This window comes from Ochrobactrum sp. 19YEA23, assembly GCF_029909865.1.
Lineage (GTDB): Bacteria > Pseudomonadota > Alphaproteobacteria > Rhizobiales > Rhizobiaceae > Brucella > Brucella gambitense.
In genome coordinates this window covers 805,090-1,261,719 of sequence record NZ_JASAMQ010000001.1, presented here as the reverse complement: position 1 = coordinate 1,261,719, position 456,630 = coordinate 805,090, and the positions used below count along the sequence as shown (strand labels likewise).

Sequence of the window (456,630 nt, the reverse complement as noted above, 5' to 3'; positions counted from 1 at the left end):
GTTTCATTAGTAATGGGCACTACACGTTTTCTCAACAAAGTGGGCATTTGTATATTGGTCATATGGAGCACCCTCCATTCTTCTTCCTCCTTGAAGATGGAATGCTTAAGACAGGAAGCGCCGAACAAAATAGCCATAGTCATCAATTGTAGAATGTGACTAGGGTTGGAGAATTCCTTAAGCTCTCTCGTATTATCCGAAATATTAATTAGTATTTCCTCATATTTGTTCGCCAACTCATTTTTACCGCCGTAGTAAACTGGGCTGGCATAGGCGTTCAAAGCATTTGTTTCCAGTCGAAATGGTTCGACATTGAGGACAAGTGCCACTCCATCTGGCTTACCGTATTCACGCCACATTGAAAGTCGGCCCATTGGCGTTTCGTGTGGCCAGTGCTCGGAGAAACACGAAATAAAAACATCGCGCAATACGCGGTTTCTTAAATCGAACCAGCTTTTTTCCAATATCGCTGGTAGTCCTACGTAAAACCGACTTAGAGTTTCTTTCGTTAGATGCTTGTATTTGGTTAGTGCATAATCCACTGCCTCAATACCGTGTGTTATTTCACGAGTATCATTCATTTTATCGCTGCCACGCATCCAAACAGTTCGTCCGGATATTATCAACTTGGCATTTTCGAAGCGAGTATAGTGAGCAAGCTTCAAATTATTACTGTCCATGCGCTGCAAAGCTTCATGAAGCGTGGGTAAAAATATTTCGGTTATTTTCTGCCGATCCAATTGCCCCTCCATCATCATTTTCAAATTCGCTCATTTCAGAGCTTAACTTACGTATATCCGAATCTGTGTTTTGAATAATGTGACGGCTATTGATTGCATGCCATAGCTCTAACGCCATTGTTCACCGGAATAACATTCAGGTGCTTCGCCAGCGCCAAGCCAATCTCATTCATCGGATCGTAGCCAAGTCCAGCGCCACCATTGTAGGGCGCTAGAATAATTGCCCGTATTTCGTCCATAGCGGCTTGCCAGCGCGTTTCATCAATCAAAATGGGTGAAGGGACTTCGGAATGAGAAACGCTCTCGGTGACTCGCTGTGTGGATTCTGTAGGCTGTGCGACATTCTGCGTTTCGTTGGCTGCTTCTGTCAGGAAATTCGCCAGCCCTTCATTGTATCCGCATAGGTGCTGAATACACGCGTCAAGGACGGCGGTGCGTTGTGCATCTGCGAAGATCGCCTTGAACGTGTCCGGGTGTGCGCCGAGCGGGATAATGCTCGCAACTTTAATGATTGCCGAGGTAGCAGCCATCATCAGGCCGGTAATCTCGTTTGTTTGGTTCTGGTTAAGAAAAGGAACAACGGTCATAAGTTCTACTCCTAGTGTTGCATGGTGCGCGTCGGCGCTGTGTGCATATGGATAGGAATAGACTTCGGTATAATCAAGTGAAAAATGAGAAGCTAACGAAGAGATACTTTTTAATAACTAATTGAGTAGTTAGTATTGCTCTGATTGTCTAACTAGTTCGTGATATTTTACGGTGGTTCTCTTCATTTCATTGTTAGAGTATACCGGACTCGCGCTTTCCTTGTTTAGTTTCTTTTGTGTCCGGGATAGGTCTTTCAGGATATATGCGGCCAATCCAAGCGGCTCAAAGATAGGCTTCACGTTCGCAAGCGTCGGATAGAGTTCTTTTCGCTTGTAGGTACGTGACGCGGACAGCCGCAATGCTTGTGCGAGCTTCTCTTTAAAGCCGGGGTCTGGCTTCTCCATATCCGGGATGCATATGCCGTGAGTGTGAAGCTTGCCCTTGCTGTCAAACTCCAGAGCGAGGGCAATTGCCGGAACGTAGCCAAGACACGCCGCCAAGTGCTTGCGTAAGTGCCTGTCTGCGAAAAGCATAGCCGGGTTGGGTGACTTCATGAGTTCGGCGGCGCGATCCTCATGAAAGTCGAGACTAAAAAACCAGCCGTTTTGCTCGTGTGCCAGCATTGAGGAAAGCACGAATTTCCGCTTCCTGTCTGTCAGGCTTTTCCACCTGTGTTGAAACGGGTCTGTCAGGTTTTTGGCGTCAAGGAACTGTTGAAGGTCTTTCCGCTCTGGTTGCGATGATAAGGCATGGTCACGTGCGAGGGTGAATGGTGTTGGCTTGGCGCTATCAGCATTCGCCCGCTCTGGTTGCGGTGCATCGTAATCACCAAAAGCGCCGAAAAGGGTGCTGGATGATAGATCGGGCAATTGCGGGCGCTGCACGCCGTGCTGTTTTGAATTGAGAGAGTTTTGCAGGATGGTGAATTGTGTCGTGGCGAGTGTGATTTCTGATAGTGCTATTTTCTTTATTTCTTCTATCTCGTTGTGAGGTGTGGAATAGGTATTAAAATCTTGCACTGGTTGAAATACGTCGTCACCGGCGTAACTACAATGATTTTGTTCAATTATTTCTGATTTTTCAACATCGCGGTTGCGGAGTTTTGACGGGTAAAAGGTAGCCGTCAAAACTCCTTCAATCTCACCACGGCAAGGCGTCAAAACTCCTTCAATTGCAGGCGTCAAAACTCCTTCAATCTCTGGCCCCCGAACCAAAGCAAGCGGAACCGTGCATGGTGCTGGTTGCTCCATATCCAGAAGTGTAGAGGTGCCATCATCTAGAAGATCGTCCAGACCCTCTAAGGCTAAACGTTCACTATCACTCGCATAACCCCGATTTTCTTCTTGAAAATCAAAGTTAAAATCGCTATCATTACCGTTGAAATAGTTCGGCAACTGTTTCACTCCTTAAGCACAATCTTAAAACCGTGAAGGGCCTCAACCTTCGCGGTTTTTTGTTTCTATTCTCCTGTTGCTGTTGCTGCTGTTTTTATTAATCAGTTCTATCAAGTGCGCGGTCGATTTGGGCTGCTATGTCTTCCGCAAGATCGGCATTGTATTTTCGTGTCATACTGTTCGCCGGGATTGTCACACGAACGCCTTTGCTCTGCCGGGCAACGCGATAATAGGTATCCCCTTGAGTTTCACGGAAGCGCTCTTTCAAGTTCGCGGCCTGACGCAATGTGTCGGCAAGCCCCGCCGCGATCTCTCGCGGCATGAATGTTTTGGGTAAATCTGCAAAACCTATAACAAAGCCGCGAGCCTCACCGGGGATCTCAGGCCTAATGTGAAACTCTGGAACGTCCGGGCTAATCTGCGTGATAGCGACGGCGCTGCGGATAACTTCTGTAACGAAATCTGCGAACGTCTGGTTTCGCGCCTCAAGTACATCCCGAAATTGAATGGCCCGTTCATATGGTAGGCCAAACATTTGCTGTGGCTGCATTTTCAAAGCTCCTTTAAATATATAATTGTATACATATATATACGTAATGAATTTGTCAATGCGCTCAATGTGGGTGACTTGTTAGGTTGCCCGAACGTCGATAAGAATTATTCATCGATCAAACCAAATGGGGGCAAGTGGTATTGTGAGAGGTATTATTGCTGCGGCGTTGTCTATTGCCGCGTTGGTGCTGCCAAGTGTCAGTTGTGCCGGGGAGCTAGATTTCTATGAGCACAATGGGTCGGTAATTGCTTGGTTTGTCGCTCTTGGTGAAGTGAAAGCGACATACGAGACGCCACGCAGAGGATTGCAGGCTATGGGCGTCCAAGAGGGTAGCGTATTATTCACGGGCTATGAAGAATCTGACCGAATTACCGGAACCGCATACGCGTTTAAAAAGGGCTGCAAACCCGCACCATATAAGGTTGTAGGGCGAAATCTAGGTGACCAAATGGTGTTGCGTGGTCCCGCACCAGTAAGGGCAAAAGGAAAGTGCACCGTCGAGCGGTACACTTTAGATAGTCCGAATGCCGATCTGGTATTTAAGTTCTCAAGCAATCACCATTAGGACCGCCGCGACCGGTTATTAAGCTGGTTGCCCGGCCTCATCGATCTTCTAATCTCGTCGGACACAATGCCTCGCATGGTCTTTTCCATAGCCTTGGCAGTCTGTCCGGCAAGATCGGCGTTTTGCTCAGGTGTCCCGCCATTGGCGTTAACGGTCACTGGTGCCGAGATATTCACGGCTGGCGAATTGTTTGTCGTGCTGACCGTGTTCATATTCGCCGGACGTGCAAAGCTGGTGCGACCGACATAACCGCCGTCCGCATAGCCGCGCTTGGCGTTCTGGTGTAGCGCTTCGAGGTTCTTAACGCCGAGACGCTTCACGGCGGCGGCGCTCATGACATACTCGCCCTTATGAACAACGCCAGCCGGATCATATTTACCGCCTGCGCCAGTAAAACCACCATCTGCAAAACCGAAAATCGATCCTAACAGGCCGGAAGCTTGACCTTCGCCACCAAAACCAAACAGGGTTGCAAGCGGGCCTTTGCCGAGCAAAGTAGCCTGCAAAACCGCGTCCATAAGGTTGTTCGCGAGATTGCTAACCGCATCCGAAAGGCTGGTCGTGCCGGTGATCAGGCCGGACAGGGACGATGTGAAGCTCTCTGCAAAATATTGCTTCGCTTCCTGCGCGCCGTTGATAGCACGCTGCGCATTTTCCGTTTCTCGGTTCAAGCTCGCTGTCGCCGTGATCTGCTGGCGGATTTTGTTGATATCCTGATCGGACAGGCTCAAGCCTTGGCGCTTGGCGTCCTGAATACGGCGGAAAACTTCAAGCTCAATCTCGCGTTGCTGCGAGGACATACCAACTGTCTTGCGCTCAAGTTCGGCAAGGCTCTGGCTTTCGCGCAAGCTGTCATTAAGCTGTTTCCGGGCTTCTGTCGCTTTCTTTGCGTCGTCAATCGCCTTTTGCTGGCTTTCGGAAGGCTGCACCTTCACCGGCGATAGATCGGACTGATTATAGAGACTGCGAATTGTGTCAGGATCGACCTTCCGCAAGCCTTCCCACTCGTTCCGCAAACCTTCCACGTCATTGCCACGTGAACGCGCCAGATAGCGCGCTATGGCGTCCTGTGTGGTCTCGTCAAACATAGTATCGCCAGCAAGGCCGAGCGCTTTCATAGAACCTTTCAGGGTCCGGCGCGTGATCTGGTATGCGCCGAGCGCGGACGATCCGGCAGGGTTGCCGTTTTTGTCGCGATAAAGGTTTCGGTTCTCTGGCGTAAGCATCCGGCCTTGTAGCGCTATGATTTGATCAAGCGTCATGCCGGTGAGGTTCTGCGGGCCGTTCGTCCATCTGCCATGATCGAGCGTGGCATTATAGTTGCCGCCGCTTTCAACGCGCTTCACAAGGCTGAAAAAATCCTTCTGGTCGCCATAGCTGGCAACTGTCCGGGCGCGGGCTGCAATGCGGTTCGCCTCTTCGATATCTGCGGGTGTCTTGGCGTTCTTAACCGCCTGCTGAAAAGCTTTGTCGATCTGGTCAAGCTTCGCCAGTTCGTCCAGTTCGGCTTTTAGTTCTGGCACAAGGTTTTTCAGGTCGGTAAGAGCCTGCTTGAAATTGGCGGCGGAAGTTGCCGCATTATTCATATTGCCGGACACACCCAGGGTGATATTTGACATTTCCTTGAGCGCTGCCGCAAATTCCTTGCTGTGCGGGGTCAAGGCTGCAATCTGGTTATCAACGGCGGCAAGATCGGCCTCAAGCCGCTCCAGCGCAAGGCCATCATAATCCTTGTCAAAGTCCGGCTTGTTACGGAGATCGGCTATCCGTTTCAAAATGTCGGCGCGGCGTTCCAGATAGGTATTCAAACGGCCTTCATCGGACAGGGCGTAATTTCGGCTGGTCGCGATGATGTTATCGCCCTTCAACGCGCTAATAGCGCTTGCGATTTGTTTAATGTACGAAACCGACTCTAGCGCGGCCTGCTTCGCATAAACTTGCACGTTGCGCCAAACGGTTTCCCACTGCGCATCAAAGTCTTTTGCGGCCTTCAACTGATCATCGCTGAAAAGGGCGGCTTCACTGCGAAGCTTCCGAATCTGTTCAACGGATAGGCCGAGCATTTTTGAAAGCTCTTCCGCGCCTGTACCGCCAAACAACTCATCGATGTTGCGGGCCTGTGCGGCCTTATCCATCTTTTGCAGCTTGCCGATAATCTCATCAAGAAAAGCGGAAGGGTCTTTCAGGCGTTCGGCAACATCTGCGGCGGTCAGGCCGAGCCGTTCAAAGGCTTCCTGCGCCGAGCCTTTACCAGTTCGGGCAAACTCATCACCGCGGATGTTCAGCTCCTTGAGAGCGTCGGTTACGCCGTCAACGCTCGCGCCTGTCGCCTTGGCAACATAAGTCCATTGCTGCCATACCTTGGTCGAGACGCGGGCTTTGTCGGCTTCTCTATCTACTTCTGCAACCGTGCTGGCGATCTGCTTGAAAGCCGTCGCTGCGGCTGCAATCGCGCCACCGGCAAGCATGGGCTTGAACGCAAGCTGTAATTTCTCAGCAATCTTGCTGCCAGTGTCAGCATAAGATTTTTCCATGTTTTGGGCCGAGCGCTTGGCGGCGTCTTCCATACCCTTCATATTCTTCGAAGTCTTGGCGCGGGCGCGTTCAAGATCGCGCTCATATTTGTTCATTCGGGCTTCGAGGGTGACTAAAAGGCGTTGTTCATTATCCATTTAACTATTCCATAGCTTGTCAAAATCATCGATTGTATCAAGGAAGCTGCCGGACTGTTCGCCATTCACGGCACGGGAAACGGCAAGTGCCGACGCGATAGCACCGTCAATATGATTGCTGTGCCGAGTGCCCTTGTGCATAGTCACAAGCTCGCCTGCATTGGTGGCGCGTTTCACCACCACGCTTTCAAAATGCTTACGTAAAATAGGGTGCGCGCCGTGGCGGATTCGCTTGCCGTTCACGATGCGCTCAAGGTCGCAAATTGGGCCGTGCATATTCTTCGCAGTCTGTGGAAGCTGCAAAACGGTAATGCCAGCACTGGCGAGCTTCGACATGATCGGACCGGCTAGCGAAGGATCAAAAACAACTTCCTGCACATTGTAGGTGCCGCAAATGTTTATAATCTGGTCGGCTATCGCGTCCGGTTCGATGACAGGGCCGTCAATGACGTTCAACAATCCATCGTCACGCCAGCGCAAATATGGAACCTGTTCAAGCCGTGCTTTCTCGTCCAAACCTTCGGACGGCAGATAAAACCAAGGATGCACCGAAATGCGACCGTCATCATGGCGAAACGCGGCGGTAATGGCGGTCAGGTCGCCAGAACGGGATAAGTCAACGCCGAGATAGCAAGGAAGCGGTTCGAGGTCAGCGAGGTCAAATTGTGGATCATAACCGGCGTCATATACAGCCATGTCAAACAGCGGATCACGGCTAGCGGCCTGCCAGACGTTGAGATTGAATTGCTGAAACTGGTATCGAGCGGGTGGGCTATTTTCTGCGGTGCGTGCTGCTTTCCGCAAGCCGGCAATGTTAGGGAAGCCGAACGGCAGGCCGGGATTAGCTTTTAGCCATGTCTGTTCGTTTTGCCAGTCATCGCCGGGGTCGGCTTGAAACAAGATCGGCAGAAACGACGGGTCGTCAATCTCGCCGGTCGCGACCTTATAGGCGTAATCGTAAAGCTCAAAACCTACGTTATCTTGTCCACGGCCTGCCGTGGTACAAATGATCATGAGCGGGTCGTCGGCCTTCACCATACCGCTGTCGATAGCTTCCCAAAGGTCGCGGCCTTTCCAAGCGTGTATCTCGTCAACGAGCACAAAGGTCGGCGTGGTGCCGTGCTGTGCCTTGCCGTCGCTGGAAATGGCTTTCAGGGTCGCGCCATTCTGCAAATTAGTGATTTGCTTCGCAGAGTTATGAGCCTCATTGATCTTCGTCGCCGCGATCAAGCGCTTATCCATGCGGATAATGTTCGCGGCTTCACGGAAGCCAATACCGGCTTGCTCGCGATCACATGCGGCAAAAATCACCTGTCCGGCTGGAACGGCTTCCGGGCCGATAAGGTGCAAGTGCGACCACGCGGCGGCATGACTGGTTTTACGGTTTCCACGACCAAGCATGAGGAAAACCGTTTTTACGATCCTGCGCTTGTCCGAGTGGCGAGGACCGTAAATCCTGCGTGTAATCCGTTCGAAAGGGTCAAAAAGCTGAAATGCTTTTGGATGCTTGTTATCGTTTGCTGCTGTCGGCGTGTTGTTGTTCGCTGCCGGATGACGCAAACAACGAATGAATTTGACGGCGCGTTCGCCGTAGCCGAACGGGTCTTCGATAGGCGAGCCGTCATAAATCCATTCCGGAAATGCGCTGCCAGCCATTATCGCACTGCCAGCGGGTTATCGTCGTCGTCATCGTCCGACATATCGCCGCCGACGCGAGCGCGGCTAGTCGGTGTCAGGCCATATTCGGCGGCAAGCTGGCGCGCCGTCTGCATGAATCGGATTTGCAGGCCACCTAATTTCAGGTCAGGAACCGGCATAGCGTTCATCTGGTCGGCAATCTGGCGAACCGCGCCTATAGCGGCGCAATAGTTCTCAATCCCGGCGAGGTCGCCACGGGTGATGATGCGGCGCTGGATAAGTTGCGGCATGACACGACGCCATTCGGCTTTAGCCGCTGGCGTAAGGTGTGCCGGTGCTGGTGGGGCTTTCGTGAGGGCGTCAGCATCGGTTTTCAAGGCGGGCTTAATTCCACGTAGGTGCGTCATGATACGGTAACGCCTCGCAACTCAAGGCCGCGCCGCCTGCCGAGTTCCTTGATCTCTTTCAGGTTATAGGCAGTACCGTTGTAGCTAACACGGTCGGCGGTAGTGATCCCGCCGAGGTATCTGACACGAAACACAATCGTCCCGTTCTCTGCCTCGCCGTAGCCGGTCAGAAATTCCGTTGCCGATTGCTGCACAATTTCGGCGCGTATCGTCGCCATGGCCTGCCAGCTTTCAACTATGCCGCCGGTCGGGGTCTTGGTTTTCGTCTTGCGCTCAATGGTGATCTGGCGATCAAGTTTACCCGCTCTCATGTCTATTCTTTCCACATGACAACGGCATTGATCGACATAACGCCATGGCAAAGGGTGCGCTCCGGGTCAGGGTCACGCATCCACCGGATAAGCGGCTTTTCCCATTCGACAACGGTCAAGCCTTCGGCGCGTGGCGCATCATAAAGAGCGTTGCAAGCGGCAAAACCGATCTTCCAAGCCGTATCTATGCCGTCATCAACTGCCCAAACGTGCACGTCAATCAGGACGCGGGCGCACTTCTGGTTGCCAGATGCATAGCCGAGATTTTGGGTCATGGTCGGGCTTACAATGATGCATGGCAACTCATCCGGGCGAGTGCTGCCGCTGCGAATGTTCATCGGGTCAACCAGTTCGGCAACGTCTGCGGAATTGACTAGGGCGGCGTTAATGGCCGCTTGTAAGGCAAGTGAAGGCTCAATCATTTTCAATATCCGTTCCGGCCTGTGTGCCTTTCCACGCGTCTTTCAAAGCGGCGCGTCCTGCCCGATCAATGCGACCTTGCAGGCGCTTGCGGGTCAGGCGAAGGGCTGGCCAAAAGAAAGGTTGTGCTTCGGCGGATTTGGTGCCGTATTCGACAAGGTGCGCATAACGAACGTCCGAATTTCCGGCTGTGATAATCACCTCATTCTCGCCAGCCATGCGCGAACCGCCGGGTTGCGAATATGGCGGCGTCGTCTCGCCGGGAAGTGTCACGGTGATACTGTCGATCAGTGCGCCAGTGTCGCGGCTGGTCTCAGCGAACCGGCGCTGTGTCGCTGCCAGTTCGTTTGCGGATGTGATAAGCGCCTTCACTACCTTTGGCGGCACGTCTTTCTTGAGCCGGTCAATAGCGGCGTCGAAAGCTCGCATTCCGTTGTCTTGCTTGGCCATGGTCAAGAATCCTCTTGTCCAAGGCTGTAATCACGGTGATTTCGGAGAATGTTCATAACGCCGAGCGGCAGGGTCGCGGCGGCAATACCTACTGTCGTTGCCTCGCGGTTCTCGTACCAGTGGCCGGCAATCATGAGGATCGCTTGTTTAAGCGATGCCGGTGCAGGATCGGGAATAGGCTTGCCGGTGAAGTCGGTAATCCATTCTTCGGCGGCGTCGAGATATTGCGTGATCAATTCGTCATCGTCGTTACCGACAATGTTCATATGGGCTTTCGCCAATGTAAGCGGCACAACTGCCATTTTAAAAATTCCTTAAATTACCAATTGAAAAAGTTATTTTGGGTATCTCTTGTAAAGTGTTCCCCGCGCCGGTCCCTTCCAGACCATGAAAGATGAGAGGCCCCGCCCGGCCCAAGATCGGCGGCTCTTAATAATGATGTGGCTAAACACCGCTCCTCTTAAGTAAGTGTTTGACGTTTGTTATCGCTCTGTTGAAACTCAAATCGGTTTGGACTCTTTCGGGGGGCTGAGCCACTGTTTTCCATTGAAATGGGACAGTATCCGCCGGGCCGTCCGCATCGGAGGGCCTAATCCTTAACCCGCGCGAGGGGAAATGCATCGAAGTCATTTTATTATTAACGACGAACGCAAGCGACAATTTGGCTTGCAGAAAGGAAGCATGATGAAACTGAGCGCAAAGCAAGAGGTTCTGAATGCTTACCTTCAAGTACGAGAACCGCGCCAAAAAAACCAAATTGGAACTTACCATTAGTCTTGGTTTTGTAGCCGGTATCATCGCGCTAGTAGTAAAATACTGGCCCATGTAAAACTGATTGGGGCGCATCATGTGCCCCTTTCCTGCCGCTGCTTGTGACGGTCATGGCAAGGCTGGCAAAGCGGTTGCCAATTGCCACGCCACCAAAAGAGTTCTTTGTTTCCACGGTGCGGCTGTATGTGATCCACTACGGAAGCTGGCTTGCCGCACCCGGGCATGCCGCAATAAGGATGCATGGCGAGGTATTCAGCGCGGGCTTTACGCCACACATGATTATAGCCGCGCTGTGCTGCGGTGGGTCTGTTGCGGTCGTGCTTGGCTTTGCGTTCCTGCTGCTGCTTGCGCTGGCAGGCGCATAGCTCGCCATGAGGCACAACGTTATTGCAGGCGCATATGCGAGGAATGCCCGTCATATCGCTGCTCTCAGGCCATCGAGGGCGGCGCGATCTAACTTCGGATCGTGCTTGCCGCTGTTGATAAGAGTGTCGAGGGCTTCTTTTGTGACCGGGGTGAGGTTTTGCTTTTCGTCGGTCGTGCCGAATACGGATTTCAGAATGTCGGCAACAAATTCGGCCCTGCCACGATATGCCAGGGTGATTTCTGTCGGGGTGCTTTTCCATGTCTGCTTAGGGGTCCAGCCTAGGACGCCGGTTCCGATCTGGAATAGGCGAAGATAATAAGCTTCGGGCGTCTGTGCGGGCTGATCTGTGTCAGGCTGTGGCGTGTCCGGCGCGCCAGACAGGGCCGGAACGTCTGCAATCAGGCCATAAATGAAGGCAACGAAATAAGGCTGCAAAGCTGCAATGTGCTTTGCGCCATAAACTGCGATCCCGTGCAAGAATCTGGCGTGGTTTTTCCTGCCACTGGCGATCAGAACGATTTTCGCCAATGTGCCTACCTTGCCGATCTGGATATCGGAAAGGACGGCTGCTAGGTCGCCAAATTCCTGCACAAGATGCAAAGCGGCGCGCAAGGAAGGCTTGAGGGCCTTCACGCTGTTCAACGCATGGTTTTTTGCGCGCTGCTTGTTCATGGTTAGGCTGCTACCTTGAGCTTAAGGAAGCGGTCAGGGTTCGTAACGTCTGCGCCAACGCGCTTACGTGCCGTGAAACGAACCTGACCTTTAATGTCGAGCGTGTACGGGTTGCGCTGCATCGAGAAACCAACGCGGTCAACAATGCGATAGCCGGACAGGTCGCCAAACATGATCGGAATAGCGTTCGCTGCTACGTCCGGCATGTCTACGGCTTCCACGATAGGACGGCCAAGCAAGGTTGCCGGTGCGCCTTCCGTAATCGGATCAAGCATGATGAAACGGCCTGTGTCGTCCTTGAGGGTGCGCAACATGCCGAGCGTCTTGCGGTTCATCAACCAAACGCCGTTCTGTGCCACGATAGACGGGACCGAATGGAACATGCCGATAACTGTTGCGGCTGGATCGGTGCCGAGCGTGGCGGCGTTGCCGGTCTTCACTTCTGCAATGCCGGTTCCGGTTGCCAGAAGCCCCTTTGGCTTGCCGGTGCCGTCGCCAGATACAAAGGCCGTAGCTTCAACCTTGCCAAATGCTTCTGCGAGATCGGCAGCTAACTCGCCTTCCAGATTATAGGCGTTGTCTTCCAGAAGCTGGTTCGACACGTCAACGTAGGTCGCCAGTTCGTGAGGTGCCAACGTAACCTGTTCAAAGGTCATATCGGTCTGTTCGCGGTCTGCGATTTCCTCAACCCAAAATGCGCCGGTGCCGGTGACTTTGCGAGGAATCTTGATCTCAGAGGTCGAAATTGCCATCGTGCGCGCATACTGGCGAATAGGCGAGTATTCCGTGATCTTCGTCAGGATTTCGTTTGCGAAGGCTTCCGGTGCCAGATAACCCGCGCGGGAGTCCTGCGAAACGGTCAGGGCTGCGACAGCCTTCTGTTCCATGTGTTCGACGCCATAACGGGCGAAGTCTACGAACGCCTTGCGCTCAATGTCGCCATTATCGTTCGTGCCGCGAGGATGATTGTTATTCGAAGGCTGCGGGCGGTGCGCTTTGGCTTCGAGCCTGTCCAGACGCGCTTTCATGGCGTCAAAGGACTTCTGGTCGATAACCGGATCGGCCTTGGCTTCGGGCACGATTTCAATAGCTTCGTTTTCCATAGAGAAATTATCCTTTTGAGTATGGAATGCCGCTCCACCAACGGCGCTTTTAACTTCGATAATTCCCGCGTTCGGATGGATCGGACGGCGGCAAAGGCTGATTTCTGCGACGGTAATATCTGTCAGGACACGACCGCCTTCAGGTCGAGCCTTAAATCCGTTGTTCATGTAACCAATGGAAAGGCCGGACATGCTGCGGGCCTTTAAATGCTGGCGCGCTGCGCGGGCTGGCTCCGAGCCTTCGACAAATAAGCGGCCTTTCACTTCAAGCCCCTTGTCAGTGACAGCATAGGATTTCCAGACGCCGACAACTTGACCGCCATCATGTTCAACCAGCATCGGGATTTCTGGCGCGAATTTGAACGCGGTCGGCTCTATCAGGTCGCCAATGCTGTCAGGCTTGCCAAACGGCCATGCGATCCCGGTCACGGTTCCAGCGTCATCTATGGAAACATCGGCTTTGATCTCGATTTTTTCCATTACGCGGCCTCTTGCTGGTCATCATCGCCGGACACGGTTTCGCCGCTCCAAAGCAATTCCAAAATATCAAGCGCAATCGGCAGGGTCTGCATTACCGGACGTGTCTTGACGTAAGCGTCAACAAGATCGAACGCCTCGCGATCTGGGGTGCCGCCGCCGATCAAGCCGAGCCGGACAATCGTTAGAAGGTCTTTGAAGTGGAATTGAGCGCTCATGACGCGGCCATACAGAACGCCAATGGCCGAGCCGGTCAGCTTTTCCAGTTGTTCGATATGCTCTGGTACGATTTTCAGCGACCGCTCGCTATCGCCAATGAAAGCGGTAATCATCGGCGCAAACTCCGCTCAAGATTGGCATATGAAGTTGCAAACAGCTTGCGCTTTTCCTCGCGGTAGGCTTTCGCCTCGCTGCGATCCGCTTTGAGAATGGCGGCGGTCTGTGCCGCTTTAAGCGGGCTGGCCGTCTGTGTCTGATCGGTCATTCGGATCATCCTTGTTATTTTGGATGGTCTTCGGACCGGAAACGGAAGTGTAAGGGTTCGCCAGTTCATCGCCACCGGGAAGCGGCGGCATGTTCATGGCGGCTCTGGCTTCATTTGGCGTCATGATGCGCGATGCAACCAGCTTGCCGAAACTATCGGTACGGGTCGCGGTATCGGCGCGTTGAAGGTCATCAATGACAAATTCAAACGAATATTCGTCCTGTTCGTCTTCGGACAGTAGGACGGTCGCATAAGCATCCTGCCAGCGATCCAGCCAAGGCCGGAGACACAATTGCAGGAATGAGCGGGCCATTTCTTCGCTATTGCTCCAAGTGGCGCGGGATAGCTCAAACAGCATATGGGGCGGGACGCCGAAAATCCGGGCAATGTCCGCAATCTGGAATGTACGATTTTCAAGAAATTGCGCGTCTGTCGAGGTGAGCGCCATCTGGTTATAGTTCCAGCCGTCATCGAGAATGAGCGGAACCTTGAAACCGTCGCTCTGTGCGGCCTGAAAGCGGCTCTTGAGGGTTTTCAGGCTCTGCTCACCTACTGCGGGATCGGAGGGAATAGCCTTGTCGCGGGATAGAACGGCAGGCGGGCGGGCGCCGCCTTTAAAGAGATTAGCGCCGTGTTGTTCCAGAACAGCGGATAAGCCGATTGCTTCCTTGCCGAGCGAAACCGGCGATCTGCTACCAAAGGGCCGAATGTCCAGAATTTCGGTGTGTGGATAATCAACGGTGCCGCCTGCTTCCGATACGCGATAGATCGGCGGAAGGTCGGCGAGGCTATCCTCATGGATGGAAACGGTGCCGGGTTTCAGGCGGACAAGCTCAAGCGGCCTGCCATCGGATGCCCGTACAACTTTTGCAAAACCGCCACCATGAATCAATGCATCGCGTGTCAAGTCGGCGCGAAGCTGACCGGCGCTTGTCCAGCCATTGGCGCGGTTATGAACGATCCGGTGTGCTGTATGTTCTTTGGCCTGCGTCTTACCTTGCTCAAGGTCGTGATAGAGCTTGCAAGGTAGTGATGCAATGTTTTCTGCAATAAGACGAACCGCCTGTAAGACGGCAGGAACGCTAATGGCTTTTTCGCCACCAACGTTCATACCGCTTACAGTTGGAGTAATACCAAACAATGGATAGATATCTGGATTATTCAGCGTGTATGCTTTCTTTTCCAGTGAAAAACCTAGTGCCTTAAATACGCGGCTAACATTTGTACGCAACACAACTTTAAACCATGCCTTTGAACATGACTTATTCTCTCACACTTGAGATTCGTTGTGAATCCTAAATATCAATAACAGTGATTCATTTTGCCGATTACATCAATTCTTGTTATCTAAATCGATGGGCTGTATTTGATCCATCTGTGCGGCCAAGCCGGGGAGCATTACCTCGCTTCGCCCATAAGCTTCATGTGAGCCGCCGCTAGTTCTACCTACCATGTAAAATCTAGCCTCTTCCTGTACGCGGTCGCGCCTGCAAAAATCTTCAAACAGGTGTCGCCAGCCATGGTTAGGCATTAATTCGGGGTGAATGCTCATAGGGATTAATTTTCGTATCCACTCACTGACACGCGGCTGCGGGTCGATTATGTCCTTTGTCTTTCCACGGAATAAGCGGCCTTCCGGTGACGCTTCCATGAATTTGATAAATCCCTCATCAATAAGCGCCGTATGAACTGGAATGCGGCGTTCACTGCTACTATTCTTCAAAGATCGACCGCCTACCTTTGTGACCTTGTAAAACCATCGGTCGCCAGATTTAAAAAAATCCCCTTTTTCAAGCCGCCCAGCCTCACTGATACGCATACCGGAATAAGCGCAGAGCCAAGGTATCCAGCGGAACATAGGCAATTCTTCCTTACGCGCTGCTTTCAGGACAAGCTTTGCCTCATCAAGTGTGTAGGCGCTCAAATAGGATGGGTCCGCATCAAAATTCGGCTTTTGAACGGCTGATAGCGGATTGCTTAAAGGGAAGAAATTTTCAAGGTCGCGTTTACGTTCCCAATTCAGAACCGTAACAACATTCTGAAATTTCGCCTTCACGGTACGATTACCGTTTTCCCCTGCATCCTGCATAGATTCAATCCACCGTTTGCCTTCAATGGCGGTGACGGTCGCCGCATTGTCTGACTTGCGGTGCTTCGCAAACTCTTTGCAGTTGTCGCGGTATTTCTTCACGCTGCGCTCTGAAATTGGCTTGGCATCTTTACCACGTGACCGACGCTTCACTTCGTCGTCAATGATCTGGCTAAAGGTGCGGACCGCGATATCAGGCTGCTTTTCCTCCTCCGCTGCAATCGCCTTCACAAGCATCGGGTGCTCTGGTTCTCCGTTAAACACCCCTTCGTTGCGTTCTGCTGATCGTGACTCACCTTCATATTCCGCAATACAAATTGCCATTGCGAGCTTGCGCCACTCCTCCGAGCCTTTCTTCACGTCTGTGTTGCCGGACACGCGGTATCTCTCGATATGCCCGCCGATCAGCTTATCTAACTGATCATCGTTTAGGCGTCCGGCGATCCCGTCGCGTAGGTTCTCAATCCAAACGTCATCAAAACCTATCGACGCAAAGCGTGGATCGCTCATGCGCAACTGATCATCCAAGGTGAGCAATTTCTGATAATGCCGCTGCGCTATCCCTTCAATCGACATTGGATAGCGCATTGCGTTGAACGCTGTGGCGGTCGCCCTAGCGCGATTAGCTTCCGCTATTCCAATTCTAGCCTGAATGTCCGCGACAACGCCGGGGAGTAATTTAAGCGCTATGCGGCGATCTCCACCTAAAGGCTCTCGCAGTTCGCGCTTACCTTTATCGTCGCCTTGCAGATATTCGCGTAGGTCGGGCGGGACGGTGAGGCGCGCAAAGTAGCGTCCGTCTCTGTTCAATAAATACCGGATTTTTCCCGCCATGTTGAAAGTCCATTTTGTAACGTGTTTTGTAACGTCAAAATGGACAAAAAGGCCGGGAATGCAAGGTTTATAAATGATTTCAAAGGGAAAGAATGGTGGGCGATGAGAGACTCGAACTCCCGACATCTTCGGTGTAAACGAAGCGCTCTACCAACTGAGCTAATCGCCCGACTGATTTGTCAGTCGCGTGAGAGCCGTTTAGGCAATTCGCGCGCCAAGCGCAAGAGCAAATTTTGTCAATTCTCACAGTTTCGACCATTTTTCCAAAACGACCGGTTTTTACAGGTGATCAGTGCCCGCAGTTTAGCCAGCTGAATGAATATTACCCGTGCTTTCTATGAAAAAAGAGGTGGGCATCGCTGTATGCGTCATCGAAACATAGTGCATCTCGGCCTAAGCATAGCGGTGCCGCTAGCCTAAAGGGCAAGTATGACGCCGATTTAAAAATCGAAAGAAATTAATTCCTTTATATTACATTTCACTAATTAATCTTTCTTGAATTTTCCCAATTGGGAAAATCGCCTTATCTCGCCATGCATTTGAATCATGGAGAGGAATTATAATGCGTAATGTCATTCGCGTTTCTTTGACTGGCCTGTTTCTAGGGGCAAATCTCACGGCAGCCTTCGCGCAGGCCACACCCGAGCAGATGGAAATGGCTTACAGCGCTGCCCGTAATCAGCTTGGCGTGCTGACCTATTGCAAGGACAAGGGCTATACAGATGGTGCAGCCATTGAAATCCAGAACAAGCTGCTCGGAATGATCCCCCCTCCGGCCGACACCTCCAAGGCTGAAGCTGCGGAAGAAACTGGCAAACAGGGCAAGGTTTCTGTCATGGGTATGGAGCAGGATATTGCCACCAGCGCAAAGGCGCAGAATATTTCCGAAGAAAAGCTGTGCCAGACCATGGCTGATGCTGTGAAGCAGGCTGGCGCGCAGCTCCCCAAGTAAGCTCCGCCTCTGTCAAAAGCGAACCCCGCCCAGTGCGGGGTTTTTGTTTGCCTGAACGTTCGATCCTCATATGTTGCACCTATTCGGGCAGACGTTAGAAATTCGAGCTTCGTGAAATAGCTATCATTCTGCAATCTTTATTGATTTTGCCGCTTGAATCCCTTTCGGCATAATACCAAGTGAATAGAGTTCGCTGAAAAACGGTGCGCCAATGCACGCCGTTTTCGGCCTTTCAAGGAGCGACAGCCATGTCATTAAAATCACTTCTGATCGCCGTTGGCATTGGCATATCGGGACTAACGCTCACCGGGTGCGTGTCCGAAGGCTATTATGGCGGCGGCTATTACGACCCTTATTATGTACAGGGCAGCTATATCGGCACTGGTGTCGTTTATGACAGCGGCGGTTATTATCGCAATTATCCGCGCTATTATCGAGACTCGCGCTACCGCGATTACCGTTATCGTGATCGCGACCGTCGCCCGGACTATAACAGACCGGATCGTCCACGCCCGCCGCAGGGTGAACGGCCTCGTCCGCCACAAGCTGAACGCGCATCGCAACCGCGCCCGGAAGCAAGGCCCTCGGGAAACAACAGGCCCCGCGCCTATATCCGTCCGCGAGGCGATGAGCCGCGGTAAGACAAGAATCAAAAAGGCTGCGAGTTTCGCAGCCTTTTCTTTTGTCAGAGCTTGATCACATATTCCTTGCGGGTGGTTTCCAGCACATCCCAACTACCCCTGAAGCCCGGACGGATGACGAAACTGTCGTCGGCCTTGACTTCCCGGCTCGTTCCGCCCTCCTCGCTCACAATGGAGCGGCCAGACAGAATGTGACAGAACTCCCATTCGTCATATTCAATTCGCCATTTTCCGGGCGTGCTTTCCCATATGCCGGCAAAGAGCGTGCCCTCGGCATTTTCTTCCAAATTCCATGTCCGGAATTTGGGATCGCCGGAAAGAACGCGCTCCGGCAAGGGAGCGCCCTCCTCTGGTTTAATGCCCGTCAGGTCAAAGTCGAGAAACCGGCTCATCGGATCAGACCTTGGCCAGAGCCTGTTCGATATCGGCGATGATATCGTCGGCATCCTCGATGCCGATGGACAGACGCACGACATCCGGTCCAGCACCAGCCGCCACTTTCTGCTCGTCGCTTAGCTGGCGATGCGTGGTGGAAGCCGGATGGATAACCAGCGAGCGGGTATCGCCAATATTGGCCAGCAGCGAGAACAGGTCGAGGCTGTCTACGAATTTCACACCTGCGTCATAGCCGCCCTTGAGACCGAAGGTGAAAACCGAGCCCGCGCCCTTGGGCGAATATTTCTGCTGAAGCGCATGATATTTGTCTTGCGGCAGACCGGCATAGTTCACCCAGGACACCTTCTCATGGCCATGCAGCCAGGTCGCAACCTTCTGCGCATTATCGCAGTGACGTTGCATGCGGAGCGGCAGGGTTTCAACACCAGTCAGGATCTGGAACGCATTGAACGGAGAAATCGCCGGACCGAAGTCGCGAAGACCCAGCACACGGGCCGCAATGGCAAAAGAGATATTACCGAAGGTCTTGTGCAGTTCCAGACCGGCATAATCCGGGCGCGGTTCGGTCAGAAGCGGATAATTGCCCGACTTCGCCCAATCGAAGGTTCCGCCGTCAATGAGAATACCGCCCATGGAATTGCCGTGACCGCCGATAAACTTGGTCAGCGAATGCACGACAATATCTGCACCATGTTCAATCGGGCGCACGAGATAAGGCGAAGCCAGCGTGTTGTCGACGATCAGCGGCAGACCATGCTTATGGGCGATCTCGGCAATCGCTTCGATATCCACGACAATGCCGCCCGGATTGGCGAAGCTTTCAATGAAGATAGCGCGCGTCTTGCCGTCGATCTGCTTGGCAAAATCGGTTGGGTTGGAGGCATCGGCCCAGCGCACCTGCCAACCAAATGATTTGAACGACTGGCCGAACTGGTTGATCGAGCCGCCATAAAGCTGGCGTGCAGCGACGAAATTATCGCCGGGCTGCAACAGCGTGTGGAAAACGAGCAGCTGCGCGGCATGCCCCGATGCCGTTGCGACGGCGGCCGTGCCGCCTTCAAGTGCTGCGATGCGCTCTTCCAGCACTGCCGTCGTCGGATTGGTAATGCGCGTATAGATATTGCCGAACGCCTGAAGACCGAACAGGGCGGCGGCATGATCCGCATCTTCGAACACGAAAGATGTTGTCTGATAGATCGGCGTTGCACGTGCACCCGTCGTCGGATCCGGCTTTGCGCCTGCGTGAACGGCCAGTGTTTCTATGCCGGGTGAGCGTTTGGACATTTATTCCTCCTGATAACGAATGCCACTCTTTGAGAGCGGACGTTAGGCTTTGCCCAAAAGAAAGCAAAGGAGGAATTTTTCGACCCGTACCAAAACGCAGAAATTTATTTCGACTTCAAACGGTTATCCGATCAAACGCGGATATTCGATAGCCGGACAACGATCCATGACGACTTTCAGCCCGGCTTCTTCGGCACGTTTGCCCGCTTCCTCGTGAACAACGCCGAGCTGCGCCCATAAAACCGAAGGACGCTGTTTCATCGCAAGAATCTCATCGACAATGCCCGGCAGCGAAGAAGCTTCCCGAAACACGTCAACCATATCCACGGGCTCTTCAATATCGGCCAGACGGCCCACGACGCGCTGACCATGGATTTCCTTGCCGACCTGCCCCGGATTGACCGGAATAACATGATAGCCCTTGGCAAGCAGAAACTCCATCACGCCATTGCTCGGCCGTTCAGGCTTCGGCGAAGCGCCAAGAAGCGCAATTGTTTTGACCGATTGGAGAATATCGCGAATCTTGCTGTCTGCGATTTGAGATGTCATCGTCTATCCAATCAAAAATCAAATGTCTCTTTCAAAAGAATATATAGTTCTTTTGCGGCATCCTCATCCATTTGGATGGTCTGACTAACTTTACCCGGAATCTGCCTCGACGTTCGACCGAATGTTGATAACTGGAGCATTTTGCGTCCATCCAGTTCGTGCACATAATATTTTGCGTCGATAGGATCATGTAGCTGAAACCTATCCAAGTGACCGCGTTCGAAGTTAACTAGTCGTGCCATAATCCCTCCGCAAAAACACTTTGGCTTGCGTTCAACCTTTCCTATTCCTATTAAATTTCAAGCTCTAAGTTTCATATTCGTTTAGATAGCGATTAAGGCTCTCCAGCAATTGTCACACTCAAATCAACTTTCAATGAACATCGAGGACCTGCGCGCATTCATGAAGCGCGAATTTCCGCAGCTTGGTGACAGTTTCGAGATTGTTGCAATTGACGAAGGCTCCGCCACGATGCGCCTTCACGCTGACGAGCAACATCTGCGTCCCGGTGGCACGGTCTCCGGTCCTGCCCTTTTCGCGCTGGCCGATGTCGCAGCCTATACCGCTATTCTGGCGCATATCGGGCCTGTCGCGCTGGCGGTGACCACCAATCTCAACATCAATTTCCTGCGTAAGCCCTCGCCGGGCGCGGTGGAAGCGGTTGCGCGACTTTTGAAGCTTGGAAAACGTCTCGCCGTTCTCGATATCAGCCTGACCGATGGTGTGACCGATGAACTCGTGGCCCATGCGACAGCGACCTATTCGATCCCGCCGCGTTAAAAAACATAAGGTATTATAATACCAAATATATAAGCCATTGATTTTATTTATATTTTAAAATCATCACGCAAAGGCGGGGCTTGACGACGGGGCAGAGTTTGTGTATCGACCCGCCGGAAGCGCGCGAAACTTATCTTTTGCACGCCCGTTCGGGTTGGATAGCTCCAACACAAGCAACAAAAAAAGCCCTGATACAATGTCGGGGATTAGTCTAAGGAAGACTTCAATGGCAACTTTTTCTCAGAAGCCGGCTGAAGTGGTGAAGAAGTGGGTACTGATCGACGCCGAAGGTCTCGTCGTTGGTCGTCTCGCAACTATCGTCGCCAATCGCCTGCGTGGCAAGCACAAAGCAACCTTCACCCCGCATGTTGACGATGGCGACAATGTCATCATCATCAATGCCGACAAGGTTGTTCTGACCGGCAAGAAGTACACCGACAAGGTTTATTACTGGCACACCGGCCATCCGGGCGGCATCAAGGAGCGCACTGCTCGCCAGATTCTCGAAGGCCGTTTCCCGGAACGCGTTGTCGAGAAGGCTATTGAGCGTATGATCCCACGCGGTCCGCTCGGCCGTCGCCAGATGAAGAACCTGCGCGTTTATGCAGGTCCGAACCATCAGCATGAAGCTCAGCAGCCGGAAGTCCTCGACGTCGCAGCGCTGAACCGCAAGAACAAAGGGAATGCATAATCATGGCTGAGCAGCTCAACTCGCTCGAAGAACTCGGCACTGTTGCCAAGACCGAAGCTGCCGCTCCGGTTCACGTCCAGAAGCTGGACGCACAGGGCCGCGCTTATGCCACCGGCAAGCGTAAGGACGCCGTTGCACGCGTATGGGTCAAGCCGGGTTCCGGCAAGATCACCGTCAACGACAAGGAATTCGAAAAGTATTTCGCACGTCCGGTCCTGCAGATGATCCTTCAGCAGCCGATCATCGCTTCGAACCGCTCTGGCCAGTTCGACATCGTTGCTACCGTTGCTGGTGGCGGCCTGTCCGGTCAGGCTGGCGCCGTTCGTCACGGTATCTCGAAGGCCCTCACCTACTACGAACCGGGCCTGCGCACGGTTCTCAAGAAGGGTGGCTTCCTGACCCGCGATAGCCGCGTTGTTGAACGTAAGAAGTACGGTAAGGCCAAGGCTCGCCGTTCGTTCCAGTTCTCGAAGCGCTAATCCGCTTAGGGCCAGTTCTCGAAGAGCTGGCCCGTTTAAAAATTACCCAAGCGCTCCGGTGCTTGGGGTTACGTTTCCAGACGGTAATATTCCTGTCGTCTTGATATGCAAAAAAGCGAGCCGCAAGGCTCGCTTTTTTGGTTTCTGCGACCCTCCGATCCCTATTCACAGGAGGCTAATTTACAGTAAACTTATATATTTCCATATTTATCATTAGTATTTTTGTTTATTATTTTTTTGGATACATATTTTGACGTTCATTTCAAATAAGAGAGTCAATCTTTTATTGACCTCATTCGCTTTATCTCAACTCTTATTTTCGTCGGCAGCTTATTCCCAGAGCATAACCGATAATGACGAGAGAACCTATTTCAACAGAGCTATCATCTTCGGCGACAGCTTAAGCGATAACGGTACGTTTGATGATCATGTCATGGCACTCACCGGACACGTTACGACTGATGGACGATTCAGCAACGGTCGCGTCTGGAACGAATATCTCTTCCGAAACCAAAAGCGAGGCACCAAATTCGTAGCAGTTCGGATCCGTACCGACGATTTTGGTGACAACACCCCAAACCGCGACATCAACGTCAACTACGCCATCGGTGGAACGAAATATCAGAGTGCCGGCCGTCCGAAATCATGGATAATCCCCTCTATTGCGGACGAGGTGAATGAGTTCATTCACGGGAAGAATGCCATCTCCCCTCACAGCATCGTCTCCTTATGGGCAGGCGGCAATGACGCCATGGAGGCACTTGACGATGGCGATTCCACCCGAGAAAAGGCGGCGTATAGCGGCAATGAATTATCCAATGCGCTTGAACGCCTCTATCGGGCTGGCGCGCGGCAGTTTCTGGTACCTGACTTACCTGACTTTTCAAAAGTTCCGCGCTACGCAAACTCACCCGGCATCCCATCGAAAGCAGCAACAAACGATTTCAATCACGCCATTGCCGACAGTATCGCCGCGTTCAGGAGAAAACACCCGGATGCCGTGGTCTACGCTCCCCAGATAGGCAACGTGCTCGATATGGTTGTGAAACATCCCGACGTTTTCGGCTTCTCAAATGCGACCGGCGATTGTGTAAACACACCCTCATGCTTGAATCAGCCGCGAGGCTCGGCATTACAGAACGAATATGTCTTCTGGGATGATATTCATCCGACAACTCGCACACACAATTACATCGCCAACTATATGCGGGAATATTGGTCCAACCCGGATCTGGCGGGTTTCTACGTCCGGTCTCCCGATGGATTGTTCAAAACCGAGCGCAATTTTTTCTTCCCTACATCCGATAAAATCGTAGCGGGTTATCTGGATGGAAACAGATCGCTCTACAAAATGCAGTCTGGAAAACTGACGCTGACGGGAGAGAACAAATATACCGGCAACAGCTTCGTTCTCGAAGGCGGACTGGAGCTTGGCAATGGCGGTAAAACCGGCTCCATCATTGGCCATGTCGATTTGATGGAGAAGGATGCGTTTCTCTCCTTCAACCGCAGCAATCTGCTCAGTTTCGATGGCAAAATTACCGGCGATGGCCGTGTACAGCAGGTCGGACAAGGCACCACCGTCCTTAACGGCCAGAGCAGCTATAAAGGGGCGACGGACATCTACGCAGGCGAATTGATGGTCAACGGTTCGATTACCTCGCCGGTTCTGGTTCATTCCGGCGGCACGCTAAGCGGCACCGGCTTTACCGGAGATATAACAGCGGGAAATGGTGCTCATGTCGCGCCGGGCGATTTCCGCACATCCGGCACGAAGACATTGAAAGCCAATGGCGACATAGACCTGAAAGACGGCAGCACTCTCGATATCGGAGTGGGTACCGATGGCAGCACATCCCTGCTCTATGGCAGCAATCGAGCGCAGCTTGCGGGTGGTGTCGTGTTTGACGGCGACAAGAAGCGCGTACCGCTGACTGTTGACGAGATCATCGCAAGATTGGGCAAAAGCAGCGTCTTCCTGAAAGCAGACAATGGCATCACGGGGCGCTTCAACAAGGTTTCACCGACATATAATTTCATCGGTGAAGAGCTTGATTATAAACAGAATGAAGTTGGGGTCACCTTTGTAAAGCAAGAAAAAAGGTTCTCAGTATACGCGGCAGGCAATCAGCAACGAAATGTTGCCGACGCATTGCAGGCGCTCGGCCACGACAACAAGCTCTACAAGAACGTTTTGACGTCACGGGTGGAGGACAATTTGTCGGAAGCCTATACCGAGCTGTCCGGCGACATTTACGCATCCACGCTGACCTCGCTTCTTTATGACACTCAACTGCCTCGCGAAGCGGTGATGCAGCGTATGAATGGTCTGTCCGGCAGCCGTTTCACCCATTCGGCGAATGCGCTCGATGTGCCGCTCAAGAACGGTGTTTGGGGACAGGCCTATAATTCCACAGCGCATTTCCAAAGCGACGGCGAAGCGCAGGGCATGAGCCGTAGTGCTACCGGCTTCATAACCGGCATTGACGGCGAGGTGTCCGACAACTGGCAATTGGGGATGTTCGCTGGTTACATGCAATCCTCGCTCAATAGTGGCCTGTCGTCTGCGAAGATCGATAGCTTTCAGGTGGGTGCCTATGGCGGCTATGCATGGAAGAACTTCAATCTGACCTTCGGCGGCAATGCCAATCTGCATGACATTGATAGCCGCCGCACGATCCGCTTCAGCGAAATCGCTAATGATAATCGCGCGAGTTACAAGGCCAGCAGTTTCCAGGGCTTTGCCGAGCTGGGTTACAATATCGGCACCAGACTGGTGCTGCTGGAACCCTTCGCGGGGATTTCCTACGCTTATGCCAAAACGAATGGCTTCACTGAAAACGAGGCCGTGTCCGCCCTCTCCGGCTCTGGAGCAACCAGCAGCCTGTTGAGCAACTATCTCGGCATCCGTCTTTCGAACAATTATGCGATCTCCGAGAATACCAGCGTCAATGCGAGGCTCGCTCTCGGCTGGCAGCACAATAGCTATACGCAACCGGAGACAATGTTGAGCTTTGGAAATGAGTCTGGTTTTGTGGTTGCCGGATTGCCTCTCGACCGCAATCTGTTCTACGCGCAAGCCGGTCTTGATTTCAATCTGACGCACAACACGTCTCTCGGATTGCATTATCGGGGGCAATTCGCAAATAAAGCGCAGGACCACGCATTCAAAGTGAACCTTGCGGTTAACTTCTAACGCGCCAAGAACCCGCGTTCATCGCTTCTGACCTACGGAAAAGCGGGCTTTCGGGCCCGCTTTTTGTTATGGATTTCAGGAATCAGCCAGCAAGGAGCCAGCGCGATGTCATCCGACCGCTTTGCCATTACACCAGAGCCGCCTTATTACGTCGTGACCTTTGCCTCGCAGCGTACTGGTGACGACGCGAGCTACGGCGAGATGGCTGTGCGTATGGCCGAACTCGCCGCGCAACAACCCGGCTATCTGGGTGTGGAAAGCGCCCGTGATGCGGAAGGCTTTGGCATCACAAACTCGTTCTGGGCGGATGAAGACAGTATTCGGGCATGGGAGCGCGAAGTGGATCATCTCGTGGCGCAGAAGCTTGGTCGTCAGCAATGGTATGAAACCTATCGCGTCCGCATTGGTCGTATCGAACGCACCTACGGTTTCGACCGAGACTAAAACCTCTTCCCAACTTCTCAACTGTCCGGTTATAGAAGTCTGAGCTTCATCGGGAAACGGCCATGCCATCCAAGACCATTGATCACGCATTTACCGCGCGCAGCCTGACAAGCGCTGCGACCGACCCGACCCATGCTGGCGTGCTGTCTTTCATGCGGCGCGTCTACACCAAGTCGCTCAAGGGCGCGGAAGCGGTCGTTTGGGGCATTCCGTTCGACGCTGCGGTATCCAACCGACCCGGCGCACGTTTCGGTCCGCAGGCCATCCGGCGTGCATCGGCCATTTTCGACAACGACCCGCAATATCCGTTCCAGCGCGACCTGTTCGAGAATCTTGCGGTCATCGACTATGGCGACTGCCTGCTCGACTATGGCAATCATTACAAGACCCCTGCCACAATTGAGCGCGAAGCGGCGAAAATCCTCAAATCCGACGCGTTTTTGCTAACGCTTGGCGGCGATCATTTCGTGACATGGCCGCTTCTGAAAGCCCATGTCGCGAAATACGGCCCGCTGGCGCTGGTGCAGTTCGATGCGCATCAGGACACCTGGTTCGATGACGGCAAGCGGATCGACCATGGTTCCTTCGTTGCACGGGCCGTGCGTGACGGCATCATCGACCCGGACCACTCCATCCAGGTCGGCATTCGCACCCATGCGCCGGACGATTGCGGCATCAAGATCATTTACGGCCACGAAGTTGAAGATATGACGGCGGCAGAGATCGCCGATGCCATATTGAAACGCACTGCTGGCAAGAAGTCCTATCTGACCTTCGATATCGATTGTCTGGATCCGGCCTTTGCACCCGGCACGGGCACGCCGGTAGCAGGCGGCCCTTCGTCCGCTAAAATGCTGTCGATCCTGCGCAAGCTCACACCGCTTGACTTTGTCGGCGCAGATGTGGTCGAGGTTGCACCCGCCTATGATCATGCCGATATTACGGCTATCGCTGGAGCCACTATCGCAATGTATTATCTGGGTCTGCTGGCAGAGAAGAAAGAACGACGATGACGGTGCCGCTTCTGCGCGGTTGAGAAATTGATTCAAGCGGTTGAAAAACCGATTCCGGAATTTGTCGTAACTTTATGAAATCAAAAGGCAAAAGCATGAAACCGAAAATCTTCATCGATGGCGAACACGGCACCACCGGCCTGCAAATCCGCAGCCGTCTGGCCGAGCGCGACGATCTTGACGTGATTTCAATCCCGGAAGCCGAGCGGCGCAACAAGGATTTGCGCGCCGACTATCTGCGCTCTGCCGACATTGCCATTCTGTGCCTGCCTGATGATGCATCGAAGGAAGCCGTTTCCCTGCTTCGGGACCATAATTCGACCCGGATCATCGATACGTCGACCGCGTTCCGCGTGCATCCCGAATGGGCCTACGGCTTTGCCGAACTGGCCAACGGCCAGCGCGAGCGCATTGCCGAGGCCCGCCTTGTCGCCAATCCGGGCTGCTATCCGACCGGCGCGATTGCGCTCATTCGCCCGCTGCGTGACGCTGGCCTTTTGCCGTCTGACTATCCGATTAGCGTCAATGCCGTTTCCGGTTATACGGGCGGCGGCAAGCAGCTGATTGCCCAGATGGAAGACAAGAACAATCCTGACTATCTGGCCTCCAACAACTTCCTTTATGGTCTGCCGCTGCATCACAAGCACGTGCCGGAATTGCAGCTGCATGGACGCCTTGACCGTCGCCCGATCTTCAGCCCGAGCGTCGGACGTTTCCCACAAGGCATGATCGTGCAGGTTCCGCTGTTCCTGAACGAGCTTGAAGGCAAGCCGTCGCTGGCAAAGATACATGCTGCCTTGAACGAGCATTATGCCGGTCAGGACATTGTTGAAGTCGTGCCTCTGGAGGAAAGCGCCAAGCTCCCGCGCGTCGACGCGGAAGAACTTGCTGGCAAGGATGGTATGAAGCTCTTTGTCTTTGGCACCGAAGGCGACGATCAGGTCAATCTGGTCGCCCTGCTCGACAATCTCGGCAAGGGCGCTTCGGGTGCGGCAGTGCAGAACATGAACCTCATGCTCGGCAAAGCCTGATGACGATTGAACCGGTATTCCCTGACGAATGGAATATCGGTTCGTTCGAACCACTGGCGGATACGCATTCAAGCCTCGTCTGGAAGGTCGAACGCATCGATCACCCGGGCGAGGTTTTTGTTATCAAGCAGTTGAAGCCAGCCGGGCTGGAGGAAATGCGCGGCGCACATTATCTGCGCTGGCAGGATGGACACGGCGCGGCCCGTCTTTACGATCTGAAAGGCACGTCGATGCTGCTCGAATATGCGGGCAGCTATCATCTGGATCAACACCTCAAAGACGGACACGATGCGGATTGTCTGGTGATTTTCGGGCAGGTTCTGGCCGCGCTGCATACGCCCTCGCCCGAGCCTGTGCCGTCAGATCTGCAACCGCTCGACAAGCATTTCTCCGGCCTTTTCGCGGTCGCTGACCAAACGCCGCTTTATGCGGAGGCCACAACGCTTGCAAAGCAGCTCCTGGCGACACCGCACCAGCCCATTCCGCTGCACGGCGACATTCATCACGAAAACATCCTGCAAGGGCCACGCGGCTGGCTTGCCATCGATCCGCACGGACTGGTCGGTGATGCGGCTTTCGATGCCGCCAATATCTTTTACAATCCGCTGGATCGTGACGATCTCTGCCTCGACCTTGATCGTGCAAAGCGCATGGCCGAGCATTTCGCGCCGATCATCACTCGCGCGCCGTCCTATATTCTTGATTATGCCTTCGCCTATGGCTGTCTTTCAGCCGCGTGGCACCGCGAGGACGGCAATGATGCCGACGAAGCGCGGGAGCTGAAGATCGCCACCGCGCTGAGATATTTGCGCCAGACGGCCTATCCCGCGTAAGCGCCCTTGGTTGCGCGCCAATGCGCAACCGCGAAAGCCAGTACGATCAGTGCGACGAACTGATGCGTCAGGCCCATATGCAGCGGCACACTCATCAACAACGTTCCAATACCGATGACAGCCTGCACCAGCACGAGGCCGAGCAGCACAATCGTCCGCCGAGCATGGGTTGTACCCGGCGCATCTTTCCAGACCTGCACGGCGTGGAGAACGGTGAGAACCAGAACCGTATAGGCAAACATGCGGTGTACGAACTGCACGGTTTTCGGGTTTTCGAACAGATTACGCCACCATGGCGACTGGATGAACAGATCGGATGGAATGATGGCACCATCCATCAAAGGCCAGGTGTTGAAGGTCAGACCGGCATGCAGCCCGGCCACCAGACCGCCAAGATAGATCTGCACCAGAACGGCAAAGACGAGCCATCCGGCAAAGCGCTGCACCGACCGCTCGGCCGGGCGCTCCGTATAGGTCACAAGCCCTCTCGCGATGTAGAAGACGGCCGTAATGATCACGCAGGCCGTCGTGAGGTGGATTGCAAGCCGGTATTGGCTGACGCTGGTAAGCTCGCTGAGACCCGATGCGACCATCCACCAGCCAATCGCGCCCTGAAACCCGCCCAACGCCAGAAGACCCAGCATACGGTATTTCAGCCCGCCTTTCAGACGGCCTGTCGCCCAGAAGAAGATCAGCGGCACGGCCACGAGGAAACCGACGAAGCGGGCCAGCAGGCGATGCGCCCATTCCCACCAGAAAATATACTGGAACTCTTCAAGGGCCATGCCCTTGTTGATCTGCTGATATTGCGGGATCTGGCGGTATTTATCGAACTCTTCCACCCATTCCGCATGGTTGAGTGGAGGAATGACACCATGGATCGGCTTCCATTCGGTGATGGACAGGCCGGAGCCGGTCATGCGGGTGGCTCCGCCAACCATCACGATGGCGATCAGCACAACGAAAACCGCATAGAGCCAGTAACGCACAAGGCGACGGTCGCGTTCGTCCTTCGACGTTCTCGAACTCCGCTCTCCGCGCTGCGCCATCGATGCTGCCGTCATGCCATTCATCCTTCAAAACATCTGGAGGGATACATGCAGCATCGACCCGTGAGTTACAAGGCAAGCCCACGCGACATGCCGCCGCGTTTTTTACCCTTTCACAGACAAGGTCCAGCAGTTAGTGATGGTGCGGGGAAAAGGAGAGACGCAACCATGCCCGTAAGGCTGAAGAAACTGATCGGCACATTTCTGCTGGTAACGCTGGTCATCGTCTATGCGATTTTGGCCACGATCATCGCCGTCGCGCATCTCGGCAATTCTCCGGCATGGGTGCATCTCATCTATTTCATAGCGTCGGGCCTGCTCTGGGTTCTGCCTGCCATGGCTATCATCTGGTGGATGGCGCAACCGCCGCGTAAAAAGCAGCTCTGACATTATTCCGAGGGGCGCATTGCAGTATGACTGAGCGGGGCAAAATAGCGGGATCGGCCACGCTTACGGAACGCATCATCAGCGATTTTTCCGAAATCGAGCGTCTCTGGGCGACAGGGCCAGCCTTGCATTGCGCACCACAGTCCTTTGACTGGATCTATTGCTGGCACCGTTGCGTCAACAGCGACTGTTTCGTCGCCGGAATTTTCGATGCCGATCACCCCGTCTTTCTCCTGCCTCTGGAAGTTATCCGCCAGAATGGCATGAAAATCGCGCGCTATCCCGGCGGCAACCATGCCAATGGTAATTTCCCGTGGTTGAATCGAGCACAAGCATCCGCAATCAGCCGCAAGGCGCTGGAACGGCTTGTTGCCACCATTCGCAAGGAACGACCGGATATCGACGCGCTGTCACTGACGCGACAGCTTGAAGCCGTTGACGATATCGACAATCCGCTTTTTGCGCTGGGACAGAAGCGAAACCCCAATCCGGTGCTGATGGTCTCGCTCGATGGCGGTTTTGATGCAGTGCTGAATCGCACCAACCGTCGCCGGAGATTGAAAAAGCATCGTCAGCACGAACGCCGCTACGAAGAGGCAGGCGGCTGGCGCATTGAAAAGCCGCAGACAAGGGACGAATCCGACCGGATTCTCGATCTTTACTTTGCCATGAAAGCCGGACGTTTCCGGCAGATGGGCATAAGCGACCCGTTTGCCGACAAAGCCGTGCAGACATTTTTCAAAGCGCTTTATGGACAGGCTCTCGCGGCACCGGCGCCAATATGCGAACTGCGGTTTCTGGAAGTGGGCGGTATTATCCGCTCCATCGTCGGCAAGAACCTGACCGATAGCGGACCGACAGCCGAATTTGCCGCCATTGCCGATGATGATATGGCGCATGCCAGCCCCGGCGAGTTTCTCTTCTTCGAAGATATCAAGCGCTGTTGCGATGCCGGTTATGCGGCCTACAGCTTCGGCGTGGGCGATGAGCCCTACAAGCGCGACTGGTGCGATATAGAGCTTGAAATCTTCGACACTGTTCTGCCGCTGTCGGCAAAAGGCAGGCTCTTTGTGGCGCTGCAATCCACTCGCAGCGCTATTGCCAGCACAATCAAGCGCAATCCCCGACTCTGGCGGCTCGCCAAGCGTATACGGGCAAAGCTTGCCCGGAGATAAGTTGCGATTTTGATTCAGCTTGTCGGTTCAAGATGCTGTTTTTGAATCGAATTACGCACGGGACTGCTGGTTTTTATCGTCCATGAGAATAACGACATCCTCATAGCCGCCCTGATCGAGATCGAGTGCGGCAAGCGCTACATCATTGTTCTCCGGATCGACAATGCTCATCACGACCGTCGCGTCGTCTTCGGCCACGCGGCGAATCTGTGCGGCGGAAGACGGACCGCATTCCACAATCACGAAGTCATAAACAGTCTCAAGCGCATCAAGGATAAGCGGCAGGCGATCAACGGAGCGCATGGCTTCAACCGGGTCTGCCGCACCCAGCGGCACAACATGCGCCTGCGAGAAACGGTCGCTATGAATGACTTCATTGAAGCGCTTCTCACCGATCAGAAGTTCGGTAATGCCGGGCAGCTTGTGCCCATCCAGCATTGCACTGCCCACTGTACCTTGAGCGGTCATATCCACCAGAAGAGCGCGCTTGCCGCGGTCAGCGAGGTCGCGCAGCAGACGCACAGTCGTTGCTGATGCTTCATCACCTTCCGGTGAAACCACCACGATACGCTTGTCGCGACCGTCGAGCAGACGATTGGCAATGGCTTCCACGCCGTTCGGGTTCTTCGGTGCAGGCATGATCGTCTCCTTCGCCGATGGCGCAGGTGTCGTCCGTGCGTCAGAGCCAGACGATCGCGTTATAAAAGGCACGGTCCAGGAACGGCGTGGAGCAACTGTTCCTTCTCCCTGTTCGGATGCTGTCGGCGGAACTGCGGCGGCTTCCGCAGCAGCCGTAATCACCGGCATTTCAATTTCTTCGACAGCCTCGACGCGTCTGCCGTCAGCCGTGACGAATGCACGTCCGCTAAACAATTCACGCAGCAGCACGAAGATCGAGAGCAGCAGCAAGCCCGCCGCAAATGTTGCGGCAACCGTTGGCAGAACCATTGGGAAATAAGGAAGCGCTGGCGTATCGCCCGACAAAATGCGGGCATCGACAGGCACATAGTTGCGATCGATACGCGAAGCCGCTTCGCGATAGCGGGTCAGATAGGTTTCCAGAAGCTGGCGCTGTGCCGCCGCTTCGCGCTCAAGCGCACGCAGCTCAACTTCCTGATCGCCAGCCTGAGCGGCCTGCGACTGGACGCGATTGAGTTCGCGGGTCAGCTCATCTTCACGCAGCTTCGCCGTGGTGACATCGTTTTCAAGGCTGGCGAGAAGCTTGCGGCCTTCCGCCTTGGTCTGGCGGTCGAGATCAACGAGCTGCGAGCGCAGCGCCTTGATGCGCGGATGGCCATCGAGAAGAGTGGTCGACAGGTCGGCAATCTGTGCATTCAGCTCGATGCGACGCTCGGCCAGCCGCTGCATCATGCCGGAAGCCACCACCTCCGGCAGCGTATCGACCGGCGTACCAGCCGCCAGCGCCTTGCGAACACTTGCCGCCCTCGCCTCTGCCGTTGCGCGGTCGGTGCGAACGCGGGTCAGTTCCGTCGAAACTTCAGAAAGCTGCTGCGAGGCAATCGTATTGTTGGTCTGGCCGGTCAGCAGTCCCCGCGAGGCGCGGTAATCCGCGACTTTCTTTTCGGCATCGCGCACATGCTTGCGCAGGTCTTCGATTTCCGGCGCCAGCCAGTTGGTGGCATCGTCATTGGATTGCAGCTTCGCCGCGCTCTGCAATGCGATATATTCTTCAGCAATCGTATTGGCAATTTGTGCTGCCAACTGCGGATTGGCAGACGTGTACTGCACCGCGATAACGCGTGAGCCGGTGATATTGTACACTTGCAAGTGCTTGCGCAGCCGCAGCAGAACCCGCTCGTCCCGAGACAATTTCTCGGGATCGGCTATCATGCCGAGAAGAATAAGAACCCGGCTGTAAGGCCTTACTGCGATTGAGGTAAAAGCTTCATTGTTCGGCAGGTTCAGCTTGTCTGAAACCCGGCGCAGGAGATCGTTCGACGTCAGAATCTCGATCTGGCTCTTCACGCCTTCCGGGTCCAGCAACGGACGCTCGGCGGGATTATCACCATTGGGCCGTGTAAAGACAGACTCGCGGGTTTCGATAATGATGCGGGTTTCTGCGCGATAATCCGGCGTCAAAAGCAGACAAATGACCCATGCCAGCGCCGCCATCAACAGAGCGCCGCCAACAATCAAAAGCCAGTTACGACGCAAGCTTCCAAAAAGCGCGCCTATATCGATGTCTGCGTCTTTCAACGACGAATCGACTTCCGCCATTTCGTTACTCCGCAGGCGCCCGTCGATTACTGACAATCGTCATTCCCATCCAGGTCGCATACCCATTTTCGGGCCGAAAAGTAAACGCTTAAGGTAACTATAGGGTTAAGCGCTGAGATTTCAGCGATATTCAAGCATCCGCTAACACACACCTCCGCAAGGCCGTTTTCTATAGCTCCTACGACCTCCCAATACTTCTGCTGCTGCACCCTTCCCCCTCTTGCGGAAAGTTTTTTGACCATCTCGACGCATCTTTACCAGCCATTAACCCTAATCAATCGATAACGCAGTGACAGGAATTCATCTGGTCGTGCTTCGGTGTTGATCAGTTTCCATAAATGCGGGCGATGCTTTTCGGGGATACCGAGGCGAGACATGATGGCGAAGAAAATTCACAACAAGCGTACAGGCCGTGCTTTGCTCACGGCGCTCGGTCTTGCGGCGATCACTCTGTCGTCGGCCTGCACGAGCTACCGCCCTGCACCGCCAGCCTTTCACGAAGCGCTGAACCAGCCTTATATGCTGGATGCGGGTGACCGCGTGCGCATCACCGTTTTTGAACAGTCAAGTCTGACCAACACCTATAGTGTCGATCAGGCAGGCTATGTGGCTTTCCCGCTCGTCGGCAGCATTCCAGCGCGCGGCAAGACTGCAAAGCAGCTTGAAGGGCTGATCGCATCAAAATTGCGCGGCGGTTATTTGCGCGACCCGGATGTGAGCGTCGAGATCGACCGTTATCGTCCAATCTTCGTGATGGGCGAAGTGGGCGCAGCCGGGCAATATTCCTATGTGCCGGGCATGACCGTCCAGAAAGCGATTGCAGCTGCAGGCGGTTTCAGCCCGCGCGCCAATCAGGAAAATGCCGACATCACCCGCCAGTTTAACGGCAAGGTGCTGACGGGCCGGGTTCTGATCTCCGATCCGATCCTGCCTGGCGATACGATTTATGTCCGCGAACGTCTGTTCTGATGGCGATTGATGGCTGATGACGACACTGTTTCCCCTCTGCGTATCGTACACTGCTTTCGCGAGCCCGCTGGCGGATTGTTCCGCCATGTCCGCGATCTGGTCGCTGCACAGGCGGAAAAAGGTCACCTTGTCGGGCTCGTCTGCGATGCAACAACAGGCGGTCCAAGAGAGGATGCGCTTCTAGAAGAATTGCGGCCAAAGCTTGCGCTTGGCCTGAATAGAATTGCCATGCAGCGCCATATTGGTATCGGCGATGCAGCGGCGGCTCTTAAAGCATACCGCGTTGTCAAGAAATTGCGGCCGGACATTTTGCACGGGCATGGCGCCAAAGGCGGCGTCTATGCCCGGTTGTTCGGCTCTGTTCTACGGGTTTTTAAGTCTCGCGTAGCCCGTATCTATTCACCGCATGGCGGAAGCCTGCATTTTGACCGGAAGACGCGCCGCGGCGGCGCTGTCTTTCTGGTCGAGCGGCTTCTGGCACCCATGACCGATGCGGTGATGTTCGTTTCCAATTTTGAGAAACGAACCTATGAAGAAAAGGTCGGGAGGCCCCATGGCCTCCATGCGGTTGTCTATAACGGCCTTGCCGACGATGAATTCATCCCCGTAGCCGATGCGCCCGACGCCAGCGACCTTCTGTTCGTCGGCACGATGCGTGATCTGAAAGGCCCGGACATTCTGATCCGCGCCTTGGCGGAGCTTCGCGATCAGGATGGCCTGTCACTCAGCGCAACCATTGTCGGAGACGGTTCCGAAAAACCAGTCTTTATAGCGCTTGCAGCCGAACTTGGCCTCGGAGACCACGTCCATTTCCTGCCCGGCATGGCGGCGCGCGATGCATTTGCGCTTGGCCGCATGATGGTCATCCCTTCCCGTGCAGAGGCTTTCCCCTATATTGTATTGGAAGCACTTGCCGCCGGGAAAACCGTCATCGCCAGCCGCGTTGGTGGCATTCCCGAAATATTCGGCCCCGCGTCTCCGGCATTGTTTGAACCGGCAGTGGAAGCGCTTGTCGCTAAAATCCGGGAAACGAGGGGCGGAAAAGACAGTTTCAGCGCGCAAATGCCGGATAATTCGCGACTTCGTGAACGATTTGGAGTTCAGTCCATGGCGCATTCTATAGAATTGATTTACCGTGAAACGCATTCGTGAGTACTGAGCGGGTCCGATACCTGCGTACTCAGAGATTTCTTAGGAATCTGACGATACACATACTCCTGTAAACTGATAAGCGGGACATTATCGTGCGGGACAATGATGCTTTTTCTCCATTTGGACGCAAGGCCATCGAGGCCAGCGCCAAGCAGGATTCGAAGCCGCAAGAACCGGTGGAACTCAGCCCCCTGGCGCAGAGCATAGCTGCGCAATACAGGCGGGACACGTTTTCGCCGCTCATGCTGAGCGGCGTTGTGCGTCTGGTCGAGTTCGGCCTCATCTTCCTGATGGGCATATTGAGCCTCGGCTATTATGTCGGGCTTCAGAGCAATTATCTGCTTTACTATCCATTGATCATCATCGCTGGCGGCGTGCTCTATGTTGCTCTGATGGAAATCAATGACGGCTATCAGGTCAATATTCTCCGAAGCCCCACCCACCATCTGCGGCGGCTGATCATCAGCTGGGCGGCAACGCTTGGCACGCTTGCAGTGCTCGGTTTTCTTTTCAAGGTTTCTGCCCATTTCTCACGCGGTTGGTTCCTCATCTGGGCGGTCAGCGCGATTGCCGTCATCCTGATTTCCCGCCTGATCATTGCGTGGAAAATCCGCCGCTGGGCCCGCAATGGCACCATGGAACGCCGTGCAGTGATCGTCGGCGGCGGCCCCAATGCCGAAGCGCTGATCCGTTCACTCGAACAACAGCCGGACAACGATATCCGCATCTGCGGTATTTTCGACGACCGTGACGACAAGCGCTCGCCGCCAGTTGTTGCCGGCTATCCAAAGCTCGGCAACATCAACGAACTGATCGAGTTTGCGCGTATCGCGCATATCGACCTGCTGATCGTCTCGCTGCCGATCAGCGCCGAGGCGCGCGTTTTGGCACTCCTCAAGAAGCTCTGGGTGCTGCCCGTTGATATTCGCCTGTCGGCGCTCAACAACCACCTGCGCTTCCGTCCACGCTCCTATTCCTATGTCGGCTCGGTGCCGATGCTGGATATTTTCGACAAGCCGATCAACGACTGGGATTCCGTCGCCAAGCGCATTTTCGACATTGCCTTCAGTATTGTCGGGATCATTGTTCTGTCGCCGATCATGATTGGCACCGCCATCGCCATCAAGCTCGACAGCAAGGGGCCGGTTTTCTTCAAGCAGAAGCGCCATGGCTTCAACAATGAAGTCATCAATGTCTGGAAGTTCCGGTCGATGTACACCGAGCAGTGCGACCCGACGGCACGCAACGCAGTGACAAAGAACGATCCACGTGTCACCCGCGTCGGTCGCTTCATCCGCAAGACGTCTATCGACGAGTTGCCGCAGTTCTTCAACGTTATCGCCGGGTCGCTGTCGCTGGTTGGCCCACGCCCTCATGCGGTGGCGGCGCATTCCAACAATCTTCTCTATAACGAAGTTGTTGACGGCTATTTCGCACGCCATCGCGTCAAGCCGGGTGTGACCGGCTGGGCCCAGATCAATGGCTGGCGTGGCGAGATTGACAATGAAGAGAAGATCACGATGCGCACCGAATACGACCTCTATTACATCGAAAACTGGTCGCTCTGGTTCGATCTCAAGATCCTCTTCCTGACGCCCATCCGGCTTCTCAATACGGAAAATGCCTATTGAGCCAGGCAGCGCCCATAGCCGCGCCGATGCACAATCCAGCGTCCACCGTTGGCGTGACCGTGCATCAGCGCCGGGCGCTGAACCGCCTGATCGTCAATTTTGCGGTTGGGTTCGGGGTCTTTCTGCTGGGCTTTGTGCTCGGTGAGCCTGCGCCTTATGAAGTCTATATGGCCGGCTTGATTGCCGTTGCGCTGCTGTTCGGGCTTCGCTTGAGCCGAACCAACCTCGTTCTGCTCGCTATTCTCGCTGTGTTCAACTTTGGCGGCGTCATCTCGACCTTGCAGATGCCCGACCTGAAAAATGCGCCGCTCTATATCGCTGTTTCCCTGTTTCTCGCTTTCACCTCGGTGTTCTTCGCCGCAATGATCGAGATGGATTACCGGCGACTGCAAACAATCTTCAAAGCCTATCTTTTTGTCGGCCTGATAGCCGCGTTTCTCGGCATTGCAGGCTATCTCAACCTTTTTCCGGGTGCTGATCTCTTCACGCGCTACGGGCGCGCCAAGGGCGCGTTTCAGGACCCGAACGTTTTCGGTCCATTTCTCATTTTGCCGCTGAGCTGGACCGTTTATCGCATTCTCACCGGACGTGCACGCGACATGCTGGTCTATGTGCCCGCCGCTGCCATCCTGACACTCGGTGTACTGTTCTCTTTCTCGCGCGCAGCCTGGGCCATGGTGCCCCTCGCCTGTCTGGTCATCCTGCTCACGCTATTCCTGCAAACCAACAATAACCGCTTTCGCTTGCGCCTCATCCTGATTGCATTGCTTGCGGTTGCCGTTGTTGTGGTCGGGTTGCTGATCCTCATTGAAATCCCCGGCATCGGAGATTTCTTCCTGCAACGCGCGCAACTCGAACAGAGCTATGACGCCGACCGCATGGGACGTTTTGCCCGCCACTGGTATGGCATGGTGCTTTCCACGCAGCATCCGCTCGGTATCGGGCCGCTGGAATTCGGCCCCATGTTCGGCGAGGACACGCACAACAATTGGCTCAAAGCCGCGCTCGATTATGGCTGGATCGGCTTTACAGCTTTCGTCACGCTGACATTCATGACGCTTGGCATCGGTTTTCGCCTGCTGTTCCGTAACAGGCCGTGGCAGCCCTTTCTGCTCTGCGCCTATGCGACTTATCTGGGGCATGTGCTGATCGGCAATGTTATCGATACTGACCATTGGCGGCATTTCTATCTGCTGTTCGGGATCATCTGGGGTTGCGCCGGGCTTGAATATAAATATCGGCGTCAAACTGGCCTGCCCCGCGCTTCTGCGTCAATTGCCCGCCCACAGGCACGCGCATAGGAGCAACCTTGCAGTTCATCATCTACGCCGCCGCCGCAGTCTGCGAAATCGCCGGTTGCTTCGCCTTCTGGGCCTGGCTGAAGCTCGACAAATCACCGCTCTGGCTCATCCCCGGCATGGCTTCGCTGGCGCTCTTTGCCTATTTCCTGACGTTGATCGAGAGCGATACGGCGGGCCGCGCCTATGCGGCCTATGGCGGCATCTACATCGTCGCGTCCATTGTGTGGATATGGGTGGCTGAAGGCGCAAAGCCGGACCGCTGGGATATCACCGGCGCATGCGTGGCTCTGGCAGGCACCTGCATCATCCTGCTCGCACCACGGACCTAAGCAATACTGGTAGTTTTCCAGAGATCAATTGTGCGCATTTTGCCTTTTCGCCACTTTTAGGGCTTGCGGAAAATTCCTTTGCATTCTAAGGCTTTCCCCGGCTCGGAGCGTAGCGCAGCCCGGTAGCGCACTTGACTGGGGGTCAAGGGGTCGTGGGTTCGAATCCCGCCGCTCCGACCATTTTCCCTTCCCCTTATTGTTTTATCTTCACAATTTCCGCTTTGCGGAGAGCATCAAAACGTTTTAACTCCGCCATGAAAAATGCGGAGGAGTTCAAGCTTGAAAAACGTTCTGATTACCGGCGGCAGCCGTGGCATCGGCAAGGCAACCGCGTTGCGCTGTGCAGCAGACGGCTGGTCCATAGCTCTCAATTACGCTGGAAATGCCGCAGCCGCAGCAGAAACCACAGATAGCTTGAAACGTGCGGGCGTTGAGGCCATCGCGCTGCAAGGTGATATTTCGCGCGAAGAGGATGTGCTTTCCATCTATAATCGCGCAGAGCAGGCGTTCGGCGCACTGCAGGGCGTCGTGCTCAATGCAGGTATCGTCGCGCAGACCATGCCGCTTGCTGACATGAGTGCGGAACGCCTGCGCACCATGTTCGACGTGAATGTCTACGGCACCTATCTCTGCGCACGCGAAGCAGCACGTCGCCTTCAGCCGGGCGGTTCCATCGTCATTGTTTCCTCAATGGCAGCAAAGCTCGGTTCACCATTCGAATATGTCGATTACGCAGGTGCGAAGGGTGCGCTCGATACATTGACCATCGGTCTGTCGCGTGAGCTTGCGCCCAAGGGCATCCGCGTCAATGCGGTCCGCCCCGGACTGATCGAAACGGAAATCCACGCCAGCGGCGGCAATCCCGACCGTGCTGTACAGCTGGGTGCCGGAACCCCGATGGGACGAGCCGGAAAAGCCGAGGAAGTCGCGGAAGCCATCTATTGGCTGCTCAACGACGCCCCCGGCTACACGACCGGCTCGTTTATCGATGTCGCAGGCGGACGCTGATCGGGACTACTTGTCCTGCAACTGGTAAGTTTCCGGAACATAGCGGTAGCCCGCACCATGCTTCTCCAGATAGGCCACGGACGGGAACGGCATGTGATAGCCGATGAACGGCAGCCGTTCGGTCGCCAGCATGTCGAAGACGCGCTTGCGCGTCGTGACGGCAGTCTCCTTGTCCACATCGAAGGCCACATGCCATTCGGGCCGCTGTAAAGTGATGACAAAATGATTGGCGGTATCCGAGATCAGCATCAACTGTTTGCCGCCGGATTCGACGCGGAATATCAAATGGCCGGGTGTATGCCCGAACGCTGCCAGAGCATGAATGCCTGACACGACTTCGCTGTTGTCTTCCAGAAACGTCGTCTTCTCGACCAGTGGCTTCACATTCTTGCCGACAAGCTCGGCACCGCCCTTCATCGGGCTGTCCAGCCGTGCTGGGTCTGTCCAGAAATCGAACTCTTTCTGTCCAGCCGCATAACGCGCATTGGCGAAGGCAGGTTTTCCGTCATCCATCAAACCGCCAATGTGGTCGCCATGGAAATGGCTCAGCACCACGAGCGAAACATCCGAGGCCTTGTAACCCGAAGCCTCCAGTGCACTGATAAGTTTGCCCTGCCCGTTTGCGCGCGCCCCGGCACCCATGCCCGTATCGAAAAGGACAAGGTCCTTGCCAGTATTGATCAGCACAGGCGTAAAGCTGTTCACGAACCGGTCGGCTGGCAACATGTTCTCTTCAAGCAGTGCCGCGACTTCCTTCGGATCCTGATCGATCGCATAGGTTTTCTCGGGCGCTTCACCTGCCCGGCGTCCATCGGACAGCGTGGTGATTTCGAACTCGCCCAGTTGGAAGCGATGGAAACCCGGATTTTCAACTTGTGACGGCTTTTGCACGTTGGAACTGCCCGTGTCGGCTGCTGCTCTGGCGAGGTCCAGCGGCGAAAGCGCCATTCCCGCACCGGCAGCAGATGCTGCAACAATAAAATTACGTCTTGAGATGGTCATCGATCGATCTCCCGGCATAATTGTGAGTAAGAATGACAGGATAACCGAAAATAAACGCCAATCTACGACTGTGGCGATCAAGTTTATGTTGGCAGGATTATCTCGTATGCACCTTGCCACAAGACAACCAAGACCTTATCTAGATGGCGCGCGGGACGACCCGCGCCTGTGTTCGCATAGGGGACGGCCCCATAGGAGTATCCTATGTCACGGCCAATCGAACAATTCGCCATCCAGCATATCGTCAGGTCCAGACTTATTGGCGGCCACGCGGCCAGCCTTGGCGATTTCGTGCGATTCACGTTCTCGCAACAGGCAGCGCGAACCACATCTGACCTTTAGAAACTGATTCATCGAAACAGTCTAAGTCTCTGATTTTACCCATTTCCAAATATGGAGCATTCACAATGGCATGGGTCTATCTGGCTATCGCCGGCATCCTTGAAGTCGTCTGGGCATTCTTCATGAAAAAGTCGGAAGGCTTCTCCCTTCTGACGCCCAGCATCATCACACTGGTCACAATGATCGGCAGTTTTCTGCTGCTTTCAATCGCCATGCGCAGCCTGCCTCTTGGCACGGCCTATGCGATCTGGACCGGTATCGGCGCAGTCGGCGCTTTCGTCGTCGGCATCTTCATTCTTGGGGAAGCTGCAAGCTTCTTCCGCGTTGCGAGCGTCATGCTCATTCTCGCGGGCATCATCGGACTGAAACTCTCGTCCAGCTAACACCGTAAAAAGAAAGGGAGGCTCCAGCCTCCCTTTTCACTTTCTACTTGGCTCAGCGCACCTGATCCAGCAATCGCTTGCATTCCAGAAGATCGAAAAGCGCTTCCTGCAAAAGCGAGCGATTGTCCTTGGACGGGCGCTTGCCATCGGCGCCAATGGGGCCGTCATCCTCGCCCTTCAGCAAACCAAACAGCTTGCGCGAGGGCTGCGGGGCCTTGATGCCACTTGGAAGCGCCATTTCATTATCGGCAGCTTCTTCCGCAGCACGTTTGTCAGCCGCAGCCTGCTTCTGGCGCGAGATGACTTCAATGGCCTGCACATCGCCATTGCCGAGCGCAATGATGAACTGCGGATTGTTTTCGCGCAGCAGACGCTGCACGCCCTTGATCGTATAACCTTGATCGTAGAGCAGATGGCGAATGCCCTTGAGCAGCTCGACATCGATTGGACGATAATAGCGGCGGCCGCCGCCACGCTTCATCGGCTTGATCTGTGTAAAGCGCGTTTCCCAGAAACGCAGCACATGCTGGGGAAGATCGAGATCCTCCGCAACCTCACTGATCGTCCTGAATGCATCAGGGCTTTTATCCATCCACCTGCCCTTTCCAGCAGCAACGGCCCGCTCATCGAGCGATCCATATAGGCTTTGAAATTCCACTTGCGGTCCGCACGATACGCAGACAGTGACAATAAGGCGGAATGCCACCAGCTTTTCAAAAACCGTGGCCTACTTATACTGTCCGAACGCCGATTGAAACCCGATGGCGTTTCACGCTGAAACTCTTTCCGAAAAGCCTATGCGCTCTCGGATTCGAATATTAGCGAAATGATTCGTTCCACTATATCCATTATATAATATCAGAGCTTTATACGCATCCCTTCACATGGATGCGGCCCAACAACCGGTTTTTGGGAAGGACGCGGGCAATAGCGGGTTAGACCGCGACGCCTTCCGGCGAAGCAGACCACCTATCCGCTATAACAAGAAATAGACGGCAGCCTAAAAGCCATCACAGCCTATCATGCGCCAGAACGCGCAAGCCGCCGTATTTAACACCTGAGCTGAAAAACAAATGCCGCCCGGAGAATATGGGGCGGCATCGATCCGAATTATTTGCTCTTGGTTTCGCGCTTCTGATGTTCCTGCAGAATGCGCTGCTTGAGAACATTCGAAGCCTTGAAGGTCATCACGCGTCGCGGAAGAATTGGCACTTCTTCACCGGTCTTCGGATTGCGACCGATACGCTCGTTCTTGTCGCGGACCTGAAAAGTGGCAAATGACGACAGCTTCACTGTTTCGCCATTGACGATTGCGTCACAGACCTCGTCGAGAATCATCTCGACCAAAGCCGCCGACTCCGTTCTGGAAAGACCGACCTTACGGTAAACAGCCTCTGCCAGATCAGCCCGCGTGACCGTTTTACCTCCCATAACCGAACCCACCTGGTTAGCGTTTGAACAGATAATATCCTTACGTGACAGGACGTTACACAAATAAAAGCGGCTCGGTCAAGCCGCGAGTACCCTCGCGGCGGATCAATTTTATTGCTTTTCTTTTCCGATCCGATTCCGAACGTGACAGAGCGCCCCTGTTTTGGGGGATTTGGCTTACCAGCGCAGCAAAACCGCACCCCAGGTAAAACCGCCGCCCATGGCTTCAAGAAGCACGAGATCGCCCTTCTTGATCCGGCCGTCCGCAACGGCGGTCGCCAGCGCCAGCGGCACCGATGCAGCCGAGGTGTTGCCGTGCCGGTCGACAGTGATGACGACCTTGCTTTCGGCGATATTCAGCTTCTTGGCCGAAGCGTCGATGATGCGCTTGTTGGCCTGATGCGGCACAAACCAGTCGATATCGTCTGCCGTAAGGCCTGTTTCCGCGAAAGAAGCTTCAATAACGTCGGTGATCATACCCACAGCGTGTTTGAAGACTTCGCGGCCTTCCATGCGCAGGTGGCCGACGGTCTGCGTCGTCGAAGGACCACCATCCACATAGAGCTTTTCCTTGTGGCTGCCGTCCGAGCGCAGATTTGCAGCCAGAACACCACGGTCCGAAGTCAGACCCTTGCCTTCGGCAGCTTCCAGCACCACAGCGCCCGCACCATCACCGAACAGAACGCAGGTCGTGCGGTCGGTCCAGTCGAGAATACGCGAGAAGGTTTCCGCGCCGATGACCAGAACGCGCTCGGCCATGCCGCCGCGGATATAAAGATCGGCTGTCGTAATGGCATAGATGAAGCCGCTGCACACGGCCTGCATGTCAAAAGCGAAGCCCGAGGTGATGCCAAGCTCACGCTGGATTTCCACAGCGCTGGCCGGGAACGTGTTGTTCGGCGTGGAGGTGGCGACCAGAACGAGATCGATATCCGATGGCTGCAGGCCAGCATTTTCGATTGCGGCGCGCGCGGCGGCAGCACCCAGCGAAACCGTGGTTTCATCATCGCCTGCAATATGGCGTTCGCGAATGCCCGTGCGCTGCACGATCCATTCGTCCGAGGTCTCTATGACACCCTCAAAGTCGGTGTTTTTCATGACCCGCTTCGGCAATGCCGAACCGATACCCCGCACGACAGATCGTATCATTTTTTATTCCTGTCCTCATATACGAACGGAACGAGGCTGTTGCCCGCACCGTCGAAATCCGCGCCCACCAGAGGGGCAATAATTATTTGGCCGCTTCGCCGCCTTCACTGGACGAAACATGCGGGTGACTGTGGTGAAAATGCGCCAGATCGGCTTCAATCTTCTCCAGAAGACGATTGCGCACCATGTCGTAACCCACTTCAACCGCCGAGCAGAAACCTTCGGCACTCGCGCCGCCATGGCTCTTGATGACGATGCCGCTCAAGCCAAGGAACACACCGCCATTGACCTTGTTCGGGTCCATCTTTTCGCGCAGGCGATCAAAAGCGCCCTTGGCAAAAACATAGCCGATCTTGGCCAGCAAAGTGCGGGTCATGGCCTGACGGAGCAATGTCGCCATCTGACGCGCCGTGCCTTCGGCAGCCTTGAGCGCGATATTGCCGGTGAAGCCTTCGGTCACCACAACATCGACGCTACCTTTGCCAATGTCGTTGCCTTCCACGAAGCCGGAATATTCCAGACCGTCCAGCGGCGTATCGCGCAGGATCTGACCGGCTTCCTTGATCTCGTCGAGACCCTTGACCTCTTCCGTGCCGACATTCAGCAGGCCGACCGTCGGCTTGCGCACTTCAAACAGCGCCCGCGCCATGCCAGCGCCCATCACGGCGTAATCGACCAGCTGGCGTGCATCGGCACCGATGGTCGCGCCAACATCCAGTACAATGCTTTCACCGCGCAGCGTCGGCCAGATGCCCGCAAGCGCCGGACGTTCAACATCCGACATCATCCGCAGGCAGAATTTCGACATGGCCATGAGCGCGCCCGTATTGCCAGCAGACACGCAGGCATCGGCTTCGCCGGTTTTCACGGCCTCAATGGCCTTCCACATCGTGGACTTGCCGCGCCCGTTGCGCAGAGCCTGGCTGGGCTTGTCGTCCATACCAATGGCAACTTCACACGCACGAAACTCGGATGCGGACTGCAACTTCGGAAAGCGTGCCAGCACCGGCTCAACCTGTCCGGCCAAACCGAAAAAGATAAAACGCATGTCGGGATGGCGCTCAAGCGCCTTTGCCGCGCCGGGGACGACCACTTCAGGACCGAAATCACCGCCCATCGCGTCAATCGATATTTTTACCACTCTTGATTATTCCTGTTCGATCCCTGCTCCCGGGCCGCGCTCAAGACGCGGCAGGGTTTTTGGCGAAAATAGTGGTTTTACGTTGCCGTACAACAATATTCTGTCAAACCGGACGCAAATCACCATTGATCACGGCTTCTTGCGCCATTCCGACAGCTTTGCGAAGGGCGATTCAGGCTTGTCATCCTCATCATCCGCATCCCCAAAGGTCTTAGGTTCGGCATCGTCCGGCAGACCGGGCTTGCGCGGATAAGGATCGATTGCCAGTTCGAAGAACTCTTCGGCGACCGCGCCAACATCGATCCGGTCCCCGACAAAGGTTTCCGGACTATCGGCACCATCGGCATCCAGCAGCGTTTCACCACTTTCGTCGAGCTGAACCCGGGCCAGACGCGAATTTTCCGGCACGAAGATCGTATCGACTTCTTCCGCAATCACATTGGTTAGCGGTTCCAGCGTGGTGACGCAGGCCTGCACGATTTCGGCGTCGATGCGTCCGCGCACGCGAATGCCGTCCTTTTTCCACGGCGTCAGCAGAAATTCAGCCGAAAACGCGTTCACGGCTTCAAGCGCATGGCTCGCGGCAAGCGCGGCGCGCTCCTTCTCATCGGTGCCGATTGTTACTGTCACGCCCTTCTGGGCCAGATGCAGAACCGGAACGGGATAGCTCAGCGCCGGTTTGTCAGTCATTTTGTTTTGCCTCTTCGGTATTGTCATGCGTCAGCGCCAGATCGTCGGCATCCATAAAGGAAATCTCGCCAGCCACCAGTGTACTATCGTCGATTGCGCGCAACCGGTCGCGACAACGCAGAACATATTCGCCTAAATGGCGAGCTTGTGGCCAGAATTCCAGATCAGGCCGAATATTTCGCGTCAACGCGGCTGCAAGCGCCTCCGCATCGTCGGTATCGAGCGCCGCACCATAGGTCGCCACACGACCATAAAACATGCGGGCAAGTTTTTTCATGCGTTTTGGAACGCCCTGATCGCCGATTCCCAGTTCGCGCAGCGAGTGGTCGACATCCTTGAAAAACTCGTCGGCCACCTCCTGAGCGACTGCCATCAGTGCAGGATTATCGCCCCGCATACGATGCAGCGTCAGGAAGATATGCACCGACAACATCTCATACCGGCCAAGTGGCGTATCCGGCACATGAAATTGTGCATAAAACCGTTTTTGCCGCGCCGCTGCCACGATCGCCTCGTAAACGCGAAGCACGATAGCCTCATTGGCCTTCGATTTGCGGCGGAAAAGTTGGAGAATCATCCCTGTACGACCGTTCCAGTTGCATATAGAAGCAAGGTGGTTTACCGAAGTTCTCCCGACGGCGAAAGTGCCGCGCTGATAATAGAATTATGGAGAGGTCTTTGTTGCAGCGGATTTTCTCAACTGTGCGTTCCGGCGCATCATCAGGTGCACGCAAGCAGCGTGCTCTTCTGGCTGGTACGGCAATTCTGTTTTCGGCCGCACTGGTCGGATGCAACACCGCATCCACGCTTAACCCGTCCGAAACGCTGACCGAAGGCTATGTGCTCGATCAGCAGGCACTTGATTCGGTGCCGGTCGGCTCCAGCCGCGAGCAGGTTCTGCTTGCGCTCGGCACGCCATCGACCACCGCGACCTTCGACAATGAAGTGTTCTATTACATTTCGCAGAAGCGTCATCGTGCAGCCCAGTTCATGAAGCCGAAGCTGGTCGACCGCCAGATTCTTGCGATCTATTTCGACAAGGACGGCAAGGTTCAGAATATCGCGAATTACGGCATGAAGGACGGCAAACTGTTCGATTTCGTATCGCGTACCACGCCAACCGGCGGCAAGGATCAGACCTTCCTCGGTCAGGTTATCCAGGGCGTTTCCAAGGCCCCGACCTCCGTGCCGGGCGCCGGTGCAGGCGGTCCTGGCGGCAGCTAATCGCCGCAATATGTTACCCAAAAGAAAACCCGCCTCTCGGCGGGTTTTCTGTTTTCGGAATGTGAAACTAATCAAGCCATATGCGCCAGCACTGCAAGCAACAGAAGTGCGACGATATTGGTGATCTTGATCGCCGGGTTGACGGCAGGACCAGCGGTATCCTTATAGGGATCGCCAACCGTATCGCCCGTTACCGAAGCCTTGTGTGCCTCCGAACCCTTCAGGTGCTTCACACCATCGGCGTCGGTAAAGCCATCCTCGAAGCTCTTCTTGGCATTGTCCCATGCACCACCACCGGAGGTCATGGAAATGGCCACAAACAGCCCGTTGACGATAACGCCGAGTAGCGATGCGCCGAGCGCTGCAAAAGCCGCAGCCTTGGAGCCTGAAATCAGCAGCACGCCGAAATAGACCACAAGCGGCGCCAGCACCGGCAGAAGCGACGGGATGATCATCTCACGGATTGCCGCTTTGGTCAGAAGATCGACCGCGCGCGCATAGTCCGGGCGTTCCTTGCCGGTCATGATGCCCGGCTTTTCCTTGAACTGGCGACGAACTTCCTGCACCACCGCCCCGCCTGCGCGCCCCACAGCCGTCATGGCCATGCCGCCGAACAGGTACGGAATCAGACCGCCGAAGATCAGACCTGCCACCACATAGGGATTGGACAGATCGAACGACACCGGTCCCATATCCGCGAAATAGGGATAAGTCTGGCCGTTGGCCGCGAAGTAAGCAAGGTCGTTAGAATAGGCTGCGAACAGCACCAGAGCACCCAGACCCGCCGAACCGATGGCATAGCCCTTGGTCACAGCCTTGGTCGTATTGCCGACAGCATCCAGCGCATCGGTGGACTTGCGCACTTCCGGATCGAGACCGGCCATTTCCGCAATACCACCGGCATTGTCTGTCACCGGTCCAAAGGCATCGAGCGCCACGATCATACCGGCAATGCCCAGCATAGCCGTGACCGCAATGGCCGTACCGAAGAGGCCTGCCAGCTGGTAGGTGCTGATAATGCCGCCAACGATTACGATGGCGGGCAATGCGGTTGATTCCAGCGAAACGGCAAGGCCCTGAATGACATTCGTGCCATGCCCCGTCACGGAAGCCTGCGCGATGGAATTGACCGGGCGCTTGTTGGTGCCGGTATAATATTCGGTGATCACCACGATCAGGCCCGTCACAATGAGACCGATCAGACCGCAAATGAACAGATTGGTGCCGGTAATACTCTTTCCGGCCACGGTGCCGATTTCGCCCCAGCCAATTGTCAGCGTGTTGGCAACCCCAAGCCCGATTATGGACAAGAGACCCGTTACGATCAGGCCCTTATAGAGCGCGCCCATGATCGAGCCGTTGACGCCAAGCTTGACGAAGAACGTACCGGCAATCGACGTGATCACGCAGGCTCCGCAGATCAGCAGCGGATAGAGCATGACGCTTGGCAGCACGTCCGAACCGTTGAAGAAAATTGCACCCAGAACCATGGTCGCAACCACGGTAACGGCGTAAGTCTCGAACAGATCGGCCGCCATACCGGCGCAGTCGCCGACATTATCGCCCACATTGTCGGCTATGGTTGCCGGATTGCGCGGATCGTCCTCCGGAATACCCGCTTCAACCTTGCCAACCAGATCGCCGCCGACATCCGCACCCTTGGTGAAGATGCCGCCGCCGAGACGGGCAAAGATCGAAATCAGCGATGCGCCAAAGCCGAGCGCCACCAGTGCATCGATAACCGTGCGATCGGCGGGCGCATAGCCCAGCCAGACGGTGAGAATGAAATAGTAGACGGATACGCCCAGCAGCGCGAGACCGGCCACCAGAAGACCGGTAACGGCACCGGACTTGAAAGCCATTTCAAGCCCGCCTGCCAGACTCAAGGAAGCGGCCTGTGCTGTGCGCACATTGGCGCGCACCGAAACATGCATCCCGATAAAGCCTGTGACGCCGGACAGGATTGCGCCGATGAGAAAGCCGATGGCGGCGCTCAGCGACAGCAAATACCATGCGGCGAGGAACACGACGACACCGACAATCGCAATCGTGGAATATTGTCGTGTGAGATAGGCCGACGCACCCTCGCGGATGGCGCCAGCGATTTCCTGCATCCGCGGCGTTCCCTGATCGGCCGCCAGGATCGAACGGATCGACCAGAAGGCGAAAAGAACGGAAACCACGCCGCAGGCAATAACGAGAAGTAAAACTGCCACTCCCATTTGCATAAAGGCCAACTCCTATTGAGTTTGCGCCGGCTACCGTCAGATCGACCTCAGATAAACATCCGATACTGGGTAATTAACGGCAGGCATATGCGCATGAAGGCCCGAAAACCCCTCCCCGGGCCGATTAGAGCGGCATGGAAAGCGCCTGAAGCCACCACGTCTTACCGGGCTTCAACGGTATAGTTCATCAGGAACTTAACACCTTGAAATCAAATAATTAGAAAGTTCCCTTGCAGTCGGTCATTCTCAATGCCGCGTGACCAACATGCGAAACGGTTGAACAAACGTCAAGCCGTTCTTTGCCAGCATACAATGAAAGAAGGGCTGTGATTTCTCACAGCCCTTTCTATTCTTATTCTGATCTATAAGCCGGTATTAAAGCGCATCCCGAAAAGTGTGAAACGGTTTTCGGAAAAGATGCGCGTTATAATAAACAGTTTGAGCGCCGATCTGATCCAATCAGATCGAAACGCGCTCTAATGGCGCGGCTTGGCCCCACGGCTTTCGCCACGAATAACGAAGGCAAGGCGGTCCAGCACCGCGTTGACCAGCTTCGGCTCATCTTCTGTGTAGAACGCCTTGGCGATATCGACATATTCCGAAACGATCACGGCGGTCGGCACATCGTTGCGCGTCGTCAGTTCCCAAGCACCGGCACGTAGGATCGCGCGCAGCGTGGAATCAAGACGCGACAGCGGCCAGTCTTCGGTCAACGCCTGATGGATCATCGGATCGAGCTTGAGCTGGCTGTCGACAACACCGGCGACGATAGCGCGGAACCACTGCGGATCGGCATCGAGATATTGCGTGCCGTCCACTTCCTTGCCGAGGCGGAAGGCTTCGTATTCTGCGACCACTTCCATCACGCCCGTACCGGCAACGTCCATCTGGTAGAGGGCCTGCACGGCTGCAAGCCGGGCAACGCCACGCTTGTTCGCTGTACGCGGCAGGTTTGGTGTCGGGCGACCTTCTGCGGAAGAATTCATAATATTCAGGCTCCGAATTTCTTGCGCAGGTCAATCATGGTCAGTGCGGCGCGGGCAGCAAAACCGCCCTTGTCCTTGTCGGCACGGCGCGCGCGCACCCATGCCTGTTCGTCGTTTTCGACAGTCAGAATGCCGTTGCCGATGGCAAGGCTTTCTTCAACGGCGAGATCCGTCAGCGCACGGCAGGATTCATTTGCAACGATGTCGAAATGATAGGTTTCGCCGCGGATAACCGTGCCAAGAGCGACATAGCCGTCATAGTCGGTGCCGCCATTGTCTGCACCGTCGAGGGCAAACGAAATGGTTGCCGGAATTTCCAGCGCGCCCGGTACGGTCACGACGTCATAGGTCGCGCCCGCGTCGTCAAGGGCTGCCTTTGCGCCATCAAGAAGCGCATCGGCTAGATCGTCGTAGAAACGCGCTTCAACAATAAGCAAATGCGGCGCATGCGCCTCGTGATCGGACATGAGAAACTCCATGACAAATTTTGCGGACCGCAACACCTGCGGTCAACGCTCAAATCGGGATATGCTTTTACAGCCTGGAATTTTAGGCTGTAAGCCTATTTCCGATATTGCGCAAGCCTTGCCGCATAGCGTGCGAGCTGGTCGATCTCGATATTCACCTTGTCGCCCGCTTTTCGCTGTCCCCATGTGGTCACTTCCAGCGAATGACGGATGAGCAAAACGTCAAATTCATTGCCGTGCACACCGTTGACCGTCAGCGACGTGCCGTCCAGTGCGACCGAACCCTTCTGGGCGATGAATGGCGCCAGTTCTTCCGGCGCACGCAGGGTGAAGCGCACTGCATCGCCCTCGTCCTTGCGTTCAACGATTTCGGCCTGTCCATCGACATGGCCGGAAACGAGATGTCCGCCCATTTCGTCGCCAAGCTTCAGCGAGCGCTCCAGATTGATGTTTGTTCCATTTTCCCAGGTGGAAATGGTGGTGAGACGCAGAGCCTCTTCCCATGCCTCGACCTCAAACCAGCGGGCATTGGTGCCTTTTTCCGGCAGTGCAACAACAGTCAGGCAAACACCGGAACACGCAATCGAAGCGCCAAGTTCAATCGTTTCTGGGTCATAGACGGTTTCGATACGCAGCAATACGCCTTCATTCAGCGGCTTGATCCGGTCAACCTTGCCGATATCGGTAATAATGCCTGTGAACATCAAGTCTTCCTTACATATTCCGCAAAGGCATCGTCACCGTAACGCGCCTGCCTGAGAATTTTGAATTCTTCTGCGATATGGGTTTCAAGACCAGGCACGGCAACCCCATCGGCAGTACCAATTTCTATCGGTGAGCGAAACGTGATCAGGCGGTCAACCAGCTTTTCATCCAGAAAGCTCTTGGCGACGCCCGCGCCGCCTTCCACAAGAACAGAACCAATGCCCTGTGCGGCAAGATCGTCCATCAGCTCCGGCAAGGCGATCCGGCAGTCATCCGTCTCGGTTGCCAGAATACGGCACCCCGCCGCCTTCAGTTCATAGCGCCGCTCCGGCGATGCTTCTTCGCTGCAAGCGATCCAGAGCGGCTGTGAATCCGCCGACTGAACCAGCTTCGAGGACAAAGGCAACCGCAATCCGCCATCCAGCACGACGCGGATGGGCGAGCGTTGTTCCAGCCCCGGCAGGCGACAGTTCAAAACCGGATCATCAGCAAGCGCTGTTTCGATACCAATCAGGATAACATCGGTTTGCGACCGTAAGATGTGGGACTGTGCACGCGACGCCGGGCCGGTAATCGGCACCTGTCCTTCGCCCTTTTTGCCGATCATGCCATCGGCGGAAAGTGCAAGTTTCAGAATCACTTCCGGGCGTTTTCTGGAAGATCGATTCAAGTAGCCCGCGAGATCATTGGCGGCCTTTTCGGCAAGGACACCCGGCACCACCTCAATGCCCGCTTCGCGCAGGATGGCAAAACCCTTGCCGCTGACGCGATCATCCGGATCGGTGGCCGCAACGACAACGCGGGCCACACCGGCGCGCACCAGCGCCTCGGCGCAAGGCGGCGTGCGACCATGATGAGCGCAAGGCTCCAGCGTGACATAGGCCGTTGCGCCACGCGCCGCCTCGCCTGCATCGGCAAGCGCCTGCGGTTCGGCGTGCGGCCTGCCGCCAAGAGCAGTGACGCCGCGCCCGATAATGATGCCGTCCTTGACGATCAGCGTACCGACAGATGGATTTGTTCCCGTCAGTCCCTTGTGACGGCGGGCATAGCGGATTGTCGCTTCCATGAAGCGGATATCATCCGAGGTCACCTGCGAATGCGGTCGTTCGAGTGCAATCATGCCTATCTATCCAGATCGTCCTCGGAATCGGGGGCTGCCAGCTCATCGATCACGTTATGGAAATCGACGGCCTTGCTGAAATTGCGGTAGACCGATGCAAACCGGATATAGGCAATATCATCCACACCCTTGAGGGCATCCATTGCCAGACGGCCAATCTCGTCGGACGTCACCTCCGCCTCGCCCGAACTTTCGAGCTGGCGAACAATTCCGGAAATCGCACGTTCGACGCGCTCGCTGTCCACATCGCGCTTGCGCAGCGCCACTTCGATGGAGCGGGTCAGCTTGTCACGATCGAACGGCACGCGGCGTCCGCTTTTCTTCACGACCATCAGGTCGCGGAGCTGAACGCGTTCGAATGTCGTAAAGCGCCCGCCGCAGACCGAACAGACACGACGCCTGCGAATAACGGCACCGTCCTCGGCAGGACGGGAATCCTTCACTTGCGTATCTTCAGATTGGCAATAGGGACAACGCATAGAACTCTTTCACTTAACTCTTCGAAGACTGATTCCTATAGATCATATCTGATCTGCGCCAATCAACATACCGAATGCGACCCACCGGATATGAGAGGCAAAAAAGCCCCGCTCAACAGCGTTGAACGGGGCTTTCGATACTCTTCATTCAGGGACTGATTATCCCTGATAGCCATACATCGGGAAACGGTCGGTCAGAGCGACGACCTTTTCCTTCACGGCCTGCTCAACAGCGGCATTGCCTTCGTCGGAATTGGCGACCTTCAGACCGTCGAGGACTTCAGCGATCAGCGCACCGATTTCCTTAAATTCGGTTATGCCGAAGCCGCGCGTGGTGCCGGCTGGCGTGCCGAGGCGAACGCCGGAGGTGACGAACGGCTTTTCAGGGTCGAACGGAATGCCGTTCTTGTTGCAGGTGATGTTGGCGCGACCGAGAGCGGCTTCCGCACGCTTGCCCGTTGCGTTCTTCGGACGCAGATCGACCAGCATCAGATGGTTGTCGGTACCGCCGGAAACGATATCGAGGCCATGCGACTTCAATTCTTCCGAGAGTGCGCGCGCATTGTCGACGACGTTCTTGGCATAAAGCTTGAATTCAGGCTTCAACGCTTCACCGAAGGCAACGGCCTTGGCGGCGATGACGTGCATCAGCGGGCCGCCCTGAAGACCGGGGAACACAGCCGAATTGAACTTCTTCGCCAGATCGGCATCGTTGGTCAGGATCATGCCGCCGCGCGGGCCGCGCAGAGACTTGTGCGTCGTCGTGGTGCAGACATGGGCATGCGGGATTGGCGACGGATGCTGGCCACCGGCAACGAGACCAGCGATATGGGCCATATCGACCATGAGATAAGCGCCGACTTCATCGGCGATTTCACGGAAACGCTTCCAGTCCCAGACGCGCGAATAGGCAGTGCCGCCAGCGAGAATCAGCTTTGGCTTGTTTTCGCGGGCAAGGCGGGCCACTTCGTCCATATCCAGCAGATGGTCGTCCTGACGGACGCCATAAGACACGACATTGAACCACTTGCCAGACATGTTGACCGGCGAGCCGTGCGTCAGGTGACCACCCGAATTGAGGTCAAGGCCCATGAAGGTGTCGCCCGGCTGCAGCAGAGCCAGGAACACGGCCTGGTTCATCTGGCTACCGGAATTCGGCTGAACATTGGCGAATTCGCAACCGAAAAGTTTCTTCGCGCGTTCGATCGCCAGTTCTTCCACCACGTCCACATACTGGCAGCCGCCATAATAGCGCTTGCCCGGATAGCCTTCGGCATACTTATTCGTGAGGATGGAGCCCTGCGCTTCAAGAACAGCGCGCGAGACGATGTTTTCCGAAGCGATCAGCTCGATTTCATGGCGCTGACGACCGAGTTCGTTGCGAATTGCACCGAAAATTTCGGAATCGATGTCCTCGAGGCTTGCATTGAAAAAAGCGTCGGAAAACGCATTCTTGGCGGCGGCATTGGCTTGAGACATTTTCACACCCTCCGGGTCAGCCGGTAAAAGCTATTGGATGAGGCGCATTATCACACTTGAATGCCCTAGGCCAATGGCCGCAAAGCGAAAAGCATGTTCCAAAATGCGGCAAACCGATTTGATATTGGTTTAACAACTAAAAAAGCCGCCCCGAATACTCAGGACGGCTTTTGTTCAGCAAGAAATACCGAAAATCAGGTATCGGTGCCAAGGGCCAGCGATGCTGCGCCATCCATCTTGTAGATGTCGTCGCGGAACTGCACGACGCCGTCGCCCGTCGACCAGGCGGAGATATAGACAAAGTGCAACGGCACAGGGTCGGCAACCTGAATAGGCGTATTGTTGCCCGTACGGATCGTTTCTTCGATGTTCTGACGATCCCAGCCAGCCGTGTTCTTCAGCAGCCACACGTCCAGATCGCGAACATTCTGCACGCGCACGCAGCCCGACGAGTCGAAACGCATGAGCTTGTTGAAATAGCTCTTCTGCGGCGTATCGTGCATGTAGACGGCATATTGGTTGTGGAAGTTGATCTTCGTCGAGGACATGGCGTTGATCTTGCCCGGGTCCTGACGGAACATCAGCTTCACAGCGTCATCCGTGTTCCAGTCGATGGTTTCGGGTGCCACTTCCTGACCCGACTGATCGTAAAGCCGGATTTTGTTCTTGGCCAGATATTGCGGGTCCTTCCGCATCAACGGAATGATGTCCTTCTGGATGATCGACTTCGGCGCCGTCCAGTAAGGATTGAGAATGACTTCGTGGATCTTCGAATTAAGAAGCGGCGTCTGGCGGTCTATCTTGCCGACAACGGCGGTGTGACGCTGCATGACGCTGCCGTTCTCAACGGCTTCGATCCGTGCGGCAGGGATATTCACCATCACGAAGCGCTGTTCCTGCATACCGGCGCTGACCAGCGGCGACAGGCGCTGCAAATTGGTCTGGAGCTGGCCGAGACGCGTATTCGCGTCCACATTCATGGCTGCATAGGTGAACTGGCCCATGACGCCATCTGCAGGCAGACCGTGACGGGACTGGAAACGCTTCACTGCGGCATCGACATAGGTGTCGAACGCATTGGAAAGACCAGCGCCCTGCGGCAGATCGCCGGAAACCATCAGGCGCTTGCGCAGATACTGGACCGACTGGTCGTTCGCGCCGAGCTGAAGCTTTGCATTGCCCGGAACCGTTGGCCAGCCGCCGCGACCGGCAATATCGGTATATTGCGCAATAGCGCCCTGAATATTGCCGATGGTCTGCTGGCTCAGAACCGGTTGGTTGGTCGCAACCTTCTGGCCGCCTGTCGCGCGCGCATCGAACTGGTCATCCCAGTTACCGCGCCGCGGCGACGCGAGCACATCGTTAAATGCCTGTTGCGCAAAGGACGAGGTTGCAAAAGCCGAGGCTGCCACGGAAAGGCCAGCTGTTGCAGCACCGCGCAGGAAGCGACGGCGGTCTACATTGAAAGCTTCGGCATTCTTGTCAGTCTTGGTTGTTGGCTTGGTCATTTGCTTAGTCCCAAAAAGGCACGCCGCTCATAGCTCAATGTCGGCGGCAGTCGTCCGAGAATATCAGCAACAGAGTGTCAAGGCGATAGGCGACCCGCAAACATGCGCGCCAGCTTATATCTCCCGACCTGTTGGAAGATGGCACATTCTTGCCCGTGCAGTCTTGAGAACTGCTTATGTCGGTTTTTATGGCTTAATCATGTCGCGCGGCCCAGTTTGCAAGCCACGCGCATCAAGATCGAAGCATAATTGCCCATCCGCTTCAGCAAATGCAGGTCTGTTGTGTCCGTTCTGCAACAAACTTCCCGGAACACTGGTCAATTTATCAGAGACGATAAGCGATGCTGTCGTTCCAGAAGCGGTCGAGGCGCTGCAGAGACTTGTTCATCGCCATGAATTCTTCAACCTGAATTCCGCCGACCTGTTCGATGGACAGGACGTGACGTTCGTAAAGAGCGGCAACCTGATTGGCGATCTCATTGCCCTTGTCGGTCAGGCTGACACGCACCGAACGGCGATCAACACGCGAACGCTGGTGATGAATGAAGCCCATTTCGACAAGCTTCTTGAGGTTGTAGGAAACATTCGAGCCGAGATAGTAACCGCGCGAGCGCAGTTCACCGGCGGTGAGTTCCGAATTGCCAATGTTGAAAAGCAGCAGCGCCTGCGTTGCGTTGATGTCGAGCTGACCGTTGCGGTCGAACTCATCCTTCACAACATCGAGCAGGCGGCGATGCAGACGCTCCACCAGCTGAAGGGCTTCCAGATAAAGGCTGCGGAGTGCGGCTTCCGGAGCATAGAGCGGAGCGTCGATTTTGCGCTGAGCATTCATCATTGTCTTTGCCTCTCTGTCGGAGCCGCATTCGGGAAATCCTCGATGCAGCTCTCTTCCTGTTTTATGCAGCGATGTTTCTCGCTGTCTTGAGAGGACTTTAGGGGAGATGCATAAAATTCGACTTAAAAGTCAGACTTAACAGTAGCTTACCGAGAGGAATGCAAATTCAGGCTTAATGTTTACTTACTGGCACCCGCAATCAGGCGGAAATGCTGGCCTTTGCCTGCCGCCGCTTTTCCAAAACCAGCAGGACGCGGAACACGATATAAATGACGATGCACAGCGCATTGAACGTAACCGTCAACGGTCTGCTTTCAAAGTTCCGCTCGAAAACCGAATAGATGCTGATCTCGCCGACTGCGGCCACGAACCAGAGCACCGGCCCCCAGGTTGCCCGCATCCAGAGACCCGTTGCGGCAACCGGCATTAACACTGCCAGCGCGACAACAGCCGTCTGCCACATCCATGGCATCAGATCGAACCGCCAGAGCAATCCCGGATGAATACCGATGAGCCGCACCCAATAGAGAACGCCGCTTGCCAGCGCAGTCAGCGCCAGCAATCGAATGAACCAGGTAAATGTCCATTCAAGGCCGGTCGGTTGCGCGTGCTGGCGCAGCTCATCCATATGCATCAGCAATTCCTCATGAGAACGTCAGTTCCTTTTCGCCAAGATTTACGAAATAGGCGTTTACCTGTTCCGGTTTTACGTCCTCGACTGAAGCCGGCTGCCAGGATGGCGCGCCATCCTTGTCGATCAGCAGCGCCCGCACGCCTTCATAGAAGTCGTGGGCTTCAAGCATCCGGCTGGCAATGCGATATTCCATACGCATGCAATCATCGAGGTCGAGCGGGCGACCGTCGGCGATCTGCCGGAAGGTTACTGCCACGCTGGTTGGCGACCGCGTTGCGATGACGTTCAAGATGTCCGTCGCCGGTTTGCTGCCCGAAGCGGCGGCCTTGTCCAGTAAGTTCATGCAATCGGCAAGCGTCGCGCCGGAAAAGCACTCATTGATCACATGCCGCGTGTCGGCGGATGTTTCGAAATCCGGATATTGGCTGCGGGTCAGGGCCGCGTCGATATCAGCCGATGCGATGAGATCGTCGCGCAGGTCGTGCAGGTCGCTGGCCGCAACTGCGTGGGTGGCAATTCCACTCTGGAGACAATCGCCCCAGCGAATGCGGTTTCCCGTCAAGGCGAGATAATAACCAAAATTGTCGTGGAGATGCGGCAGGAACGCGCTTCCGCCGACATCGGGAAAGAAGCCGATTCCCGTTTCCGGCATGGCGAACATGGTGTTTTCGGTCACGATACGATGCGAACCGTGCACCGAAATGCCAGCGCCGCCACCCATAATGATCCCGTTGATCAGCGATATGTAGGGCTTGGGAAACCGACCGATGCGGGCATTGAGCCGATATTCGTCACGGAAGAACTCGTAAGCGGGCGTTCCCTCTCGGCCAGCCTTGTAAGCCGCGACGACATCGCCGCCAGCGCAGAACGCCCGGCCCTCACCTTCGAGAATCACGCAGGCGACTTCCGGATCGTCTTCCCAGGCCTGCAATGCGCGGTCGAGCGCCAGAATCATCTTGTGCGTCAGCGCGTTGAGCGCTGCGGTCCGCGTCAGCTTTACCAGACCGGCTTTTCCCTTGCGTTCGAAGCTGATTTCGCCGCCACCGCCAAAGTCAATCTGCATATCTTGTCTCCCGTTCCAACAAATGGGTAGAAAGTGAGACGCCCCGCGTCAATCCCACACAGGTGCGTACCGGCCAATCTTCTTGGTTTCACCACTTTTCCCGTGATAAACGGTGCGCATCCGAAGTCAGCCCTTTGATTGCATTTGCATCGCGGCTTCCATTCTCGGGAATAATTCAATGAGTGACCGTCAATCCAAATATCTCCCCCCTCATATCGGCAGACATGTCGATGACGTGACCGGCAGCTGCCGTTTGCGCCGTATGCGCAAGGCCGACTGGTCGCGCAGGCTGGTGCAGGAAACGCAACTGACGGTGGACGATCTGATCCTGCCATTCTTCCTCACCTACGGGGACGGGGTTTCCGAACCTGTGGAAGCCATGCCGCGTGTGGAGCGCTATTCGGTCGATATGGCGGTGCGCATGGCAGAGAAGGCCGCCAAGCTCGGCATTCCCGCCATTGCCCCCTTCCCGCGCGAAAAAGCGGAAGTGAAAACGGATGACGGCGCGTTTGTCGCCAGCCCCGACAATCTGATCAATCGTGCCGTGCGCGCGATCAAGAAAGAAGTGCCGGAGATCGGCATCATCACCGATGCTGCGCTCGATCCCTTCACCACGCATGGTCATGACGGCATTTTGCGCGATGGCGAAATCGTCAATGACGAATCCGTCGCCATGGTTGTTCGCGGTGCTCTTTCACAGGCCGAGGCCGGTGCCGATATCATCGCGCCATCCGACATGATGGATGGCCGTATCGGCGCAATCCGTCAGGCGCTGGACGAGCACGGCTATCATCACATTCCGATCATGTCCTATGCGACGAAATTCGCATCGGCGTTCTACGGCCCCTATCGCGAAGCCATTGGTACGCAGGGACTGCTGAAAGGCGACAAGAAGACCTATTATCTCGATCCGGCCAATCCGGAGGAAGCGGTGCGCGAAGCCGAGCAGGATATCGCCGAGGGCGCGGACATGCTGATGGTCAAGCCCGGCATGCCTTATCTCGACATCATCCACCGGCTGAAGAGCGAATTCCGCCTGCCCACCTATGCCTATCAGGTGTCGGGTGAATACGCGATGATCAAGGCCGCCGGTATCAATGGTTGGATCGACGAAGAAAAGGTGATGATGGAAAGCCTTCTGGCTTTCAAACGCGCCGGTTGCGACGGCATCCTCACCTATTTCGCAATTGAGGTCGCCGAAAAGCTGAAACAGCGAGGTTAATCTGAGGGTCAGAATAAAGAGCAACGGGCCCTTCGTAGCCCGGCATAGCGACTTTTATGTCAGACACCGACAGGTTGCCCGTGCTTTCTCTGGCAGCTTCCTTGAAACGGCCCACTTCATTTACCATGTTCGTAGCGTTCCGCCCGGAAGGCGGAGCGACGCCGGACGTTGTCTTGTCTCCGGTTGTCTTTTTAAACGACTGGAAGGAAAAATGTCCGACCATATCCTGCACGGCGAGATCATGGCTCCGCGTTACGACAGCCGAGCTTTCTTCGAGGGCGTGCGTACGCGCCGGATGATGGCTTTTCTCATCGATTATCTCATCGTCTTTCTGCTGTGTATCCCGGCTGCAATCATCATTGCACTGTTTGGCATACTCACGCTTGGCATCGGCTGGATGCTTTACGGCATCATGTTCCCGATCGTGGCGCTGATCTATGTGTCGCGCACCATGGGCGGCCCGCAGCAAGCCACAAAGGGCATGCAGATGATGAACCTCAAGCTCGTCCGGCTTGAAGGCGGCATGGTGGACCCGATGCTCGCCATCGTTCACTCGGTGCTGTTTTGGGGTCTCAACGTCGTGTTGACGCCGCTGATCCTGCTGGCAACGCTGGTTCTCGACCGCAAGCGCACGGTGCACGATCTTCTGCTTGGTACGGCGGTCATCCGCTCGGATCGTTAAGATCGCGCTGAAAGACAGTTTCCTGTTTCCCGACACCAACCGATGTGGAGGGAAACAGACATAGTTCAACTTAAGATCAAAAAAATTCAGAGCCGGCTGCGCAAAATGCCACTTGACGTTTTGCGCCGTCGGTTCGATCCTTGTCAGGTATCGTGATGGTTTCGGTATTACCATTTCGTGGATATTGAATGACCCATCAACCGCAACAGTCTCCGCAGTTCTTTTTGACGGCCCCATCGCCCTGTCCGTATCTCGATGGGCAGATGGAGCGCAAAGTTTTTACGCATCTCGTGGGCGATAAAGCCAACGAGATCAACGATCTCCTGACTCAAGGCGGTTTCCGTCGCTCCCAGAACATCGCCTATCGCCCGGCCTGCGAGCTTTGCCGCGCCTGCGTTTCCGTGCGCATTCTGGCGGGAGAGTTCGAGATGACGCGCAATATGCGCCGCGTCTGGAACCAGAATCGTGATCTGGTCGGTCGCGTGCACAAGGCGCAGCCCAGCACCGAACAATATGCGCTGTTTCGCGATTATCTCGATGCGCGCCACCGTTCAGGCGGCATGTCGGACATGACCGTGCTCGATTATGCGATGATGGTTGAAGATACCCACGTCAACACGCAGATCATCGAGTATCGCCGTCGCGGCCCCGACAGTTTTATCGATCCCAAGGGCGATGGTGAGTTGATCGCCGTGGCGCTAACCGATGTGATGGCCGACGGCCTGTCCATGGTCTATTCGTTCTTCTCGCCGCATATGCACGACCGTTCGCTCGGCACCTATATGATTCTTGATCATATCGAACGGGCGCGAGCGGCGGGCTTGCCGCATGTCTATCTCGGCTATTGGGTCGAGGGATCGCGCAAGATGCAGTACAAAATCCGCTTCACCCCGCAGGAACATCTCGGCCCCCGAGGCTGGCAGCGGTTTGAGGGATAGACATGAAAAAGGCGGCAGAAGCCGCCTTTTCATTATGAGCAGTGCGTGGTGTCTGAATCAAAAAGCGGCAGGCTGCGGCGAAAATGGTGATTTCGAGAACCGGAGCGCAGCGTACATTTGGGTACGTGAGCACCGGAAGCGCAGAAATCACCATTTGCAGACCGGCATGGCGACTTTTAGATCAGACACCTAGAACTTGCCCGAACGCGGAAACCCCTTCGGAACAACGCGCCCGGCTGAAGCACGAGCGCCAATCCACTCGGCAAGCTCTTCCTTGTTGCGCGTAAAGGTCCGTTCTGCCGAATCCTGCCAGGAGAGACCGTCGGCCATCGCAAATGTGCGAATGTCGGAAATGCCGCCATCCTTATACTTTTGCAGACGAACGCCCTTGCCGCGTGTCATTTCCGGGATTTCCGCAAGCGGGAAGACAACCATCTTGCGATTTTCGCCAACGACCGCGATGTGATCGCCGGAAACACGCGTGCAAATCTTCGCCTCGTCCGGCGCCTTTACATTCATCACCTGCTTGCCCTTGCGGGTGTTGGCAACGGCTTCGTTCTCCGGAACAATGAAACCATTGCCCTCATGCGAAACCAGCAGCAGCTTTGCCGATGGATCGTGAACGAAGGCCGTCAGAATGTCCTGATCGTTTTCCATATCGACCAGAATGCGGATCGGCTCGCCATGGCCGCGACCGCCCGGCAGGGTGTTCGCACCGATGGTGAAGAACTTGCCGCCGGTCGTGAAGAACAGGAGCTTGTCGGTCGTTTCCGCATGGAAAGCCAGCTTGAGCTTGTCGCCTTCCTTGAAGGAGAGCGTCGAGAAGTCGGCCATATGGCCCTTCATCGCACGCAGCCAGCCCTTTTCCGAAACAACAATCGTGACCGGCTCGCGCTCGATCATCGCATTGTGGATGTCTTCCAGATCGTGGGTCGGGGCTTCAGCGAAATTCGTGCGACGCTTGCCAAGCTTGGTTGCGGGACCGAACTTCTCACGCACCGCCTTGATCTCGGCGCTGATCTTCTTCCACTGGCGTGTGCCGGAAGCGAGCAGTCCTTCAATATCGGCCTTTTCCACCGTCAGGGCCTCAAATTCCTTGCGGATCTCGAATTCCTCGAGCTTGCGCAACGAACGCAGACGCATATTGAGGATCGACTCGGCCTGAACATCGGTCAGCTCGAATGTCCGCATTAATTCCTGTTTCGGCTCGTCTTCCTCGCGGATGATGCGGATGACTTCATCCAGATTGAGATAGGCAATCAGGAAGCCGCCGAGGATTTCCAGGCGCCGTTCAATCTCGGCCAGACGATATTGCGAGCGACGAACCAGAACTTCCTTGCGGTGTTCCAGCCATTCGCGCAGCACGCCGCCCAGCGAAAGAACATTCGGCACCTTGCCGTGCGACAGCACATTCATGTTGAGCGAAACGCGGCTTTCAAGCTCGGTGAGCTTGAACAGCGATTCCATCAGCAATTCCGGGTCAACGGTGCGGTTCTTCGGCTCCAGAACGATGCGGATATCTTCCGCAGATTCATCGCGAATATCGTCAAGCAGCGGCAGTTTCTTGGCCAGCAGCAATTCGGCGATCTTCTCGATCAGGCGCGACTTCTGCACCTGATACGGAATTTCGGTGACGACGATCACCCAGGTGCCGCGATTGCCCTCTTCCTTTTCCCAACGCGCGCGGACACGGAACGCGCCGCGACCGGTACGATAGGCTTCGACAATATTGCCGTGTTCTTCGACCAGAATGCCGCCCGTCGGGAAATCCGGGCCGCGCACCTTAGCTTTCAACAGTGCGGACGGATCAGTTTCCGCCTCACGCTTCAGCTCTTCCCATTGTTCCGGCGAGGTGATGAGTTCTTCCACGCCCGCATCGGGATGATTGATCAGATAAAGCGCCGAGGAACACAGCTCCGCCACGTTATGCGGCGGAATATTCGTCGCCATGCCAACCGCAATGCCCGCCGAGCCATTGGCCAGCAGGTTCGGGAATGCACCCGGCAGAACGATCGGCTCCTCGTCTTCCTCATTATAGGTCGGACGGAAATCGATGGCGTTTTCGGTGATGCCTTCAAGCAGCAGCGTCGCCACTTCGGTCATGCGGGCTTCGGTATAACGCATCGCTGCGGCGTTATCGCCGTCGATATTGCCGAAATTTCCCTGCCCGTCGACCAGCGGATAACGCACCGCGAAGTCCTGTGCCAGACGCACAAGCGCATCGTAGATCGACGCGTCGCCATGCGGGTGGAACTTACCCATCACGTCGCCGACGATACGCGCGCATTTCGCATAAGCCTGATCGGGATTGAGACGCAGCAGACGCATGGCGTGCATGATGCGCCGATGCACCGGCTTCAGACCGTCGCGCACGTCTGGCAGCGCACGATGCATGATCGTGGACAGCGCATAAGCGAGGTAACGTTCCTCGAGGGCCGACTTAAGATCGACCCGTTCGATGTGTTCTTCGCCGTCGCCCGGCGGAATCAGACTTTTTCCCATGCTTCCCAGTACCAAGTGCGCGAATCGTCAGCAAGCGTTCAGGAGAACTAAACCAGTACATTACAGTGCGCTGCGCCAAATATGGCACGCAAAGAGCGTGGCGGCGCTTGAAATCCACTGCATAGTTGCACAAATCAAAATTGGGGCGTGCAGGCAGGCCTCAGTCGCAAATCTGCCGCCATTTACGCACTATAGAGCAATTAGAAACAGGTTTTCCTATGTTGCAAGCACAGGTTAAGCAAATCGGGTTGTTAAATCAGAAGATTTAAGCCTATGAATGCCGCACTAAAATCAAGAGATTAGCCAGGAGCTTCGAATGCAGGTTTTCGTCAATATCAAGCCAGCGGCACGCATTTTTGCTGCGAGCACAGCGCTTTCGCTGATTTTCGGCAGCGTCGCCATGGCTGCGGATGCCAATGCCGTCGCCGAGCGCCTCAAGGCCCTTTATGCGAAACAGGGCGGCGAACTGAGCTTCGCCAATGTGAAGGCTGACGGTTCGAACATCGTGCTCGAAGGCACCAAGGTCAAGCTCGCCACGCTGTCTCCCAAAGACGTGGAAATCGGCGATGTAACGCTGGAAGACGTTCAGGACGCACCGGATGGCGGTTTCACCATCGGACAGGTTGCAGTTCCTGACCTCACGCTCGATAGCACCGACGGCAAGAACGACCAGGCCAGCATCAAGGGCATGTCGATGCTGAACCTGCATATTCCTTCGGAATCTGCCAAGGGTCCGCTCGACAGCATGATCCTCTACGACAAGATGAAGATCGATGAACTGGCTTTCGGCAAGCCGGGCACGGATGGCGCCACGGTAAAGGGCGTCGACGTCTCGCTCGACACGTCGAACAAGGCTGACAAGATCGGCTACACCGCCTCGGTTGCCAGCATTGATGCCACCTTCGGCAAGGAAGGCCAGAACCCGCTTGAGCCACTCGGCATGAAGAGCCTTCAGGCCGCTGTCAACATGAAGGGCCAGTGGTCGCCGAAGTCGGGCGATGCCACGCTCGACCAGATGGAAGTTGATGCGCAGGACCTCGGCAAGATCAACATCACCGGCAGCCTTGGCGGTTATGACCTGGCCTTCGTCGAAGCCGTGCAGAAGACGCAGGAAGCAATGACCAAGTCGGACGCCGACAAGGACGCCGCCGGTCTTGCCATTCTCGGCCTTGCAGAACAGCTGAACCTCAAGAACCTGACGATCCGCTTCGATGATGCATCGCTGACGGAAAAGCTGCTGACCTATTATGCCAAGCAGCAGGGTTCGGACGCCAAGGCGCTTGGCGAACAGCTGAAGATGATGGTGCCGCTGATGGCCACACAGCTGAAGAACCCGGATTTTGCACAGCAGCTGAAGGCGGCATCGGACAAGTATTTCACCGATCCGAAGTCTTTGACGCTCAGCGCCGCGCCTGACCAGCCGGTGACCTTCGCATCGATCGTTGCGACCGCATCGCTCGATCCGACGAAGATCATCCAGCTCCTGAAGGTTGGCGTCGACGCCAACAACTAAAATCGCAAAAAGCCCGGTGTCATCACCGGGCTTTCTTTTTGATACGCTCCAATAAAAAACCCGGCTCAAGGCCGGGTTTTTTGTCTTTCTGAGATATAGCTTAGCTCTTCTGAACCGGAGCCAAGCGGATATGCAGATCGCGCAGCTGTGCTGGCGACACGTCTGAAGGCGCGTTCATCAGAAGATCAAGCGCCTGCTGGTTCATCGGGAACAGCGAGATTTCACGCAGGTTCTTTGCACCGACCAGCAGCATGATGACGCGGTCGATACCGGCAGCCATGCCACCATGCGGAGGCGCGCCGTACTGGAACGCACGATAGAGACCGCCGAAACGCTCTTCCACATCCTGCTGGCTGAGGCCGACCTTTTCAAAGGCCTTGACCATGACATCCGGCAGCTGGTTACGGATCGAGCCCGAAGCGATTTCAAAGCCGTTGCAGACGAGATCGTACTGATAGGCCTTGATCGCGAGCGGATCCTGATTTTCCAGCGCATCCATACCGCCCTGCGGCATGGAGAACGGGTTGTGCGCGAAGTCGAGCTTCTTGTTGTCTTCGTCCCATTCGTAGAACGGGAAGTCGATGATCCAGGCCAGTTCGAAACGGTTGCGGTCCACGAGGTTCAGTTCTTCGCCTGCACGGGTGCGTGCATCGCCGGCAAACTTATAGAACTTCGACGGCTGACCAGCCACGAAGAAGCAGGCGTCGCCATCGTCGAGGCCCATCTGCACGCGAATTGCTTCGGTGCGTTCTTCGCCGATGTTCTTCGCAATCGGGCCTGCACCCTCAAGCTTGTCGCCTTCCTTGCGCCAGAAGATATAACCGAGACCCGGCTGGCCTTCGCTTTGCGCCCAGGAATTCATGCGGTCGCAGAATGCGCGGCTACCGCCGGTCTTGGCCGGAATGGCCCAGACTTCGACCTTGGGGTCGTTGGCGATCATGTTCGAGAAGACCTTGAAGCCCGAACCGGCGAAATGATCGGTCACAGCCTGCATTTCAATCGGGTTGCGCAGATCCGGCTTGTCCGAACCATAGGTGCGGATCGAATCGTCATAGGCGATACGGCGGAAGGTCTGCGTGACCGGCTTGCCTTCGGCAAACTCTTCAAAAATGCCGCGCATGACCGGTTCCATCGTTTCCCAGATTTCTTCCTGGGTCACGAAGCTCATTTCAAGGTCGAGCTGGTAGAATTCGCCCGGCAGGCGATCAGCGCGCGGGTCTTCATCGCGGAAGCAAGGCGCGATCTGGAAGTAACGGTCGAAACCGGCAACCATCAGAAGCTGCTTGTACTGCTGCGGCGCCTGCGGCAACGCATAGAACTTGCCTTCATGGATACGGCTCGGCACCAGGAAGTCGCGTGCGCCTTCCGGCGACGAGGCCGTCAGGATCGGCGTGGTAAACTCGTTGAAGCCGATTTCGGTCATGCGGCGACGCATCGCGGCAATGATCTTGGTGCGGCTCATGATGTTCTTGTGCAGCGTTTCGCGGCGCAGATCGAGGAAGCGATACTTCAGGCGAATATCTTCCGGATAATCCGGCTCGCCGAAGACAGGCAGCGGCAGTTCCTTGGCTGCGGCCAGAACTTCGATCTCGGTTGCGAAGATTTCGACTTCGCCGGTCGGCAGGTTCGCATTGACCGCATCACCTGCGCGGGCCTTCACTTCACCATCGACGCGGATAACCCACTCGCCGCGAACCGTTTCGGCAACCTTGAAAGCGGGCGAATCGGGATCGGCCACAATCTGGGTAATGCCGTAATGATCGCGAAGATCGATGAAGAGAATGCCGCCATGGTCACGGACGCGGTGAACCCAGCCGGACAGACGAACGTTCGAACCGACGTCCGTCTTGCGGAGGGCTGCGCAGGTATGGCTGCGGTAACGGTGCATGATTTCTGCCTTTTGGTAAGATAAGTCAGTGCAGGCAAAGCGCTGCAAATTCTGGCGGAAAAGCGCATTTTGACCGGGTTTTGTCAAGTCTGCACTCTCTACAAGTGTCGCGGTTCGGACCGCATGACGTAACGTATCGACAAAAAACACGATTTGCACTTGTTATGCCGCGGGTTTTGCGCATTCTTTCGGGACAACCAGCATCGCTTTGTCTGAATGCAGTTTCGCATTTCCAGACGCAAAACCGCTTCACACTTTTGCTGGAAATGCTCTAAAAGAAACCTATGCAACTCATCACGACCACAGAGGCCCTTGAAGAGGCCGTATCCGCCCTGTCCAAGTCAGATTTCGTCACTGTCGACACGGAGTTCATCCGTGAAACGACTTTCTGGCCTGAATTGTGCCTTATCCAGATGGCCTCGCCGGATCACACCGCACTGGTGGATGCTCTTGCGCCCGGTCTCGACCTTGCCCCTTTCTTCCGCCTGATGGCCAACGAGAAAATCGTCAAGGTTTTCCATGCCGCGCGGCAGGATATCGAAATCGTGTTCCATCTCGGCGACCTCATCCCCTCGCCGGTCTTCGACAGTCAGGTCGCTGCGATGGTCTGTGGCTTCGGCGATGCGATTTCCTACGACCAGCTCGTCCAGAAAGTCACCGGCAAGCATCTCGACAAGTCGTCCCGCTTTACCGACTGGCGCAGACGCCCGCTTTCAGACAAGCAGCTCGACTATGCGCTGGCCGACGTCACCTATCTGCGCGACATCTATCTCTACCTCAAGGAAGAGCTTGAGAAGGAAGGGCGCAGCGAGTGGGTGAATGAAGAAATGGCGGTGCTGACCGCCCGCGAAACCTATGATTTGCATCCGGACGATGCATGGCGGCGTGTGAAAGCCCGCGTGCGCAAGCCGATCGAGCTTGCCATCATGCAATCCGTTGCTGCATGGCGCGAACGGGAAGCGCGCGAACGCAATGTGCCGCGCGGCCGTATCATCAAGGACGACACGATTGCCGAGATCGCGCAGCAGCAGCCGCGCGATGCCGAGGCTCTCGGTCGTCTGCGCTCGATCCCCAAGGGTTGGGAGCGCTCGGCGCAGGCCGCCGGTCTGGTTGCCGCAATCCAGTCAGCGCTTGCTATTCCGAAGGAAGACCTGCCGAAGCTGCCCAAGCCGTCGCATTCGCCGGAAGGTAGCGCTGCCGCAGCCGATCTTCTGAAGGTTCTGCTCAAACTGGTGACCGAAGAGCATGGCGTTGCCGCCAAGATCGTCGCCAGCTCGGATGATATCGACAAGATTGCAGCCGAAGGCGATGAAGCGAAAGTGCAGGCCCTGCAGGGCTGGCGTCGCGAAGTGTTCGGTCAGAAGGCGCTGGACCTGATCGACGGCAAGATCGGCATCAAGTTCGAAAACCGTCGTATCCGGGCCGTGGAATTAGGGGAGTAAGGCAGTAGGGGAATAGGTGAAAAGGGCTGTATAAACATACTCCCCTATTCCCTTATTCCCCTACTCACCAAATGCCCTACTCTTTTTCGCCTATCGCGAAATAGAGGTTCTTTCCCGTCAATTTGGCCAGCTGCTGCAAGCGGCCTTCCGGGCGATCCGATACGAGATCGGCCAGATCGCTCGGTACGACCAGCGCGATACCGTTTTCTTCCTCACGCCAGTAGAGGCGCGGAATGACTCCCGGCATCGATGCCGACAGAAGATAGACAACGCGCAGCAGCGCGCCGAGCAGCTTCGCCCTTTCACGTAGACGCGGCGTGGCCAGCTGCACGATTTCCGGAGCGATCTCGTCTTCGATCAGTCCTTCATGGCGATAGTAATTGGCAAGCGCCATATAAGAACGGCCCGGATGATCGATGCCACCGAACGAGCCGTGCGCGATGATATTCAACGCCTGCGAACCGCGATAATCCGGATGTGCGCGCCAGCTGATATCCGCCACGAGACATGCGGCTTCGCGATAACGCCCTTCATCCTCAGTCTCATCATAACCGAGCAGCGGCAGAGAAAGCGTCGTCCAGACCGCCAGTTCGCGCGCATGACGCGGTGAGCGTGACCGCAGGATCGCCAGTTCTTCCGCAGAAGCCAGCAAAGGGTCGAGTTTCTGCTCGTTCTTCGGCAACAGCGAATAGAGATAACCTTCACGCACGCCCAATGCCGAGAAGACGATCTTCGAAGGCTTCATGCGGCGGATGGTTTCCAGCATCACGGTTGCGCCATAGGACAGAAGCTGGCGACGGTTCTTCGATACCGCCTCAATGCCGCGCATCGTGTCGATATTGCCCTTTGCGACGCGCTTGAGAAAGCTCTGCGCCTCGACCGGATCCATCTCATATCCATGCATGACGAGCAGCGGATAATGCTTGGCCGTCATATGCAGCTTGGCAAGGTTACGCCATGTACCGCCAACCGCGTAGAAGACCTGCCCCTGATGCATTTCAAGCAGCGAGGCCTTTGCAAGTTCACTGCGCGTGATCTTCGCAGCTTCGGTCAGCTTTTCGTCGGACATGTCCTGAAGACGCAAGCCGCCAAGCGGCAAGGTGATGCCCTCGCCGATATCGTGATCGTTGATCGCCACCAGTTCGAGACTGCCGCCGCCGAGATCGCCCGCAACGCCGCAAGGCTTGTGAAAGCCGGAAATGATACCAAGCGCCGAATAATAGGCTTCTTCCTTGCCGGACAGCACTTCAATGTGCCGCCCGAGAATCGCCTCGGCCTGCGCGATGAAATCAGGGCCGTTCTTCGCTTCGCGCGCAGCAGCAGTCGCCAGCGCATGAACCGACACCGCGCCTGCCTGTTCAGCCAGCGCACGAAAGCGCCGCAAGGCGCGCAAGGCGATATCGACAGACTTGTCGTTGAGCCGGCCAGTCTTGGCCAGTCCCTTGCCGAGACCGCAAAGGAGTTTTTCGTTGAACAGCACCGTCGGTGAACGGACGATACCTTCGTAAATGACGAGACGGATCGAATTCGAGCCGATGTCAATGACCCCGATGGGCTTGAGACCCTTCAGACGGCCTTGTGCTATAGCTGGACTCATGCAGTCGTTTTTCTTTCCGCCTGCGCACGCTTACGATGTGCGATAAGACGGGGGGCCGAAGACTTCAGCGACTTTCCGCGACCCGACAGGCTGGGATTGGTCATGAAATATTCCTGCGCGTTGAAAGCTTCCTCTCCTTCTTCTTTTTCTATCCGGCGAGAGGTGCCGTCCGCAAGTAGCTGATAGCTCTGTTGGTTATCAATTATGTTGGCAAACATGATTTGAGACAGGATTTGCTGGTGTACTGTGGCATTTGTGATGGGCACCAGCGTCTCCACGCGACGATCGAGATTGCGCGGCATCATGTCGGCAGAACCGATATAGACAATCGCCTTATCGGAAGGCAGATCATGCCCGTTACCAAAGCAGAAAATGCGGCTATGCTCAAGAAAACGCCCAACAATCGACTTGGCGCGAATATTGTCGGAGAGCCCCGGCACGCCCGGACGCAGGCAGCAAATGCCGCGTACAACCAGATCGATGTGAACGCCCGCCTGGCTTGCCTTATAGAGCGCGTCAATAATCTGTGGATCGACCAGCGAATTCATCTTCATCCAGATCGCCGCCGGTCGTCCGGCCTTGGCGTGGGTCACCTCGTTTTCGATGTGCTTGATGATGCGCGCCCGCAAGGTGAAGGGCGAAATGGCGATCTTCATTTCTTCGGCCGGTTGCGCATAGCCGGTGATGAAATTGAAGATATGCGCCACGTCGCGGGCGATATCCGTATCCGAGGTAAAGAAGGATAGATCTGTGTAAATACGCGCGGTGATCGGGTGATAATTGCCCGTACCCAGATGCACGTAGGAGCGTAGTTTCTGGTCTTCGCGCCGTACGACGAGCGACATTTTTGCGTGGGTTTTCAACTCGATAAAGCCGAAAACCACCTGCACGCCAGCGCGCTCGAGATCGCGTGCCCAGCGAATATTGGCTTCTTCGTCGAAACGCGCCTTCAGCTCGACCAGCGCGGTCACCGACTTGCCCGCTTCCGCCGCATCGACCAGCGCACGCACGATCGGGCTGTCATTCGAGGTGCGGTAGAGCGTCTGCTTGATGGCCAGCACATCCGGGTCCGCCGCCGCTTGACGCAGGAACTGCACCACAACATCGAACGATTCATAAGGGTGATGAACCACGATATCCTTTTCGCGAATCGCAGCGAAGCAATCGCCGCCATGTTCGCGGATACGCTCCGGGAAACGCGGATTGTAGGATACGAATTTCAGGTCATCGCGCGGGATCGAGACGATTTCCGAGATCATGTTGAGGGCCAGAAGCCCTTCATGCACGCTGACGCGATTCTCCGACACGCCAAGTTCGGTCGCCACGAAGACGCGCAAGGCTTCCGGCATTTCGCCATCAAATTCAATGCGGATAACCTGACCGCGGCGGCGGCGCTTCAGCGCCGTTTCGAAGAGACGCACGAGGTCTTCGGCTTCTTCTTCCACTTCAATATCGCTGTCGCGAATGATGCGGAACGTGCCAGCACCACGCACTTCATAGCCCGGGAACAGCCGCCCGATAAACAGGCTCACCGCATCTTCGATGGTGATGAAGCGATAGACATTCTGCTGATCCGTCGGCAGCTGGATGAACCGCTTCAGGGCCACCGGAATGCGCAACAGCGCAGTCATCGGGTGATTGTCCGCGCGGCGCGCCAGCTGCAAGGCAATCGAGAAGCCTAGATTCGGAATGAACGGAAACGGATGCGCCGGATCGATGGAAAGCGGCGTCAGAACCGGGAAGATCGTTTCGAGAAAATGACTTTCCAGCCATTCCTTCTCGGGTTCCGACAAACCCGATGGGCGAACGATTTCGATATTTTCCTGCACCAGCTCGTCACGCAAGATGCGGAAACGTCCCTGCTGCTCGGCCTGTAAGCGGCTCACTTCATCCAGAACGAAATCGAGCTGCTCCTGCGGCGTGCGACCGTCGGCACTGCGCAGCACCACACCGGCGCGAACCTGTGCGGCAAGCCCCGCAATGCGCACCATGAAAAATTCATCGAGATTGGTGGCCGAGATGGACAGGAAACGCAGACGCTCCAGCAAAGGCTGGCGCATATTTGCGGCCTCGTCCAGAACGCGGCGGTTGAACTGGAGCCAGGAAAACTCACGATTGACGAAGCGATCCGCGCTACTCATCAGCTCTGCGATCTTAGCTTCATTCAAAGCTTTGTGAGGATCAGGTGCGTTTTGCATCTCCGAACCGATTTCGGAGGGGCTGGTTGGTTCAGCTGTCATCTCATGGGCCCCGTTCTGGGTTTCGCTCGCCAACGCACTGTTTTCGTTCATTTTTCCTAATCCGGAATCTGCCGGTACAAACCGGCGCATCGTAAAGCCTATGGCTGTCGCATGACAGTTTGATAGCAAATCACTTAAATATCCCTAGAATTGATGAAAACGCTTCCGGAAACAAGAGTTTCGCGGTAAACGCAAGCAGAGTTTTGAGCGCGCTGGTCTGAAGCGTGCTATATACCGCGAACGACAGCCGGAGCGTATTATGTCCGATCACATCATTCCTCATTTCCAGAACGACGCCGGTCATAGTGCCATTGAAATCGGTGTGAAGGAATTCATGTGCGTCGGCGCAAACCCGCCTTTCGATCATCCGCATGTCTTCCTCGACATGGGCGACGAAAGCGAAGTGGTCTGCCCCTATTGCTCGACCCTTTATCGCTACAATGCCAAGCTGCATGCCGACGAAACTCTTCCGGCAGGCTGCACCTACGACGCTCCAGCCGATAAAGCGGCCTGATCAGCGACTATTTCAGCCCATCTCATCACAGCATTGGGCAAGAAGACCGATATGGGCAAAGGCCACATATTGATAGTAGGAGCCGGTGTCGCGGGATTGAGCGCGGCGCTGGAACTTGCAGCGCGGGGCTGGACCATCCAGCTTATCGAGAAAGCATCCGCTCTTTCTGAAGTCGGCGCGGGCCTGCAACTAGCCCCGAACGCAATGCGTCATCTTGAGCGCCTTGGCGTTGCCGACAGACTTGTTCCTCACACTGTAACGCCTGAAAAGCTCTACCTTATGGACGGTCGCAAGGCGCGTCCCCTGCTCGCGATGGAACTGGGCGACAAGGCTCGTCTCCGCTGGCACCAGTCCTATGTGGTTTGTCACCGCGCCGATCTGCAATCGGCGCTTTTGCAAGCCTGCGAGGAAAATCCAGCGATCCAGATCAACCTCGGCAGTGAAATCCTCGACCATACCGCCCGCGACCATGGCATTGTGGCGACCGTCAAAAGCGAAAGCGGGACGAACACCGTTGAGGCCGATTATCTGATCGCCTGTGACGGTGTGTGGTCAGCGCAGCGCGCCCTTGGCGGTTACGACAAGGCGCAATTCAGTGGTCATATTGCGTGGCGCGCCACATTGGCGACCGATGCCCTGCCCGCCTCGTTCCTGAGCGCTCTCCCCGAACGCAGGGCCGTATCCGCTTGGCTCGGCCCCGACATTCACTTCATCGCCTATCCGGTCAAAGCCGGAACATTCTTCAATTTCGTTGCCATCACAGCGGGCGAAAATCCCGGCGAAAGCTGGTCGAAAACCGGTGACCGCACAAAACTGCAAGCCGCCTATAGAAGCTGGGCCAAGCCGGTTCGTGATGTGTTGGCGACTGCCGAAGACTGGACCTATTGGCCGCTTTTCGAAATGGCGGAACCGCAGTTTCTGGGGCCGAACCGCACCATATTTCTGGGCGACGCATCCCATGCGGTCACGCCATTTGCTGCGCAGGGCGCTGCGATGGCGATTGAAGATACAGCCGCCCTTGCCGAAGCGCTTGATGCCGCCGATCAATCGACGGGATTGCGCCGCTTCGAAACCGTTCGCAAGGAAAGGCTCGCAGCGGTTGCCAAGCGCGGCCAGCTTAACCGCTTTGCCTATCACGCCACCGGACCGATGGCGTTTGGCCGCAACATGCTGTTCGCCCTGCGCCGCCCGGATACTTTCCTGAAGGATCTGGACTGGCTTTATGGCTATGATGCCGTTGCGGCCATACGCGGATAGTCGGTCAAAAGTTACACCGCGTCGCGCGCAGCTTCCAGTTTCGCAACATCGATTTTGACCATCGTCATCATGGCGTCCGCCACACGCTGGCGGACATCCGGCGCACCGTTTTCCAGAATATCGAGCAACATATCTGGCACGATCTGCCATGCGAAGCCATATTTGTCGGTCAACCAACTGCATTCCATCGGCGAGCCGCCTTCCAGAAGCTTTTCCCAGAAGGCATCCACTTCCGCCTGATCCTTGCAACGGACAATCAACGAAGCCGCCGGTGTAAACTTGAACGACGGACCACCGTTGAGGCCGCATATTTTCTGTCCATCAAGCGTAAAGTTCGCGGTGACCGCCTGTTCTTCGTTTTGCTGGTGGCCATGCTTGAAGCGAATGGAACCATCAATCGAAGCTGGTCGCCCACAGGCGCGAAAGATCGAGACGTAATGATTGGCGGCTTCTTCCGCCTGCCCGTCGAACCACAGGCAAATGGTGAGACCAGACATGGTCAATTCCTCCCTGTTCATCCAGTTTGTGGGCTCAGCCCATAACCTTGGCGGCTTCTTCCATATCCATCCACATCAGCTCCCAGATATGGCCGTCCAGATCTTCGAAGCTGCGCCCATACATGAAACCATAGTCCTGCTTGGCCGCAGGATCGGCACGACCGCCAGCTTTCGCAGCCTTTTCGACCGTGTCATCCACCTCGGCCTTGCTGTCGGCGGATAGGCAGATCAGCACTTCGCTCACCGCACCGGCATCGGCGATTTTCTTCGGCGTGAACTGGCTGAATTTGTCATGATCCAGGACCATCGCGTGGATCGTATCGGAAAAAACCATGCAGGATGCAGTTTCGTCCGAGAACATGGGATTCTTCTTCGCGCCAATGGCTTCATAGAAGCTTGTTGAGCGCGCGACGTCTTTTACGGGCAAGTTCACGAAAATCATTTTCGGCATGACATTTCCTCCATTGGCAGGGCGCGGCCCTGTATCCATTATGATTGTTTGTCGCCGCTGCGCCCCGCCGCAGCACCAGACATTTTCGCGTATTTTGGCGATGTCTGGATTAAGTTTGCTTGAACATAATGACAGATAAGTTATATTAGGCAACTATGAAGTTAGAAAAAATAACCAAAGACGATAAGCAGGCTGCGAAGCGCAGCTACGATGATGCATGTGCCGCCGCGCATGGCCTTGATTTGATTGGAGAACGCTGGGCGCTGCTCGTCATGCGAGAACTGCTGCTGGGACCCAAGCGCTTTAGTGATTTGCGTGCCGATCTGCCGGGCGTCAGCGCAAATGTGCTCACCCAAAGACTCGAGGGGCTGGAGCTGGCGGGCATTCTTCACAAGACCAAATTGCCGCCGCCCGCCTCGGTGCAGGTCTATGAACTCACCGAATGGGGCTATGAAAGCGAACCGATCCTGCAAGCACTCGGCCGTTGGGCTGCGCGTTCGCCCACGCATGATCCGAACCTGCCGATTTCAACGGTCTCCTTCCTTCTATCCCTGCGCACCATGCTTGATAGCGGACGCGCCCATGGGATGAATGCGGTCATTCACCTGCGACTGGATGGCGAAGATTTCACCGCCCGCCTGCATGATGAGGCGCTGGATATCGCTCGCGGCATGCCGAAACGATACGATCTTTCACTCCAGGGCGCACCGCGTATGCTCGCCGCAACCATCTATGGTGGACAGCCATTGTCAGCGCTTGAGGAGGCCAATTTGCTGACAGTCAAAGGAGATCGCGCTCTGGCGGAGAAGCTCCGCACGCTCTTCCCTTTACCCGACAAGGCACCTCTGCCGGAATAATATGCAACTTTTTGGTTGCGTATTTTGTCAACGCCTGTAAATTAGCAACCATTGAGTTGCCAATTACGGAGGAGTTAAACCATGACCGTTGCAAACAAGACAGATCGCATTGAGAAGACCGTCGACATTCGCGCAGGCATTGACCGCGTTTGGCGCGCCTTGACCGACCATGACGAGTTTGGAAGCTGGTTTCGTGTCAAGCTCGATGGACCGTTCATCGTCGGCGCAGCATCGACCGGTCACATCACCTATCCGGGTTTTGAGCATGTGCGCTGGGAATCCTTCGTCAAAGATATGAAAGCGCCGAACTATTTCGCCTTCACCTGGCATCCTTATGCCGTTGAACCCGGTGTCGATTATTCCAAGGAGCCGCCGACGCTGGTGGAATTCAAGCTTGAACCGATCGAAAGCGGCACGCGCCTGACAGTTGTCGAGAGCGGTTTCGACGCCCTGCCCGCCGAACGCCAGCCTTTGGCGTTGCGCATGAACGATGGCGGCTGGCAGGAGCAGGTCGGCAACATCAAGGCCCATGTCGAAAAATGAGCGCAAGTCCGGTCAGTCACGCCATGGAGATTTCCGCTATTTTTGGGGCGCTTGCCGACCCGACGAGACTGGCTCTCATCGAGACATTGAGCGACGGTGAAAGCCGCTCCATCGTGGTGCTGTCGCAAAACGGCAGCATCACCCGGCAGGCCGTAACCAAGCACCTGTCTGTTTTGGAACAGGTGGGGCTAGTGCATCGCGAAAAGATCGGGCGGGAAAGTCATTTCCGCCTGCATCCCGCTCCGCTTGTTGATGCCCGCGCCTATCTCGCCGCCGTTTCAACCCAGTGGGACGATGCCTTGCAGCGCCTGCGCCACTTCGTGGAAGATTGAACTATGGCTTCCGTCTATAATGCATAGGGAAACACATCACCGTCCACTCTCTCATCGGAGCGAGCTAGCTCAACATGACAATCCAGTTTGAACAAACCTGCCCCATCTTCCGGATTTTCGACATCGAAAAGGCCAAGGAATTCTATCTCGGCTTTCTTGGTTTCACTCTCGACTGGGAGCACCGGTTTGCCGAGGATATGCCGCTATACATGCAGGTATCGCGACAAGGCCTGATCCTGCATCTGAGCGAGCATCATGGAGATGGCAGCCCCGGTGCGAATGTGTTTGTGCGCATGCAAGGCATCGACGCCTTGCATAAGGAAATCACTTCGCGCGGCTATCGCTTCATGCGCCCCGGTATCGAGACGGAATCCTGGGGGCGCGTGATGGGCGTAATCGATCCTTTCGGCAACCGCATCCAGTTCTGCGAAGGACCGCACGCAGAGTAAGTGGCGGCTTGAGCGAAACACTCCACCAATAAAAACACCCGCCAGCGTGACTGGCGGGTGTTTTCAATTCAAGGCAGTCAATCGGATTAGTGCAGAATCTGGCTGAGGAACAGCTTGGTGCGTTCATGCTGCGGATTGTCGAAGAACTCGTTCGGCGAATTCTGTTCGACAATCTGGCCCTGATCCATGAAAATCACGCGATTGGCGACCTGACGGGCAAAGCCCATTTCGTGCGTCACGCAGATCATGGTCATGCCTTCGGCAGCGAGGCTCACCATCGTATCGAGCACTTCCTTGACCATTTCCGGATCGAGCGCCGAAGTCGGTTCATCGAACAGCATGACCTTTGGGTTCATGCACAGCGCACGGGCAATTGCCACACGCTGCTGCTGGCCGCCGGAAAGTTGGCCCGGATATTTATGGGCCTGTTCCGGGATTTTCACGCGCGCCAGATAATGCATGGCGATTTCTTCTGCCTGCTTCTTTGGCATCTTGCGCACCCAGATCGGGGCCAGCGTGCAGTTTTCCAGAATGGTCAGATGCGGGAAGAGATTGAAGTGCTGGAACACCATGCCGACTTCGCGGCGCACTTCATCGATCTTCTTCAAGTCGTTGGTCAGCTCGATACCGTCAACGACGATCTTGCCCTTCTGATGTTCCTCCAGACGGTTGATGCAGCGGATCATCGTCGATTTACCCGAGCCCGACGGACCGGCCACGACGATGCGCTCACCGCGCATCACCTTCAGATTGATGTCGCGCAGAACGTGAAACTCACCATACCACTTGTGCATGTTCGTGATTTCGATGGCGACATCGGTTTTGGATACCTGCATCTTCGAGCCGTCAACCTCAACACCGAGCTCTGATTGCGGGAGGGCGCTTTGTGCACTCATTCCATTATTCCCTTTTGTTCTTTTTATCGTTTGTGACCCGTGTCGAGCCGTCGTTCCATGAATATAGAGTATCGCGACATAGCGAAACAGAAAATCCAGAAAACGAAGCCCGCAAAGATGAGGCCCGTAGCAGGCGTCTGTGGAGAAGCCCAATTGGCATCGGAGAAACTCTGGCGCACGATACCTAGAAGATCAAACATGCCGATGATGTAGACAAGGCTCGTATCCTTGAAGAGCCCGATGAAGGTATTCACGATGCCCGGAATCACCAGTTTCAGCGCTTGGGGCAGGATGATGAGTCCCGTTTTCTGCCAATAGCTGAGACCGAGCGCATCCGCGCCTTCATATTGCCCGCGCGAGATTGCCTGCAATCCACCACGCACCACTTCCGCCATATAGGCCGAAGCGAACAGCGCCACGCCGATAAGGGCGCGCAACAATTTGTCGAAGGTTACGCCCGGCGGCAAGAACAGCGGCAGCATCACACTCGCCATGAACAGCACTGTCACCAGCGGGACGCCACGCACCATTTCGATGAAAATGATGCTGAACGTCTTGATCACGGGCAGATGCGAACGACGACCTAGCGCGAGCAGAATACCGAGCGGTAACGAGACCGCGATGCCCACGAAGGACAGCACCAGCGTCACCAGAAGACCGCCCCAGAGTGGTGTTTCCACGAATGACAGGCCAAACCAGCCGCCAACCAGCAGGAAGAATGCCACAAACGGGAAGACGAAGAAGAACAGAATGGCGTTCAGCGCCTTCTGCGGCACCTTCGGTATCATAAGTGGCACGAGAAGGATGACGAAGAGCAGAGCTGTAAGATTGACCCGCCAGCGCTGATCAATCGGATAGCGGCCATAGATGAACTGTTCATACTTGGCCTGAACGAACGCCCAGCAAGCGCCGGACCAGCCGTCAGGCTGCGCGCCACCCTGTGCGACGGTCAGACAGGCCGTGCGGTCGGTTCCGCTCCACACCGCATTGATGAACAGCCACTGAAGGGCCGAGGGCAGAAACCAGACCAGCACAAACAGGGCGAAAATCGTCAGCGCCGCATCGGTCGGAGAAGCGAAGAGATTGACGCGCAGCCAGTGCGAAAAGCCCTGCACCGAGCGCGGCGGCTTTTCACCGTCGACCATTTCCGTGCGAATATATTGGAGATTGGCGTTTTCCATGGTCATCTCTCCACCAGCGCCATTTTGGCATTGAACCAGTTCATGATGGCTGACGTAACCAGGCTGATGCCCAGATAGATCACCATCCAGATTGCCACGACTTCAACCGACTGGCCGGTCTGGTTGAGGATCGTACCGCCGACGGCGACGAGATCCGGATACCCGATGGCAATCGCCAGCGAGGAGTTCTTGATGAGGTTCAGATACTGGCTCGACAGAGGCGGAATGATAATGCGAAGCGCCTGCGGCACGATGATGAGGCGCATAGTCGGCCCGGGACGCATGCCCACCGCATAGGCCGCTTCGGTCTGTCCCTTGTTAACACCGAGAATGCCCGCCCGAACCGTTTCGGCAATAAATGAGGCCGTATAGAAGGACAGAGCCAGAAACAGAGCCAGGAATTCCGGCTTGACCTGGGCCCCGCCCGTCAGGTTGAAAGTGCCCAGTTTCGGAATGTCGAAAGAAACGGGAAAGCCGGTCACAACGAAGGCGAGCAGCGGCAGACCGACGATCAGTGCTATCGCAACGCGGATCGTATGGAAGGGCTGGCCGGTCGCCATCTGCCGGCGCTTCGCCCAGCGCGCCACCACGAAAGACGCGACAATACCCAGCACCAGCGCCACCGGAATGAGCCATGCCTTCTCACCCCAGACGGGTGCGGGCATGAAGAAACCGCGTGTATTGATATAGGTGTGCAACGGCCCGCTGATGCTTTCGCGCACATTCGGCAAGGTCGACAGAATGCCGAAATACCAGAAGAAAATCACCAGCAGCGGCGGGATGTTGCGAAACACCTCGACATAGACCGTGCAAAGCTTGCGGATCAGCCAGTTGCGTGACAGACGGCCGATGCCGACGAGGAAACCGATGATCGAGGCCGTGATAACGCCCAAGCCCGCCACATAAAGCGTGTTGACCAGACCGACCAGAATGGCCCGCCCGTAGGTCGAATCGCTGTTATACGAGATCAGCGCCTGACTGACGTCAAAACCCGCGCGACCGTTCAGAAAGCCGAAGCCGGAGGCGATATTTGCGCGCTGAAGATTGGCAATCGTGTTTCCGACGATCCAGTAGATCAAACCCACGACTGCGACGAAAACCACAATCTGATAGAAGATACCGCGAACCCGCGGATCGTACAGAAGTGAGGTTCCACTGCGATCATGGCGTTCGGTTGCAGAATAGGAAGCCATATGTTTCCTGTACCTTTGGTCAGACGCAAACTTTCGGAACGGAAGCGACGCCCCAAAACAGGAGCGTAATTCTCGAAACGACAATGCGGTCGAACCATTATTTTTTGCGACGGGCCGGTAAATATCTGGCCAGCGAAATGCTATGCGCTCTTGCGGGCAATCGCCCTGATTCAAATGCTTGTGCTGCAAAACAGATCCCGGTCCATGCGGGGGAGCCTGTTTTCAGCGAAATAAAGAGCTGCCAAATCCGACATGAGGCGGCGCCACTGCCCCACCTCATGTCAGACGCAAAAGCTGTCGCCTTTAACGAATCGGCATGCCGTATTGCAGGCCACCCTTCGACCACTGGGCGTTGAGGCCGCGTGCAATCTTGAGCGGGCTGCCCGCGCCGAGATTACGTTCGAACAATTCGCCGTAATTGCCGACACCCTTGATGATCTTGACGACCCAATCATTGTCGAGGCCGAGATCGTTACCGATCTTGGTATCGGCTTCCGTACCGAGCAAGCGCTTGATTTCCGGATTATCGGAATTCTTCATCTCGTCGACATTTGCCTTGGTGATCCCGAATTCCTCGGCATTCAACAGAGCATAATGGGTCCAGCGGATAACATCGGCCCATTTCGAATCGCCTTGACGAACAGCAGGACCCAGAGGCTCTTTGGAAATGATTTCCGGCAGAATGACGTGATCGTCCGGATTGGCGAGCGTCAGGCGAATAGCATAAAGGCCGGACTGGTCGGTGGTATAGGCGTCGCAACGACCGGAATCATAAGCCGCGTTGGCTTCGTCAACCTTTTCGAAGACGACCGGGTTGTATTCCATTTTGTTGGAACGGAAATAGTCGGCCATGTTCAGCTCGGTCGTCGTGCCGGCCTGAACGCAGATGGAAGCGCCCGAAAGCTGGAGCGCGGAATTGATGCCGGAAAGCTTCTTCGAATTGATCATGAAGCCCTGGCCGTCGAAATAATTCACGCCCGCGAAATCGAGGCCGAGCGAGGTATCGCGGCTGATGGTCCAGGTCGTGTTGCGGATCAGAACATCCACTTCACCGGACTGCAACGCCGTGAAGCGTTCCTTTGCATTGAGCGGCGTAAACTTCACCTTGGTCGGATCGCCAAAGATTGCCGACGCAACCGCGCGGCAATAATCGATGTCAAAACCGGACCATTCGCCCTTGTCATTCGTGGAAGCAAAACCGAGAAGACCGGTATTCACGCCACATTGCACAAAGCCCTTTGCCTTAACATCGGAAAGTGTGTCGGCGGATGCCCCTGAAGCTGCGCCCACCAGCGCTGCTGCACCCAGTAACCCCATTAGAATCGTATTTTTCATCTGGCCTGCAACCTTTTGTTCCCTGGAAACGCAGGGCGCAAACCGCCCGAACGCCTCTCTCGTTGTTTGTTGCATAGGTCTTTCCGGAAAAGCGGTGCGCTCCTCCCCAACCCATACGCATAGCAGACCGCCTCTCGCCCCCGACCGGTTATCCGGCCTTATGTTTATTTTCGAGCACAGCGGCGCCTGTCGCCTTCACCGCCTTATCGAAGGCGATAATTGGGCAATGGTCAAGTTAATAACGGCAGCAAAATCTGTGTTTCGTGGAAAAGCCCGAACGCGCGCCGAATTTTTTTACACAGTTTCCCAATTTCTGGGGAGCGCGGCCAACGAAGCTCAATAATTGACACCCGCTAGAATTCCTTCAAGGAAAACATAGCAATAACAAATGTTTAAATGAATTACATTTTGTCACTACGGCCTGAAGACCCGACAAAATGGGTCAGAATCACGCTCTCGGGAGGGTTCTTTTAGCGTCCAATGAAAAAATAATATTTCGCGTCGCCATGTAGCGCGCCACCCACCAGGTTGCGAGTAAGCCTATAGTACAACCTGCCACAATGTCGGTTGGGAAATGCGCCCCAGCAGCAAGTCTGCTGATGCAGAACAACAGGCCGACAACGATGATGGGAAAGCGCCAGCGCGGCAGGAAAATGCTCAGCGACATCATCATGATGCCAGCCATCATCGAATGACCGGATGGAAAGCTCTCATAGAGAAATTCGCCTTTGAACGGCGAGAAATAGGCAGCGCCATATTGATCAAGCAAAAATGGGCGTGCGCGACCGATAGCGAGCTTGCCGATTTCCGCCGGAATGCTGCCCACCACGATGGATGCCAGAACCAGTGTTGCCCAGCCGTGCCATTGCGTAAGCACATGACGCATGTGCCCGCGATAGGACGGAGACAGAATCAGAGCCGTCACCAGCCAGACCACAAGCGCAACCGCCAGCCAGACAATGGTGCGGATCGCATCGGTAACGGTTCGCAGGATTTCCATGATGATATTGGTGCTTCCAGCCGCCGACCGCACGATATCGGCGTCCCACAGGTGCAAGATGAGGATGATGAACGGCAAAAGCACCACGATTGCGGTCATCTGCATGGTCCAGGAGGACGGTGCGCCTTTATAGGCAGGTCGCAATAATGCGCGAACAAGTTCACTGGCCGCATATACCGGATTGAGGAGCGTATTTTTCAAATCCGGTGATGACATTCCATTATTCCCTTTTCGCATCGCGTCTTGCGCTTCCAGCACTGAACGCGGGGTTGCATCCAGTCCTGACGCGGCTTATCGAATGAACTTCTAAACATTCCGCAATCGACGGAATCGATGATCTTTCTGCCAACCGCATCTGGCCGCATCCGGGAGTCGGTACGACCATGCAGAGCTCTCTAAAAGAGAACCGGCGGAACGCATGCAACATGGTCTGGAGGCAATTTCGTGGCTAAGCAGCAAGATAAGACGGCGAAACTGGGGATAAACACACGACTGGCGCATGATGGCTATCAGCCACGCGACTATCACGGCTTCGTAAACCCGCCCGTCGTGCGCGCCTCGACTGTGCTTTTCCCGGATGCCCAGACCATGGCGACCGGCGACCAGAAATATACTTATGGCACGCGCGGGACGCCTACGAGCGATGCGCTTTGCGATGCAATCAACGCGCTCGAAGGCTCCGCCGGAACCATCTGCGTGCCGTCCGGCCTCGCAGCCGTTACCGTGCCGCTTCTGGCATTCCTGTCTCCCGGCGATCACGCATTGCTGGTTGATTCGATCTACAATCCGACCCGCCATTTTGCCGATACGATGCTGAAGCGCATGGGCGTGGACGTCGAATATTACGATCCGGAACTCGGAGCAGACATCGCAGCGCTGTTGCGGCCCAACACCAAGGTCGTCTTTACAGAATCCCCGGGCTCCAACACCTTCGAGATGCAGGATATCCCGGCCATCGTGGAAGTCGCCCACAAGGGCGGAGCCATCGTGATGATGGACAATACCTGGGCGACCGCGGTCTATTTCAAGGCGCTCGATTTCGGCGTGGACATCACCATTCACGCCTCCACCAAATATCCGTCGGGCCATTCCGACATTCTGTTCGGCACTGTTTCGGCCAATGAAAAGTGCTGGCCGCAGCTTCTTGAAACACACGGCACGCTTGGACTTTGCGCCAGCCCCGACGACACCTACCAGATCCTGCGCGGCATGCGCACGATGGGCGTCCGTCTGGAACATCACCGCAAGAGCGCTCTGGAGGTCGCCCACTGGCTGGAAAGCCATCCTGCGGTGGCGCAGGTTTTGCACCCTGCCCTCGAAAGCCATCCGGGCCATGAAATCTGGAAGCGCGACTTCACCGGCTCGTCCGGCATCTTTTCCTTTGTGTTGAAAGAAGGCGGACAGGCGGAAGCCCATGCTTTCCTCAACGCGCTGGAGATTTTCGGTCTCGGCTATTCATGGGGCGGTTACGAGAGCCTTGCGCTGCAAGTGCGTGTTGCCGATCGCCTGATTGCCAAGGGCAACTATTCGGGTCCGGTTATCCGTCTCCAGATCGGTCTGGAAGATGTAGCGGATATCATCGCCGATCTTGAAAAGGGCTTTGCAGCCATCTGACCAATCCTCAGCGCTTCTCACTTTGCTGAAAGCGCTGCGAGTGGCACACTATGCGCGGTGGCTTGATTAAGCACGCCACCGGCGCTGAAGGACAATATCATGATGAATGCGGTTTTCATTATTCAGGGTGTCATCGCCATCGGCCTGGCCGTTCTGGCGATTGCAGTCATTTTGCGTTATCGCCGTTAGTGACTGTTTTCTCTGCAAATTCTCCTTTAATTTCAAGCAACCGATTTCAATGCGAATCGTTCTTATTGCATTATCGGGTTCATGGAGGAGAGAGAAATGCGGAAAGTAGCACTTGGATTGGTGGCGCTGATGGCAATTTCGGGCTGCACCACCACTGAAAAAGATCTTTCTATAGGTACTGGCGCAGGCGCCATTATCGGCGGCATCGCCGGTGGCGGACGCGGCGCCCTGATCGGTGCGGGTGCTGGTGCCCTCGGCGGTCTGCTGGTGCGTGAGCTGCGCAATGGCAATTGCCAATATCGCAACAGTCGTGGCCAGATTTACGTTGCGCGTTGTAAACGCTAAGTCGAAACGAACAGAGAAACAGTCAAGCCAAAGCGCCGGATCGTCCGGCGCTTTTTTCATTTGCTTGCAAACTAATCCTCCGCTTGGTCTGCTGCATTTCAGCTATTTACCAAGATCAAAAGAGGAACTTTCATCCGTCACCTTCGTTTTATAAAAGATTATCGTCATTCATCGCGTTCACTCAGGGAGATGTTCGATGAAACTCGCTTTGAAAGCTGCTCTCGTCGTAGTGGGGGTCTTGTCGGCAGGCGCGGCGCAGGCCGCTAATGCAATCTCCACTGCCAATCTCAATATCCGTACCGGACCAAGTACCGGCTATCCTTCCATGGGCGCTATTCCGGGCGGCGCTCCTGTGACGGTGCATGGCTGCACCTCGGGGTATGGCTGGTGTCAGGTGAGCTATGGTGCGACCCACGGCTGGTCGTCGTCACGCTATATCGCATTTCAGGAAGGAACGGTTGGCAACGGCTATTCCAATGATTTCGGACGTAATGCAGCCCTCATCGGCATCCCGCTGATCGCCGGCGTGGCAATCGGCTCTGCGCTCAACGACCGCGATGATTACTATTATCGTCGCGGTCACTGGGGCGGACGCCCGGATTACCGTTATCGTAACCGCCACTGGGATCGTCCGGGCTGGCACGGTGGTCGCCCCGGCAATCATGGCCCGCGGGCCTATATCCGCCCGCGTGGCAACGAGCCGCGGTAAGATAAAGAAAATGGCGGGACAAAACCCCGCCATTTTAATTTATTCCGATACCGTCTGCGGATTAAGGTTCAACATCGGGATCGAGCTATTTGGCAACATGGTCGAAGGCAGCTGCCCGTTCCACCGTTCCGCCTGGGTCAACGATACCAGACCCGGATTGTCCCGCAGCGCATCGCCGCGTGCCTTGATCGCGGTTGCCTCTGCCTCGCCGCGCAGGCGGATGGCTTCCGAATCCGCTTCAGCCTGAAGACGCACCGCATCGGCTTGCGCCTCTGCTTCCGCACGGCGGGCATCGGCTTGTGCCTTGGCCTGCGTCACGGTGATTTCGGCCTGCACCTTTTCGCGCTCGGCGTTCTGGCGCAAGCGCTGTACTTCCACCTCCGCCAGCATGCGCTGCTCAATGGACTGCTCATAGGCATCCGAGAAATCGATATTCTCAATCTGGACGCTATCGACGACAACCGGCCCCCGCACGCTGTTCTGGATGGCTTCTGCAATCTCCTGATTGAGACGGCTACGCTCCTGAATGGCGGTCACGGCGTTGAATTTGCCAAACACCGTCTTGCTTTCCTCGAAAACGCGACGCTCCACCAGACGCGAGAGCAGACCGTCCTCGCCGCCATAATTGGCGTAGACTTCCTCGACGCGATCCGGCGGAATGCGATAGTTGACCGACAGATTCATCGTCGCCGGTTGCTGGTCGCGGCTATAGGCTTCCATCTGGTTATAGATCGCCGCTTTCGACTGCACCGAAACCCGCACAATCGTATCGATCATCGGAACCTTGAACCCCAGCCCCGGCTGCGCGACGCCAGCCACTGCGCCATAGCGCAGAATAACGCCGCGCTCACCTTCGTCGATCGTGTACCACGAACCCAGAATAATGCTGAGCACGACCAAACCCACAAACCCGGCCACCGCCGTTGGAATATAACGCATACCCTCTCCTCTTTCATTTATTTAAGCTTTGCTGAAATACGCGCAAAAGCTGCAAACAAGAAAGACAATCGGGCTATATCCACCGAATAGTGCGGAGTTTACTATCGCCGCAAGGATTTAGCTTGGCTTACGTTCTGCCCGTATATGGAAAACAAATAAGCGCATCAGGCTTTTCTGGATTGGGACAACATTTCTGCGGAGGAGCGATAATACACCCATCGGCTTGAACGTCCGTCGCCGCATAGGCAATCGGAGTGAGAAGAACAATAGCGAGCGATATAATTAGAAAAAGGAATCTCATAAAATCTTTCCCGTGAGAGTACCCGCGCCTTTAAGCGCGATTCCCACTTCGCGGTATTCCAAGTCCTGAGGACCACAAACCGACTCGCATGTCCGGGCACGCCAGAGAATGCGCGATCAGAACAAATGATGAAGAAAAGTTGGAACTCGAAAATTATCGAGTTGGAACTTTCGCAATTTGATGAAGCTAAGTTATTGAAAAAGTGGCGATCCCGGCAGGATTCGAACCTGCGACCTACGGCTTAGAAGGCCGGTGCTCTATCCAGCTGAGCTACGGGACCACGTCTTTTAAAAATCGGCGACATTTGCAGCGCTCCGGGTTTCGTGGAAACCCGGGCGTCGTATTCCGGCCTTAGCGCGAATTGCCAGGCCGGGGAAGCTGTCAATGCGTCCAGGGTATCGTGCGGTCGAAGCGGAAATTATCCGAATAGGACACTTTACGGCGCTTCGGCTCATTCGGCTCGGCAACGCGATAGGCAATGCCATAGCGCTTTGCATAAGCGATAGCGTCTTCCTGGCTATCGAATGCGAGGCGAATCTGGCTTCTCATGTCGCCTGACGACGTGTAGCCCATCAATGGCTCGACCTTGCGCGGGCTTTCCGGCTCGTATTCGAGGATCCATTGATCTGTCTTGGCCTGACCGGACTGCATGGCAGTCTTAGCTGGACGGAAAATGCGTGCAACCATTTGAAGAACCTTGGACTATGCTTCTTGCCGCCCCGTGGGAGGCTCTGAATTTCAACAAGGCAATAGTAGACCCACCAATCCATGTCAACGCGATAAAGACGCGCGGTTCAAGCCAAGCACAGGATAGCTCGGTTTTTTATATCAATCATGGTGGGGGAAAAATGGTCGGAGCGAGAGGATTCGAACCTCCGACCCCCTGATCCCAAATCATGGGTAAATATAATAATATCAATAGGTTACACGAGTACTCGCTACCAATGTCGCACAACAGCGCACGATACGCAACTTATCGTCGGTTGCGCCATATTTCGATAATTTCCCGCGCGGCTTTCGTCGGGTCGCCTGTGGCGCGAACGAAATAGGCCGCCCAATTTCTGCCGGTCATCGCCAAGACAGCAGACAATGCATCACTCCAACCAGCATCAAGGGAAAGCAATAACCTGACCGGCTCGGCGAACACGACAGCGGCCGCGATACCTATAGAAAAAGTAATCATTCTTCCCGTCCACGTCATATCACGTTGCATGATCGCACCCACTAGGCTGAACACCAGGATAATCGACCACTTGGCAATCGGCATTTTCGTCACCAGGTCGTGCAAATCGATCATTTCCCCCACCGTGCCTGAAAGAAGCTCTTTGCCGTGTTGCCGCCCATATGCAGGCCCATGTAAACCGTCGTGATCCAAGCAAGATCTGAGAGTGGCACGAGCTCGACATTTGCATTCAAAGCACCGTTCACCGTCGGCGCGAGCACAATGCGCCAAAACCAGGCGAACAAAAGAAACCACTGCCAAGCCGGCAACCATGCCCACGTCCAGGTCGGTTGCTTTGCTTCCAACGGCGCAAGCAGCAGGCGCGAGGTTTCGCGCTGGCTTTCCAGGTTGATGCGCAGAACGTCAGCATTATCGCGCTCGACCTCTTTGATCGCATTGCCGAGCTCGTCGGGATTCTGCATAGGGAGATCATCGACCTCGACGCCGAGCTTGCCGGCGATCATATCGATGACACTTCCCGCGACATCGCCAGCCGCGCCGCCAAGCTGGCGCTGCAGCACTTCTTTGACAAGCGGCGCTCCTACTTTGGCAGCAATACCGATCAGCATTCCCGTCAATGCGCTCACAGGGCTTGCGCCTCCCGCACGTAGGCATCAGCCCGATTCTTGTTGATAATTGCGCGGATCACCAGGTAAGCGAGCAGCGCAAAGCCAGCCACAACAACACCACCGAGGATCCAGTTTGCGATCTGGTCAGCCTGCTCTGGCGTCATTGCCGCGCCACTACCCGCAGCTGCGCCGCCGGTCGCGCCGCCCGCCTGCCGGTTAGATACTGCTTTTGCCTTGACGGCCTCATCCCTGAGAACTTCTTTGACGGGCGTTGACGTATAGGTTTTCGCAGCGAGCGCCCAAGCCACGCCTTTGGCTTCGATCGCAGCAATACGTCGCGTCCAGCCTTTGCCAAACTCTTTCCAGTGCTTGAAAAGCTGATAGCTCGACAACCGGCGCGCGCAGAGTTTTTTGACGGTTTCATGATCAGGACCGCCCAAAACCTTCTCCAACGCTTTCCACGCCGTTCCTGGGCCAGAATTGACGGAATAGTCAAAGGTTGCGAGATCTACGCCGGGAGCGAGCGTATCGCCCCTTACAGGGCTCCAATAATCAGCCCGATAGATCTTCTGCAGCATTTCGTCTGAAATGGCTCGAAGATCGGCTTTCGTCGCTTTGGGTTTCCAGCGCCGGAGCGTCGCCAGCGTGATACCCTTCATGGTCGCGCCGCCCGGATCCTTCGGATTGTCAGCCCAGCCACCTTCATGGGAAAGCGTCTCATTCAGACACGCGACGAAATTTTGCTTTGCCACAGCCGATCTCCAATCGGAAAAACCATGGCAAAGAGTAAGACGGTAACCGGCCCGTTAATTGGAAATTGCTATTCAGCTGGCAGTGGAACTTTGTCAGAATCCTTGAAAACTGGCGTAGACGGTCCCCGAGGCTTAAATCGCTTTGCGATTATCTTTCCGATTTTGATACCCGGCTTTTCAATGGCGAAGTGTATAACCCAAGCCGAGACTATTGCAGAGCCGGTAACGATAATGAGACATGCCCATGCCGGAACGTGCCAATCAAGCAAAATGCGAAGCATCACATAGCCAGCGATACCGTGGATTGCATAAAGCGGATAGCTAATACGGGCGAAAAAATCCCCGATTTTTGATGATCTGAAAAGGTTTGGAAAGCTCATCGCAAACGCAAAAATCAGTATCGCCAAGCCATAATTCGGAGATGAAATGAGGCGGCTACTGAACGGTCCTGACCACATAATCACAAGATGCAATACGAATAGAGAAGCTACCAAGAAAATTGAGCGTTCGGCATTGATGTAATTGTTATAGGCATAGTGGAACACTGAACCAATGAACATGAATACTAGATAGGGCGCTGAATCTATAAGGGCCATCATCAACCAATATGCCGAATAGTTTCCATTTTCATACACTTTCGAAACATTATGAATCAGAAGAAAAGATATTAACGCCACGGCAAAAGGGATAACAAAGAACGCCAACGACCGCCGCTGTAAAGCCGATACCCCAAGCAGACAAATGAAATAGAATTTCATTTCGGTTTCCAAGGTCCATACGATCCCATCAATATTAACGGAATTCAGGATATCTCGGATGCCGGGAATGTAATGAATGAAAACCTGCTTGGCGGTAAATGGCCATTGCGCATCAAAGTACTTAACCGATACAAAAATAGATATTATTGTAATACTGAAACCGGCAGCATAGACCGGCATAATTCGAAATATTCTGCCTATTATAAATTGAAGTCTCGATGATCTCTCCAATGAATAGGGTATCACGAAACCACTGACCAAGAAGAACAGCGCGACACCAAACGCTCCCCAATTGAACAAAGGATGAGGGTGAAGCCACATCAAATAAGAAGGCAACCAAAGCCCATCAACCGCCGGCGATCGGATAAGCTCAGAAACAGCGGCCTGATTCACCCAGAAGAGACCAAAATAGTGGGAAATAATCACGCAAAGAGCAGCAATGCCGCGAAGCGTCGTTGCAAATTCTGTATTTTTCAAATGCCCTCTCCGCCTCCAAAGTCGGTTGAACTATATTCACCAGCGAAGGAAAAATAAAGTTCGCATCACTTCTTTAAGCTATTGAAGCTGCTCCGACAGTTTGGGCGGTAAACGTTCCTGAATTTGGTGTCCAGCTGACAGTAGCAGACTGAGCTCCCACCTGCGTCAATGATGCAGTATTCGAAAGAACAGCCAAATTGGAATTGACGTTAAAATCAGAAGTTCCAGCTTCAAGAATACCGGTCCCAACGTTATCTCTTATTACGCCGCCGGAAGCTCGTATAAAGTGGCTGCTATTGAGCACATAACCGTGCCCTTTAACGTCCTTAATCATGAGATTGCTAATCGCACCATTCTCACAGGATGCAACACGCAAGCCTTGAACGCCAGACGGAGCACCAGCAATCGGTTTTGCTCCGTAAACTGTCACGTTGTCTAGGCTAATAAAGTCACAAGCCTGCAGAGTTATCGAGTTTCCATAACATAGGCCAGCTGAAACACATTGGCCTTGGACATTGAATATTCCATTTATGAGTAGGCCATTCGAATTCAGGCTATCCATCAACACTCTGTCGAGCCAAACGCTCGACCGCAATGTATTTCCGGTCACGACCAAGCCGTATGCTCCGCTTCGGAAAGTCGTATCATTGCCCAAACCAAGAACGTCAAAGCGTATCAGTTCCAGGCCTCCAATCTCTTCGAATCGAGCACCATCCCAGTTAATCGCGCCAGTGTTCGAGACGTAATCAATGCGGATATCTTCGAACTTCATGAAACCTTGCGAACGCCTGTTTCGGATCTGCATGTTCCGAGGGAAATAACAAGCGATACGAACTGCCGAGACCATCTGGCTCCAGTTAGTCGAATGCACTTCATCATGGATGGCGTTGTAACAGTTGTTAAAATCCAGATCCTCGAGATGTACTCCCATGATCGGCTGCAAGCTGGTCTTCAAAAGTACCGCAGATCCAGTCGACGAAGCAGTACCAACGAATTGAAATCCACGTAAAGTCGCGCGAGCGCCAAATGTCCAGGAACGAATGTTAATCGCTGATGCGCCTGAAAAACGCACAGTCACTTTCTCTTTGGCTGTAGCGTCAGAAACAGCGCCTTTATAGATTCCTTGCCCCCCTTCCAATATGAAGCCGGTTTTAAGGGTGAGCCCGTCAAGTATGATCCCCTCTGTGGTGAACGGAACTACAGCATGCCCGTGAAAGTCGAGAGCTGCCTGTACGTTTAAAGTGTCATCGAAACTTCCATCCAGACGAGCCCCAAACCAACGCACATCAACAGGACCATCAAATACCCGCCTCCAGTAGTAACCCGGTGTATTACTTTTAACTAATACACCTTCCATCGGATCGTCATCGGCGGCAATACCTGCCTTTAGAACGAACAGGCCCTCTCTTCCGGGCTCGAGCAAATTTATAGCGCCAAAGAAAACCGGCACATCTTTTAAAAGCAACCGACTTGCAACGCTTATTGGTGCGCGCCTGAACTCATATCCGGAACCATCATCCTTTACGGTTAGTATTTGGCCGGCATCGCCCGGGTCAATGGATGGTAAGTTGATCGTAGCTGCCGCATCTTCTGCACGTTGTGCGGCTTCTTCGGCGCGTTCTGCATTCTGCTCTGCCGCTGCAATATCCTCAGCATTCGGACCATTGGTAAGTCGCTCTGCATCAGCATCCCAAATTATCGCTCGGCCGGGACCGTAGCTCGGCAGCGTGCGCTCCCCCTGAAAATCCGGTGGAAATGTGATTGTGCGATTGGCGTCGCGGCGGAGCTCCTGCAGCACCACGCCCTGTTTCGAAATCTCCTTTTCCAGCTCATTGCTGATGATGGTGCCGCCGCGAAACAGATCCGTTGACCGCTTGTGAAGCCGGTCGCCCAGAACAACATATTCTGTCGTGGTGGCGAGCGGCGCAGGAAATGTGACCGTGAAAGTGGAGAACGCTGCAACAGGATCTGTTTTGATGACAACAACGTCGGTTGTCGCCCAATTGGACTGTCCCGCCGCCTTGGTTAGAACGGCCACATCCTCGATGTCAAAAATCTTCCAGGTAAACGGGCCGAAAGTGGTGCTGACACCGTCGCCAACAAGTACCTGAGTTTCGCGAGTTTCACGAGGAAGCGGATAAGGATTAGGCATGTCGGCAGACCCCACGTTGGTTTCTGCCGATTTTCACCGATTGGGAGCGACGTTAATTGCCGACAACCTGTCAGCGCAGGGCTTGATCTGGAATAAGGCGGCGTTGCCCGTAATCTTCCATCCGCCGCTTTGTCTGTCGCTTGAGGTAACCAGGCGACAGAGATTCTCTGATCGAATTGAGGAAAAGATAGTCCAGCGCCGGCCGAACATAGAAGAGGTTCGCCATTGGCGTATTATTCACCGCCTGGCTAAACATCTGCGCCCATGGTGCTTTCGCCTCATTTCCTGTCAGTTTTCCGGCAGCGGCATCGCGCAAACTCAACAGGTTCTCAGTCAGCTGCGCCGCCTCCCCGATCGTCGGGCCGGCAATCGATTCAAGCACGCCGCCGCCAAACCGGTTTTTCTGAGCGAAAAGGAAATCACCGTACAGGCCGGCCGCGCCGCCCTGCGCCAGCGCCGCAAGGATTGTCTTGTAATCGAAGGGATCTCGCGGTGGCCAATATCCTCGCGCTGCGTCCTTCATCGCAATGACCATATACCCCGCCATCGTCATGCCGGCGAGCAACGAACCTATATGAGCGCCCTTCTCAAGAAACGAGGCATCCTTGCGCTGCCCATAGAGCGCACGCCCTATAACGCGCTGCGTGAAGGAAACTGGGAAGCCCTTGAACTGGCCGATAAAACGCATTGCCTCGCCACCGAAGGTTCCCGGCCGATAGCCTTGTGTCATCGTGCGGCGAGTGCGGGGATCGACTTCGACGACACTGTAACTGGTCTCATCAGCGACAAAGCGCAGTACCGAAAGCTCGAGATCCCGGCGAGCATCTGAAATGATATCCGCGCGCCGCTCGTCGAACTCCGCCTGGCGCTTCTGCCTGGTCGAATCTGATTTGGCCTCATCAAGTTTCGTGGCAAGGCGCGCGGCCGCGATGCGATCAGCCGCGAGAGGCTCGATAGCAGCGTCATCAAGGAGACGAATACGATCAGGCGTCACATATACGCTACCGTTGCCTTCCCGGAAATTCGCCTGGCGAATGGCATCCCATTTCGCCTGGTCGATCCCGTGAAGACCTAGAACATGACGATATCGATCCGGAAGATCCGCGAAGGCGCTTTTCGCACGCATACCCATCTCGGCCGCGATGACACGCCCGGCAGTTGCGCGGTTCACATCGGTCCACCAGGACAAGCCGTTCCAACGGAAATATTTCTCCTGCAGCGCGGAAAGCTTGCCAACCGGACTATCATTTGCTGCGGCCGGCGAAACGATATGGCCGATCATGCCGTCGAATCCCTCGCCAAGCAGATAAGAGATCTCTGCCTGCTCGCCTTTCGGCCGACCTTTCAGGATACCGTCAACCTGCCGAAAGAGACCCTGCCAGAAACCGGAACCACGAAACATCGAAGAGACCGCTGAGACGGGCAGATCGGAAAGCGACGAGATCGTCGCGCCGCCAAGCTTTGCCATGGAAAGGCCGGCGCGAATATCTGCGCTGATTTTCGCGGCCGTCACATTGACCGGACGAGACGCAAGCCCGGTCGAGATCTCGATCGCCTGGCGAAGCGGCCCGGCTTCTGCATTCAGGCCGTTGATCTGTTTCACCTTGTCAGCATCAGATATTTTCGGATCGTCTTTAATTTTCCGCTTCATGCCGTCTGCAAGGCTCGCGAACATCACTTCGGGGTTCGGCCCCAACGCATCCATATTTGCCGCTGTACGGGCCGCGCTGCGCAAATGAGCGAACATTCCGGAGACAGTATTCCCCATGCCAAATTCGTCACGATATGCCAATGCAGCGTCTGCATCGCGGAAATGCAGCACACGCGACTTTCCGAGAGACTTGGCAAGGTTCGCTGGATTGACACGCTGTCCCTTCTCGGCTGCAGTTGTCTTGTTGGAAAATCCGGTGATGATCGTGTCGTAAATGTCGCCAAGCGCATCGATGACTTCGATCTCGCTGGCAGCATCCGGGAACGTGCGATCGAGATCTAGCTTGCCACGAACCGAAGAAACCCACGCATCCTTGCCGGCGGCAATCATCTTCACATCGTCATGCGTTTGAGCACCGGCCCAGCCTTCCAGTTTGCCGATCGACGCACCAAGCTTGTTCAGATCCGTACGAGCCATTTCGGCATAGGATGCAAAGACCTTTGCAGCATATTGCGCATCTTTATTGCCGGTTATGCCCGGCTTTCCATTTTGCTTGAGCTCAGACATTTCGCGCATGATGTCAGCGTCAAAGCGTGGATCTGACAACATGTGAATGAGCTCGGGTTTGTTCGCCTGCAGCTCGGCAAACATAGCGCCGAGATAACGGGCCTCATAAGCCTGATTGAGAGCGGCCACCGAAACGCGACCACCTTCGATGCCTGCCTGCGTTCCCTCGATGACAGAAAGAAGCGCCTGCCGAGGTGACAGCCCTTGCGCCATCAAACTGTCGATCGAATCTTCAAGCTTGTCGCGCACGATAATGTTCAGCGCTGTATGCCTACGCTGCATCGCCGCAGCCACCCTCGTGCGCTCGGCTTCGCGTTCGGCAAAGCTGCGAAGCTTGTCGGCCATGCCGTCGGTGTTGCCTTCCGTGCGAAGGCGGTCGCGATAATCTGCGATGCGCTGGAATGCATCATTGATCTCGTCTTTTGTCAGGCGCTCACCAGACGCCTTGTTGGCCGCATTGAAGCATCCAGCGTCCGGAGTGTATTTTTTTGCCATGGGAAAACCTCAGATCAAACAGGCAACGGCGGCCTTGAGCGCTTCGCCATAAGCGGCCCCGTCATCAAAGGTTGATTGTGCTGCAGCGATTGCGGCCTTGTCGGCCTCCGTCAAACGCCCTTCAAATTCAAGCTGGGCGATATCGGCTTCCTCGACGAATGAACCATTTGCTGGATCAACACGGTACTGCTCGGCAAGCGCACGATAATCGTCCGGTCGGCCGACAGAGTTTTCCGCCTGGGATCGCCCGTCGGGGATCGGTTCCGGGCGTGGGCGCGAAACATCAATGGCGCTGACTGCAGGACGAGTGATCCGGGTGCCAGGCGCAGCCAACTCAGTCACCGGCGTAGCAGACTGATTCACCGCAGGATCCACATCGTCGACAGGTGACGAAATCCGGTTGAAATTTTCCGTAGCATCGGCCCAATAGGCTTTTCGGGCATCAGCCTGCAGCTGCTCGACGCGCTGCTGCAGTTCCATTCGTTCCCGTGAAACCGGCTCATTCGCTGATCGACGCGCGCGCAGGCTTTCATCAATCGTTTCGATTTCTCGAACAACATTGTCGTCGATCAATGACAGTCGTTCGCGCAGATCCGTCCTGATAGCGTCGCGTCTCTGGACGGCGGCGGCACGCTCCTTGTCAGAGCCAGCCTTTGCAACATTGGCTTCCGCTTTTTCCAACCGTTCCGCGAGACGCTCAGCCTCGATCATGGCCGCGCGAGTTGGACCAAACCGCTCATTATCGATTGAAAGAGAGGTCAGACGCGCAATTTCAGCAGAATTGATTTCAAATGTCCGATCAAGAGCGTCTAGACGTTCGAAGGTCGCAGGCTCCAGATTACGCGCGATAGAATCTATCGCAACACGCGGCGCAACCTCATCCGTCACACGGGCAAGAGGCTCAATTGCGTTGGGAGATAGTTTTACCTCCCCTTCCGTCAGCAGGCCGTCAATGGCCTCATTGAGAGCAATGCGCGCTTCCTGCACATTGCGCAAAGTCGAAAGCTGCTCTTTCGTCGCGGCTTCCAACCTCGCATCTGCACGGCGACCGAGGACGCCACCGACGGCACCAAATGCACCCCCGATAAGAGCCGCCATTGCGATGTCAGTTGTCATCGCCTGCCATGAAACGTCATCACCCAGATCCGCGCGCGCGTCAGCCGTCGCCAGACCGAAAACCGCCGTGTTAGTCGCAGCATCAAGCGAACCAGCAAGTGCAGCGCCTCCAACGCGACCGAACTTTGCAGCTGCAGCGCCCTTCACCAAAGGGCCAGCAACGGGAATATAGTTGATAGGGTCGAGTGCTTGGCCTGCCAGATTGCCAAAGAAAGACGTAACCGGACGCTTTTCCGCATAAAATTGACGGACTTTCTTTGCGTCATCCCAGGCGGCAAGTGTCGCAGCACGATCGCGCGTCATGCCAGCATCGTAAGGAATGTTGTTACGATAGTAGGGCGAAGCGATATATTCGTCCTGCGTCATCGCCCCTGCCGCTTTGCGCCGGGCGGAAAATTCTTCATCGGTCTCAAATCGTTGTTCCTGCAACCCGCCAATTGTGCGACCGGTATAGACGGACTGCTTTTCGAGCGGAGCGGTCATTGGCAGCGAACTTCCCCGCAAGAATGTGCCGAGGCCGTAGCTTTCGAGCGCCCCTCCGCCGAGCTGATCCAGAAATGTGCTGCCAATGCCCATGGGCTGCGCATAAGCATCCTGGACCATCTGACCAGGAGAAAGTGTATTGAAGGACGGAGTTGCGCGAAATCCCATCATTGTCCGGCCCGCCATTCATTCAAATCACCGATCGGATCAGACGATTTACGGGCTTCAAGTGCCGCGCGTCCGGATGATGTGACGTCCTCGAGCGAAAACAGAAGTGGCTTGCCATCCTTTCCGGGAACAGCCAGGCCGCTATAACTATCGATGAAAACGAAACCATCGCCAGCGCTGCGGAAAACGCCCTCATCCAATATGCTGGCAATGTGATTTTTCGTAACTGCATCATGGATGGCACGGCCCCCGTCCGAAACCTTGACGCCTGCAGGTGTCGAGACGGCAGCTTCGAGGGCACTGCGCACACGCGATTTCATTTCATTGAGGCCAGCCATGACATCAGCCGGATCACGATCGCGGGGCAAAAGGATCTCGGCGTTGACAGATCCGTTGCGCTGGATCGGAACAACGTCGCCGTAAAGATCACGTGCGACACCGGCAACAGCGGCATTTACATCCTGACCGGCACGCAAACGCATCTGTACAGAGCGCTTCATCAGTTTTGCGTCACGCTCTGCAAGCAAATAATTCTGCGCCGTCCCGCCCGACAGGCCATAATAAATATCGCCGATCTTGCCATCGGCCATGATGTTGGCCTGAATTTCGTCGTCGATCTCAGATGGCTTGACGGAGAGTGTGCCAGGCTGTTTATCCGGATCGAGCATCGCAGCCTGGAAGAGCCGACGAGCGGCCTCCGGATCTCCGCGATCGAGCGCGTTGAAAGCACCTTCCGTAAAACCGTCCAGGCCGGCGCCGACCATCTGATCGAAAATTGCGCGACGCTGCGCGCGATCCTCAGTCGCAAACATCAGATTGGTAACGCCGGCGATCCGATCGTTGTCCTCGAGCTTTGCATTGTTGAACTGCGACACCGCCGCCTGTGCGACAGACTTTGGCAGTATTTTCGGCGAGACAACCCCAAGCCGTTCCTGCGCGGCGACGGTGGCAGAAACGGCCTTCTCAAAACTTGCCGGATTGTCTGCTGATACCTCGTTCCAAGCCGCGCGGACGGTAGGATCAGCATTCTGCACAAATGCGACGGGATCATCGGCCAGTAGCTTGGCCTTGGCTTCGACGAAATCACTCGCGTAACCATAAGTGCGCAGCTGGGCATCGGTTGGGTTCGAGCCCAGATCACGGCGCAATTGCATAACCTTCGCCTGGGCATCCTTGATCGGCAAGCCCCCGAGTTTGTGGGCAAGATCGATCTTCGCAACAGTCTCATCGACAATGGCCTGCCCGCCGGTAGCCGTAGAAGCATCAAGCTTGAATTTCGCAAAAGCCGCTTCGTCGACCTCAAACCCGGCCGCCAACCGTTCGACGAAATCGTTTCCCCGCTTGGTAAGTGCGGTTTTGGCCTGATTATCCTCAACACGCTTTGAACGCTCGAGAGCATCCAGTTTGGCATCGAGGATTTCCCAGCCGTCACCATCGAGGCCGTCAAGGCCACCGGCGGCGAAATCCGTCTGCATGGTTTTCCGGAGAGCGGCAACCTTGTCCGATGGAAGGTTTTCAGCCTGGCGCAAATAGAAGCCGACGGCCGTCGCGCGTCGGCTGGTAATTTTAGCCTTCGCTGCATCGTCGGCCGACATCACACCAAGCGTGACTGCCGCATCGAAATGGTCGTCGATCGCTGTCTGTGCCGATTGGACAGCATCGACCGCACCGGGATTATCTGCAGAGACAGATGCAATTCGGCGCTGCACATCGGTTTCGAGCTCTGAAGTCCGGGACAAGAACTCAGCCCGATTTTGCTGCTCCTTCCGCGTTTCCTTATCGCGGATCGCTTGCTCGATATAAGGTTGCGTCATTCGAGCGAACGCGTTTTCGTATTCCGGTCGGATTTCGTCGAATACATGATCCTCAAGCTGCAGCTTTTTAAGATCATTAAGTTTGCTTTGCAGCGCGACCGGATCATCCTTCGTGGCCATATAAACGTTGAAGATATCCGACCGCATGGTCGTATCGAGTTGCTGCAGATAGGTTTTCGTGCCGGCAGCATCATATGCCCGCCCATAGATCGAACTGCTGTTTGTCGGCTGAAAGCCGCCCCGCTTGCCTGGAGTAATGTTTACGTTGCCCTGCGGATTATAATACTGCCGTTCCTGGTCTCTATGCAGTGTTTCGGCATAGGCATCAGCCTCTTTAGCGTCTTTAAACTTTCCCAGATGTTTTCCGGTCTGATGATAGAGCTCGACAGCTTTCTCATCGGACAAAACCTTTCCGTCGGGCGAAACGGTCGGGATTAGGATTTCAGTTCCGTCCTCGTTGATCGAGATCGAGCGAACCGTACTTATTGAACCATCCTGATTTTTGACAACCGGTCGGTTCTGCAAATCTATATTGCCCTTTTCGACAAGCCCTTTCGGCTGCGGTATTGCAGGCACAACACCAGGCGCGGCGACAGAACGCGCAACAGCCGGCGAAACCCCCGTCGGCGGTGTGGCCCCGGTCTGGATCGGGTCAACACCGGCTTGCCTGCCTATGCCGTCCCAGTTTCCGATCCCGACCGCCTTTGCACCATACCACTGCCCCCAGCCTTTTTTGCTCGCCTCATCGAGGGCATAATCGATAGTCTTGAAAAGGTTTGCCGGATCGCTCGCTCTCAGGCCAGTTTCTGCCTCAAAACGATTTCCGAGCCCTTCCGGGAACCCTGTATTCCCACCTCCAACCAGGAGTTGGAACGGACCAAATGAAGGTTCACGACGACCATTTTTCGTCACACCGCTTTGAACAAAGCCGTTCAACCCACCTTCAGATTTTGCGACACGAACAGCATGATCCGGATTTATGCCGCGTTTCTGGGCTGCTGACCGAACGTAAGCCTCAATCTCTCCGGGTGCGGATTTGCTACCGGTGAAATTAGCTGAAAGTTCAAAGCTACCCCCGACGGGACCGCCCGCGCTTGCCGGATCGACTTGTCCGGACACAGTTGCCGCACCTGGACCACCTGCCAAAGCTGCAGCACGACCCGCACGTGCGCCGTCGACCTCAGCGTATTCATTGGCGATCTGGCCGGCGACACCAGCAAGACGGAAAAATCCCTCGGCGACTTTTCGCTCGAGATCTCCGCCCTCGCGCGCAACACCAAGAAGGCCATCCGATAGAATGGCCCGCCCGGTCAGTTTCTGATAGTTGACAACTTCGCGACGTTGGTTTGCCATCAGTACCGCCTTGCAATATCGGCAGCGCCACCAATGCCTGCCGTAAGACCCTGTACAATGCCAGCTCGACGAGCGCGCTTGGCTGCATTTCGATAGTTCGCCGCACGTTCCATGAGGCGCGCGCCGTTGCCGAGCTCAGTGCCGGTGTTCGTTGTCGTCATCATATCCGCCTCGCGATAGGCCTCTTGCTTGGCCTGGGCGGCGGTGCCGAACGACAGATCCAGACCGGACGAAGCATATGCGCTATCAATTGCGCCTTGCGCGTCTCGCATCGCCGCTTTGATTGACCCTCGCCGCTCGATCCCCTGCAGGTTCTGAACGGCCTGTTCGCGCTCGGCATCGATCGCCTGCGCCTTCAACGCATCCTCTTCTGCAGCGCCTGCAGAAAATGCAGATGCAACGCCAAGAACAGTTGCCGTTCCCTGCAGGATCGTGGAAATCAAACCGCCGGCGCTGATCCCCGCAGTTGCGCCCGCTGCCGCCCCTGCAGCGGCACCGGTACCGGCGGCAGCGCCGCCACCCAACAGAGAAGCCAGGCCCGTGAAGATCATTGCCATTACAGCTTTTCCCCCGTCGAGTAATCGCGCACCTGCAGGTATCCAGGCCGCACTTGCGTTATGACAAGAGTGGTATCGACCGCGTGGCCCTTTATTCCCGTAACTTTGACCTTCTTGGTCTTGCGGGGCAGCGGAGCGTCGGCAGGATCACTCGTTTCCAACCACTCTACGTCTTTGACCCGACGGTTATTTGCACCGACGGCCAAGGAGTTGGTGTCAATGACATTGATTTCAGCGGTATGGATGCGACCCGGCCGACGCAAAATGCGGTCATCGTCCAGCACGAGGACATGGGGCATTGATTCATAGATCGGCGCGATCCAGCGGCCGACGGTCACCTGAGAATAAGCCATGCCGAGATCGATCACCCCGGCCTGACAAACAAACGGGCCAAGTAGGAAGCCATCAGCTTCACACCATAATGTTGTGCCGTTCGGATATGGCAGGCCAGAAACACGGCCGGCAAGATCCGTGGTAGACTTGACCGCCTGCTGAAACAGCAAGTTTTCCTGCATATATTCGTGGCGCAGCTCGCCGCCGCGATCAGTGCAGATCCACGGATCGTTATAGCCGTCGATCGCGATCTCGCGGACTTTGCCGCTATCTGCGCACAACCATTCGCATAACCCAAGGATATCCTGATTGCGAATTACGTTCGCGGATAGCAATCGGCCGTCATCACGCAGCAACCACATGCGGTTTGTATCCGTCGCTGTGGACCCGACCTGTCGGGCGTTCCGCAAGATGCCCTTGATCAGATGCGAAGATAACAGCGTTTCCGGATTGGCGTTGAAGCTGGTGGAGACGTCGTCGTAAACGAGCGAAAGGATCATCTGCCCGTTGTTCGAAACGTAATACAGCAAGCCCTCGAGATCGATCGGATCCGTGTTCGGTCGAATGCCCACTTCGGAAGCCAGAACATAATTCAACGGCTCATTCCGGCTAATGGTGCGGTTTGTGGCGAAGTAAGCCCCCAGATCCGTGAAGGCGAGGAAGTATTTCGAATCTTTGATGCGCAGGAGCTGTTCGGTCGTTTGCGGTCGCAACCGATCAAGACGAGCGGCATTGTCTGCGGTTGCCTTGATATTCAGGTTGAAATATTCGCCCTGCTGACTGAGGATCTGCGCACTTGGCTGCCCCTCAAGGTTCGCATAACCCAATCGATCCTGCATCAGTGCGGCAGTTCCAGGCCAGCCGCGAGAAGTACTGATAATCGGCTCGCCGCCAGTCTTGCCGATTTGCGTATGTGATGGCAGCGCGGAAACTTCCGACGTATTGGCAACAAGCGCGCCGAGCTCATATTGCTCGCCCGATGAAGCCCCGCCAAAAGTGATTGTCAGCTTCCAGGACTTTCCGCCTGGCAGTTCATTGTTCTGGACGGTCACGCCGCCATCGATCGACGGCAGATCGTTCAGGGCAACAGCCAGCCTCGCGGCAAAGTCGTTCCAGTTAGCAACTGTGCTGTTGCCATTGATCGGCACAATGCTACCCGACGCCGAATTACGGAACGGCACTGATGCAGCATCTTCGCCATTAACCTTGAGGTTGAGATAGCAATAGGTCGCATCGCTATCCGACCATCGCATGAAGATTTCCCAGATATCGTCGGTTTTCGGGTAAGTCCCGCCATAATCGATTTCCGGAATGCCTTCATACGGCCAGAGATCGACCGTCCATTCATAGTCAGATCCTGCGCGTCGAATGCGAATAGTCTGCAGTTTCGGATGAAACACGCCGACCGTCGAAGCCTCGGCGTAAAAATCGATATCTGGCAGCATGACAGCCGTCAGCGCTGGCAGATATACACACGCGACCCAAGTCTTGTTTTTCCAGATGTCGCAAAACCCGGCACCAAATGCGAACTGATATCCGTTGTCCTTCGAAACATAAAGGCGGCGATAACGCGGATAAACCGATGGGCCGGTTTCTGAAAATGCGGTCACACTGCCAAGCGTGAACGTGCCGGTCCCGATCGGATAAACCACGATGCGCACCGCGATTGCGGTTTTTGCCAGACCGGGCGGGAAGGCAACAAAGCGGGAAACGGCCGACAATCCGCCTCCCATCAGCGGCGTTATCGCCTGCCAGACGCCACCAGTCGCAACCTCGACTGAGAAGTTGAACGAAATATTTGCGGCAAGTCCGGAGATATAGACGCCTGAAACTGATGTGGCGGCAAAGCCCTGCTCGTGAACCGTTGCCGTCGAGGAATGCGGGCCAAGGGAATTTCCGGAAGTCGCAGGCGTAATCGATACGAGCCCCTTACGAACCGGACCACCATCAAGTGAACCAGGCATCAGCCGGAAACCAGATTGAGGAACGGGCTCAATGCCCTTGAACCTCAGTCCCCCGGAGTAATACTGTTTGATGTCGGGACGACCTGCGATCAGCTTGTCGAGCTCACCGGAATTGCAGGAAGACTTTCGCGGTCCTGGACGTGAAACCATGCCGTCACTCCCAACGTGCAGAAGTCAGAGGATCAAATTCCCACGGTGAGCGAGGCATGGGAGCAGCAGCGCGATCCTGCGCGATGAGCCTGCCAAATGCGCCGCCGGTGCCCTCCTGGCTGGGCGTCCCGAAAGCTTTAACCCTCAGTTCCTCTGCGGTTTCCGTGTCCTCGTTGACTGCCTTTGCAAGCGCGGAACCAAGCGCTATCAAAAAGGCGACGCGCCAATCGACAGGCCAATATTCTGGATCAACCAGCACCTTGCATCGGCCCCACACGTGGGGTTCATTCGCATAGACGTTGCCCGCCTCGATGTCGTAATCTCGCAATGGCGTTTCTGGACGGATCGAGCGCAGAAGCTTTTGCGGCGGTCCTATTCGGTCACCGGGTAGCTCAAAGCCGTATTCCCAACCATTTTCAGGCGTGGCAGAAATCTTGACCAGCTTGGTGGTGCGGCGAGCAAACGACCAGTCATGCAGACCGAAACAGTGAGAAATCACCTCGTCCCAGGCAGCATCGCAGGATCCGCTAAGATCGTCTTCTGCATCGATGGAATAAATCGCAGATTCGCCAAGGTGCAGAACCAGGGCACGATTGATGAGGGTCGGTTTGTCAACGAGCTGGTTTTCCATGGTGCACCCGGCAAAAGAGAAACGCCGGCGACAGAGCCGCCGGCGTGTGGATTATGCGCCGGCCGTGTCTGCGACCGTGACGTTGCCGGATCCAGGAACCGCGGTAACAATCAGGCGGGCGTAAGCACCAGTGCCGTTGTGGACAGCGACAGCATCGATGATGTCGTTCACTTTCAATGTGCTGCGCGCATCATTGAAATAGCCGGCGGTCAACACCGTCGCCTTCGCATCGTCGGTTGCGTAGGAGTAGAAATTGCAATTGCGTCCGGTATCGACCGGGGCGGTGTTGTATCGCGCCAGAGCGCGGATCTTGAAAGCCATGACGAAACCTCATGTGTTTGAGAGAAGTCGCCGGGCGATACTCGCCCGACGCCGAAATGGCGGGTTAAGCCGCAACGGTCTTGATTGCCGGACGTTCTGGCGTGGTGATTTTCTTGAAGCGAAGGCGCTTCACACCCTTGCGCTGAATGCCGATTGCAGCGCCACCCATGCCGACCTTGCCGAGCAGAGGATCACCCTCGCGGTCATAGTGGACCGTAAAGCTGGGCTGTTCCTTGTTCCACGGCGTTTCCGCGCCCATCGCTGATTTCGCCCACATGAATGCGTCGAGCGAATTGCCGTCGGCTCCCTTGAAGTACTCGTCCGGCATGGTGAAGTAATGAACATCACGAACAGTTCGAGCCCTTTGGCGCATGACCTTGGAGAATGGTGCATTCTCTGGCCCGACATACGACGCCTTCGAGAACTCCTTGTACATAAGAAGCTGCGACATCCACATTTCGGGCAGCGGGCAGAAATATTCGTCCTCTTCGATTTCGCCTTGCGCAGCAATTTCAGAGCGGGCCTGCTCGAGATAGGTGATATCGATTACTTCCGCACCGGTTCCAATATCGGGAGTGCCAGGCGTGAAAACGTCGAGAGCTCCGAGCTTGATTTTGTCGGCCTGACGCTTAATTGCCATCGTCAATTGGCGGGCAACTGCATCCTGCTCACTCGGACCCATCTTGTATTTGTCTTTCGACAGAATCCAGGCAGACGCTTCGAAGTCTTTCATCGTGACTTGCACAGTTTTCAGATCGGCGTTCCCGCCTTCGACAAACTGTATCGATCCCGTGATTTCCTTTGCCTCAAGTCGCCCTGCAATAGGGAACTTGACGGTGTTTGCCTGCGTATCACCTGACATCATGGTACCGTCGAGATAACCGCCCTTTGCCTGGTACATGATGGTGATTTTATCTTTGATGACTTCTCGGAACCAATTTGGAGCCTGTTCCATGGGAAAACCTCATTAAAGTTGAAACTTTTGGGGTGCTCCGGTTCCGATAAAGCCAGCCGGCCAAGGGTCCGGTGATGGATAGCCTTGGCCGGTTCCGGGTCGTTCCCGTTGCATGCGCGTCGATTGTGCGCGAGCGCGGGAAGCGTTAAGTGCTAGTCACCATAGTGCTTTTGATATTCAGCCATGACTCGTGCGTGTTCGGCTGGGTTCCAATCTGCGGTTCCCTTCTTTGCTTCCAGCGCTTGGAGCTCGGCCCTTAGAGCATTTCCGCGATCTTCCCCGCGATTTCCGCCGCCCGTAGATGGTTGCGGTGAATCGCCCGTCGTTACTGACCGGAAATATTCAAGGAAGCGATTACCGGCCGCAGTATCCATCAACATTCCAAGAACATGATCGCCATCAGTCTGGGACATTTTTCCGTTCGTCACCTGCAGCTTGACGAAATCCTCGTTTGCCTGCAGGCGTGCATTGATGGCGCGATCCTGCTCTGCTTTCGGCGCAGATCCATAACCATCCGGCAAAAGCTGTTGCCGCTCGGCAGCAACATCGACAGGCGGCTCAAGCATGCCGCTCTCAGCTGCTGCGCTGTAAACGGCCGTGGTGATAGCCTGCATTGCCTGCCGGCCGACGCCGTGTTTGAGCGCTTCTTTGCCGGCCGCGTCGAATATGGGATCGTTCGAGAGACTATCGATATGCGGGCGCAGATTTTCCGGCAGTTCGACACCGGTAAAATCCCGATATCCTTCGAAGTTCTCAGGCACTTGTCGGGTGGCATCGCGATCGCGATAGCCTTTTACAGCCTGGTTAAGCTTATCGATCGTCTCACGATCATCCTTGCCGCGATAAATATCCGCTATCCCGTCAGGCCTATAGGGATCAGGCGTTGCCGGCGGCGGCGTCACGGGTTGACCAGGTGCGGCCGACGCACCCCCGGGATCCGCCGCCGGCGCTGGAGGTTCCCCCAAAGCGGCCGGAGATCCGCCTGCAGGTTCCCCACCACCTGGAGCGCCGCCATCCTCGGGCGCGCGCAATGGCATGAGATATCGATCGAGCAGTTTTCGCATAGTGGTCAACTCCTGTTTTGTGCTTGCTCTAGAAGACGTTTGCCCTGGGCGACCGCCTCAAGGATGACTTCGCCGACGCCGCACCGAGACTGATGCTTGGCGGCTGCGATCGCGGCTTGCTCGAAATTCGATCCATTGACGTGCGGATAGGGAGCGCGAACAGTCAGATCCATCAGCCATTCGAAGATCTGCTTTCCTTCGACTGTCCCGAAAAACAGATACATGATTTTCATCAAGTCGTCGGTCGGCCGGAAATTCTGCCCCGCTTGTGCCGGCGCAAGTTTCTCGATCATCTCATCGACATTGAGCATGTCATCCGTGCCAGCCAGCAATTGTTCGAGCGGCATAGCGGCCCGACGTGGCATCATGGGATCGCTCATGCCGCTTCACCTGTCAAAGACTGGACAATCTGGGGAGCCGCGCGCTCACCCATTGCAGCAATCGCAGTACCTATCTGCTCTTGATTGGCAGCTTCCTCTGCAGCCTGAATTTCAGCATCAGTCGGCAAAATGATCGGATCGACGATCAGGGCTTCACGTGTCTGCTCAAGATAACGATCAAGGTTGACAAACCTTCCGGCTTGCTGCGGACCTGCTACCGTGGAGACAATCTGGTAATACTGCGACGAGGCCATCATCTTGTCGGCTTTCATAGCCTGCGCCATTGGCGAAACCACGTTCAACGAATAGAGCAACGGATTGAGTGGAATCGGCATCTGGATCAGACCCCACTCGTTGAGGATTTCAATCGTGCGCGGCACAATGACCGGCATGATTTCCTCAATCAGACGGCCATAGGCTCCGATGTGAACACGGGCATTTTGCTGCAGCTTCGCCGCGACTTCGGTTGCAGATTCTGGCGTGCCAGCGGCGCTGCTGAGACGCGTATCGAGAAGCGCGTCGCGGATCTGATCTTGCCCGTTGCCGATAACCATGCGCGCAACATCAAGGCGACCGGTGGCGGGATCGATGCGCGAAACGTCGGGACCCAGAATGCCGCCTGTCGATTGCATCGGCCAGAATTCGCCAGGCGCAACGCGGACAGCGTCCGGATTGAACGTTCCGCCAGCACGATATCCCCAAATGCCAAGCATCTGGATAGCGGCGGATTTCAAGGCAAGCTCTTGAGCCTTATTGACGGTTTTGATCGTCGGAAGCGCCATCAGCAGCGGGCCACGACCATAAGGTTCATTCGGCGCACGATAGAATCGAGCGACGGCAATCGGCCGCGCTCGCGTAACATTCTCGACAATGAACATCGGATTGTTGTCGCAGTAGGCGACAAACCGCCAGCGACCGTCCGGAAGCCGCATAAAATCCTGATAAAGCTCGACGTCAGTGTAGGGCTTGTCTTTGGCAGCCTGTTTGAACTCTGGGCTGTAATTCCCCTTCGGCCACGTGCGAATGATCTCTTCTGCAGCAAAAGTCATCTTCCAGCTGATAAAATGCTGGCGACCGTGCATATCCGTCGCGGTGGCGATATTGTCGAAAGGTATGTTCACGAAGATAACGGGCTCTTCGATCGACGGCCCTTTCATCGGCATGATCGCGCCGGTACCGACGAATAGATCAATGGCCGTTTCATGAATGGCGGTATCGAAACCACCCGTCTGAAAAAACGGATAGACATTGCGCTGCATCATCGCAAATTCCCGCCGCAGCACCTTCAGCTGATTGGCAGGCAAGCGAGCCTCAAGAAGCGGGCCCGGTTCCATGATGAAAGGCGTTGACCCGAAAAGCTGGCGAACAAGCTGGCCGGCACCGTGCATGATCGACGTGGTAGCCGTCATGTCGTAGATTTTCATCGCCAGGCGCTTTGACTTGCCACGCCCGCCCGGTTTGCGCTGCGGGATCGCATAATCCCATGCCTCGCGGTAAATTTCGTCCCAGCCTGATCGCTCTGTCCAAACACGGTCAGCACGCGCCTTTTGGGACGAGACATCGTTTTGCACGTCACTCGCCATGCCGGTCCCCGATCAGGAAAGGTTGCTCTTGCCGCCGGTGTCGTCTGCGAACAGCTTGCGGCCACGCACGGCTTTACGCGTGGTTGTCGTGTCCTGTTCCTGCGCCTGCAGCGCTGCCAGCTGTCGATCGTTGGCGATCTGCTGTAACTGGCGGGATTTCTCCGCCTCTTTCTGCGCTGCGTTGTTCTTGCCGCCGAAAATCGCGCCCATGCTGGTCTCCATCGAAAATCCAGACTGATGTGTCTTTCAGCCTGGCAGGACGAAAACCAACCAGGCGCGCCATCCGCTGCCCGGCCTTGTTGAAAGGATTGATGCGGCAGAAGACGACGAGCCCAGCATCAAGCATCTGCGACAGCGTTAAGTGCGCGATCCGGATCAATGTCCGCATGTGAGGGAGCGCCGCCCGATCCAGCGCCAGCGCAAATTCGATTCGACGGCTTCGCCTGGCTAACAACATGGCGACGGCGAGCAGCTGATCGTCGCGATCGAAATAGGCGATTGTGTCGGACATGCGTTTTTGCATCACCAGAGCGCGGCGGAGGAACGGCCGGTTCTTGCCGGCCTCAATGATCGCATGCCAGGGCGCAGGAGAAACGATCTTGATGTCAGACGCTGAAGACATCGAAATCGGTCTTTCCTCGACGAGACTGGATATTCACGACCTTGTTGCCGCGCCCCATATTCGCCGCCCCATCGATGACACCCAGCCGCCCTCGATGACCAAGGCAGATATATTGCTCGGCGTCGTGAACGTGCGAATACTCGTTTTTTGCAACCGCAAGCTTGTCGGTCGCGCCAGCCGATGCCTGTTTCGTCAGCTTGTAATGCGCCATGAAACCGCCGATCAGGCGAGTGCACCGCTTGTCGACGAGATAACGCGGCGTGTTTGCATCGATCATTCCGGACAAATACCAGCGTACAGCGTCGTGTCGGAGCGCCGGTTCATTTGATGGTGCCGGCATGATGCTGACATTGAGCGCCCGAGCAACGATCTCGACCCAGGCGAGTTCGCCTGCCATCTTGTCGGCGCCGTAGAATGACGACGGATCCGAATAGGCTTCGTTGATCGGAAAGCCGCGAAAATCGGTAAGAAGCACTTCAAGCATCATCTGGGAAAAGCGCGACGGACCAGTACCAGGATCTGCGCAGATCTCACGCAGCACACGCCGCTGACCGTTCGGCATATACTGGCCGATTGTGCCGGCCGGCGAGCCACCGGCGTCGAGGCCGATATTGATCGGTATACCGGGAACAGGATCGAGCCCTTCGGCGACATGGATGTCCAGGGAAAACTGATCTTCATAGACCGGCGTTCCATCCTGAGCATAGCCTGGCAGACCATGCACAAAACGGCGAACATCCTGCTTATTCGTGAAGGTGCGCGCTTCCATCTCATAGGAAGAACGTGGCTTTCCCTTCCTGTTCTCCGCCTCATTCGAAAGCCCGCTGGGCTGTCGATAGAGGTTGTACATCTCATTTTTGTCCTTCGGATCGCCTAGACCGCCGACCTTACAGACCCAATTAGAGATATCAGGCGGGTTGCAATCGCCCCAAGCGATGCGCGGCAACAGCAGCTCATCATCGTCGAGCTTAACGCCCATCGCCTGCATGCGCTTGCGATAAGGGCCAACCACACGCTGCAGTTCGCTTTCGGCAATGTCGGAAACCTTTGGATATCGACCGGTACGCGACCACATGAGACCGGGAACGCGCTCATGTAGCATATCGCACTCGTTCATCCAGTTCATCGAGATCTCATAACCCTTGGCAAAGCCTTCGATGTTGGCATCGCCGATCGCGCCGAATTCCGCCGTGAACTCGACCTTGCATTTCCGGCCATTCCGGATCACTGCGAATTCAAGCTTGTGCACCACCGGCCGATCCTGGCCGCCAGCATGGAAGGTGGTGAATGGATGGTTCTCCGGAAACATTTCGTACCAGGACGCCAGGCAGGTACGTGCGAGATCGCGATAGGTGTCGCGGATTGTCGCCATCTTTACGCGGATCACACCATCCTTGCAGACTGGAAACCAGTTCCCGGCCAGATACGGCCCCTTAAACGAACTTGCTACGGTCTTGCCCGAGCCGGCCGGTCCCATGATCACATCGATCGGGCCGAGGCTCTGAATGAAGGCAGAACCCACCGGCCCCGGTGGCTCATACTGTTGAAGTTGAAATTTTCCTTGACCCTGCATCCCTGCCGAAATCCCGTTAACCCGGCGACCCGGCTTCCCCGGCCCGCGCGATCACCGCTGAGGTTAACGGCCCGGCTCCAGCGTCAATTGAGGCAGGCAATTCATGAAAGAGGCGTGTGTGTGACAAGCGACCCCCGTGGGGGAGTGGTAGGCCGCGCGTTTTTGAAATTCAGAAATCGCTCATATATGGCGGGATCGGTCGAGGGGGGTATGAGAAGCGGCCTGATGCGGCGCGCTCCCATGATTTTCGATCAGGGGAATACGGCACCTAAGCAATTGTTTTTGTTTGCTTATCCGTTATCGTGCGACTTGCTCTTATCATGTCGCACAGTGTCCTGTTCGCTAAGTGGTTGATTATCAACGATATTCCCACCGAACATATTCAGCGTGTTGCCGGTCTCTGATGATGGTGCAACTGCACCAAGATTTCCGGCCATGAATATGTGCAGGTTACGTTCCGTGACATCAACCGCAAGCGGTTTCTTCGCATACTTGAACGGCATGAGATCAGCAGCCGCTTTCGCCTGCACCTTCAACACGTCGATGGGTTCGCAGCCGAGTAGATGCGCCAGCGCCGTGGTGCTGGCGGTCTGGATCATAGACAAGGTAACAGCAGGGTCGCGATGGCCGAGCGCTTCGAGATATTCGAACACTTGCGTATTGCGCTTGTTAGCCGATCCTTTCGGCCTCCCCCGTTCCCTGCGCGGGCGAGCGATTGAATTCGCCGCAGCGGATAGAGCGTCAATGGCGTCGAGATCGGGCGAGCCTTCGATCAGATCGAGTTGATCCGCGTCGTCACTATCGATCTCATTCCGCAATGCGGCCACGGCCTGGGCGATGTCGTCACGCGATGGCAAATCGCCGGATTTCTGGCGCTGATCGGGCGGTGTGTGTGGGGTCAAACGCCCCTTTTCCGGCTGTTCTGCATCGTCCATGGCGCATAAACCTATTATTTTATTCCGGTAACCTGTCGAGTGCCGTTGTAACCGAGTTGTAACCGCTTTTCCTTCAACAAATTCAGATACATATTCCCGTAGGTTACAAGTTACAGGGTTACAGTTTCGCGCACACATATGCGCGCGCGTGTGAAACTGTTCTATATCTCGGTAACCGGTAACCGCATGGCTTAACTCTCTGTTTTTGTTGATGATTGTCGGTTACAAGATTGGTAACCCACTTGTAACCCTGTAACCGTCCCAGACCCACCGGGCGGTCAATCAACATTCGCACGGTGGCCCTATGGTTAAGTGCTTGCGTCCAGACAGCAGACAAAAGCCGGAAAAGCGCAGCGCGCGCGGACACTGAAACCCTGATATGGGACAGGGTAAGGGGTTAATTGCAGGCGGAAAAATTACTGGGAACCGGGTTTGATGGTGATGCGACGGGGAACGGGGCGCGGGCGATCGATGCACAGAAATTATCTATGCTGCCGGGGCTGGGATAAGAGAAAGCGGAGCCGTGCTGTAGCACGGCAAGAGAGGCATTGGTCGCGCTGACTGGATGACGCCTGCTGTTCGGGTTCTCGCTGCCGCTGGCAGCGAGAACCCGGCAGGCTATGCAGGCGGCTGATACAGCGAAGCCCGCGCAAGGCGGGCTTCGGGCAGATCAACCAACTGACGATCGACGGACTGGAATACTTTCGCTGTTGCGGCCGGAATTGGTGGGCATGACAAGCATCAGACGAACCCGGCGAGATCCGCACATTGGGCAGCGCATGCGTTCCTGCAGGAAGGTGACCGGCATATCCCGGCCGCGCGTACATACAAGCGTCATCACATCGAGATCAGCGTTGAACTGACACTCGCGAATTGTTTTCATGCCGTCGTGTTTGCCATAGGCGCACCGCAATCTGATCTTGACGCTGTGCGCCCAGGCGTCGCCAAGGGTCTCTATCTGCATCAGAACAGAAAGAGAACAAACGCATTCGTCTGTCAATATGATTCATTGACCCATCAAACGGTATTGGGGATGAATTGTTGCTGGGTGATCGATTCTAGGAGGGGCAAATGAAGTTTGTAATCGTGGCCGTAGGCGTGCTTGCATATATCGCCGTTATTTTATCATTGACCTTTCACCCGGCAGCCGCAGCCGATTGCTGGGTGGGCAATACAGTATGTCTTTCTCCCAACGATATGGGAGCATTCCTATCGGGAATATTTGCTCCCCTCGCTTTCGCCTGGCTCGCCTGGTCAGTAGTCATGCAGAGCAAAGAGCTGGCGCTGCAACGAGAAGAACTGAAACTAACAAGAGAGGAAATGAAAGAGGCGCGAGCTGTTGCCGAAGCCACAGGATTGCAAGTGAAGGCTCAGGCAGAAGCAATGACTGCGCAAACGGATTTCATTCGTTGGCAATTTGAAGAGCAGAAAATTGATTCAAAAGAACGGGAAATAACCAGACTTTTTGACGCACTGAACGCAATAATAAAGACAAGTATAAGTGACGAAACTATCATTCAAGTTGAACACAATGGCGGTACATATAACCATAACTTGGTAGACCACTTTATTATAGAAAAGATCGATGATCTTCCTTCTCATGTGGCCCTTGGGATCATGCATGATCAATTCATTACAAGATATCAAAGATGTATTGACTTAATTAATAACCCGGCAACTTCCGAAGTGATCGTGCACAACTATGAAACTTTAGACAGGATTTCCGACCTGCTTGGCTGGATCATTAGTGTCGAAAATCAAGTTCGTAGTGCGGTTCAAACTGATATTTATTCTGCAAAGATATATAGTTATCGGGATATCGTTCAAAAAATAAAAGAATTGAAGGACTGGTCTCGCGGACAAGACCATCCTTAATTCTCTGCCTTCTAGTCTCACTGGCCCTGTTTATAGGGAAAGGGCGTCGGCAGCGGATCGTCCGGACCAAGTGGCTGGCCGTCATCACTGCAATATGATTCACGATCCGAGCCCAGGCATTCCGCATGAATAAGGCCACCTTCACCATATTCATGGAAAACAAGCTCTCCTTCCTGGACGACCTTGCTACAGGCGATGCAGATGAATGCCTCTTCATCGACCGCACTATATGAAGGTGCAGCGGCCAACATTGCACGGTACTTTGCATCGAGATCGCTTTTCGGATCGAGATGTATTGCAGCAGATGCCATTTGGAAGGTCGGCTCTTTCGGCACGAGCTGCCAGCCCGCAGGCACGAAGATTGATTCTGGCTGATGAGGCAGCAGGGCGCGCAGCTTTGGCGCGTGGATATGCGCATACTCGAATGCGACCAGTGCACCACCGGGATTGCGCCCGGCGGAACAGCCAGCGGCATATGCATCACGGATGAACATTTCAATTTCGTCGCGGGGCTCATCCTCGCGGCGGGGATGCTCCGGATCGTCTAGAGGACGTCGCATTATTCTTTCTCCCGTTCCAGTGAGTTGACGTAATCTTCGAAGGCGGCGAGATCGACGAGCAGGCAATGCTTGAGCTCGCCGTTGATCTTGACCTTCTGTTTGTTGCCGGCATTTGTGATTACGACATGGGCCGGGGCTTGCTTGAGCGCATCCCACCAGACCGATTCGTGCCAGTCTGTGCCGGCGAAGATCCTTTTGAGCATCGGACCATCTTTCGGCACCGCCAGGCAGAAGCCTCGGCCGGGATCTCCAATTTCGCGGATCCCGAGATTTACGCAGAACAGGCGCTCACGGCCGTATTTGATATCCATGTCGTGCTGACCAATGCCTATGTCCTCGAGGACGCCGCCGATCGTGAGCTTTTCACCGCCCTTCCAGGCGTCGATCGTCGATTGCAGCAGATGCGACAAGCAGGCATGCCAATTGTCGATGCGCTCAGCGCGCTCAAGCGAAGTGGCCTCGCCTATGATCTCGCCGAGCGAGCCCGGATCCGCTACCGGCAGGCCAGCATCTTCCATGGCCTGCTTTCCGAGGACGAGCTCTGCAGCTGAGAGCAATGTGCCGAAAGTGTCGATCGCGCGGCTATCAAGCCCCTGCTCACGCAGAATGCCCCAATAATATGGCATCAGCTCATCATTGAACGATTTCCAGCCATCCATGATCTGGCGCAGGAACATGCGCCCGTCTGTTTCCGGATTGACGGAAACGTTACGCCGGATCCCGTCCGTCTTGTCCAGGGCGGACAGGTTCAGCACCGCCATACGGGTTTTATCCTGCGTTTTCATGGGTGGCGGGTTGATGGCGCTGAAAAAGAAGCTGGCGCGCATGGTGAACAGCGTTCCCTCATGATCCTGCCCGCCACGGGCGATATCGCCACCAGAATAGGCAACACGGGCGAGCTCGATGACGCTTTGCGCCTTCATGCTGTTTGCCTTGCTTTCCAGCTCGTCGACCATCACCGGCAAGCTGTCCTGTTTCACCTGCTGATAAATGCCGGCGGCGGTCGTATCGACGGACGAGAACACGCAGTTATTCAGGACATGCTTGATGAGCTCATGCAGCGTGGACTTGCCGACGCCAGCGCCGCCAGTGGTGAAAATGATCGGCCGAGCCTTGAGCGCGCCACCCATGAGCGCGGTAACAATCCACCCCAGGGCGAGAAATGGATCGAGATACGGCCGCGCCCATTTCCATGTCTGCAGATCCTTGAGGATGCGTTGCGCCGGGCTTTCTTCTGGCAGTACTTTTTCCTGCCACGGCTCAATCGACGGCTTCTGTCTGGTATAGAGAAAGCCATCATACATCGTCGGCGCCGAGCGCGTGATCTTGCCATTTTCGGACTTGAACAGCCAAATGCCAGAATGCCAGACAAACTCGCCGGTCTTGTTCGTCCAGCCACCACGGCCGCGATGATGATCGTGCGGATTGAAATCCGGCAGACGCGCAGCTTCGTTGATGATGGCGCGCGCGGCCGTCTTGGTTTCGAGACGCACAACACGCGGCGGGATAACCTTGGTTTCTCCCGTCTCGTCGTCAACTTCCTTACGCTCCTTTGACCAGGCGGGCCATGCCCACATGGCATCGTTCGTCATCGGAGCGGCGAGATCTGAAAGGGAAATATCGTCGAATCTGGTGAGCGGCCGCAAATGGCCGGTAAATGTGGTGCAATAAACCGTCCCATCGGTATCACGGCCGACAACCGTAAACGGGCAATGCGGAGGCATCGCATTATCAGGATAGCCGTCCCACTTGCCTGGGCGAATGGTCCGCTCCGGATATTCCGGATCCGCGCGCGGCTCATTCGGATCTGGCGCATTGGTCAGGCGCTTCCTATCCTCGAGCTCGTTCATCGCATCGACGAAGATAGCGCGAATTGCTCGACGGCCGGTTTGCGTTCCCGCCTTGCGTGGTTTCTTTGGAGTGTTTTCGCTGTTGTCAGTCATGCCGGCCCTGATGAAAAAAAGCCGCCGGGCAAAATGGGGAAAACCCGGCGGCAGGTGGGTCGGGGCGCTTACGCCCCGGCCGAGGGAGCTTTATGAACGTGCTGCAGCCTGGCCGAGCTCGGATAGCGGATTGTCATCATCCGGCATCATGGCGAGATCCGCGCGATCGACAGCCATCCAGCGCAACCCAGCCTGGCGAACCTTTGCGGCTTCCCATTCCTTTTCGTGAACCTTCACCGCATCGATGGACAGCAGCACAACGGAATGGAAAACAGCCAGGCCAAGACGCACCCAGTTCGGGCGCGTGCTGAAACGATCGTGAGGAAGGCCAGCCGATGTCGCGATATGGACGTACATCGCCTCAAGTGGGGCATCGGGCCATTGTTTGATGAAATCGACAGCAACCGGTGATATCAGTTTCAGGACGAGCTCATCCTCATCTGTGAGCGTGGCGGCAAATCCGGCCTGGTACGCAACAGCTATCGCCGCATCTGTAGCAGCGCGCGCGATATCCTCATCTGACATCAATGGACGGTAAATAAGCTCGCTATCACGCGCAGCCGGTTGGGATCCGGCCACACCTTCGGAAGCTTCGCCGCCGTCGGCAGCAATGCTTCCTTCGGTAGCGCTTTCGGCTTCCTGCGCGCCTTCATCGCTCGGCTGCGAACCTTCTCCATTTCCTTCCGCTGCAGTGCCATCGGCTGGAACATCTTTTTGTATCGCATGGTCTCCTACCAATTCGGCTGCAGGAACACTGTTTGTTTCTGGTTGGTTCAGAACGGCAGAAACTTCGCCGCCCACCTGCAATGCGCCATGCTCTCCGTCCGCCGTAGGCGATGCACCATCATGTGTCTCGACTTCTGGCGCAGGTTGATCGTCACCATCATCGTCCCCGGCATCGGCCAGTTCACCGGTTCCATCGGTTGCGGTATCCGATCCCAGATCGACCGCTCCCACGGCCGAACCATCAACCTGGTTGGCATCTGCGGATTGCGCTTCGGTTTCGAGTTGTTCAGTTTCCGGCGCTGCAGCATCGGCCTTATCTTTCGCTTTCTTCGACATAGTTCCGTTCCTCTGTTTCAGAAATTAAGCTGACAGCTTCTCGCGAAGCGCATAGCCCTCGAGCGGCCACAGCTGACGAACGCAATCTTCGCGAGCGAATTTGCGGCCGAGCTCGGCATCAAAGTTTTCAGGATCTGCCGGCGCACTTTTGCCGACCAGGACAAAGCCATTTTTCATCTGCATGACGCAGATCGTCATCGATGGCAGGCTTTCCGGATGAATGTAGTCTTCGCGCGCGATCTTCTCGATCATGCTATCGAGCGACACACGGTTGGGGGTTTTCTGGACGGCACGCGATTGATCATCGCTAATTTTCAGGCTTTCCATGTCATTCACCTTTCATTAGGTCGTTGAAATCGTCGCCCAGGTGCGAGTTGATAACCGTGAGCGGCTTGCCCCAGCTTTCGAGCTTGTCGATCGTCTGCTGGATCTGTTTTTGCGCCGTCGGATTGCCGTGATTGTTGTCGCGGGCGAGGATGATCGCCCCGACACAATCCAGCCAGACAGGCGCATTTCCCATGTTCGTTATCGAGCCACCGGCCCAGACACGGGCTTCGGGAGCGGCAATAGCGAGGCTCAGTGCCGTTTCGACGCCCTCGCAGATAATGACAGTGCCGGCATGTCGAGCGAGCCAGAACGGATCGCAGTAGTAGCCACATGAAACCTCGACGACAGCGCCGCTGGCCTCACCGAAAATCAGCTTCGGAGGCTCAACAGGAGCTTTGACGGGCTGCAGCGGATCAAGGAATGTGCAATGACATGCCGTGACGATGCCGTGCTGCGATCGCATGGCCGAATGCACGGCCGGAAACATCGGACCAGGTGAAACCTTGAAGCGCCGTGCACCTTCCGTCTGGAACTTCGCACCGTTCCACCATTCAGTTTGCGGACTAAAGCGGAATGTGTCGGCCGGCAGATATCCCACATCCTCGAGCGGAATATCGCGGCCACGGAAATATGACAGCGCATGGTGAAGCGCAGGCAGATCGAGCCGATCGGGATGGATCTGCATGGTGCGCTGCGATAACAGCTCATCTGCCTTCTTGATCCGCCATAAGCGACGATCGTGATCCTCTTTCTGGCGTTTCTTGGCCTTGGCAGAAGCCGCCATCTGCATGGCTTCACGTTCCTGCCGGCTCATCGATCTCAGGCCGAGGAAATCACGCGCCCAGGCAAGTGCGCCCTTTGTATCAGTCCGCAGCACATATTCGACCAGGCCGAGAACATCCTTACGCGCGCCTTCGGCACCGCCCCGAAATTGCTCCCAACCGCCTATATTACCGCGCAGGCGCACTTTCAGAGCAGGCTTATGGTCGTAATCGCCCTGGACCGGATCATGACTGACATAGAGATTGCCATCGCGACGGCCGTTCGGCAGAAGCTTTTCGCAAACCTCTTGCGCCCGATCCTTGAGCATTTCCTTGATTTCCTGCAGATCCCCGCGGTTATTCATGCCGCCATCCTTTCCGGACGCCATGCCTTGTGTTTTTTCGGGATATCGACGCAGCCACCGAACCGCAGCACGTCATCCGGACGCGTGAGCTTCTGCCGGCATGGCGGGATCCAGATGAAGCCCTGCCCGAAATGCGCTGCAGCGCGCGATCGCGCATGTTCGCGATGACGAAGCCAGACCAGCCAGCAATATGAAGTGGCAGTTTTCCCGTTCACGACCCACCGGCCGCGATGCATCGGCACGCGCTCGACGAACTGTGCAATCAGATCTGCAGGCCGCTTTTGATAAAGCTGGCGATACCGATCGGCGGTTTCGAGGAATTGCGTCCGGACCAGCATGGCAACGCCGACGCTGGCGAGCTCGAGCGCACGCATGACAAACCGTGCACCATCCTTGAAAGGTGGATTGGTAATGATCCAGTCAGTCTGGATCATCGGATCGCGTGGGCCGAGGAAATCTAGAACAGGACGTCCGATGCGATAATTGAATATGTCGCTGCCGAATACAGGACGTTCGAAATAATCGCTCAAAGCATTCATCATGTGGCCCTGACCGCAGGCAGGATCCCAGGCGGTGGCCTTGAACCGGTCCGAATAAGGCGAGACGACAGGCATTACATATTCGCAGAATGCGCGTGTGGCCCATGGCGGCGTCGGGAAGAAATCGAGACTGGTTGCAGGCTCGAAACGCCGCGCTTTGACAGCCGTGGAGATAAGGCGGCGGTTCATGCGCGCGCCTCGCGCGCAGGCAACGCTATGGGCTGTGGAAAGGTCTGATCAATCCATCGCCCGACCTGATAGCGCAGTTGCTCCTTTTTGGGAGAATACGGGAGCCCCGCTTTCATGCTACTTTTGGTAGCCGTATCAATTCTGTCGATGATCGCCCAAATATCCAGATCTTCCAGCATCCTGGCGAAATGATCCTCGCCAAGCGCAGCGGGTCGATCAGTCATCGCCTGCAGAAGAGGAAACAAAACGTTCGAATCCCATATTTCAGGGGCATCGCGATAACCTTCGGCGCTCATCAGGATCGATAACGAACGGACAATAAGATCGCGAGGTCGAGCTTCCACAAGCTTGCGAAACCCCGAGACGCCGTAAATCTCTCCTGCCTGCTTTTTCCAATTGGACGCGTTTTGCATCATCAACTTGGCACCGCCGGCGCGGGCAATATCCGCCGCGTTTACGGCCCACTCCTCGCCGGCGGCCAGTGCCGCCTTGAAGATCTGCCAACTCGTAACTTTCGTCACCATTCCATTCACGGCCGCAAAGCTTGCAGCTTGCTCGTCGATGGTCATCTGAACGATCTGGCATGGTACCTGCTCGACTTCGCACATCGCTGCCGCATGCACACGATGTTGGCCGTCTATGATGGCGAACAATCCCCCCTCTACTGGAGCGACAAACACCGGAGAAAAGCGCGACCATTTGAAACTCTTGGCGATTTTCCTGATTGTGGTCCAGTTTTCGCGCTTGAGCTCACGCTGATAACGGTCATCAATGACCAGTTTGTCGATCGGGATCCAATCAAGCATCGGCGCAACGCCAGGATTGGCATGCGGCAGGCGATCTGCAGTACTTATTTCTATCTTGCGCATTACCAACCACCTCCGGTTAAAGCTCGCTCAAGCCGTTCCATTTCACGGTCAAATTCATTATCGTCGCGAGCATCTTCGACGGCGCGCAACGCAAGGCTGATTGCAGCCTTCGAGACGCCGGCCGCGCGTGCCAGGTCGGAACCTGAAATCCCGAATGCATTGCTGACCAAAGCCCAGGCATCACGACGGACGCGCGCGGCCTCGAGCCATTCCGGCGATTGCGTGGCGCGTTTTGAAGCGATGGAGTTCTGGATTTTCTCGGCATCGAGGCCGCGAGCCTCGCAAAGCAGCGCGATCGCTGCCCGGATCGACATGTTGCAGAAGGCCGATTGCGGGCTTGTGTCAGCCTCGGGCGTGACAATCAGCCGGCGCAAAGCAAGGCGAAGGGCGTTCACCGTTCCCTTTCGAGGTGCATATCTGCCTGCTAACAAATGGGCGTAATGACGGCCCGCGATCATTGCAGCACGCTCTAACGCCTCTTGCGTCACACCATTTTGGCGGCGAGTTACCTCGATTTTTTGGAGCTCAAGAACAAGATCATGGCTCATCTGATTGAGCCTCCGGATCTTCATCGATCATCTGCAGCGCGCCGGCAGCGAAACCAATCTTTGCGAGCGCGACAACTGCGCCGGCCAGAATGCGAGCAAGACCTGGACGAGTTGCGACACGCATGTCGCCCGCGATAATCCGCTCAGCGATCCAGACAGCTTCGGACAGGTGAAAAGTTACTTCCGCCGTCGCCAGGGAGGTATCAGCCGCCATTGTTGCGACTGAAATCCGCGAATTATCCTCATGCTGTAGGACAACGCGGACGTTCTCCGAGCTTTTGGGCGCTTCCGTGCGCTTCTCTGAATGGAGGATTGTGAGGCGCTCTGTCATCCGAGCCACCACCTGAAAGCGACAATGCAGATCTCAGCGGCCCACATAAGCAAGCCGTAAAGGAAGCAGGCGAAGCCGTACCTCGGCTTATTTTCTACCAGCCATCCACAGCCAAGCACCAACATGACTGCACCGCAAAGAATGATAATCAGATCAAGCATCCGCCCTCTCCAATCTCTCTTGCTCGATGGCGATTAGCGCCTGTTCGAGTTTTTGGAGCGTTCGGACGTTCGGGATCTGTCGCCCATTCTTGATCGACGAGTACGTCATGTAGTGGACACCCGCACGCTCACACAAAGCGCGCTGAGTAACCCCTAGACGGGTACGGTTGCTTTCGAGATCAGAAAAATTCATGAGCGAATCACTTTACGTTTCTCTGCTTATCGTGATAAGCGAAAACGCTTACGATGCAAGAGTGATGAACGTGAGTAGTTGTGAGTTCCGTTTCACTAATGTGCAGCGCATGAGTAAAAACCAGCGCGACACGAAGGCATGGATCAAGGCAGTTGCTGATCACCTCAGCCTGTCTCCATCGCGACTTGCTCTCAATTCTGGGAGCGCAGCATCAACGGTTACCCGGTACTTAAACGACACATCGGGTACCATCGGCATTACACAATCAACGCTTGAAAAAATCGCTCTTTACTCTGGCGTGCCAGTTCATCGGCTCCCCGGTGGAGACCGTCACAATCCAGCAGCTGATGTAATTCCGTTGCAGGACCACAGCGATCCACTTCCAGAATGGGTCGGGAAAGCAGCTGCAGCTATCGTCGATGGCAAAAATGGCCGGGACGCCTGGTATGTACAGGGCTGGGCGCTCGATCTCAAAGGTATTTTGCCTGGCGACATCCTTGTCGTCGATCGGCAGATGCGGCCAAAAGCGGGCGATGTAGTGCTTGTACGAATAACTGACTTCACCTCCGGAGAGAGCGAAGACGTGATACGCGTTTACGACATGCCTTTCGTACTGACCCACTCGGCCAAGCTTGGCATTCAGAAACCCTTGGTTGTCGACGATGAGAAAGTTGCCATCGTCGGCGTGTCGATTGGCACAATCCGCCCACGCCACTAATCCAATCAGGAATTTTCCCGTTCACTCCACCGGTAAACAAACCACCGGTGGAGATATTTTTGTTCATCGCTAAACAAACCACCGGTGGAATTGCAATTCTGGAATTGCACAAACCACCGGTGGCTTCATTTGTGCGCATTTGTTCAATAAGCGCCACCGCTTATCATTTCGCTTATCTCTATTGTCAAAGTAAGCGTTTTCGCTTATCCCTAATGTCGAATCACAAACGGAGTGATCGACATGCTTTCTATCGAGACAGCAAGCATTGAAGAGGTTGCAGGCGCGATCGGCCGATCTGAGATCTGGCTGAAACGCAACTGGAACAAGTTCAACGCGAAACATGGTTTTCCCCGGCCGATCCCAGGATCGGACTGGAAGTGGCCGCGCCGTGCGGTCGAGCTTTGGTTGATCGCGGGTGGCGTAATTATGCGAGCAGCCAATAGCAACGAAGCCGGCGCGGATCTCATCAGCCTGCAGCGTCAGGCACATCACGAGCGCTATGGGGTCGTGTCATGACCGCAAAAGGCTCAATCTCGCTCGATCATCTCGAGATCGACGAGCATTTCGCAATGTCCGACTATGAGCCGTACCACGACTACGAGCCGGATGACGATTTCAGCAATGAACTGGACACTGGCGACGCTTGCGGCCGCTGGAACAATGGGCAGCTGGGCGAGCATTGCACCCTAGCTGGTACGGAGTTCTGTGACTGGGAATGTCCTTATAGCGGAGGCGGCAATGAATAGCGCGTCTCAACCTACCCTTATAGATCCGCGCGAATTAACCCCCACAGAGCGCAAGCTTCTGCGGGAGGTCGCGACCTACAAATTTTATCGTCGACGCAATGGATGGGCCATTCCGGGCCAAGGAAGCAAGGTTTCGCTCAAGTCTGTCGACAACCTGTCCCGCAAGCATCTGATCAGCGATCGCTCCGATTGTCTGCGTCTCACTGGCGTAGGCCAGATGGTGCTTGCCGTCATGCAAGAGCGCGAGCGCGCAAAAACCGAGAGAAAGGCCGCACAGTGAGCGACGACATTACATCAGAAGCACAAACCATTGCCGTCGGCCAGCTGCGCGCCTTCATCGAGCGTATCGAGCGCCTCGAAGAAGAAAAGAAGACCATCGGCAACGACATCACCGAAGTCTATGCCGAGCTCAAAGGTTCAGGCTTCGACAGCAAGGCTGTCCGGACCATCATACGCTTGCGCAAGAAAGAGGACCATGAGCGCCAGGAAGAGGATGCGATGCTGCAACTCTACATGGACGCCCTTGGTATGGGCTGATGATCGAGGCGCTGACATTCCTCGCAGCATTATCCGTTTTCCTGCTGATTGCCGCGCTCTGGCTGATGGCACTCATGCCGACGAAAACCCGACAACGGATCTGGTTTGACAACTGAGATCCACCGATAGGCCGCCAAGCCCCCGCCGGCGGCCTGCTAGCCCGGCGGAACGCCCGCCCCTCTGCGTTCCGTCGGGCTTTTTCTTTTCGCTCGCAGTGTTTGGAGTATCGAGCATGGCCAAGAAGGCAAACCCACATCCACATGTTTCATGGCGCGACGGTCGCCCACGGTTTCAGCCGGGGACCGAGCTTCGGAATATGGGCTACAGTGGTAAAGACCTACGCCATAAAGATGGTCGATGGTTCACGCGTGGAGAAGCAGTAGATTGGTCTGCTTCATTTCAGCTTGAAATTGCTGAGAAAAGGACCCGCTTGGAACTAGCCGGGAAAAAGGCTCCCGGTCCACGAAGTGCGCCGCATAAATATCACGGCTACACCGTAGAAAATCTGATTGAAGACTGGACCAATCCGCGACGCAATCCGAAATGGAAGCTGGGCGGCACACGCTCCTACAGCCCGACGACGATGAACGACTACAGAGACAAAATGAACGTCCTCATGCAGCACGATGGCGAACTGTGGGTTTCCGATGTGCGGTCGCTCGATCGGCCGACGTGTCGCAACCTTTTCGACAGCCTTTGGGATCAACGCGGCCTAGCGACGGCCAAAGGTGTTCTGCTGACACTTTCTTCCGCCATCAGCTGGGGAATGCTGCGCGGCCGTGTGAAGCTGCTCGACAATCCGGCAACAAAACTGCAGATGGAATCGCCTGCCCCGCGCGTCAGATTTGGCACGCGACCGGAGATCCTTGCACTGGTAGCCGCAGCTGACCGGATCGGCCGGCCAGAGATCGGTGATATGATCGTGCTCGCGGTATGGAGCGGTCAGCGCCAGGGCGACCGCCGAGAGCTGATCGATAAAGGGCTGATGAACAAGCGACGGATCTTCAAGCAATCGAAGACCGGTGAAATCGTTGCCGTCATGCAAGCTCCGGAGCTGGAGCGTCGGCTCGAAGCATCAAAGAAGCGTCGCGAAGCTTCGAAGATCAAAGACCCGCGCGTCATTCTGGACGAGAAGCTATGGAAGTCATTCAGCAAGCGCCACTATCATGATATTTTCTCAAAGGTGCGCGACGCTGCAATCATCGGCGTTGTGGACGTTTCTGCGACACAGAAGAACTTTCCATCTGTGAAGGCTATGAATGTGGCGCTCAAGCGAGCCTACGAAAAGCACCGAAAAGGCGAAGCCGTCTACGACGTGCGGATCGTTTACGAGATCTCGCCGTTGATCTCCCTTCATGATCTGCAGGATCTCGATTTCCGCGATACATCTGTTACCTGGATGGCGCTGGCTGGCGCCACTATTCCGGAAATCATATCCGTCACCGGCCACACTGCCGAGAGTGCCACGCGGATCCTGCGACATTATCTTGCACGCCATCCGGAAATGGCAGACAGCGCGATCCGGAAAATGGTGTCCTGGTACGAAGCCGATGGCGAAACGGAAATCGGCTATTAGCCTTAATAGTCGGTTTAGGGAATCGCCCCGCGATTCAACCGCCCCTCAATTCCAGCCGCGTCAGGATGAGCCTGGCGCGGCATTATTTATAACGAGAGGGCGGGAGGCTTATTTTGAAACAGCATTGCATTATCGAAACCGAAAACATCGGCCAAGGAAAAGTAAGACTGCATTTCCATATCGACATTCAGGTCGATCAGCTGCAGCCGTTGCCCAAGGAAATCACCGAAGATGCATTTACCTGCCTTCGACACTTACTCATGTTCAAGCCAGACGGAGAGACGCCAATCAGGCGCATGATCGAATCGGCTCTGAATGACAATGAAGACTCGAGACTATTGTTGAGAATGGCCGGGATCCGGATCGTAAGCGACTTTGCGACCAATGAAGGCTTTGTCGTCGCGTCGGCCGGCGTTGGCGTCAACCGGCTGTTTGACGGCAGCGCCTGGGGAGAAGGCTTGCACCGGCATGCCTTGTCATCCCTGCCCGGATCTCGGCCGACGGGTCCATTGAACTTTGCCGAGGGGAAAGCGTTCAGAGGCACATTTCTGCCAGCACGACTGATCTACGACGCGATGCATTACTGACCGTAAAACCGCCCGTGCGACTTAGTATGTCGCACGACCGTCGCACGAAGTCGCACGGGACATACGGCCAAAATCTCTAAAGTGTTGGGAAGACTATGGTTCTTGTTGGTCGGAGCGGCAGGATTCGAACCTGCGACCCCCTGATCCCAAATCAGGTGCGCTACCAGGCTGCGCTACGCTCCGTGGCCCTTTCGGACGTTGCGTTCACTAGAGAATTCGCTCTCTTAAGGCAAGCGCTATTTTCAAACTTTCATAAAAAAATCGACGGGTTGACACATAACAGGTCGGATATCCCCAAAAGACCCTCCGACACCGCGACCAGCACCCGCGATTGACCTGAAGCACCAAAGATCAAGGGCAGGTTCACATGCGCAAACCTGCTCCCTTCAATGCAACGTTGAATGCCTCAACAGGCTCCCGCTGCTACCGCGTGCGCGATTCGCACTAGCGCCATCCCTCGCCGCACCGCTTGTTCGGTGAACGACGACAAAAGGTGAATGCCGCTCATCAGCCCGGTTTTATCCGAATAGCCCGACAAACATCCACACGACGATGGATGCCATCAGACTGGCAATCAACACGGTTAGAACCTGGGTTCCCTGCCTGCCCTGACGAACATTCTGTGCCTCGAATTCCTTCGGCGGCAATGCGCGCGTGACCATGACAGCCTCCTCTCAAAGAGGCCTTTTATTGTGCGCTGGAATAACGACGAAAAAGCGGCTGCTGGCGGTACGTAACTTCCCGACAAGGCATAGTTCTGACGTAACGTCAGCGCGGGAAGAACAGTCTTGTTTCGGACTTGAATAGCATCGCCATGCCTAAAGTAGCAGACGCGGTAGAATTGACAGCCCTGGTAAAGTAAGTTTACCAATCAATCGTCAACATAAGTCAACTATCGGCAATAGGCACCTCCCGGGAGAGGATGGCTGTCTATTGCCTATTCATCGGTACCCAGACCGATGAAGCATTTTGCATTGAAGAGAGGAACATTTTCAGTCCAGGAAGGGAGGAACCATGCCCTGGAATCAAGTATATGACCCTTTGGGCAGCATGTTTTGGTCAACATTGCTCGCCGCTTTGCCAATTGTCGTCCTGTTGGGCGGCATCGGCTTTCTCCACATGAAAGCCCATACTGCAGCAATACTTGGTCTTCTGACCGCTCTCGTCATCGCCGTCATTGGATTTGGAATGCCCGCCGACAAGGCAGGTGCAACAGTCGTCTATGGCGCGGCCTACGGGCTTCTGCCCATCGGCTGGATCATCCTGAACGTTATTTTTCTCTATCGCCTTACCGAACAGACCGGGCAATTCAACATTCTGCGCGATTCAATCGCCGGGATAACGCCGGATCGACGGCTCCAGCTTTTGTTCATCGCCTTTTCCTTCGGCGCATTCTTCGAAGGTGCGGCCGGTTTCGGCACGCCAGTGGCCGTGACAGCCGCCATGCTCATGGGTCTGGGCTTTGCCCCTCTCCCGGCGGCAGGCCTATCGCTGATCGCAAACACCGCGCCCGTCGCCTATGGCGCACTTGGAACGCCGGTCATCGCTCTTTCCGCCGTGACGGGTATCGATCTCCTGCAACTCTCCGGTATGATCGGACGACAGCTGCCGTTCTTCTCGGTTATTGTGCCCTTCTGGCTGATCTGGGCCTTTGCCGGACGCAAGGGCATGTTGGAAGTCTGGCCTGCCTTGCTTGTTGCGGGTGTGGCCTTTGCCATTCCGCAATATCTGGTTTCAAACTTCCATGGTCCGTGGCTGGTCGATGTGATTGCCGCCGTCTGTTCCATGGCAGCGCTCGCCGGATTTCTGCGGATATGGCAACCGAAACGCATCTGGACGTCCACCAGTCTCGATGCGGATGAAGTCGCCGCGCCCTATACACCGCCCCAGCAACATGCGAGCGGCACCGTTTTCCGCGCATGGCTGCCATGGCTGATCCTGTCGGTCTTCGTGTTTCTCTGGGGAACGCCGCAGTTCCGCACATGGCTCGACTCGCTCTGGGTGCTGAAGGTTCAGGTGCCTTATCTGCATAATCTTGTATTCAAGGTGCCGCCCGTCGTCGCCGAAGCCCATTCAGAGGCGGCGGTCTATACGCTTAACCTGCTATCGGCCACCGGATCGGGCATCCTGCTCTCTGCCATCGTGGCGGGACTGGTTCTGGGCTTCAATCCGTTCAAGCTGCTGAAGGAATACGGCAAGACTGCCTATGTGGTGCGCTTCTCGCTCATCACCATCGCGGCCATGCTGGCGCTGGGCTATGTCACCCGCTATTCCGGCACCGATGCCACGCTCGGCCTTGCATTCGCACAGACTGGCTGGGTCTATCCGTTCTTCGGCGCAATGCTGGGCTGGCTCGGCGTTGCCCTGACCGGCTCGGACACGGCATCCAACGTGCTTTTCGGCGGATTGCAGAAGATCACCGCCGAACAGCTTGGGCTTTCGCCGGTGCTCATGGCTGCGTCCAACTCATCGGGCGGTGTCATGGGCAAGATGATCGATGCGCAATCCATCGTTGTCGCCTCTACAGCCACCCAATGGTACGGCCATGAGTCGAAAATCCTGCGCTACGTGTTTTTCCACTCGATTGCACTGGCGTCGCTCATCGGCCTTCTCGTGATGGCACAGGCCTATCTGCCGCCATTCACCCATATGGTTCCGGCAGAAACCCTGCCCGCCGTAATACATTGATCCTTAGATCAATCGGCCAACAACCCACGCAGGCATCAGCTTGCGTGGGTTTTCTTTATCGGAACCGATGCCGCGTTCAGGCGTTCCACCTTTATCGATCATAATGAGGAGTTACACGTGAACAGAAACGGGCTTTATCTGATTATCGGCGCTTTGGTCGTCGTTGCGGCTGGTCTGGCTTTTTACGTCTATCGCGAAGAGACAAAACCCGCCGGGATTGAGTTGAAAATCGGAGAAGGTGGTGTTTCCGTTCAGGAAAATTGAGGTCTGAAAAGGTTATAAACATATAAACCGATTTAGATTTCAAGCGCTTACGCTTTGTGATGCAACGTTCTGGACAGCTCCGTGTTATTTGCTTCGCCAGATGAACGGAGGATCGAAATGAGTATCCAGACTGTTTCCGATGAACTTTATCGTCGTCACGAACGCGAATGGGCCCAGTGGCGCGACGCAGTTGAAGAGCAGGAATCGAACCAGAAACAACAGGATAAGGTTTCCGGTGAAACTTCCTGTGACGGCAAGACGTCCGGACACTGATCAGCTTCTTCATAATGACTTGGATGCGCCGCGAAAGCGGCGTTTTCTATTTGGCGGGCCAGCCATGGCCCGATCACCCCCAGGTAACGAAATGCGAAGGAAGACTTGTTAGCGTCTAGCCATCGCGATTCGAACAGGGGTCAGACATATGGCTGCACGGAAGCCTGCCCGAAAGGCTGCACCAAAAAAGAGGACCCGCACTGCCAAGGGCGGATCTGGTTCGTCTACGCCTGTACTGGCGCTGGCAGCGATCCTCGGTCTCGGTGCTTTCAGCCTGTGGGCCACATCGCAGCACAAGAGCCCGCAGGACGCGCTGGTCGCTCTGTTTCAGCGTTCCGCGACCAATCCTTTCGCATCGGCCTCGCCTCGCACAGAGAGCAAGCCGACCGTTACCGCCAAAGCTCCAGAGCCGACCGCGCCGTCCAAGGACAAGGACTATGGCGCTGCTGTTGGTCCTGTGCCGCGCCCGTCCGCACCTGTTGCGCCTGTCGTACAGAAGCCCGTTCAGCAGGCACCAGTGCAAGCCCCCACTCAAGTGACCGTTCAGGCGCCAAAGCCGCCACGCCCGACCAATCAGGTCGTTGCGTCAGCGCCGACCGGCCCACATATGATGCCGCCACGCGGTGTCAACACGCCCGCGCATTCGCCTTCGGTGGTCTATGCCAGGACGCAACTGACCATTCACAAAAACGCCTGGGATAAATCCGCAGCCATCGGCACCGTGGAAAAAGGGCGTGAGATGCGCTCTTACGGTAAAACTGGCCGTTGGCATCGCATCATCGTGCCGAAGACCAATATGATTGGCTGGGTGCATGAAGACCAGCTTGTCGGTGGTCGCAACAAGCCGGATAGCGCAACCCTGATTACCGGGTCGGTCAACAAGAAGCCGGAAATCGCAAAAAGCGCGCCAGTGCAGACGCAGTCTCGCATTGTCCCGCCCAAGGCTGTTGGGGACAAGAACTAGGCTTTTCGGGCTTCCAAAGCCATGGCTTCAATCTGCGGGTCGCCGGGGAGATATTCAAACCCGGCCTCAATCAGCGATGACGTATCCGCAGTCAGATCACCGAACAGCTGCTCATAAAGTCCTTTTCTGCCAAGCCCCGTCAGCAGCAAGCGCATCAGCACTGGCGGCACAGGAAGAAGCCGCACCGGACGCCCCATCGCCCTGCGGGCGATGGATACCAGCTCGCGCGTTGAACGCGGCTTGGGCTCGGCCAGATGGAACACTCGCCCGACGACTTTCTCGGCAGGCGCCTGCGACAGGAACACAAGTGCGCGGGCGGCATTTTGCAAGGATATGAAGCTGCGCCGGTTGTTTGCCATGCCGAAAGGCAGCGGCAGGGCACTATCGCAAAGCTTCATCAGGGCCCGCAGATTGGCGCGTGCACCGGGACCGTAGACGAGCACGGGACGTGCAATCACAATCTCGATGCCGGTCATCGCCAACAGTGCCGCTTCCGCTATTGCCTTGGCGCGTCCATAGTCGTCGTCTGCCCTCGGAGCCAGCGGCATGTCGGGAGTCAGCGGCGACGGGTTTCCGGCAATGGTGTAGATCGTTGAAACGAAGATAAAGCGTTTTACGCCCGCCTGCTTTGCCTTTGCAGCGAGTTCAACCGTCAGCCGATGATTGACCGCGTCGAAGGCATCGGCATCGGGTCGTTCCGCGCCCGTGCGGTGTGCAAGGGCCGCGCAATGCACGACCACCTCAATCTCTGCGAAATCCGCATGTGCCAGATCGCTGCGAGAGAGGGGCGTGACCTGATGGCGCTCGTGGTTTAGCTGCTGCGCAACTGCGCTGCCGATAAACCCGCCTGCCCCCGTGACGACAATCTTCACCGTCAGCCTGCCTTGTCGCCAGTTTGGCCGCCTGACTGACCATCGATATCGGCCAGCACCTGCGCCGCCAGCGCCCGCGTGATGCGGGTCTTCTGTTCCAGTGCTGCCCGGTCGAGCTTGTCGACGATCTGGATTGCAGACAGGAGCGAACGCTCAATCCGGCTGACCAGATAAGTCACGACATGCGGCTCGACACTGACCTGACGGTCAGCAAAAAGCTTATGAATGACGCCCGACAGCAGCAAATCGTCCGGCTCGGCGATTTCAACGACGGTCGCCGCTTTCAGCCGTGATGCGAGGTCGGGCAGCTTCACGTTCCAGTTTGCGGGCCACAGGCGCGACGTCATCAAAAGCGACGGCCCGAAGCCCTGCGCTGCATGTTGTCGGACGCTGTTGATCAGGTGAAACAGCCCCGTTTCATCGAAGGGAGCGCCACCAATATCGTCGATGAGCACGGCGCGCTCTGCAGCGGCCTGAACGATTTCATCCGTAATACGCGCTGGATCAACCAGAAGCGCATCCGTGCCCGCGCGCCAGACTTCTGCGAGATGCGTCTTGCCCGCGCCGGTAGGCCCGGCCAGAATCGTAACCGGCGATACCCAGTTCGGCCAGCGGTCGATAAGGTCGATCGCCGCACGGTTTGAGCCCGTGACGATCAAGTCCTCGCGGTGATAACCGGGCTGGTGTTCAAGATTCAGCGGAATCTGACGCGGGGCGTCACGCATCGCTGCCTCCCGCACACCCGTCCAGATTGCGGTTCAGTCTCATTTGTCCCTGCCTGCATTCGGGCCTGCATTCTCGCCTGCCTCGATCAGCGGCCCCGCATCCGGGTCGCGACGATGAAAGGCTGGATCGTACATCGGTGAATTGAGATAGCGATTCAAGGCAAAACGCACAAGCACCCCGACTGCCGCCGCAGCGGGCACCGCAACCAGCATTCCGGTGAAGCCGAACAGTGAACCGAACGCGAACAGAGCGAACATCAGCCATACTGGATGAAGGCCGACCGATGAGCCAACCAGCTTGGGCTGGAGGATGTTTCCTTCCACAAACTGGCCGATGAAAAACACTGCCGCAACCGCGCAGATCATGATCCAGTCCGGCCAGAATTGTACCAGCGCCACACCAATAGCGAGTGCCAGACCGACGAACGAGCCGATATAAGGAATGAAGGAGATCAGACCGGCAAAAAAGCCGATCAGCAGGCCGAAATTGAGCCCCGTGAGGGTCAGGCCGAGAGCATAATACGTACCAAGAATGAGGCAGAGCGTGCCCTGCCCGCGAATGAAGCCTGCAACCGCTGCATTCATTTCGCGCGCGATCTGGCGCACCGTGTGAAGCTGGGCGCGCGGCACCCAGGAATCGATGCGGTTGACCATACGGTCCCAGTCGAGAAGCATGTAGAAGGCGACCACCGGCGTGACCACGAAAAGCCCTGCAATATCGATCAGCGATTTCCCCGAATTCCACAGGGACTGAAGCAGCGTGGTCATGAAACCAGCACCCTGCTGAAGCAGCGCGCTCAGATTTTGCTGAATGACCGAACTGTCGATGCCGATATATTTCTTCAGCCATTGCGAGTTTTCATTGGCGAGCAATGACTGCAACTGGGTGATATAACCCGGCACCTTGGAAATGAAATCGGCAAGCTGCGTTGCCAGAATTGGCACGATGATCATCAGACCAACGACGAGTGCAATCAGGAAAACCAGCAGGATGACGACAGTTGCCGTCAAACGCGACAGGCCGAAGCGCTGAAGCCGGTCAGCCACCGGATCGAGGAAGTAAGCCAGAGCCATGCCCGCCACAAAGGGCAGCAGGACTGAACTGAAAACCACCAGAAACAGCACGAACACGGCCATTGTCGCGACCCAGAACATTGCCTGACGCCGAACCGTCGTGCCCGTAAAACCGCCAACCTCGACATTGACGTGGATATTGCCGTCTGAGGCGATAGCATCCTTTTGACGAATGACTTTGCTGCCGCTCTCAGCCGAAACAGCGGCGCCAGTCCTGTTCGTACCCGTCTTGGTGCTCGTCTGGCGTGTCGGCGTCGGTTTCTTGACCATATGGTTCCGTTCTCTGCAAAGACCTGCTGGCAAAACAATATCAGAATTGCATTACCGTCACCTTATCGCTGATGCACGGCTCATTCTTTAGATAAGAGTAGACCGGGCTGCGCGAAATGCAAAGCGAGCGCAACAGACATCTGTATTGACACGGACATGACCGGTCCTGCGAAAAACTGGGCAGATTCCAGCGGAGTTTTGCGCTTTTCGTGCTTCATGACCTTGCGGGCAAAGCCATCTCGTGTCATTGCGCGCAGGTGGATAGCACCCAGTTTCAGGAGCAGGCCATGACCTCGGAAAACAAGCTCGCCGGCCACAATGGCCTGACCTATGCGCAGGCAGGTGTCGATATCGATGCCGGAAACCTGATGGTTGAAAAGATCAAGCCGCTCGTCCGTTCGACGCGCCGCCCCGGTGCGGATGGCGAAATCGGCGGTTTCGGCGGCCTCTTCGATCTGAAAGCGGCTGGTTTCAAGGATCCGGTTCTGGTCGCCGCCAATGATGGCGTGGGCACCAAGCTGAAGATCGCCATTGACGCCGACAAGCACGACACGGTGGGCATCGACCTTGTCGCCATGTGCGTGAACGATCTGGTCGTACAGGGCGCAGAGCCGCTTTTCTTCCTCGATTATTATGCAACCGGCAAGCTGTCGCCCGATCAGGGCGTGGACATCGTTGCAGGTATTGCCGAAGGCTGCCGTCAGGCAGGCTCTGCGCTGATCGGCGGCGAAACCGCTGAAATGCCCGGCATGTATCGCGATGGCGATTATGATCTGGCCGGTTTCGCCGTGGGTGCGGCAGAGCGCGACCGGCTGCTGCCGCGCGGCGATATTGCCGAAGGTGATATCATTCTCGGCCTCGCCTCTTCCGGCGTTCATTCCAACGGCTTCTCTCTGGTGCGCCGCATTGTTGAACTGTCCGGTCTTGGCTGGAAGTCCGATGCGCCATTCCAGCCGGGTTCGACTCTGGGCGAAGCGCTTCTCACCCCGACACGCATCTATGTGAAGCCGCTCCTTGCAGCCATCCGTGCTTCCGATGGCATCAAGGCGCTGGCGCATATCACTGGCGGCGGCTTCCCCGACAATATTCCGCGCGTTCTGCCGGAAGGTCTGGCTGCCGAAGTCAATCTGACGGCAATTGCCGTACCGCCGGTTTTCTCCTGGCTTGCCAAAACTGGCGGCGTGGAGCCTGTCGAAATGCTTCGTACCTTCAATTGCGGCATCGGCATGATCGCCGTCGTCACGCCTGAAAAGGTTGACGAAGTGGTCGCAGCCCTCGTTGCCGAAGGCGAACAGGTCGTCACGCTCGGTCGCATGATCGCACGCGAAAAGGACGGCGTCGTCTATAAGGGCACGCTCGCACTATGAGCCGCAAACGGGTCGTCATCTTCATCTCCGGCGGCGGCTCCAATATGGAGGCGCTGATCCGGGCTGCACAGACACCCGATTTTCCGGCGGAAATCGTCGCGGTCTTTTCCGACAAGGCAGAAGCAGGCGGCCTCGCCAAGGCTGAGGCCGCTGGCATTGCCACACATGTTTTCAAACGCAAGGATTTTGCGTCGAAGGACGAACATGAAGATGCCATCCTTGCCGCACTGGCCGCGTTGAAGCCCGACCTTCTCTGTCTTGCTGGCTATATGCGGCTTCTGTCCGGGCGCTTTATCGCGCCCTATGAAGGACGCATCCTCAACATTCACCCTTCCCTGCTGCCGCTGTTCCCCGGCTTGCACACGCATCAGCGCGCCATCGACGCAGGCGTCAAGCTTGCCGGCTGCACCGTGCATCTTGTGACGGAAGGTATGGACGAAGGCCCCATTCTGGCGCAAGCAGCTGTACCGGTCATCGAAGGCGACACTGCCGACACGTTGGCGGCACGCGTTTTGAAAGCTGAGCACCGGATTTATCCGCTTGTTCTGCGGCAGCTTGCCAGCGGACGGAAGGACGGCGATGCGCCTCTTCCCGATGCGATGCCCGACGCTATGATCGTGAGCGCCTGAGGGCGCTTACCGGCGCTTATGCGCGACAAATTCATCACACCCCAAGTTTTTTGTTAATAAAACTTTAATTTCCCGCAAAAAGCTCTAATTCTTGATTGTAAGGGAACTTGCTTCGGCAATCCCCGTTATTGAGACGAGCCCATTCAGACCCGTCTCTTTCAATATGTGTTCAAGAAGAGGACAAGATCATGTCTCTCCGTTTTTCGACTTCCTTCCTGTCCGCAATGGCCGTCATTTCCGGCATTGCTGTCACCGCTCCCGCCATCGCGGCAGACTTCGTAGCTCCTCCCGCTTCGGGTCGCACGCAGCCGCGTTCGGAAGTCGGCACTCTCACCTGCGACATCTCCCCGGCGATCGGTGTGATCATCGGCAGCCAGCAGGATGTTGATTGTGTATTCCGCCCTGCGCGTCGTGGTAACCCTATGGAACGTTACACCGGCACCATCACCAAGCTCGGCGTTGATGTCGGCTTCATCAATGGCGGTACTGTTGCCTGGGCCGTCTGGGCACCGACCGTTCGTCCGGAAGGCGCGCTCAAGGGCCGTTATGTCGGCGCTTCGGCTAATGCAGCCATCGGCATCGGCTTCGGCACGAACATCCTGACCGGCGGTTCGTGGAAGACGATTTCGCTGCAGCCGATTTCGGTTCAGGGCCAGCGCGGCCTCAATGCAGCAGTCGGCGTTTCCCGTCTGCGCCTGAACTACGCCGGTTGAAGCCTGTGATATTCAGGCGCTGACGGCCTGCAAACGGCACGGTTTTTCGCTTCCGGTGCTCATGTACCCAAAAGTACACTCCGCTCCGGTTCTCAAACCGCACCATTTTCGGCTCGACAGCACCAGAATCTCAGCAGGCTCAAAACTGCGACCTCATAAAAAAACCGCGCCGAAGACATTCGGCGCGGTTTTTTTATTGGAGTTTGGTGACCTTTAACATGATCTGGTCACCACGCTTCCCCCTCATCCTGAGCTTGTCGAAGGATGAGGGAAAAGATTGAGCGGGCGGCTTAGACCATTGCTCCTCAGCCCAATTTTCTGATCCAGATCTTGGTATCATGCACCGCCAGACCGCCGTAGGGAGCGGCTGGCTCGGCGCCGATCAGCGTGTTGATCCCCTCACCGCGCTCGAATGATGTATTTGGGAAAATGCCTTCCGAAACCACCACACCGCGTTTTTGACCAGCACGCAACACCGCATGCAGTACCACTTCACCGCGGTGATTACCGATTTCGATGCGCTCGCCATCGGCAATGCCCAGTTCCGCCGCATCGTCTGGATGGATCAGCAGTTCAGGCCGGATTTCCTTGGCAACCGAGGTGGGCGTCTCAGCAAAGGTCGAGTTCAGGAAATTATGCGCCGGTGATGTCGCAAGCCGGAACGGATGCTCGGCGTCAGCCACTTCGATCACTTCCCAATAATCCGGGAATTCCGGAATCGACTCGAACTGCCCCTGCAAACCCATGATTTCAGGCGGACGGTCCGGTGCTGGACTTCCCGTCCAGTCCGGACGGAAGCGGAATTTACCATCCGGCCATTTGAAGCCCTTGATGTAGTGCGATTCCTCAAAAGGCGGCTGCTTGTCGATAAAGCGCCGCTCTTTCAGTTCGTCAAAATGCGGCAGATCGCTATTGGCGTTCATGTTGTCGATCAGCGTGCGCTCATCGACAGAAAAGCCCGGGAGATGCCCAACGCCCAGCCGGTTGGCCAGTTCATTGATGACGAAAATATTCGGCCGTGCCTCGGCATAAGGTTCGATCAGCTTGGGTCCGAGCACGACATGTTGCTGGCCGCCGCCGCGATAAATATCGTCGTGTTCGAGGAATGTGGTGGCGGGCAACACGACATCGGCCATCTTGGCCGTATCGGTCATGAACTGCTCGTGCACCGTGACAAACAGGTCCTCGCGCGCAAAACCTTTGCGGACAAGACGCTGTTCAGGCGTCACATTCATCGGATTGGTGTTCTGGATCAGCATAGCCATGACGGGCGGGCCGTCATAAAGCGCCTCGTGGTCGCCGGTGAGAATGCGCCCGATCTTCGACTGGTCGAGGAAGCGGATGGTCTTATCCTGCATCGCCCTGCCTTCAATCTCGCGCTTGTCGAATTTGAAGATGCTGGCGTTCGAGTGAAACGCGCCGCCGCCTTCATGCAGGAAAGAGCCGGTCACGCAGGCAATCGACGCCGCGGCATGCATGTTCACCGCGCCATTACGCTGCCGGGTGAAGCCATAGCCGAGGCGGAAAAAGGTCCGCTTGGTCTTGCCGACCAGATGCGCGAAGGCTTCGATTTCCTCAACGCTCAGCCCTGTGATTGCGGACGCCCATTCCGGCGTGCGAGAGCCGAGATGCGCTTCCAGCCCCTTCGGATCGTCGGTATAGCGTTCCAGATAATCCCAGTCTGCAAGACCGTCGCGAAACAGCACATGCATCACCGCACAGGCGAAAGCGCCGTCGGTGCCCGGCTTGAGCACGATGCCCATATCGGCCTGTCGCACCGTCGCATTGGCATAAATGTCGATGACGACGATCTTCGCACCACGCTCTTTACGCGCACGCACGGCGTGGGTCATGACATTGACCTGCGTAGCGGCGGCGTTGGTGCCCCAGATCACCACCACATCGGCCTTGCTCATCTCGCGCGGGTCCGGACCGATCAGGCTTCCTGTTCCTGCGAAATAGCCCGTCCAGGCCATATTGGTGCAGAAACTGTCGAACTGATTGGAGTAGCGCTTGGCAAAGCGAAGACGATTGATGGAATCGCGCTGAACAAGCCCCATCGTGCCTGCATAATAATAGGGCCAGACGCTTTCGCTGCCATATTCGGCTTCGGCTTTCAAAAACCGTTCGGCAATCAGATCAAGCGCTGCTTCCCAGGAAGCCTGTTTCCATTCGCCCGCACCCTTAGCGTCAGAGCGCACCAGCGGGTGCTTCAGACGGTCTGGGTGATGGACGCGTTCGGCATAGCGCGCGACCTTGGCGCAGATGACGCCAGCGGTATAGCTGTTGTCCTTCGCGCCGCGCACACGACCGATGGTGCGTTCGTCCAGAAGCTCGATATCGAGCGCACAGGTGGACGGGCAGTCATGCGGGCAAGCCGAATGGCCGATCTTGATATTGGATATGGAAACTTGCTCGTTCATATTTCTTTATTACCGCAAGCGCTCACACGGCGAAATATGTTTTCGACGCATAGGCGTTAAGAGCCTGAATCAAAAAGCGGCATGTGTGCGCGAAAATGGTGATTTTCGAGTACCGGAGCGGAGCGTACTTTTGGGTACGTGAGCACCGGAAGCCTCGCATAATCCCGAAAAGTTGCAGACTTTTCGGTTCAGATTATGCGAAAGCAAATCTCAAATTGCCATTTGCAGCCACACAGGGCGACTTTTGGAACAGGCTCTAAGAGAGACGAAGTGTGATGGCACCCAGCACAATAAGCGCCGCCGCTGCAAAACGCGGAAGCCCCACCTTTTCCTTCAGCACCACGGCAGAAATGATCATGCCGAAAAGAATGGCGGTTTCACGCAAGGCGGCCACCACGGCAATTGGCGCCATGGTCATTGCCCACAGCGCCAGCCCGTAGGAGCCGAGCGTTCCCACGCCGCCGATCAGCGCCGGACGCCAGCGATTGCGCATATAGCTGATGAACCGGTCCGGCTCACGATAGAGCGCCCATCCGGCAAGCGGGACGGCATTGATGACAAACAGCCACAATGTATAGGAAAGCGGCGCGCCGGACGCACGAACGCCAAGACCGTCGATAATCGTGTAACCCGCAATAAAGCCGGCATTGGTCAGGGCCAGAACGGCTGTGCGGCTGGAGGTGCCGCGATTGCGCCGCCTTGCTTCCAGCGCCATGGCCAGCACGCCCGAGCAGATGAACACGATGCCAAGCCAGCTTTTCCAGCCCATGACCTCGCCAACCAGCGGCGCGCTGACCAGCGCGACGAGCAAGGGCGGCGTGCCGCGCATGATCGGATAGGCTTCGCTCATATCGCCGGATTTATAGGCCGCCGCCACCAGTGACATATAGAAAGTCTGGGTGACGGTGGACATCATGATATAAACCCAGCTTACCGAGTTCGGCATGGGCAGAAATGGCACGATGAAAAGCGCGATGAAACCGGCAGCGCCGGTCACGCTGGCGGCAGCAAAAAACTTGTCGCCGCTGCTTTTGACGATAGCGTTCCAACTTGCGTGAAGAAACGCGCCAAAGAGGACGATCAGAAGGACGCCACCGGACATTGCAAGCTCGACTCAGGTGAAGATGCGGTTGGTGACCGCTGTATGTCACATTTATGACAGCCAAGGCGAATCGGAAATTCGCATCGCTCTTGCCGAAAACCACAAGCCGTGAAACAAGCGCGATCATGAACTATCGTCACGCCTATCACGCCGGAAATTTCGCGGATGTCGTCAAGCACGTCATCCTCGCCCGTATCATCGATTATCTGAAGCGCAAGGATCAGGCCTTTCGCGTCATCGATACTCATGCGGGCATCGGGCTTTACGACCTGAAAGGTGTGGAAGCGGGCAAAACAGGTGAATGGACTGGCGGCATTCACCGCCTTGTCGATGCGGTCGATAAGGGCCAGATTGAACCCGCAGCACTTGAACTGCTCACGCCTTATCTCGATGCGGTGCGTGCGGTAAATGCGGACGGAAAGCTCCGTCATTATCCCGGTTCGCCTTATGTGACGCGACATCTGTTACGCAAACAGGACCGCCTGTCGGCACTGGAACTGCATCCACAGGATGCGGCCAAACTGGCAAAGCGTTTCGACGGCGATTATCAGGTGCGCGTCATTGAACTTGACGGCTGGCTGGCGCTGGGCGCGCATCTGCCGCCGAAGGAAAAGCGCGGCCTCGTGCTGGTCGATCCGCCTTTCGAAATAGAAGGCGAATTTGACCGTATGGTGGATGGTCTCGCCAAGGCGCACAAGCGCTTCGGCGGCGGCACTTATGCGCTGTGGTATCCGGTGAAGGATCGCAAGGAAACCGAGCGTTTCGCCAAACGGCTTTATGAAACCGACATTCCGAAAATCATGCAGATCGAGCTGGCGATTCGCGCGCCCTCACCCGAACCGCGCCTCGATGGCACCGGTATGATCGTCGTGAATCCGCCCTATACACTCGAAAGTGAGATGCAAACGCTGCTTCCCACCCTTACGAAACTGCTGGCCGAAGAAAAGGGAAGCAATTTCAGTGTTCGGTGGATACGCGGCGAGACGGATCGCACTTGACCGTTGCGGCCTGCTGAAAGAAACTGCGCGAAGCAAAGCTTCGGCTATCACAGACATAAGCGCGCGCTTCGCGTTCGCATTTTGGGACAGGATAGAGACATGCAACTTACCTCGGGCAAACTGGATCGCTTCGGACGCTTTTCGCGGGCCGCCCTCTTCGCCGCCTCCGTCCTGCCGCTAACCTTTGCAGCCCTGCCCGCCAGGGCTGCCGATTACCTTCAGTCCGCACCAGCCGTGGTCGACAACACCGTCTGCAACCAGCAGAGCGTGCTGCGCTCGGTGGTCTCACGGTTCGGCTATCAGGTGCGCCATGTTCCTGAACTGCCGCAGGTTGGCATTTCCGCCATGAGCGATGTGCGCCTGACCCGCTTTGAGCCAAAGACAAACCCGGCTGAGATCGAACGCACCTATTGCAAGGCCACTGCCGTATTGAGCGACGGCCAGTACCGTTCAGTCTGGTATCTGATTGAAGACGGTCAGGGTTTTGCCTCTGTCGGACGCAACGTGGAATTCTGCGTTGAAGGCTTCGATCGCTGGTATGTCTACGACGCGCCAAGCTGCCGCGTCCTCCGCTGACCTGACCGGAGGTCCCATGCTGCGAAGACTGGCGGCTGTCCCAAGCGCTTTGCGTTCGGTTGCCCTGATGGCGACATTGTTGTCAGGGCTTTCAGGCGTAGCCTTTGCTGATGACCGCGACAACGGCGATGTACCCGGCGATTTCGACTTCTATGTCCTGTCGCTTTCGTGGTCGCCGAGCTATTGCGCGTCGGAGGGCCGCCGCGCCAACAAGCAGCAGTGCAACACGCAGCGGCCTTTTGGCTTTGTGGCCCACGGTCTGTGGCCGCAGAATGAATGGGGCTATCCGGCCAATTGCCAGCTCGACAATGAGCGGAGCCGCGGCGGCTATGTCCCGCGCCAGATCATTTCCAGCCTTTCTGACATCATGCCTGCTGCCGGATTGATCGGCCATGAATGGCGCAAGCACGGAAGCTGTTCCGGCCTGTCGCAGACCGATTATTTCGGCACACTTCGCAAAGCCTATGATCAGGTCAATATTCCGCCAAGCCTTCGCAGCGTGAGCGGCAACCGCCGGGTTGACCCGATGCTCGTCGAAAACGCCTTCATCGCTGCCAATCCGGGCATGAAGGCCAATGGCATTTCCGTCACGTGCCAGCGCAACTATCTTCAGGAAGTGCGCATCTGCATGACGAAAGACCTCCAATTTCGCGCCTGCCAGGAGGTCAACAATAATTCCTGCCGCAGCCGTTCGGTCATGATGCCGGCAACCCAGTAATCTTCATTCTCAGGAATCAAACATGACGCAGATTCTCTATTCACCCGCCTCGCCTTACAGCGCGAAGGTGCGTATGGCCGCGCATTATGCAGGCGTCCCTTTTGAAAGCGTGGTCGTGAATACGTCGGCCGAGCCGGAGAACCTCATCAGCGCCAATCCGCTCGGCAAGATTCCGACCCTCGTTACCGATGATGGCAAGGCGGTTTTCGACAGCCGGGCCATCACGCAATATCTGAACCGCGTTTCCGGCAACAAGCTTTTCCCGCGCAATGCGGAAAAGCGCACCGATGCCGAACGTTATGAAGCCATTGCCGATGGTCTGGCCGACGTTCTGCTCGCGCATGTCTACGAGCGCCGTCTGCGCCCGGAAGAGAAAATTCACCAGCCATGGCTGGATCTGCAATGGCGCAAGGCTGAACGTGCGCTCGACCTGCTCAATGAAGCGCCTCCGCGTCTGGCGGGCAAGCTCCATGCGGGCCATATCGCCGTTGCGGCTGTGCTCGGCTATCTCGCTCTGCGTTTCGATGGCAAGTGGGAGCGTGGTCGTCCGAAGCTCAAGCGCTGGGTCAAGCGTTTTCAGGAACTGCATCCGGAACTCACGGCCCTGCTGCCGCAAGGCTGAGTTCTCACGGCTAAACCTTTTTGATGATGAACAGAACGCCCCGGATGGCAGCCGCTATCCGGGGCGTTTGCGTTTTTGGCGATTAGTGGTTGCCGTCCAGGGCCTTCAGGATGCGGTAACCAGCCTTGATCCGTGCTTCGTTCGGATAGTTGCGGTTTGCAAGCATCACAATGCCGATCTTCTTAGCCGGCACAAAGGCCACATAAGCTCCAAAGCCGCCGGTCGAACCGGTCTTATTGAGCAGCATGTCGTCTGACGGCTGCATGGGCGGATCCAGCCTTTCGATTTTATGCGATTTCATCGCCATGTCGGATGTGTTGCCGCCAAGCAGCGTTTTCAGGCTCAGCGGATAGGTGTAACGCTCCCAGCCGAGGCTCTGCGTCATATCTCCCACCTTGTAATAGCCGGTATGGGTGGCCGCTACGGCCTTTTGCATCGGCTGATCGAGCGATGTGCTGTCCATATTCAACTGCACAAAACCAATCAGATCCGGCGCGGTGGTCTTGATTCCATAAGCCTGTGCGTCGAAGGCACCGGGAGACACGCGGATCGGCTTGTTGGCTTTCGAATAGCCAAAGGCGTAATTCTTCATCTGCCTTTCAGGCACATGGATGAATGTATGCTTCAGGCCGAATGCCGGAATGAGCCTCGATTCCATCACTTTGTCGAAGGGCTCGCCCATGCTTTGGGCAGCGAGATAACCGAACAAACCGATACTTGGATTTGAATAACGCCTTTGCGTTCCCGCCGGATAATCCGGCTTCCAGTTCTTGAAATAATCGATCATCGTCTTGTGGTCGGTGACGCTGTCCGGGAACTGCAAAGGCAAACCGCCCGCCGTATAGGTGCCAAGATCTAGCATCGAGGCCTTGTCAAAGCTGCTGTCCTGAAGCTCTGGAGCGTATTTCGTCGCCGCGTCGCCCAGTTTGAACGCGCCGTCCGCAAGCCCCAATCCGCCCAACGTTGCAGTGAAGGTCTTGGAGACGGACCCGATCTCGAAGATCGTGTCTTCGGTCACCTTCTGTCCGTTTTCCTTCGAGGCGACGCCATAGCCGAAAAAGTAGGTCTCACCGCCAGCGGTAACGGCGACGGCCATTCCGGGAATCTTGTGTGCGGCCATGACAGGCTTGATCGTTTCATCGACCAGAAGCCTGATTTCCTTGTCGGTCAGTGCGTTCGCAGCCTGCGCAGATACACTGGGCAACAGGCTGGCGGCAGCGGCCATACTCAAAGCAGAAACGGTAGTTTTTCTCATGACTGATACGCAATCCTCATTGTGAAGCGATTTTTCCACCGCTCTGGGGGCATGCGGTGGAAATCATTGTTTTCTCATGTGAAATAACGCGCGTTAAACCTGATGCAGGTGAATTTAAATCAAAACCCGTCTATCCGGCACTATCGATATAAGCGAGCTATACGTCCGAAACAAACGACGTTATCTTGGCTCTGGCATTAGAAAAATTTGGGTATTGCGATGGTACGGCCTCATCTTCCGCTGAATGCACTGCGCGCTTTCGAGGCTTCCGCTCGCCATCTGAGTTTCACCAAGGCGGCAATCGAATTGTGCGTGACACAGGCCGCAGTCAGCCATCAGGTGAAAAGCCTCGAAAGCCGCCTCAATGTCACCCTGTTCGAGCGCCTGCCGCGTGGATTGTTGCTGACCCACGAAGGCGAAACGCTGCTGCCCACCTTGCGCGAGGCCTTTGACAATATCGCCGGGACGCTGGAACGTTTTGAGGGCGGGCACTACCGGGAGGTTCTGCGAGTCGGCGTCGTGGGAACGCTGGCGGTCGGCTGGCTGATCCCTCGCCTGCGCGATTTTCAGACCACGCATCCATTTATCGATTTGCGGCTTTCAACCAACAATAATCGCGTCGACATCGCAGCTGAAGGACTGGATTTTGCGATTCGGTTCGGGTCCGGCGCGTGGCACGGCGTCGATGCAACCCGGCTTCTGGAAGCGCCGCTTTCGCCCTTATGCATTTCGGACATAGCAAGCGAGCTGAAAACGCCATCGGATCTGACACGGCAGACGCTGCTCAGATCCTACCGGGCTGATGAATGGTCGCAATGGTTTGCCGCTGCTGGCGTCACCGGCGACATGCCGCTGCCCAAAAGCATCATGTTCGACTCATCTCTGGCGATGATGGAGGCCGCAACACAGGGCGCGGGCGTAGCACTTGCACCGCCGTCGATGTTTACCCGGCAGCTTCATGCCGAAACAATCGTTCAGCCCTTCCAGCAAACGGTAGCGATGGGAAGTTACTGGCTGGCGCGACTTCAATCGCGTCAGGAAACGGACGCCATGGCCGCCTTCCGTAAATGGCTGGTTGATACCGCACAGCAGGAAGGGCATTGACCGGACGAACTTCCAGTGAAGAACACTTCGGACAACAAAAAACCGGGCAGTTGCCTGCCCGGTTTTCCGTGTTCAATTATCAGATAATTAGAACTTGTAGCCAACGCCGACGCGGATGTCGTGGGTGTCGAGCTTGTTGCCGACGGTCGTGCCGTCGAGATCGTAGTTCTTGTTACCGAACTGGGTGTAGCGATATTCAACGCGGCCCAGGATGTTTTCGGTCAGCTTGGCTTCCATACCGGCGCCAGCAGTCCAACCAACGCGGAACTTGCTTTCGTCGTCGCCATTGCCGCTGAGCTTAACCTGCGAACCAGCAACACCACCGGTGATGTATGGCATGATCGGGTTCAGGTCGTAGCCGAGACGTGCACGCAGCGAGCCTTCGAAGCCCTGCTTGACTTCCAGACCGTCCTTGGACTTCTTGGCCCAGGAGTAACCGGCGTCACCTTCAACACCGTATACAAACTGGTCCTGCTGGAAGTTCCAGCCAGCATATGCGCCAGCCTTCCAGTCGTCAGGCTTGATGGTGCCGACGATGTCGTTCTTGGCCTTGTTCCAGCCGTAGCCGAGGTACAGACCGGTGTAGCCGCCAGCCCAGGTGTTCTGAGGAGCCATTTCGACCGGAGCCGGAACAGGTGGCTGTTCCTGAATGGCGTCAGCAGCAAAGGCAGTCGCAGAGAACGGCAGCAGCGCAGCCGAGGCGATTACGAGAGACTTAAGAGTGCGCATAGCATTCTCCTTACACAAATTACGTTTGACACGGTCCCTTATCGGGCGGGCAGCATGTTGGGAGTTGAAACCGCCCATGCCGTGCTGATGGGGAGGAGGTATCGTCGGTAATTGCGGCACGAAATGCCCGCTTCTGTGAAGAAAACCTGACGAGAAAATGGCAAAAATGCGATGTTGCATTCTCGCAACGCCAAGCTTTTGTGACTATATGAGCGGGTGCGGATTGTTGCGGGGCAATCAACTCACTCCCTTGCCACGAGAAGCACCTGAAATTGCTACTATTTTGTCAGCAGCCGACCCGCTTGGCGCTATTAATGGATGCAATTTCGTGAGCAAACTGGCATGAAAATCACGAGAGAATCTCGATAAGAAAGTGTTTACCGTGTTGAACGATCAGGAAGTCAGCCAGCTTGCAAAATGTCCGGTTCTTGTGACCGGCGGCGCTCGGCGCATCGGAAAGGCGATTGTCGAAGACCTCGCTGCCCATGGCTTTCCTGTTGCGATCCACTGCAATCGCTCGGTTGACGAAGGGCAGGCTCTGGCCGATGCCATTATTGCGCGCGGCGGTACGGCCTGTGTCGTCCAAGCCGATCTGACATCCGAGCAAGATGTGCGCGGCCTGGTCGCTAAAGCAGAGAAGCAGCTTGGGCCGATCCGCCTGCTCGTCAACAACGCGTCCTTGTTCGAGGATGACCGGGTCGGTGATCTCGACATGGCGTTGTGGGACAGGCATTTCGCGATTCATCTCAAAGCCCCGGTCATTCTTTCAGAAGCGATGACCAAGGCTTTGCCGGAAGGGACAGATGGGCTGATCGTCAATGTGATCGACCAGCGCGTCTGGAAGCTCAATCCGAACTTCTTCTCTTATACACTGTCCAAGACAGCGCTTTGGAACGCGACCCGCACGCTTGCGCAGGCATTGGCGCCGCGCATCCGCGTCAATGCCATTGCGCCGGGCCCGACCCTGCCAAGCGAACGGCAGCGCCCGGGCGATTTTGAGCGACAGGTCAGCAAGGTGGCGTTACAGCGTGCGCCAGAATTGCCGGAATTCGGGCGTACAGTGCGTTACTTCTGGGAGAATCGTTCCATTACCGGCCAGATGATTGCGCTTGATGGCGGGCAGCATCTGGCATGGGAAACCCCCGACATCGCAGGAATCACGGAATGAGCGGCAACCGCAAAAACCATGACGATACCGATTCCAACCTGCCGTCCGACGACGAGCAGGACGTGGCCGGTATTATCATTGGCGATGCGGAAGCCGATGATGATGAAGACAGCGACGACACGGGTTCCGAAATTGTTGCCGCGCCTTCCATGGCCGACCAGATCCAGTGGGATTCGTCGGACGGCCTGCCGGATACGGCAGGGCTTAGCGGTCAGGATATCATCAACGCCTTCGTCAAACGCCTGCCGAACAATCCCGGCGTCTATCGCATGTTCAACAGCAATGGCGACGTTCTTTATGTCGGCAAGGCGCGGAACCTTAAAAAGCGCGTTTCCAATTATGCACGCGGCATAGCTCATTCGAATCGCATCGTGCGGATGATCCGCGAGACGGCGATGATGGAATTCGTCGTAACGCGCACTGAAACCGAAGCGCTGCTGCTTGAAGCGAATCTGATCAAAAGATTGCGCCCGCGCTTCAATGTGCTGATGCGCGACGACAAGTCGTTTCCTTATATCCTGCTGACCGGCGACCATCGCGCGCCCGGCATTTTCAAGCATCGTGGTGCGCGTTCGCGCAAGGGCGACTATTTCGGCCCCTTCGCTTCGGCGGGCGCAGTGGGACGCACGATCAATGCGCTGCAACGCGCCTTCTTGCTGCGCACCTGCACCGATTCGGTGTTTGAAAGCCGCACCCGCCCCTGTCTGCTCTATCAGATCAAGCGCTGCTCCGGCCCATGCACGCACGAAATCAGCGATGCAGATTATGGAGAGCTGGTCTCCGAGGCCAAGGCATTCCTGTCCGGCAAGAGCCAGTCGGTGAAAGACCATCTGGCCACCGCCATGCAGGCGGCGTCTGCTGATCTCGATTTCGAACATGCTGCGGTCTATCGCGACCGTCTGGCTGCACTTTCGCATGTCCAGTCGCATCAGGGCATCAATCCTCAGACAGTCGAAGAAGCCGATGTTTTCGCCATCCATCAGGAAGGCGGCATGACCTGTATTCAGGTCTTCTTCTTCCGCACCGGCCAGAACTGGGGCAACCGCGCTTATTATCCGAAGGCCGACAGTTCGCTTGGCCCGGCGGAAGTTCTGGGCGCTTTCCTGTCGCAGTTCTACGATGACAAGCCCTGCCCCCGGCTTGTGCTTTTGTCCGAGGCCGTGGAAGAACAGGCGCTCATCGCCGAAGCGCTTTCCACCCGCGCCGGTCATAAGGTGCAGGTCAATGTGCCCCAGCGCGGCGAGAAAAAGGACCTCGTCGATCACGCCTTGACCAATGCGCGCGAAGCACTGGGCCGCAGGCTTGCCGAAACCTCGTCGCAGGCACGCCTGCTGCAAGGCATGGCGGAGACATTCGGCCTTGCGCGCACGCCGCGCCGCATTGAGGTCTACGATAACTCGCACATCATGGGCACGAATGCTGTTGGCGGCATGATCGTCGCCGGGCCGGAAGGCTTCGTCAAAAACCAGTATCGCAAGTTCAACATCCGCTCGACCGATATCACGCCGGGCGACGATTTTGGCATGATGCGTGAAGTGATCGAGCGTCGCTTTTCAAGGCTGGTGAAGGAACATGGCGCACCGGATGAAGCGCCCGATCCGGAAAGCGTTGAAACACCTGAAGTCACTGACAGTTTCCCGGCCTGGCCCGATGTGATTCTCATTGATGGTGGACAGGGGCAAGTGGGTGCTGTGCGTCAGATTCTCAATGAAATGGGTATCGCCAATCTCGTCAATGCAATCGGCATCGCCAAGGGCGTGGACCGTGAGGCGGGACGCGAGCGGTTTTTCGTGGAGGGCAAGCAGCCTTTCACCCTGCCTCCGCGCGATCCTGTTCTTTATTTCATCCAGCGGATGCGCGATGAAGCGCACCGCTTTGCCATCGGCACGCACCGCGCAAGGCGCAAGAAAGAGATGATCAAGAATCCGCTCGATGAAATCGCGGGAATCGGTCCATCGCGCAAACGCGCTTTGCTGCATCATTTCGGAACGGCAAAAGCGGTTTCGCGCGCAGCTGTGGAAGATCTGATGCAGATCGACGGCATATCGGAGGCAATGGCACGCACCATTCACGATCATTTTCGTGACCGGTGACGCAATTTTGATGCGCATTTGCGCAACAGCGTCATAAGGTCCAACCAGAACACCTGCACAAGTGTTGATTTTATTGATCATCCCTGTTGATGTGCACACAATAACGGTTACGGCGGAACAATGCAGAAAAATCATACCCTCTCCTTGCCCAACATCCTCACTTACGGACGGATTGTCGCCGTGCCGCTTGTGGTGTTGTGCTTCTTTGTGGAGGGGCGTCTTGAATCCAGCGACTTCGCGCGCTGGACCGCTCTTGGCCTGTTTGTCGTCGCCAGCATCACCGATTTCTTCGACGGCTATCTTGCGCGCATCTGGAAGCAGACCTCAACGATCGGTCGCATGCTTGACCCGATCGCAGACAAGCTTCTTGTGTCTGCGATTCTGCTGCTTCTGGCTGCCGATGGCACGATTGCTGGCTGGACCCTGTGGGCGGCAATTATCATCCTGTGCCGCGAAATTCTCGTTTCGGGCCTGCGTGAATATCTCGCAGAATTGAAGGTCAGTGTTCCCGTTTCACGTCTCGCGAAGTGGAAGACCACGGCGCAAATGGTTGCGCTGGCCTTTTTGCTGGCCGGCCCTGCCGGTGATAAAGTCATGCCCTATGTAACGGAACTGGGCATCGTCCTGCTCTGGATTTCGGCAATCCTCACGCTTTATACGGGCTGGGATTACTTCAAGGCAGGCCTCAAGCACGTGATGGATTAAGCTCGTGAACGTCAAAGTCGTCTATTTCGCCTGGGTGCGGGAGAAAATCGGCAAGGGTGAAGACCTCATCGTCCTCCCTGCTCCGAAAGTGACGGTCGGCGAACTCATTAGCCAGCTGAAAACCCGTGGTGAAGAATATGAAGCCGCGTTTGAGCATGGCGACGTTATCCGCGCGGCAATCAATCAGGAACATGCCGAACACGATGAATTCATCCAGGACGGGGACGAGGTCGCTCTTTTCCCGCCCATGACGGGTGGCTGAGATGAGCGGGCAACCAATTTGCCCGCTGTTCGTCAGCGTTCGCGAAGATGATTTCGACGCGACGGTCGAAGTGGAAAAACTTCGCGACGGTCGCAAGGATATCGGCGCCATTGTCACCTTCTCCGGGCTTTGCCGGGATGAAAACGGTCGCCTCTCCGCGCTTGAACTCGAACATTATCCCGGCATGGCGGAAGCCGAGATCAGGCGTATTGCCGAACAGACGACGGCGCGCTGGCCGCTTCTGGGCATATCCGTCATCCACCGTTACGGACTTATCAAGCCCGGCGACAATATTGTGTTCGTCGCAACTGCTTCGGCGCATCGCCTTGCCGCCTTCGAGGCAGCCTCTTTTCTGATGGATTTCATGAAGACCGGCGCTCCATTCTGGAAGCGCGAGCATCTTGCTGACGGCACTGCGGATGGCTGGGTCGCAGCCAAGGACGACGACGAATTAAGTCGAAAGCGATGGGTCAAGTCGCAAGATACTTGAACCGCTCAATTGGCACTTTGATCTATTTGCAGAAAACTCCGTTTCACTTTAAGTGCGAATTAACTATTTAAACCCCTAAAATACAGGGTAATTTGGGCGGCACTTACTTGTGCTGCCACAATTTTCACATGAAGATTTCCTTATTGTCTGCGGAGTGAATCAAGCTCCTGTCGGACGCGGATCGCGGACGGAGCGACGGACACTGCAACACTGTAACGATGGGAGAATATTCCCGGCTGTGCAGGAACGAGGTTTCGGACTTTAAGAATGCGAAAACTACTGAAGAGCACTCTTTCAATTGCGGCGGCACTCGTGGTCGGCCTTGGCGCGCTGGGTGGCGCAGCCTTGTTCCTGACCACGTCCATGCCAACGAGCAGCATTGCCGCGGAAAAGACTGTCAGTGGCAAAGTCATGTATCGCGAACGCATCGCCCTGCCGCCGGAAGCCAAGCTGACGGTGCAGCTTGAAGATATTTCGCTTGCCGATGCGCCGTCGCAGACGATTGCCGAAACCCGCATTGATTCCGCACAAGGATCCCCGATCCCCTTCGCGATCAATTTCGACACGGACAAGATTCAGCCGGGTCATACCTATGCCCTGCAGGCGCGTATTACGGCTGGTGATACGCTCTGGTTCGTCAACGACCAGAATTACACCATCGATCCGGCCAATCCCGGCGCTCCGATTGAAATGCGCGTCGTCATGGTTCGCAAGAGCGCCGACGAGACCGTATCAATCGGTATCGAAGGCAAGGACTGGCTGGCGGAAGACATTCAGGGGGGCGGCGTCATCGACAATGCCCAGACCACACTGACCGTCACCCCCGACGGCTCTGTCAGCGGTTCGGGCGGCTGCAATCGTTATTTCAGCAAGGCGACGGTGACAGGCGAAACGATTTCGTTTGCCGAAGTCGGTTCGACCTACATGCAGTGCCCGCCTGCGCTCATGAACCAGGAACGCAAGTTCCTCGATACGCTGACCAGAACACGGTCATACAAGATCGACACTGTGGGCAAACTCGTCCTTCTTGATCAGGAAGGCAAAGAGATCGCAACACTGGCGCAAAATCTCTGATTTAATTTAAGAGAAGATACAAAAAAGCCGGGCTCGCGCCCGGCTTTTTTCATTTATGCAGATCGGATTAGCCGACGATTTCGGTGCCCGAGAACCAGTAAGCGATTTCTTCGGCAGCGGTTTCCGGAGCGTCGGAACCGTGAACCGAGTTTTCGCCGATCGACAGCGCGAATTCCTTGCGGATCGTACCAGCGTCTGCGTTAGCAGGGTTGGTTGCGCCCATGACTTCACGGTTCTTGGCGATTGCGTTTTCACCTTCGAGAACCTGAACGATCGTCGGGCCCGAAGACATGAATTCGGTCAGTTCGCCGAAAAAAGGACGGTCCTTGTGAACAGCGTAAAAGCCCTGTGCTTCACGCAGGCTCATCCAGACGCGCTTCGAAGCGACAACACGCAGACCAGCTTCTTCAAGCTTGGCGGTGATTGCGCCGGTCAGGTTGCGGCGGGTCGCATCGGGCTTGATCATGGAGAAGGTACGTTCGATTGCCATTATGACACCTTGTTTGCTGGGAAATTTTAGAAAAGTGAGGCTCTATACCGTCGATAAGCCTGATTGCCAAGAGGCCGCGCTGTTTAGAACACATCCAGTACCGCCTAGCAGCTTGAGACGGCAGAAATTTGAAGGCATAGATAACGCCATTCTGATTCAGGCTGTCAGGTAGCGGGGGAATCGCATGGAACAGCATTTTCAAATGTTTGCATGGTACAATCGCTGGGCCAATGAACTGCTTTATGCCGCTGCCGCCGATTTGAGCGACGAGGAATACCGGCTCGATCTCGGCCTGTTCTTCGGCTCAGTCCATCGTACGCTCAACCATCTTCTGGTCACCGACCGCATCTGGATGAAGCGATTTACCGGCGAAGGCGACCACCCAAAGCAACTCGATGCGATCATTACCGACAATTTCATCACGCTGCGCGATCTGCGTCACGCCGAGGATGAACGCATCTGCCGCTATACCGACGGATTAAACGCCGACAAGCTCGCGGGGCGCTTTACCTATACGACCGTCTCGGACATGCGCACGATGAGCCAGCGGCTCGCGCCTTCTCTGGCGCATCTGTTCAATCACCAGACCCACCATCGCGGCCAGATCCATGCGGCCCTGACGCGGCTCGGCACCGACGCTCCCTCACTCGACCTCGCGCAGTTCCAGCGCACCGAAGGCGGCCGCCGCTTCGCTTGATTGATGTTGATACTTGCAGAAATGCGCAGAGCCGTGCAAAAGCCAGTCCATGCTTATTCTCGATGACATTTCCGTCCGCATCGCCGGACGCCTTCTGATCGATCATGCCAGCGTGACGCTGCCTGCCGGGTCGAAGACCGGCTTCGTCGGTCGCAACGGCACGGGAAAGTCCACGCTCTTTCGGGTCATCACCGGCGATCTCGCGCCTGAAACGGGCAGCGTTTCGGTGCCGAAGAACACCCGCATCGGTCAGGTGGCGCAGGAAGCCCCCGGCACGGAAGAACCGCTGATCGAAATCGTCATGAAGGCGGACAAGGAGCGCGCGGCGCTTCTCGACGAGGCCGAGACGGCGACCGATCCGCATCGCATCGCGGAAATCCACACACGGCTTGCCGATATCAACGCCCATTCGGCGGAAGCGCGCGCAGGCGCGATCTTGTCCGGTCTTGGTTTCAACGCCGAAGCGCAACAGCGTCCTGCCTCCGCCTTCTCCGGCGGCTGGCGCATGCGCGTTGCGCTCGCTGCGGTTCTGTTTTCAGAACCGGACCTGCTGCTGCTCGATGAGCCGACCAACTATCTCGACCTTGAAGGCGTGTTGTGGCTTGTCGACTATGTGAAGCGCTATCCGCACACGGTCATCATCATCAGCCATGATCGCGACCTGCTCAATTCGGCCACGACGTCGATCATGCATCTCGACCAGAAGAAAATCAGCTTCTGGCGTGGCAATTACGATCAGTTCGAGCGGCAGCGGCATGAAATGCTGGAATTGCAGCAGAAGGCGCATGCCAAGCAGGAAGCGCACCGCAAACACATGGAATCCTTTGTCGAGCGGTTCCGCGCCAAGGCAACCAAGGCCAAGCAGGCGCAGTCCCGCCTCAAGGCATTGCAGAGGCTGAAGCCCATCGACCTTTATGTCGAGAGCCATGTGCAGCCGTTCAGCTTTCCCGATGCGGAAAAGAAGGCCGCCTCGCCCATTATCGCGCTGGACCACGCCGATGTCGGCTATGTGCCCGGTAAGCCGGTGCTGCGCAATGTAACGCTGCGCATCGACAATGATGACCGCATCGCGCTGCTCGGTTCGAACGGCAATGGTAAGTCCACACTGGCCAAGCTGATCGCTGGGCGGTTAAAGCCGGAAAACGGCACGCTGACCATTTCGCCCAATTTGAAAGTGGCCTTTTTCGCACAGCATCAGATGGACGATCTGGTGCCGGAAGATAACGCCATCGAGCACGTGCGCAAGCTGATGCCGACCGAGCCGGAAGCGAAGGTTCGCTCTCGCGTGGCGCGCATGGGGCTTTCGACCGAAAAGATGCTGACACCCGCCAGGGATCTGTCCGGTGGTGAAAAGGCGCGTCTTCTGATGGGGCTTGCAACCTTCCACGGCCCGAACCTTCTAATCCTCGACGAACCGACCAACCATCTGGATATCGATAGTCGTGAAGAGCTGGTCCACGCGCTCAACGCCTTCAACGGTGCTGTCATCCTGATCGCGCACGACCGCCATCTGATCGAAGCCACGATGGAACGGCTTTGGCTGGTGCGCGAAGGCGGCGTGAAAGCATTTGAGGGCGATCTCGACGAGTATCGCCAGATCGTTCTGGCCGACGCCAAGGGCGAACCGGCTTCCGAACGTGACGAAGGTCCGAAGGTCAACAAGGCGGAGCAGCGCAAGCTTGCCGCGCAGAGGCGCGAAGCCATGGCGCCCTTGCAGAAAAAGATCAAGGAAACCGAGAGCTTGATGCAGAAACTGCAGAAACAGATTCAAGCTTTCGCCAATCAGCTGGAAGATCCGGCGCTTTATGAGAAAGAGCCTCAGAAAGCCATTCGCATCAACAAGGATATGAGCGATGCGAAATCCGCGCTCGCGAGTGCGGAAGAAAAATGGCTGGAGCTTTCATCGGAATATGAAGAGGCGATGTCGGATTAACCCCGCCGTCCCTTAACCGAGAGTCCCGAGAGCGAACGCAAGCGCCAGCAATACCCACCCGACGATACGCGCCCAGACCGGCAACGGTCTTGGCGCGAACCGGACTGCCAGAACCGCGAAAATGACGGTCAGGATCGGAAATCCGAAATAAATCGCGGCGTAACCGCTCGATCCTTCAAAAGACGAACCGAAAACGCCCAGCCGCTCAAGCGGAAACAAGGCGATAAACGCCAGCACCGCCGACAAAAGAAGCAGAAGCAAGCGGTCTGTAACGGTGCGAACGAACTGCATGGTCAGCTCTGTCGGCGCAGTCGGGTACGCATCAGGCCGTAAACGCCCAGCACGCCTAAAACCAGACCGATGGTCGTAAAGGTTTCGTCCGGCGTCTCCGCCCCACGGCGCAGAACCAGATCGGCCTTCGATATTTGCAGGCCGTCCGTATTGCCCTGAACAAGACGAAACGCATATTGGCCCGGAATGACCGGATCGATATCGCCCGCACTCTGGCGCAGCGGCGTTCCATCCTGCGGACGGTCCGTATTGATCGAGCTGCTGTTGGATACGAAATCAAGCCCCTGCGACAAAACCGGCTGGCCATCGCGGCTGACAGCAAGCGTCAGCGCGGAGCGACGTTCTGCCGGGACATAGCCGGGCAACGGCGTGGCATCGATGAAGACGCGCACCGGTGCATCGCCCGCTTCAAAGCGCACTTCCTGAACCTTGAAGCTGCTCTGGCGGTTTTCCAGCATCGTCCAGCGGCCAATCTCGCTGCCTGTGAAATGGCGCATATACCACGGGTAACCCAGGCCAAGCCCGACGCCCGCCACGATCATCGCAACAAAAACCGGACGCATCAGGCTTTCCGCTCCCAGCGGCGATCAGGCGTCTGCTGCCAGTAAGTCAAATCGTGATTCTCCGCCTTGAAGGCTTTCCATTGTCCGCGTGCAATATCGAGCTGGTCCTGATCGTGACCGTCGAACATGACCACAAGCCGTTCGTAGTTGCCGACCTGCTCCAGCCCTGCACCTTCCACCAGAAAGCGGACGGTTGCGCCATTGGCATTGTTTTCGGTCGTCGTCAGCAGAACGGGCTGCTGCTCCGGGTTGGGTTCCACATCGGTGCCATGGGCAACGAAGGACGTGTCGGAAAAGGTCCATAACAGGTTATCGAGCGCATCGCGGCGCTCCTCGCTGACAGTCTGCACCGTCACGCGCCAGCCACGCCCAAGCGACCGCTCGACGAGGCCCGGCAGGGCTTCGTCGAGTGTCGATTCCGTCAGATGGTAGAACAGGATTTCCGCCATGCACATTCCAGAACAGTTTCGAAGCGGGGCGGAGAAAATGATTCACATTTCCGCCCCATCTTCTTGTTTCCAAAAGAAGTTTAGCTCTCGAAATGATCGCGGACAAGGCGGTCGAGCAAACGCACGCCATAACCGGACGCCCAAGTCTGGCTATATTCGTTTGCCGGTGATCCCATTGCCGTGCCTGCCACGTCGAGATGCGCCCAAGGCGTTTCACCGACAAAGCGCTTCAGGAACTGCGCAGCGGTGATCGAGCCGCCGTAGCGACCGGCGCTGTTCTTCATATCGGCAAACTTCGAATCGATCATCTTGTCATATTCGGCGCCAAGCGGCAGACGCCACAGCTTTTCGCCCGTTGCCTGACCCGCATCGTAAAGCTGGTCGGCCAGCTCGTCGTCATTCGAGAACAGGCCAGCATGATACTGGCCGAGCGCCACCATGACCGCTCCGGTCAGCGTGGCCAGATTGATGATGAAGCGCGGCTTGAAGCGATCATTGGTGTAGTGTAGCGCATCGGCCAGCACCAGACGGCCCTCGGCATCGGTATTGATAACCTCGATGGTCTGGCCAGACATGGTCGTGACGATGTCGCCCGGGCGCTGCGCATTGCCATCGGGCATGTTTTCCACAAGTCCGATCACGCCAATGGCATTGACCTTGGCCTTGCGTCCGGCGAGCGCGCGCATCAGGCCCGTCACGGCTGCAGCGCCGCCCATGTCGCCCTTCATGTCTTCCATGCCGCCAGCTGGCTTGATGGAAATGCCACCCGTGTCGAACACGACGCCCTTGCCGACAAATGCGACCGGCTTTTCCTTGCCCTTCGCGCCCTGCCATTCCATGATGACGAGACGCGGCGGACGCACCGACCCTTGCGCAACGCCGAGAAGCGCGCCCATGCCGAGCTTCTTCATTTCCTTTTCGCCAAGGATCTCGATTTTAACACCAAGCTTCTCAAGCTTTTCCGCTTCTTCGGCAAATTCCACTGGCCCCAGCACATTGGCCGGTTCGTTGACGAGATTGCGCGCCTGAATGACACCATCCGAGATGGCTTCCGCAACTTCAAAGGCCTTCTTCGCGCTATGCGTGTCGGCGACATTGATGGTGATTTTCGCGGCGTGCTTCGGCTCGGCGTTTTCTTCGTTCTTGCGCGTCTTGTACCGGTCGAACTTGTAGGAACGCAGGATCATGCCCAGCGCCACGTCGGCTGCTTCATCTCCGGCAATCGTCGTTTCCGGCAGGGCCAGCGTGACCGTCGCACGTTCGGACTTTCCGATTCGCGAAAATGCCGCGCCGCCGATCTTCAGCCAGTCGTCATTGCCAAGCTTGCCTGGCTCGCCAACGCCGACCAGAACGATCTTGTCGATGCCGCCAGCCGTCGTTTCGATGGCTTCAGCCGTTTTGCCCAGCGCGCCAGTGAAATCGGAAATTTCCAGAATACGCGCGATCTTTTCTGCACCGCCAACGGCCTTTGCCGCTTCTTCAGCGAAGCCCCCACCCTTGGCAACCAGAACGATGGCTACGCCTTTTTCTGGTGCTTCAAACTCGCCGAAAGAAATCGAAGGACGTTTAGACATGATAACTCCAAACCGATGGCCCATTGATAAATGACACGATTGTGTCGCGACTTTTCATCACTCATGTGAGACGAATATGGCGAAACAGCAAGGGTGCAAGCCCTTCCTTATCAGTTTTGCGTTAACTTGGGCGAACCGTCATCAAATGCAATCGATATCCTGGTCACACCTCGGTCTTTTCATTCAGCAGTTGCGCAGAAACATGTTGCCTCAGGCAGTTCAATCCATTTAACAGACAGGAGCTAGCGCCAGCGCTTCGCTTTTAGTAATCTGTTAACTGCGTTTATTCGGGCAATCTTAGCCAAGCGGCATTAGATTAAGTTCATTATTGGGAGTCCCGTTCCTTTTTGGTGGATGGGCTCCTTCAACGGAACCGGGATGTAAACTCCACCTATGCGATTGATAGAGTTGTACATCCTGCGCCGCGTGGCGATCATGTTCCTCGCTGTGCTGGGCGCGGCGGTGGGCATTACGTGGACGGTGCAGGTGCTCCAGCGCATCGACTTTCTGACGACCAGCGGCCAGACTATTCAGACAATGATTCAGTTCAGCTCGCTGCTGATCCCGTCTGCCATCCCGCTGGTGATGCCTTTTGCCCTGATTATCGCCATCACGCAGACGCTGTCGACGATGAACCAGGATTCCGAGCTTGTCGTCATCAATGCATCCGGTGCGCCCCGCAGTGCGGTGATGCGCCCGATTCTGATGCTCGCTGCCGTGATTTCCGTCATTTCGTTTCTGGTCGCCAACTATGTCGATCCTTATGCACGCATGAACATGCGTGCGATGGTCGCCAATGCAAGCGCCGACCTCGTCAATCTCATCGTGCAGGAAGGCAGTTTCCGCAAGCTTGCCGACAATCTCTACATTCAGGTCGCCGAACGTCGTGCTGATGGCAGCATAGGCGGCCTTTTCATCGCGGATTCCCGCGATCCGTCGCTTGATCTCATCTATTACGCAGCCAATGGCGGCATTGCGACGACGGATACCGGCGCCAATATGCTTCTGATGCAGAATGGCGAAGTACAGCGTCGTAGTGTGTCGGATGGCACGGTTTCGATCATCAAGTTCGATTCCTATGCCTTCGACCTCAGCCAGTTTGCCTCGGCAGGCGACGATTACGTGATTTATGCCAAGGATCGCCCGTTGTCCTATCTGCTCAATCCGGACCCGAACGACCCAGTCCTGCAAACGCGCCCTCTTCGCTATAAGGCAGAACTGCATCGCCGCATGACGCAGTGGCTCTACCCGGTGGTGTTCGCCATGATCGCGCTGGCTTTCGCGGGAGATTCCCGCTCGCATCGTGAAGCGCGCATCTCGGCATCGTTCTCGGCCATCAGCACTGCCCTTCTCATCTATTGGGCCGGCTATTTCGCCTCAGACCGGGCCGACAAGGACGCATCCTATATTCTTGTCATGTATCTCGTGCCGATTGCCGTCATGCTCGTGACCGGCTTTGCGCTAGCCACCGGACGCAGCATCGGGCTGCCCAACAAGTGGAACGACAGGATTCTCGACAGCTTCGATCGCCTCAAGCAGATTGTCTCCGATCTCTATGATCGCGTGATGGGCCGCTTCCGCGGCAATGCGGGAGGTCAGGCATGATCGGTTGGACGCTCGGTCGTTACTTCTTCACGCGCTACGTGCAGATCACCTTCTATTTTCTGCTCGGCATTTTCGCGCTTTCCATGCTTCTCGACTTCACGGAGAACGCAAGCAAGCTTGCGAACCTGCCTGATTATACGGTGTGGGCGGCGCTTGGACTTTCCGCTATGCGCGTGCCTTTCATCATGCAGCAGATGATTCCATTCGTGGCGCTGTTCTCGGCAATGGCGACGCTCATTTCGCTGAACCGTAAATATGAGCTGGTCGTCGCACGTTCGGTCGGTGTCTCGGCCTGGCAGTTTTTGCTGCCTGCCTGTTTCGGCGCGTTTCTGTTCGGCGTCGCGACGATTTTCGTGCTCAATCCGCTGGCGGCTTATGGGTTCTCCAAGGCAGAAGAAATCGCGGCGACATGGAAAAGTGGCAAGGTCACCGACGTTTCGGCCCTGCGTGATCCCTGGCTTCGCCAGAAGACAGATGAAGGCGAAACCATCATTGGCGCAAAGAGCATTCTGGATCAGGGCGCGACGCTTGCCGACGCGACTTTCATCCAGTTCGACAGCCAGAAGAATATCAGCGTGCGCTACGACGCACGCACCGCCCAGCTGATGGATGGTCATTGGCAGCTCACCGACGTGACACGATTCGCGCGCGGCGAAGAGCCCAAGAAAATGGATAGCTTTTCTATCCCCACACAGCTTCGTCCGGAATATGTCGAAGAGAAGCTCGCTTCTCCCGATACGATTCCCTTCACTCAACTACGACACAAGATAGAAGTCGCGCGTTCATTCGGCTATTCGGCAAACGCATTTGACATGCAATACCAGTCACTTCTGGCTTTGCCTGCGCTTCTGATGGCCATGACGCTCATTGCTGCAACAGTGTCCCTGAAATTTGTGCGTTTCGGTCAGTCCGGCGCGATGATTCTGGGTGGCGTTGTTGCTGGCTTCATGCTTTATGTCGTTTCGGTACTGGTCAAAGCGTTCGGCAATGCGGGATTCGTTCCGCCGTTCGTAGCTGCCTGGGTTCCTGTGATTATTGCGACATTCTTTGGTGTCTCCTTTTTGTTGCATAAGGAGGATGGTTAGTGGGTTTGAGTAACACCCGCATGGTATTGCCCCATCTGCTCTCACGCTTCTCGCGTGGGACGGCGTTGGCGTGCGTCCTTGCTTTGCCTTTCATTTCTGTCGCAGTCATGCCCTCGCCCGCTTCGGCGCAGGAGGCACTCGGAGCCAATTACAAGAGCGATCCGAATGCTCGCATGCTTCTGCAGGCCGATGAGCTCGTCTATGATCGCGATGTAAACACCGTTACCGCTCAAGGTCGGGTGAAGATCGAGTATGACGGCAATCGTCTTGTCGCCGATAAGGTGACCTATAATCAGCAGACCCGCCGCATGACCGCGACCGGGAATGTTGAGGTCGTCGAACGCGACGGCAACAAGATTTATTCCGATCATATGGATGTCACCGACAGTTTCCGCGACGGCTTCGTGAATGGCCTGCGCGTCGAGACGACGGACAATACCCGTTTTGCCGCTGAAAGCGCCGAGCGCAGCAACGGCGAAATCACGACATTCAATAACGGCGTCTACACGGCTTGCGAAGCCTGTAAGAAAGACCCCGACAGGCCTGTTCTGTGGCAGATCAAGGCCCGCAAGATCATCTGGAACAGCACCACGAAGACCGTTCGTTTTGAACGCGGTCAGTTCGAATTCCTGGGCATGCCGCTGGCATGGTTCCCCGCCTTCGAAATGGCTGACCCGACGGTCAAGCGCAAGAGCGGCTTCCTGTTCCCCGGCTTCGCCTACAAAGACGATCTGGGTTTCGGTATCAAGAATTCCTATTTCTGGAACCTCGCGCCAAACTACGACGTGACGTTTTCGTCGACCTATTACACGAAGCAAGGCTTCCTGAACGAAGCCGAGTGGCGTCATCGTCTGGAGAACGGCACCTATAATCTGCGTATAGCAGGCATGCATCAGGCCAAGCCGGGCGAGTTCGATGTCGCGACTGTTGATCGCGATGTCGACAATCGCGGCATGGTCGCATCGAAGGGTGATTTCGAGATCAATTCACGCTGGCGTTACGGCTGGGACATCATGGCCCAGAGTGATCGCAATTTCAGTCGTACCTACAATCTCGAAGGGTATAATGCTGGAACGCAGGTTTCGAAAATTTACCTGACCGGCATCAACAACCGTAATTACTTCGATCTGAATTTCTATCGCTTCAATGTGCAGGAATCACTGCTGCCGGATAATCCGAGCGAGATTCATTCGAAGCAGCCTTGGGTTTTCCCTAGCCTGGATTATTCCTACACGCTGCCTGAACCCGTCTATGGCGGCGAGCTGAACATCAACACCAACTTGCAGGCGCTTTATCGCCAGAACGATAATGTGACGCCTTTGGGTACTCGCTATCCGCGTGTGCCTGGTTTTGGTGGAACAAGCGCTCGTTTGACAAGCGAAGCGGAATGGAAGCGCACTTATATTTCGCCATCCGGTTTGGTTATCACGCCGTTGCTCGCTTTGCGGGCTGATGCAATTGGTGCCAATACCAACCTCGATCTTTCATCAGCTGGCTATACAGACGCCGTCGTGCGCTCGGAAGCGCTTCGGGCGATGGCGACTGCTGGTCTCGAACTCCGCTGGCCGATCCTGTTTTCGACGACCAGTTCGACGCATATCATTGAACCGATTGCGCAGATTTATGTGCGTAACAATGAGCGCTATGCTGGCGAACTGCCGAACGAAGACGCCCAGAGCTTCGTGTTTGACGCGACGAACCTGTTCTCGCGTGACAAGTTCTCTGGCTATGACCGTGTTGAAGGTGGCACGCGCGCCAATCTTGGTTTCCGCTATTCCGGCAACTTCAATAACAGCGACTGGTCGCTTTATGCCTTGGCCGGTCAGTCGTTCCAGCTTGGCGGCCTGAACTCCTACGCCACGAGCGACTTCGTGAATGTCGGTGCAGATTCGGGCCTCGACAGCGCACGTTCGGACTATGTCGCGATGATCGGCACGTCCAATTCGACTGGTCTGGCGCTGGCCGCCCGCGGTCGTTTCGACAAGGACAGCCTGTCCGTGCGTCGCGGCGAACTTGAAGTGCAGCAGAGCTGGCAAAAGCTCACGCTGACGGCGCAATATGCCTACATCACGCCGCAGCCCGCCTATGGCTATAACGATCTGCGTCAGGAAGTAAGCGGCACGGCTTCGGCCAAGATCAACGCCAACTGGCGGGTGTTCGGATCTGGTACTTATGACCTTGTGTCCAGCACGCTGGTCCGCGCGTCGTCTGGCCTGGCCTATGACGATGAATGCTTCACCTATATGATGGCTTATACGCAGACGCGTAACCCAGGTGAAGACAAGGCATCACACGGTATCGGGTTCAATATCTCGCTGCGTACGCTCGGTGACATCGGCAGTGGCACCCAGACCTTCTAAGATTTATGGCCGGAAATATATTCTTTTGTTTCCGGCCATATCTGCTCTGGGGCTTTTCATAGAAAAATCTCGGCACCAGGAAATTGCGGTTTCGTTCAGTAAGCAGCCCTCAATCGTCTTGTAAAATGCGCGAGGGTCATTGTTTCGCCGCACTGCCTCCTCTATACAGACAGCACTATAGTTGGTTTCCGATACTCTTGCGGCTCGATGACAAGCATATCCGAAACCGAATGAACACATCCGGTGACGGGTTTCGTTCACCGACCGCAAGGAAATCGGGAAACAAGATGATGTTTGCAAGACCTCTTTTCGCCTCCCTGTTAAGCGCGACTGTCTGTCTGACGGCGCTCGGCACGGTTGCACTTCCCTCCTCGGCTCTCGCCGCAGGGGAAGGTGAGGTCAAAGTTGTTGTATCCGGCAATGCCATCACCAATGGTGATATCCAGCACCGGGTCGCTTTTTTGAAGCTGCAGCGCAAGGGCGGCGGCAATCTCACCCAGCTCGCACGTCAGGAACTGACTGACGAAATGCTGAAGCGGGTCGAGATGAAGAGCCGCAACATTGGCGTTTCCGATCAGGAAGTCGATCAGGCCTATGCAGGATTTGCATCCCGCAACAAGATGACCCTCGCCCAGATGAACCAGGTGTTGAATCAGGCAGGCGTTACGCCGGACCACTTCAAGAAATACATCATGGTCCAGATGGGCTGGGGCCGCCTTGTCAGCGCCCGCTTCCGTGCGACCGGCATGGTAAGCGAGCAGGATGCCGTACAGCGTATGCTGAAGGATGGCGGCAAGAAGCCAGTCGCGACGGAATATCATCTCCAGCAGGTAATTTTCGTTGTACCGACCTCGAAGCGGTCTCCGGCACTTCTCGCCAAGCGTCGTCAGGAAGCCAATGCGCTTCGTTCACGCTTCCAGAGCTGTGACGCCACGCGCCAGCAGGCCAAGGGCATCATCGATGTGACCGTCCGCGATCTCGGACGCATTATCGAACAGCAGCTGCCGGGCGAATGGGCCAAGGATGTGAAGGCTGCGGGCGTGGGTCGTACGACACCGCCACACGATACCGAGAAAGGCGTCGAATTCCTCGCAGTCTGCGCCACACGCCAGCTTTCCGACGACCGCGTCGCACAGCTCGTTTTCTCCATGGAGGGAGCGGACTCGCCTGAAGGTCAGGAAAAGAAGGCTGACGCGCTCTCCACCAAATATCTGGAAGAGTTGCGCAAGAAAGCCACCATCGTTAATCGCTAATATTCCGGCGACGGCGACGCTGCCGTTCAGGATAAGGCACTAATATGAGCTGGCACGGTATCTTCCGGTTGCCAGCTTTTATTTTTGGAATCAAAGCTATGTGCGCAAAGTCTGTCCTTCCGCTCGCGGTTAGTATCGGCGATCCGTCGGGCGTCGGCGCGGATATTGCGCTGGCCGTCTGGCTGAAGCGAAATGAATTGTCCTTGCCGCCCTTCATGTTGCTGGCAGATCCCGCACAATTGGCTGCGCGTGCACGGCTTCTCGGTCTCGACGTCCAGATCGAGGCGGTTGCAGATGCAGCCACATCACGCGACATTTTTGCGCGTGCATTGCCCGTCCTGCCGCTCGTCAACAAGCACACGGAAAGCCCAGGCAAGCCGCTGGCCGAAAACGCTGCCGGTACAGTTGAGGCGATTGAACGCGCCGTCGCTCTCACGCTCGCCGGCGAGACGTCCGCTGTCGTCACCTGCCCGATTGCCAAGAAGCCGCTCTACGAGGCAGGGTTCCGGCATCCGGGACATACAGAATTTCTGGCAGAGCTTGCGAGCCGTCACGCCGGAACAGCGCTCACGCCTGTGATGATGCTGGCCGGACCGCAATTGCGTGCAGTGCCGGTGACTATTCACATCCCGCTTGCCGAAGTGCCGCGACAGCTCACGACCGAGAACATTCTCGAAGTGTCGCGCATCACAGCGCGCGAACTGCGCGAACGGTTCGGCATCGCCAAGCCGCGTCTGGCGCTTTCTGGCCTCAACCCCCATGCGGGCGAAGGCGGAGCACTCGGCAAGGAAGACGATGCGATCATTCTCCCCGCCGTGGAGCAGCTTTTGCGCGACGGTATCAACGTGCGCGGCCCCCTGCCCGCCGATACGATGTTTCACCGCCAAGCGCGGGCTGCTTACGATGCCGCGATCTGCATGTATCACGATCAGGCGCTGATTCCTGCCAAGGCGCTGGCCTTCGACGAAACGGTCAATGTGACGCTCGGCCTGCCTTTTATCCGCACCTCGCCGGACCACGGCACAGCGTTCGACATTGCAGGTCAGGGCATTGCGCGACCGGACAGCCTGATTGCAGCGATCCGTCTTGCCCACGAACTGGCAGAAAATACGACAGGTACCAAGGCATGAGCATCGACAACCTGCCCCCGCTTCGCGAAGTCATCGAACGGCACGATCTGATGCCGAAGAAGTCGCTCGGGCAGAATTTTCTGTTCGATCTCAATCTGACGTCAAAGATCGCCCGTCAGGCTGGCAATCTTCAGGATCAGCCTGTCATCGAGGTCGGCCCCGGCCCCGGCGGGCTGACTCGCGCGCTTCTGGCGCAAGGCGCCTATGTAACGGCTATCGAACGCGACGAACGCTGCCTTGAGGCACTGGCGGAGATCGACGCGCATTATCCGGGCCGCCTGCGGATCATTTCCGGCGATGCGCTGGAGCAGGATTTCAAGACACTGTTTCCCGATGGGCCGAAGCCACGGATCGTCGCCAATCTGCCCTATAATGTCGGCACACAATTGTTGCTGAACTGGCTTCTGGTTGAGCCGTGGCCACCTTTCTATTCCTCCATGACGTTGATGTTCCAGCGCGAAGTGGCCGAACGCATCGTGGCCGCACCCGACAGCGATCATTATGGCCGCCTCGGCGTGCTGGCGGGCTGGCGAACGAAATCGAGAATCGCTTTCGACGTGCCGCCGCAGGCCTTTACGCCCCCGCCGAAAGTCATGTCGTCAGTGGTTCACATCGTACCGCTGGAAAACCCGCTGCCCTGCAATGCAGCGGCACTCGGCCAGGTAACGCAGGCCGCTTTCGGTCAAAGGCGGAAAATGCTGCGCCAGAGCCTGAAGCCGATCGGCGGAGCCACCCTGCTTGAGAAGACCGGCATTGACGGAACGCGGCGCGCCGAAACGCTGAGCGTTGAAGAATTCGTCGCTCTGGCGAATGCCTATCGCCCGTAATCGTCGGCTCAGTGGCGACCGTGGCCGCCACCAGCAGGGCCTGCCCCTTGATGGCCACCAAGCCGGTCATGCGGTTCAGCTCTATCCTTGGCGTCTGAACCATCTTTCAGAATAGGCAGCGCCATTTCATCGACGATCTGACCGACATGGTCAATTTCCTCGCGGAAGCTCGACAGCGACGAACCGGAGAGCTTTTCGCCGGCATTAAGGCGCGCGGTCAGCGGATCGACATACTGATCGCCGACCTTCAATTCATAATAGAGATGCGGACCTGTCGAATAGCCGGTTGAGCCAACATAGGCGATGACTTCGCCCTGCTTCACATGCTGGCCGATGCGCAGCCCCGACTTGGCGGAAGCAAGATGGGCGTAGGTGGTGCTGTATCCGCCCTGATGGCGGATGCGGACATATTTGCCATATCCCTTTTCGGACGAAATCACCTCGACCACACCGTCGCCCGCAGCCACGATCGGAGAGCCGATCGGCGCGTCGTAATCGACGCCATTGTGATGCTTGCGAACATGCAGAACCGGGTGGATACGCCAACCGAAACCGTCATTGAGACGCCCATTCGGCAAAGGCTTGTGCATCAGATATTTGGTCATCGAGGAGCCATCCTCGTTGAAGTAATCCGTGGCACCGCCCGCACCTTCATGTCGGTAGAGGCGCTTGCTTTTGCCATTCGTGGTAAATTCCACAAATACCAGTTCCGGATCGGTCTCCGCGCTTTTCCTGAAAAGCAGGTCAATCAGATCGGGAGAATTGGCGCCCTTCTCCAGCACGACGCCGTTTTGCTCGGCGAGCTTTTCGACATCGTGCACGATGTCGCGTGGTGCGCCAGCCTGAACCAGTCTTGTTTCGATGCTGCCATCACTGCTGACCGCCGGAACCGAAGGATGATAAGCACTCAGCATCGCATCGCGGGACAATCGCGCGAACAAGCGTTCATCGCCAGTGGCGCGAAAAACGCCATCATCCGCACGGCCATAGACAGCCTTGTTGGCATTGCCGTGATTGAAGCGTGCGAGCGACACATGGGCAGCGGCATCGCTACCGTCTTTCTTATCGACCAGCAGTTCCAGATTGTCGCCCGGCAGTAATTCAGTCCGGGCCAGCGCTTCTTCAAGCCTCTGACTGTCTTCAGCCGCAATACCAGCCGCCTGCAAAAGCGCCTCTATGCGTTCCCGCGATTGCGGCGCGACGATGATTTCATGCACATCGGCCTTCTGGTGCGGGGCTGGCTTGGCCAGACTCACATTGACCGGAATGCCTCGCTCCAGTTCGGAGAGCGACTGCGTCGGCTCGCCAGCCGCATTAGGTTTTGCCGCTATCGTCGTTCCATCCATCGCGTCATCGATGGCAGGCCGTCTGGTGTCACGGCCTTTCACGTCCAGCACCACATGCTGATAGGTGTAGAGGCGCGGATCGCCATCCTCGACACCTTCTGCAATATCGATGCGGCGCGACACGCGATGGCTCATATCGTTGTTCACAACAGGCACAAGGCGCGCGTCTTTCGCGGCGGCATGATGCTGGCGAACCAAGCTTGTCGGATTGGCAAAAGCTGGCTGTGCGGCATGGCCGTGGCGCACCAGCCCGCCGGTCGCCAATACCAGACCGCCACCGGCAAGGACTGTGGCCGACACCAGCGCCAGACAGAAACGCAGATGCGTGCGCAAGGAAAAACGAACCCAGCGCACCGACCGGAGGCTACGGTGCGAGAGTGGTTCCGTCTTCAAATTTGCGCCGGCGGATGCGAAACTTGACCCAGATGGGGCCGTTGCCGCAACCGCACGCTTGCGATGGGAGTATCCTGCCCTCAGGGCCATTCCGACAATTCTCTAGGTTCTTCATAAATATTGGCGGAAGTGTTGCTGACACAGCGGCTAAAATAAGACCTCCGGCGGGTTATCCACCGGAGGTGAATCACAAATTATTTACGATTTGCCGATCAGCCACGCGCCCGATTGCGACGATGCTGCGAAAGTGTCGACCATGTGTAGAGCGCAAGCCCCGCCCAGATCAGCACGAAAGCACCGAGCTGCGCGGTTGAAAACGGCTCGTGGAAGATAAAAATCGCGAAGAAAAACAACATGGTGGGCGTCATATACTGCATCAGCCCCAGCGTTGTGTAGCGCAGCAACTTTGCTCCGCCCGCGTAAAGAATAAGCGGGATGGCAGTTACCGGGCCGGCAAGCAGCAACAGGCCAACATTGGAGACCGGGCCCGCCAGGAAATGTTCCTGCCCTTGCGAACTCAGGAAGGCCACATAGGCAAGCGCCGGAACGCACAGGATCAGCACTTCAAGCGTGAAGCCCTGCAAAGGCGGCATTGGAAGCGACTTGCGGAAGAACCCGTAGAGGCCGAAGGTCAGCGGCAAAGCCAGTGATACCCATGGCAAGCCACCGGCATTGAAGGTGAGCAGCAGAACCGCCGCCACGGCAAAGCCAACAGCAATATACTGGACCTTGCTCAACCTCTCGCCAAGGAACAGGCCACCGAGCACCACATTGAACAGCGGATTGATATAATAGCCGAGCGCCGCACCCATGACCTGATCATGCGCGACCGCCCAGACATAGATTGTCCAGTTGATGGTGATCAGGGCGGCGGTCAGTCCTGCCATCGCAAGCATGCGCGGCTGACGAACAGCATTCAGGATATCCTTGAACTGCCCCAGCGCCAACAGCAGCAGCAACGCAACCGGCACCGACCAGATAACGCGGTGAGACACGACTTCCATGGCGGGAATGTGGGCTACAGCTTTCAGATAAAACGGCAGCGCGCCCCAAAGCGCATAGGCGCCGAACGCCATAAGAAAACCTCTGGACCCATCCGAAAGACGGGCATCGGACAAGGTCTGGTCGGTCATTGTCTCTCTCCGCTCGAAAGCACAGCTGCTTTTGAGTAAATCGCATAGCAGATGGCTTGATCAGCCATTGCTATGCGCTTCTCAACTCATAAAATCCATTCAATTAAAATGATTGAAGCATCAATCCTGGTGAATGATGAGTATTATTCCGCAGCTGCGAGCCCAGCCATGGAGCGGTTTTTCATGAGCTTGAAATTCACGGAATCCATCAAGGCCTGGAACGACGCATCAATGATATTGTCCGAAACTCCAACCGTGCGCCAACGCGCACCGGTCGCATCGCCGGATTCGATCAGCACGCGCGTGATAGCCGCCGTACCGCCATTGAGGATACGCACCTTGAAGTCCACCAGTTCGAGATCTTCGATTTCCGCCTGATAGCGACCGAGATCCTTGCGCAGTGCAATATCGAGTGCGTTGACCGGGCCATGGCCTTCGGCAACGGACATGCGGACTTCGCCATCGACCTCCACCTTGACCACCGCTTCCGACACCGTCTTCAGCATGCCATTGGCATCGAAACGGCGCTCGACGAGGCAGCGGAACGACTCCACCTTGAAGAATTCCGGCTGCGGAGTAAGCATGTTGCGCGCCAAAAGCTCAAAGCTCGCATCGGCGCCCTCATAGGCATAGCCCTCGGCCTCGCGCTCCTTGACCAGCGTGATCAGCGTATCGAGGCGCACGTCGTCCTTGGCAACACGAATGCCGCGACGCTCCAGCTCGGCGATGAAATTCGACTTGCCGCCCTGATCCGAAACCATGACGCGACGGCTGTTGCCGACCGTTTCCGGCGGCACATGTTCGTAGGTCTGCGGTTCCTTGAGCAAGGCCGAGGCGTGAATGCCCGCTTTCGTGGCAAAAGCCGATGTGCCGGTATAAGGCGCCTGCTCGGTCGGTGGACGGTTCAAAATATCATCGAAGGCGCGCGAGATGCGGGTGATCGCCTTCAGCGAGGCTGGCTTGATGCCCAGTTCAAAACGCTCCGACCAGTAGGGCTTGAGCAGCAGCGTCGGGATCAGCGAAACCAGATTGGCATTGCCGCAGCGTTCGCCAATGCCGTTCAGCGTGCCCTGCACGTGTCGCACACCGGCGTCGATAGCGGCCAGCGAAACCGCAACGGCCTGTTCGGTATCATTATGGGCGTGGATGCCGAGGCTCTCGCCGGGCACGACGGACTTCACCGCATTGACGATTTCGGCAATCTCATGTGGCTGCGTGCCGCCATTGGTGTCACACAGGACAACCCAGCGCGCGCCAGCCGTATAAGCCGCCTTGGCGCATTCCAGCGCATAGTCGGGATTTGCCTTGTAGCCGTCGAAGAAGTGCTCGCAATCGACCAGCGCTTCACGACCGGCCATGCGCGCAGCCGTCACCGACGCGGTGATTGATTCCAGATTTTCCTCATTGGTGCAGCCGAGGGCCAGACGCACGTGATAATCCCAGCTTTTGGCCACGAAACAGACGGCATCGGCGGATGCCTGCAGCAGGCTCGACAGGCCCGGGTCGTTCGACGCGGAAACACCGGCGCGCTTTGTCATGCCAAAGGCGGTGAACTTGGACCGCGAGGTCTGACGGCGTTTGAAGAAAGTCGTATCGGTCGGGTTTGCGCCCGGATAACCACCCTCGACATAATCGACGCCCAATTCTTCAAGCAGTGCGACAATCGACTTCTTGTCTTCGACAGAAAAATCAATGCCGGGGGTTTGTTGTCCATCCCGCAAGGTCGTGTCGTAGATGTAGATGCGTTCGCGTGCCATAAGTGCCTGCCTGTCGGTGGGTCTGCTGTTGGTTCAACGTTACCGTTGCGGCCAATTATCTGTGTCATAGTCTGGATGCTGGTAGGAGATCATCGTTCTGACGAATTCGATGCTCTCCGGATCGCGTTCGGTTGCATAGCCGGGAAGATCTGCAAGTCCGCTCACGTAGGGAAGCTGCTTCTCGATCCCCCATTGAACCGTCGGCTCCACTTCCTCCGGCGCGTCGAACGCACCGATGGCAAGCGCGACGCCATCGGGCGCTTCATAAGTCAGCGGGGTTCCGCATTCCGGGCAGAACCCGCGCTGAACATGGTTGGAGGAGCGAAAACGCTTCGGCTCGCCACGTGTCCATTCCAGTTTTGCCTCATCGACGGAAACCAGCGGCGCATAGAAATTGCCGAAGGCCTTCTGGCACATGCGACAATGACAGATGGAAGCCGAACCCAAGGCACCATCGACGCGGAAACGAACCGCGCCGCATTGGCAGCCACCGGTATAAATCGGCTTATTATCGAGCGTCATGCCGTCCTCCCTTATCAACGACCGCTGCTTGAAATATCGTCAGCCTACCACATCCCACGTCGTCATGCGCTCGCCGGTGGCAGGATCCTTGCCGTCCTTGAGCTGCACGCCTTCTGCGAGAAGCCCATCGCGGATGCGATCAGCTTCCGCAAAGTTCTTCTCCTTGATGAAGCGCAGGCGTTCCGCAATACGGGCCTCGATGGCATCCGTATCGACATTCGCCCTGGCAAAGACCGGCACATTCTCAGCCGTCACGAAGTAAGGATCGAGCAGACCCATCAGCGCCATGCCCTCGCCGAGCGTCGCAACATCCTTGTTCTTGAACGCCTTGCGCAACGCGGTAATCGCAACCCAGCTGTTCAGATCGTCGGACAGAGCCTCTGTCACTTCACCGATTGCGGTGAGCTTCTCCGACACAACAAACGTGGCATCACGCAGCAGGCCGTACCAGCGGCGCAATTCGTCGGACGATTCCGCCAGACGTTGTGCCGTCCAGTTGATCGGCTCGCGATAATGGGTTTGCAGCATCGACAGGCGCGCAGCCAGACCAACCCAACGGTCACGGACTGCATTGTCGTCCCACTCACCCAGTTGCGGCAGGCCCTCATTCAGCACGTCGCGAATGGTGATGAAATTGCCGAGCGATTTCGACATTTTCTGCCCTTCGACCTGCAGGAAGCCGTTATGCATCCAGACATTGGCCATTCGCTCGGTGCCGAATGCGCAGCAGGACTGCGCAATTTCGTTCTCGTGGTGCGGGAAGACCAGATCAATGCCGCCGCCGTGAATATCGAAGCGGTTCTTTTCCGGATCATCGCATTTCAGTCCGCCGCCAAACGGCTCCAGAAGCTTGGCCATCGACATGGCCGAGCATTCGATGTGCCAGCCCGGACGGCCAAGTGTCTCGATGCCTGATGGCGACGGCCAGCCCGGCTCACCTTCCTTCGAAGGCTTCCACAGCACAAAATCCATCTCGTCGCGCTTGTAGGAGGCAACGTCGACACGCGCACCCGCCAGCATTTCATCAAGGGATCGGCGCGCCAGCGCGCCATAGCGCGGGCCACCAAATGTCTTGACGCGCTCGTTCATAGCCGAGGGCGAAAACAGCACATGGTCTTCCGCCACATAGGCGACGCCGATAGCAACCAGACGGTCGATCATCGCACGCATTTCGTCCAAATGGTCGGTCGCGCGCGGCTGAAAGCTCGGCGCCAGATTGCCCAGCGCCGTCACATCGGCCTGAAACTGCGCGTTGGTGCTTTCTGTCACACGGCGGATGGCCTCGTTGAAGGCCAGATCCGGATAATCGCGCACGGCGCGCGCATTGATCTTGTCGTCAACGTCGGTGATGTTACGCGCATAGGTGACGTGTTCGGCACCGTAAACCTGGCGCAAAAGCCGGAAAAGAATGTCGAAAACGATGACCGGACGTGCATTGCCGATATGGGCAAAATCATAAACGGTGGGACCGCAGACATACATGCGCACATTGTCGGCATCGATGGGGGAAAAATCCTCCTTCGTGCGGGTCAGCGTATTGTAAAGACGCAATTGCGGCGCATCAGCCATTGTAACCATTCCCCAAAATAACATTCCAGAAAGACGGCGAAATCCAAGTGAATTCAATGCACGACGGATCGCAGCCATCTGGCCGGGGCGTTATCATCCTGTTTTATGGAAGGGAGACGAAAACGGCCGGGCCAGCAGGCTGCTAGCCAATAATGATCGCACAAATACAAATGTTCGTGGTCGGCGTTTTCATGGTTGCACTTATCCCTATCCCGTGAACCACAGTCAAGCGCTTTTGCTTGTTAGCGATTATTTTGCCGGGAGGACGCACAACTCCGCCGAGCGCCATTTTGTGGGCCTTGAGCGCAAACCGGAAGTTTGATCATATCATGATGGTAGTGAGGCTTGGCTTCATACAAGCAACCAGCGGAGCGGACCCTATGAAATGCCTGCGCATCTACGCCTCTGCGGATGGAGAATCGCATTTCGATGAAATCGAATTGCCGACGACGAAAAGGTCGGTTCATCCCGATGCCGTACCATTCGACGTAACAGCCAGCTATCCTGCGTCACGCGTGCGCCTCACCCATATCCCGGCAGGGATGCGACCCGTCGCATGGCATACCGTGCCTGAACCGGTATTGACCGTCAGGCTGGATGGTTCTGTGGAATATGAAACGAGCGACGGAGAAGTCCGCCATGTTTCGGCTGGCAGCTTTGTGCTGGTTGCGGATACGCACGGCAAAGGTCACCTGTCGCGTCACTCCCCCGAAGCGCAAACCGTCGTCTGGATTTCCCTGTCGAACGGTTTCGAACTGCCGCCCGCCTAAGTCACATTCCAAGACATCTGCCAAAATGTTGCATTTCTGCAACCCCGATAATCCTTGACGGGCATTAACCGGAATACCGCAAAACCGGCCCCAAACAGCCTTCATTCGGTCTCAATCCATCACAAAATAGTGAGCATGGATTGCTTAGGCGTAACCGGAGATCGGTTGGTTTTGGAAGCATTCGAAATCGGGCGCTTCGGGGAAAGGAAGTAAAAATGTCTAAGAGTGAACTGCAACCGCGTCAGGACCGTCTGGTCGACAAATATCGTGAAATTGGCCCCGCAGCGCTTGTTGCCGCCTTGATGACGGCCGCAAAGCGCAGCAGCGCAGGTCGCAATGACAATCGTCGTCATTCGATTCTGGCCGCCAAAAAATTCGCCAAGTAAGCGGTATCAACCGGTACAAATCGCGCATGCGGTCAGAACATTGAAAGCTGACCGCCGGAACCATCCTCCGGTTCTGTTTTGCCCTTGCGCTTTTGTGGTGTTTTAAGCGCTTCAACCGTTTCTTCGACGCGCATTTGCAGGTCTGGCGTGGCGTTGCTCACCTTGTTGACCTTGTCCGAGACGGGTATCGCCTCAAAAAAATCCTCCTGCACTGGTCGCATAATGTCGGCCACTTCGCGCGGCAAGTAGCGCTTGCAGTTCAGCCAGCGCGCAAAGTCCTCCGGCTGTACCACCACCGGCATGCGCTCGTGGATCGGACGCAGCAGCGCATTGGCGCTTGTCGTCAATATGCCGCCCGTATCGATCTGCGATCCGTCAGAACTGCTCCAGGTTTCAATCAGTGCGCCAAAGGCCACCACACCGCCATTGCGCGGGCGTATCCAATAGGCTTGCGCCTTGTTCTTCCCCTCGCGACGCCATTCGTAAAAGCCGGAAGCAGGAACCAGCGCGCGTCGATGGTTCAGCGCGGCGCGAAACGAGTTCTTTTCAGCGGCTGTTTCCGAACGGATGTTGAACATCATGGGCCAGTCATTCGGGTCTTTCACCCAGGATGGCACGAAACCCCAGCGCACCAGCGTACCTACCCGGTCCGGGCGGTTACTGCCTATAGGCGGTGTTTCGCCCGCCACTATGGTTAGGATGGGCTGGGTCGGGGCAATATTATAGCGAGGAGGAAAATCCTCCGAGATCATGGCAGCCAGAAAGGTCTCGATTTCTTCCCGGCTTGCCGTCAATGAAAAGCGTCCGCACATGGCGGCCATGTTCAGGTTTTTGTGCGGACGGTCAAGACCGGTTTGCGATTGCCAAATCGCTGCAAGCCGATCATAGCTATTCCATGCCTACGATCCCCGTCATTCCCGTTCCGCTTCATGTTCATGGCGTTTCGCTGATCTGCCGCCGCGAAAGCCGCTTTCTGCTGGTTGAGCGCGGCAAGGAGCCATGGAAAGGCTGGCTGGCGTTTCCAGGCGGGGGCATCGAAGCAGGTGAAACGCCGGAACAGGCTGCTATTCGCGAGCTGAAGGAAGAAACCGCGCTCGATGTCAGCGCCCTCTCCCATGTCATCACCGTGGATCTGGCGCTGGAGGGCAAAGCCTATGAAAAGAGCTATTTTCTCTCCGTCTTTCGCGCGCTGGATATTTCAGGGCGCGAACAACCCGGCGATGACGCTGCGGCGATCCATTGGCTGACGATTGAGGAAATGGTCCATGCCCGTGTCACCGACAGCACGCTCGACGTGGCCCGCTCTGTTGCGGAAAGCGAAGATGGCGTTGGATATTAAACCTATTCGGGATTAATCCTATTTGACAATCTGCCTTGAAGCAGCCCCTATTTCACGCAACAAGTGCATTTCATGTGAGAGGGTTTCCGATTGAAAGGCATGAAACTGTTCCGGTTCGCATTGTTCATGTGGGCAGGCGCAGCCAATCCGGCTTTTGCGCAGGATGCGCCTTATGAGGGCAAGATGTTGCGGCTTGCCGAGGTTCTCGGATCGCTGCACTATCTGCGCAACCTATGCGGAGAAGCAGGCAGCGAGTGGCGCGACCGCATGGATGCGATTATCGCCGCCGAAAAGCCGTCTGAAGGCGAAAGGGTGAGGATCGTTTCGAGCTTCAACCACGGATATCGCGTCTTCAGCGACAATTACACCCGCTGCACCCCTTCCGCACTTGCGGCGATAGACCGCTACATGAAGGAAGGCGAAGGCTTGTCGAACGAGATCATCTCGCGCTATGGAAATTAACCAATCATTCACTCTTGTGCGGATTGCGGACAATAGTCTCGTTCAAATCCGTTATAATCTGTTAACACTGTCTTAAGAAGGCAGGCAGGCCGCAAATGGATTGCGCTCCCGGAACACGGTGAGACATCTGCAAAACGGCAGAAAGGCGAAAGCCAGGATGAAGTCTATGGAACATGCACCGACCGATCTGGACGAGATGATCGCACGCGAGAAGAAACTCGTGGCAATCGAATATCAGAACGAAGCCTGGGCGGACGGTATTTCCGAAGGCATCGAGCCTGAAATTCTCGCAGAAGCCGCGTTCACAACTGCGCTGACGGAACTTATCCGTGAGGCTGGTGACGATTGCGCGCTCGAACTGCTCGAAAAGATGCGCGAACAGATCGAAGCTGGCGCTTTCCTGCCAGCTCGCATCCTGCAATAGCTAAGCCATAACGTCGCCGGTCGCGGGGCAAGAACCGGCCGTTCCCACCAGTCGTCCTCCGACAACACCGATGCATCCTGCAATCTGGAATTCCGTCCGACCGCTCGCGCTCGTCGCGGGCATGATGCTGGCTTCGCTGCCCGCTTTTGCGGCAGCGGACCAACTGGCGCTTGTGGATCGTTCCGAATTCCTGACGCTACCAGCCTATCGCACCACGCCGGATGAGCATCCGGTTTCGTCGCCGATCCCGCTTCCCAACGCGCTGCCGCATCGGGTGCCATCCGCAACGCCGCAAAATCCGTCAACCGTCACACCTGCGCCCGCTTCCAAGCCGATGCCCGAGGTGCTGCGCGATTTCGACAAGCTGCCGCAGCCTGTCCGACAGATGCGCGAGAACATGCTTGCCGCCGCACAATCCGGCGATATTGAGCAATTGCGCCCGCTATTGGGTGAGGCTGACAACAGCACGCAGCTTTCGCTCGAAGACCATGAAGAAGATGTCATCGAGTTTCTGAAATCGCTTGCTGGCGATGTGGAAGGCCGCGAAATTCTCGCCATCATCGCCGACCTGCTCGGCACGGGCTATGTGCATATGAATGCCGGAACCGATGATGAGGTCTATGTCTGGCCCTATTTCTACGCCATGCCGCTCGACAGGCTGACGCCATCGCAGACCGTTGAACTGTTTCAGATTGTCACCGCCAGCGACTTCGAAGACATGAAAAAGGCAGGCGGTTATATTTTCTACAGCATCGGCATTGCACCCGATGGAAGCTGGCGGTTTTTCACCGCCGGTGAATAATCACCCCACTGCCCCACGCGCGTGACTTGGCGGCTGGTCATAGATGCGCTGCCAGGCACGACGAAACTGCCGCGCCGAGGCGAAGCCTGATCGTTCGGCCACATTCTCAATATCAAGACCCGAATTGAGCAATATCTCACGTGCCAGACCGATTTTCAGCCGGTTGACATAATCGGTCACGCTCATGCCCGCATGTTCATTGAACAAGCGCGAGAGATTGCGCGGACTTGCCCCGCTGACATCGGCCAGCTTTTCGACAGGCCACGCTCCAGCGGGGTCTGCCGCAATGGCATCCTGCGCACGATGCACGACGGGGTTCATATGATTGCGCCCTTCCAGCCAGGGCGAAAGCTGCGGATCACCGCCGCTGCGCCGGAGGTAAACAACCAGATAGCGCGCCACCGACAAGGCCACCGCGTGGCTGGTTAAATCGGCCACGATTTGCAGCATAAGGTCGATCCCGGCGGTAATGCCCGCACTGGTCAGCCGTTCGCCGTCTTCGACGAAAAGCCGGTTTTGCAGCACTTTTGCGGTGGGAGCCGACTTTTCCAGTTCTGCAATTGCCAGATGATGCGTCGTGCACACATAGCCGTCGAGCAGCCCCGCACGCGCCGCCAGCAAGGCGCCGGAGCAGATCGTGACCAGCCGAACACCGGGGCAAACGACGCGCTTCAACCAGTTGATAATTTCATGCTCGAAGACGGCGTCTTCATCCCGGCTGGCAATCGGCCCGCCAAGCGGCATATCCGTGGAACCGGACACAATCACCAGCGAACCCTGCGGCACCGCGTCCGGCAGCGGCTCAACGCCCGTCACCGCCAGACCGATGGAACTGTGAACCGTGCCACGCGGCCCGACATAGTGCACCGCAAACTCGACCTTATCCTGATCGAGATTCGCCTTGCGCAACACTTCCAGCGGCCCCGCCACGTCGAGCAAAAGCAGACGTGGCGGAACGATGACATAGACGGGAATGATTTGCTTGCCGTCTGTCGATTGGGTCATGCAGCCTTCCGTTCTTGCTGGCCAGACAGCGCTTCTTCCACCGTGGCGATACGGGCGAAGCGATTGGCCAGCACGAGTTCCGTGCGCGCCCGAACCTCAGTGGCGCTCCATTCGCGACCCGTCGCGTCGGTCATCGGGAAGGTCAGGGTTGCCTCACCGACGAAATCAACTTTATAGCCCAAATCCGAAGCCTGACGAGTGGTGGTTTCGCAGCACTGTTCCGTGCGAATGCCGGAAACGATCACCCGGCGAATACCGTTTGCCACGAGCCAGACATCGAGACCGGTGCCGACCAGCGCGCTATGGCGGCGCTTGCGAAATACGGCGTCTGGCGTAAAGGACAGCGGTGCGAGCGTGCGGACATAGCCTGACGCCTCAGCGAAGTTGCCGCTATCTTCCGTGTGAAAAATCTGAACAACCGGAATACCTGCCTGCTTTGCGCCATCAATCAGCTTTTGCTGACGCTCGACATAGGCGGCCACATCGGCCTCGCGATAGTAAGGCTGGTGCCGGAATGATTCCTGCGCATCGACGACAAGCAGAACGGTATCTTGAGCGGACATTTTTGTTCTCCTACAGTGTAAATATAGGAGAGAATTTACGCCTTACAAAGCGGATCGAAAGATAGATGCCGGACAAAGATGGGACAGATCACGCCATTCACAGGAACGGCGTGAAAAACCATTATCCGCGCGGCAGAGCTTCGATGAATTCGACCGGCTCACCCTGATGCGGGTTCACGATTTCGGCGTCCCACATCACCTTGATACCGCGAACGATCGTCCCGACCGGCCAGCCGGTGACAGTCTTGCCGTGATAAGGCGTCCAGCCAGCCTTCGAGCCAGCCTGTTCGTGGGTGATGGTTTCGCGGCGCTTCATGTCGACAATCGTCAGATCGGCATCGTAGCCGACAGCGATGCGGCCCTTGCGTGACATGCCGAAAATACGGTTCGGGCCGTGGCTCGACAGATCGACGAAGCGTTCCAGCGACAGTTTGCCTGCATTCACATGGTCGAGCATGATCGGCACCAGTGTCTGCACGCCAGTCATGCCGGATGGCGAAGCCGGGTAAGGCTTCTGCTTTTCTTCCAGCGTATGCGGCGCGTGATCGGAGCCGAGCACATCGACAATACCCTGATCGATACCCTTCCAGACACCGTCGCGGTGGCGCTTGTCGCGCACTGGCGGGTTCATCTGGATGAGATTGCCCAGCGTCTTGTAGTCATCGGCAGAAAGCGTCAGGTGATGCGGCGTTGCTTCGCAGGTCGCAACGTCCTTGTGCGCCTGCAGAAAGTCGATTTCCTCAGCCGTAGAGATGTGCAGCACATGAATGCGCGCGCCGGTTTCGTGTGCAATGCGCACCAGTCGTTCCGTGCATTGCAGCGCGGCACCTTCATCGCGCCAGACCGGATGGCTGGACGGATCGCCCTGCACGCGCAAGCCTTCACGCTGCTTGAGACGGAATTCGTCTTCCGAATGGAAGGCAGCGCGGCGGCGCGTGTTCTTCAGGATGGAGCGTACGCCGTCATCGTCTTCAACTAGCAGATCACCAGTCGAGGAGCCCATGAACACCTTGATGCCTGCGGCGCCCGGAAGGCGCTCCAGTTCGCCAACGTCTTTGGCATTGTCCCGCGTGCCGCCGACCCAGAAGGCGAAATCGCAATGCATACGATGACGACCGCGACGAATTTTGTCTTCCAGCGTTTCGACAGTCGTCGTCAGCGGCTTGGTGTTTGGCATTTCGAAAACGGACGTCACGCCGCCCAGTACAGCAGCACGGGAACCTGTTTCCAGATCTTCCTTATGCTCAAGGCCCGGTTCGCGGAAATGGACCTGGCTGTCTACGACGCCCGGCAGGATGTGCAGGCCGGTGCAGTCAATCACTTCGCCTGCCGAAGCCTGCCCCAGCGAGCCGATAGCAGCGATGCGCCCGTTGCGGATACCGATATCGCGCTGCCCGGTGCCGTCATGATTGACGATGGTTGCGCCTTTCAGAATCGTGTCGAACGTCTCGGCCATTATGGTCTCCTAGCATTGGGATGGGACTTGCGAGCCTTTCCAATGGGGATTACGTAACGAAGGCGCGAAACGCAAGGAAGAAGCGATGACAACGGCAGCCGAAACGATCAATCTTTCCAACAGAGCACTGGTGCACATCACTGGCGAAGACGCGGAAAAGTTTTTGCAGGCGGTGATCACGACAAATCTCGACAAGCTCGGCCCTGACGAAGCCAAGCCGGGTGCGCTGCTGACGCCACAGGGAAAAATCCTGTTCGATTTCCTTGTTTCGCGTATCGAAAACGGCCTGCGCTTCGACATGCCCGCGAGCATTGCAGCTGATTTCTGCAAACGCATCACGCTTTACCGGCTGCGCGCCAAAGCGGAAATTACACAATTGCCGGAATCACTTGTCAGCGTTTCCTGGCAAACTGATTCCACTCCTTCACAAGATGATTCAACAAAGCGCGATTCCCGCTTTCCAGCAGAGCTGAACGTGCTGCGCACCTATGGGCAGGCCGGCGGAAATGCCGACGCATCAGCTTGGACAAAACTGCGCGCCGAATATGGCATCGCGGAAGGCGAAGCCGATTTTGCCTATAGCGATGTGTTTCCGCACGACGTCAATTTCGACCAGATCGGCGGCGTCACCTTCCCGAAGGGTTGCTTCATCGGGCAGGAAGTCGTCTCCCGCATGCAGCATCGCGGCACGCCGCGACGCCGTGTTCTGGTCGCCAGGGCGGAAGGCAATCTGCCGCCGCTCGGCACGCCCATTACAGCGGACGGACGCGAAGTCGGCAATCTCGGCAGTTCTGCGAACGGCATCGGTATCGCGCTCGTGCGCATAGACCGCGTCAAGGATGCCATGGATGCAGGCACACCCCTTCTTGCTGGTGAAATGCCGCTTGAGCTGAGCCTCCCGCCACATGTCCGGTTTGGCTTCCCGGAAGCCGACGCAGGCAAAGCCTGATGGCGGCTGCGGATAAATCATCCGGCAAAGCGCGCGCCTGGCAAAGGATGTTGTCGGGACGCAGGCTGGACCTGCTCGACCCCTCGCCGCTTGATGTGGAGATTGAGGACATCGCGCATGGCCTTGCCCGCGTGGCGCGCTGGAATGGGCAGACCATCGGCGAGCATGCTTTCTCCGTTGCGCAGCATTCGCTGCTGGTGGAAGAGATTTTCAACCGCCTTCAGCCGGATGCTAGCGCCGAATGGCAAATCCTGACGTTGCTGCATGACGCGCCTGAATATGTGATCGGCGACATGATATCGCCGTTTAAAGCTGTGATGGGCGGCAATTACAAGCTGATCGAAACACGCCTGCAAACCGCCATTCACCACCGCTTTTCCCTGCCGACGACATTGTCCGCAAAGCTCAAACCGCTGGTAAAACGCGCCGATCAGATCGCCGCCTATTTTGAAGCCACGCGGCTGGCCGGTTTCAGCGAAGGCGAGGCCGTCAAATATTTTGGCCGTCCGCGCGATTTCGATCCCGCCGAACTCGACCTGACCCCGCGCCCGACCCAAAATGTACAGAGTGACTTTCTGGCGCGCTTTGCTTTGCTGGAAGAAAAACGCAAGAGCGGCTCATGACGCTGATCGTCGTCAGCCCCCTCTCCCAGTTGGCTGCACAGCTGGAGCGGCACAGGCCAAGCCATGTGGTGACACTGACCAGTGGCGAAGTTCCGGCCTTGCCTGAAGGCTTCACTGCGCAGCGTCTGGTGCTGACATTCAACGACATCGTCGAGCCGCGCGAAGGCATGGTTGCGCCCGATGCAGGCCATGTGCAAGCCTTGCTCGATTTCGTGCAAGCCTGGCAGAAGGACGCGCCGCTGCTCATCCATTGCTATGCGGGCATTTCCCGTTCAACCGCTGCCGCTTATATCGCGGCCATGGCGCTCAATCCGCAAAGCGACGAGACGGCACTGGCACGCGAGTTGCGGAAACAGTCGCCTTCCGCCACACCGAACATACGCCTGATAGAGATTGCAGATGAAATTCTGGGCCGTAATGGCCGAATGGGCGCTGCGATCAAACTGATCGGTCGCGGTGCGGAAGCGTTCGAAGGCGAAGTTTTCAGCCTGCCTGTCCGCGTTTGAGCGCGTTCAAAAAACCGCCACGAGAATCGGGAGGCGTCTGCGCGCGCGGTTCCCAGACATGGCGCAGGAAGAAATAGCCCGTCATCTTGAACGCATGGTCGATGTCTTCATAAGACGACGCTCGCACAGCCGTGTCATTGACAAAAGCAGGCAAGGCCAGAAGCTTGTCCGCCCAAGGCGCGCCCGCTTCGCGGCAGACCGCCCGCCCGGATTTCGGCGAGACATAGATCAACTCTTCACGACGGCCTGTCGCGGCACATTCCTTGAGATCGAGACCGAAGCCCAGTTCTTCCAGCATCATGACTTCGAACCGCAGCAGCAATTCGCCGGATGCAAGTGGATCGTCAAAATGTTCGATGATAAGCCGCAGCGTTTCATAAAGGCCGCGATGCGCATCGCGTTCCGGCAATAGCCGCAAATGCGAGGCCGCAAGCTGGATACCGTAAAGCGCGACCGGGGTTTCGATAAGCCGCGCTGCGGCAAAGCCCAGCGGCTCAATGGTGAAACTGCCCATATGCTCGTCCAGCCGCGCCCACCAGCCGATATCGACATGGTTGCCGGGCTGGAGCAGCGGTTGCATGCGGCGGGATCGCCCGCCGCGCACCATACCCAGATGTCGGCCATGTTCACGGGTCATCACTTCGACAATGGCGCTGGTTTCACCATGACGACGTGTGCCGAGAATTATGCCTTCATCATGCCATTCCATAGACGTCAGTTTTGACTGCTAGGTGGGAAAATCAAGTCCCATTTCGCGATAGCGCTCGGGATCGTTGCCCCAGTTTTCGCGCACTTTCACGAACAGGAACAGGTGAACCGTCTGCTCGAGAATCTCCGAGATTTCCTTGCGCGCCGACTGGCCGATGGACTTCACGGTCTCGCCCTTGTGGCCGAGAACGATCTTCTTCTGGCTTTCGCGCTCGACATAGATGACCTGTTCGATGCGAACCGATCCGTCCTTGCGTTCTTCCCAGCGTTCCGTTTCCACGGTCGATGCATAGGGGAGTTCTTCATGCAGACGCAGATAGAGCTTCTCGCGGGTGATTTCGGCTGCGAGCTGGCGCATCGGCATGTCGGAAATCTGGTCTTCCGGATAATACCACGGACCATTCGGCACGTTTTCAGCCAGATATTTCGCCAGATCCTTGCAGCCAGAACCGTTGAGCGCCGAGATCATGAATGTCTGGTCGAAGGTCACGAGTTCATTGGCCTTCTGGGCCAGCGTGAGCAGGACCGGCGGGTCGACGCGGTCAACCTTGTTCAGCACCAGCACCTTTTTCTGGCGCACATTCTTCATGCTTTCCAGAAGCGCTTCCGCGTTCTCATTGAGACCGCCCTGCGCATCCAGCAGAACCAGAATGATATCCGCATCCTTCGCGCCGCCCCAGGCCGTGGTGACCATGGCGCGGTCGAGTCTGCGCTTAGGGCGGAAAATACCGGGGGTGTCGACCAGCACGATCTGCGCCGGACCCTCGATGAAAATGCCGCGCACGAGCGCGCGCGTCGTCTGCACCTTGTGCGTGACAATCGATACTTTCGTGCCCACAAGCTGGTTGACCAGTGTGGATTTCCCCGCATTTGGCGCGCCGATCAACGCAACGAAGCCCGAGCGGGTTTGCCCGGTTTCCGTTTCGCTTTCTGTCGGTGTCGTCCGATTATTCATTGTCCATCCTTCCAGACGATATTTTGATAGAGCGTGGTCCCCTTGACACGCTCCCTTTGTGCAACAGCGTCGTCATCACAACGAAATCTGTCGCAATCGATCGATTATAACCGATCTCGATTGAAAAAACGTGAGTTCTTGCGTCATATAGTTTCGTCGCGCTTCCACACGCTTTCGCGGTAGAGCATGGCTTCTGCAGCGCTTTGTTCGGCGATGCGCTTTGAGCGTCCTTCGCCATTTTCCGGCGCGAAACCCTGCACCTGAACTTCGACCACAAAGAGCGGGTCATGGTCCGGGCCGCTGCGGCTCAAAACGGAATAGGACGGATGCACATTGCCCTGCTGATGCGCCCATTCCTGCAGCTCTGTCTTGGCATCGCGGCGTCCTGCGCCCGTTTCAAGCGACCTTTTCTTCCAGTAACGCTTGATGAAAGAGCGTGCTGCTTCAAGGCCGCCGTCGAGATAGATGGTGGCGATCAGCGCTTCCACGACATCGGCCCGCACATTCATGAGGCGCTTGTCGTTCAGCGATTTGATATCGGAGCCGGTGTGAATGAAATTGGCGAGACCGATTTCGTCGGCAATTGCCGCACAGGTTTCGGCATTGACCAGTGCATTGAGGCGCACCGACAATTCGCCTTCAGAAGCCTCGGGAAATGCTTCGAACAGCATTTCTGCGACAGCGAGACCCAGCACGCGGTCACCGAGAAACTCCAGTCGCTCATAATTCGCCCGCGAAGGGGCCTGCACACTTGAATGCGTGAGCGCACGTTCCAGCCGTTTCAAATTCATAAAACGGTGTCCGGTGCGCTCCTCAAGAATTGTTGCTGCCTGGCCTGCGGATACCATCTCAGTTTCCGGTGACGGCGGTGTGCGGCGCAGCATTCACAGAAGTGAACAAGCGGCTGAAACGCACATCGGTCGGCCATTTCCAGATTTCCAGCGGGCTGGCTTTGTCCGCAATGGAGAAGAAGATGATATTGGCGCGACCAACAAGATTTTCGAACGGCACATAACCAACACCGAAACGGCTATCGAGCGAGTTGTCGCGATTGTCGCCCATCATGAAGTAATGACCGGCTGGCACCTCGAAGACGCGCGTATCGTCACCGATGGAGTTCGGTGCGAGGTCGAGCGTGTCATAAGTCACACCTTCCGGCAGCGTTTCGCGATAAACCTCGACCGGACGGTTCACTTCGGTCACATCGGGATTGTCGATGGTGCCGACCCGGTCGCGCTTAACTGCCTGGTCGTTGATGTAAAGTACGCCACCGCGCATCTGCACACGGTCACCCGGCAGGCCGATCACGCGCTTGATGTAATCAACAGACGTGTCGCTCGGCAGTTTGAAAACCACCACGTCGCCGCGCTTCGGTTCCGCGCTCCAGATACGGCCCGAAAACAGGTCGAGACCGAAGGGCAGCGAAAAGCGCGAATAGCCATAGGCATATTTCGACACGAACAGATAATCGCCTTCCAGAAGCGTCGGGCGCATGGAGCCCGAAGGAATGCTGAATGGCTGGAAAAGAATGGTGCGAATGACCAGCGCCAGCAGCAGCGCCTGCACGATAACGCTGATGGTTTCGCCTAGGCCGCCGGACTTTTTGGTTTCACTCTTGCTGGACACGCTCATTGTCTCTCCGCTTGCGATAACGCGATCTAATAACCGCTAAGATTGCGTGAGGCAATCCGCGCACTGCTTTCTCGCACGATTATGAGCAGGAGTTTACCTGTCACAACCCCAACAACTTCCGTCAGGACCGCCAAAACCGCTCAAGCCTGCTCTGGCAGCGCCTCGATGATCACGAAAGCCTGCGCGAGAGGAAAATCATCGGTAATTGTCAGATGTATGGCAGCGCGGGTTCCCGGCGGCAGAAGTCTCTGCAACTGTTTGGCTGCCCCATCCGTCAGATGCATGGTGGGCTTGCCGGACGGCGCATTGACCACGCCCATGTCGCGCCAGAACACGCCGCGCGCAATGCCGGTGCCGAGCGCCTTGGCACAGGCTTCCTTGGCGGCAAAGCGCTTGGCATAGGACGCCGCACGCTGCTGGCGTCCGTCCGATTTCTTCTGCTCGATCTCGGTGAAGACCCGATTGCGGAAACGGTCACCATGCCGCTCTAGAGCTTTTTCGATACGCCGGATATCGATGAGGTCGCTGCCAATGCCGACGATCATATTTGCTGAAGCCCCCGTTCGCTATGCAGCTTGTGTTTTTCAGCCAGTCGTTCCAGACGGCGACGGCGAAACACGGACACGGCATAACGCGTCACAAAATAGACCAGCACCGCGCAGGCAGCACCCAGAATGGTCGAACCGAACAGCATCGGTTTGAGGAGCGGCGTCCAGATCTCATCGAAATGCATCGTTTCGAGAGCACGGCCAAGATGCACCGGAGGGGCCGAGTCGACGCTGCCATTCATGATGAAGCGGCCGAGTTCGAAGGTGCTTCCCCAGATGAAAGGCAAAGTGAGCGGGTTGGCCAGCGTGGTGCCGATGGCGGCAGCCGCAATATTGCCTGCCAGAAAATAGGCCAGCACAATCGCGATGATCAGATGAAAGCCGAAAAACGGCGTAAATGCCGAGAAGACACCAACCGCCAGCCCCGCAGCCACCGCATGCGGCGACGCGGTAATACGCAGAATCCTCTTACCCCCGTATTTGAAAGAACGGGAAAAAGAACGGCGCGGCCAGACCATAAGTCTCAGGCGCTCCCGTCGGGTCAGTGGATGTCGGCGTTGGAATAACATGGGCCCTTAATACTGCTCTCCTCGAGCGGAAACAATTGCTATTATTAGATCATCCTACCGATCATGCGTCGCGGTATTCCGTTGGCGCGAGGTCTGGTCTTGGCTGATAATGACGAGGCGATACGCCCAGCATGCGGCGAAACATTGTCGTAAAGGCTGAAACGCTGTCGTATCCGAGATCGAGCGCCACACTTGTCACTGCTTCCCCTTCCGAAAGCCGGGGAACGGCAGCGAAGAGGCAGGCCTGCTGCCGCCATACCGAAAGGCTCACCCCCGTCTCGCGCTGGAAATGCCGGGTGAATGAGCGCCTGCTCATGGCGAGCTTGTCCGCCCAATCATCGATGGTGACGCGCGAGGATGGATTCTTCACGAAGTCGCGACAGAGCTTCTGCAGACGCGGATCGTCGGGAATAGGCAACCCCAGAGATCTTTGCGGCAGGGTGTGCAGATCGCGCAGGATCAGCTCGATAACCAGCGCATCCCGGCTTCCCGCCTCCGGTATACTGTCGACTGTCGTCGCATCGATGATGAGGCAACGCATCAGATCGGTCAGCCCCACCACATGCAGATGGTCGGGCACGCCCGACACGGCATCGGTGCTGATATAGATCGAGCGCATATAGACATCGCCCACGATCTCGACCGAATGCTCGATACCGGCAGGTATCCACATTGCGTGATCGCCCGGGATCATCCAGCGCCCGGCGTCCGTTGTGACCAGAACCACGCCTTGAGAAGCGCACAAAAGCTGCGCGCGCGAATGGCTATGGCGGGGTACGAAATAGCCGTCTGGATATTTCGTCGGAAGCGCCACCACCGGCCCGGTCATGGTCTCCAGCATCGCCACACGGTCTTCGTGAAAGCGTTGCAGTTCTTCGCTCTCGGGCAAGAAAAGACGTGATGGCGATGGCGGTTTCATCTCAAACTCATTCTCAAACGGCTCAGCTTGGCCCACTCTCGAAAGTAATGGACCAAATCACGAAAGCGGGCGACGCGCAATACGCTTATGAGGAGAGAACTGGAGAGTACGCTCGACGAAATCTCCATTTCAAAACATCCACGCGCTATCTTTTCTTCCCGATAACCGAGAAGATCGGAGCAGCAGACCGGGAATTATTCGGAGTAGCATTATGAGCATGAGTGCTGCGCAGCAGCCGTCCAACAGCGGTGCGGACAATACGGTCCTCACCATCATATTGGCCACAAGCATGGGCCATTTCCTGAACGACATGATGCAGTCGCTCCTTCCGGCCATCTATCCGATGCTGAAGGAGAATTACAGCCTGTCGTTCTGGCAGATTGGTCTTCTTACCTTCACCTTCCAGATGACGGCATCCATCTTGCAGCCGCTTGTCGGCATTTATACCGACCGCAAGCCGATGCCCTATTCACTGTCTTTCGGCATGGGCTGCACCCTTGTCGGCCTCATATTGCTGGCCACGGCGCATCACTATTCGGTGCTGCTGATGGGTGCTGCCTGCGTCGGCTTCGGCTCGTCTGTCTTCCACCCGGAAGCATCGCGTGTTGCGCGACTGGCATCGGGCGGCAAGCATGGCTTCGCACAATCGCTGTTTCAGGTCGGCGGCAATTTCGGCTCGTCCATCGGACCGCTGCTTGCAGCTTTTGTCGTACTGCCCTTCGGCCAGATCAGCGTTTCATGGTTCTCGGTCGCCGCTTTGGCGGGCATGTTGCTGCTCTGGTATGTCGGCAACTGGTACAATCGCTACCGGCTGGCCAATGCCCGCAGGGCGCAGCCTGACAGGACGCTGCCGCTGCCGCGCAACCGGGTGATCGCCACCGTGGCTGTGCTCGCGCTGCTGATCTTCACCAAATACATCTACATGGCGAGCCTGACGAGCTACTACACCTTCTACACGATCCACCATTTCGGCGTGTCGGTGCAGACCTCGCAGATCCTGCTGTTCCTCTTCCTCGGCGCTGTCGCTGCGGGAACGATCTTCGGCGGCCCGATCGGTGATCGCATCGGAACGCGCAAGGTGATCTGGGTTTCCATCCTCGGCGTCCTGCCTTTCACTCTGGCTTTGCCCTATGCAAATCTTGAGATGACGGCTGTGCTGACGGTGATCATCGGCTTCATCCTGGCCTCGGCCTTCCCTGCCATCGTGGTCTTTGCGCAGGAATTGCTTCCGGGACGTGTGGGTATGGTGTCCGGCCTGTTCTTCGGCTTTGCCTTCGGCATGGCTGGCATTGCAGCCGCAGTTCTCGGCATCGTCGCCGACCGCAAGGGCATCGAGTTCGTCTACACGATCTGCTCGTATCTGCCATTGCTTGGTCTTTTGACGGTCTTCCTGCCAAAGCTGGAAAAGAACCGCAAAGCAAAAGCTTGAATCTGAAAAGGTTCCCCCGAAAAGGGGGAGCGCCGCACGTCCCCCAACGGCGGCGCTCCCATGCCACTGACCTTCTTGACGGCCCGGTACAGCGGCATTTTCAGAGCGGCTCTAATGGAACCGCTCGATCAGGCTATTTGTTTTTGCGCATTTCCTACGCATCGAAGCGGGATAAGAAATCAGTCCAGTGAACTGATTTCCCCGCGTAGACGCTACGCGCTTTTGCTGGAAATGCTCTAGGCGCAGGATCACACGGCAAAGCTAAAGCCCTGCACCGTTTCCCTGCGGAATTCATCAAAGGCCGCGGCCACAAGGCGGATCAACGGCTTGCCATCTTCGGTAGCGCGGATGACGCTGCCCTTCACTTCGACCAGACCATCGGCCACCAGCGGCCGCAGCAAGGCGAGTTCATCGGAGAACTCCATGCCCGGCGCTACTTCATCCAGATCAACCTGAAAATTGCACATCAGATCGGTGATGATAGCCGAGCGCAGACGGTCGCTTTCGCGCATCGTATAGCCGCGCATCGTGGCTAGTTCGCCCGCATCGACCTTCCTGCGATATTGCCCGATATCCGGAATATTCTGTGCGTAACCACCCGGAAATTGCGAGATGGATGATGGCCCCAGACCAATCAGGGTCTGGCTTCTATCCGTGGTGTAGCCCTGAAAGTTGCGGTGCAGCAGGCCCTTGCGGGCAGCGATTGCCAGCGCATCATCCGGTAAAGCATAGTGATCGATACCCACCGGCTCGTAGCCAAGAGCCGAAAAACATTCGGCGACCACCCGCGACTGCGCAAAGCGCTCTTCCGCATCGGGCAGAAGGCTGACATCGATCAGGCGCTGATTGGCGCGGCGCTGCGGCAGATGCGCATAACCATAGCAGGCAACACGGTCCGGACGGAGCGAGGCAACGGTTTCGCAGGTGCGGCGCAGGCTATCCACCGTCTGCATCGGCAGTCCGTAGATGAGGTCGAAGTTGATCTTTTCGATGCCTTCGCCTCGCAGAAGCCATGTGGCTTCCGACACGGTTTCCATTATCTGCACACGGCCAATGGCCTTCTGCACGCGAACATCCACATCCTGAATGCCCAGGCTGGCGCGGTTGACGCCCATGAAAGCCAGCGTCCTGACGAGGTCCGGCGTGACCGTGCGCGGATCAAGTTCGATGGCATGTTCCATCGCTGGCGAGAACTCGAACACCGAACGCAGAGCCGTGATGATTTCAATAAACTGGGAGGAATTCAGGATGGACGGCGTTCCCCCGCCCCAATGCAGATGGGTGATGCGCGGACGACCGGTCAGCACATGCCCCACCGTCTCGATTTCATTCAAAAGCGAATGATAGAAACTTTCGACGACATCGTCGCGAATGGCTACCTTGGCATGGCAGCCGCAATAATAGCAAAGCTGCTTGCAGTAAGGTACGTGGATATAGACCGAGATGCCCTCACCCGGGCCAATCTGGCGCAACCAGCGATGCGTGGTTTCCGGTTCAAAGGGGACGAAATCGGCAGCCGTCGGAAAGGACGTGTAACGCGGAACGGCAAGTGCTGCGTAACGCTTTATCGTTTCTTCATGCATGGCGCATCCACCTCGCGCGGCGCGCGGACTGGCGAAGCTCTGCCAGAGCGAATGGAGAAGCTGATGCCGGAACCCGAGTTGCAGCCTGCGGCACTGGACGGCATGAGGCGGCAAGGCACCCCGCATGAATGACAGCCAATGTTGCAGTGACCAGACACAAGAGCACCCGTCTTTCTCCCCATTCACCGCGCGGCCGTCCCTTTGTAGCCGCATCAATCTTTACGGTAAAAATTACAGGGCAAAGCGGCACCCCGCATTGATTTGAATCAACGGGTGACGATGAATGAGCAGAGGATTGGGAGTGAGCTTAAAACGCGTCCAGATCCATGCCCGCAACGGCTGCGAGCGAACGGCGCGACATGATTTCGACCGTGTTGGCGTCAATGAGCTGGATCAGCCCCTGGCTCTTGAGCTTGGTGAAGCTGCGGCTCACTGTTTCAATGGTGAGACCGAGATAATCCGCAATATCAGTGCGGTTCATCGACAAATGCACGGGATTAGCGCGTTCTCCGCGCTTTTCAGCACGCGCCGAGAGGACCAGCAGGAAGCTCGCAAGCTTCTCCACCGGCGCGAGACGACCAAGAACGAGCTGGTTGTCGCGCGCTGTGCGCAGCGCAGCGCGGGTCATCTGGTGCAGTCTTTCCTTGAGCTTCGGAAAGCGCTCCATCAGATTTTCCATTTCCTTTGTGGAAAAGGCGCACAAAACTGAAGGCACGACAGCTTCCGCCGACTGCGAATAGACATCGTCATCGGCGAGACCGAGATAATCGCCGGGAAACAGGAAGCCCGCAATCTGGCGGCGTCCGTCCGGCAGAGAGGTATAGATGCGCAACATGCCGGAGGTCAGGCTGTAGACCCGCGCCTTCGGCTCCCCCTCCTCCACGAGCATCTCGTTCGCATCCAGCTTTTTGGACGTCATGATCGCTTCCAGCGCGCCGAGATCACCGTCGTCGAGCGCAGCACAAACCGCCATACGACGCACATCGCAGTCGACACAGATGCCGCACGGCGCGCGAAATGGTGATTTCGGATCGAAAACTACAGACGTTACAGCCACGATGGATTTTCCTGTCGACGGAAACTGAACGAATTCTCTCGTTAACGGCGGAGAGTACGTAAACCTAAGGTCATTCGTAAAGTGAAATTTCGCCGCAGAGCTGTAATAGCTCTGCGGGATCAACTTTTACATTATATCCCGCCAGAAAGTCTTTTAAAATACGCGGTTGCTAACGCATATCCTGACGAAAATAGGCAATCAAATATTGCGGCTGCCCGGCTTGATAGCCGGAATAGCAGCCAGTTCCGGCGGCAGATTGTCAGCCGGATAAGCAGGCACTTCATATTCCGCAAGCGCGATCAGCCTGGTGCCGACATCAGCCTTGCCAGCCGACCGGTCAACGATGCAGGCCGCAGCAACCACTTCGATGCCGAGTTCCTTCATGCATTCGATGGTTTCGCGGATCGACAGGCCCGTCGTCACGATATCTTCCACGATCACAACGCGCGAGCCCTTGGGGACATCGAAGCGGCGCAGGCGGAAGACGCCGTTTTCGCGCTCGACCCAGACCGAAGGTACACCCAGATGACGCGACGTTTCATAAGACGGGATCAGACCACCGATAGCGGGACCGACGACATAGTCGATGGGGCCGAGATTTGCCGCCTTGATCTTCTCAGCCAGCGCCTTGCAGAGCTTTTCCGTCTTGTCGGCATGCATGAACACGCGCGCCTTTTGCAGAAAAATAGGGCTGCGAAGGCCGGAAGTGAGAATGAAATGGCCTTCGAGGATCGCTCCCGCTTCGCGGAAGACGGCAAGCACGCCTTCGGTGTTCATCTTGGTCCTATCCGTTCACGCGCTTTGCGCCGCTGACGCTCGCGCTTTCTTTCAGTTGGGAAATGATGCGGTTGAGGTGCTTCAGATCCCACACTTCAACGTCGATGATCATTTCGGTAAAGTCCGGCGCTGTACGCACCATGGAGAGATTGTGAATATTGGCGTCATTGGCCGCAACAATCTGCGCAATCTCGGCCAGTGAGCCGGGCGAGTTGATCGCAGAAACGCTGATCCGGGCCGGGAAACGCTCATGCATCGTTTCATCGATATCCCAGCGAACATCGATCCAGCGTTCCGGCTGATCGTCATAGGCGGTCAGTGCCGGCGACTGGATCGGGTAGATGGTGATACCGGCGCCCGGCTGAAGAATGCCCACGATGCGGTCGCCCGGAACAGCACCTTCCGGAGCAAACCGCACCGGCAGATCGGAATTGGTACCGCGGATCGGCAAAGCGCGCTTACCCGGCTTTGGTGCGGTTTCCTGATCCTTGTTTTTGTCACCTTCCGGATCTTCACTGCCTTCAGGCACCTTAAAGATCATGCCAGCGGCGTTCTGAATGTTGAACCAGCCCTTCTCACCGGTCTTGGCGGGGCTGTTCTGCGAGGTGACACGGGTATCCTGATAATCTGGATAAACGGCTTTCACGACATCGGTGGACGGCAGTTCGCCGCGTCCGACGGCGGCAAGCACGTCTTCCACATCCTTGCGCGCCAATCGCGGCAGTCCGGGTTTAAGAATATCCTTGCTGAACGGCTTTCCTGCACGCTCGAAGGCGCGTTCGAGAATGCGCATACCGAGGCCGGAATATTGCTTGCGAACAGCCGAACGCGTTGCGCGACGGATGGCGGCACGCGCCTTGCCGGTTGCAACCAGAGATTCCCATGCTGCGGGCGGCACCTGCGCCTTGGAGCGGATGATATCCACTTCGTCGCCATTTTTCAGCTCGGTCATCAGCGGCATGATGCGGCCATTGACCTTTGCGCCGACACAGCTGTCGCCAATATCGGTGTGAACTGCATAGGCGAAATCGATCGGCGTCGCACCGCGCGGCAGTGCAATCAGGCGGCCTTTCGGCGTAAAACAGAAAACCTGATCCTGAAACAGCTCCAGCTTGGTGTGTTCCAGAAACTCTTCCGGATTGTCACCTTCGGAAAGCTGTTCGATGGTCTGGCGCAGCCAGGCATATGCATTGGTTTCGGTCGAAATCGCATGTGGATTGTTGCCGCTGCCGCGATCCTTGTAGATTGAATGCGCAGCCACACCGAATTCGGCGATTTCATCCATCGCACGGGTGCGGATTTGCAGCTCGATACGCTGGCGCGACGGCCCGATGATCGTGGTGTGTACCGAACGATAATCGTTCTGCTTCGGCGTCGAGATATAATCCTTGAAACGCCCCGGCACCATCGACCATGTCGTATGGATCAGCCCCAGCGCCCGGTAGCAGTCCTGCACCGTATCGACCATGACGCGGAAACCAAAAATGTCGGAAAGCTGCTCAAAGGACAGGCCCTTGGTTTCCATCTTGCGGAACACCGACCACGCCTTTTTCTGGCGGCTCTTGACGCTGGCCTTGATGCCGTTCTTCTCGAATATCTCGGAAAGATCCTTTTCGATCTTCTGCAGAAGACCGCGGTTCTTTTCCAGAAGCTCAGCCAGACGGTCCGTGACCGCGCGCCACGCATCGGGATTGATGTAGCGGAAGGCCAGCTCTTCAAGCTCTTCGCGCATGTCCTGCATACCCATGCGGCCAGCAAGCGGCGCATAGATATCCATGGTCTCTTCGGCGATACGCAGACGCTTGTCCTCGCGCATCACGCCGAGCGTGCGCATATTGTGCAGACGGTCGGCGAGCTTCACCAGAAGCACGCGCACATCTTCGGAAATGGCCAGAAGCAGCTTGCGCAGGTTTTCAGCCTGCACAGCTTTCTTGGAAACCAGATCGAGCTTTTTGAGCTTGGTCAGACCTTCGACGAGCTTGCCGATTTCCGGCCCGAACAGCTGGTCGATTTCCTGACGGGTCGCGGTCGTGTCTTCGATGGTGTCGTGCAATAGCGCGATGGCAATCGTCGCCTCATCGAGATGCATGTCGGTGAGGATAGCCGCAACTTCCAGAGGATGGGAGAAATAAGGGTCGCCGGAAGCACGTTTCTGGCTGCCATGTTTCTGCATGGCATAGACATATGCCTTGTTGAGAAGCGCCTCGTTTACATCCGGCTTGTATCGCTGCACACGCTCCACAAGCTCATACTGGCGCATCATCTACAACAACTCCCTCAAACCAATGCAGGGCGATCAGCGGCCATACAGCAACACCTAAACACCCCAATCGAGCACAACTTCGCAAATTATCGAGTGTTTTGCGAGCTTTAGCACCGATTATCTGCCAACAGGATTAATTTCAGACAGAAATTGGCTTCCTGCAAGCCACCGCGGCGATCATTTTATGTTCACGCGCGTAAAAATACGCGCCGCAGCCTGATGAGCCGCAGCGCGTGTATAAATTGGACAGCCCGAACGAAACTTAGAAGTCGTCGTTCTTTTCCGGGGCAACCAGACCTTCGATACCGGCCAGAAGCTCTTCTTCCGACATGCGGTCGAAAGACACGACATCTTCCTCGGCAGCTTCGGCAATGCCTTCAACCAGCTCGTCAGACGACGACGTGATCTGTGCGGGAGCGGCAGCTTCCGGCTCGTCCACTTCCACGTGCTTCTGCAGCGAGTGGATCAGGTCTTCCTTCAGATCGTCCGGCGAAAGCGTTTCATCGGCGATTTCGCGCAATGCAACGACCGGGTTCTTATCATTGTCGCGGTCGACAGTGATCGAAGCGCCCTGGGAAATCTGGCGGGCGCGATGACCGGCGAGCAGAACCAGCTCGAATCGGTTCTCGACTTTGTCTACGCAGTCCTCAACGGTGACGCGGGCCATACGCGGTCCCTTTCATTTTCGAACTTTAACGGATTTTTTTCTGCACATAACGCCTGTTGGGCGAAATTACAAGCTAAAGCGGGATTATAGGCGTCAAATAGCCCTTATCCGCTCTTATGTCCTCGATTTTAAACGATATACCGGATATTATCTCATTGCGGTTCATAATGGAACAATATTAACTAGACCAAAATTCGTTCACATATCTGAATTGCTACAAAAGGTAAATTAGCTCACTAAAATAACAACCTATGGTTGCTTGTTTTTCTATAATTTGTCCTTAGAAACGCTATAAACGCTATTGGTAGAAATATTTCGCCAGCCGACGTTTGTGAAACAAATCTGAATACGCGGTCGACGGTCCACTCCCGTTAGGCTGTAGAGTGGATATATTGCACGATGTTCGATTCTCGTGAAAAAATTGCGCTTTTTATTGATGGCGCCAATTTATACGCAGCATCCAAGACCCTGGGCTTTGACATCGATTACCGCAAGCTTTTGAAGGCATTTCAGAAGCGCGGTTATTTGCTGCGCGCTTATTACTATACTGCGCTTGTTGAAGATCAGGAATACTCGTCGATCCGTCCACTGATCGATTGGCTGGATTACAACGGCTACAAAGTCGTCACCAAGGCCGCCAAGGAATTCACCGATTCGACCGGCCGCCGCAAGGTGAAGGGCAATATGGATATCGAACTGACCGTCGATGCCATGCAGCTGACCGACACCGTCGACCATTTCGTCATCTTCTCCGGCGACGGCGATTTCCGTTCGCTTGCAGAAGCCCTGCAGCGCAAGGGCCGCAAGGTTTCCGTCGTTTCGACGCTGACCACGCAGCCCGCGATGATTTCCGATGAACTGCGCCGTCAGGCCGATCATTTCATCGATCTCGTTTCGCTGAAGGCTGAAATCGGTCGTGACCCGTCAGAACGCGCACCGCGCCGCCAGGACGACGATCTCGACGAAGGCTATTGATATCGACAAGGGCTCGGAGACGGGCCCTCTTCGAACCGCTGCAATTTTGCGGTTCGGTTATTGAGAATATCCACTCTTACGCATGAATCAAAAGAGCGCCTCACGGCGCTCTTTTTCGTTGGAATAAGAGCCTGAATCAAAAAGCGGTATCTGTGTGCGAAAATGGTGATTTTCGAGTACCGGAGCGGAGCGTACTATTGGTACGTGAGCACCGGAACGTAGAAAATTGCCATTTGCAGCCACACAGAACGACTTTTGGAACAGGCTCTAAGGTCAGCCCCGATCACGGAGCAAGCGGGCCTTTTCACGACCCCAGTCGCGCTTCTTTTCCGTCTCGCGCTTGTCATGGTTCTTCTTGCCGCGTGCGACGGCCAGTTCCAGCTTCGCGCGTCCGCGATCATTAAAGTATAGTTTCAGCGGAACGACAGTCATACCATCGCGCGAAACCGAGTTGAACAGACGCGAGGCTTCGCGGCGGTTGACCAGAAGCTTGCGCAGACGGCGAGGCTCGTGGTTGAAGCGGTTGCCCTGCGTATATTCCGGAATATAGGAATTGATCAGCCAGAACTCACCGTTCTCGAAGCTGGCATAGCTTTCGGCGATGTTCGACTGATTGGCGCGCAGAGACTTCACCTCGGTGCCAGTCAAAACCAGACCGGCCTCAAGCGTGTCCAAAATCTCGAAATTGAAGCGCGCCTTGCGGTTTTCCGCGATAATCTTGCGCGCAGGGGAATTCTTCGGCTTGTTCATAACTGCACTATATAATGCGTTGCATTTAAAATGAAAACGCTCCCGCGACGACGGGAGCGTAAAAATCACCAGCTTGCCATTTCTTCAACTGACAGCACGACCATTGCCGGATCAGTTGATGAGGCCTGCATGCTTCATGGCCAGATCGATCTTCTCAGCGGTCGACTCCTCGACCTGCACCATTGGCGAGCGCAGGCTGTTTTCGACGCGCCCAAGGCGCGACAGGGCATATTTCGGACCAGACGGATTCGGCTCGATGAACAGCGCCTTGTGCAGCGGCATCAGGCGATCCTGCAATTCCAGCGCCTTGGCGTAATCGCCAGCCTGGCAGGCATCCTGAAACTCGGCGCACAGACGCGGCGCGATGTTCGACGTAACCGAAATGCACCCTACCCCGCCATGGGCATTGAAGCCGAGCGCCGTTGCATCCTCGCCCGAAAGCTGGATGAAATCCTTGCCACAGGTTCCACGCTGTTCGGAAACGCGTTCGATCTTGCCGGTCGCATCTTTCACACCGATGATGTTCTTGTGATCGCGCACCAGAGTACCCATCGTTTCCGGCGTCATGTCGATAACCGAGCGGCCCGGGATGTTGTAGATGATGAGCGGGATGGAAATCGAACGCGCAACCCGCGAAAAATGCTCGTAGAGGCCACGCTGGTTCGGCTTATTATAATAAGGCGTCACCACGAGCACGGCATCCGCCCCAGCCTTTTCAGCATGCTGGGCGAGTTCAATCGCCTCGACCGTGTTGTTCGAGCCTGCACCGGCGATGACCGGCACGCGACCGGCGGCGACTTCGATGCAAACCTCGATGACGCGCTTGTGCTCATCATGGGAAAGCGTCGGCGTTTCGCCGGTGGTGCCGACGGGAACGAGACCTTTGGTGCCTTCTTTTATCTGCCAGTCAACAAATGCACGAAAAGCTTTCTCATCGAACGCTCCTTCACGATCGAATGGCGTGACAAGCGCGGTAATTGAGCCCTTCAGCATCAGTAACTCCTGAAAAAGATAGACAGAACCTCAAACCTCAAGGGGCACTCGACCTGCTTTGCGGTTTGCGGAGGCGTTGAACAATAGTCTTGCAGAAAGAATGGAGCAAGCACATTGCAAGCGGAAAACAGGGGTAATACGGCGGATTTGCGACGAAAATCCCGGCTTTATTCAAGCCCCTCCCCCGAAGGTTCCGACTGTCGTCAGTGAGGGGTATTTCGGACAGCCATTTCACCACCTGCGAGACTATCTTATAAAGCTTTCATTAATCATAGTTTCATTCCTGAGGCTTATCATGGATGACGAAACCTGCTGGCAAAATGGAAGGCTAACAAAAGCCGAATTTTGCTAACATATTTCACAGCAACCACAGTCCCGGTTGGCCGGATTTTTGTTTCAGAGTGCGGATGTCTAAAGAAGTCATAGCGATCAGTATCAGACGAAAGGCCCTGCTTGCAGGTTGCCTTATTGCGGTTGCCCTGCAGCCGACGATTTCGTTTGCGCAATCGTCACTGCCGACCGAAGTGCCGACGCCGCTTGCGCGCCCCTTTGCGCCTGCCGCAGCGCAGTCTCCTGCCTCGCCGATGAATCTTGTGACGCCAACGCCGCGCCCCACACCGCCAGATCCGGTTATCACCTCATCCTTCAGCCGCGTTGAAAACCCGGCCGCCATTGGCGGCACGCTGAAGAGCGGGCTTGATGCGCTTTATTCGAACGATGTTACGAGCGCTGTTGCTTTTCGAAACGGAATGCCGCGCGGTTCGCTCGACCGACAAATCCTGACCTGGGCCATTGCGACCTCCGGTATCGATGGCGTTTCAAGCGGCGAGATCGCCGCCGCGACAGCTGAACTGCCCGGCTGGCCCGGCATTTCCACGCTTCAGCGCAATTCAGAACGGGCTCTGTTCAAAGAGAACCCGCCTGCTGGAACCGTCATGGCCGCTTTAGGCAGCCGTCGACCGGTGACCACCGAAGGCATGATCGTGCTGGCGCGTGCCTATGTCAGCATTGGCAATCCTGCAAAGGCGCGTGAACTCCTGTCGCCCTGGTGGGCAACACAGCGTCTGTCGTCGGATGACGAGCAGAAAGTGTTGAAGGAATTCAACGGTATTCTGACACGCGAAGACCATCAGCAGCGTTTTCTGCGCGCGATCTATAATGACCGCACCCAGTCGGCCAAGCTGCTTGCCGGTCCCGCACAGGCGCAGTCGCTTTACAATGCCTTTGCAGCCGTCGCCCAGAAAGCGCCCAATGCAGCAGCGACGATTGCTGCCGTTGATCGCTCCTGGCAGGCAAATGCAGCCTACCAGTTTCTGAAGATCCGCTATCTGCGTCGCGCTGAGCGCTATGACGACGCCACCGATCTGATGTTGAAGGCGCCGCGTCAGGCCGCCATGTTGGTTGATCCGGACGCCTGGTGGACCGAACGGCGGATTCTGTCGCGCGAACTGCTCGACCTCGGCAAGCCGCAGCTCGCTTATAAGGTGGTCGCGGCCCATGCCGCCGAATCGCCAACAGTTGCAGCCGAAGCGGAATTCCACGCCGGTTGGTATGCACTCCGCGCGCTCAAGCAGCCCAAGACAGCCGCACCGCATTTCGCCAGAATTGCTGAAATCTCTGCCCGTCCGATCTCCGCATCACGCGCCTATTATTGGCTTGGACGCGCTGCGGACGCGGGAAGCGGTGGCAATGCGCGCGACTATTATCGCCGCTCAGCGCATTTCGGTACGACATTTTATGGCCAGCTCTCCGCCGCCAAGCTGGATGAGAAAGCCCCGGAACTGATCTATCCGCGACCAAGTGATACGGATCGCGCCCGTTTTGCCAACCGGAATGCGGTGCAGGCGATCAAGCGTCTGGAACAGATCGGCTATGCCGCCAAGGCGACATCCATCTATACTCAGCTTTCGCAGGAACTGGACAGCGTCGGTGAACTCGCATTGTTGGCCGTCATGGCCGAGCGCAACGAGAACCACTATCTGGCACTGCGTGTTGGCAAAACCGCCGCGATGCGCGGGCTCGATGTTGGTGCACTGTCGCATCCGCTCGGCGCCATCCCGGCCAGCGCCAATATAAGCGGTTCAGGCAAGGCGCTTGCCTATGCGATTGCACGGCAGGAAAGCGAGTTCAATGTCGGCGCAGTTTCCAAGGCCGGCGCGCGCGGACTACTGCAGCTGATGCCGGCGACCGCAAAGAGCGTCGCCACACGCAACGGCATGGCTTTCTCTGCACCACGACTAACGAGCGACGCGGGTTATAATGCCACGCTTGGTGCGCATTTTCTTGGCGAGCAGCTTGATCGTTTCAACGGTTCTTACGTGCTGACCTTTGCCGGATACAATGCCGGGCCGCGCCGCGCTTCTGAGTGGGTCGAGAAGTATGGAGACCCAAGGGGCCAGTCGATCGACGAGATCGTGGACTGGATAGAGCGCATTCCCTATTCGGAAACGCGCAACTATGTGCAGCGCGTGATGGAAAATTATGAAGTCTATAAAGCGCGCCTGACCGGTTCTGCCGATATCGAGACCGATCTGGTATACGGGCGTCGTTAAATAGCTTCAGCTTCTTCGGGATGAAATACTAAAACCTCATCCCATAACTCTATCAAGCGTCAGTTTTCTTCACAGGCTTGTCCTTTGGCTTCGCGGGTGCCTTCTTGGCTCTGGCTGGCCGTTTGGCCGCTGGCTTGCTCGTCGTTTCAGCAAGCTTTGCCGCCTGAGCAATCCAGTTTTCGCGTACGATTCGGCGCGGGAAGCCTATGTGACGTTCGATCCACACAGTTTCTTCATCCGACCAGCTTGCGATCTGGTCGTAATGATAAACGCCCAGCGCATTAAGCATCGTCTGGATAGCATTGCCGATACCGTTAATCGCGGTCAGCTTATCGGCCCGGCCCTCCCGGGGCGCATCCAGAAGCTCTGGGCGGCCCGGATCTTTCGGCTCGCTCGGTTCTTCCGGTGGGGTAGCGGGAACCGGCAGTGGTCCGCCAACGACTTCCGCATCCGGTACAGGCGCTTTCTTCGGCGCACAGACTTTTTCCGGCTTCTTGTCTTTCAGGGGCGCCGCTACTTCCACCGGAGCAGCGACAGGCTGAACCGGTTCTGGCTTCTCATCCGCAGCAGGCGTAGAAAGCGCAGCCGCAACGATGGTGCGTTCCTCGTCAGTCATGGCCTTGCTTTTGCCCCGGAACAATTTGCCCAGAACACATCCGACGATAAACGCCACTGCAACAAGGATCGCCAGTTGAATAATCAGCAACGGCATGTCGGTTTCCCTCGTACTCTATACATTGCGCCCTAATCTATTGATTGAGCACATCTTATTTCTTGCAGGCCGAGCCAATCCGGCAACTGCCTTATTTACGGCCGCTCAGCCATCCGACTACGATCCCGATCAATACCGCCGCGAGAAGAACGGGCCAGAATGTTTCAGCAAGATACAGCATCAAAACCTGCACTGGGTTTCATGGGTTAGCTCCCATTCATCAGTCATAATAAGAAAGCAAAATTTGAAACAGCGAAACTGTCAATTTCGAACAGGAAAGTCATTTGCCCGCCTGCCCTAGAGTAAGCCTATTTCATAGAATCACGGCTGGGCGACATCGGATGCCGCCAGTTTCAGGCCGAATGGTAACGGCTTGGCCAGCATATCAACCATCGCCTGATACTCCTCGGCACTTGCCGCCTTCCCCTTGATCGAAAGCGATCCGTCGGTAATCGTGACCGCACCATCGGCAAGACCTTTGGTCAAAGTGAGCGCGAACAGAACACCGTCCGAAAAATCCGGCCAGCTTCCGCGTGCCAGCGCCATTTCGTCATCGAGCGACAGGCCCGGCGCCACGCCTTCGGCAGCTTCCATGATCCGGTCGCGCAACGCGTTTTCGGGGATGGAGCCTGAGAAAACCAGGCCGTCGCTGTTCTTCTCGATCTTGAAAACATAAGGCGATGTGGCCGGAAGAACGGATGTCAGATCCGTAATGTCATTGATTCCCCACACAGCCTGTAACGCAGCGCGCGCCGCCTCTTGCGCTGCCGGATCGGGAGCAATGCCTTTGACCGTTACATCGCGACCTTCAATATCGAAACCAGTCCAGACAAACGGTGCAAGCGCTTCAGACGTACGGGTGGAAATATCGGTCTGAACCCGATCCACACCGAACCACAGCGCCAGCGCTGTCAGTGTTGCGGTCCACGTTACACCCGGCCAAAACCAGCTTTTCATGTCGCCTCACTTCCCGTTGTCTGTGATCCGCTTCTTCTGAGCGGCGCATTGCGATGGCTCGTTCGTACAAAGACAGGACATTCCACAAATGCAAGAGCCGTTCGAATCAGAGAACAACAAAAAACCCGGCAGCTGAGCTGCCGGGTTTCCTGTATCAGATCCGAAAAGGATTAGAACGAACGCTGGAAGCGGATCGTTGCGCCGAAGGCGTCCTTGTCGGTGATCGTGCGATCTACGTCAACAGCGGCTTCATGAGCGCGCCATTCGTTGCTGAAACGGGTCCAGTTAACTTCTGGCGTGATGGTGAAGCCAGGAACCAGTTCGTATGCAACGTTAGCTGCAACTGCGGTCTTGCCCCAGTCGTCATGTGCGCCCTGAAGGTTGAAGACAGCCTTGTCGGTTGCCTTGAACTTCAGACCACCCCAGACAGCCCAATCGCCGCCCCACTGGCCGTACATCTGATCCGGCGTATCGTCGGACGAATATGCACCCTGCAACCAAACCGAGAAACGGTCGGTGATGTTCACGTCGCCGCGAACCTTTGCAGCCCACTCTTCGATAACCGAGTCGTAAGCTACGACACCAGCGATCGAACCCCAGCCGCCAGCATACTTCAGGCCACCAACAACGTGCGGCATGTAGCCGTCGATTGCGTAGTCAGAAGTACCGGTGTAGCCGCCGTCGTTGTCGCCACCCTGTTCGAGAGCGATGACAGCCGAGAAGCCGTTGCCGCCAGTGAAGGTGTACGAGATCTTGCCCGTGCGGTATGCGCCAGCCGAGACCACGTCATCGTTGATGATGTCGCCGAGGTAACCGGTGAAGGTGTGGAATTCCGACTCATCGATACCGACCTTCAGGCCGCCGAGTTCGATGTAGGCGAACTGCATCGTAACGTCAGAGCTGGTCGTGCCGTATACGCCGTCGTCACGCGAATTCGAAGCGCCGTAGTTGAAGCGGGTTTCGGTGAACGTCTTCAGGGTGCCGAGTTCGGTTTCCGAAGCAGTCGAGGTACGCAGAGCGAAACGAGCGCCCTTGTCCCAACCCTTACGGTCCTGACCGGAATAAACGTTGTCGCCGCCCTTTACGTCGTAACGGACGTAACCATGGATGCGCAGGCAGGTTTCGGTGCCCGGGATGTAGAAGTAGCCAGCGCCGTATGCGTCGCAAACGCGAACATATTCAACGGCTTCGGGCTCTGGCGCGACGATTGCGTCGGCAGCCTGAGCGCCGGAAGCTGCAACCAGAGCTGCAGCGGAGCCGAGAAGAAGGCTCTTGATGTTCATTTCTGACCTCCAGTCAAAGTTAAAAACGGGTCTGGGCATTTTGATTTGGCTGAAGGACAACCTGTCCCCATCCCCTTGTGAAAAAGTCGCCCCGAAGCGCTCCTTCTTCTGGATGTGAAGATACTCGCCCGCTCTCTCGTTTCAACACCGAATACGGCTTACCTGCCCCAGTAGCCCCTCTATGCAGAATGGTTGTTGCAGAAAAGACACGAAATTGTCAGCTTTGAGTGGGGTTCTTTAGGCTTTATTAACATTAGTAAATTGAAATTAATCGATCTTAACGATTGAAAACGTGCGGTTTTTAAGTTTTGAGGCCTAACGTACCTCGAGATTCTGCCTTTGGGGGCCCTGGGGACGAAATAGTGTCCACTGGATGGCGACAGCCGGGCGAATCCCCTTTCGAGATGCCGAATCTCTTGCGTTCTCAATGACATTATTATGCGACGGCCTGATGAAGAGGTGTGCTTGAATCGCCGCAAATCGGCCCTGCACCGTGATTGCCTTATATATAAAGGGTATAATTCTCGGGAAATTTTACCAGCTACTGCGTAAATCGCTTGAAATGCCTCTGCGTACCGGCTATCTCGCCCTTACCGGAGAGGTGGCCGAGTGGTCGAAGGCGCTCCCCTGCTAAGGGAGTAGACCTCATAAGGGTCTCGTGGGTTCGAATCCCATCCTCTCCGCCACTGCGCTGCCAGCGCACACCAATCCTTCCATCAAAAGTGCAGACATTATGACCACGCTGGGCCGATTCTCGCACCGCTCGTCGGCTGCGCGTTGAGCGTGTTTTTTGACATGCTGAATCGTAAAAAAGCATAAGTAATTGAATTAAAATGACTTTCTGACTTGACGTCGATTCTTGACTGGAGGTCAGAAATGAACATCAAGAGCCTTCTTCTCGGCTCCGCTGCAGCTCTGGTTGCAGCTTCCGGCGCTCAGGCTGCCGACGCAATCGTCGCGCCAGAGCCCGAAGCCGTTGAATATGTTCGCGTTTGCGACGCATACGGCGCTGGCTACTTCTACATCCCGGGCACCGAAACCTGCCTGCGCATCCATGGTTACGTCCGTTACGACGTAAAGGGCGGCGATGACGTCTACACCGGCGAAGATCGCAAGGGCTGGGACAAGGGCGCTCGTTTCGCGCTCCGCACCTCGACCGCTTCGGAAACCGAACTCGGCACGCTGAAGACCTATACGGAAACTCGCTTCAACTACGGTGCGAGAAACTCCCGTCATGATGGCGAGTACGGCTTGACCGGTTCTGACGTTGCTCTGCAGTTCGCCTATATCGAACTCGGCGGCCTCAAGGTCGGTATCGATGAGTCGGAATTCCAGACCTTCACCGGTTACCTCGGCGATGTCATCAACGATGACGTGGTCGCAGTTGGCGGCTATCGCACCGGCAAGATCTCGTACACCTTCACTGGCGGCAACGGCTTCTCGGCTGTAGTTGCTCTTGAACAGGGTGACGACGGCTTCACGATCGACGGCTACATGCCGCACGTTGTTGGTGGCCTGAAGTATGCTGGCGGCTGGGGTTCGATCGCTGGTGTCGTAGCTTACGACTCGGTTATCGAAGAGTGGGCTGCCAAGATTCGCGGCGACGTGAACATCACCGACCGTTTCTCGGTTTGGTTGCAGGGCGCATACGCTTCGGAAGAATCTCCGGACCAGATGTACGGCATGTGGGGCGGCGATTGGGCTGTCTGGGGCGGCGCGAAGTTCAAGGCAACCGACAAGGCTGTCATCAACATTCAGGGCGCGCACGACGACTGGGGCAAAACCGCAGTTACGGCTAACGTCGCTTACGAGCTGGTTCCTGGTTTCACCATCACGCCAGAAGTTTCGTACACCAAGTTCGGTGGCGAATGGCGCGACCTCGTCGACGAGAAGAACGCTTTCGGCGGCATCGTTCGCTTCCAGCGTTCGTTCTAATCAGACCAACGTCTGAATCAAAGACGCCAGCGGGAAACCGCTGGCGTCTGCAATCATAGAATCAGTGTTCACAGAGCTGTGAAGTCACCCGCATCAAAATGGGGATTTTGAACGGGCGGCGACAAGGGGAGTTATCGAGAAACTGGAAATTGGGGACAAACGGGGGGCCTGAAACAAGGATCGCACCATGTCTCTGCATAAAGTTAGCCTGCTTATCTTGTGCTTCTTTAATTATTCCATTAGTTGTGCAACCCGCAGAATGCTGGGGGGCACAAAATGATAACTATTGGGGAAACCGTAGTCGGTTCTGGCGACAAATATGCGCCGATCATTGATTACAATCTGAACTACACATCCGACAGAAGCCAAAACCATAGGCTCGTAGAGAAATTCTCTATCGCTGAGCTGACGGGAAAATACATAAACATTCTGTGGGATGACGGCTCGCACAAATATAATGTTAGGTCGTTTCTCGGCGAGATCGACGAAATTTTGAAGGGCGAACGCTTTTCAGGTTTCGATCAGGAAATGCTTGATTCCCTTATTGGCACGCTTCGTGAGCGCGGCAACAGCAATGCAACCATCAACAGAAAGATGGCTGCGCTGAGCAAGCTGCTGCGAAAGGCGCATAAAATGGGGGATATCTACAGTCTGCCGGAGTTTGTCCGACAGAAAGAACGGGTGGGACGCATCCGCTTTCTCGAATATGAGGAAGAAAAGCGCCTGTTCGCCGCGATTAAATCGCGCTGCGAGGACAGCTTCCGTCTTGCAGTGTTCCTTGTCGACTCGGGCTGCCGTCTTGGAGAAGCCATCGGACTGACGTGGAATGATTTGCAGGACCATCGCGTCACCTTCTGGCTTACCAAATCCAACAGAAGTCGAACGGTTCCCCTCACCCGCCGCGCGGGAAAGGCGACAAAGATTGCACACGAACGGCTTAAAGGGCCCTTCGCTATGCTCAATCAGGTCCGGTTTCGCCAGATCTGGAATGAAGCCAAGATGGAAGTCGGCCTGGGCACCGACGATCAGGTCGTACCGCATATTCTGCGCCACACCTGTGCTTCGCGTCTCGTTCGCGGCGGTATCGACATTCGCCGTGTTCAGATGTGGCTCGGCCATCAGACACTGCAGATGACCATGCGATATGCGCATCTGGCTACTCATGACCTCGATTCTTGCGTGAAAGTGCTGGAGATCCACTAAAGGATTTCCAGCAGAATGCTGAACAACCGTGTCACGAAGCGAATTCGCAAGAATGTAGTTATTTTGCTTGAAGCCCCAAAAAAGGAGCGGAGTGCTTCGTCGGATTTATAGGAAAAAATGCGCTGAGCTTCAGTAGGCCCGCTGCAAACCGTATTACGCGTTTCAGATTGGCTGCGTTATTCCTGAGCTAGTCACCTGTGCCGCACTGATGTTGAAACATCGCAGCTATGCTCTGCTTTCCGTTTATCTCATCGCGACTCTGAGATTCTGACCGATGAGCGCTTCTATCAAGCGTTATGCGGTCTCAGCGCGACTACAAATTCCGTTTTTCTTTAGTTTCTACGCTATCGTGCTTTTGAGCGCCGGGAAAGCAGGCAAACCAGAAACGGCACGTTTGAAATGCGGCTATACCAACCAAATTAACTTAGCCCGTTCTGATGGGATATCGGACCTGCCAATCGCGAAGTGCTCTTGCTGGCGAATCATTAAGATTCGAGCGCTATCGGCACGCATTCGACCATAACGAACGTGCAATCAGCGCCTGACGTTCAATTGTGGTCCATGTCGGTCGGTTTGCGCCGACAATATTGGGTTGCCCCTGCGCGATGATAGGCAAATGAAGACGGTAAAGCCAACAATCGCAAACGCCATATAACAATCCCGAACTTTCGATCGGCCTATAGCCAGCCAACAAACTGCCGCACACCCGTTCGTCGCTTTTCTCACCATTCTGGTGGCACCAGCGGGCACGACTTGCTATGCCTTTCAATCGGGAGGACGGACGGTCATGCGGCAGCAACTGTGGACCATCTCGCCTGACCAAGCCGCCTTCATTGCCTGACTGAAAGCTGACTGGATATCGCCATGGGATCACCCCGCCTCACCCCGCTTGTCGAAAAGCTGCCTTCAACCGTACCGTTTATCGGCCCGGAAACGCTGGAATTGCAGCGCGGCAAGCCTTTTAAAGCCCGCATCGGCGCCAATGAAAGCAGCTTCGGCCCCGCCCCATCGGTGATTGAGGCGATGCAACGCGAAGCCGCAGAGGTCTGGAAATATGGTGATCCGGAAAATTACGAGCTGCGCCAAGCCATTGCAGCGCATCACGGCGTAAACGCAGAGAACATTATGCCCGGCGCGGGCGTTGATGCCCTGCTTGGACTGGTCGTTCGGCAATATGTCCGCGAAGGCGACACGGTTATCAACTCGCTTGGCGGTTATCCGACCTTCAATTACCACGTCGCAGGTTACGGCGGCGCATTGGTCACGGTCCCTTATCGCAATGATAAATCGGATTTGGATGGGCTGCTCGCCGCTGCAAAGCGCGAAAACGCCGCCATTGTTTATGTCGCCAACCCCGACAACCCGATGGGAACCTGGCACGAAGGGGCTGATATCCAATCCTTCATCGAAAGCATTCCTGAAACGACGATGCTCATTCTGGACGAAGCCTATTGCGAGACCGGACCTGATTCGGCTTTCCCGCCCTTTGAAACAGATCGCCCGAACATTCTCCGCATGCGCACTTTCTCCAAAGCCTACGGGCTGGCTGGCATTCGCTGCGGCTATGTCGTTGGCAGCGCTGAGGCGATCCGCTCCTTCGACAAGATTCGCGACCATTTTGCCGTGAACCGCGTTGCGCAGGCGGCAGCCATCGCAGCGCTTAAAGATCAAGCCTATCTCCAGGAGGTCGTGGGAAAGATCCATGCCGGTCGCGACCGTATCGCGGCTATTGCTGCGGCGAACGGCCTGAGCGCCATCCCTTCGGCAACGAATTTCGTGACTATTGATTGCCGCCGCGATGCAGCCTTCGCCACCGCCATAATGAATGGACTGATCGCGCGCGATGTTTTCGTGCGCAAGCCGGGCGCACCTGTTCTCGACCGCTGCATCCGCGTAAGTGTGGGAATCGAAGAACAGCTGGATGTTTTCGAAGACGCCCTGCCCAGCGCATTGGAAGATGCCCGCCAGTCCATCAAAAACACTGAAACCGTTTGACCAGCGAGCCACCAATGCCCAATGTATTAAATGGTAGACCCCATAACGTTCTTTTCAGCACGCTTGGCGGATTATGCGGTGCGCTGGCAATAGCAGCCTATGCTGGCGCGGCCCATGGCGGCGAAAACCACCTCGGCAACATAGCGCCTTTGCTGCTGGGCCACGCACCGGCCCTGCTCGTGCTGGCCCTGTTTGCGCCCGCAAGCCGTGCTGCCACACTCGGCGGCGCGCTTCTGGTCGTCGGCCTGGCGCTCTTCTGCGGCGATCTTTTTATGCGCGACATCACCGGCAACCGATTGTTCCCGCTTGCCGCACCGACAGGCGGAAGCCTGATGATCCTCGGCTGGTTGAGTGTCGCTTTGACCGGATGGTTCTCGAAGCAAAAATAAAGGGGCCTCACGGCCCCTCTTTTTCTCAGCGATATCGAGTCGATATCGATCAGGAATTGCCCTTGAGGCGTGCATTGCAAAGGCTGTAATAGCCGCCGCCCTTCTGCACCCACTTCAGGCCGCCAAGTGCATTGGCATCCTTCAATGCATGATACTGCTCAAGGCAGGTGTGCATGCGTGCCTTGCCTGCCGATTCGCTCGAATATTTTGCGGAAACGGCAGTTGGGAACTTCATGCCTTTCGGAGCAGCGGCAGTCGGTGCTGCAGGTTCCGAATTGCCATCCGTGCTCAGCGCAACAGGATCTGCACCCGCACCGCACTCAGCCTTGCGGAAATCGTTCCACTTCACGCCATTATCCGTGCCTGCATCCTTTGCAGCCTGATATTTGGTGCTGCACTGCTTCATCGTCAGGCCCTTCGCGCTGTCATCAGCCGCAGGAGCTGCCGTCTTTGCAGTCTTGGCGGCTGGCGCTGCCGCGGCAGGCGCTGCTGGAGCAGCAGCCGGTGCGGCTGCAGCATCGTCACCGCACTGGGCTTTGCGGAAGTCGTTCCACTTCAGATTGCCGAGCGTTCCGGCGTCTTTGGCGGCCTGATACTTGGTGCTACATTCCTTCATCGTCAACGCGCTTGCGGGCGATGAAAAAGTGAAAGCCGCTGCACCCATAATAATGGCGGTGCCTGCCAAAGCTGTGATGGTTCGAATGGACATTGCGTCACTCCCTATCGAATACGGCCCTTGGATCGCAAGGCACCGGATTGATGCTTCACGACCAATCTCATTTGCATATGTCGGAAATTTCATCTTTCTCCGCATATGCCGGAATTAAGAAGAAATCAGGCTCAACCTGTTGCTCCCGTTCATTCCTTTTCCGCGCCAACATTGCTCCTGGCGAAATTGACTGTCAATCGTTTGCTTAATATTACAGGTCCGGGCAATACAAATTTTCTAACGGTCATTTTCGGCCCGTTATGGCCACTCCCTTCATAGTAACGACATAGTAACGTCATCAAATTGACCGTTTTCTATTTAAGCGGGAACTGCATTAAGGACGGTGTGGGATGATACAGCGGATCATGATTTTCGGCGGGGCCGGTTCTGGAAAATCGACGCTGGCGCGGGAACTGGCCCAGTTGCTGGGCCTGCCCGTCATTCACATCGACACCATCTACTGGCAGCCCGGATGGGTCATGCGCCCGCTTGATGAAATCGCTCGCCTGACCAACGATGCGGCGGACGGTGATCACTGGGTTTTCGAAGGCAATCACAGTCATACCATGCCCCATCGCGCTTCACGCGCCGACATGCTCATTTTCCTCGACATCTCGACCGGACGACGCCTTGTGCGGGTTGTTCGACGCATCTTGAAGTATCATGGCCGCACGCGACCGGATATGGGCGATGGCTGCCCGGAACGTTTCGACTGGGATTTCATCAAATGGGTGGTCAATTACCGTAAAAACGGGCGGATTCGAGCGCTCAAATTCATGGAGCAGGCCCCAAATCACCTGATAAAGCGCCATTTGCGCAGCCCACGTGACGTGGACGCATTTCTCGACGGCATTCGTCGCGAAACAAAACAAAAGCAAACCGCCCCTAAAATGTAGGGAGCCGATAAAGGCTGGCTTAAAATAGCAATATTGCGAATGATGCCAAGCCGCTCTCACACTGCTATATTTCCAAGGTCTCCCAAGACTTGACGCTCGTGTGCGATCATCGAAGCAATGACACCGCGGCACAGCGCAAAGATCAGTTAAAATGAGCGCCGGACCCCGATCCGGCTTTTGACTTTTTTCGAGCCGGTTTCCCGGCTCTCGCTGTTGGAGTCCGAACGTGGCCGATATCGCAGATAGCGCCGCTCCGCTTGCTGGCGCAACCAGTGTCATGAACCTCGACCGTCATCGCCTTTACGAAGATGCCATGGCCATGCTCATCGGCACGTCTTTCATCGCACTCGGCATCAATCTCTACAGCCATGCAACCTTGATGACCGGCAGCACGGCTGGCATCGCCCTTCTCATTCAATATGCGACGGGGACGAATTTCGGGCTGCTTTATTTCCTGATCAACCTGCCCTTCTATTATTTTGCCATCCGGCGCATGGGATGGCCATTCACGATCCGCACCTTTGTGGCGGTTGGCATGCTGTCAGGCTTCGCCTGGCTGATACCGCAGAGCGTCGACTTTAGCGCCGTTAATCCGTTATTTGCCGCGCTGATGGGCGGCACTTTGATGGGAATGGGTGTGCTTTCGCTTTTCCGGCACCGCTCCGGCGTTGGCGGCGTCAATATTCTGGCGCTCTATCTTCAGGATGCATACGGAATTCGGGCGGGCTGGTTTCAGCTCGGCCTAGATCTGGTGATCATGCTGGCCTCGCTGTTTTTCATACCGTGGCAGAATATGGCGCTTTCACTCATCGGCGCCGTGGCTATGAACCTGATCGTGGCGATCAATCACAAGCCAGGCCGCTATCTCGGCATGAGCTGATGCACAAAAGCCGCCTTCGAAGGCGGCTTTTTGTTTCCGATAATGACTTTCGCAGTCTCAGTGCGCGGTCATCCATTCGCGCGCATCGCGAAGGGCAGCAGCCAGTTCAGTCTTGCTCATGGTGGCAGCAACCTGATTGCGCATCCGGGCGGCCTTTTCGTTGCCACGAATAGCGGCAATGTTGAGCCACTTATGGGCTGCGATCACATCGATCTCACAATCACGACCGATGGCATATTTCATGCCCATTTCCAGAAGAATGCGGTCCTGCGATGCGATCTTTTGCTGCTGCGTAAAGCTCTGAAACTGTGCCATTTTTCTTTGTCCCTGTTAAATCCCGAGAACCGTCCGGTCTTTCTTTCGTGGCGGTTGCGACCGCTTTGAAACTGCCGTCTCTGTCGTTCCGTTCATGATGTAGAGAATAGAGCTCAGGGCTGAAATGCGCGTTAAACCAGATGCTTAACGTCTGACCAACAAAATCCCAACAAGGTGTAAACTTGGGATTTTGTTAAACATCCAAGCCTCGCGGATTGCTGGATTTTTTCGAAAAATCGATTCAAATCCTTACAGCGCGTGGAAACCGGATGATAACCATAGGACAATCGGAGTCGGCAGAAATGGTGCATTGCGGTGTTTACACACGGCATGGAATCCCCTCGCCCAGCGCGCTCAAGAATGCGAAAATTCCGCTTCCGCTCTCGCGAAATCTCGTTTACGTTTACGTTTGCGTAAATCATGACGATATGGGGAAAACACTGTCATCATGGTGCGTGGCACGAGCTGAGGCCCGGTGATCACATGGAGACCCCGATTACGGCGACCACGACAAATGAATGAAGCGGCTTGCGCCACCGCCCGATGGAGGGGACTGGCGCGCATTGGGAGGAATGAATGATCCGCACTCTTATTCTTGGAATGACACTAGCAGCCAGCTTTGCCGCGCCCGCTCTTGCTGAAGAAGCTATCGTCGGCAGCTGGAAGCGTCCGAACGGCACGATCATCAGCTACGCGTCCTGTGGCGGCAACAAGTTCTGCGGCACGGTCATGACCGGCGAATACAAAGGCAAGTCCATCGGCACCATGTCCGGCACGGATGGCAGCTACAAGGGCGAAGTGAACAAGCTTGACGAAGGCAAGACCTATACGGGCAAAGCTTCCGTCAAGGGCAACACGCTCTCCTTGTCGGGCTGTGTGCTCGGCGGCCTGATCTGCAAGAGCGAAAGCCTGACGCGCCAATAATCGCCAACAACAGTTTCCAAACGAAAAGGGCGGCCCTAACAGCCGCCCTTTCCTTTTATTTCGTGATTAGCGTGCCTTCTGGCCGAAGAGAATCTTCTGCGCTTCCTTGTCGTTGGCCAGATTGGACTTTTCCCGCTCTTCCTTCCCGACGGCCAGACCGCGCGCGACAGCCGGGCGCGCATTCATGGTTTCATACCAGCGCTTCACGTTCGGGAAATCGTCGAGGTTCTGCTCGTAGTTTTTAAAAGCATTCACCCAGCCGATACTGGCCATGTCGGCGATGGAATATTCGCCTGCAATATAATCCTTGCCTTCGAGTTGACGATTGAGCACGCCATAGAGACGATTGACCTCGTTGGTATAGCGGTCGATGCCATACTGCACCTTTTCCGGCGCATAGAGACGGAAATGCCCCGCCTGACCGGACATCGGGCCCAGTCCACCCATCTGCCACATCAGCCATTCGTCAACGGCCACGCGCTTGCGCTCATCCGTCGGATAGAACTTGCCGAACTTGCGTCCGAGATATTGGAGAATGGCGCCAGATTCGAAAGCCGAGATCGGCTCGCCGCCCGGACCTTCGGGATCGATGATCGCCGGCATGCGATTGTTCGGGGCAATCTTCAGGAAGTCCGGTTTGAACTGATCGCCCTTGCCGATATTGACATATTTGACCTCATAGGGAACGCCAAGTTCCTCCAGCATGATGCTGATTTTGACGCCATTCGGCGTTGGCCAATAATACAGCTCGATGGGCTTTGTCTGTTCAACCATGGGCTTTCTCCAACTCGTTCGAGAGTGTGCGGCGGATTTGGGCGGGATCCTTCCCGCATTCCAATGATGGGAAACATAAGACCCATTTCGACAGGCACAAGGCCAATGCGGCGCATTTAACGGAACATCAATATTTTTGAACCGCGCATGAACGGCAGCCTCAGACGTGGTTCAGGCGCGCTCGCTAAACTGGGCAACAACAAGGACGGATTTCAACCTTTTGGGGGCTTTGATGTTGCTGAGGCGCTTGACGATTGTATGGCTGCTGATCGCCGGGCTGGCGATTGTCGCTGGCGTATTTGCCGACCGTAAACACGACACCTATCGTGACCAGACGGTGTTTGGTCCGCTGGCTTCCGCCCAGGTCAAGCCGGGGCCACGGCCATGATCGCCAACATCCGCTCGACTGCGGGCATCGCCCTGCGGGTATTCCTCTTCACAGCAATTTTTACCGGTCCGGCCGCCACCTTCGCCTATACGCAAATCGGCCAGCACAGCAAGATGAGCGGCATTGGCCTTGTGCTTTATGTCAGCCTGCAACGAACCGTATAACTGCGTCATTCCATCGTCGTGAACTCTGCTATACTGAGTCATGACACAGCGAATCGAACAGCCATTTCTCAACGAAATCAAAACACCAGCGCCGATCGAGCCAGAGGTGTTTACCGATGCGAGCGCGGCGGTTGCCGCCCTGCAAAAGCTTTATGATCGCAACACAGCCTTCCTGCGCGACGCTTTCGAGAAAGTGGCGCGCGGCGAAATACAGGCTCAGCGATATCGCGCTTTTTACCCCGAGATTTGCCTCTCCACGTCGAGCTTCGCGCATGTGGATTCCCGTCTGGCCTATGGCCATGTTTCAACGCCGGGCGACTATTCCGCCACCATTACCCGTCCTGACCTGTTCGACCATTATCTGAATGAACAGATCCGCCTGCTGATGCGCAATCACGGCGTGACGGTGACGGTGCGCGAGTCATCCACGCCGATCCCGATCCATTTCGCCTTCATGGAAGGCACCTATGTGGAGGCCTCCGTCGCCAGCGCCTTCCAGCATCCGCTGCGCGATCTTTTCGACGTGCCTGATCTGGCTGCGACCGACGACAAGATCGTCAATGCCGATTTTGAACCGGCGCCCGGCGAACCGATGCCGCTTGCGCCTTTCACGGCACAGCGCATCGACTATTCGCTGCACCGGCTGGCGCATTATACGGCAACGAGCCCGGCGCATTTCCAGAACTTCGTGCTCTTCACCAACTATCAGTTCTACATGGACGAGTTCTGCGCCTATGCCCGCGATCTGATGGCGCAAGGCGGCGGCGGTTACGAACAATTCGTGGAACCGGGCAATCTGATTACCCGTGCAGGCGAAACCGCGCCGAGCGAGGGCACCCCTTTGGCGCGCCTGCCGCAGATGCCTGCCTATCATTTGCAGCGCTCCGACCATTCCGGCATCACCATGGTCAATATCGGTGTCGGGCCTTCCAACGCCAAGACGATCACCGACCATATCGCGGTGCTGCGTCCGCATGCTTGGCTGATGCTCGGCCATTGCGCTGGCCTGCGCAACAGCCAGCAGCTTGGCGACTATGTGCTGGCCCATGCCTATATGCGCGAGGACCACGTGCTGGACGACGACCTGCCGGTCTGGGTTCCCCTGCCCGCGCTGGCGGAAATTCAGGTCGCGCTGGAAGAGGCGGTTGAAGAAATCACCGGCCTCGAAGGCTACGACCTCAAGCGCATCATGCGCACGGGCACCGTTGCCACCATCGACAATCGCAACTGGGAACTGCGCGACCAGCGCGGCCCTGTGCAGCGTCTTTCGCAGGCACGCGCCGTTGCGCTCGACATGGAGTCAGCCACCATCGCCGCCAATGGCTTCCGCTTCCGCGTGCCCTACGGCACCTTGCTCTGCGTCTCGGACAAGCCGCTCCATGGCGAACTGAAGCTGCCGGGCATGGCCACCGAGTTCTACAAGCGGCAGGTGGCGCAGCATCTGCGGATCGGCATTCGAGCGGTCGAAAAAATCGCCGCCATGCCGGATGAAAGACTGCATTCGCGCAAGCTCCGAAGCTTCTACGAAACGGCGTTCCAGTGAGGTTAGGGGAATAAGGGAATAGGTGAGTAGGTGAGTAGGTCTTTGGGAATGCGGCCTCAGCACCAACATACTCCCTTACTCCCCTATTCCCCTACTCCCTTCCCTCCACCTTCCATCATCGCGCCGTATTCAATCGCTAGAGGCATCTCATGTCGAAAAGCCGTGAGAATATCCCCTTCCTGTTGCTGCTTGCCGCCGTGGCGGTATCCGTCCCGCTTGTGCTGGGATTTCTCGGCGCGGTTCATCCGGCGCTTGATACATTTTCGCATTTTCGCGTGCATCTTGCCGTCCTGATGATCGTGCTGGCCCTGCCGCTGCTCTTCACGAAGATGCGGCGCGAGGGCGCGATGCTGCTGCTGTTCGCCATCATGGCGCTCAGCACCACGCTCGGCATGGCGCGTGATTTTCTCAGCGGTTCAGCAGGCGCGACGACAGCCGAAACTGCGGGGCCGCGCTACAGCCTTGTTCAGATCAATCTGCGCGAGGACAATCCGGAGCCAAAGCGCATCTTGCAGATGATCGCCCGCGAAAAGCCGGACATCATCGCCTATCAGGAAGCCAGCGAGCAGTGGACGAAATGGCTCGATATTCTTCAAGGCACTTATCCCTATCACCTCAGCTGCCGTGAAGATTCGCGAACCTGGGGTGTCGGCATTCTTTCCCGCCGCCCCTTCGTTGAAGGCGGTCAACCGATGTGCATCGGTGACGGATTGCTCGCCATCGCACCCGTCGATCTCGGTGGCACGCATATCAATGTGGCCTCGCTGCATTTTTCATGGCCATGGCCGCGCTGGCAGCCCTATCAGCTTGGCTATATCGAGCCGGGCCTGAAGCAATTGGCAGGGCCAACGATCATTGCAGGCGACCTCAACGCCGTGCCGTGGAGCAACGCTGTTCGCCGGGTCGAGGTCGCATCGAAGACCACGCATATGACCGGCATTGGCGGAACATGGTTCCCATCCTTCCTGCCGGTGTCGCTGGCGCCCTATCTCGGCCTGCCTCTCGATCAGATTTTCACCAGTGCGGATATTGTTTCGCCCAAGGTTTCAGCCCGCGAAGATGCCGGGTCAGATCATCTGCCCGTAAGGCTGGACTTCTCCGTTCCAGCGCCGGTGCGCCCGGATGAAGACGAGCCGGAAACCCAGTCCGTTATGCTTCAATAGAACGCCTCAGCGTTCGGACCTTGACTAAGATGCGGAATCCCAGTGGATGCTGCTGCTGAATTTCACGAGCGACGGCAGCATCATCCACAGCAAGGAGCTTTCCGCATGCAAATGTATCAGGTCGATGCATTCACTGATCGAGTCTTCGCAGGAAACCCGGCTGCGGTCCTCATCCTTGAAGACTGGCTACCGGATGCGCAAATGCTGGCGATTGCGCAGGAGAACAATCTCGCCGAGACCGCCTTTGTCAAAGCCCGCCCCGATGGCGCATGGGATTTGCGCTGGTTCGCCCCGGCGCTTGAGGTTGATTTCTGTGGCCACGCCACCCTTGCTACGGCGCATGTGCTGTTCACCGCAGGAAAGGCGGACACATTGCTCGTCTTCCACACGCGGGTTGGTGAACTGAGCGTATCGCGAGAGACGAACGGATATAGGCTCGACATTCCCCGTCTGTCACCAGAACCTATCGATGCGCTGCCACAGGAAATTGCAGATATTTTCGTTGAACCGCCGGTTCACGTCTTTCGCAACTTCGAAAATTTCTTTGCCGATCTTGGCAGCGCCGAGGCCGTGCGCAATTTCGTTCCAGACCTGGCGGCAATCGCCCTTCTCGGGTCGGTTGGTCTTGTCGTGACAGGCCAGGAAATGGACGGTGCAAAGGCACACTTTATGTCGCGCTATTTTGTTCCGGGGGCGGGAATTCCGGAAGATCCGGTGACAGGTTCCATCCATGCCACGCTTGTGCCCTACTGGGCTTCGCGATTGCAGCGCGACAAGCTGACCGCCTATCAGGCGTCGGCGCGCGGAGGATGGCTCGACTGCGAATTGGCCGAAGATCGCGTGATCCTGCGCGGGAACGCAGTGACATTTATGGAAGCCACGATTTTTCTGCCGGATGCTACCTAGCAACTATTCAACTGCAAGACATTCTGTCGCAAAACGCACCCACAAGAGTAAGCGTTTTGCGACAGAAGCAGATGCTTACATGTTCACGTAGACTGGTCCTTCACCGCCTTGTGGCGGCACCCAGTTGATGTTCTGGTTCGGATCCTTAATGTCGCAGGTCTTGCAGTGCACGCAGTTCTGCGCGTTGATGACGAAACGGACGTCCTTGGCGCTTGGATCAGCAGCCGAATTTCCGTCCTTGTCCACCCACTCATAGACGCCTGCCGGGCAATAGCGCGTCGACGGGCCAGCGAAAACATCGTGTTCCGACGACGTCTGCAACTGCATGTCGCGGACTTGCAGATGGATCGGTTCGTTTTCGTCGTGGTTGGTGTTCGACAGGAACACCGACGACAGACGATCAAAAGTCAGAACACCATCCGGCTTCGGATAGTCGATCTTCTTGTGCTTTGCCGCCGGTTCGAGCGACTGCGCGTCGTTCTTGCCGTGCTTGAGCGTTCCGAAGAAAGAGAAGCCGAACAGCTGGTTGGTCCACATATCGAGACCGCCCAGAGCGACGCCTGCCACCGTACCAAGCTTCGACCATAGCGGCTTGACGTTGCGAACCTTCTTCAGGTCTTTGCCGATCAAGCTCGAACGCCAGCTGTTTTCGATCTCGACCGGCTCGTCATTGGCGCGACCAGCTGCAATGGCTTCCGCCAGCTTGTCAGCGGCGAGAATGCCGGACAGAACCGCATTGTGGCTGCCCTTGATGCGCGGCACGTTTACAAAACCTGCCGAGCAACCGATCAGCGCGCCGCCCGGGAAGGACAGTTTCGGCACCGACTGGAAGCCGCCTTCGGTAATGGCGCGGGCGCCATAGGACAGACGCTTGCCGCCTTCGAAGACATCCTTGATGGCCGGATGCGTCTTGAAACGCTGGAATTCTTCAAACGGCGACAGATACGGGTTCTTATAGTTGAGGTGCAGCACGAAGCCGACCGCAACCATATTGTCTTCGAGATGATAGAGGAACGAACCGCCGCCGGTCTTCATGTCGAGCGGCCAGCCAAAGGAGTGCTGCACCAGACCCGGCTTGTGCTTGGACGGATCGACCTGCCACAATTCCTTGAGGCCGATGCCGAATTTGCCCGGCTCGCGGCCTTCATCCAGTTTGAACTTCGAGATCAACTGCTTGGCCAGCGAACCGCGTGCGCCTTCGCCGATCAGCGTGTACTTGCCGAGCAGCGCCATGCCGCGCGTATAGTTCGGCCCATGCGTGCCGTCGCGCTCGACGCCCATATCGCCGGTGGCCACACCGATGACAGCGCCTTCGTCATTGTAGAGAACTTCGGTCGCAGCAAAGCCCGGATAGATTTCGACGCCCAGCTCTTCGGCCTTCGTGCCAAGCCAGCGGCAGACATTGCCAAGCGACACGATGTAATTGCCGTGATTGTTCATCAAAGGCGGCATGGCAAAGTTTGGCAAACGCACCGAACCCGCAGGCCCCAGCAGCAGGAAATGATCATCCGTCACCGGCGTCTTGAAAGGATGCCCCTCATCGTCGCGCCAGTCCGGCAAAAGCTGGTCGATACCCACAGGATCGACAACGGCGCCAGACAGGATATGCGCACCGACTTCCCCGCCCTTTTCAAGGACCACGACCGAAAGCTCTGGATTGACCTGCTTCAGGCGGATCGCCGCGGCAAGACCCGCAGGGCCTGCGCCGACGATCACAACGTCAAATTCCATGCTTTCGCGTTCGGGAAGCTCCTGGTTCGCATGCTCTGGGGCTTCGGACATTCATCCCTCCGTTCGGTATGACATCACCGTTTCACTACGATAGTGCGGATGATGCATCCAATTGTTTTTACGCATCATCCCATTGCGATTACCCATCAACCGGCCGTTTGGCCAGCGCTGGGCAGCATGCAATAGGATTTGCCTGTTCCCGTCATTCGCCTTTATCCTCTTACAGAGTTAGCAACTGTCGCAAATGCGTCGAATTGTCCAAAATCGGCGTCTGAGTGCGTTTAATGATATTTACTTTGACGTAAACGTCAATTTCAATTGTTTGAAAATGACGTATCTGGATTTTTTGTCGCGATTTGTTGAGATCGGCATGATTTGTCGCGTCGCGCGTAAGCTTCCGGTGGTTAGTCCGTGGTTTGATCGCGAAAAGCGCGACGCGCTCTTGCATTCACCGCCAAAATTCGCCACCTCATCTGTTGAGGTACAAAGATGACTGATGGCCGCGAGACACTGGATATGGAAGGCTTGCTCCGCTTCTATGCGGAAGCGGGTGTTGACATGCCGCTCTCGGACACGCCTATCGACCGCTTTGCCGAACCGCAGCGTGCACCTGCCGCACCGCGACCGGACATGCAGGCTGCCGAGCGCCCTCGCCCGTCGCCGCAACAGCCGTCCAGTCAGCCAAGCCGTGCGCAAAACTGGCAACAACCTTCGCCGGCTGCGACACCTTCACCCGAAAGCAGACCTGTTCAGGCCGCAGCCGACGTGCCCGATACGGCCCAGATCGCTCTGGCCCGTGAGGCCGCAGCACAAGCTGCGACACTGGATGAACTGCGCGAGAAGCTTGCGGCCTTTGATGGCTGTAATCTCAAATTCACCGCGAAAAACCTGTGTTTTGCCGATGGCGATCCGTCATCCGATATCATGTTCATCGGCGAAGCGCCGGGACGGGACGAGGATATGGAAGGGCTGCCCTTTGTGGGCAAATCCGGCCAGCTTCTTAATCGGATGATCGAATCCATCGGTCTCAAGCGCGAAAACGTTTATATTGCCAATACGATCCCGTGGCGTCCGCCGGGCAATCGTACGCCCACGCCATTGGAAACCGAGCTTTGCCGCCCGTTCATCGAACGGCAGATCGAGCTTGTCGCGCCAAAAATACTGGTTGCGCTCGGCGGCCCCGCAGGCAAGGCGCTGACCGGCGCAACCGAAGGCATATTGCGTCTTCGCGGTAATTGGAAAATCCATCGCACGCCATCCGGAATGGAAATTCCGGTTCTGCCGACATTGCATCCGGCCTATCTTCTGCGCACACCGGCACAGAAGCGTTTTGCCTGGCGTGACTTTCTGTCCGTAAAGTTGAAATTAGACGAAATACGCAATTGATATTTCGGCCTTTCGGTGGCATCGGCTCGTTCATCAGAGCAATGCTTGTCACCAACATGCCGCAAACTTGTTCTATTTCGCCGCTTGCCAAAGCGCCAGACGGCGACAAGTAGTTTTAGATTCCGAATTCATCTCATTGGAGCACCTCATGGCTGGCCAGTTGCTGCCCATCGCCGCCCTGCTTGCAAGCACATTCCTGATGCTGCTCGCCGGTGGCCTTGCGGGTATTCTCCTGCCGTTGCGCGGCGGAATGGAGGGCTGGTCCACCACAACCATCGGCTGGATGGGCACGAGCTATTCGCTGGCCTTCACCATCGGCTGCATCGTGGTGCCGCATCTGGTGCGCCGCGTCGGCCATGTGCGCGTGTTTTCCGCTCTGCTGACCCTGTTGTCGATGGCGCTGTTGTTTCATGCGCTCGTGGTCAGCCCGGTGGCCTGGATGATCTTTCGCGGCGTCGCGGGCTTTTCCCTCGCGGGCGCTTACATGATCATCGAAAGCTGGCTAAACGAGCGTGTCACCAATGAATCGCGCGGGCGTATTTTCTCGATCTATATGATCATTACCATGCTCGGCCTGATGTGCGGACAGTATATCCTGCCCTTCGGCGATGCGATGACCCAGACGCTGTTCATCATCTGTGCGATTATCTATGCCAGCGCGCTGCTGCCGACTGCCCTGTCCAGCGCCCAGTCGCCCAACCCGCTGACGCAGGTTTCACTTGATCTGAAGGGTCTTTACCGCCGCTCGCCAGCCGCTGCGGTCGGCTCGCTGATCGCCGGTATCGTCGCCGGTACGTGGAACTTTCTTGCCGCTATCTACGGCGAAATGAATGGGCTTTCGACCTTCGGCATCGCGACCATGCTCGCCTCCGCAATGATCGGCGGCGCAATCTTCCAGTATCCGCTTGGCCGCGCATCCGACTTCGTGGACCGGCGCTATGTCATGGTGCTGGCCGGTATCATCGGCTTCGCCTTGTCACTGGTCATGGTGCTGTTCCACCCGACCACACCCTATGCGATTTACGCAATGATGTTCCTGTTCGGCTCGGTGATCTATCCGATCTATAGCCTCAACGTAGCTCACGCCAACGATTACGCCGATGCCAGCGAATTCGTCAAAATCTCCGGCGGGCTGCTGATCATCTATGGCGCGGGCAGCGTGGTGGGACCAGCACTTTCCGGTCCGCTGATGGATGCCATCGGCCCTTCCGGCTTCTTCGTGACCATGGCCATCGCCTTTGGCGTTTACGGCCTGCACGCCTTCTGGCGCATTCGCAGGCTGCAACGTCCTGCAATCAGCGAACAGAAAACCGAGTACAAGTTCCACACGCCGGACGGTCAGTCCACGCCCGAAACCATGCAGCTCGATCCGCGCTCCGAAGGACCGCAGGAAACGGCGGGCTAGATATTTTTTAAGCATTATCCAACGCAAAACCGCTTCGCACTTTTGCTGGAAATGCTCTAATTACTGGCCTTGCGGCGCGTTGACCTTGTGCGGTTCGAGCGCAAGCTTGTGTTCGCGATAGATGATGAAGCCACCGGCCGCCATGACAATGACGCTGCCGACGAGCATTTCCAAAGTCGGCACATCGCCAAAAAGCAGAAAGCCGACCATCAGGCCCAACAGCATCGACGTGTATTCAAACGGCGCAATGGTAGACATCGGCGCGTGACGGTAGCATTCGGTCAGCAGAATCTGGGCGATGCCGCCCGCAAATCCGGCACCGATGAGCAGAGCGAGCTGCGTCCAGCTGGGCACGATCCAGCCAAAAGGCAGGCTGACCAGCGCAATGACGCTGGCCGACAATGAGAAGTAGATCACGATGGTTGCCGTGCGCTCGGTCTGCACGAGCCGCCGCACCAGGAGCATGGCGATAGCGGACATGAATGCTGCCCCGAGCGCCGACAAAGCACCAATCGCCTCGTTCTGCCCGACATTGCCTCCGGAAAACAGCGTCAGGCGCGGCCATATAATGATCAGCACGCCGAAGAGCCCGACCAGCACTGCGCTCCAGCGATAGAACCGGACGACTTCATGCAGAATGACCGCACCGAGAATCACCGTCATCAGCGGAGAGGCATAATTGATGGCGATTGCTTCCGGCAGCGGCAGTTTCATCAGCGCAAAGAAGCTCATTGTCATGGCGCAGACGCCAACCAGCCCACGCCAAAAATGGCTGAAGCCATGCTGTGTCCGAAACGCGCCCGAGAGTTGCCCACGCCATTGCAAATAGAGCAGAACAGCGATGACTGCGAAAAAAGATCGGAAGAAAATAAGCTGGCCTAGCGGCACACCATCGGCAGCTTTGAGCATCGTGGACATGCCGACAAAGACGGCAACGGAAGCAATCTTGAGACCGATACCAAGCATCGGATTTGAATCTAGCCCTGCCGCCTCAACAGCTGCGCTCGCACGAGCGTTCACGATGCAATCCCTCACATATACCGCGTAAAACTTGCGGCTAAATAGTATTACCACATTGTTTTCTTATGCCTGTTTGCCATGAACTGCCAGCCATAGCGTTGTGTTCGGCAAATTTATTTGCCCGGCGCTCGTTTCTTGTCGTTTGGGCAAAAGCCGGGTACGAATCCAGCACAAGACTTCACAGAAAGAGTTCCGCGATGCGTACAGAAACCGGCCAGACATTCCGTCTCGAAGATTACCGCCCGACACCTTACGCGATACCGGAAACAAAGCTCGACTTCACGCTGGAGCCAGAGAAAACCGTTGTCCGTGCCGAGCTGACCATCGAGCGCCGTCCGGGCACCGCGCCCGGCACGCCGCTGGTCCTCGATGGCGACGAACTCAAGCTCGTCAGCATTGCCATCAACGGCACCCCGCTTGCTGATAATAGTTATGTCGCGACGCCCGATCTCCTGACCATCAGCGATCTGCCGGAAGGTGAGCGCTTCACGCTGGAAATCGTCACCGCCGTCAACCCGACGACCAACCGGCAGCTTTCAGGGCTTTATCGCAGCAGCAGTGTCTATTGCACGCAATGCGAGGCGGAGGGCTTCCGTCGCATCACCTATTATTATGATCGCCCTGACGTGCTTTCCGTCTATACGGTCCGTGTCGAAGCCGACCGTGACGCCGCGCCGATCCTGCTCTCCAACGGCAATCCGGTTGAAAACGGCACGACAGAGGGCAGCGCTGGCCGACATTTTGCGGTGTGGCACGATCCGCATCCGAAGCCGTCCTATCTTTTCGCTCTCGTTGCCGGTTCGCTCGGCGTGGTGAAGGATCATTTCACCACGGCGTCTGGACGCCCGGTCGATCTCGCCATCTATGTCGAGCATGGTAAGGAATCACGCGCGCTTTACGCCATGGATGCGCTGAAGCGCTCCATGCGGTGGGACGAGGAAAGGTTCGGGCGCGAATATGATCTCGATGTTTTCAACATTGTCGCCGTGTCGGATTTCAACATGGGCGCGATGGAGAACAAGGGCCTCAATGTCTTCAACGACAAATATGTGCTGGCCGATCCCGAAACTGCGACCGATGTGGACTATGCCGGCATCGAGGCTGTCATTGCGCACGAATATTTTCACAACTGGACCGGCAATCGCATCACCTGCCGCGACTGGTTTCAGCTTTGCCTCAAGGAAGGGCTGACCGTCTATCGCGATCATGAATTCTCCGCCGATCAGCGCTCCCGTCCGGTAAAGCGCATCGCCGAAGTGAAGATTCTGAAGGCGCAGCAGTTCCCGGAAGATGGCGGCCCCCTCGCCCATCCGGTGCGACCGCGTGAATATCGCGAGATCAACAATTTCTACACGGCAACCGTCTATGAAAAAGGCTCGGAAGTCGTCCGCATGATCCGCACGATCATCGGGCCAGACCTATTCCGCAAGGGTATGGACCTCTATTTCGAGCGCCATGACGGCGATGCTGCCACGATCGAAGATTTCATCAAGGTTTTTGCCGACGTTTCCGGACAGGATTTCGCGCAATTCGCGCTCTGGTACGATCAGGCAGGCACACCGCGAGTGGATGCGGATTTCGACTACAATGCGACGGCTGAAACCTTCACAATCCGCCTGCGTCAGGCGCTGGCGTCAACACCCGGCCAGTCGGTGAAAAAGCCGATGCATATTCCAATCGCATTCGGCCTCATCGGCCCGGACGGTCAGGATATGAAGCCGGCTTCCGTTGAAGGCGGCGATGTGCATGACAATGTCATTCACCTGCACCACTCATCGGAGACCATTGTTTTCCACGGCATCAAGGCGCGCCCGGTTCCTTCGCTGCTGCGCGGCTTTTCCGCGCCGGTCAATCTCACCTCCCCGCTTTCCGAAGAAGAGCTGACATTCCTCGCGCTGAATGATAGCGATCCGGTTGCGCGCTGGCAGGCCATGAACAACATTCTCACCCGCACCCTGCTCGAGGGCGCCAAGCGCGTTCGTGGCGGCCATAAGCCCGAGTTGAATGCCAAGGTGGTCGAGTTGGTCGGTCGCGTCGCATCCGACGAGACACTTGATCCGGCGTTCCGCGCACTCTGCCTGACCTTGCCAAGCGAAAGCGACGTGGCCCGTGAAATGGGTGACAATGTCGACCCCGATGCTATCCTTGCCAGCCGCGACCACCTGATCGCCGCTATTGCATCGGCCTATGCGGGTGATTTTGCCCGGCTATATGACGGGCTCAAGCAGACTGGCGCTTTCACGCCCGACGCGGAAGCCGCAGGCAAGCGCGCCTTGCGCAATGCGCTGCTGGATTATCTGAGCCGCCACGAAGGCAACCAGCGTCGCGCCGCCCTGCAATATGCGGGGGCCGATAACATGACCGACCGCTTCGCCGCGCTGACCGTTCTCGTTCACCGCTTCGGCGATACGGATGAAGCGCGGGAGGCCCTCTCCAGTTTCGAACAGCGTTTCGGCGGCGACGGACTCGTCATGGACAAGTGGTTCAATGTTCAGGCGACCCGCCCCGGTGAACATGCGCTGAAAACCGTGCGCCAGCTTGCCGTCCACCGCCTGTTCTCGCTCGACAATCCAAACCGCGTGCGCTCGCTGATCGGCTCCTTCTCGGCTTCGAACCCGACCGGTTTCAACCGCAAGGACGGCGCGGCCTATGTGTTCTTCGCCGAGACGATCCTCGCTATCGATCCGGAGAATCCGCAGCTCTCTGCGCGACTTCTGACCTCGCTGCGTTCCTGGCGGTCACTGGAAGAAACGCGGCGCGAACATGCCCGTGCGGCCCTCGCCCGCATATCGGGCGTGCCCAAACTTTCGACCGACCTGCGCGACATCGTGGATCGCACTCTCGCCTGATTCGCGGGCGACAATCGAAGCAATCTGGTTCGCTCCTGCCAGCTGCCTTTCTGCGGCTGACAGGGTGAACAGCTATGCGCTTTCGCCCTGCTCTGGCACGCTTCGGAAGCGACCAGGTTTTTCATGAGTCTTTTCATGGATTTAAGCGCGTCGGCTAAGGAACTAATTCCAGATAAAGGCTTGAGATTCATAAGAAAATCAATGTCGGCGAGTGGCCTTTTTTACGTCTCGTTAACGAAATCGCTGGACAGCGCGAATCACTTTTGATTCATTGAATGCATTCGGAGGTGGCGTATTCCGAATCACTTCATTCGCAGGCATTTCACGAGGGACCAATCAGATGGCGAGCACCGACGCGTATGGCGCGCCGGCGGGGACGCATTGCGAATCCGGTCGGAAGAGAAAGAAAGGCAAGGTCTCGGGCCATGTCCGTCTTCTCGCGGGTCCGGCCTATGGCAAGTTCATCTCGATGGAACCCATTTTGCGCCGCCTCGTTCCCGCGCTGATCATCATCTTCCTTGTCATTCTCGGCGTCGCCCGTGTGTTTTCCATGCTGGCCTGGCACGACGATATCGAACAGCAGCATAAGGCATCGCTGTCGGCAGCAACCGCCAATCTGGCGCAAATGATCGAGCGCGTGGCGAATGGAACCAATGCAGGCGCGCAGGTTTCCGCCAAGGACTTGCAGGACACCATTGCCGAGTTTCGCTCGCGCGGCCTCTCATCGTCCGGCATGACAGTTGCCGTCGTTGACGGCCAGTCGTCGGTGGTCGCGGCTTCCGGCCCGCTCTCCGATTTATCCGGCAAGCCGATTGATACGATCCTGTCGGAAGCGCAGCCGCTGTTCCTCTTTGCCGAACGCGCAGGCGTGCTGAAAATTCTCCTGCAAGGCGAAGCGGCCTATGCCGCTTTGTCCAAACCGCTGACCGCGCCTTATTCCATCATCGCGACGGAAGCGGAAAATACGATCTTTGCCGAATGGCGTCGCGCGGTGTCGCTGAATGTCACACTCTTTGCGGGCACCACCGGCGTCATGTTCGCCATTCTCTACGCCTATTTCAGTCAGGCAGCGCGGGCACGTGAAGCCGACGACCTTTCCAATCAGATCCAGCTCCGGATCGATCTCGCCATGGCGCGCGGACGTTGTGGCCTCTGGGATTGGGACATGGCGCGCGGGCGCATCTACTGGTCCCGCTCCATGTATGAAATGCTGGGCTATGAAGCGCAGGACGCAGTGCTGCCGTTCAGCGATGTCGCGGCAATCATCAATCCGGAAGATGGCGATCTTTATTCTCTCGCCGAACAGGCGGCGGCTGGCGACTTTTCTCACGTGGACCGCGTGTTCCGCATGCGTCATGCGGATGGATCGTGGGTCTGGATGCGTGTGCGTGCCGATATCGCGGCTGAAGGCGACCTCCATCTGGTCGGCATTGCCTTCGACGTCAGCGAGCAGCACCGCTTTGCGCAAGCGACGGCGGAAGCCGACATGCGCATCCGCGAAGCCATCGAGAACATCTCGGAAGCCTTCATTCTGTGGGATGCCAACAACCGTCTGGTTATGGCGAATTCCAAGTTCAGCGAATATGCCGGTCTGCCGGTCTGGACGCTGAAACCGGGTGTGCCACGCAATGAAGTTGACGCCCACACGCGTCCCTTCACCTTTGAGCGTCGCATGGCCAACGAACACAATCGCGCAGGCGGTCAGACCTTCGAACGCCAGCTCAGCGACGGTCGCTGGCTGCAGGTCAACGAACGCCGCACGCAGGATGGCGGTCTCGTCTCCATCGGTACCGACATTACCCAGCTCAAGCTGCATCAGGAACGTCTGGTGGATAGCGAACGTCGTCTGATGGCGACCATTCACGATCTGTCGATTGCGCGTAAGGGTGAGCGCGACCGTGTCCGCGAACTGTCGGAACTCGCGCGCAAATACGGTCAGGAAAAGGAACGTGCCGAAGCGGCCAACCGCGCCAAGTCGGAATTCCTCGCCAATATGTCCCATGAGCTGCGCACGCCGCTCAATGCGATCATCGGTTTTTCGGAGATGATCCAGGCCGGCACCTTCGGGCCGCTCGGCTCTGACCGTTATGAGGAATATATCAACGACATTCACACCAGCGGTAACTTCCTACTGAACGTCATCAACGACATTCTCGATATGTCTAAGATCGAAGCCGGTCATTTCTCGCTCGACCGCGAGCAGATCGATCTTTGCCCGCTCATCAACGAGACGGTGCGCATGATTTCGCTGCAGGCCGACGAGAAGAACATCACGGTCGAGACACGGATCGAAGACGCCATGCAGCTCTATGCCGACCGCCGTGCGGTCAAGCAGGTGCTGATCAATCTCCTGTCCAACGCGGTCAAGTTCACATCCCATAACGGACATATCACGGTGCGCGCCCGCAAGACCGGATCGGCCCTGTTCATGACCATTCAGGACACCGGCGTCGGTATTCCGAAGTCGGCCTTGAAAAAGATCGGCCAGCCGTTTGAACAGGTCGAAAACCAGTTCACCAAAACCCATAGCGGCTCAGGCCTTGGTCTCGCCATCACCCGCTCGCTCGCCGAACTGCATGGCGGCTGGCTGCGTATTCGTTCGACCGAGGGCGTTGGCACGGTGGTTGCGGTCAGCATACCCGACCGCAAGGCGGTGCAGATCAGCGGGCACAGCGCCGCTATCCACGCAGCTTAGAGCGCATCCCAAAAAGTATGAAACGCCTACGCAGGGAAATCAGTCCACTGGACTGATTTCTGATCCTGCTTCGATCGGAAAAGATGCGCGTTAATTTAAAAATCAAGCGCTCACCAGCTTCTCAAAACTCGCGCGAACTTCCTTCGCCAGTTCGGTCAAATGATGTTCGACGCGCTTGATATCCGGCATATCGGCGGCGCGGCAGAGAAGATCGATCATACCCGGAATGAACTCGTCTCGCGGTGCATCGCTGCCGAGACACAAGCGAATGGTCTGACTCAAATTCGTGTAAAGCCGATGCGCTTCGACCAGACTGTCGGCAAGGGCTGGTTCCGCGTAGGCCGGGTCGAGCGAGCCAAGAACCTCTTCCGTTCCCAGCGGACGCGGCTTCTTGGTCACTTTTCCAACCAGAACCGCGAATTGCGCGATGAATTCCAGATCGACAATGCCGCCGGGCTTTAGCTTGAAATCCCAGTCATCACGTGGCGGCTTTTCCTGATAGATCAGGTCGCGCATTTCGCGCACGTCCTTGGCGATCTTCTTCACATCGCGCGGTGCCGACAGCACCTCATCGATCTCCGCCGTGATATGCGTGATAAAGCTCTCGTCGCCGTGGATCGGGCGCGCCCGCGTTAGCGCCATATGCTCCCAGGTCCAGGCCTCGGTCCGCTGATACTTGCCGAAGGATTCGATATGGGTTGCGACAGGCCCCTTGTTGCCCGAAGGGCGCAGCCGCATGTCGACTTCATAGAGTACACCTTCCGCCGTCGGGGCGGACAGGGCGGCGATCAGGCGTTGCGTCAGGCGAATATAATATTGCGACGGTGCGAGCGGCTTTTCACCGTCCGATTCATCGGCATCCGTGTCATGATCGTAGAGCAGGATCAGATCGACATCGGAACCTGCAGTCAGTTCACGACTGCCGAGCTTGCCCATGGCGAGCAGCGCCGATTTCGCGCCTTTGACCTTGCCGTGGCGGCGCTGCAATTCGGCTTCCACAGCCTCAAACGCCTTTCCGATCATCAGCTCCGCCAGATCGGAAAAAGCGCGCCCGGCACGCACGCCGTCAATCGCGCTTGTCAGCAGGCGAATGCCGATCAGGAAACGATGCTCTGCCGCAAAGATGCGCAGACGATCCAGCACTTCCTCGTAATCCGTCGCAGCCCCGAGAAACACGCGCAGCCGCTCTTCCAGATAGGAGCGGGTCGGCATTTCCGAAAAAATAGCCGGGTCGAGCAGACCGTCAAAAACATGCGGATTGCGTGTGATGATTTCGGCCAGCCGTGGCGCAGCACTCATGATCATCACGAGCAGATTGAGCAGGCGCGGATTGGATTGAAGCAGGCTGAAAAGCTGAATTCCCGCGGGCAAGCCTTGCAGGAAACTGTCGAAACGCAACAGCGACTCGTCGGCGCGCTTGGTCTCAGCGAAGGCGTTCAACAGCGCAGGCGTCAGTTCGGTCAGGCGCTCGCGTGCTTCCGCCGACTGGGTGGCGCGATAGCGCCCGAAATGCCAGGTGCGGATAACGCGGCAGATATCGCTTGGGCGCTCATAGCCCATGGCGGCAAGCGTCTCCAGCGTACCCGGATCATCCACATCGCCGGTGAAGACGAGATTGCCCGTCGAGGTGCCAAGTTCCGGCGCCTGCTCGAACAAGGCCGCATAGTGCTTTTCAACGATCTTGAGCGCGTTGAGGAAAACATCCGAAAACTCAGCCGGATCGGCATAACCCATCATATGGGCGACACGGGCAAAGCCTTCATCGTCTTCAGGAAGGATATGCGTCTGTTCATCGGCGATCATCTGGATGCGGTGTTCCACGTCGCGCAGGAAGTAATATTCCTTGGCCAGCGCATCGCGCGCCTTTTCCGTGATCCAGCCGCGCTCCGCGAGCTGGCCGAGCATGGGCACAGTTTGATTACCGCGCAGTTCCGGAAAGCGTCCGCCAGCAATCAGCTGCTGGGTCTGAACGAAGAACTCAATCTCGCGGATACCTCCGCGTCCAAGCTTCACATTGTGTCCGCGAACGGCAATGTCGCCATGGCCCTTATGGGCATGGATTTGCCGCTTGATCGAATGGACATCGGCAATCGCTGCATAGTCGAGATATTTGCGCCAGACATAAGGGGAGAGTTCAGCCAGCACCTGACGCCCGGATGCACGATCACCGGCGACGGGGCGCGCTTTGATCATGGCGGCGCGCTCCCAGTTCTGGCCGCGCCCTTCGTAATAATGCAGCGCTGCGCCAACGGGAATGGCGAGCGGTGTCGACCCCGGATCGGGACGCAAACGAAGATCGACGCGGAAGACGTAACCATCTGCGGTCCGATCCTGAAGAATGCGGACAAGCCGCCGTGTCAGGCGCGAAAACGTGTCCACGCATTCATAAGGATCGCCGATGGCCGGTTTGGTTTCGTCGATGAAGACGATCAGGTCGATATCGGAGGAATAGTTCAGTTCTCGCGCACCGAACTTGCCCATGCCCAGCACGATCCAGCCGCTGTCCTTGTCGGGCTTGTTGCGGTCGGGCAGCTTGATTTTTCCGGCTGCATCAGCGTCGCGCAGCAAGAAGCGCACGGCAGCACCGGTGCAGGCTTCAGCGAGATCTGTCAGCCAGCCGGTGGTGGCTTCCGTATTGAAAATTTGAGCCAAATCGCAAAGCGCGATCAGCACATGCGCTTCGCGTTTGAAGCGGCGCAGGTCAGTCATGAGCGAAGCTTCGCTCGCGCCATCCTCCATGCCGCAGAGCGAAACCGTCGCGAGAATATCGTGCAATGCAGTTTCGGGCGAAGCAGAAACAATGCGGCTTAGAATGGAGGGATGTCGGCTCAGCGCCTCGCGAATAAACGGCGACAGGTCGAGCACAGCCGACAGGAAGGCCGAAACTTTTTCCGTTTTCAGCAGAGCGGCGACATCTGGCAGTTGGTCCTCACGGGATCGCTCGACCAGATCGGCGAGGAAGGATCGCGCCCGATCAGGATCAAGCGGCGTCAGCGCACAAAGGTCTCTCTCGAAAAACAGTTCCTTTGTATCGTTAGCCGCCATGATCCCCTCTTACATTTTGCTATTTCACCTCGCCATGCGGCAACGGAAACTCCAGAACGGCACGCAATCCCGGTTCGTTGCTTTCAAGACGAAGCGCGCCACCGTGCAACTTCATGACCGCCTTGGCAAGACTCAAACCGAGGCCGGAACCCGGCTGTGTGCGGCTTTCCTCAAGACGCACGAAACGTTCGGTTGCCTGTTCGCGCTTTTCCTCCGGAATGCCCGGCCCGTTATCGGCAACGATGATCCGCACCCAGTTGGAGTCGCGTTCCATGGCAAGCGACACATTGGCCTCGCGCTCTTCGCCGCCAGCATATTTGATCGCATTGTCCACGAGATTGGAAACCGTCTGGCCGACAAGCTCGCGGTTGATGTGCAGCACCACCTCGTCCTGAGCACCGAGCGTCAGCTTTACATTCGCATCTTCGGCAACCGGTTCGTACATTTCGGCCACATCCCGCACGATAGGAGCGACGGGCAGGTCTTCCAGGTTTTCCGCCGAATAGCCAGCTTCCAGACGCGAAATCATCAGGATCGCATTGAAAGTGCGGATCAGCTGATCCGATTCACCAATGATATCTTCAAGCGCCTCACGATATTCCGGCCCGATCTTCTTGCCGCCCAGGGCTTCCTCGGCGCGATTGCGCAGGCGAGTGAGCGGCGTCTTGAGGTCATGGGCGATATTATCCGAAACCTGCTTCAGCCCTTCGTTCAACTCCAATATGCGCCCGAGCATCACGTTGAGATTGCCTGATAGACGGTCAAACTCATCGCCGGAACCGTTGACTGGCAAACGTCCGGTCAGGTCACCATCCATAATACGCTGGGATGCCTTGGACACGTCGTCGATGCGCTTCAAGGCGCGGCGTCCGACAAAGAGCCAGATCAGCAGCGCGCCTGCACCCATAATGCCAAGCGCCAGCATCAACGAACTGCGGATGATATCGCGGAACCGTTCGGGCTCGCCAAGATCACGCCCCACCATCAGGCGCATGCCGTTCGGCAGCGCAATCACCACGGCGACGGCGCGATGGTCGCTTTCCGTCCCCTGCTCGCCATAGCGCTTGTAGACGAAGGCGCGCTCGACAATGCCGTCCGTGTCCAACACGCCGGGCTCAACACTTTCGACATTTCCGGCCAGAATGCGCCCCGTAGGGTCGGCAACCAGATAGAGATAAGCGCCCGGCTGGCGCGAACGATAATCAATGCTGCGCACAAGCTGCGGAATGCCGCCGCGCGCATAACTCTTGCCGATGCTCGCTACTTCTTCGCCCAGCGCCTGCTGCGTCTGTGCGGTGAGGATCGAAGCCGACAGATTGGTCATGTAGAAGACCAGAGCGACAGCGCCGACGACGAAGAGAAGCAGATAAAGAGCCGACAGACGCACCGCCGTGGTGCGCATAAGCGCAGAAAACCGACCCATCAGTCCACCTTGGCGGCGGTCTGTTTGGTACGCCCGGCCTTCAGCATGTAACCCGCGCCGCGCACCGTATGCAGCAGCGGGCCATCAAAGCCTTTTTCGATCTTCGAGCGAAGACGGGAAATATGCACGTCGATCACATTGGTCTGGGGGTCGAAGTGATAATCCCAGACATTTTCAAGCAGCATGGTGCGGGTCACAACCTGACCGGCATGACGCATGAGATATTCGAGCAGACGGAACTCACGCGGTTGCAGCGTGATATCGACATCCTGACGGCGCGCAGTGTGCGCAAGCCGGTCGAGTTCAAGATCGCCAACGCGATAGATCGTATCAGCCTCGCGTGGGCTGGAACGGCGCTGCAAAACTTCCACGCGCGCCAGAAGCTCGGAAAATGCATAAGGCTTGGTTAGATAATCGTCGCCACCGGCACGCAGGCCCGTCACGCGGTCATCCACCTCGCCCAGCGCAGACAGAATCAGCACCGGCGTTTCCATGCCCTTGGCACGCAGGCCTGCCACGACGGAAAGTCCATCGCGCTTGGGCAGCATACGATCCACGACCAGCACATCATAAGTGCCATTTTCGGCCAGTGTGTAGCCGGTTTCGCCGTCACCGGCGATATCTGCCGAATGCCCGGCTTCGCTGAAAGCTTTCTCCAGATAACGAGCAGCTTCGCGGTCATCTTCAATAACGAGAATTTTCATGGCGTCACTTATAATTAACATTCGGAGATAAAGCGATGCCAGGCAGTTACCCGCCTGGCATCCAGTTCATTCAAAGGTCGCTGCGGATGCCCGCCATCAACCCTGATCGATCGGCAGGGCCACGAAGCGGCTCTGATCGTTGCTCTGCAGCTGCAGCAGCACGGCCTTGCGACCCGACTTGGAGGCTTCGCTGATGGCGCTGTTGATGTCCTTGGCGGACTTCACAGCCTGGTTGTTGACGCTGACGATGACATCACCAGAGCGAACACCGCGATCGGCGGCATCGCTATCGGGATCGACGTCGGTGACCACAACACCGGTGCCGTCTTCCGAAGGCGTGACGGTCAGACCGTAGCTGTCGAGCGTTTCGTTCTGCTGGCCGCCCTTGCCTTCATCAGTCGCGCCGCCAGCCTGCTTCAGATCCTGCGGCATGGCTTCGATGGTGATGCTGATTTCTTCAGCCTTGTTCTTGCGCCAGACGCTGAGTGCAGCCTTTTCGCCCGGATTGATACCGGCAACCTTACGGGCCAGATCACGCGGATCCTGAACCGGCTCACCATTCACGGCGGTGATCACGTCACCGGACTGAATGCCAGCCTTGGCTGCGGGACCATCCTTCTGCGGCGAAGCGACGATTGCGCCCTTTTCCTCGGCCAGACCAAGCGAAGCGGCGATATCCTTCGTCACCGGCTGTATCTGCACACCGATCCAGCCGCGTTCAACCGAGCCCTTCTTGATGAGCTGATCGACAACCTGCTTTGCGGTGCCCGACGGGATTGCGAAGGCAATACCCACACTACCGCCCGACGGCGAGAAGATGGCGGTGTTGATGCCAACGACCTGACCGGACAGATTGAAAGCGGGGCCACCCGAGTTGCCCTTATTGACGGCCGCATCGATCTGGATGAAGTCGTCATAAGGACCAGCGCCGATGTCACGGCCACGGGCCGAAACGATACCCGAAGTCACCGTACCGCCGAGACCGAACGGATTGCCGACTGCGACAACCCAATCGCCAACGCGAACCTGATTGTCATCGCCGAAAGCGACATAGGTGAACTTGCGCTTGGCGTCGTCGACCTTCAGAACGGCAAGGTCGGTGCGCGGATCTGTACCGATCAGCTTGGCGTCGAGTTCGGTGCCGTCATCCATGACGACGCTATAGGCGTCACCATCGGAAACGACGTGGTTGTTGGTGACGACATAACCGTCTTCGGAGATGAAGAAGCCCGAGCCCTGTGCGTATGGGCGTTCGTGGCCCGGACGGGCAGGACGCTTGCCGGGGCCGCGATCAGGACGTGCACCCGGACGCGCATCGCCACGCGGCGGCTCCATGCCGAAATCACGGAAGAAGCGCTTCAGCGGATGATCGTCAGGAAGCTGGTCGAAACCGCGCGATCCGAAATTCTGGCCACCACCGCCATTGTCGGCTTCCTGCACATTCTTCTTCACGGTCACGCTGACGACAGCCGGACGTACCTTTGCCACCAGATCGGCAAAGCCGACGGTCTGCTGCGGCGGCGTCACCTGAACGGCTTCCGCGCGGGCATTGTTGAGTGCGCCAAGCGGGCCGGTCGCGACAAACGCGCCAGCAAGGGCAGCGCAAACTGCGACAGCTGCAACGCTCTTGCGATAATGGGAAGTGCTAGCTCTGGACATCTATTTCTCCTTACGAGCGGTAATCCGGCCTTCGCTCTCGTCTTGGGAAACGAGGCCCTGTAATTCCTTTATAGAGCGTAAGATAGTTAGAGCTACCTTACCGCTCAATTTCCGCAAGATGAAAGTTTCGTAAGGTTTGCGGCGAGCGAGGGAGAAAATCACTCGTAAATATAGATAACTATTTATTATTCAGAAGACGGGCGAGTTCGGCTTTTTCGCTTTCGGAAAGCGGCTGCGCCGCTTCACCGAGCCTGCGTCGCCCACGAAAGGCGAAGACAAGCGCCACAGCGCCGATCACAAGCACAATGACCGGGAAACCCCAGAGCAAAACAGTGCGGGCCGACAGGCGCGGCTTCAACAGCACGAACTCACCATAACGGGCGACGACAAAGTCGAGCACCTGAGTGTCACTGTCCCCTGCCTTCAGTCGATCGCGAACGAGAAGGCGTAGATCGCGGGCGAGTTCCGCATTCGAATCATCGATGGATTCGTTCTGGCAGACCATGCAGCGTAACTCACCGGAAATAGTGCGCGCACGCTTTTCAAGCACCGGATCGGGCAGAACCTCATCCGGATTGACGGCAAAGGCTGCCGTGTCCTGAAATGCCAGAGCAATAGCGAGGGCACACATGGCGAAGAGTTTGCGCATCTTCATGCTGCTTCCTCCGCTTGCTGCGGCGAGGCCTTGCGCTTGGACGCAGGTGCGCCGACACGCAAACGACGGTCGGCGAGCGAAAACAGGCCGCCCAGCATCATGACGAGCGCGCCATACCAGATCAGAGTCACTTGCGGCTTCCACCAGATACGAACGACCACCGAACCGTCTCCCGGCTCATCACCCAGCGCCACATAGACCTGACTGAACCAGAGCGTGCGAATGCCCGATTCTGTCGTCGGCATCTGGCGCGCGGGGAAAAAGCGCTTGGATGGCTCTATGCGGCCAAGATCGCGCGCACTGGAATCGAGCAGCGTAAACGTGCCGCGATTTTCCGTGAAGTTCGGGCCGGTCAAAGGCCGAAGCCCTTCGAACCGCAATGTGTAGTCCTGAACTTTGACCGTATCACCGGCACGCATGATGAGCACATTTTCCGTACCGAAGGTCGTGACGCTGACAATGCCCAGCAGCGTCACGCCGAGACCGATATGCGCCAGAGCCGTTCCGAAAATCGAGCGCGGCAGACCCTTGAAGCGAGCCCAGGCTTTCGTTGCCGAAACCTTGCCGATACCGGCCTTTTGCACCAGATCGGTGAGGCTGCCGAAAATCAGCCAGGCGGCCAGACCGACACCGCAAGCCGCCAGCAGCGATTTTGCCGAAGTGGTCCATAGCACGATACCGGCAGCCACCAGCGCCAGAGCGAAAGCCGTCATCAAGCGCTGGGAAACACCGTAAAGATCGCCGCGCTTCCATGCGAGCAGCGGGCCGAACGGAACCGCACATAAAAGCGGAATCATCAGCGGCCCGAATGTCATGTTGAAGAACGGTGCGCCGACGGAAATCTTTTCGCCGGTCATGACTTCAAGCAGCAGCGGATAAAGTGTGCCGATCAGAACAGTCGCAGCGGCAGTGGTCAGGAACAGGTTGTTGAAGACCAGTGCCCCTTCCCGCGAGATTGGATGGAAAATGCCACCCGCCGTCAGGCTTTGCACGCGAAGGGCAAACAGCGACAATGAACCGCCGATGAAAATGGCGAGAATGGCGAGAATGAAAAGCCCACGACCGGGATCGGTCGCAAAACTGTGTACCGAAGTCAGCACGCCCGAGCGGACGAGGAAAGTTCCAAGCAGCGACAGCGAGAAGGTCAGGATCGCCAGCAGGACTGTCCAGATTTTCAGCGCCGAGCGCTTTTCCATGACCAGCGCGGAATGCAGCAAGGCGGTGCCGACGAGCCAGGGCATGAAGGACGCGTTTTCGACCGGATCCCAGAACCACCAGCCGCCCCAGCCAAGCTCGTAATAAGCCCAGTAGGAACCCATCGCGATACCGCCGGTCAGAAACACCCACGCCACCAGCGTCCATGGTCGCACCCAGCGCGCCCATGCGGCATCAATACGGCCTTCCAGAAGGGCCGCAACCGCAAAGGAAAAGCAGACCGAAAAGCCGACATAGCCGAGATAAAGCAGCGGCGGGTGAATGGCGAGGCCGATATCCTGCAGGATCGGATTGAGATCACCGCCTTCCATCGGAGCCGGAAGGATGCGCGTGAACGGGTTCGACGTGAAAATGATGAAGGCCAGAAAGGCCACCCCGATCCAGCCCTGAACAGCCAGAACATTGGCGCGCAATGTTTCAGGCAGATTACCCGAAAATGCTGCGACCAGCGCGCTGAAAAGCGTCAGGATGAACACCCACAACAGCATGGAGCCTTCGTGGTTTCCCCAAACGCCGGTGATCTTGTAGAGGAGCGGCTTTTGCGAATGCGAGTTTTCAACGACATTCAGCACAGAGAAATCCGACACGACATAAGCGTGAACCAGAACCGCTGAAGACAGGCAGACCAGCGCGAAGACTGCAATCGCCGTTGGCACGGCCACCGACATGAGCTGCGTGTCGCGTCGGCGGGCACCGATGACAGGCACGATGGACTGAACAATCGACAGAGCCAGCGCCAGCACCAGCGCGAAATGGCCGATCTCGACACTCATATGCAGTCTCCCGATCTGTCCAGCCCTACAAGCATGATTATTTCCCCTCCCAGACGCCTTTGGCTTTCAGGCTGTCGGCAAGATCTTTCGGAACATAATTTTCGTCATGCTTGGCAAGCACGTTGTCGGCGCGGAACACACCATCCTGTCCGAAGCGTCCTTCAGCCACCACGCCCTGCCCTTCGCGGAACAGGTCTGGCGGAATGCCTTCAAACACCACTTTCACGGTCTTGATCGTATCGGTGACCGTAAAATACAGCTCACTGCCGTCGCGCCTGACCGAGCCCTCCTGGACGAGACCGCCAAGACGGAAGCGCGAGCCCGAGGTCAATTCCTGTTCCGTCAAGTCGGCAGGCGTGCGGAAGAACCGGATATCCTGATTGAAGGCCATCAGCATCAGCCCCACAGCCACGGCCAGAACCGCCAGCGCGCCGCCGATCAACATCAGGCGCTTGCGTTTTCTCTGGCCGATTGTCCGGGCAAGACTGCTGGCGGGTTTCGGCTTGCGTGCGTTTTCTTCTGCGGTCGCGCTCATTTTTGTGCCTCTAAGCCCAAGCCGGATGCGAAGCTGCGAAGCTCGGTCCGCTGTTCTTCCGCAAGGGCGGTCATGCCTCGGTTCAGGGCATCAAGCGCCGCATCACGGCGTTGCAGGATCATATAGGAGCGCACGAGACGCTTCCAGCCTTCGACATCCCCGCTATTCTGGCGAAGACTTTCATCCAGACGTTGAACCATGCCCTCGATCATCGCCTGACGATCCTCCGCCGACAGAGACGAAGCCGCTTCGATATCGTCGGATGACGGGCCTTTTTGCTGGGTTGGCTGATTGTCCGAAGGATTGCTCAGCCGCGCGATAGCCTGCTCGACCTGACCGCGCCAGGGAGCATCAGCTGGCGCCTTGTCCAGAAGTGTCTTGAGACGGGCAATGGCTGCGTCCGGGCGACCATCCTGCATCTCGCCTTGCGCGAGATAGAATTGCGGACGCGGATCGTTCGGCTCAAGGTCAACCGCCTTGTTCAGGAACGACTCCGCCTCAGCCGTGATCGTTCCACCGGAAACGGCGGCAAGCCCTTCCGCCAGACCCAGCAGGCGCGGGAAGTTTTCACCGTCGATGCGCATGGATGAACGATAGGCATTCACCGCATCGGCCGGACGGCCAAGACGCATGTAGATCGGCGCCAGCACATCCCAGCCGCGTGCATCATCAGGATTTTTCGCCAGATGCGCTTCCGCCCGTGCGACGAGCTCATCGACAGAACCGCGATCAGGATTGTCGGAGAGACGCCCGGCAAGCGGCATGGATGGCACGTCCGGCTTGCCAAACAGCGGATAGACGCCCCAGGCGATCAGCGGCACGGCCAGCACGGCGATCAGCGCCAGAACACGACCTGAGCCCGCGGACTGCGCTGCGCTTGCAGCGTCCTGACCTTCTTTTTCAGCACTTAGAATGCGACGGGAAATTTCAATTCGCGCCTGTTCGGCGCTTTGCGCATCGATCATACCGCGCGCAGCATCTGCTTCGACTTCGCGCAACTGGTCGCGATAGACTTCGAGATCGTTCTTTTCGGCAGGCAAGAATGCCTGCTTGCGCCGCGTGAGAGGCAACAAGACAGCCAAAGTGGCTGCTAACGTCAATAATGCTGCAATCAACCAAAATCCCATGGCTACGACTTAAGCGCAGGCATGGGAAAAACCAACCACTACCTGTCGCAACTGGCCACCTAGGGCAATTCGCCGCAAAGGCGCACAAGCCGTTCCAGTGGTCTGTTTGCGACAGATCAGGTCAGCGGGGTCCAGCTTCCGTCCGTATTACGGCAGGCAGTTCCACGCACGGTTTGCTGCGAACCACCAATGTCGAAGGTATGCGAATACTGGCGGCAGTTCTGCGAACCAACCTGATAAGGCTGCGCAGCTGTCACATCACCGGAGTTCGACCCGGCGCTCCACGAAACAGCCTTCCCGGCTGGAGAATATTCCAGCGCACGATACTCGGCTTCCAACGCCTTTCTCCGGTCAGCCGCGTTCAGCTGATTTGCGGTATTGCCGAGAAGGCCGTTGCCCAGCGATGCGAGCAGACTCGATTCAGGTTTTGCGGGTTGTGACGATCCGCCAAGCGACGTCAGCCCCCTGCCGCCGCCCGTTGTCCCGCATGCCGACAAGGCCAGCGACAGGGCAATCATGGTCGGAACAACCAGAGCCGGAGAAGAAAACCTGAATTCCATCATCATAACAAACCGGCCCTCATGAACCAATGAGCTTGCATATTATCGCATCATGCGATCTCTGAATGTCAGCTTCTTAGAGCATTTCGAGCAAAAGTGTGAACCTGTTTTGCATACGTAAATGCTAAAAAGCAAAGACCTCACGTTAACTTAGAGCGCGTTGCGGTCAGATTCAATCAGACCTAACCGCGCGCCCTGCCTCGTTTCAAGGCGCATCTCAATCTTCCGCGAGCGGCAACACGGTACGAACACGCAAGCCTCCCATCGGACTTTTGTCCAGATGCAGCTGGCCGCCATATTCGCGAACCGTATCCTGCACGATGGCAAGGCCCAGACCAGTGCCCGGCTTTGTTTCGTCCACGCGGCTGCCACGTTTCAACGCGGCCTCGATCTTGTCATCTTCAAGCCCCGGCCCGTCGTCCTCGATAATGATTTCGAATAGCCGCTGGGCATCCGAGGCTGACCTCACAGTAATACTCACACGGCGGCTTGCCCATTTCCCGGCATTGTCGAGAAGGTTACCAATGATTTCCTCAAGGTCTTCCTTTTCGCCCGCGAAGATTGCGTGCGGAAGATCGTTGCGCAAGCTGACATGGAGTGCAGGGTTAAGCTTGGCCGTTACGCGATGCATCCGCTCCATCACCGGTGCCACGGAAGTGCGGAAAACGACACTGTCCCGCTGTGCGGCAATGCGCGCGCGTTGCAGATAATGCTGGATCTGCACCTGCATTGCTTCGCTCTGCTCCTGCACGACGCGCCCCTGATCGCCGCCAATGGCCCGGCCTTCGTTGACCAGTACGGAAAGCGGCGTCTTGAGCGAATGGGCGAGATTGCCGACCTGCGTTCGGGAACGCTCGACGATTCGGCGATTGTTTTCGATCAGCGCGTTCATTTCGCGGGCGAGCGGCGCAATTTCCATCGGCAAGGACGCATCGAGCTTCGATGAGCGTCCCTCGCGAATATCGGTCAGCGCCTGACGCACCTTGTCCAGCGGACGCAAGCCGAACAGGATGATTGCGGCATTGATCAGAATACTGCCGATGCCGAAAACGGCGAGATAGGCGGCGAGCTTTGTCCTGAAATCAGAAATCTCGTCCATGACCTCGCTGAGATTGCCCATCACGCGGAAACGGGCCACGCGGCCAGAATTGTCCAGCACGACTTCCGTTTCGACGATGAAAAGCTCTTCGCCATTAAGCCCCGGCAAGGAATAGCTGCGCATGAAGGAACTGTCGAAAGGCGCCTGTGTTATCGGCATTTCCGGGACGATGCGTCCAATCAGCGATGGCGATTCCAGCTTGCCGCTGACATTGGGTGCAAGCGGGTCCACCGACCAGTACCAGCCGGAAAGCGGACTGGAATAGCGCAACTCGCCCAGTTCCGGGCGTCCCTGAAGCACACCCTCCGGCGATACGCTGACAGCGCCAACAAGGCTGAATAGATGTGCTGTCAGAAGCCGTTCAAAATTGCTGCGGGCGGCATCGCTGTAAAGCGAACCGATGAGCGTTGCCACCACCACCAGCGCCGCAATCACCCACAGCGTCGACAATGTGACGACGCGAACGGCAAGAGAGCGGAGCGATGGGATGACGCGAAAACGCTTCAGTTGTCGTTCCCCTTCGGATCAGCGCCTGCATCGGAGCGCATACGATAACCCATGCCACGCACGGTCTCGATCAGATCGACACCCATCTTCTTACGCAGGCGTCCGACGAAAACTTCAATCGTATTGGAATCGCGGTCGAAATCCTGATCGTAGAGATGTTCGACCAGTTCCGTCCGGGAAACGACCTCGTCCATATGATGCATGAGGTACGACAACAGGCGATATTCATGCGACGTCAGCTTCAGCGACACGCCCTCGACACTTGCCTTGGAGGTCTTGGTGTCGAGATGCAACGGGCCGCAGACGATCTCCGACGAGGCATGACCGGCAGCACGGCGGATGAGCGCACGTAGTCGGGCCAGAACTTCCTCGATATGAAATGGCTTGGCGACATAATCGTCGGCACCGGCATCAATACCGGCGACCTTGTCGCTCCAGCGGTCGCGGGCCGTCAGCATGAGGACCGGCATGGCGCGCCCATTGCGACGCCAGCGTTCCACGACGCTGATGCCGTCGATACGCGGCAGGCCAATATCGAGAATCACCGCATCATACGGTTCAGTATCACCTAGAAAGTGGCCCTCTTCGCCGTCATAGGCGCTATCGACCACGTAACCTGCGGCAACCATCGCATCGGAAAGTTGCCGGTTCAGGTCCTTGTCGTCCTCAACAATCAGGATACGCAAGCGGGCTGTCTCCCTTCAACAGATCGCAACGGAAAAGCCGGTCTGCTTCTTACAATGCAAACCGGCTCTAAAACCCATGCCGGGAATTTTATCGATTGGGCACAGCCACTTCGACGCGACGCGGACGTTCGCCGTCGCGGCCCGGAACGAGCACGACGACAACGCAGACCGGCGCGCCGTTCTGGGTAGACGGCGTGGCCTTGGCCAGCTGCCCGCCCTGTTTGGCGGCAACCTGCTCGCCCACAGCGGCACAGTCACCGGCAGCGGCGATCAGAAGATTGGAGGTCTGCGGCGTAGCAATCGGCATGGCGCCAGCATCGACAATGCCGCCGATGGGCAACAAGCCAAAACTCACCGCGAGAAGCGCGAAAACTTTGAGTGCAGAGTTCTTTTTCATCATGCCGCCTTGTATAGCGCACGACAGCTGAACGATGCATGAACAGGCTGTTCTCGCTATAGACCTTAAAGGATAATTTCCCTTTGCTATCACGCTTTGTGAAATTATGAAATGCGCGAAGTTGCCTTGATGCGACCGAATATCGTAACAATTCCAGCGATTGCAGCGGCGAGTTGCAGTAAAACATCCGTTAGCGCGACTTGATCGACAGCACTGTCCGCGACCCCGAAAGCCCCCGCCAGCCCTAGAATAATCGAGACTAGCCCCGCCCAGACAGTGCGGGAAAGATACCAGGCCTTGTCGTCTGTCATTTTGTTTCTCCAGGAAATTATAAGCCAGCCGCCAGATTGAGTACAGCCATATCACCGGCCCCGATTTTTGTGCTGACCATCGCAACGCGCAGCTCAAACGCACCAACACCCATGTCAGCGGTGCGAATCGCTTGGGCATAAGTCCACAATGGGGAAGTGACCTGCTCGCGCCGCACAGCGCACCTGACGCTGCCATTAACCGTACCTATGCAAAGGCTTGGCGCGCGAGATCTTCTCTGCCTCCTCCGCTAAACCCCAAACTTCTTCAAAAGATCAAGAATGTTACATTGTTAAACGCGCGTATTAGAACAACGGACGATCCGCATGATAACGCTGCATTCTGCCCGGCCTGGAGAAGAATACATACCGCACGAAGAGAGTCTCATACCCTAACAAGTTTTGGAGGATAACTTAAAACACCTCAGCTGAATGCTCAAACGAGGCATAATTGCTAGCATCTTTAAGACCATCACCTGCGATTATTTTCCAAATTTAGTCACACATTGCCGTTCTTGTCGGAAGGGACATGCAGCAGAGATGAGTGTGTTTGCCGCTTTATGAAGCACTTGAGAAGTCCCAGCGTCCACCAAGCAGCAAAACTTGCTGACGCCGATCCCATCAACATCAGTTCGGTGTTATCAAATGTCACCGTGAGGCCAAACGAATTAGAAATTCTAACTGCAACCGCACCACCGAAAATTACCCCACATATTACACCAACGACCAAGCGAGCGACCATCTCCCGTCTGCTTCGGGGAAAAGTATAAACAAGTGACACCACTGCCCCTGCAACTGCACCTGCCACTTTGACGAACCATGTCGATGCGACGGCAGAAACAAGCATATCGTTCAAATTGTTCATGAAAATCCCCAATATTGATCAAGCGCCTTGAGCTTCCACACTCTTGACGGTGCTACGCAACGGGCGGCCGCGATCTGCAATGGACGGCAGGAGCTTATTTTATGCTGGAGACGTGCAGTACCACATACACAGAACGAAAAACCCCGCGAGCAAGAGCGCCTGCGGGGTTACAAATAATTAGCTCTGGGCAATCGTTGCTCAGGGCCAACACTTCTTCGACCATACCGAATGCTTACACATAATACCGTTACGCAGTCAAGGATTATTTTCCTATTTTGTGTTGTAGCAGTTAAGATCGCTATTTTAGCAGACACTTAAGCAATCGACACGCGCCGAGCGGCGGCTTCACCTCAATGTTGTAAGCCAGCATGATAAATTAGCGGGCAACTTTATGTTTCTGCTTGCTTTTCACTATTGTCATTAAATTTTTGCTCATTTGTCGGCTGGCAACCAAACGTCAACTTCCACCCACTAGGCTCGTGGCCTATTAGTTTGCTATAATAAAAGAGCAAGTTCAGTGCATTTCCCAATTCTCTAGTGCCGAAGTCAGAGTTTATGCGTCACACGGCAGACAAAGATTCTGGAAAAAAGCAGCGGAAACCCTTTCGGGTTTCACGCCTGATTGGTCTCGACGCCTGGATCGATTCAGGCCTGTACAATCTGCATTTCCGCCTGGGCGAATGGTGGGAAAACATCACCATCTTTTCGCGCCGCTTTCGCGTGCGCGGCTTCAGGCGTTTTGTCGTCGAGGTTTTGGACGAAGGCTTTACGCTTGGCGTTGCGGGTTCCGTTGTGCTGCTCATGCTGGCGCTGCCCGCTTTCGAGGAGACCAAGAAAGACTGGCGCGCGCAGGATGACTATGCCGTCACCTTCCTCGACCGTTACGGCAATGAAATCGGCCAGCGCGGTATTCTGCACCGTCAGGCCGTCCCCATCGACGAATTGCCGGATCACGTTATCAAGGCAGTTCTGGGCACCGAAGACCGCCGCTTCTTCGACCATTATGGCATCGACTTCTGGGGCCTGAGCCGTGCACTCAGCCAGAATATGCGCGCCAATGGCGTTGTGCAGGGCGGTTCGACCATCACCCAGCAGCTTGCAAAAAACCTGTTCCTTTCCAACGAACGCACGCTGGAACGCAAGATCAAGGAAGCCTTCCTCGCCCTGTGGCTGGAAAGCAATCTGAGCAAGAAGGAAATCCTTCAGCTCTATCTCGACCGCGCCTATATGGGCGGCGGCACATTCGGTATTGCAGCCGCTTCCGAATTCTATTTCGGCAAAAACATCAAGGATGTCTCGCTTGCCGAAGCCGCCATGCTGGCAGGACTGTTCAAGGCGCCAGCCAAATTCGCGCCGCATGTCAATCTGCCTGCCGCGCGTGCCCGCGCCAATGTCGTCTTGTCCAATATGGTTGAAAGCGGCTTCCTGAGTGAAGGTCAGGTCGCCGTCGCACGCCGCCATCCGGCAAGCGTTATCGACCGCGCCAAAAATGAAAGCCCGGACTATTTCCTCGACTGGGCCTTCGATGAGGTCAAGCGCGTCGCAGGGCAAATGCCGCAGCACACGCTGATTGTTCGCACCACGCTGGACAGCAATATCCAGCGTGCAGCAGAAGAATCGCTGGAATATCACCTGCGCCAGTTCGGCAAGGAATATAATGTGGCGGAAGCCGCAACAGTCGTTCTCGCCAATGATGGTTCGGTGCGCGCGCTTGTCGGCGGGCGTGACTATGGCGAAAGCCAGTTCAACCGCGCCACCCGCGCGATGCGTCAGGCGGGGTCGTCCTTCAAGCCCTATGTCTATGCGGCAGCAATGGAAAAGGGCCTGACACCCAACACCATCGTTTCGGATGCGCCGGTCAGCTGGGGCAACTGGTCGCCGCGCAACTACGGTCGCAGCTTTGCTGGTCGGGTTGATCTGACGACGGCGCTCGTGCGCTCGCTGAACAGCGTGCCGGTGCGTCTTGCCAAGGATTATCTGACCACCGCGCCGGTCGTGGCGCTGACCAAGGCCATGGGTGTGGAATCGCCGATCTCATCCCACAAGACGATGGTGCTCGGCACATCCGAAATGACGGTGATGGATCAGGCCACCGGCTTCAATGTGTTTCCAAATGCCGGTATGGCAGGCAATCGCCACGCCTTTACGCAGATCGTTTCTTCGGACGGTCGCGTGTTGTGGGATTTCACCCGCGACGCGCCCAAACCGCACCGTGCCTTGTCGGAAAAGGCGGCCTTTGAAATGAATTCGATGCTGGTTCAGGTGCCAGAGCGCGGCACGGGCCGTCGCGCCGCGCTGCCCATGACGCGCGTTGGCGGCAAGACCGGCACAACGCAGAACTATCGCGATGCGTGGTTTGTCGGCTTCACCGGCAATTTCACGGCAGCGGTCTGGTTCGGCAACGACAATTTCACGCCGATGAAGGACATGACCGGCGGCATTCTGCCTGCCATGGCCTGGCAGCGCATGATGTCCTATGCGCATCAGAACGTCGAACTGAAGCCGATCCCCGGCGTGACACCGCCCTTCCCCGCGCCACCGAAAAACCCGGCGCCGCAGGTGGCCAACGCCAAGCCGGAAGAAACCATGGCCGCGCCGCCACGGGTTCTTTCACCTATGGCAACCAAGGTTCTCAAGGAGTTGCATGAGCGTTTCATGGCCGCACCGCCTCTGCCAAAGATTGCCGAGCGGACCAAGATTTCAGTACTTTGAGGATATAAGCGCGCAACCCATGCTTAAAACCATTCTCAAAGCCGCTTTTGTACTGGCGCTTGCGCTCGGCGGGGGCATTTTCAGCGTCCATTTCATTCTCGACCGTTTCAACGGTTTCGGGGAATTGCAGGTTGGCGCATGGACGGCGTTTCCCGACGACGGAACGGCTGATGCCGACCCCTATTCCCGCGCCCGCGCCGCCCGCAAGGCCTATCTGGCGCTAGGCACAGCGGAAGGCCTGCCTTTCTATGCACGGCGCGACAGCAGCGGGCGCGACTTGCAGCGCGGCTGCACTTATCGCCTGACGGGTGCCACCCCACCGGCACGGTTCTGGACGATCTACCCGGCGACACCCAACCTCAACCCGATCAGGCCGCGTGATGGCCTGCAGGCGGCGCTTCATTCACAGGAAGCCCTGTACGAAGATGACGGCAGTGTTTCCATCATCATCGGCCCCGATGCCCGTCCTGGAAACTGGTTGCCCGTGGAAGGCCATGGCGGGCTCGTTCTCGCCATGACGCTTTACGACACGCCCGCCGCAAGCTCGTCCGGCCTGTCCGATCTCGTCATGCCCGCCCTTGTGCGCACAGGGGATGACTGCCATGGATAACAATCATGGGTAGTCTCATCCGCCTCATCCTGCTTGGTCTCGTCGGTGCTGCCATCGTCCACATCTGCGTGCTGTTCCTCGTTCCGGTTTACTCGGATACGAATGCCTGGGCGCGCATTGAAAATGCGACGAGCCCCTATCGCTTTGTCGCGCTTGATGAAAAGAAGGGCCCGGTCAGCGATCGAGACCCGCTGGTCAAGGAGGCCACCTGCCGCTTCGATCTGGCCGATGGGCCAGTTCATATGACCACGACGGGCATTGTCCCCTATTGGTCTTTGTCGATCTATGCGCCGAACGGCGATAATCTCTACAGCATCAACGATAACGTCTCCAACGAGCGCAAGCTTGATCTTATCATCGCTGATCCTGTCGGCATGGCGAGCCTCAAGGCGGATGGTTCGCAGATCGATGCGCAGTCTCTGGCGGTCGAGCAGAATATTGGCGAAGGCGCCGCTGTTTTGCGTGTTTTCATGCCGGATGTGACCTGGAAGCAAGAGGTGCAACGCTTCTTCGACGCGGCCCAGTGTGCACCTTTCGAGGGCAGCTGAATGCGGCCTGCCGCGATCCCAAATCTTCTGCGGCACGGTTAATGAGTTGCTAAGGCTTCGTGCCTATTATCCGGTGTGCTGACCATTGCGGGGACCTTTGATGGCAGCGAGTGTATGCCTACCGGAGTATTCTGCGTGACAAATGATCAGTTCCGCGCCCTGGAGGAAATTTCAGGCAACCGGAGCCCGTCGAATTCAAAAGCGGGGAGCAAGGCGGACGACCTTTTGGCGGCCGCTATTTCTGCGTTTGCCGGTATCACGCGCCCCGGTCGTCAGGACATGCAGCAGCTCGAAGATCTGGTGATGCCGCTTTTGCAATGCGCGACCACGCGCGGCAAACGTCACGCGGCCAATGCCCTCGCCCAGCTGGAAGAAGCCCCACGCCGCGTCGTGCTGGCACTTGCCGCCGAGCCGGTGGAAATCTCCGCCCCTATTCTTTTGCGCTCGCCGCTGTTGCGTCCGGGCGACCTGATCGATCTGATCGGCCAACATGGCCTTGCCCATGCCCGCGCTATTGCCCGTCGCCAGTCCGGCGACATTCTGCTGCAAGGCGTGCTGCGCAGCTTCGCCGATCCGGTGATCGACCGCACACTGACGCTGCAGGACAACCTCGCCAACATCGAAGCCGAGCCGCTTGAAAAACCGCAAATACCCGACCTGTCGGCGGCCAAAGCGCCTTTGATGAGCGGCGGCAGTTCGGAACGTCTGGCCCGTGCACTGCAACAGCCATTCTTCAATGCGGGGACCTTGCTCGGTTCCGACCGGCTGATCGAAACCTCGCTTTTGATCGACAGCCAGTTTTTCCGCAACGCGCTTGCCGATGCACTTGATCTGTCGTTCGAGCGCGCCGATGCCGTCATCGGGAAATGGCCGGAATCACACCTGCCTATCGCGCTGAAGGCGCTTGGCCTTCCCGCCGCCGAATGTTTTCTGGTGATGACTGCCGTTCTTGGCACTATCGACACCGACCGCGACGGCCTGCGCGAATTCGTGCATATCTACCGTTCCATCGACCGGGAAAAAGCGATGGCTCTCGTGCGCCGCTGGAAAGCCGAAGACATGTCGGCCATGCTGCGCAGCAAACTGCGTGAAATGGCCGATGATGACGAGCCGCTGGCGGATGCCGCCAATAGCGATGCACCCGCTGCGGATAACCGGCTTGTCAAGTAAAGTTAGAAGGTCTCGCCGTCCTGCGCGATGGCGAAGAACAAAGACGCGTCAGCCACATCTTCCATTTCGACCAGCCACAGGTCAGGATCAAAACGGATTTCCCGCTGCATCCGGTCGCCTGCCGCCATATCGTCGACATCGTGCAGAATGCGCAGAAACTTGCGCTCGCCATCATTGTCTTCCTTATAGGACGTCTGCGGCGCGGGCGAATAGAGATCGCACGTACCAAAACGCGAACTGACCTTGATGAAGATTGCGCCCGCTTCCGTCGAACCGCGCCGGGCAAGATAGGCAAAGCCGCCCTCACCTTGCACCCGGCGGATCAATGCAGAAACCCAGAAATCTGATGTCAGTCGCATGGCCGCGTAAATACTTTTTTCTTACGCATTATCCGACGCAAAACCGCTTCGCACTTTTGCTGGAAATGCTTCTAGCTGATGAGCCCGATTTCACGCATCTTGGCGATGAGCGTGGAATCGATTTCGCCAGTCTGACGCAGGTTGAACAACTTCTGGAATTCGCGAATGGCGGATTCCGTCGCCTTGCCCTGCTGGCCATTGACCGGCACCATATCATTGCCGAAAGCCTTCAGCCCAGCCTGCACGCGGATGATATCCTGCGATGAGATTTTCTCCGCAGGGCCTGCCGCAGCGACAGCCGGTTCCTTCTTTTGAACCGGCTTTTGATAGGCTGCGAGATCAGGTTTCGTCTTTGCAGGCGTCTCGCTTTTCAATACTGCCGGTTGCGCGGAGAGTTGCGGACGCGGCGTCGGCACAGCCACCACTTCGATAGCCCTGGCGACGTCATCCTGTTGAGCAGGCGTCGAGCTTTCGACCTGTGCTGGAACACTTGCCTGCTGCACGCCGAGCTTTTGTTGCAAGGCGCGCCAGCGATCCACAGCCTCACGGGTCTGCGGGCCGGTAAAACCATCGACCGGGCCTTTATAAACGCCCAGCATGGAAAGACGCTGCTGCAGGCGGGCGATCTCCAGATCGGCATTCGGCGCGAGCGCTGGCAGCATATCGTCCGTCGCGGTGACATGCATGCGATCTGCCGATAAGTCGGCATCGCTCACGCCCTGCGCGGTCGTATTGCCGGTGGGCTGCGGTTCAACCGTTGCAGTCTCGACGGGTTTTGCTTCCGGCTGACTGGCGGCGGCGCTGCCCGGCAGAACCGCGCGCGGCGTCGGCTTGAAGACAAAATCGGGCCTTGTGCGGAAGAACACGGCATTGTGCGCCTCCGGCTGATACCAGAGCGCGTTGGCGGAAACGAAACTCATCACCACGAGAAACGCCGTCGCCCCGCCGGTCAGAACCGGATTGCGCACGACAAAGTCACCGGCAACGATGGCAAGTGCCGAGGCCGAGTTGAAGAAGAATTTAAGGAGCCGCGCCCCCAGACTACGCTGTTTTGCGGGTCTGCGTGTGGATCTGTTCTGCGTCCCGCTCTGGGTTCTGCTCCCGGTCTTCGTCGTTCTGCCAGTCATTGCGCCTTTCTCCCTGGTGACGGTGCATATCGATCACCGTGCCAAGTTCCTGTTGTTCGTCATCTCCCGCGAGATAGTGCGGACCTGCCACCGGAAGACGGACGGTTACGACCGTGCCTTCGCCGGGACAGCTCTTGAGGTTCATCGATCCCTGATGCAATTCCACAAGGCCCTTGACCACGGATAGTCCAAGGCCGCTTCCTTCCTGCGCGCGCGTATAGCTGTTGTCGGCGCGCACAAAAGGCATGCCGATACGCTGCAAGTCTTCCGGCTCAATGCCGATGCCGGTATCCGAAACGCTGATTTCCAGCATGGCGCGACCGTCAGCCACCACCCGCGCTGCGTCGATGGTGACGCAACCGCCGGTCTCGGTGAACTTCACGGCATTGGCCGCCAGATTAAGCAGGATCTGCTGCACCGCACGACGATCAGCCGTCAGTTCGCCAACGCCGGTGCCAACGCGATGGCAGAAGGCAACGCCCTTCTTTTCCGCCTGCGGCAGCAGCACGGAGGTGCACATTTCTACCGCGTCGCGGAAGGCAAAGCTTTGCGGCGCAATACCGTAAGTGCCGGTTTCAAGCCGCGAATTGTCGAGAACCGCATTCACCAGTTCCAGCAGATAATGCCCCGACTGATGGATCAGACCGGCATATTCGCGATGCTTTTCATTGGCGAGCTGACCGCCCACCCCATGCGAAAGCATGTCGGAGAAGCCGATAATGGAATTGAGCGGCGTGCGCAGTTCATGGCTGACCGAAGCAAGCAGACGGCCCTTGCCGACGCGCTCTGATTCCAGCTCGGCCTTCAGAATTGCAATTTCATCCAGAAGCTTCTGTTCGCCTTCCAGCGACCGCCCGACCAGCGTGATTACTCCAGCAGCATTCAGCCCTTCCAGACGATAGGCGCGGAAAACCGGGCCGCCGGCTTCGACGGAGCGCAAACGGATATCGACGCAACGAGACGCGATGTCCGAACGCAGATCGGCCAGAAGCGACAGATAGTGCACGCGGTCGGCAACGTGAACGCGGTCGACCAGTGCTGTCGACTCCAGCATTTTTGGCGGCATGCCAAGCAGCTTTGCGGTCTTGTTGCCGACAGATGCGATGACGCCTTCTGCATCGAGCACGAACTGCACGTCGCCCTCGGCAACAGCGACTTGGGGTGCGACCGCTTCGCTATGCTGCGGCTTGACGGTTAGGCCGACGCTGCGTGCGACAAGGCTTGCTGCATAAAGAACCAGCACCGTGACAGATGCCAGCGAACCACCGGCGATCACGCCGCCGCTCTTCATCGCAAAGGCGCCGACAATGGCAAGGGCCGCAACAGCGCCGGCGATTGCGGCGGCAGGCTTGCGGCTGACAAGCCAGATTTCCAGCGGCAAGGCAGCCGCCATCAGCCACAATGCGGCATCGCTGCTGGAGACCATGCCAATCGTGGCAAGCCCAGCGCCATAGGCGGCGAAATTCAATGTTCCGAGGATGGCGGCGCTCAATCCCATCAGCGAGAGAGCGCAGAAAATCATCGCCACACCGGCAAAGCTGGCAGCGAGAATAGCAAATTCAGTCGGGCTAGACGCAAGGCCGGAAGCCAGCACGGCAGCGACAAGCAGCACCGGCACGGCAATGACCGAGCCGACAACGCGCATGGCCATCGCATCGGGCTTGATCACCCAGCGGCGACAAAAACGTTCGTAAAAACGGCCGAGCGTCTGCACGCCAGTGCGAACGGTCTTAGCTGCTTTCAAAAGAATGGCGTTCAACGTGCCCTACTCACTCAAACTCATACACATACTCATCGGCCGGAAACATTCTGAAGGGAACATTCCCGGCGAGCCTCAGATTGCAGGTGAGGCTTTAAGGAAACGATAAAACGATGCCCATGAATGCAGATAAGCATCATCGGGGCCGTGCTTTTCGACCTATGGTAAACAGAGGGTAGCGATTGCTTGTACGAAAGCGCGAAGATGGCACAATCTTCCGCCTCGCAACCCACACATCACAGAATTGCGAATCGCGCGGTTACGGAATCTTTTCGATTTCATCGGACATTGGCGACATCGTTCGATTAATGAAAGGCATGCAGCAGCAACAAGGCCATGATCCGTTTCCTCATCAAATCCGCATTCTGGCTATCGCTGGCGTTCATTGTAATGCCGCGCTTTTTCCCAGCGGAACAGGAAAACAAAAGCGCCGAAAAGCCTGCCGCTGTCACCGAGACGCGCGGCGAGGCGCAGGGTGTTGCGAACGGTGAGCGGAGCACCGTGGATCAGCTTTTGGCCAATGGCAAAACCGCTATCGAGATCGGCAAGCTTTGCGTGGACAATCCGAGTTTCTGCGAGAATGGCACGTCGCTGATTTCCAGCGCTGGCAGCGGTTTGCTCAAGGGCAGCGGCCAGATGCTCGATTATCTGAGCCAGCGTTTTGGCAACAAAAAGGAAGCGCCTGTTGATGCGCAACCCGTAGCCGTCGCCGAAAAACCCGAAATGACGGTCTCCGAAATCCTTTCCGGAGAGAACGCCCCTCAACCCGCCGGTTTGAGCACCATCCCGATCCCGACCTCGCGTGCGGCGGCCTTGCGGGCGCTGGATCGCCGGACCACGGGCGCGATCCCCGCAAAACGGTGATCTTTCCCGTGACCTTGCCGCCATTCATGACTATATAAGCGGCACAACACCGCAAAGATGGCATTTCAGGCGAGTATCATGACGACCACAATCGATAGCATCATGTCCGACTTCGAATTCCTCGACGACTGGGAAGATCGCTATCGCTATGTCATCGATCTCGGCAAGGATTTGTCGCCTTATCCGGACGACGCACGTGATGCGGAACATAAGGTTCAGGGTTGTGTCAGTCAGGTCTGGCTCAAGACCATGCCGCATAGCGGTGCAGACCCGGTGATCGAGTTTCTGGGCGATTCCGATGCGCATATTGTGCGCGGCCTCGTCGCCATTGTTCTTGCGCTCTATTCCGGCAAACGCGCTTCGGAAATTCTCGCCATCGAGCCGGAAAGCGTGTTGAAGACGCTCGGCCTTGACGAGCATCTCACGCCGCAGCGTTCAAACGGCTTGCGCGCCATGGTCGCCCGCATCCGCCGTGAGGCGGAAGCGGCAAAGCTTTCAGCTTAACAAAGCTTCCACCGACAGAGCGAGTGCGAGCAGATGCTTGTCGGTGCCGCCGCGTGCGGTCAGCATCAGGCCTGTTGGCAGCTTCATGCCCGGCATGGGCAGGGTGATGCTGCACAGATCGAACTGATTGCCGACCTGTGTATCGCGTAGCGTCAGCCCTTCCACACGGTCATATTCGTCCTCGTCGTGGCTGACAGACTCAATAGTCGGCGCGACAATCGGCGTGGCAGGCGTCACGAATGCATCAAAGCCGTTCAAACGCTCATCCATCTCGCGGATCAGCTGATTTCGGGTTGCCACCATGGCTTGATAGGTCTCGTCCGGCACATGCAGGCGCACCGATAGCGGTCGCTTCACGCGCAGATCGACATTGGCGTCAGGGTCGCGCAGCCATGTGTCGGCATGAACGCGGCTTGCCTCAATGCCGACAATCGATCCCGACGTGCTTGCCTCACGCCACCGCTGGATCAGATCATCCAGCATAATATCGACAAGCTTCACGCCTGCCTTTTCGAGCGCCGCCAGCGACGCTTCGAAATGCGCCGCCGCATCCGGTTCCATCGCGTCCAGAAGATAGCCCCTCGGCACCGCGATCCGCAGATTGGAGAGCGGCACCGCATCCGGCAGAACCGGCGCTTCGCCCGCCATCACGGCATCGGTCAAAATGGCATCGGCCACGGTTCTGGTAAGCGGCCCGATGGAATCAAGCGACGGCGCCAATGGAAAAGCGCCATCCAGCGGAATACGCCGCGCCGTCGGCTTGAAACCGACAATACCGTTCAATGCTGCTGGAATGCGCACTGAGCCACCCGTATCCGACCCGATGGCGATTTCGCTGGTGCCTTCAGCCGCCGAGACCGCCGCGCCGGACGACGAACCACCCGGAATGCGCGTCGGATCGACGGCATTGCCGGGCTCGCCATAATGCGGATTGAGACCAACCGGCGTGAAAGCAAATTCGGTCATATGCGTCTTGCCGACGATCACCGCGCCCGCATCGCGCAGACGCTGCACGATTGTCGCATCCTTGACCGCAGGTGCAGCTGTGCGCCGAACGACAGACCCGGCCAGTGTCGGCTCGCCCGCGACATCGAAGAGATCCTTGATCGAAACTATGCGGCCGTCCAGCGGACCGAGAGCCTGACCCGCCTGAAGGCGCGCATCGGCGGCATCTGCTTCCGCCCTCGCCCGCTCCGCATAAATCTTGCTGAAAACACGCTCGTGATCGCTGCGGGCTTCAAGCCGCGCCAGCACAGTTTCCAGCCGATCCCGGATAGTCGACGACATGCAAATTCTCCCCATTTTCTCCGCCAGTTCGCACCGGCTTTACCCCCTGCGATAAGGTGACGTTCGGTCACTGTCAATCAGCGCTATCCGGCCCCGCCTGAAATGACCGTGCGGCAAAACAGTCGCGGATTGCGGGCATGGCTTCCCGCGCCGTTTGCGTGGCTGGTCCACCCGACGAATAGGCCAGCACCAGACGCTGGCGCAGCGTTTCGTCTTCAATCGGAAGGCAAACAACTTTTCGTCCATCATGGCTGAAATCATGGCCGGGCCGCGTGAAAAGCAGCGACACGCCAAGGCCATTCGCCACCATGCCGCGCACCATCTCCACCGATGTGGTCCGCAGCACGATATTGGGCGACAGACCCTGTTGCCAGAACGGCACCAGCAAAAATTCGCGACTGAGCGGCAGATCGACAAGGATGAACGGATAGCGCGCCAGTTCGGCCAGGGTCACGCTCGTCTTTGTGGCCAGCGGACTATCCGGCGGAAGCACCGCATGCGGTGCGTAAGACAGCATGGTTTCCCATGTGACCGTCTCCGGCAGACCCACATCATAGGTGATGCCGAGATCGACAATGCCTTTTTCGAGCGCTCGCGCCATGCCTTCCAGATCGAACTCGCGCAGCTTCACGCGCATATCGGGAAACACCTGCTTCAAATGGCCCAATATGCCCGGAATGCAGACCGGACCCAGCGTGCTGAAATAGCCAAGCGTCAGCCGCGCTGCGCCCTCGCCCTTGCCCGATACGGCAAAGTCTTCAGCACCCGCCAGAAGCAGCCGCGCTTCTTGCAGCTTGCGACTGCCAAAAGGTGTCAGCTCCAGCCCCTTGGCCTGCCGCCGCTCAAAAAGCGGTTGTCCGAGATCCCGCTCCAGATCGCGGATTGCCGCCGATATGGAGGGCTGCGAAACGTTAAGCTTTTCGGCAGCGCCCGTCGCGCTGCCAGCCTCGGCGGAAGTGACAAAATAGTGGAGTTGGCGAAGCGATATCATTAAAGGATTTTCCTATAATGACTGCTCGATTTCAATTCTTTTTCCGCTACTGAACTGCGTTTAGCCTCCCCTTAAATTAAACAATAAGGGGATATGAACATGTTCAACGAAAGGGCTCCGTGCCTCGACGGGATTCGCGTTCTGGATTTCACGCGCGTTCTCGCCGGGCCGTTCTGCACCGCCTTGCTTGGCGATCTTGGCGCGGAAGTCATCAAAATCGAAAGTCCGGAAGGCGACGATTACCGCCACATCAAGCCCGGCACAGCCGATGGCGGCGGGCTGTTTCTGCTGATGAACCGCAACAAGAAGAGTATCTCCATTGATCTGCGCAAAGAGCGCGGACGACACATCGTCCGCGAACTGGCAAAGAATGCCGATATCATCGTGGAGAATTTTCGCCCCGGCGTGATGGACCGGCTGGGCCTTGGCTATGCCGAGCTTGCCAAAGACAATCCGCGATTGATCCATGTCGCGATTTCTGGCTTCGGCCAGCAAAGCCCGATGGGCAATCTGCCAGCTTACGATCTCGTTGTGCAGGCGGTGACCGGCTTCATGGATATTTCCGGCGAACCCGATGGACCACCCATGATGACCGGCGAATCCGTTGCCGACCTGACAGCCGGGCTTTTCGCGTCCTGGTCGGCGCTGGCCGCACTTCTTGCCCGCGAACGCACCGGCAAGGGCCAGTTTGTCGATGTCGCCATGTATGATTGCCTGTTCAATCTTCTGCCTGCAGCACTGACCCAGCAGCTTTATGGCAGCAAACCGCCGAAGCGGGTTGGAAACCGCCATCCTTTGAGCGCACCTTTCGGCGTCTTTGCAGCAGCGGATGGATATCTAACGATTGCCGTTCTCAGCTCAAAACAGTTTGTCGGCCTGGCGGAAGCTCTCGGCCAACCGCAGCTTGCGACCGACGAACGTTTTTCTACAGCGACAGCGCGCAATGACAACCACGCCGAACTGAAGACCATCATCGAGATGTGGAGCACGGCCCTGCGCGTCGAGCAGGTGATCGACGCCTTGCAGGCCCATGACGTGCCCTGCTCGCCGGTTCTTTCCGTCTCCGATGCGACCGGCAGCGAACAGGTGCGTGCGCGTGGACTGCTGCCGGAAGTCGCCTCGACCAGCGGCCCGGTCCGCGTTCTGCGCCAGCCGGCCAAGTTCTCCGGCATGGATTGCCCCGCCCCCACACCACCGCCAGCGCTGGGGGCGCATGCCGCCGACATATTGCATGAAAAACTGGAACTCTCTGCCGAGGATATCGAAAGCCTTGTGCGTGACGGTGTGCTGCACGGCCTGACACTGCAACCGCAGCCGCTCTTGAAGGAAACCAACCATGACGCATGATTGCCTGCTGACCGACGAACAACGGATGATCCGCGACAGTGCGCGCAGCTACGCCCGTGAAAAACTGGCCCCGACCGCAGCCATGCGTGATCGCGAACACCATTATTTCCCGCGCACCGAAATGCAGGAACTGGGAGAACTGGGCTTTCTCGGCATGCTGGTTGCCGAGGAATGGGGCGGCGTTGCAACCGACCATCTGAGCTATGTGCTGGCGCTGGAAGAAATCGCCGCCGCCGATGGCAGCATCGGCGCGATGATGGCGCTGCATAATGGTCTCATTTCGACACCTTTGCGCGTGCATGGAAGCGACCGGCAGAAAGAACTCTATCTGCGCCCATTGGCGGAAGGGCGCTTCAACGGCGCATTCGGCCTGACCGAACCGGAAGCCGGGTCCAATGCTTTTGCGATCCGCACCAAGGCTGTCAGGGTCGATGGAGGCTTTCGTCTCACCGGCGCAAAACAATTCATGTCGAATGGCAAATCCGCCGATATCGCCATTATTTTTGCGGCAACGGAAAGCGATGATCCGCGCCGTCGTATCACAGCGTTTCTGGTTTCCCCGGCTGCACCGGGCTATGTCTGCGTGCGCATCGAAGACAAGCTCGGCCTCGCCGCGTCGGAAACCTGTCAGGTGCAGCTCGATGATGTCTTCGTTGCAGACGACCACGTGCTGGGTGAAGTCGGCGGCGGCTATGCCTTGGCGATGAGTACGCTGGAACTCGGTCGCCTTGGCATCGCGGCGCAGTCGCTTGGGCTGGCGCAGGCGGCGTTCGACCATGCCCATGCTTACGCACTGGAACGGCAGACATTCGGCAAACCCATCATCGAGCATCAGGCGGTCGGGTTCCGGCTGGCGGAAATGCAGACGCAAATCGAGGTGGCCCGCAGCTATCTGCATTATGTCGCCCGGTTGCGCGATGCCGGCCAGCCCTGCAAAACGGAAGCCGCGATGGCAAAACTCTTCGCCTCCGAGATTGCCGAGAAAGTTGCCTCGGAAGCGATTCAGGTTCACGGCGGCTATGGTTATCTCAAGGATTTCGCCGTCGAACGCATTTATCGCGATGCCCGCATCTGCCGCATTTACGAAGGAACCAGCGATATTCAAAAGCTAATTATCGCTGGTTCCCTCGCAAAGAAGAGCAAGGCGGTGTGACCAATCCGCGTGCGGCCTCAGCGCATTTGAGACCGCGCTGCCGGGCGGTAACCATCCGCACCCCAATGCAGCACCACGCCCCGGCGACGGTCGCTTTCGCGCGGCGGGTTGTAATGTCGGTGAAGCATGGCGAGGGCCGTTTTCAATACGACCTTGCCGGAGCGCACCGGCCATTGCCGCTCGCGCTCCACGCGCTCCAGCCCTTTCAGGAAACAGCAGACATCAAGCAGTACACCGTTCAATTCCGGCCCGACCGCCTCCAGCGCCCGCTCCACCCGCATTCGACTGGCAAGAGCAATATCGGTCAGTTCCGCCATGCCGCCCGCGCCGCCACGCCCGCCGCCGCCAACGCCGATATCCCAGCGTGATGTGATTGACGGCATTAGCGAGCCCCGCGTGAAATCCGCCCGCAAGCGTTCCCCGGCGTGGAACTCATCCTCCGATATGAAGGCATTTCCATCCGCGCCCTTGCGTCGATAGAGCATGGCCAGCGGCGATTCCGCCAGATTAACTTCGACCGTCTCCCCCGATGCCAGTTCAACCGGCGTCGTCACCCGAGCGGCACTTGCTATTGGTTCGCGCCGCGTCTTTCTGGTGGATTTTGCGCTCCCACGCCCCTTGCCGGAAAGGGCCAGCTTCTGACCCTCCATCTGAAGCAAACCCTTGTTGCACATGGCGGCCATTTCATCCCGGGCAACAGCAATCGACCCCTGCTCACCGACCAGCAGCATATGCATCTCGCGAACCGAATCCTGCATCTCGCAGGCCCCGGTTTTCAGGAAGCGCAGCACGCGCATTTCGGACGTCGAAAATTGTGTGGTCATGCCGCCATCCTCCAGGTCGAAAAAGCCGAATTCACGATGCGCTCAAAGGCGGTCACGATGGCGTCGAAATCGACATCGTCGCGCATATCCTCCACGAGGTGGCAGGCATGCATCACCGTCGTGCGATCTCGCGCAAAGCCCACCGCAACCTCACGCATCGCCAGACCGAACGATGTATGCGCCACATACATCCCGATCTGCCGGATGCGCGCCACATTACGCCGACAACGCGTCGGCGCGCGCAGCTCCTTGCCGTCCACACCGAACGACGCCACCAGAAGGTCGATCAGCGTCTCGCACAATTGCACACTGTGCTCCTCCCGCTCCCGATCCGTCGTTCCTTCAACCGTGTCGAGAAGAAGGGGCCTCTCATGCCGGGCCGCGATCAACCGCAACGCTTCAAAAGCATCCGCCCGTGTATGAATGACATCCGATAGTTCCAAAGACATTCATCTTCCCTCATCTGAATAGGAATATCTTCTTATAATGAGGAAATTGCAAGGGAGGATAAGTTTGCGGGATAGACTTTGGGATGGTCGGAGCGGTACCGCTAAAGAACGCTTTTCGCTATCCATGCTCGCGAGATACGGCGACCTTCCAGCCGACACTTCCTATCAAATTGCTTTCGATAGAGATTTTCCCTATCCGTATGCGTGCGCACCAACACAAATAATAAACGGCATGGCTGCGCGCCCGTCAAATTGTCTTCTCAGGTTGTAGGAATATTATCCACACCATTCAGAATTCACCCATCCTGTTTGCATAAACAAACAAGGATGACGTTCATGAAAATAGCGCTGGAACAGGCCCGCAAAACCTTTCTTACTGAGCGTGAACGAGACCGGATGAGCGCCATGCAACGTGCGGCTCTGCAAATCATGGCGGGAATCGACATTGACCGGCTTGAGCAAGCATCAGAACCGGAAACGCAGCAGGCGGTGCGCCGCCTGACACGACTGATCGAGCGTGAGCGCCTCAAGGGCACCAACGGCCACTGGAGCTACGATCTCAATCGCCACATCGCCCTGAAGCAGGCGCTCGACAGGCTTGAAGGCAAAGAGCGGCTTGGCGCTTGCGACGCGGCGCGTGGAGCACGACAAGGTTACGGTCAAAGAAGAGGCATTCATACGAGGGGGTCGAACGGCAGTCATAAGCAAAGGTGCGAGATTGCATGAGACGACCCGCGCCATTTCACAAAGATAAACTGCGCGACGGGATATTCGTCAAAACAGTTACCCCTGAAACGCAAAGAGCGCGCCCTGTCCTGCCGGTAGCAGATCGGGCACGCTCTTAATTTTTCAGTCCAGCACATCGTTACACAAAAACCGCTTCACAGTTCTCGCGATGCGCCGTCAGGATCGCTGATTAAGCGCCCTTCGGCTTGCGGCCGAGACCCATCTTCTTTGCCAGACGCGAACGAGCAGCAGCATAGTTCGGAGCAACCATCGGATAGTTAGGATCGAGATCCCACTTTTCGCGGTACTGTTCCGGGGTCATGCTGTAGTGGGTCATCAGATGACGCTTCAGCGACTTGAACTTCTTGCCGTCTTCGAGGCAGATGATGTAGTCGTCATGAACCGACTTCTTCGGGTTGACGGCAGGCTTCGGCTTTTCGACGACAACTGGCGCTTCTTCGCGTTCAACGTGGCGCTTGAAAGCAGCGTGAACATCTGCGATCAACATCGGCAACTCACCCGCACGAATCGAATTATTGCCAACATAAGCAGCGACAACATCCGCGGTCAGGCTCAGAAGCAGTTCTGCGCTTTCGTCGTGCGTATCCAGATTTTCCATCGGTTTTCCTTTTATTACTTCTTATCGTTTTGTTTTTCCGCAACTTTCGGCATCGATGACACATCTGAAGTCGTGATTGCGTATCTCAGAACTTTGCCTAGCTCATTTATGACCGCACTTAACAACTGCTATCGTCTTTTGCAATAGAATTGTTGTGCGAAACTACATTAATAATAGCCTATTATTCTTCACGCCACAAATAAAAAGAGTGAAAACAAAGCCTTTCCATGGAAATCCGGCCTCGGCGATTTCATCGGCTCAATCATGACGCGCATCGTTTATTGCCGATAAAGCAACCGTTTATAGTCTTAACGTACGGCACGCATAGTTTGTATAACCAAAATCAACAACCGCCTTTTGCTTGTTGCTATGATCTGGCGACTCGAAACAAACACATTTCACCAGTTGCAGCACTGCCTCTAAAATCGGGCGCGAAAAAGGCATAGCTTAAATATATTTCATTGAAATCAACTCGCTTTCGGCGATGCCCGAAACTATATATGCATCAATACCCGCCTTAAAAAGGGTCGTTAAAGTGACCCGCAACAATTTGAAACAATGTTCGTTGGATTTCTGAATGTCTGAGACCTCTTCGCTGCCAAAGCCTCCGCACGCCCCGAAACATCCACATAAGGACACCCGTCACGGCATTACCCGCACAGACGACTACGCCTGGCTTCGCGCAGATAACTGGCAGGACGTATTCAAGGACCCATCGGTTCTGGCGCCGGAAATTCGCGCGCATCTCGATGCCGAAAACGCCTATCAGGCAAGCCTGATGCAGAACACCGAAGCGCTCCAGAAGGCGCTGTTTGCGGAAATGCGCGGACGCATCAAGGAGGATGATTCCTCCGTGCCGTCGAAGGACGGTCCCTATGCTTACGGCGTTTCCTATCGCACCGGCGGCGAGCAGCCCTATTTCATCCGCACACCGCGCGATGGCGGTGCGGAAACGATCCTGCTCGACGGCGACAAGGAAGGCGAAGGCAAGGCCTATTTCCGGCTTGCCTCGGCGGACCACGCTCCCAATCACGATCTGTTGATATGGGGATATGACGACAAGGGATCGGAATTCTACAAGCTGAAGGTTCGCGATCTCACGACCATGGCCGAGCTTTCGGATATCATCACCGATACCAATGGCGGCGGCACGTGGGATGCGGCAAGCGCCGGCTTTTTCTATACGCGTCTCGATGAAAACCATCGCCCATCGAAGGTTTTTTATCACCGCATCGGCACAGAGCAGTCCGAAGACCGGCTGATCTTTGAAGAACAGGACCCGGGCTTCTTCCTCGGCGTCGGCGGTTCCGCGCTGGACGACTATATCTTCATCGATATACACGACCACGAAACGTCAGAATGCTGGTTGTTGCCCGCCAATGATCCTGCGGCCAAGCCGCAACTTATCATGGCCCGCAAGACCGGCACGGAATACGATATCGCGCCCGGCGGTGACGAGTTCTTCATTCTGACCAATGCTGATGGCGCCAAGGATTTCAAGATCATGCGCACGGCTGCTGCCGCGCCGCAGCCGGAAAACTGGGTGGAAGTGGTGGCGGAAAAGCCGGGCCGACTGATCCTGTCACACTCTGCCTACAAGCATCATCTTGTCTGGATCGAGCGCGACAACGGCTTGCCGCGTATCGTCATCCGGGATCGCAAGACCGGTGAAGAACACGCCATTGCCTTTGACGAGGAAGCCTATTCGCTCGGTCTGCACGGCAGCGCTGAATATGACACCGACGTCATCCGCTTCTCCTACTCGTCGATGACGACACCGGAACAGCTCTTCGACTACAATATGCGCTCGCGCGAGCGGACGCTCCTGAAGACGCAGGAAGTGCCTTCGGGTCATGTGATCGACGATTATGTGACGCGGCGCATTCTTGCGCCCGCAGCCGATGGCGAGCTGGTGCCGGTCTCTATCCTTTATCACAAGGATACCAAGCTGGACGGCTCTGCCCCGTGCCTGCTCTACGGCTATGGCTCCTATGGCATCACCATTCCGGCAAGCTTCAGCACATCGCGCCTGTCACTGGTGGATCGCGGTTTCGTCTATGCCATCGCGCATATTCGCGGCGGCAAGGACAAGGGTTTCGCCTGGTACGAAAACGGCAAGCGCGACAAGAAGACGAACACCTTCACCGACTTCATCGCCGCCGCCAAGCATTTGGTCGGCGAAGGCTTCACCAGCCATGACCGCATCGTCGCCCATGGCGGGTCGGCTGGCGGCATGCTGATGGGTGCGATTGCAAATCTCGCGCCGGAAGCCTTCGGCGGTATCATCGCGGAAGTGCCGTTCGTCGACGTGCTGAACACCATGCTCGACGATACGCTGCCGCTCACCCCGCCTGAATGGCCGGAATGGGGCAACCCGATTGCCTCGGAAGCGGATTATCGCACCATCGCCGCCTATTCGCCTTACGACAATGTGACAGCGCAGGCCTATCCGGCCATTCTGGCTGTCGCAGGCCTGACCGATCCCCGCGTCACCTATTGGGAACCGGCGAAATGGGTCGCCAGGCTGCGCGAGTTGAAAACCGATGACCATCCGGTCTTGTTCCGCATCAATATGGATGCGGGTCATGCCGGTGCTTCAGGGCGCTTCTCGCGGCTGGAAGAAGTCGCCTATACGCAGGCTTTTGCACTGAAAGTCGTTGGCAAGGTTCCAGGCTTCGAAGGCTGAAACACATATCAGGCTCCAGCGGGTTTACCTCGCTGGAGCAAGTTAAAATAAGCTACACGTCCGGCCCTCAACGCCCTATACTATTGCCTATTGAATATCGTCACGGAGATTGGATCATGAAAACCGGATGCGTGACTTTTCTGGCGAGCCTTGCACTGGCGCTTCCAGCCCTTGTGCCCGCCACCACAGGCGCACAGGCACAAGTGCGCAAGGATGTGAGCGAATATGCCGGACGGCGTTGCAGTGCGCCGCCGCGTGGCAGCGGCATTATCTTCGGCCAGTTCAGCGGCGTTGACGATTCCCCCATGGTCAGCATGGACGGAATTGTTCCGGTGGATCGCGTGCGCTGTTTCACCAGCGTGTCCGAATGCAAGGGCTGGCTCTATACGATGCAGAGCAAATACACCAATGCCGGCCCGGCGACGGTTGCCCGCTGCACCAAGCGCTAAAATTGGCCCAAGAAACTGCAATTTTTTGCAGCACCATAAAATGGCAATATCATTGTCGGAGGATGCGTTTATCCAAAGCGCGGTCGCGTGACGGGAAAGAGCGGAACACTATCGGGGGGCTGAAATCGATTTGGGAGGATCGAATATGCAGCAGGCGAGCTATGTTCATGGCGCGAGTGACCGACTTCTGATCGGCGATACGATTGGCAATCATCTTGACCGCATCGCTGAACAACACCCTGACCGGCCAGCCGTGGTCGTGCGCCACCAGAATATCCGCCTGACCTATGCAGAACTGAACGCCCGCGTTGACGCCCTTGCGGCTGGTCTTCTCGCGATCGGCCTGCGCCCCGGCGAACGGGTCGGCATCTGGTCGCCGAACAACCTGGAATGGATACTGACGCAGTTTGCCACGGCCAAAGCGGGCCTGATCCTCGTCAACATCAATCCTGCCTACCGGGCGCATGAACTGGAATATGTGCTTGCCAAGGTTGAATGCGCGGCACTCATCCTCGCGCCATCGCTCAAAACCAGCAATTATCTCGATATACTGCGCTCCATCGTGCCGGAACTCGACAGTGCCCGCCCCGGCCATCTGGTGTCACAGCGCCTGCCTGCCTTGCGCTGTGTGATCCGCCTTGGCGAAGAACAGACCGATGGCATGATGAATTTCGACGCAGTCGCCACGGCTGGCGATGAAGCGGCGCGTGACGAACTGCTACAGCTCTCGGAAGAGCTGCAATTCGACGATCCGATCAACATCCAGTTCACCAGCGGCACCACAGGCAGCCCCAAGGGTGCCACCCTCTCCCACCACAATATTCTGAACAACGGCTTCTTTGTTGGCGAAGCGATGCGCCTGACCGAACAGGACCGGCTGTGCATTCCGGTGCCGTTCTATCATTGCTTCGGCATGGTGCTCGGCAATCTTGCCTGCATGACCCATGCCGCCTGCATGGTCATCCCAAATGACAGTTTCGATCCGCTCCTGACCTTACAGACCGTGCAGGATGAACACTGCACCGGGCTGCATGGTGTGCCAACCATGTTCATCGCCATGCTGGAGCACCCTGAATTCGCAAAGTTTGATCTTCAGACCCTGCGCACCGGTATCATGGCCGGATCGCCCTGCCCGGTCGAAGTCATGCGCCGGGTGATCCATGAAATGCACCAGAGCGAAATCACCATCGCTTATGGCATGACAGAAACAAGCCCCGTCAGTTTCCAGAGTTCGACCAACGATCCGCTGGAACGGCGTGTTTCAACTGTCGGCCGCATTCACCCGCATCTGGAAGTGAAGATCATCGATGCGGACGGACGGATTGTTCCGCGCGGCGAAAAGGGTGAGTTGCTGACGCGGGGCTACAGTGTCATGCGCGGCTACTGGAACGATCCGCAAAGCTCGGCGGGCGCTGTTGATGATGCTGGATGGATGCATACTGGCGACCTCGCCACCATCGATGCGGAAGGCTATTGCAACATTGTCGGGCGCATCAAGGATCTGATCATCCGTGGCGGCGAGAACATTTATCCACGCGAGATTGAAGAGTTCCTGTTTACCCATCCGGCCATCAGCGATGTGCAGATCTTTGGCGTTCCCGACCGCCGGTTCGGCGAAGTCATCTGCGCATGGGTCAAGCTCAGTCAGGACGGACGCCTGAATGAAGCAGAACTTGTCAGCTTTTGCCAGCAGCGGATCGCCCATTACAAAATCCCGGCGCATATCCGCTTTGTCGATCAGTTCCCCATGACCGTTACCGGAAAAATCCAGAAATTCGTCATGCGGCAAACTATGATCGAGGAACTCGAGTTGGAAGAAATCAAGACTGCATAGAGAGCATCCCGAAAAGTGTGAAACGGTTTTCGGCAAAGATGCGCGTTAAAACAAAGAATTAGAGCGCCGATCTGATTCAATCAGATCGAAACGCGCTCTAAACTCAGCTACGGAGCTTTATAGCCGTTCGCATGTGGCGGAATGGCTTTCAGATAGGCCGCGATTGCATTGCGGTCGGCCTCGGTCAGATGCACCATATTCGATACCACGTCGGTCATCGATCCGCCCAGCGAATCGAAGTCGGGCGTGAAGCCGCTTTGCAGCGCATAGGCGATATCGTTTTCGCTCCAGTCGCCGATGCCGCCCTCGCCCGTCGTGATATTCGGGACGACGCTCTTTTTGCCGTCGCTGCCTGTCTCTGCCGACAATGCGCCCGCCAGCCATTGACCGGTTTGCAGACCGCCAATGATATTGCGCGGCGTATGGCACTCGCCACAATGTCCCAGCGCCTCGGTCAGATATTGGCCGCGCTTCACGAGGTCCGATGCGTCGGCGATAGCAACTGCCGGGGCATCCGACAGGTAGAGGTGCTTCCAGACGCCAAGACTGCGACGAATGTTAAACGGAAAGCCAAGCTTGTGCGGTGCCGCGACATTGTCCGATGCGGGCAGCGTCTTCATATAGGCATAGAGATCGGCCACATCCTGCGGCTTCATGCGGGTGTAGGACGTGTAGGGAAAGGACGGGTAGAGATGCTCGCCCCGCTTGCCCACGCCTTTCAGCATGGCATTGGCAAAATCCTGGATGGTCCAGGTGCCGATCCCCTGCTCGGATGGCGAGATGTTCGGCACGATAAAGGTGCCGAAATCCGAGACCAGCTTATGGCCGCCCGCAAGCACCTTGCGCGCATCGCCCGCAGCACCCGGCGCAGCATGGCAGGATGCGCAGCCGCCCGCCCAGAAAACCTGCTCGCCTTTGACAGCATCGCCGGGCTTCATTGAAGCCAGAACGGCGCTATCCACCTTTCGCGGTGTGGTCAGAATCCAGAAGGCGGCAGCGCCGATGACAAGCACAGCGCCCGCGGCATATGCCAGTTTGCGGACCATCCTACCCATTCCATTGCGGCAGTTTCACTATCAAGCGAAACTGCCGATTTTATCGAAGCCTATCAGTTTTTCTTGACGCGGAAGGCCTGATGGCAGGAACCGCAATTGGCGGCAACCTGCTGGAATACCGTTTTCAGCGCATCGACATCCTGCGGCTTGGCAGCCACAGCAGCTGCGGCATCGGCGCGGAATTTTTCGACATGCTTGACGAATTCGTCCTTGTCTTCCCAGATTTTCGGCGAAGCTTCCGTATCGCCCTTATCCGAACCAGCAGGGAACAGCGTATCGACATCCAGCTTCTTGGCGTCGGCATCGATCTTCTCAAGTGCAGCCAGAACCGCAGCGGCCTCGAACGGTTTCTCACCTTTGACGACCGGCGCGATCTGGCCCACCGAGCGGCCCATATCCTTCATGATGGCCTGACGATCCGCAATCGCGTCAGCCTGCGCCAGACCGATACTGGCGACGAGCACTGCCACAGAACCAAGTGCAGGAAAAAACAAACGCATGTAGTCCTCCGCATTTAAAATGAACAAAACTCATCCCTTGACCGAATATCCGATACAATCCCTGCCATTGCAATGATCGGATCGAACATATCGATTGCTGTAAAAGTAGAACGCGTTCTCTACGGAGATTTATACATTCACATCACGATAACGTGAAATACTTGAGTAAAAAAGTACTATTTAATTTCCAACATCCTCAAAACGTATCTGTATGAGATACAAGCAATCTTGAGAATTCCAAGCGTCGACAAGCGCCCAAAGAAAAGCCCCGCTTTGGCGGGGCTCATCACATAGCATCAATGCCTTGGCATTATGCCTGTTCGTACATTTCCAGAACGTAGTCCCAGTTGATCAGGCTGTCGACGAAAGCTTCGAGATACTTCGGACGCAGGTTGCGGTAATCGACATAGTAGGAGTGTTCCCACACATCCACGCCGAGGATCGGCTTTGCGCCATGAACCAGCGGATTTTCGCCGTTCGGGGTCTTGGAGATTTCCAGCTTTCCGTCCTTGACCGAGAGCCATGCCCAGCCCGAACCGAACTGGCCGACGCCAGCTGCGATGAAATCTTCACGGAACTTGGCGTAGCCGCCGAGATCGGATTCAATTGCCTTTTCAAGTTTGCCCGGCAGCTTCGTGCCGCCGCCGTCCTTCTTCATCCACTTCCAGAAATGGATGTGGTTGTAGTGCTGGCCGGCATTGTTGAAGAGGCCCTGATTCTTGCCGTAGCTTTCCTTGACGATCTCTTCCAGGCTCTTGCCTTCAAGGCCGGAACCTTCAAGCAGCTTGTTGCCATTGGTGACATAAGCCTGATGGTGCTTGTCGTGGTGCAGTTCAAGCGTCTCACGCGACATGAAAGGCGCAAGTGCTTCGTAGTCATATGGAAGGGCGGGCAGTTCGAAAGCCATTGGAAACTCTCCTCTTTATCTCTCAACGCGCGGCGGGCAATGTGTTGCCTACCCGATAAATAGCGTGCGGACTCTACATAGGCCCCAACCGCGTGAGCGGCAATGAAATATTATTGAAATCACAGTAGGATGAACCCCATTGAGAATTTCCGCATCACCGCATCAGTAAAGGAGTAACCGTGTCCGGCCCAATTAGTTCCTATGTCTTCGATGCCTATGGCACATTGTTCGATGTCCATTCGGCAGTTCGGCGGCATGCGGACAAGGCTGGTCCCGATGGACGTGCCTTTTCTGAACTCTGGCGCGCCAAGCAGCTTGAATATTCATGGGTGCTGAGCCTGATGGGCGCTTACAGCGATTTCTGGAAACTGACGGAAGATTCTCTCGATTTCGCCTTTGCGCGCTATCCGTCCGTCGATCCGTCGCTGCGCAACGACCTGCTCGACGCTTACTGGAAACTCGACTGCTATCCGGAAGTGCCAGCCGCGCTCAAGCACCTCAAGGATCGTGGCGCGCGACTTGCCATCCTTTCCAATGGTTCTCCCGCCATGCTGGAAGCCGCCGTGAAGTCGGCTGCACTCGACGTTCTGCTGGATGATGTCGTTTCGGTTGATGCCGTGCGCAAGTACAAGACATCACCTTCCGCCTATGAGCTGATCACCATGCAATGGCGGCTTTATCCTTCCGCAATTTCCTTCCAGTCGTCCAATCGCTGGGATGTGGCAGGTGCGGTCAAGTTTGGCATGCGCGGCGTCTGGATCAATCGGTCGAACCAGCCGGATGAGTATCGTCAGTTCCCACCTGCCCTCATTCTGCCGAGTCTCCAGCTTCTTGGCTGAAAGCGCACACACCCGCGCAGAACTAATTGGGTATTTCACTAAAATTTGAATTATCCGGCTTTCGACAAACAGGTCGATTGCCCGCAAAATTGTGGCGTGGCTGCAACACGCGCCCTGCGGGTGGCTTTTCGCCACGTTTAGGCCGTATTCAGACCGGCTCGACGCCACAATTCTAAGGCGTTTTCCGATCAGTCGAATTCGAGACTTGGCGAAAAACACCGCCCAGGTCAGTGCCTTCCTCCTACCGCGCCTCTACCACATCTGGTTTGGTCGCACTTCGTTAACCCTGATTGCTGTATTCATAACCCTCCCGTCACTAATCTGGTTTTCTTATGCAAACGACCCTCACCCGCCGCTCTTTCCTGACGGCAATGACTGCCACTGCGGCTGCCGGTCTCGCCGGTTGCGCCCAGTTGGGACAGAATGTACCTATCATCGACGTCGATGCGTCGGGCAACCCGATCAACAGGACGCCGCAGGCCAATGTGGATTCGTCCTTTGGCGGCTGGGAGCAGATGTATGCCTCCGTCAATGATGGCGGCTTCCAGCTTCCGGCAATTCCGATCCAGAAGATGGATAAGCGCTATCTGCGTCAGGTCGTGCAGGACCCGACCGGCGAAATGCCCGGCACGCTGGTCATCGATACTGCCAACCGCTTCTGCTATCTTGTGCTCGATAACGGTCAGGCGCTGCGCTATGGCGTCGGTATCGGTCGCGAAGGTTTTGCATGGTCCGGTCGCGCTGTGATCCAGTACAAGCGCCAGTGGCCACGCTGGACGCCGCCGGATGAAATGGTCGCCCGCCAGCCGGAACTGGTCCAGTACAGTGCTGCCAATGGCGGCATGGCTCCAGGCCTCAAGAACCCGCTCGGCGCGCGTGCGCTCTATATTTTCCAGGACGGCAAGGACACGCTCTATCGCCTGCACGGCAATCCGGAATGGTGGTCCATCGGCAAGGCGGTTTCGTCGGGCTGCGTGCGCTTCCTCAATCGGGATATCATCGATCTTTATGATCGCGTGCCGCCGAAGTCGCCTATCCTCGTCATGTAAGACGAAGACGGACGAGACAATTCCAAAGAAAACCCCGGAGCATCCCCTGCTCCGGGGTTTTCTTTTAAGCAGTCTGCGTCAGAGAGACTTCCGATCCGGCGCGTTTTCACCTTGTTCAAAACGGGGAAATATATTAGCGGCAATAAACTCCACCTGATGCAAGCTTATCATCATGCATACAGCAGCTGCGGCTCTCGCCTATACCGACATACCGGCCATATTCAATCCTGCGGACCTTGTCCGCAACGAGCGCTTTCACGATTGCCTGCAAACGACCGCCAGTGAACTTCTGGCCATCACGGCTGAGCTGCCGCGAGAGGTGCGCTATCTTTCCGATATGCAGAAATGGCTATTGAGTCAGGCGACTTTCGCGGTGCATTTCGAACATCAGACCGATCCGCGCAATCCGCCGATCTCACCGACCAATCTGCTCAACTTCCTGAAAGGCACGCCGATTGCCAGCAAGAACACCACGCTGGCCTTTCTTCAGGAAACCCGGCACTACAATTTCATCGAACCGCTTCCGACCCGGGATCGCAGGCAGCATCTTTTCCGCGCCTGCACTGCCACGGAAGAGCTGATCCGCCTGTGGCTGACCACCCATCTCATTGCAATCGACCGTATGGATAACGGCAACCGGGCAGCGCTTATGCTCCGCCATCCAGACATGTTGCGCTATGCCCAACCGATCATGACGCGCGATGTGCTGCACAATAGCGACTGGTGCCGTCCGCAGCCCAGCATCGCGAATTTCACCCATTCGGAATCCGGCAACAACATCCTGCACGATGTTGCATCCCGCGCTCCATGGACATTTTCCGGCGACCGGGCATGGATCGGCAAAGTCACCTCCAACGCCATATCGACGCGCTATCGCATGTCGCAGAGCAACACGGCGCGGATTCTGGCGCGCGCGCGCGATGCCGGGCTGATCGGATGGGAACGCCCCGGCAACCGCGGTGACTGCTGGATCTCAGCCACGCTGGTGCAGGATTATCGTCAGTGGCAAGCGCTGAAATTTGCGGCGATCAGCAAGGGCATGCACGGCGCGGCCAAAAAACTCTTCAACATATAAAAAAGCGGCCGGGCCTTTCGACCCAGCCGCGGCGCCCCCGCCTAAACTAAACTATTCCTCGATCGTATAGGAACCGAGTTCGCACAAGTCTTGCGTGTCGGTGGTGGTGTCGAGGTCGTCACTATCCTGAAATTCGAACCGCATGTCGTATTTGCAAACGCGGCGACCGTCAGCGATGGTGATTTCGATGGTTTCGCCCGGCTCCAGAACCTGATCGCCGAAAACTTCACCTTCCCAATTGTTGACGCCGACCGGCGACGTATAGAAATGGGTCAATGTGGAGTTGGTGCCGTTCTTCAGTTTGAAGACCAGATCGTCGGCCTTTGAAACACCGGCAAACGTCAAGAACACGGCGGACGCCATGCCAAAAATTTTCAATAGTTTCATGCTGTTATCCCGCCCCGCCCAAGATCGGGCAAGCGGACATTAGGCAGAAAATTCTCTGCCGTAAATCGACATTAGCAATGTCGAATAACCCATTATTGGGTGGATTCACGCAGCTCTTCCAGAGCACCAGCGTGAAAGAATGGGGAGGGCAACATACTGCCTTACTCCCCTATTCCCCTACTCCCTTATTTCTTGAAACTGCCGAGAATGCCGCGCACCAATGCGCGACCCAGCGAATTGCCGACCGTACGCACGACGGACTTCATGGCCGTTTCCGCAACGGTCTGACGACCGGAGCGCTTGCCCGTGCCCAATGCAGTGCCGAGAAGATCGCCCAGTATTCCGCCGCCGCCTTCCTCTTCCTGCTTGGTTTTCTGCTGCTCGACCGTCGCGTTCTGCGCCTTGCGCGCCAGCATCTCGAATGCGGAATCGCGATCCACAAGCGTATCGTACTGGCCGGAAACCGGGCTTGCGGCAATGATCTTGGCGCGCTCTTCCGGCGTCAACGGGCCGATGCGCGACGATGGCGGGCGGATCAATGTACGCTGCACCATGGACGGCACGCCCTTGGCCTGCAAGGTCGAGACCAGCGCCTCGCCGGTTGCAAGATTGGTGATCGCGTCGAACGTCTTGAAGTCCGGATTGGGACGGAACGTATCGGCGGCGGTTTTCACCGCATTGGTCTCGCGCGGCGTATAGGCGCGCAGCGCATGCTGCACGCGGTTGCCAAGCTGGGCCAGCACTGTTTCCGGCACATCAAGCGGGTTCTGCGTCACGAAATAGACGCCGACGCCCTTGGAACGGATGAGACGAACGACCTGTTCGACACGATCAACCAGCGCCTTGGGCGCTTCATCGAACAGAAGATGGGCCTCGTCGAAGAAGAAGACGAGCCTTGGCTTGTCCGGGTCGCCCACTTCCGGCAGCGCCTCGAACAGTTCCGACATCAGCCAGAGCAGGAAGGTCGAATATAGACGCGGGCTCATCATCAGCTTGTCGGCGGCAAGCACGCTGACCACGCCGCGCCCATCCGTCGTCGTGCGCATCAGGTCGGCAATTGTCAAAGCCGGTTCGCCAAAGAACTTCGCGCCACCCTGTTGCTCCAGCACCAGCAACGACCGCTGCACCGCACCAACCGACGCCTTGTTGACGTTGCCGTATTTACCCGAAAGCTCGGTGGAACGCTCCGCCATTTCCTTGAGGATTGCCTGCAGATCCTTCAGATCGAGCAGCAGAAGCCCCTCTTCGTCAGACAGGCGGAAGGCGATGTTGAGCACGCCTTCCTGCGCTTCCGTCAGGTTCATGAGACGCGACAGCAACAATGGCCCCATTTCGGAAATGGTGGCGCGAACCGGGTGGCCCTGCTCGCCGAAAATGTCCCAGAAAATGACCGGAGATGCGCGCAGCTGATAAGGATCGAGCTTGATTTCCTCGGCCCGCTTGGTCAGGCCGTCATTCGCCACGCCGACAGCGGCAATGCCCGACAGATCGCCCTTGATGTCGGCGCAGAAGACCGGAACGCCAGCAGCGGAAAAGCTTTCCGCCAGCACCTGAAGGGTCACGGTCTTGCCCGTACCCGTCGCGCCGGTGACCAGACCGTGCCTGTTGCCATATTTCAGCGCCAGATATTCCGGCTGCTGGTAGGAATCGTCAGGCTTGCGGCTTGCACCAAGAAAAATAGCGTCGTCAGCAGTCATTAGGCGATTTGCTCCTTATTTCGACCGGCACATCCAGAGCCGCACTCTTGTCAGATATAGACGCCGTCCCGTCATGCGACAACGATAAAGCCGACGCTGCGGATAGAGAACCGTTTTTGCTGTCATAAGAGCTGAAAAAATTCCCTATAATTTTGATCCGGACCTGCTTGCAAAGCGATAGCGAGAATGCATATTACGTAAACGTAAGATTTTTGGGAGAGTTTCCATGGAAGAACTGATCGCACGCATCACCTCGAATGTCGGCATCGATGCCGCGACGGCGGAAAAGTCTGTCGGCATGATCCTCGCATTCCTTCAGAAAGAAGGTCCGGAGGAGCAGGTTCAGCAGCTTCTGGCCGCAATCCCCGGTGCTACCGAAGCCGTTGCACAGGTCAAGGGCGGCGGTTTCCTGTCCAATCTGATGGGCGGCGTGATGGGCCTCGGCTCGCAGCTCATGGGTGCTGGTCTCGGCATGGGTGAGATTTCCGGCGTTGCCAAGGAAACAATCCGCTTCGCCAAGGAAAAGGCTGGCGACGAGCCTGTCGATGCCGTGATCGGCTCGATCCCGGGTCTCGGCCAGTTCATCTGAGTACATACATTTCGCAACGAAAAACCCCGGCTTGATAGCCGGGGTTTTTGTTTATGCATCCTTCTGCACAGTCCTCGCCCCGACATGGCGGGCGCGTCCTGAAAGCCAGCCATTGACGGCAGCGCCCAATCCCAGCACTGCGAAGAACAGGCCGCAGGCGGCGAAACTTCCCGTGGCGCTGTGGATCACGCCCACCAGCAGCGGGCCAATGGCCGCGAGAATATAGCCGACGCATTGCGCCATACCGGACAGATGCGCCGCCGTGTGCGAATCCGGTGAGCGCAGCACGATCACCATCATTGCAGCCGCGATCAGCCCGCCCTGCCCGATGCCCTGAATGATGGCCAGAAGCCAGAAGCTCCATTCCGGCAGATAGAGAAAACCGATCAGTGCAAGCGATGCGCAGGCGCAGAGAAACACATTGATGAAACTCTGGCTTTTCTGGCGCACGGCAATCGACGGTATCAGCAAGCATGTCACGACCTGCGCCATGATCGAAAACGACACCAGACCGCCCGCCGCAGCCGGGCTCATGCCCCGCTCACGCAGGATTGGCGCGAGCCAGCCGAACACAATATAGGCTGTTGACGACTGCAGCCCCATGAACAGCGTCACCTGCCAGGCAAGCGCATCGTTCCACAGACCAACGACGCGGAAGCCTGAATGCGCAACATTGTGTTTGCTGCGCAGCGCCTGCGGCAACCACAGCACGAGCACCAGCGCAGCCGGAACCGCCCAGAACGCCAGAGCAAGATTCCACGAACCGCCGAGCATGTTTTTGATCGGGATCGTGAAGCCAGCCGCGGAAGCCGCTCCGCCGCAAAGCGCCATCGTGTAAAGGCCGGTCATGATCGCAGCGGTTTTTGGAAAATCGCGCTTCACCACACCCGGCAGCAGCACATTGCCCATGGCAATCGCCGCACCAGCAAGCGTTGCGCCCATATAGAGCGACCAGAAAGATCCGAGACCACGCAGCGCAGTACCAATGGTCAAGACCGCCAGCACCGCCAGAAGCACACGCTCGGCTCCGAAACGCTGCGCAAGACGCGGCGAAAACGGGGCGAATGCGCCAAGGCAGACAACCGGCAAGGTAGTCAGCACGCCTGCGGCGAGCGATGACATGCCGGTGCCATCGATGATTTCCGGCAGAAGCACGGAAACGCTGGAAAATACCGGACGCAGATTGGCGGCAATCAGCACGAGGCTCAGCCCCAGCAGGATGCGCGTGGCCTTGCTCGGCGTTTCGGGCACCAATGGCGGCGGCACACTGTCCGCTTCTGCGTCGACGAGTGGCTCTGGCTGCTCTACCTGAGATGTCATGATGTGTTCCTCCCGTGCTGTGGGCGGCACGGCGTTTATGCGGCTCATGATGCGAGCAACCTCTCCAGTTCTTCAATCAAGGGGGCCAGAAAACGACGAACCGTCGCGCTGGCCTTGTCCGGGTCGCCGGTGGCAATGGCTTCGATGATCTGCCGATGCGCCTCAAAGTCCGGCTCCGGCAGTTCGCCGTCCAATGTGGCTTCAATGGATTCGCGGATCGATGCGGAAAAGAAGCCATAGACCTCGATCAGTGCATGATTGCCGGAAGCGGCAGCGATGGCTTCATGGAATGCAAAATCGCGCTCGACGAATGTCATCCGGTCAGTATCTTCGCGCAATCCGCGTGAGGCCAGCACGGCTTCCAGATGAGCAATCGTCTGCGGCGTGATGCGCTGCGCGGCAAGGCGCGCAGCTTCGACTTCCAGCGCGGCGCGCATTTCAAGCCTGTCATGCAGGCTTGTATGGCGGATGCGATTGAGACTGCGCGCCGTGTCAGCCTTAGAACGAACATAGGTGCCCGAGCCTTGCCGCGTCTCCAGCATACCTTGGGCCACCAGCGCCCTGACAGCCTCGCGCACCGTACCGCGACTGACGCCAAGCCGCGCCGAAAGCTGGGCTTCGTTCGGCAATTGCTCGCCCACAGCCCAACGACCCGAGGTGATTTCGGAACGAATGGATTGCGTCGCCGCTTCCGTCAGGCTTTTGCGTGAAACCGTCTTCATAGGCGCTCCAAATTCATCGGATGACTTGATGAATTAACGAAGGCGGACCGAACTGTCAACAGACAGGGATACACCACTGCTGCCAAAGCCACAGTGCAGCGCTAATCCCACATTTGTGTGCAGGCAAATGTTTTCAATTGGCTTCAAAATGCTCTAAGAATTCTCGCGCAGATTGGATTTTCATACGCAGCCAGCAGGTGCCAGCATGATCACGCTCTACAGCCTTTCCGGTGACCATCTCGAAAAAACGGAAATCGAACCGGGCACGCCATTACCTGATAACGTGATCTGGATCGACCTCTCCACACCCGGCGTCAACGAAGATCACATCGTCGAAGCGTGGACCGGCATTTCGATCCCCACCCGTGAAGACATGACGGAGATCGAGGAATCGAGCCGCTTCTATATGGAAAACGGCGCGCAGTATCTCACAGTGCCTATTCTCCATGCGGTCGATCTCGACCATCGTGAACTGGCGCCAGTGACTTTCATTCTGCACGGCTCACGCCTGATCACCGTGCGCTATGCGGACCCCAAATCCTTCACGACCTATATTCTGCGCTCCACCAAGCCCGGCAACGGGCTGATTTCTGCCAAATGCACCGGGCTTTCGATCATGCTTGGCATTACCGAAGCCACGACCAACCGCCTGGCGGATATTCTGGAAGGCGTGGCCGGTAAAATTGACGCCGCATCGCACTCGATCTATCGCCGCCAGCCAAAGGCGCGGCCGATGACGACGCAGGATTTCCGGCACATCCTGACCCAGATCGGTGGTCAGGGAACGTTTTTGTCGCGCATGCGTGAAAGTCTCGCAGGCATCAGCCGCATGCTGGTCTACCTCTCGGCAACCAGCAATCCCGCGACCGGCAAGAAGGAAACGCGCTCCTGGATCAAGTCGCTCGAACGCGACATGCAATCGCTGACCGCTTATGTGGACTTTCTGTCCAACAAGGTCACCTTCCTGCTCGACACCATCGTTGGACTGATTTCCGTCGAGCAAAACGCCATCATCAAGATCTTCTCGGTGGCTGCCGTGGGCTTCATGCCGCCAACGCTGGTGGCCTCCATCTACGGCATGAACTTTTCCTTCATGCCGGAACTGACGTCACCCTGGGGCTATCCAATGGCGCTCGGACTGATGATCGCCTCCGCCCTGTTGCCGCTCTATTATTTCCGCCGCAAGGGCTGGCTGTAAACGGCCGCTCGACAAGGGCGCAACTATGTTATATCATCGGTTATAACATAGGAGAAAAGCCATGAACGTCACTTTGCGCAAGATCGGCAATTCCGAAGGCGTGATCCTGCCCAAGGAAGTGCTCGACCGGCTTAATTTGAGAGCGGGAGATACGCTCGTTCTGATCGAAGACGAGAACGGTCTGAAACTGACGCGCAGCGCAGATGATCCGGATGTCTTTGAGAAAAAGATGCAGGTCGCACGCGAGCGGATGAAGAAGTACGAAACGGCCTATCGCGTCCTCGCGAAATGATTGATTTTCATTCGCGGTCTTTTATCGAGGCGCTGCATCAGGAGCAGCTACGCTTGCACGGTGGTGCGGCGGGCATACGGGATTCAGGCTTGCTGGATTCTGCACTCGCACGTCCACTTCAAAAAGAAGCCTATGGCACGCCTGATCTCTTCGATCTAGCAGCGGCATATCTGTTCGGCTTACTGAAAAATCATCCGTTTATAGACGGCAACAAACGAACAGGCCTCGCCGCAGCGGACTTGTTTCTCTATTTCAACGGCTACAGCCTTGAGGCCGGGCAAGAAGATGTGATTCAACTGGTTCTGATGGTATCAACCAGCGAAGTAGACGAAAGTGGCGCTGCCGCTTTCTTCCGCGATCATAGTGTGTCGCTGGAAGCCTAGGCTTTCAGCGACACGATTTCCCAATCCTTGCCGTTGATTTTCAGCACATCGCCAGCCGGTTTGCCGAACAGCATGATGGCGACCGGTGCGACATGCGAGATCTTGCCGTTGGACGGATCAGCCTCGTCTTCGCCGACAATCGTCCAGATGCGGGTTTGGCCGTCGTCCAGATTTTCCAGCTCTACCGTCATACCGAACCGCACCACGTCGCTATCGGCATCCGGAACTGACAGCTCCGCCGTTTCGCGGCGCACTGTCCAATAACGCAGGTCACGCGAGATACGCGCGATAGCCGAGCGCTCAGCGGCGACGTTCGCTTCCGCTAGCTCGCGCTGAAGGCGGGCAATCTCATCATCCATCATCTTCAGGCCGGTCGGCGTGACGAGATTGCGGTGTGGACTCACCGGACGCTCACCGAGATCGGTCGGCGCATCATCCTGTTCTTTTGTAAAAGCTCTGCTCATTTAATGAATGTAAGCGGCACATAACGCCCCGGCAAGTCTTCTCCCCGCTCAAGCTCCAGCATTCAAACCGCATTTCCCACAGGCTTGAGTTTTTATTGATTGATGAGTCAATCAAAGATAAAATAAGAACAACAGACCTGAAAACCGGACAGGGATTGAGACGATGCCGAAGATCGGGATGGAACCCTTGCGGCGGCGCGAACTGATCGACGCTGCCATACGCACTATCGGGCAGCGCGGTTCGCTGGACGTGACAGTTGCGCAGATCGCCCATGAAGCGGGCGTCTCGCCTGCGCTCGCGCATCATTATTTTGGCGGCAAGGACAAGCTCATTCTCGCCACGATGCGCCATCTGCTGCGCGAACTGGGCCATGATCTCAATAAGGCGGTGAAGCAGACCGAGACGCCGCGCGAGCGCATTGCAGCCATCATCGCCGTCAATTTCTCCGCCTCGCAGTTCACCCAGGAAACCATCGCCGCCTGGCTGACTTTCTATGTCCACGCCCAGCAGTCGGAGGACACGCGGCGGCTTTTGCGCATTTATGCGCGCCGCCTGCATTCCAATCTGGTCTTTGCGCTGGAACAACTCACGGGGCGGGATCGGGCCCACCGCATCGCCGAAGGTGCGGGTGCGATGATCGACGGGCTTTACATTCGCCATGCACTGGGTGCCGACGCGCCTGATGCCCAATCCGCCGTCACATTGGTGGAAGATTATATTTCTATTCAGCTTTCGGTGGAGACATGAGTATGGAAGCGGATTTCGTCATCATCGGCTCAGGCTCCGCCGGTTCGGCCATGGCCTATCGGCTGTCGGAAGACGGGCGTTATTCGGTGATCGTCATTGAATATGGCGTGCCGGATGTCGGGCCCCTGATCCAGATGCCCGCCGCGCTTTCCTTTCCCATGAATATGCAAACCTATGACTGGGGGTTTTCCACCGAACCTGAACCGCATATTGGCGGGCGCAGCCTTGTAACGCCACGTGGCAAGGTGCTCGGCGGCTCGTCCTCAATCAACGGCATGGTCTATGTGCGCGGCCATGCACGCGATTACGACTTCTGGTCGGAAAGCGGCGCGCAAGGCTGGGCCTATGCTGATGTGCTCCCCTATTTCAAGCGCATGGAAAATGCGCAAGGTGGGCAGGAAGGCTGGCGCGGAACCGACGGGCCGTTACACGTCCAGCGGGGCAAGCGCGACAACCCGCTGTTTCACGCCTTCGTCGAAGCAGGCCATGAAGCCGGGTTCGAAGTGACCGAAGATTATAACGGCGAGAAGCAGGAAGGCTTCGGCCCCATGGAGCAGACGATCTACAATGGTCGTCGCTGGTCTGCGGCCAATGCCTATCTGAAACCGGCGCTGAAACGCCCGAATGTGCAGCTCGTCAAAGGACTGGCGCGCAAGATCGTCATCGAAGGCAAGCGTGCTGTCGGTGTGGAGATCGAATCGGGGCGCAGCTTCTCGACCATTCGCGCGCGTCGCGAGGTCATCATTGCTGCTTCCTCGATCAACTCGCCGAAGCTGTTGATGCTGTCCGGCATTGGTCCCGCGGCGCATCTCAAGGAGCACGGCATTGAAGTGGTGGCTGATCGTCCTGGCGTGGGCCAGAACCTTCAGGACCATCTGGAAGTCTATATCCAGCAGGAATGTACACAGCCCATCACGCTTTATTCCAAGCTGAACCTGTTTTCAAAAGCCAGGATCGGGGCCGAATGGCTGTTCTTCAAAACCGGTGACGGTGCGACCAACCATTTCGAATCCGCAGCCTTCGTGCGCTCGAAAGCGGGCGTGGAATATCCTGATATTCAGTACCACTTCCTGCCGGTGGCGATCCGCTATGATGGCAAGGCGGCAGCACAATCGCACGGGTTTCAGGCCCATGTCGGCCCGATGCGCTCCAAATCGCGTGGCAGCGTGACATTGCGCACAGCCAACCCGCGTGAAAAGCCTGTCATCAAATTCAACTATATGTCTCATGAAGACGACTGGGCTGACTTCCGCCACTGCGTGCGACTGACCCGCGAGATATTCGGGCAAGCGGCCTTCGACCCCTATCGCGGCGCGGAAATCCAGCCCGGTGCGAAAGTGCAGACCGATGATGAAATCGACAATTTCATCCTCGAGCATGTCGAAAGCGCCTTCCATCCGTGCGGAACAGTCAAGATGGGCGCGGTTGACGATCCGTTTGCGGTGGTTGACCCTGAATGCCGGGTGATCGGCGTCGATGGCTTGCGCGTGGCGGATTCATCCATCTTTCCGCGCATCACCAATGGCAATCTCAACGGGCCATCGATCATGGTCGGCGAAAAAGCGTCCGATCATATCCTTGGCCGCACACCGCTGGCACGCTCTAATCAGGAGCCGTGGATCAATCCGCGCTGGCAGGTTTCGGACAGGTAATTTTTTAGGGGAGTAAGGGAATAGGGGAATAAGGCAGTATGTCAGGTCGTGTTCTGCGCTCAAACATACTCCCTTATTCCCCCTACTCCCATATTCCCTTCTTTTCGAAGGAATATACCATGAAAGCACAACCCAAAGCCTCGCACTTCATCGGCGGCTCGTTTGTGGAAGACAAGGCTGGCAAGCCGCTTCCCGTCATCTATCCGGCGACTGGCGAAGAAATTGCCAAGCTTTATTCCGCCACGCCAAGCGTGATCGAAGCTGCCTATGCGGCGGCGATGAAGGCGCAGGAAGCATGGGCGGCGCTGAAGCCTGTCGAACGGGGCCGCATTCTGCGCCGCACCGCCGAAATTCTGCGCGAGAAGAACAAAAAGCTCGCCAAGCTTGAAACGCTCGATACCGGCAAGGCGCTTCAGGAAACGCTGGTTGCGGATGCAGCCTCTGCTGCCGATGCGCTGGAGTTCTTCGGCGGCATCATTTCCGGTTTCAACGGTGAATTCGTGGAACTGGGCGGTTCCTTCGCCTATACCCGCCGCGAAGCGCTGGGCATTTGCGTCGGCATCGGTGCGTGGAACTATCCGATCCAGATCGCCGCATGGAAGTCCGCTCCGGCGCTCGCCATGGGCAACGCCTTCATCTTCAAGCCTTCAGAGAATACGCCGCTCTCGGCCCTTGCTCTTGCAGAAGCCTATCAGGAAGCCGGGCTGCCCGATGGCCTCTTCAATGTCGTCCAGGGCTACGGCGATGTGGGTGCAGCCCTCGTCAATCATCGCCAGACAGCCAAGGTTTCGCTCACGGGCTCGGTTCCGACCGGCAAACGCATCATGGCGCAAGCAGGCGAACATCTGAAGCATGTGACGATGGAACTGGGCGGCAAGTCGCCCATAATCGTATTCGACGATGCCGATCTCGAAAGCGCCATCGGCGGCGCGATGCTCGGCAATTTCTATTCGACAGGTCAGGTCTGCTCCAATGGCACCCGCGTCTTCGTGCACAAGAAGGTTCGCGAGCGTTTTGTCGAACGGCTGGTCGAGCGCACGCGCAAGATTCGTATCGGTGACCCATTGGATATGGCGACCCAAATGGGGCCGCTCGTCAACAGCGCCCAACGTGAAAAGGTCCTTTCCTATATCGAAAAGGGCAAGGCTGAAGGCGCAACGCTTGCCTACGGCGGCGGCATTCCCAAGCTACAGGGCTTCGACAAGGGTTACTTCATCGAACCAACCGTCTTTACCGACGTCACCGACACCATGACCATCGCGCGCGAAGAAATATTCGGACCCGTGATGAGTGTTCTCGAATTTTCGGATGAGGATGAAGTGATCGCACGGGCCAATGACACCGAATTCGGTCTGGCGGCAGGCGTATTCACCGCCGACATCGCGCGCGGTCACCGCGTTATCAGCCAGATCAAGGCAGGCACCTGCTGGATCAATGCCTATAATCTGACGCCGGTTGAAGTGCCGTTTGGCGGTTACAAGCAGTCCGGCATCGGGCGCGAAAACGGCGTTGCAGCCCTTGCGCACTATAGCCAGATCAAGACGGTCTATGTCGAAATGGGCAAAGTCGACAGCCCTTATTGAGCTTTCAAATGACTTGCGCGGCAGTTTAACCCGCCGCGCAAGTCAATACACTCAGATCAGGCCGCGCGATGCGAGATTGCGCATCAGATGTGACGAGCCGAACCGCCACGGGCTGCATTCGGTCGACAGACGCACCGTATTGGTCAGCGCGCCAAGCTGCGGGTTGGAGATGGTGACCACATCGCCGATCTTGTGCGTAAAGCCCTGTCCCGGTGTGTCACGGTCTTCGACCGGCGCAAACAACGTTCCCATGAACAGCACGAAACCATCCGGATACTGATGGTGCTTGCCGATTGTCTGGGCAACCAGATCCAGCGGATCGCGGCTGATTTCCTTCATGGTGCTGCGACCGTTGAGAACATAGCCATCCGGTCCTTCGACCTTCAGCGCCAGTTCCGCCGAGCGCACATCTTCCATCGAATAGGTTTCGTCGAACAGGCGGATGAACGGGCCAACCGAACAGGACGCATTGTTATCCTTGGCCTTGCCGAGCAGCAGGGCCGACCGGCCTTCAACGTCACGCAGGTTCACGTCATTGCCAAGCGTCGCGCCCTTGACCTGCCCCTGGCTGTTGACCGCAAGCACCACTTCCGGCTCGGGGTTGTTCCAGGTGGAAATCGGATGCAGGCCAACCTCGGCACCATGACCGACCGCGGACATGGGCTGGCTCTTGGTGAAGACTTCGGCATCGGGGCCAATACCGACTTCGAGATATTGCGACCAGACGCCCTCTTCGATCAACGCCGCCTTGACGCGGGCTGCCTCTTCCGAGCCTGCCTTGAGGTTGCGCAGGCTGTCGCCAATGATTGCACCCACGCGCTCGCGGATTTTCAAAGCAAGATCGGGATTACCGGCCGCGCGTTCCTCGATCACGCGTTCGATCATGGAGCGAGCAAAGGTAACGCCGCAGGCCTTGATCGACTGCAGGTCGTTCGGTGCCAGAAGATGCAGCGCGCTTTCATCGCCGGGCTTTCCGGAAAACAGGGCTTCAAGCGAACCGATATCCTGTCCGGCGGTTGCGCGTACATGAGCCAGCGCATCGTCAAGTTCAAGCAGGTCGCGCATCGTCGGTGCAGCTTTGGTGGTAATGTCGATGACGCGCCCTTCGCGCAAAGTCACCAGAACCGGCCCCTTGGCCGTCGGGTTCCATGCTCGCCCGACAAATGTTCCCGAGGCGAAAGTTTCATTGCTGCTCACGTTTAATGCTCCTCACCGGTGTTATGCGCGGCACTCCAGACCGCATGCCTATCACTGAACTCAAACCACACTGTCGCGCCCGAAAAGCTTTCACCTTTCGGGTGATTGTGCACTAACAGTTCAGTCAGTGTTTAAGGCATAAGGCAGGGAACATATTTGCGCAAAGCAAAAAACGCGGTGACGGTCATCAACCGCACCGCGTTTCTCTAATTCAGACTTAATTGGTTACGACAAACGCGCCACGAGGTCGGCCAGAGAAGCCTGCCAATGCGGCATGGCCCAGCCAAATGTCGTGCTGAACTTCTCCGTGGAAAGGCGCGAATTGGCAGGGCGCGCCGCCTTTGTGGGATAGTCTGCGGTGGCAATATCCATCACTTCTGCGGTCGGGCCGTCATGTTTCGCGCTTTCAGCGAAAATCCCGCGCGCAAAACCGCTCCAGTTGATGTCGCCCGTGCCAGTGAGATGATAGACGCCATAGCCCGCGAAATCCGGCTTTGCCGCCAGATGATCAGCCACGCGAATGACCGCTTCGGCAATATCAAGCGCTGAAGTGGGATTGCCCCACTGATCGGCCACGACCGACAGGCCGTCACGGGTTTCAGCAAGACGCAGCATCGTCTTGACGAAATTCTTGCCGAACGGGCTGTAAACCCAGGCCGTGCGCAGGATGATATGCTGCGGATGCGCCGCGGCAACCAGCCTTTCGCCTTCAAGCTTGGAGCTGCCATAGACACTGCGAGGACCGGTTGGATCAGTCTCGACATAGGGCCTATCGCTATCGCCAGCGAAAACATAATCCGTCGACAGATGAATGACCGGCGCACCGCATGCCTTCGCAGCTTCGGCGACAGCAGCAGCACCAGCCGCATTCACCGCCAGAGCGATTTCCGGCTCATCCTCAGCCTGATCCACAGCCGTATAAGCCGCAGCCGAAACGACGACATCGGGCTTGGCATCGATAATCGCCTTGCGGATCGTTTCGGGGTCAGCCAGATCGAGTTCCGGCCGTCCTAGCGCAATCACTTCAAGATCCGGGCGCTGAGCAGCCTTTTCCAGAAGGCTCTGAACGACCTGCCCTTCCCGTCCGGTGACGAGTATCTTCATACGGCACCTGCTTTGGCCGCACCACCGCCAAGACGCTCACCGGCATAAGTGCCACTGCGGATCGGCTCCCACCACCAGCCATTGTCGAGATACCACTGAATGGTCTTCTCAAGGCCGGTTTCGAAGGTTTCCTGTGGGGTCCATCCGAGATCACGCTCGATCTTCGAGGCATCGATAGCGTAACGGCGGTCATGACCCGGGCGATCCGTTACAAATGTAATCAGGTCGCCGTATTTCTTGCCATTGACGCGCGGGCGCTTCTTGTCGAGAATTGCGCAGATCGTTTCCACGACATTGAGATTGGTGCGTTCCGAGCGTCCGCCGATATTGTAACTTTCGCCGATCTTCCCGGTCGTCGCCACCAAGGCCAGCGCGCGGGCGTGATCCTCAACATAAAGCCAGTCGCGCACATTCGCCCCTGCTCCATAAACCGGCAGCGGCTTTTCATCGAGCGCGTTCAGAATGACAAGCGGAATGAGCTTTTCCGGGAAATGGAATGGCCCGTAATTGTTCGAGCAATTCGAGAGAACCACCGGCAAACCATAGGTCTCGTGCCATGCGCGGACCAGATGATCGGAGGAAGCCTTCGATGCGGAGTAGGGCGACGATGGCTTATAGGACGTTTCTTCCGTGAAAATGCCGCTATCGAACGGCAAGTCGCCGAACACTTCATCGGTCGAGATATGGTGGAAGCGGAAGTTCGACTTGCGCGGTTCCGGCAGTTCGCGCCAGTAGCTGAGCGCCGCGTTGAGCAGACGGAACGTGCCAATGATATTGGTTTCGATGAAAGCCGCCGGGCCGTCGATGGAACGGTCCACATGGCTTTCAGCAGCCAGATGCATGACGATATCGACATCATTCGAACGCAGCGTGTCCAGAATGAGATTGTCGTCGCAGATATCGGCCTGCAGGAAACTGTAATTCGGGTGTTTTTCGATCTGACGCAGCGAAGCGAGATTGCCCGCATAGGTCAGTTTGTCGAGATTGAGAACATTGACTTTGGGATCGGTAGCCAGATGACGGCATACAGCCGAACCGATGAAGCCTGCACCGCCAGTGACGAGAACATTCATATCATTCCTCAAGCAAAAACTTCTGCATCGGCGAAAAGCGGTGCTTTCTGATCCTTGTCGGAAAGCTGGACGCCCGAAGAAGGAAGCGGCCATTCAATACCGATGGCCGGATCGTCGAAGCAGATCGAACGATCATGCTCCGGCGAATAGTAATCGGTGACCTTGTAGATGACCTCGGTGTTCTCAACGAGCGTCATGAAACCGTGGGCAAAGCCCTTGGGCACCAGAATCTGGTTCCACTTTTCGGCGGAAACTTCCAGCGAAACCCACTTGCCGAATGTCGGCGAGCTTTTGCGGATATCGACCGCGACGTCGAGAATCGCACCACGAATCACACGGACGAGCTTGTCCTGCGCACGCGTCGGCAACTGGTAATGAAGACCGCGCACCACGCCCTTCGCCGCCGAGAACGAGTGATTATCCTGCACGAATTGCAGATCGATGCCAGAATCGGCAAAGGATTTGGCACTGTAGGTTTCGGAAAAGTAGCCCCGATCATCGCCAAATTTACGGGGGATGATTTCCAGAAGTCCATTTAGCTCTAACCGGCGAACAATCATCGTTCGCTTCCAATTTCCTCGACACGACGACGCAGATAGGCGGCGTAATCGGTCTTGCCAAGTTTGTCGGCACGATCCAGAACTGCGCTGCCGCTGATCCAGCCCTTCTCGAAGCCGATCTCCTCGGGGCAGGCAATCTTTATACCTTGCCGTTTCTCGATTGTACGCACGAAGGACGATGCGTCTTGAAGACTGTCATGAGTCCCGGTATCGAGCCAGGCATAGCCTCGGCCCAATTGCTGAACGGCGAGATCACCTCGCTCCAGATAGATGTTATTCACTGCGGTGATCTCAAGTTCACCGCGCGAAGACGGTTTGAGAAACTTTGCGATATCCACGACCTCATTATCGTAAAAATAGAGCCCGGTTACGGCCCAGGAAGACTTCGGCTTCGCCGGCTTCTCTTCAATCGAAATAGCTTTGCCCGTTGTCCGATCAAATTCAACAACACCGTAACGCTGCGGATCCTCCACCCGATAGGCAAAGACCGAACCGCCTTTTGTGATCCGTGCAGCGCTTTCGCACAAATGCGATAAGCCATCACCGAAATAGATGTTGTCTCCTAGGATCATTGCAACATTATCGCCATCGATAAAGTCGCGACCTATAATGAAGGCTTCTGCGAGACCATTGGGATCGGCCTGTTCTGCAAAGGAAAAATTCATGCCGAATTCGCTACCGTCCCCCAGAAGCTTCTGGAAAAGCGGTAAATCATGCGGTGTCGAAATGATCAGGACATCCCTGATGCCCGCGAGCATCAATACGCTCAGCGGATAATAGATCATGGGCTTGTCGTAGATTGGCAGAAGCTGTTTGGACACAGCGATCGTCAGAGGATAGAGACGCGTGCCGCTACCGCCCGCCAGGATGATGCCTTTCATCTACACTCCATTGTTGTCTTCATTTAAATGAAGGTCGAGGTATGGAAACAGCACCAGTAAATCTTGTCTGAAGGGTGGTAACAACCGCACCTTATCGCGTCAAAGATGTATAATTCTTCACGTATTCTAGCGTCATTTTATCGGCCGTGAAATACTCAAGGTAACGCTTTCGAGCATTAGCCCCGAATGTCTCCGCCAAAGCTTGGTCATTCGCAATTATCTGCATTGCCTTGGATAGCGCGCCCGGATCCTGCGGAGGGATCACGATCCCCGTCTGTCCGTCGAGATTAACATAGCTTGTTCCGGTCCCGATTTCACATGAGATCATCGGCTTTCCGAACATTGATGCCTCCACAAGCGACAAACCGAATGCTTCAGAACGCAAGTGGGAAGGAAAAACGAGACCAGCACTCAATTCGAGAAGTGCTGTTTTGTCCGAATCCGGCAAAGCTCCAGCAAAATGCACATGGGAAAGCCCATGTTTTTTCGCATAATCCATGAGCTGGGACTTCATCGGACCATCACCGACGATGACAATATCAACATTGGAGGTTCTGGCTGCCGTGAGCAAGGTCCTCAAACCTTTGTAATAGCGCAGCACGCCTACAAAGAGAAAGAATGGCCGCGGGAAGCGCTCGCGCCAGCGCGCCTTGCTGGCTTCTTCCGCCGGAGGATAATCCTCCTCGGCGAGGCCAAGTGGTATGACAGTCGTCTTGTCGGTGAACCTCTGCAAAACCTCGCTCGTCGCAACGTAGTTTGGGGAAGTCGCCACAATCCTATCCACGCTGCCAAGAAAACGATTCATCAAAGGGCGGTAAAACTGCAAAAGCAGCTTTTGCTTCACGATATCCGAATGATAGGTCACAATCGTTGGCTTGTCGGGACGCAGGCCCACTTGGACAATGTCACTCATTGGCCAGGGGAAATGGTAATGAATGATGTCAGCCTTGCTACTCAATTCACGGAACCGCGAAAATACATCACGCGATAGCCCCGTCGAAGCGAACTCCAAATCGAGCTTGGCTTTATATGCCATGTGCCCGTCAAAACTCAGAGTGTTCTTCTCTGGCTGTGCACTCAGCGACAACACATCGGACGCAATGCCGTGTTCAGCTGCGCCCTTCGCGATGGCATGAATAGTTCGTTCAATACCGCCAAACGTGTCCGGCCAATAGGTTTTGAAAAAATGCAGGACTCGCATGTCTCTCCAATACAAATGTGTGCCTTGCGGACACATCCGAGCATTTTCAGTGACTCTCAAAGCAACTTCTAAAGCGCTGACACCGTCTTTTCCGCTTCATAGCAGGCGCAAAGAATATGATAAAATGTCGAAGCTGGAGCGGGCTCGTCGAGAAGTGAGCCGCCTTCCGGCCATTTGTCGTACCACAAGCCCTTGATTGGCGTATCCAGAAATGGGCGCAAAGCCTCCATTGCCTGCAAAGCGGACCGTAGATAGCAAGCCCGCTCTTCGCCTTCGCTCAGAGAAGCGAAGAGGAGCGACGACTTTATCCATTCAGTCTGGGGCCACAGCCGCGCGAGACCGTCATGAACGGAAAAATCATCATAGAGGCTCATGATTGCGACCTTGCGATGCTCGCAAATGCCGTGATCCACCGCAATCTCGAATAGACGTTTAGCAGCTTTCAAGGCGTCGTTATTTTTTCGCCGGTCAGCCCATTGGCCCATCAGCCACGACCATTCAAACTGGTGACCAGGTTCAACCACCCTGCCCTTTTCACCTGGATACGGTCGCCAGTCACGATCAAAAAACTCTCGCAGAGCGCCAGTTTCGCCATCAATAAACTTCGCCAGTGCAAGATTGGCTATTTCATCAGCATAGGTCGACCAGAATGAAGCGTCTGGGTCAACGACCTCCCACGCAAGCATAGCCTCAAACAGGTGCATATGCGGATTGGAGCACAAGGGCAATTTTGGCGGGTTGGCTTCTTCAAAGCCTCCCAAAGGATGATGATAGTCGGCAATCAGTGCATTCATCAAACCACGTGCCCGCAGTCGCATCTCCTGAAAGCGAGACGGAATAGCCACAGCGATTTGCGCAGCGGCGAAAACAGAGAACGCCTGATTGTAAAGATCGAACGTGTGATCGATCATCTCGCCGCTCTGGGTGGCGAGACTACCGTAAAACACGTCCTCCCCACGCCGGTAAACACGATCGTAATAGTCTAATCCGGATTCGACGGTTTGCTTCCATTCACCCGGCCACCCCATCGCACCAGCCTTCGCGAAACAATAAATCTGTCTCGGGTGAACGCGCGAGCGTCGATTGTCCGTATATGTGGCGATACCGTTCTGCGCCACGCGCTCAAAAAAACCATTACTCGGCGCATCCACACCGGCAGACAGCCAGAGAGGCAGAGCATCGTTGTGTAGCCACAACGACAAGCGCTCCACTTCCCCCTGTAGTTTACGAATTACATCAGTCATCAACTGGCCTTCACGATGCAATATTTCAACGATCAAACGCGGCCGAAATCGTCCTCGAAGCGTACGATATCGTCCTCACCAAGATAGGCGCCGGTCTGAACTTCAATCATTTCAAGCAGGATTTTTCCTGGATTGGATACACGATGAACGGCCCCTTGAGAAATATATGTCGATTCATTTTCCGACAAAAAGAGGCTTTCATCATCGATCACGATCTCAGCCACACCGCTGACGACCACCCAGTGTTCTGAACGATGATGGTGTTTTTGCAGAGAAAGCTGTTTGCCTGGTTTGATGAACAGGCGTTTCACCTGAAACCGGCCACCCGAAAGCAAATGCGTATAGCCACCCCAAGGCCGATACATGGTTCGATGTTCTTCAGCAAGCTTCGCAGTAGCTGGCTGTTTCATCAGCGCTTTAACGATTGTGCCCACGCCCTGCGATTCCGAGAGTTTGCCCACATAGAGAGCATCCTCCGATGCCACGATCGTCAGGTCGTCCACACCGTTCACAGCGACGTGCACACCCTCCGATAACACCAGTGAATTATTGGTGTTGTGCAGGCTGACTGGACCGCGCGCCACATTTCCCGCTGGATCCTGCAAGCTCTCCTTCCAGACGGCATCCCATGATCCGAGATCTGACCAGTGAATGGGTGACGGAACGACCGAGGCAAGCTTTGTTTTCTCAAAAATTGCATAGTCGACGGAAATATCCGGCGCCTTTTCAAATTCGGCCCTGTTTAGGCGCACGAAATCAAGATCCCGCTGTGCGGTAGCTACGGATGCCTCTGCGGCTTCGTACACCGCTGGTGAATAACGCTTGCATTCTTCGAGGAACACGTCCGACCGAAACAAAAACATTCCTGAGTTCCAATAGAATCCACCCGCTGCGAGCATCTCGCGCGCGACTTCCTCCTGTGGCTTTTCCACGAAACGCTTGATGGCACAGGCCCCACTTTCTTCCAGCTCGCCTGCCTCGATATAACCAAAACCAGTCGCAGGCTCTGTCGGTGTTATACCAAAGGTGGCAAGTCGTCCCATACGAGCCGCACTGCTGGCCGTGTCTACAGCCTGAAAATATGCATCGTCCATTTCTATGTTGTGGTCGGATGCCACAACATGAATGAGGGTTGGCTCATCCTTGGAAGCAATCAACGCCGCAGCAGCGATTGCCGGAGCAGTATTACGCGCAACGGGTTCCAGGATAACGTCCGAAAGTTCGACGCCACATTCAAGTGCCTGTTCGGCTACCAAAAACCGGTAGTCTGCGTTTGTTATGATGATCGGCTTGGAATAACGCTGGGGGTCCGACAACCTTTTCAAAGTCATCTGAAAAAGGCTCAGTTCACCCGTCAAAGCCAGAAACTGCTTGGGGCGCTGTGACCGTGACATAGGCCACAATCTGGTCCCTTTACCACCGGCTAACACGACTGGCCTGATCAACATTTCACGCAATTCAACTTCCTTTCAATAAGCGAAACTCAAATTGTAGCGGAGAGTTTTGCAATAAGTTCCTTCAAAATCCTATCGGTTTTCTCGGCTGAATCAGTTTCGACATAAATACGCATTTCAGGCGCATTACCAGATTGGCGGAAATGAACTGTATCACCATTTGCGAACGCCATTCGTACGCCATCGACAGTCGAGATTGATTCCGGCTCCGTGATCAAGGAGTAAAAACTAGAACGGAAAGATTGTGACGTTTCTATAGCGTGCAGAAACTGAGCGGCGCGATCCGCCGGAACTTCCTTGACCCGATCAGCTTTCATGAAACGAGATGGTAAAGTCGCGACCATCTGACTTAACCGCATACCCTGCGCTTTCGCCTGCACCAATACTGCAACTGCAGGCAAAACAGAATCGCGCGTTGGAAGACGTTGAAGGACACTGCCATTCAACTTCACATCATCGCCAAGCAAAAACCCGCCATTCGCCTCGAAACCAACGACGGGATGCGCTTCTGCCGACACCATTTCTGCAACAACATAGGGCGAGCCAATCCGCGTTCGGCGGATATTCTCGAACCAACCACTTTCCTCGAGCGCGCTTGTCGTGCTGAGCGGGGTGACCACGGTTTTCGCGCCCAGATATCGAGCCGTCAGAATACCCAATATGTCGCCATTCACCTGGCTTCCCTGATCGTCAATGACCAGTGGTCGGTCGCCATCACCGTCCGTCGACACCACAGCATCAAGTCCGCGCTCGACGATACACTTGGCCGCCCGCGACAAATCAGCAAGATCAAGCGCTTCTGTATCGACCGCGACGAACTGATCCATCCTTCGAAATGGATAGACCTCTGCTCCAAGTCCTTCAAAGACACGCACAAGAAGATCGCGCCCCACTGCCGAGTGAAGATCAATGCCGATTGTCATTCCAGCCAGAGCGTCAGAACCGAAGAAATCAACGGAACGGTTGACGTATTCTTCTGCAACATCGACCAGAGGCGCTGGAGTGCGGTCAGGCTCGCCTATTACAGCCGTATGCAACAATCCTTCCGCCAAACTGCGGACAGGCGCTTCATCTTCCTTCAGAAACTCACCATCTGGGCGATAGAATTTAATACCGTTGTAAGCTTCAGGAATATGACTGCCTGTGATCATGATAGCAGGTGCGTTGCGGGCCATTGCATAGGCCGCAAGTGCCGGCGTTGGTACATTTCCCGCCCAGATCGGATTTTTGCCGCCCAGTGTGATCGCCGTTAGGCATGAACCGGCGATACGAGGACTGGATTCGCGAAGATCGGCGGCAAGGTAGACATCGTGAAATTCAAAATCGCGGTCTATATGCCGCAGAAAGGCAACAACGTAGGCAACACAAGCCTTATCGGTGAAATCAATAGCCGGCCCTCGCAGACCGGACGTTCCAAAAGTAACAGCCATTTTCAAGTCACCTCACAACTTCTTCAGCTCCTATTGCCATAGAAATGCGAACGAATACAAATAAATAAAGACCCAAAGGGCGATGAGAGCGAGACTTTCACTTCTCATCTTGAAGGTGCTTGATGTTCCCATTCGAAATCAGGAAGAGGTGCTAGAATTCAATCAACTGAAAAGCCTAGCGGAACATGGGAACTAGGCATTGCCGAAAAGCTCCTGCATTCCCTCCGTGAAAGAGAACAAGCGAACCCGAAGATAAAAGTTAAGCGAGCCACTCGTCAATTTTACAAGCTTGTCATACACAACAAGAGCGATGGAAAGCCAATTCGACACTCAGCAACGTGTAAACTATGACAGCTTAGGAATATTCGGAGACGATATGAGCACCAGTTCTTCAAAGGGCCTTTATATTCTTGGCTTTGGCGGCCATGCGCGGAGCGTTGCAGATGTAGCGACTTCGTCCGGCTGGAATGATTTTGTTTTCGTGGACCACAATGCTCAACCAGGCGAGCAGTTTCATTCATTCGAGGTCGTGAGCAACTTTCCGGCCCTCATCAATCCTGGATGGAAAGCCTTCCCTGCGGCGGGCGACAACTGTCGCAGACGAGATCAGGTAGGCGGAGCCAAAACCGAGCTGGCTACAGTCATATCTCCCAAAACCACTGTTGGATTGGGAGCCATAATTGGCAAAGCCACACTTGTATGTCACGGCGTGCATATAGGGCCGAATGCCCGCATAGGATGTGGAGTTATACTCAACACTCATTCTGTGATAGAGCATGAAGTGGAAATTGGCGATTTTTCTCACATCTCGGTCAATGCTACGGTTGCTGGCCGGACCTGCGTGGGGGCAAATGTTATGGTAGGCGCTGGAGCAGTTGTCATCGACTCGGTGAAAGTCTGCGACGATGTTATTATAGGTGCTGGTGCCGTGGTCGTTTCCGACATCACTAAACCGGGCACATACGTTGGCGTTCCCGCTCGGCGTATTGATAAAAGGTAATTATTGTCGCGCACAGCACCACAGTGGTTTCGTTGGGACTGTGCCAAAGAACCTTCTTAATTTTTGTTTACTGCACATCTTCTTCCCAGAGCCGTTTCTTCGCGGTCGGATGTGCCCCAGCGAGAGTAAGCCATGAGAATTGGAGTCGATGCACGAAATCTGGTCCCTAAATTGTCAGGCATCGGACGCTATGTATTGGAAACCAGCCGACATTTAAGTCAGATCGGTCATGAGGTATATCTCTATCTTCCCGAACCACCCAACCACCAAGGCACGCTCCCTGAGGTCGAAAAGGTTGATATCGCCAGATTCAAAGGAGCGTTGTCTCGCATCTTTTGGGGAAACAGCTATCTTCCGTTGAAAGCGAAGAAGGACAAGATCGATGTTTTGTGGGGGCCGGCTCATCGTCTTCCGATATTGTTTGCGAGCGGCATTCCACAGGTTTTAACGATACACGATCTCGTTTGGCAGCACGCCTCCTCTACGATGCGATATCAAGGATGGGTCGCCGAACGAACCTTTATGAAGCCCTCAATAAAGCGTGCCGCACGCGTCGTTACCGTTTCATACGCTACGAAACAGTCCCTAGCCGAATTTTACCCTTGGTCCGCAAACAAGATCGACGTAGTTTATCCTGGCTGCACCCCTTTCGCTGCAGAGAGGCATCGCACCGACTTGCAGCGGTTTGATCTGGATCGACCATACGCACTCTTCGTTGGAACGCTGGAACCAAGAAAGAACCTTCTACGCCTGCTTCAAGCATACGGGGCGTTACCCGCGGACACCAAGTCTAAACTTCTTTTGGTGATAGCGGGCGGTCAAGGCTGGGGGTTAAGCGATCTGACAACCGAAATCTCCCGACTCAATATTGCCTCATCAGTCCGCCTGACTGGGTTTGTATCTGACGAAGAGCTCGGCAAGCTCTACCAGAATGCACGATTTCTTGCGATGCCTTCACTTTATGAAGGTTTTGGTTTCCCGATAATTGAGGCCAATCAGTTGGGTGTACCCGTACTTACATCGAATACGTCCTCAATGCCCGAAGTAGGAGGGGATGCTGCCTTGCCTGTTGATCCTGCGTCTGTATCTGCAATAGCAGATGGACTTGAGAGACTAGCAACGGACGACGACCTACACTACCGTCTCGCCAATGCAGCACAGGCAAACGCAGCGAAATTCGACTGGTTTAAGAGCGCCCATGAACTGACGGGCGTTTTTCAACGCGCCATGGACGAGTATGCCCAAAAATAAAATACTCGTCTCAATTCGAGTTTCGACGCTGCCTACGTACCTCTTTTTGTGAAGTACCATTCCGGATCAAGCTCTGTTAGATTCTAATAGCGCGGAAATGCTCGCGGACGGCGATAAGTTCTTGTATCAGCGATCAAGCGCACATCGGCACGTGGTTATCGCTATCTCTTGATGAAGCCACAGCTAGTCTTGTCAAAAAAGGCAACGAAGGAGGCTAACAATGCCATTCTCCAGTTTTCCTTTTCCGCCTCCCAGCGGAGCAACAGGTGGACAACATTGTTCGGCGGCGACGGGTCAGCAAAGAACTCAGTCCGACATACAGGTTCCGAACAGTGCGAAGAAAAACCCGCCAGCGGCATCACAGAGACAGGAGCCTTTCCTATATCCAGAACATGACCCTCTGGAATAAGGCCTCACAGACGTGACTATTGGCAGTTCCAATTGGATAATTGGAACTGCCCTTCATATCGGCTTTACACGAACCCTGACGACTGTTTACCTTCATCGGGATGCGCACGAACAAGCAGCCGGATCAGAGGTTGTTCGCCTCCTTATAGCGTACGATTGCCATGTCCATATCGCCGTCAAATATAACTTTCCCATGATGAAAGACCAACCCGCGCGTGCAAATCGAACTGAGTGTTGAAAAATCATGAGAAGCAAGAACCAGTATTTCCGCTTTCTCGATCAGATCAGTGATACGTCGCCTGGCTTTCCCCATAAAATTCGCATCACCCGCACCGATAACCTCGTCAAGCAACAAAATGTCTCCCCCGACCGAAGTAGAAATTGCAAATGCCAAACGTACTTGCATACCAGCTGAATAGGTCTTGATAGGATAATCAATAAATTCTCCGATATCGGCAAAATCAATAATCTCGGATTGAATCGACTTCATGTACTTCGGTGTCAGCCCAAGAAGCAAACCACGGTAGAGAATATTCTCACGACCGCTTGCATCAGGTTCAAATCCAAGACTGATATCGAATAGCGAACGTACTGTGCCCTCTACCGTCCGCACACCGGAGGTGATGGGGTACAGACCCGCAAGCATCTTTAGAAACGTACTTTTCCCAGCACCATTGTGCCCCAACAGTCCAACACGTTCGCCGGGTTGAATAGTGAGATTGACATCCTTCAGAGCGTGAATATCGGCGATTTTCACGCCGTTATCCGACGTCAATATGGACGACAGCATCGTTTTGATGGATCGCTCTTTGAAGGCAACAGAAGCATAGTGAAGATTGACGTTCGTCAGTTCGATACGATTTGTCATAGATAAAATATCACCCGTTTTTCTGCTTTTCGCCCAACAGCAATTGCGATCAACGAAAACACCAATGCGGTACCCAAACACCACAGGTAGTTCGTTAACGTTGGCCACTCACCGTGTAACAATGGCGCCCGTACGATCTGCAGAAGATGGTAAATTGGATTATAATCCAACAAAGCGTGTAGGTTGCCACGTCTAAAAACGGAATCCTCAAAGTAAACAGGAGATACAAACCATATCGCCTGTAGCATCAATCCCAAAGCATGAGGCAAATCTCGAAACCGAGTGGAAAAATAAGCCATGATCGTTGCCCAAGGCCAGACAAAGATGGCCAAAATGGGGAAAATCGTCAAAGCAGCCAGCCAGCACCAACCAAAATTCTGGGGCATCACGACCAGAACCCATCCGATCAAACTCAGCGATGCGACAGCCAACACAATGAGGCCAGACAATACATTTCTCAGCGTATAGATAGCCAAGGGATGTTTGGTCTGCTTAATGTAAGCGTCAGCCTGCACAAAAGCCAGCGAGCCACCAGTTACATTAAATGCAATGTATTCCCATATAATAACGCCGGAAAGAATATAAGGCGCATACTCCGCCAGAGTCGAATTAAATATCTGGCTAAATACAATAGATATCAAAATGGTCAGCCCTAGCGGCTGAAGCATAGACCACAGTATACCAAAGAATGATCTCCGCCAACGCGCGCGGAGATCAGACAAAACTAAATGGAACCAAAAATAACGGGCGGCCCATATACCTCTGGCGTAGTCCATTCAAAAGCTCACTTTCAAAACTCAATTTTTCTTCTGATCGAAATATCTACAGATAGTGTCGCAAACATGATCCAGCTGCGACTCAGTTAGCCCAGGATAACTCGGTAGATTGACACCTTTACGGCTCAAATCTTCACCGACCGGAATTAATTGGTCCGTCGCACAGTGAGGCATCAAATGCGCCATAGGAAAGAACGGCCGGGTTTCTATTTCCTGATCGGCAAGTAGCTTTCTCAACGGATCCCTATCGTCCGCATCATTCAAAATGATGGAGCACATCCAGTATGAATGTTTACCCTCACCAGAAAAATCGTGCGTTCGCAGCGGCAACCCAGAAAGGCGGCGCGTATAGAACTCAGCAACATTCTTCTTCTTTTCCAGAAGCATGTCAGCCATTTCCAGCTGAGCCAGACCAATCGCTGCTTCAATGTTGGTCATACGATAATTGAAGGCCAACATATCGTGCCAATACTCGCGCGTTGCGGATACGCCTTGGCTCTTCAAACGCCTCGCTCGCTCCATTACCGCCGGATCACGAGCCAGCACCATTCCCCCTTCACCGGTGGTGATGGTTTTGTTGCCGAAGAAGCTGAAGCTCGAGGCATCACCAAAGGTGCCTACGTGCTGGCCTTTCCAAAATGTGCCGAAAGCTTCTGCGCAGTCTTCAACAAGCAGAAGATCGTGTTCGTCACAGATTTTAACAACGGAATCCATATCACATGGGTGACCATAAAGATGTACAACCATCACAGCTTTGGTCTGCGGCGTTATTGCAGCCCGAATTGAAGCTGGATCAACCTGAAGCGTACTGCTCAGGGAATCCACGAAAACAGGCTTAGCGCCGGTTTGCATGATCGTGTTAACAGATGCGATATACGTGAAACTGGGGACGATTACCTCATCACCCTGACCGATCCCCAGTGCTTCCAAAGCCAGGTGGATAGCTACCGTTCCGTTGGCTACTGACGTAGCCGAACTTGCGCCGACATAGTCGGCAAAAGCATCTTCGAATTTCGAAATGAACTGGCCGCGAGAAGATATCCAGCCGGTCGTCAAGCATTCATTCACGTACTGAGAGACGTTGCCCCCGAGATGAGGCTCATAAACTGGAATTCTTGACATGATCAATCTCTACGCACAGCTGACACATAGCCATTTTCATTGAGGAATTTTTCGCGTTCGGCAGACTTCAGGTCTTCCGCCGCCATCTCCGTCACCAGTTCATTGAAACTCGTTGCAGGAGACCAGCCAAGCTTCGCCTTTGCTTTCGATGCATCGCCCAACAGTGTTTCCACTTCAGCAGGACGGAAATACCTGGGATCAACGGCAACGATGCATTCACCAGTTGCCTCATCATAACCTTTTTCGTTCACACCCTCGCCTTCCCAGCGAATGGAAATGCCCAGTTCGGCTGCGGCAAGTTCAACAAACTCTCGTACCGAGTGCTGCTCTCCGGTGGCGATCACGAAATCTTCAGCGTACTCCTGTTGCAACATCAGCCACTGCATTTCCACGTAATCTTTAGCATGCCCCCAATCTCGAAGAGCATCGAGGTTACCAAGAAAGAGCGTCTTCTGAGTGCCAAGCTTAATTCGCGCCAATGCTCGTGTAATCTTACGTGTCACAAACGTTTCGCCGCGATTTGGCGACTCGTGGTTGAATAATATACCATTGCACGCATAAATACCGTAAGCCTCACGATAGTTTACCGTAATCCAATATGCGTACATCTTGGCTACGGCATAAGGAGACCGCGGGTAAAACGGTGTGGTTTCCTTTTGAGGTATTTCCTGAACCAGACCGTAAAGCTCTGAGGTGGACGCCTGATAGAAACGCGTTTTCTTGGTCAGACCAAGAATGCGGATGGCTTCCAGAATTCTAAGTGCACCAAGCGCGTCGGAGTTTGCCGTATATTCCGGCTCTTCAAACGATACCGCCACATGACTTTGCGCAGCAAGATTGTAGATCTCATCCGGCTGCACAAGCTGAATGATGCGCATCAGACTGGATGAATCCGTTAAGTCGCCGTGGTGCAAAGTCAGATCATTGCCCATATCATGCGGATCGTTATAGAGATGATCAATTCTATCGGTATTAAACAGCGAGGTCCGACGGCGAATCCCATGAACAGAATAGCCTTTGCCCAGCAAGAACTCTGCTAGGTAAGCGCCGTCTTGGCCGGTTATTCCTGTTATGAGGGCGACTTTCTTCGTCATTACCTTCTCCATGAGACTTGATCAATTTTCCAGCACCAAAGATGTCGGCACCCTAGAGCTTCAAATTTTTGCTCTATAGCCGTGCTCGAGGATAAAGTCGACCCATTCCGCACATTCCGCATCAAGAGTATTGTTGAGAGCGCATCGCCCACGTTGTGTTACTCCTGTTGCCGACTAATAGTCAGCCTATGTTAATTGAGTCCCAGAGGCCTTCTGGCATTTGGGAGAGCCGGTATTGAACGGCTCCGGGTTCTGTAGACAACCTCGGGTTAGATTTCTGCAGCCTCTTCTCGGATTCGACGGGTAACAGCATCCCGTTCCCGACATGTTTGCGCTTCGAGTTGTCGAACATTTCGATGGAACCGAACACGTCAAGGCGAGCTTCATCGCGAGAACGTAGATCCTTCGTTGTATCCTCACTCGCTTCAGAATATTGAATAAGCTCTCGGCCGCCACATCGTCATGGCAATTTCCGCGTCGGCTTATCAAGTGAACCAGATTGTGGCGCCTGAGAAGCGAGGTCCACTCCTTGTACAGAGCTACTATGTCAGGTTGCCAATCAGTCATGCCGCCATAGATTCCGGGACGGCGTTTACAGCAAATCGTACCTTGGCCCCAAAGATCATCATGCAGCTTGCGACAGCCACGGACTTTGCCACTTTGCTCACACGTCCTTTGGAGAAAGTTAGCCTGTGTTTCGTCCTCGCTGGCTCTCCTCCTTAACGGCTTCTTCAGCCAAGCGTAAAATTCAATCGGATGAACCCGCAAAAGGCGGTGCCTCGTCCACACTGAAAACTGCACGCGATGCAGGGCAATGAACGCATATTTCACTTTGCATTCCTGGCAAAATACCCGGCCGCTTTGTTTTGGATGTCTTGCTCCTTGGTGATGCGAGCCAGTTCTTTTTTCAGCCACCTGATCTTCTCGGCCCCGTCGCCTTCCCCAGAACTTGACACTGAAAAACTACGCAACAGGATAGCATAATTTTGCGATCTGGCGCGCCGCCTCACGCTTGAACTTTTCGCCGAAATTCGATTTGTTCATCATGATCCTTTGGCTCAATTTAGGAATGAAATTGTCGACAAATCTAGGGGATTTTCAATCACAAAAGAAAGGACGTGATATTCGCGGCACTTTCAATGGCGAAGCAAAAGTCCCGTGGGAGGCTTACCGGCGCTCCACTTCGATGACCTTCTGAAACGCTTTAATATGATCTTCTGCGACGTCCGACCAAGTCCTATTTCGCATCTCGTTATAGAGAGGAGTTTGAAGATCGAATAGCGCGCCCCTGTGATCTAATCCATATTCAATTTTGGAAGCTATGTCATCGATTGAATACGGATCGAATAACATTGTCGCGGCTAGCCTTCCCTGGATAACATCTGTCACTTGGGGAATTCGGCTCATCAAACTTGGAGTACCAACGGACATTCCTTCCGCGAAGGTAAAGGGAAATCCACCCTCATAGAGCGTAGGATTGACGGACAACCGAGCTTTTGCATAAAGAGCGGCGAGAACTTCATCACTGGCATTATATGCAGTAAGGATATCGCGAGTGAGCCGTTTCTTTTTTATGTACTCGAGAACTTCGGGTGCATGTTCCCAGTTGCCCGTCATGATTAACTTTATATACTTATGTCGCTTTCGGAGTACTATTTCAAAAGCTTTCACCAAGTTCATAATGTTTTTATTAGGCCGGAACTGGCTTGCATAGAAAATGAATTGAGTGTCAGAGAAATCAAAATTGCTGAGATATTGATCGCCAGACCACTTTGCATTTCTGTGACCGTGAATCAGATTAGTTGTAAACTTATTTCGCGCCATCTCATCATCAAGCGTACCTATGACAGTGATGAACTTCGATAGGTTAATCGGCGCATGAGGAATAACGTGAATGTTCTTTTGATCGACGTCAAACCGTTTGCTAAGCGCGCCATGACCAACCGCTTCACTGTACGAAGTGAAGTGCTTTCCGGCTTTGATAGCCTTACTTGCGCGCTTGAAGACCGCCACTGAACCAGCCAACTCCAGAGCAAAGGTGGTGGGAAATTCGCTAATCAGCATGTCCGGGAAAGCCTGAACCGTTGGAGCATTGATACTGCTGAACTCTGGCCAGAAAACGGTTGGTGAGAACCAGATGTCGATGTCCTTACGGGAATCCGCAATCGATATCATGTTCCTAGTTTCATTCTTAAATATCTGATCATAGATCGTAAATCGCAGAGGTGGCCGGTGCCTTAACGGCATGCGGGCTTTAATCATGCCGTAAAGCCTACCTCCATTCGAACGTAGACGCTTGAGCGCAGGTACGCGAGCGAAGATGAACGGCATTAACGTCAGCAATGCAATCGCAATGGCCGCCACATAAAGAGGAGCCAACAATACCCCAACGACGGCCAAAGCAGAAAGAGTTAGAAGGAACAAGAACGGGTTCCGCACTGATAAAGCGGTTGCCAGAGACACTTCTATTGAATGGATGGCTTGCCCGGCAGTTCGTTTAACAAAGCGCAATATCTTTGTCTTGAGCCCAATGCTCTCGTCTTTTTTCTTGCCCTTCTTCGAGAACTTATTCCTAAACGTAACCAAGGCAGGCACATGCTGAGGCGCCAGAATTGAGAGATGCGGCGTTCGAACATCAGAGAAAAGTTCTTCTACATCTTTCTTGAGCCACGAAGGACAAAGCAGAGCGACTTCAGTCCCATCATTCTTCAGAAGCCCCTTAGTCAGTTCACGCAAAAGCCGTCCTAACCCTTGGTTAGAAAGCTCTGAGTTAGGGTGGTAGGCGATAAAAATACCAATCTTCATTGTGATCTAACCAATATAAGTGTGGAGCTTTTCGAAGAAGAGCGGCGACATCTTCTCCCACCCGAAATCGAGAAGCGCCTGTTTATCTGGAAGATGCTGTTGATGAGTTTCCCAGTTCAATTCCATATTCTTCAACGCTTCGCCCAGTTCACGGTTATTGAAGGGATCAAAAAATTGAGCGTTGATACCGTAGCGACTCGAAAGGTAACGCATAGGTGGATAATCACTAGACAACGTGGGTGTGGAAGCGAAGGCAGCTTCAATAGCGCATAGAGTACCATTGTCCATAATAACATTATGCAACAGGAATTTCGCGCCCCTCATCTGGTGCACGTATTCTTCAGAGGAAACATTGCCTAGAAAATTTAGGCGGTCATACAAACTGGGGTTTTTTTCCAGATAGTCGCGGCAATCTTTGATGTATTTAGGTAGATCGTCGAATTCGCGTTCCGGATCGAATTTATCTGAACCTACGCCTGTTATATGGCAGTTGAACGAGCCTTTTAACTGTCCGAAATAACGATTGAGCGCTTCAAAAGTCATTTTATGGTTTTTGTGCGGAGCGGCATTTGTCGTCCAGATGAAGTAGTCCTGCTTTTGTACAGGTTCCTCGTTCTTTCGAAATTGATCCAATTCCGCTACATGTGGCACCAAGATCGCCTTCTTTGACGGAATGCCGACATAATTGATAACGTCGTTGATTGTGTGAGGCGTATTGGCCAGAACCGCAATGGCATTTCTCGCAGCCGAGAGATAGCTCATTTCAAAATCTGGCGAGACACTTTCTGGAAAGTAACGCTGAAGGTAGTCGTGCGTGAAAAGACAGTATGGGCGCAACGGCGCTATTGGATAGTAAAACCGATCAGACCCAACTAACCAGAAATCGCAGTCAAGGAAGTCGGTAGTGTTGTCTTTGGGCACGCTGAAGAGGCCGCCCGGAACTGGTATGTCATATCCGGTACAGGAGAAAACTTCTTGAAGCTGAAAATCAGAGATCGTCTTCCATTTGAAAGACCTGACTTCAATTCCGTGGGGTTTCAGATCAGCGAAATCACCATCACTATAAATCTCATCCTCAGGATGAGCAAACACAACACTGTAATTCTTGCCGGCCAGTTCGCTGCCCTTTTTGAGCATTTTGGCGAGCAACTTGACCATGTTAAGTGTTCCGCCTTTGTAAGGCTCTGGCAAGAACACAGCGATTTTCTTTGTCGCGCCGTCAGAAGTGCGAATAGGTTGTTTTGTGGTTCGTTCTATCGTCGGCTCGATGATTTGGAAATTCTGCCGCCAAATCGGTTCGCAAAACTCACGCGACATTTCATTAAGGAGCACGCCTTGAGTCTCCTTAATCCGCTCAACTAGACTTTGATCGCCATCGAGAATACGCTTTATCTTGCCTCTGGCTTCAGCTTCTGTTTTGCACCTGCCCGGAAGGTTTTGCCCCCCGAGCTTGTCAAGGAGACCTCCGGCCATAAACACGAGCGGCATTCCCCAACGAACCGCTTCGATAGGATGATAGTGGAGGTGACGCTCTTCTCGGCTGTGATAATACATGACGCGAGTCTCGCGCATCATGGCATCGTATTCTTCTCTCGAAAGGAAACCTTTAACATTCGGGTCTTCAACCGCGATAGGTTGCGCCCCGCCTATGATGTAAGGAAACCCACCGAATCCCTTCACAAAGTTCTTGTATATTTTATTGAAATACGGTGAGCTTCCGATACGAGGGCAAACGAACAACACCTTGGAATCCGTGCCAGTCCATTCGTTTCGAACGACCGCGTCGTCAATGCCCAACGGCAATGTTATGGCTCTATCTTTGTATATTCCGCTTTCGACATCTGCCAAATGATCGTACGCCTGACCAAACCAGAAATCCTTGCGACGTTCTTCCAGTTCGTGCATGAACGATGGCCCGAGTGTTGCGGCAGTGATGTTCGTATAACAATCACCCGCTGACAAGCCGAATGGCCGCATAATAATTGTATTGCGGAAATGTCTTACCAATCCCGCTAACTGATCTGGGAAAAAGCCAAAGAAAGCAATGTCGAAATATTTACTAGCTATCTCACCGATTTCAGGCGTCATTCCGCTATAGAAATCATGACGGTTCAACGCTTCTAGGTCATCTTTCGGAATAGAAATCTTTTCATCACGGCTATAATCGACAGAGGCGCTTAGATTACCTTCATCGTAAGGGAAAATTTTGGGGAGATATACCTCATAGCCAAGCGACTCTAGCAGAGGAACTTCAAATTTGCGCAGTGTGCTATGATTCATAAGCCACATAGCGCGCTTAGGATTGGACATGCCTACTCCATCACGATGCAGGTAAAATTCTCATTTTGGACGGTATGAGCGATGAAGGAATACAAATCAAGATTGTTCTGTCCCACTAAGAGCCGAACCGAAAATTAAGTTGAGCGATTTCAGGAGTTTATGATTCTCTGTGGCTTACCAAAACTACGGAGGATCACATGGCCTGGACTGAAACCGCCCGGCGAGACTATGCCAGACGTGGCTTGCGCTATGCAAGCGATTGTACCGACGATGAGTGGGCAGTTGTTGCGCCACTTTTGCAGCCGATGGGCAAAGTCGGCCGTCCGCGCGAGCCACCGTCGAAAACAAGCACCCCCAATATCGAGTCCGAGATTCGATGGATGACCAGGACGCCAACAAAAAATGTTCGCGCCACTAAAGATTCCAATCCCGATCTCCGCTGCCGTAAGGTACTCGCCGCTTGTGGCTGGGGGGACAAACCGATAATGCGAACCCGTAGGTCTCTTCAATCTGCGGAAAGTAAAGTGTCCATACCACAAACTTGAAAAAAGTGAGAACATCTATCTTCATAAACAGAGAAACAACAATAAACAGCATTTGCTTAAGAAATAGTGGCTGGGGCGCCTGGATTCGAACCAGGGAATGCCGGTACCAAAAACCGGTGCCTTACCGCTTGGCTACGCCCCAACAAATCAAACCGAAGCAATCGGTTGCGCGGCCTTATAGCCGCTTCATTTGACAAGCGCAATCGCCTAATCGCGAAATCCCCGTACATGCGCAAACTACCAGTTCGAGCACCACAATCACTCTATTGGCCTACTTCTTTCACCGGCAATGCAAGCGGGGATTTGCGCGGACGCGTAAAGCTGATAATCCCTTTGCTCAGCTTCATTTGCCGCCGGTATCCCTATGCTTTTTTTAGCAATCTCTCTTCTATTCAGTGCCGTCCTGTGCGTTCTGGGTCTCGTGATCCTTTCCCGTCTTCTGCCGGTGACCTTTCTGGCCGCGCGGATGAATTCGCGTTCGAACCACACAGTTGCGGCAAGACAGATTGGCGGACTTGCTCTGATACCAGCGACGCTAGCGACTTTGCTGATTTTCGGGGCCGATCTCGAAATCGGCTATAGGCTGCTGCTATGCCTCATCGGCGCGTCGACCTTGCTGTGGTTTGTCGGCGGGCTGGATGACCGTTATGAGCTGTCCGCAATTTTCCGGCTCGGTTCGCAGCTTCTGGCTGCCTGCGTCGTTCTTTACGGTCTGGGACCCGATTTTCGCCTTCTGGCGGATGTGCTCCCGCATTGGCTGGAAGCGGCATTGATCGTATTCTCACTTCTGATCGCCATCAATGTCACGAACTTCATGGACGGCCTTGATCTGATGACCGTCGCGGGGCTTGGGCTGCCGCTAACGGGTGTTGCGCTGCTGGCAGCGCTTGGCCTTGCAGGCATGGAAAGCGGCGGGCTTAGCGCCGCAACAGCGGGCGGGTTACTCGGCTTTGCATGTTTCAACCGGCCCCCTGCCCGCGTTTTCCTCGGCGATTCAGGTAGCCTGCCGCTCGGCCTCATCACCGGTACGGCTTTGCTTCTTCTGGCGCGCGAAACCCATATCGTCGTGGCGTTGATTTTGCCGCTTTATTATATTCTCGACGCGGGCTCGACCATTATCATGCGTCTCAGCCAAGGCGAGAATATCCTGAAGGCCCATTCGAAACATGCTTATCAGGTCGCCAAACGCGCAGGCTGGAGCGTCTTGAAGGTCGTCGGCCATGTAGCCCTGCTCAACCTTATCCTGATTGCCTGTGCCGTCGCGCTGCTGGCGCTTGACCATCTGATCACGCGCGTGGCCTTCGTGCTTGTTGCAGTCGTGGCCACGCTTGTGCTGCTTCTCGATTTTCGCGGACGCTTCAGGAAGCTATGACGCTGAAGAGTATCTTGCGAACGGCGTCCACATCGCCGCTCTCCATGGCCGCCTGAAGGCGCTGAAGGCTTTCAGGCACGTTAACGGCGGCCTTGTTGCCCTTCGGCGCGCGCATGATCTTCGGGTGCCGTGTGGATTGCGCCTGCGAAGGATCGTAGAAGAGCTCCTCATACATCTTCTCGCCTTCGCGGATGCCCGTCACTTCAATGGCTATATCGCCCGCAGGATTTTCCGCATTGCGCACGGTCAGACCGGCGAGCAGGATCATGTTTTCGGCCAGATCGCGGATTTTGACCGGCTCGCCCATTTCGAGCAGCACCGTGTCGCCGGATTCGGCAATTGCGCCTGACTGCACTATAAGCTCCGCCGCTTCCTTGATCGACATGAAATAACGCGTCATGTCCTCATGAGTTAGGGTGATCGGCCCGCCATTGGCGATCTGCTCGCGGAAAAGCGGCACAACAGAACCGTTCGATCCAAGCACATTGCCGAAACGTACCGAATAGAACGCCTTTTCCTTGCCAGCCTGTGCAGCCAGTAGTCCATAATAATAGACGACCAGTTCGGCCCAGCGCTTTGTCGCGCCCATAACATTCGTCGGGCGAACAGCCTTGTCCGAGGAGATCAGCACCATACGTTCGACATCGGTAGCAAGTGCTGCCTCCGCCACGTCCAGCGTGCCGAAGACGTTGTTGCCGATGCCGATCAGCGGGTTCTTTTCCACCAGCGGCACATGCTTGTAAGCCGCGCAGTGATAAACCGTATCGATGCGATTATCGCGCAGCGCTTGCTCGACGTAAGCGCGGTCACGAACAGAACCCAGCACCGGCACGATCTGGCAGGAAGCAAGCTGACGTAGCTGGCGTTCGATCTGGTAAAGTGCGAATTCGCTCGATTCAAAAAGCACCAGACATTCGGGATTCCACTGCACGATTGTCCGGCAAAGCTGGCTGCCGATGGAGCCGCCAGCGCCTGTGACCATGATGCGGCGACCTTCGACCACCTCGCGCAATAGTGCCGCATCCGGCGGCACCGGCGAACGACCGAGAAGATCGTCAATCTCGATATTGCGCAGCGCCGAAACCAGATATTTGCCCGCGCTCAGATCGGCAATCGGCGGCAAAATGCGCGTATTGACCGGAAGCCGGCCGAGCAGCCGTGCAAAATCCTGCCGCTGCTTCTGGTCCAGTGACGGTTCTGACACCAGCACCTGCTTAACGCCGTAATTTTCGATGAGCCCAGGGATTTCTTCGGCGCCGTAGACCCGCAGGCCAATAATATCCATCCCCTTGAGTTGCCCGTCCGGATCGACAAAGCCGACGACCATCGTATCGCTATGGCTGCGCAAAGCCGTTGCGAGCTGGCGCGCCGGTTCTCCAACGCCAACGATCAGCGCTGAACTGGTAAAAGTGCGACCCGTTTCGGCATTGCGCAGCAGCCACTTCGCGCCGAAGCGGCTGGCCGTGATCAGCACTGTGCTCAAAAGCCAATAGAGCAGCGGCACGGAGCGCGGCAGACCGGCATTGCCGTAAAGCTCCATCAGGAAAACGAGCGCCACCCAGAAAAGCGCCGCCACGGCAGTTGCCTGAAAGATCGGCCAGATAGCGCGTTCGGCCAGATAGCGGATGATGGCGCGATAAAGCCCGAACCGAATGAAGACCGGAACGGTCAGGATAGGCGCAATCATAATCAGAAAAAGCTGGGCCTTGCTGGGCGTAAAAACAAAACCCAGACGGATGACAAACGCCAGATACGCGCTCAGCAGAAGCAGAACGCAATCGCTCAGCATCAATATAATTTGCTTGGTAATTCGTGGCAAAAGCGCCAGCCTTTGCCAAGGAAATCTCAAACTCATACGCGTATTATCCTGCTCTCAAAACAGAGCGAAACAATTACCCACATTGTCGGCGGCAAAAATTCCTTACCCTAACCGACAATGAAGCCCCTCGCATTTCCGCAATCGTTAGCATGAGTCCGCAAAGCGAACCATCTTAATTGAGCCTGCATATAGCAAACGAACATGTTTCAGGCAGTTAAAACGCAGCTGCGGCATAAATGCGTCTGAAAAAGACAATCTGTCCGGAAAAATGCCAATTTTCCAGACAGATAGGCCAGGATTTTCCGTTCAGGATATTGCCACACCTGTTTTGACGCTGCGCCATGAGGTACCGTCAGAATAAGCGAGCTGCGCGCCGGCCAATGAATCCGTGACGTACACCATAGCGCCCGTGCCTTGATTCGATGTCTGGGGCAGGTTGATTTTGGAATAGGACGCCGGACGGATCGGCCCATCCACATCAAGGCGCGTCAAAGGCGTATTGGCTCCGATAGCAACATTGCCCGTTGCGCGGTCCACATACATGGCCTGACGCCATGTACCCAGATCATCGCTGACCTTGATGCTGAAATTGCAGCTGCCGTTCAGCCCCATTTCGGCATAGCCAGTCCAGCTGGTCTGAAACAGAAGGCTCGCGGTGTCGGTCGCGGCCTGCTTGTTGAGCTTGATCTGATGCCCCGCGCCCGCATTGTTGAACAGGCTCGCCGCCGACGAAACCGCAAAGCGATTGACCGTATCCGCCGTCGCCTGAATACCAAGCATCGAGACTGAAAGCGTATCCGGCACGCCGCCGCCTGTCGGATTCCATTGTGCGCCGTCGAAAACCAGTAGCTTTGCTTCCGCTTCAATATAGGCCTGCCAGCCAATGGCGGGTTGAATGAACAGCGATCCATCATCGATGAACTAGGCGATCATGCCATTCTTGCCCGACCAAGCACCGGTTGCGGGCGACACCACGATATAGCGCACGCCAGCAGAAGGCATCACCGGTGGAGCGGTGTGCTTACGCGACTTCACGCTCAGATTCACGACCGCATCCAGCAGCCGCAATGCTTCGTTATGCGTGACATGCTTCTGCGCCTGACTGGGCAGAATATAGGGCAATTTCAGATTGGGTGTTTCGTCCATGTTCGGCTCCTCGAGCGATGTTGCGAGGAGTCTAGTCTTGATGAACAGCGCGGGGATAAGTGGCGGTCAGCTACCGCGATAGGTCGAATAGGACCACGGACTGACGAGCAGAGGTACGTGATAATGCCCATCTACATCCGCCACGGCAAACCGGATCGGAATGAGATCGAGGAACGGCGGATTGGCCTGATCGGCCCCGCAACCTTCAAAATATTCGGCCACATGGAATTGCAGCTCGTAGATACCGACCTGCATGTCATCGCCGGTCAGCAGTGGAGCATCAGTGCGGCCGTCCAGATTGGTGACAACACGCTTGATCAGCTCCGGTGCGCCCTTGCTGATCCGATAAAGTTCGATGCGCATTGCCGCAGCCGGGCTGCCATGTGCTGTGTCGAGAACGTGCGTGGAAAGTCTACCCATATTACCTCGCTCTAAGGTTCAGGCTGGTTTGGCCGACTGGATGCGGAAAACGACATCCGGGAAGAAATATTCCTCCAGATTATCCTCCTTGCCAGCACGGTCGACGATGAGAAAATCCGATTTCTGCTCAAGCGCCAGAAGCGGATGATGCCAGACATTCTTGAGATAGTTGACGCCCTGATCGGGCTTGGCAAGAAAAACACGCGGACGCGCGGGCTTGCCGTCGGCATCTTCAGCTACGACGACGAGAAACGGACGCCGTTCCAGCGGGATGAAGGCCTGCGAGCCGAAAGGATGACGCTCCATCATGACGATATCGATGGGCGTTTCAAAAGACTGGCCGCGGAAAATATTGATCAGCACGCGCGCTTCCGCGCCATCTGCCTTGACCCGAGCCAGATCATGAAACCGTTCGGTGGAACCATTGTTGATGAGACGCATTTCCGCCCCTTCAACCTCGATGACATCACCGAAAGGCGCGAATGCCTGCTTGGTCAGCGGCTCTACCGCGAGCGTCTCAACCTTCAACTTTGCCTCCCCAAAAATCAGAACAGGAGGATGACAAAGCGTCGTCTGGCGTCACTTGTCAATCGCGAAGCAGTTTCAACGAGATATGAATAAAGGCCGGACGTCATCCGGCCTCCTTCGACCATGGGAATCGGTTTGACAATTTTGCGCGCGGAAGCGCGTGTCACTTCTTCTTGGAAAAGCCGTAGAGCGTTGAGAAGCCGAGGAGCGCAACTGCCTGCACCGCCATGATCATATAGATGAAATCGACCTTCACCCCGGCGGCAATCGCAAGAAGCGCCGTTGCGATCAAGCCAAACGAAATGAACGAGAATATTCGGGCCAATTGTTTGGTTTGACGAGATTCGGCGGCGAGCGATGCGGTAGCGACGCGTGACTTGGCTCTATGCGGCATATCCAACTCCTGAACGTGATGAATACGATTTCCGAATTTCGAACGCGCAACCGCCTGATGATGCTTGCCGTTGCAGTATCTGAATCAAAAAGCGATAGGCCGTAGCGAAAATGGTGATTTCGAGAACCGGAGCGGAATGTACTTTTGGGTACATGAGCACCGGAAGCGTAGAAATTGCCATTTGCAGCCCGACATGGCGACTTTTGGATCAGACACTCAGACAGTTAACGTTTGAAATCCCACTATATAAGTCCTATGCCGTTTCGACAATGACACCACAGATAAATTGGAAGTGACTTCCATGGCGCTCGTTTTCGACAGCAGTTTCTCTCCTGAATATGGGAAGCCGGTTGAGCTAAGTAAATGGATTGTCCGCCTGACGGCCAACAATCCGAGCGCTTTCACCTTTCATGGCACCAATAGCTATATCGTAGGCCAAGATACGCTGGCTGTCATCGATCCGGGGCCGGTCGATGACGCCCATTATAAAGCCTTGCTTGCCGCCATTGCGGGACGTCCTGTCAGCCATATTTTTGTCAGCCATACCCATCGCGATCACTCGCCGCTGGCCGAGCGCCTCAAAAACGAGCTTGGTGCGAAGACGGTTGCCGAAGGCCCACATCGGCCTGCACGCCCCTACCATGCGGGCGAGGTCAACGCGCTTGAAGCTAGCGCCGACACGGATTTCGCCCCCGACATCGTACTGGCCGATGGCGGTATAGTCGAAGGCGACGGCTGGGCCCTTGAAGGCCTCCACACACCGGGCCATGCCGCGAACCACATGGCATTCGGGCTGAAAGGCACAGATATCCTGTTTTCAGCCGATCATGTCATGGCCTGGGCGACCTCCATCGTTGCGCCGCCGGACGGCTCGATGAGCGATTATATGGCTTCGCTTGAAAAACTGCTGGCCCGCGACGATCATGTCTACCTGCCCGGCCATGGCGGCGCGGTGACCAAGCCCGCAGCCTTTGTGCGCGGCTTGCGCGCGCACCGCAAAATGCGCGAGCGCGCCATACTTGAGCGGATCATTCAGGGCGATCGCACGATCCGCGACATGGTACGAGCGATCTATCGTGATACCGATCCGCGCCTGCATGGCGCAGCAGCCCTTTCAGTGTTGGCGCATCTGGAAGATCTGGTCGGGCGCGGCGAGATCGTGACAGATGGCGACCCATCGCTCCACGGCATCTACCAGCCAGCTTAAGCCGCCCTATTCAACATCGGCAGGCGCCTTGTTCACTTCGCCTTCCAGGCTTCCAAGAAAATCGGTGATGAAGGCTGCGTTCTGCCCCATATCGCGCTTACCATAGCGTGAGAGCGAGCGGATATCGACATAGGTGGTTTCGCCTTCATCCAGCAGCCGGATGACGATATCGCTCTTGAGGCCGAGAATGAAACTATGCGCGGTCGCCACAAAGCGGGTGGTGCTTTCCTCCGGCGACGGCGCATCCTTGGCGATCACCTGCCAGCCGAAACTCTTCAGCACGGTCTGCACGCCCTGCGCCACGCGGTCGGGCGCTGCCTCATAGCGGCGGCCCAGCACATCGGGATAGGCGGTGAGCTGCGTCAGCGCATCGCCGCTGACTGTCGGCGTCAGCGGGTTCATCCATTGCAGGCGATGCGGCATGTTGGTCGGAAACTGCGGCGGTGTATCGAAATCGGTCGAGATATCATAGAGCGCTGGCGAGCTGATCCAGAGTACGCCAAGCAAGCCAAGCGGCACCAGCACGATGCAGGCAAACATGCAGCCCGTGAAAGATCGCGCCCCGCCCTTGTCGCCATTGACCCAGAGATTGCGAAAACCCTTGGCTGCGCAAAGCAGTGCCAGCAGGGCCAGAGCGCCGCTCAATCCGGCGGCCAGGACAAAATCAGGCGTCTCGAGCTTCCAGAAGCGATGCAGAAGAAAAGCTAATACCAGCAGCACGGCGGCAAAGACGCCAAACCGCAAGGCCCAGACCGCAGAACGCGACTGCCGCCGCTGATAGCGAAGTTTTCTCATTCCGATTCCTAGAAGCACATCCCGAAAAGTGCAAAGCGGTCTTCGGATCAGATGTGCGTGAAAAACAAAACGTCAGAATCCCACAACGGCCACAACATTCAGCCATGCTTATGAATAGCAGAGAGATTCGACCCCGGCAAAACATCCAGCTGTTCAGCCGTTCATATTCGTCTTTACTGGCCAAAAAGGCACACGCAATACGCGATCAGGGCACACTGAAAACGCATGAAGTGTAAGTCACTTCCGGATCATTATTGCCGCCTAACAGAAAAAAGCGAGGTAAATCAATCGAAAGAGCATTGCAGCAACTTCTAATGAAGGGCATGATCAATTATTAGGGGGCTTTTTTCGGATTCGTCGGAGAGGACGGAATGAACCACGCGCCTGAAAACAGTGCCAACGGGATTGGCACCACGACCCAGTCGGGCAGCGCCGAAGAAAGCGCCCAGACGGGTCTCGAAGCAAGCTCGATGACGCTTGAAGCCGTTGAGCTGGAATTTGCGCTCGGCGCGATTGATGTGCTGATCGAAGGATTCGATGCAGCACTCGCAAAGGCCGCAGAACGTGTCGGCGGCGAAGTTCTTTTCAACATGCCAGCACTCGATACGAGCGAAGCCCAGCGCATTGGAGCAATTGCCATTGCGGGACAGCCCCAGGATCAGGTGATTTTCGTCACGCTACGCAATGACGGTACGACCTTGTCTGTCGAACCGCCAAAAGGCGAGAATGCGCTTTTCGAGAGCCTTGGCCGCAACTATGCCGCCGTTATGAAAAGCCTGTCTCCCAAAGAACAGACGAACGGCGGCTGACCGGAGCGCATCTTTGCAAAGCCAAATGGATGCATTTGGCCAGATGCACTATTTCCCCGCATCCACTTTCGCTTTTACCTTTTCCGCGACAGGCTTTTTTGCTGCCGGAACACCCGCCTGAAGATTATGCGCCGGGACCGGGTTCAGCGTTGTCGATGTTTCCACATCGCGCAGCAGCACGAATTTCATGCCCTTTGCTTTCAGCGCCACGATGCCCTTGGCAACGCCCTCGCCCGCCGAGCGTGTCGGCTGATTGATATGCGAGATGATCACATCGCCATCGCGTGCCGCCGAAATCCGCCGCGCCACTGTTGGCGCGAGCAGTGAAGCGCCCTGATCTCCATTCAGCGAATAACCGCCGATCTTGTAGCCAAGGCTTGTGGCCAACGCCACGGCGTCGGTTGAATAGCGGGCCGTGGCGTCGCGATAGAATTGCGGCTTTGGCGCACCTGCCCCGACAATTGCCGTCGATCCACCCTCGATCTCCGAGCGGACGGCGTCGAGCGATCCGGCAGTCTTGATGCCATACATGGTCGGCGCATTGGTGATGGCCGGAACATGCATGGCGCCGTGATCCTCAATCGCGAACAGATCGGGATTGGCCTTCATCACAGCAAAGGCTTCAGGATTTTGTTTCAACCAGCGCCCGGTCACAAAAATCGTGGCGGGAATACGCTCCTTGACGAGCGTATCGAGAATGCGGTGATCCGTCTTGCCCATGCAGGCATCAAGCGTCAGCGCCACCTGTGGTGCAGCAGCCCCGCCGCGTGCGATATGCAGCTGCGGCTCGACAATGTGTATTTTCTCCGGCTTTGCCGCATCCTGCGGTGAAACCTCTACAGCGCCTGCCGCGCTGCACGTGAAAACAAGCGCGGCCCCCGCCGCAGAAATGAAACGACGCATGGCCCGTTCTTCTGAAAGTGTAAATTTCGGAGGATTTTAATACGTCGGGTAATATTGTCCAGTGCGCCGATCCGACTGAACCGAACAGGCACGCTAACCATTTGTTTTATAGATATTTTTACCGATAAATGCAGCAGCGGAAACCAGCCCGTCCGGCTGATTTCCAACAGAGTTTGCCGCAAAAGCGCTCCTATTTTCTAAGGGGCGCTTTATTTTGACATTACGCCTTGCGCGCTGCGGCCTGCGCCGCTGCCAGACGGGCAATCGGCACGCGGAACGGCGAGCAGGATACATAATCGAGCCCGGTCTGTTCGCAGAAAGCAATCGACGACGGATCGCCACCGTGCTCGCCGCAAATACCAAGCTTGATCTTATAGCGCGTCTTGCGTCCGCGTTCGGCAGCGATCTGCACCAGTTCACCCACGCCATCAACATCGAGCGACACGAACGGATCCTGCTCCACCACACCGCGCTGCTGATAGGTGGTGAGGAAGCCTGCCGCATCATCACGCGAAATGCCGAAAGTGGTCTGGGTCAGGTCGTTGGTGCCGAACGAGAAGAACTCTGCCGTCTCGGCAATTTCTGCTGCCCGCAAGGCGGCACGCGGCAGTTCGATCATCGTGCCGACCATATAGTCGATCTTGACGCCCGCTTCCTTCATGACATCCTGCGCCACGGCATCAATGCGCGCCTTGACGAAATCCAGCTCCGCCTTGAGACCGACCAGCGGCACCATGACTTCCGGCACGACCGGCTCGCCGGTCTTCTTGCCTGCTTCAACGGCAGCCTCGAAAATCGCCCGCGCCTGCATTTCCGCAATTTCCGGATAGGAAATCGCCAGACGGCAGCCGCGATGACCGAGCATCGGGTTGAACTCGTGCAGGCTTTCGGCGCGCTCGCGCAGCTTCACTGCATCCACGCCCATGGAGCTGGCCACTTCGGCAACTTCCTCATCCGTATGCGGCAGGAATTCATGCAGCGGCGGATCGAGCAGACGGATCGTGACCGGCAGTCCCTTCATGATTTCGAACAGCTCGGCAAAGTCCGAACGCTGCATCGGCAAAAGCTTGGTCAGCGCTGCGCGACGGCCTTCTTCATTGTCGGAGAGGATCATTTCGCGCATCGCAACAATGCGGCTTCCCTCGAAGAACATATGCTCGGTACGGCAAAGGCCAATGCCTTCCGCGCCGAAAGACCGTGCCGTACGGGCATCGGCAGGGGTTTCCGCATTGGCGCGCACCTTCATGCGGCGTTGGCGGTCGGCCCATTCCATCAGCTGGCCGAAGTCACCGGAAAGCTCTGGCTGGAGCATGGCAACGGCGCCTTTCAGCACCTGCCCGCTCGAACCGTCAATGGTGACCACATCACCCTTCTTGAAGGTCTGTCCGGCAGCCAGCATGGTGCCGTTGCGATAATCAACGCGCAACGATCCTGCACCCGAAACGCAAGGCTTGCCCATGCCGCGCGCCACGACCGCCGCATGGCTGGTCATGCCGCCGCGTGTCGTCAGAATGCCTTCTGCCGCATGCATGCCGTGAATGTCTTCCGGGCTGGTCTCGATACGAACCAGAATGACCTTGCGGCCTTCCGATTTTGCCTGTTCGGCATCTTCCGACGAGAAGACGATTTCACCCGTCGCAGCGCCCGGCGAGGCAGGCAGGCCCTGACCGACGATCTGGCGCTCGGCGCGGGGATCGATGGTCGGGTGCAACAGCTGATCCAGCGCCGCCGGATCGATGCGCAGCACGGCCTCTTCTTCGGTGATCAGCCCTTCGCCAGCCATTTCGACCGCCATTTTCAAGGCAGCCTTGGCAGTGCGCTTGCCCGAACGGGTCTGGAGCATCCAGAGCTTGCCACGCTCGATGGTGAATTCCAGATCCTGCATGTCGCGATAATGCTGTTCCAGCCGATCCGCGACTTTCAGGAATTCGGCAAAGGCTTCCGGCATCACCTTTTCAAGCGACGGCTTGTCGGAACCGGCAGCGATACGCGCTTCTTCGGTGATGTTCTGTGGCGTGCGAATGCCCGCCACCACGTCTTCACCCTGCGCATTGACGAGGAATTCACCGTAAAGCTTCTTCTCACCGGTCGACGGATTGCGGGTGAAGGCCACGCCCGTGGCGGAGGTCTCGCCCATATTACCGAACACCATGGCCTGCACATTGACCGCCGTGCCCCAGGCCGCCGGAATGCTGTGCAAACGGCGATAAGTAATGGCGCGCGCATTCATCCAGCTGGAGAAAACAGCACCGATGGCGCCCCAAAGCTGCTCGTGCGGGTCCTGTGGGAAAGGCTGACCCAGCTCTTCCTCGACCTTGGCCTTGTAGAGCGAGATGACGTCTTTCCAGTCTTCAGCCATCAGCGCCGTGTCGACATCGACCGCGAGATCGTCCTTCTTGTCTTCAAGAATTTCTTCGAAGAAACCATGATCGACGCCAAGCACCACATCCGAATACATCTGGATGAAACGACGGTAGCTGTCATAGGCGAAGCGCTCGTCACCGGCTTCGCGAGCGATGGCCTGCACGGTTTCGTCATTGAGGCCGAGATTGAGCACGGTATCCATCATGCCGGGCATGGAAGCCCGCGCGCCGGAACGAACCGACACCAGAAGCGGCTTGTCGGCATCGCCGAAATTGCGGCCGGTCACCTTGGCAATATGGGAAAGCGCGGAACGCACCTGTTCGTCCAGTTCAGACGGATAATTGCGGTCGTGGTCGTAATAATAGGTGCAGACCTCGGTGGTAATCGTAAAGCCGGGCGGTACGGGCAGACCAAGGCTGCTCATCTCAGCCAGGTTCGCTCCCTTGCCACCGAGGAGATTGCGATCACTCGCAGCGCCCTCTGCCTTGCCGTCGCCGAATGTGTACACCCACTTCGCCATTATGGCCTCCCTTTATGCAGGACCGGTTCAAAAAAGGCTTGCAACAATTGCAAGTACTCCCAGAACCTGCTTTCCGTTGCTTATGCGATCCGCAGGGCCGCTGCCAACCAAAAAGCACGGGCCGCGACAATAGAATCGATTAGAGCGGATCGGTGGGGGGGGGGGGCGAGTTAGCTTTGTTGGCGAGACGATGAAAAAATATGCGACCAATCCGCTTTTTGAGACTGGTAGCAGAATATTGCGTTAGATCATTCGGATTTGCTATGCGCAGAAAACCTTGCATCGTTGTTCATTGGCACCAACGCTGAACATGGGATTGAAGGTGGTCGGGTGGAACCACTTGCTGCTGCGACCAACTTTAGGAGCAAGCCCTCCCGCACCAATGACCTACCTCGACATCCAATTTATTGATGCTTAGTTGCGTTGCCATCAGCATCAATACAAAAAACCGCAAATGTTAACACCGTGACAAGCTTCTTAACTAATCGATTACAAAGCCAAGCGCTGGCGGCTTTCGCTATTCGAGAGATCCTCGAAAAGCCCCTCGTGGGTGAAACACCACAATCCCGCGTTAAACAGATCGGTCTCGTGAACATCCTCTATATAATGCACCAGGCCCACGAGCCATTGACCCTTACCAGCGTCACGAATTTCACCGGATTGACGCGCGGGGGCGTCATTGAGACAATGGACGTTCTAATGCAGCGGAGCATCCTGAGAGAGACGTTGGGCAAGAACTCCATGGGCAGAGGCACAGCCCGCCAGTTCGAATTTGTGCCCGAGGTCTTTTCCCAAATTCGCTCGACCAACTGACATTTTGTGCTGAGCTTCAGAATTTCTGAAAAGGCGCACGATTTGCTGGTTGCCAATGGATGTGAGTCAAGGTGGATATGGCTAGGTATATGTAGCCCGAAATGACCGTCAGAATACCATAGAAATCGACAATGTTTCGCGCCGAAACCCATACTACAATGCCATTATCTGCGGTTTTGATTGCGGCTTTTCCATTGGATAGAGAATAGAAAGTCGCACACTCTCCGTGCAATACGGAGCTGCACAAGGGCGTGACCTTTTCTTCTATTTTTCTGGATACCCTCGTTGGGTCCATTGAACGGATAAAGGCTTCCGCATTCGTTTCCTGCATGGGACATCCCTTTCCAAAAAGAATATCTGGATTACTCGTAAAGCTGACTATATTCCTAATTCATCTGCCTTTTTCTTCGCATTTTTCCCAAACGCTTCGATCGCGTCGATGAGGTTGAGATCAAATTGCGTCTGAAAATATGCGTGCAACGACACGAAACTCTTAAAACCCTCTTCATCTTCGAGCGGGACTAAAATCCCCGTTGCCAATCGGAATTGCTTTAGAAACTGGAGAAACCCCTGACCACGAGGGTCTCGATACCGATCGAACGTGCTGTCCCAGATGAATGCGCGGCTGCCCCCAATGATGTGAGGTAGAAGGACATCATTCTCAATCCAGTTCTGGCGCTTATATTCCCTCATGACATCCAGCGGGATGGTGGAGTAAGTAGGGTTAAGCAATAACGCCTCTTTGGTCGACTTGTGACATGAAAGCATGACTGCATCGAACCCGAGAACGGTACAGCCTCGATCCAACGCAGCAAAAAGTTCCACTGGGGTATGAGCCTCCTTAATCCACTCGTCGACTTTTTGAAGGATTTTTGCCAATTGGGGGCGACTGACACCCCGGCTTGGTACTCGTGAGCCCGTTCTTGCGTTCAAATCATCCTTGCTATCGATCGTAGATGCTTGCTTACCTTCAATGGTCAGCCAATGTAGCCTGTCGAATAGCGGAAGCTCAGACTGGCGAATGGCTTTGACAACCGTGTGTGTCTTGTTCGAGGCCTCTAGCTTGATACGCGAATTTTTTAAGTGCGTTTTTACTGTTGTTTCCGCAATACCGAGTATAACAGAAATTTCCCATTGTGTTTTTCCTTCTGCCGTCCAGTAAAGTACATTTCTCTCCTGCGCAGTCAGGACTCTTCGAGTGTAGAGTCTATATCTTCCATCACTTTGCAACCGTTGCGCCTCTAATTGGACGGCCGATACAGAAGTTAAACTGACTGGATATGTTCAGTCTTTCACTTTCTTATTTGACCGCAGCACCGAAGCAGATTTTTCACTTCTATTCGGTCGAACATCGGCCTTTCTACTATTAGAAGTACCTTTTGAAACATCGCAATTGCAAGTCTGTAAAGAGCGTTTGATTATTATAATAGGTGGCCACACAACGCGTAATCTGGATTGCTATTGATTATGAGATTAACCGCTATCTTTGCGCGAAATTTGCGACTTTGTCGCCAGCAATCCGGCCTTACACAGGAACGCCTGGCCGAATTCGCCGGACTTGACCGAAATTTCATTGGCAAGCTTGAGCGTGAGGAATGCTCGCCCACTCTCGATACGATCGAAGCTCTATCCCTAGCCATGCAAATCAGCGCCGAACGTCTCATTGATCGCAACATACAGACCAGAGAAAAAAATGGTACGGCGTTGTAAATTTTCTATTATTTATCAATCTTTTGATTGCGACGCAGAAGATCATCGAGGTCGACACCAAGCGCCTCGGAAAGCTGTACGAGCGTCAAAATAGTCGGGTTACGCTTACCCGCCTCCAACCCACTTATATAAGCGCGCGTCGAGGTCAAGCGGAACGCCAGTTCTTCTTGCGTCAAACGGCGTTCACGCCGGATTCTCAGAACGTTGAGTCCAATGACCGAGCGTATATCCATGCCGCGACGGTCGCAGGGGCGTACATTATATGACGACACACTATAGTGAACATTCTGCTTGACACCGAGACGATCCGAGGACTTTAATGTTCATTAAATGGAACACTGTTCTTATAATAGGAACACTTGATGAGTAATAATCTCTCACTAGAAAAAGGTTTGCTAATCCTGGGCCTGCTCAAGGACACTCCTGAACCGCTGGGGGTCCGAGAAATTGCTCGACGGCTAGAATTGACCCCGTCTGTCGCCCAAAGGCTTCTGAACACATTGGCCGCGCAAGGATATGTGGAACAGGAAAATGGTCGCCGCTATCAGATCGGCTATGCAGTGCTTGGGCTCGCGCAACATGTTTTCCAACGAGACAGGCTGTTGGTGCTCGCGGAAAGGGAGCTCAAGGAGTTAGCGGCCGGGGGCTGTTTCAACGGCTTCCTCGGTGTCAGGCGAGGATTGGTCGGCATCTATGTACTTGCCGTACAGTCCGACAGCCCGGTCGTTATTAGAGCTCATCCCGGTGAAGCGATGATGTTGCATTCCACTGCACTCGGCAAAGCATTGCTGTTCGGCATGAGTGACACGATGATTTCGGAGTTACTTGGCCGCGAACCGCTCAAACGACTCACCGAACGAACAGTCGTGGACGTGGATAAATTGGTCGAGCAACTGCGTCTGGGCCGCTCGCTCGGCTATGCCACGGCCATCTCGGAAAACCTGGAGGGCGTCATCTCGGTTGGCGCTCCGATCTATGATGCTGCCGGCTTTGTAACAGCTGCTCTCAGCATCGCATTTCCACGCGCGGTCTATCCAAAAGTTAAAATCGGCGATGTCGCACGAAGCGTCACTGCAGCTGCGCACCGCGTATCGAAGGGATTGGGCTTCGAGGGAAAGTCTATTTCAGAGGAGGAAGAGATACCCAATGTTGTTACATGAAGAGCGTCTCCACGCCATGATGACGAAGCATGACCTGGCCGCTATTGTGGCCACCTCACCAGAAAACGTTCTATACTCAAGCGGATTTTGGTGTCTGCCACAATGGATCAGGCGCGGCCCACAGGCCTTTGCGCTTCTCACATCGGAATCTGCTACCCCGCCTTCGATTGTCATAACAGGAACATCTACACTTGATCTTCTTGCTGATCAGGATGTGCAAACAAAAGTTCGCCGGTTTGGTTCTTTCACCATCGACATAGAGCCATCGGCGAAACTCGACACTGTAAGTTTGAGACAGGAAAAGCTCTTCAAACAGCCCGACGAGGGCAATGCGCTCGATGCTCTTGTGGCGGAAATCCGTTCACTGAAATTGACTAAGGCACGCATCGGTATCGATGAAGTCGGACTGCTGCCCGGTGACATGGAAAAACTTCAAAGCAAGTTGCCCGACGTCACCTGGATTACTGCCGCAGCAATATTTAGATGGATACGCGCCATCAAGACCACAGAAGAAATTGAGCGTCTCGCGACCATTGGCGCGATCACCGAAAGGTCCATTACGGCGGCGCTCGGTGTCGCAGGCGTTGGCGTGACAGAACGCGATTTCGCCAGAGCATTTCATTGCCAGACGATTGTGGAAGATGGTTTTCCTGTTTTGGGGTGCATCGGCTTTGGAGAGCGTAGCGCGCTCATGAACGTCCAGCCTTCGGATCGCCGTCTTAAAGACGGTGACATAATCCGCTTCGATGTCGGGGGCCATTTTAAGCATTATCGCGCAGACATTGCACGAAATGTTAGCTTCGGCGAACCATCACAGGACATTCAAACCAAATACAACGCTTTGAATCGTGGCGTTCAGCGCGGCATAGAGCAAATTCGTCCTGGCATTGTAGCGTCGAAAATTTTTGACATTGTTGTCGATACGGTCCGCAAGGAGGGCATTCCTCACTACCAACGCAGTCACGTTGGGCACGGAATCGGCCTGGATGGATATGATCTTCCGCTTCTTTCTGCCGGCAGCGCCGATATTCTCGAAGAGGGAATGGTTCTCTGTATCGAGACGCCCTATTACGAATTGGGACATGTTGGCCTTCAAGTCGAGGACATGCTCGTCGTCCGTTCAACCGGCGCGGAAATGCTGACCAACAACGGCGACAACCTCTTGGTGCTGTGATGACGCACCAGATAGTAGCATATTCCTGTTATCGATGCGGCAGCGAATTTCCAATCGATCTGCCAATCGATTCCCGCGGTTGCCCGTCATGTCTGCACACCGCTTCTTCAAATTTGAGAGTTCTTTATCGCGCACCATTTCCGGCAACATTTATAAACAATGGGAGGTCCGATCTACCGTCGCTTTGGCGTTATTCTGAAAGGCTCCCTTTCGATGAAAGTAGAGCAGTCTCGCTTGGCGAAGGTTTAACGCCACTCCTTCGCTCCGAACGAATTGGGGCCGTAATCGGCACGCCCAATTTCTTCATCAAGAATGAGGGCTACAATCCGACCTGGTCACACAAGGATCGGTTCTCAACCGTTGCAGTTACGGCCGCAGTAGAGGCAGGTGCACCCGTCGTCGCGACGAGTTCAAGCGGAAATGCCGGTGCATCGCTGGCAGCCTATGCCGCGCGTGCGGGCTTAGAATGCGTCGTTGCGACCATTGCCGGTTCTGCGGGTCCCATGCTCTCGCAAATCCAAAAGTATGGCGCAAAAATCGTACCCTTTGAAAACAAACAGGACCGCTGGCCATTTCTCGCCGAGGGCGTCCAACGCTATGGCTGGTTTGCGACATCACCTTATAGGCATCCGGTTGTTGGCAGCCATCCGATCGGCATCGAGGGTTACAAAACCCTCGCCTATGAAATTATCGAACAGTTTCATGGGAACGTGCCGGACTGGTGTGCTTTTCCGGTCTGCTACGGAGACGCAATAGCAGGTGCCTGGCTCGGCTTTCGTGAGTTGATAACATGCGGAATGATCTCCCGGATGCCAAGGCTTCTTGCAGCGGAAGCGCATGGTTCTCTCGCTAAAGCGCTTGAAATGGAAATAGATCAAATTCCAGACATGTCCGCTTCTTTCAACGCACTCGCCATATCGGTCGGAGCAACACGGAGCACGTATCAAGCTCTCAATGCACTACGCGCTTCAAACGGCATCGCAGTTCCAGTCAGCAATGACGGCCTGATTGCGTTTCAAGAGCGAATAGCCGCCACCGAAGGCACATTCCTTGAGCTTTCCTCCGTGATGCCTGTGGCTGCTGTGGCGGCAGCGCGACGCCATAACATAATCCGAGAAGACGAAAGTGTCGTCGCGATTGTCACCGCCTCCGGCCTGAAAGACATCGACAAATCTGTTTCAAGCAAGGTTCTCCCACGCTTCACCAACATCGATGATGCCTTCAGGCATTTCGCCAACTAGCTAGGAAATACTCATACGCAAGTCGCCCAACAATTAAATTGAAAGGGAACGAACATGAGACGACGGGAATTTCTGGCCATGACGGCCTTATTTATTGGATCAGGCCCACATTTGGCATGGTCAGCTTCGAAAGCTTACCCCGCCAATAATCCAATGCTGATCGTCGGTTTTGCAGCAGGTGGTGCGGGCGATATCGCGTCTCGTGTCGTGACAAATTACGTGAAACAAAATCGCGGTCTCGTTGCCATGCCGGATTTCCGTCCCGGAGCGGGAGGGACAATCGCCACCGACCAGGTGCGCAGAGCACCACCCGACGGCTCAATCCTATCGTTGTACTCAGCCAGTCCAGTGCTGGTTGCACCTCATCTGCAGAGGGTACCTTACGACACAACAAGAGACTTCACCTTTATTGCGAGCTATGCGGGCATTTCCGTTCCTTGTTTCGTCCGTAATGATAGCCCCTATGAAACCTGGGACCAAATGCTGGATTTTTGCCGCAAAAATCCAAAAAAGTTGAAATGGGCGACCGCGGCGCCGCGAGGACTTGCTCATATTGCGACCGACGCAGCGTTTCGCCAGGAGAAAGCGACAGCGACATTCGTACCCTTTCGGGGAGGTGCCGATGCTGTAACCGCACTTCTTGGAGGCCACATCGACATGGTCGTGTCGTCAGATTTCGGACCACATTTGGCAGCCGGATCCGTGCGATTGTTGGCCGAAACCAGCCCAAACCCGAAAGCGGGCCCGGAAGGCATCGTTAGTTTTGCGGAGAGGGGCTATCCAATCGCAGTCCCAGCATCATACGGCCTCTTCGGTCCCGTAGGACTACCTCCCGAAATCGTGTCGTGGTGGGAGGCAGCGATTGGGGAAATGGTCGCGAGCCCAATGTATGCAGATTTTTTAAAACTGATTAATGGCTATGCTTTGTTCCAAAAGAGCGAGGAATTCACCCGCATGGTCAAGGAAGGATATACCAGCATAGGACTTCAGATCGAAGCGATGGGGGCACACCTATGAACCTGTCTCGTTTCGTTCCCTACACGCTATCAACAATCGGCCTTGGTGCAGCAGCAAGCAGCCTTAGCATGCACCTTTGGGAAAACCGGGAACCCGCAGCGGGCCTATTTCCCTTTCTGGCTTCTCTGTTGCTGATTGTCACCAGTTTGCTTTGCACAACGCAAATTACATCGAGCGAAGACCCAATCGAGATTCAGCGTGTCGTCGCCTATTGCGTAGCGCTCGCTCTTTTCTGCGTCTTTCTGGAATTCCTCGGATTTGTAGCGGCCGCGTTTTTATTCCTCGCAGGAGTATTGTTGTTCATTGAGCGCATAAAGTGGCACATATCGGGATTTTTCGCGGCCGCCGTGGCTATATCAACCTGGCTCCTTTTTGAAATTCTTCTCTCCGTTCCCCTACCACATGGCGTCTGGAGACTGTGATGCTGGATTCTCTTTCCCAACTCATCATGGGCCTCGGCATTGCGCTCGAGCCAACCAATATCGCCGTGGCGTTTTTGGGCGCAGTATTAGGTACGGCTGTAGGCGTTCTTCCTGGTCTGGGTCCATCGGCAACGGTCAGTTTGTTATTGCCTATTACCATGGCGCTCGACCAAACAAGCGCAATTATCCTGCTTGCTGGTATCTATTACGGATCGCAATATGGTGGTTCTATAACCTCCGTCCTTATGCGCGTTCCCGGAGAGGCCTCAAGCGTGATGACGTGCTTTGACGGCTATCCAATGGCCAAACAAGGCCGCGCCGGCGCTGCGCTAGGCATCAGTGCATTTGGGAGTTTTATCGCAGGAATTTCCGCAACACTGGCAATCGCAATCGTTGGACCAGCTTTCACAACAGTTGCCCTCGCATTCGGGCCGGTCGAGAAGTCAGCAATTGTCCTGTTGGGCCTTGTGCTTGCCGCCAGCGTTGGTGAAGGACCGCGTATCCGTGCGTGGACCATGGTGGCGCTTGGCCTTCTTCTTTCAACTGTCGGCGTCGATCTGATTTCTGGACAGGAGCGGTTCACCTTTGAAATCAGCTATCTGCGCGACGGTTTCAACATCGCCATACTGGCAATGGGCTTGTTTGGCATGAGTGAGGTCTTGATGCTGATCCAGCGTAAAGAAGCGCAGGAAACAACTAAAATGCCCTCTTATCGGCTACGTGACCTCCTGCCTAATCGGGACGACTGGAAAGCGTCAAGTGGACCAATTGCGCGCGGCACAATTCTCGGTTTTTTCCTGGGACTGCTGCCCGGTGGCGGCGCGCTCGTCGCCGGATTTGCAAGTTACCTCATGGAGAAAAAACTTTCCCGTTCACCTGAGCGATTTGGCAAAGGGGCGATAGAAGGCGTCGCTGGTCCAGAAAGTGCCAATAATGCTGCTGCACAGGCGAGCTTCATTCCGATGCTATGTCTCGGCATACCCGCCAACGCGGTAATCGGCATCATTATGGGCGCGCTCCTGATGCAAAATGTCGTCCCCGGCCCGCAAATTATCTCCGAACATCCGCAACTCTTTTGGGGTATTGTGGCTAGCATGTTGATCGGAAACGCCATGCTCGTCGTTCTCAACGTCCCCCTGATCCGCATTTTTGTCCTTTTGCTCAAAGTACCTCAGACGGTCCTGGCTCCACTTATCGTCTTGTTTTGCGTCATAGGAGCCTTCAGCCTGAGCAACAGCATGTTTGACGTCGGCGTCGTGATCGGATGCGGATTTGTAGCCTATGGATTACGTAGGGCTGGCTTCGACATGGCGCCTCTCCTGCTGGCATTTCTACTTGGTTCTCTTCTTGAGGAAAATCTGCGACAGGGTCTTATTCTCGGCGAAGGCAGTCCGTTGATTTTCGTCGAAAGCCCGATCAGCATCTGTCTGATCCTATTCACGCTGACTATCCTGATCGTACCTTTGCTCAAGAACATCGGGGGCTGGCTCGTCCGTCGTCCCTCCTGAAAAACATGCCGTGATAGCAAAGAAGGCGTCGCGGCATCTTCGAGCACTCAACCACGTTCCCAACTCAACTAAGCGCGGCCCATATTCTGCAAGCCAATCATATGTGACCGCAATGAGAGAGCGAATATGAAGCACGAATATCTCAAGACGATCGAACAACGACTGCTGTGGCTATCACATTGGATGATCCATCACGCAAACCACATCCGCCCAAAGGAGGATGGAATTAAGGTGGGAGGACATCAGGCGTCGTCGGCCTCTCTAGTGTCGATCATGACCGCACTTTATTTTTCTGCGCTGCGTCCGCAAGATCGCGTTGCCGTTAAACCGCATGCGTCACCAATCTTTCACTCAATTCAGTACCTCATGGGCAACCAAACGCGACAGAACATGGAAAACTTTCGCGGTTTCCACGGAGTACAGAGCTATCCCAGTCGCACCAAAGATATTGATGATGTCGATTTCTCGACCGGGTCGGTGGGGCTGGGTGTCGCGATCACGTCTTTTGCCTCGATGATACAAGACTATATCGCTGCAAAAAGCTGGAGCAAGGACCTGGACCTCGGCCGTATGATCGCATTGGTTGGGGATGCCGAATTGGATGAAGGCAACGTCTACGAATGTCTACAGGAGGGCTGGAAGCACGACTTACGCAACACTTGGTGGATTATTGATTATAATAGACAATCGCTAGACGGAATCGTCCAAGAAGGTTTGTTTCGGCGGATCGAAGATATCTTCGAGGCTTTTGGCTGGGATATTGTCAAGATTAAGTATGGTGTGCTGCAACGCGCAGCATTTAACGAGCCGGGCGGCGAACGCCTTCGCGAATGGATCGATAACTGTCCAAATCAGCTTTATTCCGCACTCACCTTCATGGGTGGCGCCGTATGGCGCAAACATCTCATGAACGATCTCGGCGACCAGGGTGATGTCACTGCGCTAATCGAGCGGCGCAATGACGTTGAACTTGCCGAACTGATGGAAAATCTTGGCGGCAATTGCGTGAGCACCATGGCCGACGCATTCTCTGCGATCGATCATGACCGGCCGGTTTGCTTTCTCGCATACACAATAAAGGGATGGGGTACGCCCATTGCCGGGCATAAGGACAATCATGGCGGCCTCATGACCAAGGCCCAAATGGCCGAGTGGCAAGCGTTTATGGGTATTCAGGAAGGGAAGGAATGGGATAAATGGGAAACCGTTGCAGCCCCACAAAAGCTGCAGGATTTCCTCGACGCCGTTCCATTTTTTGCCAACGGCCCGCGCCGTTACCGTGATGCTCACATCGCGGTTCCCGCGATCCCAGCAGGTAACGAACGAGAAATCTCAACGCAGACGGCCTTCGGCAAAATACTAGATGAATTATCGAAAACAGATTCGGAACTCGCAGCGCGAATTGTAACGATGTCACCGGACGTTACGGGAACGACTAATCTCGGAGCGTGGGTCAACCGTCGAAAACTGTTTGCGCGCGAAAAACGTCCTGACACTTTCATTGATCAGAAAATACCCTCAACCGCAAAATGGGAATTTACACCGGCCGGCCAGCACATCGAATTGGGCATAGCGGAAATGAACCTTTTCCTACTATTAGGCGCAGCCGGCCTATCACATTCACTTTTCGGCAAACGTTTGTTGCCTATTGGTACTGTCTATGACCCATTCGTTGCGCGCGGCCTCGATGCGTTGAACTATGCCTGCTATCAGGATGCACGGTTCATGATCGTGGGAACGCCCTCTGGTGTCACGTTGGCGCCCGAGGGTGGTGCCCACCAATCGATTGGATCTCCTTTGATTGGGATGTCCCAGGATGGACTCGCTGCTTTTGAGCCTGCATTCGCAGACGAACTTGCGGTTATCATGAAATGGGCTTTCGACTACATGCAGCGAGACGGAAGCAGCGACCCAGATGAGAGGACGTGGTTAAGAGACGAAACCGGTGGGTCGGTTTATTTACGGCTTTCAACCAACCCGATCGAGCAACCAGCCAAGCGACTGGATGAAAGGTTCCGACAGGGCACGGTTGACGGCGCCTATTGGCTGCGTGAACCTGGACCAAATTGCGAGGTGATCATTGCATATCAGGGCGTGATCGCGCCCGAGGCTATCAAAGCCGCCGGTATCATCGGTGAGGGTCGGCGCGATATTGGTGTATTAGCGGTAACGTCTGCGGACCGGTTGCATGCTGGCTGGACCGCTGCACAACGTGCTCGTGCTCGGGGTCTCACACAAGCTCAGTGCCACGTCGAAACACTCATGAAGGATGTCCCAGCACACTGCAATTTCGTCACGGTCATCGATGGACATCCCGCGACCTTGTCCTGGCTCGGTTCGGTTACTGGTCATAAGACAATTCCCCTTGGCGTTGAACATTTCGGGCAGACGGGAACGATTGGCGATCTATATCGACACTTCGGTATCGACGCGCGTGGAATCGTGGAGAAGGTGAACGGCCTCACATTTGGCAAACCTGTATTAGGTGTTGTCGCCTAAGAAATGCCCTTAGTTGAAGGCCGTATCCAGAGCGTCAACCGAAGGCCCTCAAGCGCGCCGGCCCATGGATAAATGGACCCAAAGAATCCATTCGAACAGCATCAGCCGCCGAACTGTGTTCAAAAACTTCCGAAAATGTTAACGCCGAGATGCAAGTTGCGGCTCGGTGACCACTTCAACAATCTCGCGGGACTTTATAAAGCCGCCCAAATCGCCGTGCATTCCGTTAAAGAGATCAATCAGGGTCTTTTGGGTTACGGGTCGAGTGCGAAGCCGAACGATCTTCATGTCCGGTATTGGTCGATCTCGATCCTGATCTTTTATCAAAGACGTTCGGAAGTCTACGAGATCCTCTCGTGCCTCATCTTGCGATCCGTAAAACTGCCGCGCGCAGTGTCGCAGATCGTCTCCATAGGTGTAGGTATAGAAGGTAAAGCCATGCGCGGCTTCATGTTTGGTAAAAGCCATGTTCACGGTTTCCAATTGAAGCATCCGCGGTACGCCCCCGCTTCAATGCTCATTGACCCCTTGGTGATCGGGGAGTTGCAAACCGTGTTAGGCGGCCCTGTAGCCTTTAGCCGGAGGCCTGTTGCATATGCCACAGGCTCCCCGACCAGAAGGTCAAGGAGTGTGGTGTTGTAACGGCCAACACCAACCGCTAACAGGGGTTTGCATGCCCCAAGGCAACGCGTCACTGCCTTATGTTCACTCTAATATACTAAATTTCGATTGTCGCTTGCTTTTTGCAAGCTGTCTCTGCAATCAACAGCAATCGAGAATGCCTAGTCCGAAACAATAAGTGCGGGCGGAATTCAGATTCGTCTCCCTGCGACAAGAGATGTGAGGAATAATCTTAAGTAATCGTTATTATTACCTTCATTCTCTAACAGGAAAAGATAGATATCTGAATCAGCCAGTACGAAATCTATTTTTCTTCTTATAGAATCTAACGTTCCGCATGGAAATTCAAGAAATTCGTACACTTTACTTTCGAGCACCTCAAAAGCAGCTCCGTTTGAACGAAGGTCCGTATTTGAATCAGCTGTACGAAGGAATTGAGCGTATGCTCGTTCATAATCTACGATCAGCCTTTCGAGCGCTCCATAACGTGTACCGCTGTGTGGCAAAGGCTTCACTTCTCTGGACATGATCATATGCCCCTTGGTAACTTGTGACTCAAGGATTCAATCCACCATGAACATAAGCCTTATAACTTATGTTTTCAAGCTTAAACTTTCTAAAAAGGTAAGTTTTGATCACAGCTGCACAATGTCGCGCCGCAAGAGGCCTACTGGATTGGACACAAGCGGAGCTCGCTCAACGTCTCTCGATGAGTGTTGTTTCAGTTCGCGCCTTTGAAAAAGGAGGAGAAATGCGAATATCGAATCTTAAGCTTCTAAAAATGACTTTCGAACATGCTGGAGTGGCCTTCATTCCAGAAAACGGAGGCGGAGCGGGCGTGCGCCTAACGAAGCCACGCCCAGCAGAGTGAAATGCGTTATCAAGCAGGTGACTGATGCCGCGCCCAGTCCATATAAGTCCACGCTTCGTCCCCATCCGATCTAGCTTCTGACAGCTTCCGCGGATGTGGTTCCATTTTAGTCGGCCAGCCCATTTGGCTATTCAGCCAGTCGTCGGAATAAATAGTCGACTGGTATCGATAACCTTCGTCAGCCGTAATGGCGACTATGGTTTTACGGGGCTCGCTACTTGCATGCCAATTTCCAACGAGGGCAGAAGCTCCGCCCGAGGGGCCGACAAAGATTGCATGGGTTCGAAACAGTTCGCGTGTAGCAGCAAAGGCCTGTAAGCCTCCCACCCAATGCACTTCGTCGATTAACCCGTGATCGAGGTTTTTTGGCACAATACTGTTTCCAAGTCCGCGTAACAGGCGCGGCCCGGCTTCTTGTCCGAAGAGAACACTATTGTTCGTATCAACCGCTACCGCACGCATATCTGGATAAATCCGACGGAGATAGCGCGTCGCGCCACATAGCGATCCGCCGGAACCGACGCACCCGACCAGACAATCGACTTGACCCAGATGATCTACAATGACCTCCGCAAGACGCGAATAGGCCGCCGGATTGTCAGGGTTGTCGTATTGTTTGGGCCAGAAAGCGTCCGGTGTCTCGGCAAGCACGCGATGTAATTCAGCGAGACGACCGTCCTGATTGCCTGTCCGGCTCGGATCATCAACCAGCCTCACCACGGCGCCAAGCTGCTCGAGCCGTTCCTTGAACGAACCATCCATAAGGCTTGTAGCGCTGACAATTGTAAGGCGATAACCACGAATTGTAGATAGCATCGCCAACGCCAAAGCAAATGTTCCTGAACTCGTCTCAACGATATGATCGCCGGGTTTTAGAAAACCTTTTTCCTCTGCACGATCCAGCATGTAGTGGGCTGGCAGCAGTTTCATCAAACGAAATTGAGCCAAATAGAAATTCGGCTGCAACTCAATCATCTGGGGTGTTTCGTAATCATGAAGAAAAGACACCGAATTCATGACACCGCCCCGAGAATCTCGACGTCGTTGTAGACGGAGAACTGATGAAGGCCCGCAAATCCCAACTCGGCCGCCGCCTCCACTGCTGCGCCAATCTTTAAATCAACTTCCGGATCATTGGCATCCATCAGAAGGCCCATCAGGTTTCCACTGTGGGCGACCTGCACGCCGAGTGCGTTGCTATTTTCCCCGATCTTGAGAAGATCATCAAAATGCCTTTTCGGGAGATGTTGTTGATTTATCCGGGCACTTGCTGTTGCGACACGGCCAAGCAAGCCGACATCCTGGTCAAGGACCGCCTTGCGGGCAAGACCACGGAGCACCCGGAAGCTCTCGATCTCGGATTGATCGTAACGGGCAGGTGTGAACGTTAACGTATCTACGGGTGGATCATCTGGCGAAATAAAACCCACAACCATTAAGGGAGGATATTCGCCCGGGAAAAATTCCATGACGTGCCCTTCCCTGTGGGCGAATAGAACAGCATGCTCGCCAAAAACGATAGAATCGCTAGCGGTCTCAGCCGCCACAGCCAAACGACATATAAGCGCGTGTCGGAGTTCAACGCCCATAGCAACTGAAACCGCTCTTATTGCTGCCACAACGTCCGCAGTCGATGATCCAAAACCTAGACTGATCGGTATGTTCGTTTCAATCGTGAGACATCCCGCCATGTCCGGTTTTCCCAACGCGTCCAAGGTCAGGCGCGCCGCGCGGGCAGCTTTGCTCATGCCTGCTGGACGCGTGCGGATCTTATTTCCGTTTTCAGGCCAAAACGTAACCACGGATTCCAACGCCGGACACGGCAGCGTAATCAATGCTCTGTGTAGGCCTCCCGCATCGTCAGAGAAAACCCCTTGAAGTATTTCTCCGTGATGAGCCATCGCTCGACCGGTTCCAGCACCAAGCGAAAGTGGGGAGACACGTTTCTTGAAGAAATTTGCTTCAACAGCAACTGAGCGGGAAAAAGACACCGATTTTCCTCCGGCAATTGAAAGATTGAGCAATGTGCTTCACGAAGCCACCAACGTCTGTCCTCCTTTTGGAGGAGAAAATTTAATTTGACTAAATGGTGTGATCGGTAGCCCAAAGAAATCATCACAAAGAAACGTTGGCGATCGCGCGCGCAAATTCACTACAAAGATGCTGCGATTTTCGCCCTAAAGCGGGGCAACAAGTGACACTATTCTGCCAACCACACACTCTGTCTGTTGATAGTGAGGAACATGACCACGTGGCCATAGGCTATCGCTACACAATCTTTGCATACAATATACTGCCGAGGTTGAGCTTCAGGCACTTTTGAAACCGAAATGCGGTCGGCAGAATTCCGGTCATCACGCAAAACTGGTGACACGAGTTGATCAAACGCGGGAAGTATGTGCGCGATTGCAACCCGCTCAGCAAAGCTAGAATTTCCACATACTGACGCCAAACTTAATACGTTATCCCGCGTCCTCGTTCGAGCGCACGACGCTGACGTTCGGCTACGATTTTCTGACTTGCCTGCATGCGAACAGTTTGCTGCAAGATTTTCAAATCCTCCTGCATTGTCTCGAATGCCCGGCGTTGCGTCGGTGCCACACTGTTGGTGACGGTCGTTTCGCTGCGCAGGATCGCATCACGCCCGAACCTCAGATCAAGCGCCCTGCTGACGGTGGCGAATTCCCGTATGATATTGCCGTGCAGTAGCCCGGCTTCCGCTTTGAGATTTGCGCCTTTCTTCTTCATGGTCTGTGTGAGCCTACGCAATGCCACTTCGGCTGCAGGTGACAAACCTGGAATGGCAATTCCCATGCGCTGGCGCTCCCCGGTAATCGCTTTGGTCTCGTTGCTCAGCGCCGTCGCGTAAGATGCACCCAACGACCGAACACGGCTATCTGCGTCTGAAACAGCCAGAAGCGCTTCTTTTCGTTCGCGCCCAGATGCCAGAAACTTATCCATGATGCGGTCAGAACCACGCAATGCGCCATAGGCTGCGGGATCGTTAGCAACCGCTGCCGCAATCCGCTCAGCCGCAAAACCTTTAATAATCAAGGCTTCAATTTTGTCGACGGCACCTGCCGGATCACGCCAGATGTTGGATGCTGTTTTAGCAAGGGCTGCGCGATTGTATTGGTAATGATTGGCTGTGAGCGCCCTCGCCTTTGCCTCATCTTCTATTGGCGTTTTGAACTCCGTCACGGCTGTCAGCATCGGCAACACGGCATTTATTTTCGCGCATGGCTCGATGCTGGCAGCTGCAACAACCTTCGAACGGCCCCTTGTTTCGGCAAGATGCTGTTCCTCGGCAAAACGACGTATAATGGTAAAAAGACGCGTCAGTTTTTCGCGCCGATCTGGATCGAGGTTCTCCGGCATGCGCTCGAGGATATTACGTTCAGCCACGGCATCAGCTTTGTCGGTAAAGGCCGACCAGCCAAAGCGCGCGGTCAACGCCTCATTGATCGCCTTTACTTGCTGGACCAACTGACGATCCCCCGCAGCATGTGCAAAGGCCGTCTTATAGGCATCGGATCCACCGCGCTCGCGCACCGCTTCGATTTCGACAAGGCGAGCCATTGCCTGCTTCGAGAGAGCAGGGATCGACAGCGCCATATAGGCGCGGCGTTGCTCTTCGCGCATATCAAAACGCTCCGCCTGACGACGGAATTCTGTCGCATGCGCACGCGCCAGCGCAACAAGGTCAGCAAGAGCGCTAAGCGCAGCCTTGCGTTCATACCGAGCGGCGCGACTATCGAACAGAGAACCAGATCCCCGGATCAGGCCAAGACGTTCTGGTTTAGCGGCAATATCTTCGGCAAGGCCACGTGGTTCTATTTGCCTATTCGACGCAATTGCATTGAGTCTGGCTAATGCGCCATCAGGCTTCGAATAGACCTTTTCCAGCACAGGGCGAAGCATGACCTCCCGCTCCTTCCAGCGATCCGATTGCAACTGCGCGCGTCTGGCATCCTCTTCTAGGCTGCGGACGAACCGGATTATTGATGGAAGAAGATGAGGCCCGTCGCCGCCTCGTTGCTCTGATTTTTCAGGTGGCCGTACTGCAAGGTGTGGCGAACGTTGTTCGTTATAGGAAACGCTTTTCTCGCGTTCGATCCTGATATCAAGCGCTACGCTCGCCCGTTCCCAAAGCTTTGCCACTTGTCCGCGCTTGTCATCAAGCCACGCCAGCTTTTGTCCGACACGCTCTTCTATGCTCGCTACAACTCCGGCAAGCGTGTCGATACCACGCCGACGGGCAAAGTCATGCGCATACGCCCGATAACCAGCTTCATTCTCAAAATCGAGCGTTGTGGTTTTAGCACCTGAACGGCCAAGACGTTCAACCAGTTGCCCAAACAATTCCGGCCTATGGCTTTCGCGCTCGATCCGCTCACTTCGAATAATAGCAGTTTCGAGCTGCTTTGCCGTCCAGACTTTTCGCTCGACTTCGCGTTCCTCAAAACTCTTCCTGCCGGTCTCATTGTCTGTGACAGGGATTTTGACCTTGACGATTTCAACACCGTCTTTTCGAAGAAGTGCAGTATCGCCTTCTGAGACGCCTCCGTCGGACAGAGCCTTGGGCAGACTGACGCCCCAGAGCCGGTGCACGGTTCCGTCGTCTCTCTTCACATCAGCATAGGGACTTTCATCCGCATCCTTATCCTGTGGCCGGAACTTCGCCATACCGGTCAGTTCGCCGGTAACACCGGCTGCATGATCAACACGCGATTTCCCGCCCCATTCCGCTTTTGGCTCAAAATCCTCGCGTGTGGCATAGAGATCGGCGCGGTCACGATGACGGGTCATGGACACATAGGTCAGATGCTGATCCATCATGCCGGTAGCGAGCACAAATGTCCGACCAACGGTCACGCCTTGCGATTTATGGATGGTCACAGCATAGCCATGGTCGATATTGCGATAGCTGTCCTCGCTAAGCACCACATCCCGGCCAGTGTCGAGACGGATCGATAACAGCGGACGCCCACCTTTGCCACCGGTCGAAACGACAGTACCGAGCATACCGTTTTTGACATACTGCGGACCAAGATGCTTTGCACGCTTTTCCACAAGGCGGGCATTTTCTAGAAAGATGACCCGGTCGCCGCAGCCAAATTCTCGAACGCCGCGCTCCGTGCGAAACTCACGAGCGTTTGTCAGAGCACCCTCCCTGTGCATGACGATGCGCAGGGATTCGTTCAAGCGCCTTACATCTTTATTGGTATGGGCGAGCACCAGCATCTCGTCACCGGGAAGACGAGCGCCTATTCCTTGACCAACCGAGCGTTCGATTGCTTCTCGGCGCGCCATGTTCCAGTCAGCAACAAGACGCTCTATAACCTCGGCGCGTCGCTTGGCTTCGATTATGTGCCCCTTTTGAGCATAGGCATCGAGCCCCTCTTCGACCTTGCCCTGCGCAAAAAGCCTGGAGGCATCGCGTGCCCAGGCTTCTCGTTGGCGGCGGACACCGGCAAGCTCGGCGAAACCAATCCGCTCCGTTATTGCCCGGAAGGCTGCACCGGCCTGGATTGGCTGAAGCTGCATCGCATCACCGACCAGAACGGCTTTTGCACCGGCATTCTCAACCGCCTTCAACACGCGTGCCATCTGCTCAGAAGACACCATAGCGGCTTCGTCCACTACGAAGATGTCTCCGCGTTTGAGAAGATCACGACCATTCTCCCAGCCAAGTTCCCAAGCGGCAAGGGTTCGCGATTTTATGCCAGAGCTATCCTCCAATCCTTCCGCAGCTTTACCGGATAAGGCTGCTCCAAAGACATCCCTGCGCTCATTTTCCCAGGCAATACGGGCAGTGGCAAGAAGCGTGGACTTGCCAGCACCCGCAAGCCCGACCACGGTGGAAATGGCACTGTCGCCGGTGACATGACGAATGGCGTCAATCTGCTCTAGATCAAGCTTAAAAGATTTGCCCGGATCCGCCGTTTCGAATTTCTGGATGCCCGCTGCAATCTTCGCAGCAGCAATTCCAAAGCCCTTGCGCTTTGACAAAACCTCCGCTGACCGCGCCATGTCATATTCAACACGCAGGATCTCCCGGGTGGTAAAGATTGCGGGCTCGTTTGCCTTGCCTGTCTGCCGATCCACCTGTTGTGGCTTCAACAGTACTAGATCGTCAGACGCCATCAGCCGTGAGCGAATATTGGCAAAATCGCCCGGATCATCAACATAACGATGCAGTGTCCTGGCGATATCCTTCTCATCAAAGGTCGAACGCTCAATGCCGAGGCGTTTGAGAAGAAGTCCGGGGTCAGCAAGCAGTCGATCAGCCATTTCCTGCCGACGCGCAAGTTCGGCCGGCGCGAAATACATCTCCACGCCCTTGCGAGACATTGCAGTCTTTGCTGGCCCAAGATGTTTCTGGGCGATTCCATCCAGACCCTGCTCAGCATAAGAGCGCCCATCAAGGCGAATATCATGACCAGAGAGCGCAAGATAGCGGCTCGCCGTCTCTGCCCAAGCAAGCTTCCACGCTTTCATGGTCTCTTTGTCACCAGCCCAACACGTATAAACAATATCCCCGTTATGGCGGTTCGACTTTACCTCACGCAATGGTTTCCCGTCAGGTCGGAGAACCGGCACATATTTGGGACCGAAACCCGTTTCTGTCAGGGGCCTGAGCGCAGTCAGCAGGTGAATATGGGGATCACCATCCTTGTCGTGATAGACCCAGTCAGCAATCATACCCTTCGCAGTCAGATTGTCCCGGACGAACTCCCGAACCAGGGCAATATTCTCCGCCCGCGTCAGTTCTTCTGGGAGCGCAATGATCAACTCGCGGGCGAGCTGCGCATCGGCTCGTTTCTCAAAAGCATCGACGGCGTTCCACAACACTTCGCTCGCGCCAGCGGCAGTCTTGCCATCTATCGCCAACCGCAACCAACCCGGAACATCGTCCGGCAAAGCCAGTTCTTCATGGACCAAATCATCGTCGCCACCACGATAGTTGAATGAGATCCCGGTCTGACCGTCTCTCATTCGGGTGCGATGCCGGTAAGAAGCCGCTGATATAATATTACGTCCCGCACCTCTGCTGATCATCTGTGCTCTGACGAACATGATTGCCACGATGAACTCCTGACCTCACAAACGTGCCAACCAACCCAATCCCGCTGCCTGCCAAAAGTCAGCCCCCCACTCAGGGATGAAAATCAGGTTGGAATTTCGGTAGTGTCGATTTGGATAATTGCACAGACAAACGTTTTTTACTATCTTTTTTAAATCAGTTAAATTCGGCCCTTAAGTTTGGATAGAATAAGCGAGAGGCGTAAATTGATCTAAATTTTGTATTTTTCTAACGACGCACGTTTATAGAAGTTATCGAATGCATAGAACAAACTACAGTTAAATCGACTGAACCGCTAAGATGGGACTGGCGCAAATGAAGTCGCCAATGTGAAACTCAATCACAGTTTCGAAGAATTCGTGGCGTGGCTTCGTGAAAGCTGAAAAAGCGATTGGCAGAGCGACAACGGCAAAATAAAGAGCCAAAAAACTTTTAGAGAATACTCTCAAGGTCGAAGGCACCAGAAAAACGACCGGTTCTTGCCCCCCGCGCCAGACGCAAACGCTCTCTGCAACCACCCTCGTTGCCTGTGCGATCACCTTGTCTGTGCCAACGAAAAAAGTCGAGCCGCGACAACGGTGACGCTTTGAAAGCTCCCATGGACACCGGACGATTGACTCTCCTCCTCAGATGCCGCAAGAATAGGAACAAATAATGAACATCAGGAGGATGCGATGCGCATCACTGGCAAACTCGATTATCTCGAAATGCCCGCAGCCAATGGCTCACTCGACGCGACAAAAAGCTTCTATGCACGGGCGTTCGGCTGGTCTTTCACCGATTACGGTCCCACTTATTCCGCCTATTCCGAAGGGCTGGACGGGGGGTTTGACGCCGACCCGCAAGCGACAACGAAGCCGCTACCCGTGCTTTACGCGCAGAGGCTCGAAACCGCGCTTCAAGCCGTGACCGAAGCTGGAGGCACCATCGTCAAGCCGATCTTTGCATTTCCGGGCGGACGCCGCTTTCATTTCACTGATCCGGCGGGTAATGAACTTGCAGTCTGGAGTGAAAATTAGAGCAGCCCATGTCCACGTCCTTGTCAGCCCTCGAATCCGCAGCGCGATACTTGTCCCAGTCCGACAAGGATCGATTCTTCCGGATCAAACGCGAAATGGAAGCCACAGGCGCCTCCAAAAAGAGCATTGAAGATCGCCTTCACGCCTTCATCTGGGAAGTCATCGAATCCGATGACGACGATGAGGATTTAGAAGACAGAGAAGAAGAGTAGACGTCGGACTTATCGCGAAAAATGCGAAACGGATCAGCTTGCTTCGCGCAGGCGTTCCGCCGTCTGCAGATCAACCGAAACAAGCTGGCTGACGCCCTGCTCGCCCATGGTGACGCCGAACAGACGGTTCATGCGCGCCATGGTGATCGGGTTATGCGTGATGACCACGAAGCGCGTTTCGGTCGAAGCCGCCATTTCGTCCATCAGATTGCAATAGCGCTCGACATTATGGTCGTCGAGCGGCGCGTCCACTTCGTCCAGCACGCAGATTGGCGCCGGATTGGTGAGGAACACCGCAAAGATCAGCGCCATGGCCGTCAGCGCCTGCTCGCCGCCTGAAAGCAGCGTCATGGTCTGCGGCTTCTTGCCGGGCGGACGGGCGAGAATTTCAAGCCCGGCTTCCAGCGGGTCGTCGCTTTCGATCAGTTGCAGTTCTGCCGTACCACCACCGAACAGATGCGTGAACAGACGCTGGAACTGCACATTCACCACCTCGAAGGCAGCCAGCAGACGCTCGCGCCCTTCGCGATTCAAGCTCTGGATCGCCTGACGCAGCTTCTTGATCGCCTCGATGACATCCTCGCGCTCGGACACAATCGCGTCGAGACGGTCCGAAAGCTCCTGGCTTTCTTCTTCGGCGCGCAGGTTCACCGCGCCAAGCCGCTCACGCTCAATTTTGAGCCGCTCCAACTGGCGCTCCAGCTGATCAGGATCGGGAATCGGATCGTCGGCTTTCAGCCCGGTATGGCGGATGGCCTCATGCGGCGCACAATTCAGTGCCTCGACGATGCGGGCTTCCGCATCCTTGCGCCGCTCTTCAGCGGCGGCAAGACGTTCCTCGGCGCGGGCGCGCTGTTCACGGCTCGATGCCAGTTGCTGGATGGCAAGCGTCGCCGCCTTGTCGAGTTCGGCTTGCGCGGTTTCAGCCGCGGCCAAAATGTCCGCAGCTTGCTTGCGGCGATCATCGGCCAGTGACAGCTCGTTCAGGAGCGCACGGCGGCGCGCTTCGATCTCGTCCGGCGCTTCAGCCAGACCTTCCGCCTCGTCCGCCGTCTCCGTGCGGCGATCGTTCAGCGACGCAATTTGCCGGTCGGCATTTTCCGCGCGCGAACTCCAGTTGCGCCGTTCCAGCGCAATCATGTCCAGACGTCGCAATCGCGCTTCGGCCTCACGACGCAGCCCTTCATAAGCGGCGCGTGCTTCGGCCAGCGCCGTGCGATCGGAGAGAACTTCACTCGTCATTGCCGCAAGGCGTTGCGCAATGGCGTCCAGATCCGGCATTTCGCCGAGCCGGTCTTCCGCTTCTGCAACGCGAATCTGCGCTTCTTCCAGATTCTCTTCCAGTCGCGCCTTGGATTCATCCAGAGCTGAACGGCGGGTTGCAAGCTGCCCTGCCGCACGCTCGGCAACCGCCAGCGCTTCACGCGCTTCGTCCAGCTTGCGCTGATTGGTGCGCCACTGATCGCGCGCAACGCGCTCATGCTCAACAGCTTCGCGCACCGAAGCTTCGGCGCGATGCACGGCCTGTTCGGCCTCCTCGACGCTCTCGCGGGCGGCGATGGATTCCTGCTCCAACTCGCTCAGGCGGTTCTTCTGGGCCAGACGCTGTGCAGCCGGCGTCGGCGCATCAGCGCTTGCCGTATACCCATCCCAGCGCCACAGCGCGCCAGCCTTGCTCACCAGCCGCTGTCCGGGACGCAAAAGCGCCTGCAAACGCTGACCTTCGCTGTCCGAAACGACACCGACCTGCGCCAGTCTGCGACGCAGCTGCTGCGGCCCGTCGACCAGCCGGTCAAGCGGGGTCGCGCCTTGCGGCAAGGCAGGATCGGCGTCCGGTGCCGGATTATAAGCCCAGTAGACCGGGGCATGCTCATCGCTGGCCGCGTCGAGGTCTTCACCAAGCGCCGCACCCAGTGCAATTTCATAGCCCTTTTCGACCCGCAACTCTTCAACAACAGGCGGAAACTGGCCGGTTTCGCCAGCATTGAGGATACGCGCCAGCGTCTGTGCTTCCGTCTCGATGCGGTTCAGTTCGGTGCGCGCTTCGTTCAAAGGCTGGCGGCTTGCTGCTTCCACTTCGCGTGCGCCTGCGACCAGTTCTTCTGCCGCAACGACCGCTTCTTCCGCCGCGGCCAGAGCATCTGCACAGGCATCGACCACGATGCGCTTTTCAGCCGGATCGAACAGACCGCCTATCTGCTCCACCACGGATGCAATATCGCGCTCGATATTGTCCATCTGCACGGCAAGCCGGTCGCGCTGACCTTGCGTTTCCTTCAGCGCGCGCTCGATCTGCGCCCGTTCAGCAGTCGCTTCCGCGCGCTCAGCGGTGACCCGCGCCAGTGCACCTTCGCTATCGGTCAGGCGGATTTCCGCTTCCTCGAACAGCGCGCGCAATTCCTCGTCGCGCTCGCCCGATGCTTCGTTGGAAGCGACCAGTTCCTGTTCTTCTTCTTCCAGCTTTGCCAGAATATCGGCGTTCTCGCGCACCATCTGCTCTTCACGGGCAATGTCGGCGGTCAGCTGTTCCAGCCGCTTCATCAGCTCGGCGCGGCGGGCGCGAATGCGTCCGTCCTCTTCGTCAAGCTGGGTGCGGGCGATCGAAAGGCGCTGCAAGGCGGCGGCGGCCTTGGCTTCCGCATCACGCAGTTCCGGCAGCTTGTGCGCACCGACGGACTGATCGCGGGCTGCATTCATCTGCGCCTGCGCCATATCGCCGACGGTCGCAGTTGAGGCCGACAAGGCGCTTTGCGCCTCGCCTTCCTGAACCTTGGCCTGGCTCCAGCGCAGATGCAGCAAGGCGGCTTCGGCACGGCGGATATCCGCGGAAAGCGCCTTGAAACGATTGGCCTGACGGGCTTGCCGCTTCAGGCTTTCAATCTGGCTGCCCAATTCACCGACCACATCGTCCAGACGGTCGAGATTGCCCTCGGCAGCGCGCAGGCGCAATTCCGCTTCGTGACGGCGCGTATGCAGGCCGGAAATACCGGCAGCTTCTTCCAGCAAAGCGCGGCGTGCCTGCGGCTTCGCCTGAATAAGCTCGCCAATGCGCCCCTGCCCGACCATGGACGGTGAACGCGCGCCCGTCGACTGATCCGCAAAGAGAAGCTGCACATCCTTGGCACGGGCTTCCTTGCCATTGATGCGATAGACCGAGCCAGCCTCGCGCTCGATACGGCGCGACACCTGCAACTCATCGGCATCATTATAGCTGGCCGGAGCCGTGCGGGCGGAATTATCGAGGAAAAGCGTCACTTCCGCCGTGTTGCGCGCCGGGCGCGTGGCGGAACCGGAGAAAATCACATCATCCATGCCGGAAGCACGCATGTTCTTGTATGAGTTTTCACCCATCACCCAGCGCAGCGCTTCAACGAGATTGGATTTGCCGCAGCCATTTGGCCCGACGACACCCGTCAGTCCGCCTTCGATCACGAACTCCATGGGTTCGACGAAGGACTTGAAACCGACAAGGCGCAATTTGGAGAAGCGCATCAGCAAACTCCCCCGATTTTATCGCCCATTCCAGAAACGGCAAAAGCGGACGCAGTGATGCGTCCGCTTTTCATCCGGAAAAACGGGTCAGAGAAGCTTGTCGATGATTGCCGACATCTCGTCAACCGAAAGGGCTCCAGCGTATTTTTGTCCGTTAATGAAGAAAGTCGGCGTCGCATTGACTCCGAAATCCTTCGATCCACGCTCCATCGTTGCTCTCACATCATCGAGAACTTGCTGGTTCGTCAAGCAAGCCTTGAAGGACTCCTGTGTAAAACCGGCAAGTTTTGCGATTTGCAGCAGGGCAGCTTCGCCATCTTCGGCGGTTGCCCACTGCTGCTGCTGCTTGAAGAACACGTCGACCATCGGGAAATAACGATCTTCCGGGGCGCAACGTGCCAGCATGAAAGCAGCGGTTGCGCGCGGATCGAACGGGAACTCACGGAAAATAAGACGCGCCTTGCCGCTATCGATATATTTTTCCTTGATTTTCGGGAAAGTATTGATCGTGAAATCCGCGCAATGCGGGCAGGTCAGCGATGCATATTCGATGATCGTAACCGGTGCATCGGCCTTACCGTAGACCATATCCTTGAGCTTGCCCGGTTCGGCAATCTTGGCCGCATCGACGGTGCCTTCCGGGGCACGATCCTGCGCCAGAGCGCCCGTTGCAGAAGCTCCTGCAAAAGCCAGTCCGGCAGCAGCCGATCCAGCGAGAGAAATGACGTGTCTGCGATTAAGCACTGCAGGCATACGAATCATCCAGTCCTGTTTCATTCGGTTGTTTCGATATACAATCTAAGGCGGCAGAGAGATATTCACCAGACCCGCATCGTTCACATGAAAGTCAGCACAGCGCCGACATTGTTTCCATATTCAGAACGACAGACCCAGCCCCTCATTCAACTCGCTGCAAACTGACCACGGCTTGCATCAAATTTATGGCAGCTTGTATCGCAATTAAGTGTTTTTGCAATTGCAGGATGTTCCTCGCAACGCGCTAAGCTTTAATCACTCTTTTTGCCGGAGGCGCGTTTTTCGGCCAGAATATTCTTGCCGAGCCGTGCAAGGGCGGCCCGCAAGGCGTCATCCTCGATTCCGTCCGTCGCCTTGTCGATCCGCCGTTCTTCCGAAGGGGCCAGTGGAGCGAGACGCTTGACCCGGCGCTTCGCCGGTATTGCCGGCGGCTTCTGCTCGATGCGAATGCGCCCAATCGCCGAAAAACCTAGAAAACCGTTGACCCGGCTGATGATCTCGCCGGTCTCGTGCTGGATCTGCAAGGCGGCAAAACCTTCGCAGGCGATGATCAGCGTAGCAGGTTTGAACGGATCGTCTTCGTGTAAGCGACGCGGCCAGAGAATGCGCAGCGGGCGTGACGTTGCGCCGATGGCCGGGCCGACAATATCTTCCCAGGATTGTAGCAGCGAGAGATTGATGCCCGCACGTTTCTGGAGCATCGGGTCCATCAGCCCCGATGTCATATCCGCCAGCGGTCTAAATCCGCGTTTTGATTTTGGCTCGCTCATCGCGCTCCATTATAGCCGCGAAACCACTCCACAAACAAAGGAATACCTTCATCGAGCGTGGTCTTGGGGCTGAAACCCAGATCGCGGGCAGCAAGCGTGATATCCGCATAGGTGCGCGGAACGTCTGCGACAGGCATCGGCTCCAGCTTGCGGATCGCTTCTCTACCCGTCGCCTTCTCGATGGCCGCAATGAAATCATTCAGCATCACCGGGCGGTTATTGCCGAGATTATAGACGGGTGCGGTTTCTTCCGGCTTGTCCAGAATGCGCTTTACCGCGCCGACGACGCCGCTGACGATATCCTCCACGAAAGTGAAGTCGCGCTGCATCTCGCCATTGTTGAAAACGCGGATGGGCTCGCCTTTCAAAATGGCCGAAGTGAAAAGCCATGGCGCCATATCCGGCCGTCCGAAGGGACCATAAACCGTGAAAAACCGCAGTCCCGTCGAATGCAGCTTGTGCACATGGCTATAGGAAAAAGCCAGCAATTCGCCGGAGCGTTTCGTCGCCGCATAGACCGAAACCGGATGATTGACCGGATCGCTTTCCGAGAAAGGAATTTTCTCGTTGGCACCATAAACCGACGATGAGCTGGCATAGACCACAGGCGGACGCTTTTCGAGCTTCAGCGCGGTCTCGAAAATATTGACCTGACCCATGACATTGGCCGAGACATAGGCCGCCGGGTTTTCGATAGAATAGCGCACGCCTGCCTGCGCGGCCAGATGCACGATCACATCGGCATCCCTGTCCGCGCCGATGGCAACCTTGATCGCTTCCGCGTCCGCAATATCGGCTTTGGCAAAACGAAAACCCTCGCGCGCGTGGAGCTTGGCAAGCCGTGTGTCCTTCAGCTCGACCTGATAGTAGTCATTGACATTATCGATGCCCACAACCTGCCAGCCCGCATCCAGCAGGCGTTGCGCCGTATGGTATCCGATGAAACCGGCTGCCCCCGTTACTATCGCTTTCATGCAATCGACTTCTTTCCGAATATGCACGTTTCAAGACCGGCACGCCGTGCGGCCATCACGCGACGGGACGCCGCTGCATTCAGCGCCGCAAGGAAGAACATGGTCGATGAAATCGTAACCTCGTGCAGCAGCGGATTGTGCAGCATGCCATAGCTGCCGCTGATCACGGCGAAATAGATCAAGGCTCTGCGCATCGCCCAGCTATCAGTTGTGCGCCAGAGATAGATGAAAATAGACAGGAACGCTCCGGTCATGAAGATCAGCCCGACGATACCGTCGTTCAGCAATTCATCGAGGACCGTATTGTGGACATGGCGGAACCCGGCCAGCATTTCGGCCTTGTCACCTGCCTCGGCCCTAACGTCATTCATTTTCGAATAGGAGCCGACACCCGCAAACGGATGCTGCGCGATGATCTTGCTCGCGCTCTTCCAAAGCACCTCGCGGATATCGGCGGATATCTTGTCTTCCCACTGCTTGCTATCACCAGTGTCGTAATATTCGATCATGCCCGAAAAGCGCTTCGAAATAACGTCCCCGACCGGCCCCACGACAATCAGCGCCGCCAAAGCAACCGCGAGTGCGGCATAAACACCGCCCTGCTGGCGGATGCTAAAACGCCTGAGAAAGAAAACTATCTCAACCGCCGCAAAGATCGGCAAAACCACGATAACCGCACGGGTTTCCGAGGTCAAAACCGCCGCCAGACCAAGCACGAGCCAGTGGGGTCCGTTCGGTAAATAACGCGATGCCTTGCGCAAAGGGATCGCCGCAGAAATGGCCGAAACGCCGACCACAAAGGCGAAAACCGCCTGATTGCCGCCAATACCGATACGCCCCCCAGCCGTGACAGCGAGGTACAATGCAGTGATCGTCGCGATAATGACGCCAACGCGTGCACCAATCACATAGGCGCGCAACGGATCGCGGATTAAAGCCATGCCGGAACCGGCGAATGCGAAAACGGCGATTAGCAGCGTATAACCGATCTGGCGGTTGTCGCTGAACGGTTCGCCGCGAAACAGGATCAGCCCAAGCGACCAGGCCGCATAGAGCACAATGAAAATATAGAACTTCTTGCAATGCAGCCGGGCAACCGCATGGCGACCACAAGCCATGTAAATGCCGATGCAGGAAAATACGAATAAAATCAAAGGGCCGAGTCCGACCCGAATTGGCATCGTTGCGGAAGCCACGCCAAGAACCCAGGGGTCAACCCTGCGGCGCAATAAAAAGGATTTTTTGAAATAGCTCAATCGACCGCCTCTTTGAGTTTCCTCTTCGCAAGTGCATAAACGATTCGCCTGACATAATCGGCAGCTCTGAAAAAAAGCGTAGTTAGCCTTTTGTATGGCGGCAATCGTTTTTTAGCGTAGGCTGATCGTCCCTGCGCAATTGTCGAGACCGCAACATCGGAGAATTCCACCACCGGTTTGTCCGTGGTGAAAATCTCGTAATTGCCAGCCCATCCCCGTTCGAGTGCGACATCGTAAGGCACCTGCATGGGGCGTATGCCAGCCAGCAATTTTGCGGCTCCTTTACGCGTCACGACATAGGCCGCTGAACTTCCGAGCGGACCGTGCAAGCAACGCCCGATTGCAAACGCATCATCGACCTGACGAAAAGATCGAAATGCCGCCGTGCGATGATTGACCAGCTTGATCACATCCCAACCGCTGATTTTCCTAGCCTTTTCAACGAAAGGCTGAAAAGCGGGCGTGAACAGAACATCGTCTTCGACCAGAACGGCAAAAGGTTCCGGTGCCGCAGCGATGACTTCGAGCGCGCGAATATGGCTGAAATAGCAACCAATCTCGGCAGGCATCGCGATCTTGCCGTGGCAGCGTCGGAAACCGGCCTCGTCGAAATCACCAAGCTCGTACGGCTGCAAAAGCTTGCCTTCCACAGCCTCAACGCGGCGCAGATCGAGAGAAAACGCCTCGGCGCTTTTCTGCAGGCGCTCCCATCGGTCTCGCGAACGCGCGAGATTGATGACATAAACCGGTACGGAATTAATCACTGATTCTCTTTCCACGGCAAAAGCGCGATGGGAGGATTTGTAACCTGCCAGACCCATTTGCCAAGTGCTGACCATGTTTGGCTTTACACTATCGATGTTTTTCCTATCAACTACAGAAAACAGACCTTGCCGGGAACACCGCCTTGCCGTTGAACAGTACTGCCCGCCCGATCCCCGCTTCGCATGAGCCAAACAGCGGCCCAAAACGCAGCAGCCAGCTTCTGGCCTGGTATGATCGCCATCACCGTGTTCTGCCCTGGCGTGTGACGCCGTCTGAACAGGCACGCGGCATCCGTCCTGATCCTTATCGGGTCTGGATTTCGGAAATCATGCTTCAGCAGACGACTGTCGAGGCCGTCAAATCCTATTTCACGGCTTTCGTCGAACGCTGGCCGAGCGTGCGCGCAATGGCAAACGCCAGCGAAGACGACATCCTTCGAGCCTGGGCGGGGCTCGGCTATTATTCGCGTGCGCGCAATCTCAAGAAATGCGCCGATCTCGTCGCCACACAATATGGCGGGAAATTTCCAGACAATGCGGCAGCATTGAAAGAGCTGCCCGGCATCGGCGATTACACATCGGCAGCCATAGCCGCGATTGCCTTTGGCGAAAATGCCGCAGTGGTGGACGGCAATGTCGAGCGCGTCATTTCGCGGCTCTATGTCATCGACACACCATTGCCTGCCGCCAAGCCGCAGATCCGTGCCCTGATGGCCGAGATGACACCGTCAGACCGCCCCGGCGACTTCGCACAGGCGATGATGGACCTCGGCGCAACGATCTGCACGCCGCGCCGACCGGCCTGCTCGATCTGTCCTGTCAATGATAACTGCATCGCACTCGCCACCCGCGACCCGGAAGAGTTTCCGGTCAAAGCGCCAAAGGCGGAAAAGCCGATCCGCACTGGCGCAGCCTTCGTCGCGATTACCGGAGATGGAGCGATCTTCCTGCAAAAGCGAAAAGGCGAAGGCTTGCTTGCAGGCATGACGGAAGTGCCCGGCAGCCCATGGACTGCGCGCATCGATGGTGATGCGACGGTCAACGCTGCCCCCTTTCCGGCGTCATGGAACCCGGCGGGTAGCATTACCCATATCTTCACCCATTTCGAATTGCGCCTGTCGGTCTATCGGGCTGACAATGTGAGTGAGCATTTGGCCGCAAATGGCTGGTGGTCGGCTCCGGATGAACTCGCCGGAGAAGCCCTGCCCACCGTGATGAAAAAAGCCATCGCCGCAGCCGTGCCAGAAGCATTCAAGCAGACAGGCAAACCCAAAAGGAAGAAACTGTGACCGCTCCAATCAAACATGTGGTTTTCGATATCGGCAAGGTTCTCATCCATTACGATCCCGAATTGGCCTATCTCGACATCATTCCCGATGTCGAGCGGCGGCGCTGGTTTCTGGAAACCGTGTGCACAGGCGCTTGGAATGTCGAGCAGGATCGCGGGCGTAGCTGGCAGGATGCCGAGGCGCTGTTGATCGACACCAACCCGGAATGGCGCGACCAGATTCTCGCTTTCAGGCAGAACTGGTCCCGCATGGTGCCGCATGCTTATGATGAAAGCGTCGCTATTTTGCGCGGTCTGATCGCTTCGGGGAACGACGTCACCATGCTCACCAATTTCGCCTCCGACACATTCCGCGAAGCGCAGGTGCGGTTTCCGTTCCTGACGGAAAGCCGTGGCGTCACCGTTTCGGGCGACGTCAGGATGCTGAAGCCCGACCGCGAAATCTACGAGACGCATGTCGCGTCATTCGGCCTCGAACCCGCCTCGACGCTGTTCATCGATGACTCTCTGCATAATGTCGATGGCGCCAAAGCTGCGGGCTGGCAGGCCGTGCATTTTACCGGTGCGCCCAAACTCGCCGCCGATCTGAAATCTCTGGGCCTCAGCTTTTAAATAAGCGAAAGCGCCCGAAGCTTTCGCTTCGAGCGCTCCATGATCAGACTCTGCTGGAGGCCGTCCGATGATTATGCGTGTTATGCGCCGGCGACAGCCATTTCGTCGCGGATAACCTGACGCAGGTCGTCGATAGGTTTCAGAACGCCGTCAACTTCATAATGCCAGAAGGTCCAGCCATTGCAGGCATCGAACCCTTGCACCTTGGCGCCGATGCGATGGATCGAACCGGCGTCGCCATTGGCGGCCAGCGTACCGTCAGCACGAATGATTGCGGCAAAGCGACGGCGCGCATCGCAAAGAACCGTACCCGGACGCAGGAGACCTGCTTCCAGTACACTGGTGAAAGCCACACGCGGTTCAGCGCGCTTGCCGGTCATGACCGTCAGTTCAGCCTTGCCGAGCGGCTCCACCGCATCAATCCGGGCGGTTGCGGCATCGATATATGCCTGTTCGCGCTCGATGCCGACAAAATGGCGTCCGAGGCGCTTGGCCACAGCGCCGGTGGTGCCGGAGCCGAAGAATGGATCGAGAATGACGTCGCCGGGCTTGCTCGAAGCCATCATGATGCGGGCCAGAAGCGCTTCCGGTTTTTGCGTCGGATGAACCTTGTCGCCATTCTCGTCTTTCAGGCGTTCAGAACCCGTGCAGATCGGGAACAGCCAGTCCGAGCGCATCTGCACATCGTCATTGGCGGCCTTCATCGCTTCATAATTGAAGGTGTAGCCCTTGCCTTTCTGATCGCGTGACGCCCAGATCAGCGTCTCATGCGCGTTCTGGAAACGACGGCCACGGAAATTCGGCATCGGATTGGTCTTGCGCCAGATGACGTCATTGAGGAGCCAGAAGCCCAGATCCTGCAACTGCGTGCCGACGCGGAAAATATTGTGATAGGAGCCGATGACCCAGATCGTGCCATTCGGCTTCAGCACGCGGCGGCAGGCTAGAAGCCAGGCGCGGGTAAATGCGTCGTAGGCCTGAAAGCTCTCGAACTGATCCCAATGATCGTCAACAGCGCTGACCATCGACTGGTCCGGGCGATGCAGATCGCCGCCAAGCTGGAGATTATAGGGCGGATCGGCAAAGATGACATCGACGGAATTATCCGGCAGGCGCTCCAGCGCGGAAACGCAATCACCCTTGATGATGGAGTCGAGCCAGGCGGTACGCGGGGCCTCGATGGGCAACTCATGGGCAAGACGTACTAGGGACATGGGATACTCGATTACCTGTGGACGCGAAAACTTGTCCTTATGGTTACCGGGTAGGGTAAATATGGCGTTAACGCCAAGTGATTGAAATCGTAAACCTTTTCTTAAAAGGACGTCAAATCCCCGGCTTTCCGGGCTTTTTCCTTTCAAACAATGAGCAACATTTTCACGGCTGCCATCTTAACGCCGTCATCGAAATGCAAAGGCCGACCGGTAATGCGTCGTGTCCAATAAGGCTCGGTTATTCATTTGCGTATATGATTTGCGAACAATCCAGCCTTCGGAGTAACTGAGCCGACCGAACCGGTGCCTGTCAGGTCTTTGCATATGAATTTCGCAGAACTGCGCCACAATCGTTATCTGAGAGTCTTTTTCGTTCCCTTCCGCATGCGCGCCGTTGTGCGCGGCAGCGAAATCGGCCTCGTCATTGCCGGTGTCGTGATCGGCATCATCTCGGGTGTTGCCGTTGCAGCCATTGGCGGCATATCGCAGTGGATGCATCAGGCGCTTTTCGCGCTCGAACCCGGCGAAAAGCTCAGTGCAGCAGCGCAGCTCTATCCCAGCGCCTTTATCGCCCCGCTGGCTGGCGGCATTCTTATGGGGGTCGTCATCTGGGTTCTGGCGCGGTGGCGCAAGCGACCCATCGTCGATCCCATCGAAGCCAACGCGCTCCACGGCGGACGCCTGTCGCTCACCGACAGTTTTATCCTCGTTGGACAGAACCTGATTTCCAACGGCTTTGGTGCTTCAGTCGGGCTGGAAGCGGCCTATACGCAGCTGGCGAGCGGCTTCGCCTCGCGCATCGGGCGCGCGCTCAAGCTGCGCCGGGCCGATTTGCGCACGCTGGTCGGTTGCGGTGCAGCGGCGGCTATTGCCAGCGCGTTCAATGCACCCCTCACCGGCGCGTTTTATGCGTTCGAACTGATCATCGGCGTTTACTCCATCGCCACGCTGGCCCCGGTTGTGGTTGCAGCAATTGTCGGCACATTGGTGACGCAAGCCATTGGCGGCTCGCCTTTCCTGATCGACATCGGCCATATAGACGCTATCACACCACGCGATTATGTGCCTGCCTTGCTGCTTGGCTTTGTCTCGGCGGGCATTGCCATTCTGATCATGCGCGGCGTGACCTTCGTCGAAACAATCACCCGACGCAGCTTTCTGCCCAATGTTCTCACCCCGGCCATCGGCGGTGCGATTGTCGGGCTGATCGCCTTCTTCTCGCCGCAGGTTCTGGCCTCCGGCCACGGCGCGCTGCACCTCGATCTCAATGCGAATATCACCATCTCGGCGCTGTTGCTGCTGATCCTGACAAAGTCGCTGGCGTCCGCAATCTCCATCGGCTCCGGCTTTCGCGGCGGTCTGTTCTTCGCTTCGCTGTTTCTGGGCGCTTTGACCGGCAAGCTTTTCGCGGCTGTGGCGGGCGTGGTGCTACCGACCAGCCTGACGCTTGCGCCGGAAGTCTATGCCGTGATCGGCATGTCCTCGCTTGCCGTCGCGATTGTCGGCGGCCCCATGACCATGACCTTTCTGGCGCTGGAACTGACCGGCGACTTTCCGATTTCCATGCTGGTGCTCGGAGCCGTCGTGTCTTCCTCGCTGATGGTCCGCAAGACCTTCGGCTACTCGTTTGCCACCTGGCGCTTCCATCTGCGCGGCGAAGCCATCCGCTCGGCACATGATATCGGCTGGATACGCAATCTGACCGTCAGCCGCATGATGCGTCACGATGTGCGCACCGTGCTGATCGACACGGATATTGAAACCTTCCGTCACGATTTCCCGCTGGGCTCCACCCAGCGCGTTATCGCGGTGGATGCGCAAGGGCGCTATGTCGGCATGATCCCGGTACCGGAAGTCTATGCCGACAGTTTCGACAGTTCGGAAAACCACAGCATCAGCGAGCTTTTGAAGTATCAGGATGAATTCCTGTTGCCACAGATGAACGCCAAGGAAGCTGTCGTGCGGTTTGACCGTTCCGAAAGCGAAGCGCTCGCCGTGGTCAACAATGCGCAGGAACGCAAAGTCATGGGCCTGTTGAGTGAAGCCCATACGCTGCGCCGCTATAGCGAAGAGCTGGACCGCAGACGACGCGAAGTCTCCGGCGAGGTTTGACGCTGGGGCGATAAAGTTGTAGCTGAATTCCCGATGCGTTCCTGCGAGTATGAATGCGTCCCCCTCCCAAGAAGAAGGCTACCCACATGGCGGCTCCGTCCCTCATCATTTTCGATTGCGATGGCGTTTTGGTGGATTCCGAAATCATCGCTGCGGAAGTCGAATCCGTGCTTCTGACCGAAGCCGGTTTCCAGATTTCCGCCGACGAACTGGCCGAACGTTTCGCCGGTCTCACCTGGCAGGATATTCTGCTCACGGTCGAGCGCGAGGCAGGCATAGCGCTTTCCGCATCGCTGATCGACAAATCGGAGAGTATTCTCGATGAGCGCCTCAAGAATGAGGTGCAGGCCGTCGATGATGTCGTGGAAGTGGTTTCTGCGCTGAAGCTTCCGAAATGCATCTGCTCCAACTCGACCAGCGCGCGGCTGGAAATGATGTTGAAGCGGGTCGAGCTTTATGACCTCTTCGCGCCAAATATTTTTTCGGCCAAGGAAGTCGGCACCAAGAAGACCAAGCCTGCCGCGGATGTGTTCCTCTACGCCGCCAAGCATTTCGGCGTCGATCCGGGCAATGTGATCGTGATTGAGGATTCCGTGCACGGCATTCAGGGCGCGCGAGCTGCCGGTATGCGCGTCATCGGCTTTACGGGCGGAGCGCACACCTATCCCGGCCATGCCGACCGGCTGACCGACGCAGGCGCCGAGACGGTGATCCACCGCCACAAGGACCTGCCCAGCGTCATCGAAGCCCTTTCGATCTGGACCGACGCCTGACGCGCGGGCTCCAACTGACCGGACGGCCTGATCTGATTATCGCGATAGCCCGAACATCCGGGCTATCGACCCCGCTGCCTCAGGCGGCAGAGCGCTTGTTGCGCCCCTTCGGCGGCGCGTTGAGGATGGCGAGCAGCTCGTCGGCTTCCTGGTCGTCAAGACCGATCAGCAGCCGGGTCCCCATCATGACGGGTTCACCCGTGGACGTATCGAAGATCGCCCAGGTGTCCGTCGGCTCGAGAATACGTTCAAATTTCTGTTTCATGGGTGCAGACTAGCGCAGACTCGTTGCTTTTCGTTTGAACTTCGCTATCCAATTTAATTCGAATTTTAGCTAAAGCGCGTTACGCTTTTAGGATGTTCACAGAATGCGATTAAATACTTGATTTCACGTATGTTTTAATTTCACTGAGCTGAACCCAGAATTCGACCAATGGATTGAATTTTCTGCAAAATCAGTCCTCTCCGTTGATCAGAATGCCATTCTCGGCGCTTTCCTCATGCAACTACCAGCGCGTCCGTTTCCTCATCTTCGTAAGAGCGCTATTATACCTGCTCGTTGAAGCCGAAGATTTTGTCGGATCACCTTGGATCGAAAAAACGACTCGCGGACAGAATAATATGTCGATAAAGTAATTTTTTATCGACATATTATTCTGTCCTGTCGACGCTATCGACATATTCAACATCCTATGTCGGCAAAATGAGGATTGATCGACATGAGATTCCGCCCAGACAACCCATATAATGATCTACCATCCCTGCCACCGCGCGAGGACATTGAGACAAAGGCTGTTCTGAAGGCATGCATCGCAGCAAGAGCGGCTCTTGCCGAGCTCCGCGTCTCGGGACAACTTATCCCCAACCAATCGGTCCTCATCAATTCGATTCCTCTGCTTGAAGCGCAGGCAAGCTCAGAAATCGAAAACATCGTCACCACGACAGATCGGCTGTTCCGCTTCGCAAACGAGTCAGGAGATCAAGCCGACCCCGCAACAAAAGAGGCGTTGCGTTATCGCACGGCTCTCAGCGAAGGGTTTCAGTCGCTTAGGGATCGGCCGGTATCAACGTCCACGGCTATCGCAGTTTGTCGCAGGATCAAAGGCGTCGATCTCGACATTCGCTCGACGCCAGGCACAGCTCTGATGAACGAGGCCACCGGCACTGTCATCTATTCGCCGCCCGAAGGACAGGAATTGCTTCGGAGCAAACTTGCCAACTGGGAGCGTTATATTCATGAGGCTGACGAAATTGACCCTCTCGTGCGTCTGGCCGTCATGCACTACCAGTTTGAGGCCATACATCCATTTATTGACGGTAACGGCCGCACGGGCCGCATCCTCAACCTACTCTATCTGGTTGACAAAGGGCTGCTCGACATTCCCGTCCTTTACCTCAGCAGATATATCATTGACAACAAAAGCGACTATTACAACCGGCTTCTAGCCGTCACCACGGAAGAGGCATGGGAGCCTTGGATTCTCTACATGCTCGAAGCTGTTCGTGACACGGCTGAGTGGTCAACAGCGCGTATTCACGCTATTCGTGATTTGCTGGATCAGTCCGCCCAAAGAATTCGCCGAGATCTCCCGAAACTCTACTCACGAGAATTGGCTGAAGTCATCTTCGTTAACCCGTACTGCCGCATCAGGGATCTTGTTCAGGCTGGCATTGCAAAACGTCAATCTGCCTCCATCTATCTGAAGGCCCTCACCGACCACGGCTTGCTTCAGGAGATCAAAGCGGGACGCGAGAACCTCTACGTCAACCCTGCCCTTTTGGCCCTTCTGCGTGACCAGCCCTCTGTTCAGGTCGACCGATGAACCAAGCCCCGAATGATCGGTTAGGCGTGTGTCTGGACGGAAACTGCAAAACCACTGTGTGGAAAGGTCTTACCCACCTCATTCGGCCACGAGCGCAATTCTCACATGCTAAAAGCCAGACTACCCTGAATATGCAGTGGCGCGGCGATCGCATTGCTGTTCTTTAACACAAACAAACTTGAAAAGACCTTCATGCGTTAGAACAAAACCGTAAAGACGGCCTGGAAAGCGGCTGCGCTGATTCGAGGAGAAACTTGATATTAATCCAAGTCGTGGGCCCACAAAATGATGTTCTGCTCATCCACCCAAGGACATATATTTATCTTTTAATTGGTGAATGTGGATGTATTTATTCTACTAACCCATTTTAAATATTAAGCCTTCAAAAAAATGCACGAGATTTCTCCCGTGCATTCGAGCTTTCATCCATGCTTCGCTATGTCAGGCGCTGCGAAACCTACTTGGCATTCGGACCTTCATCAAAGCCGACGAAAATCTGGATATTCTGCTTGTCGGGCATCGGCAGCGAAATTCCCTTGTCGTTGAAGACGAACTGGGTCGCGGTATCGCCGTTGGTGATCGAGACTGCCTGCTTGTGCAGCTTGGAATAGACCACCTGATCGCCCTGGCGCACAGCCACGCGCACCGGCATGGTGATGGTACCGCTCTTGTATTGCGGGCCGGGCACAACCTTGCCAGCCGCAGCGATATCAATGGTAATCGTGCCGTCGCTATACTGGCAGGAGCGCGTCACATCGGTCAGCGATGCCTGATAGACCACCTGCGCCGGGTCCTTGTCGCCGCCCTTGGCATAGGTGCTGAAGAAGGCGGTGCCGTCGCGCAATGTCACCGTCGGGCAATAGGCGCGAAGCTCGGATGCCTTGATGCGCGGCTGATCTGCCGTCGCAGTGGCGGTCGACTTGTCACCGCCGCTGGTCGTGCAGCCTGCGAGCGCTGTGAGCAAAACCGTTGCAAAGACTGGAAACAACGATGAACGATTCTGTGATGCTTTTTGCATAGACCGGGCTTCCCTGCACTAATCTGTTTGTTTGAGAGCGCCTCGATTTCATTGAAATCGCCGGACCACCCCAATTTGTTCCGCCGCCACATTTTCCAACCAGCAAAGCCGCTGCGCGCGTTTGCTGGAAATGCAAACTCTTCCTCTGCCGCATTATCCAACGCAAAACCGCTTCGCACTTTTGCTGGAAATGCTCTATACCACTGCGCACAAAACAGTGCGCGATGACGTTTTCCCGTTTTTTGCCGCGAAGAGCAACCCCATCCCCTCCGGGATGTTTTAATTTCTTGCGGCTTTTTTATGGACGCCCTATTGCATTTGCACAGCTTTGAAACGCATCCCAATAAGATGCGCGTCGAATGAGACTTGCGCAGCCGATCTGAAATGAAGGCCTGACGAAATGAAATATGTAAGCACCCGCGGCGAAGCCCCGGTCCTGGGTTTCAGCGATGCATTGCTCGCCGGACTAGCCCGTGATGGCGGCCTCTATCTGCCACAGGAATATCCGCAATTTTCTCCGGAACAAATCCGCAGCCTGCGCGGAAAATCCTATGTCGATATCGCGCTTGCCGTGCTGACGCCTTTCACCGGCGGCGAAATTCCGCAAGCCGATTTCGAGCGCATGGTGCGCGAGGCCTATGGCAGCTTCCGGCATGACGCCGTCTGCCCGCTGGTCCAGACCGGCGCGAATGAATTCGTTCTCGAACTTTTCCACGGCCCGACGCTCGCCTTCAAGGACGTCGCCATGCAGCTTCTGGCGCGCATGATGGATTACGTGCTGGCAAGCCGTGGCGAACGCGCGACCATCGTCGGCGCAACGTCTGGCGATACGGGCGGCGCGGCAATTGAAGCCTTTGGCGGTCGCGACAACACCGATATCTTCATCCTGTTCCCGAATGGCCGCGTCTCGCCGGTGCAGCAGCGCCAGATGACGTCGTCGGGCTTTGCCAATGTTCATGCACTGTCCATCGAAGGTAATTTCGACGATTGCCAGAACCTCGTGAAGGGCATGTTCAACGACCTTGCCTTCCGCGATGCGCTGTCGCTTTCGGGCGTGAACTCGATCAACTGGGCGCGTATCATGCCGCAGGTGGTCTATTACTTTACCGCCGCGTTGAGCCTCGGTGCTCCAGATCGTGCGGTTTCCTTCACCGTTCCAACCGGCAATTTCGGCGATATTTTCGCAGGCTATGTGGCCAAGCGTATGGGCCTGCCCATCGAGCGCCTGATCGTCGCCACCAACGACAATGACATTCTTTCGCGCACGCTCGACACCGGCGCTTATGAAATGCGCGGTGTGGCCCAGACCACGTCGCCGTCGATGGATATCCAGATTTCGTCCAACTTCGAACGTCTGCTGTTCGAAGCCCATGGTCGCGATGCCGCCGCCGTGCGCGGTCTCATGCAAAGCCTGAAGCAATCCGGCGGCTTCACCATTTCCGAAAAGCCGCTTTCGGCCATCCGCGCCGAGTTCTCGGCTGGACGTTCGACGGTTGCGGAAACGGCGGAGACCATCAAGTCGGTTCTGGCCGATGACGGCTATCTTCTCGATCCGCATTCCGCCATCGGCGTGAAAGTGGCTCGCGAAAATGTGTCCGGCGCTGCTCCGATGGTGGCGCTCGCCACCGCGCATCCGGCCAAATTCCCCGACGCCGTAAAGGCTGCATGTGGTGTCGAACCGCAGCTTCCTGCATGGTTGTCCGATTTGATGCAACGAAAAGAAAGCTTCACAGTTCTTCACAACGACCTGAAAATCGTAGAAGAATACGTGAGCCGCCATTCCAGAGCTCACGCCTGAGGCTCTGGAAAGGAAATTTAAGCCCGGCCCCGAACGGAGATACCTGTTTCGGGATCGGGTGAAAAAAGTCAGAGCGAGGAATGCAGGGAGCAGTTCGCTTATGAGTGTTGAAGTAACACGTCTTCCCAACGGGTTGACGATAGCCACCGATACCATGCCACATGTGGAAAGCGTAGCGCTGGGAATCTGGGTTAAAGCTGGCGCGAGAAACGAAGCCGCCGACCGGCACGGTATAGCTCACTTACTTGAACATATGGCCTTCAAGGGCACAGAAAACCGCTCTGCCTGGCAAATTGCATCGGATATCGAAGACGTCGGCGGCGAGATCAACGCCGCCACCAGCGTCGAGACCACATCCTATTATGCCCGCGTGATGCGCAATGACATGCCGCTGGCCATCGATATTCTCTCCGACATCCTGACCGCATCAAAGTTCGACGAAGACGAACTTGAGCGCGAGAAGCAGGTGATCATGCAGGAGATCGGTGCAGCGCACGACACACCGGACGATATCGTCTTCGACCGTTTCACCGAAACCGCCTATCGTCACCAGCCCATCGGCCGCGCCATTCTTGGCGAGCCGGACACGGTGATGTCGTTCTCCTCTGTCGACCTGCGGCAATACATGGAAGAGCAGTACAGCGCCGACCGCATGGTCGTGACGGCTGCCGGCGGCGTGGACCACGATGCTTTCGTCAAGGAAGTTGAAAAGCGCCTCGGCGGCTTCCGCGCTCACAACACGGCGCCGACGCTCGACCTCGCAACCTATGTCGGCGGTGACTTCCGCGAAAACCGCGAATTGATGGATGCGCAGGTGCTGATCGGCTTTGAAGGCCGCGCCTATCATGTGCGCGACTTCTATGCCTCACAGCTCCTGTCCATGGTGCTGGGCGGCGGCATGTCCTCGCGTCTTTTCCAGGAAGTGCGCGAAAAGCGCGGCCTGTGTTACTCGGTCTATGCTTTCCACTGGGGCTTTTCGGATACCGGCCTGTTCGGCATCCATGCCGCCACGGGTCGTGACGAACTGGTCGAACTAGTTCCGGTCATCATTGATGAGCTGCACAAGGCAGCGGACTCGATCAGCATCGAAGAAGTCAACCGCGCCCGCGCGCAATATCGCGCCAGCCTTCTCATGTCGCAGGAAAGTGCAGCCAGCCGCGCAGGCCAGCTCGCCCGTCAGTTCCTGCTCTATGGCCGCCCGGTCGACAATAATGAACTGATGGAACGTCTTTCCCTGATCACGCCAGAACGCCTGACGGATCTCGCAGGTCGCCTGTTCCTCGACAACAAGCCGACCATCGCAGGCGTCGGTCCGGTTGGCCGCCTGATGAGCTTTGACGATCTGTCCGATGCGCTTTCGACCAATGCGCATAAGAGGAAGATAGCTGTTTAAGGCATTAGGGGAATAAGGGAATAGGGGAGTATGTGGCCGTGAAGATTTCGTTTTTCCTATTCCCCTACTCACCTATTCCCCTACTCCCTTAACTCCAATGATCGGCCTGTCATTCCGGCGCAATAATCCGACTATTCTGCGTGGACCGCGCATTTATCTGCGCGAGCCCATGATGGGCGATTTTGCGGGCTGGTCTAATCTGCGCGAGCAAAGCCGGGCCTTTCTGTCTCCATGGGAGCCGACCTGGCCCGACGATGACCTGACGAAAAGCGCCTTTCGCTACCGTATGCGGCGTTTTCAGGAAGAAATTTCTGCCGGAACCGGCTATCCTTTCTTCATTTTCCGCAACAGCGATAACCGCATTCTCGGCGGTATCACGCTCGGCAATATCCGCCGCGGAGTAGGACAGAACGGCATGATCGGCTATTGGAGCGGCGCTCCTTTCGCGGGCAAAGGCTATATGACGGAGGCGCTGTCTCTGGTTATCCCCTTTGCATTCGACCAACTGCGGTTGCACCGGGTTGAAGCTGCCTGTATTCCCCATAATGTACGTTCGGTCCGGCTTCTCGAAAAAGCCGGATTTCAGAGAGAAGGACTGTTGCGCTCCTATCTCAAGATAAATGGCTTCTGGCAGGACCACCTGCTGTTTGCCCTCATAGAAAGCGACAAACGTATGTTGGATAGCCGTATGATCAATGGCAAGGTTGAACGCTCGTGAGGGGTCTTTCTGAAAAGCTATTCCAGAACGCCGCGCGTTTTCTCGCGCTGATCGTCCTTCTGGCCTTTTCGACCGTTCATGCGTCTGCCGTCGAACCGATCAAGATATCCAAGGACGACACCGCTCTCGATTTGTCGCGCGCCGTCGAACTCTTGCGCAACAAGGGTGAAAGCGTTCAGGTTTCCACCGCGCCCGGCCCCGATGGCATTGTGCGCCGTATCGAAGTGCAGGCCGACCAGAACAGCAATGCGTCCGGCGACTGGGCCGCTTTCTCCATCGCCAATCCGACAGACCAACAGATCGACCGCCTGATCGTCGCGCCGCATTATCGTCTTGTCGGTTCCGGCATCATCTGGCCCGATCTCGGCTCGCCGCGTATTGCGTCGATCACCCCCAGCGAAGGCTTTGCGCTGGACCGCCAGTCAAGCGCCGACGCGGATGTGTTCCGCATCACGATCAATCCGGGCAGCGTCGTCACTTTCGTTGCCGAGCTTTCCTCGCATAATTTGCCGCAGCTCTATCTGTGGGAACCGGAAGCCTACAAGGACACCGTCAATTCCTACACGCTCTATCGCGGCATCCTGCTTGGCATTTCAGGCCTGCTGGCGCTGTTCCTGACCATTCTTTTCGTCGTCAAGGGCACCTCGCTGTTCCCCGCCACGGCGGCGCTTGCGTGGGCGGTCCTCGCCTATATCTGCGTCGATTTCGGCTTCTGGAACAAGCTGATGGAAATCACACCCGGAAACGAACAGATATGGCGAGCGGGCACCGAGGTGGCGCTTGCCGCCTCGCTGGTTATTTTCCTCTTCGCCTATCTCAATCTCAACCGCTGGCACGACCATTTCAGCTATGGCGCTGTGACATGGGTTCTGGGCTTGCTGGCGCTTGCTGGCGTTGCGGTTTTCGATCCGCCGATTGCTTCGGGCATTTCCCGCATCTCGCTCGCACTGACCGTCGTTTCCGGTGTTGCGATCATCGGCTACCTCGCGGTGAAGGGATATGACCGGGCGGTCATGCTGATACCCGCCTGGCTTCTCACATTGATATGGCTGCTCGGGGCATGGATGGCCGTCACAGGCCGTCTCGACAACGACATTGTCCAGCCAGCACTTGGCGGCGGCCTCGTTCTCATCGTGCTTCTGATCGGCTTCACCGTCATGCAGCACGCCTTTGCAGGCGGTGCGCTCCAGCAGGGGCTATTGTCCGACATGGAACGGCAGGCGCTCGCCGTCATCGGCGCCGGCGACATTGTCTGGGACTGGGATGTGCCGCGCGACCGCGTGGTCACCACGCCGGATATCGCCAACCAGCTTGGCAATACGGCAAGCAGTTTGCAGGGCCCGGTCCGCAACTGGCTGCCGGTCATGCATTCCGACGACCGTGACCGTTTCCGCTCAACGCTGGACGCCATTCTGGAAAACCGTCGCGGACGCATCGGCCAGATTTTCCGCCTGCGCGCCAATGACGGCCATTATCACTGGTACGCGCTGCGCGCGCGTCCGGTGATCGGTTCGGACGGCGAAGTCGTGCGTTGCGTCGGCACGCTGGTCAATGTCACCGAGCAGAAGAAGGCCGAAGAGCGTCTGCTGCACGATGCCGTGCACGACAATCTCACTGGCCTGCCCAACCGCGAGCTTTTCCTCGACCGCCTGAGCAATGTGATGAACATGGCGCGCGGCGAGAGCAATCTGCATCCGACCGTGTTCATGATCGATATCGACCGCTTCAAGCAGGTCAATGACAGTCTGGGCATGTCGGCTGGCGACACGATCCTCCTCACCATTTCGCGCCGGCTGGCCCGCCTGATGAAGCCACAGGACACGCTGTCGCGTCTGTCTTCCGACCAGTTCGGTTTGCTGCTTGCCTCCGAAAGCGATCCGGGTCGCATCGCAGCCTTTGCGGAAGCGCTGCGTCAGGCCACCCGCGCGCCGATTGCCTATGCCAAGCGTGAGATCGTCCTGACCGCCTCTGTCGGCCTCATCACCTGGACGAAAACCGCCACCACGGCGGAAGATTTCGTGAAGGATGCGGAGCTGGCCATGTATCAGGCCAAGCGCTTCGGCGGCGACCGGATCGAACCGTTCCGCCCGGCATTCCGCGCCATCGGCAGCGACAAGCTGCAGCTCGAATCCGATCTGCGCCGTGCGCTTGAACGCGACGAAATCAGCATGGCTTACCAGCCCATCGTCAGGCTGGACGAAGGCACCATCGCCGGTTTTGAAGCGCTGATGCGCTGGGAACATCCCCGTCGTGGCGCAATCTCTCCTTCGGAATTCATTCCGATTGCTGAGAACTCCGGCCTGATCGTGCAGCTTGGCCTTTTCGCCATGCAGCGCGCCGCCGAAGACCTGTTCGCCTGGCAGGAACAGTTCCCGAAGCTCGACCTGTTCGTCTCGGTCAACCTGTCTTCCACGCAACTGATCCGGCAGGACCTCATCAACGATGTCCGCTCCGTGCTGTCGCGCATTCACCTCAATCCGGGCAGCCTGAAGCTGGAACTGACCGAATCCGTCCTCATGGAGAATCCCGAGCAGTCGGCCCATGTGCTGGCACGGCTCAAGACGATGGGGATCGGTCTGTCGCTGGATGATTTCGGCACCGGCTATTCGTCCCTCGCCTATCTGACGCGCTTCCCGTTCGACATTATCAAGATCGACCGCTCCTTCGTAAAGGGTGACCAGCCGCAGAAGACGACCCTGCTGCGTTCCATCGTCAGCATGGCGCATGATCTGGGTCTGGCGGTGGTGACGGAAGGTGTGGAGAGCGAAAGCGACGCACTACAGCTTCGCCAGATGGGCTGTGAATATGTGCAGAGCTTCATGTTCGGCCAGCCGACGAGCCGCGAAGACGCCACGCGCATGATCAAGGAACAGCTGGAAGCGGCGGCAGCGTGAAGTGAGGGGAATAGGGGAATAGGGGAATAGGGGAATAGGGGAATAGGGGAATAAAAACTGAATCGGATCAGCCGAAGCAAGTCATTTTGACCTACTCCCTTACTGCCCTATTCCCCTACTGCCTTAACTCACGCATGTCCCGCGTCGGAAACCAGCCGCGACATGTCGATGCCCATATGCATCATGAGGCGCGAATATTTGCCTTCGATGTCGCTGTCGAAAAGCATGTCGAGCGGCGCGTCGCAGCAGAGCCAGCCATTATCGGCCAGTTCCGCTTCAAGCTGCCCCGGAGCCCAGCCGGAATAACCCAGCGCCATCAACACCTGTGAAGGACCCTTGCCGCCATAAATGGCGCGCAGAATATCGACCGTTGCGGTCAGGCAGACTTCTTCGGAAACCGGCATGGTGGAATCGACCATGTAATCGTCGGAATGCAGCACAAAGCCGCGCGTGCGATCCACCGGCCCGCCATTGCGCACCATCATATGCTGCGTGCGATCTGGCAAAATAATCAGCTCATCCTCATCAATCACACCAATCTGGCGCAGGATATCGGGGAAGCCGATCGGCTGCAGCTGGTTGATAATGAAGCCCATCGCGCCCTCATCGGAATGGGCGCAGATATAGACCACCGACCGGGCAAAACGCTCGTCGCTCATACCGGGCATGGCAAGCAGGAATTGCCCGTTTAAGAACCCCTGCTCCTGGTTCGGCTTCCGCATCGTGGTCATACTGATGAAGGTAGCAAGCCTGCAGAAAATAACAATGGGAGTCGCAAATTTGTCTTCAAAGGACGCAAAAATATAATTGCTCCCAACAATGTTGAACTTGAAGCAACCATGATTTCATTTCATTTTTGAGCAATGAAAACACGTTTGAACATTCTCGCTTTCGGCTTGCTTGCCGCCTCCGGTTTGGCCACTTCCAGTTTGTCGGCCCATGCCTCGACCTCCGCCTGGACTGAAACGCCCGGCGGGCGTGTGCGCGTGATCATCGAGGATGGTGCGGTTTCCACTGAGGCCGGGCCCAAGCGCGAGATACGCGGCGCTTTGCAGATCGAGTTGCAGCCGGGATGGAAAACCTACTGGCGCAATCCGGGCGATGCCGGTGTGCCGCCACAGATCAATCTCGACGGCAACGCCAACGCGCAGATCGATTATCCCGCCCCGGTGCGGTTCGGCGGCGATGGCGACGGCATCGGCTACAAGAAGCCGGTTTCGCTGCCCATCATTTTCCAGTTGCAGCCCGACGACACCCGTCTCAAGGGCCATGCTTTTCTTGGCGTTTGCGAGCATATCTGCATTCCCGTGCAGGCTGAGTTTGACTTCCCCGTCAGCACAAATGTCGAATCTGCCGAGCCGCAGGCCATCGCTGCACGCACCATCGTGGAGACCGCGTTCGGGCGACTTCCCGCCACAGCCTCCCCCTCTTTCGGTGTGAGAACCGTAAAGCGCGATCAGGACACCGCAATCTTCACCTTGGCTGTGCCTGACCCGAAAGCGCCTGCGGAGCTTTTTGTTGCCAGCGACAAGCTGCGCCTGTCCGATCCGGTCGCCTCTGATGGTCGCAACTTCACCGTAACGGTCAAGGGCGATGCGCGATATGCAACCGTCGACTACACCATCGTTCAGAATGGCAAGGCAGTGTCGGGAGAGGTCACACTCGACTGAACCCGGCGGTTTTTACTTCGCCTGAAACTGCTTGCCCATCCTCCCCCATTTTGATGGCGACATCAGCGTTTTGAAATTGTCGAGCGCCCCGTTATCGGCTTAACTGTCGCGGCTCGCGCTTCGCGGTGCGGCAATGACAGTTTTGAAAACAGGCAGCGGACCAGACGGCAATTTGTCCCCTGCCCTCAGGAGAAAACAGATGACGATCAAAGTTGGCGACACGCTTCCCGCAGCAACCTTCAAGGTCAAGACTGCGGACGGTGTCAAGGAAGTGACGACCGACGAAGTCTTCAAGGGCAAGAAGGTCGTTCTCTTTGCCGTTCCGGGCGCTTTCACGCCGACCTGCAGCCTCAACCACCTGCCGGGCTATCTCGACAATCGCGATGCCATTCTCGCCAAGGGCGTGGACCAGATTGCAGTGATCGCCGTCAACGACGCCTTCGTGATGGGCGCATGGGCGCAGAGCACCGGCGGCGAAGGCAAGATTCTCTATCTCGCAGACGGTTCGGCCACCTTCACCAAGGCAGCAGGCCTTGAGCTCGACGCAACCGCTGGCGGCCTTGGCATTCGCTCCAAGCGCTATTCGGCCATTGTCGAAGACGGCGTGGTCAAGACGCTCAATATCGAAGAACAGGCTGGTCAGGCCGTCACTTCGGCTGCTTCGGCAATTCTCGAGCAGCTCTGATCAAATTCAAAAAGGGCGGTGAAAACCGCCCTTTTCTAATACCAAAACAAAGTTCTGACCGGTGCTTACTGCACTTTCAGCGATTTACGCCCGCCATATTTGAACGGCTCCATACCGGCGCGGGCCAGCTCGTCGGCCCGCTCATTTTCCGGATGACCGGCATGGCCCTTGACCCAATGCCAATTGACCTTGTGCGGCTTGCGCGCCTCATCCAGCAGCTGCCATAGCTCGGCATTCTTCACCGGCTTCTTGGCCGCCGTTTTCCAGCCATTGCGCTTCCAGCCTTCGATCCAGCCGGAAATACCGTCGCGGACATAGACCGAGTCCGTATAGAGATCGACTTCGCAAGGTTCTTTCAGCGCGGATAGTGCAGAAATTGCCGCCATCAACTCCATACGATTGTTGGTTGTGTCGGCCTCGCCGCCCTTCAGCTCTTTCTCGTTGCCGTTCCAGCGCAGCACCACGCCCCAGCCGCCGGGGCCGGGATTACCTGAGCAGGCACCGTCGGTGTAGGCCTCGATCTGCTTCACGCATCCGCTCCCTGCGGTTCCAGCCCATATTCGGCAGCCGAAACGATCTGGCGGTGGAAGCGCATCTTGCGCACATATTCCATCGGGTCCTTCTTCATGACGAAACTGCCATCGGGAACGGTCAGCCAGTCATAAAGCCGCGTCAGCATGAAGCGCATTGCAGCGCCGCGCGAGAGCACAGGCAGCGCGTCGGCCTCCGCCGTGGAAAGCGGTCGGATCGACGTGTAACCGCGCAAAAAGGCTGCGCCCTTGGTGCGATTGTAGGAAAAATCCTTTTCGAAGCACCAAGCATTCAGGCAAATGGCGACGTCATAGGCCAGAATATCGGTGCAGGCGAAATAGAAATCGATGAAGCCGGACAGCTTGTCGCCGAGGAAAAACACATTGTCCGGGAACAAGTCGGCATGGATCACGCCCTGCGGCAGATCGGCAGGCCAGTTTTTCTCCAGAAAATCGAGGTCGGCTTCCGCTTCCTCGACCAGACCCGGTTCGACCGTGTCGGCGCGTTCACGCGACATGTCCCACAACGGACGCCAGTCGGGCAGCGTCAAGCCGTTGCGGCGGCGCATGGCGAAATCCTCGCCCGCCAGATGCATGCGCGCCAGCCCCTCACCCACGGCCTCGCAATGGGCGACTGTGGGCTTTCGCATCCACATGCCCTCAAGGAAGGTGACGATCGCTGCCGGACGCCCGGCAAGTTCGCCAATCGTTTCGCCATCGCTGCGCACCACCGGCTGCGGGCAATCCACGCCATGCCGGGCCAGATGCTGCATCAGGCCAAGAAAGAACGGCAGGTCTTCGCGGTTGGTGCGCTTTTCATAAAGCGTCAGAATGAAGGAGCCGGATGTCGTGTGCAGGAGATAGTTGGAATTCTCCACACCCTCGGCAATGCCCTTATAGGAAGTCAGCGTGCCGATATCGTATTGCTGCAGGAATGCGCCAAGTTCTATTTCGTTGATATCAGTATAGACGGCCATGCCGTTTATTTCCCCTATATGACCTTGGGCATTATCTCAGGCATGATCTGGGGTGCCAGCTTCGGAATACCGGCAACCCTGTTCTCGCCATTGACGAATGCCATATCCTGCACCGTCAGTTCCACATCGCGAATTTCACGATTCACAAGGAAGTTCTCGGTTTCCACTGCCGTTTCCGCCAGTTCGATGCGCACATCGAAGCGGTCGCGGAACGATGCGATAATTTCGTCGACGATGATTTCCGGTGCGGAAGCGCCTGCCGAAAGACCGACAACGGAAATATCGCCGATCTCGTCCCATTCTATATCGGCGGCGCGCTGCACCAGCATGGACATGCGTGCGCCGGCCTTCTCCGCCACTTCAACCAGACGTTTCGAATTGGACGAATTCGGCGCACCGACGATCAGGAACAGGTCGCAGCCGGGCGCTGCCGCGCGCACCGCATCCTGACGGTTGGTGGTGGCATAGCAGATCGATTCCGCCGCTGGTGCCGAAAGATTGGGAAAGCGCGCCTGCAATTCCTCGATAATGCCTGCCGTATCATCCACCGAGAGCGTTGTCTGCGTGACGAAGCCCAGATTATCCTGATCGGCAAAATGGCAGCTGCGGGCATCCTCGACGGTCTCGATCAGCGTGACCGCGCCTTCCGGCAGCTGGCCCATCGTGCCAATGACTTCCGGATGGCCGGAATGACCGATCAAAATCACATGGCGTCCAAGCCGCTGATGGCGCATGGCCTGTTTGTGCACCTTGGAAACCAGCGGGCAGGTCGCATCGAGATAGAAGAGGTTCTTGGATTCAGCATCGGCAGGCACGGATTTCGGCACACCATGGGCGGAGAAAACCACCGGCTGATCGCGATGCTCCGTCGGGATTTCATCAAGTTCCTCGACAAAGATTGCGCCGCGCGATTGCAGCCCTTCGACCACATAGCGGTTATGCACGATCTCATGACGGACATAGACCGGCGCACCATATTTTTTCAGCGCCAGCACGACGATCTGGATCGCCCGGTCGACACCGGCACAAAAGCCGCGCGGACCGCAAAGGCGAATTTCCAGTGGGGGGCGCTGATCGGTCATGAAGAGCTCGCAGGTTCGGCGTGACTAAAATACTTCAGGTTTGTAGCCACGGAGTTGGGCCGCAACGCGGCCAAAGTCAACCCCTTGGCTGTTTTCGATAGCGCCATAGCCATGTTCCGACAACCCCAATCAGCGCCAGAGCAAGGCCATACCACGTCACGGCATATTGCAGATGGTTGTTGGGAAATTCGATGATCGTCACACCGCCGATAGGCAGACCACCCGGATTGGGCTTGTTATCTGCATCGATAAAGAACGGCACGACCTGATTGATATCCGGCAGATCGGCGCTTTCGGCCATCGCCGCCCAATCTTTCCAGAAGAAGATATTCTTGGCGATATCGTTATTCGGCAGGAAGAAGCCCGGCTTTGCGGATAGCGGATCGCGCGCCAGCCCGGTTATGCTGACCGGCCCGTCCAGCTGCCCGTCGGCACGGGTGGCCGGATCCTTCTTTTCATAGGGAACGAAGCCGCGATTGACCAGCACGAAGCGGCCATCTTCCAGCATCAGCGGCGTATAGACATTATAGCCCGCAGCACCTTCATAGGTGGACAGGAAGTGCCGTTCGCCCTGATGCATGAAGGTGCCCGACACCGTCACCGGCAGATATTCGACCGTGCCCTTTTCCTTATAGAGCTTTTCCATGTCCGCCAGCGACAAGGACGGTTCCTTGATGCGCTCATTGGTGGAAGCGATCAGCGCTTCCTTCCAGAACAGCCGTTCCACCTGCCAGGTGCCGAGCACGAGCAGAATGATCAGCGCGATGCCGGATGCGATGACAACGCCCCAGGGAAAACGGCGGGAAAACTGGCGCTCGGTCATTCTTTCGTATCCGGCTGGCTGTCGGCACTTGTTTGTATCGTGCCGGGGGCAGCCTTGTTGCGATATTGCATATTGATGAGAATGCCCTTCATCCATCGCATGGCGACGAGGCTGAGGATGATCGCCAGCGGCACCCACAGGATGAAATGCACCCACAGCGGCGGGCCGACATTGACTTCCATCCAAAGCGCCAGCCCGACGACAATGAAGCCGATGATGAGGATCACGAAGGCCGCCGGACCATCGCCGGAATCCGCGAAGGAATAATCAAGCCCGCAGGAAGTGCAGCGTGGCGCAACCGTCAAAAAACCGTTGAACAGCTTGCCCTCGCCGCAGCGCGGGCAGCGCCCGGCAATACCGCTCTTGATCGGATCAACCGGCGGATAGAGATTGGCATCAGGCATAGCGCGCTCCTTGATCTCAATAATGCTCCAGACAAGCAAAAGGCGGCCATGTTGCCAGGGCCGCCTCGAAATTCAGATTACAGCCAATTAGCCGCCGTGCATCGGCGCGCCCCAGCCACCCCATACATAGATGGCGAAGAAGAGGAACAGCCAGACGACGTCAACGAAGTGCCAGTACCAGGCAGCAGCTTCGAAACCGAAATGCTGCTTCGGCGTGAAATCGCCACCGATTGCGCGGAACAGGCAGACCGCCAGGAAGATCGTACCGATGATCACGTGGAAGCCGTGGAAGCCGGTGGCCATGAAGAAGGTCGCGCCGTAGATCGAGTCCTTGAACGCGAACGGAGCGTGCATGTATTCATAGGCCTGCACGAACGAGAACAGAATGCCGAGCACCACGGTGATAGCGAGGCCAGTGATCATGCCCTTGCGGTCGTTATGCAGCAGCGCATGGTGCGACCAGGTCAGAGTCGTGCCCGACAGAAGCAGGATCACGGTGTTGTAGAGCGGCAGGTGAAGCGGATCGAGAACCTCGATACCCTTCGGAGGCCAGACGCCGCCCGTAAACGTGGCGCGTGCTACCTGATGCACTTCGTTCGGGAAAAGGCTTGCATCGAAAAACGCCCAGAACCATGCCACGAAGAACATGACTTCCGAGGCGATGAACATGATCATGCCATAGCGCAGATGCAGCGACACCACACGGGTATGATGACCCTCATGCGCTTCCTTGATCGTGTCCGACCACCAGCCGAACATGCAATACAGCACGATTGCGAGGCCGATGAAGAAAAGCCACGGCGTTACGAGGTTGTGCCCGAAGAACGGCAGCTCACTCGCATTGAGATAACGCATCCAGGCAATGCCGCCGATTGCGAGCACAAAAGCGCCCATCGAGCTCAGGAACGGCCAAGGGCTGGGCGCTATAATGTGATAATCGTGGTTCTTCTCGTGTACGTCCGCCATGTCTCTCCCCGTAGTCCCCTGAGGGGCTCCTCTCTCGAGCCTGCCTGCTGAAATCCACGAAGGGACACACGCAAGCGCGACCATGTTTTGCGTCAGATGGCTCCCTGACCAGATGCCGCATACCGTCAATAATCAAGCGGTTTTACCGACGGTCCGAATCCGACAATAAAACCAGTCGTCGCATTTGTCTTTGCGGCATTATGTGCCGCATCGAAACTCGCGTCCCTTTATCCCCCGCTGCTCGTGGCTGCTTCGGTCTTTGTCGCCGGCTTTGCGTCAGCAACCGGCTTCGGCTTTTCGATCGGGAAAAAGGTGTATGAAAGCGTGATGGTCTTCACATCCTTCAGATCAGGATCGTTGACGATCTCCGGATCGACGAAGAAAACCACCGGCATTTCCATGTCTTCGCCCGGCTTCAGCGTGGTATCCGTGAAGCAGAAGCACTGAACCTTGTTGAAATAGGCGCCTGCGCGGCCCGGCGAAACATTGAAGCTCGCCCGGCCAAACGTCGTCTGATCAAACAGGTTGCGCCCTTCATATTTGATCATGGCGGTTTCGCCGATACGCACCGTCACTTCGCGTTGCACGGGCTTGAAATCCCAAGGCAGGCCATTGGCCGTATTGGCGTCGAAACGCACCTTGATCGTCCTGTCGAGGATCGTATCGGAATACTGTTCGACACGCTGCGTCGTGCCGCCATAGCCCGTGACCTGACAGAAAAGCGTGTAAAGCGGAACAGACGCATAGGCTGCGCCGATCATGCAGACGAAGAAAGACACGCAGGCAATGGCAATGGTCCGGTTGGATCGTTGCTGCCGCTTGAGCTTTTCGTCTTTATCCTGCTGATCTGCCATGGTCTCCTCCCAGTTTCCCTCCCGAAACAGCCTAACCCCAACTGTTCGTCAGAGCGGCCGTACCAGAACATTGGCACCCAGTTTCGCTATCGTGCCGACATAGACGAGCAGCACGAACAGCGCCAAGGCAATTGCCAGTCCCCAGGACCGGTTGCGCTGGGCTTTCTTCTGCTGCTCGGTCGGTACGACCAGTTCCAGCTTCTCATGTACCGGCTTTTCTACCGTCTTATCCATTACAACACTCCAAAGGCGTGAAGCGCCTTGAACGTCAGTGCCTCAAACAGCATAACCGCGAACAGGCCCGACAGGTACACCAGCGAAAAGCGGAACAGCTTGCGCGCGGCAACCAGCATGGCGGGCTGCGATGCGGCCATCCACATGCGCCAGGCATAATAAACAAAGGCTCCACCCAGCAGCACCGATACAGCGCCGTAGACCGGGCCTGCAAAACCCATCACCCATGGCAATACGCCCACCGGTGCCATGAGCAGCGTATAGAACATCGCCTGACGGCGCGTCGAAAGCTCGCCCTTCACATTCGGCATCATCGGAATACGGGCGGCTTCGTAATCATTGGTCGAGAACAGTGACAGCGCCCAGAAATGCGGCGGCGTCCAGAGGAAAATGATCATGAACAGCACGACGCTGTCCCAGGTGATCTCGCCGGTTGCCGCAGCCCAGCCGATCATCGGCGGGAATGCGCCCGCAGCACCGCCAATGACGATATTCTGCGGCGTCGAGCGCTTGAGCCACATCGTGTAGATGACGGCATAGAAGAAGATGGTGAAGGCCAGAAGCGCTGCCGACAGCCAGTTGACCATCAGGCCGAGCGTCAGCACCGAGAAGACCGACAGCGTCAGGCCGAAAGCCAGAACCTGATTGGGCGCAATCAAGCCAGCAGGGATCGGGCGGTTACGGGTACGCTTCATCACCGCGTCGATATCGGCATCGTACCACATGTTCAGCGCACCGGACGCACCAGCGCCAACTGCGATGCACAGAATGCTGATGGCAGCCAGAACAGGGTTCATCGTGCCCGGAGCAAGGACAAGCCCGACCAGCCCCGTGAACACCACAAGGGACATCACGCGCGGCTTCAGCAGAACCAGATAGTCCCGCGCCGTTGCCTCCGAGAACGCGACTGCGTCATTCGGGCCTGAAACGCTTACGTTTTTTTCCACCAGCGACATTAGACTTCAATAACCTCAAATTCACCGGTCCGACCACCGCATCTTGTTCGATGCAGTTCGACAACCAACACAACTTGTCCCTCCCGGAGAACATCCGTTCCTGCCGGAAATGCCGTGCAATTGTCGGCAGGATAAACCTGCCAGTACGGTCATAACGCGATGGGCGGAACAGAATGTCGCCCGCCTTTAGCACAATTTGTTGGAAAGGGCGAAGTCTTTTGCAGACCCCGCCCTTCGCACGATTACTTGATGCGCGGCAGCTGTTCCCACTGGTGGTACGGCGGCGGAGAAGGAAGCTGCCATTCCAGCGTGGTTGCGCCTTCGCCCCATGGGTTTGCACCCGCTTCACGCTTCTTCGCGAATGCCTCGAAGACATTGTAGAGGAAGATCAGCACGGCGAAGCCCGAAATATAGGAGCCGTAGGACGACACCATGTTCCAGCCTGCATAGGCATCCGGATAGTCGATGTAGCGGCGCGGCATGCCAGCGAGACCGAGGAAATGCTGCGGGAAGAAAATCAGGTTCACGCCGATGAAGGTGACCCAGAAATGCAGCTTCGCGGTGAACTCATTATACATGTAGCCGCTCATCTTCGGGAACCAGTAGTACCAGCCCGCAAAGATCGCGAAGACAGCGCCGAGCGACAGAACGTAGTGGAAGTGCGCCACAACGTAGTAGGTGTCGTGCAGCGCACGGTCGAGACCGGCATTGGCGAGCTGAACGCCCGTCACGCCACCGACAGTGAACAGGAAGATGAAGCCGATTGCCCACAGCATCGGTGCGCGGAAGGTGATTGAACCGCCCCACATAGTCGCGATCCATGAGAAGATCTTGATACCTGTGGGAACCGCGATGACCATCGTGGCGAACACGAAATAGCGCTGCGTGTCGAGCGACAGGCCGACCGTGTACATATGGTGCGCCCAGACCACGAAGCCGACGACACCGATCGCGACCATGGCGTATGCCATGCCGAGATAACCGAAGATCGGCTTGCGCGAGAAGGTCGACACGATGTGGCTGACGATACCGAAGCCCGGCAGAATCAGGATGTACACTTCCGGGTGACCGAAGAACCAGAACAGATGCTGGTAGAGGATCGGGTCACCACCGCCATCCGGCGCGAAGAAGGTCGTGCCGAAGTTACGGTCGGTCAGCAGCATGGTGATGCCGCCAGCCAGAACCGGCAGCGAAAGCAGAAGCAGGAACGCCGTCACCAGAACAGCCCAGGCGAAAAGCGGCATCTTGTGCAGCGTCATGCCCGGAGCGCGCATGTTCAGGATCGTGGTGATGAAGTTGATCGCACCGAGGATCGACGACGCACCCGAAATGTGCAGCGCCAGAATGGCGAAATCGATTGCCGGGCCAGGCTGACCGCTCGTCGAAAGCGGCGGATACAGCGTCCAGCCGCCACCAGGACCCCAGCCGCCAGGTGCCGAAGGCATGAACAGCGAGATCAGAAGCAGCGTCAGCGCAGGCGGCAGAAGCCAGAACGAAATGTTGTTCATGCGCGGGAACGCCATGTCCGGCGCGCCGATCATCAGCGGCACCATCCAGTTGGCGAAACCACCGATCAGCGCAGGCATAACCATGAAGAAGATCATGACCAGCGCGTGCGCCGAGGTGAACACGTTGAACATCTGCTTGCCGGCATCAAGCGCGGCATCGCCCTCAACACCGTAAACCATGGACGCAAGGCCATGGAAAATCTGAATGCCCGGTTCCTGAAGCTCGGCGCGCATCGCGATAGACAGTGCGCCGCCGATGATACCGGCAATGATTGCGAAGATCAGGTACAGGGTACCGATGTCTTTATGATTGGTCGAGTATACCCAACGAACCCAGCCGTGCGGCTTGTGGTCGTCGTGGGCACCATGCTCGTGAGCTGCTGTGCCAGCCATGGAATTCGCTCCCGTTTTTCAACAGTTTGGCGTTCGGGATCAGAGACCCGCCGCAGCCACTTTATTGTTTTCGCTACCTTCGACGGCAGCTTGCAGCGCCTTGTTCGCACCGTTCAGATCCGATCCCGCAGCAGCGAGCCAGGTCTGATACTGGTCTTTCGAGACAACACGCACGGCGATTGGCATGAACCCGTGATCCTTGCCGCAAAGCTCGGAACACTGACCGTAATAGAGGCCTTCTTTTTCAGCCTTGAACCAGATTTCGTTGATGCGGCCCGGAACGGCGTCCATCTTTACGCCGAAGGCAGGGATGGTCCAGGAATGGATCACGTCGGCGGCAGTCACCAGAAGGCGAACGCTTTCACCGACCGGAACGACCACTTCATTGTCGACGGCCAGAAGGCGCGGATAGCGGGACTTATCCTCTTTGCCCGCAGCGGCGCGATCGCCATCCTTCAAAAGAAGGGCATCGAAGCTGACCGGATTGTCGACCTGATATTCATAACCCCAGTACCACTGGTAGCCGGTCGCCTTGATCGTCAGGGACGGGTCTTCCGGCGAATATTGCGCGGTCAAAAGCTGGAACGACGGCACAGCCAGGAACAAAAGAATGATCACGGGACCGACGGTCCAGATCACTTCGATCATCGTATTGTGGCTGGTCTTCGACGGTTCTGGATTGACGCTCGCCCGGAAGCGAAGCACAACGATCACCAGCAACGCCAGAACCAGCAACGTAACCGGAATAATGAACCAGAGCGTATAGCGCTCAAACCAATGAATCTGCTCGGCAATACCCGTTGCAGCGTCCTGAAATCTCCATTCCCATGGACGCGGCTGATCCGCCAAAGCGGCACCGGTCATCCACAGCACTGCAAGAGCACCAACGACGGCACCCTTCGTTGTGGCAACAATCTTATCCACCAGAACTCTCTCCCTTTTCGCCCTTTCAGGCTGGACGCCGGACGCAAATGACGGCCGCATCCCCCGTCGGCGTTCAAATCACACCTTAACGCACACCGCAAGGAAGGCGAATATGTTCCTGTGCGGCATTTTTGCGCGCAGCTTTTGCCCGCAGACAGAACCGCTCCCAATTCCGCCCGGATTCCTAACCTTATGACAGCGCATCCGTAAACCGGCAAAAACTTGGGAAAAACCTACAAATCTCATAATGAAGCCATGATTTGAAAAGAGGTTTTGCCGCACGTGCTACGTGACAATCGATCCAACAGGCGATATCACCGTTGCGATGACGGCTTTAATTGACGATGACTGATAATCGCGTCTCTGATTGCTTTTCATGGCTGATGCTGCGCGTTAACGTCCCACTGATTCGATCAGGGATTCGATCTGGAGATTTCATGACTGTCCGCATGCTTGCCAACCGCCCGATTCTTCAGCGCCTGATGGCCCTTGCCACTGGTGTCAGCCTGTCGCTTGCCGCCGCGACCTTGCCGTCTGCCGCGCAGGACACGCCCGCGCCGTTGCAGACACCGGATCAGGCTCCGGCTGCGCAGTCGCAGGCCGCCCCGACCAACCCGCAGCAAAGCGGTAAGCTGAAGTCGCAGCACGGTGCATGGGCTGTGCTCTGCGATACGCCTGCCGGCGCCAAGACCGAGCAATGCGCGCTGATCCAGAACGTGGTTGCCGCCAAGCGCCCGGAACTCGGCCTTTCGGTCGTGGTTCTGAAAACCGCCGATAACAAAGCGCGCATTCTTCGCGTGCTGGCCCCGCTCGGCGTTCTGTTGCCGAACGGTCTTGGCCTGAATGTTGACGGCAAGGATATCGGCCGCGCCTATTTCGTGCGCTGCTTCGAAGACGGCTGCTATGCGGAAGTCATTCTCGAAGACGAACTTCTGAAGACGCTGCGTTCCGGCAAGGCCGCAACCTTCATCGTCTTCCAGACGCCGGAAGAAGGCGTCGGCATTCCCGTGGATCTGAAAGGGTTCGGTGAAGGCTTCGACGCCCTCCCCTAAGAACTATCGATATTCCGGCGCTGGCGGGCTGCAAACCGCATCCCGCTGCGCTGCCGGTGCTCATGTAGCTTCTCATTCCGCATAGCCTTCTCCGAAAAGTCTGCAACTTTTCGGGGCTGTGCGTGAAAGTACACTCCGCTCCGGTTCTCGCGGCCTACGGTTTTCGCCTCGCCATCACCAGAATCTTAACAGTTCTTCATCGCGTGGTTGTTCTCAACCGTTTTAAGGCTTACATCCTGCAGCAGACACATGCTGCGGGATTTGTTTTATGAAAAGCCTGATCGACAGTTTCGATACCGGACGTGACGATATCGAACGCCTCGTTGCCGCGAGCCTCAAGGGCAGCGACGACGGCGAACTCTTCATCGAATATCGCGAAGCTGAAGCGCTCGTTTTCGACAATGGCCGCCTCAAGACCGGTTCCTTCAATCAGGATCAGGGTTTCGGCCTGCGCTCGGTTGCGGGAGAAGCCATCGGCTACGCCCATGCGGGCGATCTTTCGATGGCCGCGCTGAAGCGCGCCTCAGATGCGGTTTCCGCGACCATCAAGGGCTATGGTGGTTCCTACGCCGCAGCACCGGCTGGCACCAATCGCCATCTCTATACCGACGAAAACCCGATCGGCTCGCCAACCTTCGATGCGAAAGTGCAGCTTTTGCAGCAGATCGATGGCTATCTTCGCGCCAAGGACCCGAAGGTCCGTCAGGTGTCCGTCTCGCTCGCCGGTTCATGGCAGCAGGTTGAAATCCTTCGCGCTGACGGCCATTTCGTGCGCGATATCCGTCCTATGGTGCGGCTCACCGTGTCGGTCGTGGCAGGCAGCGGCGACCGACAGGAATCCGGCTCGCATACGCTGGGCGGGCGCAAGGGTTTTGGCGAATTCATCACCGTTGAAAGCTGGCAGCACGCAGCCGACGAAGCTCTGCGGCAAGCGCTGGTTAATCTGGAAGCGATCCCTGCCCCGGCAGGTACATTCGACATTGTTCTCGCCAATGGCTGGCCGGGCGTCATGCTGCATGAAGCGGTCGGCCATGGCCTCGAAGGCGATTTCAACCGCAAGAAGACCTCGGCCTTTGCCGGGCTGCTCGGCGAGCAGGTGGCGTCCAAGGGTGTCACGGTCGTCGATGACGGCACGATTGCCGAGCGTCGCGGCTCGCTGACCATCGACGATGAAGGCACGCCGACCAATCGCACGGTGCTGATCGACGACGGCAAGCTGGTCAACTACATGCAAGACCGCCAGAATGCGCGCCTGATGGGCATGGAGGCAACCGGCAACGGACGCCGTGAATCCTATGCCCATGCGCCGATGCCGCGCATGACCAACACCTATATGCTCTCGGGCGACAAGACGCCGGAAGAGATCATCGCCTCCATGAAGAAGGGCATCTATGCCGTTTCGTTCGGCGGCGGACAGGTGGACATCACCTCCGGCAAGTTCGTGTTCGGCTGCACGGAAGCCTATATGATCGAGGACGGCAAGGTCGCCGCGCCAATCAAGGGCGCCATGCTGATCGGCAACGGCCCGGATGCCATGCAGCGCATTTCCATGATTGGCAACGACATGAAGCTCGATACCGGCAGCGGCAATTGCGGCAAGGGCGGCCAGTGGGTTCCGGTTGGCGTTGGCCAGCCGCATCTGCGGATGGATCAGGTAACCGTGGGCGGCACGGCGGTCTGATAGACCGCCGTTTAGCCGCGAAGCCCACGCATTTGATAAATCGCACCGAAGGCGTTTATAAGTATCGCTGGAAGCTTATCGAAGACATAGGCTGACCTGGAGACACTTATGCCTGGATCTTCATACGACTGGACAGGAAAGCAACCCGACAAGCGTAACCGGCAGAAGCGCATGCTCATCATCACGGCAATCGCGATGGGCGCGCTTATTCTTCTGCTGGGGCTTGTGGACGGGCTTTTGATCCTGCTCGGTTAATGGTGCCCGTTTACGAAATCGACTGTGCAGGTGTGACAACGCCGGACGAACTCTGGCGACGCTACCTTGCCGTGGTGCCAGCGCAGGATGCGCAATCCTTCGGCTATACGCTCGATTCTTTCTGGGATGCCGTGCAGTGGCAGGGGCCGGGCTGGCCCGGCGAATGCGAGCTTGTGTTCAAAAACACGGAAGCGCTGAGCGAATTGCGCACGCTCGGAGGCAAGCCTTTTCTGGAAGCCTTCAGGCGGCTGGTGCATGACACCAGCCGCATTTCGATAAAACTAGCTTAGCACTACGGTTGCAAATTCGTCAGGCCGCGGCGAAACGAGTGATTTTCGAGCACCGGAGCGGAGCGTACTTAAAAGTACGTGAGCACCGGAGCACAGGAAATTGCTCGTTGCAGACCGGCATCACGAAGAATGCGACTGTAGTGTCAGATCGTTAGATGTTCTGACCGCCAGACACTTCGATGCGCTGGCCGGTGATCCAGCCCGTACCGCCCGACAAGATGGCGGCCACGGCGCCGCCAATATCGTCCGGACGACCGACGCGACCCATAGCCGTTGTGCTCGCGATCATCTTGTTGACTTCCGGCATGTCGCGTACCAAGCCACCGCCGAAATCCGTTTCGATGGCGCCGGGCGCAATCGCGTTCACCGCAATGCCGCGCGGGCCAAGCTCGCGGGCCAGATAGCGCGTCAGAACCTCGATGCCACCCTTCATGGTCGCATAGGCCGAATAGCCCGGCAGCGCAAAGCGGGCAAGACCGGTCGATACGTTGAGGATCTTGCCGCCATCCTCGATCAGCGGCAGCAAGGTCTGCGTCAGGAAGAAAACGCCTTTCAGATGCACATTGACCAGACCGTCGAAATCTTCTTCCGTGGTTTCAGCAAATGGCTTGTGAACGCCATAGCCAGCATTGTTCACCAGATAATCGAAGCGCGTCCGTTGCCACTTGTCCTGAAGCGCCTGCTGCAGCTTTTCGGCAAAACCCGCAAAACTAGCAACCTTCGCGGTATCCAGCGGCAAGGCAATGGCGGTGCCGCCCTCGGCTGCGATTTCGGAAACTGTCTCTTCTGCTGCTTTCGCATTGCTCTGATAGGTCAGAACGATGCCAACGCCCTGCTTGGCCAGATGAAGTGCTGCGTTGCGGCCAAGCCCTCGGCTACCGCCCGTGATGAGTGCAATCGTCATGTCAGTTTCCTTTCGTTCAACGAACTCTCGTTCCTATATTGGCGCTTTCCCGTTCGTTCGGCCTGCCTCATTCTCCGCGAAACATGCCCAATCCTCCGAAGGCTCCGATTTCTGTGTCGCGGGAATTCAAGGCTTGCTATGCTTTTCCCATGTCCGAACATGCTTCAAATCTCGCAGCCCGCTGCATCGAAATCGCCCAGGAAACTACGGCGGGGCCTTATCCTGCACCGACAGGCATCGAAGGCGTGACGGTGGTATGTTCACCGGCCGTATCGGAGATCCGGCCCGATATGTATCAGCCGATGATTTGCCTGGTCCTCCAGGGGGCCAAAGAAATTCTGCATGGCGAAAGGGCCGTTCGTTTCGATGCGGGCATGACGGCGATAGTCTCGCACGAATTGATCACAGGCGCGCGAATTGTCGAAGCCGGCGCCGATAGGCCCTATGTGGCCCTTGCCTGTCGGATCGATCTGGAGATTTTGCGCGCGCTTCAGGGCGAGATTGAGCCTGATATGATCGCGGCGGCGCGAAGCGAAGCCGTGGCCACCGGCAGGGCCGATACGGGCGTAACCGACGCCATGACGCGGCTGCTCGACCTGCGCGACAAGCCGCTCGAACGCCGCGTTCTCGAACCGATGATCCGCAAGGAACTGCATTTCCGTGTGCTTCTGACCCGTAATGGCGCGATGTTGCGCCAGCTGGCCCAGCCGGGCAGTCCGGCAAGCCGCATCGCAAAAGCGATCACCCATATCAAGCAGCACTGGAACGACCCGATCCGCACGGAAGAACTGGCGGATATTGCCGGAATGAGCCCTTCCAGCTTCCACGAACATTTCAAATCGGTCATGGCCACCACGCCGCTGCAATATCAAAAGGCGCTGCGGCTTCTGGAAGCACGCCGCCAGCTGAGCGAAACCGCCGTGCCGGTTTCGTCGGTTGCTTTTGCCGTCGGCTATGAAAGCCCGACGCAGTTCAGCCGCGATTATCGCCGCGCCTACGGCACCCCGCCCCGCGAAATGCGGGCGCGATAAGGGGCTGGAGCGCAGATCTGATTGGATCAGATCGGCGCTCCAGTCCTTTATGTTAACGCGCATCTTATCCGAAAACCGTTTCACACTTTTCGGGATGCGCTATTCTTCAGGCAAAGCCCGCACATAATCGATGAAGGCGCGCAATGGCTTCGGCATAACCCGGCTGGAGAAATAGAGATGCGGCCCGTCAAAGGCTGGCCACCAGTCGGACAGCACCGGCACCAGTTCGCCACGCTGCTGATAGGGTTCCAGCCAGTTGCGGAAACCGTAGATCAGGCCATGTCCCGCCACCGCCAGATTGAACGCGCCCCATACGCCAGTCGTGCCGATGATCAGCCTCCCCCGCGGGTCGACCGTGACAATCTCGCCGTCCTTCTCGAATTCCCAATCGGTCAGCGCGCCGCTGATAAAACGCATGCGGATACAATCATGCTCCAGCACGTCGGCTGGATGTTGCGGCATTCCTCGTTTCTCTATGTAGCTTGGTGCAGCCATCAGCGCGCCCCATTGCTGGCGCGGTCCGATGGGCACTGCGATCATATCCTGCGCCAGATGCTCGCCATAACGGATACCAGCGTCGCAGCCAACGGCATTGAAATCAATGAGCCGATCATCCACAACCACTTCGATCTGCACGTCCGGATGCTTGGCAAGAAAGCCGTCGATCAGCGGTGGCAGAATGTCATACATGACTGCGCCGGGCACATTCAGCTTCAGCCTACCCCGCACCTCGTTCTGCGAACTGGCCGCTTCGTCAAGCGCAGCGCGCGCTTCGACCATCACAGGGCCAAGCCGCTCCACAAGGGCGCTGCCCGCCTCCGTCAGATGCACGCTGCGCGTGGTGCGGATCAACAGCGGTACGCCCAGCCTCTCCTCCAGCCGCGAGACCGTCTCGCTGACCATGGACGCCGAAACGCCGAGCCAGCGCGCGGCATTGCGAAAGCCGCCCGAACGGGCGACCGCCAGAAAGACCGAAACGTCATCAAGGGGAAGAAGCTGCCTATTGTTCGCCATGGCGAACAAGCTATCCGCTTCAAGCCCGGTTATCAATGTATATGCGATCAGTCATAGTCCGGAAAAAGGAGAATCCAGATGAGCAATCATTCTTCCGCCACCCCTGTAACGGATATTCAAAGCAGCCCGGCAGCCGCAGCCGGTCGCTTCACCTTTCCCGGCACCTCGATTTCCGTCAACAGGATGGGCTACGGCGCGATGCAGCTTGCCGGGTCGCATGCGTTTGGAGAACCCCGCGATCCCGAAGAAGCCCTCGCCGTGCTTCGCGAAGCCTTGACGCTCGGTATCGACCATATCGACACCAGCGATTTCTACGGCCCCTATGTGACCAACCGGCTCATTCGCGAGGCGCTTTACCCCTACCCCGCCGAGCTGACGCTGGTGACCAAGATTGGCGCGCGGCGCGACGACAAGGGCAACTGGATCTTGCAGCGCGATGCGGATTTCCTGCGCCGTTCTGTCGAAGACAATCTCGAACGCCTCGGTCTTGACCAGATCGCCATCGTCAATCTGCGGATGGGTGGTCCTGACGATGATGTTGCCGCGCCCATGCAGGCCATGCGACAGATGCAGGATGAGGGGCTGCTCGGCCATATCGGCATCAGCAATATCGATGCAAAGCAACTCCAGACAGCGAGCGACATCGCCCCGATTGTCTGCGTGCAGAACCTCTATAATCTGGTGAACCGAACTGATGAGGCCATGATCGACCATCTGGCCGAGGACGGTATCCCCTACGTCCCCTTCTTCCCGCTGGGCGGCTTCAACCCGTTGCAGACGGAGGAATTGAACGAGGTCGCAGAAGAAATGGGCGAAACGCCGCAAAGCGTGGCTCTGGCCTGGCTGCTGCAACGCAGCCCGAATATTCTGCTGATCCCCGGCACATCGCGCAGAACCCATCTGCGCCAGAATATCGCCGCAGCTGCCTTGACCATCAGCCCGGAACACAAGGCCCGTCTGGACGCCATAGCCGGTCTCGCCTGACAGGGCTGAACCTTGGCATTGAACATAATAAAACCGCCTCAAGGGCGGTTTTATTATGAATGGGTTGGCTCAGACGCCTGGCTCTTCTTCGAGCAGGCCGGTCACGAAATCGAACAGGCCGGGGCGGCGGTCACGACGCAGACGCTCGGCCTCAATGATCGCCTTGATCGCCGCAAAGGAGCGGTCGAGGTCCTCATTGATAACGATATAATCGTATTTCACCCATTTCTGGATTTCAAAACGGGCATTCTGCAAGCGCGTCTCGATCACTTCGGGCGTGTCTTCCGCACGGCGATTGAGACGCTGCTGCAATTCGCGCATCGTCGGTGGCAGAATGAAGATCGACACCACATCGGCGGGCATCTTGGCCTGCAACTGGTCAGCGCCCTGCCAGTCGATGTCGAACAGCATGTCCTGACCATCAGCCAGCGCAATCTCGGCGGTTTCGCGCAAGGTGCCGTAGAAATTGCCGTGCACTTCCGCCCATTCGATCAACTCGTCATTGTCGCGCAGACGCTCGAATTCGCGAATGGTCTTGAAGTGATAATGCACCCCTTCGATCTCGCTTGGACGGCGCTGGCGCGTCGTCACGCTGATCGACAGCGAAAGGTCCATCTTCTTGTCTTCCAGCAACAGCCGGGCAATGGTGGATTTTCCAGCGCCCGATGGCGACGAAATCACCACCATCAAGCCTCTGCGCGCGACGCCATTTTCAACTGAAGAGATGGCCATGTACTGTTACTCCAGATTCTGTACTTGTTCGCGAAACTGATCAACGACCGCTTTCAGTTCCAGCCCGATGGCCGTGATCGACGCCGCGTTCGACTTGGAACACAGTGTATTCGCTTCACGATTAAATTCCTGTGAAAGAAAATCGAGCTTGCGCCCGACAGGCCCGCCGTCGGCGAGCAATTTATGTGCGGAGGCGACATGGGTGTCGAGCCGGTCCAGCTCTTCCTGAATATCCGCCTTGGTCGCGAGGAAGGCCGCTTCCTGATAAAGCCGGGCCTCATCCAGATCGCGCGGGCCGTCGAGCAGCAGCACAACCTGCACGGCGAGCCGCGCCTTGATGGCGTCCGTGCTCCGCGACGGGTCCTGACGCGCCGCTTCCGTCAGACGGCCAATCGTATCGACATGGCCGGACAGGATCGTGAAAAGCGCCTTGCCTTCCTGCGCCCGCGCCTCGGCAATGGCTTTCAGCGCGCCTTCGAAGGCTGCCACGATGGCCGCTTCCAGCCCGGTGCGGGCATCGTCATCTTCCGCAACCTGCGCCTGATCGATCATCCCACGCAGCGACAGAACGCCGTCGACGCTCGCAGGCGCCAGACCGTGTTTTTCCTGCAATTCGGCACCGAGTTTCAGCACCTCGGCCAGCATGGCGTGATTGATCACGAAACTGGCCTGCTCGTCGGCACGCTCAACGCTCAGGCTCGCCTGAAAATTACCGCGGGAGAAATGGCGCGCCAGCATGGACCGCACCGGGTGCTCGGCGGCTTCCAGCCCTTGCGGCAGACGCAGGCGCAAATCAAGCCCCTTGCCGTTGACCGAGCGCACTTCCCAAACGATGCGCGCCTCGCCATTGGCGCCGTCGTGCTGCGCGGCGTAGCGCGCAAATCCGGTCATGCTCTGGAGCGCCATGCGTCCGTACCCCTCAACTGTGCACAGGAGCGACTGGCCTGCCCATGCATCGAAACTCACTCAAAGCGCCTCGCCTCACCACGCGAAAACACCGTACTCAATCAAACATACAGAGCCGGCGCTATTCAGCAACCGGCTCTGAAAAATTCGCACAGATACGTTTCAGCAGCTTTTTACTGCCCTGCGCTCTGACCGTTGTTCTGGCCTGGATTCTGGCCGCTTGCGCCAGTACCAGTGCTGTTTTGCTGTTCCACATTGCGCCACTTACGAACATTGGCGTTGTGTTCCTGCAAAGTCTTCGAGAAGACATGCCCGCCAGTGCCATCCGCCACGAAATACAGGTCTTCCGTGTCGAGCGGATTGGCGACCGCCTCAAGTGCCGCCTTGCCCGGATTGGCAATCGGCGTCGGTGGCAAGCCATTGATGACATAGGTGTTGTAAGGCGTTGGCTTTTCGATATCCGACTTGAAGATCGGACGGTCGGACGGTTTGCCCGCGCCGCCGAACAGGCCGTAGATGATCGTCGGGTCAGACTGCAGACGCATGTTCTTGTTCAGACGATTGACGAAGACCGAAGCAACATGCGGACGCTCGGATGCGATGCCCGTTTCCTTCTCGACGATGGAAGCAAGCGTCACGAATTGATTGATATCCCTGACCGGCAGGTCTGGGCCGCGCTTCGCCCAGATATCGCCAACCAGCTTCTTCTGCGAAGCAATCATGCGGTCGATGATTTCCGAACGCGAGGTGCCGCGCGTGAAATGCAGCGTGTCGGTGAACAGCGAACCTTCCGGCGGAAAATCCTTCGGCATATCGCCCACCAGAATGGGGTCGGCGGAAATCCGGTCGAAAATCTGCTTGACGGTCAGCCCTTCTGGAACCGTCAGCGGATACATGATCGACTTGCCGCTGATGAGAATATTCATCACGTCGCGCATGGTCGCGCCTGCCGGAATGGCGTATTCACCGGCCTTGAGGTCGTTCTCATGACCATAGGCGCGGATGCCGAACCGGAAAATGCGTCCATCGCTGATGATGTCGCGGGCTTCGAGGCTGTTCGTCACTTCGGAAATGCCAGCGCCGCGTTTGACCAGGAAAGTCGTGGCGTCCGTCAGCGGTCCCGGACCGTCGAATTGCATCTTGCCGAAATAGAACAGCGCCGATGCACCCAGCAATGCCAGCACGACCAGCGACAGCATGAAATTCATGAACACGACGATCTGGCTGCGCGCATGGCGCGAGCGCTTGCGCGGCGGCGGTGTGCCCGGTTCGGGGCGCAGGGCTTCGGACGCGGATTTGGGAACAAAAGGCTTTGCCGCCGCAGTCGCTTCCGACGGCGTTTCGGCCTTTGCGGCCTTCGCTTGCTCTTCGGCAGAGTTGTTTCCGGGTTGCTCCCCGGGCTTTACCTCTGAATTCACTCCATCACCTCGGTCCTGTAGCCTTGACTGACGGCGCCACAACGATGCGTCACCTATCTGTCCCGAGCGGCTCTCCGCAATTCATGCCTTCGAAGCTTTGAAGCACCGGAGACAGGCTTACCCTAACCGCTGTTGCAGATTTTAAATATCGCATCCGGTTATATTTTGGCAAAAACGCGGAGAAATCCCCGCGTTTTTATTTAATCCTATTAGATTTTGACTTTCCGGCTGGGAAAGCTGGTCAGGAATAGCGACGCAGCACCAGCGAAGCGTTGGTTCCGCCGAATCCGAAGGAGTTCGACAGAGCCACGTCGATTTTGCGTTCGCGTGCCTTGTGCGGCACCAGATCGATCTTGGTCTGAACCGCCGGATTGTCGAGATTGAGCGTCGCAGGCGCAACATTGTCGCGAATGGCCAGCGTCGAGAAAATCGCTTCGGCAGCACCGGCAGCACCCAGAAGATGGCCGATGGACGACTTGGTCGAAGACATGGAAATCTTCGAAGCCGCATCGCCGACCACGCGCTCGACAGCGCCCAGCTCGATCGTATCAGCCATGGTCGAAGTGCCATGGGCGTTGATGTAGTCGATCTGGTCCGGCGTGATTTCAGCGCGCTTGAGAGCTGCAACCATGCAGCGCTCGGCACCTTCGCCGCTCTCGGTCGGAGCCGTGATGTGATAGGCATCGCCCGACAGGCCGTAACCGATCACTTCGGCATAGATCTTCGCGCCACGCGCCAGCGCGTGTTCAAGCTCTTCCAGAACCACGACGCCAGCACCTTCGCCCATGACGAAACCGTCGCGGTCGTCGTCATAAGGACGCGACGCGGCGGTCGGATCGTCGTTGCGCTTGGTGGAAAGCGCCTTGCAGGCCGCAAAGCCCGCCAGCGAAATGCGGCTGACCGGCGATTCCGTACCACCGGCAACCATCACATCGGCATCGCCGAAAGCGATCAGACGCGCGGCATCGCCAATGGCGTGCGTGCCCGTTGCGCAGGCAGTGACGACCGAATGGTTCGGGCCGCGCAGATTGTGCTTGATCGACACATGGCCGGAAGCCAGATTGATCAGACGGCCGGGAATGAAGAACGGGGAAATACGGCGTGGGCCCTTGTCGCGCAGCGTGTAGCCTGCTTCGACGATGCCTTCGATGCCGCCAATGCCGGAACCGATCAGAACACCGGTGCGCACCTGATCTTCATCGCTCTCGGGATGCCAGTTCGCGTCATCCAGTGCCTGATCGGCAGCGCCGACGGCATAGACGATGAACGGATCGACCTTGCGCTGTTCCTTGGGCTCCATATGGAGGTCGGCATTGAACGTGCCGTTGGTACCGTCGCCTACCGGAATGCGGCAGGCAATCTGGCAGGCCAGATCGTCAACCTCGAATTCCGTGATGCGGCGAGCCCCGCTTTCGCCAGCCAGAAGCCGCTTCCAGGACTCTTCCACACCGCTTGCAAGCGGTGACACCAGACCGAGACCGGTGATGACGACACGCCTCATATCCACCCCTTAAAACTGTTATGTCACGAGCATCGACCCGCAGGCTTTCACCGGCAGATGCAATGTCCGGGCCTGATATAAGGGATGATGCTCCAATCGTTAAATCGGAGTCTGCCGCAGGAGCCAGTCGAAACTTGGACGACACTTGGCATCCCGGCAAATTCACTTAATTGCCGAAAACGGCCCGCACAGACATGTCCAAAGGACGGCTCTGTGCGTTGTAGTTGCTGGCATTCCCGGACGCGAGCGGCCTCTTTGCAAAGGCGCCGCATCCGGCAATGTCAGACTATAGCTCAGAATACAGGCAGGGCCGGGATCCGAAGAGCCCAGCCCTCAACTCTGTTCTGATTAGGCAGAAGCCTTGTCGATGAACTTCACGGCGTCGCCGACCGTGAGGATCGTTTCTGCAGCGTCGTCAGGAATTTCAACGCCGAATTCTTCTTCGAAAGCCATGACCAGCTCGACGGTGTCGAGGCTGTCTGCGCCGAGATCATCAATGAAGCTTGCGCCTTCCGTGACCTTGTCGGCATCTACGCCCAGATGTTCAACAACGATTTTCTTGACGCGCTCTGCGGTATCGCTCATGTCGGAACCTCGACCTGTGTGTTTGTTGCTCTGCCTTGGTTAGCGGCATGCAGGATTGTAATCAAGTTATAAGATGCCTGTCAGCTTCAAGCGATGTCGCCCGGACAGTCATCCTGTGGATATTCCTTTCGGAACAGGATCGCGGCATTTCCATTAGAAACACCGCAACTCTCGATGGGCGCATTACCATGCTTCTTGGGCGAGGCAAAGCGCCTTTTCCTGTCACGCCCCCGGTATTAAGGCATTTTATACCATAAAACAGGGGTCGCCAGGTGTTTGTGTCTGAATCAAAAAGCGGCAGGCCGAGGCGAAAATGGTGATTTCGAGAACCGGAGCGCAGCGTACTTTTGGGTACGTGAGCCTAGGTAAGCGCAGAAATTGCCATTTGCAGACCGGCATGGCGACTTTTGGATCAGACGCTTAGATCATGGCCATGCCGCCATTGATGTGCAGCGTCTGGCCCGTCACGTAACCGGCCTGATCGCTGGCCAGATAGACCACGGCAGCAGCGATATCTGCGCCCACGCCCATGCGCTTCATGGGAATATTGGCCATGATCGCTTCTTTCTGCTTGTCGTTGAGCTTGTCGGTCATGGCCGATTCGATGAAGCCCGGTGCAATGCAGTTCACCGTCACATTGCGGCTTGCGATTTCCTGCGCCAGCGACTTGGAGAAGCCGATAAGGCCCGCCTTCGATGCGCAATAATTCGCCTGACCCGGATTGCCGGTCACGCCAACGATGGAGGTGATGTTGATGATGCGGCCGTTGCGGCGGCGCATCATCGGATGGGTCAGCTCACGCGTCAGGTTGAAGACCGAGGTGAGATTGACGTTCAGAACGGCATCCCAGTCTTCGTCGCTCATTCGCACGAACAGACCGTCGCGGGTGATACCGGCATTGTTGACCAGAATATCGACGCCGCCCAGCTCTTCTTCAGCCTTCTGGCCGAGCGCCTTGACGGCTTCGCGGTCCGACAGATTGGCCGGGAAGATGAAAGTACGGTCGCCGAGTTCGGCAGCCAGTTCCTTCAGCTTTTCTTCGCGCGTGCCGTGCAGGCCGACAATGGCGCCCTGTGCATGGAGAGCGCGAGCAATCGCTTCACCCAGACCGCCGGTCGCACCGGTTACGAGAGCCTTGCGGCCAGTCAGATCAAACATGCGAAATCCCTTTTAAGCGTTGAGAGCAGCTAGTGTCCCGTTTCTGAAATTCGCATCCCGCCCATATCGAGATCAATACGAATTTCAGAAACGAAAGGACACTAGCAACTAAATATTTCTAGCGTCGTTTTAATCTCGAAGTTCGCCTCCGAGATCGATATCAACGGTGAGCGAACTTCAAGATAACGACGCTATCGCTGCTTCGATTTCTTCAGCCGAACCAACGGCGGCGCCGGACACATCCTTGGAGATGCGGCGCGCCAGACCGGTCAGAACCTTGCCCGAACCTACTTCATAAAGCGAAGTCACGCCATTGGCGGCAAACCATTCCACGGTTTCGCGCCAGCGAACCTGACCCGTTACCTGTTCGACCAGCAGATCGGCAATTTCGTTGGCGTCCGTCACCGGCGCTGCACGCACATTGGCGATAAGCGGCACAACCGGATTGTGCTTTTCGACGCTGGCCAGCGCTTCGCGCATTGCTTCGGCAGCCGGAGCCATCAGGGTCGAATGGAAGGGTGCGGAAACCGGCAGCATGATGGCGCGCTTCGCGCCCTTCTCGGACGCAAGCGAAGCGGCCAGCTCGACCGCAGCCTTGGAACCCGAAATCACCAGCTGGCCGCCGCCATTGTCATTGGCGATCTGAACAGAGCCGGAAGCCTTGGCTTCCGTGCAGATCGCTTCAACGTCGCCATGTTCCAGACCGATGATGGCAGCCATCGCGCCTTCGCCAACCGGAACGGCCTTTTGCATCGCATTGCCGCGAATGCGCAGGAGACGCGCCGTGTCGGCAAGCGAGAACGTACCGGCTGCGCAAAGCGCCGAATATTCGCCCAGCGAGTGACCGGCCACGTAGGAAACCTTTTCCTTCAGCGAGAAGCCACGCGATTCCATGACGCGCAGGACGGCCATCGAAACAGCCATCAGCGCAGGCTGTGCATTGGCGGTGAGCGTCAAAACGTCTTCAGGGCCTTCGAACATGGTGGCGGACAGCTTTTCGCCGAGCGCTGCGTCCACTTCGTCAAAGACGGCGCGCGCTTCCGCGAACTGTTCGGCCAGGGCCTTGCCCATGCCTACCGCCTGGCTGCCCTGTCCGGGAAAGGTAAATGCTACCGCCATTGATGCCTCATTCTGGTTTTAAGCATATGATAATGTCGAAACCGGTATCCGTTTTCGCCGACATGCCCTGCAATTAATGCACAATTTGGCGCGATGTGCCTTAGCCTTGGGCGAAAAGTCAAGCATTTGTCGGTTTTTCGGGGATATCGCGCTTGCAAACAAGGGGAAAAACACGTAATAGCCGCCCGTTCATTGCTCGGCACCAGCTGGGGGCTGAACGGAGGGCCGTGTGCTCTTGCCGTTAAAAGCAGGATAGTACGTTGGAAGTCATAAGTGCTTCTGCCTCCCGTGTCTCCGCTCTCGACCGTCTCAAGTACGCGTCCTTTCTTCACCGGTTTCCGGCAAAAGAGAAGTCGCAGGGGCTTAGCCGCTGGTGTCGGCGTGATATAACGAAGAAAGGCAAAGCCAATGGCTCTTTATGAACATGTGCTTCTTGCCCGCCAGGACATTTCCCAGCAGCAGGTCGACGCTCTCGTCGAACAGTACAAGGGTGTCCTCGAAGCTAATGGCGGCAAGGTCGGTAAGGTTGAAGCTTGGGGTCTGCGTCCCCTCACCTACCGTATCAACAAGAACCGTAAGGCGTATTATACGCTTCTGAACATCGACGCTCCGGCTGCTGCCGTTGCTGAAATGGAACGTCAGATGCGTATCAATGAAGACGTCCTGCGCTTCATGACCATTCGCGTTGAAGAACACGAAGAAGGCCAGTCGGCTATGCTGACCCGCCGCGACGACCGTCGCGAGCGTGATGGTGATGACCGTCCGCGCCGCCGTGAAGGTGGTTTCGACCGCGGTGATCGTGGCGATCGCGGTGATCGCGGCCCACGTCGCCCACGCGACAACGAAGCTGGTGAAGGAGCATAATCATGGTTGATATCAATCAGATCCCGACCCGCCGTCCTTTCCATCGCCGTCGCAAGACGTGCCCGTTCTCCGGCGCAAACGCACCGAAGATCGACTACAAGGACATCAAGCTTCTGCAGCGTTACATTTCCGAACGCGGCAAGATCGTTCCTTCCCGTATTACGGCTGTCAGCCAGAAGAAGCAGCGTGAACTCGCCAAGGCGATCAAGCGCGCTCGTTTCCTCGGCCTGCTGCCTTACGTTGTGAAGTAAGACTTCTTCGGGAGGCATTCTCTTCAGAGTTTGCCTCCCGAACCCTTTCCTCCATCGCGATGGGCGCGACGGAGTGTATTAAAAACCCAAGTTGAGACGCAGCCCTCGTGCCGTCTCTAACTGCAAAACCGGAATAGCCGGAGCAGGACAGCGAGACTGATGAAATTCAACGGAACCATAGTTGGTGTCGGCATATTGGCGGGGCTTGCCTCGGCATTGATGTCGTCCGGCGTCATTGTCCAGTCGGGCATGGCGATGGTTCTGTATTTCCTGACACCGCTTCCGATTTTCGTTGCAGCACTCGGCTGGGGTTCCACCGCCGGTATCGTTGCAGCAGCCGTCGCAACCGTCGCTGTCGGCGTTTTTGCCGTTCCGATGGCCGCCCTCCTGATGGCGCTGACGAGCTATATCCCTGCGGCCATCGGCGCGTATCTGTCCGGCCTTGCACGACCCGCCGAAGAACTGGGCGGACCGAAGGACGTGATGGTCTGGTATCCGCTGTCGGATATTATATTCCGCCTCGCCCTGATGGTTGCGGTCTCCTTTGTCGTCATCGGCGCAATTCTCGGCTTCGGCCCGGATATGGCGCGAGAACTGGCCAATGCGGTTATCGACCGCGTTGCGGAAGCCGACCCGCAATTCACCGCCAGCGATGAAATGCGCAACACGATGTCGGCGCTGCTGATGTTTGCCCTTCCGGCGATCCAGCCTGCCACCTGCCTCGCCATTCTGGTCGGCAATCTCTATCTGGCGCTGCGCCTGACCGCCATGTCGGGCCGTCTGCGCCGTCCGCGTGACGATTGGCCCGCAACGCTGCGCATGCCGCGCCCGGCGCTGATCGTTTTCGCAATCGCGCTTGCAGTCGCCTTCTTCTCCGGCGGCGCCGGTCTGGTGGCGACCGTGGTGGTGGGCGCACTCGGCGCAGGCTTCATGATGGCAGGTCTCGCCATCATGCATATGCGCACACGCGGCAAGGTATGGCGTCCGGTGGCGCTGTGGTTTGCCTATCTTGCAATCATTCTCTTCGCATTCCTGCTCTTCGTCTTCATGGTGGTCGGCCTTTTCGATACGTCGCGCGGCGCGCCGATCTCGAAAATTCCGGGCAGTGACAAGAGCACCGATAAACAACAGTAACCCGAATCAAACACTCGAAAGGAAACTCCAATGGAAGTCATTCTTCTGGAACGTATTGGCCGCCTCGGCCAGATGGGCGAAACCGTCAAGGTCAAGGACGGCTATGCCCGTAACTTCCTGCTCCCGCAGGGCAAGGCTCTTCGTGCCAACGAAGCCAACAAGAAGAAGTTCGAAGGCCAGCGCGCTCAGCTCGAAGCCCAGAACCTGGAACGCAAGAACGAAGCAAGCGCCGTTGCTGAAAAGCTCAGCGGCCAGAGCTTCATCGTTGTGCGTTCGGCTGGTGAAACCGGCCAGCTCTACGGTTCGGTTTCGACCCGCGACATCGCCGACATCATCACTGCAAACGGCTTCACCCTGCACCGCAACCAGGTTGAACTGAACCATCCGATCAAGACGATCGGCCTGCACGAAGTTTCGATTTCGCTGCATCCGGAAGTTCAGGTTGAAGTGACCGTCAACATCGCTCGTTCGAACGAAGAAGCTGAACGTCAGGCAAAGGGTGAAGACCTCACCTCGATCGAAGCCATCTACGGCATCGAAGAAGCTCCGCTTGCCGAAGAAATCTTCGACGAAGACGAAGAAGCTGAAGACCAGGCTTAATTGTTACACTTACCTCCGGAAAAGCCAGCTTTGTCAGCAGGCATTCCAATGGTGGTAAACTTTAAATGATCATGCCCGGCGGCCTCCGCCGGGCATTTTCTCTTTCCAGAACGGGAAAACTGCCTATTCTTCTCCTTGGTAATGTATTGGAGAGGGTGCAGACGGAAACGTCCGCGTTGCTTAAGACAGCGTTCCCAAGGCCGGTAGACCTGATGGACCACTGCCTGAAAATCTAATGACAGTGTGGCTCTGACCGAGGATACACAAGCCGCCTGCCATGCAACCGCATGGATGCTACGCCTGCCTCATCCATAAAAGGAGATGGGGCCGATGTATGGAATGATGCGTACTGTTCTTTCGCATATGATTAAAGCCGGAGACCTGACGGTCACCGATTCTAGTGGTGCGCGTTCACAGTATGGCGACAAGACCGGTGTGCCGGTTCATATACACTTCAAGACGAAGCACGCCGAGCGCGCCGTAGCGCTCGACCCCGAACTGAAACTCGCCGAATGTTTCATGGACGGCGAGATCGATTTTCTGGACGGTGATATTTACACGCTGCTCCAGATCGTATTCGAAAATACCGGGCCAACCGCCGCGACTGAGCCGTGGATGAAGGCGCTGGCAAAGCTGCGCATTCTGTTCCGCCGCTTCCAGCAGATGAACACGATTGCGCGTTCGTCCGACAATATCAAAAGCCATTACGACCTATCCGGCGAGCTTTACGACCTGTTTCTCGATCCGGACAAGCAATATTCCTGCGCCTATTTCGAAACACCAAATGCAACGCTTGCCGAGGCGCAGCTCGCAAAAAAGCGTCATATCGCGGCGAAATTGCTGGTGAAGGAAGGCCACAAAGTGCTCGATATCGGCTGCGGCTGGGGCGGCATGGGGCTTTATCTTGCCCGCCATCTCAAGGCCAATGTGACAGGCGTGACCTTGTCGGAAGAACAGCACGGTATTGCCAATCAGCGCGCCACGGATGAAGGGCTTTCGGATCGGGCCAAGTTCGAGCTGACCGATTATCGCAACATCGATGACAAGTTCGACCGGCTGGTTTCTGTCGGCATGTTCGAGCATGTCGGCGTCGGCCATTTTGCGGAATATTTCCAGCATGTGGCGCGACTGATGAAGCCGGACGGCGTATTCCTGCTGCATGCCATCGGGCGTGCAGACGGGCCGGGCGCGACCAATCCGTTCATCCGCAAATATATCTTCCCGGGTGGCTATATCCCTGCTTTGTCGGAAGTGTTGCCGCATATCGAAAAGGCCGGGCTCTATGTCACCGACATCGAAATCCTGCGGCTGCATTATGCGGAAACGCTCAAGGCCTGGCGTGAGGCCTTCATGGCCAATCGCGCGCAGGCCAAGGCGCTTTATGACGAACGCTTCTGCCGCATGTGGGAGTTTTATCTCGCCGCATCGGAAAGCGCGTTCCGCTGGCAGAACATGATGGTTTTCCACATCCAGATTGCGCACCGGCAGGAATCCGTTCCGCTGACGCGCAACTATATCGAAGCGGAAGAAAAGCGCCTGAAGCGGCTCGACAGCGCACCAAAGGGGGCCAATAGCGAGGCCCGCGCCGTCAAGAAAAGCATGAATGCCTGATCCAGCAAGTGCCGGTTCACACCATTAAAAAGGGCTGCCGTCTCCGGCAGCCCTTTTTCATTCCACGATCTCTATTGAGCTTTTGGCACGGGCCAATGTTCTTAGTCGACCTTCGGCACGAGTCTATGCTTTTAGTCGGCCTTCGGCACTCCGGCCTCCCACTTGTCCCAATGGGCGACAATATCATCAACCAGTGGTGAACCGACGAGATAGATGTTCTGCACCGTCTCAGCGAAACCGCCTGCCGTCTGGCCCGGCGCGGGATCAAGATGCTGCAAGGTGGTTTCGTTCGGGTTACCCTGATCGAAATTCACCGCGCCGCGCAGGCTGGCAATACGATCCGTGCCGAACTGGCGCTTGATGACCAGCGTGATCGCTGCCGCTTCCATTTCAGTCACGAGATAATCATCGGCACCGTAAAGATGCGCAATGTACTGCGCCTCTTTCGACAGGCCGGGTCCATGAAAGAACGTATCGCCAGTCATATGCGTGCCGCTCTTCAGCGACGGCTTGGCCTGTGCGGCCTTGTCGGGATACCGCATGCGGTAGTTCTGGGCTTCCTGCGAATCGCGCAGCTCCACCTTCGAGCCAAGGTGCATGGCAGCGGCGATCAGATCGGGGTTGAGCTTGAAGACCCGATAGTCCTCATAGCCCTTGCGCGGCATGAAAACCGGCTCGCCGGCTTTGCCTTCTTCCGGGGCCCAGCGATGGCCGAGATCGTAATCGACCAGCCATGTCGCCCAGCTGACATCACCGATGGTGCCACGCGATGGCGGCGTGCCACCCACGCCCGACAGAATATAGTAGCTCTTCGAAAAATCGAAGGCGGGATCGAGCAGAATGGCCTGCATGCTGGAGGATGAATTGACCTTGCCCATACCCAGCACCGAGCCGCACACACCGTCGTCATTACAATAGACCGGCTTCAGCGCGCCCTTCACTTCAATAGGCTTGGCGTCCTTCCAATAGCGCTCATACCACCATTGAAACTCGCCAGCGCGGTCACCGCTGTTCTGCCCGATCTCGAACATGGCCGCGATGAAGACCTTGACCTTGATCGGTTCAGCCGCAGCAGCCGGTGCCGTAAACGAAGCGAGATAGGCCAGGCAGGAAAGCCCGGCCGCGATCAGACGATGCCGCATGAATGAACCTTTGCGTGAGGAGCCTGCCGCCGGAATCACACATTATCCGGGGCAGATTAATTTCAGAGATAGAGGCAGAGTAATATCCACCGTTCATCACGGCAACGCCCGTCAAGAACATAGCGTCCATGCGCAGGCGCAAACTGTGAATCAGTGTGAATCATGGTATAGCTTATCCCTTCCAGCAGGAATCATCCGAAGCCGCGTTGCGTTTGGCATCACATGACGGTTAGCTGGCAGCATCAGGGACAGGATCAAGAATCATGGCGGAAGCGGCGGTACGCAAACTCGAGGATGTGCGCGATCAGAAAGACGCACTCTATCGGGAAGCACCACACAATATCGAAGCGGAACAGGCATTGCTGGGCGCAATCCTGATCAACAACGATGCCTTTTACCGCATATCGGACTTCCTGAAGCCGACCCATTTCTTCGAGCCGCTGCATCGCCGTATTTACGAGATCACCACCGATCTTATCCGCGTCGGCAAGATGGCCAACCCGGTCACGATGAAGACCTTCCTGCCTGACGGCAAGGTGGGCGATCTTTCCATATTCCAATATGTCACGCGCCTTGCCACCGAGGCCGTGACCATCATCAATGCTGCGGATTATGGCCGCGCGATCTACGATCTGGCGACCCGCCGCGCGCTGATCGGGATCGGCGAGGACATGGTCAATGTCGCCTATGACGCAGCGGTCGACAACGCACCGCAGGAGCAGATCGAGGACGCCGAACGCCGCCTGTTCGAACTGGCCGAAACCGGCCGTTACGATGGCGGCTTCCTGCCGTTCAAGGATGCCGTGACCACTGCCGTGGACATGGCCAATGCCGCTTTCATGCGCGATGGCCACCTGTCCGGCGTTTCGACCGGCATTCATACGCTGGACGGCAAAATGGGCGGCTTGCAGCCTTCCGACTTGATCATCCTCGCCGGACGTCCGGGCATGGGTAAAACCTCGCTCGCCACCAATATCGCCTTCAACATCGCCAATTCCTATGAACCGGACCAGCAGGCCGATGGAACGGTAAAAGCCAAGAATGGCGGCGTCGTCGGCTTCTTCTCGCTCGAAATGTCGGCAGAACAGCTCGCCACCCGTATCATTTCCGAGCAGACGGAAGTATCGTCCTCGAAAATCCGCCGTGGTGATATCACCGAGACCGATTTCGAAAAGCTGGTCGCCTGTTCGCAGGTAATGCAGAAAATCCCGCTTTATATCGACCAGACCGGTGGTATTTCCATCGCGCAGCTGGCCGCCCGCGCCCGTCGTCTCAAGCGCCAGCGCGGCCTTGATGTTCTGGTGATCGACTACGTACAGCTGATGACCGGCTCGTCGAAGGCCTCGGCACAGAACCGCGTGCAGGAAATCACCGAAATCACCACCGGCCTGAAGGCGCTCGGCAAGGAACTGAACGTTCCGATCATCGCGCTTTCACAGCTCTCGCGTCAGGTGGAAAGCCGCGACGACAAGCGCCCGCAGCTCTCCGATCTTCGTGAATCGGGTTCGATCGAGCAGGACGCCGACGTGGTGCTGTTCGTGTTCCGCGAGGAATATTACGTCAAGAACCTTGAGCCACGCGACGAGTTCGACCCGAAATACGAAGAATGGAAGCAGCATTTCGAAAAAGTGCGCGGCACGGCCGATGTCATCATCGCCAAGCAGCGTCACGGACCGACCGGAACGGTCAAGCTCGCCTTCCAGTCTGAATTCACGCGATTTGCAGATCTGGCCGAGGGTTCCTATCTTCCCGAACAGTATGAATAATATCTCTTCGAATAAGGCGCGTCTCTGATGGCCAAGGCGCGCATTCAGTTTATCTGCCAGAATTGCGGCACAGTGCATACGCGCTGGGCGGGCAAGTGCGATTCCTGCGGCGAGTGGAACACGCTCGTCGAGGAAGGCACCAATAGCGGCATCGGTTCCGGTCCGGGCGCCATGTTGTCGAAGCGCAAGGGTCGCGCCGTGGCGCTGACCTCACTTTCCGGCGACATTGAAGATGCCCCGCGCATTATTTCCGGCATCAGCGAACTCGACCGGGTGACCGGCGGCGGTTTCGTGCGCGGTTCGGCGCTGCTGATCGGCGGCGATCCCGGCATCGGCAAATCCACACTTCTGACGCAGGCCGCAGCAGCTCTTGCCAATCGCGGCCACCGCATCGTCTATGTTTCGGGCGAAGAAGCCGTCGCGCAGATCCGCCTGCGGGCGCAGCGTCTTGGCGTCGCCACGTCGGCAGTGGAGCTTGCCGCCGAAACCAATGTCGAAGACATCATCGCCACCATTTCCGATGGCAAACGCCCCGATCTCGTCATCATCGATTCGATCCAGACCTTGTGGACCGATATGGCGGATTCGGCACCCGGCACGGTTACGCAGGTGCGATCCTCGGCGCAAGCGATGATCCGTTACGCCAAGCAGACAGGCGCTGCGGTGGTGCTGGTCGGCCATGTCACCAAGGACGGCCAGATTGCCGGTCCGCGCGTGGTTGAGCATATGGTCGATGGCGTTCTCTATTTCGAAGGCGAAGGCGGGCATCATTACCGCATCCTGCGCACGGTGAAAAACCGCTTCGGCCCCACCGATGAAATCGGCGTTTTCGAAATGTCCGATGGCGGCTTGCGCGAAGTGTCCAATCCGTCCGAGCTTTTCCTTGGCGAACGCAACGAAAAGGCGCCTGGAGCAGCGGTTTTCGCCGGCATGGAAGGCACGCGCCCGGTTCTGGTGGAAATTCAGGCCCTTGTCGCCCCCTCCTCTCTCGGCACGCCGCGCCGCGCTGTGGTGGGCTGGGATGGCGGGCGTCTCGCCATGATCCTCGCCGTGCTGGAATCGCATTGCGGGGTCCGTTTTGGGCAGCATGACGTCTATCTGAATGTTGCGGGCGGCTACCGGATCAGCGAACCGGCTGCCGATATTGCCGTTGCTTCGGCGCTCGTTTCCTCCATGGCCGGTATTGCCCTTCCGCCAGATTGTGTTTATTTCGGCGAAATCAGCCTTTCCGGTGCTGTTCGTGCGGTGACGCATGCAGTACAGAGATTGAAGGAAGCGGAGAAACTCGGCTTCCGGCAGGCGGAAGTGCCAAGCGGCAGCGGCGAACTCTGGAAAGATCGCAGCTTCCGTCTTATGGAAACAGCCGCCCTGCCCGACCTCGTTGCGCGCATTGCAGCATCGGGTGCCGGAAAGAAGTAATAATCGGGAATGTGAAGCTGGAAGATTCTGTCAACCTTCCAGTGGTAAGCTTCCGCGTCTTTGACTGCCCTGCGCACCGGAACGCTTGCGCGAAAAACTAAGGACAGGCCAGAATGCCCATAACCATGCTTGATGGAATTCTACTCGGGATAACGCTGGTATCAGCGGTTCTGGCGATGGTGCGCGGTTTTTCCCGCGAAGTACTGTCGCTCGTATCCTGGGCTGCGGCAGCAGCTGCCGCTTTCCTATTCTATAAGCCGGTGCTGCCCTACATAAAGCCCTATATCAACAACGAAACTCTTGCGATGATCGCCGCCATGGCTGCGGTTTTCCTCGTGGTGCTGATCATCGTTTCGCTGATCACCATGAAGATCGCGGATTTCATCATCGACAGCCGCATCGGCGCGCTTGACCGCACGCTGGGCTTCCTGTTCGGCGCGGCACGCGGTGTTCTGCTGATGGTGGTCGCCATGCTGTTCTTCAACTGGGCGGTGCCGGATAACCAGCCTGCCTGGATCACCAATGCGAAATCGAAGCCGATGCTCGATTCCTTCGGCGAACAACTGCGCAATCTCCTGCCTGCCGACCCTGAATCGATGGTTGAAAAATTCAAGCCGCAGCGCAACGCACCGGCCACCGGCGATCAGGAAGAAGCGCCTGTTCCGGATGACGCGCCAGCGCAGCAATAATCAGAATCTGATGTGAAAAATTGAAACCGGCTTGTGCCGGTTTCATCTGTTTTTGGCCCCAATGAAGGCCTATATGATCAGCTTAACTGACGCGGGTTCAAGGGATCGCTTTCAAAACAGCGTCCTTTCATGTAAATGTTGTTTTTAACAACCCGCAATCGAAAGGCCTTGCGGACAATGTTCCAACAATCGCATGATGAGACTTCCTTTATGCTGGATGACGACACCCTGCATGAAGAGTGTGGTGTATTCGGCATTTTGGGTCATGAGGACGCCGCGGCGCTGACAGCGCTCGGTCTGCACGCCCTTCAGCATCGCGGGCAGGAAGCCGCAGGTATTGTGTCTTATCACAATCGCCGCTTCCACTCCGAACGCCATATGGGCCTCGTCGGGGATCATTTCACCGACGCCGCCACGCTGAACCGCCTGCCCGGCGACCGCGCCATCGGCCATGTGCGCTATTCCACGACCGGCGAAACGATCCTGCGCAATGTGCAGCCGCTTTTCGCGGAACTGGAAGTCGGCGGCATTGCGATTGCCCATAACGGCAATTTCACCAATGGCATCTCGCTGCGCAAACAGCTCATCGCTTCAGGCGCGATCTTTCAGGCGACTTCCGATACGGAAGTCGTTTTGCATATGATCGCCCGTTCGCGTTTCGCCTCGTCTTCCGACCGTTTCGTGGATGCGATCCGTCAGGTTGAAGGCGGCTACGCCATGCTGGCGCTGACCCGCACCAAGCTGATCGCCGCACGCGACAGCATCGGCATTCGTCCACTCGTCATGGGCGAACTGGATGGCAAGCCGATCTTCTGTTCGGAAACCTGCGCCCTCGACATTATCGGTGCGAAATACATTCGCGACGTTGAAAATGGCGAAGTGATTGTCTGCGAAATCCAGCAGGACGGCTCGATCACCACCCAGTCCATCAAGGCGGAAAACCCGCAGCCGGAACGTCTGTGCCTGTTCGAATATGTCTATTTCGCCCGTCCGGATTCGGTTGTCGGCGGACGCAGCGTCTATGTCGCACGCAAGAATATGGGCATCGAACTGGCTGGTGAGGCCGGTGTCGAAGCCGATGTCATCGTGCCGGTGCCCGATGGCGGCACGCCTGCGGCGCTCGGCTTTGCGCAGGCAAGCGGCATTCCGTTCGAATATGGCATCATCCGCAACCATTATGTCGGGCGCACCTTCATCGAGCCGACCCAGCAGATTCGCGCCTTGGGTGTGAAGCTGAAACACTCGGCCAATCGCGCCATGATCGAAGGCAAGCGTGTTGTGCTGGTGGATGATTCCATCGTGCGCGGCACCACTTCGGTCAAGATCGTGCAGATGATGCGCGATGCCGGCGCGAAGGAAGTGCATATGCGCGTGGCAAGCCCGATGATCTATCATCCGGATTTCTACGGCATCGACACGCCGCATGCCGACAAGCTTCTCGCCAACCAGCATGAAGATCTGGAATCCATGTGCCGTTATATCGGCGCGGATTCGCTGGCCTTCCTGTCTATCGACGGTCTCTACAAGGCAGTCGGCGGTAAGCCGCGTGACCCGAACGCACCTGCCTTCACGGATCACTATTTCACGGGCGATTACCCGACCCGCCTTCTCGATCAGGAAGGCGAAAGCAACATCCACACGCTGTCGCTGCTGGCCAGCAACGGCTAACGCAAATTCGCGAACTGGGCGGCCTGCGGGCCGCTCCAATCCTTCACATAAAAAGTCATTGGGGACGGAATGACAATCGACCTTACGGGCCGGCTGGCCTTGGTAACGGGCGCATCGCGCGGCATCGGGTATTTTCTTTCACTGGAACTGGCAAAACGCGGCGCGCATGTGATCGCCGTTGCGCGCACCGTCGGCGGGCTTGAAGAGCTGGACGACGATATTCGCAAGCTCGGCGGCAACGCGACTTTGGTGCCGCTCGACATCACCGATATGGAAGCCATCGACCGTCTCGGCGGCTCGATCCACGAGCGTTGGGGCAAGCTCGATATCATGGTCGCCAATGCGGGCGTGCTGGGCACCATCTCGCCGATCGGTCATGTGGAAGCAAAGACCTTTGAAAAGGTCATGAATGTCAACGTGACAAGCGTCTGGCGTCTGATCCGCTCGACAGACCCGTTGCTGCGTCTTTCCGATGCCGGACGCGCCATTCTGCTTTCATCCGGCGTTGCGCATAGCTGCCGCGCCTTCTGGGGTCCCTATGCTGCCTCCAAGGCGGCTGTCGAGGTCATGGCCCGCAGCTGGGCTGAAGAGACCAAGCAGATGGCCCTGAACATCAATTCGGTCAATCCCGGCGCAACCCGCACGGCCATGCGCGCACAGGCCATGCCCGGCGAAGACCCGGACACCCTGCCGACACCGCAGGAAGTGGCCGAAAAGATCGTCAAGCTTGCCGATCCGGCGCTCGACGTCACGGGCAAGCTGTTTGACGTGCGCCAGGATCGCTTCCTCGACTATCATATGCCGTCGTAATGCTGTTTGGCTGGCCTTGCCAATTAGCAAGGCCAGCGTTATTTTATAAATACTTCGCCCCCTCGCCGCCTTGTCTTCGGCTTTTTCTAGCGGGCTTTTTCCCTCTCCCCTTCCAAAGCAATCTATCGTCACCGGCATGCGCTTTCGCACGCCGCAACGCAATTCATTTGTCTGGAGAACAGAATGGCTGACAACCATGCACGATTTCTTGTCATCAGCGGCGGTCCCGGATCGGGCAAGAGCACGCTGATCGATGCACTCGAACAGCGAGGTTTTACGCGCACCGTGGAAGCCGGGCGTGCCATCATTCAGGATCAGGTTGCCATCAGTGGCACGGCCCTACCCTGGGACGACCGCGCGCTGTTTGCCGAATTGATGTTGTCGTGGGAAATGCGGTCACATCGCTCGGCACAAGACCAAACAGAGCCGGTCTTCTTTGATCGCGGCGTGCCGGATGTGATCGGTTATCTTTCGCTCTGCAGCCTGCCGGTGCCTTCACATATGGAAGCGGCTGCACAGAAGATTCGTTATAACAAAACGGTGTTTCTCGCCCCGCCATGGCCAGAGATTTTCGGGCAGGATGCCGAGCGCAAACAGGACTTCAATGAGGCTGTGCGAACATTCGCAGCGATGGAGACAACCTATCGCCAGTTCGGATATGAAATCGCGCTCCTGCCGAAAACTTCGGTCGAGGAGCGCGTTGAGTTCATTCTGGAAAAGCTGCCGTCACTTGTCTTCTGACGCTGACGGCTTTTCTTCTCCGCTATCGGTCGCCGGTTCTTCCGCCGCAGCGCGATCCGCTGCCTCGCGGCGGTTCCATGCGGCAAGGCTGAACGGCAGGAAAGCCAGATAGACCAGAGCCGTCAGGCTCAGCGTCTGCCATGTGAAGCTCATCAGGAACGCCACATAGACAACCACGCAGAGGATAAGCGGCATAACGATATCGCGACGCACGAGGCTGCCCGCCGATTTGCCGTTATAAACCGGCAGACGGCTGACCAGCAGGAACGCGATAGCCACGGTATAAATGGCAACACCGAAGGCCAGCCCCCGCGAGGGCGTCAGGCCGAGGAAGCCGAGATACACCGGCAGCAGCACCAGCATGGCGCCAGCGGGCGCAGGCACGCCGATGAAATAATTGCTCTGCCAGGCAGGCCGGTTCGGGTCTTCCAGCATCACATTGAAGCGCGCCAGACGCAGGCAGCAGGCAATCGCATAGAGAAGACCGGCAATCCAGCCGAAGGAACGCGCCTGATCCAGCATGAATGCATAAAGCACCAGTGCGGGCGCAACGCCGAAATTGACGATATCGGCAAGTGAATCCATCTGCTCGCCGAATTTCGACGAGCCTTTCATCATGCGCGCAACACGTCCGTCGATGCCGTCGAGGAATGCCGCGACCAGCACCATGGCGACGGCCAGCTCAAAGCGGTTTTCAAAGGCAAGACGAATGCCGGTCAGACCGGCACAGATAGCCAGAACCGTGATGAGGTTCGGAATAACGATACGCAGCGGTATCTGCGACAGCTTTGGGCCGCGGGATGAATCCACGCGGCCATTGGGCTCAAAAGGCGGAAAGGGTGTTCCCATGTTCTATGCAATCCGGACAACGGGTTCGCTGCGGTTGCTGCCGTAATCGGCAAGCACCGTTTCACCGGCAACAGCCGTCTGACCCACGGCAACGCGCACCGTCGCATCGGCCGGCAGGTAAACATCGACGCGCGAACCGAAGCGGATCAGGCCGAAACGCTCGCCAACAGACAAATCGTCGTTCTGGCTCGACCAGCACACGATGCGGCGCGCCACCAGACCGGCGATCTGCACCACGCCGACCTTGCCATGCGGGCTTTCGATCAGAACGCTGTTGCGTTCATTTTCGGTGCTGGCCTTGTCCAGTTCCGCATTGAGGAACTTGCCCGGGCGGTGCTCGACCTTGACGATCTGACCACGAACCGGCGAGCGGTTGATGTGCACGGAAAAGACATTCATGAACACGGAAACACGCGTCAGCGGCTCGAGGCCCAGATCAAGCTCCGCAGGCGGAATGGCCGGACCGACGAAAGAGACCTTGCCGTCCGCCGGGCTGATGACGAGATCGTCGTCCATCGGCGTCACGCGTTCGGGATCGCGGTAGAAATAGATGCACCAGACCGTGAGCACCATGCCGATCCAGAACAGCGGGTTCCACAACCAGCCAAGGATCAGCGAAACCACGAAAAAGCCCGCTATGAACGGATAGCCTTCCCGGTGAATCGGCACAAAAGTGTTGCGGATAGTGTCAGTCAGGCTCATCGCTTGTTCCTCGTATTTAGAGCGCATCCGATCTGGCTTCACCAGACCGGCGCTCTAAATCGTTGCTCGGGCCGCATTTGTGCGACGCCAAATGTTCCCATTTGGCTGCAAAACGCTTTAGCCGTATGTAGCGCATGACTCCCGGAATCTCAAAATGCATTTCGCAATTTATGCACGACTGTCAGGTGGCGTGATCACTCCGCCGCAGGCGTTCCGCGCACAACCACGCCCATATCGTCGCTCTCGCGAACCTGACGCAGGCGTTCTTCGGCCTCGTCGGCCTCGCGCTGACGATCCCACATCGAGGCATAAAGACCCTTGTGCTTCAGAAGCTGGCGATGCGTGCCGCGCTCGGCGATCAATCCATCCTTGAGCACGATGATTTCATCCGCGCCAATCACCGTCGAAAGCCGGTGCGCGATGACCAGTGTGGTGCGGCCGCGGCTGACGATATCCAGCGCCGACTGGATTTCCTGTTCCGTCGCCGTATCCAGCGCCGAGGTCGCTTCGTCGAGGATGAGGATCGGCGGTGCTTTCAGGATCGTGCGTGCGATGGCGACACGCTGCTTTTCACCGCCCGAAAGTTTCAGCCCGCGCTCGCCGACCATGGCCTTGTAGCCATCCGGCAGATGCTGGATGAAACGGGAGATCTGCGCCATATCGGCTGCCTTCTCCACCTCTTCTTCGGTCGCATCGGTGCGGCCATAGCGGATATTATAGGCGATGGTGTCGTTGAACAGCACCGTATCCTGCGGGACCATGCCGATGACCTTGCGCAGGCTTTCCTGCGTCACGTCGCGCACGTCCTGCCCGTCGATGGTCACCGAGCCCGACTGGATATCGTAGAAGCGGAACAGCAGCCGCGAGATCGTGGACTTGCCCGCGCCCGAAGGCCCGACTATCGCCACCGTCTTGCCTGCCGGAACCTCGAAGCTGATGCCCTTGAGGATCGGGCGGTTGGAATCATAGGCAAAATGCACGTCATCAAAGCGGATCGCGCCCTTGTCGATCTGCACCGGCTTGGCGCCCGGCTTGTCGCTCACTTCCTGCTTCACATCGAGCAGGTCGAACATCTGTTCAATATCGGTCAGACCCTGACGGATTTCGCGATAGATGAAGCCGATGAAGTTGAGCGGTATGGAAAGCTGCATCAGCAGCGCGTTGATGAAGACGAAGTCGCCGATGGATTGCGTTCCAGCGCGCACTTCCAGCGCCGACATGACCATGACAATCGCCATGCCCACGCCGAAGATCACGGCCTGACCGAAGTTCAACCAACCGAGCGAGGTCCAGGTCTGGGTTGCAGCCTTTTCATAACGCGCCATGGAGGCGTCGAAGCGCTGGGCTTCCATCGTCTCATTGCCGAAATACTTCACCGTTTCGAAGTTCAGCAGGGAGTCGATGGCCTTAGTGTTGGCGTCCGTATCGGAATCATTCATCTCGCGACGGATGTTGATGCGCCAGTCGCTCGCCTTGATGGTGAACCAGGTATAGAACACCACCGTCGCCGCCACGACGACCAGATAGGAAATGCCGTAGGAGACCGCGAAGATCACCGCCGTCATCGCAAATTCCAGAATGGTCGGCAGCGTGTTGAGAATGGTGAAGCGGACGATAGTTTCGATGCCCTTCGTGCCGCGCTCGATCACGCGCGACAGACCGCCCGTGCGCCGCTCCAGATGGAAGCGCAGCGAAAGCTGGTGCATGTGCACGAATGTGCGATAGGCAAGCTGACGCACTGCATATTGGCCGACACTGGCGAACAAGGCGTCGCGCAGCTGGTTGAGACCGGCCTGCACGATCCTCGATCCGTTATAGGCCACCACGAGCATGACCGCGCCGGTCAGGAACAGCGGCACATAGCCCGGCGCATGCAACTGTCCGTTCAGCGCGTTCGTCGCCCATTTGAAGAAATAGGGAACGAGAATGAGAACGATCTTCGAAATGACCAGATAGAACGTTGCCCAAACCACGCGCATGCGCAGGTCCAGCCTGTCCTCGGGCCACATATAGGGCCAGAGATTGCGCAGGGTCTTGAATGTTTCGCCGGATTCGGCAGAAACCGTTTTAGAGGAGCTCATCAGGCGTTCTTTCGGGTCAGATCATAACGTGCAACAACCACCGGCAAATGCGGCAAGGTGGGTGCGAATGGCATTGATTTGCTGCCAGTTGACGCTGTAGCGCGAAGACTGGCGTTCGGGTCGATAGTCGATCAGCCTTGCGGTCACGAGAACCTTCAAATGCTGGGAAACGGTGGATTGGGCGAGATCGAGCCTGCCGACAATGTCTTTGCAGCAGCAGGCGTCCTCAAGGATCAGCTGTCGTAAAATGGCGATACGCACGGGATGGCCCAGCGCAGCATAAATCCGCGCGGCATCCTCGTCGTCTTTCGCCATCGAGCCAAGATCGGCTGCGACCTGATCATTCATGGAAATCTTCATCGTATATCGACGATATACGATTATACCTTAAAGCACAAGATTTCGCGGCGGTTTTTCCAAAAAACGCCGCGAAAGTAAAAACAAGCTATCGTGATTATTGAGTAGAACTACAATTGCAAATTCGTCAGACCGTGGCGAAACGAGTGATTTTCGAGCACCGGAGTACAGGAAATTGCGCGTTGCAGACCGGCATCACGAAGAATGCAACTGTAGTGGTAGAACGAAACCTGATCAGTTCTGCGGTTACTGCGTCTGGCGCTGCACTTCCTCGTCGCCCAAAGGCTCCTTCGGCATGTGGAACACCTGCCCCGGCCAGATGAGATCGGGGTTTTTGATCTGCTCACGATTGGCAAGATAGATGGTCGTGTAGCGCGTGCCCTTGCCGTAAGCGCGCTTGGAGATCGTCCACAGATTGTCACCGCGGCGAATAATCACCGAACCGTCAACCTTCTGCAGCGCGGCCTTGTCCGCGACGCCTGCTTCGGCCGGACCGCTGCTTGCGGGCGCGACTGCCGAAATATTGGCGCCAGCCTCGCGACGGAACGGCACGCGCGCGGTCGCGATCATACGGTTGGCATTGTCGAGAAGATCGGCGCGAATGATGTAATCGGCTACAGCCAAAGGCTGTTTGCTCTGCACGAGGAAACGGCCTTCCGGCGTGACGGTGCTGGAGCCGATCAGAATATCATTAGCATGGACGATCACGCGGTTTCCGCCCTTGGCATTGCCTGCCACGAAGATGGTGTCACCTTCGATTTCCACTGCCTCGATGGCAATTGGTAGCTGGGGCGCAGGCTTGGTTTGCGGGCTTCCGTCATCGGTTGGCGTTGTTGCAGCACCCGTCGCACTGTCCGTCCGCTGCGCCGGTGCAGTTTCCGGCCTCGTGATCAGGCGGCTTGCTTCGCCCGGTTCTTCAACCAGCGCCAGAACCTGTCCGCCTTTTGAATCCGGCACGGAGACGATGGCCGTCTGGGCCGAGGTGGCAACCTTGTCCTGTCCCGAGGCGCGCAGCACGAGCTGATGATCGCCCGGCTTCAGCGGCTCGTCCAGCACCACGACGAAATCGCCATTAGCGCCTGCCTTGGCTTTGCCGACAACGCTCGCTCCCGCCACGACTTCCACATCCGAATTCGGCATGGCCTTGCCCGCAATCACCACGGAACCGTCCGGCTCTACGCGCAAGACGTCGAAGATCGGCGTCTGGTGCTGCTGTTCCGGTTCAGCGGCGGCCTGCTCGGCAGGGGCCGTCGGCTTGTCGGCCTTTGGCGCAGCCTCGGCAGATTGCGTAGGCTTGGGTGCGTCTGGCGTCTGCGCTGAGGGTGTTTCTGTTTGAGGTGCTTGCGGCTGTGCAGCCTGCTGCTCGCTCCCGGACGCAGCGGGCGCGGAAACACCAGCCTTCGGTGTTTCCGGCTCTGTCTTCTTTGCATTCCAGTAAAGACCAAGCCCGACAATCACGGCCAGCAGGCCAGCGCCAAGCAATCCAAAGCTATTCTTCTGCATTTCGTTCCGAGACCCACGCCAGAGACGAGCGCGTTTCCAGTTAAAACGAATACGTTGAAACCGCGCTATCTATTTTTTTCTGCGCATTATCCAACGCAAAACCGCTTTGCGGTTTTGCTGAAAATGCCCTTTAGAACGGGTTTATAGCTTTTGGCTTCCCCCCACAACAAATCTGCACTGAATTAGCGAAAGCTACGAGGGTTTTTCTTAGCTTGCTTATTGTTCTGCACAGTTTGTCGGTTTTTCCTGTTCAGGATCGTCCATGAGATTGTAAAGACTGGCCTCCTGACCCTTTGTCCACCAGACATAGACGCCGCCCGCATATTTTGCGCCGGAGCCAGAAAGCACGTTGGAAGCGATGACGGTTTCATCGTCCAACTCAAGCTCCGCAAGCGAAATGTCACCGGCATTGTAATAGGTTACGGACACGTCCTTTTCACCGCATTTATAAAGGACGGAATTGGTCGTCACCGCCTTATCGTCCGCTAGCTTGATGGTGATTTCAGCAGCCGACGCTGCCGAAGCGGTCAAGGACAGCGCAAAAAGCGCAACGGACAGTTTTACTGATGGCAACATTTTCAAATTCACTCCAATTTGATTTGCAAAATAAGACCTAGGATAACGGCCACGAATGTACAGGACATGAACGGATTTTGCGTCACTGCGGCGTGACGCCCGACTTGACGCTCGCGCATCAAAAGCCCAAAAAAGCACTATGTCTGAGATTCGATCCATTTGCGTTTATTGCGGCTCTTCCATGGGCCAGAACCCCATCTATCGCGAAGCTGGCTTTGCCCTTGGCCGCTCCATCGCCGAGCATGGCCTGCGCCTTGTCTATGGCGGCGGCACAAGAGGCATCATGGGTGCGGTGTCGCAGGGTGTAATGGAAGCTGGCGGCGAAGTCACCGGCATCATCCCGACCTTCCTGCTCGACAAGGAAGCGAGCCTCGAAAAGGCGGAACAGCTGACAGAGCTGGTCGTCGTTGGTGATATGCACGAGCGCAAGCACCTGATGTTCCAGAAATCGGATGCGTTCGTCACGCTGCCCGGCGGCATCGGCACGGTCGAGGAAATCGTGGAGATGATGACCTGGGCGCAACTCGGCAAGCATCGCAAGCCGATGGTCTTCGCCAATATCAACAAGTTCTGGCAGCCCATGCTGTCGCTGCTCGACCATATGCGCGCGGAAGGTTTTCTCCATACCGCCCATCAGGTGCAGCCGCTGGTGATCGACAAAGCGGAAGACATCGTGCCCGCTATCCTCGCCGCCAACGGCAAGCCGCGCGAAGGCGATCCGGAAATCATCGAGAAGATGTAAGCCCTGCCCTCGCAAGAGCAGCCTGCTTACCCATTGCGCACGAAACCATCTGTACCGCCGTACAGATGGTTTTTTGTTGTTTACGCGCCGCTGTCTCTCCGTGGCCACCCTTGCGGCGCGCCTGTCGCTATGGCACATTGAAGAATATTCAACCATATGGTTGACTATTATCCTGAATGACGTATATTCAACCTTACGGGTGAATAATGAACGATGATGCTCTGTCACATATTCTCAAAGCCGTCGGAGACGTTACGCGACGGCATATTTTGACGCTCCTCGTACAGGAGGGCGCTTCAAGAGTGACTGCGCTCGCCGCTCATTTCGACATGTCGCTCAACTCTGTCTCCAAGCACATCAAGGTGTTGGAGGAGGCAGGGTTGGTCACCCGCAAGACTTTGGGCCGCGAGCATTTCATTGCCGCCGAACTGGAACCGGTACGGGAAGTGGAAAACTGGTTCGCGGAACTGAAGTCTGTCTGGGAACTGCGCCTCACGGCGCTGGAGGATGTACTCGTTTCGAAGGAACAGGAAAATGAGTGAGCTTGAACTGACAGTCAATCGCAGGATCGCCGCTCCACGGGAGAAGGTTTTCAACGCATGGCTCTCGCCGTTGACGCTGGCGAAATTCATGCGCGCATCAAGCGACAGCACCGGTCCGTCCGATGTCAGCACGGATGCGGTGAAAGGCGGCCACTTTTCTATTTTGATGCACATGGTCGACCGCGACGTGCCGCATTCCGGCACCTATCTGGAAATCGATCCGCATTCGCGTCTGGCATTCACGTGGAATTCGCCCCACTCACTGGATGACAGCGTGGTAACGATCGACCTGAAGGAAGTGGATCCGAACACCACCGACATCACACTGAAACAGGTCAAATTCCGCAGCCCCGAAGCACGCGACGGCCACATCAAGGGCTGGAGCGTCATTCTGACGAACTTCGACGGACTGGCCAACTGACCCTGCCATAGAAACAAAAATGCCGGGCGCTGAGCCCGGCATTTATCGCATTATTTCTTCACCAGCGTCACAACCGCTTCCACATGCGGCGACCACAGAAACTGGTCAATAGGCGTGACACGCTGGATGCGATAGCCGCCCTTCACCAGAATGGCGAGATCGCGGGCAAGCGTGACCGGGTTGCACGATACGGCAACCACCTTTTCAACCTTCGATTTAGCCAGTTCCTGCGCTTGTTCTCCGGCACCCGCACGCGGCGGATCGAAGACAACGGCGTTGTATGGCAGCAATTCCTTCGGCATCAGCGGGCGGCGGAACAGGTCGCGCCGTTCGACGCTCACCGGCTTCAGGCCCTGCACATGGCGCACGCCACGGTCGAGCGCCGCCAGAGCAGCCGCATCGCTTTCCACTGCATGGACCGCACTTTTCTCCGCCATTCTGAGCGCAAAGGTGCCAACGCCGCAGAAAAGATCAGCGACGCGCTTTGCCTTGCCGACATGGTTCAGCACCAGCGCTGTCATCGCCTCTTCAGCCTCGGCTGTTGCTTGCAGGAAGCAGCCGGGCGGCACCGGAACCGGAACCTTGCCGAAATGGATCAGCGGCTTTTTCGGCTCGACGATAATTTCGCCTTCATGCGAAAGACGTGCAAAGCCCTTCTTGATGACCAGCGCGGTCAAGGCGCGGCGCTGATCGTCATCCAGCACACCGCAACCGCTTGCCGCGAGATCAAGGCCGGATTCCGTCAGCGTTGCCGCCAGTTTAAACGGCTTGGAACCCGGCGCCAGCAATGCGCCCACATCGCGCAGGTCGTCGAGGCGCGCGATGATTTCCGGCACGGTGACCGGGCATTCGACAATGTCGATGATTTCGTGGCTGAGATGGCGATTGAAGCCGAGCAGAACGCCCTTCTCGGTCTTGCGCGCGGCAAAGACGGCGCGGCGGCGCGTATGCGGTGCGCAGGCCACCAGTGGTTCAACTTCAACATCAATGCCCCTGCCCTTCAGGGCCGAGACAACCAGTTCGCGCTTCCACAGGCGGTAGGGTTCATCCTGCCAGTGTTGCAGCGCACAACCGCCGCAGGCTTCGAAATGCTCGCAGGCTGGGTCCTGCCGTTCCGGCGAGGTTTCCAGCAATGCGATCAGCGTCGCGCGGTTCTTGTCGCGCGCCACATTGGCCACTTCGCCCGGCAGCGTGAAAGGCACATAGATCTGACCATCGGGAAGATTGGCGACGCCATCGCCGCCCGCACCAATCGAGCGGATATTAACTTGCGTCGTCATCGGTCTTTCTTTCCTGCCAAGAGATATTCACGATTGCCATCACCACCTTCGATGGGTGACGGGCAAAGGCCGAGCGCGCGCCAGCCGGGCTGCGTCTCAAGCCAAAGTTTAAGTTCTTCTGCTATGCGTTCGCCATCCGCAGGGTCACGCAGAATGCCGCCTTTGCCGATGGCTTCACGTCCTGCCTCGAATTGCGGCTTCACGAGAAGCGCGCAGATAGCATCTTTTTGCGCAAAGGCCAATGCCGGGGGTAAAGCAAGCTTCAGCGAGATGAAACTGACATCGGAAACAACGCAATCGATGTCGCGCCCATCGAGCTGTGCCAACTCCAGCGCGCGGGCGTTGACGCCCTCCTTGTTGGTGACGCGGGCGTCGGCGCGCAGGCTCTCATGCAACTGGTCGTGCCCGACATCAATGGCGATAACATGGCTTGCACCGCGTTCCAGCAACACCTGCGTAAAGCCGCCGGTGGATGCGCCGATATCCAGCGCCGTGCGCCCTTTCACATCGATGTCGAAATGATCGAGCGCCGCGATCAGCTTCAGCGCCGCGCGCGAAACATAGGCGCTGGCGGGATCATCCACCGCGATTGCCGCATTCTGCGCCACCGTTTGACCCGGCTTGGTGACGGCTTTACCATCCACCTTGACCGTGCCGCGCTGGATCGCATCGCGGGCGCGCGAGCGCGTGGCAAACAGTCCACGTTCGACCAGCAGCTGGTCAAGACGCGGACGACTATCGGCAGATACGCTCATGAGATCACGCCCTGAAATCAGGCACGGAACGGCGTTGCGATGGCTTCCCGACCGAGCGCGGAAAAGACCGTGTGCACAATACCGGCGCGGTCGAGACCGGCGCTGGCATACATCGCATCCGGCTTGCCGTGATCCTGATAGAGATCGGGCAGCGTCAGCGCACGAACCTTGAGGCCGCGATCCAGCAGACCGTCGGTGGCGAGGAATTGCAGCACATGCGAGGCAAAGCCGCCAACCGCGCCCTCCTCGACCGTCACCAGCACTTCGTGCTCACGGGCAAGGCGGCGGATCAGATCGTGATCGAGCGGCTTGGCAAAGCGCGCATCGGCAACCGTGGTCGAAAGACCGGCGGCACCCAGCTCATCGGCAGCGGCAAGGCATTCAGCCAAGCGCGTTCCAAACGACAGCAGCGCCACCTTGGTGCCTTCACGAACGATGCGGCCCTTGCCGATTTCCAGCACCGAGCCACGCTCCGGCAGATCTACGCCAACGCCATCGCCACGCGGATAGCGGAAGGAAATCGGGCTTTCGTCATATTCGGCGGCGGTGCGGACCATATGGCGCAGTTCAGCCTCGTCGGAAGCAGCCATGACGACAAAGCCCGGCAGCGCGGCAAGGAAACCCGTATCGAAGGAGCCTGCATGGGTGGCGCCGTCAGCACCTACCAGACCGGCGCGGTCGATAGGGAAACGCACCGGCAGGTTCTGGATCGACACATCATGCACGACCTGATCGTAGCCGCGTTGCAGGAAGGTAGAATAAATGGCGCAGAACGGCTTGAAGCCCTCGCTGGCCAGACCTGCGGCAAAGGTAACCGCGTGCTGTTCGGCAATGCCCACATCGAAAGTGCGCTGCGGGAACACTTCGCCGAAGAGGTCAAGCCCGGTGCCGGTCGGCATGGCTGCAGTGATCGCCACGATCTTGTCGTCGTGACGCGCCTCCTCAATCAGGCTCGTGCCGAAAATCTTGGTATAGCTCGGCGCATTGGCAGGCGGCTTCGCCTGCTTGCCGGTGATGACATCGAACTTGTTGACGCCATGATATTTGTCGGCAGCAGCTTCCGCAGGCGCATAGCCCTTGCCCTTCTGCGTCACCACATGGATCAGCACAGGGCCCTTTTGCGTATCGCGCACATTTTTCAGCACGGGCAGAAGATGGTCGAGATTATGCCCGTCAATGGGGCCGACATAATAGAAGCCCAGCTCTTCGAACAGCGTACCGCCGGTGAAGAAGGCGCGGGCATATTCTTCCGACTTGCGCGCCTTGTCCTGAAGGAATTTCGGCAGTTTCTGCGCCACCTGCTTGGCAGCTTCACGAACACTGCGATAGGTGCGGCCCGAAACGAGACGCGCCAGATAGGCGCTCATCGCGCCGGTCGGCGGCGCAATCGACATGTCGTTATCGTTGAGGATCACAATCAGCCGCGCATCCAGCGCACCGGCATTGTTCATCGCTTCATAGGCCATGCCAGCCGACATGGAACCATCGCCTATGACGGCGATGACATTGCGCTTTTCGCCGGAAAGATCGCTTGCAACGGCCATGCCGAGACCGGCAGAAATCGACGTCGAGGAATGCGCCGCGCCGAACGGATCATATTCGCTTTCGGAACGCTTGGTGAAACCGGACAAGCCGCCTTCCTGCCGCAGCGTGCGGATGCGGTCGCGACGACCGGTCAAGATCTTGTGCGGATAGGCCTGATGGCCAACGTCCCAGATGATACGGTCATGCGGCGTATCGAAGACATGATGGAGCGCAACCGTCAGCTCGACCACGCCCAGCCCCGCGCCTAGATGCCCGCCTGTGGTGGACACGGCGTCGATCAGCTCGGCGCGCAGTTCTTCCGCCAGTTGCGGCAGGTCCTGCTCCGGCAAAGCGCGCAGGCGATCCGGGGTCGGCACCTTGTCGAGCAATGGGGTCGTGGGTCGGGACATCGAAACAACCTGTCTTTGGGATTATCTGGATTGGTCGTCGGTATAGCAGCATCGTGCCCAGATCAAGCAGAGCCGGCTGAACTGCGCCAATCTAACACGATATGCAGCTAAATTGTGCAAAGCGAAACCGCGTCGCGCTTTAGCTATTTATCTCTACGCATGTCCTTATTCAGGCAAAGGTATGAAATCCTGTTCATCGCCCGGCACGATATCGAACCGGCCCGTGCGCCATTCTTCCTTGGCCTGCTCGATGCGTTCCTTGGAGGACGAGACGAAGTTCCACCAGATATAACGTTTCGACCCGAGCGCCGCGCCGCCGAAAAGCATGATATGCGCGCCTTCAGGCCCCGCCTGCACCACAATATCGTCACCGGGACGGAAGGCCAAAAGCCTGTCCGGCGGAAACACTTCGCCGCCAATGCCGACATTGCCGCTCAGCGTATAGATCGCGCGTTCTTCCGCTGTCGGCCGAATGGGAAAACGGCCATGCGGCTTGATGCGGATATCGGCATAAAGCGTATCGGCATGCTGGATAACAGGCGACTTCAGCCCATGCATCGCCCCGATAATCAGGCGTCCGTCAAATTCGGGATCACTCATCAACGGCAGATCGGGCGCGTTGGTATGATAGAAATGCGGATCGATTTCTTCCAGCGCATCAGGCAGCGCCAGCCATGTTTGCACACCGGAAATCGAGAGCGGTCCATCGCGCTCTTCTTCCGGCGAACGCTCCGAATGCACGATGCCACGCCCAGCCGTCATGAGGTTCACATCGCCGGGCCGCACCACCATTTCCGTGCCAAGGCTGTCGCGGTGACGGATGTGACCGTCGAAGAGATAGGTCACCGTCGAAAGACCGATATGCGGATGCGGGCGCACATCCAGCGCATCGCCATCGCGCAAGACTGCGGGGCCCATACGGTCAAAGAAAATGAACGGCCCAACCAGTCTGCGGCGCACAGTCGGCAGCGCGCGGCGCACTTCCAGACCGCCAATATCGCTCGTGCGCGGGATCACCAGCGTCTCAATCGCATCCACTGTCGTCTTGTCGCCAAGCACCGGATCTGGACAGGGGAAAAAGCTCATGAGACACACTCCTTATCTAATCACAGAAGCCTATCGAGCTCACCGGATCGCACAAAACAAAACCGCACCGGCAGGCCGGTGCGGTCCGCATCCATCAATATGGCATTGGCTCAGTGCTTTTCCACCAATCGCCAAGGCGTTTTTCTCGAATTATTTTAAGGCTTCTGCAACAGCTTGGAAAGCTCGTTCGTGTCCGGCACCTTACCGTTCGCGGTCAGCTTGTCCACCAGACCCGGCAAGACTTGCGAAAGCTGGTTCAGCAGTTCCTGCTGGTCGATGCCTGCATGCTGGGCGATTTCGCTGAGCGTCTTCTGGCCGATGGCATCGCCAAGCTGGCCCGGCTCGATGGAATGGTTCTGCCCCTGGCCGACCCAGGATTCCACCTTTTCACCAAGACCTGCCTGATTGAGCTGTTCCAGAAGGCCGCCGAGGCCACCGCTGAGCGGGCCCGGTGCGGAAGGTGCAGCCGAAGCATTGCCAGCAGCGGTGCCACCAAGCAGGCCGCCAAGACCGCCGAGAATGCCGCCAAGCAACCCGCCGCCAGCCTCATTGGCCGCAGAAGGCGAAGCATTGCCAGCAGCACCGCCGCCAAGCAGGCCACCGAGAAGTCCGCCCAAACCGCCACCAGCCTGCGACTGGTCAGGCACCGGCTGCGCCTGTGTCGGTGCGGGTTCTTCCTTGCTGCCGCCGAGCATCTTGCCGACCAGCAACGCGCCAAGTGCAATCATGATTGGCTTGGCAAGACTGCCGCCGGGGATCGGCGACCCGTTTGAGTTATCGTCGTAACTACCCATGGCGCAATACTCCCTGTTATCCCATGCAGCTGACGTGCACGCGGTAAGTTAAAGTTAAAACGATTTCTCGTTTTGACAAGCATATTAACTTGCCTCTACGCACTAAATATGAAAATTTTCCGTGAGCGCGAAACAAATGTTTATCTGCGCTTCAGGAGATATAAGATGTCTATAATAAGCTGGATCATTCTCGGCCTGATTGCTGGCTTTATCGGCAGCAAAATCGTCAATAAAAGCGGTCAGGGCGTCTTCTTTGACATCGCATTGGGCATTGTCGGCGCAATCGTCGGCGGCGTGCTTTCATCTTCACTTTTCGGACGGGGCGTCACCGGCGCGTTCGATCCGATCAGCCTCATCATCGCCATTGTCGGCGCAGTCATCGTGCTTTGGGCCTATCACGCCATCACGGGCAAACGAAGCATCGGCTGATATATATTGTCTAGTGAATTGCCGGCTCCGGTTTACGCCGGAGCCATTTTTGTTTTAGAGCGCATCCCGAAAAGTGTGAAACGGTCTTCGGACAGGCTGCGCGTTAGAATAAAAGATCAAAGCGCGTCCATCTGATCCATATGTTGTTGAGCTTATGAGCTTTCTCGAACCCTACATCACGGCCTATGGCGCATTGGCGCTGTTCTTCATCGTCTATTTCGAGTCGTTCGGCGCGCCGCTGCCCGGCGAGAGTGCGCTGATCGCAAGCTCGCTTCTGGCGCTGCATGGCACATTGAACATCGAGGCCGTGCTGCTCGCGGTATTTATCGGCGCGGTGCTGGGCGATTGTACCGGCTACCTGATCGGACGCTTTGGCGGCCGCAAGGTGATCCTGCGCTATGGCCATCTGGTGAAACTGACGCCGGCAAGGCTCGACCAGTTCGAAAAAATGTTCGACAGCAAGGGATTTTATGTCGTCGCAACGGCGCGTTTCGTCGTGCTGCTGCGCCAGCTCAACGGCATTATTGCGGGTTCCATGAAGATGAACCCGCTGCATTTTCTGGCTGCAAATATGATTGGCGCTGCCGGATGGACGCTCTGCTGGGGCCTTGGCCCCTATTTGCTGAGCGGCGTGCTTGCGCCCTATGTTTCTCAACTCAGGGCGCTGTTTTAACTATTCCGCGTCGAGCGGTTCGGTGCCGACGGGCTGGCCGTCGCGACCGATGCGGATTTTCTCGACCTTGTCTTCAGCCGATTTCAGCAGCGTGTCGCAATGCTTCTTCAGCGCTTCGCCGCGCTCATAGATGCGAATGGATTCTTCCAGCGGCACGTCGCCCCGCTCCAGATCGTCGACGATCTTTTCAAGCTGCTTGAGCGCATCCTCGAAGCTCATGACCGCAATATCGGCGTTGGACGGTTCGGTTACCATGATTCATCCTTTCAACAGCCGCGTAATATGCGTAGATGCGGACTGCGACAAGCCCTCTAGATCATATCCACCTTCCAGCACACTCACGAGCCGGTGATCGCAATAGCGTTCCGCTCGTTCCATGAGTTTGCCGGTTGCCCAGTCGAAGTCCGCTTCGTCGAGATTGATCTCGGCCAGCGGATCGCGAAAATGAGCATCGAAGCCAGCCGAAATAAGGATCAAATCTGGCCGGAAGTTGTCCAAAGCGGGCAATACACGACTATTAAATGCTTCGCGAAATTCGCGGCTGCCGCTATTGGCCGAAAGCGGCGCGTTGACGATGTTGCCAACGCCGATTTCATCCTTCGCACCCGTGCCCGGATAGAGCGGAAACTGATGGGTGGAGCAAAACAGAACACTCGGATCGTCCTGAAAAATATCCTGTGTTCCGTTGCCGTGATGCACATCCCAATCGACGATGGCGACACGCTCTGCGCCGTGATGGCGCTGGGCATGACGCGCGGCAATGGCAATGGAATTGAACAGGCAGAAGCCCATGGCACGCTCACGCTCGGCATGATGTCCCGGCGGGCGCGCGGCGACAAAACCATTGCTGGCAGCGCCCGAAAACACGTCATCCACCGCGCCCATCGTTGCGCCGATGGCGGTGAGTGCTGCTTCCATGCTTTTCGGGCTGACATAGGTGTCGCCGTCGAGTTTCACGACAGGTTGCGGCGCTTCCTCATCTTCGACCGGCTCCGGGATTTTGGTGCGCACCGCATCGAGATGTTCTTCGGGATGGGCGAGAAGGATCGCATCTTCGCTGGCCTTTGAGGCCTCGACGCGGTCAAGCCGGTAAAAGTCCGGCCCTTCCAGCTCGCTCATCAGCGCGCGAATGCGATCCGGGCGCTCGGGATGCCCGGATGGTGTCAGATGTTCCAGATAGATCGGATGCCAGTAAAGCCGTGTTGTCATGCGTGCATTATAACAGCAGCGGAGCACATGACCATGACGGTCCTGTGCATATCCCGCATGCCCTTTTCAGCTGTTCCCGGTTCAGATAATCTCAGTCCGGGCAATACCGATGCCGAAACCTTCCAGACCAACATAGTGACGCTCGCGCGATGCCAGCAGCACGATGGAGGTGATGCCCAGATCCTTGAGGATCTGTGCGCCAAGGCCGATCTGCCGCCATTCTTCTTCGCGGGCACGGGCTTCCGCATGGCTTTCATGCTCGGCCTGCAAATTGTCGCGAGCGCGCGTATCGTGGTGATCGGCGCGGACACCGACCGAGCCTTCGCGCAGATAAACCAGAACGCCGCGGCCTTCCTTGCCCATGCGCTCCATGATCGCATCGAGATTGCTGCCGCCCTTGCCGAAAACATCGTTCAGCACGTCTTCGCGATGCAGGCGCACCGGCACTTCCTCGCCGTCACGAATGTCGCCAAACACCACCGCCACATGCTGCATCGGCTCCCACGGCAGTTCGTAAGTATAGGCATGGGCATTGCCTGCGCAGGTCTTGATTGCCGCATCGCCGACACGCTTGACCAGCGTTTCCTTACGCTGGCGATAGGCGATGAGATCGGCCACCGTCACGCGGTGCAACGAGTGCTTCTCCGCAAAGGCGGTCACATCGGGACCGCGCATGACCGAGCCGTCATCATTGACCAGTTCGCAAATGACGCCGATCGGCGGCAGATTGGCGAGCTTGCAGAGATCGACGGCGGCTTCGGTATGGCCAGAACGCATCAAAACGCCGCCTTCACGCGCGATGAGCGGGAAAATATGGCCGGGACGCACGAAATCCTCTGCGCCTGCATTCGGATTGGCCAGATTGCGCGCCGTGAGCGTGCGGTCTTCAGCGGAAATGCCGGTGGTGGTGCCATGGCGATAATCGACTGTGACCGTGAAAGCGGTCGTGTGAGCGGATTCGTTTTCGGCAACCATCGGCGCGAGATTGAGGCGCTTGGCTTCCTCACGCGGCATGGGCGTGCAGACGATGCCCGATGTGTGGCGCACGATGAAGGCCATCTTTTCCGGCGTGCAATGCACGGCAGCAACGATCAGATCGCCTTCGTTTTCGCGGCCGTCATCGTCCATGACGACGACAATCTCGCCGCGCTCGAAAGCGCGCAATGCATCCACAACCTGCTTCTGATTATAGCTCATCGACATACACCCTTTTTAAATCCGTCCGGTCCGGCCGTATTTTTCTCAGACGCGGCCAGTTTGGCCCCATTTTTCTCAGACGCGGCCAGTTTGGCCGCGGTGACGCAGATAATGATCCGCAATGGCGCAAGCGACCATGGCCTCGCCAATTGGCACGGCGCGGATGCCCACGCATGGATCGTGGCGTCCCTTGGTCATCACGTCCACTTCCTTGCCATCCTTGTCGATGGAGCGGCGTGGCGTCAAAATGGAAGAGGTCGGCTTGACCGCAAAGCGCGCCACCACTGGCGCGCCGGTGGCGATGCCGCCCAGAATACCGCCGGCGTGGTTGGACAGGAACAGCGGCGTGCCGTCATTGCCCATCCGCATTTCATCGGCATTTTCCTCGCCGGTCAGGCGGGCAGCTTCAAAACCATTGCCGATTTCCACGCCCTTCACGGCGTTGATCGACATCAGCAGGCTGGCGATATCCTGATCGAGCTTGCCATAGATCGGCGCGCCGATACCGGCGGGCACGCCCTCGGCCACGATCTCAATGACCGCGCCAACCGACGATCCACTCTTGCGAATGCCGTCGAGATAATCCGCGAACAGTTCGACCGAACCTGCATCCGGCGAGAAGAATGGATTGTTGTCCACTTCCGACCAGTTCCAGCGGCGACGGTCGATGCCATGTATGCCCATGGCCACCAGCGCGCCTTTGACTTCGAGCCCCGGCACGATCTTGCGCGCAATGGCGCCAGCCGCCACGCGGGCCGCTGTTTCGCGCGCCGAAGAACGGCCGCCGCCACGATAATCGCGAATGCCGTATTTGACGTCATAGGTGTAATCGGCATGGCCCGGACGATACTGGCGCGCAATCTCACCGTAATCCTTGGAGCGTTGATCCGTGTTTTCGATCATCATCGAAATCGGCGTTCCGGTGGAAGTCATGGTCACGCCGTCTTCGCCAAGAAGAACACCCGACAGCACGCGCACCTGATCCGGCTCGCGGCGCTGGGTGGTATATTTGGACTGTCCCGGCTTGCGCTTGTCGAGATAGGACTGAATTTCGGCTTCGGTAAAGGTGATGCCGGGCGGGCAACCATCCACGACGCAACCCAGCGCCAGACCGTGGCTTTCGCCCCAGGTGGTTACGCGAAACAGATGACCGAAACTATTATGAGACATGCGCGACGCCTGACTAAAATGACCCTGGGATGCCCCGGAGGCAAACCCTGACGGGCAGGATACCAGCTACTTTACCGGGCGTTTTATTGAGCTTTTCGGGATCGGTCAAATCATGGCCACCATCGACCCGAAATTTCCTTCGGTTCATCCCGATCCGGTATTTTTTTTGACACATTCGGTACGCTACATTGAGGGCAACAAAGCGCAAGCCGCTAATGAACAAATGACGACGTCGTGTCGATTCGCTCCGGCGATGCCTTCACAGGGACACGGCAATGCAAATGGGCGAGAAAGCGGGCAAAAGGAGCGGAAAACCATGCAGTATCTGGTCGGATTGATCCTCATTCTCGCCTCGCTGTTTTCAACAGTCGCAATGGCGGACGATGCCGAAGGCAAGATCACGTCCATCAACAAGGACAGCGAAACGCTTTCGCTCGATGATGGCAAGACCTACAAGTTGCCCGGCGAGTTCGATTACAGCGCCATAAACAAGGGCATGAAGGTCCTCATCATTTACGATATGGTGGACAATACCCGCTTCATCACCGACATTCAGGAAGCGCCGTAAGCGTTGGCTGTCGGCAATGGGCAGGTTTGACGAGCGGCTGAAAAGCCGCTCTTTTCATGGTTGGAACCAGCCGCTGCGCACCACGCGCGCCCAATCCGGACGCCCCGCCTTCTCGGCAAGCGCCACCATGCGCGACGCGTCGTAAGGAATGCTGCGCATCGTCACGAGCCAGCCGGACGGGCCTTCCTCTATCACGGCATAGGACGCATGGGGATTGCCGGTTTGCACGACATGCGGGCGCGGCTGATCATCGTCATAGCCGGGGCAACCGACGCTGCCGGGATTGACCAGCAGGCTGCCATCGCTCAGGCGCAAAATGCGCGGCATATGCGTGTGCCCGCACAGCAGCAGCGACGCGGAAATGCCCTCTGCTTCCGCTTCAATCGCCGCCCGTGATTGCAAAACGACATCGCCGTTTTCAGTCACCGTCTCGATCCAATAGCGTGTGTCGCTCGTCGGCGTGGCGTGGCAGGCGAAAATCCGACCATCGGCCAGAGTTCGCGTTGCGGGCAAGGCGCGCAGCCATTCCAGATGTGTTTCGTCGATCTGCTCCCGCGCCGCGCGGTCCGAACGTCCCATCTCGTCAATGGACTGTTCGACCAGCCAGCGATCATGGTTGCCGCGAATGGAAATCATGTCGCGGGCAATCAGCATGTCGGCTGTTTCGCGTGCGGCGAGCGGTCCGCTCAGATGGTCGCCGAGATTGATGATGGTTTCGATGCTCTGCGCGTCGATATCTGCAAGCACCGCCGCCAGCGCATCGCTGTTGCCATGAATATCCGCAATGACGGCAAAATGCTTAAACGGCATAATGCGACCCCTTCGCTAAATGAGCGCAATTCTACTGCCGATCATAGCCGCCATCAGCGGCTTGTCACACCCATTCGAGCTTGCCGTTTTCGAACTTCAGAATCTTGTCCTGCGGGATTGAGAGATTGGCCGCTTCATGGCCGTCCACATCGCCGTAGAGATAGAACAGCGTGCGGATACAGCCGCCATGCGTCACGCAAACAGTCGGCCATTCCACCGCTTCCACCCAGCGACCAATGCGCTGCGACAGGCCCATATAGCTTTCGGCAGTGGTGCCCGGCGGGACGAAATTCCATTTATCATGGGCGCGCGCTTCGATGAGATCGTTCCGGTCCTTGGCAATGTCTTCCATCATGAAGCCCTGCCAGTCGCCGAAATTCACTTCCATCAACTGCGGATCGGTGCGGAAATCATATGGATCAAGCCCCATGCGCAACCGGATACGTTCCATCGTCTCGCGCGTGCGGCGCAGCGGACTTGCCACGAAATCGAAGCCTGCACCGTCGCCGATGAGCGCTTTCAGCATATCGCCGTTGCGGTCTGCCTGCGTGCGTCCATGGGCATTGATGTCGATATCGAGCTGCCCCTGAATGCGCTGCGAAACATTCCAGTCCGTTTCGCCGTGACGCGAAAAGTAGATGATCTCCCGGGCCAAAGCCTTACCTCTAAAGCGTTGCCAGTCGAAAACGATTGTCGAAACCGTGCCGACTGTTCTTCTCTAAAACAGGGATAACTTTCCCGGTACGGGAAAGACAAAGAAAAATCCCGAAAAGCGTGTCAACTTTTCGGGATTTCAGAAGGGTCGTATCAGTCCTTGACGACTGAAATGTCCGGCGCGTCGACGGCTTTCATGCCGATGACGTGGTAACCGCTATCGGCATGGTGCACTTCACCCGTCACCGAACGCGACAGGTCGGAGAGGAAGTAAAGGCCGACATCGCCCACTTCTTCAATTGTCACGGTACGGCGCAGCGGCGCGTTATATTCGTTCCACTTGAGAATATAGCGGAAGTCGCCAATGCCGGATGCGGCCAGCGTCTTGATCGGGCCAGCCGAAATCGCGTTGACGCGAATGTTCTGCGGGCCGAGATCGACGGCGAGATACTTTACGCTTGCTTCGAGTGCAGCCTTGGCAACGCCCATGACGTTGTAATTCGGCATGACCTTTTCCGCGCCGTAATAGGTCAGCGTCAGGATCGAGCCGCCATCGGCCATCAGCTTTTCCGCGCGGCGGGCAACCGCCGTCAGCGAATAAACCGAAATCAGCATCGTGTTGGTGAAATTGGCTTCCGACGTATCCAGGTAACGGCCGGTCAATTCATCCTTGTCGGAGAAACCGATGGCGTGCACCAGAAAGTCGATCTTGCCCCACTTCTTCTCAAGCGCATCAAAAACAGCGTCGATGCTTGCGGCATCCGCCACGTCGCAATGACCGGCAACGAAAGCGCCAAGCTCTTCAGCCAGCGGCTCGACGCGCTTCTTCAATGCATCGCCCTGATAGGTGAATGCGAGTTCTGCGCCGGCATCGCGGGCGGCCTTGGCAATGCCCCAGGCGATGGAGCGGTTGTTGGCCACGCCCAGAATCAATCCACGCTTGCCCTGCAACAAACCTGACTGTGCGGTCATTAAGGGTCCTCATTGAAAAATAATAAACTTGTTGCCCTATCGCACAGGCTTGCATCACCTTCAAGCAATTGCAGCGAAAAAGCCGGGCATTGTCACCTTACTGCCGCAAAGCTACAACACCCGGCCCATATTTTGGCTCGCATGACCACAGAAAAACAGTTCTGATCGCTTTAAAAGCAATTCAATCGATCAGAATCGCATCAACCCTGCTTGTTCAGCTCTATTCGTTCCCGCAGCTTCCCGGCTCGGGAAGGCGTGAATCAGCCTTCCCGGCGTTTCTTCAGGAACTCTTCCAGCTCCGTGTCGCCGCCATCCGGCAGCATGATCCGGATATGCACATAAAGGTCGCCGCGCCCGCCAGCTTTCAGCGGCAGGCCCTTTTCCTTCAGGCGCAACACCCGATCCGAACTCGACCAGGCTGGAATCTTCACTGCAATGCGCCCGTCGAGCGTCTCGACCTCTTCCTTGCCGCCCAGTGCCGCATCGCTGAGATTGACCGGCAGGTCCACATGCACATCACGCCCTTCGAGGCGGAAACGCGGATGTGGCTTGAAGCGGATCGTCACCAGCGCATCGCCGGGCGTTCCGCCCATCAGCGGTTCGCCCTGCCCTTTCAGGCGGATGGTCTGACCATCCTCGACATATTTCGGCAGCTTGATTTTCAGATGCTTGCCGTTGGGGAAGATGGCCTCAACCTTCTCCGCGCCTGCCGCCTGCGACAGGGTCACATCGATAGAGGCCGCCAGGTCTTCCCCCTTGGCATTGCCACCGGCACGACCGCGCTGCCGCCCGCCGCCAAAACCGCCGCCGAACAGATCGTTCAGAATATCTTCCGCGCCGCCAAAGCCTGCGCCCTGATGGCCGCCTGGACCGGAACGGAATTCGAAGTGGCTGTTGCCGCCACCCTGGCGGAAACCGGCAAACGGGTCGCCATGCGCGCCGCCGAAACCGCCGCCACCCTGGAAACCCTGAAACAGCGGCTTGCCTTCCGCGTCGATTTCGCCGCGGTCGAACTGGCCACGTTTGTCCTTGTCGCCAACGATTTCATAGGCCTGATTAATTTCCGCAAAGCGCTCCTGCGCCTTCGGATCATCCTGGTTCTGATCCGGATGGTGCTTTTTGGCCAGCTTGCGAAAGGCCGATTTTATTTCTTCGGGCTTCGCCGTTTTGGCGACGCCCAACACGCTATAGGGATCGCGCATATAGTTCCTCATTCAGGAAAATGACTGTGAAGTCAGTGGTAAGACTCATTGAGCCTAATATGCGCATGAGGGAAGAAAAGTTCCAGTCTGTACAGACTTTAGGCTGCGCTTATTGTCAGATCGGTGCAAAGGCGGTGACTGTCCATTGGCCGCCGCGCTGCATGCAGGTTTCGCCGCGATAGATGGAAACACCGTCGAAAGCCTCACGCGAGGTTTCGAATTCGCGGCAGAGCTGGTCGTTCTTGTTGCTTTCGGCAATCGTCGTGATCGTGCCCTGGCTGCCGGTATTCGGATTGGCCCATGGAACCGGCTTCTTGCCCCATTGCGTGAAATTCAGCGCCGAAACCACGTTCTGGACCGCAGACTGATCGGAGAGCTTGCCGGAATCCGTCTCGGTCGGCTGCTTGACCGAACCGGTAATGGTCGTCGAATCAGGCACGGCCTTGTCGATGCTGACGCCGCCCATCGCACAACCGGCGAGAGAAAACATGGTCATGCCGAGCACGACATTGCGCAAGGCCGCAGCATAATCAACGGCAAAGCCAATATGTTTCTGATGGCAGGCAGTTCCAGCGGCCAAACGCTACTTCCTCAATTTTACACGCTATGGATGCAGCGATTATGGCGGCAGTGGGTTAACAAGCGATGAGGCGGCAAGGTAAACAAATCCATACCAATGCACAACAGCAACTCTGTGGGTTTTCCGGACTGACTGGCAGAAAAATGATCCCCCATTTTGACGGTGCGGCATAAGTAATCATCCCGGCATCCAGCCTGTCTGGAGGTGGACAAGATGCGTTTTATGGAGGAAGCTCGCGCCAGTTTTTCAGGTCGGGATTCCCGTTCCGGCCATGCCTATCACCACAATCATTCGAGAATAGTGGAAATGACCAGCTCAAGCGACGACTTCACCCTGTCCTCCCAGCCATTCAAGCTCTTTGCGGAGTGGCTGGCCGATGCAGGCAAGACCGAACCGAACGATGCCAATGCCATGGCGCTTGCGACCGTCGATCCCGACGGGCTGCCCAATGTGCGCATGGTGCTGCTGAAGGATTTCGACGAGCAGGGTTTTGTCTTCTACACCAATTATGAAAGCAAGAAGGGGCAGGAAATCCTGTCGGCTGAAAAGGCTGCAATGTGCTTCCACTGGAAGACGCTGCGCCGTCAGGTGCGCGTGCGCGGCCCGGTCGAAAAGGTGAGCGACGCCGAAGCCGACGCCTATTACGCGTCGCGCCCGCGCGGCAGCCGCATCGGCGCATGGGCCTCGAAACAGTCGCGCCCATTGGAAAGCCGCTTTGCTCTGGAAAAATCCGTCGCAGAATATACGGCGAAATATGCCATCGGCGATATTCCGCGCCCGCCCTACTGGTCAGGCTTCCGCATTCGTCCGGTCTCGATCGAATTCTGGCACGACCGCGCGTTCCGTCTGCACGACCGCGTCTTGTTCACCCGGCCCGAGCCGGAAGGCGACTGGAACAAGGACCGGCTTTATCCGTAAGGAGAAAGAAAAAGGCCGTTCACAAGAGCGGCCTTTTTTATGAGTTACACAATCGGCTTGATCGCCACCCAGAGGCTGCCGAAGACGAGGCCGAGGAAGATCAGCCAGCCGACGATATTGTTCGACTTGAACAGTTTCAGGCACTGGTCCGGATTGTCGATATCGAGCACGATGATCTGGCGATAGAGATGCACGCCAGCGGCCAGCAATCCGGCCAGTGCGGGCATCGGTACCTGCGCCACGGCAAAGGCGGCGGCGAAGAAGCCGATGGCGCCGCCATAGAGGATCATCAGCGCAGTCTTGGTGTGTTTACCGAACAGGCGCGCCGTGGAGCGCACACCGACCAGCGCGTCATCTTCCTTGTCCTGATGCGCGTAGATCGTGTCATAGCCGATGGTCCACAGGATTGCGCCGATATAGAGCAGCACCGGCGGCAAGGAGAGCGATCCTTCCACCGCCGCCCAGCCCATCAGCGCGCCCCATGAAAAGGCGAGGCCCAGCACGAATTGTGGCCAGTCGGTAATGCGCTTCATGAACGGATAGGCCGCGACGATCAAAAGCGAGAAAATGCCGAGCGCAATCGAAAACCAGTTGAATTGCAGCACCACCACAAGTCCGACCAGCGCCTGCAGGATGAGAAACGCCTTGGCCTGACCGCGGGTCACCTGCCCGGCAGGCAGCGGACGCGACCGGGTCCGATCCACCTGATCATCAATGTCCTGATCGACAAGGTCATTATAGGTACAGCCCGCACCGCGCATGGCGATAGCGCCGACCAGAAACAGGAACAGGTGCCAGATCGACGGCACAACCGACCACGCACCGTCGCCCGGATGTGCGCCGGCGCCCGCCACCAGAGCCGCCGACCACCAGCACGGCCACAACAGAAGCTGCCAGCCAATCGGACGATCCCAACGCGCAAGCTGCGCATAGGGCCACAATCCCTGCGGCAACAACTTATAGACCCAATGACCCGACGGAGCGTCCTTTACACGCCCTTGCGCATTGCGTGACTGAATCGATCCGTGTAGTTCGGGCTGTGACATGGCGAAATCCTTGATATATGCAGCCATCACTATAACCCCGACGAAGACGGAGCAAGCAATGAGAGTTCTTTTAATCGGTTCTGGCGGTCGTGAACATGCTCTGGCCTGGAAACTGTCCGCTTCTCCGTCACTGACAAAACTCTATTGCGCGCCGGGCAATCCGGGCATCGCGGAAGCCGCCGAACTGGTCGAAATCGACGTCAGCGACCACAAGGCCGTGATTGCCTTCGCCAAGGATAAAGCCATCGATCTGGTCATCGTCGGACCGGAAGCGCCACTGGTCGCGGGCCTTGCCGACGATCTGCGCGCCGAGAACATTCGCGTCTTCGGCCCATCCAAGGCCGCAGCCCAGCTGGAAGGTTCCAAAGGTTTCACCAAGGATCTCTGCGCCCGCTTCGATATTCCGACCGGGGCCTATGGCCGCTTCAACAATGCGCCAAAGGCCAAGGCCTATATCCGCCAGCAGGGCGCGCCCATCGTGGTCAAGGCTGATGGCCTTGCGGCAGGCAAGGGCGTGGTTGTCGCCATGACGCTCGATGAAGCGCTGGATGCCGTCGATGCCTGCTTCGAAGGCGCATTCGGCTCTGCCGGTGCCGAAGTGGTGGTGGAAGAATTTCTGGACGGCGAAGAAGCAAGCTTCTTCTGCATCTGCGACGGCAAGACCGCCGTGCAGCTTGGCTCGGCGCAGGATCACAAGCGCGTCGGCGATGGCGACACCGGCCCCAATACGGGCGGCATGGGCGCCTATGCCCCGGCCCCGGTGATGACGCCCGAAATCGTAGAACGCACCATGCGCGAACTGATCGAACCGACCATGCGCGGCATGGCGGAAATCGGCGCGCCCTTCTCCGGCATTTTGTTCCTCGGCCTGATGATCGGCAAGGACGGCCCGAAGCTGATCGAATACAACACCCGTTTCGGTGACCCGGAATGCCAGGTGCTGATGATGCGCCTCAACAGTGACCTGCTGGCGCTGATCAATGCCGCCGTCGACGGCGAGCTGGATCAGGTTTCGCTGGACTGGAAAGATGATCCGGCGCTGACCATCGTTATGGCTGCGGAAGACTATCCGACCAATGTGAAGAAGGGCAGCGTCATTCGCGGTCTCGACGCGCTTAAGGGTATCGACGGCGTGAAGGTCTTCCATGCGGGCACGGCAGAGAAAGACGGACAGCTGGTCGCCAATGGCGGTCGCGTGCTGAATGTGACTGCCGTGGGCAAAACTGTCGCCGAAGCGCAGGCGAAAGCCTATGATGCCATCAGGAAGATCGACTGGCCGGAAGGTTTCTATCGCACAGACATTGGCTGGCGCGCGGTGGAACGCGAGAAACAAGCCTGAGCAAAGGCTGCGACCGATATGTCGAACGCACTTGTGCCGGAATTTGCGGTCACCGATTGGCAAGCCAGCTTGAGGTTCTACTGCGACATACTGGGCTTTAGCTGCCGCTATCAGAGGTCTGAGGAAGGTTTTGCCTATCTCGAGCGGGACGGCGTGGAGCTGATGATCGATCAGATCAATCAGGGACGCACATTCGGTGGGCAATATCTGCCAACTGAATATCCGTTCGGACGCGGGCTGAATGTCCAGATCCGCGTCTCGGCAATCGACCCTATCATTGCTTCCCTGAAGTCTGCCAATATTCCGCTTTTCCTGCCTCTCGAAGAAAAGTGGTATCGTAACGGCGACATGGAGGCCGGGAACCGACAATTCGTCGTGGCCGATCCCGATGGCTATCTGCTGCGCTTCTACGAGGATATGGGCAGCCGCCCTGTTCAACGGAGCTGATCTTTATCAGCCCGTTTGCAGCTATTCACACCGTGTGGACGCGGTTGCGGATTCCTATGCTGTATGGACGCGGTTGCGTCCGGCTTTCTTCGCCTGATAGAGCGCGCCGTCAGCCCGGCGCATGGTCTCATAGAGGCTCTCCTGCTCGATCTGTTCCGCCACGCCGAAACTGGCCGTCGGGCCCCAGTCCTCTGCCTTGCCCTGAAAGCGCAGATCACTCAGCGTTTCACGCAGATTTTGTGCCAGCGCCTGTGCCGACGCCAGTTCCGCATCGGGGATGAAGACGACAAACTCTTCGCCGCCCATGCGTGCCGCGACCGCCGTCTTGGGCAGATGGTTTTTCAGAAGCTTGCCAAAGGCCGCAATCACACGGTCACCGCCGTCATGACCATAGGTGTCATTGACGCGCTTGAAGAAATCCAGATCGCTCATGATCACCGAATAACGAATGCGCTCGCCCTTGCGCGCCAGCACACGCGAGACATGGCGGTCAAAGCCGCGCCGGTTATAAATCTCTGACAGCGGATCGACTTCCGACTGCTCGCTCGCCTCGCCCACCATGTGCGAAACCGTGCTCAGGAGCAACAGCAGGCCTCGCGCCACCTGCACGAAAACACCCACCGACAACGACACAATCACATGCAAACTGTCCGACTGTTCCTGCGTCCGCGTGTCGGTGCCGGGCCAGCCGACGAGAAAGACGCGGGCGAAATAATGAATGCAGCTCAAAACTGCCAGCGCCATCAGCAGTTTGTCCACCACGCGCGGCATGCCGGAATGGTAGATGACGCGGATCATCATCAACTGCGCGAGGCAAAGCGGCAGCTGATAGAGCGCGCGATAGGGCAGCGACGTCTTCGGCAGGTCAAAGATCAGCAGATTGCAGACAATGGCTGCGAGAAAAAATATGCCGAGCAGCCGCCAGTCTGTCTTCTGCCGATAGGTATTCTGCAAGCCGACAATGGTCGCGAAAAATACCGACATCAGCAGTGCAAAGGAAATGAAGCTTGGCAAGCGTGGATTGACAGCAATTGGAATCCAGTAGCTGACAATCGCGCCAAGTGCTGCGCAAATGGAGGCAATGGTGAACCAGCGCGGCGCGGCATAGTTCTTTTCCTGAATGGAAACAAAGGCGAATATCAGAACGAAGACGCAAGCCGCCGTCAGATTGGCTGTCAGAAAAAACGGAACAAGCGTCATATGGAATACACCCTCGAACATTCCGAACTTCTAATACAATGCAGCAAAGATTCCGTTAAGCGCGGCAATCGGCAGTCCTTGTTCTGTGCCTGTTGGTGCGGCCCGCATTGCTTCTTGATATGAACACCTCTTCCTGTCGCAAAATAACTTGAAATTTTTTCTACAAGCCTGTCGATTTAGCCATTCGCCATTCGTCGTATAGCCGAAACGGTCGAAGCAGCTCGCGTTATGTCGACATCGCCGGAACCGCTTCAGAAGTTTGTTTTACGCGCATCTTATCCGAAAACTGTCTCACATTTTTCGGTTTGCGCTTCAGGAGGAAGACCCATGCGTTTCATGATGTTGATGATACCCGGCGGCTATGCAACGGCAGCGCCCGACGCCATGCCCAGCGCGGAAGCGGTGGAAGCCATGATGAAGTATAATGAGGAGCTGAAAAAGGCTGGCGTTCTGCTGACGCTGGATGGTCTGCATCCACCCGCGGCCGGTGCGCGTGTCAGCTTCAAGGGCGGCAAGCCCAGCGTCGTTGACGGCCCCTTCGCCGAAGTCAAGGAAGTGCTCGGCGGCTACTGGATGATCGACGTGCGTTCCCGCGATGAAGCCATCGAATGGGCGCGTCGCTGCCCGGCCTCGGAAAATGACATTATTGAGGTCCGTCGCGTTCAGGAAATGAGCGACTTTCCCGAGGATGTGCAAAAGGCCGCCGAAGGCTTCGGCGATCTCAAGGGGTGACGACAGACGCCACCATAGAAGCAGTCTGGCGGATCGAGCAGACAAGGCTCACCGCCAGACTGGCGCGTATGCTGCGCGATATCGGCCTTGCCGAAGAGATCGCGCAGGACGCCTTTGTGCTGGCTCTGGAGCGCTGGCGTCTGGACGGCATACCGCGCAACCCCGCCGCCTGGCTGATGCAGGTGGCGAAGAACCGCGCACTCGACCGGCTGCGTCGCACCACGCTGATCGACGGCAAGCATCGCGAACTGGCAATCGACCTCACGGAACTGGAACAGGCCGATCCCAATATCGAAGCCAAGCTTGATGAAGACATTGACGATGACCTGTTGCGATTGATCTTTACGGCCTGCCATCCGTCGCTGCCTGCCGAGCAGCGTGTAGCGCTGGCCTTGCGGCTCTTGGGCGGCTTGTCGACGCCAGAAGTGGCACGCGCCTTTCTCGTGCCGGAAGCCACAGTGGCGCAACGCATCGTGCGCGCCAAACGGACCTTGCGCGAAACGGCAGCCACTTTCGAAACCCCGCAGGGCGACGAGCGGCAGCAGCGTCTCGCCGCCGTGCTGGAGGTGGTCTATCTGATCTTCAACGAGGGTTATGTGGCAAGTGAAGGCGCGCACTGGCTGCGTGCCGATCTTTGCCATGAAGCCCTGCGCCTCGGGCGCTCACTTGCCGCATTGATGCCAAACGAGCCCGAAGTCCACGGCCTTGCCGCCCTTATGGAATTGCAGGCATCGCGCTTTGCCGCCCGCACCGGCAAGGCCGGAAACCCGATCCTGCTGCTGGATCAGGATCGCAGCCGCTGGGACTGGTCGCAGATAAGGCGCGGCCTAGATGGCCTCAACCGCGCCATGGCCCTCACCCCGGCGCCCGGCGCCTATCAGCTTCAGGCGATGATCGCATCCTGTCATGCCCGCGCCGCCACTGCCGCCGAGACCGACTGGATCGCCATTGCCGCCTATTATCAGGCGCTGGCGCTCGTTGCGCCCTCGCCCATTGTCGAAGTGAACCGCGCTGTGGCTGTCGGCATGGCTTTTGGCCCCATGCAGGGATTGGCCATTGTCGATGCGCTTGCCGATGAGCCACGCCTGAAAGACTCGCATCTGCTGCAGACTGTGCGCGGCGATCTTCTGGAAAAACTTGGACGAAGTGCGGAAGCCAGCGCGGAATTTCGCCGGGCAGCCGAACTGACGGACAATGCGCGCGAACGCGCCCTGCTTCTTGCCCGCGCCAAAGCAATATAAAAGCACTGGAAAATATTGACGTTTACGTAATAAGCCGGTAGCTCTTGTCATGAAGAAGACTGATACTCCCTCTGCCTGCGGGCAGATCGGAGACCGAGGTTTCCGAGGAGGAGCCTTGATGAGCACGATGTGGAGGAAAGATGTATCGCGCGCCGGTTTCTGAAATTTCCCATACGCTGATGAAGGTTGCGGGGCTTGAGAAAGCGCTGGAAGACAACCGCTTTCCCGAATTTTCCGCCGATCTGGCCGAAGCCATTCTCGAGGAAGCCGGACGATTTGCAGCCGAGCGCGTCGAGCCTCTGCGCATTTCCGGCGACCGTCAAGGTGCTACCGTCAAGGACGGTGTCGTCACCACCGCCCCGGGCTGGAAAGACCTTTACCGCGACTGGATCGCAGGCGGCTGGAACTCGCTGACCGGCACGCCGGATTATGGCGGTCAGGGCCTGCCGACCATGATGTCCGTCGCCGTCAGCGAAATGTGGAATTCCGGCACGCTTGCATTCGCCATTGCGCCGACGCTGACCATGGGTGCTGTCGAAGCACTGGAAAAGCACGCCTCCAAGGAATTGAAGGATATCTATCTCGAAAAGCTCATTTCCGGCGCGTGGATGGGCACGATGAACCTGACCGAGCCGCAGGCCGGCTCCGACCTTGGTGCGTTGCGCAGCCGCGCCGAACGCAGCAATGACGGCACCTATCGCATTTTCGGCCAGAAGATTTTCATCACCTATGGCGAGCATGACCTGACCGACAATATTGTGCATCTGGTGCTGGCCCGCCTGCCCGATGCGCCTGCGGGCACCAAAGGCATTTCGCTGTTTCTCGTCCCGAAATTCCTCGTCAATGAGGATGGTTCTCTCGGTCGCCGCAATGATCTGTTCTGCTCCGGCCTTGAGCACAAGATGGGCATTCATGCCTCGCCGACCTGCACCATGATCTATGGCGACGGCTTCGTGAAAGGCGAGGAACAAGGCGCTGTCGGCTATCTGATCGGCGAAGAAAATCGCGGCCTCGCCTGCATGTTCACCATGATGAACAATGCCCGCCTGCTGGTTGGCATTCAGGGCGTCGGCGTGGCGGAAGCGGCCTATCAGCAGGCACTTAACTACGCGAAGGAGCGCAAGCAGGGCCGCGCTATCGGTGCTGACCCGAAAAATGGCATGAGTCCTATCATCGAGCATCCTGATGTGCAGCGCATGCTTTTGACCATGAAAGCGCTGACGCAGGCCGCCCGCTCCATCACCTATTCTTGCGCCCATGCAATCGACATGAGCCATGTGACCGAGGACGCAGACAAGCAACATTGGGGCGACCGCGCCGGTCTGCTCACGCCGCTGGCGAAAAGTTTCTCGACGGATGTCGGTGTCGATGTCGCGTCGCTTGGCGTGCAAATCCATGGCGGCATGGGCTTCATCGAGGAAACCGGCGCAGCGCAGTTGTTGCGCGATGCCCGCATCACGCCGATTTACGAAGGCACCAACGGCATTCAGGCCATCGATCTGGTGATGCGCAAGCTGCCGCTCGGCAATGGCGAGCATATCAAGGGCTTCCTCGATGAATTGCAGCAGGATGCCGATAAGGCTGCCGCATCCAATCGCCCCGAACTGGGCGAAACCGGCGCACGTCTTGCAAAGGCATTGACCGAAGCACGCGAAGCGACTGACTGGCTGCAAAAGACCGTCGCTGAAGGTGGCGCAGAGGCAGCGCTTGCCGGTGCAACGCCTTACCAACGTCTGCTGTCGCTCGTTTCCGGCGGCGCTTATCTGGCCCGCGCGGCGCTTGCGGGCGACGATAATGGGCGCGCCGTTCTCTGCCGTTTCTTCGCCGAGAACATGCTGGCCGAAGTATCGTCGCTGAAAGACACCGTCATCACCGGCGCAGCCAGCCTTGCTGCTGCCAAATCCGCGCTGGAGGCTTGAGCGTGAGCGAACATATTCTCGTTGAACGTCGCGATGCGGTGCAGATTATCCGGCTGAACCGGGCCGACAAGAAAAACGCCATCACTCGCGCCATGTACGCCACCATGGCCAAGGCGCTGAAGGATGGCGATGCCGATGATGCAGTGCGCGTTCATGTTTTCCTTGGCGTGCCGGGTGCGTTTTCATCCGGCAACGACATGCAGGACTTCATGGCTGCAGCCGCAGGCGGCGGCGACATGGGCAAGGATATTCTGGATTTTCTTTACGCCCTGTCGAGCGCCAAAAAGCCGGTCGTCTCGGGCGTTGATGGCCTTGCGATTGGCATCGGCACGACGATCCACCTTCACTGCGACCTGACTTTCGCAACGTCGCACGCTTTGTTCCGCACGCCATTCGTCGATCTCGGTCTGGTGCCGGAAGCCGGTTCCAGCCTGCTCGCACCACCGCTGATGGGGCATCAGAAGGCCTTTGCCATGCTGGCGCTCGGCCACGGTTTCAGTGCGGAAGCCGCCCTTGAAGCGGGCATCGTCTACAAAATCGTGGAAAGCGGCGAGCTGGAAACGGAAGTGCTGAAGGCTGCGGCAGAAATCGCCGCCAAACCGCCGGAAGCCATGCAGATCGCCCGCTCACTGATGCGGCTGCCAGCTGAAAACATTGCGGATCGCATTGCGCGGGAAGCGAAGCTTTTCGGCGAACGCCTGGCCTCCAGCGAAGCGCGCGAGGCCATTATGGCCTTTCTCAGCCGCAAGAAGTAGAGCGGTTCCGGTTAAAACGGAATCGTGGAACCGCTCTATCTATTTGTTTTTACGCATTATCCTACGCAAAACCGCTACGCACTTTTGCTGGAAATGCTCTAGATCCCGGCTCTGATCGATAAAAAAGAACCCGGATGGGGAAACCCATCCGGGTGGCTTTGTCTGGAGGTCAGCCAATTAATTTAGCTTCAAAAGAAGCAGTTTCTCAAACCTAGCGGCAGAATGGGACGAGATCGTGGTCACACGACAATGTGAACCGTCCGGGTAATGCACCGCCTCTAGTCAGCTCAATTGCGAGCGATGATTTCCTTGCCTTCGATCACCAGACGGACGCCCAGCGTGCCAGCCTTGCGGCGTGCGAGGAAACGCGGGCGGCGACGGCGTGTTTCATGTCCCTGACGGCGAGCTTGCGGCTGGCCGGTGCGAACCGGGCCAGTGCTTTCGTAAAGCGGACGGGCAACGCCGTCTTCTTCCACCAGCATCATCGGCAGGTTGAAAGCAGCCGCCCAGGCGCGCCAATCGGCGGCAACATCGGTCAGATCATGCGCCACCAGAAGCGGCACGGAAAGCTGCGGGTCCTGATGCATCAGTTCCAGCGTGACGGTGATTTCGCCATACTCGTCTTCGACCGCACGGGCCACGACACCGACAAACGCATGGATCGGCAGTGCAATCGACATTGGCAGGCCGCTCGACGGCAGAACCTGCCGGATGACCGCGCCACGCTCGTTGATGGTGAAGGTGACGTCGGTATTGCCGTCATGCGATGCGTAGCTCACCACCTGCGGAAAGTGAAACGGATCGAGCCGCAGTTCACGGCCTGCCCAGTCTGGCTTCAGTCCCTTGCTCATCATTGTCAACGCCTCTGTCTCTCTGTCTCTTTCGAGAGCCGGTTATTCCAGCTTCTCTTTGATTGGGCTTTCTGCCCTCGTTGAGATGGAGAATAGACCGCGTTTGTTACCGGCGGCCTTAAGGAGTTGGGTTAACTTTTCCCTGCTTTTTCATTTGGTTATCAGATTGCAACCAGGTGTAAGAATTCAGAAATTCTTCCTAATATGCGTTTACCGATAGCAAAACGGGCGGAGAAACCGCCCGTTATTCAAATCGCAATTCTGTTTGTTTTACAGCGTCTTGCCGGGGTTCATAATCCCCGCCGGATCGAAGGCCGTCTTGATGCGGCGCATCAGATCGAGCGCAAATGGCTGTTTGAAATGCGCAAGCTCATCGCGCTTCAGACGACCGATGCCATGCTCGGCGGAAATCGATCCCCTGTAACTTGCAACAATTGTGTGGATACGGTGATTAAGCGCGCCCCAATGGGAGAGGAATTCCTGTTTGTCGGCGCCAACTGGCTGCGACACGTTATAATGCAGGTTGCCATCGCCAATATGGCCGAAGCAGACAATGCGTGCGCCGGGGATCATTTCCAGCGTTGCGGCATTGGCCTCGTGGATAAAGGCGGGGATGGATGAGACCGGCACGGAAATATCGTGCTTGATCGAGCCGCCTTCCGGCTTTTGCGCCCAGGACATTTCCTCGCGCATTTTCCAGAAGGACTGCGCCTGCGCGACACTTTCTGCAATCGCCGCATCCTGAAGAATATCCGCTTCGAAGGCTTCGTGCAGAATGGTTTCCAACGTGGTGCGCGCATCTTCTTCCGAGCGCGTGGAGGAAATGTCGATCAGCACATACCAGTCATGCGGGCTTTCCAGCGGGTCGCGTGCGCCATCGACATGGCGCATGGTGAACTCAACCCCGACTCGCGGCATCAGCTCAAACCCGGTCAGTGACGGGCCTGCATGTTCGGTTGCAAGCTGGAACAGACGCAGCGCATCTTCCGGGCTGCGCATTCCGGCATAGGCAACGCCTTTGCCCTTTGGCTGCGGGAAGATTTTCAGCACTGCCGCCGTAATGACGCCGAGCGTGCCTTCGGAACCCACAAACAGGTCTTTCAGGTCGTAGCCAGTATTGTCTTTCTTCACATAGCGAAGGTCGTCCAGAATTTCGCCGGTTGGCAAAACCACTTCGAGACCGAGGCATAGCTCGCGCATATTGCCATAGGCGAGCACCGCCGTGCCGCCTGCATTGGAGCCAAGATTGCCGCCAATCTGACACGAACCTTCCGCGCCCAGCGACAGCGGGAAAAGACGCCCTGCCTTCTCGGTCGCGTCCTGAAGATTTTTCAGGATAACGCCTGCCTCGACGGTGGCCAGATTGCCGACCGTATCGAGCGCTCGGATTTTGTTCATGCGGCCAAGGGCCAGCACAATTGTCGTGCCGCTCTCATCCGGCGTCTGCGCGCCGACGAGGCCCGTATTGCCGCCCTGCGGCACAACCGGCGTTTTCGTTTCGCTGGCAAGTTTCATGATCGCCGCGACTTCCTGTGTCGAACCCGGGCGCAGCACGAGAGGAGAATTGCCTTTATAAAGATCGCGTTGCTCGATCAGATAAGGCGCAATGTCTTCCGGGGCGGTGAGCGCGTTCTTCTCACCCACAATAGCGGCAAAACGTTCAATCAATCCGGTGTCCATGTCTTGCCTCTTATCACTCTGTTTTCACGCATTATCCCACGCAAAACCGCTTCGCACTTTTGCTGAAAATGCTTTAGCGCGGTGCGGCGGCGCGTTTCAGACGATCATTGATGGCCTCGCCGAGACCGTCAAAAGGAATGGGTTCAACGGCAATGGTGCTGGTGCCGGTGGCGTCGAGCTTGCGCATGAAATCGAAAAGATTGCTGGCCGCCTCGCGCAGATTGCCATCCGCGCTGAGGTTCAGCACGGCCTTTGCCGTCTCGGCCCCGGCCACGCGCGACGGCCCGAAAGCCAGCAGCGCTTCGCCCGGCTGCACATTACCGACCGCAAGCCGCATCGACGCATCCGGCGCATAATGCGAGGCCATCATGCCCGGCGCGATGATATGCGCCTGAATGGCTTCAGTTTGTTCGGTGCGCAGCAGGGTTTTGCCAATCGCAGCCTCAATCTCTTCTGCTGCAAGCCCGCCGGGGCGCAACAGACGCACCGTGTCACCCTCGACCTTCACGATGGTCGATTCCACACCAACCCCGCATGGACCCGCATCGAGGATCAGGTCAATCTTGTCGCCAAGATCGCCCGCGACGGCTTCAGCACTGGTGGGGCTGATACGCCCGGACGTGTTGGCGCTCGGTGCCGCCACCGGGCTGTCCAGCGCTGTGATAACCTCCTGCACGCGGCCATGCGGCATGCGGATGGCAAGCGTCGACAGTCCCGCCGTCACAAGTGGATGGATCGGACGATCTGTTTCCTGATGGTCTTTGAGCGGGAGCACGATGGTCAGCGGACCGGGCCAGAACAGTTCCGCCAGCCTGCGCGACAGCGGATCAAAGGTGACGTAGCGCTCTGCCATGGCGATACCGCTGACATGGGCAATCAACGGATTGAATTGCGGGCGACCCTTGGCGGCAAAAATTCCCGCAACACCTTCACCATGGGAGGCATCGGCAGCAAGGCCGTAGACGGTTTCGGTGGGAATGGCGACAAGGCCGCCGCGCCGCAGGATTTCGACCGCGCGCTGAACTGCCTCATCATCGAATTTCATTACATCTGACACTGGTTTTCCGCCTCTCGGGCGTCCAAATTGAGTGCATCCCGAAAAGTGCAAAGCGGTTTTCGGACAAGATGCACGCATAGATATGAGCGCCTTCTGCCTACACAAGCGCGAAGCCGCGCGCAAGCAAACAGGCGATCCGCCGCGTGCACATTTATGGCAACGCGGTCCGGAAAATTGCGTTTTGTTAGCTTTTTTAGGGCAGGATGATATTATTCATGCTTGAGGTGAATAATGTTATCGCGATTTATCGCCATTTCGCTGACCATCGCCGGACTGCCTGTAGTGGCCTCTGCCAACGGGGCGGAACCTGCGCGAACGACCTATGAGGTCGGTTCCATCGACTATATCGGCTATGACCGGATGGGAGCCAACGGGCTGCCTGTCTGCGGCACGTGCAACCAGCGACAAGCGGCTGAAGCCGAAGCGCTGAAGGAAATTGAAGCGCGGCGCAAACGCGCTCGTGCCTATATGGCGCGCATGCAGGGCAAGCCTCTGCCGGAAGACGCTCAGGAACAGCCTGCCGTAACGCCCGCTGCGGCCCCGACCGAACAGAAGATGCCGGACTTCGATCCCGCCAAGCCGGTGCGCGTGGTCGGCGAACCATGGGCTGGCGCATCCGGGGAAGTCGATCTGAGTTCGCTGACACTCAGGCCAAGCCTTCAATAACCCTCAAACGAAAATGGCGCCGTAATGGCGCCATTTCTATTCCTAAGTGCTGGCTATCAGCCTGCGATCTTGGAGAAATCCGCAACCTTGCCGGTGGCCGTGCGGATCAGGTCGAGCAGAGCCAGACGATTGGCGCGGACATTTTCGTCCTCATCATTGACCAGCACTTTTTCGAAGAACGTATCGACCGGGCCGCGCAGCTTGGCGAGCGCCAGCATCGCACCCGAAAAATCTTCGCGGGCGATTGCCGCTTCGGTTTCGCTTGATGCAAGCGTAACCGCTTCGAACAGCGCCTTTTCCTCGTCCACCTTGAGAAGCGAAGCATCGACGCTCGTGGCGACCTTGGTGCCCTTCTTCTCTTCGGCTGCCAGAATATTGGCGGCGCGTTTGGTGCCTGCCAGCAGGTTCTTGCCGTCTTCCTCATTGATGAAGACGATCAGCGCTTCCAGACGGCGTGCGACCAGAAGCAGATTGTCGGCTTCCGGCGTCAGCACGGCATCAATGGCGTCGTAACGTGCGCCCTCTTCCTTCAGATGCACCTTGAAACGGTCGTGAAGGAAGGACAAAAGATCGGCCAGCACCGGCTCAGCACTGCGGTCGGCTTCGGCACGAACCTCAATCTCATAGTTGCGCAACGCATTGTCGATATCCTGTTCGCCATCGACATCGCCGGATTTTTCACCTGCAAGCCTGGCTTCGAATTCACGCAGCTTGCGTTGGACCACGCCTTCTTTCAGCGCAGCAAAGGCCGAACGGAACAGTGGCAGCAGCGGGAATTTCCAGTCCTGCGACAGCAGAAGCCGGATCACGCCAAGGGCTGCGCGACGCAGCGCATATGGGTCCTTCGAACCCGTCGGCTTTTCATCGATAGCCCAGAAGCCAACCAGCGTGTCCAGCTTGTCGGCCAATGCGACAGCAACCGAAACCGGCTCCTTCGGCACCACATCGGACGGACCTTGCGGCTTGTAATGTTCTTCGAGCGCTGTGGCGACGGCTGCATCTTCGCCCTGAAGCAGCGCATATTTGCGGCCCATCGCGCCCTGAAGTTCCGGGAATTCCCCCACAACTTCGGTGGTCAGATCAGCCTTGGCCAGCACTGCCGCACGTGCAGCAAGCTTCGGATCAGCGCCCACCAGCGGGGCGATCTGTGCAGCCAGTTCGCGGATACGCTCAACGCGCTGCCCTTGCGTGCCCAGCTTCGCATGGAAGGTCACATTCAGGTTGTCCAGACGTGCCATGCGCTGGTCGAGCGGCTTCTTAAGATCGAGGCCGAATTTTTCCGCCGAAGCGGTCAGCTTGTCGAGGTCGGGCAGATCGTTCTGATCAGTGTGCCAGAAATAGAGCGCATCCGACAGACGTGCGCGCACCACCTTGCCGTTACCGTAAGCGATTTCCGTGCCGCCATCGCGCGCGGCGATGTTCGACACCAGAATGAACCGGTTGGACAGCGCTTCGGTTTCGCCCTGCTTGCGGGTGACGAAGCACTTCTGATTGGCGCGGATGGTGAGGCGGATGACTTCCGGCGGTATCGCCAGAAACTCTTCCTCAAACTCGCCCATCAGCACGACCGGCCATTCGACGAGACCGGACACTTCTTCCAGAAGGCCCTCGTCTTCGACCAGTTCGAGACCCGACGCGAATGCTAGATTATGCGCGTCCTGTGAAATCATTTCCTTGCGGCGTTCAGCATCGAGCACCACAAAAGCCTTTTCCAGCTTTTCGACATAATCGTCGAAGCGGCGCACCTTGATCGCCTGACCGTCGCTGAGGAAACGATGACCATAGGTGAGATTGCCGGACTTGATGCCGTCAACGTCGAAATCGATAACCACGGTTTCTTCGGTTTCAGGGCCGAAGGTGCACAGGATCGATTGCAATGGACGCACCCAGCGCAATGCACCGGGCTTCGCCGAAGCCGCGCCCCAGCGCATGGATTTCGGCCACGGGAAATTGCGGATCGTCTGCGGCACGAGTTCGGCGACGATTTCTTCCGCCGGACGGCCCGGCTTGGTCAGATGGGCGACATAGAAATCGCCCTTCTTCGGATCGGAATGCACATGCGCCTGGGCGACATCGGTGAGACCGGCCTTGCGCAGAAAGCCCTGAATGGCCTGTTCCGGTGCGGTGACCGACGGACCCTTGATGTCTTCATGCACGTCCTTGGAACGCACGGTCAGGCCGCGAATGTCGAGCGTCAGACGACGCGGCGTCCAGTAAGCGGTCGCGGCTTCATAGGTGAGACCGGCTTCGACCAGACCATCGGTGATCATCTTTTTCAGATCGCCGGCAGCCTTGCGCTGCATGCGGGCCGGGATTTCCTCGGAAAAGAGTTCGAGAAGTAAGTCAGGCATTACTCGCCCTCACGCTTGAAATTGAAACCACCGGCATCCGTCAGAAGGAATGCCTCGCCGCACTGACGCGCGAGATTGCGGACGCGCAGGATGTAGCTCTGGCGCTCGGTAACCGAGATCACGCCGCGCGCATCCATCAGGTTGAAGACGTGAGATGCCTTGATGCACTGGTCATAGGCCGGGAGCACGCATTTGTGCAGCGAACCCCCGCCCGTGCTGCCCGCCTTCAAAATAGCTTCGCATTCGCGCTCGGCATCAATGAAGTGGCGATGCAGGATTTCGGTATCGGCCATTTCGAAATTGTAGCGGGAATATTCCTGCTCAGCCTGCAGGAACACATCGCCATAGGTGAGTTTTTCGTCGCCTTCGAGACCATTGAAATTGAGGTCATAGACATTGTCCACGCCCTGCACATACATGGCGAGGCGCTCGAGACCATAGGTTAGCTCACCGGCAACCGGCGAGCATTCAATGCCGCAGACCTGCTGGAAATAGGTGAACTGCGACACTTCCATGCCATCGCACCAGCATTCCCAGCCAAGACCCCAGGCGCCGAGCGTCGGGCTTTCCCAGTCGTCTTCCACGAAGCGCACATCATGCAGCGTCGGATCAAGGCCAATGGCCTTCAGCGAACCGAGATAGAGATCCTGAAGGTTCGGCGGCGACGGCTTGATGATGACCTGATACTGGTAATAATGCTGCAGCCGGTTGGGGTTTTCGCCATAACGGCCATCCTTTGGACGGCGCGACGGCTGCACATAGGCGGCTTTCCACGGCTTCGGCCCGAGCGAACGCAGCGTGGTTGCCGGATGGAACGTACCCGCACCCACTTCCATGTCGTAAGGCTGCAAAATAGCGCAACCATGTTCCGCCCAATAGTGATGGAGCGTCAGGATCAGGCCCTGAAAGGAACGGGTGGGATGCATATGTGCTGGCAACATGCTGGACGAATTAGACACCGGGCTGGGCCTCGTTATTGAAATGATGGCCCGGTCTAAGCAGGATTTCCGAAAAGTGGCAACCGGTTTTCGGATAAAAATCCTGCCAGATCATACATCAGCACCGCAGGGTCAAGCGCAGGCTGCCGGTTTCATGTCACATCGCCCTGAAACCGAACGTACCTGCCGCTTTTAATCCGTCGTCGGCTTTTCCGGTGCGGGCGCAGCTGGCGCAGGCGCGACAGCAGGCGTGTCCTGCTTCGGTTCTTCCGGTTTCGGCTGATCCGGCGTCTTCTCGCCGGGCTTTGTCGCATCGGCGGACGACTGGCCCGGAACATCGGGCAGACCCTTCTTCAGCTTTTCCTCGATCTTGACGAGGTCTTCCGGCTCCGGCTTGCCTGCAATCGCATGGTGCCACTGGAACGTCGCTTCAAGCTGACGGCCAACGCGCCAATAGGCATCGCCCATATGATCGTTGATGGTCGGGTCTTCCGGCCGCAGTTTCACGGCCTTTTCCAGTTCCACCACCGCTTCGTCGTAACGACCAAGCTTGTAATAGGCCCAGCCCAGCGAATCGACGATGTAACCGTCCTGCGGACGCAGTTCGACAGCCTTCTTGATCATGTCCAGCGCACGATCGAGGTGGATGCCCATGTCGACCCAGGAATAACCGAGATAGTTCAACACCTGCGGCTGATCGGGATAAAGCTCCAGCGCCTTGTTGAAGCTCGGTTCGGCCTTATCCCACTGCTTCAGGCGCTCATAGGCGATGCCGCGCTGGTAGAAGACCGGCCAATCCTTGCGTTCCGGCGTCTTGATCTGCTCGACAGCACCATCATAAATTTTGGCTGCCTCAGCGAAATTCTTGTCCTGCGCGTAAACACCGCCCAGCGCCAGATAGGTGCGAATGTCGGTCTTGTCGCGGCCCAGCAATATCTTCAACTGCTCGATGGCCTCGGCAGACTTGTCGTTATCGGCAAGGTTCAGCGCGCGCTGCATTTCGGCATCGCGGCGATAGGGCGAGGTTTCCGGCACTTCCGCATAATATGCGACCGCCGCTTCCGGACGGCGCAGCTTTGCCGAAATATCGCCAAGCTGGAACAAGGTAGCATCATTGCCCGGACGCAACGGCAGCGAGAGCTGCAGATAAAGCTTGGCAAAAGCCTCCGCGCCGCTGCGATTGATTGCCGTGCCGAGCGTATAGAGAACTTCGCCGGCGCCCTGCTGCGGCGTTTCGATCAGACGGTCGATTTTCCGCCCCGCCTCGATCTGCTCGCGCAGTTCGGTCAGGGTCATGCGACCGTTCAAAAGCTCCTCGCCATCCTTCAGAAGCTGGATCGCGCCATCCTTGTCGCCCTGACGCAGCTTGAATGAGGCATAAGCCATGATGACGCGTTCATAGGTGTCCGGCGCAGCACTGCCGCCGGGACGATCATCAAGCGCCTGCTGGTAGAAATCAGCCGCTTCCTTCTTCATCCCGGCCTGATCGGCGATCAAAGCGGAATTATAGGTGCGGAACAGGCCATACCATTCGGGGCCTTCCATCTTCTTGATATCGGCCAGCGCCTGCTTGGGATTGCCCTGCCCGACCTTGACCCAGGCATTCATGAAGCCGGTCGCAAGACGATCCATATCGGACTGCATGGACAGCATCAGAAGCGGACCGACCTTGCGATACTGCTTTTTGGAAATGGCGTCGATGGCAAGGGCAACGCGGGAGAAGCGCTCGATATCCGGTGTATTTTGCAATTCGGACGCAAGCGGCAGCGCGTCCTTGAAACGGCCTTCCGTCAACAGGACCAGAAGCAGGTCCTGCTTGACCTGACTGTTGCCCGGATCGAAGGCCATGGCCTGACGATAGAAATCGGCGGCTGTGGAGAGATTATTATCGGCTTCGGCGGTGCGGCCCGCCAGATAGGCGCCTGCAAAGGAACCGGCCCGAACAGCAGGCGTAGCGACAGGAGCGGGATCGGCTGCCGTCTTGGCCAATGCTCCGCTGGCAGGCATTGCAATTCCCGCCAGAAGCGAAAGAAGCAAACCATAAAACGGGCCGTGTTTCATTCCATGCCGCATGAAGCCCTATCCTCTTCTCAAATTCCCATATGCGAAACCGGCAACGAATCGCCGATCGCCTCCAACGCACCGCACTTAGACCTTAACGGAACAGGCACGCCAAGCATGGCCTTTTTGGGATGAGGGGGCAAGAAAAGCATCTGTGATGGAAAGCTTTTCTTGATCGATCCCTGTTGGAAAATATCCAAAAAACGCGAAAGACGTCTGGAAACTCAGTTCACGCGGCTGATGCAGAAATCGATGACTTCGATCAGCGCATCTTTTTCCGGCGACGTCTTGAGCGGCGCCAGAGCGTCGCGGGCAATCTCGCCGAAGTGACGCGCGCGCTGCACCGTGTCGGCAATCGCGCCGTGCTTGGTCATCAGGCCGATGGCCTTTTGCAGCGATGCGTCGTCGCTCGCACCGTCTTCGATGGCGTGCTTCCAGAAAGCGCGTTCCTCATCCGTGCCACGGCGGTAGCTCAAAATGACGGGAAGCGTGATCTTGCCTTCGCGGAAATCGTCGCCCGTGTTCTTGCCGAGATCGGCAGCCGAACCGCCATAATCAAGCGCATCATCAACCAGCTGGAACGCGAGGCCGAGATTGAGGCCATAATCGCGCAAGGCTGCGCGATCCGAGCGCTGCACACCGGCGATGATCGGGCCCACTTCGGCAGCAGCAGAGAACAGCGCCGCCGTCTTGGCCTTGATGACCGCCAGATATTCGTTTTCGGTGGTTTCCATGTTCTTGGCGGCGGCAAGCTGCATGACCTCGCCTTCGGCGATCACCGAAGCGGAAGTCGCCAGCACGTCGAGCGCATCGAGCGAACCGACATCGACCATCATCTTGAAAGCCTGACCGAGCAGGAAGTCGCCGACGAGAACGCTGGCCTGGTTGCCCCAGATCATGCGGGCGGTGCTTTTGCCGCGGCGCAGATCGCTTTCGTCCACTACATCGTCATGCAGCAGTGTTGCCGTATGCATGAATTCGACAGCGGTTGCGAGACGCACATGACCGTCGCCGTCGTAACCGAACATGCGGGCGGCTGCCAGCGTCATCATCGGGCGCAGGCGTTTGCCGCCCGACGAGATCAGATGATTGGCGACTTCGGGAATCATTTCGACGTCGGAACCGGCACGTGACAGGATCATTTCGTTCACGCGCGCCATATCGGCCTTCGTCAGGTCGACAAGCGGCTGCACCGATCCTGTCTGCTTTTTCTTGTCGTCGAGATTCAGAACCACACCCAATGCCATTACTCCTTGATGGGGCCGCCACCATATTTAAGCGCAGCGGAATGCTCAAGACGCATTCCGTGCCTTCACAGCCTGTTCAACATTGACGGAAGCAGTTGTCAATGCGGTGCATTGGCTACAAAGTGGGTAAATGATCGAACTTATCCGCACCAACGATTCCGTCCTGCTGTCTTTCGCCGAAGCCTTGATGAAGGAGGCGGGAATAGCTTATTTCATTGCAGATACCAATATGAGCATTATTGAGGGATCGCTGGGCGTTCTGCCGCGTCGCCTTCTGGTCAGCGAAGATCAGCTGGACGAAGCACGGCAAATCCTGATCGATGCCGAGATTGAACACGAACTGCGCGATAAATGAGCCTGACTGCCGAAAACGAGATTGAAGAAACGCTCGATGTCTTTCATCGCGGCGCTTTTCATCTCGTGCAACCGGCAATGAAAGGTCATCGCTCCGGCGTCGATGCGATGATCCTCGCAAGCGCGGTGCCGGAGGGCTTCGCTGGCCATCTTGCCGATCTCGGCAGCGGTGCAGGCGCTGCCGGTCTTGCTGTTGCGGCCCGGTGCCCGGCAAGCCGGATCACGCTTGTCGAACGCTCCGGCCTGATGGTCGGTTTTGCCAGGAAGACCATCGCCCATCCGCTGAACGCCGCTTTGGCAGACCGTATTGCGATTGTGGAAGCCGACGTGGCCTTGACCGGAAAGGCGCGTGTTTCGGCAGGCCTTGCCGATAACAGTTTCGATTTCGCCATCATGAACCCGCCTTTCAACGAAGCGGCAGACCGGCGCACGCCCGATCCGCTCAAGGCGGAAGCGCATGTGATGCCAGACGGCATGTTCGAGCAATGGGTGCGCACGGCTGCGGCCATCGTCAGGCCGGGCGGCGGCATTGCCATCATCGCGCGGCCCGGCTCCATCGCGCCCATTCTGGAATCGCTTGCCAGACGGTTTGGTGGTTTGCACATCGTGCCGGTGCATCCACGCAACGATGCGGCGGCAATCCGTATCGTCGTCACCGGAACCCGCGGCAGCCGCGCAGGTCTGGCCTTCATGCCGCCGCTCATCCTGCATGGCGACAGCGGAAACGGTTTTACGCCCCGCGCCAATGCCATTAATAATGGCCAGACCGCGCTTTTTTAATCCCCGGAGAATAAACCCGTGCTGCTTATTGTCGGAACCGTTCGGCTTCCTGCTGCGAATTTGAATGAAGCGCGCCCGGCCATGCAGCGCATGATCGAGGCCAGCCGCGCCGAGGCGGGCTGCATCGAATATTCCTATGCCGCTGACATTCTCGACCCCGGCCTTATCCATGTAAAAGAACTATGGCTGGATCGGGCTTCGCTGGACAAACATTTTGCCTCCGGGCACATTGCCGCCTGGCGTTCGACATGGCCGACGCTTGGCATCACAGACCGCAACCTTGTGCTCTACGAAGTGGATGCGCCACAAATCACCTGATCGTTTCGTTAAGGAGACCGATGAACCACAGTCCCAATTCCGCTCGCCCCGTATCCCTTATGCGACGCTTTCTGGATAGCGAGGTTGCCGGCGGCCTTGTGCTGATGGCAGCGGCAGCGCTTGCGCTCATCGTAGCCAATTCACCTCTCTCACAAACCTATTTCGACGCTCTTCATGTCTATATCGGTCCATTGAGCCTTGCGCACTGGATCAATGATGGCCTGATGGCGGTGTTTTTCCTGCTCGTCGGGCTGGAAATCAAACGCGAATTCATCGACGGGCAGCTCGCAAGCTGGCCAAACCGGATGCTGCCGGGCATTGCTGCGGCAGGCGGCGTGATCCTGCCTGCGCTCATATTCGCAGCGCTGAATTTCAACGATCCCGAAAAGCTGCGCGGCTGGGCGGTGCCTTCCGCAACCGATATCGCCTTCGCGCTCGGCGTCCTGTCGCTGCTTGGCTCACGCGTGCCTTCAAGCCTCAAGGTCTTTCTGGCGACGCTCGCCATTCTCGACGATCTTGCCGCCGTCGTCATCATCGCTATTTTCTACACGGCTGAAATCTCGATGCCTTATCTGGGCGGGGCTTTTGCAACCGCTCTTGCCTTGTTCGCGATGAACCGTCTGGGCGTGATCAAGCTTCTGCCCTATCTGATCGGCGGCGCGATCCTCTGGTTCTTCGTGCTGAATTCCGGCGTTCATGCAACCGTGGCCGGTGTCGTGACGGCGCTGATGATCCCGCTGAAGGCGGCACCCGGCAAGCCGGACGATATGAGTTCACCACTGCATATGCTCGAGCACGCACTGGCAAAGCCGGTCGCCTTCATCGTCGTGCCGATTTTCGGCTTTGCCAATGCGGGCATTTCCTTTAGCGGCCTCGATGGTTCCGTATTCGGCGACACGCTGACGCTCGGCATTCTGCTTGGTCTTTTCGTCGGCAAACAGCTCGGCGTCTTCGGTGCGGCATGGCTCGCCATCAAGAGCGGCCTTGCGCAAAGGCCGATGGGTGCGAGCTGGGCACAGCTTTATGGCGTCTCGATCCTGTGCGGCATCGGTTTCACCATGAGCATTTTCATCGGCCTGTTGTCGTTCCCGTCCGATCTCCTGCAAACCGAAACGAAAATTGGCGTGCTGGCCGGTTCCGCCCTCTCCGCCATATTCGGCTACGGGCTGTTGCGGCTGGTGGCCAGACCCGCGAAAAGCTGACCTATTCACCCTCCGAAGATTTAAATTTTCGGAGGGTTTTCTTTGTGTTTCCAAGATTGCTTCCTACATTCGCTTTCAATAGTTGATCCAGTTCGGAGTTTACCTTGCCCGGTTTATTGACGCGTCTTGTTCCGCGCCGCTTTCGCAACGCTGCAATCGAAATTCCCGTTGTGCGCCTGCATGGCGCCATCATGACCGGCGGTTCCGCGCTGCGCCCTTCCCTCTCGCTGGCATCGACCGCCGCCGTTCTGGAAAAGGCCTTCAGCAACAAGCATGCGCCCGCTGTAGCGATTTCGCTCAACTCTCCCGGCGGCTCTCCGGTGCAGTCGCGCCTCATCTATCGCCGTATCCGCGACCTCGCATCCGAACATCAGAAGAAAGTTTTCATCTTCGTTGAGGATGTGGCCGCATCCGGCGGCTATATGATTGCGCTTGCGGGCGACGAGATCATCGCCGATCCATCGTCAATCGTCGGATCTATCGGTGTCGTGTCGGCTTCATTCGGTTTTCCGGAACTGCTGAAGAAAATCGGCGTCGAGCGGCGCGTCTATACGGCGGGCAGCAACAAGGTCACGCTCGATCCGTTCCAGCCGGAAAAGAAGGCCGACATAGAGCGGCTGAAATCGCTGCAACTCGAAATCCACGAAACCTTCATCGACATGGTCAAGGAGCGGCGCGGCAGCAAGCTTGTTGAAGAATCCGATCTTTTCACCGGCCTGTTCTGGACCGGCACTACGGCATTGCAGCTCGGCCTCATCGACGGTCTAGGCGATATGCGCAGTTTCCTGCGCAAGACCTATGGCGACAAGATAGAACTGAAGCTGATCCAGCCGCAGCGCGGACTGCTTGGCCGCAAGGTTCCCGGCGTCGGCATGGCGCTCTCGTCTGCGCTATCCGGCATCGAACCGGCGGAAATTGCCGCCCATCTTGGAGACGGCTTACTTTCTGTTGCCGAAGAAAAAGCGCTTTGGGGACGCTATGGCCTTTGAAACATCACGGTTTAACGTGATAGGATGTCAGAAATGACAGGGCGCAATCAGAGTGCGCCCGCACACACACATCATGCGCATATGCCGGGGCAAACCTTGCGGGCCAATGCGCAAGCCGAAGGGACTTGGCCATGCCACAGCTCATTTTTCTGCTGCTGATCGCCATTGCCGCTTGGTATGGCTACCGCTCGTTCAAGCGCGAGGCTACTCGTGTATCGCAGCGTGTCCGTCAGGCCGAGAAGGAAGCGCAAAACCGTGCAAACGGCACGCTGGTGCAGGATCCGAAAACCGGCGAATATTACGTCAAGAAAGACTGATCCGCTTACCCTCGATGACCGACACTCTGTTGCGCGCCCGGCCTGTAGCCAGCCGGTCTGTTACCCGTCTTGCCCCGGCGAAAATCAACCTCGCGCTGCACGTCACCGGACGGCGTGACGACGGCTATCATTTGCTCGACATGCTGGTGGCCTTTGCGCACTTCGGCGACACGATTACGGTTGCTGACGCCCCGGAAGACGAGTTCACGGTCAGCGGACCTTTTGCCTCTTCTGTCCCTCTGGATGGCGGTAATCTGGTGCTCAAGGCGCGCGATGCGTTGCGAGCGCATGCCGCCTGCGATCTGCCGCCCGTTGCCATTCACCTTGAGAAAAACCTGCCCATCGCGTCGGGCATTGGCGGCGGCTCCAGCGATGCGGCAGCGACCTTGCTTGCCCTCGACACGCTGTGGGCGCTGAATTGTGACTTCGACACATTGGCGGCACTCGGTCTGACGCTCGGCGCTGATTTGCCCATGTGCCTGCACGGTGCGGCGCATGGCACGCCGCTGACAGCGCGCGGCATCGGCGAAGACCTCGCCCCCGTTACCGGACTGCCGGCCCTGCCGCTGCTGCTCGTCAATGACGGCACGGCGCTTGCCACGCCCGACGTGTTCCGCGCTCTCGACAAGCGGGACAATCCCGCCTTGCCGCCGCCCGGGCAAAGCGAACTCAGCGCGCTCTGCCATTATCTTGGCGCTACCCGCAACGATCTTCTGTCGCCAGCACTTGGCCTCGCCCCGCAAATCGGCGACAAGCTCGCTTTGTTACGCGCCAGCGATGCGCTTTACGCTCAGATGTCCGGTTCCGGCGCGACCTGCTTTGCGATCTTCGCCGATGACGATGCGTTGCAGACAGCAGCCACCAACATCAGAGCCGAAAAGCCGGACTGGTTTGTCATCGCCACCGGCACAGCCGCTTCGTGAATCTGGCAACCGTATCAACCCTATTCTGATTCATTCTGATTCTCGGCGACGCTACGCACGCAAACCGCCCGAAGAAAACCTCATTCCGGCCACAGTCGATTACATCCTATTCAGAAGCTAGCTACTGTTCACCCTTATTGGACAATAAACACGTACAGTCTGTTCGAGATTCATGAACAAAAACCGTCATATAACAGACACGTGAATGCTGGTATATCAATCAAAATATTGTTTTAATTAATTTATTTTTCACATCTCTGAATGTTTCCAAATATTAACGAGCACGAATGTGTGATTAATAAAACATTTTCGTGACTGGAACTTTTCTCCACTGTCACCCATTTCAGGTGCATCGGAACGACGAAAAAGAAACGCCGCTCCAATTTCCAAGGAGATAGGAAATGAAAAAGATTGTTCTTGCTGCTGCCGCCCTCACTCTAAGCGCCGGTGCTGCTTTCGCTGAAAACCCATATGTTGGCGAACCTGAAAACCTCTATGCAAACGACCGCACCCCGGTTGCTGCACAGACCGTTGATCGCACTGCAACCGCAACGATCAACGCTGCTCACAAGGGCATGGTTTCTCAGGATGGTTCTGCAAACCGCTTTGGCGATGCTTCGCCTTCGAGCTTTGAGAACTAAGATAGCCTGACCGCATTATGGGCGTCGCGCAAAATGCCGCTGACGCCCACAGGCCGGAACCCTCCCAAGCAATCCCGGCCTTCTGTTCAATCCCCCTCCCCCGATGGATGGCATTTTAGCCAACCGGGCGCCCCGAACAGGCCCCAGTGAATGGGTGTCATTCGCGCGGCAATTTTATAAAGGAATACGAAAATGAAGAAGCTTGTTCTTGCTGCTGCTGCCCTTGCTCTGACCGCTGGTGCTGCTTTCGCTGAAAACCCATATGTTGGCGAACCTGAAAACCTCTATGCAAACGACCGCACCCCGGTTGCTTCGCAGACCGTTGATCGTACCGCAACCGCCACGATCCAATCGGGTTCGGTTTCCCAGGATGGTTCTGCAAACCGTTTTGGCGATGCTTCGCCTTCGAGCTACCGGAACTAATCCAGCCTAATCGCACAACGGGCGTCGCGCACAAACGCTGACGCCCAAGGCCGGGCCTCGATAACAAACCCGGCTCCAACAGTTATCTCCCCGAAGGATGGTGCCTTAGCCACCCGGGTGCCCTTACTTGCTTCCCGATTGGTTCGGGCGCCATCCGAAGGGCGATCTTTAAAGGAATATGAAAATGAAAAAGTTTGCTCTTGCTGCCGTTGCCGTTGCTCTTAGCGCCGGTGCTGCTTTCGCCGAAAACCCACATGTTGGCGAACCTGCTGACCTTTATGCAAACGACCGCACGCCGGTTGCTTCGCAGACCGTTGATCACACCGCGACCGCGACGATCAATACGGGTTCGACCTATCAGGATGGTTCGGCTCATCGTTTTGGCGACGCTTCGCCTTCGAGCTACCAGAACTAATCAAGATAGAGCGAAAGCTGTTATCTTGCAAAAAGGCGAAGCTCAGGCTTCGCCTTTTTCTGTTTTTGATTTTAATCCTGCTCCGGCGGGTAGATGCCATGTTTGAGGCGCACCGGCTTCAACTGGCGCGGCAATTGCGCGAAAGCCATCCCGTCGATCAGCAGCGGCTTGATCGTTTCCAGCCGAACCAGTAGCCCGGCGTTGAGCGCCGCGCCACCGCCGAACAATGCAGCCTTCAGACCGCCCAACCTGCCTTCTCCGGCAGGCGTGAACCGCGCAGGCTCGCTTGCGCCATCGATATGGCGACGAACCACTTCTTCCCAGCCGTCCTGCGGTACGGCTCCCGGAGCCAAAATCAGAACCCATGGCGTGCGGATCTCACCGAGAGCCGCTTCGATATCCGCGCCATCGCTGAATGAGCATCCAGCGCCAATGGCAACCAGTGCGGTTTCGTCTGAAGAGCCTTCATCGATTACCAGAACACGCCGTACCAGCCCCTCCACCACGGCGGGCACAAGCGCCGACAGTGTATGCGCCAAAGGCTTTTCGGAATTCAGTGTTTCAATGATCACGGACAGCATGGACGCTTCATATATCAACACCGCGTGAACTGGAAGCAGAACGCAGTATGTTCTTGCTTTGTTCCAATTCATCGGATAGGAATAGATTCATCAGACAGAGTCGGACAATTACCAGAAGCATTGCCGCTTGCAAGCCATCAAAGGCTAATCCGGACATGCTTTGAAGCTCCGCAGGGAGATGAAGATGGCAGCGATCCAGCACGCAGATATCATCAAGCAGGCCGATATAGCCGCATTCGGCACAGGCCGTGCGGAGCATGCCAATGCGCTTGTCAGCGAAGCGGGTCTGCGCATTGATCACAGCCGGCGGCGCGGGCGTGGTGCGGGCATCAATCCGACGGGACGCTTCGAGCCGACCACGCGCCAGGATTTCGACGACGGCTGGACGACGCTGGAGGAATTGCCTGCCTTCAACACCGATGTTCAGGTGGAAAAGCCGCGCACTATCATCACCCGCAACGATTCACCCGACATCAGCTTCGACCGTTCGATCAATCCCTATCGCGGTTGCGAGCATGGCTGCATCTATTGTTTCGCCCGACCGACGCATAGTTATATGGGTCTGTCTGCCGGTCTCGATTTCGAGGCGCGCCTGTTCGCCAAGCCGGATGCGCCGCGCCTGCTTGAGCGCGAACTGGCCAAGGCAGGCTATCAGCCGAAGACGATCGCCATCGGCACCAATACCGATCCGTATCAGCCAATCGAGAAGAAATGGCGCATCATGCGTGAAATTCTCGAAGTGCTGGAAGCGGCCAATCACCCGGTCGGTATCGTGACGAAATCCGCCCTTGTTGTGCGTGACATCGACATATTGAGCCGCATGGCCGAAAAGGGCCTCGCCAAGGTTGCGCTTTCGGTGACGACGCTGGACGCACATCTGGCGCGCACGATGGAGCCGCGCGCGTCCACGCCAAGCCTGCGCCTTCAGGCAATCCGCAAGCTGACCGACGCGGGCATTCCAGCTTCAGTGTTGATGGGACCCGTCATTCCGGGCATCAACGATCACGAGATCGAACGTATACTTGACGCGGCTTATGCGCAGGGTACGCGCGAGGCTGGTTACGTGCTGCTGCGCCTGCCGCTGGAAGTGGCGCCCTTGTTCAAAGACTGGCTGCTGCGCAATTATCCGGACCGCTACCGGCATGTGATGTCGCTGGTGCGCTCGATGCGCGACGGCAAGGATTACGACGCCGAATGGAGCAAGCGGATGCGCGGCACTGGCCCTTATGCCTGGCAGATCGGCCGCAGGTTCGAAATGACCGCCCGTAAGCTCGGCATCAATACACAACGCAAACACCTGCGCACCGATCTGTTCGAACCCGTCCAGAAAGGCGGCAAGCAGTTGTCACTGTTTTAACACCACACAACGTGCAAGCCAGAGCGCAATTGAACCAGAGTGAGGCACGAAGATCAGCAAGATTATTCTCTCTGTAAGGCGACTTAGAGCGCTGGTCTGATCCAATCAGATCAAAATGCGATCGAAGTCCAAATAAGCTTCCGCCTGTCCCCTCAGGTGGATAAGGTCCTGCTTCCCGCCACCATTCCTCTTGGCAGGACCTTGCGGAGAATCGGGGGCAATGCGAACATCGCCACCTTATGAAACGCACGGCTTCTGATTCTCCCCTTCTCTTTGATATTCCATTAGCTCCAGACTTCTCTGAAGAAGCGAAGCTTCTTGCGCGTGGGCTACGGCACATAGTTGGCATCGATGAAGCGGGGCGCGGACCGCTGGCCGGTCCGGTCGTGGCTGCGGCGGTCCTGCTGGATGCAGGCGACCTCCCTGATGGGCTGGACGATTCCAAGCGTCTCAATGCCGCCAAGCGCAATGCTCTGTACGAGACCATTCTGGCCAAGGCCGTCAGTGTTTCCGTCGCGAGCCTCAGCGCACGCAGTATCGACGCGACTGATATTCGCAAAGCCGCGCTGGAAGCGATGCGCCGCGCTGTGCACGGTCTCGTCTTGCAGCCTTGCCATGCACTGGTTGATGGCCGCGACGTACCGCCCGGCCTTCCCTGCCCCGGATCCGCCCTGGTGAAAGGTGATCAGCGTTCGGTGTCGATTGCAGCTGCCTCCATCGTCGCCAAGGTAACGCGAGACCGCATGATGGAGCGCGCGGGCAGCGTCCATACCGTCTACGGCATGGAAGTTCATGCGGGCTATGGAACGGCCAGACACCGCACGGCGATCGAAAGTAACGGCCCCGTGCCCGGCCTACACCGTTACACTTTCGCGCCGATCAAGGGACGGTTTGAGCCTCACCGCCGAGTCGTATCAGAGAGATAACTGCCCAGAGACCGTATTCATTGGCGTTGTTCGGCCTGCCCTGATCATTGAATGCACGTCTAATTGAGCTGAAGCAGGCCGGGTTTCCATGGATCAGGCGGAAACGTTTCGGGTGTGCTCCAGCGCATCTGTGCACAGTCTGCCTGCTCCGCCCCACCTTGGCGTGCGGTGGTCGGTACGCGAAGCCTTGGAGCGGCTTCAGTGAAGGTTGAATGTCGTGACGCTCTAACTTTGTTTTTACGCACGTATTATCTGACCCTGCAAAGGCGCTTCACGCTCTTCGAGACGTGCTCAAAGGCTCTGTTCAAAACAAAAATGCCGCCCTTTCAGGCGGCATTTCAAAACTCTAACGGTCGCGAAAACCTTAGTTCATGTTCGACTTGACCTGAACCAATGCGTCCTTGAACAGACCGCCGGAGACCTTCGTGTCAACCTTGTCAGCGACAAGCTTGCCAGCGGCAGCAACGGCGAGATCCACAGCCGAAGCACGGACGGCATTGATAGCGTCGACTTCAGCGGTTGCGATCTTCTGTTCAGCCAGCTTGTTACGGCGGGCCACATATTCTTCTGTCGCACGCTTGGCATCTTCGAGAAGAGCCTTGGCTTCGCGTTCGGCAGCGGCGACGATATCGCCTGCTTCCTTTTCGGCTTCCTTACGCTTGCGATGGTATTCGGCCAGAAGCTGCTGCGCTTCTTCTCGCAGCGTACGGGCTTCTTCCAGTTCCTTCTTGATGTGGTCTGCGCGCTCATCGAGCGAACGGCCGACCATAGCCGGAACTTTCAGATAGGCGAGGATCGCCAGGAAGATGATGAGGCCAACAAGTGCCCAAAATGTAGCGTCCATTGACCTCTCCTCAGGCGTTCGCGGCCTTAACAGCGGCTGTTACCGAAGCCTTGTCGGCCTTGGTGCCCAGAAGCTGTTCGACGATTTCAGCCGTGGTTTCCTCGGCGATGGTGCCGACGTCGCTCATGGCCTTGGCCTTGATCGCAGCGATGCGGTCTTCGGCTTCCTTGAGCTTGCTTTCCAGAGTGGCTTCAGCAGCAGCGCGCTCGGCGTCTGCTTCGCCCTTGCCCTTTTCGCGGGCGGCTTCAGCAATCGAAGCAGCCTTGGTGCGGGCCTGGGCCAATTCCTGCTCATAAGCAACGATGGCGTTGTCGGCATCCTGCTTGAGACGGGCAGCCTGCTCGAGATCCTGAGCAATACGGTCACGACGGGTCTCGATCACGCCGCCGATACGCGGCAGAACCACGCGGGACATGAACAGATAGAAAAGACCGAACGTGATCGCCAGCCACAGAACCTGTGAGGCGTAATGGGTGGAATCGAACGGAGGGAATACGCCGCTGCCGTGTCCGGCATCGTGCGCGACCCCGGTTTCGGTGTGCACAGCATCGGCTGCGCCGTGCTCGCCAGCAGCTGGTGCCGGTTGCGATTCGGTGGCGGTTTGGGCAAACGCCGTGGACACGAACATCCAGATTTCCCCTTAAATCCAGCATGATCTGATCCGAAAACCGGTTCCCGTCTTCCGGGATCATGCCTACTCAGACGTCATATGCAAAGGCCAGCCGCGCTGCATTACGAGATACAGATCGCGGCAGGCCAGACTCTTAAACCGTTTATTAGACGGCGAAGAGGAGCAGAAGCGCGATGAGCAGCGAGAAGATGCCCAGAGCTTCCGTAACGGCGAAACCGAATACCAGACGGCCGAACTGGCTGTCAGCAGCGGACGGGTTGCGCAGAGCGCCGGAGAGGTATTGGCCGAAGATGTTGCCGAGGCCGAGAGCCGTACCGGCCATACCGAAACAGGCGAGACCGGCGCCGATGTACTTTGCTGCTTCCGCTTCCATGTTAAGCTCCTTCTGGATTGAAATATAAGCGCGGATTTCAGTTCTGGCGGTCGCCCGCCGGTTTGAACTCAGTGTCCCGGATGTACTGCGTCGTTGATGTACATGCAGGTGAGAACGGTAAACACGTAGGCCTGGAGGAAGGCTACGAGGAATTCGAGTGCGGTGATCGCAACCGTCATGATGAGCGGCAGGACCGCGCCGCCGACGCCGATCGGACCAAGGGCAGCCAGCGAAACAACGAAGCCGGCAAAAACCTTGAGCGTGATGTGGCCTGCGAGCATGTTCGCGAAAAGACGAACTGAGAGGCTGATCGGACGCGACAGGAACGAGATGATTTCAATGGCGACAACCAGCGGCACGATAATGCCGGGAACACCGCTCGGCACGAACAGCTTGAGGAAGCCGAAACCGTGCTTGAAGAAACCGTAGATGATGACCGTACCGATGACCAGACACGCGAGAGCGAACGTCACGATGATCTGGCTGGTTACAGTGTAGAAATACGGGAAGAGACCGATGAAATTCGCGACCAGCACGAACATGAACAGCGAGAAGACGAAGGGGAAGAACTTCATGCCCTTCGATCCGGCCGAATCCCTGAGACTTGTCGCCACGAATTCATAGGCCATTTCCGAAACCGACTGCAGACGGGTCGGGATAAGACCGCGGCCCGAAGACGTCAGATAAAGGAAGCCCGAAGCGACCACGACAGTTGCGACCATGAAAGCCGAAACATTCGTGAACGACAGGTCAACGCCGCCTACATCGATGGGAATCCACCGAGAAATCTGGAACTGATGGATCGGATCGTTCGCCACCTTAACCTCGTCTGTCTTCCCTGCCCGAAGGCGATTTGGCCTGCCCTAAGGCGATTTAGTCTGCCCTAAGGCGACCTGGTCTACCCGAAGGCGTTTCAGTCTCGGGGCCCGACATGCATCCGGCCCGCCTATCACTTACACTTGAACGAACT

At 56.5% G+C, this 456,630-nt stretch carries 444 protein-coding genes, 6 tRNA genes and 4 pseudogenes (1 of these 454 only partly in view); 193 read left to right on the top strand and 261 right to left on the bottom strand.

Annotated features, from left to right (window positions below; translation table 11 throughout):
* The 19 genes from QBD01_RS05880 to QBD01_RS05790 form a co-directional block, all read right to left on the bottom strand.
* On the bottom strand, positions 1-758 hold the 5' portion of the coding sequence (locus QBD01_RS05880) for a DUF2971 domain-containing protein (protein ID WP_280992119.1). The gene continues 205 nt to the left of window position 1, outside the view; the window shows 758 of its 963 coding nt (coding positions 1-758); its start codon is at positions 756-758; its stop codon lies beyond the left edge, outside the window.
* A 68-nt stretch (positions 759-826) separates the two neighbouring features.
* Positions 827-1,327: a hypothetical protein gene (locus QBD01_RS05875; RefSeq protein ID WP_280991972.1), complete on the bottom strand. Its 501-nt coding sequence runs from the start codon at positions 1,325-1,327 to the stop codon at positions 827-829.
* A gap of 129 nt (positions 1,328-1,456) precedes the next feature.
* Positions 1,457-2,722 carry a hypothetical protein gene (locus QBD01_RS05870; RefSeq protein WP_280991971.1) on the bottom strand — a complete coding sequence of 422 codons (1,266 nt, stop codon included), beginning with the start codon at positions 2,720-2,722 and terminating at the stop codon, positions 1,457-1,459.
* 97 nt (positions 2,723-2,819) lie between these two features.
* Positions 2,820-3,272 (bottom strand): hypothetical protein, encoded by a 453-nt coding sequence (locus QBD01_RS05865; protein ID WP_280991970.1) that lies wholly within the window; start codon positions 3,270-3,272, stop codon positions 2,820-2,822.
* A gap of 564 nt (positions 3,273-3,836) precedes the next feature.
* Entirely contained in the window at positions 3,837-6,470 is a 2,634-nt protein-coding gene (locus QBD01_RS05860) for a hypothetical protein (protein WP_280991969.1), read from the bottom strand.
* Positions 6,471-6,512: 42 nt separating this feature from the next.
* Positions 6,513-8,072, bottom strand: coding sequence for a terminase TerL endonuclease subunit (locus tag QBD01_RS05855; protein ID WP_280991968.1), 1,560 nt, complete (start codon positions 8,070-8,072; stop codon positions 6,513-6,515).
* Between the two features lie 95 nt (positions 8,073-8,167).
* Positions 8,168-8,557, bottom strand: a complete 390-nt coding sequence (locus QBD01_RS05850) for a phage terminase small subunit P27 family (RefSeq protein ID WP_280991967.1) — start codon at positions 8,555-8,557, stop codon at positions 8,168-8,170.
* Positions 8,554-8,868: a phage head closure protein gene (locus tag QBD01_RS05845; protein WP_280991966.1), complete on the bottom strand. Its 315-nt coding sequence runs from the start codon at positions 8,866-8,868 to the stop codon at positions 8,554-8,556. The genes QBD01_RS05850 and QBD01_RS05845 overlap by 4 nt, the downstream gene beginning before the upstream one ends.
* Before the next feature lie 2 nt (positions 8,869-8,870).
* Entirely contained in the window at positions 8,871-9,290 is a 420-nt protein-coding gene (locus tag QBD01_RS05840) for a DUF3168 domain-containing protein (protein ID WP_280991965.1), read from the bottom strand.
* Complete coding sequence (locus tag QBD01_RS05835; protein ID WP_280991964.1) at positions 9,283-9,738, bottom strand: HK97-gp10 family putative phage morphogenesis protein; 456 nt, start codon at positions 9,736-9,738, stop codon at positions 9,283-9,285. Before QBD01_RS05835 ends, QBD01_RS05840 begins: the two co-directional genes overlap by 8 nt.
* 2 nt (positions 9,739-9,740) lie before the next feature.
* Positions 9,741-10,040 carry a head-tail connector protein gene (locus QBD01_RS05830; protein ID WP_280991963.1) on the bottom strand — a complete coding sequence of 100 codons (300 nt, stop codon included), beginning with the start codon at positions 10,038-10,040 and terminating at the stop codon, positions 9,741-9,743.
* A 543-nt stretch (positions 10,041-10,583) separates the two neighbouring features.
* Positions 10,584-10,733 carry an HNH endonuclease gene (locus tag QBD01_RS25415; RefSeq protein WP_392391324.1) on the bottom strand — a complete coding sequence of 50 codons (150 nt, stop codon included), beginning with the start codon at positions 10,731-10,733 and terminating at the stop codon, positions 10,584-10,586.
* Between the two features lie 191 nt (positions 10,734-10,924).
* Entirely contained in the window at positions 10,925-11,548 is a 624-nt protein-coding gene (locus QBD01_RS05820; RefSeq protein ID WP_280991961.1) for a hypothetical protein, read from the bottom strand.
* 2 nt (positions 11,549-11,550) lie between these two features.
* Positions 11,551-13,131, bottom strand: coding sequence for a phage major capsid protein (locus tag QBD01_RS05815; protein ID WP_280991960.1), 1,581 nt, complete (start codon positions 13,129-13,131; stop codon positions 11,551-11,553).
* Complete coding sequence (locus tag QBD01_RS05810) at positions 13,131-13,460, bottom strand: gene transfer agent family protein (protein ID WP_280991959.1); 330 nt, start codon at positions 13,458-13,460, stop codon at positions 13,131-13,133. Before QBD01_RS05810 ends, QBD01_RS05815 begins: the two co-directional genes overlap by 1 nt.
* Positions 13,457-13,612, bottom strand: a complete 156-nt coding sequence (locus QBD01_RS05805; protein WP_280991958.1) for a hypothetical protein — start codon at positions 13,610-13,612, stop codon at positions 13,457-13,459. Before QBD01_RS05805 ends, QBD01_RS05810 begins: the two co-directional genes overlap by 4 nt.
* On the bottom strand, positions 13,578-14,723 hold the full coding sequence (locus tag QBD01_RS05800; RefSeq protein ID WP_280991957.1) for a phage portal protein: 1,146 nt from the start codon (positions 14,721-14,723) through the stop codon (positions 13,578-13,580). Before QBD01_RS05800 ends, QBD01_RS05805 begins: the two co-directional genes overlap by 35 nt.
* A gap of 222 nt (positions 14,724-14,945) precedes the next feature.
* Positions 14,946-16,535 (bottom strand): integrase, encoded by a 1,590-nt coding sequence (locus QBD01_RS05795; RefSeq protein WP_280991956.1) that lies wholly within the window; start codon positions 16,533-16,535, stop codon positions 14,946-14,948.
* A gap of 93 nt (positions 16,536-16,628) precedes the next feature.
* Positions 16,629-16,704, bottom strand: a tRNA-Val gene (locus QBD01_RS05790).
* A gap of 393 nt (positions 16,705-17,097) precedes the next feature.
* On the opposite strand from QBD01_RS05790, the gene QBD01_RS05785 reads away from it, so the two are divergent.
* Positions 17,098-17,487, top strand: a complete 390-nt coding sequence (locus QBD01_RS05785) for a pore-forming ESAT-6 family protein (protein WP_280991955.1) — start codon at positions 17,098-17,100, stop codon at positions 17,485-17,487.
* 248 nt (positions 17,488-17,735) lie between these two features.
* Positions 17,736-18,128 carry a hypothetical protein gene (locus tag QBD01_RS05780; protein ID WP_280991954.1) on the top strand — a complete coding sequence of 131 codons (393 nt, stop codon included), beginning with the start codon at positions 17,736-17,738 and terminating at the stop codon, positions 18,126-18,128.
* Positions 18,129-18,172: 44 nt separating this feature from the next.
* Here the strand turns inward: QBD01_RS05780 and QBD01_RS05775 are convergent, their stop codons facing one another.
* The 4 genes from QBD01_RS05775 to QBD01_RS05760 form a co-directional block, all read right to left on the bottom strand.
* A complete protein-coding gene (locus tag QBD01_RS05775; RefSeq protein WP_280991953.1) occupies positions 18,173-18,520 on the bottom strand; it encodes a cupin domain-containing protein in 348 nt (115 codons plus the stop codon).
* Positions 18,521-18,524: 4 nt separating this feature from the next.
* Positions 18,525-19,808, bottom strand: coding sequence for an O-acetylhomoserine aminocarboxypropyltransferase (locus tag QBD01_RS05770; RefSeq protein WP_280991952.1), 1,284 nt, complete (start codon positions 19,806-19,808; stop codon positions 18,525-18,527).
* 123 nt (positions 19,809-19,931) lie between these two features.
* A complete protein-coding gene (locus tag QBD01_RS05765; RefSeq protein WP_280991951.1) occupies positions 19,932-20,357 on the bottom strand; it encodes a CoA-binding protein in 426 nt (141 codons plus the stop codon).
* Positions 20,358-20,368: 11 nt separating this feature from the next.
* Entirely contained in the window at positions 20,369-20,599 is a 231-nt protein-coding gene (locus QBD01_RS05760; protein WP_280991950.1) for a methionyl-tRNA formyltransferase, read from the bottom strand.
* Between the two features lie 133 nt (positions 20,600-20,732).
* On the opposite strand from QBD01_RS05760, the gene QBD01_RS05755 reads away from it, so the two are divergent.
* The 8 genes from QBD01_RS05755 (at position 20,733) to QBD01_RS05720 (ending at position 28,824) form a co-directional block, all read left to right on the top strand.
* Complete coding sequence (locus QBD01_RS05755) at positions 20,733-21,137, top strand: PaaI family thioesterase (RefSeq protein ID WP_280991949.1); 405 nt, start codon at positions 20,733-20,735, stop codon at positions 21,135-21,137.
* A 226-nt stretch (positions 21,138-21,363) separates the two neighbouring features.
* A complete protein-coding gene (gene rplM, locus QBD01_RS05750) occupies positions 21,364-21,828 on the top strand; it encodes a 50S ribosomal protein L13 (protein ID WP_182520259.1) in 465 nt (154 codons plus the stop codon).
* A 2-nt stretch (positions 21,829-21,830) separates the two neighbouring features.
* Positions 21,831-22,307 (top strand): 30S ribosomal protein S9, encoded by a 477-nt coding sequence (gene rpsI, locus QBD01_RS05745; protein WP_280991948.1) that lies wholly within the window; start codon positions 21,831-21,833, stop codon positions 22,305-22,307.
* A gap of 250 nt (positions 22,308-22,557) precedes the next feature.
* On the top strand, positions 22,558-25,503 hold the full coding sequence (locus QBD01_RS05740) for an autotransporter domain-containing protein (RefSeq protein ID WP_280991947.1): 2,946 nt from the start codon (positions 22,558-22,560) through the stop codon (positions 25,501-25,503).
* A 105-nt stretch (positions 25,504-25,608) separates the two neighbouring features.
* Entirely contained in the window at positions 25,609-25,947 is a 339-nt protein-coding gene (locus QBD01_RS05735) for an antibiotic biosynthesis monooxygenase (protein ID WP_280991946.1), read from the top strand.
* A 62-nt stretch (positions 25,948-26,009) separates the two neighbouring features.
* Entirely contained in the window at positions 26,010-26,960 is a 951-nt protein-coding gene (gene speB / locus QBD01_RS05730; protein WP_280991945.1) for an agmatinase, read from the top strand.
* Between the two features lie 95 nt (positions 26,961-27,055).
* The gene (argC, locus tag QBD01_RS05725; RefSeq protein ID WP_280991944.1) at positions 27,056-27,991 is read left to right on the top strand and encodes an N-acetyl-gamma-glutamyl-phosphate reductase; all 936 of its coding nucleotides are present in this window, start codon (positions 27,056-27,058) and stop codon (positions 27,989-27,991) included.
* A complete protein-coding gene (locus QBD01_RS05720; RefSeq protein WP_280991943.1) occupies positions 27,991-28,824 on the top strand; it encodes an aminoglycoside phosphotransferase family protein in 834 nt (277 codons plus the stop codon). Before argC ends, QBD01_RS05720 begins: the two co-directional genes overlap by 1 nt.
* Here the strand turns inward: QBD01_RS05720 and QBD01_RS05715 are convergent.
* Positions 28,812-29,888 (bottom strand): COX15/CtaA family protein, encoded by a 1,077-nt coding sequence (locus QBD01_RS05715; RefSeq protein WP_280991942.1) that lies wholly within the window; start codon positions 29,886-29,888, stop codon positions 28,812-28,814. The two genes, QBD01_RS05720 and QBD01_RS05715, sit on opposite strands and share 13 nt — an antisense overlap.
* Positions 29,889-30,041: 153 nt before the next feature.
* Between QBD01_RS05715 and QBD01_RS05710 the strand changes: the two genes are divergently transcribed.
* Positions 30,042-30,260, top strand: coding sequence for a DUF2842 domain-containing protein (locus QBD01_RS05710; protein ID WP_280991941.1), 219 nt, complete (start codon positions 30,042-30,044; stop codon positions 30,258-30,260).
* 26 nt (positions 30,261-30,286) lie between these two features.
* The gene (locus QBD01_RS05705) at positions 30,287-31,435 is read left to right on the top strand and encodes a GNAT family N-acetyltransferase (protein ID WP_280991940.1); all 1,149 of its coding nucleotides are present in this window, start codon (positions 30,287-30,289) and stop codon (positions 31,433-31,435) included.
* A gap of 51 nt (positions 31,436-31,486) precedes the next feature.
* Here QBD01_RS05705 and QBD01_RS05700 read toward each other — a convergent pair whose 3' ends face one another.
* The gene (locus QBD01_RS05700) at positions 31,487-33,673 is read right to left on the bottom strand and encodes an exopolysaccharide transport family protein (protein WP_280991939.1); all 2,187 of its coding nucleotides are present in this window, start codon (positions 33,671-33,673) and stop codon (positions 31,487-31,489) included.
* Between the two features lie 378 nt (positions 33,674-34,051).
* On the opposite strand from QBD01_RS05700, the gene QBD01_RS05695 reads away from it, so the two are divergent.
* The 7 genes from QBD01_RS05695 to QBD01_RS05665 all read left to right on the top strand — a co-directional run bounded on the left by QBD01_RS05695 (position 34,052) and on the right by QBD01_RS05665 (position 40,063).
* Positions 34,052-34,642, top strand: coding sequence for a polysaccharide biosynthesis/export family protein (locus QBD01_RS05695; protein WP_392391323.1), 591 nt, complete (start codon positions 34,052-34,054; stop codon positions 34,640-34,642).
* A 9-nt stretch (positions 34,643-34,651) separates the two neighbouring features.
* On the top strand, positions 34,652-35,794 hold the full coding sequence (locus QBD01_RS05690; protein WP_280991937.1) for a glycosyltransferase family 4 protein: 1,143 nt from the start codon (positions 34,652-34,654) through the stop codon (positions 35,792-35,794).
* 92 nt (positions 35,795-35,886) lie between these two features.
* The gene (locus QBD01_RS05685) at positions 35,887-37,425 is read left to right on the top strand and encodes an undecaprenyl-phosphate glucose phosphotransferase (RefSeq protein WP_182520246.1); all 1,539 of its coding nucleotides are present in this window, start codon (positions 35,887-35,889) and stop codon (positions 37,423-37,425) included.
* Between the two features lie 26 nt (positions 37,426-37,451).
* Positions 37,452-38,726 carry an O-antigen ligase family protein gene (locus tag QBD01_RS05680; protein WP_280992118.1) on the top strand — a complete coding sequence of 425 codons (1,275 nt, stop codon included), beginning with the start codon at positions 37,452-37,454 and terminating at the stop codon, positions 38,724-38,726.
* A gap of 8 nt (positions 38,727-38,734) precedes the next feature.
* Entirely contained in the window at positions 38,735-39,055 is a 321-nt protein-coding gene (locus tag QBD01_RS05675) for a YnfA family protein (RefSeq protein WP_280991936.1), read from the top strand.
* A 103-nt stretch (positions 39,056-39,158) separates the two neighbouring features.
* Positions 39,159-39,235 (top strand) — tRNA-Pro (locus QBD01_RS05670).
* A 99-nt stretch (positions 39,236-39,334) separates the two neighbouring features.
* Positions 39,335-40,063, top strand: coding sequence for an SDR family oxidoreductase (locus QBD01_RS05665; RefSeq protein ID WP_280991935.1), 729 nt, complete (start codon positions 39,335-39,337; stop codon positions 40,061-40,063).
* A gap of 6 nt (positions 40,064-40,069) precedes the next feature.
* On the opposite strand, the gene QBD01_RS05660 is transcribed toward QBD01_RS05665, so the two are convergent.
* Together QBD01_RS05660 and QBD01_RS05655 are read right to left on the bottom strand one after the other, a co-directional pair.
* On the bottom strand, positions 40,070-41,065 hold the full coding sequence (locus tag QBD01_RS05660; RefSeq protein WP_280991934.1) for an MBL fold metallo-hydrolase: 996 nt from the start codon (positions 41,063-41,065) through the stop codon (positions 40,070-40,072).
* A 207-nt stretch (positions 41,066-41,272) separates the two neighbouring features.
* Positions 41,273-41,419 carry a hypothetical protein gene (locus QBD01_RS05655; protein ID WP_280991933.1) on the bottom strand — a complete coding sequence of 49 codons (147 nt, stop codon included), beginning with the start codon at positions 41,417-41,419 and terminating at the stop codon, positions 41,273-41,275.
* A 53-nt stretch (positions 41,420-41,472) separates the two neighbouring features.
* Between QBD01_RS05655 and sugE the strand changes: the two genes are divergently transcribed.
* Complete coding sequence (gene sugE / locus QBD01_RS05650; RefSeq protein ID WP_078340514.1) at positions 41,473-41,790, top strand: quaternary ammonium compound efflux SMR transporter SugE; 318 nt, start codon at positions 41,473-41,475, stop codon at positions 41,788-41,790.
* Positions 41,791-41,842: 52 nt separating this feature from the next.
* Here the strand turns inward: sugE and QBD01_RS05645 are convergent, their stop codons facing one another.
* The 6 genes from QBD01_RS05645 to QBD01_RS05620 all read right to left on the bottom strand — a co-directional run bounded on the left by QBD01_RS05645 (position 41,843) and on the right by QBD01_RS05620 (position 46,778).
* Entirely contained in the window at positions 41,843-42,382 is a 540-nt protein-coding gene (locus QBD01_RS05645; protein WP_109368739.1) for a MerR family transcriptional regulator, read from the bottom strand.
* A 518-nt stretch (positions 42,383-42,900) separates the two neighbouring features.
* The gene (locus QBD01_RS05640; protein ID WP_078340512.1) at positions 42,901-43,221 is read right to left on the bottom strand and encodes an integration host factor subunit alpha; all 321 of its coding nucleotides are present in this window, start codon (positions 43,219-43,221) and stop codon (positions 42,901-42,903) included.
* A 177-nt stretch (positions 43,222-43,398) separates the two neighbouring features.
* Positions 43,399-44,370: a beta-ketoacyl-ACP synthase III gene (locus QBD01_RS05635; protein ID WP_078340511.1), complete on the bottom strand. Its 972-nt coding sequence runs from the start codon at positions 44,368-44,370 to the stop codon at positions 43,399-43,401.
* 82 nt (positions 44,371-44,452) lie between these two features.
* A complete protein-coding gene (gene plsX, locus QBD01_RS05630; protein WP_280991932.1) occupies positions 44,453-45,511 on the bottom strand; it encodes a phosphate acyltransferase PlsX in 1,059 nt (352 codons plus the stop codon).
* Positions 45,512-45,640: 129 nt separating this feature from the next.
* Complete coding sequence (locus QBD01_RS05625) at positions 45,641-46,201, bottom strand: DUF177 domain-containing protein (RefSeq protein WP_280991931.1); 561 nt, start codon at positions 46,199-46,201, stop codon at positions 45,641-45,643.
* A complete protein-coding gene (locus tag QBD01_RS05620; protein WP_182520219.1) occupies positions 46,194-46,778 on the bottom strand; it encodes a ubiquinol-cytochrome C chaperone family protein in 585 nt (194 codons plus the stop codon). The genes QBD01_RS05625 and QBD01_RS05620 overlap by 8 nt, the downstream gene beginning before the upstream one ends.
* Positions 46,779-46,867: 89 nt before the next feature.
* Between QBD01_RS05620 and QBD01_RS05615 the strand changes: the two genes are divergently transcribed.
* Entirely contained in the window at positions 46,868-47,425 is a 558-nt protein-coding gene (locus tag QBD01_RS05615) for an outer membrane protein assembly factor BamE (RefSeq protein WP_138785865.1), read from the top strand.
* 71 nt (positions 47,426-47,496) lie between these two features.
* Here the strand turns inward: QBD01_RS05615 and QBD01_RS05610 are convergent, their stop codons facing one another.
* From QBD01_RS05610 to QBD01_RS05560, 11 genes are all read right to left on the bottom strand, one after another.
* Positions 47,497-49,653, bottom strand: a complete 2,157-nt coding sequence (locus QBD01_RS05610) for a sodium-translocating pyrophosphatase (protein ID WP_151591227.1) — start codon at positions 49,651-49,653, stop codon at positions 47,497-47,499.
* Positions 49,654-50,129: 476 nt separating this feature from the next.
* Entirely contained in the window at positions 50,130-50,639 is a 510-nt protein-coding gene (gene nusB, locus QBD01_RS05605) for a transcription antitermination factor NusB (protein WP_280991930.1), read from the bottom strand.
* A gap of 5 nt (positions 50,640-50,644) precedes the next feature.
* Entirely contained in the window at positions 50,645-51,106 is a 462-nt protein-coding gene (locus QBD01_RS05600) for a 6,7-dimethyl-8-ribityllumazine synthase (RefSeq protein ID WP_280991929.1), read from the bottom strand.
* 95 nt (positions 51,107-51,201) lie between these two features.
* Positions 51,202-51,810, bottom strand: coding sequence for a riboflavin synthase (locus QBD01_RS05595; RefSeq protein ID WP_280991928.1), 609 nt, complete (start codon positions 51,808-51,810; stop codon positions 51,202-51,204).
* Entirely contained in the window at positions 51,810-52,931 is a 1,122-nt protein-coding gene (gene ribD, locus QBD01_RS05590) for a bifunctional diaminohydroxyphosphoribosylaminopyrimidine deaminase/5-amino-6-(5-phosphoribosylamino)uracil reductase RibD (protein ID WP_280991927.1), read from the bottom strand. Before ribD ends, QBD01_RS05595 begins: the two co-directional genes overlap by 1 nt.
* A 2-nt stretch (positions 52,932-52,933) precedes the next feature.
* Positions 52,934-53,410 carry a transcriptional regulator NrdR gene (gene nrdR, locus QBD01_RS05585; protein WP_280991926.1) on the bottom strand — a complete coding sequence of 159 codons (477 nt, stop codon included), beginning with the start codon at positions 53,408-53,410 and terminating at the stop codon, positions 52,934-52,936.
* 159 nt (positions 53,411-53,569) lie between these two features.
* Positions 53,570-54,889, bottom strand: coding sequence for a serine hydroxymethyltransferase (glyA, locus tag QBD01_RS05580; RefSeq protein WP_280991925.1), 1,320 nt, complete (start codon positions 54,887-54,889; stop codon positions 53,570-53,572).
* Between the two features lie 194 nt (positions 54,890-55,083).
* Positions 55,084-56,397 carry a L,D-transpeptidase family protein gene (locus QBD01_RS05575; protein WP_280991924.1) on the bottom strand — a complete coding sequence of 438 codons (1,314 nt, stop codon included), beginning with the start codon at positions 56,395-56,397 and terminating at the stop codon, positions 55,084-55,086.
* A gap of 325 nt (positions 56,398-56,722) precedes the next feature.
* The gene (gene ldtR, locus QBD01_RS05570) at positions 56,723-57,232 is read right to left on the bottom strand and encodes a transcriptional regulator LdtR (protein ID WP_078340499.1); all 510 of its coding nucleotides are present in this window, start codon (positions 57,230-57,232) and stop codon (positions 56,723-56,725) included.
* Positions 57,233-57,431: 199 nt separating this feature from the next.
* Positions 57,432-57,866 carry a DUF6163 family protein gene (locus QBD01_RS05565; RefSeq protein ID WP_280991923.1) on the bottom strand — a complete coding sequence of 145 codons (435 nt, stop codon included), beginning with the start codon at positions 57,864-57,866 and terminating at the stop codon, positions 57,432-57,434.
* Between the two features lie 10 nt (positions 57,867-57,876).
* Positions 57,877-58,929 (bottom strand): enoyl-CoA hydratase/isomerase family protein, encoded by a 1,053-nt coding sequence (locus tag QBD01_RS05560; RefSeq protein ID WP_280991922.1) that lies wholly within the window; start codon positions 58,927-58,929, stop codon positions 57,877-57,879.
* A gap of 178 nt (positions 58,930-59,107) precedes the next feature.
* Between QBD01_RS05560 and hemB the strand changes: the two genes are divergently transcribed.
* The 3 genes from hemB (at position 59,108) to QBD01_RS05545 (ending at position 61,771) form a co-directional block, all read left to right on the top strand.
* Entirely contained in the window at positions 59,108-60,151 is a 1,044-nt protein-coding gene (hemB, locus tag QBD01_RS05555) for a porphobilinogen synthase (RefSeq protein WP_280991921.1), read from the top strand.
* 211 nt (positions 60,152-60,362) lie between these two features.
* Positions 60,363-60,833 (top strand): RDD family protein, encoded by a 471-nt coding sequence (locus QBD01_RS05550; RefSeq protein ID WP_078340495.1) that lies wholly within the window; start codon positions 60,363-60,365, stop codon positions 60,831-60,833.
* A gap of 188 nt (positions 60,834-61,021) precedes the next feature.
* Positions 61,022-61,771, top strand: a complete 750-nt coding sequence (locus QBD01_RS05545; RefSeq protein ID WP_078340494.1) for an arginyltransferase — start codon at positions 61,022-61,024, stop codon at positions 61,769-61,771.
* Between the two features lie 189 nt (positions 61,772-61,960).
* On the opposite strand, the gene QBD01_RS05540 is transcribed toward QBD01_RS05545, so the two are convergent.
* Positions 61,961-64,273, bottom strand: coding sequence for a DNA topoisomerase IV subunit A (locus tag QBD01_RS05540; RefSeq protein WP_280991920.1), 2,313 nt, complete (start codon positions 64,271-64,273; stop codon positions 61,961-61,963).
* Positions 64,274-64,589: 316 nt separating this feature from the next.
* Between QBD01_RS05540 and QBD01_RS05535 the strand changes: the two genes are divergently transcribed.
* The gene (locus tag QBD01_RS05535) at positions 64,590-65,786 is read left to right on the top strand and encodes a hypothetical protein (protein WP_280991919.1); all 1,197 of its coding nucleotides are present in this window, start codon (positions 64,590-64,592) and stop codon (positions 65,784-65,786) included.
* 100 nt (positions 65,787-65,886) lie between these two features.
* Here QBD01_RS05535 and aspS read toward each other — a convergent pair whose 3' ends face one another.
* On the bottom strand, positions 65,887-67,674 hold the full coding sequence (gene aspS, locus QBD01_RS05530; RefSeq protein WP_280991918.1) for an aspartate--tRNA ligase: 1,788 nt from the start codon (positions 67,672-67,674) through the stop codon (positions 65,887-65,889).
* Positions 67,675-67,958: 284 nt separating this feature from the next.
* Here aspS and rnd point away from each other — a divergent pair, with 284 nt between their 5' ends.
* Positions 67,959-69,116 (top strand): ribonuclease D, encoded by a 1,158-nt coding sequence (gene rnd / locus QBD01_RS05525; RefSeq protein ID WP_280991917.1) that lies wholly within the window; start codon positions 67,959-67,961, stop codon positions 69,114-69,116.
* 76 nt (positions 69,117-69,192) lie between these two features.
* Here the strand turns inward: rnd and ppx are convergent, their stop codons facing one another.
* On the bottom strand, positions 69,193-70,713 hold the full coding sequence (gene ppx / locus QBD01_RS05520; protein ID WP_182520204.1) for an exopolyphosphatase: 1,521 nt from the start codon (positions 70,711-70,713) through the stop codon (positions 69,193-69,195).
* Positions 70,710-72,953 carry an RNA degradosome polyphosphate kinase gene (locus QBD01_RS05515; protein WP_280992117.1) on the bottom strand — a complete coding sequence of 748 codons (2,244 nt, stop codon included), beginning with the start codon at positions 72,951-72,953 and terminating at the stop codon, positions 70,710-70,712. Before QBD01_RS05515 ends, ppx begins: the two co-directional genes overlap by 4 nt.
* Positions 72,954-73,212: 259 nt before the next feature.
* Between QBD01_RS05515 and QBD01_RS05510 the strand changes: the two genes are divergently transcribed.
* On the top strand, positions 73,213-73,467 hold the full coding sequence (locus tag QBD01_RS05510) for a zinc-finger domain-containing protein (protein ID WP_078340488.1): 255 nt from the start codon (positions 73,213-73,215) through the stop codon (positions 73,465-73,467).
* Between the two features lie 51 nt (positions 73,468-73,518).
* Entirely contained in the window at positions 73,519-74,724 is a 1,206-nt protein-coding gene (locus QBD01_RS05505; protein WP_280991916.1) for an FAD-binding protein, read from the top strand.
* Positions 74,725-74,735: 11 nt separating this feature from the next.
* Here the strand turns inward: QBD01_RS05505 and QBD01_RS05500 are convergent, their stop codons facing one another.
* Together QBD01_RS05500 and QBD01_RS05495 are read right to left on the bottom strand one after the other, a co-directional pair.
* On the bottom strand, positions 74,736-75,221 hold the full coding sequence (locus QBD01_RS05500; protein WP_280991915.1) for a VOC family protein: 486 nt from the start codon (positions 75,219-75,221) through the stop codon (positions 74,736-74,738).
* Positions 75,222-75,255: 34 nt separating this feature from the next.
* A complete protein-coding gene (locus QBD01_RS05495) occupies positions 75,256-75,672 on the bottom strand; it encodes a VOC family protein (RefSeq protein WP_280991914.1) in 417 nt (138 codons plus the stop codon).
* Between the two features lie 155 nt (positions 75,673-75,827).
* Between QBD01_RS05495 and QBD01_RS05490 the strand changes: the two genes are divergently transcribed.
* From QBD01_RS05490 to QBD01_RS05475, 4 genes are all read left to right on the top strand, one after another.
* Complete coding sequence (locus QBD01_RS05490; RefSeq protein WP_280991913.1) at positions 75,828-76,529, top strand: helix-turn-helix domain-containing protein; 702 nt, start codon at positions 75,828-75,830, stop codon at positions 76,527-76,529.
* An 81-nt stretch (positions 76,530-76,610) separates the two neighbouring features.
* Entirely contained in the window at positions 76,611-77,072 is a 462-nt protein-coding gene (locus QBD01_RS05485; protein WP_280991912.1) for an SRPBCC family protein, read from the top strand.
* Positions 77,069-77,404: a helix-turn-helix transcriptional regulator gene (locus QBD01_RS05480; protein WP_280991911.1), complete on the top strand. Its 336-nt coding sequence runs from the start codon at positions 77,069-77,071 to the stop codon at positions 77,402-77,404. Before QBD01_RS05485 ends, QBD01_RS05480 begins: the two co-directional genes overlap by 4 nt.
* A gap of 74 nt (positions 77,405-77,478) precedes the next feature.
* Positions 77,479-77,853, top strand: coding sequence for a glyoxalase superfamily protein (locus QBD01_RS05475; protein ID WP_280991910.1), 375 nt, complete (start codon positions 77,479-77,481; stop codon positions 77,851-77,853).
* 86 nt (positions 77,854-77,939) lie between these two features.
* On the opposite strand, the gene QBD01_RS05470 is transcribed toward QBD01_RS05475, so the two are convergent.
* From QBD01_RS05470 to lpxE, 5 genes are all read right to left on the bottom strand, one after another.
* Positions 77,940-78,749 (bottom strand): amino acid ABC transporter ATP-binding protein, encoded by an 810-nt coding sequence (locus tag QBD01_RS05470; RefSeq protein WP_182520198.1) that lies wholly within the window; start codon positions 78,747-78,749, stop codon positions 77,940-77,942.
* Positions 78,750-78,772: 23 nt separating this feature from the next.
* On the bottom strand, positions 78,773-79,930 hold the full coding sequence (locus QBD01_RS05465; protein WP_182520197.1) for an amino acid ABC transporter permease: 1,158 nt from the start codon (positions 79,928-79,930) through the stop codon (positions 78,773-78,775).
* Between the two features lie 2 nt (positions 79,931-79,932).
* Positions 79,933-81,123: an amino acid ABC transporter permease gene (locus QBD01_RS05460; RefSeq protein WP_280991909.1), complete on the bottom strand. Its 1,191-nt coding sequence runs from the start codon at positions 81,121-81,123 to the stop codon at positions 79,933-79,935.
* A 303-nt stretch (positions 81,124-81,426) separates the two neighbouring features.
* A complete protein-coding gene (locus QBD01_RS05455; protein WP_182520195.1) occupies positions 81,427-82,458 on the bottom strand; it encodes an amino acid ABC transporter substrate-binding protein in 1,032 nt (343 codons plus the stop codon).
* A gap of 448 nt (positions 82,459-82,906) precedes the next feature.
* Positions 82,907-83,674, bottom strand: coding sequence for a lipid A 1-phosphatase LpxE (gene lpxE, locus QBD01_RS05450; protein ID WP_280991908.1), 768 nt, complete (start codon positions 83,672-83,674; stop codon positions 82,907-82,909).
* Positions 83,675-83,902: 228 nt separating this feature from the next.
* Between lpxE and QBD01_RS05445 the strand changes: the two genes are divergently transcribed.
* The 3 genes from QBD01_RS05445 (at position 83,903) to QBD01_RS05435 (ending at position 86,315) form a co-directional block, all read left to right on the top strand.
* Positions 83,903-85,072: a cystathionine beta-lyase gene (locus QBD01_RS05445; protein WP_280991907.1), complete on the top strand. Its 1,170-nt coding sequence runs from the start codon at positions 83,903-83,905 to the stop codon at positions 85,070-85,072.
* Positions 85,073-85,357: 285 nt separating this feature from the next.
* Positions 85,358-85,606, top strand: a complete 249-nt coding sequence (locus tag QBD01_RS05440) for a YMGG-like glycine zipper-containing protein (protein WP_280991906.1) — start codon at positions 85,358-85,360, stop codon at positions 85,604-85,606.
* 196 nt (positions 85,607-85,802) lie between these two features.
* Positions 85,803-86,315, top strand: coding sequence for an SH3 domain-containing protein (locus QBD01_RS05435; RefSeq protein ID WP_280991905.1), 513 nt, complete (start codon positions 85,803-85,805; stop codon positions 86,313-86,315).
* 39 nt (positions 86,316-86,354) lie between these two features.
* On the opposite strand, the gene QBD01_RS05430 is transcribed toward QBD01_RS05435, so the two are convergent.
* The 9 genes from QBD01_RS05430 to QBD01_RS05390 form a co-directional block, all read right to left on the bottom strand.
* A complete protein-coding gene (locus QBD01_RS05430; protein ID WP_280991904.1) occupies positions 86,355-87,254 on the bottom strand; it encodes a prohibitin family protein in 900 nt (299 codons plus the stop codon).
* A gap of 504 nt (positions 87,255-87,758) precedes the next feature.
* A tRNA-Arg gene (locus tag QBD01_RS05425) sits at positions 87,759-87,835 on the bottom strand.
* 101 nt (positions 87,836-87,936) lie between these two features.
* On the bottom strand, positions 87,937-88,242 hold the full coding sequence (locus QBD01_RS05420; protein WP_182520172.1) for an ETC complex I subunit: 306 nt from the start codon (positions 88,240-88,242) through the stop codon (positions 87,937-87,939).
* Between the two features lie 286 nt (positions 88,243-88,528).
* The gene (locus QBD01_RS05415) at positions 88,529-88,852 is read right to left on the bottom strand and encodes a hypothetical protein (RefSeq protein ID WP_280991903.1); all 324 of its coding nucleotides are present in this window, start codon (positions 88,850-88,852) and stop codon (positions 88,529-88,531) included.
* Positions 88,849-89,364 (bottom strand): hypothetical protein, encoded by a 516-nt coding sequence (locus tag QBD01_RS05410; RefSeq protein WP_280991902.1) that lies wholly within the window; start codon positions 89,362-89,364, stop codon positions 88,849-88,851. Before QBD01_RS05410 ends, QBD01_RS05415 begins: the two co-directional genes overlap by 4 nt.
* Positions 89,361-90,098: a glycosyl hydrolase 108 family protein gene (locus QBD01_RS05405; protein ID WP_280991901.1), complete on the bottom strand. Its 738-nt coding sequence runs from the start codon at positions 90,096-90,098 to the stop codon at positions 89,361-89,363. The genes QBD01_RS05410 and QBD01_RS05405 overlap by 4 nt, the downstream gene beginning before the upstream one ends.
* A gap of 68 nt (positions 90,099-90,166) precedes the next feature.
* Positions 90,167-91,333 carry an acyltransferase gene (locus tag QBD01_RS05400; protein ID WP_280991900.1) on the bottom strand — a complete coding sequence of 389 codons (1,167 nt, stop codon included), beginning with the start codon at positions 91,331-91,333 and terminating at the stop codon, positions 90,167-90,169.
* A 73-nt stretch (positions 91,334-91,406) separates the two neighbouring features.
* Positions 91,407-93,485, bottom strand: a complete 2,079-nt coding sequence (locus tag QBD01_RS05395) for a hypothetical protein (protein WP_280991899.1) — start codon at positions 93,483-93,485, stop codon at positions 91,407-91,409.
* Between the two features lie 70 nt (positions 93,486-93,555).
* Entirely contained in the window at positions 93,556-95,787 is a 2,232-nt protein-coding gene (locus QBD01_RS05390; protein ID WP_280991898.1) for a hypothetical protein, read from the bottom strand.
* A gap of 120 nt (positions 95,788-95,907) precedes the next feature.
* Between QBD01_RS05390 and QBD01_RS05385 the strand changes: the two genes are divergently transcribed.
* Positions 95,908-96,273 carry a hypothetical protein gene (locus QBD01_RS05385; RefSeq protein ID WP_280991897.1) on the top strand — a complete coding sequence of 122 codons (366 nt, stop codon included), beginning with the start codon at positions 95,908-95,910 and terminating at the stop codon, positions 96,271-96,273.
* Here QBD01_RS05385 and QBD01_RS05380 read toward each other — a convergent pair.
* The 14 genes from QBD01_RS05380 to QBD01_RS05315 form a co-directional block, all read right to left on the bottom strand.
* Positions 96,208-97,968 (bottom strand): hypothetical protein, encoded by a 1,761-nt coding sequence (locus tag QBD01_RS05380; RefSeq protein ID WP_280991896.1) that lies wholly within the window; start codon positions 97,966-97,968, stop codon positions 96,208-96,210. The two genes, QBD01_RS05385 and QBD01_RS05380, sit on opposite strands and share 66 nt — an antisense overlap.
* Entirely contained in the window at positions 97,965-100,184 is a 2,220-nt protein-coding gene (locus QBD01_RS05375) for a hypothetical protein (protein ID WP_280991895.1), read from the bottom strand. The genes QBD01_RS05380 and QBD01_RS05375 overlap by 4 nt, the downstream gene beginning before the upstream one ends.
* A 947-nt stretch (positions 100,185-101,131) precedes the next feature.
* Complete coding sequence (locus QBD01_RS05370) at positions 101,132-101,689, bottom strand: hypothetical protein (RefSeq protein WP_280991894.1); 558 nt, start codon at positions 101,687-101,689, stop codon at positions 101,132-101,134.
* Entirely contained in the window at positions 101,689-104,136 is a 2,448-nt protein-coding gene (locus QBD01_RS05365; protein WP_280991893.1) for a hypothetical protein, read from the bottom strand. The genes QBD01_RS05370 and QBD01_RS05365 overlap by 1 nt, the downstream gene beginning before the upstream one ends.
* A gap of 4 nt (positions 104,137-104,140) precedes the next feature.
* A complete protein-coding gene (locus QBD01_RS05360) occupies positions 104,141-104,767 on the bottom strand; it encodes a hypothetical protein (RefSeq protein WP_280991892.1) in 627 nt (208 codons plus the stop codon).
* A 51-nt stretch (positions 104,768-104,818) separates the two neighbouring features.
* Entirely contained in the window at positions 104,819-105,088 is a 270-nt protein-coding gene (locus tag QBD01_RS05355) for a hypothetical protein (protein WP_113474556.1), read from the bottom strand.
* 64 nt (positions 105,089-105,152) lie between these two features.
* Positions 105,153-106,043: a phage capsid protein gene (locus QBD01_RS05350; protein WP_280991891.1), complete on the bottom strand. Its 891-nt coding sequence runs from the start codon at positions 106,041-106,043 to the stop codon at positions 105,153-105,155.
* Positions 106,044-106,195: 152 nt separating this feature from the next.
* Entirely contained in the window at positions 106,196-107,107 is a 912-nt protein-coding gene (locus tag QBD01_RS05345; RefSeq protein WP_280991890.1) for a hypothetical protein, read from the bottom strand.
* A gap of 5 nt (positions 107,108-107,112) precedes the next feature.
* Complete coding sequence (locus QBD01_RS05340; RefSeq protein ID WP_280991889.1) at positions 107,113-107,487, bottom strand: hypothetical protein; 375 nt, start codon at positions 107,485-107,487, stop codon at positions 107,113-107,115.
* The gene (locus QBD01_RS05335; RefSeq protein WP_280991888.1) at positions 107,484-109,070 is read right to left on the bottom strand and encodes a portal protein; all 1,587 of its coding nucleotides are present in this window, start codon (positions 109,068-109,070) and stop codon (positions 107,484-107,486) included. Before QBD01_RS05335 ends, QBD01_RS05340 begins: the two co-directional genes overlap by 4 nt.
* A 73-nt stretch (positions 109,071-109,143) precedes the next feature.
* Positions 109,144-109,692 (bottom strand): hypothetical protein, encoded by a 549-nt coding sequence (locus tag QBD01_RS05330; RefSeq protein WP_280991887.1) that lies wholly within the window; start codon positions 109,690-109,692, stop codon positions 109,144-109,146.
* The gene (locus QBD01_RS05325) at positions 109,676-111,214 is read right to left on the bottom strand and encodes a hypothetical protein (RefSeq protein ID WP_280991886.1); all 1,539 of its coding nucleotides are present in this window, start codon (positions 111,212-111,214) and stop codon (positions 109,676-109,678) included. Before QBD01_RS05325 ends, QBD01_RS05330 begins: the two co-directional genes overlap by 17 nt.
* Before the next feature lie 341 nt (positions 111,215-111,555).
* Complete coding sequence (locus QBD01_RS05320; protein WP_280991885.1) at positions 111,556-112,200, bottom strand: hypothetical protein; 645 nt, start codon at positions 112,198-112,200, stop codon at positions 111,556-111,558.
* A gap of 670 nt (positions 112,201-112,870) precedes the next feature.
* A complete protein-coding gene (locus QBD01_RS05315; protein ID WP_280991884.1) occupies positions 112,871-113,200 on the bottom strand; it encodes a hypothetical protein in 330 nt (109 codons plus the stop codon).
* Positions 113,201-113,271: 71 nt separating this feature from the next.
* Between QBD01_RS05315 and QBD01_RS05310 the strand changes: the two genes are divergently transcribed.
* Positions 113,272-114,075 carry a hypothetical protein gene (locus QBD01_RS05310; RefSeq protein WP_280991883.1) on the top strand — a complete coding sequence of 268 codons (804 nt, stop codon included), beginning with the start codon at positions 113,272-113,274 and terminating at the stop codon, positions 114,073-114,075.
* Positions 114,076-114,092: 17 nt separating this feature from the next.
* Here the strand turns inward: QBD01_RS05310 and QBD01_RS05305 are convergent, their stop codons facing one another.
* From QBD01_RS05305 to QBD01_RS25410, 10 genes are all read right to left on the bottom strand, one after another.
* Complete coding sequence (locus tag QBD01_RS05305; RefSeq protein WP_280991882.1) at positions 114,093-114,635, bottom strand: hypothetical protein; 543 nt, start codon at positions 114,633-114,635, stop codon at positions 114,093-114,095.
* Positions 114,635-116,578: a hypothetical protein gene (locus QBD01_RS05300; RefSeq protein WP_280991881.1), complete on the bottom strand. Its 1,944-nt coding sequence runs from the start codon at positions 116,576-116,578 to the stop codon at positions 114,635-114,637. Before QBD01_RS05300 ends, QBD01_RS05305 begins: the two co-directional genes overlap by 1 nt.
* 90 nt (positions 116,579-116,668) lie before the next feature.
* On the bottom strand, positions 116,669-117,640 hold the full coding sequence (locus QBD01_RS05295) for a hypothetical protein (protein ID WP_280991880.1): 972 nt from the start codon (positions 117,638-117,640) through the stop codon (positions 116,669-116,671).
* A 24-nt stretch (positions 117,641-117,664) separates the two neighbouring features.
* Positions 117,665-117,967: a Gp49 family protein gene (locus QBD01_RS05290; RefSeq protein WP_280991879.1), complete on the bottom strand. Its 303-nt coding sequence runs from the start codon at positions 117,965-117,967 to the stop codon at positions 117,665-117,667.
* 1 nt (position 117,968) lies between these two features.
* Positions 117,969-119,093 carry a toprim domain-containing protein gene (locus tag QBD01_RS05285; RefSeq protein WP_280991878.1) on the bottom strand — a complete coding sequence of 375 codons (1,125 nt, stop codon included), beginning with the start codon at positions 119,091-119,093 and terminating at the stop codon, positions 117,969-117,971.
* Positions 119,090-119,821 (bottom strand): SAM-dependent DNA methyltransferase, encoded by a 732-nt coding sequence (locus tag QBD01_RS05280; RefSeq protein WP_280991877.1) that lies wholly within the window; start codon positions 119,819-119,821, stop codon positions 119,090-119,092. Before QBD01_RS05280 ends, QBD01_RS05285 begins: the two co-directional genes overlap by 4 nt.
* A complete protein-coding gene (locus QBD01_RS05275) occupies positions 119,818-120,690 on the bottom strand; it encodes a ParB N-terminal domain-containing protein (protein WP_280991876.1) in 873 nt (290 codons plus the stop codon). The genes QBD01_RS05280 and QBD01_RS05275 overlap by 4 nt, the downstream gene beginning before the upstream one ends.
* A complete protein-coding gene (locus QBD01_RS05270) occupies positions 120,690-121,238 on the bottom strand; it encodes a hypothetical protein (protein ID WP_280991875.1) in 549 nt (182 codons plus the stop codon). The genes QBD01_RS05275 and QBD01_RS05270 overlap by 1 nt, the downstream gene beginning before the upstream one ends.
* Positions 121,228-121,569, bottom strand: a complete 342-nt coding sequence (locus QBD01_RS05265; RefSeq protein WP_280991874.1) for a hypothetical protein — start codon at positions 121,567-121,569, stop codon at positions 121,228-121,230. Before QBD01_RS05265 ends, QBD01_RS05270 begins: the two co-directional genes overlap by 11 nt.
* Positions 121,570-121,722: 153 nt before the next feature.
* On the bottom strand, positions 121,723-121,923 hold the full coding sequence (locus QBD01_RS25410) for a helix-turn-helix domain-containing protein (RefSeq protein ID WP_392391308.1): 201 nt from the start codon (positions 121,921-121,923) through the stop codon (positions 121,723-121,725).
* Here QBD01_RS25410 and QBD01_RS05260 point away from each other — a divergent pair.
* The 7 genes from QBD01_RS05260 (at position 121,922) to QBD01_RS05230 (ending at position 126,087) form a co-directional block, all read left to right on the top strand.
* Positions 121,922-122,641: a hypothetical protein gene (locus QBD01_RS05260; RefSeq protein ID WP_280991873.1), complete on the top strand. Its 720-nt coding sequence runs from the start codon at positions 121,922-121,924 to the stop codon at positions 122,639-122,641. The two genes, QBD01_RS25410 and QBD01_RS05260, sit on opposite strands and share 2 nt — an antisense overlap.
* Before the next feature lie 240 nt (positions 122,642-122,881).
* On the top strand, positions 122,882-123,157 hold the full coding sequence (locus tag QBD01_RS05255) for a hypothetical protein (protein ID WP_280991872.1): 276 nt from the start codon (positions 122,882-122,884) through the stop codon (positions 123,155-123,157).
* On the top strand, positions 123,154-123,387 hold the full coding sequence (locus tag QBD01_RS05250; protein ID WP_280991871.1) for a hypothetical protein: 234 nt from the start codon (positions 123,154-123,156) through the stop codon (positions 123,385-123,387). The genes QBD01_RS05255 and QBD01_RS05250 overlap by 4 nt, the downstream gene beginning before the upstream one ends.
* Positions 123,380-123,667 (top strand): hypothetical protein, encoded by a 288-nt coding sequence (locus QBD01_RS05245; protein ID WP_280991870.1) that lies wholly within the window; start codon positions 123,380-123,382, stop codon positions 123,665-123,667. Before QBD01_RS05250 ends, QBD01_RS05245 begins: the two co-directional genes overlap by 8 nt.
* Positions 123,664-123,924 (top strand): DUF2312 domain-containing protein, encoded by a 261-nt coding sequence (locus tag QBD01_RS05240; RefSeq protein WP_280991869.1) that lies wholly within the window; start codon positions 123,664-123,666, stop codon positions 123,922-123,924. The genes QBD01_RS05245 and QBD01_RS05240 overlap by 4 nt, the downstream gene beginning before the upstream one ends.
* 232 nt (positions 123,925-124,156) lie before the next feature.
* Positions 124,157-125,500: a hypothetical protein gene (locus QBD01_RS05235; protein ID WP_280991868.1), complete on the top strand. Its 1,344-nt coding sequence runs from the start codon at positions 124,157-124,159 to the stop codon at positions 125,498-125,500.
* Between the two features lie 113 nt (positions 125,501-125,613).
* Positions 125,614-126,087 (top strand): hypothetical protein, encoded by a 474-nt coding sequence (locus tag QBD01_RS05230; protein WP_280991867.1) that lies wholly within the window; start codon positions 125,614-125,616, stop codon positions 126,085-126,087.
* 106 nt (positions 126,088-126,193) lie between these two features.
* On the opposite strand, the gene QBD01_RS05225 is transcribed toward QBD01_RS05230, so the two are convergent.
* Positions 126,194-126,270 (bottom strand) — tRNA-Pro (locus QBD01_RS05225).
* 335 nt (positions 126,271-126,605) lie between these two features.
* On the bottom strand, positions 126,606-126,749 hold the full coding sequence (locus QBD01_RS05220) for a hypothetical protein (RefSeq protein ID WP_162762641.1): 144 nt from the start codon (positions 126,747-126,749) through the stop codon (positions 126,606-126,608).
* A gap of 352 nt (positions 126,750-127,101) precedes the next feature.
* Between QBD01_RS05220 and QBD01_RS05215 the strand changes: the two genes are divergently transcribed.
* From QBD01_RS05215 to QBD01_RS05200, 4 genes are all read left to right on the top strand, one after another.
* Positions 127,102-128,775 carry an L-lactate permease gene (locus QBD01_RS05215; protein ID WP_280991866.1) on the top strand — a complete coding sequence of 558 codons (1,674 nt, stop codon included), beginning with the start codon at positions 127,102-127,104 and terminating at the stop codon, positions 128,773-128,775.
* A gap of 117 nt (positions 128,776-128,892) precedes the next feature.
* Positions 128,893-129,039: a hypothetical protein gene (locus QBD01_RS05210; RefSeq protein WP_182520169.1), complete on the top strand. Its 147-nt coding sequence runs from the start codon at positions 128,893-128,895 to the stop codon at positions 129,037-129,039.
* 117 nt (positions 129,040-129,156) lie between these two features.
* On the top strand, positions 129,157-129,312 hold the full coding sequence (locus QBD01_RS05205) for a hypothetical protein (protein ID WP_167836021.1): 156 nt from the start codon (positions 129,157-129,159) through the stop codon (positions 129,310-129,312).
* A gap of 148 nt (positions 129,313-129,460) precedes the next feature.
* Entirely contained in the window at positions 129,461-130,276 is an 816-nt protein-coding gene (locus QBD01_RS05200; RefSeq protein WP_280991865.1) for a hypothetical protein, read from the top strand.
* Here QBD01_RS05200 and QBD01_RS05195 read toward each other — a convergent pair.
* Genes QBD01_RS05195 through QBD01_RS05185 form a run of 3 tightly spaced genes read right to left on the bottom strand, consistent with a single transcriptional unit; the run spans position 130,273 to position 133,217 of the window.
* The gene (locus tag QBD01_RS05195; protein ID WP_280991864.1) at positions 130,273-131,148 is read right to left on the bottom strand and encodes an NAD-dependent epimerase/dehydratase family protein; all 876 of its coding nucleotides are present in this window, start codon (positions 131,146-131,148) and stop codon (positions 130,273-130,275) included. The genes QBD01_RS05200 and QBD01_RS05195 overlap by 4 nt on opposite strands.
* 2 nt (positions 131,149-131,150) lie before the next feature.
* Positions 131,151-131,873 carry a DnaA regulatory inactivator HdaA gene (gene hdaA / locus QBD01_RS05190; protein WP_280991863.1) on the bottom strand — a complete coding sequence of 241 codons (723 nt, stop codon included), beginning with the start codon at positions 131,871-131,873 and terminating at the stop codon, positions 131,151-131,153.
* Between the two features lie 39 nt (positions 131,874-131,912).
* Complete coding sequence (locus tag QBD01_RS05185) at positions 131,913-133,217, bottom strand: AI-2E family transporter (protein ID WP_280991862.1); 1,305 nt, start codon at positions 133,215-133,217, stop codon at positions 131,913-131,915.
* 287 nt (positions 133,218-133,504) lie between these two features.
* Between QBD01_RS05185 and purM the strand changes: the two genes are divergently transcribed.
* The 3 genes from purM to QBD01_RS05170 all read left to right on the top strand — a co-directional run bounded on the left by purM (position 133,505) and on the right by QBD01_RS05170 (position 135,926).
* Positions 133,505-134,584, top strand: a complete 1,080-nt coding sequence (gene purM / locus QBD01_RS05180; RefSeq protein ID WP_078340758.1) for a phosphoribosylformylglycinamidine cyclo-ligase — start codon at positions 133,505-133,507, stop codon at positions 134,582-134,584.
* Positions 134,581-135,213: a phosphoribosylglycinamide formyltransferase gene (gene purN / locus QBD01_RS05175; RefSeq protein WP_280991861.1), complete on the top strand. Its 633-nt coding sequence runs from the start codon at positions 134,581-134,583 to the stop codon at positions 135,211-135,213. The genes purM and purN overlap by 4 nt, the downstream gene beginning before the upstream one ends.
* A 188-nt stretch (positions 135,214-135,401) precedes the next feature.
* Entirely contained in the window at positions 135,402-135,926 is a 525-nt protein-coding gene (locus tag QBD01_RS05170; RefSeq protein WP_280991860.1) for a DUF992 domain-containing protein, read from the top strand.
* A gap of 305 nt (positions 135,927-136,231) precedes the next feature.
* Here the strand turns inward: QBD01_RS05170 and QBD01_RS05165 are convergent, their stop codons facing one another.
* Both QBD01_RS05165 and QBD01_RS05160 read right to left on the bottom strand, forming a co-directional pair.
* Complete coding sequence (locus QBD01_RS05165; RefSeq protein WP_280991859.1) at positions 136,232-138,349, bottom strand: molybdopterin oxidoreductase family protein; 2,118 nt, start codon at positions 138,347-138,349, stop codon at positions 136,232-136,234.
* Between the two features lie 256 nt (positions 138,350-138,605).
* The gene (locus QBD01_RS05160) at positions 138,606-139,451 is read right to left on the bottom strand and encodes a DMT family transporter (protein WP_280991858.1); all 846 of its coding nucleotides are present in this window, start codon (positions 139,449-139,451) and stop codon (positions 138,606-138,608) included.
* Positions 139,452-139,576: 125 nt separating this feature from the next.
* Here QBD01_RS05160 and QBD01_RS05155 point away from each other — a divergent pair, with 125 nt between their 5' ends.
* The 4 genes from QBD01_RS05155 to QBD01_RS05140 all read left to right on the top strand — a co-directional run bounded on the left by QBD01_RS05155 (position 139,577) and on the right by QBD01_RS05140 (position 142,365).
* Positions 139,577-140,449, top strand: coding sequence for a 23S rRNA (adenine(2030)-N(6))-methyltransferase RlmJ (locus QBD01_RS05155; protein ID WP_280991857.1), 873 nt, complete (start codon positions 139,577-139,579; stop codon positions 140,447-140,449).
* Positions 140,450-140,548: 99 nt separating this feature from the next.
* Positions 140,549-141,025: a phage portal protein gene (locus QBD01_RS05150; protein ID WP_280991856.1), complete on the top strand. Its 477-nt coding sequence runs from the start codon at positions 140,549-140,551 to the stop codon at positions 141,023-141,025.
* A 16-nt stretch (positions 141,026-141,041) separates the two neighbouring features.
* Positions 141,042-141,743: a ribonuclease T gene (locus QBD01_RS05145; RefSeq protein WP_280991855.1), complete on the top strand. Its 702-nt coding sequence runs from the start codon at positions 141,042-141,044 to the stop codon at positions 141,741-141,743.
* 22 nt (positions 141,744-141,765) lie between these two features.
* On the top strand, positions 141,766-142,365 hold the full coding sequence (locus tag QBD01_RS05140; RefSeq protein ID WP_280991854.1) for a glutathione S-transferase: 600 nt from the start codon (positions 141,766-141,768) through the stop codon (positions 142,363-142,365).
* Positions 142,366-142,447: 82 nt separating this feature from the next.
* Here the strand turns inward: QBD01_RS05140 and ampC are convergent, their stop codons facing one another.
* Positions 142,448-143,620 (bottom strand): class C beta-lactamase, encoded by a 1,173-nt coding sequence (gene ampC, locus QBD01_RS05135; protein WP_280991853.1) that lies wholly within the window; start codon positions 143,618-143,620, stop codon positions 142,448-142,450.
* Between the two features lie 219 nt (positions 143,621-143,839).
* Here ampC and QBD01_RS05130 point away from each other — a divergent pair, with 219 nt between their 5' ends.
* On the top strand, positions 143,840-144,724 hold the full coding sequence (locus QBD01_RS05130; protein WP_280991852.1) for a LysR family transcriptional regulator: 885 nt from the start codon (positions 143,840-143,842) through the stop codon (positions 144,722-144,724).
* Between the two features lie 87 nt (positions 144,725-144,811).
* Here the strand turns inward: QBD01_RS05130 and omp25 are convergent, their stop codons facing one another.
* Positions 144,812-145,453: an outer membrane protein Omp25 gene (omp25, locus tag QBD01_RS05125; protein WP_280991851.1), complete on the bottom strand. Its 642-nt coding sequence runs from the start codon at positions 145,451-145,453 to the stop codon at positions 144,812-144,814.
* A gap of 382 nt (positions 145,454-145,835) precedes the next feature.
* Between omp25 and QBD01_RS05120 the strand changes: the two genes are divergently transcribed.
* The 6 genes from QBD01_RS05120 (at position 145,836) to QBD01_RS05095 (ending at position 151,245) form a co-directional block, all read left to right on the top strand.
* On the top strand, positions 145,836-146,621 hold the full coding sequence (locus QBD01_RS05120; RefSeq protein ID WP_280992116.1) for an SDR family oxidoreductase: 786 nt from the start codon (positions 145,836-145,838) through the stop codon (positions 146,619-146,621).
* Positions 146,618-148,714, top strand: coding sequence for an excinuclease ABC subunit UvrC (gene uvrC / locus QBD01_RS05115; RefSeq protein WP_280991850.1), 2,097 nt, complete (start codon positions 146,618-146,620; stop codon positions 148,712-148,714). The genes QBD01_RS05120 and uvrC overlap by 4 nt, the downstream gene beginning before the upstream one ends.
* A gap of 120 nt (positions 148,715-148,834) precedes the next feature.
* A complete protein-coding gene (gene pgsA, locus QBD01_RS05110; protein WP_182520151.1) occupies positions 148,835-149,419 on the top strand; it encodes a CDP-diacylglycerol--glycerol-3-phosphate 3-phosphatidyltransferase in 585 nt (194 codons plus the stop codon).
* A 4-nt stretch (positions 149,420-149,423) separates the two neighbouring features.
* Complete coding sequence (gene moaD / locus QBD01_RS05105; protein WP_280991849.1) at positions 149,424-149,681, top strand: molybdopterin converting factor subunit 1; 258 nt, start codon at positions 149,424-149,426, stop codon at positions 149,679-149,681.
* A 1-nt stretch (position 149,682) separates the two neighbouring features.
* Complete coding sequence (locus QBD01_RS05100; RefSeq protein ID WP_280991848.1) at positions 149,683-150,171, top strand: molybdenum cofactor biosynthesis protein MoaE; 489 nt, start codon at positions 149,683-149,685, stop codon at positions 150,169-150,171.
* Positions 150,172-150,438: 267 nt separating this feature from the next.
* Positions 150,439-151,245 (top strand): YbaY family lipoprotein, encoded by an 807-nt coding sequence (locus QBD01_RS05095; RefSeq protein WP_280991847.1) that lies wholly within the window; start codon positions 150,439-150,441, stop codon positions 151,243-151,245.
* 67 nt (positions 151,246-151,312) lie between these two features.
* Here the strand turns inward: QBD01_RS05095 and ndk are convergent, their stop codons facing one another.
* Positions 151,313-151,735: a nucleoside-diphosphate kinase gene (gene ndk, locus QBD01_RS05090; protein WP_109368676.1), complete on the bottom strand. Its 423-nt coding sequence runs from the start codon at positions 151,733-151,735 to the stop codon at positions 151,313-151,315.
* 184 nt (positions 151,736-151,919) lie between these two features.
* Here ndk and QBD01_RS05085 point away from each other — a divergent pair, with 184 nt between their 5' ends.
* Positions 151,920-152,432: a DinB family protein gene (locus QBD01_RS05085; protein ID WP_280991846.1), complete on the top strand. Its 513-nt coding sequence runs from the start codon at positions 151,920-151,922 to the stop codon at positions 152,430-152,432.
* 49 nt (positions 152,433-152,481) lie between these two features.
* Positions 152,482-154,365, top strand: coding sequence for an ABC-F family ATP-binding cassette domain-containing protein (locus tag QBD01_RS05080; RefSeq protein WP_280991845.1), 1,884 nt, complete (start codon positions 152,482-152,484; stop codon positions 154,363-154,365).
* 12 nt (positions 154,366-154,377) lie between these two features.
* Here the strand turns inward: QBD01_RS05080 and QBD01_RS05075 are convergent, their stop codons facing one another.
* The 4 genes from QBD01_RS05075 to QBD01_RS05060 form a co-directional block, all read right to left on the bottom strand.
* Entirely contained in the window at positions 154,378-154,656 is a 279-nt protein-coding gene (locus tag QBD01_RS05075) for a hypothetical protein (RefSeq protein WP_280991844.1), read from the bottom strand.
* Positions 154,657-154,658: 2 nt separating this feature from the next.
* Positions 154,659-155,219 (bottom strand): type IV secretion system effector BspB, encoded by a 561-nt coding sequence (gene bspB, locus QBD01_RS05070; protein WP_280991843.1) that lies wholly within the window; start codon positions 155,217-155,219, stop codon positions 154,659-154,661.
* Positions 155,219-155,668, bottom strand: a complete 450-nt coding sequence (locus tag QBD01_RS05065; RefSeq protein ID WP_280991842.1) for a DNA polymerase III subunit chi — start codon at positions 155,666-155,668, stop codon at positions 155,219-155,221. The genes bspB and QBD01_RS05065 overlap by 1 nt, the downstream gene beginning before the upstream one ends.
* Before the next feature lie 80 nt (positions 155,669-155,748).
* On the bottom strand, positions 155,749-157,242 hold the full coding sequence (locus QBD01_RS05060; RefSeq protein ID WP_280991841.1) for a leucyl aminopeptidase: 1,494 nt from the start codon (positions 157,240-157,242) through the stop codon (positions 155,749-155,751).
* 393 nt (positions 157,243-157,635) lie between these two features.
* On the opposite strand from QBD01_RS05060, the gene lptF reads away from it, so the two are divergent.
* From lptF to rsmA, 6 genes are all read left to right on the top strand, one after another.
* The gene (gene lptF, locus QBD01_RS05055; RefSeq protein ID WP_280991840.1) at positions 157,636-158,847 is read left to right on the top strand and encodes an LPS export ABC transporter permease LptF; all 1,212 of its coding nucleotides are present in this window, start codon (positions 157,636-157,638) and stop codon (positions 158,845-158,847) included.
* Positions 158,844-159,932, top strand: a complete 1,089-nt coding sequence (gene lptG / locus QBD01_RS05050) for an LPS export ABC transporter permease LptG (protein ID WP_280991839.1) — start codon at positions 158,844-158,846, stop codon at positions 159,930-159,932. The genes lptF and lptG overlap by 4 nt, the downstream gene beginning before the upstream one ends.
* A 20-nt stretch (positions 159,933-159,952) precedes the next feature.
* Positions 159,953-162,292, top strand: coding sequence for an LPS-assembly protein LptD (locus QBD01_RS05045; RefSeq protein ID WP_280992115.1), 2,340 nt, complete (start codon positions 159,953-159,955; stop codon positions 162,290-162,292).
* A 287-nt stretch (positions 162,293-162,579) separates the two neighbouring features.
* Positions 162,580-163,545, top strand: coding sequence for a peptidylprolyl isomerase (locus QBD01_RS05040; RefSeq protein WP_280991838.1), 966 nt, complete (start codon positions 162,580-162,582; stop codon positions 163,543-163,545).
* 98 nt (positions 163,546-163,643) lie between these two features.
* Complete coding sequence (gene pdxA / locus QBD01_RS05035) at positions 163,644-164,675, top strand: 4-hydroxythreonine-4-phosphate dehydrogenase PdxA (RefSeq protein ID WP_280991837.1); 1,032 nt, start codon at positions 163,644-163,646, stop codon at positions 164,673-164,675.
* Positions 164,672-165,502, top strand: coding sequence for a 16S rRNA (adenine(1518)-N(6)/adenine(1519)-N(6))-dimethyltransferase RsmA (gene rsmA / locus QBD01_RS05030; RefSeq protein WP_280991836.1), 831 nt, complete (start codon positions 164,672-164,674; stop codon positions 165,500-165,502). Before pdxA ends, rsmA begins: the two co-directional genes overlap by 4 nt.
* 8 nt (positions 165,503-165,510) lie before the next feature.
* Here rsmA and QBD01_RS05025 read toward each other — a convergent pair whose 3' ends face one another.
* From QBD01_RS05025 to cysS, 5 genes are all read right to left on the bottom strand, one after another.
* Positions 165,511-167,331: a M23 family metallopeptidase gene (locus QBD01_RS05025; protein ID WP_280991835.1), complete on the bottom strand. Its 1,821-nt coding sequence runs from the start codon at positions 167,329-167,331 to the stop codon at positions 165,511-165,513.
* 122 nt (positions 167,332-167,453) lie between these two features.
* A complete protein-coding gene (gene rarD / locus QBD01_RS05020; RefSeq protein ID WP_280991834.1) occupies positions 167,454-168,374 on the bottom strand; it encodes an EamA family transporter RarD in 921 nt (306 codons plus the stop codon).
* A 143-nt stretch (positions 168,375-168,517) separates the two neighbouring features.
* Positions 168,518-170,131, bottom strand: a complete 1,614-nt coding sequence (gene cimA, locus QBD01_RS05015; protein WP_280991833.1) for a citramalate synthase — start codon at positions 170,129-170,131, stop codon at positions 168,518-168,520.
* 39 nt (positions 170,132-170,170) lie between these two features.
* Positions 170,171-170,653 carry a GFA family protein gene (locus QBD01_RS05010; RefSeq protein WP_280991832.1) on the bottom strand — a complete coding sequence of 161 codons (483 nt, stop codon included), beginning with the start codon at positions 170,651-170,653 and terminating at the stop codon, positions 170,171-170,173.
* 39 nt (positions 170,654-170,692) lie between these two features.
* Positions 170,693-172,222 carry a cysteine--tRNA ligase gene (cysS, locus tag QBD01_RS05005; protein ID WP_280991831.1) on the bottom strand — a complete coding sequence of 510 codons (1,530 nt, stop codon included), beginning with the start codon at positions 172,220-172,222 and terminating at the stop codon, positions 170,693-170,695.
* Positions 172,223-172,602: 380 nt separating this feature from the next.
* Between cysS and QBD01_RS05000 the strand changes: the two genes are divergently transcribed.
* Positions 172,603-172,992, top strand: coding sequence for a hypothetical protein (locus tag QBD01_RS05000; RefSeq protein ID WP_280991830.1), 390 nt, complete (start codon positions 172,603-172,605; stop codon positions 172,990-172,992).
* 215 nt (positions 172,993-173,207) lie between these two features.
* A complete protein-coding gene (locus QBD01_RS04995) occupies positions 173,208-173,378 on the top strand; it encodes a hydrolase (protein WP_113533980.1) in 171 nt (56 codons plus the stop codon).
* Between the two features lie 32 nt (positions 173,379-173,410).
* On the opposite strand, the gene QBD01_RS04990 is transcribed toward QBD01_RS04995, so the two are convergent.
* Positions 173,411-174,190: an SOS response-associated peptidase gene (locus QBD01_RS04990; protein ID WP_280992114.1), complete on the bottom strand. Its 780-nt coding sequence runs from the start codon at positions 174,188-174,190 to the stop codon at positions 173,411-173,413.
* An 83-nt stretch (positions 174,191-174,273) separates the two neighbouring features.
* Here QBD01_RS04990 and QBD01_RS04985 point away from each other — a divergent pair, with 83 nt between their 5' ends.
* The 4 genes from QBD01_RS04985 to QBD01_RS04970 all read left to right on the top strand — a co-directional run bounded on the left by QBD01_RS04985 (position 174,274) and on the right by QBD01_RS04970 (position 176,405).
* Positions 174,274-174,717 (top strand): NUDIX domain-containing protein, encoded by a 444-nt coding sequence (locus QBD01_RS04985; RefSeq protein WP_280991829.1) that lies wholly within the window; start codon positions 174,274-174,276, stop codon positions 174,715-174,717.
* 99 nt (positions 174,718-174,816) lie between these two features.
* A complete protein-coding gene (locus QBD01_RS04980) occupies positions 174,817-175,179 on the top strand; it encodes a TIGR02301 family protein (RefSeq protein WP_318282849.1) in 363 nt (120 codons plus the stop codon).
* 166 nt (positions 175,180-175,345) lie between these two features.
* Entirely contained in the window at positions 175,346-175,603 is a 258-nt protein-coding gene (locus QBD01_RS04975; RefSeq protein ID WP_171058775.1) for a hypothetical protein, read from the top strand.
* A gap of 7 nt (positions 175,604-175,610) precedes the next feature.
* The gene (locus tag QBD01_RS04970; protein ID WP_392391322.1) at positions 175,611-176,405 is read left to right on the top strand and encodes a hypothetical protein; all 795 of its coding nucleotides are present in this window, start codon (positions 175,611-175,613) and stop codon (positions 176,403-176,405) included.
* On the opposite strand, the gene QBD01_RS04965 is transcribed toward QBD01_RS04970, so the two are convergent.
* The 3 genes from QBD01_RS04965 to QBD01_RS04955 all read right to left on the bottom strand — a co-directional run bounded on the left by QBD01_RS04965 (position 176,406) and on the right by QBD01_RS04955 (position 179,429).
* Entirely contained in the window at positions 176,406-177,410 is a 1,005-nt protein-coding gene (locus tag QBD01_RS04965) for a helix-turn-helix domain-containing protein (RefSeq protein WP_280991827.1), read from the bottom strand.
* Complete coding sequence (locus QBD01_RS04960) at positions 177,407-177,973, bottom strand: isochorismatase family protein (RefSeq protein ID WP_280991826.1); 567 nt, start codon at positions 177,971-177,973, stop codon at positions 177,407-177,409. The genes QBD01_RS04965 and QBD01_RS04960 overlap by 4 nt, the downstream gene beginning before the upstream one ends.
* Positions 177,974-178,094: 121 nt before the next feature.
* A complete protein-coding gene (locus tag QBD01_RS04955) occupies positions 178,095-179,429 on the bottom strand; it encodes a dihydroorotase (protein WP_280991825.1) in 1,335 nt (444 codons plus the stop codon).
* A 19-nt stretch (positions 179,430-179,448) separates the two neighbouring features.
* Between QBD01_RS04955 and QBD01_RS04950 the strand changes: the two are divergent.
* The 3 genes and pseudogenes from QBD01_RS04950 to QBD01_RS04940 all read left to right on the top strand — a co-directional run.
* Positions 179,449-180,378 (top strand): annotated as a pseudogene (locus QBD01_RS04950) (YgfZ/GcvT domain-containing protein); the annotation flags it as partial.
* Positions 180,378-181,001 carry an HD family hydrolase gene (locus QBD01_RS04945; RefSeq protein ID WP_280991823.1) on the top strand — a complete coding sequence of 208 codons (624 nt, stop codon included), beginning with the start codon at positions 180,378-180,380 and terminating at the stop codon, positions 180,999-181,001. The pseudogene QBD01_RS04950 and the gene QBD01_RS04945, both read left to right, overlap by 1 nt.
* A complete protein-coding gene (locus QBD01_RS04940; RefSeq protein WP_280991822.1) occupies positions 180,998-181,507 on the top strand; it encodes a protein-tyrosine phosphatase family protein in 510 nt (169 codons plus the stop codon). The genes QBD01_RS04945 and QBD01_RS04940 overlap by 4 nt, the downstream gene beginning before the upstream one ends.
* On the opposite strand, the gene recO is transcribed toward QBD01_RS04940, so the two are convergent.
* The 7 genes from recO to QBD01_RS04905 form a co-directional block, all read right to left on the bottom strand.
* The gene (gene recO, locus QBD01_RS04935) at positions 181,485-182,216 is read right to left on the bottom strand and encodes a DNA repair protein RecO (protein ID WP_078340715.1); all 732 of its coding nucleotides are present in this window, start codon (positions 182,214-182,216) and stop codon (positions 181,485-181,487) included. The two genes, QBD01_RS04940 and recO, sit on opposite strands and share 23 nt — an antisense overlap.
* An 18-nt stretch (positions 182,217-182,234) precedes the next feature.
* Positions 182,235-183,170, bottom strand: a complete 936-nt coding sequence (gene era, locus QBD01_RS04930; RefSeq protein ID WP_182520122.1) for a GTPase Era — start codon at positions 183,168-183,170, stop codon at positions 182,235-182,237.
* Positions 183,171-183,313: 143 nt separating this feature from the next.
* Entirely contained in the window at positions 183,314-184,018 is a 705-nt protein-coding gene (gene rnc / locus QBD01_RS04925) for a ribonuclease III (RefSeq protein WP_280991821.1), read from the bottom strand.
* 1 nt (position 184,019) lies between these two features.
* The gene (gene lepB / locus QBD01_RS04920) at positions 184,020-184,802 is read right to left on the bottom strand and encodes a signal peptidase I (RefSeq protein ID WP_280991820.1); all 783 of its coding nucleotides are present in this window, start codon (positions 184,800-184,802) and stop codon (positions 184,020-184,022) included.
* Between the two features lie 140 nt (positions 184,803-184,942).
* The gene (gene acpS / locus QBD01_RS04915) at positions 184,943-185,347 is read right to left on the bottom strand and encodes a holo-ACP synthase (protein WP_280991819.1); all 405 of its coding nucleotides are present in this window, start codon (positions 185,345-185,347) and stop codon (positions 184,943-184,945) included.
* Complete coding sequence (bspA, locus tag QBD01_RS04910; protein ID WP_280991818.1) at positions 185,344-185,919, bottom strand: type IV secretion system effector BspA; 576 nt, start codon at positions 185,917-185,919, stop codon at positions 185,344-185,346. Before bspA ends, acpS begins: the two co-directional genes overlap by 4 nt.
* 61 nt (positions 185,920-185,980) lie before the next feature.
* A complete protein-coding gene (locus QBD01_RS04905; RefSeq protein ID WP_182520463.1) occupies positions 185,981-186,808 on the bottom strand; it encodes a helix-turn-helix domain-containing protein in 828 nt (275 codons plus the stop codon).
* Positions 186,809-187,049: 241 nt separating this feature from the next.
* Here QBD01_RS04905 and QBD01_RS04900 point away from each other — a divergent pair, with 241 nt between their 5' ends.
* The gene (locus tag QBD01_RS04900; RefSeq protein WP_182520118.1) at positions 187,050-188,267 is read left to right on the top strand and encodes an MFS transporter; all 1,218 of its coding nucleotides are present in this window, start codon (positions 187,050-187,052) and stop codon (positions 188,265-188,267) included.
* A gap of 248 nt (positions 188,268-188,515) precedes the next feature.
* On the opposite strand, the gene hemN is transcribed toward QBD01_RS04900, so the two are convergent.
* The 5 genes from hemN to rpoZ form a co-directional block, all read right to left on the bottom strand.
* Complete coding sequence (gene hemN, locus QBD01_RS04895; RefSeq protein ID WP_280991817.1) at positions 188,516-189,850, bottom strand: oxygen-independent coproporphyrinogen III oxidase; 1,335 nt, start codon at positions 189,848-189,850, stop codon at positions 188,516-188,518.
* Between the two features lie 307 nt (positions 189,851-190,157).
* Positions 190,158-190,823, bottom strand: a complete 666-nt coding sequence (locus QBD01_RS04890) for a cyclic nucleotide-binding domain-containing protein (RefSeq protein ID WP_280992113.1) — start codon at positions 190,821-190,823, stop codon at positions 190,158-190,160.
* 282 nt (positions 190,824-191,105) lie between these two features.
* Positions 191,106-191,684 (bottom strand): orotate phosphoribosyltransferase, encoded by a 579-nt coding sequence (pyrE, locus tag QBD01_RS04885; protein WP_280991816.1) that lies wholly within the window; start codon positions 191,682-191,684, stop codon positions 191,106-191,108.
* 7 nt (positions 191,685-191,691) lie between these two features.
* Complete coding sequence (locus QBD01_RS04880) at positions 191,692-193,947, bottom strand: bifunctional (p)ppGpp synthetase/guanosine-3',5'-bis(diphosphate) 3'-pyrophosphohydrolase (protein ID WP_280991815.1); 2,256 nt, start codon at positions 193,945-193,947, stop codon at positions 191,692-191,694.
* Positions 193,948-194,209: 262 nt separating this feature from the next.
* Entirely contained in the window at positions 194,210-194,614 is a 405-nt protein-coding gene (gene rpoZ, locus QBD01_RS04875; RefSeq protein ID WP_078340702.1) for a DNA-directed RNA polymerase subunit omega, read from the bottom strand.
* A 399-nt stretch (positions 194,615-195,013) separates the two neighbouring features.
* Between rpoZ and QBD01_RS04870 the strand changes: the two genes are divergently transcribed.
* Complete coding sequence (locus QBD01_RS04870) at positions 195,014-195,589, top strand: NYN domain-containing protein (protein WP_113533992.1); 576 nt, start codon at positions 195,014-195,016, stop codon at positions 195,587-195,589.
* A gap of 273 nt (positions 195,590-195,862) precedes the next feature.
* Here the strand turns inward: QBD01_RS04870 and smpB are convergent, their stop codons facing one another.
* Together smpB and dapA are read right to left on the bottom strand one after the other, a co-directional pair.
* Positions 195,863-196,339: an SsrA-binding protein SmpB gene (smpB, locus tag QBD01_RS04865; RefSeq protein ID WP_113533993.1), complete on the bottom strand. Its 477-nt coding sequence runs from the start codon at positions 196,337-196,339 to the stop codon at positions 195,863-195,865.
* Positions 196,340-196,450: 111 nt separating this feature from the next.
* Positions 196,451-197,332 carry a 4-hydroxy-tetrahydrodipicolinate synthase gene (dapA, locus tag QBD01_RS04860; RefSeq protein ID WP_280991814.1) on the bottom strand — a complete coding sequence of 294 codons (882 nt, stop codon included), beginning with the start codon at positions 197,330-197,332 and terminating at the stop codon, positions 196,451-196,453.
* A gap of 407 nt (positions 197,333-197,739) precedes the next feature.
* On the opposite strand from dapA, the gene QBD01_RS04855 reads away from it, so the two are divergent.
* Complete coding sequence (locus tag QBD01_RS04855; RefSeq protein ID WP_280991813.1) at positions 197,740-199,884, top strand: lytic transglycosylase domain-containing protein; 2,145 nt, start codon at positions 197,740-197,742, stop codon at positions 199,882-199,884.
* Positions 199,885-199,936: 52 nt separating this feature from the next.
* Here QBD01_RS04855 and QBD01_RS04850 read toward each other — a convergent pair whose 3' ends face one another.
* The 3 genes from QBD01_RS04850 to QBD01_RS04840 form a co-directional block, all read right to left on the bottom strand.
* Positions 199,937-200,596: a 50S ribosomal protein L21 gene (locus tag QBD01_RS04850; protein WP_280991812.1), complete on the bottom strand. Its 660-nt coding sequence runs from the start codon at positions 200,594-200,596 to the stop codon at positions 199,937-199,939.
* A 321-nt stretch (positions 200,597-200,917) separates the two neighbouring features.
* On the bottom strand, positions 200,918-201,553 hold the full coding sequence (locus QBD01_RS04845; protein ID WP_280991811.1) for a BON domain-containing protein: 636 nt from the start codon (positions 201,551-201,553) through the stop codon (positions 200,918-200,920).
* Positions 201,554-201,723: 170 nt separating this feature from the next.
* Positions 201,724-202,836, bottom strand: coding sequence for a porin (locus tag QBD01_RS04840; RefSeq protein WP_280991810.1), 1,113 nt, complete (start codon positions 202,834-202,836; stop codon positions 201,724-201,726).
* Positions 202,837-203,431: 595 nt separating this feature from the next.
* Here QBD01_RS04840 and QBD01_RS04835 point away from each other — a divergent pair.
* The 5 genes from QBD01_RS04835 (at position 203,432) to QBD01_RS04815 (ending at position 208,358) form a co-directional block, all read left to right on the top strand.
* Positions 203,432-203,522: transfer RNA gene (locus QBD01_RS04835), tRNA-Ser, on the top strand.
* Positions 203,523-203,712: 190 nt separating this feature from the next.
* The gene (locus QBD01_RS04830; RefSeq protein ID WP_280991809.1) at positions 203,713-204,771 is read left to right on the top strand and encodes a porin; all 1,059 of its coding nucleotides are present in this window, start codon (positions 203,713-203,715) and stop codon (positions 204,769-204,771) included.
* A 276-nt stretch (positions 204,772-205,047) separates the two neighbouring features.
* Complete coding sequence (locus QBD01_RS04825) at positions 205,048-205,974, top strand: site-specific integrase (protein WP_182520107.1); 927 nt, start codon at positions 205,048-205,050, stop codon at positions 205,972-205,974.
* Positions 205,975-206,838: 864 nt separating this feature from the next.
* Entirely contained in the window at positions 206,839-207,969 is a 1,131-nt protein-coding gene (locus QBD01_RS04820; RefSeq protein ID WP_280991808.1) for a pyridoxal phosphate-dependent aminotransferase, read from the top strand.
* 14 nt (positions 207,970-207,983) lie between these two features.
* Positions 207,984-208,358 carry a DUF423 domain-containing protein gene (locus QBD01_RS04815; protein ID WP_280991807.1) on the top strand — a complete coding sequence of 125 codons (375 nt, stop codon included), beginning with the start codon at positions 207,984-207,986 and terminating at the stop codon, positions 208,356-208,358.
* A 49-nt stretch (positions 208,359-208,407) separates the two neighbouring features.
* Here QBD01_RS04815 and QBD01_RS04810 read toward each other — a convergent pair whose 3' ends face one another.
* A complete protein-coding gene (locus tag QBD01_RS04810; protein WP_113534003.1) occupies positions 208,408-209,067 on the bottom strand; it encodes an antifreeze protein in 660 nt (219 codons plus the stop codon).
* Between the two features lie 350 nt (positions 209,068-209,417).
* Here QBD01_RS04810 and QBD01_RS04805 point away from each other — a divergent pair, with 350 nt between their 5' ends.
* Together QBD01_RS04805 and QBD01_RS04800 are read left to right on the top strand one after the other, a co-directional pair.
* Positions 209,418-209,963, top strand: coding sequence for a DNA topology modulation protein FlaR (locus QBD01_RS04805; RefSeq protein WP_280991806.1), 546 nt, complete (start codon positions 209,418-209,420; stop codon positions 209,961-209,963).
* A gap of 226 nt (positions 209,964-210,189) precedes the next feature.
* Entirely contained in the window at positions 210,190-210,843 is a 654-nt protein-coding gene (locus QBD01_RS04800; protein ID WP_392391307.1) for a YitT family protein, read from the top strand.
* 57 nt (positions 210,844-210,900) lie between these two features.
* On the opposite strand, the gene QBD01_RS04795 is transcribed toward QBD01_RS04800, so the two are convergent.
* Entirely contained in the window at positions 210,901-211,158 is a 258-nt protein-coding gene (locus QBD01_RS04795) for a sel1 repeat family protein (RefSeq protein WP_182520101.1), read from the bottom strand.
* 576 nt (positions 211,159-211,734) lie between these two features.
* On the opposite strand from QBD01_RS04795, the gene QBD01_RS04790 reads away from it, so the two are divergent.
* Positions 211,735-212,082, top strand: coding sequence for a DUF2147 domain-containing protein (locus QBD01_RS04790; protein WP_280991805.1), 348 nt, complete (start codon positions 211,735-211,737; stop codon positions 212,080-212,082).
* Between the two features lie 66 nt (positions 212,083-212,148).
* On the opposite strand, the gene QBD01_RS04785 is transcribed toward QBD01_RS04790, so the two are convergent.
* Positions 212,149-212,856 (bottom strand): glutathione binding-like protein, encoded by a 708-nt coding sequence (locus QBD01_RS04785; protein ID WP_280991804.1) that lies wholly within the window; start codon positions 212,854-212,856, stop codon positions 212,149-212,151.
* Positions 212,857-213,088: 232 nt separating this feature from the next.
* Between QBD01_RS04785 and QBD01_RS04780 the strand changes: the two genes are divergently transcribed.
* From QBD01_RS04780 to QBD01_RS04760, 5 genes are all read left to right on the top strand, one after another.
* Positions 213,089-213,244 carry a hypothetical protein gene (locus QBD01_RS04780; RefSeq protein WP_162762642.1) on the top strand — a complete coding sequence of 52 codons (156 nt, stop codon included), beginning with the start codon at positions 213,089-213,091 and terminating at the stop codon, positions 213,242-213,244.
* Positions 213,241-213,408 carry a hypothetical protein gene (locus tag QBD01_RS04775; protein ID WP_280991803.1) on the top strand — a complete coding sequence of 56 codons (168 nt, stop codon included), beginning with the start codon at positions 213,241-213,243 and terminating at the stop codon, positions 213,406-213,408. The genes QBD01_RS04780 and QBD01_RS04775 overlap by 4 nt, the downstream gene beginning before the upstream one ends.
* 40 nt (positions 213,409-213,448) lie before the next feature.
* Entirely contained in the window at positions 213,449-214,951 is a 1,503-nt protein-coding gene (locus tag QBD01_RS04770) for an AMP nucleosidase (RefSeq protein WP_280991802.1), read from the top strand.
* A gap of 149 nt (positions 214,952-215,100) precedes the next feature.
* Complete coding sequence (locus QBD01_RS04765; RefSeq protein WP_280991801.1) at positions 215,101-216,114, top strand: endonuclease/exonuclease/phosphatase family protein; 1,014 nt, start codon at positions 215,101-215,103, stop codon at positions 216,112-216,114.
* Positions 216,115-216,219: 105 nt separating this feature from the next.
* Positions 216,220-217,020: a PhzF family phenazine biosynthesis protein gene (locus tag QBD01_RS04760; protein ID WP_280991800.1), complete on the top strand. Its 801-nt coding sequence runs from the start codon at positions 216,220-216,222 to the stop codon at positions 217,018-217,020.
* Between the two features lie 75 nt (positions 217,021-217,095).
* Here QBD01_RS04760 and QBD01_RS04755 read toward each other — a convergent pair whose 3' ends face one another.
* The gene (locus QBD01_RS04755; RefSeq protein WP_182520094.1) at positions 217,096-218,802 is read right to left on the bottom strand and encodes an electron transfer flavoprotein-ubiquinone oxidoreductase; all 1,707 of its coding nucleotides are present in this window, start codon (positions 218,800-218,802) and stop codon (positions 217,096-217,098) included.
* 438 nt (positions 218,803-219,240) lie between these two features.
* Between QBD01_RS04755 and QBD01_RS04750 the strand changes: the two genes are divergently transcribed.
* Together QBD01_RS04750 and QBD01_RS04745 are read left to right on the top strand one after the other, a co-directional pair.
* Complete coding sequence (locus QBD01_RS04750; RefSeq protein ID WP_280991799.1) at positions 219,241-220,137, top strand: uracil-DNA glycosylase; 897 nt, start codon at positions 219,241-219,243, stop codon at positions 220,135-220,137.
* A 148-nt stretch (positions 220,138-220,285) separates the two neighbouring features.
* Positions 220,286-221,542, top strand: coding sequence for an MFS transporter (locus tag QBD01_RS04745; RefSeq protein ID WP_280991798.1), 1,257 nt, complete (start codon positions 220,286-220,288; stop codon positions 221,540-221,542).
* Between the two features lie 60 nt (positions 221,543-221,602).
* Here QBD01_RS04745 and QBD01_RS04740 read toward each other — a convergent pair whose 3' ends face one another.
* The gene (locus tag QBD01_RS04740; RefSeq protein WP_392391321.1) at positions 221,603-222,508 is read right to left on the bottom strand and encodes a DMT family transporter; all 906 of its coding nucleotides are present in this window, start codon (positions 222,506-222,508) and stop codon (positions 221,603-221,605) included.
* Between the two features lie 251 nt (positions 222,509-222,759).
* On the opposite strand from QBD01_RS04740, the gene pepN reads away from it, so the two are divergent.
* The gene (gene pepN / locus QBD01_RS04735) at positions 222,760-225,411 is read left to right on the top strand and encodes an aminopeptidase N (protein WP_280991796.1); all 2,652 of its coding nucleotides are present in this window, start codon (positions 222,760-222,762) and stop codon (positions 225,409-225,411) included.
* A gap of 340 nt (positions 225,412-225,751) precedes the next feature.
* Positions 225,752-228,106, top strand: coding sequence for an ATP-binding protein (locus tag QBD01_RS04730; RefSeq protein ID WP_280991795.1), 2,355 nt, complete (start codon positions 225,752-225,754; stop codon positions 228,104-228,106).
* Between the two features lie 102 nt (positions 228,107-228,208).
* Here the strand turns inward: QBD01_RS04730 and QBD01_RS04725 are convergent, their stop codons facing one another.
* The 14 genes from QBD01_RS04725 to QBD01_RS04660 form a co-directional block, all read right to left on the bottom strand.
* Positions 228,209-231,151 carry a bifunctional [glutamine synthetase] adenylyltransferase/[glutamine synthetase]-adenylyl-L-tyrosine phosphorylase gene (locus QBD01_RS04725; RefSeq protein ID WP_280991794.1) on the bottom strand — a complete coding sequence of 981 codons (2,943 nt, stop codon included), beginning with the start codon at positions 231,149-231,151 and terminating at the stop codon, positions 228,209-228,211.
* 19 nt (positions 231,152-231,170) lie between these two features.
* A complete protein-coding gene (locus QBD01_RS04720) occupies positions 231,171-232,577 on the bottom strand; it encodes a HAMP domain-containing sensor histidine kinase (RefSeq protein ID WP_280992111.1) in 1,407 nt (468 codons plus the stop codon).
* Positions 232,574-233,278, bottom strand: a complete 705-nt coding sequence (locus QBD01_RS04715) for a response regulator transcription factor (protein WP_078340162.1) — start codon at positions 233,276-233,278, stop codon at positions 232,574-232,576. Before QBD01_RS04715 ends, QBD01_RS04720 begins: the two co-directional genes overlap by 4 nt.
* 96 nt (positions 233,279-233,374) lie before the next feature.
* The gene (locus QBD01_RS04710; protein WP_280991793.1) at positions 233,375-234,937 is read right to left on the bottom strand and encodes a Do family serine endopeptidase; all 1,563 of its coding nucleotides are present in this window, start codon (positions 234,935-234,937) and stop codon (positions 233,375-233,377) included.
* Positions 234,938-235,115: 178 nt separating this feature from the next.
* A complete protein-coding gene (locus QBD01_RS04705) occupies positions 235,116-235,592 on the bottom strand; it encodes a cytochrome c-type biogenesis protein (RefSeq protein WP_392391306.1) in 477 nt (158 codons plus the stop codon).
* A complete protein-coding gene (locus tag QBD01_RS04700) occupies positions 235,589-237,580 on the bottom strand; it encodes a heme lyase CcmF/NrfE family subunit (RefSeq protein ID WP_280991792.1) in 1,992 nt (663 codons plus the stop codon). Before QBD01_RS04700 ends, QBD01_RS04705 begins: the two co-directional genes overlap by 4 nt.
* 37 nt (positions 237,581-237,617) lie before the next feature.
* The gene (ccmE, locus tag QBD01_RS04695; protein ID WP_280991791.1) at positions 237,618-238,115 is read right to left on the bottom strand and encodes a cytochrome c maturation protein CcmE; all 498 of its coding nucleotides are present in this window, start codon (positions 238,113-238,115) and stop codon (positions 237,618-237,620) included.
* Complete coding sequence (gene ccmI / locus QBD01_RS04690; RefSeq protein WP_280991790.1) at positions 238,112-239,242, bottom strand: c-type cytochrome biogenesis protein CcmI; 1,131 nt, start codon at positions 239,240-239,242, stop codon at positions 238,112-238,114. The genes ccmE and ccmI overlap by 4 nt, the downstream gene beginning before the upstream one ends.
* A 116-nt stretch (positions 239,243-239,358) precedes the next feature.
* Positions 239,359-239,808 (bottom strand): hypothetical protein, encoded by a 450-nt coding sequence (locus QBD01_RS04685; protein WP_280991789.1) that lies wholly within the window; start codon positions 239,806-239,808, stop codon positions 239,359-239,361.
* 211 nt (positions 239,809-240,019) lie between these two features.
* The gene (locus QBD01_RS04680; protein WP_280991788.1) at positions 240,020-241,351 is read right to left on the bottom strand and encodes an ATP-binding protein; all 1,332 of its coding nucleotides are present in this window, start codon (positions 241,349-241,351) and stop codon (positions 240,020-240,022) included.
* A 53-nt stretch (positions 241,352-241,404) separates the two neighbouring features.
* Positions 241,405-242,094: a response regulator transcription factor gene (locus QBD01_RS04675; RefSeq protein ID WP_182520081.1), complete on the bottom strand. Its 690-nt coding sequence runs from the start codon at positions 242,092-242,094 to the stop codon at positions 241,405-241,407.
* Between the two features lie 88 nt (positions 242,095-242,182).
* Positions 242,183-242,491 (bottom strand): hypothetical protein, encoded by a 309-nt coding sequence (locus QBD01_RS04670; RefSeq protein WP_182520460.1) that lies wholly within the window; start codon positions 242,489-242,491, stop codon positions 242,183-242,185.
* A 104-nt stretch (positions 242,492-242,595) separates the two neighbouring features.
* Positions 242,596-242,802 (bottom strand): hypothetical protein, encoded by a 207-nt coding sequence (locus QBD01_RS04665; RefSeq protein ID WP_280991787.1) that lies wholly within the window; start codon positions 242,800-242,802, stop codon positions 242,596-242,598.
* 496 nt (positions 242,803-243,298) lie between these two features.
* The gene (locus QBD01_RS04660; protein ID WP_280991786.1) at positions 243,299-243,664 is read right to left on the bottom strand and encodes a DUF6107 family protein; all 366 of its coding nucleotides are present in this window, start codon (positions 243,662-243,664) and stop codon (positions 243,299-243,301) included.
* 555 nt (positions 243,665-244,219) lie between these two features.
* Here QBD01_RS04660 and QBD01_RS04655 point away from each other — a divergent pair.
* The 4 genes from QBD01_RS04655 (at position 244,220) to QBD01_RS04640 (ending at position 248,704) form a co-directional block, all read left to right on the top strand.
* Positions 244,220-246,376, top strand: a complete 2,157-nt coding sequence (locus tag QBD01_RS04655; RefSeq protein WP_280991785.1) for a penicillin-binding protein 1A — start codon at positions 244,220-244,222, stop codon at positions 246,374-246,376.
* A 19-nt stretch (positions 246,377-246,395) separates the two neighbouring features.
* Positions 246,396-246,986: a DUF1214 domain-containing protein gene (locus tag QBD01_RS04650; protein ID WP_280991784.1), complete on the top strand. Its 591-nt coding sequence runs from the start codon at positions 246,396-246,398 to the stop codon at positions 246,984-246,986.
* Positions 246,987-246,991: 5 nt separating this feature from the next.
* Complete coding sequence (locus QBD01_RS04645; protein WP_280991783.1) at positions 246,992-247,534, top strand: hypothetical protein; 543 nt, start codon at positions 246,992-246,994, stop codon at positions 247,532-247,534.
* A gap of 135 nt (positions 247,535-247,669) precedes the next feature.
* Complete coding sequence (locus QBD01_RS04640; protein WP_113534027.1) at positions 247,670-248,704, top strand: DUF2336 domain-containing protein; 1,035 nt, start codon at positions 247,670-247,672, stop codon at positions 248,702-248,704.
* Between the two features lie 2 nt (positions 248,705-248,706).
* Here the strand turns inward: QBD01_RS04640 and QBD01_RS04635 are convergent, their stop codons facing one another.
* The 3 genes from QBD01_RS04635 to QBD01_RS04625 form a co-directional block, all read right to left on the bottom strand.
* Entirely contained in the window at positions 248,707-249,063 is a 357-nt protein-coding gene (locus QBD01_RS04635; RefSeq protein WP_280991781.1) for a DUF1491 family protein, read from the bottom strand.
* 71 nt (positions 249,064-249,134) lie between these two features.
* The gene (locus QBD01_RS04630; protein WP_280991780.1) at positions 249,135-250,190 is read right to left on the bottom strand and encodes a peptidoglycan-binding protein; all 1,056 of its coding nucleotides are present in this window, start codon (positions 250,188-250,190) and stop codon (positions 249,135-249,137) included.
* Positions 250,105-251,949, bottom strand: a complete 1,845-nt coding sequence (locus QBD01_RS04625) for a HAMP domain-containing sensor histidine kinase (protein ID WP_280991779.1) — start codon at positions 251,947-251,949, stop codon at positions 250,105-250,107. The genes QBD01_RS04630 and QBD01_RS04625 overlap by 86 nt, the downstream gene beginning before the upstream one ends.
* Positions 251,950-252,285: 336 nt before the next feature.
* On the opposite strand from QBD01_RS04625, the gene QBD01_RS04620 reads away from it, so the two are divergent.
* A complete protein-coding gene (locus QBD01_RS04620) occupies positions 252,286-252,813 on the top strand; it encodes a hypothetical protein (RefSeq protein ID WP_280991778.1) in 528 nt (175 codons plus the stop codon).
* A 78-nt stretch (positions 252,814-252,891) separates the two neighbouring features.
* Positions 252,892-253,317: a SufE family protein gene (locus QBD01_RS04615; RefSeq protein ID WP_182522953.1), complete on the top strand. Its 426-nt coding sequence runs from the start codon at positions 252,892-252,894 to the stop codon at positions 253,315-253,317.
* Here the strand turns inward: QBD01_RS04615 and QBD01_RS04610 are convergent.
* Together QBD01_RS04610 and QBD01_RS04605 are read right to left on the bottom strand one after the other, a co-directional pair.
* Entirely contained in the window at positions 253,309-254,604 is a 1,296-nt protein-coding gene (locus tag QBD01_RS04610) for an amidase (RefSeq protein ID WP_280991777.1), read from the bottom strand. The genes QBD01_RS04615 and QBD01_RS04610 overlap by 9 nt on opposite strands.
* A 73-nt stretch (positions 254,605-254,677) precedes the next feature.
* A complete protein-coding gene (locus tag QBD01_RS04605; RefSeq protein ID WP_280991776.1) occupies positions 254,678-255,595 on the bottom strand; it encodes a LysR family transcriptional regulator in 918 nt (305 codons plus the stop codon).
* A gap of 99 nt (positions 255,596-255,694) precedes the next feature.
* Between QBD01_RS04605 and QBD01_RS04600 the strand changes: the two genes are divergently transcribed.
* Together QBD01_RS04600 and QBD01_RS04595 are read left to right on the top strand one after the other, a co-directional pair.
* Positions 255,695-256,942, top strand: coding sequence for a CoA transferase (locus tag QBD01_RS04600; RefSeq protein ID WP_280991775.1), 1,248 nt, complete (start codon positions 255,695-255,697; stop codon positions 256,940-256,942).
* Positions 256,932-258,095, top strand: a complete 1,164-nt coding sequence (locus QBD01_RS04595) for an acyl-CoA dehydrogenase family protein (RefSeq protein WP_182522957.1) — start codon at positions 256,932-256,934, stop codon at positions 258,093-258,095. Before QBD01_RS04600 ends, QBD01_RS04595 begins: the two co-directional genes overlap by 11 nt.
* 17 nt (positions 258,096-258,112) lie before the next feature.
* Here the strand turns inward: QBD01_RS04595 and QBD01_RS04590 are convergent, their stop codons facing one another.
* The gene (locus QBD01_RS04590; RefSeq protein WP_280991774.1) at positions 258,113-258,919 is read right to left on the bottom strand and encodes a DUF6456 domain-containing protein; all 807 of its coding nucleotides are present in this window, start codon (positions 258,917-258,919) and stop codon (positions 258,113-258,115) included.
* Positions 258,916-259,362 carry a helix-turn-helix domain-containing protein gene (locus QBD01_RS04585; RefSeq protein WP_182522991.1) on the bottom strand — a complete coding sequence of 149 codons (447 nt, stop codon included), beginning with the start codon at positions 259,360-259,362 and terminating at the stop codon, positions 258,916-258,918. The genes QBD01_RS04590 and QBD01_RS04585 overlap by 4 nt, the downstream gene beginning before the upstream one ends.
* Before the next feature lie 342 nt (positions 259,363-259,704).
* On the opposite strand from QBD01_RS04585, the pseudogene QBD01_RS04580 reads away from it, so the two are divergent.
* Positions 259,705-259,977 (top strand): annotated as a pseudogene (locus QBD01_RS04580) (cytoplasmic protein); the annotation flags it as partial.
* A 307-nt stretch (positions 259,978-260,284) separates the two neighbouring features.
* Here the strand turns inward: QBD01_RS04580 and QBD01_RS04575 are convergent.
* Positions 260,285-260,713 (bottom strand): MucR family transcriptional regulator, encoded by a 429-nt coding sequence (locus QBD01_RS04575; RefSeq protein WP_182522959.1) that lies wholly within the window; start codon positions 260,711-260,713, stop codon positions 260,285-260,287.
* A 577-nt stretch (positions 260,714-261,290) separates the two neighbouring features.
* Here QBD01_RS04575 and QBD01_RS04570 point away from each other — a divergent pair.
* From QBD01_RS04570 to QBD01_RS04560, 3 genes are all read left to right on the top strand, one after another.
* Positions 261,291-263,399, top strand: a complete 2,109-nt coding sequence (locus QBD01_RS04570) for a S9 family peptidase (protein ID WP_280991773.1) — start codon at positions 261,291-261,293, stop codon at positions 263,397-263,399.
* A gap of 116 nt (positions 263,400-263,515) precedes the next feature.
* Positions 263,516-263,848, top strand: coding sequence for a metallophosphoesterase (locus QBD01_RS04565; protein ID WP_113534038.1), 333 nt, complete (start codon positions 263,516-263,518; stop codon positions 263,846-263,848).
* Positions 263,849-263,993: 145 nt separating this feature from the next.
* The gene (locus QBD01_RS04560) at positions 263,994-265,682 is read left to right on the top strand and encodes an AMP-binding protein (RefSeq protein ID WP_280991772.1); all 1,689 of its coding nucleotides are present in this window, start codon (positions 263,994-263,996) and stop codon (positions 265,680-265,682) included.
* 107 nt (positions 265,683-265,789) lie between these two features.
* Here QBD01_RS04560 and QBD01_RS04555 read toward each other — a convergent pair whose 3' ends face one another.
* The 3 genes from QBD01_RS04555 to QBD01_RS04545 form a co-directional block, all read right to left on the bottom strand.
* Complete coding sequence (locus QBD01_RS04555) at positions 265,790-266,728, bottom strand: cytochrome c (protein WP_280991771.1); 939 nt, start codon at positions 266,726-266,728, stop codon at positions 265,790-265,792.
* A gap of 62 nt (positions 266,729-266,790) precedes the next feature.
* Entirely contained in the window at positions 266,791-267,237 is a 447-nt protein-coding gene (locus QBD01_RS04550) for a cytochrome c (RefSeq protein WP_280991770.1), read from the bottom strand.
* Positions 267,238-267,547: 310 nt separating this feature from the next.
* Entirely contained in the window at positions 267,548-268,144 is a 597-nt protein-coding gene (locus QBD01_RS04545) for a superoxide dismutase (protein WP_182522965.1), read from the bottom strand.
* Positions 268,145-268,323: 179 nt separating this feature from the next.
* On the opposite strand from QBD01_RS04545, the gene QBD01_RS04540 reads away from it, so the two are divergent.
* From QBD01_RS04540 to QBD01_RS04530, 3 genes are all read left to right on the top strand, one after another.
* The gene (locus QBD01_RS04540; protein WP_280991769.1) at positions 268,324-268,983 is read left to right on the top strand and encodes a haloacid dehalogenase type II; all 660 of its coding nucleotides are present in this window, start codon (positions 268,324-268,326) and stop codon (positions 268,981-268,983) included.
* Positions 268,984-269,315: 332 nt separating this feature from the next.
* Positions 269,316-270,032 (top strand): L,D-transpeptidase, encoded by a 717-nt coding sequence (locus tag QBD01_RS04535; protein ID WP_280991768.1) that lies wholly within the window; start codon positions 269,316-269,318, stop codon positions 270,030-270,032.
* Between the two features lie 172 nt (positions 270,033-270,204).
* Positions 270,205-271,107, top strand: coding sequence for a hypothetical protein (locus QBD01_RS04530; protein WP_280991767.1), 903 nt, complete (start codon positions 270,205-270,207; stop codon positions 271,105-271,107).
* 51 nt (positions 271,108-271,158) lie between these two features.
* On the opposite strand, the gene QBD01_RS04525 is transcribed toward QBD01_RS04530, so the two are convergent.
* Complete coding sequence (locus QBD01_RS04525; RefSeq protein ID WP_392391320.1) at positions 271,159-271,470, bottom strand: hypothetical protein; 312 nt, start codon at positions 271,468-271,470, stop codon at positions 271,159-271,161.
* A gap of 209 nt (positions 271,471-271,679) precedes the next feature.
* The gene (locus QBD01_RS04520) at positions 271,680-273,191 is read right to left on the bottom strand and encodes a DUF853 domain-containing protein (RefSeq protein ID WP_280991765.1); all 1,512 of its coding nucleotides are present in this window, start codon (positions 273,189-273,191) and stop codon (positions 271,680-271,682) included.
* 226 nt (positions 273,192-273,417) lie between these two features.
* Here QBD01_RS04520 and QBD01_RS04515 point away from each other — a divergent pair, with 226 nt between their 5' ends.
* Positions 273,418-273,780: a DUF2267 domain-containing protein gene (locus tag QBD01_RS04515; RefSeq protein WP_182522970.1), complete on the top strand. Its 363-nt coding sequence runs from the start codon at positions 273,418-273,420 to the stop codon at positions 273,778-273,780.
* Between the two features lie 51 nt (positions 273,781-273,831).
* On the opposite strand, the gene QBD01_RS04510 is transcribed toward QBD01_RS04515, so the two are convergent.
* Positions 273,832-275,148, bottom strand: a complete 1,317-nt coding sequence (locus QBD01_RS04510) for a CynX/NimT family MFS transporter (RefSeq protein ID WP_280991764.1) — start codon at positions 275,146-275,148, stop codon at positions 273,832-273,834.
* Positions 275,145-275,822, bottom strand: coding sequence for a FadR/GntR family transcriptional regulator (locus QBD01_RS04505; RefSeq protein ID WP_280991763.1), 678 nt, complete (start codon positions 275,820-275,822; stop codon positions 275,145-275,147). Before QBD01_RS04505 ends, QBD01_RS04510 begins: the two co-directional genes overlap by 4 nt.
* 205 nt (positions 275,823-276,027) lie before the next feature.
* Here QBD01_RS04505 and QBD01_RS04500 point away from each other — a divergent pair, with 205 nt between their 5' ends.
* The 3 genes from QBD01_RS04500 to QBD01_RS04490 all read left to right on the top strand — a co-directional run bounded on the left by QBD01_RS04500 (position 276,028) and on the right by QBD01_RS04490 (position 277,695).
* The gene (locus QBD01_RS04500) at positions 276,028-277,020 is read left to right on the top strand and encodes a magnesium transporter CorA family protein (RefSeq protein WP_182522973.1); all 993 of its coding nucleotides are present in this window, start codon (positions 276,028-276,030) and stop codon (positions 277,018-277,020) included.
* Between the two features lie 61 nt (positions 277,021-277,081).
* Entirely contained in the window at positions 277,082-277,312 is a 231-nt protein-coding gene (locus QBD01_RS04495; protein ID WP_078340198.1) for an AbrB/MazE/SpoVT family DNA-binding domain-containing protein, read from the top strand.
* Positions 277,309-277,695, top strand: coding sequence for a type II toxin-antitoxin system death-on-curing family toxin (locus QBD01_RS04490; protein ID WP_280991762.1), 387 nt, complete (start codon positions 277,309-277,311; stop codon positions 277,693-277,695). The genes QBD01_RS04495 and QBD01_RS04490 overlap by 4 nt, the downstream gene beginning before the upstream one ends.
* On the opposite strand, the gene QBD01_RS04485 is transcribed toward QBD01_RS04490, so the two are convergent.
* A complete protein-coding gene (locus QBD01_RS04485; RefSeq protein ID WP_182522975.1) occupies positions 277,692-278,159 on the bottom strand; it encodes a GreA/GreB family elongation factor in 468 nt (155 codons plus the stop codon). The genes QBD01_RS04490 and QBD01_RS04485 overlap by 4 nt on opposite strands.
* Before the next feature lie 163 nt (positions 278,160-278,322).
* Between QBD01_RS04485 and betI the strand changes: the two genes are divergently transcribed.
* From betI to betB, 3 genes are all read left to right on the top strand, one after another.
* A complete protein-coding gene (gene betI, locus QBD01_RS04480) occupies positions 278,323-278,907 on the top strand; it encodes a transcriptional regulator BetI (protein WP_280991761.1) in 585 nt (194 codons plus the stop codon).
* A gap of 2 nt (positions 278,908-278,909) precedes the next feature.
* Positions 278,910-280,559: a choline dehydrogenase gene (gene betA, locus QBD01_RS04475; protein WP_280992109.1), complete on the top strand. Its 1,650-nt coding sequence runs from the start codon at positions 278,910-278,912 to the stop codon at positions 280,557-280,559.
* A gap of 119 nt (positions 280,560-280,678) precedes the next feature.
* Entirely contained in the window at positions 280,679-282,142 is a 1,464-nt protein-coding gene (betB, locus tag QBD01_RS04470; RefSeq protein ID WP_280991760.1) for a betaine-aldehyde dehydrogenase, read from the top strand.
* Positions 282,143-282,193: 51 nt separating this feature from the next.
* Here betB and QBD01_RS04465 read toward each other — a convergent pair whose 3' ends face one another.
* The 9 genes from QBD01_RS04465 to QBD01_RS04425 form a co-directional block, all read right to left on the bottom strand.
* The gene (locus QBD01_RS04465; protein WP_280991759.1) at positions 282,194-283,339 is read right to left on the bottom strand and encodes a fumarylacetoacetate hydrolase family protein; all 1,146 of its coding nucleotides are present in this window, start codon (positions 283,337-283,339) and stop codon (positions 282,194-282,196) included.
* 225 nt (positions 283,340-283,564) lie between these two features.
* Positions 283,565-284,443, bottom strand: coding sequence for a dTDP-4-dehydrorhamnose reductase (gene rfbD, locus QBD01_RS04460; protein WP_280991758.1), 879 nt, complete (start codon positions 284,441-284,443; stop codon positions 283,565-283,567).
* Positions 284,440-285,516 (bottom strand): dTDP-glucose 4,6-dehydratase, encoded by a 1,077-nt coding sequence (gene rfbB / locus QBD01_RS04455; RefSeq protein ID WP_280991757.1) that lies wholly within the window; start codon positions 285,514-285,516, stop codon positions 284,440-284,442. Before rfbB ends, rfbD begins: the two co-directional genes overlap by 4 nt.
* A gap of 8 nt (positions 285,517-285,524) precedes the next feature.
* Positions 285,525-286,076, bottom strand: a complete 552-nt coding sequence (rfbC, locus tag QBD01_RS04450) for a dTDP-4-dehydrorhamnose 3,5-epimerase (protein ID WP_280991756.1) — start codon at positions 286,074-286,076, stop codon at positions 285,525-285,527.
* On the bottom strand, positions 286,073-286,957 hold the full coding sequence (gene rfbA / locus QBD01_RS04445; RefSeq protein WP_280991755.1) for a glucose-1-phosphate thymidylyltransferase RfbA: 885 nt from the start codon (positions 286,955-286,957) through the stop codon (positions 286,073-286,075). Before rfbA ends, rfbC begins: the two co-directional genes overlap by 4 nt.
* Positions 286,958-287,048: 91 nt before the next feature.
* Positions 287,049-288,158: a glycosyltransferase family 4 protein gene (locus QBD01_RS04440; RefSeq protein WP_280991754.1), complete on the bottom strand. Its 1,110-nt coding sequence runs from the start codon at positions 288,156-288,158 to the stop codon at positions 287,049-287,051.
* Positions 288,159-288,226: 68 nt separating this feature from the next.
* Positions 288,227-289,402 carry an AGE family epimerase/isomerase gene (locus QBD01_RS04435; protein ID WP_280992108.1) on the bottom strand — a complete coding sequence of 392 codons (1,176 nt, stop codon included), beginning with the start codon at positions 289,400-289,402 and terminating at the stop codon, positions 288,227-288,229.
* Between the two features lie 32 nt (positions 289,403-289,434).
* The gene (locus tag QBD01_RS04430; protein ID WP_280991753.1) at positions 289,435-290,859 is read right to left on the bottom strand and encodes a mannose-1-phosphate guanylyltransferase/mannose-6-phosphate isomerase; all 1,425 of its coding nucleotides are present in this window, start codon (positions 290,857-290,859) and stop codon (positions 289,435-289,437) included.
* Between the two features lie 26 nt (positions 290,860-290,885).
* Positions 290,886-292,286 (bottom strand): phosphomannomutase, encoded by a 1,401-nt coding sequence (locus tag QBD01_RS04425; RefSeq protein WP_280991752.1) that lies wholly within the window; start codon positions 292,284-292,286, stop codon positions 290,886-290,888.
* 376 nt (positions 292,287-292,662) lie between these two features.
* Between QBD01_RS04425 and QBD01_RS04420 the strand changes: the two genes are divergently transcribed.
* Both QBD01_RS04420 and QBD01_RS04415 read left to right on the top strand, forming a co-directional pair.
* Positions 292,663-293,286 carry a NeuD/PglB/VioB family sugar acetyltransferase gene (locus QBD01_RS04420; protein WP_280991751.1) on the top strand — a complete coding sequence of 208 codons (624 nt, stop codon included), beginning with the start codon at positions 292,663-292,665 and terminating at the stop codon, positions 293,284-293,286.
* Between the two features lie 132 nt (positions 293,287-293,418).
* On the top strand, positions 293,419-294,537 hold the full coding sequence (locus QBD01_RS04415; RefSeq protein ID WP_280991750.1) for a glycosyltransferase family 1 protein: 1,119 nt from the start codon (positions 293,419-293,421) through the stop codon (positions 294,535-294,537).
* Between the two features lie 532 nt (positions 294,538-295,069).
* Here QBD01_RS04415 and QBD01_RS04410 read toward each other — a convergent pair.
* From QBD01_RS04410 to QBD01_RS04375, 8 genes and pseudogenes are all read right to left on the bottom strand, one after another.
* Positions 295,070-295,813 (bottom strand): ABC transporter ATP-binding protein, encoded by a 744-nt coding sequence (locus QBD01_RS04410; RefSeq protein ID WP_280991749.1) that lies wholly within the window; start codon positions 295,811-295,813, stop codon positions 295,070-295,072.
* Positions 295,810-296,589 (bottom strand): ABC transporter permease, encoded by a 780-nt coding sequence (locus tag QBD01_RS04405; RefSeq protein ID WP_280991748.1) that lies wholly within the window; start codon positions 296,587-296,589, stop codon positions 295,810-295,812. Before QBD01_RS04405 ends, QBD01_RS04410 begins: the two co-directional genes overlap by 4 nt.
* Before the next feature lie 21 nt (positions 296,590-296,610).
* Positions 296,611-297,711: a DegT/DnrJ/EryC1/StrS family aminotransferase gene (locus QBD01_RS04400; RefSeq protein ID WP_280991747.1), complete on the bottom strand. Its 1,101-nt coding sequence runs from the start codon at positions 297,709-297,711 to the stop codon at positions 296,611-296,613.
* A gap of 2 nt (positions 297,712-297,713) precedes the next feature.
* Complete coding sequence (gene gmd, locus QBD01_RS04395; RefSeq protein ID WP_280991746.1) at positions 297,714-298,805, bottom strand: GDP-mannose 4,6-dehydratase; 1,092 nt, start codon at positions 298,803-298,805, stop codon at positions 297,714-297,716.
* A 283-nt stretch (positions 298,806-299,088) separates the two neighbouring features.
* A pseudogene (locus QBD01_RS04390) lies at positions 299,089-299,849 on the bottom strand (hypothetical protein); the annotation flags it as partial.
* Positions 299,850-299,972: 123 nt separating this feature from the next.
* Complete coding sequence (locus QBD01_RS04385; RefSeq protein WP_280991745.1) at positions 299,973-301,610, bottom strand: glycosyltransferase; 1,638 nt, start codon at positions 301,608-301,610, stop codon at positions 299,973-299,975.
* A 6-nt stretch (positions 301,611-301,616) separates the two neighbouring features.
* Positions 301,617-303,920: a glycosyltransferase gene (locus tag QBD01_RS04380; protein ID WP_280991744.1), complete on the bottom strand. Its 2,304-nt coding sequence runs from the start codon at positions 303,918-303,920 to the stop codon at positions 301,617-301,619.
* Between the two features lie 582 nt (positions 303,921-304,502).
* A tRNA-Gln gene (locus tag QBD01_RS04375) sits at positions 304,503-304,577 on the bottom strand.
* 222 nt (positions 304,578-304,799) lie between these two features.
* Between QBD01_RS04375 and QBD01_RS04370 the strand changes: the two genes are divergently transcribed.
* On the top strand, positions 304,800-305,807 hold the full coding sequence (locus tag QBD01_RS04370; RefSeq protein ID WP_280991743.1) for a glycosyltransferase family 4 protein: 1,008 nt from the start codon (positions 304,800-304,802) through the stop codon (positions 305,805-305,807).
* Here QBD01_RS04370 and QBD01_RS04365 read toward each other — a convergent pair.
* The 5 genes and pseudogenes from QBD01_RS04365 to QBD01_RS04345 all read right to left on the bottom strand — a co-directional run bounded on the left by QBD01_RS04365 (position 305,794) and on the right by QBD01_RS04345 (position 310,114).
* Positions 305,794-307,662, bottom strand: a complete 1,869-nt coding sequence (locus QBD01_RS04365) for a nucleoside-diphosphate sugar epimerase/dehydratase (protein ID WP_280991742.1) — start codon at positions 307,660-307,662, stop codon at positions 305,794-305,796. The two genes, QBD01_RS04370 and QBD01_RS04365, sit on opposite strands and share 14 nt — an antisense overlap.
* 270 nt (positions 307,663-307,932) lie before the next feature.
* Positions 307,933-308,772, bottom strand: a pseudogene (locus tag QBD01_RS04360) (DUF2793 domain-containing protein).
* 66 nt (positions 308,773-308,838) lie between these two features.
* Positions 308,839-309,192, bottom strand: coding sequence for a hydroxyisourate hydrolase (gene uraH / locus QBD01_RS04355; RefSeq protein WP_280991741.1), 354 nt, complete (start codon positions 309,190-309,192; stop codon positions 308,839-308,841).
* Positions 309,193-309,210: 18 nt separating this feature from the next.
* A complete protein-coding gene (locus tag QBD01_RS04350; protein WP_280991740.1) occupies positions 309,211-309,720 on the bottom strand; it encodes an ureidoglycolate lyase in 510 nt (169 codons plus the stop codon).
* Between the two features lie 163 nt (positions 309,721-309,883).
* A complete protein-coding gene (locus QBD01_RS04345; protein ID WP_280991739.1) occupies positions 309,884-310,114 on the bottom strand; it encodes a hypothetical protein in 231 nt (76 codons plus the stop codon).
* Between the two features lie 301 nt (positions 310,115-310,415).
* Here QBD01_RS04345 and QBD01_RS04340 point away from each other — a divergent pair, with 301 nt between their 5' ends.
* Complete coding sequence (locus QBD01_RS04340; protein WP_280991738.1) at positions 310,416-311,321, top strand: MBL fold metallo-hydrolase; 906 nt, start codon at positions 310,416-310,418, stop codon at positions 311,319-311,321.
* A 6-nt stretch (positions 311,322-311,327) separates the two neighbouring features.
* Here QBD01_RS04340 and QBD01_RS04335 read toward each other — a convergent pair whose 3' ends face one another.
* Positions 311,328-312,116 carry a DUF1499 domain-containing protein gene (locus QBD01_RS04335; protein ID WP_280991737.1) on the bottom strand — a complete coding sequence of 263 codons (789 nt, stop codon included), beginning with the start codon at positions 312,114-312,116 and terminating at the stop codon, positions 311,328-311,330.
* A 470-nt stretch (positions 312,117-312,586) separates the two neighbouring features.
* On the opposite strand from QBD01_RS04335, the gene QBD01_RS04330 reads away from it, so the two are divergent.
* Entirely contained in the window at positions 312,587-312,925 is a 339-nt protein-coding gene (locus QBD01_RS04330) for a hypothetical protein (RefSeq protein ID WP_280992107.1), read from the top strand.
* A gap of 48 nt (positions 312,926-312,973) precedes the next feature.
* On the opposite strand, the gene QBD01_RS04325 is transcribed toward QBD01_RS04330, so the two are convergent.
* Positions 312,974-313,828 carry a polysaccharide deacetylase family protein gene (locus QBD01_RS04325; RefSeq protein ID WP_280991736.1) on the bottom strand — a complete coding sequence of 285 codons (855 nt, stop codon included), beginning with the start codon at positions 313,826-313,828 and terminating at the stop codon, positions 312,974-312,976.
* Positions 313,829-314,048: 220 nt separating this feature from the next.
* Entirely contained in the window at positions 314,049-316,712 is a 2,664-nt protein-coding gene (ppdK, locus tag QBD01_RS04320) for a pyruvate, phosphate dikinase (RefSeq protein WP_280991735.1), read from the bottom strand.
* A gap of 465 nt (positions 316,713-317,177) precedes the next feature.
* Between ppdK and QBD01_RS04315 the strand changes: the two genes are divergently transcribed.
* Positions 317,178-317,525: a transcriptional regulator gene (locus QBD01_RS04315; protein ID WP_280991734.1), complete on the top strand. Its 348-nt coding sequence runs from the start codon at positions 317,178-317,180 to the stop codon at positions 317,523-317,525.
* A gap of 16 nt (positions 317,526-317,541) precedes the next feature.
* Here QBD01_RS04315 and QBD01_RS04310 read toward each other — a convergent pair whose 3' ends face one another.
* Together QBD01_RS04310 and QBD01_RS04305 are read right to left on the bottom strand one after the other, a co-directional pair.
* Positions 317,542-317,856: a hypothetical protein gene (locus tag QBD01_RS04310; protein ID WP_280991733.1), complete on the bottom strand. Its 315-nt coding sequence runs from the start codon at positions 317,854-317,856 to the stop codon at positions 317,542-317,544.
* A 47-nt stretch (positions 317,857-317,903) separates the two neighbouring features.
* Positions 317,904-318,755, bottom strand: a complete 852-nt coding sequence (locus QBD01_RS04305; RefSeq protein ID WP_280991732.1) for a LuxR C-terminal-related transcriptional regulator — start codon at positions 318,753-318,755, stop codon at positions 317,904-317,906.
* 237 nt (positions 318,756-318,992) lie between these two features.
* Here QBD01_RS04305 and QBD01_RS04300 point away from each other — a divergent pair, with 237 nt between their 5' ends.
* Positions 318,993-319,235, top strand: a complete 243-nt coding sequence (locus tag QBD01_RS04300) for a helix-turn-helix transcriptional regulator (RefSeq protein ID WP_280991731.1) — start codon at positions 318,993-318,995, stop codon at positions 319,233-319,235.
* 8 nt (positions 319,236-319,243) lie between these two features.
* Here QBD01_RS04300 and QBD01_RS04295 read toward each other — a convergent pair whose 3' ends face one another.
* The gene (locus QBD01_RS04295; RefSeq protein WP_109368533.1) at positions 319,244-319,468 is read right to left on the bottom strand and encodes a helix-turn-helix domain-containing protein; all 225 of its coding nucleotides are present in this window, start codon (positions 319,466-319,468) and stop codon (positions 319,244-319,246) included.
* 129 nt (positions 319,469-319,597) lie between these two features.
* Between QBD01_RS04295 and QBD01_RS04290 the strand changes: the two genes are divergently transcribed.
* The 7 genes from QBD01_RS04290 (at position 319,598) to QBD01_RS04260 (ending at position 328,256) form a co-directional block, all read left to right on the top strand.
* Positions 319,598-320,395 (top strand): IclR family transcriptional regulator, encoded by a 798-nt coding sequence (locus QBD01_RS04290; protein WP_280991730.1) that lies wholly within the window; start codon positions 319,598-319,600, stop codon positions 320,393-320,395.
* A complete protein-coding gene (locus tag QBD01_RS04285) occupies positions 320,382-321,569 on the top strand; it encodes a Xaa-Pro peptidase family protein (protein WP_280991729.1) in 1,188 nt (395 codons plus the stop codon). The genes QBD01_RS04290 and QBD01_RS04285 overlap by 14 nt, the downstream gene beginning before the upstream one ends.
* Complete coding sequence (locus tag QBD01_RS04280; RefSeq protein WP_280991728.1) at positions 321,569-322,810, top strand: pyridoxal-phosphate dependent enzyme; 1,242 nt, start codon at positions 321,569-321,571, stop codon at positions 322,808-322,810. The genes QBD01_RS04285 and QBD01_RS04280 overlap by 1 nt, the downstream gene beginning before the upstream one ends.
* A 54-nt stretch (positions 322,811-322,864) precedes the next feature.
* The gene (locus tag QBD01_RS04275) at positions 322,865-323,827 is read left to right on the top strand and encodes a tripartite tricarboxylate transporter substrate binding protein (RefSeq protein WP_280991727.1); all 963 of its coding nucleotides are present in this window, start codon (positions 322,865-322,867) and stop codon (positions 323,825-323,827) included.
* On the top strand, positions 323,824-324,249 hold the full coding sequence (locus tag QBD01_RS04270) for a tripartite tricarboxylate transporter TctB family protein (protein ID WP_280991726.1): 426 nt from the start codon (positions 323,824-323,826) through the stop codon (positions 324,247-324,249). The genes QBD01_RS04275 and QBD01_RS04270 overlap by 4 nt, the downstream gene beginning before the upstream one ends.
* The gene (locus tag QBD01_RS04265) at positions 324,249-325,757 is read left to right on the top strand and encodes a tripartite tricarboxylate transporter permease (protein WP_280991725.1); all 1,509 of its coding nucleotides are present in this window, start codon (positions 324,249-324,251) and stop codon (positions 325,755-325,757) included. Before QBD01_RS04270 ends, QBD01_RS04265 begins: the two co-directional genes overlap by 1 nt.
* 126 nt (positions 325,758-325,883) lie before the next feature.
* Positions 325,884-328,256 (top strand): transketolase, encoded by a 2,373-nt coding sequence (locus QBD01_RS04260; RefSeq protein ID WP_280991724.1) that lies wholly within the window; start codon positions 325,884-325,886, stop codon positions 328,254-328,256.
* Between the two features lie 138 nt (positions 328,257-328,394).
* On the opposite strand, the gene QBD01_RS04255 is transcribed toward QBD01_RS04260, so the two are convergent.
* Positions 328,395-328,724, bottom strand: a complete 330-nt coding sequence (locus QBD01_RS04255) for a hypothetical protein (protein ID WP_244597159.1) — start codon at positions 328,722-328,724, stop codon at positions 328,395-328,397.
* Positions 328,725-329,068: 344 nt separating this feature from the next.
* Positions 329,069-329,404, bottom strand: a complete 336-nt coding sequence (locus tag QBD01_RS04250; protein WP_280991723.1) for a hypothetical protein — start codon at positions 329,402-329,404, stop codon at positions 329,069-329,071.
* A 104-nt stretch (positions 329,405-329,508) separates the two neighbouring features.
* Between QBD01_RS04250 and QBD01_RS04245 the strand changes: the two genes are divergently transcribed.
* A complete protein-coding gene (locus tag QBD01_RS04245; RefSeq protein WP_109368523.1) occupies positions 329,509-329,748 on the top strand; it encodes a helix-turn-helix transcriptional regulator in 240 nt (79 codons plus the stop codon).
* 9 nt (positions 329,749-329,757) lie between these two features.
* Here the strand turns inward: QBD01_RS04245 and QBD01_RS04240 are convergent, their stop codons facing one another.
* From QBD01_RS04240 to traA, 3 genes are all read right to left on the bottom strand, one after another.
* Positions 329,758-330,765 carry a cysteine synthase family protein gene (locus QBD01_RS04240; RefSeq protein ID WP_280991722.1) on the bottom strand — a complete coding sequence of 336 codons (1,008 nt, stop codon included), beginning with the start codon at positions 330,763-330,765 and terminating at the stop codon, positions 329,758-329,760.
* Positions 330,762-331,772: a kinase gene (locus QBD01_RS04235; protein ID WP_280991721.1), complete on the bottom strand. Its 1,011-nt coding sequence runs from the start codon at positions 331,770-331,772 to the stop codon at positions 330,762-330,764. The genes QBD01_RS04240 and QBD01_RS04235 overlap by 4 nt, the downstream gene beginning before the upstream one ends.
* A gap of 430 nt (positions 331,773-332,202) precedes the next feature.
* Positions 332,203-336,837: a Ti-type conjugative transfer relaxase TraA gene (gene traA / locus QBD01_RS04230; protein ID WP_280991720.1), complete on the bottom strand. Its 4,635-nt coding sequence runs from the start codon at positions 336,835-336,837 to the stop codon at positions 332,203-332,205.
* Positions 336,838-337,509: 672 nt separating this feature from the next.
* Here traA and QBD01_RS04225 point away from each other — a divergent pair.
* Both QBD01_RS04225 and QBD01_RS04220 read left to right on the top strand, forming a co-directional pair.
* Positions 337,510-337,854 (top strand): VOC family protein, encoded by a 345-nt coding sequence (locus QBD01_RS04225; RefSeq protein WP_280991719.1) that lies wholly within the window; start codon positions 337,510-337,512, stop codon positions 337,852-337,854.
* 8 nt (positions 337,855-337,862) lie between these two features.
* Positions 337,863-338,066 (top strand): hypothetical protein, encoded by a 204-nt coding sequence (locus QBD01_RS04220; protein WP_280991718.1) that lies wholly within the window; start codon positions 337,863-337,865, stop codon positions 338,064-338,066.
* Positions 338,067-338,099: 33 nt separating this feature from the next.
* Here QBD01_RS04220 and QBD01_RS04215 read toward each other — a convergent pair whose 3' ends face one another.
* From QBD01_RS04215 to QBD01_RS04190, 6 genes are all read right to left on the bottom strand, one after another.
* Positions 338,100-341,558, bottom strand: coding sequence for a chromosome segregation SMC family protein (locus tag QBD01_RS04215; RefSeq protein WP_280991717.1), 3,459 nt, complete (start codon positions 341,556-341,558; stop codon positions 338,100-338,102).
* A gap of 87 nt (positions 341,559-341,645) precedes the next feature.
* Complete coding sequence (locus tag QBD01_RS04210; protein WP_182522643.1) at positions 341,646-342,311, bottom strand: DsbA family protein; 666 nt, start codon at positions 342,309-342,311, stop codon at positions 341,646-341,648.
* A gap of 254 nt (positions 342,312-342,565) precedes the next feature.
* Entirely contained in the window at positions 342,566-343,084 is a 519-nt protein-coding gene (locus QBD01_RS04205) for a DUF721 domain-containing protein (protein ID WP_280991716.1), read from the bottom strand.
* On the bottom strand, positions 343,081-344,058 hold the full coding sequence (locus QBD01_RS04200; protein ID WP_280991715.1) for an SDR family NAD(P)-dependent oxidoreductase: 978 nt from the start codon (positions 344,056-344,058) through the stop codon (positions 343,081-343,083). The genes QBD01_RS04205 and QBD01_RS04200 overlap by 4 nt, the downstream gene beginning before the upstream one ends.
* Positions 344,055-345,176, bottom strand: a complete 1,122-nt coding sequence (locus QBD01_RS04195; protein WP_280991714.1) for an O-antigen ligase family protein — start codon at positions 345,174-345,176, stop codon at positions 344,055-344,057. The genes QBD01_RS04200 and QBD01_RS04195 overlap by 4 nt, the downstream gene beginning before the upstream one ends.
* Positions 345,177-345,310: 134 nt before the next feature.
* Entirely contained in the window at positions 345,311-346,078 is a 768-nt protein-coding gene (locus QBD01_RS04190; protein ID WP_280991713.1) for a glycosyltransferase family 25 protein, read from the bottom strand.
* A gap of 170 nt (positions 346,079-346,248) precedes the next feature.
* Between QBD01_RS04190 and mutY the strand changes: the two genes are divergently transcribed.
* Both mutY and QBD01_RS04180 read left to right on the top strand, forming a co-directional pair.
* The gene (gene mutY, locus QBD01_RS04185) at positions 346,249-347,367 is read left to right on the top strand and encodes an A/G-specific adenine glycosylase (protein WP_280992106.1); all 1,119 of its coding nucleotides are present in this window, start codon (positions 346,249-346,251) and stop codon (positions 347,365-347,367) included.
* Positions 347,364-347,978 (top strand): HAD family phosphatase, encoded by a 615-nt coding sequence (locus QBD01_RS04180; RefSeq protein ID WP_280991712.1) that lies wholly within the window; start codon positions 347,364-347,366, stop codon positions 347,976-347,978. Before mutY ends, QBD01_RS04180 begins: the two co-directional genes overlap by 4 nt.
* 80 nt (positions 347,979-348,058) lie before the next feature.
* Here the strand turns inward: QBD01_RS04180 and QBD01_RS04175 are convergent, their stop codons facing one another.
* Positions 348,059-349,192 carry a site-specific DNA-methyltransferase gene (locus tag QBD01_RS04175; RefSeq protein WP_138786552.1) on the bottom strand — a complete coding sequence of 378 codons (1,134 nt, stop codon included), beginning with the start codon at positions 349,190-349,192 and terminating at the stop codon, positions 348,059-348,061.
* Between the two features lie 324 nt (positions 349,193-349,516).
* Between QBD01_RS04175 and QBD01_RS04170 the strand changes: the two genes are divergently transcribed.
* The gene (locus QBD01_RS04170) at positions 349,517-351,304 is read left to right on the top strand and encodes a chloride channel protein (RefSeq protein ID WP_280991711.1); all 1,788 of its coding nucleotides are present in this window, start codon (positions 349,517-349,519) and stop codon (positions 351,302-351,304) included.
* 86 nt (positions 351,305-351,390) lie between these two features.
* On the top strand, positions 351,391-352,077 hold the full coding sequence (locus QBD01_RS04165) for an HAD family phosphatase (protein WP_280991710.1): 687 nt from the start codon (positions 351,391-351,393) through the stop codon (positions 352,075-352,077).
* Between the two features lie 79 nt (positions 352,078-352,156).
* On the opposite strand, the gene QBD01_RS04160 is transcribed toward QBD01_RS04165, so the two are convergent.
* Positions 352,157-352,342, bottom strand: coding sequence for a hypothetical protein (locus tag QBD01_RS04160; RefSeq protein WP_280991709.1), 186 nt, complete (start codon positions 352,340-352,342; stop codon positions 352,157-352,159).
* A gap of 454 nt (positions 352,343-352,796) precedes the next feature.
* Here QBD01_RS04160 and fic point away from each other — a divergent pair, with 454 nt between their 5' ends.
* Complete coding sequence (fic, locus tag QBD01_RS04155) at positions 352,797-353,900, top strand: protein adenylyltransferase Fic (protein WP_280991708.1); 1,104 nt, start codon at positions 352,797-352,799, stop codon at positions 353,898-353,900.
* A 457-nt stretch (positions 353,901-354,357) separates the two neighbouring features.
* On the opposite strand, the gene QBD01_RS04150 is transcribed toward fic, so the two are convergent.
* Positions 354,358-354,918, bottom strand: coding sequence for a hypothetical protein (locus QBD01_RS04150; RefSeq protein WP_280991707.1), 561 nt, complete (start codon positions 354,916-354,918; stop codon positions 354,358-354,360).
* A 400-nt stretch (positions 354,919-355,318) separates the two neighbouring features.
* Between QBD01_RS04150 and thrC the strand changes: the two genes are divergently transcribed.
* From thrC to QBD01_RS04130, 4 genes are all read left to right on the top strand, one after another.
* Complete coding sequence (gene thrC, locus QBD01_RS04145) at positions 355,319-356,716, top strand: threonine synthase (protein WP_280991706.1); 1,398 nt, start codon at positions 355,319-355,321, stop codon at positions 356,714-356,716.
* A gap of 100 nt (positions 356,717-356,816) precedes the next feature.
* Positions 356,817-358,109, top strand: coding sequence for a pitrilysin family protein (locus QBD01_RS04140; protein WP_280991705.1), 1,293 nt, complete (start codon positions 356,817-356,819; stop codon positions 358,107-358,109).
* Between the two features lie 97 nt (positions 358,110-358,206).
* Complete coding sequence (locus QBD01_RS04135) at positions 358,207-358,827, top strand: GNAT family N-acetyltransferase (protein ID WP_078338083.1); 621 nt, start codon at positions 358,207-358,209, stop codon at positions 358,825-358,827.
* Entirely contained in the window at positions 358,824-361,721 is a 2,898-nt protein-coding gene (locus tag QBD01_RS04130) for a sensor domain-containing phosphodiesterase (protein WP_280991704.1), read from the top strand. The genes QBD01_RS04135 and QBD01_RS04130 overlap by 4 nt, the downstream gene beginning before the upstream one ends.
* A gap of 128 nt (positions 361,722-361,849) precedes the next feature.
* Here QBD01_RS04130 and QBD01_RS04125 read toward each other — a convergent pair whose 3' ends face one another.
* Positions 361,850-362,452: a YqgE/AlgH family protein gene (locus tag QBD01_RS04125; RefSeq protein WP_280991703.1), complete on the bottom strand. Its 603-nt coding sequence runs from the start codon at positions 362,450-362,452 to the stop codon at positions 361,850-361,852.
* A gap of 132 nt (positions 362,453-362,584) precedes the next feature.
* Here QBD01_RS04125 and QBD01_RS04120 point away from each other — a divergent pair, with 132 nt between their 5' ends.
* Complete coding sequence (locus tag QBD01_RS04120) at positions 362,585-363,391, top strand: protein-disulfide reductase DsbD domain-containing protein (protein ID WP_280991702.1); 807 nt, start codon at positions 362,585-362,587, stop codon at positions 363,389-363,391.
* 199 nt (positions 363,392-363,590) lie between these two features.
* A complete protein-coding gene (locus QBD01_RS04115; RefSeq protein ID WP_151590396.1) occupies positions 363,591-364,076 on the top strand; it encodes a peroxiredoxin in 486 nt (161 codons plus the stop codon).
* 65 nt (positions 364,077-364,141) lie between these two features.
* On the opposite strand, the gene rnhA is transcribed toward QBD01_RS04115, so the two are convergent.
* The 11 genes from rnhA to coxB form a co-directional block, all read right to left on the bottom strand.
* The gene (gene rnhA / locus QBD01_RS04110; RefSeq protein ID WP_078338079.1) at positions 364,142-364,606 is read right to left on the bottom strand and encodes a ribonuclease HI; all 465 of its coding nucleotides are present in this window, start codon (positions 364,604-364,606) and stop codon (positions 364,142-364,144) included.
* A complete protein-coding gene (locus QBD01_RS04105) occupies positions 364,603-365,583 on the bottom strand; it encodes a homoserine kinase (RefSeq protein WP_280991701.1) in 981 nt (326 codons plus the stop codon). The genes rnhA and QBD01_RS04105 overlap by 4 nt, the downstream gene beginning before the upstream one ends.
* 14 nt (positions 365,584-365,597) lie before the next feature.
* Positions 365,598-366,665 carry a 4-hydroxy-3-methylbut-2-enyl diphosphate reductase gene (gene ispH, locus QBD01_RS04100; RefSeq protein ID WP_280991700.1) on the bottom strand — a complete coding sequence of 356 codons (1,068 nt, stop codon included), beginning with the start codon at positions 366,663-366,665 and terminating at the stop codon, positions 365,598-365,600.
* A gap of 76 nt (positions 366,666-366,741) precedes the next feature.
* Positions 366,742-367,488, bottom strand: coding sequence for an SURF1 family protein (locus tag QBD01_RS04095; protein ID WP_280991699.1), 747 nt, complete (start codon positions 367,486-367,488; stop codon positions 366,742-366,744).
* Complete coding sequence (locus tag QBD01_RS04090) at positions 367,485-367,892, bottom strand: DUF983 domain-containing protein (RefSeq protein ID WP_280991698.1); 408 nt, start codon at positions 367,890-367,892, stop codon at positions 367,485-367,487. The genes QBD01_RS04095 and QBD01_RS04090 overlap by 4 nt, the downstream gene beginning before the upstream one ends.
* Before the next feature lie 87 nt (positions 367,893-367,979).
* Complete coding sequence (locus QBD01_RS04085; RefSeq protein ID WP_280991697.1) at positions 367,980-368,858, bottom strand: cytochrome c oxidase subunit 3; 879 nt, start codon at positions 368,856-368,858, stop codon at positions 367,980-367,982.
* 227 nt (positions 368,859-369,085) lie between these two features.
* Positions 369,086-369,712 carry a cytochrome c oxidase assembly protein gene (locus tag QBD01_RS04080; RefSeq protein WP_078338074.1) on the bottom strand — a complete coding sequence of 209 codons (627 nt, stop codon included), beginning with the start codon at positions 369,710-369,712 and terminating at the stop codon, positions 369,086-369,088.
* A gap of 48 nt (positions 369,713-369,760) precedes the next feature.
* Positions 369,761-369,946 (bottom strand): hypothetical protein, encoded by a 186-nt coding sequence (locus tag QBD01_RS04075; RefSeq protein WP_138786568.1) that lies wholly within the window; start codon positions 369,944-369,946, stop codon positions 369,761-369,763.
* On the bottom strand, positions 369,946-370,902 hold the full coding sequence (locus QBD01_RS04070; RefSeq protein WP_280991696.1) for a heme o synthase: 957 nt from the start codon (positions 370,900-370,902) through the stop codon (positions 369,946-369,948). Before QBD01_RS04070 ends, QBD01_RS04075 begins: the two co-directional genes overlap by 1 nt.
* Positions 370,903-371,144: 242 nt before the next feature.
* Positions 371,145-372,803: a cytochrome c oxidase subunit I gene (gene ctaD, locus QBD01_RS04065; protein WP_078338071.1), complete on the bottom strand. Its 1,659-nt coding sequence runs from the start codon at positions 372,801-372,803 to the stop codon at positions 371,145-371,147.
* A 39-nt stretch (positions 372,804-372,842) separates the two neighbouring features.
* Positions 372,843-373,667 (bottom strand): cytochrome c oxidase subunit II, encoded by an 825-nt coding sequence (gene coxB, locus QBD01_RS04060; RefSeq protein ID WP_280992105.1) that lies wholly within the window; start codon positions 373,665-373,667, stop codon positions 372,843-372,845.
* 497 nt (positions 373,668-374,164) lie between these two features.
* On the opposite strand from coxB, the gene QBD01_RS04055 reads away from it, so the two are divergent.
* From QBD01_RS04055 to QBD01_RS04040, 4 genes are all read left to right on the top strand, one after another.
* On the top strand, positions 374,165-374,779 hold the full coding sequence (locus tag QBD01_RS04055) for an invasion associated locus B family protein (RefSeq protein ID WP_182522622.1): 615 nt from the start codon (positions 374,165-374,167) through the stop codon (positions 374,777-374,779).
* Between the two features lie 268 nt (positions 374,780-375,047).
* Positions 375,048-376,460 carry a metalloprotease TldD gene (gene tldD / locus QBD01_RS04050; RefSeq protein WP_280991695.1) on the top strand — a complete coding sequence of 471 codons (1,413 nt, stop codon included), beginning with the start codon at positions 375,048-375,050 and terminating at the stop codon, positions 376,458-376,460.
* 108 nt (positions 376,461-376,568) lie between these two features.
* Positions 376,569-376,715 carry a hypothetical protein gene (locus QBD01_RS04045; protein ID WP_182522620.1) on the top strand — a complete coding sequence of 49 codons (147 nt, stop codon included), beginning with the start codon at positions 376,569-376,571 and terminating at the stop codon, positions 376,713-376,715.
* Complete coding sequence (locus tag QBD01_RS04040; protein WP_280991694.1) at positions 376,715-377,005, top strand: hypothetical protein; 291 nt, start codon at positions 376,715-376,717, stop codon at positions 377,003-377,005. The genes QBD01_RS04045 and QBD01_RS04040 overlap by 1 nt, the downstream gene beginning before the upstream one ends.
* A 151-nt stretch (positions 377,006-377,156) precedes the next feature.
* Here the strand turns inward: QBD01_RS04040 and QBD01_RS04035 are convergent, their stop codons facing one another.
* Positions 377,157-377,909 (bottom strand): SDR family NAD(P)-dependent oxidoreductase, encoded by a 753-nt coding sequence (locus QBD01_RS04035; RefSeq protein WP_151590384.1) that lies wholly within the window; start codon positions 377,907-377,909, stop codon positions 377,157-377,159.
* A 149-nt stretch (positions 377,910-378,058) separates the two neighbouring features.
* On the opposite strand from QBD01_RS04035, the gene QBD01_RS04030 reads away from it, so the two are divergent.
* The gene (locus tag QBD01_RS04030; protein ID WP_280991693.1) at positions 378,059-378,940 is read left to right on the top strand and encodes an AraC family transcriptional regulator; all 882 of its coding nucleotides are present in this window, start codon (positions 378,059-378,061) and stop codon (positions 378,938-378,940) included.
* Between the two features lie 99 nt (positions 378,941-379,039).
* Here QBD01_RS04030 and QBD01_RS04025 read toward each other — a convergent pair whose 3' ends face one another.
* Positions 379,040-379,954 (bottom strand): LysR family transcriptional regulator, encoded by a 915-nt coding sequence (locus QBD01_RS04025; RefSeq protein WP_280991692.1) that lies wholly within the window; start codon positions 379,952-379,954, stop codon positions 379,040-379,042.
* A 78-nt stretch (positions 379,955-380,032) separates the two neighbouring features.
* Here QBD01_RS04025 and QBD01_RS04020 point away from each other — a divergent pair, with 78 nt between their 5' ends.
* The gene (locus QBD01_RS04020; RefSeq protein WP_280991691.1) at positions 380,033-380,938 is read left to right on the top strand and encodes an oxidoreductase; all 906 of its coding nucleotides are present in this window, start codon (positions 380,033-380,035) and stop codon (positions 380,936-380,938) included.
* A gap of 69 nt (positions 380,939-381,007) precedes the next feature.
* Here QBD01_RS04020 and gmk read toward each other — a convergent pair whose 3' ends face one another.
* From gmk to fabD, 7 genes are all read right to left on the bottom strand, one after another.
* A complete protein-coding gene (gmk, locus tag QBD01_RS04015; RefSeq protein ID WP_280991690.1) occupies positions 381,008-381,670 on the bottom strand; it encodes a guanylate kinase in 663 nt (220 codons plus the stop codon).
* Between the two features lie 6 nt (positions 381,671-381,676).
* Positions 381,677-382,576: a YicC/YloC family endoribonuclease gene (locus QBD01_RS04010; protein ID WP_280992104.1), complete on the bottom strand. Its 900-nt coding sequence runs from the start codon at positions 382,574-382,576 to the stop codon at positions 381,677-381,679.
* Between the two features lie 173 nt (positions 382,577-382,749).
* Positions 382,750-383,856: an endolytic transglycosylase MltG gene (gene mltG / locus QBD01_RS04005; protein WP_392391319.1), complete on the bottom strand. Its 1,107-nt coding sequence runs from the start codon at positions 383,854-383,856 to the stop codon at positions 382,750-382,752.
* Between the two features lie 379 nt (positions 383,857-384,235).
* On the bottom strand, positions 384,236-385,495 hold the full coding sequence (fabF, locus tag QBD01_RS04000; protein WP_138786576.1) for a beta-ketoacyl-ACP synthase II: 1,260 nt from the start codon (positions 385,493-385,495) through the stop codon (positions 384,236-384,238).
* A 348-nt stretch (positions 385,496-385,843) separates the two neighbouring features.
* Positions 385,844-386,080 carry an acyl carrier protein gene (locus QBD01_RS03995; protein WP_002963616.1) on the bottom strand — a complete coding sequence of 79 codons (237 nt, stop codon included), beginning with the start codon at positions 386,078-386,080 and terminating at the stop codon, positions 385,844-385,846.
* Positions 386,081-386,500: 420 nt separating this feature from the next.
* A complete protein-coding gene (gene fabG / locus QBD01_RS03990; RefSeq protein WP_078338058.1) occupies positions 386,501-387,238 on the bottom strand; it encodes a 3-oxoacyl-[acyl-carrier-protein] reductase in 738 nt (245 codons plus the stop codon).
* A 177-nt stretch (positions 387,239-387,415) separates the two neighbouring features.
* Positions 387,416-388,357, bottom strand: a complete 942-nt coding sequence (fabD, locus tag QBD01_RS03985) for an ACP S-malonyltransferase (RefSeq protein ID WP_280991688.1) — start codon at positions 388,355-388,357, stop codon at positions 387,416-387,418.
* 408 nt (positions 388,358-388,765) lie between these two features.
* On the opposite strand from fabD, the gene rpsF reads away from it, so the two are divergent.
* From rpsF to QBD01_RS03960, 5 genes are all read left to right on the top strand, one after another.
* Positions 388,766-389,221, top strand: coding sequence for a 30S ribosomal protein S6 (rpsF, locus tag QBD01_RS03980; protein ID WP_121537353.1), 456 nt, complete (start codon positions 388,766-388,768; stop codon positions 389,219-389,221).
* A 2-nt stretch (positions 389,222-389,223) separates the two neighbouring features.
* Complete coding sequence (gene rpsR, locus QBD01_RS03975; protein WP_006466219.1) at positions 389,224-389,472, top strand: 30S ribosomal protein S18; 249 nt, start codon at positions 389,224-389,226, stop codon at positions 389,470-389,472.
* Positions 389,473-389,631: 159 nt separating this feature from the next.
* Positions 389,632-390,606 (top strand): DUF2232 domain-containing protein, encoded by a 975-nt coding sequence (locus tag QBD01_RS03970; protein WP_280991687.1) that lies wholly within the window; start codon positions 389,632-389,634, stop codon positions 390,604-390,606.
* A gap of 30 nt (positions 390,607-390,636) precedes the next feature.
* Positions 390,637-391,206 carry a 50S ribosomal protein L9 gene (gene rplI / locus QBD01_RS03965; RefSeq protein WP_182522609.1) on the top strand — a complete coding sequence of 190 codons (570 nt, stop codon included), beginning with the start codon at positions 390,637-390,639 and terminating at the stop codon, positions 391,204-391,206.
* 330 nt (positions 391,207-391,536) lie between these two features.
* A complete protein-coding gene (locus QBD01_RS03960; RefSeq protein ID WP_280991686.1) occupies positions 391,537-392,817 on the top strand; it encodes a cyclopropane-fatty-acyl-phospholipid synthase family protein in 1,281 nt (426 codons plus the stop codon).
* 131 nt (positions 392,818-392,948) lie between these two features.
* Here QBD01_RS03960 and QBD01_RS03955 read toward each other — a convergent pair whose 3' ends face one another.
* Positions 392,949-393,959 carry a purine nucleoside permease gene (locus QBD01_RS03955; RefSeq protein ID WP_280991685.1) on the bottom strand — a complete coding sequence of 337 codons (1,011 nt, stop codon included), beginning with the start codon at positions 393,957-393,959 and terminating at the stop codon, positions 392,949-392,951.
* Between the two features lie 263 nt (positions 393,960-394,222).
* Between QBD01_RS03955 and QBD01_RS03950 the strand changes: the two genes are divergently transcribed.
* From QBD01_RS03950 to QBD01_RS03925, 6 genes are all read left to right on the top strand, one after another.
* Positions 394,223-395,725, top strand: a complete 1,503-nt coding sequence (locus QBD01_RS03950; protein WP_280991684.1) for a replicative DNA helicase — start codon at positions 394,223-394,225, stop codon at positions 395,723-395,725.
* A gap of 27 nt (positions 395,726-395,752) precedes the next feature.
* Positions 395,753-397,144, top strand: a complete 1,392-nt coding sequence (gene radA / locus QBD01_RS03945; protein WP_109368472.1) for a DNA repair protein RadA — start codon at positions 395,753-395,755, stop codon at positions 397,142-397,144.
* 113 nt (positions 397,145-397,257) lie between these two features.
* Complete coding sequence (locus tag QBD01_RS03940) at positions 397,258-397,833, top strand: CvpA family protein (RefSeq protein ID WP_182522605.1); 576 nt, start codon at positions 397,258-397,260, stop codon at positions 397,831-397,833.
* Between the two features lie 177 nt (positions 397,834-398,010).
* A complete protein-coding gene (gene purF, locus QBD01_RS03935) occupies positions 398,011-399,501 on the top strand; it encodes an amidophosphoribosyltransferase (protein ID WP_280991683.1) in 1,491 nt (496 codons plus the stop codon).
* A 69-nt stretch (positions 399,502-399,570) separates the two neighbouring features.
* A complete protein-coding gene (locus QBD01_RS03930) occupies positions 399,571-400,311 on the top strand; it encodes an SDR family NAD(P)-dependent oxidoreductase (protein WP_280991682.1) in 741 nt (246 codons plus the stop codon).
* A 183-nt stretch (positions 400,312-400,494) separates the two neighbouring features.
* Positions 400,495-401,052 carry an AAA family ATPase gene (locus tag QBD01_RS03925; protein ID WP_280991681.1) on the top strand — a complete coding sequence of 186 codons (558 nt, stop codon included), beginning with the start codon at positions 400,495-400,497 and terminating at the stop codon, positions 401,050-401,052.
* Here the strand turns inward: QBD01_RS03925 and pssA are convergent.
* The 6 genes from pssA to QBD01_RS03895 all read right to left on the bottom strand — a co-directional run bounded on the left by pssA (position 401,038) and on the right by QBD01_RS03895 (position 407,120).
* Positions 401,038-401,901: a CDP-diacylglycerol--serine O-phosphatidyltransferase gene (gene pssA, locus QBD01_RS03920; protein ID WP_280991680.1), complete on the bottom strand. Its 864-nt coding sequence runs from the start codon at positions 401,899-401,901 to the stop codon at positions 401,038-401,040. The two genes, QBD01_RS03925 and pssA, sit on opposite strands and share 15 nt — an antisense overlap.
* 3 nt (positions 401,902-401,904) lie before the next feature.
* Positions 401,905-402,630 (bottom strand): phosphatidylserine decarboxylase, encoded by a 726-nt coding sequence (locus QBD01_RS03915; protein WP_280991679.1) that lies wholly within the window; start codon positions 402,628-402,630, stop codon positions 401,905-401,907.
* A gap of 167 nt (positions 402,631-402,797) precedes the next feature.
* Entirely contained in the window at positions 402,798-404,684 is a 1,887-nt protein-coding gene (locus QBD01_RS03910; RefSeq protein WP_280991678.1) for an ABC transporter ATP-binding protein/permease, read from the bottom strand.
* Between the two features lie 21 nt (positions 404,685-404,705).
* Complete coding sequence (locus QBD01_RS03905) at positions 404,706-405,032, bottom strand: metalloregulator ArsR/SmtB family transcription factor (RefSeq protein ID WP_280991677.1); 327 nt, start codon at positions 405,030-405,032, stop codon at positions 404,706-404,708.
* Between the two features lie 255 nt (positions 405,033-405,287).
* Positions 405,288-406,544: an Ig-like domain-containing protein gene (locus QBD01_RS03900; protein ID WP_280991676.1), complete on the bottom strand. Its 1,257-nt coding sequence runs from the start codon at positions 406,542-406,544 to the stop codon at positions 405,288-405,290.
* Positions 406,545-406,760: 216 nt separating this feature from the next.
* Positions 406,761-407,120 carry an MliC family protein gene (locus tag QBD01_RS03895; RefSeq protein ID WP_280991675.1) on the bottom strand — a complete coding sequence of 120 codons (360 nt, stop codon included), beginning with the start codon at positions 407,118-407,120 and terminating at the stop codon, positions 406,761-406,763.
* A 139-nt stretch (positions 407,121-407,259) separates the two neighbouring features.
* On the opposite strand from QBD01_RS03895, the gene QBD01_RS03890 reads away from it, so the two are divergent.
* From QBD01_RS03890 to QBD01_RS03880, 3 genes are all read left to right on the top strand, one after another.
* A complete protein-coding gene (locus QBD01_RS03890; protein WP_280991674.1) occupies positions 407,260-407,862 on the top strand; it encodes a TIGR00730 family Rossman fold protein in 603 nt (200 codons plus the stop codon).
* Between the two features lie 206 nt (positions 407,863-408,068).
* The gene (locus QBD01_RS03885; protein WP_138786594.1) at positions 408,069-408,404 is read left to right on the top strand and encodes a helix-turn-helix transcriptional regulator; all 336 of its coding nucleotides are present in this window, start codon (positions 408,069-408,071) and stop codon (positions 408,402-408,404) included.
* A complete protein-coding gene (locus QBD01_RS03880; protein ID WP_280991673.1) occupies positions 408,397-408,825 on the top strand; it encodes an SRPBCC domain-containing protein in 429 nt (142 codons plus the stop codon). The genes QBD01_RS03885 and QBD01_RS03880 overlap by 8 nt, the downstream gene beginning before the upstream one ends.
* Positions 408,826-408,875: 50 nt before the next feature.
* On the opposite strand, the gene QBD01_RS03875 is transcribed toward QBD01_RS03880, so the two are convergent.
* The 5 genes from QBD01_RS03875 to QBD01_RS03855 form a co-directional block, all read right to left on the bottom strand.
* Positions 408,876-410,105, bottom strand: coding sequence for a class I SAM-dependent RNA methyltransferase (locus tag QBD01_RS03875; protein ID WP_280991672.1), 1,230 nt, complete (start codon positions 410,103-410,105; stop codon positions 408,876-408,878).
* Positions 410,102-410,860 (bottom strand): TlyA family RNA methyltransferase, encoded by a 759-nt coding sequence (locus QBD01_RS03870; protein WP_280991671.1) that lies wholly within the window; start codon positions 410,858-410,860, stop codon positions 410,102-410,104. The genes QBD01_RS03875 and QBD01_RS03870 overlap by 4 nt, the downstream gene beginning before the upstream one ends.
* A 17-nt stretch (positions 410,861-410,877) precedes the next feature.
* Positions 410,878-412,794, bottom strand: a complete 1,917-nt coding sequence (gene dxs, locus QBD01_RS03865) for a 1-deoxy-D-xylulose-5-phosphate synthase (protein ID WP_280991670.1) — start codon at positions 412,792-412,794, stop codon at positions 410,878-410,880.
* A gap of 165 nt (positions 412,795-412,959) precedes the next feature.
* Positions 412,960-413,880, bottom strand: coding sequence for a pirin family protein (locus QBD01_RS03860; RefSeq protein WP_280991669.1), 921 nt, complete (start codon positions 413,878-413,880; stop codon positions 412,960-412,962).
* 155 nt (positions 413,881-414,035) lie between these two features.
* Positions 414,036-414,674, bottom strand: coding sequence for a YidB family protein (locus QBD01_RS03855; protein WP_280991668.1), 639 nt, complete (start codon positions 414,672-414,674; stop codon positions 414,036-414,038).
* A gap of 165 nt (positions 414,675-414,839) precedes the next feature.
* Between QBD01_RS03855 and QBD01_RS03850 the strand changes: the two genes are divergently transcribed.
* Positions 414,840-415,103 (top strand): GlsB/YeaQ/YmgE family stress response membrane protein, encoded by a 264-nt coding sequence (locus tag QBD01_RS03850; protein ID WP_078338128.1) that lies wholly within the window; start codon positions 414,840-414,842, stop codon positions 415,101-415,103.
* 154 nt (positions 415,104-415,257) lie between these two features.
* Entirely contained in the window at positions 415,258-415,776 is a 519-nt protein-coding gene (locus tag QBD01_RS03845) for a DedA family protein (protein ID WP_280991667.1), read from the top strand.
* On the opposite strand, the gene QBD01_RS03840 is transcribed toward QBD01_RS03845, so the two are convergent.
* The 4 genes from QBD01_RS03840 to aroC all read right to left on the bottom strand — a co-directional run bounded on the left by QBD01_RS03840 (position 415,777) and on the right by aroC (position 419,352).
* On the bottom strand, positions 415,777-416,031 hold the full coding sequence (locus tag QBD01_RS03840) for an exodeoxyribonuclease VII small subunit (RefSeq protein ID WP_078338030.1): 255 nt from the start codon (positions 416,029-416,031) through the stop codon (positions 415,777-415,779).
* Positions 416,032-416,034: 3 nt separating this feature from the next.
* Positions 416,035-416,985: a histone deacetylase family protein gene (locus QBD01_RS03835; RefSeq protein ID WP_280991666.1), complete on the bottom strand. Its 951-nt coding sequence runs from the start codon at positions 416,983-416,985 to the stop codon at positions 416,035-416,037.
* A gap of 81 nt (positions 416,986-417,066) precedes the next feature.
* A complete protein-coding gene (ribB, locus tag QBD01_RS03830) occupies positions 417,067-418,182 on the bottom strand; it encodes a 3,4-dihydroxy-2-butanone-4-phosphate synthase (RefSeq protein WP_280991665.1) in 1,116 nt (371 codons plus the stop codon).
* Between the two features lie 75 nt (positions 418,183-418,257).
* Positions 418,258-419,352, bottom strand: coding sequence for a chorismate synthase (gene aroC / locus QBD01_RS03825; protein WP_113534698.1), 1,095 nt, complete (start codon positions 419,350-419,352; stop codon positions 418,258-418,260).
* 316 nt (positions 419,353-419,668) lie between these two features.
* Here aroC and QBD01_RS03820 point away from each other — a divergent pair, with 316 nt between their 5' ends.
* Positions 419,669-419,920, top strand: coding sequence for a DUF1344 domain-containing protein (locus tag QBD01_RS03820; RefSeq protein WP_078338126.1), 252 nt, complete (start codon positions 419,669-419,671; stop codon positions 419,918-419,920).
* Positions 419,921-419,974: 54 nt separating this feature from the next.
* Here the strand turns inward: QBD01_RS03820 and QBD01_RS03815 are convergent, their stop codons facing one another.
* The 5 genes from QBD01_RS03815 to QBD01_RS03795 all read right to left on the bottom strand — a co-directional run bounded on the left by QBD01_RS03815 (position 419,975) and on the right by QBD01_RS03795 (position 424,105).
* Positions 419,975-420,730: a metallophosphoesterase family protein gene (locus tag QBD01_RS03815; RefSeq protein WP_280991664.1), complete on the bottom strand. Its 756-nt coding sequence runs from the start codon at positions 420,728-420,730 to the stop codon at positions 419,975-419,977.
* A gap of 64 nt (positions 420,731-420,794) precedes the next feature.
* Complete coding sequence (locus tag QBD01_RS03810) at positions 420,795-421,385, bottom strand: histidine phosphatase family protein (RefSeq protein WP_280991663.1); 591 nt, start codon at positions 421,383-421,385, stop codon at positions 420,795-420,797.
* 152 nt (positions 421,386-421,537) lie between these two features.
* Positions 421,538-422,356, bottom strand: a complete 819-nt coding sequence (fabI, locus tag QBD01_RS03805) for an enoyl-ACP reductase FabI (protein ID WP_109368447.1) — start codon at positions 422,354-422,356, stop codon at positions 421,538-421,540.
* A 260-nt stretch (positions 422,357-422,616) separates the two neighbouring features.
* Positions 422,617-423,558 (bottom strand): DnaJ C-terminal domain-containing protein, encoded by a 942-nt coding sequence (locus tag QBD01_RS03800; RefSeq protein WP_280991662.1) that lies wholly within the window; start codon positions 423,556-423,558, stop codon positions 422,617-422,619.
* 115 nt (positions 423,559-423,673) lie between these two features.
* Positions 423,674-424,105, bottom strand: coding sequence for an RT0821/Lpp0805 family surface protein (locus QBD01_RS03795; protein ID WP_377515478.1), 432 nt, complete (start codon positions 424,103-424,105; stop codon positions 423,674-423,676).
* Positions 424,106-424,444: 339 nt separating this feature from the next.
* Here QBD01_RS03795 and pdxH point away from each other — a divergent pair, with 339 nt between their 5' ends.
* The gene (gene pdxH, locus QBD01_RS03790) at positions 424,445-425,056 is read left to right on the top strand and encodes a pyridoxamine 5'-phosphate oxidase (RefSeq protein WP_280991661.1); all 612 of its coding nucleotides are present in this window, start codon (positions 424,445-424,447) and stop codon (positions 425,054-425,056) included.
* Positions 425,057-425,100: 44 nt separating this feature from the next.
* On the opposite strand, the gene ubiA is transcribed toward pdxH, so the two are convergent.
* Positions 425,101-426,102, bottom strand: coding sequence for a 4-hydroxybenzoate octaprenyltransferase (gene ubiA / locus QBD01_RS03785; protein ID WP_280992103.1), 1,002 nt, complete (start codon positions 426,100-426,102; stop codon positions 425,101-425,103).
* A gap of 58 nt (positions 426,103-426,160) precedes the next feature.
* Here ubiA and purD point away from each other — a divergent pair, with 58 nt between their 5' ends.
* Together purD and QBD01_RS03775 are read left to right on the top strand one after the other, a co-directional pair.
* The gene (gene purD, locus QBD01_RS03780) at positions 426,161-427,441 is read left to right on the top strand and encodes a phosphoribosylamine--glycine ligase (protein WP_280991660.1); all 1,281 of its coding nucleotides are present in this window, start codon (positions 426,161-426,163) and stop codon (positions 427,439-427,441) included.
* Positions 427,442-427,459: 18 nt separating this feature from the next.
* On the top strand, positions 427,460-427,888 hold the full coding sequence (locus tag QBD01_RS03775) for a VOC family protein (RefSeq protein WP_280991659.1): 429 nt from the start codon (positions 427,460-427,462) through the stop codon (positions 427,886-427,888).
* A gap of 54 nt (positions 427,889-427,942) precedes the next feature.
* Here QBD01_RS03775 and QBD01_RS03770 read toward each other — a convergent pair whose 3' ends face one another.
* Positions 427,943-429,088: a GGDEF domain-containing protein gene (locus QBD01_RS03770; RefSeq protein ID WP_392391318.1), complete on the bottom strand. Its 1,146-nt coding sequence runs from the start codon at positions 429,086-429,088 to the stop codon at positions 427,943-427,945.
* Positions 429,089-429,415: 327 nt separating this feature from the next.
* Between QBD01_RS03770 and QBD01_RS03765 the strand changes: the two genes are divergently transcribed.
* The 4 genes from QBD01_RS03765 to QBD01_RS03750 all read left to right on the top strand — a co-directional run bounded on the left by QBD01_RS03765 (position 429,416) and on the right by QBD01_RS03750 (position 433,735).
* Positions 429,416-429,820, top strand: coding sequence for a YciI family protein (locus QBD01_RS03765; RefSeq protein ID WP_280991657.1), 405 nt, complete (start codon positions 429,416-429,418; stop codon positions 429,818-429,820).
* Entirely contained in the window at positions 429,817-431,061 is a 1,245-nt protein-coding gene (locus tag QBD01_RS03760) for an RNA polymerase sigma factor (RefSeq protein ID WP_280991656.1), read from the top strand. The genes QBD01_RS03765 and QBD01_RS03760 overlap by 4 nt, the downstream gene beginning before the upstream one ends.
* A gap of 140 nt (positions 431,062-431,201) precedes the next feature.
* The gene (locus QBD01_RS03755; RefSeq protein ID WP_280991655.1) at positions 431,202-432,980 is read left to right on the top strand and encodes an acyl-CoA dehydrogenase; all 1,779 of its coding nucleotides are present in this window, start codon (positions 431,202-431,204) and stop codon (positions 432,978-432,980) included.
* Positions 432,981-432,982: 2 nt separating this feature from the next.
* Positions 432,983-433,735: a crotonase/enoyl-CoA hydratase family protein gene (locus QBD01_RS03750; protein ID WP_280991654.1), complete on the top strand. Its 753-nt coding sequence runs from the start codon at positions 432,983-432,985 to the stop codon at positions 433,733-433,735.
* 287 nt (positions 433,736-434,022) lie between these two features.
* Here QBD01_RS03750 and QBD01_RS03745 read toward each other — a convergent pair whose 3' ends face one another.
* The 3 genes from QBD01_RS03745 to QBD01_RS03735 form a co-directional block, all read right to left on the bottom strand.
* A complete protein-coding gene (locus QBD01_RS03745; RefSeq protein WP_078338019.1) occupies positions 434,023-434,589 on the bottom strand; it encodes a DUF6101 family protein in 567 nt (188 codons plus the stop codon).
* A 267-nt stretch (positions 434,590-434,856) separates the two neighbouring features.
* On the bottom strand, positions 434,857-436,266 hold the full coding sequence (locus tag QBD01_RS03740; RefSeq protein ID WP_280991653.1) for an FAD-binding oxidoreductase: 1,410 nt from the start codon (positions 436,264-436,266) through the stop codon (positions 434,857-434,859).
* Between the two features lie 73 nt (positions 436,267-436,339).
* Complete coding sequence (locus tag QBD01_RS03735; RefSeq protein WP_392391317.1) at positions 436,340-437,311, bottom strand: L-threonylcarbamoyladenylate synthase; 972 nt, start codon at positions 437,309-437,311, stop codon at positions 436,340-436,342.
* A 243-nt stretch (positions 437,312-437,554) separates the two neighbouring features.
* On the opposite strand from QBD01_RS03735, the gene QBD01_RS03730 reads away from it, so the two are divergent.
* Positions 437,555-437,989 (top strand): hypothetical protein, encoded by a 435-nt coding sequence (locus QBD01_RS03730; RefSeq protein ID WP_280991651.1) that lies wholly within the window; start codon positions 437,555-437,557, stop codon positions 437,987-437,989.
* Between the two features lie 56 nt (positions 437,990-438,045).
* Here the strand turns inward: QBD01_RS03730 and glyS are convergent, their stop codons facing one another.
* Both glyS and QBD01_RS03720 read right to left on the bottom strand, forming a co-directional pair.
* On the bottom strand, positions 438,046-440,340 hold the full coding sequence (glyS, locus tag QBD01_RS03725; protein ID WP_280991650.1) for a glycine--tRNA ligase subunit beta: 2,295 nt from the start codon (positions 440,338-440,340) through the stop codon (positions 438,046-438,048).
* Entirely contained in the window at positions 440,340-441,266 is a 927-nt protein-coding gene (locus tag QBD01_RS03720; RefSeq protein WP_280991649.1) for a glycine--tRNA ligase subunit alpha, read from the bottom strand. The genes glyS and QBD01_RS03720 overlap by 1 nt, the downstream gene beginning before the upstream one ends.
* A 13-nt stretch (positions 441,267-441,279) precedes the next feature.
* Between QBD01_RS03720 and QBD01_RS03715 the strand changes: the two genes are divergently transcribed.
* Positions 441,280-441,474: a hypothetical protein gene (locus QBD01_RS03715; protein ID WP_280991648.1), complete on the top strand. Its 195-nt coding sequence runs from the start codon at positions 441,280-441,282 to the stop codon at positions 441,472-441,474.
* Here QBD01_RS03715 and QBD01_RS03710 read toward each other — a convergent pair.
* Together QBD01_RS03710 and QBD01_RS03705 are read right to left on the bottom strand one after the other, a co-directional pair.
* Positions 441,471-443,351 (bottom strand): tetratricopeptide repeat protein, encoded by a 1,881-nt coding sequence (locus QBD01_RS03710; protein ID WP_280991647.1) that lies wholly within the window; start codon positions 443,349-443,351, stop codon positions 441,471-441,473. The genes QBD01_RS03715 and QBD01_RS03710 overlap by 4 nt on opposite strands.
* Before the next feature lie 212 nt (positions 443,352-443,563).
* Positions 443,564-444,580, bottom strand: a complete 1,017-nt coding sequence (locus QBD01_RS03705; RefSeq protein ID WP_280991646.1) for a polyprenyl synthetase family protein — start codon at positions 444,578-444,580, stop codon at positions 443,564-443,566.
* Positions 444,581-444,716: 136 nt separating this feature from the next.
* Here QBD01_RS03705 and QBD01_RS03700 point away from each other — a divergent pair, with 136 nt between their 5' ends.
* The 10 genes from QBD01_RS03700 to QBD01_RS03655 all read left to right on the top strand — a co-directional run bounded on the left by QBD01_RS03700 (position 444,717) and on the right by QBD01_RS03655 (position 450,948).
* A complete protein-coding gene (locus QBD01_RS03700) occupies positions 444,717-444,941 on the top strand; it encodes a DUF2007 domain-containing protein (RefSeq protein WP_078338010.1) in 225 nt (74 codons plus the stop codon).
* Positions 444,938-445,720, top strand: coding sequence for a methyltransferase (locus QBD01_RS03695; RefSeq protein WP_280991645.1), 783 nt, complete (start codon positions 444,938-444,940; stop codon positions 445,718-445,720). The genes QBD01_RS03700 and QBD01_RS03695 overlap by 4 nt, the downstream gene beginning before the upstream one ends.
* An 18-nt stretch (positions 445,721-445,738) precedes the next feature.
* Positions 445,739-446,038, top strand: a complete 300-nt coding sequence (locus QBD01_RS03690; protein WP_182519387.1) for a putative quinol monooxygenase — start codon at positions 445,739-445,741, stop codon at positions 446,036-446,038.
* Positions 446,039-446,058: 20 nt separating this feature from the next.
* Positions 446,059-447,240: a Na+/H+ antiporter NhaA gene (nhaA, locus tag QBD01_RS03685; protein WP_280991644.1), complete on the top strand. Its 1,182-nt coding sequence runs from the start codon at positions 446,059-446,061 to the stop codon at positions 447,238-447,240.
* A 104-nt stretch (positions 447,241-447,344) separates the two neighbouring features.
* Positions 447,345-448,229 (top strand): S49 family peptidase, encoded by an 885-nt coding sequence (locus QBD01_RS03680; protein ID WP_280991643.1) that lies wholly within the window; start codon positions 447,345-447,347, stop codon positions 448,227-448,229.
* 131 nt (positions 448,230-448,360) lie between these two features.
* Entirely contained in the window at positions 448,361-448,546 is a 186-nt protein-coding gene (locus tag QBD01_RS03675; protein ID WP_151590310.1) for a hypothetical protein, read from the top strand.
* Positions 448,547-448,560: 14 nt separating this feature from the next.
* A complete protein-coding gene (locus tag QBD01_RS03670) occupies positions 448,561-449,469 on the top strand; it encodes a 4-(cytidine 5'-diphospho)-2-C-methyl-D-erythritol kinase (protein ID WP_280991642.1) in 909 nt (302 codons plus the stop codon).
* A gap of 401 nt (positions 449,470-449,870) precedes the next feature.
* Positions 449,871-450,110 (top strand): hypothetical protein, encoded by a 240-nt coding sequence (locus QBD01_RS03665; RefSeq protein ID WP_280991641.1) that lies wholly within the window; start codon positions 449,871-449,873, stop codon positions 450,108-450,110.
* Between the two features lie 192 nt (positions 450,111-450,302).
* Positions 450,303-450,533, top strand: coding sequence for a hypothetical protein (locus tag QBD01_RS03660; RefSeq protein ID WP_280991640.1), 231 nt, complete (start codon positions 450,303-450,305; stop codon positions 450,531-450,533).
* 184 nt (positions 450,534-450,717) lie between these two features.
* A complete protein-coding gene (locus tag QBD01_RS03655; protein ID WP_078338003.1) occupies positions 450,718-450,948 on the top strand; it encodes a hypothetical protein in 231 nt (76 codons plus the stop codon).
* 71 nt (positions 450,949-451,019) lie between these two features.
* Here the strand turns inward: QBD01_RS03655 and QBD01_RS03650 are convergent, their stop codons facing one another.
* Positions 451,020-451,529, bottom strand: a complete 510-nt coding sequence (locus QBD01_RS03650; protein ID WP_280991639.1) for a glycosyl transferase — start codon at positions 451,527-451,529, stop codon at positions 451,020-451,022.
* 184 nt (positions 451,530-451,713) lie between these two features.
* Between QBD01_RS03650 and QBD01_RS03645 the strand changes: the two genes are divergently transcribed.
* Both QBD01_RS03645 and QBD01_RS03640 read left to right on the top strand, forming a co-directional pair.
* Complete coding sequence (locus tag QBD01_RS03645; protein ID WP_280991638.1) at positions 451,714-452,886, top strand: PA0069 family radical SAM protein; 1,173 nt, start codon at positions 451,714-451,716, stop codon at positions 452,884-452,886.
* A 239-nt stretch (positions 452,887-453,125) separates the two neighbouring features.
* Positions 453,126-453,812 (top strand): ribonuclease HII, encoded by a 687-nt coding sequence (locus tag QBD01_RS03640; RefSeq protein ID WP_280991637.1) that lies wholly within the window; start codon positions 453,126-453,128, stop codon positions 453,810-453,812.
* Between the two features lie 364 nt (positions 453,813-454,176).
* On the opposite strand, the gene QBD01_RS03635 is transcribed toward QBD01_RS03640, so the two are convergent.
* The 4 genes from QBD01_RS03635 to QBD01_RS03620 form a co-directional block, all read right to left on the bottom strand.
* Entirely contained in the window at positions 454,177-454,656 is a 480-nt protein-coding gene (locus QBD01_RS03635; RefSeq protein WP_109368424.1) for a F0F1 ATP synthase subunit B, read from the bottom strand.
* 10 nt (positions 454,657-454,666) lie between these two features.
* Positions 454,667-455,284: a F0F1 ATP synthase subunit B gene (locus QBD01_RS03630; RefSeq protein WP_182519377.1), complete on the bottom strand. Its 618-nt coding sequence runs from the start codon at positions 455,282-455,284 to the stop codon at positions 454,667-454,669.
* Between the two features lie 148 nt (positions 455,285-455,432).
* Positions 455,433-455,660 carry a F0F1 ATP synthase subunit C gene (locus QBD01_RS03625; RefSeq protein ID WP_002963544.1) on the bottom strand — a complete coding sequence of 76 codons (228 nt, stop codon included), beginning with the start codon at positions 455,658-455,660 and terminating at the stop codon, positions 455,433-455,435.
* Between the two features lie 68 nt (positions 455,661-455,728).
* Positions 455,729-456,478: a F0F1 ATP synthase subunit A gene (locus QBD01_RS03620; RefSeq protein ID WP_078337997.1), complete on the bottom strand. Its 750-nt coding sequence runs from the start codon at positions 456,476-456,478 to the stop codon at positions 455,729-455,731.
* Positions 456,479-456,630 lie beyond the last annotated feature (152 nt).

Excerpts from the sequence above, each read along its gene's own strand:
- QBD01_RS03630 (WP_182519377.1), bottom strand. The coding sequence starts at position 455,284 with ATGTTCGTGTCCACGGCGTTTGCCCAAACCGCCACCGAATCGCAACCG.
- QBD01_RS05500 (WP_280991915.1), bottom strand. The coding sequence starts at position 75,221 with ATGTCTGGTCTCACCATTTGCCTGTGGTTCGACGGGCAGGCGGAAGAA.
- omp25 (WP_280991851.1), bottom strand. The coding sequence starts at position 145,453 with ATGCGCACTCTTAAGTCTCTCGTAATCGCCTCGGCTGCGCTGCTGCCG.
- QBD01_RS03875 (WP_280991672.1), bottom strand. The coding sequence starts at position 410,105 with ATGACGACGCAAGTTAATATCCGCTCGATTGGTGCGGGCGGCGATGGC.
- QBD01_RS05310 (WP_280991883.1), top strand. The coding sequence starts at position 113,272 with ATGAAGTTTGTAATCGTGGCCGTAGGCGTGCTTGCATATATCGCCGTT.
- QBD01_RS03950 (WP_280991684.1), top strand. The coding sequence starts at position 394,223 with ATGGCGGAAGCGGCGGTACGCAAACTCGAGGATGTGCGCGATCAGAAA.
- QBD01_RS05800 (WP_280991957.1), bottom strand. The coding sequence starts at position 14,723 with ATGAACGTTGGTGGCGAAAAAGCCATTAGCGTTCCTGCCGTCTTACAG.
- QBD01_RS05505 (WP_280991916.1), top strand. The coding sequence starts at position 73,519 with ATGGGCAAAGGCCACATATTGATAGTAGGAGCCGGTGTCGCGGGATTG.
- pgsA (WP_182520151.1), top strand. The coding sequence starts at position 148,835 with ATGCAGAAAAATCATACCCTCTCCTTGCCCAACATCCTCACTTACGGA.
- uraH (WP_280991741.1), bottom strand. The coding sequence starts at position 309,192 with ATGGGTAGACTTTCCACGCACGTTCTCGACACAGCACATGGCAGCCCG.
- bspB (WP_280991843.1), bottom strand. The coding sequence starts at position 155,219 with ATGCGTCCGGTTTTTGTTGCGATGATCGTGGCGGGCGTCGGGCTTGGC.
- QBD01_RS04630 (WP_280991780.1), bottom strand. The coding sequence starts at position 250,190 with ATGACTGGCAGAACGACGAAGACCGGGAGCAGAACCCAGAGCGGGACG.
- QBD01_RS05635 (WP_078340511.1), bottom strand. The coding sequence starts at position 44,370 with ATGATACGATCTGTCGTGCGGGGTATCGGTTCGGCATTGCCGAAGCGG.
- QBD01_RS04610 (WP_280991777.1), bottom strand. The coding sequence starts at position 254,604 with ATGTCGTCGACTATCCGGGATCGGCTGGAAACTGTGCTGGCGCGGCTT.
- QBD01_RS03915 (WP_280991679.1), bottom strand. The coding sequence starts at position 402,630 with ATGCGCTCTAAATACGAGGAACAAGCGATGAGCCTGACTGACACTATC.
- QBD01_RS04150 (WP_280991707.1), bottom strand. The coding sequence starts at position 354,918 with ATGCAAAAAGCATCACAGAATCGTTCATCGTTGTTTCCAGTCTTTGCA.
- acpS (WP_280991819.1), bottom strand. The coding sequence starts at position 185,347 with ATGATCGTCGGCATTGGCAGCGACCTCATCGATATCCGGCGTATCGAA.
- QBD01_RS05820 (WP_280991961.1), bottom strand. The coding sequence starts at position 11,548 with ATGAACAAGCAGCGCGCAAAAAACCATGCGTTGAACAGCGTGAAGGCC.
- QBD01_RS05495 (WP_280991914.1), bottom strand. The coding sequence starts at position 75,672 with ATGCCGAAAATGATTTTCGTGAACTTGCCCGTAAAAGACGTCGCGCGC.
- QBD01_RS05205 (WP_167836021.1), top strand. The coding sequence starts at position 129,157 with ATGAGTATCCAGACTGTTTCCGATGAACTTTATCGTCGTCACGAACGC.
- QBD01_RS04900 (WP_182520118.1), top strand. The coding sequence starts at position 187,050 with ATGAGCATGAGTGCTGCGCAGCAGCCGTCCAACAGCGGTGCGGACAAT.
- QBD01_RS05290 (WP_280991879.1), bottom strand. The coding sequence starts at position 117,967 with ATGGAAAGCCTGAAAATTAGCGATGATCAATCGCGTGCCGTCCAGAAA.
- QBD01_RS04290 (WP_280991730.1), top strand. The coding sequence starts at position 319,598 with ATGAGTAATAATCTCTCACTAGAAAAAGGTTTGCTAATCCTGGGCCTG.
- pepN (WP_280991796.1), top strand. The coding sequence starts at position 222,760 with ATGCGTACAGAAACCGGCCAGACATTCCGTCTCGAAGATTACCGCCCG.
- ribD (WP_280991927.1), bottom strand. The coding sequence starts at position 52,931 with ATGATTGCACTCGAACGACCGCATTCGCAGGTGACCTCGGATGATATC.
- ribB (WP_280991665.1), bottom strand. The coding sequence starts at position 418,182 with ATGAGCTATAATCAGAAGCAGGTTGTGGATGCATTGCGCGCTTTCGAG.
- QBD01_RS04765 (WP_280991801.1), top strand. The coding sequence starts at position 215,101 with ATGTCGAAAAGCCGTGAGAATATCCCCTTCCTGTTGCTGCTTGCCGCC.
- glyA (WP_280991925.1), bottom strand. The coding sequence starts at position 54,889 with ATGTCTCAAGCCAATGCCGCCGCCAAGAATGCGTTTTCCGACGCTTTT.
- QBD01_RS04750 (WP_280991799.1), top strand. The coding sequence starts at position 219,241 with ATGACTGATGGCCGCGAGACACTGGATATGGAAGGCTTGCTCCGCTTC.
- QBD01_RS04880 (WP_280991815.1), bottom strand. The coding sequence starts at position 193,947 with ATGATGCGCCAGTATGAGCTTGTGGAGCGTGTGCAGCGATACAAGCCG.
- QBD01_RS03650 (WP_280991639.1), bottom strand. The coding sequence starts at position 451,529 with ATGCTGTCCGTGATCATTGAAACACTGAATTCCGAAAAGCCTTTGGCG.
- QBD01_RS05220 (WP_162762641.1), bottom strand. The coding sequence starts at position 126,749 with ATGGTCACGCGCGCATTGCCGCCGAAGGAATTCGAGGCACAGAATGTT.
- QBD01_RS04660 (WP_280991786.1), bottom strand. The coding sequence starts at position 243,664 with ATGAACAATTTGAACGATATGCTTGTTTCTGCCGTCGCATCGACATGG.
- QBD01_RS05280 (WP_280991877.1), bottom strand. The coding sequence starts at position 119,821 with ATGAACCGCCGCCTTATCTCCACGGCTGTCAAAGCGCGGCGTTTCGAG.
- QBD01_RS04495 (WP_078340198.1), top strand. The coding sequence starts at position 277,082 with ATGAACGTCACTTTGCGCAAGATCGGCAATTCCGAAGGCGTGATCCTG.
- QBD01_RS04745 (WP_280991798.1), top strand. The coding sequence starts at position 220,286 with ATGGCTGGCCAGTTGCTGCCCATCGCCGCCCTGCTTGCAAGCACATTC.
- QBD01_RS04365 (WP_280991742.1), bottom strand. The coding sequence starts at position 307,662 with ATGAGTTTGAGATTTCCTTGGCAAAGGCTGGCGCTTTTGCCACGAATT.
- QBD01_RS03675 (WP_151590310.1), top strand. The coding sequence starts at position 448,361 with ATGCCACAGCTCATTTTTCTGCTGCTGATCGCCATTGCCGCTTGGTAT.
- QBD01_RS05025 (WP_280991835.1), bottom strand. The coding sequence starts at position 167,331 with ATGGCCCTGAGGGCAGGATACTCCCATCGCAAGCGTGCGGTTGCGGCA.
- QBD01_RS03835 (WP_280991666.1), bottom strand. The coding sequence starts at position 416,985 with ATGACAACACGGCTTTACTGGCATCCGATCTATCTGGAACATCTGACA.
- QBD01_RS04740 (WP_392391321.1), bottom strand. The coding sequence starts at position 222,508 with ATGCTTGGTATCGGTCTCAAGATTGCTTCCGTTGCCGTCTTTGTCGGC.
- QBD01_RS03715 (WP_280991648.1), top strand. The coding sequence starts at position 441,280 with ATGCTGGACGAATTAGACACCGGGCTGGGCCTCGTTATTGAAATGATG.
- coxB (WP_280992105.1), bottom strand. The coding sequence starts at position 373,667 with ATGACCGGTGCCGCTTTGGCGGATCAGCCGCGTCCATGGGAATGGAGA.
- QBD01_RS05320 (WP_280991885.1), bottom strand. The coding sequence starts at position 112,200 with ATGGACGATGCAGAACAGCCGGAAAAGGGGCGTTTGACCCCACACACA.
- QBD01_RS04020 (WP_280991691.1), top strand. The coding sequence starts at position 380,033 with ATGAGCAATCATTCTTCCGCCACCCCTGTAACGGATATTCAAAGCAGC.
- QBD01_RS04685 (WP_280991789.1), bottom strand. The coding sequence starts at position 239,808 with ATGATGATGGAATTCAGGTTTTCTTCTCCGGCTCTGGTTGTTCCGACC.
- QBD01_RS05845 (WP_280991966.1), bottom strand. The coding sequence starts at position 8,868 with ATGAGAGCGGGTAAACTTGATCGCCAGATCACCATTGAGCGCAAGACG.
- QBD01_RS04170 (WP_280991711.1), top strand. The coding sequence starts at position 349,517 with ATGAATTTCGCAGAACTGCGCCACAATCGTTATCTGAGAGTCTTTTTC.
- QBD01_RS04345 (WP_280991739.1), bottom strand. The coding sequence starts at position 310,114 with ATGCCGCATAGAGCCAAGTCACGCGTCGCTACCGCATCGCTCGCCGCC.
- QBD01_RS04705 (WP_392391306.1), bottom strand. The coding sequence starts at position 235,592 with ATGAAGATGCGCAAACTCTTCGCCATGTGTGCCCTCGCTATTGCTCTG.
- era (WP_182520122.1), bottom strand. The coding sequence starts at position 183,170 with ATGAATAATCGGACGACACCGACAGAAAGCGAAACGGAAACCGGGCAA.
- QBD01_RS05815 (WP_280991960.1), bottom strand. The coding sequence starts at position 13,131 with ATGGAAAAAATCGAGATCAAAGCCGATGTTTCCATAGATGACGCTGGA.
- QBD01_RS05255 (WP_280991872.1), top strand. The coding sequence starts at position 122,882 with ATGCTTTCTATCGAGACAGCAAGCATTGAAGAGGTTGCAGGCGCGATC.
- QBD01_RS03820 (WP_078338126.1), top strand. The coding sequence starts at position 419,669 with ATGCAGTATCTGGTCGGATTGATCCTCATTCTCGCCTCGCTGTTTTCA.
- QBD01_RS04040 (WP_280991694.1), top strand. The coding sequence starts at position 376,715 with ATGGTGCCCGTTTACGAAATCGACTGTGCAGGTGTGACAACGCCGGAC.
- QBD01_RS04840 (WP_280991810.1), bottom strand. The coding sequence starts at position 202,836 with ATGAACATCAAGAGCCTTCTTCTCGGCTCCGCTGCAGCTCTGGTTGCA.
- nrdR (WP_280991926.1), bottom strand. The coding sequence starts at position 53,410 with ATGCGTTGTCCCTATTGCCAATCTGAAGATACGCAAGTGAAGGATTCC.
- QBD01_RS04975 (WP_171058775.1), top strand. The coding sequence starts at position 175,346 with ATGGAACATGCACCGACCGATCTGGACGAGATGATCGCACGCGAGAAG.
- QBD01_RS05335 (WP_280991888.1), bottom strand. The coding sequence starts at position 109,070 with ATGGCGAGTGACGTGCAAAACGATGTCTCGTCCCAAAAGGCGCGTGCT.
- QBD01_RS04560 (WP_280991772.1), top strand. The coding sequence starts at position 263,994 with ATGCAGCAGGCGAGCTATGTTCATGGCGCGAGTGACCGACTTCTGATC.
- rpsI (WP_280991948.1), top strand. The coding sequence starts at position 21,831 with ATGGCTGAGCAGCTCAACTCGCTCGAAGAACTCGGCACTGTTGCCAAG.
- QBD01_RS04115 (WP_151590396.1), top strand. The coding sequence starts at position 363,591 with ATGACGATCAAAGTTGGCGACACGCTTCCCGCAGCAACCTTCAAGGTC.
- QBD01_RS05145 (WP_280991855.1), top strand. The coding sequence starts at position 141,042 with ATGCTGCGAAGACTGGCGGCTGTCCCAAGCGCTTTGCGTTCGGTTGCC.
- QBD01_RS04770 (WP_280991802.1), top strand. The coding sequence starts at position 213,449 with ATGACACAGCGAATCGAACAGCCATTTCTCAACGAAATCAAAACACCA.
- QBD01_RS03860 (WP_280991669.1), bottom strand. The coding sequence starts at position 413,880 with ATGAGCTTTTTCCCCTGTCCAGATCCGGTGCTTGGCGACAAGACGACA.
- QBD01_RS04995 (WP_113533980.1), top strand. The coding sequence starts at position 173,208 with ATGTCTAAGAGTGAACTGCAACCGCGTCAGGACCGTCTGGTCGACAAA.
- QBD01_RS04380 (WP_280991744.1), bottom strand. The coding sequence starts at position 303,920 with ATGTCCAATCCTAAGCGCGCTATGTGGCTTATGAATCATAGCACACTG.
- QBD01_RS04485 (WP_182522975.1), bottom strand. The coding sequence starts at position 278,159 with ATGAGCAGAGCTTTTACAAAAGAACAGGATGATGCGCCGACCGATCTC.
- ampC (WP_280991853.1), bottom strand. The coding sequence starts at position 143,620 with ATGAGAAAAACTACCGTTTCTGCTTTGAGTATGGCCGCTGCCGCCAGC.
- QBD01_RS04210 (WP_182522643.1), bottom strand. The coding sequence starts at position 342,311 with ATGCCTGCAGTGCTTAATCGCAGACACGTCATTTCTCTCGCTGGATCG.
- QBD01_RS04715 (WP_078340162.1), bottom strand. The coding sequence starts at position 233,278 with ATGAAAATTCTCGTTATTGAAGATGACCGCGAAGCTGCTCGTTATCTG.
- QBD01_RS04095 (WP_280991699.1), bottom strand. The coding sequence starts at position 367,488 with ATGACCGAGCGCCAGTTTTCCCGCCGTTTTCCCTGGGGCGTTGTCATC.
- QBD01_RS04980 (WP_318282849.1), top strand. The coding sequence starts at position 174,817 with ATGAAACTGTTCCGGTTCGCATTGTTCATGTGGGCAGGCGCAGCCAAT.
- QBD01_RS05080 (WP_280991845.1), top strand. The coding sequence starts at position 152,482 with ATGCTTATTCTCGATGACATTTCCGTCCGCATCGCCGGACGCCTTCTG.
- QBD01_RS05100 (WP_280991848.1), top strand. The coding sequence starts at position 149,683 with ATGAGCGGGCAACCAATTTGCCCGCTGTTCGTCAGCGTTCGCGAAGAT.
- rfbB (WP_280991757.1), bottom strand. The coding sequence starts at position 285,516 with ATGAATGTTCTCGTCACTGGCGGTGCAGGCTTCATCGGTTCGGCTGTA.
- betA (WP_280992109.1), top strand. The coding sequence starts at position 278,910 with ATGGAAGCGGATTTCGTCATCATCGGCTCAGGCTCCGCCGGTTCGGCC.
- QBD01_RS05575 (WP_280991924.1), bottom strand. The coding sequence starts at position 56,397 with ATGACCAAGCCAACAACCAAGACTGACAAGAATGCCGAAGCTTTCAAT.
- QBD01_RS05170 (WP_280991860.1), top strand. The coding sequence starts at position 135,402 with ATGTCTCTCCGTTTTTCGACTTCCTTCCTGTCCGCAATGGCCGTCATT.
- QBD01_RS05875 (WP_280991972.1), bottom strand. The coding sequence starts at position 1,327 with ATGACCGTTGTTCCTTTTCTTAACCAGAACCAAACAAACGAGATTACC.
- pssA (WP_280991680.1), bottom strand. The coding sequence starts at position 401,901 with ATGGGAACACCCTTTCCGCCTTTTGAGCCCAATGGCCGCGTGGATTCA.
- QBD01_RS03900 (WP_280991676.1), bottom strand. The coding sequence starts at position 406,544 with ATGCAGAAGAATAGCTTTGGATTGCTTGGCGCTGGCCTGCTGGCCGTG.
- gmd (WP_280991746.1), bottom strand. The coding sequence starts at position 298,805 with ATGACGAAGAAAGTCGCCCTCATAACAGGAATAACCGGCCAAGACGGC.
- QBD01_RS05440 (WP_280991906.1), top strand. The coding sequence starts at position 85,358 with ATGCGGAAAGTAGCACTTGGATTGGTGGCGCTGATGGCAATTTCGGGC.
- QBD01_RS04055 (WP_182522622.1), top strand. The coding sequence starts at position 374,165 with ATGACTGTCCGCATGCTTGCCAACCGCCCGATTCTTCAGCGCCTGATG.
- QBD01_RS05770 (WP_280991952.1), bottom strand. The coding sequence starts at position 19,808 with ATGTCCAAACGCTCACCCGGCATAGAAACACTGGCCGTTCACGCAGGC.
- QBD01_RS05660 (WP_280991934.1), bottom strand. The coding sequence starts at position 41,065 with ATGACCATCTCAAGACGTAATTTTATTGTTGCAGCATCTGCTGCCGGT.
- QBD01_RS03745 (WP_078338019.1), bottom strand. The coding sequence starts at position 434,589 with ATGATGAGCAAGGGACTGAAGCCAGACTGGGCAGGCCGTGAACTGCGG.
- QBD01_RS05735 (WP_280991946.1), top strand. The coding sequence starts at position 25,609 with ATGTCATCCGACCGCTTTGCCATTACACCAGAGCCGCCTTATTACGTC.
- QBD01_RS03995 (WP_002963616.1), bottom strand. The coding sequence starts at position 386,080 with ATGAGCGATACCGCAGAGCGCGTCAAGAAAATCGTTGTTGAACATCTG.
- QBD01_RS03880 (WP_280991673.1), top strand. The coding sequence starts at position 408,397 with ATGAGTGAGCTTGAACTGACAGTCAATCGCAGGATCGCCGCTCCACGG.
- QBD01_RS05465 (WP_182520197.1), bottom strand. The coding sequence starts at position 79,930 with ATGGAAAACGCCAATCTCCAATATATTCGCACGGAAATGGTCGACGGT.
- lpxE (WP_280991908.1), bottom strand. The coding sequence starts at position 83,674 with ATGTCATCACCGGATTTGAAAAATACGCTCCTCAATCCGGTATATGCG.
- QBD01_RS04280 (WP_280991728.1), top strand. The coding sequence starts at position 321,569 with ATGACGCACCAGATAGTAGCATATTCCTGTTATCGATGCGGCAGCGAA.
- QBD01_RS04550 (WP_280991770.1), bottom strand. The coding sequence starts at position 267,237 with ATGCGTTTGTTTTTTCCTGCACTTGGTTCTGTGGCAGTGCTCGTCGCC.
- QBD01_RS04700 (WP_280991792.1), bottom strand. The coding sequence starts at position 237,580 with ATGAGTGTCGAGATCGGCCATTTCGCGCTGGTGCTGGCGCTGGCTCTG.
- QBD01_RS05275 (WP_280991876.1), bottom strand. The coding sequence starts at position 120,690 with ATGCGCAAGATAGAAATAAGTACTGCAGATCGCCTGCCGCATGCCAAT.
- QBD01_RS05250 (WP_280991871.1), top strand. The coding sequence starts at position 123,154 with ATGACCGCAAAAGGCTCAATCTCGCTCGATCATCTCGAGATCGACGAG.
- QBD01_RS03660 (WP_280991640.1), top strand. The coding sequence starts at position 450,303 with ATGAAGAAGCTTGTTCTTGCTGCTGCTGCCCTTGCTCTGACCGCTGGT.
- QBD01_RS05865 (WP_280991970.1), bottom strand. The coding sequence starts at position 3,272 with ATGCAGCCACAGCAAATGTTTGGCCTACCATATGAACGGGCCATTCAA.
- QBD01_RS04600 (WP_280991775.1), top strand. The coding sequence starts at position 255,695 with ATGTTCAACGAAAGGGCTCCGTGCCTCGACGGGATTCGCGTTCTGGAT.
- QBD01_RS05780 (WP_280991954.1), top strand. The coding sequence starts at position 17,736 with ATGTCATTAAAATCACTTCTGATCGCCGTTGGCATTGGCATATCGGGA.
- QBD01_RS05720 (WP_280991943.1), top strand. The coding sequence starts at position 27,991 with ATGACGATTGAACCGGTATTCCCTGACGAATGGAATATCGGTTCGTTC.
- ubiA (WP_280992103.1), bottom strand. The coding sequence starts at position 426,102 with ATGTCACAGCCCGAACTACACGGATCGATTCAGTCACGCAATGCGCAA.
- QBD01_RS05305 (WP_280991882.1), bottom strand. The coding sequence starts at position 114,635 with ATGCGACGTCCTCTAGACGATCCGGAGCATCCCCGCCGCGAGGATGAG.
- QBD01_RS05390 (WP_280991898.1), bottom strand. The coding sequence starts at position 95,787 with ATGTTTGCCGAGCTGCAGGCGAACAAACCCGAGCTCATTCACATGTTG.
- QBD01_RS03720 (WP_280991649.1), bottom strand. The coding sequence starts at position 441,266 with ATGCATCCCACCCGTTCCTTTCAGGGCCTGATCCTGACGCTCCATCAC.
- QBD01_RS04850 (WP_280991812.1), bottom strand. The coding sequence starts at position 200,596 with ATGCCGTTGCTGATTATTCAACTGGCGATCCTTGTTGCAGTGGCGTTT.
- QBD01_RS04070 (WP_280991696.1), bottom strand. The coding sequence starts at position 370,902 with ATGTCGCTGGTGGAAAAAAACGTAAGCGTTTCAGGCCCGAATGACGCA.
- QBD01_RS04030 (WP_280991693.1), top strand. The coding sequence starts at position 378,059 with ATGTCCGAACATGCTTCAAATCTCGCAGCCCGCTGCATCGAAATCGCC.
- QBD01_RS05850 (WP_280991967.1), bottom strand. The coding sequence starts at position 8,557 with ATGACGCACCTACGTGGAATTAAGCCCGCCTTGAAAACCGATGCTGAC.
- QBD01_RS03635 (WP_109368424.1), bottom strand. The coding sequence starts at position 454,656 with ATGGACGCTACATTTTGGGCACTTGTTGGCCTCATCATCTTCCTGGCG.
- fabF (WP_138786576.1), bottom strand. The coding sequence starts at position 385,495 with ATGAGGCGTGTCGTCATCACCGGTCTCGGTCTGGTGTCACCGCTTGCA.
- QBD01_RS04670 (WP_182520460.1), bottom strand. The coding sequence starts at position 242,491 with ATGAAAAAGAACTCTGCACTCAAAGTTTTCGCGCTTCTCGCGGTGAGT.
- QBD01_RS05200 (WP_280991865.1), top strand. The coding sequence starts at position 129,461 with ATGGCTGCACGGAAGCCTGCCCGAAAGGCTGCACCAAAAAAGAGGACC.
- QBD01_RS04165 (WP_280991710.1), top strand. The coding sequence starts at position 351,391 with ATGGCGGCTCCGTCCCTCATCATTTTCGATTGCGATGGCGTTTTGGTG.
- QBD01_RS04435 (WP_280992108.1), bottom strand. The coding sequence starts at position 289,402 with ATGACTGATGTAATTCGTAAACTACAGGGGGAAGTGGAGCGCTTGTCG.
- QBD01_RS05245 (WP_280991870.1), top strand. The coding sequence starts at position 123,380 with ATGAATAGCGCGTCTCAACCTACCCTTATAGATCCGCGCGAATTAACC.
- QBD01_RS05065 (WP_280991842.1), bottom strand. The coding sequence starts at position 155,668 with ATGGCGGAAATCCTGTTCTACCATCTGACGGAATCGACACTCGACGAA.
- rnd (WP_280991917.1), top strand. The coding sequence starts at position 67,959 with ATGCAACTCATCACGACCACAGAGGCCCTTGAAGAGGCCGTATCCGCC.
- QBD01_RS05235 (WP_280991868.1), top strand. The coding sequence starts at position 124,157 with ATGGCCAAGAAGGCAAACCCACATCCACATGTTTCATGGCGCGACGGT.
- QBD01_RS05000 (WP_280991830.1), top strand. The coding sequence starts at position 172,603 with ATGAAATGCCTGCGCATCTACGCCTCTGCGGATGGAGAATCGCATTTC.
- QBD01_RS05625 (WP_280991931.1), bottom strand. The coding sequence starts at position 46,201 with ATGACTGACAAACCGGCGCTGAGCTATCCCGTTCCGGTTCTGCATCTG.
- QBD01_RS05810 (WP_280991959.1), bottom strand. The coding sequence starts at position 13,460 with ATGATTACCGCTTTCATTGGCGATAGCGAGCGGTCGCTGAAAATCGTA.
- QBD01_RS04595 (WP_182522957.1), top strand. The coding sequence starts at position 256,932 with ATGACGCATGATTGCCTGCTGACCGACGAACAACGGATGATCCGCGAC.
- QBD01_RS03655 (WP_078338003.1), top strand. The coding sequence starts at position 450,718 with ATGAAAAAGTTTGCTCTTGCTGCCGTTGCCGTTGCTCTTAGCGCCGGT.
- QBD01_RS04620 (WP_280991778.1), top strand. The coding sequence starts at position 252,286 with ATGATCCGTTTCCTCATCAAATCCGCATTCTGGCTATCGCTGGCGTTC.
- pyrE (WP_280991816.1), bottom strand. The coding sequence starts at position 191,684 with ATGAACACCGAAGGCGTGCTTGCCGTCTTCCGCGAAGCGGGAGCGATC.
- QBD01_RS04250 (WP_280991723.1), bottom strand. The coding sequence starts at position 329,404 with ATGTCCAGAGAAGTGAAGCCTTTGCCACACAGCGGTACACGTTATGGA.
- uvrC (WP_280991850.1), top strand. The coding sequence starts at position 146,618 with ATGAGCGGCAACCGCAAAAACCATGACGATACCGATTCCAACCTGCCG.
- tldD (WP_280991695.1), top strand. The coding sequence starts at position 375,048 with ATGAAAAGCCTGATCGACAGTTTCGATACCGGACGTGACGATATCGAA.
- QBD01_RS04225 (WP_280991719.1), top strand. The coding sequence starts at position 337,510 with ATGCGCATCACTGGCAAACTCGATTATCTCGAAATGCCCGCAGCCAAT.
- fabI (WP_109368447.1), bottom strand. The coding sequence starts at position 422,356 with ATGACCGCACAGTCAGGTTTGTTGCAGGGCAAGCGTGGATTGATTCTG.
- QBD01_RS05710 (WP_280991941.1), top strand. The coding sequence starts at position 30,042 with ATGCCCGTAAGGCTGAAGAAACTGATCGGCACATTTCTGCTGGTAACG.
- glyS (WP_280991650.1), bottom strand. The coding sequence starts at position 440,340 with ATGCCTGACTTACTTCTCGAACTCTTTTCCGAGGAAATCCCGGCCCGC.
- QBD01_RS04775 (WP_280991803.1), top strand. The coding sequence starts at position 213,241 with ATGATCGCCAACATCCGCTCGACTGCGGGCATCGCCCTGCGGGTATTC.
- bspA (WP_280991818.1), bottom strand. The coding sequence starts at position 185,919 with ATGTTATTCCAACGCCGACATCCACTGACCCGACGGGAGCGCCTGAGA.
- QBD01_RS05680 (WP_280992118.1), top strand. The coding sequence starts at position 37,452 with ATGCACAATCCAGCGTCCACCGTTGGCGTGACCGTGCATCAGCGCCGG.
- QBD01_RS03840 (WP_078338030.1), bottom strand. The coding sequence starts at position 416,031 with ATGGTAACCGAACCGTCCAACGCCGATATTGCGGTCATGAGCTTCGAG.
- QBD01_RS04815 (WP_280991807.1), top strand. The coding sequence starts at position 207,984 with ATGCCCAATGTATTAAATGGTAGACCCCATAACGTTCTTTTCAGCACG.
- QBD01_RS05140 (WP_280991854.1), top strand. The coding sequence starts at position 141,766 with ATGACGCAGATTCTCTATTCACCCGCCTCGCCTTACAGCGCGAAGGTG.
- QBD01_RS05040 (WP_280991838.1), top strand. The coding sequence starts at position 162,580 with ATGATGTTTGCAAGACCTCTTTTCGCCTCCCTGTTAAGCGCGACTGTC.
- QBD01_RS04730 (WP_280991795.1), top strand. The coding sequence starts at position 225,752 with ATGGCGAGCACCGACGCGTATGGCGCGCCGGCGGGGACGCATTGCGAA.
- gmk (WP_280991690.1), bottom strand. The coding sequence starts at position 381,670 with ATGGCCATCTCTTCAGTTGAAAATGGCGTCGCGCGCAGAGGCTTGATG.
- QBD01_RS05060 (WP_280991841.1), bottom strand. The coding sequence starts at position 157,242 with ATGTCTAAACGTCCTTCGATTTCTTTCGGCGAGTTTGAAGCACCAGAA.
- pdxH (WP_280991661.1), top strand. The coding sequence starts at position 424,445 with ATGACCAGCTCAAGCGACGACTTCACCCTGTCCTCCCAGCCATTCAAG.
- QBD01_RS03970 (WP_280991687.1), top strand. The coding sequence starts at position 389,632 with ATGAAATTCAACGGAACCATAGTTGGTGTCGGCATATTGGCGGGGCTT.
- QBD01_RS04760 (WP_280991800.1), top strand. The coding sequence starts at position 216,220 with ATGCAAATGTATCAGGTCGATGCATTCACTGATCGAGTCTTCGCAGGA.
- fabD (WP_280991688.1), bottom strand. The coding sequence starts at position 388,357 with ATGGCGGTAGCATTTACCTTTCCCGGACAGGGCAGCCAGGCGGTAGGC.
- QBD01_RS04555 (WP_280991771.1), bottom strand. The coding sequence starts at position 266,728 with ATGGTCCGCAAACTGGCATATGCCGCGGGCGCTGTGCTTGTCATCGGC.
- lptG (WP_280991839.1), top strand. The coding sequence starts at position 158,844 with ATGATCGGTTGGACGCTCGGTCGTTACTTCTTCACGCGCTACGTGCAG.
- QBD01_RS04890 (WP_280992113.1), bottom strand. The coding sequence starts at position 190,823 with ATGGCGGTTTGTGCTGCGCTCGACGACGGTGATCTCGGCGCGCTGGAA.
- QBD01_RS04845 (WP_280991811.1), bottom strand. The coding sequence starts at position 201,553 with ATGAAAAGCTGGTTTTGGCCGGGTGTAACGTGGACCGCAACACTGACA.
- QBD01_RS05795 (WP_280991956.1), bottom strand. The coding sequence starts at position 16,535 with ATGGCGGGAAAAATCCGGTATTTATTGAACAGAGACGGACGCTACTTT.
- QBD01_RS04590 (WP_280991774.1), bottom strand. The coding sequence starts at position 258,919 with ATGACCACACAATTTTCGACGTCCGAAATGCGCGTGCTGCGCTTCCTG.
- QBD01_RS04400 (WP_280991747.1), bottom strand. The coding sequence starts at position 297,711 with ATGTCAAGAATTCCAGTTTATGAGCCTCATCTCGGGGGCAACGTCTCT.
- QBD01_RS04045 (WP_182522620.1), top strand. The coding sequence starts at position 376,569 with ATGCCTGGATCTTCATACGACTGGACAGGAAAGCAACCCGACAAGCGT.
- QBD01_RS04710 (WP_280991793.1), bottom strand. The coding sequence starts at position 234,937 with ATGTCCAGAGCTAGCACTTCCCATTATCGCAAGAGCGTTGCAGCTGTC.
- QBD01_RS04825 (WP_182520107.1), top strand. The coding sequence starts at position 205,048 with ATGATAACTATTGGGGAAACCGTAGTCGGTTCTGGCGACAAATATGCG.
- QBD01_RS04120 (WP_280991702.1), top strand. The coding sequence starts at position 362,585 with ATGAAAACACGTTTGAACATTCTCGCTTTCGGCTTGCTTGCCGCCTCC.
- QBD01_RS05540 (WP_280991920.1), bottom strand. The coding sequence starts at position 64,273 with ATGGGAAAAAGTCTGATTCCGCCGGGCGACGGCGAAGAACACATCGAA.
- QBD01_RS04035 (WP_151590384.1), bottom strand. The coding sequence starts at position 377,909 with ATGACGATTGCACTCATCACGGGCGGTAGCCGAGGGCTTGGCCGCAAC.
- QBD01_RS05755 (WP_280991949.1), top strand. The coding sequence starts at position 20,733 with ATGAACATCGAGGACCTGCGCGCATTCATGAAGCGCGAATTTCCGCAG.
- QBD01_RS04205 (WP_280991716.1), bottom strand. The coding sequence starts at position 343,084 with ATGAGCGAGCCAAAATCAAAACGCGGATTTAGACCGCTGGCGGATATG.
- QBD01_RS04415 (WP_280991750.1), top strand. The coding sequence starts at position 293,419 with ATGAGAATTGGAGTCGATGCACGAAATCTGGTCCCTAAATTGTCAGGC.
- ldtR (WP_078340499.1), bottom strand. The coding sequence starts at position 57,232 with ATGATGAATGCTCAGCGCAAAATCGACGCTCCGCTCTATGCTCCGGAA.
- QBD01_RS04515 (WP_182522970.1), top strand. The coding sequence starts at position 273,418 with ATGGAAGAACTGATCGCACGCATCACCTCGAATGTCGGCATCGATGCC.
- QBD01_RS05765 (WP_280991951.1), bottom strand. The coding sequence starts at position 20,357 with ATGACATCTCAAATCGCAGACAGCAAGATTCGCGATATTCTCCAATCG.
- smpB (WP_113533993.1), bottom strand. The coding sequence starts at position 196,339 with ATGAACAAGCCGAAGAATTCCCCTGCGCGCAAGATTATCGCGGAAAAC.
- QBD01_RS05380 (WP_280991896.1), bottom strand. The coding sequence starts at position 97,968 with ATGATGGGATTTCGCGCAACTCCGTCCTTCAATACACTTTCTCCTGGT.
- QBD01_RS05350 (WP_280991891.1), bottom strand. The coding sequence starts at position 106,043 with ATGGAACAGGCTCCAAATTGGTTCCGAGAAGTCATCAAAGATAAAATC.
- QBD01_RS03955 (WP_280991685.1), bottom strand. The coding sequence starts at position 393,959 with ATGCGGCATCGTCTGATCGCGGCCGGGCTTTCCTGCCTGGCCTATCTC.
- QBD01_RS05545 (WP_078340494.1), top strand. The coding sequence starts at position 61,022 with ATGACCCATCAACCGCAACAGTCTCCGCAGTTCTTTTTGACGGCCCCA.
- QBD01_RS05165 (WP_280991859.1), bottom strand. The coding sequence starts at position 138,349 with ATGAACGAGCAAGTTTCCATATCCAATATCAAGATCGGCCATTCGGCT.
- QBD01_RS03855 (WP_280991668.1), bottom strand. The coding sequence starts at position 414,674 with ATGGGTAGTTACGACGATAACTCAAACGGGTCGCCGATCCCCGGCGGC.
- QBD01_RS05840 (WP_280991965.1), bottom strand. The coding sequence starts at position 9,290 with ATGATTGAGCCTTCACTTGCCTTACAAGCGGCCATTAACGCCGCCCTA.
- QBD01_RS05160 (WP_280991858.1), bottom strand. The coding sequence starts at position 139,451 with ATGTCCGGTGGCGTCCTTCTGATCGTCCTCTTTGGCGCGTTTCTTCAC.
- QBD01_RS04525 (WP_392391320.1), bottom strand. The coding sequence starts at position 271,470 with ATGGCGTCCGCCGTGTTCTTGACGTTTGCCGGTGTTTCAAAGGCCGAC.
- QBD01_RS05370 (WP_280991894.1), bottom strand. The coding sequence starts at position 101,689 with ATGGCAATGATCTTCACGGGCCTGGCTTCTCTGTTGGGTGGCGGCGCT.
- QBD01_RS04135 (WP_078338083.1), top strand. The coding sequence starts at position 358,207 with ATGATCGGCCTGTCATTCCGGCGCAATAATCCGACTATTCTGCGTGGA.
- purM (WP_078340758.1), top strand. The coding sequence starts at position 133,505 with ATGACCTCGGAAAACAAGCTCGCCGGCCACAATGGCCTGACCTATGCG.
- aroC (WP_113534698.1), bottom strand. The coding sequence starts at position 419,352 with ATGTCTCATAATAGTTTCGGTCATCTGTTTCGCGTAACCACCTGGGGC.
- radA (WP_109368472.1), top strand. The coding sequence starts at position 395,753 with ATGGCCAAGGCGCGCATTCAGTTTATCTGCCAGAATTGCGGCACAGTG.
- rpoZ (WP_078340702.1), bottom strand. The coding sequence starts at position 194,614 with ATGGCCCGCGTCACCGTTGAGGACTGCGTAGACAAAGTCGAGAACCGA.
- QBD01_RS04945 (WP_280991823.1), top strand. The coding sequence starts at position 180,378 with ATGGCGGCTGCGGATAAATCATCCGGCAAAGCGCGCGCCTGGCAAAGG.
- QBD01_RS04200 (WP_280991715.1), bottom strand. The coding sequence starts at position 344,058 with ATGAAAGCGATAGTAACGGGGGCAGCCGGTTTCATCGGATACCATACG.
- QBD01_RS05130 (WP_280991852.1), top strand. The coding sequence starts at position 143,840 with ATGGTACGGCCTCATCTTCCGCTGAATGCACTGCGCGCTTTCGAGGCT.
- QBD01_RS04530 (WP_280991767.1), top strand. The coding sequence starts at position 270,205 with ATGCATACAGCAGCTGCGGCTCTCGCCTATACCGACATACCGGCCATA.
- QBD01_RS04965 (WP_280991827.1), bottom strand. The coding sequence starts at position 177,410 with ATGACCCAATCGACAGACGGCAAGCAAATCATTCCCGTCTATGTCATC.
- QBD01_RS05785 (WP_280991955.1), top strand. The coding sequence starts at position 17,098 with ATGCGTAATGTCATTCGCGTTTCTTTGACTGGCCTGTTTCTAGGGGCA.
- QBD01_RS04220 (WP_280991718.1), top strand. The coding sequence starts at position 337,863 with ATGTCCACGTCCTTGTCAGCCCTCGAATCCGCAGCGCGATACTTGTCC.
- QBD01_RS25410 (WP_392391308.1), bottom strand. The coding sequence starts at position 121,923 with ATGAATTTTTCTGATCTCGAAAGCAACCGTACCCGTCTAGGGGTTACT.
- QBD01_RS04010 (WP_280992104.1), bottom strand. The coding sequence starts at position 382,576 with ATGGCGCTCCAGAGCATGACCGGATTTGCGCGCTACGCCGCGCAGCAC.
- QBD01_RS05645 (WP_109368739.1), bottom strand. The coding sequence starts at position 42,382 with ATGGATAAAAGCCCTGATGCATTCAGGACGATCAGTGAGGTTGCGGAG.
- QBD01_RS04025 (WP_280991692.1), bottom strand. The coding sequence starts at position 379,954 with ATGGCGAACAATAGGCAGCTTCTTCCCCTTGATGACGTTTCGGTCTTT.
- QBD01_RS05295 (WP_280991880.1), bottom strand. The coding sequence starts at position 117,640 with ATGTCGAAGAAAGCGAAAGATAAGGCCGATGCTGCAGCGCCGGAAACT.
- QBD01_RS05695 (WP_392391323.1), top strand. The coding sequence starts at position 34,052 with ATGGCGAAGAAAATTCACAACAAGCGTACAGGCCGTGCTTTGCTCACG.
- QBD01_RS03665 (WP_280991641.1), top strand. The coding sequence starts at position 449,871 with ATGAAAAAGATTGTTCTTGCTGCTGCCGCCCTCACTCTAAGCGCCGGT.
- ccmE (WP_280991791.1), bottom strand. The coding sequence starts at position 238,115 with ATGAGCGCGACCGCAGAAGAAAACGCACGCAAGCCGAAACCCGCCAGC.
- QBD01_RS04785 (WP_280991804.1), bottom strand. The coding sequence starts at position 212,856 with ATGGTTGAACAGACAAAGCCCATCGAGCTGTATTATTGGCCAACGCCG.
- QBD01_RS03710 (WP_280991647.1), bottom strand. The coding sequence starts at position 443,351 with ATGCGGCATGGAATGAAACACGGCCCGTTTTATGGTTTGCTTCTTTCG.
- hdaA (WP_280991863.1), bottom strand. The coding sequence starts at position 131,873 with ATGCGTGACGCCCCGCGTCAGATTCCGCTGAATCTTGAACACCAGCCC.
- QBD01_RS05565 (WP_280991923.1), bottom strand. The coding sequence starts at position 57,866 with ATGCATATGGATGAGCTGCGCCAGCACGCGCAACCGACCGGCCTTGAA.
- QBD01_RS05435 (WP_280991905.1), top strand. The coding sequence starts at position 85,803 with ATGAAACTCGCTTTGAAAGCTGCTCTCGTCGTAGTGGGGGTCTTGTCG.
- rfbA (WP_280991755.1), bottom strand. The coding sequence starts at position 286,957 with ATGAAAGGCATCATCCTGGCGGGCGGTAGCGGCACGCGTCTCTATCCT.
- rarD (WP_280991834.1), bottom strand. The coding sequence starts at position 168,374 with ATGACCGACCAGACCTTGTCCGATGCCCGTCTTTCGGATGGGTCCAGA.
- QBD01_RS05355 (WP_113474556.1), bottom strand. The coding sequence starts at position 105,088 with ATGGCTTTCAAGATCCGCGCTCTGGCGCGATACAACACCGCCCCGGTC.
- QBD01_RS05365 (WP_280991893.1), bottom strand. The coding sequence starts at position 104,136 with ATGGTTTCACGTCCAGGACCGCGAAAGTCTTCCTGCAATTCCGGTGAG.
- QBD01_RS04425 (WP_280991752.1), bottom strand. The coding sequence starts at position 292,286 with ATGGCTGTTACTTTTGGAACGTCCGGTCTGCGAGGGCCGGCTATTGAT.
- QBD01_RS04635 (WP_280991781.1), bottom strand. The coding sequence starts at position 249,063 with ATGCGACTGACATCAGATTTCTGGGTTTCTGCATTGATCCGCCGGGTG.
- QBD01_RS03940 (WP_182522605.1), top strand. The coding sequence starts at position 397,258 with ATGCCCATAACCATGCTTGATGGAATTCTACTCGGGATAACGCTGGTA.
- QBD01_RS04075 (WP_138786568.1), bottom strand. The coding sequence starts at position 369,946 with ATGGATAAGACGGTAGAAAAGCCGGTACATGAGAAGCTGGAACTGGTC.
- QBD01_RS05655 (WP_280991933.1), bottom strand. The coding sequence starts at position 41,419 with ATGAATCAGTTTCTAAAGGTCAGATGTGGTTCGCGCTGCCTGTTGCGA.
- QBD01_RS04810 (WP_113534003.1), bottom strand. The coding sequence starts at position 209,067 with ATGTCCATTCGAACCATCACAGCTTTGGCAGGCACCGCCATTATTATG.
- QBD01_RS05085 (WP_280991846.1), top strand. The coding sequence starts at position 151,920 with ATGGAACAGCATTTTCAAATGTTTGCATGGTACAATCGCTGGGCCAAT.
- QBD01_RS03890 (WP_280991674.1), top strand. The coding sequence starts at position 407,260 with ATGTCTGAGATTCGATCCATTTGCGTTTATTGCGGCTCTTCCATGGGC.
- QBD01_RS05550 (WP_078340495.1), top strand. The coding sequence starts at position 60,363 with ATGTCCGACCATATCCTGCACGGCGAGATCATGGCTCCGCGTTACGAC.
- QBD01_RS05395 (WP_280991899.1), bottom strand. The coding sequence starts at position 93,485 with ATGCCTAATCCTTATCCGCTTCCTCGTGAAACTCGCGAAACTCAGGTA.
- QBD01_RS05485 (WP_280991912.1), top strand. The coding sequence starts at position 76,611 with ATGACCGTTGCAAACAAGACAGATCGCATTGAGAAGACCGTCGACATT.
- QBD01_RS04645 (WP_280991783.1), top strand. The coding sequence starts at position 246,992 with ATGGGTAGTCTCATCCGCCTCATCCTGCTTGGTCTCGTCGGTGCTGCC.
- dapA (WP_280991814.1), bottom strand. The coding sequence starts at position 197,332 with ATGCTGAAGGGCTCAATTACCGCGCTTGTCACGCCATTCGATCGTGAA.
- QBD01_RS03960 (WP_280991686.1), top strand. The coding sequence starts at position 391,537 with ATGTATGGAATGATGCGTACTGTTCTTTCGCATATGATTAAAGCCGGA.
- QBD01_RS04960 (WP_280991826.1), bottom strand. The coding sequence starts at position 177,973 with ATGTCCGCTCAAGATACCGTTCTGCTTGTCGTCGATGCGCAGGAATCA.
- nhaA (WP_280991644.1), top strand. The coding sequence starts at position 446,059 with ATGAACCACAGTCCCAATTCCGCTCGCCCCGTATCCCTTATGCGACGC.
- fic (WP_280991708.1), top strand. The coding sequence starts at position 352,797 with ATGAGATTCCGCCCAGACAACCCATATAATGATCTACCATCCCTGCCA.
- QBD01_RS03925 (WP_280991681.1), top strand. The coding sequence starts at position 400,495 with ATGGCTGACAACCATGCACGATTTCTTGTCATCAGCGGCGGTCCCGGA.
- QBD01_RS04820 (WP_280991808.1), top strand. The coding sequence starts at position 206,839 with ATGGGATCACCCCGCCTCACCCCGCTTGTCGAAAAGCTGCCTTCAACC.
- QBD01_RS03735 (WP_392391317.1), bottom strand. The coding sequence starts at position 437,311 with ATGAAATTCGATGATGAGGCAGTTCAGCGCGCGGTCGAAATCCTGCGG.
- QBD01_RS04330 (WP_280992107.1), top strand. The coding sequence starts at position 312,587 with ATGACGCTTGAAGCCGTTGAGCTGGAATTTGCGCTCGGCGCGATTGAT.
- QBD01_RS05260 (WP_280991873.1), top strand. The coding sequence starts at position 121,922 with ATGAGCGAATCACTTTACGTTTCTCTGCTTATCGTGATAAGCGAAAAC.
- QBD01_RS04510 (WP_280991764.1), bottom strand. The coding sequence starts at position 275,148 with ATGAGCCGCATAAACGCCGTGCCGCCCACAGCACGGGAGGAACACATC.
- QBD01_RS04615 (WP_182522953.1), top strand. The coding sequence starts at position 252,892 with ATGACGACCACAATCGATAGCATCATGTCCGACTTCGAATTCCTCGAC.
- sugE (WP_078340514.1), top strand. The coding sequence starts at position 41,473 with ATGGCATGGGTCTATCTGGCTATCGCCGGCATCCTTGAAGTCGTCTGG.
- QBD01_RS04650 (WP_280991784.1), top strand. The coding sequence starts at position 246,396 with ATGCTTAAAACCATTCTCAAAGCCGCTTTTGTACTGGCGCTTGCGCTC.
- QBD01_RS05830 (WP_280991963.1), bottom strand. The coding sequence starts at position 10,040 with ATGGCAGTTGTGCCGCTTACATTGGCGAAAGCCCATATGAACATTGTC.
- QBD01_RS03695 (WP_280991645.1), top strand. The coding sequence starts at position 444,938 with ATGAGCCTGACTGCCGAAAACGAGATTGAAGAAACGCTCGATGTCTTT.
- QBD01_RS05185 (WP_280991862.1), bottom strand. The coding sequence starts at position 133,217 with ATGGTCAAGAAACCGACGCCGACACGCCAGACGAGCACCAAGACGGGT.
- QBD01_RS04500 (WP_182522973.1), top strand. The coding sequence starts at position 276,028 with ATGATCACGCTCTACAGCCTTTCCGGTGACCATCTCGAAAAAACGGAA.
- QBD01_RS04790 (WP_280991805.1), top strand. The coding sequence starts at position 211,735 with ATGATCCGCACTCTTATTCTTGGAATGACACTAGCAGCCAGCTTTGCC.
- QBD01_RS05690 (WP_280991937.1), top strand. The coding sequence starts at position 34,652 with ATGGCTGATGACGACACTGTTTCCCCTCTGCGTATCGTACACTGCTTT.
- argC (WP_280991944.1), top strand. The coding sequence starts at position 27,056 with ATGAAACCGAAAATCTTCATCGATGGCGAACACGGCACCACCGGCCTG.
- QBD01_RS05330 (WP_280991887.1), bottom strand. The coding sequence starts at position 109,692 with ATGTCTTCAGCGTCTGACATCAAGATCGTTTCTCCTGCGCCCTGGCAT.
- QBD01_RS04175 (WP_138786552.1), bottom strand. The coding sequence starts at position 349,192 with ATGTCCCTAGTACGTCTTGCCCATGAGTTGCCCATCGAGGCCCCGCGT.
- QBD01_RS04335 (WP_280991737.1), bottom strand. The coding sequence starts at position 312,116 with ATGAGAAAACTTCGCTATCAGCGGCGGCAGTCGCGTTCTGCGGTCTGG.
- purN (WP_280991861.1), top strand. The coding sequence starts at position 134,581 with ATGAGCCGCAAACGGGTCGTCATCTTCATCTCCGGCGGCGGCTCCAAT.
- ispH (WP_280991700.1), bottom strand. The coding sequence starts at position 366,665 with ATGACCGATCAGCGCCCCCCACTGGAAATTCGCCTTTGCGGTCCGCGC.
- QBD01_RS03775 (WP_280991659.1), top strand. The coding sequence starts at position 427,460 with ATGTCGAACGCACTTGTGCCGGAATTTGCGGTCACCGATTGGCAAGCC.
- rnc (WP_280991821.1), bottom strand. The coding sequence starts at position 184,018 with ATGGTATCCGCAGGCCAGGCAGCAACAATTCTTGAGGAGCGCACCGGA.
- QBD01_RS05270 (WP_280991875.1), bottom strand. The coding sequence starts at position 121,238 with ATGAGCCATGATCTTGTTCTTGAGCTCCAAAAAATCGAGGTAACTCGC.
- QBD01_RS05600 (WP_280991929.1), bottom strand. The coding sequence starts at position 51,106 with ATGTCCGATCACGAGGCGCATGCGCCGCATTTGCTTATTGTTGAAGCG.
- QBD01_RS05285 (WP_280991878.1), bottom strand. The coding sequence starts at position 119,093 with ATGAATAACCGCGGGGATCTGCAGGAAATCAAGGAAATGCTCAAGGAT.
- QBD01_RS04410 (WP_280991749.1), bottom strand. The coding sequence starts at position 295,813 with ATGACAAATCGTATCGAACTGACGAACGTCAATCTTCACTATGCTTCT.
- recO (WP_078340715.1), bottom strand. The coding sequence starts at position 182,216 with ATGGAATGGCATGATGAAGGCATAATTCTCGGCACACGTCGTCATGGT.
- QBD01_RS04285 (WP_280991729.1), top strand. The coding sequence starts at position 320,382 with ATGTTGTTACATGAAGAGCGTCTCCACGCCATGATGACGAAGCATGAC.
- QBD01_RS05640 (WP_078340512.1), bottom strand. The coding sequence starts at position 43,221 with ATGGGAGGTAAAACGGTCACGCGGGCTGATCTGGCAGAGGCTGTTTAC.
- QBD01_RS03930 (WP_280991682.1), top strand. The coding sequence starts at position 399,571 with ATGACAATCGACCTTACGGGCCGGCTGGCCTTGGTAACGGGCGCATCG.
- betB (WP_280991760.1), top strand. The coding sequence starts at position 280,679 with ATGAAAGCACAACCCAAAGCCTCGCACTTCATCGGCGGCTCGTTTGTG.
- QBD01_RS03870 (WP_280991671.1), bottom strand. The coding sequence starts at position 410,860 with ATGAGCGTATCTGCCGATAGTCGTCCGCGTCTTGACCAGCTGCTGGTC.
- QBD01_RS04570 (WP_280991773.1), top strand. The coding sequence starts at position 261,291 with ATGTCTGAGACCTCTTCGCTGCCAAAGCCTCCGCACGCCCCGAAACAT.
- QBD01_RS05460 (WP_280991909.1), bottom strand. The coding sequence starts at position 81,123 with ATGGCTTCCTATTCTGCAACCGAACGCCATGATCGCAGTGGAACCTCA.
- QBD01_RS04565 (WP_113534038.1), top strand. The coding sequence starts at position 263,516 with ATGAAAACCGGATGCGTGACTTTTCTGGCGAGCCTTGCACTGGCGCTT.
- QBD01_RS25415 (WP_392391324.1), bottom strand. The coding sequence starts at position 10,733 with ATGCCCGGGTGCGGCAAGCCAGCTTCCGTAGTGGATCACATACAGCCG.
- dxs (WP_280991670.1), bottom strand. The coding sequence starts at position 412,794 with ATGTCCCGACCCACGACCCCATTGCTCGACAAGGTGCCGACCCCGGAT.
- QBD01_RS04325 (WP_280991736.1), bottom strand. The coding sequence starts at position 313,828 with ATGCGTCGTTTCATTTCTGCGGCGGGGGCCGCGCTTGTTTTCACGTGC.
- QBD01_RS04310 (WP_280991733.1), bottom strand. The coding sequence starts at position 317,856 with ATGCAGGAAACGAATGCGGAAGCCTTTATCCGTTCAATGGACCCAACG.
- QBD01_RS05075 (WP_280991844.1), bottom strand. The coding sequence starts at position 154,656 with ATGCAGTTCGTTCGCACCGTTACAGACCGCTTGCTTCTGCTTCTTTTG.
- fabG (WP_078338058.1), bottom strand. The coding sequence starts at position 387,238 with ATGTTTGATCTGACTGGCCGCAAGGCTCTCGTAACCGGTGCGACCGGC.
- QBD01_RS04575 (WP_182522959.1), bottom strand. The coding sequence starts at position 260,713 with ATGGAAAATCTGGATACGCACGACGAAAGCGCAGAACTGCTTCTGAGC.
- QBD01_RS04370 (WP_280991743.1), top strand. The coding sequence starts at position 304,800 with ATGCTTTTTTTAGCAATCTCTCTTCTATTCAGTGCCGTCCTGTGCGTT.
- QBD01_RS04420 (WP_280991751.1), top strand. The coding sequence starts at position 292,663 with ATGAGCACCAGTTCTTCAAAGGGCCTTTATATTCTTGGCTTTGGCGGC.
- QBD01_RS05415 (WP_280991903.1), bottom strand. The coding sequence starts at position 88,852 with ATGATCGATTTGCACGACCTGGTGACGAAAATGCCGATTGCCAAGTGG.
- QBD01_RS04265 (WP_280991725.1), top strand. The coding sequence starts at position 324,249 with ATGCTGGATTCTCTTTCCCAACTCATCATGGGCCTCGGCATTGCGCTC.
- QBD01_RS04300 (WP_280991731.1), top strand. The coding sequence starts at position 318,993 with ATGAGATTAACCGCTATCTTTGCGCGAAATTTGCGACTTTGTCGCCAG.
- QBD01_RS04090 (WP_280991698.1), bottom strand. The coding sequence starts at position 367,892 with ATGCCTGATGCCAATCTCTATCCGCCGGTTGATCCGATCAAGAGCGGT.
- cimA (WP_280991833.1), bottom strand. The coding sequence starts at position 170,131 with ATGGCACGCGAACGCATCTACATCTACGACACGACCTTGCGGGATGGA.
- lepB (WP_280991820.1), bottom strand. The coding sequence starts at position 184,802 with ATGAGCGTGTCCAGCAAGAGTGAAACCAAAAAGTCCGGCGGCCTAGGC.
- QBD01_RS04605 (WP_280991776.1), bottom strand. The coding sequence starts at position 255,595 with ATGATATCGCTTCGCCAACTCCACTATTTTGTCACTTCCGCCGAGGCT.
- QBD01_RS05510 (WP_078340488.1), top strand. The coding sequence starts at position 73,213 with ATGTCCGATCACATCATTCCTCATTTCCAGAACGACGCCGGTCATAGT.
- QBD01_RS04870 (WP_113533992.1), top strand. The coding sequence starts at position 195,014 with ATGTTCGATTCTCGTGAAAAAATTGCGCTTTTTATTGATGGCGCCAAT.
- QBD01_RS04255 (WP_244597159.1), bottom strand. The coding sequence starts at position 328,724 with ATGGCTTTTACCAAACATGAAGCCGCGCATGGCTTTACCTTCTATACC.
- QBD01_RS05705 (WP_280991940.1), top strand. The coding sequence starts at position 30,287 with ATGACTGAGCGGGGCAAAATAGCGGGATCGGCCACGCTTACGGAACGC.
- QBD01_RS03765 (WP_280991657.1), top strand. The coding sequence starts at position 429,416 with ATGCGTTTCATGATGTTGATGATACCCGGCGGCTATGCAACGGCAGCG.
- rpsR (WP_006466219.1), top strand. The coding sequence starts at position 389,224 with ATGGTTGATATCAATCAGATCCCGACCCGCCGTCCTTTCCATCGCCGT.
- rfbD (WP_280991758.1), bottom strand. The coding sequence starts at position 284,443 with ATGAAGATACTCGTCACCGGACGGGAAGGGCAGGTCGTTCAGAGCCTT.
- QBD01_RS03640 (WP_280991637.1), top strand. The coding sequence starts at position 453,126 with ATGAAACGCACGGCTTCTGATTCTCCCCTTCTCTTTGATATTCCATTA.
- QBD01_RS04830 (WP_280991809.1), top strand. The coding sequence starts at position 203,713 with ATGAACATCAAGAGCCTTCTTCTCGGCTCCGCTGCAGCTCTGGTTGCA.
- QBD01_RS05470 (WP_182520198.1), bottom strand. The coding sequence starts at position 78,749 with ATGAGTGCACAAAGCGCCCTCCCGCAATCAGAGCTCGGTGTTGAGGTT.
- QBD01_RS05345 (WP_280991890.1), bottom strand. The coding sequence starts at position 107,107 with ATGCGAAAACTGCTCGATCGATATCTCATGCCATTGCGCGCGCCCGAG.
- rplI (WP_182522609.1), top strand. The coding sequence starts at position 390,637 with ATGGAAGTCATTCTTCTGGAACGTATTGGCCGCCTCGGCCAGATGGGC.
- QBD01_RS03800 (WP_280991662.1), bottom strand. The coding sequence starts at position 423,558 with ATGCGCGATCCCTATAGCGTGTTGGGCGTCGCCAAAACGGCGAAGCCC.
- QBD01_RS03755 (WP_280991655.1), top strand. The coding sequence starts at position 431,202 with ATGTATCGCGCGCCGGTTTCTGAAATTTCCCATACGCTGATGAAGGTT.
- QBD01_RS05155 (WP_280991857.1), top strand. The coding sequence starts at position 139,577 with ATGAACTATCGTCACGCCTATCACGCCGGAAATTTCGCGGATGTCGTC.
- QBD01_RS04490 (WP_280991762.1), top strand. The coding sequence starts at position 277,309 with ATGATTGATTTTCATTCGCGGTCTTTTATCGAGGCGCTGCATCAGGAG.
- QBD01_RS04085 (WP_280991697.1), bottom strand. The coding sequence starts at position 368,858 with ATGGCGGACGTACACGAGAAGAACCACGATTATCACATTATAGCGCCC.
- QBD01_RS05595 (WP_280991928.1), bottom strand. The coding sequence starts at position 51,810 with ATGTTCACAGGCATTATTACCGATATCGGCAAGGTTGACCGGATCAAG.
- QBD01_RS04215 (WP_280991717.1), bottom strand. The coding sequence starts at position 341,558 with ATGCGCTTCTCCAAATTGCGCCTTGTCGGTTTCAAGTCCTTCGTCGAA.
- QBD01_RS05455 (WP_182520195.1), bottom strand. The coding sequence starts at position 82,458 with ATGAAAAATACGATTCTAATGGGGTTACTGGGTGCAGCAGCGCTGGTG.
- QBD01_RS04940 (WP_280991822.1), top strand. The coding sequence starts at position 180,998 with ATGACGCTGATCGTCGTCAGCCCCCTCTCCCAGTTGGCTGCACAGCTG.
- QBD01_RS04405 (WP_280991748.1), bottom strand. The coding sequence starts at position 296,589 with ATGGACTACGCCAGAGGTATATGGGCCGCCCGTTATTTTTGGTTCCAT.
- ppx (WP_182520204.1), bottom strand. The coding sequence starts at position 70,713 with ATGAGTCCAGCTATAGCACAAGGCCGTCTGAAGGGTCTCAAGCCCATC.
- QBD01_RS04955 (WP_280991825.1), bottom strand. The coding sequence starts at position 179,429 with ATGGCCGAGACGTTCGACACGATTCTGAAAGGCGCAACCATCGTCAAT.
- QBD01_RS03730 (WP_280991651.1), top strand. The coding sequence starts at position 437,555 with ATGTTATCGCGATTTATCGCCATTTCGCTGACCATCGCCGGACTGCCT.
- QBD01_RS03815 (WP_280991664.1), bottom strand. The coding sequence starts at position 420,730 with ATGCCGTTTAAGCATTTTGCCGTCATTGCGGATATTCATGGCAACAGC.
- QBD01_RS03700 (WP_078338010.1), top strand. The coding sequence starts at position 444,717 with ATGATCGAACTTATCCGCACCAACGATTCCGTCCTGCTGTCTTTCGCC.
- pdxA (WP_280991837.1), top strand. The coding sequence starts at position 163,644 with ATGTGCGCAAAGTCTGTCCTTCCGCTCGCGGTTAGTATCGGCGATCCG.
- QBD01_RS04855 (WP_280991813.1), top strand. The coding sequence starts at position 197,740 with ATGTCTAAAGAAGTCATAGCGATCAGTATCAGACGAAAGGCCCTGCTT.
- QBD01_RS04985 (WP_280991829.1), top strand. The coding sequence starts at position 174,274 with ATGCCTACGATCCCCGTCATTCCCGTTCCGCTTCATGTTCATGGCGTT.
- purF (WP_280991683.1), top strand. The coding sequence starts at position 398,011 with ATGTTCCAACAATCGCATGATGAGACTTCCTTTATGCTGGATGACGAC.
- QBD01_RS04160 (WP_280991709.1), bottom strand. The coding sequence starts at position 352,342 with ATGAAACAGAAATTTGAACGTATTCTCGAGCCGACGGACACCTGGGCG.
- QBD01_RS04240 (WP_280991722.1), bottom strand. The coding sequence starts at position 330,765 with ATGAATTCGGTGTCTTTTCTTCATGATTACGAAACACCCCAGATGATT.
- hemB (WP_280991921.1), top strand. The coding sequence starts at position 59,108 with ATGAGTGACCGTCAATCCAAATATCTCCCCCCTCATATCGGCAGACAT.
- QBD01_RS05150 (WP_280991856.1), top strand. The coding sequence starts at position 140,549 with ATGCAACTTACCTCGGGCAAACTGGATCGCTTCGGACGCTTTTCGCGG.
- QBD01_RS04520 (WP_280991765.1), bottom strand. The coding sequence starts at position 273,191 with ATGACTGCTGACGACGCTATTTTTCTTGGTGCAAGCCGCAAGCCTGAC.
- QBD01_RS04260 (WP_280991724.1), top strand. The coding sequence starts at position 325,884 with ATGAAGCACGAATATCTCAAGACGATCGAACAACGACTGCTGTGGCTA.
- QBD01_RS04440 (WP_280991754.1), bottom strand. The coding sequence starts at position 288,158 with ATGCGAGTCCTGCATTTTTTCAAAACCTATTGGCCGGACACGTTTGGC.
- QBD01_RS03740 (WP_280991653.1), bottom strand. The coding sequence starts at position 436,266 with ATGGACACCGGATTGATTGAACGTTTTGCCGCTATTGTGGGTGAGAAG.
- ctaD (WP_078338071.1), bottom strand. The coding sequence starts at position 372,803 with ATGGCTGGCACAGCAGCTCACGAGCATGGTGCCCACGACGACCACAAG.
- rpsF (WP_121537353.1), top strand. The coding sequence starts at position 388,766 with ATGGCTCTTTATGAACATGTGCTTCTTGCCCGCCAGGACATTTCCCAG.
- QBD01_RS05700 (WP_280991939.1), bottom strand. The coding sequence starts at position 33,673 with ATGGCGGAAGTCGATTCGTCGTTGAAAGACGCAGACATCGATATAGGC.
- QBD01_RS05490 (WP_280991913.1), top strand. The coding sequence starts at position 75,828 with ATGAAGTTAGAAAAAATAACCAAAGACGATAAGCAGGCTGCGAAGCGC.
- QBD01_RS05480 (WP_280991911.1), top strand. The coding sequence starts at position 77,069 with ATGAGCGCAAGTCCGGTCAGTCACGCCATGGAGATTTCCGCTATTTTT.
- ccmI (WP_280991790.1), bottom strand. The coding sequence starts at position 239,242 with ATGGGATTTTGGTTGATTGCAGCATTATTGACGTTAGCAGCCACTTTG.
- QBD01_RS04275 (WP_280991727.1), top strand. The coding sequence starts at position 322,865 with ATGAGACGACGGGAATTTCTGGCCATGACGGCCTTATTTATTGGATCA.
- QBD01_RS05215 (WP_280991866.1), top strand. The coding sequence starts at position 127,102 with ATGCCCTGGAATCAAGTATATGACCCTTTGGGCAGCATGTTTTGGTCA.
- QBD01_RS04665 (WP_280991787.1), bottom strand. The coding sequence starts at position 242,802 with ATGACAGACGACAAGGCCTGGTATCTTTCCCGCACTGTCTGGGCGGGG.
- cysS (WP_280991831.1), bottom strand. The coding sequence starts at position 172,222 with ATGGCTGATGCGCCGCAATTGCGTCTTTACAATACGCTGACCCGCACG.
- QBD01_RS05265 (WP_280991874.1), bottom strand. The coding sequence starts at position 121,569 with ATGACAGAGCGCCTCACAATCCTCCATTCAGAGAAGCGCACGGAAGCG.
- aspS (WP_280991918.1), bottom strand. The coding sequence starts at position 67,674 with ATGCACCGTTACCGCAGCCATACCTGCGCAGCCCTCCGCAAGACGGAC.
- QBD01_RS03845 (WP_280991667.1), top strand. The coding sequence starts at position 415,258 with ATGAGCTTTCTCGAACCCTACATCACGGCCTATGGCGCATTGGCGCTG.
- QBD01_RS04755 (WP_182520094.1), bottom strand. The coding sequence starts at position 218,802 with ATGTCCGAAGCCCCAGAGCATGCGAACCAGGAGCTTCCCGAACGCGAA.
- QBD01_RS05535 (WP_280991919.1), top strand. The coding sequence starts at position 64,590 with ATGCAGGTTTTCGTCAATATCAAGCCAGCGGCACGCATTTTTGCTGCG.
- QBD01_RS03670 (WP_280991642.1), top strand. The coding sequence starts at position 448,561 with ATGACCGACACTCTGTTGCGCGCCCGGCCTGTAGCCAGCCGGTCTGTT.
- QBD01_RS03905 (WP_280991677.1), bottom strand. The coding sequence starts at position 405,032 with ATGAATGATCAGGTCGCAGCCGATCTTGGCTCGATGGCGAAAGACGAC.
- betI (WP_280991761.1), top strand. The coding sequence starts at position 278,323 with ATGCCGAAGATCGGGATGGAACCCTTGCGGCGGCGCGAACTGATCGAC.
- QBD01_RS04270 (WP_280991726.1), top strand. The coding sequence starts at position 323,824 with ATGAACCTGTCTCGTTTCGTTCCCTACACGCTATCAACAATCGGCCTT.
- QBD01_RS04295 (WP_109368533.1), bottom strand. The coding sequence starts at position 319,468 with ATGGATATACGCTCGGTCATTGGACTCAACGTTCTGAGAATCCGGCGT.
- QBD01_RS04545 (WP_182522965.1), bottom strand. The coding sequence starts at position 268,144 with ATGGCTTTCGAACTGCCCGCCCTTCCATATGACTACGAAGCACTTGCG.
- QBD01_RS04990 (WP_280992114.1), bottom strand. The coding sequence starts at position 174,190 with ATGTGCGGACGCTTTTCATTGACGGCAAGCCGGGAAGAAATCGAGACC.
- QBD01_RS04195 (WP_280991714.1), bottom strand. The coding sequence starts at position 345,176 with ATGGCTTGTGGTCGCCATGCGGTTGCCCGGCTGCATTGCAAGAAGTTC.
- QBD01_RS04080 (WP_078338074.1), bottom strand. The coding sequence starts at position 369,712 with ATGGCAGATCAGCAGGATAAAGACGAAAAGCTCAAGCGGCAGCAACGA.
- QBD01_RS05615 (WP_138785865.1), top strand. The coding sequence starts at position 46,868 with ATGGAGAGGTCTTTGTTGCAGCGGATTTTCTCAACTGTGCGTTCCGGC.
- QBD01_RS04725 (WP_280991794.1), bottom strand. The coding sequence starts at position 231,151 with ATGGCGGCTAACGATACAAAGGAACTGTTTTTCGAGAGAGACCTTTGT.
- rplM (WP_182520259.1), top strand. The coding sequence starts at position 21,364 with ATGGCAACTTTTTCTCAGAAGCCGGCTGAAGTGGTGAAGAAGTGGGTA.
- QBD01_RS04105 (WP_280991701.1), bottom strand. The coding sequence starts at position 365,583 with ATGGCCGTCTATACTGATATCAACGAAATAGAACTTGGCGCATTCCTG.
- QBD01_RS03770 (WP_392391318.1), bottom strand. The coding sequence starts at position 429,088 with ATGACGCTTGTTCCGTTTTTTCTGACAGCCAATCTGACGGCGGCTTGC.
- QBD01_RS03885 (WP_138786594.1), top strand. The coding sequence starts at position 408,069 with ATGAACGATGATGCTCTGTCACATATTCTCAAAGCCGTCGGAGACGTT.
- thrC (WP_280991706.1), top strand. The coding sequence starts at position 355,319 with ATGAAATATGTAAGCACCCGCGGCGAAGCCCCGGTCCTGGGTTTCAGC.
- hemN (WP_280991817.1), bottom strand. The coding sequence starts at position 189,850 with ATGCATGAAGAAACGATAAAGCGTTACGCAGCACTTGCCGTTCCGCGT.
- QBD01_RS05515 (WP_280992117.1), bottom strand. The coding sequence starts at position 72,953 with ATGACAGCTGAACCAACCAGCCCCTCCGAAATCGGTTCGGAGATGCAA.
- QBD01_RS03850 (WP_078338128.1), top strand. The coding sequence starts at position 414,840 with ATGTCTATAATAAGCTGGATCATTCTCGGCCTGATTGCTGGCTTTATC.
- QBD01_RS04805 (WP_280991806.1), top strand. The coding sequence starts at position 209,418 with ATGATACAGCGGATCATGATTTTCGGCGGGGCCGGTTCTGGAAAATCG.
- QBD01_RS05420 (WP_182520172.1), bottom strand. The coding sequence starts at position 88,242 with ATGGTTGCACGCATTTTCCGTCCAGCTAAGACTGCCATGCAGTCCGGT.
- ndk (WP_109368676.1), bottom strand. The coding sequence starts at position 151,735 with ATGGCAATCGAACGTACCTTCTCCATGATCAAGCCCGATGCGACCCGC.
- QBD01_RS05095 (WP_280991847.1), top strand. The coding sequence starts at position 150,439 with ATGCGAAAACTACTGAAGAGCACTCTTTCAATTGCGGCGGCACTCGTG.
- QBD01_RS03910 (WP_280991678.1), bottom strand. The coding sequence starts at position 404,684 with ATGAGCTCCTCTAAAACGGTTTCTGCCGAATCCGGCGAAACATTCAAG.
- ppdK (WP_280991735.1), bottom strand. The coding sequence starts at position 316,712 with ATGGCGAAGTGGGTGTACACATTCGGCGACGGCAAGGCAGAGGGCGCT.
- lptF (WP_280991840.1), top strand. The coding sequence starts at position 157,636 with ATGCGATTGATAGAGTTGTACATCCTGCGCCGCGTGGCGATCATGTTC.
- QBD01_RS05560 (WP_280991922.1), bottom strand. The coding sequence starts at position 58,929 with ATGCAGATTGACTTTGGCGGTGGCGGCGAAATCAGCTTCGAACGCAAG.
- QBD01_RS03895 (WP_280991675.1), bottom strand. The coding sequence starts at position 407,120 with ATGTTGCCATCAGTAAAACTGTCCGTTGCGCTTTTTGCGCTGTCCTTG.
- QBD01_RS05775 (WP_280991953.1), bottom strand. The coding sequence starts at position 18,520 with ATGAGCCGGTTTCTCGACTTTGACCTGACGGGCATTAAACCAGAGGAG.
- QBD01_RS04340 (WP_280991738.1), top strand. The coding sequence starts at position 310,416 with ATGGCGCTCGTTTTCGACAGCAGTTTCTCTCCTGAATATGGGAAGCCG.
- rsmA (WP_280991836.1), top strand. The coding sequence starts at position 164,672 with ATGAGCATCGACAACCTGCCCCCGCTTCGCGAAGTCATCGAACGGCAC.
- QBD01_RS05300 (WP_280991881.1), bottom strand. The coding sequence starts at position 116,578 with ATGACTGACAACAGCGAAAACACTCCAAAGAAACCACGCAAGGCGGGA.
- nusB (WP_280991930.1), bottom strand. The coding sequence starts at position 50,639 with ATGAATTCTTCCGCAGAAGGTCGCCCGACACCAAACCTGCCGCGTACA.
- QBD01_RS05620 (WP_182520219.1), bottom strand. The coding sequence starts at position 46,778 with ATGATTCTCCAACTTTTCCGCCGCAAATCGAAGGCCAATGAGGCTATC.
- purD (WP_280991660.1), top strand. The coding sequence starts at position 426,161 with ATGAGAGTTCTTTTAATCGGTTCTGGCGGTCGTGAACATGCTCTGGCC.
- QBD01_RS04655 (WP_280991785.1), top strand. The coding sequence starts at position 244,220 with ATGCGTCACACGGCAGACAAAGATTCTGGAAAAAAGCAGCGGAAACCC.
- QBD01_RS05715 (WP_280991942.1), bottom strand. The coding sequence starts at position 29,888 with ATGACGGCAGCATCGATGGCGCAGCGCGGAGAGCGGAGTTCGAGAACG.
- QBD01_RS05805 (WP_280991958.1), bottom strand. The coding sequence starts at position 13,612 with ATGACCGATCAGACACAGACGGCCAGCCCGCTTAAAGCGGCACAGACC.
- QBD01_RS05010 (WP_280991832.1), bottom strand. The coding sequence starts at position 170,653 with ATGACGCTCGATAATAAGCCGATTTATACCGGTGGCTGCCAATGCGGC.
- QBD01_RS03625 (WP_002963544.1), bottom strand. The coding sequence starts at position 455,660 with ATGGAAGCGGAAGCAGCAAAGTACATCGGCGCCGGTCTCGCCTGTTTC.
- QBD01_RS04795 (WP_182520101.1), bottom strand. The coding sequence starts at position 211,158 with ATGGCACAGTTTCAGAGCTTTACGCAGCAGCAAAAGATCGCATCGCAG.
- QBD01_RS05760 (WP_280991950.1), bottom strand. The coding sequence starts at position 20,599 with ATGGCACGACTAGTTAACTTCGAACGCGGTCACTTGGATAGGTTTCAG.
- QBD01_RS04505 (WP_280991763.1), bottom strand. The coding sequence starts at position 275,822 with ATGAAGACGGTTTCACGCAAAAGCCTGACGGAAGCGGCGACGCAATCC.
- QBD01_RS04140 (WP_280991705.1), top strand. The coding sequence starts at position 356,817 with ATGAGTGTTGAAGTAACACGTCTTCCCAACGGGTTGACGATAGCCACC.
- speB (WP_280991945.1), top strand. The coding sequence starts at position 26,010 with ATGCCATCCAAGACCATTGATCACGCATTTACCGCGCGCAGCCTGACA.
- QBD01_RS05610 (WP_151591227.1), bottom strand. The coding sequence starts at position 49,653 with ATGCAAATGGGAGTGGCAGTTTTACTTCTCGTTATTGCCTGCGGCGTG.
- QBD01_RS05360 (WP_280991892.1), bottom strand. The coding sequence starts at position 104,767 with ATGGAAAACCAGCTCGTTGACAAACCGACCCTCATCAATCGTGCCCTG.
- QBD01_RS05475 (WP_280991910.1), top strand. The coding sequence starts at position 77,479 with ATGACAATCCAGTTTGAACAAACCTGCCCCATCTTCCGGATTTTCGAC.
- QBD01_RS04125 (WP_280991703.1), bottom strand. The coding sequence starts at position 362,452 with ATGACCACGATGCGGAAGCCGAACCAGGAGCAGGGGTTCTTAAACGGG.
- QBD01_RS05835 (WP_280991964.1), bottom strand. The coding sequence starts at position 9,738 with ATGGCCAAGCAAGACAACGGAATGCGAGCTTTCGACGCCGCTATTGAC.
- QBD01_RS03645 (WP_280991638.1), top strand. The coding sequence starts at position 451,714 with ATGGCAGCGATCCAGCACGCAGATATCATCAAGCAGGCCGATATAGCC.
- QBD01_RS04385 (WP_280991745.1), bottom strand. The coding sequence starts at position 301,610 with ATGAAGATTGGTATTTTTATCGCCTACCACCCTAACTCAGAGCTTTCT.
- QBD01_RS04535 (WP_280991768.1), top strand. The coding sequence starts at position 269,316 with ATGCAAACGACCCTCACCCGCCGCTCTTTCCTGACGGCAATGACTGCC.
- QBD01_RS05430 (WP_280991904.1), bottom strand. The coding sequence starts at position 87,254 with ATGCGTTATATTCCAACGGCGGTGGCCGGGTTTGTGGGTTTGGTCGTG.
- QBD01_RS05340 (WP_280991889.1), bottom strand. The coding sequence starts at position 107,487 with ATGAGCGATCCCATGATGCCACGTCGGGCCGCTATGCCGCTCGAACAA.
- QBD01_RS05045 (WP_280992115.1), top strand. The coding sequence starts at position 159,953 with ATGGTATTGCCCCATCTGCTCTCACGCTTCTCGCGTGGGACGGCGTTG.
- rfbC (WP_280991756.1), bottom strand. The coding sequence starts at position 286,076 with ATGATTGTTCGCCGGTTAGAGCTAAATGGACTTCTGGAAATCATCCCC.
- QBD01_RS04780 (WP_162762642.1), top strand. The coding sequence starts at position 213,089 with ATGTTGCTGAGGCGCTTGACGATTGTATGGCTGCTGATCGCCGGGCTG.
- QBD01_RS05860 (WP_280991969.1), bottom strand. The coding sequence starts at position 6,470 with ATGAACAAATATGAGCGCGATCTTGAACGCGCCCGCGCCAAGACTTCG.